The 461,373-nt window shown below is 68.4% G+C and carries 372 protein-coding genes, 1 tRNA gene, 5 pseudogenes and 2 riboswitches (2 of these 380 only partly in view); of the genes and pseudogenes, 201 read left to right on the forward strand and 177 right to left on the reverse strand.

Annotation, left to right across the window (positions count from 1 at the left end):
- Both ACOGXI_RS14700 and ACOGXI_RS14705 read left to right on the forward strand, forming a co-directional pair.
- Nucleotides 1-296: the 3' portion of a thiamine pyrophosphate-binding protein gene (locus tag ACOGXI_RS14700; protein WP_419939567.1), read on the forward strand. The gene continues 214 nt to the left of window position 1, outside the view; 296 of the gene's 510 nt are visible here — the last part of the coding sequence; the start codon falls outside the window, past its left edge; it ends in the stop codon at nt 294-296.
- Between the two features lie 14 nt (nt 297-310).
- On the forward strand, nt 311-931 hold the full coding sequence (locus ACOGXI_RS14705) for a thiamine pyrophosphate-dependent enzyme (RefSeq protein ID WP_419939568.1): 621 nt from the start codon (nt 311-313) through the stop codon (nt 929-931).
- Here the strand turns inward: ACOGXI_RS14705 and ACOGXI_RS14710 are convergent.
- The 6 genes from ACOGXI_RS14710 to ACOGXI_RS14735 form a co-directional block, all read right to left on the reverse strand.
- Entirely contained in the window at nt 928-2,376 is a 1,449-nt protein-coding gene (locus ACOGXI_RS14710; protein WP_419939569.1) for an amidohydrolase family protein, read from the reverse strand. The genes ACOGXI_RS14705 and ACOGXI_RS14710 overlap by 4 nt on opposite strands.
- Nucleotides 2,377-2,379: 3 nt before the next feature.
- Nucleotides 2,380-3,045, reverse strand: a complete 666-nt coding sequence (locus tag ACOGXI_RS14715; protein WP_419939570.1) for a peroxiredoxin — start codon at nt 3,043-3,045, stop codon at nt 2,380-2,382.
- A 61-nt stretch (nt 3,046-3,106) separates the two neighbouring features.
- A complete protein-coding gene (locus tag ACOGXI_RS14720; RefSeq protein WP_419939571.1) occupies nt 3,107-3,886 on the reverse strand; it encodes a tetratricopeptide repeat protein in 780 nt (259 codons plus the stop codon).
- Between the two features lie 34 nt (nt 3,887-3,920).
- Nucleotides 3,921-6,119, reverse strand: a complete 2,199-nt coding sequence (locus ACOGXI_RS14725) for a TonB-dependent receptor (protein ID WP_419939572.1) — start codon at nt 6,117-6,119, stop codon at nt 3,921-3,923.
- Nucleotides 6,120-6,129: 10 nt separating this feature from the next.
- A complete protein-coding gene (locus ACOGXI_RS14730; RefSeq protein WP_419939573.1) occupies nt 6,130-6,459 on the reverse strand; it encodes a winged helix-turn-helix domain-containing protein in 330 nt (109 codons plus the stop codon).
- The gene (locus ACOGXI_RS14735) at nt 6,456-7,073 is read right to left on the reverse strand and encodes a hypothetical protein (RefSeq protein WP_419939574.1); all 618 of its coding nucleotides are present in this window, start codon (nt 7,071-7,073) and stop codon (nt 6,456-6,458) included. Before ACOGXI_RS14735 ends, ACOGXI_RS14730 begins: the two co-directional genes overlap by 4 nt.
- Nucleotides 7,074-7,256: 183 nt before the next feature.
- Here ACOGXI_RS14735 and ACOGXI_RS14740 point away from each other — a divergent pair, with 183 nt between their 5' ends.
- Nucleotides 7,257-8,126 carry a DUF4198 domain-containing protein gene (locus ACOGXI_RS14740; RefSeq protein ID WP_419939575.1) on the forward strand — a complete coding sequence of 290 codons (870 nt, stop codon included), beginning with the start codon at nt 7,257-7,259 and terminating at the stop codon, nt 8,124-8,126.
- Between the two features lie 43 nt (nt 8,127-8,169).
- On the opposite strand, the gene ACOGXI_RS14745 is transcribed toward ACOGXI_RS14740, so the two are convergent.
- The 7 genes from ACOGXI_RS14745 to ACOGXI_RS14775 form a co-directional block, all read right to left on the reverse strand.
- Nucleotides 8,170-9,150: a D-2-hydroxyacid dehydrogenase gene (locus ACOGXI_RS14745; RefSeq protein WP_419939576.1), complete on the reverse strand. Its 981-nt coding sequence runs from the start codon at nt 9,148-9,150 to the stop codon at nt 8,170-8,172.
- A 170-nt stretch (nt 9,151-9,320) separates the two neighbouring features.
- The gene (locus tag ACOGXI_RS14750; protein ID WP_419939577.1) at nt 9,321-9,656 is read right to left on the reverse strand and encodes a hypothetical protein; all 336 of its coding nucleotides are present in this window, start codon (nt 9,654-9,656) and stop codon (nt 9,321-9,323) included.
- Complete coding sequence (locus ACOGXI_RS14755; RefSeq protein ID WP_419939578.1) at nt 9,653-10,408, reverse strand: hypothetical protein; 756 nt, start codon at nt 10,406-10,408, stop codon at nt 9,653-9,655. The genes ACOGXI_RS14750 and ACOGXI_RS14755 overlap by 4 nt, the downstream gene beginning before the upstream one ends.
- Before the next feature lie 147 nt (nt 10,409-10,555).
- Nucleotides 10,556-11,851: a hypothetical protein gene (locus ACOGXI_RS14760; protein ID WP_419939579.1), complete on the reverse strand. Its 1,296-nt coding sequence runs from the start codon at nt 11,849-11,851 to the stop codon at nt 10,556-10,558.
- Nucleotides 11,852-11,870: 19 nt separating this feature from the next.
- Nucleotides 11,871-12,617 carry a hypothetical protein gene (locus ACOGXI_RS14765; protein WP_419939580.1) on the reverse strand — a complete coding sequence of 249 codons (747 nt, stop codon included), beginning with the start codon at nt 12,615-12,617 and terminating at the stop codon, nt 11,871-11,873.
- A 206-nt stretch (nt 12,618-12,823) separates the two neighbouring features.
- Nucleotides 12,824-13,495 (reverse strand): hypothetical protein, encoded by a 672-nt coding sequence (locus ACOGXI_RS14770; RefSeq protein ID WP_419939581.1) that lies wholly within the window; start codon nt 13,493-13,495, stop codon nt 12,824-12,826.
- Between the two features lie 57 nt (nt 13,496-13,552).
- Nucleotides 13,553-15,631 carry a PQQ-binding-like beta-propeller repeat protein gene (locus ACOGXI_RS14775; RefSeq protein WP_419939582.1) on the reverse strand — a complete coding sequence of 693 codons (2,079 nt, stop codon included), beginning with the start codon at nt 15,629-15,631 and terminating at the stop codon, nt 13,553-13,555.
- 231 nt (nt 15,632-15,862) lie between these two features.
- On the opposite strand from ACOGXI_RS14775, the gene ACOGXI_RS14780 reads away from it, so the two are divergent.
- The 5 genes from ACOGXI_RS14780 to ACOGXI_RS14800 all read left to right on the forward strand — a co-directional run bounded on the left by ACOGXI_RS14780 (nt 15,863) and on the right by ACOGXI_RS14800 (nt 22,263).
- Nucleotides 15,863-17,254 (forward strand): c-type cytochrome, encoded by a 1,392-nt coding sequence (locus ACOGXI_RS14780; protein ID WP_419939583.1) that lies wholly within the window; start codon nt 15,863-15,865, stop codon nt 17,252-17,254.
- Nucleotides 17,255-17,273: 19 nt separating this feature from the next.
- On the forward strand, nt 17,274-18,149 hold the full coding sequence (locus ACOGXI_RS14785; protein WP_419939584.1) for a hypothetical protein: 876 nt from the start codon (nt 17,274-17,276) through the stop codon (nt 18,147-18,149).
- Between the two features lie 19 nt (nt 18,150-18,168).
- A complete protein-coding gene (locus ACOGXI_RS14790) occupies nt 18,169-20,361 on the forward strand; it encodes a prolyl oligopeptidase family serine peptidase (protein ID WP_419939585.1) in 2,193 nt (730 codons plus the stop codon).
- Nucleotides 20,358-20,603, forward strand: coding sequence for a hypothetical protein (locus tag ACOGXI_RS14795; RefSeq protein ID WP_419939586.1), 246 nt, complete (start codon nt 20,358-20,360; stop codon nt 20,601-20,603). Before ACOGXI_RS14790 ends, ACOGXI_RS14795 begins: the two co-directional genes overlap by 4 nt.
- A gap of 385 nt (nt 20,604-20,988) precedes the next feature.
- Nucleotides 20,989-22,263, forward strand: coding sequence for a hypothetical protein (locus tag ACOGXI_RS14800; RefSeq protein WP_419939587.1), 1,275 nt, complete (start codon nt 20,989-20,991; stop codon nt 22,261-22,263).
- A gap of 531 nt (nt 22,264-22,794) precedes the next feature.
- Here the strand turns inward: ACOGXI_RS14800 and ACOGXI_RS14805 are convergent.
- The 3 genes from ACOGXI_RS14805 to pglZ all read right to left on the reverse strand — a co-directional run bounded on the left by ACOGXI_RS14805 (nt 22,795) and on the right by pglZ (nt 28,736).
- Nucleotides 22,795-24,168, reverse strand: coding sequence for a KAP family P-loop NTPase fold protein (locus ACOGXI_RS14805; RefSeq protein ID WP_419939588.1), 1,374 nt, complete (start codon nt 24,166-24,168; stop codon nt 22,795-22,797).
- A gap of 93 nt (nt 24,169-24,261) precedes the next feature.
- Nucleotides 24,262-26,307 carry a BREX system Lon protease-like protein BrxL gene (brxL, locus tag ACOGXI_RS14810; RefSeq protein ID WP_419940217.1) on the reverse strand — a complete coding sequence of 682 codons (2,046 nt, stop codon included), beginning with the start codon at nt 26,305-26,307 and terminating at the stop codon, nt 24,262-24,264.
- A gap of 53 nt (nt 26,308-26,360) precedes the next feature.
- Nucleotides 26,361-28,736, reverse strand: coding sequence for a BREX-1 system phosphatase PglZ type B (pglZ, locus tag ACOGXI_RS14815; protein WP_419939589.1), 2,376 nt, complete (start codon nt 28,734-28,736; stop codon nt 26,361-26,363).
- A gap of 145 nt (nt 28,737-28,881) precedes the next feature.
- On the opposite strand from pglZ, the gene ACOGXI_RS14820 reads away from it, so the two are divergent.
- Complete coding sequence (locus tag ACOGXI_RS14820; protein WP_419939590.1) at nt 28,882-29,070, forward strand: hypothetical protein; 189 nt, start codon at nt 28,882-28,884, stop codon at nt 29,068-29,070.
- On the opposite strand, the gene ACOGXI_RS14825 is transcribed toward ACOGXI_RS14820, so the two are convergent.
- The 8 genes from ACOGXI_RS14825 to ACOGXI_RS14860 all read right to left on the reverse strand — a co-directional run bounded on the left by ACOGXI_RS14825 (nt 29,067) and on the right by ACOGXI_RS14860 (nt 46,140).
- A complete protein-coding gene (locus ACOGXI_RS14825; protein ID WP_419939591.1) occupies nt 29,067-30,818 on the reverse strand; it encodes an ATP-binding protein in 1,752 nt (583 codons plus the stop codon). The two genes, ACOGXI_RS14820 and ACOGXI_RS14825, sit on opposite strands and share 4 nt — an antisense overlap.
- Nucleotides 30,811-34,458: an Eco57I restriction-modification methylase domain-containing protein gene (locus ACOGXI_RS14830; protein ID WP_419939592.1), complete on the reverse strand. Its 3,648-nt coding sequence runs from the start codon at nt 34,456-34,458 to the stop codon at nt 30,811-30,813. The genes ACOGXI_RS14825 and ACOGXI_RS14830 overlap by 8 nt, the downstream gene beginning before the upstream one ends.
- 109 nt (nt 34,459-34,567) lie before the next feature.
- A complete protein-coding gene (locus ACOGXI_RS14835; RefSeq protein ID WP_419939593.1) occupies nt 34,568-38,233 on the reverse strand; it encodes an RNA-directed DNA polymerase in 3,666 nt (1,221 codons plus the stop codon).
- 448 nt (nt 38,234-38,681) lie between these two features.
- Nucleotides 38,682-42,146 (reverse strand): BREX system P-loop protein BrxC, encoded by a 3,465-nt coding sequence (brxC, locus tag ACOGXI_RS14840; protein WP_419939594.1) that lies wholly within the window; start codon nt 42,144-42,146, stop codon nt 38,682-38,684.
- 63 nt (nt 42,147-42,209) lie between these two features.
- Nucleotides 42,210-42,764 carry a BREX protein BrxB domain-containing protein gene (locus ACOGXI_RS14845; protein ID WP_419939595.1) on the reverse strand — a complete coding sequence of 185 codons (555 nt, stop codon included), beginning with the start codon at nt 42,762-42,764 and terminating at the stop codon, nt 42,210-42,212.
- Nucleotides 42,765-42,789: 25 nt separating this feature from the next.
- Entirely contained in the window at nt 42,790-43,578 is a 789-nt protein-coding gene (locus tag ACOGXI_RS14850; RefSeq protein WP_419939596.1) for a hypothetical protein, read from the reverse strand.
- Nucleotides 43,579-43,764: 186 nt separating this feature from the next.
- Nucleotides 43,765-44,961, reverse strand: a complete 1,197-nt coding sequence (locus tag ACOGXI_RS14855) for a TCR/Tet family MFS transporter (protein ID WP_419940218.1) — start codon at nt 44,959-44,961, stop codon at nt 43,765-43,767.
- A 171-nt stretch (nt 44,962-45,132) separates the two neighbouring features.
- Nucleotides 45,133-46,140: an ARPP-1 family domain-containing protein gene (locus ACOGXI_RS14860; protein WP_419939597.1), complete on the reverse strand. Its 1,008-nt coding sequence runs from the start codon at nt 46,138-46,140 to the stop codon at nt 45,133-45,135.
- Nucleotides 46,141-46,268: 128 nt separating this feature from the next.
- Between ACOGXI_RS14860 and ACOGXI_RS14865 the strand changes: the two genes are divergently transcribed.
- On the forward strand, nt 46,269-46,952 hold the full coding sequence (locus ACOGXI_RS14865; RefSeq protein ID WP_419939598.1) for a MerR family transcriptional regulator: 684 nt from the start codon (nt 46,269-46,271) through the stop codon (nt 46,950-46,952).
- A 22-nt stretch (nt 46,953-46,974) separates the two neighbouring features.
- On the opposite strand, the gene ACOGXI_RS14870 is transcribed toward ACOGXI_RS14865, so the two are convergent.
- Complete coding sequence (locus tag ACOGXI_RS14870; RefSeq protein WP_419939599.1) at nt 46,975-48,249, reverse strand: FAD-dependent oxidoreductase; 1,275 nt, start codon at nt 48,247-48,249, stop codon at nt 46,975-46,977.
- An 82-nt stretch (nt 48,250-48,331) separates the two neighbouring features.
- On the opposite strand from ACOGXI_RS14870, the gene ACOGXI_RS14875 reads away from it, so the two are divergent.
- The gene (locus ACOGXI_RS14875) at nt 48,332-48,988 is read left to right on the forward strand and encodes a DNA-3-methyladenine glycosylase family protein (protein WP_419939600.1); all 657 of its coding nucleotides are present in this window, start codon (nt 48,332-48,334) and stop codon (nt 48,986-48,988) included.
- Here the strand turns inward: ACOGXI_RS14875 and ACOGXI_RS14880 are convergent.
- The 8 genes from ACOGXI_RS14880 to ACOGXI_RS14915 are packed head-to-tail and all read right to left on the reverse strand — an operon-like array spanning nt 48,985 to nt 57,524.
- Nucleotides 48,985-49,842, reverse strand: coding sequence for a tetratricopeptide repeat protein (locus tag ACOGXI_RS14880; protein WP_419939601.1), 858 nt, complete (start codon nt 49,840-49,842; stop codon nt 48,985-48,987). The genes ACOGXI_RS14875 and ACOGXI_RS14880 overlap by 4 nt on opposite strands.
- Entirely contained in the window at nt 49,839-51,701 is a 1,863-nt protein-coding gene (locus ACOGXI_RS14885) for a BatD family protein (RefSeq protein WP_419939602.1), read from the reverse strand. The genes ACOGXI_RS14880 and ACOGXI_RS14885 overlap by 4 nt, the downstream gene beginning before the upstream one ends.
- 20 nt (nt 51,702-51,721) lie before the next feature.
- Nucleotides 51,722-52,537 carry a tetratricopeptide repeat protein gene (locus ACOGXI_RS14890; protein WP_419939603.1) on the reverse strand — a complete coding sequence of 272 codons (816 nt, stop codon included), beginning with the start codon at nt 52,535-52,537 and terminating at the stop codon, nt 51,722-51,724.
- Nucleotides 52,534-53,565 (reverse strand): vWA domain-containing protein, encoded by a 1,032-nt coding sequence (locus tag ACOGXI_RS14895; RefSeq protein ID WP_419939604.1) that lies wholly within the window; start codon nt 53,563-53,565, stop codon nt 52,534-52,536. The genes ACOGXI_RS14890 and ACOGXI_RS14895 overlap by 4 nt, the downstream gene beginning before the upstream one ends.
- 18 nt (nt 53,566-53,583) lie before the next feature.
- The gene (locus ACOGXI_RS14900) at nt 53,584-54,579 is read right to left on the reverse strand and encodes a vWA domain-containing protein (RefSeq protein ID WP_419939605.1); all 996 of its coding nucleotides are present in this window, start codon (nt 54,577-54,579) and stop codon (nt 53,584-53,586) included.
- Nucleotides 54,576-55,634: a hypothetical protein gene (locus ACOGXI_RS14905; protein WP_419939606.1), complete on the reverse strand. Its 1,059-nt coding sequence runs from the start codon at nt 55,632-55,634 to the stop codon at nt 54,576-54,578. The genes ACOGXI_RS14900 and ACOGXI_RS14905 overlap by 4 nt, the downstream gene beginning before the upstream one ends.
- Nucleotides 55,631-56,506, reverse strand: a complete 876-nt coding sequence (locus ACOGXI_RS14910) for a DUF58 domain-containing protein (protein ID WP_419939607.1) — start codon at nt 56,504-56,506, stop codon at nt 55,631-55,633. The genes ACOGXI_RS14905 and ACOGXI_RS14910 overlap by 4 nt, the downstream gene beginning before the upstream one ends.
- Before the next feature lie 28 nt (nt 56,507-56,534).
- Nucleotides 56,535-57,524, reverse strand: coding sequence for an AAA family ATPase (locus ACOGXI_RS14915; RefSeq protein WP_419939608.1), 990 nt, complete (start codon nt 57,522-57,524; stop codon nt 56,535-56,537).
- A gap of 232 nt (nt 57,525-57,756) precedes the next feature.
- Here ACOGXI_RS14915 and ACOGXI_RS14920 point away from each other — a divergent pair, with 232 nt between their 5' ends.
- On the forward strand, nt 57,757-59,007 hold the full coding sequence (locus tag ACOGXI_RS14920; protein ID WP_419939609.1) for an alpha-hydroxy acid oxidase: 1,251 nt from the start codon (nt 57,757-57,759) through the stop codon (nt 59,005-59,007).
- Between the two features lie 93 nt (nt 59,008-59,100).
- Here the strand turns inward: ACOGXI_RS14920 and ACOGXI_RS14925 are convergent, their stop codons facing one another.
- The 7 genes from ACOGXI_RS14925 to ACOGXI_RS14955 all read right to left on the reverse strand — a co-directional run bounded on the left by ACOGXI_RS14925 (nt 59,101) and on the right by ACOGXI_RS14955 (nt 68,514).
- Nucleotides 59,101-59,568, reverse strand: coding sequence for a hypothetical protein (locus ACOGXI_RS14925; RefSeq protein WP_419939610.1), 468 nt, complete (start codon nt 59,566-59,568; stop codon nt 59,101-59,103).
- 131 nt (nt 59,569-59,699) lie between these two features.
- Nucleotides 59,700-61,571 carry an LVIVD repeat-containing protein gene (locus tag ACOGXI_RS14930; RefSeq protein ID WP_419939611.1) on the reverse strand — a complete coding sequence of 624 codons (1,872 nt, stop codon included), beginning with the start codon at nt 61,569-61,571 and terminating at the stop codon, nt 59,700-59,702.
- 32 nt (nt 61,572-61,603) lie between these two features.
- Nucleotides 61,604-62,251, reverse strand: coding sequence for a DUF305 domain-containing protein (locus ACOGXI_RS14935; protein ID WP_419939612.1), 648 nt, complete (start codon nt 62,249-62,251; stop codon nt 61,604-61,606).
- A gap of 27 nt (nt 62,252-62,278) precedes the next feature.
- Nucleotides 62,279-63,928 carry an amidohydrolase family protein gene (locus tag ACOGXI_RS14940; protein ID WP_419939613.1) on the reverse strand — a complete coding sequence of 550 codons (1,650 nt, stop codon included), beginning with the start codon at nt 63,926-63,928 and terminating at the stop codon, nt 62,279-62,281.
- Between the two features lie 28 nt (nt 63,929-63,956).
- A complete protein-coding gene (locus ACOGXI_RS14945; protein ID WP_419939614.1) occupies nt 63,957-66,182 on the reverse strand; it encodes a sensor histidine kinase in 2,226 nt (741 codons plus the stop codon).
- On the reverse strand, nt 66,179-67,357 hold the full coding sequence (locus ACOGXI_RS14950; protein ID WP_419939615.1) for an ABC transporter substrate-binding protein: 1,179 nt from the start codon (nt 67,355-67,357) through the stop codon (nt 66,179-66,181). Before ACOGXI_RS14950 ends, ACOGXI_RS14945 begins: the two co-directional genes overlap by 4 nt.
- Nucleotides 67,357-68,514: a PP2C family protein-serine/threonine phosphatase gene (locus ACOGXI_RS14955; RefSeq protein WP_419939616.1), complete on the reverse strand. Its 1,158-nt coding sequence runs from the start codon at nt 68,512-68,514 to the stop codon at nt 67,357-67,359. The genes ACOGXI_RS14950 and ACOGXI_RS14955 overlap by 1 nt, the downstream gene beginning before the upstream one ends.
- A 245-nt stretch (nt 68,515-68,759) precedes the next feature.
- On the opposite strand from ACOGXI_RS14955, the gene ACOGXI_RS14960 reads away from it, so the two are divergent.
- A complete protein-coding gene (locus ACOGXI_RS14960; protein ID WP_419939617.1) occupies nt 68,760-69,203 on the forward strand; it encodes an ATP-binding protein in 444 nt (147 codons plus the stop codon).
- Entirely contained in the window at nt 69,193-69,528 is a 336-nt protein-coding gene (locus tag ACOGXI_RS14965) for an STAS domain-containing protein (RefSeq protein WP_310757813.1), read from the forward strand. Before ACOGXI_RS14960 ends, ACOGXI_RS14965 begins: the two co-directional genes overlap by 11 nt.
- A 77-nt stretch (nt 69,529-69,605) precedes the next feature.
- Here ACOGXI_RS14965 and ACOGXI_RS14970 read toward each other — a convergent pair whose 3' ends face one another.
- A complete protein-coding gene (locus ACOGXI_RS14970) occupies nt 69,606-70,664 on the reverse strand; it encodes a hypothetical protein (RefSeq protein WP_419939618.1) in 1,059 nt (352 codons plus the stop codon).
- A 184-nt stretch (nt 70,665-70,848) separates the two neighbouring features.
- On the opposite strand from ACOGXI_RS14970, the gene ACOGXI_RS14975 reads away from it, so the two are divergent.
- From ACOGXI_RS14975 to ACOGXI_RS15000, 6 genes are read left to right on the forward strand one after another with little or no spacing between them, the layout of a single operon-like run.
- Nucleotides 70,849-72,258, forward strand: a complete 1,410-nt coding sequence (locus tag ACOGXI_RS14975; RefSeq protein ID WP_419939619.1) for an ammonium transporter — start codon at nt 70,849-70,851, stop codon at nt 72,256-72,258.
- 24 nt (nt 72,259-72,282) lie between these two features.
- Nucleotides 72,283-73,782 (forward strand): circularly permuted type 2 ATP-grasp protein, encoded by a 1,500-nt coding sequence (locus ACOGXI_RS14980; RefSeq protein WP_419939620.1) that lies wholly within the window; start codon nt 72,283-72,285, stop codon nt 73,780-73,782.
- A gap of 24 nt (nt 73,783-73,806) precedes the next feature.
- Complete coding sequence (locus tag ACOGXI_RS14985; protein ID WP_419939621.1) at nt 73,807-74,823, forward strand: alpha-E domain-containing protein; 1,017 nt, start codon at nt 73,807-73,809, stop codon at nt 74,821-74,823.
- Nucleotides 74,820-75,692: a transglutaminase family protein gene (locus ACOGXI_RS14990; RefSeq protein ID WP_419939622.1), complete on the forward strand. Its 873-nt coding sequence runs from the start codon at nt 74,820-74,822 to the stop codon at nt 75,690-75,692. Before ACOGXI_RS14985 ends, ACOGXI_RS14990 begins: the two co-directional genes overlap by 4 nt.
- Entirely contained in the window at nt 75,683-76,405 is a 723-nt protein-coding gene (locus ACOGXI_RS14995) for a TorF family putative porin (protein ID WP_419939623.1), read from the forward strand. Before ACOGXI_RS14990 ends, ACOGXI_RS14995 begins: the two co-directional genes overlap by 10 nt.
- Before the next feature lie 31 nt (nt 76,406-76,436).
- The gene (locus tag ACOGXI_RS15000) at nt 76,437-78,848 is read left to right on the forward strand and encodes an efflux transporter outer membrane subunit (protein ID WP_419939624.1); all 2,412 of its coding nucleotides are present in this window, start codon (nt 76,437-76,439) and stop codon (nt 78,846-78,848) included.
- Between the two features lie 41 nt (nt 78,849-78,889).
- On the opposite strand, the gene ACOGXI_RS15005 is transcribed toward ACOGXI_RS15000, so the two are convergent.
- Nucleotides 78,890-79,933 carry a DUF3500 domain-containing protein gene (locus ACOGXI_RS15005; RefSeq protein ID WP_419939625.1) on the reverse strand — a complete coding sequence of 348 codons (1,044 nt, stop codon included), beginning with the start codon at nt 79,931-79,933 and terminating at the stop codon, nt 78,890-78,892.
- Nucleotides 79,934-80,063: 130 nt separating this feature from the next.
- Here ACOGXI_RS15005 and ACOGXI_RS15010 point away from each other — a divergent pair, with 130 nt between their 5' ends.
- Genes ACOGXI_RS15010 through ACOGXI_RS15030 form a run of 5 tightly spaced genes read left to right on the forward strand, consistent with a single transcriptional unit; the run spans nt 80,064 to nt 85,465 of the window.
- A complete protein-coding gene (locus tag ACOGXI_RS15010) occupies nt 80,064-81,206 on the forward strand; it encodes an ABC transporter ATP-binding protein (protein ID WP_419939626.1) in 1,143 nt (380 codons plus the stop codon).
- The gene (locus ACOGXI_RS15015) at nt 81,203-82,333 is read left to right on the forward strand and encodes an ABC transporter substrate-binding protein (RefSeq protein ID WP_419939627.1); all 1,131 of its coding nucleotides are present in this window, start codon (nt 81,203-81,205) and stop codon (nt 82,331-82,333) included. Before ACOGXI_RS15010 ends, ACOGXI_RS15015 begins: the two co-directional genes overlap by 4 nt.
- Before the next feature lie 7 nt (nt 82,334-82,340).
- Nucleotides 82,341-83,426 carry an ABC transporter substrate-binding protein gene (locus tag ACOGXI_RS15020; RefSeq protein WP_419939628.1) on the forward strand — a complete coding sequence of 362 codons (1,086 nt, stop codon included), beginning with the start codon at nt 82,341-82,343 and terminating at the stop codon, nt 83,424-83,426.
- A 3-nt stretch (nt 83,427-83,429) separates the two neighbouring features.
- Nucleotides 83,430-84,659, forward strand: coding sequence for an ABC transporter permease (locus tag ACOGXI_RS15025; RefSeq protein WP_419939629.1), 1,230 nt, complete (start codon nt 83,430-83,432; stop codon nt 84,657-84,659).
- Nucleotides 84,656-85,465 (forward strand): ABC transporter permease, encoded by an 810-nt coding sequence (locus ACOGXI_RS15030; protein WP_419939630.1) that lies wholly within the window; start codon nt 84,656-84,658, stop codon nt 85,463-85,465. The genes ACOGXI_RS15025 and ACOGXI_RS15030 overlap by 4 nt, the downstream gene beginning before the upstream one ends.
- A gap of 43 nt (nt 85,466-85,508) precedes the next feature.
- On the opposite strand, the gene ACOGXI_RS15035 is transcribed toward ACOGXI_RS15030, so the two are convergent.
- Nucleotides 85,509-86,726 (reverse strand): serine hydrolase domain-containing protein, encoded by a 1,218-nt coding sequence (locus ACOGXI_RS15035; protein ID WP_419939631.1) that lies wholly within the window; start codon nt 86,724-86,726, stop codon nt 85,509-85,511.
- Between the two features lie 157 nt (nt 86,727-86,883).
- Between ACOGXI_RS15035 and ACOGXI_RS15040 the strand changes: the two genes are divergently transcribed.
- Complete coding sequence (locus ACOGXI_RS15040; protein ID WP_419939632.1) at nt 86,884-87,816, forward strand: aminotransferase class IV; 933 nt, start codon at nt 86,884-86,886, stop codon at nt 87,814-87,816.
- On the opposite strand, the gene ACOGXI_RS15045 is transcribed toward ACOGXI_RS15040, so the two are convergent.
- Nucleotides 87,813-88,973: a PQQ-dependent sugar dehydrogenase gene (locus ACOGXI_RS15045; RefSeq protein ID WP_419939633.1), complete on the reverse strand. Its 1,161-nt coding sequence runs from the start codon at nt 88,971-88,973 to the stop codon at nt 87,813-87,815. The two genes, ACOGXI_RS15040 and ACOGXI_RS15045, sit on opposite strands and share 4 nt — an antisense overlap.
- 302 nt (nt 88,974-89,275) lie before the next feature.
- Here ACOGXI_RS15045 and ACOGXI_RS15050 point away from each other — a divergent pair, with 302 nt between their 5' ends.
- Nucleotides 89,276-90,631 (forward strand): FAD-dependent oxidoreductase, encoded by a 1,356-nt coding sequence (locus ACOGXI_RS15050; RefSeq protein ID WP_419939634.1) that lies wholly within the window; start codon nt 89,276-89,278, stop codon nt 90,629-90,631.
- A 22-nt stretch (nt 90,632-90,653) separates the two neighbouring features.
- On the opposite strand, the gene ACOGXI_RS15055 is transcribed toward ACOGXI_RS15050, so the two are convergent.
- From ACOGXI_RS15055 to ACOGXI_RS15075, 5 genes are all read right to left on the reverse strand, one after another.
- Nucleotides 90,654-91,739, reverse strand: coding sequence for a hypothetical protein (locus ACOGXI_RS15055; protein ID WP_419939635.1), 1,086 nt, complete (start codon nt 91,737-91,739; stop codon nt 90,654-90,656).
- A gap of 32 nt (nt 91,740-91,771) precedes the next feature.
- Nucleotides 91,772-93,550, reverse strand: coding sequence for an SLC13 family permease (locus ACOGXI_RS15060; RefSeq protein WP_419939636.1), 1,779 nt, complete (start codon nt 93,548-93,550; stop codon nt 91,772-91,774).
- 54 nt (nt 93,551-93,604) lie between these two features.
- Nucleotides 93,605-94,693: a hypothetical protein gene (locus tag ACOGXI_RS15065; RefSeq protein ID WP_419939637.1), complete on the reverse strand. Its 1,089-nt coding sequence runs from the start codon at nt 94,691-94,693 to the stop codon at nt 93,605-93,607.
- Nucleotides 94,690-95,727 carry a hypothetical protein gene (locus tag ACOGXI_RS15070; protein ID WP_419939638.1) on the reverse strand — a complete coding sequence of 346 codons (1,038 nt, stop codon included), beginning with the start codon at nt 95,725-95,727 and terminating at the stop codon, nt 94,690-94,692. The genes ACOGXI_RS15065 and ACOGXI_RS15070 overlap by 4 nt, the downstream gene beginning before the upstream one ends.
- A 125-nt stretch (nt 95,728-95,852) precedes the next feature.
- Entirely contained in the window at nt 95,853-98,138 is a 2,286-nt protein-coding gene (locus ACOGXI_RS15075) for a S9 family peptidase (RefSeq protein ID WP_419939639.1), read from the reverse strand.
- Nucleotides 98,139-98,179: 41 nt separating this feature from the next.
- On the opposite strand from ACOGXI_RS15075, the gene ACOGXI_RS15080 reads away from it, so the two are divergent.
- The 7 genes from ACOGXI_RS15080 (at nt 98,180) to ACOGXI_RS15110 (ending at nt 104,676) form a co-directional block, all read left to right on the forward strand.
- The gene (locus ACOGXI_RS15080) at nt 98,180-98,461 is read left to right on the forward strand and encodes a type II toxin-antitoxin system death-on-curing family toxin (protein ID WP_419940219.1); all 282 of its coding nucleotides are present in this window, start codon (nt 98,180-98,182) and stop codon (nt 98,459-98,461) included.
- Nucleotides 98,462-98,554: 93 nt separating this feature from the next.
- Entirely contained in the window at nt 98,555-99,745 is a 1,191-nt protein-coding gene (locus tag ACOGXI_RS15085; protein ID WP_419939640.1) for a hypothetical protein, read from the forward strand.
- 89 nt (nt 99,746-99,834) lie between these two features.
- Nucleotides 99,835-100,422, forward strand: a complete 588-nt coding sequence (locus ACOGXI_RS15090; protein ID WP_419939641.1) for an RNA polymerase sigma factor — start codon at nt 99,835-99,837, stop codon at nt 100,420-100,422.
- Nucleotides 100,415-100,780, forward strand: a complete 366-nt coding sequence (locus ACOGXI_RS15095) for a hypothetical protein (RefSeq protein WP_419939642.1) — start codon at nt 100,415-100,417, stop codon at nt 100,778-100,780. The genes ACOGXI_RS15090 and ACOGXI_RS15095 overlap by 8 nt, the downstream gene beginning before the upstream one ends.
- Complete coding sequence (locus ACOGXI_RS15100) at nt 100,780-101,358, forward strand: hypothetical protein (protein ID WP_419939643.1); 579 nt, start codon at nt 100,780-100,782, stop codon at nt 101,356-101,358. The genes ACOGXI_RS15095 and ACOGXI_RS15100 overlap by 1 nt, the downstream gene beginning before the upstream one ends.
- Before the next feature lie 107 nt (nt 101,359-101,465).
- Entirely contained in the window at nt 101,466-103,484 is a 2,019-nt protein-coding gene (locus ACOGXI_RS15105; RefSeq protein WP_419939644.1) for a redoxin domain-containing protein, read from the forward strand.
- A 28-nt stretch (nt 103,485-103,512) separates the two neighbouring features.
- On the forward strand, nt 103,513-104,676 hold the full coding sequence (locus tag ACOGXI_RS15110; RefSeq protein WP_419939645.1) for a hypothetical protein: 1,164 nt from the start codon (nt 103,513-103,515) through the stop codon (nt 104,674-104,676).
- Between the two features lie 55 nt (nt 104,677-104,731).
- Here ACOGXI_RS15110 and ACOGXI_RS15115 read toward each other — a convergent pair whose 3' ends face one another.
- On the reverse strand, nt 104,732-105,124 hold the full coding sequence (locus ACOGXI_RS15115; RefSeq protein ID WP_419939646.1) for a type II toxin-antitoxin system VapC family toxin: 393 nt from the start codon (nt 105,122-105,124) through the stop codon (nt 104,732-104,734).
- Nucleotides 105,124-105,405, reverse strand: coding sequence for a hypothetical protein (locus ACOGXI_RS15120; RefSeq protein WP_419939647.1), 282 nt, complete (start codon nt 105,403-105,405; stop codon nt 105,124-105,126). The genes ACOGXI_RS15115 and ACOGXI_RS15120 overlap by 1 nt, the downstream gene beginning before the upstream one ends.
- A 271-nt stretch (nt 105,406-105,676) precedes the next feature.
- Here ACOGXI_RS15120 and ACOGXI_RS15125 point away from each other — a divergent pair, with 271 nt between their 5' ends.
- Nucleotides 105,677-107,977 (forward strand): DPP IV N-terminal domain-containing protein, encoded by a 2,301-nt coding sequence (locus tag ACOGXI_RS15125; protein WP_419939648.1) that lies wholly within the window; start codon nt 105,677-105,679, stop codon nt 107,975-107,977.
- A gap of 2 nt (nt 107,978-107,979) precedes the next feature.
- Complete coding sequence (locus ACOGXI_RS15130) at nt 107,980-109,593, forward strand: sigma factor-like helix-turn-helix DNA-binding protein (protein ID WP_419939649.1); 1,614 nt, start codon at nt 107,980-107,982, stop codon at nt 109,591-109,593.
- Nucleotides 109,594-109,715: 122 nt separating this feature from the next.
- Here the strand turns inward: ACOGXI_RS15130 and ACOGXI_RS15135 are convergent, their stop codons facing one another.
- The 3 genes from ACOGXI_RS15135 to ACOGXI_RS15145 all read right to left on the reverse strand — a co-directional run bounded on the left by ACOGXI_RS15135 (nt 109,716) and on the right by ACOGXI_RS15145 (nt 113,465).
- A complete protein-coding gene (locus ACOGXI_RS15135; RefSeq protein WP_419939650.1) occupies nt 109,716-110,207 on the reverse strand; it encodes a hypothetical protein in 492 nt (163 codons plus the stop codon).
- Complete coding sequence (locus tag ACOGXI_RS15140; RefSeq protein WP_419939651.1) at nt 110,200-112,305, reverse strand: GNAT family N-acetyltransferase; 2,106 nt, start codon at nt 112,303-112,305, stop codon at nt 110,200-110,202. The genes ACOGXI_RS15135 and ACOGXI_RS15140 overlap by 8 nt, the downstream gene beginning before the upstream one ends.
- Before the next feature lie 956 nt (nt 112,306-113,261).
- Nucleotides 113,262-113,465 (reverse strand): hypothetical protein, encoded by a 204-nt coding sequence (locus tag ACOGXI_RS15145; protein ID WP_419939652.1) that lies wholly within the window; start codon nt 113,463-113,465, stop codon nt 113,262-113,264.
- Nucleotides 113,466-113,604: 139 nt separating this feature from the next.
- Here ACOGXI_RS15145 and ACOGXI_RS15150 point away from each other — a divergent pair, with 139 nt between their 5' ends.
- Complete coding sequence (locus ACOGXI_RS15150) at nt 113,605-114,258, forward strand: hypothetical protein (protein WP_419940255.1); 654 nt, start codon at nt 113,605-113,607, stop codon at nt 114,256-114,258.
- On the opposite strand, the gene ACOGXI_RS15155 is transcribed toward ACOGXI_RS15150, so the two are convergent.
- The gene (locus tag ACOGXI_RS15155) at nt 114,156-114,479 is read right to left on the reverse strand and encodes a HigA family addiction module antitoxin (RefSeq protein WP_419939653.1); all 324 of its coding nucleotides are present in this window, start codon (nt 114,477-114,479) and stop codon (nt 114,156-114,158) included. The genes ACOGXI_RS15150 and ACOGXI_RS15155 overlap by 103 nt on opposite strands.
- A gap of 100 nt (nt 114,480-114,579) precedes the next feature.
- On the opposite strand from ACOGXI_RS15155, the gene ACOGXI_RS15160 reads away from it, so the two are divergent.
- The 3 genes from ACOGXI_RS15160 (at nt 114,580) to ACOGXI_RS15170 (ending at nt 117,755) form a co-directional block, all read left to right on the forward strand.
- Nucleotides 114,580-115,017 (forward strand): hypothetical protein, encoded by a 438-nt coding sequence (locus ACOGXI_RS15160; RefSeq protein ID WP_419939654.1) that lies wholly within the window; start codon nt 114,580-114,582, stop codon nt 115,015-115,017.
- A 65-nt stretch (nt 115,018-115,082) separates the two neighbouring features.
- Entirely contained in the window at nt 115,083-115,445 is a 363-nt protein-coding gene (locus tag ACOGXI_RS15165) for a hypothetical protein (protein ID WP_419939655.1), read from the forward strand.
- Nucleotides 115,446-115,505: 60 nt separating this feature from the next.
- On the forward strand, nt 115,506-117,755 hold the full coding sequence (locus tag ACOGXI_RS15170; protein ID WP_419939656.1) for a hypothetical protein: 2,250 nt from the start codon (nt 115,506-115,508) through the stop codon (nt 117,753-117,755).
- Between the two features lie 190 nt (nt 117,756-117,945).
- Here the strand turns inward: ACOGXI_RS15170 and ACOGXI_RS15175 are convergent, their stop codons facing one another.
- Nucleotides 117,946-118,596 carry a response regulator gene (locus tag ACOGXI_RS15175; RefSeq protein ID WP_419939657.1) on the reverse strand — a complete coding sequence of 217 codons (651 nt, stop codon included), beginning with the start codon at nt 118,594-118,596 and terminating at the stop codon, nt 117,946-117,948.
- A 13-nt stretch (nt 118,597-118,609) separates the two neighbouring features.
- Entirely contained in the window at nt 118,610-119,638 is a 1,029-nt protein-coding gene (locus ACOGXI_RS15180) for a PAS domain-containing sensor histidine kinase (RefSeq protein ID WP_419939658.1), read from the reverse strand.
- Nucleotides 119,639-120,015: 377 nt separating this feature from the next.
- Between ACOGXI_RS15180 and ACOGXI_RS15185 the strand changes: the two genes are divergently transcribed.
- From ACOGXI_RS15185 to ACOGXI_RS15205, 5 genes are all read left to right on the forward strand, one after another.
- A complete protein-coding gene (locus tag ACOGXI_RS15185) occupies nt 120,016-121,242 on the forward strand; it encodes a transglycosylase SLT domain-containing protein (RefSeq protein WP_419939659.1) in 1,227 nt (408 codons plus the stop codon).
- 104 nt (nt 121,243-121,346) lie between these two features.
- Nucleotides 121,347-122,384: a PAS domain-containing sensor histidine kinase gene (locus tag ACOGXI_RS15190; RefSeq protein WP_419939660.1), complete on the forward strand. Its 1,038-nt coding sequence runs from the start codon at nt 121,347-121,349 to the stop codon at nt 122,382-122,384.
- Between the two features lie 10 nt (nt 122,385-122,394).
- A complete protein-coding gene (locus ACOGXI_RS15195; protein ID WP_419939661.1) occupies nt 122,395-123,054 on the forward strand; it encodes a response regulator in 660 nt (219 codons plus the stop codon).
- Nucleotides 123,055-123,415: 361 nt separating this feature from the next.
- Nucleotides 123,416-123,826 carry a carboxypeptidase-like regulatory domain-containing protein gene (locus ACOGXI_RS15200; protein WP_419939662.1) on the forward strand — a complete coding sequence of 137 codons (411 nt, stop codon included), beginning with the start codon at nt 123,416-123,418 and terminating at the stop codon, nt 123,824-123,826.
- Between the two features lie 150 nt (nt 123,827-123,976).
- On the forward strand, nt 123,977-124,588 hold the full coding sequence (locus ACOGXI_RS15205; RefSeq protein WP_419939663.1) for a hypothetical protein: 612 nt from the start codon (nt 123,977-123,979) through the stop codon (nt 124,586-124,588).
- Between the two features lie 488 nt (nt 124,589-125,076).
- On the opposite strand, the gene ACOGXI_RS15210 is transcribed toward ACOGXI_RS15205, so the two are convergent.
- Both ACOGXI_RS15210 and ACOGXI_RS15215 read right to left on the reverse strand, forming a co-directional pair.
- Nucleotides 125,077-125,409, reverse strand: a complete 333-nt coding sequence (locus ACOGXI_RS15210) for a Txe/YoeB family addiction module toxin (RefSeq protein WP_419939664.1) — start codon at nt 125,407-125,409, stop codon at nt 125,077-125,079.
- Nucleotides 125,345-125,629, reverse strand: coding sequence for a type II toxin-antitoxin system Phd/YefM family antitoxin (locus tag ACOGXI_RS15215; protein WP_419939665.1), 285 nt, complete (start codon nt 125,627-125,629; stop codon nt 125,345-125,347). Before ACOGXI_RS15215 ends, ACOGXI_RS15210 begins: the two co-directional genes overlap by 65 nt.
- Before the next feature lie 181 nt (nt 125,630-125,810).
- Here ACOGXI_RS15215 and ACOGXI_RS15220 point away from each other — a divergent pair, with 181 nt between their 5' ends.
- From ACOGXI_RS15220 to ACOGXI_RS15250, 7 genes are all read left to right on the forward strand, one after another.
- Nucleotides 125,811-127,796: a PQQ-binding-like beta-propeller repeat protein gene (locus tag ACOGXI_RS15220; RefSeq protein ID WP_419939666.1), complete on the forward strand. Its 1,986-nt coding sequence runs from the start codon at nt 125,811-125,813 to the stop codon at nt 127,794-127,796.
- Complete coding sequence (locus ACOGXI_RS15225) at nt 127,793-129,112, forward strand: acyltransferase family protein (RefSeq protein ID WP_419939667.1); 1,320 nt, start codon at nt 127,793-127,795, stop codon at nt 129,110-129,112. Before ACOGXI_RS15220 ends, ACOGXI_RS15225 begins: the two co-directional genes overlap by 4 nt.
- Nucleotides 129,113-129,162: 50 nt before the next feature.
- On the forward strand, nt 129,163-130,197 hold the full coding sequence (locus ACOGXI_RS15230) for an SDR family oxidoreductase (protein ID WP_419939668.1): 1,035 nt from the start codon (nt 129,163-129,165) through the stop codon (nt 130,195-130,197).
- 45 nt (nt 130,198-130,242) lie between these two features.
- Complete coding sequence (locus ACOGXI_RS15235) at nt 130,243-132,699, forward strand: choice-of-anchor B family protein (RefSeq protein ID WP_419939669.1); 2,457 nt, start codon at nt 130,243-130,245, stop codon at nt 132,697-132,699.
- A 149-nt stretch (nt 132,700-132,848) separates the two neighbouring features.
- Entirely contained in the window at nt 132,849-135,233 is a 2,385-nt protein-coding gene (locus ACOGXI_RS15240) for a fatty acid desaturase (protein ID WP_419939670.1), read from the forward strand.
- A gap of 82 nt (nt 135,234-135,315) precedes the next feature.
- Nucleotides 135,316-136,140 carry a polyprenyl synthetase family protein gene (locus tag ACOGXI_RS15245; RefSeq protein WP_419939671.1) on the forward strand — a complete coding sequence of 275 codons (825 nt, stop codon included), beginning with the start codon at nt 135,316-135,318 and terminating at the stop codon, nt 136,138-136,140.
- A gap of 38 nt (nt 136,141-136,178) precedes the next feature.
- Nucleotides 136,179-139,376, forward strand: a complete 3,198-nt coding sequence (locus ACOGXI_RS15250) for an efflux RND transporter permease subunit (RefSeq protein ID WP_419939672.1) — start codon at nt 136,179-136,181, stop codon at nt 139,374-139,376.
- 44 nt (nt 139,377-139,420) lie between these two features.
- Here the strand turns inward: ACOGXI_RS15250 and ACOGXI_RS15255 are convergent, their stop codons facing one another.
- From ACOGXI_RS15255 to ACOGXI_RS15265, 3 genes are read right to left on the reverse strand one after another with little or no spacing between them, the layout of a single operon-like run.
- On the reverse strand, nt 139,421-142,354 hold the full coding sequence (locus tag ACOGXI_RS15255; protein WP_419939673.1) for an ATP-binding cassette domain-containing protein: 2,934 nt from the start codon (nt 142,352-142,354) through the stop codon (nt 139,421-139,423).
- Nucleotides 142,351-144,579, reverse strand: coding sequence for a cysteine peptidase family C39 domain-containing protein (locus ACOGXI_RS15260; protein WP_419939674.1), 2,229 nt, complete (start codon nt 144,577-144,579; stop codon nt 142,351-142,353). Before ACOGXI_RS15260 ends, ACOGXI_RS15255 begins: the two co-directional genes overlap by 4 nt.
- A gap of 1 nt (nt 144,580) precedes the next feature.
- The gene (locus tag ACOGXI_RS15265) at nt 144,581-144,787 is read right to left on the reverse strand and encodes a hypothetical protein (protein WP_419939675.1); all 207 of its coding nucleotides are present in this window, start codon (nt 144,785-144,787) and stop codon (nt 144,581-144,583) included.
- 180 nt (nt 144,788-144,967) lie between these two features.
- On the opposite strand from ACOGXI_RS15265, the gene ACOGXI_RS15270 reads away from it, so the two are divergent.
- Nucleotides 144,968-145,255 carry an NHLP leader peptide family RiPP precursor gene (locus tag ACOGXI_RS15270; RefSeq protein WP_419939676.1) on the forward strand — a complete coding sequence of 96 codons (288 nt, stop codon included), beginning with the start codon at nt 144,968-144,970 and terminating at the stop codon, nt 145,253-145,255.
- A gap of 10 nt (nt 145,256-145,265) precedes the next feature.
- Here the strand turns inward: ACOGXI_RS15270 and ACOGXI_RS15275 are convergent, their stop codons facing one another.
- From ACOGXI_RS15275 to ACOGXI_RS15290, 4 genes are all read right to left on the reverse strand, one after another.
- Nucleotides 145,266-146,477 (reverse strand): hypothetical protein, encoded by a 1,212-nt coding sequence (locus ACOGXI_RS15275; protein WP_419939677.1) that lies wholly within the window; start codon nt 146,475-146,477, stop codon nt 145,266-145,268.
- A 24-nt stretch (nt 146,478-146,501) separates the two neighbouring features.
- Nucleotides 146,502-148,841 (reverse strand): TOMM precursor leader peptide-binding protein, encoded by a 2,340-nt coding sequence (locus ACOGXI_RS15280; RefSeq protein ID WP_419939678.1) that lies wholly within the window; start codon nt 148,839-148,841, stop codon nt 146,502-146,504.
- A 24-nt stretch (nt 148,842-148,865) separates the two neighbouring features.
- The gene (locus ACOGXI_RS15285; RefSeq protein ID WP_419939679.1) at nt 148,866-150,203 is read right to left on the reverse strand and encodes an FAD-binding protein; all 1,338 of its coding nucleotides are present in this window, start codon (nt 150,201-150,203) and stop codon (nt 148,866-148,868) included.
- Between the two features lie 168 nt (nt 150,204-150,371).
- Entirely contained in the window at nt 150,372-151,553 is a 1,182-nt protein-coding gene (locus ACOGXI_RS15290) for a pyridoxal phosphate-dependent aminotransferase (RefSeq protein ID WP_419939680.1), read from the reverse strand.
- A 141-nt stretch (nt 151,554-151,694) separates the two neighbouring features.
- Here ACOGXI_RS15290 and apaG point away from each other — a divergent pair, with 141 nt between their 5' ends.
- Nucleotides 151,695-152,126: a Co2+/Mg2+ efflux protein ApaG gene (gene apaG / locus ACOGXI_RS15295; RefSeq protein WP_419939681.1), complete on the forward strand. Its 432-nt coding sequence runs from the start codon at nt 151,695-151,697 to the stop codon at nt 152,124-152,126.
- Nucleotides 152,127-152,143: 17 nt separating this feature from the next.
- Entirely contained in the window at nt 152,144-152,773 is a 630-nt protein-coding gene (locus ACOGXI_RS15300) for a TenA family protein (protein ID WP_419939682.1), read from the forward strand.
- Here the strand turns inward: ACOGXI_RS15300 and ACOGXI_RS15305 are convergent.
- Nucleotides 152,770-154,149, reverse strand: a complete 1,380-nt coding sequence (locus ACOGXI_RS15305; protein ID WP_419939683.1) for a sigma-70 family RNA polymerase sigma factor — start codon at nt 154,147-154,149, stop codon at nt 152,770-152,772. The two genes, ACOGXI_RS15300 and ACOGXI_RS15305, sit on opposite strands and share 4 nt — an antisense overlap.
- 215 nt (nt 154,150-154,364) lie before the next feature.
- On the opposite strand from ACOGXI_RS15305, the gene ACOGXI_RS15310 reads away from it, so the two are divergent.
- The 3 genes from ACOGXI_RS15310 (at nt 154,365) to ACOGXI_RS15320 (ending at nt 156,240) form a co-directional block, all read left to right on the forward strand.
- Nucleotides 154,365-154,847 (forward strand): hypothetical protein, encoded by a 483-nt coding sequence (locus tag ACOGXI_RS15310; RefSeq protein ID WP_419939684.1) that lies wholly within the window; start codon nt 154,365-154,367, stop codon nt 154,845-154,847.
- Between the two features lie 29 nt (nt 154,848-154,876).
- A complete protein-coding gene (locus ACOGXI_RS15315; protein ID WP_419939685.1) occupies nt 154,877-155,953 on the forward strand; it encodes a hypothetical protein in 1,077 nt (358 codons plus the stop codon).
- Between the two features lie 152 nt (nt 155,954-156,105).
- Complete coding sequence (locus ACOGXI_RS15320) at nt 156,106-156,240, forward strand: LPXTG cell wall anchor domain-containing protein (RefSeq protein ID WP_419939686.1); 135 nt, start codon at nt 156,106-156,108, stop codon at nt 156,238-156,240.
- Between the two features lie 140 nt (nt 156,241-156,380).
- On the opposite strand, the gene ACOGXI_RS15325 is transcribed toward ACOGXI_RS15320, so the two are convergent.
- Nucleotides 156,381-158,726 (reverse strand): DUF5916 domain-containing protein, encoded by a 2,346-nt coding sequence (locus ACOGXI_RS15325; protein WP_419939687.1) that lies wholly within the window; start codon nt 158,724-158,726, stop codon nt 156,381-156,383.
- Nucleotides 158,727-158,877: 151 nt separating this feature from the next.
- Nucleotides 158,878-159,312, reverse strand: a complete 435-nt coding sequence (locus ACOGXI_RS15330; RefSeq protein ID WP_419939688.1) for a cupredoxin domain-containing protein — start codon at nt 159,310-159,312, stop codon at nt 158,878-158,880.
- A gap of 171 nt (nt 159,313-159,483) precedes the next feature.
- On the opposite strand from ACOGXI_RS15330, the gene ACOGXI_RS15335 reads away from it, so the two are divergent.
- On the forward strand, nt 159,484-159,672 hold the full coding sequence (locus ACOGXI_RS15335) for a DUF378 domain-containing protein (protein WP_419939689.1): 189 nt from the start codon (nt 159,484-159,486) through the stop codon (nt 159,670-159,672).
- 12 nt (nt 159,673-159,684) lie between these two features.
- Here the strand turns inward: ACOGXI_RS15335 and ACOGXI_RS15340 are convergent, their stop codons facing one another.
- Nucleotides 159,685-160,827 (reverse strand): serine hydrolase, encoded by a 1,143-nt coding sequence (locus ACOGXI_RS15340; protein WP_419939690.1) that lies wholly within the window; start codon nt 160,825-160,827, stop codon nt 159,685-159,687.
- A gap of 241 nt (nt 160,828-161,068) precedes the next feature.
- Between ACOGXI_RS15340 and ACOGXI_RS15345 the strand changes: the two genes are divergently transcribed.
- The 9 genes and pseudogenes from ACOGXI_RS15345 to ACOGXI_RS15385 all read left to right on the forward strand — a co-directional run bounded on the left by ACOGXI_RS15345 (nt 161,069) and on the right by ACOGXI_RS15385 (nt 170,343).
- Nucleotides 161,069-161,518: a hypothetical protein gene (locus ACOGXI_RS15345; protein WP_419939691.1), complete on the forward strand. Its 450-nt coding sequence runs from the start codon at nt 161,069-161,071 to the stop codon at nt 161,516-161,518.
- A 32-nt stretch (nt 161,519-161,550) separates the two neighbouring features.
- Nucleotides 161,551-162,873 (forward strand): IS1182 family transposase, encoded by a 1,323-nt coding sequence (locus ACOGXI_RS15350; RefSeq protein WP_419937292.1) that lies wholly within the window; start codon nt 161,551-161,553, stop codon nt 162,871-162,873.
- A 222-nt stretch (nt 162,874-163,095) separates the two neighbouring features.
- A pseudogene (locus ACOGXI_RS15355) lies at nt 163,096-164,121 on the forward strand (aspartate kinase); the annotation flags it as partial.
- Between the two features lie 63 nt (nt 164,122-164,184).
- Nucleotides 164,185-165,255, forward strand: a complete 1,071-nt coding sequence (locus tag ACOGXI_RS15360; RefSeq protein WP_419940220.1) for a homoserine dehydrogenase — start codon at nt 164,185-164,187, stop codon at nt 165,253-165,255.
- Nucleotides 165,255-166,328 (forward strand): aspartate-semialdehyde dehydrogenase, encoded by a 1,074-nt coding sequence (asd, locus tag ACOGXI_RS15365; RefSeq protein WP_419939692.1) that lies wholly within the window; start codon nt 165,255-165,257, stop codon nt 166,326-166,328. The genes ACOGXI_RS15360 and asd overlap by 1 nt, the downstream gene beginning before the upstream one ends.
- Nucleotides 166,329-166,336: 8 nt before the next feature.
- A complete protein-coding gene (locus tag ACOGXI_RS15370; RefSeq protein WP_419939693.1) occupies nt 166,337-167,344 on the forward strand; it encodes a homoserine kinase in 1,008 nt (335 codons plus the stop codon).
- 2 nt (nt 167,345-167,346) lie between these two features.
- Nucleotides 167,347-168,672, forward strand: a complete 1,326-nt coding sequence (thrC, locus tag ACOGXI_RS15375) for a threonine synthase (RefSeq protein ID WP_419939694.1) — start codon at nt 167,347-167,349, stop codon at nt 168,670-168,672.
- Between the two features lie 112 nt (nt 168,673-168,784).
- Nucleotides 168,785-169,285, forward strand: coding sequence for a DUF4399 domain-containing protein (locus tag ACOGXI_RS15380; protein ID WP_419939695.1), 501 nt, complete (start codon nt 168,785-168,787; stop codon nt 169,283-169,285).
- Complete coding sequence (locus ACOGXI_RS15385) at nt 169,285-170,343, forward strand: acetamidase/formamidase family protein (protein WP_419939696.1); 1,059 nt, start codon at nt 169,285-169,287, stop codon at nt 170,341-170,343. The genes ACOGXI_RS15380 and ACOGXI_RS15385 overlap by 1 nt, the downstream gene beginning before the upstream one ends.
- Nucleotides 170,344-170,385: 42 nt before the next feature.
- On the opposite strand, the gene ACOGXI_RS15390 is transcribed toward ACOGXI_RS15385, so the two are convergent.
- Together ACOGXI_RS15390 and ACOGXI_RS15395 are read right to left on the reverse strand one after the other, a co-directional pair.
- The gene (locus ACOGXI_RS15390) at nt 170,386-171,696 is read right to left on the reverse strand and encodes a Zn-dependent hydrolase (protein ID WP_419939697.1); all 1,311 of its coding nucleotides are present in this window, start codon (nt 171,694-171,696) and stop codon (nt 170,386-170,388) included.
- An 8-nt stretch (nt 171,697-171,704) separates the two neighbouring features.
- Nucleotides 171,705-172,601: a DUF4159 domain-containing protein gene (locus tag ACOGXI_RS15395; RefSeq protein ID WP_419939698.1), complete on the reverse strand. Its 897-nt coding sequence runs from the start codon at nt 172,599-172,601 to the stop codon at nt 171,705-171,707.
- A 141-nt stretch (nt 172,602-172,742) separates the two neighbouring features.
- Here ACOGXI_RS15395 and ACOGXI_RS15400 point away from each other — a divergent pair, with 141 nt between their 5' ends.
- Genes ACOGXI_RS15400 through ACOGXI_RS15430 form a run of 7 tightly spaced genes read left to right on the forward strand, consistent with a single transcriptional unit; the run spans nt 172,743 to nt 180,773 of the window.
- Nucleotides 172,743-173,561 carry an ABC transporter ATP-binding protein gene (locus tag ACOGXI_RS15400; protein ID WP_419939699.1) on the forward strand — a complete coding sequence of 273 codons (819 nt, stop codon included), beginning with the start codon at nt 172,743-172,745 and terminating at the stop codon, nt 173,559-173,561.
- A 40-nt stretch (nt 173,562-173,601) separates the two neighbouring features.
- Nucleotides 173,602-175,515 (forward strand): AMP-binding protein, encoded by a 1,914-nt coding sequence (locus tag ACOGXI_RS15405; RefSeq protein ID WP_419939700.1) that lies wholly within the window; start codon nt 173,602-173,604, stop codon nt 175,513-175,515.
- 2 nt (nt 175,516-175,517) lie between these two features.
- Nucleotides 175,518-176,390 (forward strand): branched-chain amino acid ABC transporter permease, encoded by an 873-nt coding sequence (locus ACOGXI_RS15410; protein ID WP_419940221.1) that lies wholly within the window; start codon nt 175,518-175,520, stop codon nt 176,388-176,390.
- A gap of 42 nt (nt 176,391-176,432) precedes the next feature.
- On the forward strand, nt 176,433-177,494 hold the full coding sequence (locus ACOGXI_RS15415) for a branched-chain amino acid ABC transporter permease (protein ID WP_419939701.1): 1,062 nt from the start codon (nt 176,433-176,435) through the stop codon (nt 177,492-177,494).
- A gap of 47 nt (nt 177,495-177,541) precedes the next feature.
- Nucleotides 177,542-178,741 (forward strand): ABC transporter substrate-binding protein, encoded by a 1,200-nt coding sequence (locus tag ACOGXI_RS15420; RefSeq protein ID WP_419939702.1) that lies wholly within the window; start codon nt 177,542-177,544, stop codon nt 178,739-178,741.
- A gap of 5 nt (nt 178,742-178,746) precedes the next feature.
- The gene (locus tag ACOGXI_RS15425; RefSeq protein ID WP_419940222.1) at nt 178,747-179,538 is read left to right on the forward strand and encodes an ABC transporter ATP-binding protein; all 792 of its coding nucleotides are present in this window, start codon (nt 178,747-178,749) and stop codon (nt 179,536-179,538) included.
- Nucleotides 179,535-180,773 (forward strand): phenylacetate--CoA ligase family protein, encoded by a 1,239-nt coding sequence (locus ACOGXI_RS15430; RefSeq protein WP_419939703.1) that lies wholly within the window; start codon nt 179,535-179,537, stop codon nt 180,771-180,773. Before ACOGXI_RS15425 ends, ACOGXI_RS15430 begins: the two co-directional genes overlap by 4 nt.
- 25 nt (nt 180,774-180,798) lie before the next feature.
- Here ACOGXI_RS15430 and ACOGXI_RS15435 read toward each other — a convergent pair whose 3' ends face one another.
- Together ACOGXI_RS15435 and ACOGXI_RS15440 are read right to left on the reverse strand one after the other, a co-directional pair.
- Nucleotides 180,799-182,955, reverse strand: a complete 2,157-nt coding sequence (locus ACOGXI_RS15435; protein ID WP_419939704.1) for an AAA family ATPase — start codon at nt 182,953-182,955, stop codon at nt 180,799-180,801.
- A gap of 662 nt (nt 182,956-183,617) precedes the next feature.
- Nucleotides 183,618-184,958, reverse strand: coding sequence for an amidohydrolase family protein (locus ACOGXI_RS15440; protein WP_419939705.1), 1,341 nt, complete (start codon nt 184,956-184,958; stop codon nt 183,618-183,620).
- A 194-nt stretch (nt 184,959-185,152) separates the two neighbouring features.
- Between ACOGXI_RS15440 and ACOGXI_RS15445 the strand changes: the two genes are divergently transcribed.
- Nucleotides 185,153-186,400: an ATP-binding protein gene (locus ACOGXI_RS15445; protein ID WP_419939706.1), complete on the forward strand. Its 1,248-nt coding sequence runs from the start codon at nt 185,153-185,155 to the stop codon at nt 186,398-186,400.
- A 42-nt stretch (nt 186,401-186,442) separates the two neighbouring features.
- On the opposite strand, the gene ACOGXI_RS15450 is transcribed toward ACOGXI_RS15445, so the two are convergent.
- Nucleotides 186,443-187,237 (reverse strand): TauD/TfdA dioxygenase family protein, encoded by a 795-nt coding sequence (locus tag ACOGXI_RS15450; protein ID WP_419939707.1) that lies wholly within the window; start codon nt 187,235-187,237, stop codon nt 186,443-186,445.
- 164 nt (nt 187,238-187,401) lie between these two features.
- Between ACOGXI_RS15450 and ACOGXI_RS15455 the strand changes: the two genes are divergently transcribed.
- Both ACOGXI_RS15455 and ACOGXI_RS15460 read left to right on the forward strand, forming a co-directional pair.
- Nucleotides 187,402-187,890, forward strand: a complete 489-nt coding sequence (locus ACOGXI_RS15455) for a cupredoxin domain-containing protein (RefSeq protein WP_419939708.1) — start codon at nt 187,402-187,404, stop codon at nt 187,888-187,890.
- 38 nt (nt 187,891-187,928) lie between these two features.
- Entirely contained in the window at nt 187,929-189,350 is a 1,422-nt protein-coding gene (locus ACOGXI_RS15460; RefSeq protein WP_419939709.1) for a cytochrome-c peroxidase, read from the forward strand.
- Between the two features lie 17 nt (nt 189,351-189,367).
- Here the strand turns inward: ACOGXI_RS15460 and ACOGXI_RS15465 are convergent, their stop codons facing one another.
- Entirely contained in the window at nt 189,368-190,594 is a 1,227-nt protein-coding gene (locus tag ACOGXI_RS15465) for a peroxiredoxin family protein (RefSeq protein ID WP_419939710.1), read from the reverse strand.
- Nucleotides 190,595-190,711: 117 nt separating this feature from the next.
- On the opposite strand from ACOGXI_RS15465, the gene ACOGXI_RS15470 reads away from it, so the two are divergent.
- Nucleotides 190,712-192,130 carry a Gfo/Idh/MocA family protein gene (locus ACOGXI_RS15470; protein ID WP_419939711.1) on the forward strand — a complete coding sequence of 473 codons (1,419 nt, stop codon included), beginning with the start codon at nt 190,712-190,714 and terminating at the stop codon, nt 192,128-192,130.
- Nucleotides 192,100-192,966 (forward strand): hypothetical protein, encoded by an 867-nt coding sequence (locus tag ACOGXI_RS15475; protein WP_419939712.1) that lies wholly within the window; start codon nt 192,100-192,102, stop codon nt 192,964-192,966. Before ACOGXI_RS15470 ends, ACOGXI_RS15475 begins: the two co-directional genes overlap by 31 nt.
- A 31-nt stretch (nt 192,967-192,997) precedes the next feature.
- Here ACOGXI_RS15475 and ACOGXI_RS15480 read toward each other — a convergent pair whose 3' ends face one another.
- From ACOGXI_RS15480 to ACOGXI_RS15495, 4 genes are all read right to left on the reverse strand, one after another.
- A complete protein-coding gene (locus ACOGXI_RS15480; RefSeq protein ID WP_419939713.1) occupies nt 192,998-194,761 on the reverse strand; it encodes a sodium:solute symporter family protein in 1,764 nt (587 codons plus the stop codon).
- Between the two features lie 63 nt (nt 194,762-194,824).
- Nucleotides 194,825-196,174 carry a Gfo/Idh/MocA family protein gene (locus ACOGXI_RS15485; protein ID WP_419939714.1) on the reverse strand — a complete coding sequence of 450 codons (1,350 nt, stop codon included), beginning with the start codon at nt 196,172-196,174 and terminating at the stop codon, nt 194,825-194,827.
- 66 nt (nt 196,175-196,240) lie between these two features.
- Nucleotides 196,241-196,984, reverse strand: coding sequence for a gluconate 2-dehydrogenase subunit 3 family protein (locus ACOGXI_RS15490; protein ID WP_419939715.1), 744 nt, complete (start codon nt 196,982-196,984; stop codon nt 196,241-196,243).
- Nucleotides 196,984-198,702, reverse strand: coding sequence for a GMC oxidoreductase (locus tag ACOGXI_RS15495; protein WP_419939716.1), 1,719 nt, complete (start codon nt 198,700-198,702; stop codon nt 196,984-196,986). The genes ACOGXI_RS15490 and ACOGXI_RS15495 overlap by 1 nt, the downstream gene beginning before the upstream one ends.
- A 221-nt stretch (nt 198,703-198,923) precedes the next feature.
- Between ACOGXI_RS15495 and ACOGXI_RS15500 the strand changes: the two genes are divergently transcribed.
- Genes ACOGXI_RS15500 through ACOGXI_RS15510 form a run of 3 tightly spaced genes read left to right on the forward strand, consistent with a single transcriptional unit; the run spans nt 198,924 to nt 203,148 of the window.
- Nucleotides 198,924-200,273: a transporter gene (locus ACOGXI_RS15500; RefSeq protein WP_419939717.1), complete on the forward strand. Its 1,350-nt coding sequence runs from the start codon at nt 198,924-198,926 to the stop codon at nt 200,271-200,273.
- 47 nt (nt 200,274-200,320) lie between these two features.
- On the forward strand, nt 200,321-201,556 hold the full coding sequence (locus ACOGXI_RS15505; RefSeq protein WP_419939718.1) for a P1 family peptidase: 1,236 nt from the start codon (nt 200,321-200,323) through the stop codon (nt 201,554-201,556).
- A 59-nt stretch (nt 201,557-201,615) separates the two neighbouring features.
- Nucleotides 201,616-203,148, forward strand: a complete 1,533-nt coding sequence (locus ACOGXI_RS15510; RefSeq protein WP_419939719.1) for a VTT domain-containing protein — start codon at nt 201,616-201,618, stop codon at nt 203,146-203,148.
- 75 nt (nt 203,149-203,223) lie between these two features.
- On the opposite strand, the gene ACOGXI_RS15515 is transcribed toward ACOGXI_RS15510, so the two are convergent.
- The gene (locus tag ACOGXI_RS15515) at nt 203,224-205,206 is read right to left on the reverse strand and encodes a TonB-dependent receptor plug domain-containing protein (RefSeq protein WP_419939720.1); all 1,983 of its coding nucleotides are present in this window, start codon (nt 205,204-205,206) and stop codon (nt 203,224-203,226) included.
- Nucleotides 205,207-205,316: 110 nt separating this feature from the next.
- Nucleotides 205,317-205,456, reverse strand: a riboswitch (cobalamin riboswitch).
- A 155-nt stretch (nt 205,457-205,611) separates the two neighbouring features.
- Here ACOGXI_RS15515 and ACOGXI_RS15520 point away from each other — a divergent pair.
- Entirely contained in the window at nt 205,612-205,839 is a 228-nt protein-coding gene (locus ACOGXI_RS15520; protein WP_419939721.1) for a hypothetical protein, read from the forward strand.
- A 50-nt stretch (nt 205,840-205,889) separates the two neighbouring features.
- Here ACOGXI_RS15520 and ilvA read toward each other — a convergent pair whose 3' ends face one another.
- Entirely contained in the window at nt 205,890-207,107 is a 1,218-nt protein-coding gene (gene ilvA / locus ACOGXI_RS15525; protein WP_419939722.1) for a threonine ammonia-lyase, read from the reverse strand.
- 39 nt (nt 207,108-207,146) lie between these two features.
- Nucleotides 207,147-208,199 carry a GIY-YIG nuclease family protein gene (locus ACOGXI_RS15530; RefSeq protein ID WP_419939723.1) on the reverse strand — a complete coding sequence of 351 codons (1,053 nt, stop codon included), beginning with the start codon at nt 208,197-208,199 and terminating at the stop codon, nt 207,147-207,149.
- A gap of 209 nt (nt 208,200-208,408) precedes the next feature.
- Here ACOGXI_RS15530 and gmd point away from each other — a divergent pair, with 209 nt between their 5' ends.
- On the forward strand, nt 208,409-209,383 hold the full coding sequence (gene gmd, locus ACOGXI_RS15535; protein WP_419940223.1) for a GDP-mannose 4,6-dehydratase: 975 nt from the start codon (nt 208,409-208,411) through the stop codon (nt 209,381-209,383).
- Nucleotides 209,384-209,407: 24 nt separating this feature from the next.
- Here gmd and ACOGXI_RS15540 read toward each other — a convergent pair whose 3' ends face one another.
- Together ACOGXI_RS15540 and ACOGXI_RS15545 are read right to left on the reverse strand one after the other, a co-directional pair.
- Complete coding sequence (locus tag ACOGXI_RS15540) at nt 209,408-210,484, reverse strand: LptF/LptG family permease (protein ID WP_419939724.1); 1,077 nt, start codon at nt 210,482-210,484, stop codon at nt 209,408-209,410.
- Between the two features lie 4 nt (nt 210,485-210,488).
- Complete coding sequence (locus ACOGXI_RS15545; protein ID WP_419939725.1) at nt 210,489-211,985, reverse strand: LptF/LptG family permease; 1,497 nt, start codon at nt 211,983-211,985, stop codon at nt 210,489-210,491.
- A gap of 169 nt (nt 211,986-212,154) precedes the next feature.
- Between ACOGXI_RS15545 and ACOGXI_RS15550 the strand changes: the two genes are divergently transcribed.
- The 14 genes and pseudogenes from ACOGXI_RS15550 (at nt 212,155) to ACOGXI_RS15615 (ending at nt 227,523) form a co-directional block, all read left to right on the forward strand.
- Nucleotides 212,155-213,153 carry a glycosyltransferase family 9 protein gene (locus ACOGXI_RS15550; RefSeq protein WP_419939726.1) on the forward strand — a complete coding sequence of 333 codons (999 nt, stop codon included), beginning with the start codon at nt 212,155-212,157 and terminating at the stop codon, nt 213,151-213,153.
- A 10-nt stretch (nt 213,154-213,163) separates the two neighbouring features.
- On the forward strand, nt 213,164-214,738 hold the full coding sequence (locus ACOGXI_RS15555; protein ID WP_419939727.1) for a response regulator: 1,575 nt from the start codon (nt 213,164-213,166) through the stop codon (nt 214,736-214,738).
- A gap of 4 nt (nt 214,739-214,742) precedes the next feature.
- Complete coding sequence (locus ACOGXI_RS15560; protein WP_419939728.1) at nt 214,743-216,578, forward strand: ABC transporter ATP-binding protein; 1,836 nt, start codon at nt 214,743-214,745, stop codon at nt 216,576-216,578.
- Complete coding sequence (locus ACOGXI_RS15565) at nt 216,575-217,522, forward strand: lysophospholipid acyltransferase family protein (protein WP_419939729.1); 948 nt, start codon at nt 216,575-216,577, stop codon at nt 217,520-217,522. The genes ACOGXI_RS15560 and ACOGXI_RS15565 overlap by 4 nt, the downstream gene beginning before the upstream one ends.
- Nucleotides 217,519-218,268 carry a glycosyltransferase family 2 protein gene (locus tag ACOGXI_RS15570; RefSeq protein WP_419939730.1) on the forward strand — a complete coding sequence of 250 codons (750 nt, stop codon included), beginning with the start codon at nt 217,519-217,521 and terminating at the stop codon, nt 218,266-218,268. Before ACOGXI_RS15565 ends, ACOGXI_RS15570 begins: the two co-directional genes overlap by 4 nt.
- 1 nt (nt 218,269) lies before the next feature.
- Complete coding sequence (locus ACOGXI_RS15575) at nt 218,270-219,127, forward strand: DUF3108 domain-containing protein (RefSeq protein WP_419939731.1); 858 nt, start codon at nt 218,270-218,272, stop codon at nt 219,125-219,127.
- A 118-nt stretch (nt 219,128-219,245) separates the two neighbouring features.
- Nucleotides 219,246-219,509: a hypothetical protein gene (locus tag ACOGXI_RS15580; RefSeq protein WP_419939732.1), complete on the forward strand. Its 264-nt coding sequence runs from the start codon at nt 219,246-219,248 to the stop codon at nt 219,507-219,509.
- 97 nt (nt 219,510-219,606) lie between these two features.
- The gene (locus tag ACOGXI_RS15585; RefSeq protein ID WP_419939733.1) at nt 219,607-220,965 is read left to right on the forward strand and encodes a hemolysin family protein; all 1,359 of its coding nucleotides are present in this window, start codon (nt 219,607-219,609) and stop codon (nt 220,963-220,965) included.
- A gap of 139 nt (nt 220,966-221,104) precedes the next feature.
- Complete coding sequence (locus ACOGXI_RS15590) at nt 221,105-222,202, forward strand: tetratricopeptide repeat protein (protein ID WP_419939734.1); 1,098 nt, start codon at nt 221,105-221,107, stop codon at nt 222,200-222,202.
- Nucleotides 222,203-222,215: 13 nt separating this feature from the next.
- Nucleotides 222,216-223,277 carry an isocitrate/isopropylmalate dehydrogenase family protein gene (locus ACOGXI_RS15595; RefSeq protein ID WP_419939735.1) on the forward strand — a complete coding sequence of 354 codons (1,062 nt, stop codon included), beginning with the start codon at nt 222,216-222,218 and terminating at the stop codon, nt 223,275-223,277.
- A gap of 135 nt (nt 223,278-223,412) precedes the next feature.
- A complete protein-coding gene (locus ACOGXI_RS15600; RefSeq protein ID WP_419939736.1) occupies nt 223,413-224,609 on the forward strand; it encodes an acetyl-CoA C-acetyltransferase in 1,197 nt (398 codons plus the stop codon).
- 221 nt (nt 224,610-224,830) lie between these two features.
- A pseudogene (locus ACOGXI_RS15605) lies at nt 224,831-225,550 on the forward strand (slipin family protein); the annotation flags it as partial.
- A 184-nt stretch (nt 225,551-225,734) separates the two neighbouring features.
- Complete coding sequence (locus ACOGXI_RS15610; RefSeq protein WP_419939737.1) at nt 225,735-226,604, forward strand: hypothetical protein; 870 nt, start codon at nt 225,735-225,737, stop codon at nt 226,602-226,604.
- A 31-nt stretch (nt 226,605-226,635) separates the two neighbouring features.
- Nucleotides 226,636-227,523, forward strand: coding sequence for a 3-hydroxyacyl-CoA dehydrogenase family protein (locus ACOGXI_RS15615; protein ID WP_419939738.1), 888 nt, complete (start codon nt 226,636-226,638; stop codon nt 227,521-227,523).
- A 6-nt stretch (nt 227,524-227,529) separates the two neighbouring features.
- Here the strand turns inward: ACOGXI_RS15615 and ACOGXI_RS15620 are convergent, their stop codons facing one another.
- Together ACOGXI_RS15620 and ACOGXI_RS15625 are read right to left on the reverse strand one after the other, a co-directional pair.
- The gene (locus ACOGXI_RS15620) at nt 227,530-228,087 is read right to left on the reverse strand and encodes a hypothetical protein (RefSeq protein WP_419939739.1); all 558 of its coding nucleotides are present in this window, start codon (nt 228,085-228,087) and stop codon (nt 227,530-227,532) included.
- 104 nt (nt 228,088-228,191) lie between these two features.
- Nucleotides 228,192-229,040 (reverse strand): phosphatase PAP2 family protein, encoded by an 849-nt coding sequence (locus ACOGXI_RS15625; protein ID WP_419939740.1) that lies wholly within the window; start codon nt 229,038-229,040, stop codon nt 228,192-228,194.
- A 123-nt stretch (nt 229,041-229,163) separates the two neighbouring features.
- On the opposite strand from ACOGXI_RS15625, the gene recF reads away from it, so the two are divergent.
- The 9 genes from recF to thyX all read left to right on the forward strand — a co-directional run bounded on the left by recF (nt 229,164) and on the right by thyX (nt 238,980).
- Nucleotides 229,164-230,336: a DNA replication/repair protein RecF gene (recF, locus tag ACOGXI_RS15630; RefSeq protein ID WP_419939741.1), complete on the forward strand. Its 1,173-nt coding sequence runs from the start codon at nt 229,164-229,166 to the stop codon at nt 230,334-230,336.
- Nucleotides 230,333-230,743 carry a DUF721 domain-containing protein gene (locus tag ACOGXI_RS15635; protein WP_419939742.1) on the forward strand — a complete coding sequence of 137 codons (411 nt, stop codon included), beginning with the start codon at nt 230,333-230,335 and terminating at the stop codon, nt 230,741-230,743. Before recF ends, ACOGXI_RS15635 begins: the two co-directional genes overlap by 4 nt.
- Entirely contained in the window at nt 230,743-232,713 is a 1,971-nt protein-coding gene (gene gyrB / locus ACOGXI_RS15640) for a DNA topoisomerase (ATP-hydrolyzing) subunit B (RefSeq protein WP_419939743.1), read from the forward strand. Before ACOGXI_RS15635 ends, gyrB begins: the two co-directional genes overlap by 1 nt.
- A gap of 133 nt (nt 232,714-232,846) precedes the next feature.
- On the forward strand, nt 232,847-233,173 hold the full coding sequence (locus tag ACOGXI_RS15645) for a hypothetical protein (RefSeq protein WP_419939744.1): 327 nt from the start codon (nt 232,847-232,849) through the stop codon (nt 233,171-233,173).
- A 53-nt stretch (nt 233,174-233,226) separates the two neighbouring features.
- Nucleotides 233,227-234,336 carry a hypothetical protein gene (locus tag ACOGXI_RS15650; protein ID WP_419939745.1) on the forward strand — a complete coding sequence of 370 codons (1,110 nt, stop codon included), beginning with the start codon at nt 233,227-233,229 and terminating at the stop codon, nt 234,334-234,336.
- An 85-nt stretch (nt 234,337-234,421) separates the two neighbouring features.
- Nucleotides 234,422-235,465: a hypothetical protein gene (locus ACOGXI_RS15655; RefSeq protein ID WP_419939746.1), complete on the forward strand. Its 1,044-nt coding sequence runs from the start codon at nt 234,422-234,424 to the stop codon at nt 235,463-235,465.
- 110 nt (nt 235,466-235,575) lie between these two features.
- Nucleotides 235,576-235,806, forward strand: a complete 231-nt coding sequence (locus ACOGXI_RS15660) for an FGGY family carbohydrate kinase (protein ID WP_419940224.1) — start codon at nt 235,576-235,578, stop codon at nt 235,804-235,806.
- 659 nt (nt 235,807-236,465) lie between these two features.
- Nucleotides 236,466-237,953, forward strand: a complete 1,488-nt coding sequence (gene glpK, locus ACOGXI_RS15665; protein WP_419939747.1) for a glycerol kinase GlpK — start codon at nt 236,466-236,468, stop codon at nt 237,951-237,953.
- Nucleotides 237,954-237,996: 43 nt separating this feature from the next.
- Entirely contained in the window at nt 237,997-238,980 is a 984-nt protein-coding gene (gene thyX, locus ACOGXI_RS15670) for an FAD-dependent thymidylate synthase (protein WP_419939748.1), read from the forward strand.
- Between the two features lie 3 nt (nt 238,981-238,983).
- On the opposite strand, the gene ACOGXI_RS15675 is transcribed toward thyX, so the two are convergent.
- The 5 genes from ACOGXI_RS15675 to ACOGXI_RS15695 form a co-directional block, all read right to left on the reverse strand.
- Nucleotides 238,984-240,693: an Nramp family divalent metal transporter gene (locus tag ACOGXI_RS15675; RefSeq protein ID WP_419939749.1), complete on the reverse strand. Its 1,710-nt coding sequence runs from the start codon at nt 240,691-240,693 to the stop codon at nt 238,984-238,986.
- A gap of 20 nt (nt 240,694-240,713) precedes the next feature.
- Complete coding sequence (locus ACOGXI_RS15680) at nt 240,714-241,526, reverse strand: hypothetical protein (protein ID WP_419939750.1); 813 nt, start codon at nt 241,524-241,526, stop codon at nt 240,714-240,716.
- Between the two features lie 38 nt (nt 241,527-241,564).
- Entirely contained in the window at nt 241,565-244,102 is a 2,538-nt protein-coding gene (gene gyrA / locus ACOGXI_RS15685; protein ID WP_419939751.1) for a DNA gyrase subunit A, read from the reverse strand.
- Nucleotides 244,103-244,159: 57 nt separating this feature from the next.
- Nucleotides 244,160-244,555, reverse strand: a complete 396-nt coding sequence (locus tag ACOGXI_RS15690) for a hypothetical protein (protein ID WP_419939752.1) — start codon at nt 244,553-244,555, stop codon at nt 244,160-244,162.
- Nucleotides 244,556-244,625: 70 nt separating this feature from the next.
- On the reverse strand, nt 244,626-244,871 hold the full coding sequence (locus ACOGXI_RS15695; RefSeq protein WP_419939753.1) for an FmdB family zinc ribbon protein: 246 nt from the start codon (nt 244,869-244,871) through the stop codon (nt 244,626-244,628).
- 168 nt (nt 244,872-245,039) lie between these two features.
- Between ACOGXI_RS15695 and ACOGXI_RS15700 the strand changes: the two genes are divergently transcribed.
- Complete coding sequence (locus ACOGXI_RS15700; protein WP_419939754.1) at nt 245,040-247,862, forward strand: glycosyl hydrolase; 2,823 nt, start codon at nt 245,040-245,042, stop codon at nt 247,860-247,862.
- Nucleotides 247,863-247,889: 27 nt separating this feature from the next.
- Here ACOGXI_RS15700 and rho read toward each other — a convergent pair whose 3' ends face one another.
- Complete coding sequence (gene rho / locus ACOGXI_RS15705; protein WP_419939755.1) at nt 247,890-249,140, reverse strand: transcription termination factor Rho; 1,251 nt, start codon at nt 249,138-249,140, stop codon at nt 247,890-247,892.
- Nucleotides 249,141-249,300: 160 nt separating this feature from the next.
- On the opposite strand from rho, the gene ACOGXI_RS15710 reads away from it, so the two are divergent.
- A complete protein-coding gene (locus ACOGXI_RS15710; protein WP_419939756.1) occupies nt 249,301-249,678 on the forward strand; it encodes a hypothetical protein in 378 nt (125 codons plus the stop codon).
- Nucleotides 249,679-249,714: 36 nt separating this feature from the next.
- Here the strand turns inward: ACOGXI_RS15710 and ACOGXI_RS15715 are convergent, their stop codons facing one another.
- Nucleotides 249,715-250,707 carry an MlaD family protein gene (locus tag ACOGXI_RS15715; RefSeq protein WP_419939757.1) on the reverse strand — a complete coding sequence of 331 codons (993 nt, stop codon included), beginning with the start codon at nt 250,705-250,707 and terminating at the stop codon, nt 249,715-249,717.
- A gap of 167 nt (nt 250,708-250,874) precedes the next feature.
- Between ACOGXI_RS15715 and ACOGXI_RS15720 the strand changes: the two genes are divergently transcribed.
- The 3 genes from ACOGXI_RS15720 to ACOGXI_RS15730 are packed head-to-tail and all read left to right on the forward strand — an operon-like array spanning nt 250,875 to nt 252,945.
- Nucleotides 250,875-251,249 carry a single-stranded DNA-binding protein gene (locus ACOGXI_RS15720; protein ID WP_419939758.1) on the forward strand — a complete coding sequence of 125 codons (375 nt, stop codon included), beginning with the start codon at nt 250,875-250,877 and terminating at the stop codon, nt 251,247-251,249.
- A 4-nt stretch (nt 251,250-251,253) separates the two neighbouring features.
- Nucleotides 251,254-251,913, forward strand: coding sequence for a CDP-alcohol phosphatidyltransferase family protein (locus ACOGXI_RS15725; protein ID WP_419939759.1), 660 nt, complete (start codon nt 251,254-251,256; stop codon nt 251,911-251,913).
- 30 nt (nt 251,914-251,943) lie between these two features.
- Entirely contained in the window at nt 251,944-252,945 is a 1,002-nt protein-coding gene (locus ACOGXI_RS15730; protein ID WP_419939760.1) for an NAD(P)/FAD-dependent oxidoreductase, read from the forward strand.
- Here the strand turns inward: ACOGXI_RS15730 and ACOGXI_RS15735 are convergent.
- The 10 genes from ACOGXI_RS15735 to ACOGXI_RS15780 form a co-directional block, all read right to left on the reverse strand.
- The gene (locus tag ACOGXI_RS15735) at nt 252,938-255,844 is read right to left on the reverse strand and encodes an AAA family ATPase (RefSeq protein WP_419939761.1); all 2,907 of its coding nucleotides are present in this window, start codon (nt 255,842-255,844) and stop codon (nt 252,938-252,940) included. The two genes, ACOGXI_RS15730 and ACOGXI_RS15735, sit on opposite strands and share 8 nt — an antisense overlap.
- Nucleotides 255,844-256,959: a metallophosphoesterase family protein gene (locus ACOGXI_RS15740; RefSeq protein WP_419939762.1), complete on the reverse strand. Its 1,116-nt coding sequence runs from the start codon at nt 256,957-256,959 to the stop codon at nt 255,844-255,846. Before ACOGXI_RS15740 ends, ACOGXI_RS15735 begins: the two co-directional genes overlap by 1 nt.
- 2 nt (nt 256,960-256,961) lie before the next feature.
- Nucleotides 256,962-258,119, reverse strand: coding sequence for a patatin-like phospholipase family protein (locus ACOGXI_RS15745; protein WP_419940225.1), 1,158 nt, complete (start codon nt 258,117-258,119; stop codon nt 256,962-256,964).
- A 16-nt stretch (nt 258,120-258,135) separates the two neighbouring features.
- Nucleotides 258,136-258,645: a hypothetical protein gene (locus tag ACOGXI_RS15750; protein WP_419939763.1), complete on the reverse strand. Its 510-nt coding sequence runs from the start codon at nt 258,643-258,645 to the stop codon at nt 258,136-258,138.
- 42 nt (nt 258,646-258,687) lie between these two features.
- The gene (locus tag ACOGXI_RS15755; RefSeq protein WP_419939764.1) at nt 258,688-259,899 is read right to left on the reverse strand and encodes an ABC transporter permease; all 1,212 of its coding nucleotides are present in this window, start codon (nt 259,897-259,899) and stop codon (nt 258,688-258,690) included.
- Between the two features lie 7 nt (nt 259,900-259,906).
- Nucleotides 259,907-261,406 carry an efflux RND transporter periplasmic adaptor subunit gene (locus ACOGXI_RS15760; RefSeq protein WP_419939765.1) on the reverse strand — a complete coding sequence of 500 codons (1,500 nt, stop codon included), beginning with the start codon at nt 261,404-261,406 and terminating at the stop codon, nt 259,907-259,909.
- Nucleotides 261,407-261,534: 128 nt separating this feature from the next.
- On the reverse strand, nt 261,535-262,893 hold the full coding sequence (locus ACOGXI_RS15765; RefSeq protein WP_419939766.1) for a TolC family protein: 1,359 nt from the start codon (nt 262,891-262,893) through the stop codon (nt 261,535-261,537).
- Between the two features lie 41 nt (nt 262,894-262,934).
- Nucleotides 262,935-263,393 carry a hypothetical protein gene (locus ACOGXI_RS15770; protein ID WP_419939767.1) on the reverse strand — a complete coding sequence of 153 codons (459 nt, stop codon included), beginning with the start codon at nt 263,391-263,393 and terminating at the stop codon, nt 262,935-262,937.
- A 31-nt stretch (nt 263,394-263,424) separates the two neighbouring features.
- Nucleotides 263,425-263,829 (reverse strand): hypothetical protein, encoded by a 405-nt coding sequence (locus tag ACOGXI_RS15775; protein ID WP_419939768.1) that lies wholly within the window; start codon nt 263,827-263,829, stop codon nt 263,425-263,427.
- A complete protein-coding gene (locus ACOGXI_RS15780; protein WP_419939769.1) occupies nt 263,822-264,469 on the reverse strand; it encodes an RNA polymerase sigma factor in 648 nt (215 codons plus the stop codon). The genes ACOGXI_RS15775 and ACOGXI_RS15780 overlap by 8 nt, the downstream gene beginning before the upstream one ends.
- Nucleotides 264,470-264,681: 212 nt before the next feature.
- Here ACOGXI_RS15780 and ACOGXI_RS15785 point away from each other — a divergent pair, with 212 nt between their 5' ends.
- Genes ACOGXI_RS15785 through ACOGXI_RS15800 form a run of 4 tightly spaced genes read left to right on the forward strand, consistent with a single transcriptional unit; the run spans nt 264,682 to nt 267,941 of the window.
- Entirely contained in the window at nt 264,682-265,131 is a 450-nt protein-coding gene (locus tag ACOGXI_RS15785; RefSeq protein WP_419939770.1) for a hypothetical protein, read from the forward strand.
- Between the two features lie 39 nt (nt 265,132-265,170).
- A complete protein-coding gene (locus ACOGXI_RS15790) occupies nt 265,171-265,902 on the forward strand; it encodes an electron transfer flavoprotein subunit beta/FixA family protein (protein WP_419939771.1) in 732 nt (243 codons plus the stop codon).
- Complete coding sequence (locus tag ACOGXI_RS15795) at nt 265,902-266,885, forward strand: electron transfer flavoprotein subunit alpha/FixB family protein (protein WP_419939772.1); 984 nt, start codon at nt 265,902-265,904, stop codon at nt 266,883-266,885. The genes ACOGXI_RS15790 and ACOGXI_RS15795 overlap by 1 nt, the downstream gene beginning before the upstream one ends.
- A gap of 15 nt (nt 266,886-266,900) precedes the next feature.
- The gene (locus tag ACOGXI_RS15800) at nt 266,901-267,941 is read left to right on the forward strand and encodes an XdhC family protein (protein WP_419939773.1); all 1,041 of its coding nucleotides are present in this window, start codon (nt 266,901-266,903) and stop codon (nt 267,939-267,941) included.
- Nucleotides 267,942-267,969: 28 nt separating this feature from the next.
- Here ACOGXI_RS15800 and ACOGXI_RS15805 read toward each other — a convergent pair whose 3' ends face one another.
- Nucleotides 267,970-269,121 (reverse strand): alanine racemase, encoded by a 1,152-nt coding sequence (locus tag ACOGXI_RS15805; RefSeq protein WP_419939774.1) that lies wholly within the window; start codon nt 269,119-269,121, stop codon nt 267,970-267,972.
- A 197-nt stretch (nt 269,122-269,318) separates the two neighbouring features.
- Between ACOGXI_RS15805 and ACOGXI_RS15810 the strand changes: the two genes are divergently transcribed.
- The 4 genes from ACOGXI_RS15810 to ACOGXI_RS15825 all read left to right on the forward strand — a co-directional run bounded on the left by ACOGXI_RS15810 (nt 269,319) and on the right by ACOGXI_RS15825 (nt 272,391).
- Nucleotides 269,319-269,834 carry an RNA polymerase sigma factor gene (locus ACOGXI_RS15810; RefSeq protein WP_419939775.1) on the forward strand — a complete coding sequence of 172 codons (516 nt, stop codon included), beginning with the start codon at nt 269,319-269,321 and terminating at the stop codon, nt 269,832-269,834.
- Nucleotides 269,831-270,472: an isoamylase early set domain-containing protein gene (locus tag ACOGXI_RS15815; RefSeq protein ID WP_419939776.1), complete on the forward strand. Its 642-nt coding sequence runs from the start codon at nt 269,831-269,833 to the stop codon at nt 270,470-270,472. Before ACOGXI_RS15810 ends, ACOGXI_RS15815 begins: the two co-directional genes overlap by 4 nt.
- A gap of 13 nt (nt 270,473-270,485) precedes the next feature.
- Entirely contained in the window at nt 270,486-271,259 is a 774-nt protein-coding gene (locus ACOGXI_RS15820) for a hypothetical protein (RefSeq protein ID WP_419939777.1), read from the forward strand.
- A 64-nt stretch (nt 271,260-271,323) separates the two neighbouring features.
- The gene (locus tag ACOGXI_RS15825; RefSeq protein WP_419939778.1) at nt 271,324-272,391 is read left to right on the forward strand and encodes a 3-oxoacyl-ACP synthase III family protein; all 1,068 of its coding nucleotides are present in this window, start codon (nt 271,324-271,326) and stop codon (nt 272,389-272,391) included.
- A 36-nt stretch (nt 272,392-272,427) separates the two neighbouring features.
- Here ACOGXI_RS15825 and glp read toward each other — a convergent pair whose 3' ends face one another.
- Entirely contained in the window at nt 272,428-273,678 is a 1,251-nt protein-coding gene (gene glp, locus ACOGXI_RS15830; RefSeq protein ID WP_419939779.1) for a gephyrin-like molybdotransferase Glp, read from the reverse strand.
- Between the two features lie 43 nt (nt 273,679-273,721).
- Nucleotides 273,722-274,444 carry a hypothetical protein gene (locus ACOGXI_RS15835; protein ID WP_419939780.1) on the reverse strand — a complete coding sequence of 241 codons (723 nt, stop codon included), beginning with the start codon at nt 274,442-274,444 and terminating at the stop codon, nt 273,722-273,724.
- A 155-nt stretch (nt 274,445-274,599) separates the two neighbouring features.
- Here ACOGXI_RS15835 and ACOGXI_RS15840 point away from each other — a divergent pair, with 155 nt between their 5' ends.
- Complete coding sequence (locus tag ACOGXI_RS15840) at nt 274,600-275,361, forward strand: hypothetical protein (protein ID WP_419939781.1); 762 nt, start codon at nt 274,600-274,602, stop codon at nt 275,359-275,361.
- Between the two features lie 73 nt (nt 275,362-275,434).
- Here the strand turns inward: ACOGXI_RS15840 and ACOGXI_RS15845 are convergent, their stop codons facing one another.
- The 5 genes from ACOGXI_RS15845 to ACOGXI_RS15865 all read right to left on the reverse strand — a co-directional run bounded on the left by ACOGXI_RS15845 (nt 275,435) and on the right by ACOGXI_RS15865 (nt 280,217).
- Entirely contained in the window at nt 275,435-277,042 is a 1,608-nt protein-coding gene (locus tag ACOGXI_RS15845) for a hypothetical protein (protein WP_419939782.1), read from the reverse strand.
- 131 nt (nt 277,043-277,173) lie between these two features.
- Nucleotides 277,174-277,596 carry a DUF3224 domain-containing protein gene (locus tag ACOGXI_RS15850; protein ID WP_419939783.1) on the reverse strand — a complete coding sequence of 141 codons (423 nt, stop codon included), beginning with the start codon at nt 277,594-277,596 and terminating at the stop codon, nt 277,174-277,176.
- A 40-nt stretch (nt 277,597-277,636) separates the two neighbouring features.
- Nucleotides 277,637-279,001, reverse strand: coding sequence for an aminotransferase class I/II-fold pyridoxal phosphate-dependent enzyme (locus ACOGXI_RS15855; protein WP_419939784.1), 1,365 nt, complete (start codon nt 278,999-279,001; stop codon nt 277,637-277,639).
- Between the two features lie 134 nt (nt 279,002-279,135).
- A complete protein-coding gene (locus ACOGXI_RS15860) occupies nt 279,136-279,717 on the reverse strand; it encodes a tetratricopeptide repeat protein (protein ID WP_419939785.1) in 582 nt (193 codons plus the stop codon).
- Nucleotides 279,718-279,725: 8 nt separating this feature from the next.
- A complete protein-coding gene (locus tag ACOGXI_RS15865; RefSeq protein ID WP_419939786.1) occupies nt 279,726-280,217 on the reverse strand; it encodes a nuclear transport factor 2 family protein in 492 nt (163 codons plus the stop codon).
- A 170-nt stretch (nt 280,218-280,387) separates the two neighbouring features.
- On the opposite strand from ACOGXI_RS15865, the gene ACOGXI_RS15870 reads away from it, so the two are divergent.
- From ACOGXI_RS15870 to ACOGXI_RS15890, 5 genes are all read left to right on the forward strand, one after another.
- A complete protein-coding gene (locus tag ACOGXI_RS15870; protein WP_419939787.1) occupies nt 280,388-280,663 on the forward strand; it encodes an STAS-like domain-containing protein in 276 nt (91 codons plus the stop codon).
- A gap of 131 nt (nt 280,664-280,794) precedes the next feature.
- Nucleotides 280,795-283,398, forward strand: coding sequence for an alpha/beta hydrolase family protein (locus ACOGXI_RS15875; protein WP_419939788.1), 2,604 nt, complete (start codon nt 280,795-280,797; stop codon nt 283,396-283,398).
- 15 nt (nt 283,399-283,413) lie between these two features.
- Nucleotides 283,414-284,202, forward strand: a complete 789-nt coding sequence (locus ACOGXI_RS15880) for an ADP-ribosylglycohydrolase family protein (RefSeq protein ID WP_419939789.1) — start codon at nt 283,414-283,416, stop codon at nt 284,200-284,202.
- Nucleotides 284,193-284,825 (forward strand): hypothetical protein, encoded by a 633-nt coding sequence (locus ACOGXI_RS15885; RefSeq protein WP_419939790.1) that lies wholly within the window; start codon nt 284,193-284,195, stop codon nt 284,823-284,825. Before ACOGXI_RS15880 ends, ACOGXI_RS15885 begins: the two co-directional genes overlap by 10 nt.
- Nucleotides 284,803-288,564: an FG-GAP-like repeat-containing protein gene (locus ACOGXI_RS15890; RefSeq protein ID WP_419939791.1), complete on the forward strand. Its 3,762-nt coding sequence runs from the start codon at nt 284,803-284,805 to the stop codon at nt 288,562-288,564. The genes ACOGXI_RS15885 and ACOGXI_RS15890 overlap by 23 nt, the downstream gene beginning before the upstream one ends.
- A gap of 472 nt (nt 288,565-289,036) precedes the next feature.
- Here ACOGXI_RS15890 and ACOGXI_RS15895 read toward each other — a convergent pair whose 3' ends face one another.
- From ACOGXI_RS15895 to ACOGXI_RS15910, 4 genes are all read right to left on the reverse strand, one after another.
- A complete protein-coding gene (locus ACOGXI_RS15895; protein ID WP_419939792.1) occupies nt 289,037-289,318 on the reverse strand; it encodes a hypothetical protein in 282 nt (93 codons plus the stop codon).
- Between the two features lie 169 nt (nt 289,319-289,487).
- On the reverse strand, nt 289,488-290,048 hold the full coding sequence (locus ACOGXI_RS15900; RefSeq protein WP_419939793.1) for a helix-turn-helix transcriptional regulator: 561 nt from the start codon (nt 290,046-290,048) through the stop codon (nt 289,488-289,490).
- Between the two features lie 147 nt (nt 290,049-290,195).
- Complete coding sequence (locus ACOGXI_RS15905; RefSeq protein ID WP_419939794.1) at nt 290,196-290,411, reverse strand: hypothetical protein; 216 nt, start codon at nt 290,409-290,411, stop codon at nt 290,196-290,198.
- Nucleotides 290,404-290,868, reverse strand: a complete 465-nt coding sequence (locus ACOGXI_RS15910; protein ID WP_419939795.1) for a DoxX family protein — start codon at nt 290,866-290,868, stop codon at nt 290,404-290,406. The genes ACOGXI_RS15905 and ACOGXI_RS15910 overlap by 8 nt, the downstream gene beginning before the upstream one ends.
- A gap of 129 nt (nt 290,869-290,997) precedes the next feature.
- Between ACOGXI_RS15910 and ACOGXI_RS15915 the strand changes: the two genes are divergently transcribed.
- The 17 genes and pseudogenes from ACOGXI_RS15915 (at nt 290,998) to ACOGXI_RS15995 (ending at nt 311,118) form a co-directional block, all read left to right on the forward strand.
- Nucleotides 290,998-292,296: a DNA polymerase Y family protein gene (locus ACOGXI_RS15915; RefSeq protein WP_419939796.1), complete on the forward strand. Its 1,299-nt coding sequence runs from the start codon at nt 290,998-291,000 to the stop codon at nt 292,294-292,296.
- A gap of 6 nt (nt 292,297-292,302) precedes the next feature.
- Complete coding sequence (locus ACOGXI_RS15920; RefSeq protein WP_419939797.1) at nt 292,303-292,605, forward strand: hypothetical protein; 303 nt, start codon at nt 292,303-292,305, stop codon at nt 292,603-292,605.
- A 5-nt stretch (nt 292,606-292,610) separates the two neighbouring features.
- Nucleotides 292,611-296,246 (forward strand): DNA polymerase III subunit alpha, encoded by a 3,636-nt coding sequence (locus ACOGXI_RS15925; RefSeq protein WP_419939798.1) that lies wholly within the window; start codon nt 292,611-292,613, stop codon nt 296,244-296,246.
- A gap of 74 nt (nt 296,247-296,320) precedes the next feature.
- The gene (locus ACOGXI_RS15930) at nt 296,321-296,995 is read left to right on the forward strand and encodes a formylglycine-generating enzyme family protein (protein ID WP_419939799.1); all 675 of its coding nucleotides are present in this window, start codon (nt 296,321-296,323) and stop codon (nt 296,993-296,995) included.
- A 358-nt stretch (nt 296,996-297,353) separates the two neighbouring features.
- A complete protein-coding gene (locus ACOGXI_RS15935; protein ID WP_419939800.1) occupies nt 297,354-297,932 on the forward strand; it encodes a hypothetical protein in 579 nt (192 codons plus the stop codon).
- 250 nt (nt 297,933-298,182) lie between these two features.
- Nucleotides 298,183-299,793 carry a caspase family protein gene (locus ACOGXI_RS15940; RefSeq protein ID WP_419939801.1) on the forward strand — a complete coding sequence of 537 codons (1,611 nt, stop codon included), beginning with the start codon at nt 298,183-298,185 and terminating at the stop codon, nt 299,791-299,793.
- A gap of 44 nt (nt 299,794-299,837) precedes the next feature.
- Nucleotides 299,838-301,976 carry a caspase family protein gene (locus ACOGXI_RS15945; RefSeq protein WP_419939802.1) on the forward strand — a complete coding sequence of 713 codons (2,139 nt, stop codon included), beginning with the start codon at nt 299,838-299,840 and terminating at the stop codon, nt 301,974-301,976.
- A gap of 38 nt (nt 301,977-302,014) precedes the next feature.
- Complete coding sequence (locus ACOGXI_RS15950) at nt 302,015-303,310, forward strand: caspase family protein (protein ID WP_419939803.1); 1,296 nt, start codon at nt 302,015-302,017, stop codon at nt 303,308-303,310.
- A 292-nt stretch (nt 303,311-303,602) separates the two neighbouring features.
- Nucleotides 303,603-305,099 carry a hypothetical protein gene (locus ACOGXI_RS15955; protein ID WP_419939804.1) on the forward strand — a complete coding sequence of 499 codons (1,497 nt, stop codon included), beginning with the start codon at nt 303,603-303,605 and terminating at the stop codon, nt 305,097-305,099.
- Between the two features lie 116 nt (nt 305,100-305,215).
- Complete coding sequence (locus tag ACOGXI_RS15960) at nt 305,216-306,238, forward strand: IS110 family transposase (protein WP_419939805.1); 1,023 nt, start codon at nt 305,216-305,218, stop codon at nt 306,236-306,238.
- 387 nt (nt 306,239-306,625) lie between these two features.
- Nucleotides 306,626-306,913, forward strand: coding sequence for a transposase (locus tag ACOGXI_RS15965; protein ID WP_419939806.1), 288 nt, complete (start codon nt 306,626-306,628; stop codon nt 306,911-306,913).
- Between the two features lie 134 nt (nt 306,914-307,047).
- Nucleotides 307,048-307,191, forward strand: a pseudogene (locus ACOGXI_RS15970) (IS3 family transposase); the annotation flags it as partial.
- A gap of 88 nt (nt 307,192-307,279) precedes the next feature.
- A complete protein-coding gene (locus ACOGXI_RS15975) occupies nt 307,280-307,798 on the forward strand; it encodes a DDE-type integrase/transposase/recombinase (protein ID WP_419940226.1) in 519 nt (172 codons plus the stop codon).
- A gap of 49 nt (nt 307,799-307,847) precedes the next feature.
- Nucleotides 307,848-308,051, forward strand: a pseudogene (locus tag ACOGXI_RS15980) (leucine zipper domain-containing protein); the annotation flags it as partial.
- A gap of 1 nt (nt 308,052) precedes the next feature.
- Nucleotides 308,053-309,291 (forward strand): formylglycine-generating enzyme family protein, encoded by a 1,239-nt coding sequence (locus ACOGXI_RS15985; protein WP_419939807.1) that lies wholly within the window; start codon nt 308,053-308,055, stop codon nt 309,289-309,291.
- Nucleotides 309,292-309,401: 110 nt separating this feature from the next.
- Nucleotides 309,402-309,821, forward strand: a complete 420-nt coding sequence (gene avd / locus ACOGXI_RS15990) for a diversity-generating retroelement protein Avd (protein ID WP_419939808.1) — start codon at nt 309,402-309,404, stop codon at nt 309,819-309,821.
- Nucleotides 309,793-311,118: an RNA-directed DNA polymerase gene (locus tag ACOGXI_RS15995; protein WP_419939809.1), complete on the forward strand. Its 1,326-nt coding sequence runs from the start codon at nt 309,793-309,795 to the stop codon at nt 311,116-311,118. The genes avd and ACOGXI_RS15995 overlap by 29 nt, the downstream gene beginning before the upstream one ends.
- On the opposite strand, the gene ACOGXI_RS16000 is transcribed toward ACOGXI_RS15995, so the two are convergent.
- From ACOGXI_RS16000 to ACOGXI_RS16010, 3 genes are all read right to left on the reverse strand, one after another.
- Nucleotides 311,035-311,295: a DUF4160 domain-containing protein gene (locus ACOGXI_RS16000; protein ID WP_419940227.1), complete on the reverse strand. Its 261-nt coding sequence runs from the start codon at nt 311,293-311,295 to the stop codon at nt 311,035-311,037. The two genes, ACOGXI_RS15995 and ACOGXI_RS16000, sit on opposite strands and share 84 nt — an antisense overlap.
- On the reverse strand, nt 311,288-311,572 hold the full coding sequence (locus ACOGXI_RS16005; protein ID WP_419939810.1) for a DUF2442 domain-containing protein: 285 nt from the start codon (nt 311,570-311,572) through the stop codon (nt 311,288-311,290). The genes ACOGXI_RS16000 and ACOGXI_RS16005 overlap by 8 nt, the downstream gene beginning before the upstream one ends.
- A gap of 109 nt (nt 311,573-311,681) precedes the next feature.
- Entirely contained in the window at nt 311,682-312,410 is a 729-nt protein-coding gene (locus ACOGXI_RS16010) for a DUF4377 domain-containing protein (protein WP_419939811.1), read from the reverse strand.
- A 254-nt stretch (nt 312,411-312,664) separates the two neighbouring features.
- On the opposite strand from ACOGXI_RS16010, the gene ACOGXI_RS16015 reads away from it, so the two are divergent.
- Nucleotides 312,665-313,048: a cupin gene (locus ACOGXI_RS16015; protein ID WP_419939812.1), complete on the forward strand. Its 384-nt coding sequence runs from the start codon at nt 312,665-312,667 to the stop codon at nt 313,046-313,048.
- Nucleotides 313,049-313,093: 45 nt separating this feature from the next.
- Here ACOGXI_RS16015 and ACOGXI_RS16020 read toward each other — a convergent pair whose 3' ends face one another.
- Nucleotides 313,094-313,312 carry a SelT/SelW/SelH family (seleno)protein gene (locus ACOGXI_RS16020; RefSeq protein WP_419939813.1) on the reverse strand — a complete coding sequence of 73 codons (219 nt, stop codon included), beginning with the start codon at nt 313,310-313,312 and terminating at the stop codon, nt 313,094-313,096.
- A 152-nt stretch (nt 313,313-313,464) separates the two neighbouring features.
- Between ACOGXI_RS16020 and ACOGXI_RS16025 the strand changes: the two genes are divergently transcribed.
- A complete protein-coding gene (locus tag ACOGXI_RS16025; RefSeq protein WP_419939814.1) occupies nt 313,465-318,306 on the forward strand; it encodes an NAD-glutamate dehydrogenase in 4,842 nt (1,613 codons plus the stop codon).
- Nucleotides 318,307-318,337: 31 nt separating this feature from the next.
- Here ACOGXI_RS16025 and glnA read toward each other — a convergent pair whose 3' ends face one another.
- The 3 genes from glnA to ACOGXI_RS16040 all read right to left on the reverse strand — a co-directional run bounded on the left by glnA (nt 318,338) and on the right by ACOGXI_RS16040 (nt 321,623).
- Nucleotides 318,338-319,738 carry a type I glutamate--ammonia ligase gene (gene glnA, locus ACOGXI_RS16030; RefSeq protein ID WP_419939815.1) on the reverse strand — a complete coding sequence of 467 codons (1,401 nt, stop codon included), beginning with the start codon at nt 319,736-319,738 and terminating at the stop codon, nt 318,338-318,340.
- Nucleotides 319,739-319,893: 155 nt separating this feature from the next.
- On the reverse strand, nt 319,894-320,670 hold the full coding sequence (locus ACOGXI_RS16035; protein WP_419940228.1) for a 4'-phosphopantetheinyl transferase family protein: 777 nt from the start codon (nt 320,668-320,670) through the stop codon (nt 319,894-319,896).
- The gene (locus ACOGXI_RS16040; protein WP_419939816.1) at nt 320,604-321,623 is read right to left on the reverse strand and encodes an SDR family oxidoreductase; all 1,020 of its coding nucleotides are present in this window, start codon (nt 321,621-321,623) and stop codon (nt 320,604-320,606) included. Before ACOGXI_RS16040 ends, ACOGXI_RS16035 begins: the two co-directional genes overlap by 67 nt.
- Nucleotides 321,624-321,798: 175 nt before the next feature.
- Between ACOGXI_RS16040 and ACOGXI_RS16045 the strand changes: the two genes are divergently transcribed.
- The 3 genes from ACOGXI_RS16045 to ACOGXI_RS16055 all read left to right on the forward strand — a co-directional run bounded on the left by ACOGXI_RS16045 (nt 321,799) and on the right by ACOGXI_RS16055 (nt 325,487).
- Nucleotides 321,799-322,176, forward strand: coding sequence for a DUF2281 domain-containing protein (locus tag ACOGXI_RS16045; RefSeq protein ID WP_419939817.1), 378 nt, complete (start codon nt 321,799-321,801; stop codon nt 322,174-322,176).
- 98 nt (nt 322,177-322,274) lie between these two features.
- A complete protein-coding gene (gene guaB / locus ACOGXI_RS16050) occupies nt 322,275-323,729 on the forward strand; it encodes an IMP dehydrogenase (RefSeq protein WP_419939818.1) in 1,455 nt (484 codons plus the stop codon).
- A gap of 99 nt (nt 323,730-323,828) precedes the next feature.
- A complete protein-coding gene (locus ACOGXI_RS16055) occupies nt 323,829-325,487 on the forward strand; it encodes a LysM peptidoglycan-binding domain-containing protein (protein WP_419939819.1) in 1,659 nt (552 codons plus the stop codon).
- Here the strand turns inward: ACOGXI_RS16055 and ACOGXI_RS16060 are convergent.
- The 11 genes from ACOGXI_RS16060 to ACOGXI_RS16110 are packed head-to-tail and all read right to left on the reverse strand — an operon-like array spanning nt 325,377 to nt 340,125.
- Nucleotides 325,377-326,858: a nucleotide sugar dehydrogenase gene (locus tag ACOGXI_RS16060; RefSeq protein ID WP_419939820.1), complete on the reverse strand. Its 1,482-nt coding sequence runs from the start codon at nt 326,856-326,858 to the stop codon at nt 325,377-325,379. The genes ACOGXI_RS16055 and ACOGXI_RS16060 overlap by 111 nt on opposite strands.
- A gap of 37 nt (nt 326,859-326,895) precedes the next feature.
- On the reverse strand, nt 326,896-327,378 hold the full coding sequence (gene moaC, locus ACOGXI_RS16065; RefSeq protein WP_419939821.1) for a cyclic pyranopterin monophosphate synthase MoaC: 483 nt from the start codon (nt 327,376-327,378) through the stop codon (nt 326,896-326,898).
- A 14-nt stretch (nt 327,379-327,392) separates the two neighbouring features.
- Complete coding sequence (locus ACOGXI_RS16070; RefSeq protein ID WP_419939822.1) at nt 327,393-328,679, reverse strand: ATP-binding protein; 1,287 nt, start codon at nt 328,677-328,679, stop codon at nt 327,393-327,395.
- On the reverse strand, nt 328,658-329,899 hold the full coding sequence (locus ACOGXI_RS16075) for a murein hydrolase activator EnvC family protein (RefSeq protein ID WP_419939823.1): 1,242 nt from the start codon (nt 329,897-329,899) through the stop codon (nt 328,658-328,660). The genes ACOGXI_RS16070 and ACOGXI_RS16075 overlap by 22 nt, the downstream gene beginning before the upstream one ends.
- A complete protein-coding gene (locus ACOGXI_RS16080) occupies nt 329,886-330,761 on the reverse strand; it encodes a cell division protein FtsX (protein WP_419939824.1) in 876 nt (291 codons plus the stop codon). Before ACOGXI_RS16080 ends, ACOGXI_RS16075 begins: the two co-directional genes overlap by 14 nt.
- Nucleotides 330,758-331,426, reverse strand: a complete 669-nt coding sequence (gene ftsE / locus ACOGXI_RS16085) for a cell division ATP-binding protein FtsE (RefSeq protein WP_419939825.1) — start codon at nt 331,424-331,426, stop codon at nt 330,758-330,760. Before ftsE ends, ACOGXI_RS16080 begins: the two co-directional genes overlap by 4 nt.
- Entirely contained in the window at nt 331,423-332,370 is a 948-nt protein-coding gene (gene pdxA / locus ACOGXI_RS16090; RefSeq protein ID WP_419939826.1) for a 4-hydroxythreonine-4-phosphate dehydrogenase PdxA, read from the reverse strand. The genes ftsE and pdxA overlap by 4 nt, the downstream gene beginning before the upstream one ends.
- A gap of 14 nt (nt 332,371-332,384) precedes the next feature.
- The gene (locus tag ACOGXI_RS16095; RefSeq protein ID WP_419939827.1) at nt 332,385-333,785 is read right to left on the reverse strand and encodes a peptidylprolyl isomerase; all 1,401 of its coding nucleotides are present in this window, start codon (nt 333,783-333,785) and stop codon (nt 332,385-332,387) included.
- 1 nt (nt 333,786) lies between these two features.
- The gene (gene mfd / locus ACOGXI_RS16100) at nt 333,787-337,122 is read right to left on the reverse strand and encodes a transcription-repair coupling factor (protein WP_419939828.1); all 3,336 of its coding nucleotides are present in this window, start codon (nt 337,120-337,122) and stop codon (nt 333,787-333,789) included.
- 23 nt (nt 337,123-337,145) lie between these two features.
- Nucleotides 337,146-339,152, reverse strand: coding sequence for a BatA domain-containing protein (locus ACOGXI_RS16105; protein WP_419939829.1), 2,007 nt, complete (start codon nt 339,150-339,152; stop codon nt 337,146-337,148).
- 31 nt (nt 339,153-339,183) lie between these two features.
- The gene (locus ACOGXI_RS16110; RefSeq protein ID WP_419939830.1) at nt 339,184-340,125 is read right to left on the reverse strand and encodes a DUF58 domain-containing protein; all 942 of its coding nucleotides are present in this window, start codon (nt 340,123-340,125) and stop codon (nt 339,184-339,186) included.
- A gap of 85 nt (nt 340,126-340,210) precedes the next feature.
- Here ACOGXI_RS16110 and ACOGXI_RS16115 point away from each other — a divergent pair, with 85 nt between their 5' ends.
- The 10 genes from ACOGXI_RS16115 (at nt 340,211) to ACOGXI_RS16160 (ending at nt 350,034) form a co-directional block, all read left to right on the forward strand.
- Nucleotides 340,211-341,665, forward strand: coding sequence for a M28 family peptidase (locus ACOGXI_RS16115; RefSeq protein ID WP_419939831.1), 1,455 nt, complete (start codon nt 340,211-340,213; stop codon nt 341,663-341,665).
- A gap of 87 nt (nt 341,666-341,752) precedes the next feature.
- Complete coding sequence (locus ACOGXI_RS16120; RefSeq protein ID WP_419939832.1) at nt 341,753-342,295, forward strand: YtxH domain-containing protein; 543 nt, start codon at nt 341,753-341,755, stop codon at nt 342,293-342,295.
- A gap of 3 nt (nt 342,296-342,298) precedes the next feature.
- The gene (gene smpB / locus ACOGXI_RS16125) at nt 342,299-342,772 is read left to right on the forward strand and encodes an SsrA-binding protein SmpB (protein ID WP_419939833.1); all 474 of its coding nucleotides are present in this window, start codon (nt 342,299-342,301) and stop codon (nt 342,770-342,772) included.
- Complete coding sequence (locus ACOGXI_RS16130) at nt 342,762-344,054, forward strand: N-acetylmuramoyl-L-alanine amidase family protein (RefSeq protein ID WP_419939834.1); 1,293 nt, start codon at nt 342,762-342,764, stop codon at nt 344,052-344,054. The genes smpB and ACOGXI_RS16130 overlap by 11 nt, the downstream gene beginning before the upstream one ends.
- A complete protein-coding gene (locus ACOGXI_RS16135) occupies nt 344,048-344,860 on the forward strand; it encodes a dihydroorotate dehydrogenase (protein WP_419939835.1) in 813 nt (270 codons plus the stop codon). The genes ACOGXI_RS16130 and ACOGXI_RS16135 overlap by 7 nt, the downstream gene beginning before the upstream one ends.
- Nucleotides 344,806-345,822, forward strand: a complete 1,017-nt coding sequence (locus tag ACOGXI_RS16140) for a dihydroorotate dehydrogenase (RefSeq protein ID WP_419939836.1) — start codon at nt 344,806-344,808, stop codon at nt 345,820-345,822. The genes ACOGXI_RS16135 and ACOGXI_RS16140 overlap by 55 nt, the downstream gene beginning before the upstream one ends.
- Nucleotides 345,822-347,318 (forward strand): RapZ C-terminal domain-containing protein, encoded by a 1,497-nt coding sequence (locus tag ACOGXI_RS16145; protein WP_419939837.1) that lies wholly within the window; start codon nt 345,822-345,824, stop codon nt 347,316-347,318. The genes ACOGXI_RS16140 and ACOGXI_RS16145 overlap by 1 nt, the downstream gene beginning before the upstream one ends.
- A 31-nt stretch (nt 347,319-347,349) precedes the next feature.
- Complete coding sequence (locus tag ACOGXI_RS16150) at nt 347,350-348,150, forward strand: nucleotidyltransferase family protein (RefSeq protein ID WP_419940229.1); 801 nt, start codon at nt 347,350-347,352, stop codon at nt 348,148-348,150.
- A complete protein-coding gene (locus ACOGXI_RS16155) occupies nt 348,147-349,160 on the forward strand; it encodes an NAD(P)H-quinone oxidoreductase (RefSeq protein ID WP_419939838.1) in 1,014 nt (337 codons plus the stop codon). Before ACOGXI_RS16150 ends, ACOGXI_RS16155 begins: the two co-directional genes overlap by 4 nt.
- 88 nt (nt 349,161-349,248) lie before the next feature.
- Nucleotides 349,249-350,034, forward strand: coding sequence for an abortive infection family protein (locus ACOGXI_RS16160; RefSeq protein WP_419939839.1), 786 nt, complete (start codon nt 349,249-349,251; stop codon nt 350,032-350,034).
- A 220-nt stretch (nt 350,035-350,254) separates the two neighbouring features.
- Here the strand turns inward: ACOGXI_RS16160 and ACOGXI_RS16165 are convergent, their stop codons facing one another.
- The 10 genes from ACOGXI_RS16165 to ACOGXI_RS16210 form a co-directional block, all read right to left on the reverse strand.
- Nucleotides 350,255-350,890 carry a hypothetical protein gene (locus ACOGXI_RS16165; RefSeq protein ID WP_419939840.1) on the reverse strand — a complete coding sequence of 212 codons (636 nt, stop codon included), beginning with the start codon at nt 350,888-350,890 and terminating at the stop codon, nt 350,255-350,257.
- A 71-nt stretch (nt 350,891-350,961) separates the two neighbouring features.
- A complete protein-coding gene (locus ACOGXI_RS16170) occupies nt 350,962-354,270 on the reverse strand; it encodes a hypothetical protein (protein ID WP_419939841.1) in 3,309 nt (1,102 codons plus the stop codon).
- A 6-nt stretch (nt 354,271-354,276) separates the two neighbouring features.
- Nucleotides 354,277-354,744 (reverse strand): hypothetical protein, encoded by a 468-nt coding sequence (locus tag ACOGXI_RS16175; RefSeq protein ID WP_419939842.1) that lies wholly within the window; start codon nt 354,742-354,744, stop codon nt 354,277-354,279.
- A 2-nt stretch (nt 354,745-354,746) separates the two neighbouring features.
- Nucleotides 354,747-355,787 (reverse strand): AAA family ATPase, encoded by a 1,041-nt coding sequence (locus ACOGXI_RS16180; RefSeq protein ID WP_419939843.1) that lies wholly within the window; start codon nt 355,785-355,787, stop codon nt 354,747-354,749.
- A 507-nt stretch (nt 355,788-356,294) separates the two neighbouring features.
- Nucleotides 356,295-359,498 carry a DUF1156 domain-containing protein gene (locus ACOGXI_RS16185; RefSeq protein WP_419939844.1) on the reverse strand — a complete coding sequence of 1,068 codons (3,204 nt, stop codon included), beginning with the start codon at nt 359,496-359,498 and terminating at the stop codon, nt 356,295-356,297.
- The gene (locus tag ACOGXI_RS16190) at nt 359,495-360,298 is read right to left on the reverse strand and encodes a hypothetical protein (protein WP_419939845.1); all 804 of its coding nucleotides are present in this window, start codon (nt 360,296-360,298) and stop codon (nt 359,495-359,497) included. The genes ACOGXI_RS16185 and ACOGXI_RS16190 overlap by 4 nt, the downstream gene beginning before the upstream one ends.
- Before the next feature lie 303 nt (nt 360,299-360,601).
- Nucleotides 360,602-360,964 carry a hypothetical protein gene (locus ACOGXI_RS16195; RefSeq protein WP_419939846.1) on the reverse strand — a complete coding sequence of 121 codons (363 nt, stop codon included), beginning with the start codon at nt 360,962-360,964 and terminating at the stop codon, nt 360,602-360,604.
- Between the two features lie 82 nt (nt 360,965-361,046).
- The gene (locus ACOGXI_RS16200) at nt 361,047-363,026 is read right to left on the reverse strand and encodes an ATP-binding protein (RefSeq protein ID WP_419939847.1); all 1,980 of its coding nucleotides are present in this window, start codon (nt 363,024-363,026) and stop codon (nt 361,047-361,049) included.
- On the reverse strand, nt 363,023-364,126 hold the full coding sequence (locus ACOGXI_RS16205) for a DNA cytosine methyltransferase (protein WP_419940230.1): 1,104 nt from the start codon (nt 364,124-364,126) through the stop codon (nt 363,023-363,025). The genes ACOGXI_RS16200 and ACOGXI_RS16205 overlap by 4 nt, the downstream gene beginning before the upstream one ends.
- A gap of 180 nt (nt 364,127-364,306) precedes the next feature.
- Nucleotides 364,307-367,978: a helicase-related protein gene (locus tag ACOGXI_RS16210; protein ID WP_419939848.1), complete on the reverse strand. Its 3,672-nt coding sequence runs from the start codon at nt 367,976-367,978 to the stop codon at nt 364,307-364,309.
- A 95-nt stretch (nt 367,979-368,073) separates the two neighbouring features.
- Here ACOGXI_RS16210 and ACOGXI_RS16215 point away from each other — a divergent pair, with 95 nt between their 5' ends.
- Complete coding sequence (locus ACOGXI_RS16215) at nt 368,074-368,205, forward strand: hypothetical protein (RefSeq protein ID WP_419939849.1); 132 nt, start codon at nt 368,074-368,076, stop codon at nt 368,203-368,205.
- A 17-nt stretch (nt 368,206-368,222) separates the two neighbouring features.
- On the opposite strand, the gene ACOGXI_RS16220 is transcribed toward ACOGXI_RS16215, so the two are convergent.
- A complete protein-coding gene (locus ACOGXI_RS16220) occupies nt 368,223-368,528 on the reverse strand; it encodes a ubiquitin-like small modifier protein 1 (RefSeq protein ID WP_419939850.1) in 306 nt (101 codons plus the stop codon).
- Nucleotides 368,528-369,682, reverse strand: coding sequence for a WD40/YVTN/BNR-like repeat-containing protein (locus ACOGXI_RS16225; protein WP_419939851.1), 1,155 nt, complete (start codon nt 369,680-369,682; stop codon nt 368,528-368,530). The genes ACOGXI_RS16220 and ACOGXI_RS16225 overlap by 1 nt, the downstream gene beginning before the upstream one ends.
- Nucleotides 369,683-369,935: 253 nt before the next feature.
- Here ACOGXI_RS16225 and ACOGXI_RS16230 point away from each other — a divergent pair, with 253 nt between their 5' ends.
- The 9 genes from ACOGXI_RS16230 to ACOGXI_RS16270 all read left to right on the forward strand — a co-directional run bounded on the left by ACOGXI_RS16230 (nt 369,936) and on the right by ACOGXI_RS16270 (nt 380,232).
- Complete coding sequence (locus ACOGXI_RS16230) at nt 369,936-370,688, forward strand: DUF72 domain-containing protein (RefSeq protein ID WP_419939852.1); 753 nt, start codon at nt 369,936-369,938, stop codon at nt 370,686-370,688.
- The gene (locus tag ACOGXI_RS16235; RefSeq protein ID WP_419939853.1) at nt 370,685-371,473 is read left to right on the forward strand and encodes a rhomboid family intramembrane serine protease; all 789 of its coding nucleotides are present in this window, start codon (nt 370,685-370,687) and stop codon (nt 371,471-371,473) included. The genes ACOGXI_RS16230 and ACOGXI_RS16235 overlap by 4 nt, the downstream gene beginning before the upstream one ends.
- A 141-nt stretch (nt 371,474-371,614) precedes the next feature.
- Nucleotides 371,615-372,748, forward strand: coding sequence for a 3-isopropylmalate dehydrogenase (gene leuB, locus ACOGXI_RS16240; RefSeq protein ID WP_419939854.1), 1,134 nt, complete (start codon nt 371,615-371,617; stop codon nt 372,746-372,748).
- Nucleotides 372,742-374,415, forward strand: coding sequence for a dihydroxy-acid dehydratase (ilvD, locus tag ACOGXI_RS16245; RefSeq protein WP_419939855.1), 1,674 nt, complete (start codon nt 372,742-372,744; stop codon nt 374,413-374,415). Before leuB ends, ilvD begins: the two co-directional genes overlap by 7 nt.
- Nucleotides 374,405-376,189 carry a biosynthetic-type acetolactate synthase large subunit gene (gene ilvB / locus ACOGXI_RS16250; protein ID WP_419939856.1) on the forward strand — a complete coding sequence of 595 codons (1,785 nt, stop codon included), beginning with the start codon at nt 374,405-374,407 and terminating at the stop codon, nt 376,187-376,189. The genes ilvD and ilvB overlap by 11 nt, the downstream gene beginning before the upstream one ends.
- Nucleotides 376,190-376,199: 10 nt before the next feature.
- On the forward strand, nt 376,200-376,472 hold the full coding sequence (locus ACOGXI_RS16255) for a hypothetical protein (protein ID WP_419939857.1): 273 nt from the start codon (nt 376,200-376,202) through the stop codon (nt 376,470-376,472).
- A 35-nt stretch (nt 376,473-376,507) separates the two neighbouring features.
- Entirely contained in the window at nt 376,508-377,545 is a 1,038-nt protein-coding gene (ilvC, locus tag ACOGXI_RS16260) for a ketol-acid reductoisomerase (protein ID WP_419939858.1), read from the forward strand.
- 100 nt (nt 377,546-377,645) lie between these two features.
- Nucleotides 377,646-377,754, forward strand: a riboswitch (TPP riboswitch).
- Between the two features lie 71 nt (nt 377,755-377,825).
- Complete coding sequence (gene thiC / locus ACOGXI_RS16265) at nt 377,826-379,472, forward strand: phosphomethylpyrimidine synthase ThiC (RefSeq protein ID WP_419939859.1); 1,647 nt, start codon at nt 377,826-377,828, stop codon at nt 379,470-379,472.
- Nucleotides 379,473-379,620: 148 nt separating this feature from the next.
- The gene (locus ACOGXI_RS16270) at nt 379,621-380,232 is read left to right on the forward strand and encodes a hypothetical protein (RefSeq protein WP_419939860.1); all 612 of its coding nucleotides are present in this window, start codon (nt 379,621-379,623) and stop codon (nt 380,230-380,232) included.
- Nucleotides 380,233-380,278: 46 nt separating this feature from the next.
- On the opposite strand, the gene ACOGXI_RS16275 is transcribed toward ACOGXI_RS16270, so the two are convergent.
- Nucleotides 380,279-382,273 carry an acyl-CoA dehydrogenase family protein gene (locus tag ACOGXI_RS16275; RefSeq protein WP_419939861.1) on the reverse strand — a complete coding sequence of 665 codons (1,995 nt, stop codon included), beginning with the start codon at nt 382,271-382,273 and terminating at the stop codon, nt 380,279-380,281.
- Between the two features lie 189 nt (nt 382,274-382,462).
- On the opposite strand from ACOGXI_RS16275, the gene ACOGXI_RS16280 reads away from it, so the two are divergent.
- Entirely contained in the window at nt 382,463-383,755 is a 1,293-nt protein-coding gene (locus ACOGXI_RS16280; protein WP_419939862.1) for an MFS transporter, read from the forward strand.
- 25 nt (nt 383,756-383,780) lie between these two features.
- Here ACOGXI_RS16280 and ACOGXI_RS16285 read toward each other — a convergent pair whose 3' ends face one another.
- From ACOGXI_RS16285 to ACOGXI_RS16370, 18 genes are all read right to left on the reverse strand, one after another.
- The gene (locus ACOGXI_RS16285) at nt 383,781-386,858 is read right to left on the reverse strand and encodes a DUF5107 domain-containing protein (protein ID WP_419939863.1); all 3,078 of its coding nucleotides are present in this window, start codon (nt 386,856-386,858) and stop codon (nt 383,781-383,783) included.
- An 81-nt stretch (nt 386,859-386,939) separates the two neighbouring features.
- Complete coding sequence (locus tag ACOGXI_RS16290; RefSeq protein WP_419939864.1) at nt 386,940-387,221, reverse strand: helix-turn-helix domain-containing protein; 282 nt, start codon at nt 387,219-387,221, stop codon at nt 386,940-386,942.
- The gene (locus ACOGXI_RS16295; RefSeq protein WP_419939865.1) at nt 387,218-387,460 is read right to left on the reverse strand and encodes a hypothetical protein; all 243 of its coding nucleotides are present in this window, start codon (nt 387,458-387,460) and stop codon (nt 387,218-387,220) included. The genes ACOGXI_RS16290 and ACOGXI_RS16295 overlap by 4 nt, the downstream gene beginning before the upstream one ends.
- Before the next feature lie 67 nt (nt 387,461-387,527).
- A complete protein-coding gene (gene galK / locus ACOGXI_RS16300; RefSeq protein WP_419939866.1) occupies nt 387,528-389,753 on the reverse strand; it encodes a galactokinase in 2,226 nt (741 codons plus the stop codon).
- Nucleotides 389,750-391,765: an amylo-alpha-1,6-glucosidase gene (locus ACOGXI_RS16305; RefSeq protein WP_419940231.1), complete on the reverse strand. Its 2,016-nt coding sequence runs from the start codon at nt 391,763-391,765 to the stop codon at nt 389,750-389,752. Before ACOGXI_RS16305 ends, galK begins: the two co-directional genes overlap by 4 nt.
- A 54-nt stretch (nt 391,766-391,819) precedes the next feature.
- Nucleotides 391,820-391,972 carry a hypothetical protein gene (locus ACOGXI_RS16310; protein ID WP_419939867.1) on the reverse strand — a complete coding sequence of 51 codons (153 nt, stop codon included), beginning with the start codon at nt 391,970-391,972 and terminating at the stop codon, nt 391,820-391,822.
- A gap of 304 nt (nt 391,973-392,276) precedes the next feature.
- Nucleotides 392,277-394,076, reverse strand: a complete 1,800-nt coding sequence (locus ACOGXI_RS16315; protein ID WP_419940232.1) for an Ig-like domain-containing protein — start codon at nt 394,074-394,076, stop codon at nt 392,277-392,279.
- Between the two features lie 83 nt (nt 394,077-394,159).
- Nucleotides 394,160-395,374 (reverse strand): formylglycine-generating enzyme family protein, encoded by a 1,215-nt coding sequence (locus ACOGXI_RS16320; RefSeq protein ID WP_419939868.1) that lies wholly within the window; start codon nt 395,372-395,374, stop codon nt 394,160-394,162.
- A 102-nt stretch (nt 395,375-395,476) separates the two neighbouring features.
- On the reverse strand, nt 395,477-397,954 hold the full coding sequence (locus tag ACOGXI_RS16325; RefSeq protein WP_419939869.1) for a phospholipase effector Tle1 domain-containing protein: 2,478 nt from the start codon (nt 397,952-397,954) through the stop codon (nt 395,477-395,479).
- A 351-nt stretch (nt 397,955-398,305) separates the two neighbouring features.
- A complete protein-coding gene (locus tag ACOGXI_RS16330) occupies nt 398,306-399,238 on the reverse strand; it encodes a formylglycine-generating enzyme family protein (protein WP_419939870.1) in 933 nt (310 codons plus the stop codon).
- A 548-nt stretch (nt 399,239-399,786) separates the two neighbouring features.
- Complete coding sequence (locus ACOGXI_RS16335) at nt 399,787-400,695, reverse strand: hypothetical protein (RefSeq protein ID WP_419939871.1); 909 nt, start codon at nt 400,693-400,695, stop codon at nt 399,787-399,789.
- A gap of 549 nt (nt 400,696-401,244) precedes the next feature.
- Nucleotides 401,245-402,567 (reverse strand): IS1182 family transposase, encoded by a 1,323-nt coding sequence (locus tag ACOGXI_RS16340; RefSeq protein WP_419937292.1) that lies wholly within the window; start codon nt 402,565-402,567, stop codon nt 401,245-401,247.
- 303 nt (nt 402,568-402,870) lie between these two features.
- The gene (locus ACOGXI_RS16345) at nt 402,871-404,016 is read right to left on the reverse strand and encodes a toxin-antitoxin system YwqK family antitoxin (protein ID WP_419939872.1); all 1,146 of its coding nucleotides are present in this window, start codon (nt 404,014-404,016) and stop codon (nt 402,871-402,873) included.
- Nucleotides 404,017-404,314: 298 nt separating this feature from the next.
- Complete coding sequence (locus ACOGXI_RS16350; protein WP_419939873.1) at nt 404,315-405,136, reverse strand: carbohydrate ABC transporter permease; 822 nt, start codon at nt 405,134-405,136, stop codon at nt 404,315-404,317.
- The gene (locus ACOGXI_RS16355; protein ID WP_419939874.1) at nt 405,129-406,925 is read right to left on the reverse strand and encodes a carbohydrate ABC transporter permease; all 1,797 of its coding nucleotides are present in this window, start codon (nt 406,923-406,925) and stop codon (nt 405,129-405,131) included. The genes ACOGXI_RS16350 and ACOGXI_RS16355 overlap by 8 nt, the downstream gene beginning before the upstream one ends.
- Nucleotides 406,922-408,241, reverse strand: a complete 1,320-nt coding sequence (locus ACOGXI_RS16360) for an ABC transporter substrate-binding protein (RefSeq protein WP_419939875.1) — start codon at nt 408,239-408,241, stop codon at nt 406,922-406,924. Before ACOGXI_RS16360 ends, ACOGXI_RS16355 begins: the two co-directional genes overlap by 4 nt.
- Complete coding sequence (locus ACOGXI_RS16365) at nt 408,238-409,365, reverse strand: ABC transporter ATP-binding protein (RefSeq protein ID WP_419939876.1); 1,128 nt, start codon at nt 409,363-409,365, stop codon at nt 408,238-408,240. The genes ACOGXI_RS16360 and ACOGXI_RS16365 overlap by 4 nt, the downstream gene beginning before the upstream one ends.
- The gene (locus ACOGXI_RS16370; RefSeq protein WP_419939877.1) at nt 409,362-411,620 is read right to left on the reverse strand and encodes an MGH1-like glycoside hydrolase domain-containing protein; all 2,259 of its coding nucleotides are present in this window, start codon (nt 411,618-411,620) and stop codon (nt 409,362-409,364) included. The genes ACOGXI_RS16365 and ACOGXI_RS16370 overlap by 4 nt, the downstream gene beginning before the upstream one ends.
- Nucleotides 411,621-411,836: 216 nt before the next feature.
- Here ACOGXI_RS16370 and ACOGXI_RS16375 point away from each other — a divergent pair, with 216 nt between their 5' ends.
- Nucleotides 411,837-412,559 (forward strand): hypothetical protein, encoded by a 723-nt coding sequence (locus ACOGXI_RS16375; protein ID WP_419939878.1) that lies wholly within the window; start codon nt 411,837-411,839, stop codon nt 412,557-412,559.
- Between the two features lie 9 nt (nt 412,560-412,568).
- Here the strand turns inward: ACOGXI_RS16375 and ACOGXI_RS16380 are convergent, their stop codons facing one another.
- The 7 genes from ACOGXI_RS16380 to ACOGXI_RS16410 all read right to left on the reverse strand — a co-directional run bounded on the left by ACOGXI_RS16380 (nt 412,569) and on the right by ACOGXI_RS16410 (nt 423,250).
- Nucleotides 412,569-415,283: a hypothetical protein gene (locus tag ACOGXI_RS16380; protein WP_419939879.1), complete on the reverse strand. Its 2,715-nt coding sequence runs from the start codon at nt 415,281-415,283 to the stop codon at nt 412,569-412,571.
- The gene (locus tag ACOGXI_RS16385; RefSeq protein WP_419939880.1) at nt 415,280-416,248 is read right to left on the reverse strand and encodes a hypothetical protein; all 969 of its coding nucleotides are present in this window, start codon (nt 416,246-416,248) and stop codon (nt 415,280-415,282) included. Before ACOGXI_RS16385 ends, ACOGXI_RS16380 begins: the two co-directional genes overlap by 4 nt.
- A 19-nt stretch (nt 416,249-416,267) precedes the next feature.
- Nucleotides 416,268-419,441, reverse strand: a complete 3,174-nt coding sequence (locus tag ACOGXI_RS16390; RefSeq protein WP_419939881.1) for a WD40/YVTN/BNR-like repeat-containing protein — start codon at nt 419,439-419,441, stop codon at nt 416,268-416,270.
- Between the two features lie 175 nt (nt 419,442-419,616).
- Complete coding sequence (locus ACOGXI_RS16395; RefSeq protein ID WP_419939882.1) at nt 419,617-419,895, reverse strand: BrnA antitoxin family protein; 279 nt, start codon at nt 419,893-419,895, stop codon at nt 419,617-419,619.
- 502 nt (nt 419,896-420,397) lie between these two features.
- The gene (locus tag ACOGXI_RS16400; RefSeq protein ID WP_419940233.1) at nt 420,398-421,786 is read right to left on the reverse strand and encodes an NAD(P)(+) transhydrogenase (Re/Si-specific) subunit beta; all 1,389 of its coding nucleotides are present in this window, start codon (nt 421,784-421,786) and stop codon (nt 420,398-420,400) included.
- An 8-nt stretch (nt 421,787-421,794) separates the two neighbouring features.
- The gene (locus ACOGXI_RS16405; protein ID WP_419939883.1) at nt 421,795-422,088 is read right to left on the reverse strand and encodes an NAD(P) transhydrogenase subunit alpha; all 294 of its coding nucleotides are present in this window, start codon (nt 422,086-422,088) and stop codon (nt 421,795-421,797) included.
- Nucleotides 422,089-422,110: 22 nt separating this feature from the next.
- Nucleotides 422,111-423,250 (reverse strand): Re/Si-specific NAD(P)(+) transhydrogenase subunit alpha, encoded by a 1,140-nt coding sequence (locus ACOGXI_RS16410; protein ID WP_419939884.1) that lies wholly within the window; start codon nt 423,248-423,250, stop codon nt 422,111-422,113.
- Nucleotides 423,251-423,453: 203 nt separating this feature from the next.
- On the opposite strand from ACOGXI_RS16410, the gene ACOGXI_RS16415 reads away from it, so the two are divergent.
- The 4 genes from ACOGXI_RS16415 (at nt 423,454) to ACOGXI_RS16430 (ending at nt 430,919) form a co-directional block, all read left to right on the forward strand.
- A complete protein-coding gene (locus tag ACOGXI_RS16415; protein ID WP_419939885.1) occupies nt 423,454-424,035 on the forward strand; it encodes a hypothetical protein in 582 nt (193 codons plus the stop codon).
- A 25-nt stretch (nt 424,036-424,060) separates the two neighbouring features.
- The gene (locus ACOGXI_RS16420; RefSeq protein WP_419939886.1) at nt 424,061-424,756 is read left to right on the forward strand and encodes a hypothetical protein; all 696 of its coding nucleotides are present in this window, start codon (nt 424,061-424,063) and stop codon (nt 424,754-424,756) included.
- 263 nt (nt 424,757-425,019) lie between these two features.
- Nucleotides 425,020-428,589: an FG-GAP-like repeat-containing protein gene (locus ACOGXI_RS16425; RefSeq protein WP_419939887.1), complete on the forward strand. Its 3,570-nt coding sequence runs from the start codon at nt 425,020-425,022 to the stop codon at nt 428,587-428,589.
- Nucleotides 428,586-430,919 (forward strand): CRTAC1 family protein, encoded by a 2,334-nt coding sequence (locus ACOGXI_RS16430; protein WP_419939888.1) that lies wholly within the window; start codon nt 428,586-428,588, stop codon nt 430,917-430,919. Before ACOGXI_RS16425 ends, ACOGXI_RS16430 begins: the two co-directional genes overlap by 4 nt.
- Here the strand turns inward: ACOGXI_RS16430 and ACOGXI_RS16435 are convergent.
- The 4 genes and pseudogenes from ACOGXI_RS16435 to ACOGXI_RS16450 form a co-directional block, all read right to left on the reverse strand.
- Nucleotides 430,916-432,106, reverse strand: a complete 1,191-nt coding sequence (locus tag ACOGXI_RS16435; protein WP_419939889.1) for a helix-turn-helix transcriptional regulator — start codon at nt 432,104-432,106, stop codon at nt 430,916-430,918. The genes ACOGXI_RS16430 and ACOGXI_RS16435 overlap by 4 nt on opposite strands.
- A gap of 194 nt (nt 432,107-432,300) precedes the next feature.
- A complete protein-coding gene (locus tag ACOGXI_RS16440; RefSeq protein ID WP_419939890.1) occupies nt 432,301-432,444 on the reverse strand; it encodes a hypothetical protein in 144 nt (47 codons plus the stop codon).
- A 21-nt stretch (nt 432,445-432,465) separates the two neighbouring features.
- On the reverse strand, nt 432,466-433,146 hold the full coding sequence (locus ACOGXI_RS16445; RefSeq protein WP_419939891.1) for a DsbA family protein: 681 nt from the start codon (nt 433,144-433,146) through the stop codon (nt 432,466-432,468).
- Between the two features lie 466 nt (nt 433,147-433,612).
- A pseudogene (locus ACOGXI_RS16450) lies at nt 433,613-433,861 on the reverse strand (pyridoxal-dependent decarboxylase); the annotation flags it as partial.
- Here ACOGXI_RS16450 and ACOGXI_RS16455 point away from each other — a divergent pair.
- The 5 genes from ACOGXI_RS16455 (at nt 433,808) to ACOGXI_RS16475 (ending at nt 438,321) form a co-directional block, all read left to right on the forward strand.
- The gene (locus ACOGXI_RS16455; RefSeq protein WP_419939892.1) at nt 433,808-433,999 is read left to right on the forward strand and encodes a hypothetical protein; all 192 of its coding nucleotides are present in this window, start codon (nt 433,808-433,810) and stop codon (nt 433,997-433,999) included. The pseudogene ACOGXI_RS16450 and the gene ACOGXI_RS16455 overlap by 54 nt on opposite strands.
- A complete protein-coding gene (locus ACOGXI_RS16460; RefSeq protein ID WP_419939893.1) occupies nt 433,986-436,022 on the forward strand; it encodes a DEAD/DEAH box helicase in 2,037 nt (678 codons plus the stop codon). The genes ACOGXI_RS16455 and ACOGXI_RS16460 overlap by 14 nt, the downstream gene beginning before the upstream one ends.
- A gap of 918 nt (nt 436,023-436,940) precedes the next feature.
- Nucleotides 436,941-437,375 (forward strand): D-aminoacyl-tRNA deacylase, encoded by a 435-nt coding sequence (gene dtd / locus ACOGXI_RS16465; protein ID WP_419939894.1) that lies wholly within the window; start codon nt 436,941-436,943, stop codon nt 437,373-437,375.
- Nucleotides 437,376-437,377: 2 nt separating this feature from the next.
- Entirely contained in the window at nt 437,378-437,902 is a 525-nt protein-coding gene (locus tag ACOGXI_RS16470; RefSeq protein ID WP_419939895.1) for a TIGR00725 family protein, read from the forward strand.
- The gene (locus ACOGXI_RS16475; RefSeq protein WP_419939896.1) at nt 437,899-438,321 is read left to right on the forward strand and encodes a hypothetical protein; all 423 of its coding nucleotides are present in this window, start codon (nt 437,899-437,901) and stop codon (nt 438,319-438,321) included. Before ACOGXI_RS16470 ends, ACOGXI_RS16475 begins: the two co-directional genes overlap by 4 nt.
- A gap of 550 nt (nt 438,322-438,871) precedes the next feature.
- On the opposite strand, the gene ACOGXI_RS16480 is transcribed toward ACOGXI_RS16475, so the two are convergent.
- Nucleotides 438,872-439,375: a hypothetical protein gene (locus ACOGXI_RS16480; RefSeq protein WP_419939897.1), complete on the reverse strand. Its 504-nt coding sequence runs from the start codon at nt 439,373-439,375 to the stop codon at nt 438,872-438,874.
- A gap of 141 nt (nt 439,376-439,516) precedes the next feature.
- Here ACOGXI_RS16480 and ACOGXI_RS16485 point away from each other — a divergent pair, with 141 nt between their 5' ends.
- From ACOGXI_RS16485 to ACOGXI_RS16585, 21 genes are all read left to right on the forward strand, one after another.
- Nucleotides 439,517-439,747: a hypothetical protein gene (locus ACOGXI_RS16485; RefSeq protein WP_419939898.1), complete on the forward strand. Its 231-nt coding sequence runs from the start codon at nt 439,517-439,519 to the stop codon at nt 439,745-439,747.
- Nucleotides 439,748-439,750: 3 nt separating this feature from the next.
- Nucleotides 439,751-439,915: a hypothetical protein gene (locus ACOGXI_RS16490; RefSeq protein ID WP_419939899.1), complete on the forward strand. Its 165-nt coding sequence runs from the start codon at nt 439,751-439,753 to the stop codon at nt 439,913-439,915.
- 90 nt (nt 439,916-440,005) lie between these two features.
- Nucleotides 440,006-440,350 (forward strand): hypothetical protein, encoded by a 345-nt coding sequence (locus ACOGXI_RS16495; protein WP_419939900.1) that lies wholly within the window; start codon nt 440,006-440,008, stop codon nt 440,348-440,350.
- A 232-nt stretch (nt 440,351-440,582) separates the two neighbouring features.
- Complete coding sequence (gene recA / locus ACOGXI_RS16500; protein WP_419939901.1) at nt 440,583-441,701, forward strand: recombinase RecA; 1,119 nt, start codon at nt 440,583-440,585, stop codon at nt 441,699-441,701.
- A gap of 81 nt (nt 441,702-441,782) precedes the next feature.
- Nucleotides 441,783-442,433 (forward strand): regulatory protein RecX, encoded by a 651-nt coding sequence (locus tag ACOGXI_RS16505; protein ID WP_419939902.1) that lies wholly within the window; start codon nt 441,783-441,785, stop codon nt 442,431-442,433.
- A complete protein-coding gene (gene alaS, locus ACOGXI_RS16510; RefSeq protein ID WP_419939903.1) occupies nt 442,430-445,165 on the forward strand; it encodes an alanine--tRNA ligase in 2,736 nt (911 codons plus the stop codon). Before ACOGXI_RS16505 ends, alaS begins: the two co-directional genes overlap by 4 nt.
- A gap of 1 nt (nt 445,166) precedes the next feature.
- A complete protein-coding gene (locus tag ACOGXI_RS16515; RefSeq protein WP_419939904.1) occupies nt 445,167-445,526 on the forward strand; it encodes a hypothetical protein in 360 nt (119 codons plus the stop codon).
- A gap of 29 nt (nt 445,527-445,555) precedes the next feature.
- Entirely contained in the window at nt 445,556-446,344 is a 789-nt protein-coding gene (locus ACOGXI_RS16520) for an SDR family NAD(P)-dependent oxidoreductase (RefSeq protein ID WP_419939905.1), read from the forward strand.
- 7 nt (nt 446,345-446,351) lie between these two features.
- The gene (locus ACOGXI_RS16525) at nt 446,352-447,782 is read left to right on the forward strand and encodes a CCA tRNA nucleotidyltransferase (RefSeq protein ID WP_419939906.1); all 1,431 of its coding nucleotides are present in this window, start codon (nt 446,352-446,354) and stop codon (nt 447,780-447,782) included.
- Between the two features lie 9 nt (nt 447,783-447,791).
- Nucleotides 447,792-449,222 (forward strand): replication-associated recombination protein A, encoded by a 1,431-nt coding sequence (locus ACOGXI_RS16530; protein ID WP_419939907.1) that lies wholly within the window; start codon nt 447,792-447,794, stop codon nt 449,220-449,222.
- Nucleotides 449,219-450,505, forward strand: a complete 1,287-nt coding sequence (gene hflX / locus ACOGXI_RS16535) for a GTPase HflX (protein WP_419939908.1) — start codon at nt 449,219-449,221, stop codon at nt 450,503-450,505. The genes ACOGXI_RS16530 and hflX overlap by 4 nt, the downstream gene beginning before the upstream one ends.
- Nucleotides 450,506-450,540: 35 nt before the next feature.
- On the forward strand, nt 450,541-451,296 hold the full coding sequence (locus ACOGXI_RS16540) for a pyridoxine 5'-phosphate synthase (RefSeq protein WP_419939909.1): 756 nt from the start codon (nt 450,541-450,543) through the stop codon (nt 451,294-451,296).
- Nucleotides 451,293-452,312, forward strand: coding sequence for a lysylphosphatidylglycerol synthase transmembrane domain-containing protein (locus tag ACOGXI_RS16545; protein WP_419939910.1), 1,020 nt, complete (start codon nt 451,293-451,295; stop codon nt 452,310-452,312). The genes ACOGXI_RS16540 and ACOGXI_RS16545 overlap by 4 nt, the downstream gene beginning before the upstream one ends.
- On the forward strand, nt 452,309-453,271 hold the full coding sequence (locus ACOGXI_RS16550; protein WP_419939911.1) for a 4-(cytidine 5'-diphospho)-2-C-methyl-D-erythritol kinase: 963 nt from the start codon (nt 452,309-452,311) through the stop codon (nt 453,269-453,271). Before ACOGXI_RS16545 ends, ACOGXI_RS16550 begins: the two co-directional genes overlap by 4 nt.
- Before the next feature lie 219 nt (nt 453,272-453,490).
- Nucleotides 453,491-453,561: transfer RNA gene (locus ACOGXI_RS16555), tRNA-Gln, on the forward strand.
- Nucleotides 453,562-453,565: 4 nt separating this feature from the next.
- Nucleotides 453,566-455,752, forward strand: a complete 2,187-nt coding sequence (locus tag ACOGXI_RS16560) for a thioredoxin domain-containing protein (protein ID WP_419939912.1) — start codon at nt 453,566-453,568, stop codon at nt 455,750-455,752.
- A 31-nt stretch (nt 455,753-455,783) separates the two neighbouring features.
- On the forward strand, nt 455,784-456,845 hold the full coding sequence (locus ACOGXI_RS16565; RefSeq protein WP_419939913.1) for a mechanosensitive ion channel family protein: 1,062 nt from the start codon (nt 455,784-455,786) through the stop codon (nt 456,843-456,845).
- 232 nt (nt 456,846-457,077) lie between these two features.
- Nucleotides 457,078-458,043, forward strand: a complete 966-nt coding sequence (locus tag ACOGXI_RS16570) for a ribose-phosphate diphosphokinase (RefSeq protein WP_419939914.1) — start codon at nt 457,078-457,080, stop codon at nt 458,041-458,043.
- A 73-nt stretch (nt 458,044-458,116) separates the two neighbouring features.
- Nucleotides 458,117-458,767, forward strand: a complete 651-nt coding sequence (locus ACOGXI_RS16575) for a 50S ribosomal protein L25/general stress protein Ctc (protein WP_419939915.1) — start codon at nt 458,117-458,119, stop codon at nt 458,765-458,767.
- Between the two features lie 30 nt (nt 458,768-458,797).
- Nucleotides 458,798-459,391: an aminoacyl-tRNA hydrolase gene (gene pth / locus ACOGXI_RS16580; protein ID WP_419939916.1), complete on the forward strand. Its 594-nt coding sequence runs from the start codon at nt 458,798-458,800 to the stop codon at nt 459,389-459,391.
- Nucleotides 459,392-459,431: 40 nt separating this feature from the next.
- Nucleotides 459,432-461,373: the 5' portion of a sodium-translocating pyrophosphatase gene (locus tag ACOGXI_RS16585; protein ID WP_419939917.1), read on the forward strand. The gene runs 185 nt beyond the window's last position; 1,942 of the gene's 2,127 nt are visible here — the first part of the coding sequence; its start codon is at nt 459,432-459,434; its stop codon lies beyond the right edge, outside the window.

The following is a 461,373-nucleotide window of genomic DNA, read 5'->3' on the forward strand; positions in this document are numbered from 1 at the left end:
TCATGCAGAACCACGGCTTCTTCGGGGCGATGAACGGAATCATCTCCCTTGCCCAACTCTACTCCGTGCCGCTCTGCATGCTCATCGCGGTCCGGGGCCACTGGGGCGAGCCGTATCCGTGGCACACTCGTGGCGGGATCGTGACGGAGGGTTTGCTTCGGGCGCTCAACATCCCCTACCACCACGCGAGAGATCCGGCGCTCGTCGCGAAGGAAATCGCCGAGGCGTACACGCTTTCGCAGAGTTCGCTCTCGCCGGTCGCGCTGCTCCTCACGCGCGATCTCATGGAAGTCTGAAGGGACGGAGGCCGATGGAACGGGTGCAGTGCCTCGAACTGATCTATCCCGAGATCGAGGATAAACTGGTCGTCACGATCATGGGGGCCTGTGCTCAGGAACTGTACGACCTCGGCCACCGCGAGAACTTCTTCTACCTGCAGCACGCGATGGGACTCGCCTCGTCGATCGGTCTGGGTCTCGCGAACCATCTGCCGCACGAGAAGGTGATCGTGCTGGACGGGGACGGGTCGGCGCTGATGAACCTCGGCACCTTCACCACGCTCGCGCGCTACCGGCCCCGGAACCTCCTCCACATCATCTTCGACAACGGGAGCCTGCTCTCGACGGGAGGGTTCGAGTCGCACACCACGTCGGGCGTCACGGATCTGGCCGCGATCGCGCGCGGCGCGGGGATCGAGCACGCGGTGGCCGTGGATTCGCCGATGGCGTTCGGGGAAGCGTTCGTCGAAGCGATGGAGCGGGACGACCTCGGCGTGATCGTGGCCCGGGTCGACGCCGTGGGTCCCGACAACTACGGGATGGACTTCGCCCTGCCCGAGAACGCCTTCCGCTTCAAGCGCTGCGTGCAGGAGCGCCGCGCCGCGACGGGCTGGACGCCGCCGCAGCAGCCGGGACACGCCAGCAGCGCCTAGCGCGCTTCTGCGGCCACTCGCGCCACCACCTCCCGCACCCGGTCGCGGAAGGTGTACGCCCGTTTCATGACCTCCGCTTCGTCCACCGTGAGTACCTCTCCGTCCCGGACGACGACGCGGCCGTTCACGAGGACCGTGGAGACATCGCTCCCCCGCGCCGCGTACACGAGGTGGGAATAGACGTTGTAGAGGGGCGTGAGTCCGGCGCGCCGCGTGTCGAGGAGCACGATGTCGGCGCGCTTGCCGGGCTCGAGCGAGCCGACGCGGTCGTGGAGGTTGAGTACGCGGGCGCCGCCCATGGTGGCCATGCGGAAGACCGTTTCGGCAGGCAGCGCGGTCGGATCGGCGTTCGTGAACTTGTGGAGTTTGGCGGCCGTGTCCATCTCGTCGAAGAGATCGAGATCGTTGTTGCTCGCCGCGCCGTCGGTGCCGAGTCCCACCGGGATTCCGGCGGCGAGCAGTTTCACGACCGGGGCTGCCAGCGGAATCCCCAGCTTGAGGTTGCTCTGCGGGTTGTGCGAGACCCCCGCGCCCCCGGCCGCGATCCGTTCGATGTCCTCGTCCGAGAGGTAGATGGAGTGTGCGAGCACAGTCCCCGGCCGCAGCGCGCCGATGGACTCGAGCGCTTCCACCACGCCCATCCCGGTGAGTTCCGTCGCCGTTGCGAGTTCGCTGGCGTCTTCGGCCGTGTGGATCTGAAACGGAGCGTCGTACTCGACAGCCAGTTCCAGCGCGGCGCGCACGTCTTCGAAGGGCGTCGTGTAGAGCGAATGTGCGGCCGCTCCGGGGACCAGCGTGGGGTGGTCTCGATACCTCTCCATGAACTCGGCGGCGTCCGCCAGCGTTTCAGCCGGCGAGGCGAAGTCGGGGGCCGGGAAGCCGATGACGTGCGGGCCCATGACGGCGCGGATGCCTGCATCGATGACCGCCCGCGCCGCATCGTCCCGGAAGTAGTACATGTCCGCGAACGTCGTCGTCCCGCTCTTCAGCATCTCGGTGGACGAGAGGAGCGTACCCCAATAGACGAACTCGGGATCGACCAACTCGGCCTCGGCGGGGAAGATGTGCTCGTTCAGCCACGTCATCAGGGGCAGGTCGTCGGCGAGTCCCCGGAGGAGCGACATGGCGGCGTGGCCGTGCGTGTTGACGAGACCGGGGATCACGAGGTGCCCCGTCGCGTCGAGAACCGGCACGCCGGCCGGCCGGGGGGTGGCCGCCTCCAGGACCGCGGAGATCCGGTCCCCCTCCACAATGACCGCGCCGCCCTCGAGGACGGTGCCCGCTTCGTCCATGACGATGACCGTACCGCCGTCGATCAGGAGCCGGCCGGCCTCCGGGGCTGCGTCGCCCGCGCCGGAACCCGCCGAGCACGCGGACAGGAGCAGGCCTGTGAGTAGGAGCCCCCCGCGGGCCCGTGCGGCGGTTTGTGTTACGGCGTGTGACAAAGGCTAGCCGTCCTGGGGCTGCGGGACGATCCGAATGTAGGGCAGGGGCTGCTCCCAGCCGTCCGGGAACCGCTTCCGCGCTTCGTCGTCGGAGACCGCCGGCGCGATGATGACATCGTCGCCCTGCTCCCAGTTCGCCGGTGTCGCGAGCTGCTTCTCGGCCGTGAGCTGGCACGAGTCCAAGAGCCGGAGGATCTCGGCGAAGTTGCGGCCCGTGCTCATCGGATAGGTGAGCGTGGCCTTGATCTTCTTGTCCGGGCCGATGACGAACACCGAGCGCGCCGTGGCGTTGTCCATCGGCGTGCGGCCCTCGGACGTGTCCCCCGCGTCGGCCGGCAGCATGTCGTACGTCTTCACGACCTCCAGCGTGGGGTCGCCGATCAGCGGGTAGCCGACGGCGTGTCCCTGCGAGGTCTCGATGTCCTTCGACCAGGCTTCGTGGTCGCTCACGCCATCGACGCTGATCCCGATGATCTTGCAGTTGCGTGCCGCGAAGGCCTCTTGAAGGGCGGCCACCGCTCCCAACTCCGTCGTACAGACGGGCGTGAAGTCCTTCGGATGCGAGAAGAGCAGGGCCCACCCGTCCCCGATCCAGTCGTGGAAGCGGATCGTCCCCTGGGTCGTCTCCGCCGTGAAGTCCGGCGCCGTGTCATTGATGCGCAGCGTCATTCGTTCCCCCGGAGTTGAGTCGGTCACCGCCGCAGTCGGGGGCAATGATCGGCACTTTCGGCTACGGGGACAACGCCGGGAGCAGCGTGTCCCGCACCCAGGCGTAGGCCGGCTCGATCTCCAGGGCCCGTTCGTACGCCGTGCGAGCCTCTTCCGGCATCCGCAACGCCACATAGGTCTGCCCCAGCCAAGCGTAGACCTCGGCGCGACCCCACGCGGGAAGCGGAGGCTCCGGCGCGTCCTCTTCGAACAGCGCGGCCGCCGTCAGAAAGCTCTCGAGCGCGATGTCCGCCCCACCCCCGAACGTGGACGGCGTGTGCAGGGCCTGGATCCCCTCCAGCATTCTGACTCGAGGGTTGCGGGGGTCCATCGACACGGCCTGGCGCACCTCCGCGGTCGCGCGCATCGAGAGATTCATGGCCGTTTCGTCGCTGACGATCTGTGGGCCGAGCACCGCGCTCATGAGCGCATGCGATTCGGGGATCGGTTCGATATCGATCGAGTGAAGGAGGACGGACTCGGCCTCGGCAAATGTGGCCAGCGCCCCATCCGGATCCGTATCGAGACGGCGCGTGGCCAGGCGGTAGAGCGCGTAGCCGAGATAGTGTTGGACGAGTCCGTTTTCGGGAAAAGCGGTTACCGCTCGCCGGGCCAGTGTGATCATCTCGGTCAGGCCCTCATCATCGCCGGCGATGACCGCCTCCGCGATGCCGGTTCGAAGGCGCGCCGCCACTTCGCCGGGGTCCGGAGTCTGGGAAGCGGAGCCGACAGTCGGCACGAGCAGCAGGGCCACGCACGCCAATACGCCGGGTGGGTTCATTGCGTTCTTCCGCCAAGTCATGTGGCTCTCTCTCCTTCCCGCTCTGAACGGACCTTCAGAAGGGCAGCGTGGTCGTCGCGCCGAAGTAGATCGTTCGATTGAACGGACTTCGCAGCGGCGTGCGGCTGGTGTAATCGTGGTTGTGCCGATACTCGGAGACGTTCCGGCGGTCGAAGACGTTCATCACGGAGACATAGAAGACCGTCAGATTGTCACGCCAGAAGCTCTGGAGGAGGCTCGCGGAAAGGTCGAACCGCGCGTAAATGGGAAGCCGCTCCGACATGGGCGCCCCGTACACCGGCTCCCACAGGCCGCGGTCCGGTTCGAAAACCGCCCTCTCGATGGGTGTGAAGGGAATCCCCGTCGCGGCTCGCCAGGCGGCGCCGACCTCGATCCATTCGGTGAGCCCCCGCGTGAGGACGATGTTCAACGTATGCGTCGCGTCGAAGGGGGACGGGGCTGGTTCGCCGCTGTCCGGGTCCGTGCGCTCGGAGTCGATGAAGCTGTACGCGGCCCGTCCCGTGAGCCCGAGAAACAGTACATCTCCCTTGAGAAAGACATCGAATCCCGCCGCCTCACCGGTTCCGCCTCTGCGAGCGATGTGGTCGCGGGTCTGCGACGCCAACGACCCGTAGCGTTTTCGATATGCCTCTACACGAACGAGAAGCTCGCCATCATCGTACGCGACGCCCCCGATCAGATGACGCGCCGACATGGCCGGCAGGCTCGGATCGCCCAGTGTGGGCTCGAAGAAAAGAGGATCCGGAACCTGATGAAACACACCCCATGCCCCGGTCAGCGTGAGATTGGCGGCCGGCCGCCAGGACACCGACATCCGCGGGTCGGCCGTCACGCGATCCGTAAACGAAGAACGATCCGCACGCGCGCCCAGCACGAACCGAAGAGCGTTCCACGGCTGCAACTCGATCTCCCCGAAGCCGCCCCATCGCGATCCTGTCTGGCGGCTGCCGAAGATGGTCGTGGGCGCGCCGGGCGCGTTGTCGTGCGAACCCGCCGGCGCCGAGCCGGCAATGTCCGCGCTTCGGCCCTCGAATTCGGCCCCGCCGGCCAGCGAGATTCCGCGACCCACGTGGACGTCGATCTTCGCGCGTGACTGCGTGAGTCTATCCTCACGTTCGAGGCGGAATGCTCCGAAATCCTCATCCTTCCCCGACCCGCTGGTTGCCACGCTCCACGCCACGCCGAGCGCCCCGAACGCGTCGAAGCCGGAGACGGCAAGAAGATCCGCTCGCGCGTCCGACCGGTACGTGCCCGAGTGTCCCGGGTCGTCGATCAGGACGCCGACGCGATCGGTCTGATACAGCCCGAATACCTTAATGTTGCCGCTATCGCGGTAGGACCATTCCGCGACTCCACTCAGGTCGGTTGACTCGGGGACCTGATCGAACTCCGACCTGCGCCCATTGAGACGCATGAGAAAGTCGGTGTCCGAGCGTGACGCCGTCACCCACCCACCCAACGACTCCGACGCGTCGAGGGTCAGCCGTCCCGATACTCCGGCTATGGAAGCGCCCAGGTTCAGTTCGCTGCGAGTCGGCTTCCCTGCGCTGCGGAGATCGACCACGGCAGAGAGAGCGTCACCGTATTCCACGCCGAAGCCACCCGCCGAAAAATGCGTGCCCCGCAGTTGAAAGGGGTCGAAGCGTCCGAATGAGATGGTCCGGTCGGTATCGAGCCGGAACGGTGAGATGACCGTCGCTCCGTCGAGCATCACTCTGGTCTCGGATACGTCGCCCCCACGCACGAAAAGCCCGGCCCCGTCTCCGATGTTCTGCAGTCCCGGGAACGTCTGGATCGCCCGGAAGGGATCTGCCGCCGCCCCCGGCGTTCGTACGACATCGAGATCGCTGAGAATGACGTCGGGGAGACTGCCCAGCCGATAGGTCCCGGCTTCGACCCGGATCGGCTCCAGCGCAACCGGCGCCAGCTCCATGACGATCGGGACGGGAACCGCGAGCGGGAGTTGTATCGTCCGTCTAACCTCCAGATACCCGAGACGCTGCACCACCAGCGTCACCGGACCCTCGGCGACGGACTCAAAGCTGAAAATACCTGCGGAATCCGTGAGCGTCCCTTCCAGCGTCTCGAGCAGGAACACATTCGCGCCGCCAATCGCTCTCCCCGCGGGCTCGCGTACACTTCCCGGCACACGGGACGCCTCCTGCCCGGCGAGGCCGGCCGGTACGAGGGCAAGGACCCAGATCCGGACCGCGGGGATGGCCGCCCCTCTCATCTTCACGGCCTCAGCCCGCCTGGCGATGGTCCGCGTCCATCGGCAGCGAATGCAGTATCCGTTCCAGACGGCGGACGTAGTCCCGGAAGGCCCCGCGCCCCAACTCGGTTGTGCGGTATCTCGTGATGGGTCTCCGGCCGACGAAGCTCTTGCTTACGCGCACGTACCCCGCGTCCTCGAGCCTGCGGAGGTGCGCTCCAAGGTTGCCATCGGTCGTCTTGACCTGGTCCCGGAGGTGCGTGAACTCGGCGTCCTCGACACTGGCGAGGATGGCGAGGATCGAAAGCCGGATCCTCGAGTGAATCAACGGATCGAGATCGCGATAGTCATATGGCGTCATGCGATAAGCTCCATTCGGGCGGACTTGCCGGCGCGACGGGTCAACAGGAAACCCGGTCCCGCCATGAACAGGATCAGCCCGGCGGACATCGCCAGATTGTTGGTGGGGTGCGGCCAGATCAGCATGGCGCCGCCCAGGGCCCACCAGGAGATGGCCAACACCCGGAACAGTGTGCGATCGCACAACGAGGACGACGCAAAGAAGGCCGTCCCGATCACGATGGCCATCACGGCCGGGGTGACCGGGCCGGGCAGCGTTCCCGTTTGGGCTCCGCAGAGTCCGAGCAGCATCAACCCAAAGCCGCATCCGATCCAGATTGCGGCGAGAATCCTGTTGGCTGACGAGTCGACCGCAGCGTGCTTTCGGCTCCAACGGCGCAGAGGTATGGAGATCCCCCAGCCGAGTCCGAGCGCTGTGCTCCAGACCACACGGGGCGAAACGGGAAGCATGCCGCTATCCACCGAGTAGTCGAACGCTTCGGCGACCGCGAGCACACTGCCCCACAACACAAAGTGCCAGCCGTTGTTGGACACGGTCTCCCGCGCGTCCTCCATCAGCCGGCGGATGACGGCCAGGTCGTCTCCCGCCTGCCGTCTTGCGTTCGCTTCGCCCATGGAATCCCCGTCGCAGAGTGCTCTGTATTTTAGAGTTTGTGGACCCAAACTCATCTGCGTCAACTTCGTCGAAACAGTGAGGTACTGGGTCGGACCCCGCCGCTATGGCCGAACCCGGGCTGACCCTGTCATGTTGATCGACACTCTGAAGACCTGAAGGGTTGCCGACCGGGAGTATTGAAGATGACCGCAGGACGCCGCGTTCTGTTGACGACCGCGCTGCTCACCGTCGCCATCGTCGCGACGGCGCAGGCGCACACGATGTTCCTGAAGCTCGAGAGCTTCTTCCTGGAGCCGAACTCCACGAACGTCGTCGCGCTCCTGAACGGAGACTTCGACAACAGCGAGAACCACATCACGCGCGACCGCATGCTGGACGTCAGCATCGTGGGGCCGGATGGGGTCATGCACCCGCCGACCGAGGCGTGGCGCGACACGGCGATGTTCCACTGGCACGCGGATAGCGTCGACACGGCGCTCCTCACCTTCGAGACGGGTTCTGCCGGCACCTACCAGATCGGCGTTTCGACGGCGGCCCGCGTGTTCACGCTCACGGCCCAGGAGTTCAACGAATACCTGGTCCACGACGGCGTGGTGGACGCGATCGCCGAGCGCGAAGCGGCGGGCAAGACGAACGACGAGGCCATCGAGCGTTACAGCAAACACGTGAAGGCGATCGTCCAGGTTGGGGACGCCCGGAGCGGGGAATGGGCGGAGGAACTCGGCTACCCGGTGGAGTTCATCCCGCTGCGGAATCCGTACGACCTGGGCGTCGGCGACGAGCTTCAGGTGCGCTTCCTGCGAGCGGGTGAGCCGGTGGCGAACCAGGTTGTGTATGCGAACCACGAGTTCAACCACGCGCACGACGACACCGGCGGTCACGTCAATGCGGTCACGACCCGCACGGATGGGGACGGGGTCGCGACGATCCCGCTCAGCGCCGGAGGCCGGTGGTACATCCGGGCGATCCACATGGTGGAGACGACGTCCGAACCGGATGTGGACTACGAGTCGAACTGGGCCACGCTCACGTTCCAAGTGCGGGGCGGCTAGACCGAAGCTGCACCGGGACTTGGCGGCGGGGCGCTGCTAGCAGCTAATAGCCGCGCTCCCGGTTCACGACCGCGAGAAGCGGCTCCCCGGCCGCGAAACGGCGCAGGTTCTCGCGGAAGAGGACCCACATCCGCTCCATGTGCCCATCGGAATCGCCACCCAGGTGCGGCGTGATGATGACGTTCGGCATTCCCCACAGCGGATGGTCGGAGGGAAGCGGCTCCGGCTCCGTGACGTCGAGCCCGGCGCCGCCGATGCGCCCCTCCCGCAGGGCGTTCGTCAGCGCTTCCGTATCCGTGGTCCGCCCGCGTCCCAGCGTGATGTAGAGGGCGGTCGGCCTCGTGAGCCGGAAGAAGGCCTCGCCGATGAGGCCGTCGGTCTCCGGCGTGAGGGGCAGGGCGTTCACGATGACATCGGCCTCCGGGACGAGATCCAGGAGTTCGGACGCCAGTCCGACGTGCTCAACGAAGTCGGGTCCCTCGCGGCTGCTGTTCCGCGTGGCGATGACCCGCATCCCGATGCCGTGCGCGATGCGGGCGGTTTCCGTCCCGATCCCGCCGAGGCCGATGACGAGCATCGTGCGGCCCCGGAGTTCGAGCAGTTCGCTCCCTTCGCCGCGATAGGGAGACGGCCCGGTCAGCGGCCGGATGTCCCAGCGCCTCTCCCGCTGCAGGTCGAGCGCCGTGTGGAACCGTCGCGCCAGCACGAGCGCCATGCCGAGGGCGTGTTCCGCGCCGCCGGGGGCGAAGATCCGCTGGGCGTTCGTGATGACGAGGTCCTCGGCATCGGCGAGTCCGGGGATCGCCAGGTAGCGTTCGACCCCCGCGGAGGCAAGTTGCACCCAGCGGAGCCGGTCGCCGGCGGCGAGGATGTCCGCGTTCAGCACGCCGAGGACCGCGTCGGCGTCGTGCACTTCGGCCGCCGCGGCCTGCCCGTCTCCGACGACGACGAGGTCCACGCCCGGGGCGACCTCCGCGAGTTCGGCCGTGCGGCCGGGCCACAGATCGGCGACGACGACTTTCACGGGCGCCTTCCAGTCAGGAGAGGATCGATCGGGCGAAGGGCCCGGGCGCAGGCCGAGCACCCCGGCCGGGGCGGTCTCCGCTTCGGCCGCGCTCTCCGGCGGACGATCGGCGGCGCAGCCCGCGATCGCCAGCGCGGCGAGCAGCGAACCGAGGCGGCCCGGCGAGCGCGCTACGGATTCCCCCCCATCCGCTCCTGATAGCGTGCGCCGCTCAGGACGTTGAACATGGCGTAGTTGCCCTCGTGGCACGCGTACTCGTAGAGCAGATGGTTGAAGCGCGTGAACGGAACCTGTCCGCCCCAGGGGCTCGTGTACACGGCGGGATCGTCGATCGTGAACTCGTAGAGGATCGTCTCCTCGTCCACGCGCGTGAAACGCTCGATGACCTTCCGGTCCTTCGAAGGCGGCACCCCCCGAAATGCGTGTTCGGGGTTCAAGCTCGTGGTCTCGACCACGAAGGTGCGGTTCTCCCAGTACCCCCACGAGTTCCCGAACCACGGGGTCACGTGATCCGGTGCGGGCCGGCTCTCGAGCGCTCCTGCGGGTCCCGGATCGGGATGATCCGCGCGTCGTGCACCATCTCGGCCATGATCACGACGAAGTCCTCGTTCTGCGCGATGGTGTAGCTGTTGTTATACCAGTAGTTGGGGAGCATCGGCGGCCCGGCGCTCGATCCGAACGATACGATGCACCGTTCCGCCAGCGGCCGAAGCTCGGGGTGGTCGTACTGTCCGAACCTGCCGCGGAACTCGGTCGCCTCCGCCAGCCGACGCCGTGCCTCCGGCGTGAGATCCGGAATCCGTCCATCCGGCGGGTCGGTGACGAGGGAACTGCGCGGCTCGCCGTTCACGATCGCCACGCGTTCGCCCGGTTCCCGGTAGAACTCGTCGTAGCAGGTCGTCGCCCCATCGATGCAAACCCGGTGCTCGCCCCCCGGCGGCAGCGGCCGGTCGGGGTCGACGGGGGCCGTGCGCTCGGCGACGGTCTGCGCCTGTCCACTTTCGATGGCGGCGACTTCTTCCGGGCTCAGCACGGGTCCCTGGCCTTCGGGACGTTCGAAGGGGGTCAGCGTCTGGTTGGTCCAGTTCCCCTGCAGATCGGGGTGGCCGTGCGTCGTGAGCGGGGGCTCCCAGTCGCCGGACGTGGTCTGCGTCCGCGCCGCGTCGGGCTGAATGAGTACCGCGGCGGCGGCAGCGAGCCCGAGGACGCCGATCGCGACGTAGGTGAAGGGGCGCGCGGCGGGGTGATCCACGTTCATCGTTCCTCCTCGGTGCCGGCATCGTCATCGGCCGCATGGCCAATCTGCGGTTCCGGACCTCGGGGCGCGAGACGTGAAACGCGAAAGGGCCCGAGCGATCGGGCCCTTTCGGAGGAGCTTCAGGACAGGCGGAACGGCGCGTGAGGCTCAGACACCTCCGCCGCCGCGCCGCCGCGCGGTCCGTCCCGTCGACCGACCGCCCGAGCCCGAGGAAGAGGTGCCGACCGACGATGTCCCCCGCGAGGACCCGGTCGACCGTGTTCCGATGGAGCTTCCGCTGCTGTAGCCCCGTCCGCTGATCGCCCGGCCGCCGTTGTTCCTGGGCTCCGTGCGGATGATGGTCGGGCCGTAGCCATAGCCGTACCCCCGCGAGGACCCGGTCGACCGTATTCCGATGGAGCTTCCGCTGCTGTAGCCCCGTCCGCTGATCGCCCGGCCGCCGTTGTTCCTGGGCTCCGTGCGGATGATGGTCGGGCCGTAGCCATAGCCGTACCCGTATGGATACCCGTATCCGAAGCCGAGAGGCGAGTAGCCGTATCCGTATCGGTAGCCGAGGGACCCGTAGTAGGGATAACCCCAGCGGGAATAGCCGCCGTAGAACGGGTCGTAGTATCCGCCGTAGCCGAGCATGGACCGTTCGCCGCCGTCGCCGCCCGTGGACACCGCGAAGCGCTCCGGATAGCTCCGCGCGATCATCATGTCGATGACCCCTTCCGACACGCCGGCATCGGCGAGCTGCACAAGCCGGTCGGCGTCGACCGAGAGAGGCGTCTCGTGTTCGACGATCCAGGCCTCCACGGCCTCGGCATCCACATGAGTCTGCGCTTCGATGATGTCGTCGACCGAATACCGTCCGGACGCGGCGAGTCGCAACGAACGCACGGCCAGGCTCCGGTCCGCCGCGATTTCACCGAGGCCGACGGCCTCGGCCTCGCTCTGCGTGGCCAGCCGGTATCGCGTCACCCACGTCAGCTTCTCTTCGCCGACCGTGACCACCTGCGCATCGATCCAGGCGTCGGACGAGATCATCGCGAACATCCCGCTCGATGATCGGTCGACGCCGCCCTCGCAGACCTGGTCCACATCCATGAACACCCGGCCCGGGCGCGAGGCGAAGACCGCGCGGCGCGATCCGCTGCACCCCTCCAGCGCCGCTTCGTGGGGCAGTCCATCCGCCCGCACGACTTCCCGGGCCGCGATCTCGCCGTCTTCCACGGCGATCATTTCGACACCGGCCTCTTCCGCGCTCGGCCGGAAGCAGAGCAGAGATTCCGGCGCGTCCGCGCTCGTCGAGGTACGAACGGGCTGCCAGCAACCCATCCAGGCGAGCCAGCGTTGGTCCATCTCCTGCGCCGCCACGGTCGACAGCGGTCCGGCCGCGAGCATCATGCCGGCCGCAACGAAGAGGGCGGAGCCGATTCCAGCAGTTCGCTGTTTCATCATGTGACGATACCTCGAGGTTTTACAGCCGTACGGAGAAGCCGAACGCGGCGCGGAGCCCGTTCAGGTCGATCTTGTCGAATCCGACGAAGCTCTCCCCCATATTCGCGCTGGCCCAAGAATAACGCGCTTCGGCGGTCAGAATCCACCGCAGCCCGATCGAGTAGTCGAATCCGGCCGTCGCGTAGGCGAGCGCGGATCCGTTGCTGGACGTGAAGTAGTCGTAGAAGATGTCCAGCGTTTCGTAGTCGACGAATTCGCCCTCCTGCTCGAATTCATACCATACGAAGCCGGCGCCGCCTCCGACGAAGGGAGCGAACCTGCTCGGAATCCAGGCGAGATTGCTGATCCGTCGTCCCCGCTCCGTGAGGTAGGCCTTCACGCCGACGGTGAACGGGACGCGGCGGAAGTCCGTCGTCTGCAGGATCGGCAGGTCGTCACTGCCGATGAACTCGCGGGATTCGGAGTCGATCTCGCTGTTCGCGTACCCGATACCCAGCGCCAGATCGACGCGGTCGGTGAGTCGGATGCCAAGGTCGGCGCCGATCGCCACCGCGTTGAAATCCTCTTTCTCGACCGTCAGTTCGTCGCGCGTGAAATCGAAGATTTCGCTGTCCGCGCGGGGTATCGCGTACCCGATTCGAGCGCCGAAGGTGATGGAAGGACGCCCGAAGAGAAAATCCTGCGCCGCGACGGCTTCGGCTGCCCAGGCTCCCCCGATGACGGCGAGGACGGCCGCCATCGAGGACTGTCTGAATCGATACGACACGTTACCTCCTTCACGGCGCCTGAGCGGAACATCATTCGCTTGCGCCAACCGGGTTTTCGGTCTGCCACTCCTAACACGAAGCAATCCCCGGACGGGTCACATCTTCACCGGACACCCGTCCGCCACCGCTCCGCAGGCGCCGCCGCGCCCCCCGGCCCTGCCCTCGCCGAACTCCTCGTGTCAGCGCCTCGTCTCAGCTGCTCGTGTCAGCTGCTCGTTACGACCACCGGCGTCTGCTGCTGGACCTCGCCCCCATCCGAGTCCTGCGCCGTGACGGTGATCGTCGTGCTCCCCACCGTCACGCCGACGACCGTGAGAGTACTGCCCGAAACCGCCCCCACCGCCACGAGCGTGTTCGCGGTCGTGACGCCGAACGTGAGGTCGTCGCCCTCCGGATCGCTGAAGTACTGCGACAGGTCGATCTGACGTACCTGCCCCGTCGTCAGGCGCAGCGCCGGGAGCGATTGCGCGGCGACCGGCGGCTGGTTGGGCACCGTGATCAGGAAGTTCTGCACGGCTTCGCCGCCGGATTCATCGCGAGCGAAGAGCAGGCCGCCCGCCCGTCCGGTCCCGACCCCGACCACGGTCATCATGCTGCCCGAGACCGAGACTCCGGCCACGAGCGCGTTCGATGTCCCGGCGCCGTACAGGAGCGGGTCGCCGTCCGGGTCCTGGAAGAAGCCCGACACGTCCACCATCACATGGTCGCCGGCCGCCACGGTCACCGGCGGCACCACGCCTACCGCGACCGGCGCTTCGTTCGCGGGCGTGGGCTCCATCGTGTCCTCGCTCTCGATGCATGCCCCGGCGACGAATATGGACAACGCCACCGCGACGCAGACGCCCGCGCGTCCGAAATTGAGATGTTCACGCAGCATGTTTTTTTCTTCCTTACGCTCTTGAGAAGGGTTCAGCCCGTCCGGCCCGAGTGGCCGTCAGGGCAGTGCCAGCGCCGCAAGTCCGTCCGTGAGTTGAATGATCACGTACTGCTTGCCTTCGTGGACCCAGCTCGACATCCCGTAGCGCGTGTTGCCGGGCAGCTCCACCTGACCCACGCGCTCGCCGGTCCGCTTGTCGACCGCGAACAGGTGCGGCGTCCCATCGCTCGTCTGTCCAGACGCAAGAAGGAGCGTTGGAGTTGCAACCATGGCGGAGTGGCCGCGCCGGCCCTGGTTCGGATTCACGTCCGCTCCCTGCAGCATCGGATGGTCGCGGATCACCGCCTGCTGCCGCTCCGGGGCGTCGCCATGCGGGATCATCCACAGGTGTTCGCCCGTGTTCACGTCGATTGCCGTGATCCGTCCCACCGGCCCCTTCCAGATCCTCAGTCCCTCGACCGTCGCCTGGTCCGCCGTGTTCTCCGTCACGACGCCGGTCGCGCGGGAGAATTCGGAGTGAGTGACGCCCGTTTGATCCGGTCCGTCGAGTTCGGATTCGATGCCCGGCGCCACCATGACCGGCGAGCACCCGCTGGTGGACGTGACGAAGACGATCCCGCTCACCGGGTCGGCGGCGGGCGGCCCGGTGATGTTCGCGCCCCCGCCCCCGCCGGGGCAGATGAGCGCGGGCCCCTCGCCATCCGGGTTCCCGACGTGCGTGGGCGGGTTGAAGAGCGGTGCGAAGAGGTCGTTCTCCCGCGCGTACTCGAGCGCCATCTCGCGCAGTTCGGGCGTGTAATCGATGAGGTCCTGCTCCGTGCGGCCCTGCAGGTCGTAGGGCAGGGGCCACGTCGGGTGCGGTTGCGTCTCGGCGAGCTTCTCGCCCGGCACCTTCGACTGCGGGACCGGCCGTTCCTCGATGGGCCAGATCGGCTCGCCCGTCTCGCGGTCGAGGGCGTACAGCCACGACTGCTTCGTCGCCTGGAAGACGCCCTTGATCGGCCGTCCGTCGACGACCACATCCATGAGGATCGGGGCGGTCGGCGTGTCGTAGTTCCAGATGTCGTGGTGCACGAACTGGAAATGCCAGCGGCGCTCTCCCGTCTCCACGTCGAGCGCGACGATGCTCGTGCCGAAGAGGTTGTCGCCGGGGTGGAAACCGCCGTAGTAGTCGATCGTGGCGCCGTTGGTGACGAGGTAGACGAGTCCGAGTTCCGGGTCCGCGGAGAGCGGCGCCCAGGGGGAGACGTCGCCGGTCCACTGCCAGGCGTCGTTCTCCCAGGTCTCGTGCCCGAACTCGCCCGGCCGCGGGATGATGTGGAACTTCCACTTGAAGTCCCCCGTGCGGGCGTCGTAGGCCAGAATATCGCCCGGGACCATCTCCTTCCGCGTCTGGTTGTATCCCTGCTCCGCGGAGTTGCCGACGACGACCACGTCGTTGACGACGATCGGCGGAGAGGAGGCGGTGATGTAGCCGATCTCGAGCGGCATCCCCTGATCCGGGTCGTACTCCTGGTTCAGGTTCTCCCACGGTCCCCAGCCCTCGATGAGGTCCGCGACCAGGTCCACCGTCCCCGTGGAGGGGAACCCCGGCAGCGGCACGGCCTCGCCCCAGTTCTCGAGCGGCTGGCCGGTGTCGGCGTCGAGCGCGTAGAGGAAGAAGCCGGGACTGATGATGTAGACGACGCCGCGGCCGTCGATCTCGGCGTAAGCGACCCCCTTGCCGTACGCTTTTCGCATCGAGTACTCGTGCCGCCAGGTCATGGGTTCGGCGAAGCTCCACAGGAGTCTCCCCGTGGAGGGGTCGAGGGCGATGACATGCCGGTTCTCGCCCGTCACCGTGATCATCTTGCCGTCGACGTAGGACGGCGTGGCCCGCGCCGTGCTCGGCCCGAAGCTCGAAGCGTCCCAGCGCCACGCGACCTCGAGGCTCTCGAAATTGGCGGCATCGATCTGCGTCGCCGGCGTGTAGCGGGTGTGCCAGGCGTCACCGCCCATGTACGTCCACGCCGCTCCCTCCACGCCCGGGCCCTGCGCCGCAACGGGGGCGCCGGCGGTGGCTTCCGCGATGGCTCCGAAGAGAAGGGGGAGAAGAAGGGCGCTGCCCGGCCGCGAACTCCAGTGGTTCTTCATCATCCGTCCGCTCTCGCTGTTCACTCTTCCGCAGTACGCGCGGCTCACCGTTCCCGGCGCTGACGCAGGGTTTTGCCACGGCTGCCAAGGATAACACTCCATCGTGGACGCGCGTTTCCCGGGACGCAACGTCTCCTTGCACGCGGGCGATGTTTCTTCGCACTGTATCAGAGAGTTAAAGGGGAGCCGCCGGAAGCGGCAGCGGGAGCAGTGCCATCTGCAGGAGGATGCCTCATGCGTGGATCGCATCGTCACTCGAACCATGCCTGGTCGCGCGCAACGGCCCTGGCCGTCGCTATCATGCCCGTTGCCCTGGGTCTCGCGTTCGGGGATCTCGCGGGACAGGGGCCGGCGGCGAGCGGGGTGAACGGCGCCGGGGCGAAGGCCGACGTCACATTCTCGAAGGACGTGGCCCCCATTCTCCAGGCGAACTGCCAGATCTGCCACCGGCCGGGATCGGTGGGTCCGATGCCGCTCCTCGAATACGGCGACACGCGGCGGTGGGCTTCGCGCATGAAGGACCTGGTCTCGAAGCGGCTCATGCCGCCCTTCCACCTCGACACGGGCCTCGGAATCCAGGACATCAAGGATGACTGGCGTCTGAGCGAGGCGGACATCGAGACGATCGTGGCGTGGGCCGATGCCGGCGCTCCCGAAGGGGATCCGGCCGACATGCCGCCCCCGGTCGAGTGGCCGAACGAGCAGAAGTGGCAGCTCGAGGACATCCTCGGCCCGCCGGATCACGTGATCCGGTCGAAGCCGTTTGACGTGCCGGCCGAGGGCGGCGACACCTGGTGGCGGCCGCGGGTGCCGACGGGGCTCGAGGAGGATCGCTGGGTAATGGCGTTCGAGACGCGGCCCTCGTTCCCGGCCGGGCGGCAGGTCGTGCATCATGCGATCCCGCGCCTGCTCAGGCTCAACGAGGAAGGGGAGTACCAGCGCATCCAGAGTCTGTCCGAGTACGCCATGGGCAAGGTCGGGGAGATCGTGCCCAACGATGCGGGGCGGATGCTGAAGGCGAACGACATGATCGAGTGGGACGCGCACTACTATCCCATGGGATACGACGTGCCCGGCGATCAGGTCGAACTCGGGATCTGGTTCCACCAGGAGGGCTACGAGCCGGAGTTCCAGCAGGATCTGAGCCTCTATCCCCTCAGGGGCGACATCGCGCTGGCGCCGGGAGGGACCGCCATGACGCAGGGGTTCCACCGCTGGGACCACCCGGTGAGGCTCGACAGCTTCCAGCCGCACGGGCACGTCCACCTGCACGCGATGTCGATCCAGGCGCTCTACCCCGACGGCAGGCTCGAGCTCATCAGCATGGTCACGGACTTCGACGCCCGCTGGCATCACAGCTACATCTACGAGGATGACGTCGCGCCGCTGCTCCCGCCCGGCACGGTCCTCGTCATGACGGGGTGGTACGACAATACCGCGGAGAACGAGCTGACCCCGGATCCGGAGATCTGGTACGCCCGCGGGGCGCGCACCGGGGATGAGATGTCGCACGCGTGGCTCGCCGTGACGCACCTCAGCGAGGAAGGCTACCAGCGGCTGGTCGAGGAGCGTGAGGCGAAGCTCGCGACCGACGAAGACAACGACGACAGCAACGACGACAACTGACCTGCAACTGAGACGGAACATGCGGATCGCACATGTCGCGGCCGTCCTGGTCGCCGCACAGGTGGCGCCGGTCGCCTTGGTCGGGTGGCCGGCGCCCGTTCATGCGCAGCAGGTGCAGCGGCTGCCGCTCGCGCCCATCCCGCTCAAGGGAGAGCCGGTGGCTCCGTTTTTTGAGGGTTGGTACCGGAACGACGATGGCACCTTCACCTTCTCGTTCGGCTTCTTCAACCTGAACCGGGAGCAGGTGCTCGACGTCCCGCTCGGCGCGGAGAACCACATCGAGCCGCACGAGTTCGACGGGATGCAGCCGACGCATTTCCCGGTGCGCCCGCGACGGGACCGCGGCGTGTTCTCCGTCACCGTGCCCGCGACGTTCGAAGACGTAGAGCAGCGGGTCGTGTGGACGATCACGACGAACGGCGTGACCTACTCCGTGCCGGCGCGCACCTTCTCGCCGGCGCTGCAACTCGACTACGGGCCGAGGGCCATGGGGTCGGTGCCGCCGCTCGTCCGCTTCGACCCCGAGGGGGAGGCGGGCCAGCACGTCCAGGGTGTGTGGGGCGAGCCGCGCAGCGCGAAGGTGGGCGAGCCTCTCACCCTCCAGTTGTGGACTGAGGAGGTCTCGGTGCGCGACCCCGAGGATCTGGTGAACCAGGTCGTCGACGTGGAGGTGAGCTGGTTCAAGCACCAGGGGCCCGCCGCGCCTGTGGCGTTCGAGCCGTGGCAGATCACGGTCGCGGGCGGGACCGGCGAGGCGACGACGGCGGCGACCTTCAGCGGGCCGGGCGAGTACATCCTGCGCGCGCGCATCGACAACTGGGACGCGAACGACAGCGCCGGCGGAGACCAGTGCTGCTGGAGCAACGCCTACGTCCGGGTGACCGTCACCCCCTGACCGACTGACAGGAGGCGCCATGGCGGACTCGACCCCCCGCGCCCGCGCCGTGCCCGCCGGCCGTCTTCTCCGGCGGCTCCCTCGGCACCCGCTGCGCCTGCTGCCGACGCTGGCCGTCTGCCTGGCGGCGTGCGACCCTCCGTATCCGCCCGCGCCCGAGACGGCCCGGATTCCCGTCGTCGACACCCTGCACGGGGTCGAGTTCACCGACGACTACCGGTGGCTCGAGGACCAGGAGAGCGCCGAGACCCGCGCCTGGATCGACGAGCAGAACGCCTACGCGGAGCAGGTCGTCGGCGACACGCCGCTGCGGGCGGATCTGGAGGGGCGGCTCCGCGAACTGATGGACGCGCCCGGGGCGATCTTCCCACGCCGGGCGGGGGACTACGAGTACTTCTCCTTCCGGAAACCGGGACGGGAGGTCGGAGCGATCTACCGGCGCCCGGCGCCGGACGAACCTCGGGAGGCCCCGACCGACCCCGATGGCGAGTTCGAGGTCGTCATCGACCCGCTCGACCTCCGCGATGACGCCACGACCAGCGTGAGCATCGTCGACTTCTCGCCCGACGGCGATCTCATGATCTACGCCATCCGGGACGGGGGACGGGACGAGCGGGAGTACCGCGTCCGCGACCTGGAGAGCGGCGAGGATCTGCCCGACCGCCTGCCGACCTACCTGTACGGCAACGTCTCGTTCAACCCGGGAGGGGACGGCTTCCACTACAGCCGCCGGTCGCGGGAAACGGGGGCGCGGATCCGCCACCACCGGCTGGGGACCGACCTCGAACAGGACGAGGAACTGTTCGGAGAGGGGCACGGGCCGGAGCGGTTCGTGGGCTTCTCGCAGGGGGGCGACGGCCGGTGGCTCGTCTACACCGTGCAGCACGGGTGGGCGCGGACGGACGTGTACCTGCACGACCTGCGTTCCGGGACGGCGCCCGCGCCGCTCATCGTCGGCGCGCCCGCCCGCTTCAGCACCCGCTTCGTCGAGGACGAACTCTACCTGCTGACGAACCTGGATGCGCCGAGAAACCGGATCCTCGCGGTGGATCTCGAGAACCCCGAGCCGGACCCGGCCGCGTGGCGGGAGGTGCTGCCCGAGGGGGAGGATCTCCTCACCGGCTACCGGTTCATCGGCGACGACCTGTACGCCGACTACCTGCGCGACGTGAGCAGCCGGATCGTACGCTACGGGCCGGACGGCGTCGTGAAGAACGAGATTCCGATCCCGGCGCACCATGTGGCGACGCTGCGCTCGCACGGCGATGACGGGAACGAGGCCCTCCTCACGCTGACGTCGCTCCTCACCCCCTCCACCATCCTCAAACTCGACCTCGAGACGATGGAGACGGAGGAGTGGCGGCCGTCATCCGTCCCCTTCGACGGGTCGGAGTACGAACTGAAGCAGATCTGGTACACTTCGGAGGATGGTACGCGCGCCCCGATGTACATCGCGCACCGGACGGGACTCGTGCTGGACGGGCAGAGTCCCGCCCTCCTGTACGGGTACGGCGGCTTCAACGTGAACCTGCTGCCCCGGTTCGACGCCCGCGCCGCGGCGTGGCTGGAGCACGGCGGCGTGTACGCGATGGCGACGCTGAGGGGCGGCGGGGAGTTCGGCGAGGAATGGCACCGGGCGGGCATGCTGGAGAACAAGCCGAACGTGTTCGCCGACTTCATCGCCGCGGCGGAGTGGCTGGTCGACAACGGCTACACGAACCCGAACCGGCTCGCGATCCGCGGCGGGAGCAACGGCGGGCTGCTCGTCGGCGCCTCCCTCACGCAGCGGCCGGACCTCTTCCGCGCCGTCTACTGCGGCCTGCCCGACCTCGACATGGTCCGCTTCCACCAGTTCACCGACGCGAACAACATGCCCGCGCTCCTGGAGTACGGGAACGCGGCCGTGGCCGAGGAGTTCGAGGTCCTCCGCACCTTCTCCCCGTACCAGAACGTGCGCGACGGCGTCGACTACCCGGCGGTGATGCTCACGCAGGGAGACCTGGACACGCGCGTGCCCCCGCTGCAGGCCCGCAAGATGGCGGCGCGCCTGCAGGCCGCTTCGAGTTCGGGACTGCCGGTGATCCTCGACTACGACCCGCGCACGGGCCACGCGGGCGGCCGCTCCTTCAGCCGCAACGTACGCAACGCGGCGATGGAACTCGCCTTCCTCCTCCAGCAACTCGGCGTATCCGAATCCGAGACAGGGTCATGACGCAAATCACGTTACACGGAATGTCCACACACCTTCGGCGAACACTCGAGGAAGCGGCGGTTCGCAACGACCGCAGCCTGAACCGAGAGATTCTGACGCGGCTGGAGGCTTCCGTGTGCCCCCAGCCAGTCGATGTCGAGGCGCTCCTGCGCCAGATCGAACGCCGGCACGCCACGCTCGGCCCGGTCGACCTGAGCTTCGAGAACGTGCGCCGGCTCCGAGACGAAGGACGACGAGCCTGAGTCGCCAGGAGCCGGCCACCGGGACAAGTCGTTCGGAGAAATCGACCCGAAAATGTATCAACCAATGCTCATCCGCTCCGGGCCAGTGCGGGGTGCCGGGAGGCATCCGCGCGCTCCGGCCACGGAATCGGGTTTTGATCCCCGGATGAGACATGGTTCGATCTTGAGGGCCAGCGTCGAGGCGGGGACACATGATGATTAGTATCGAAGGGAGCGTCATGTCTGAATTCGGCAGGAGACTCGTTCCAGGCACGTGGGCGATCGGAGGCATCGGGCCCGCCGGCCCGCAGTCCGCGTCGCGCCTGCCGTGCGTGAGTTCGGTTGGCCGTGATACCGCGTATAAGGATGCCAAGCCGGTCGACCAGTTCTTCGAGGTGATTCCGGCATGACCGCCGAGATCGCGGTGCTCAACAAATCGGCCATCGCCCTCGCGGCCGACAGCGTCATGACGGTATCAGGAACGCCGAAGCGCTATCCGGGCAACAAGCTCTTCGCGCTCAGCAAGAGCCATCCGGTAGGAGTGATGTTCTACAACAACGCGGAGTTCATGGGGATTCCATGGGAAGCGCTCTTCAAGATGTTTCGGCAACGGATACCACCGGGGGGCAAACCAGCCGTGGTGGATTACGCCGAGGATTTTCTAGGGCACCTATGCGGCCCCGAAGTCTGTACCGATGAACAGAAGGTTGCGAACCTCCATCGAATCGCCGACGAGCTGTTCGTGCGCGTACGGGTCGCCGTTGACGACGAGGCAGAGGCGGAATCGACCGAAAACGGTGACGCGACGACCCTTCGAACGGTCGTTGTACGTCGACTGGCCGACCTGGCGGCGGCGGATCGCGCTTCGTCCCTGCAGGCGGTCGACTGCGCGGATCTGGTTCAGCGAGACGGGGAATCCGTTAGGCGAATCATCGACGAACGTTTTGGAGACCTCGACATCGATGATCCGAGCCGAGATTTGCTCTGCGATCTGCTCGCCGCGACCTTGCAAAGCGAAGCTCTGTCCCGCGGTCACTCGGGCGTCATCTTCGCCGGGTTCGGCGAACAGGAGTTGTTCCCAAGCCTTCTTGAAATAGCCACCGATGGTATGATCGGGGACGCGCTGAAGGTGGTGGTTCGACAAGAATACGACGTTGCTCGCGATGGAACTCGGGCGGCCATAGCCCCGTTTGCTCAAAGCGAGATGGTACAGCGATTCATGGAAGGGGTCGACCCGGAGCTTGTCTCCTACGTACAGCTTGCCGCATACATGAGGTTCCGTGGTCTTGCGCAGGCGCTGAGTGGTGGCGATGCTGATGACGAGTCAGACGAGCACGTCTTGGCCTTAAACGAATTGGCCGAGACACTGACCGACAGTTTTCTTGAGGACGTGAAGCGATTTTGTGGTGAGCGTTTCTCGCAACCGATCTTGACTATTGTCAGGCATCTCCCCAAAGAGGAGCTGGCGACCATGGCGGAGGCATTGGTGAGTCTTACGTCTCTCAAGCGGCGCGTCTCGCGAGACGACGAGTCTGTTGGCGGGCCGATAGACGTGGCGGTGATCTCGAAGGGAGATGGATTTATCTGGAGCAAGCGAAAACACTACTTCGACCCCAAGCTCAACCCTGACTATTTCGCGAGAGCGATGCCGAAAACCAACTGCGCAGGGACGGAGGCCTAGATGAGTTCGGAACAGAACAGGATTCTGAGAAAAAACGATGTGAATCGTGAATCGCGAGAACGAGAGTGGCTGACGTCACCCCAGACGGAAGAGATTAGACGGCGGGCGATCAAAGACTCGGAACGTTCTTTCGAGAAGGTTCGCGAACAGGTGGAGCGTCTGGCCCGGCGTGCAAGGCCGGGGCAGTCTTGACCGCAGCGGTCGATGCCTTACCTGCGCTTGCCTGATCCCGGATGGCCGCCTTGAACCTCACGCCCGCGGCCCCAGTCTATCCCGTTCGGGTAATTCTTGCCCCGCGCCTCCGCAGCCTTATCGTTGCATTTCTGACATAGCCGGACATCCCCTCGCATGTCCGTAGCGAGCATGTGCGTGCAGTCCTCGCATGTGTCGCGACGCTCACCTCGCCGCATCAAGAGCCTCCCTCCTTTCGATTTAGACGCCCAGAATCCAGCTCGGTCAGACGCCCGACCCTGCCCGGGACGCATAAGCTTCACTCAAGTCTCGGTCAAGCACGGGTCCCGGCATCTACTCTCAGTCGGACGTCTCTGCGAACATCTCGAGCCGCGCGACAGCGGTTTCGAAGCCGAGTTGCCATTCTTCCCAGCCCTGCAGCTCCGTTACGACGCTCACAACATTGCGCGCATGCTCCCACCTGACTCGCCCCTCGACGTCATCCGGTTCAGGTTCTTCGGTCCGCTCCCGATATTCTTGAAGAATCTTACCTTCTCTCCCATTGGCAGCGACGATAAGGATGCCCTCCAGGACATACCGAAGAGGCACTTGGAGAAAAAGATCTCCATCCAGCTTGGCCGACAACTCTGAAATGACTTCCTCGGCGGTCAGTTGACCTGACACAAAACGCGCATACAAGTGAAGATCGAGTGTGCGCAGAATCAGTGCCGCCGCGGCGGAAAAAAGAAACGACAGCCGGGCAGTGGGCAGCGACGCATAAATCAATCCCAATCGATGGATAGACTGGGCAATTCGACGGATGCCAAGCTGTGGAAGACTCAAGAATCCCTTCAACATTTCGCGGGCGTCGTTCACATGCGGTCGGTCTTCGCGAACCTTGGCTTCCTGCATGCGACGATTGACGCCAGTAATCTCCAACATGTGGTCGATGAACTGGCTGCGGTCGGGATCTGGCAATTGAAAATCAATGTCAAAAAACCGTCGCAGATAACCATGCGCGTCGAATCCGTCACCGTAGAGTGCCTTGACGGAGTGTTCCAACTCGGAACGATTGACTGCCAAAGCAAAGACAACATGCCGAACTGCGAATAGGTGCTTTGCCACTTCGAGCAGCTCCACCGCATAAGACGGTCGACAGCGATCAAGTTCGTCGACCATCACGAGCAACGGCTTCTCGTCCTGCGCCGCGGAGATCGCAGCGGCAACCGCCTCAAGATCGGTTCGAAACTGGCTCAGCGTCCGAACTGTTTCTCGATATTGAGCTATTCTCTCGCTCGGCTGCAGTAGGGAATTCACGTCCACCAGACCGTGCGTGAAGTGGCTAATGACGGGCGATGCCACGGTGCGGAGAAGGCCTGGCACGGCATCAGAGAGTCGCCGGATCTGATCAGCTATCGAGGGGGTGTCGAGAGACTGCAGGCTATCGAGCAAATCGGTTGAGAGCGCCAGAAGGGGATCACCGGTAAAGTCCGTTTCCCAAGCGTTGAAGTCGATGACGGAGAAGCCGTTGTTGAGCAGATGCTGCTTCCACATGCGAAGAAACGTGGTCTTGCCGGTTCCCCACGCACTGTCAATGGCTAGCACGCACGGTCCCTCGAGGGATGTTACGACAGATGTTAGGGCATCAATCGACTGCTGGCGGTCGAGCAGATCGTGCTGGAAGGGATTGCGGTCCGGTACTTCTATGTCGGGTGGTTGGATCTGGAATGCCATCGGTTGTTCTCCCGGTGTCGTCTCGTTCGAGAAATGGCGGAGGATCTGTTATGGTGGTTTTCGTGGCCGTGGCATTTGAAGGAATGCGTCAAGTCACTCGAGGAGCTTGAAGACACCATCGGCGGCGTCGCCGTAAAACTCGATGTTGAGTTTAGTCCAGATGTCGTCGGGGAGGTTCATCAGTTCACGTCGGGCCGTCACCGGAAGGAGCAGGACGGAGGCCCCCTTGTCTACGGCGAGTTCAGCGATGGCGACGGGATCCGCGAGTTGGTCGAGGGAGCCGCCGAGGTTCAGGGGGCCGGCGATGATGGCGGCTCCGCGGGTGCCGCGGTCGAGGAGGGCTCCGACGAACGCGGCCAGGACCGGTACGCCGAGGCGGGTTCCGGACGCGTCCGCGTCGAAGGGGCGGAGTTGGACGGTGTACTCGTGGGCGCGTGCGTCTCGGTCGCCGATGAGGTTTGCAGCGCTGGCGTAGAGATTCTGTTCGGCTACCCGCACGCTCTCGCGGAACGCGGGTGGGACGGGATGGTTCAGGATTCGAATTCCGCCGCCGGGGCCCTCGGTCACTTCGATTCGGTACAAGCCAGGGCCGGTCTCGGGGAGGCCGGGACCGATTGCCCATACTTGCCCCGGGGGGAGGGGATCGGGGTCGATCGCCTCGTCGCTGTGGAGTTCCGGCGTGGCGACGAACTGCTCGGTGCCGTCCACGCCGAGCGTGAATGAGAAGTGCGTGTTACGGAACTCGGCTTTGAGGCAGCGCTTCTGCTGCTCCTTCACGCGGCGGCGTGATTCCAGCGCGAGTCGCACGATCCACTCAAGATCCTCGTCGTCGACCTCCATGTCGGGGTCGGGGAAGATCAGCTTGAGGAGTCCCGAAACCGTCTTGTGAACCGCCTCGATGTCGCGGCCCGAGAGGGCGCCGCCCCAGAACACGCGGTTCTGAAGCGCCGAGAGACGCGGCTGCGCGCGCAGGCTGGTCCAGCAGGCGCTCAGGAAGTCGTTGACAAGGCCGAAGTGGTCCGTAAGGTGTTCACGGGGGTCGAGTTTCGGGAAATCCCAACCTGGGGCGAAGGCGTGGATGCGGTCGTGGAAGGCCGTGTCGTCGCGCATCTGCTTGGGGAGCGGGCTCAGGAGATGCCCGACGCGCTGCTGCTGCTCGACCGACACGTTGAAGTTTCCGACCATCACCATCGAGCCCTCGGCGCGGATGCTCTCCTTGCCGCGGCTGAACTCGCCCGACGCCATGTAGCCCTTCATGATGTTGACGCCGTCCTTCTGGTCGAAGGAGACGCCGGCGATCTCGTCGAAGCACACGACATCGTAGTGGCACACAAGGCCGCGCTGTCCGCTGGCCATGTTGACGAACATCTTCGCGACCGTCGCTCGTCCGCCCGAGATCAGATGGGAGAAGGGTGAAACCTGCTGGTAGATGTGGCTCTTGCCGGTTCCGCGCGGTCCGAGTTCCACGAGGTTGTAGTTGCGCTCGACGAAGGGAATGAGCCGCAGGAGCACCACCCGCTTGGCGCGCTCGTCCATCGTATCAGGTTCGAGGCCAGTCGAGCGGAGGAGAAAATCGATCCATTCAGCGGTCGTGAAGTGGCGGCGGCCGCGGGCGAGCACGTCGAGCACGTTCGGATTCGACATCTGGATGGGGCGGAGCGCCTGGATGCCGAAGGGACGTCCGTTCCGTTCCTGAGCGATGACGGGATCGTATTCGAGTGTGACCTCCGCGTAGAAGCCGTCGGCCAGCATGCGCTGGTTTTCGGTGACGAGTGGCGTGCCGATCCGTGCGTCCTTGAGCGTGAGGCTCGGCAGTTCGGCGACGTAGCAGTCGTTCTTTGCATCGAGGCGGGCGCGGATGATGTCGATGAGACGGACGGGGCCTTCCTCCCGGGCCCTGGACTTGAAGATCTCCTGCTCTGCGGCGCGGATCGTGCGGCCGTCGAGTTGCCTCTCGACGATGGCGAGACCTTCCTCGATCTCCGCCTCGTCCACGCTTGCGCAGTAGCGGCCGAGGAGGAACTCCACGACGTAGGTCGGGACGGGGTACTGGCGGGCGTAGCGCCGCACGAGGTCCTTGCGCACGAGGTAGCCGGGGAACGCCTCGTTGGCCGCGATGTCGAGCGCGTCGAGTTCAATCGCGCCATCGCCCGTGGGGGCGTCCGGCTCCTGTGTATGCGTTCCCGAGTCGCTCACGTATCCTCTCCCACGCGGGTCGGTTGCTGCGAGAGTATACGACCGTCGGCGTCAGTGATGACGAGGACGAGCGTTTTCTCCTCGTGTTTGTCGTCGTCGAGGACCAAACTCACCGAACCGTCCTCCGGCACGTTCTTGGCCGTTTGGGCCACAGACTCGCCCGAGGGGATCCTGAGCCGAAGGTCGGCGGTCACCGGGTCGCCTCCGCGAACTTCGATCTCGGCGTAGCAGCGCAGCCGCCGCCAGGTGATCGAACGGATTGTGGCGGCGATGCCGCTCCCCGCTGTGCGTTCGACGCGCATGTCGGGGATGAGGCATTCCTGGACGCTGAGGCCGCCGTGGGCGTATTCGTCACGCTTGCTGAAGCAGGCGATGCCTCGGGGGGTGGCGAACCACTGGCCTTCATTCCAGTGCCAGGGATGCCGGGGGACGTCGGGCGTGGAATCGCCGGAGATGACGGCGCAGCGCGCCCACTTGGATTTGGTTAGGTGTTTGGGAAGCTGCACCATCGGAAGACCGCCCGGCAGCCAGAGCCAGCCGTGGTCGGTGACGATCCGCACCGAGCGCCAGCCCGCGGCAAGCAGTTGCGCGATGCGCTCGGCGAGCGCGTCCAACTCCTGATCAACCAGCCGCGCGAAGGTCGCGGCATCGTGATCGTGACCGAACTTGTCGATCTTGCCGGTCTCCAGCCAACCGCGGGCGCCGGCCTCCAGCGGCAGATCCAAGGTGCCGTCGCCGACGATCTGGTAGCCGCGTTCCTTCATCGCCATGCGGAGGTCGTCGGCGAGCGCGGGCCGGGGCGGGCTCTTGCCGTCGCCCGTGCCAATCGCGGGCCGGAACTCGGTGCCCAGCGTGTCGCCTTTGACGAGATCGGCCACCGGCGTGACTGCGGGTTTGCCCGTGGCCGTCACGGTGGGGATCGCCGCCCAACGGTGACCGGGGGAGACCTCACAGCCGCGCCGTTCGAGGCGGCCGGCCAGATCCCGGCCCAGTTCGTAGCGCAATCCGTCCACGAAGACGAGACACTCGTCTTCCCGCGCCTTGACGAGCGGCTGCTCGCCGCGGCGGGGGAGAGATGTCCGTTCAACCGCCTCCTGGAACGCCGTTGCGGTGTCCCGCAACCATGGTTCGAGCAGGTGCCGGACGGTGGACGTGACCAGCGCTGCGTCTGGGCCCCATGCCCGTGCGAGTGCGGCCCGGGCGTGAGCGTCGGCCCGCCAGCCCGTGTCCGCGTAGGTTGCGGCGATATCGTCCGGCGCGGCCCCGCCGATGGCGCTTCGCGTCGTGTCGGCGAGACCGGCCAGCGGTTCCAGCGTCGCGGCCAGCGGCGAATGTCCGAGCCGCGCCCACACCCAGTCCCGGCGGTGGCCGTGCGCAGCCTCCAGCGCGAGCACCGCGTCGCGAGCCTCCTCCACGGGGCACTGCGGCAGGGATGAGAGCGTTTTGCGAACCTCGGCTTCGTCCTCGTCGTTGAGGTCGGGCCAGCGCTCCCGGTCGAAGGCGAGTTCGCCCGCCGGGCGGCTGCGGCGCAGGAGTTCCTCGACACCCGGATACGCCTCCGGAGCTTCCGCGTAACGGCCCCAAACGCTTGCCCACGCCCCGCGCCCGTCGCCGAGCCGGGCACCCGCTGCCACATCGGCTTCGATCCCGGGGTCGAAATCGAGCTTGTCGGCGCACCGTTGGCGGAAGGCCCTCCACTCGGCGTCGCCCAGGTGGGCGCGTGTCGCGTCCGGATCCGCCATCCAGCGCAGCAGGTCGCGCCGGTAGTCCTCCGAGAGCATTTGGTTGAAGTCATCGGCATCGAGGCGGCGTCCCCGAAGCTGGGCCACAGGCCGCACAGCCACCTCCGCCAGCGCGCCGCGTAGCGCGTCGAGAGTCGCCCGGTCCCCTGCGATGTCGAGTCCGACTCCTTTGGCGGAACCCAGGAAGGCGGCCGCGGTCCAGTCCTTGCCGTTCGGGTGGTTCCACAGGACGCCGCGGTACAGCAGCTCCACCAACGGCCTTACCGCCTCCGGGCAGGGCTCGCCCGCCCGCAGATCGCCGCGCTCGAACCCCGGCAGGTAGAGAATCGGCGCGCGCGCGCCCGGTCTCGGATCGTTTAGGTCTGGTGTCCCGTTCGCAGCGGGCATCCCGGACGGTGTGATCGTCCCGTCCACCACGCAGCGGAGCCAGATCGCTGGCCCCGTGCGGGCATCCGGATCGTAGCCGCCCAGTGTCAGCAACTCCGGCATCCGGTTTCGGAGGACGTAGAGTAGTCGCTCCCATTCTCGGGTCCCATCGGGCCACAGGATCGCGCACGGACGGGCCTGACCGTCCGACGCCGCGTCCCGGGCACGTAGGCTGCCGACAAGCAGGTCGAGCGGGGTGTCCATCAGGCCAACGCCGCGCGTCCCCTGAGCCAGCTGGGATGGCCGCCGCGGGACGTGATGACCGGGAAGGAGCGGCCAAGCCGACAATGTATCGTCCGATGCTCGAAAACGGTGTTGGCGATACATTTATCGAGTGCCGGAACCTCAAATGTATCACGAAACGGTTTTGGTGCCCGATCCGCGCCGCGATGTCGTCGCATCCCTTGCCGCCGCCGAGTTGACCACAGGCGTGGTGCGCGCATTTCCTTCTCCGAAGGGTATGAATTGCGTGGAAAACGCGGAAATAAATGCGTGGTCGCGCATTTCCACCCATCTGTCCACCGAAATGCGCGGTTAATTGCGCGGTCGAACATCTCCGTCCTTGGCATCGTCTTGGCCAGAGCCGATGTATCGCGTGCCCCGGCCCCGTCCTTTGACGCGAACCCGGCCGGTGCCCGCCAGCTTATCGATCAGGCGACGCACTTGGTGGCGGTCCAGGCCCGTGATCCGGCGGATGTCCGCGTTCGTGAGCCCCGGCGCGCGCCGCCGCGCGCGATCCTCGATCATGTCCAGCACCTTGATCTCCGCTTCCCTCAAGTCGATCCGCTCCCCATCCCCAAGCAGGGCGGGCGGGGCAATGCGATCAAGGAGTTCCGGCTCGAGCCCCCAAAGAACGCCCTGCTTGTCCTGAATCCGCAAGAGATAGCCGCGTTCCGACTCCAGCGACGAGAGGATGGCCTCCGCCCGAGTGGGTGGCCGCTGGCACAGGTCGGCGGCGGTCGCGGCGTCAATGTGCGGCCGGTCCAGCAGGTGGTTGAGAATGAGCAGCTCGTCCACGGCGAGGGTGCGGCCCTGCCTGGCCTCTTCCGCCACGAAGGCGCGGAACGGGGTGGAGAGCGCCGACGCGCGCAACGTGATTCGCACACCATCTCCCATGTCGTGGATCTCGGGTGGCGGCTTCCCCTCGATGAGAAGCGACGAGAAGATGCGCTCCATGCCGAGGTTCGTGCGGTTGACGAGCCGCAGGCGGCTCAACGCTTCCACGAGGCAATGGTTCCGGGTCACGGGTGCGTGGTGGAGGATGTTCTCGGGCGTCAGGTTGCCTACGAGTCCACCGGGGTTGGTGATTTCGATACGGTCGGAGTACTGCTTCACGAGCCGGGGGCTGGCCACCCGCAGGTCGGCATGGCACAAGGCGTTGAGAAGGGCCTCCCGGAGCGCCGTCTCGGGATAGGTCCGGTACTCGAAGTGGTACGGTCCGCTGCGCACCGTCTCGATGGGGTTGTTCGCCATGATCCGGTCGAGGATGCGGGCCAACGCGACCGTGAGCGCGTCATTCCCGTCCGCGCGATCTCCGTACTCCGTGTCCGATGTCATGCGGACATGCGTCCAGTCGTGGTACGGGATGTGCGCGCGGATTTCGGCCGTTGAGCCGGCCAACAGCACCGCCGCCCGCGTGGGTCGGCCGTCCCGGACGACGCCGATCGCCGTAAGCAAATCGTCGTCGCCGAGCCCAAGCAGTTCTGAAGGGGCGAGTTCCGCCGCCGCCGATGCCCGGAGCGACTCCATCGCGGCGGCCGAGATGATCCGAGCGACCGGGACATCGACGATTTCGGCGGTGAAGTCATCTTCTCCCGCCGCTTCCACCAGACGGCGCCGGAGCGTCCCCGTGAGCGGCTTGCAGTCCGTTCCGACTCGAATCGTGCCGCGTCCGCGGGTGTCGGTGTGGGGAGGCATGCCGGGATGGATGTGCATGAGCACGAGGCGGCCGGTCCCCTCGGGGACGTACAGCTCCTCGAAGACCGGCGTGATCTTGGGCTCCGAGGAGTCGTAGACGGCGAGCTTGAGCCGGTTCACGTCCAGCTCGGGCGGCACGCCCCGGATAGCATCGTCGCGGCCCACCACGCGGTCGGCCACGCCGAAGACGATCGTGCCGCCGCCGCCGTTCGCCATGCAGACGGCCATCTCCACGGCCAGCCGCGCCACCGTCCGCGGGTCTGCCCGCGTGACGTCCTTGAAGTCGAGGTCCTGCGCCTCGAGATCTCCGGCCGGGCACTCGTCCAGCCGCGCCAGCAGCGTCTCCACTTCGCCTCTCGTTCTAGGCACGGGTTTTCTCCCCGCGCCGCGCGGCCTCGCGAGCGGCGCGCTTGGCGGCGAGCGTGTAGTGAAGGTTGTTCCAACGGTTGCCGTCGAACGCCTCGCCGTGTTCGGCCGCGTAGTCCGTCCGCTCTTCCGCTGTGCCGGCCCCGGGACACGACCAGAACCACGGGAAGTCCTCCGGGTCGCGGAGTTCCTGCGGCTCCTTCCCGCGGTCCTTGCCCCACGTGATGTTGGGTCTCGTCCGCAGAATGCCAGCGCCCGCGCGGCCTCCCGAGATTGCCGCCCTCATGAAGGGGCGGATGTTCAGGCGGACGCCATCGTTGATGTCCGGGTTCCAGCCGACGGGCTGCTCGCCAACGGACTTCCAGCGCACGAAGATGTCGTAGGGCGGCTCGCCCTCCAAGATCTTCTCGAGTTGCTCCCGCAGCTCCAGCGCCGCCACGAGGCGCGCATCCGCCCCCGCGACTCCCTCGCGCCGGGCCTCCCGCTGCCGCGTGATCCAGTCGCTGAGATAGGAATAGGTCACCGTCTCCAGCGTGCGGCGGCCCTCTCCGTCAGGCCCCGCAAGCCGGTGGTAGTTGACGAGTGCTTGGAAGCCGTCGTTCCGGCCGTCCCAGATGTGCCAGATGAAGGGGCGGTGGTGGAATAGCTGGCAGTGCTCCGGAAAAAAGTGGTCACGCAGCCAGTCCTCCAGCGACATCGGCGGCCTGTCGCTCGTGGCGGCCAGCAGCGCTCGTTCGGTGTCCGGCGACCACTCGTCGTCGTAGGCGGCGGCCAGCAGTCTGCGAACACGGTCCGCCGCGGTCGCCTCGCCACGGGTCGGAGAGAGACAGACGATGCCGTCGGCGTCTGCGAAGTCTGCGAACTCCGCACAGTACTCGACGAGTTCACGCTGCTCCTCCGCCAGCCGCATCTCATGGTCGAGTTCCGCCGGCCACCGGTATCCGAGCAGCCGTGCGACAGCGACTTGGAGGACGGTGTTGTCAATCCGAAGCGGCCCACGGACGGTCCACTTCTTCTCCTCGTCCCAAACGACGCTTCCGCACGGATCGCCGTGGAAAATCCATTGCGTCGGGTCATCCGAGTACGGCTCCGGCAAGCCGTTGGGGTAGCGCTCGGCGGCGACTGCGGTCCAATGGTCGGGGTCGAAAGGAACCTTGACGAGGGCCGCGTTGGTGACCTTGAGGCTTTGGTCGAACTCGCGCACGGCGGTCGCGTACTCGAGCGAGGAGCAGAAGGCCCATACGGCGGGGAGATGGGTAGGATCATGTGGGACGATAACCGCTACGTTCTGATGAAACCGCCGGGACGAAAACCGGTATGCGCGCAACATTCCCATCCGGTGCATGGAGACACCGTGTCTGCCGACTGCCCTTGAACCTTTGGTAGGGTACGCGCCGGGACTCAGGTGTAGCGAGCCCTCACCCCGTTCCCACCTGATTACTCCGGTGAGGCCGCCATACTCTGTCGGCACGGGTGGAGTATGCTGCACGAATTCCCATGTGCGCTGGTCCAATGTCGGGAGTGCCCAAAACGGTAAGCAATACCGGTTATCATCCCCGGTCTGAATGCCCACGAAGCTGTCAGCCAGATCACTGAGTAGCATTCCGTCGCCCACCGGCCGCATCAAGACAACGGCATCTGGATTCTTCAGCTGATCGGCTTGGACTGATCCAACTATTTCACTCCAATCCGCCAGCAATCTTGCCTTCTCCGGGGGTTTGATGGCGCGCTGGCCGTGGGGGGTGGAGACGTCGATGCCGGCCATTTCCCAATCGGGTTGGGGGCGGTCGGCGGAGAGGATGTTCAGCGCCACGTTGACGACATGGCCCGTAATCGTCTCAAAAGCACCCGGCCCCAAGCGGGCGACGAGGTTCCACATGTGATCCTTCAGAAGTCGTTCTCGCAGACTTCGATACGTCGTGAGGAACAGCCAGTTCTGCGGTGTGACGGTGGCTTGCGTGCCGTGGTCGCCGAGCCAGCGGAAGAAGCGCGACACGAAGACCGTGGCGACGTCGCCCTTGGCGTCGGCGTGGTGGGATTGGCAGAAGTGTCGCAGCCGTTCCGACTGTTTTCCTCGCGCAAGGTAAGGGACGTTCGTGATGACCAACGTGTACGTATCCCCCAACAATTCGGCCGCGTGAGCCATCCCACGCGCGGCGATGGCCCGCTCGGTGAGGTCGGGATCGGGCACGTCGCGAGCGAGGATCTCGGAGAGCAGCGGGCGGAGGCGTCCGTAGTCGGTTCGGAAGACATCGCGCTGCCCTGACGAGGCCCGGGGATCGATTAGCGAACCGAGGATGGGTGCCTGTTCGAAGAGGGCGTGTAGCTCCCCCAAGCTCTCGCGGACGGGTGCGGAGAGGAGGTTATCGTCCGTGCCCAGCAGGTCTCGATCCGCCGGAATCCCCCCGGCTGCGGCGAGCGAGTCGGCGAGATCGAGCCATTCTTCGCGGGTCGAGTTGGGCGCGAGACCGGAACAGGCGATCTGAGGCGGCGGAAGCTCGACGGGCTCACCGACCATCTTCCAAGCGGCGAGGGCGACATTGAATACCGCGATCTGCGTACAACGTGGGTCGAGTTCGAGGCCGAACAGGTTGTCCCGAAGTACCGCGCACACGGCATCGGCGACAGCGAGCGACTCCTCCTCCATGCGCAGCCGCACGAGGAGGTGGAGGGCCTCGACGAGAAAGTGCCCGCTCCCGCAGCAGGGATCGAGCACGCGGAGTTCGGCCGCGGCTCGGGGCCAACGCTCGAAGGAACCCGCGGCCGGCCGCCACGGTCCCGTCGGCTTGTCCTCCGCGTCGCCCTCCAGCGCCTCACGCACAAACCGGAGGTAGGAGAAGTCGTACCCGCCCCCTGCGCGCAGCCGCACCGCCTCGCGAAGCTCTTCCTCGGTCTCCGCCTCCCGATCCAAGCCAGAGAGCCGCGCGAGCACGCGCCCGGCCCTCCACGCCCCGGTCGTGTTGTGGAGGAGGAAAAGCACCATGTAGCGTTCGGTAAAGAGCTGCGTCACGGCGGGCAGTTCGTCCGCCCCGATCTTGACGCCGCTCTCGTTGACCGCGTCCTTCCGTTCCGCCTGCCAGTACTGGTAGGTCCAGCCGAGCGAGTCGTCCGCCGTGAAGACGGCGGCGGGCAGGTCCGCAAGCAGCTTGCGAAGAGCTTGATTGGTCTCCGGCGGAAGCTGCAATGCGAGCACGGGGTCATCGGGCGTGAAGATCGCCGGCAGCATGTCGGACGCCCACCGGCCGGCCGCCTCCCAAGGGTTTTCTCCCCGCTCGCGCGCGAGTTCCTCGCACTCCGCCAGCGAAACGGGCACGCCGGACTCCGGCTCGATGAGGAGTTCGTTCTCGGCGAGAAACCGCGCAAAGAGCATCCGGTGCCAATGCTCGTAGGCGGTTTCGTGAACGAGCCGGTCCATCTCCTGCTCGCCGGTCCGGGCGTTACGGCGGTCGCCAAGCTGACGCCCGTGCGCCCGCAGCCGCCGCCGCAGCTGGTGCTCGCCGTCCGTCATCCCCTCATGCGATCGCCCCTCCCCGACCGCGAGCGCCGCCAGCGCCATCCGCGCCCCATCCTCACCAGCTCGCCGGGCGCCCTGGATCGCCGCCGCAAGCTTCTTTCGAAGCTCCGCCGGGAGGTGTGTGCTCATTGCCCGAGACCCCATGGTTGAGCCCGTGCGCAAGCTGTCCCGAGCCGGGTATTGACGACCATCCGCCCTTCGCGTACGCAAACACGACGTTTGGAGACGAACCGACTCATCATCCCGCCCCCGTCGAACGCCAACCTGCCGGAGGCGTCTTGTCTTCGCCATCCTCGCCACGACGGAGGAACTCTCTCGGAATATCCAAAAACGCCATGGTCGCCTGCCGTTCTCCGTGCAAGTGGAAGATCTGACGCGTGTGCTCCCGGTCCGCCTTTCCTCGCTTCGGCCAATAGGCGCAACTTCCCCCGTGTTGACCATTGTTGGCGATGATGACCAGTTGATAGAGGCTATAATGCAGCGATGTCGCCAACCGATCATACGTACCCACATCCGGGTTCAAGGCGGGCACGGCCACCACGTCGGTGAGGTCGCGAAGACGCGCGCCCAGCGTCACATCTGTGGCGTCGTAACAGATGACGCCGGTTGTCCGCAGTCGCTCCTCATGCTGCTGCCCGGGGACCTGATCTTCCGTCGATGGCTTTAGGAGAGTCTGGTCAACCAACCACTGACATGGACGGAACCCCATAACGTCTAACGTTTCTTCTCCCTGCGACAAGTGTTCCTTCCCCTGGGTTCGCACTGCCAACTGGAGTCCCCCGCGTCTTGTGAGTTCCGGGATGACCCAGATCGCAGAGTTTACCCTCGAGTAGCCGTCGGCAATCTTATGGTATGTCAGGCCCGCCAACACAATAGCTCGGTGTCTCCTCGCAAACGGGAACAGGTGCCGTCGCACATCCTCTGGATGCACCGAGAGTTCGGGAAGTATGAGCCAGTCCACCCCAGGACGCTCATTGTGAGATGCTCGGAGATCTATCATCGCTTCCACGGCCATCAGGGCTGACGCCAAGTGGTTGCGGTGCATTCGGCGGACCTCCCTGTCGTCAAGCTCAAGGTCATCGTCGCCGGATCGGTATTGCGATGCGGTCGGCACGACAGTCTGAAGCACGCAAGTCCTGATTGACTCCCGCGACGGCACGCTTCCCCGGGTACGCCACGGCAGCATGAACGGAACGGATACGTCTTTGTTCAAGTTCTCCAACACTTCAATTCGCGATTCGATTTGCTTTTTGATCTCCTCCGGACCTCCCGCACCGAAGTTGGGATCGGTCGGCGGTGGGCATCCCGGCCAACGCAAGAGGTGGAACAACAGATCATCGAACCACTCCGATACAGGCGTCCAGGTGTCGCCGAATCCGGCCTGCGAATTGAAGAAGCCGTGCTGGCGCAACAACGGATGGCTCCGCACGCTGCGGTATCCCCACCGTGGCGCACTGCCCCGAAGTCGCCACGGCCGTACGGTCTGTGTGAAGTCAGAGCGCTTGCTCAGAATGAAGCGCAGCAGGTAACCCAACTGGACCTGAGGGCGGCGAGAGGGGGGACACCATCGTGGTACTCGGTAGATGGATCCGGTCAGATCCGCATCGGTATCCAAGACTTCGAGCGCAACGATTTCCGGCGCACCGCACTTGGCGGTGTCGGAGAGTGCCAAGCGTACCTGATTCGGAGTGATGACTGTGGGAAGCGAGTCCCTCCGCTGTTCGAGGAACGTGCGTGAGAAGCGCAAGAGCGCCAGCTCGTTACGAAGAGGTTCGGGAATCTGCGCGGTACGAACGTACTCGGACAGTCTCGGACGGGTGCTTGGCCGAGAATCGTGCGCCGCACCCGCCGTGAGGCAAAGGTCGTAGCGCAAAGAGTCCTCGAGGGTGACCGCAGGGCAGGCGGGGTCGGCGAGCAGTTCTTCGAGGAAGCTGAGATCGTGTACACCTATCGCATTCAACCGCGCTGCCGCGTTCTCCGGAGACATGGTCCCGATGGCCGAGATTACGAGCGATCTCGCCGACTGGGTGGCCGCGAAGGCACGCCGAAGTATCACTGCCGCTCCTGCGAAGGCTTCCTCGGACAGGTCGTTCGCGTCGCCCGTGAGAAGCTGCTGCAGGTGTCGATAGTGCTGAGGAAGGTCATTGGTGACCGCTTGGCGCGCGTGGCTCGGCGAAAGGGACGCGAGAAAAAGGCACGCTTGCTGTCTAAGATACCAGGGCAATGCAGACCCTTTGCGGAGGACATCTAGTGCCCCCTCCGCAAGTCTCTCCCGGTAGGTCTCTAGGTCGACATCGCCGTGGAGGCATTCCGAATCACCGACGATACCGGTCTCCGTGGCTCCTGCGGCAAAGATCTCTGCGAGACAGTACCAGGCGACTGGTGCCGGATCATTCGCCGAAGCGGCAGGAGGTAGCTCGGGAACGCTGTCGAGGTAGGGACTGATGATGCTGAGAACGGCATCCAATAGTGCGTGGTGAGGCCACAGATCCAGGGCGATCCGAAGCAGTCGGACGTTCGACGGATCGGTCTTCCAGTGTTCGACGAGCGATAGGGCGAATGCATGCGCCGACTCGTCAAGGTCCTCGATCGAGAGAGGCGTCGGGGACGGGGTGTCCACCTCACGGGTGCGCGCGCCGAGGAGCGGACGCAGTGATCGATACGTTGTGCGGAACCGTTGGGCGCAAAACCGGGCCGCCGTGTCGCTCCGCACGTCGACCTGCGGCGTCAAGGGCCAAGAATCTCCGTCACCAACCGGAACGTGCGGCGCCTGGCGTTTCGCCAGAGAGTGTACGGTCTCAAGTATCCATTCGCCGCGTATCGCATCGAATCCGCCAGAGACTTGAGCCTGTATGCGGTCCATCGTCGGCTTGAGTCGAACCCGGTGGGCTGGGTCGGCATTGAACGGAATGGCGACCGTTTTCTCTTCCGCCACCAACAAGCCCGCCGTGGTCGCGTCCAACGTGCCTTGGAGCCACGTTGCGACCCGCTTCTTTACACAGTCCGCCGTCATGGGAGCGGGGCTGCTGACGACGACGCGCAGGTCATCCACATACCGACAGGCGTCGTCCACCCGTAGACCATCGGCGATCGGTTGTCCGAACTCGTCGGCGAGCAGGCAATCGAAGTCGAGGAGGACGATGTTCGCAAAAAAACCTGCTGCCGCAAGACCTTGAGGAAGGGCTATCGTCGAGAAGTCCGGGAGCCCATTAGCGCGTCCGTACGTGGTCACGGCGGCGTGATCGTCCGAGTGCCACAACCAATGGAACAGTTGCTTGGTGAAGGAGAAGAACGGTTCTTCCTCCGGTGAACGACACAGTTGTTCGAGCTTTTTGTGGAGTACGTGCGGACGGACGCGATCATAGAACGCGCTAAGGTCGGAATGAACGATGAAGACGTGGCGACGAGAGTCGTCGGACGCCTCGGTGACGAGACGGTTGGCCACTGTCTCGGGGCGACCGAGAAAGCTCCGGTAATCGGTGAAGAAACGGCGGTAGAGCCCTGAGGATCCCCACCGGTGATGAAGCTGAGTTCCCTGGGGGTCGCAGAAAAGGCGGTGGCCGTAGGAGAGGGTCTCGAATTGGTTAGCCCCCGGCTCGCCCGGCTTGGGGTTGCCCTGTAAGGACTCTACTCGATCCGCGAGACAGAGCAACGCGGCCGTCGCGGCGACCTGTTCGCGAAGGGCTACATGCGCGAGGGGGCGTAGGCGTACGTGGTCATCTCCAGCGTCGTTAGATGAAGGCTTCCATGCCCCCGTCTCGCACACACGCCACGGTGTCTTCTGCGACTTTGGTGCGGGGACGATGCGCAAGGGGCTATTGGCCCATTTCTCGGTCATCGTGAGCGTTGATTTGATCTCGGCCAGAAACGACGGAAGCCGAACCGTCTCCCAGTCAATCGCCAACGGATCCGAGAACCACGCATGGTGGCGGATGTGAGACGCTGTCTTCTTCCACGCTTGGATGAGCACCTCGTCGCGACGGAGGCAAGCCAGTGTGGGCGCAAGCCGGTCTCGGACGGGACGCCGGGGCCTTAGGCGCAGGGGGGTCATGGATTGGCGCCGAGTTCGCCCGTTCGCCAGAGATCACCGGCGCGGTAGGCGTCAAGCCAAACCGAGAGCGTCTTGGGGTCAAGCCGGTGGAGTTCGGTCCCGGCACTCGAGCGTTCGCACCCGACGATAGCCTCGGGCTGGTTCAAGGCCGACTTCAAGGATCCGACGCCAAGCCGAATTCCTGGTTCTCCGCCGGATTCGGAGGAGACGCTCAGCCGCCGAACTCCGGCATGCCGTGCCCCATTGAAAGCAGGGCGTGTGTCCTCGCCTCGCGCGATCTGCTCCAGCACGTGCAGTCGGCTCATTCGAGGATCACGGGGCCGTCCTGGACGGCGGCGGTCAGTTTCCGCTCGTGTTCTTCGAGCCACTTCCTCACGGCAGCTTCGTCCTGGAGCGTGCCGCGGCGAAGGGCGACGACGGTTACAGGTTCCTCGGGAGACACGCGGCGGGCGGCCTCGGCGAGGGCCTTGGCGGCGCGGGTGGGGACCGCGTCGACATCGGATCGCCAAGCGGATAGGCGGCGCGCGTCAAGCGCCCGTCTCAATGCTTCGTTCGTGTCGCGGGGCAGGGGGTCTGGAACGGCCAGCCCGGCGTTGCGCTGGATTTCATCGCGAGCGTCGCCCTCGAGCTGGGTCCAGGTCGTGTCGCCGTCTAGTCGCTCCGTCTCGGCGACGACGGCTTGGGTCAGGTCCTCGCGGCGCTCCGTGAGTGCGGCGCGGAGGCCAGCGCTGAGCTTCGCCACGCACGGCGAAACGTGATCTGCTTCGTCGAGGAGCGAGCGCTGCGAGCGGATCGCGTCGAGTTGCTCCCCCACCTGCTCGGCGATGTCCAGCTCGCCGATGGCGTGGCCATGCAGGGCGGTGGCCAGTTCCCAGAGCGGCAGCCGCTCACGCGCGCGCTCCGCGAGACCGCTCCAACTCGATAGGGTCTTCTCGATCTCGTCCTTCTGGTTGAAGATCGTGAGCAGTTGCTCGTTGCCGGTGAGGCGGCCCAGGTCGCCCAGCCACGCCGGCCGAGGCGCGGCGGGGAGCGGAGCGTCGCCCCCCGCCTCGGAGGCGAGCTTGCCGAGCACCGCCAGGAAGTCGGCGGCGCGCGCCGCCTCCTCGCCGCTCTTGGCCGAGACGCGGGCAAGCCGGTACAGCCCGCGAATCTTCGTGCGCTGCGTGACCGTGAGCCGCACCTTCTCGGGCCGGAAGTCCGTGGTGTTGATCGTCTTCTGATCGAGCTGCCCGGTTGTGAGCGGGCGCCCGTTGTGCGTGGCCTTGAGGTGGTCGCCGCCGTGGAGAGCGACGAGCGCGGCGTCGATGGCGTCCTGCGGCCAGCCGTACGGCGCCGCCGTCAACTTCTTACGCACCGCGCCGCCCCGACTGCCGGTACCGACCGCATCAAGGACTTCGCGCGCCACTACGTGCCGCGAAACCGTTTCATTCCAGCCGACGATCCCGAACGGCTGATCTCCCCCCTGGCGCGCCCGGTTCAACGCGACGCCCCAGGAGCGGTGGTCCGCGTCCGGGAATCGCGGATAGAGACGGGCCAGCGACGCGTCGACACCCGCCTCCAGACGGCTTCGGAGATCTTCCCCGTGAAGTTCGCCTCCGCCTCCCTGAAGGACACGCGCGGCGCGGATGATCTCGCGCACGATCCTGTCGCGGGCGTCTTCCGCGGCGTTTAGCCGGCTCCTCATACTCTCCCGCGCCTCTCGGCCCTCGCTGGAGTCGGGTACGCCGCGCTCATCCAGTACTTGGCGCGCAGCCTCAGCCTCCACGATGTGCGTCTGGAGTTGGTCGGCGTTCTGCTTCGGCAGATGCACGTGTAGGATCGGATCCTCCATCCCCCGCCGTCGCGCCTCGCTCTCCGCCTCCCTCCAGGAGCACGACCACTCGTCCCGCAGCCAGATGCGGATCGCGTCGCCGCCCCCGTTCTCCGGCTCTGAGCCGGTGTGTAGCGCGAGTTTGCGGGCCAGCTTCGCCTCTCCGTGGCGCACGCGAATCCCCGACACGACCTCCTGCACGGCTCCGCTCAACATCTGGTCGCGGAGGCGGGCGATATCCACTTCCTGCCGCGTGAGCGAAGTGCGCCGTCGGCGGAGGGCCAGCTCCCAGTCGGCTCCCGCCCGGGTTTGAAGCCGGTATTCGCGGGCCACCTTAAGGAGCACGCCCTCGGAGGCCAATGCCTCCATTGTCTCCGACACTCGATTGCGAAACGGGCCGGAATCCATCGACACATCATCCACCAAGAGGTCCGCGAGCGTGGACGGGTCCGCGCGCACACCGAGGTCGGCCGCTCCCTCCCGAGGCAGCTTCCCGATCAGGAAGGCGATCCCGCACAGGTCGCGGCGCAGCGCGCCGTCCGGGGTGCCGCTTTCGGCGAGCTTTGCGATCCGTGTGTGAATCTCGTTCGGCAGGACCCCGGAGTTTACGAGGTCCGGCGCCAGCGCTCGGTAGAGATCGCTGGCGGGGATGACCGCACCGAGATCCCGGTCCGCGATGTCGCGCAGCGAGTCGTACAGAATGCGGAGCTGCGACCGGAGCTGACTCTGGGTGCCGGGTTGGTCTGCTGCCTGGAAGCACGCTTCCCAGAACCGGCGGCGCGTTCGCAAGAGGGGATAATCCTCCGCGCCAAAGCGGTCGTCCTCGGGGTGGATGGCCAGCTTGGAGCCCTGGAGATGCCTCGACACTTCGCCGGCGTTCGACTCCAGCATCTCGCGGATGGCCGGAAGTGCGCTCGCCTTCTTATGCAGGAGGACGTGGCGCGTGACGACCTCCACTTCGGCGTCCGAAAGTTGCACGGCGATCCGAAAGCGGTCGCTTAGCCACTGGAGTGCCGTGATGCCGGCCGACAGCGCGGATTGGCCTGCGGCGACGAGGAGGACGCGGCTCGAAAACTGCGTCTGCAGGGCTTCGGCGAGTTCGGTGATGGTGGCCGATCTGTCCTGCGCTTCATGGACGTACTGCTGCACCTCGTCCAGCACGAGGATTGTGAGCGGAAGCTCCCCATCCGGGGTCAGAGCCTGCTTCGCCGTCGCCACGAATTGCTCGGTCGTGATGTCGGTTCTCGGTGGCGGGAACTGGCTCGCGAGCAGTTGCCGCGCCGCCTTCACGTCGGCCGCGAAATCCGGTTTGGCGGCCAGGATCTCCTTCGCGAGGATCGGGCTCACGTACAGGTTGTTGAGTTCGCGCGACCATGTCCGGTCCGCCGCCTCCACGGCGCCGCGCACGCGGTCGAGCAACCCTTCTTCGCGCAGCCAGAAGCAGAAACGCGCCTGCGGATACTGCGACGGCCAGCCGCATGCCCGCAGCAGCACGGAGAGGACCGCGAGCCGGACATGGTCCACGTTGCCGCCGAGGAGCGACCCCGCCGCGGCGACCACCGGCACACCGGTGCGCGTCGCATTCACGTCGAGTTCGCGCAGCGCGGCCTCGACCCCGGACGGAAGCCGGGGCACAAGCCCCCGGGCCGTCGCCCCGTCATCGAAGGTCGTATTCGCCCACAGGTGGGCCAGCATCTTGAGCAAGTGCGACTTGCCGCTCCCGAAGAACCCGCTCACCCACGCCGAATCCTGTCGCGAGCGGTCGAGGTTGGCGTTGTATCGCTCGAGAATCCGCTGCAGGGCGTCGGCGAACTGACCCTCGCACACGAAGGTCTCCAGCTCCGCCCGCAGCTCCGCCACGACCTTGGCGTCCTCTCCCGACGTCAGCCGCGCTTGTCCGCTGTTCGCCAGCGGCGTCCGCAGCGGATCCCGATCCAGCAGTTCGTGAATCTTCACGCGGTCAGGTCCAGGTGGGGGGCTGTCGGATCATCGTTGTCCCTCGCTCGCTTCGTGATTGGGTCAGGGAACCCAAGCTTCGTGCAACGTGATCGGCTGGGCGAGATAGTTCCAGCCGTCGCGCGCGTCGAGGAGCCGGTAGTTGTTTTCGTTCTTCGTGCCGGGAAAGAAGACGAGCAGCCGCCCTCGGATGGAAGTCTCCACAGCCCGGACCAACTCGGACACGCGCAGGAAACCGTACAGCGATGCGATGCCAAGAAGCGCGACGACCGTTTCTTCGTCGGCTGCTTCGAGGGTGACTCGGAGTCGGCCTTCCACTGCCTCCCAAAACTCTCCCTCCGGGTTAAGGTCGAGGAGTTCCGGATCCTCGAAGTACGATTCACGGTATTCGTGCGCCGCCATCCATTCCGCGAACCACCCCGTCGCGTCCACGAGAGCCCATTCGTGACCGGTCCTTCGTGTCGCCTCCTCGAACTCGCCGACGCGGGCGCGGAGGAGACGCTCCTTCTCCTTGGGATAAACAGCCAGCATCACTCGCTGTGCGCCGGCCATCGTCCGCTGCCACTCCACGCCGACGTGGCGCTCGTAGACCTTGGCGAGTTTTTCGATCTGGCTCATGGTCGGACGCTCGTCTCGGCAACGATCACCGCTGAACTGCCGGGTCGAGGCGGCGGGTGTCGATCTCGACCACGTTGCCTGCCGCGCGGGCATGAATCAAACCGTACCGCCGCGCCTCGAGCGCAAAGGGAAGCATCGCCGGGCCCGTCCGGTCGAGGACCGCGGCCCAATCGGCGTCGAGCAGCGAAAGCCCGGCCAGGCCCTGAAGTTGTCCCAGCCACAACGCCATCGCGGCGGCTCCCGGCGTGGGCGCCACGCGCTTGCGCTGCTTCCGCCGGTGTCCTTCGAGATGGCCCGACTGGGTCCACGAACTCGCGGCCCGGCTGGCCACGGACTCCACCACGGAGTCGTTGAGGCGCTGGCCCACCGCGCGCCGGATCACGGCCGAAAACGGAGCGCGGAGCAGTTCCTCGCCCTCGCCGAGCGACAACACATGCACCGCCGTCGAACGGAGAAGGGGATCGCGCGCGAGCGCGCACAACAGCGCCACGAGGGGGCGTCCCGCGGGATCGGCCTCCCAAAGCCGTCTCAGGACCCGAAACAACGGCAGGCCGGGATCAAGCCCGTACAGATTGGTCAGGTATTTCCGGGACACGTTGCGGGTCACCCACGTGGGCTTCCCGAGCACGTTCTCCTCCACGATCGCCTCGGCGTACTCCTCCCGCGCTGCGTCCGAGGGGACGGCTGCGAGCAATTCCGTCAGGTCCCCAAGCATAATGGTGCGTGCGCTGTGCGTCCCCCGGGCCCCGAAGCGGAAGCCGGCCCTCTCCAGCGTTTCGGTGGGAGTCAGTTGGGAGAACACGAGTCTCGTCATGGCCGGGCAACGTGACGGCGCATCCTTACACCGTCAAACCCTCCGCCGACACTCTCGTCATTCTGGAAGGCCCACCGCACAGGCAGTGAAAACGCGCGATATGAATCGGAGAAATGAATCATGATCGATAGGTGCGGCAGCGATGATTCATTTAGATGATTCATTTTATCGCTCATTCCTGACCCGTTACGCGGCCGGAACGCGGCGGAAGAGGCGGAACACGAGCACGAACGCGGTGGCGTACATCACCGCGCCGAGCAGGAAGGGCGCGCCCGGCAACTCCACGGGTGCGGCGGGCGACGTGAAGTAGCTGAACAGGCCGGCGGTGAAGATCAGCGGGCTCAGGATGCTGGTCAGGCTCATGAGCGACTGGAGGCCTCCCTGGACCTTCCCCTGGTCTCCGGGCTCCACGGCTCCCGCCACGAGGCTCTGGAGCGCGGGCCCCGCGACGCCCCCGATCGAGCCGAAGATGATGAACGCGATGAGCATCCACCCCTGCGTCGCGAGGCCGTAGCCCAGGTACGTGATGACGCCCAGCACCAGCCCGCCCAGGACCGCCCGGCGCTCTCCGATACGCTTGATGACGGGCTGAACGAGTCCTCCCTGGACGATCGCCGCCATGAGTCCGACGAGCGCCAGCGACAGGCCGTTCGCGAGTTCGTCCCATCCGAACTTGTGCCCGGTGTAGAGGACCCACACGGTCTCGAGGCCGCGCTGCGCCAGGATGATGAACACGAAGGACACCGCGAGGCCGGCCACCAGCGGGTACGAGCGCAGCACGATGAGGCTTCCGACCGGGTTGGCCTTCTTCCAGCGGAAGGCGTCGCGCTTCTCGGGCGGCAGCGATTCGGGGAGGACGAAGATGCCGTACAGCGCGTTCACGAGGGCGAGTCCCGCCGCCGCGAAGAAGGGGAGCCGCAGGTCGATGCCGCCCAGCAGCCCCCCGATGGCGGGGCCGAAGATGAATCCGAGGCCGAACGCGACGCCGATGAGCCCGAAGTTCCGGGCCCGGTTCTCGGGTTCGGACACGTCGGCGATGTAGGCGTTCGCCGTGGTGATGCTCGCTCCCATCACCCCCGCGATGAGGCGGCCCGCGAAGAGCCAGCCGATGGAGGGCGCGAGCCCCATGATGATGTAGTCGATCCCGAGGCCGAACAGAGAAATCAGGATGACGGGCCGCCGTCCGATCCGGTCCGAGAGGCCCCCCAGGATCGGAGCGAAGAAGAACTGCATGACGGCGTAGGCCGCGGCGAGGATCCCGAACCAGCGTCCCGCGAGGGCCGTGCTTCCCCCCGTGAACTCCTTGATCAACTCGGGGAGGATGGGGATGATGATCCCGATCCCCAAGACGTCGATGAAGACGGTGATGAGGATGAAGATCATCGCCGCCTCTCGGCCCCGCCCCGCTGCTTTCACCCGTCCTCCACGCGATCGTTAGCCGGAACGCCGCCAACGCGCTGGCGGGTCGCGTAAGGTGGCGGGGACAGCGAGCCAATTCCAGCCGCACTCGAAGCGCCTGCGGCGACCGCAGCAACGCCCGTGCCAACCCCCGGGCTAACTCGCGTGCCGCTGGCGAAGGGCGTCGCGCCTCTGGTGATAGTTCGCATACACCCGTTCACCGTCACGGTCGGCGCGGCGGGCTCCGGGGTTGGAGAACCCGGTCAGGTGCACGGCAACTTCGTCCACGACGAGCGCACCTCCGATGGCGCGTTCGGCGACGATCCCCACGTCGCGCCCCAGGCCGACGGCGGGGTGGTCATCGAAGGATCCCGCGCTCAGCCGGTCGAGGAAATCCCGCGCCGCGGAGGCCGGCGCGGTCCCGTCCCCCTCGGTGCGCCGTTCCAGCGCGTCGACACCGTAGCTTCGCACAAGCTTGGGGAGAAACGCGGCGAGCGTGGCGTGACGGTCGAAGAGGTCCAGACCGTAGTTTCCGCCCGCCACCGAGAAGATGGCGCCGAGTTGATCCGGCGCGGCTTCCACCTCCCGCACGTAGTCGTCCAGCGCCTTCGCGTGCCGCTCGAAGATCTCGCTCATGGCGCCGGTCTCCGAGGGGGCGTCCATCGCCGTGGCCTTGTCGTCGATCGCACTCCACACCCGGCTCTGGTCGGAGCGCCGCGTCCCCTCGCTGCGCATCGACTGCTGCACGCTCGCGTATCTCTCCGCGCGGCCGCTCGCGAAGTGCATCCGGTCCGTCACCTGGAATCCGGGGCTGTCGTAGGACCAGCGTCCCTGCTCCACGCAGGAGACGGGGATGACCGTCGTCTTCGCGGCGGGGAGCAGCAGCGTGAGGTTGGCGACCCGGTTCTGCTTGGCGCCGACGAGTTCCTCGCCGTCCACGATGAGCACGGGACGGTCCGCCCGGTTTTCCACCTCGAGGTCGGGGACGCTGCCCCCCATCGACACCTCGCGCACGGTGACCAGATCCTCGCGAAGTCCCTCTCCCAGCAGCAGGTAATCGAGATCCGAGGTCTCCCGGGAAAGCAGCGGGAACACCGTGAGGCCGCCGCAGAAGGCCGGTTCGGCGATCTCGAGGCCGGCGATGGCGGACGTGATCTGGTTCATCTCTCCACTCCTTGATATTGTCAGTGTTGATACTCTGTTGACAGTAGGGCGGAGATTCGGATAAGTCAACGGTCGTCGTCGTCAGACGACAGTAAATGTCAGTTCACATCCGAAGCGGCGGAGACGGGATGCGCAGTTACACGGCCCGGGAGCTGGAAGAGGAAACGGGGTTCAGGCGACGCACGATCGCCTACTACGTGCAGGTCGGACTGCTTCCGCGTGTTGGGCGAAGGGGACCGAAGACCCGTTATCCGAAGCTCGTGCGGGACCGCCTCCTCTTCATTCGACGGGTGCGCGAGGCGGAAGGGGCGGGGAAGGTGCCCGCGACCGCTCTCCGCCAGATCGGCGCCGTGTTCGAGGGATCGTCGCCGGAACTCATCACGGGTGTCGCGGACGGACGGATCGCGGTGACCGCCGACCTCCTCTCCGCGCGCTCCACCGGAGCCGATGCCCCGCTACGGACCGGGGACGTGACCGAACGGCGGGAGTCGCCGGCCGCTTTTGCCGCCCCGCGAGCCCGGCGGGCCGCGCTCAGCGACAGGCTGCTGGTGCGCGAGGAGGAACCGCCCTGGCCTCAGGAGGCGATGGCGGCTCCCGCCGACGATCCGGAGTTGGCTGCGTTGCTGGCCGCCCTGCAGGAGGTAGCGGGCCGCGGCGACGTTCCCGCGGGCGAGGTGGAAACGTGGTCCCGGATCGAGATTGCGCCCGGCGTCGCGCTCTCGATCCGGGGAGTCGCCGACGAAGACGCAGCCCTGCTCGAAACGGTCGGGCGCCGGCTTCGTGAACTGCTGGCGGACCGGTTCGGCGACTGACGCCGGGTCTTGCCACGGGCGGCTAGGACTCGATGTCGTAGAAGCTCTCGACGGGGGGCGGATTTGCAGGGACGGGGTCGCCTGCGAGCGCGTCGCGAATCGCGGGTGCCCGCGGGATGGCGGCGACCGTGCCGAATCCGGAGGTGTCGTCTGCCATGGCCGCGAAGAGTCGGCCGGCGCGCTCGAGCCGGGTCGTGATCTCCTCCTCGATCGGTTCGAGACTCCAGTCGCCGCGCTTCATCACGTGTCCAAGCGCGATCCCGTCCGAACGCGGGAGGACCCCGATGCGGCCGCCCCCCGGGGCGCTGCCTTCGAGGCTGTAGTCGATCTCTGGCTGAGGGGCGAGGAAGGTGAGCTGGCCCTTGACCGGGGTCATCGTCTCGTCCCCGAACAGGGCCCGGGCGCCGAGTCCGGTGCAGTTGGCGATGAGCGGCTCGTCGAGCGACATGAGGTCGGGGAGTGTCTCGAAGTCGCGGATCCGCACGCGCCCGCCGAACAGGAGGAACTCCTCCATCAACTCATCGAGATAGATCGACGGCTCGATGCGGAGGGTCGGCCTGCGAAGCGCGTAGGCGCCGGGGAAGGGGTGTTCTCCCGGCTGCAGCACGGTGGCGGCCACGTCGAGGCCCGGGTCGAGGCCGCTCTCGGTCTCGTCGAGTCCGGCATCTTCCACCCGCCGGCCCGAAAGGCGGTTCGTCCAGGTGTACGTCGTCAGCCAGGACACGCCGCGCCCGGCTCCGGCGAACAGCTGCAACTGCTCGTAGGAAGCGCGGACCGCCCGGTCGAACTGGGCGTCGAAGGCCGGGGTCCGTTCCGGCGCCGACACGAGGTTGGAGAGCGGCGAGAACCCGGCGTAGGCCATGTTCGAGGTCGTGTCGGGAGGGAGGGTGCGCGCATGGATCGTCACGTCGAACCCGCGGCGCTGGAGCTGCCGCGCGGTGGCGAGGCCGACGGCGCCGGCTCCGATGACGGCGGCCTGCCGCGAAGGATGAGGTTCGGCCAGTTCGGCGGCGAGCAGACCCGTCCCCCAGGAGAGGGAGATTCCCGCGCCGCCGTGGCCGTAGTTATGGATGATGGTCTTGTCGTCGAGCCGCTCCGTGGCCACGCGAAAACCGGCGGGCCGGAACGGTCTGAGACCGACGGTGGTTCGGATCACGCGGTCGGGCGAGACTCGGACGAGGGGCAGCGTCGGGGCGATCGGCCCCGGCGGAACACGGCGCCAGGCGGGGGAACACGCGCCGAGACTCGAGCCCAGCGCCGCGGTCCCCATGGTCTTGATCAGCGTTCGTCGGTTCACGCAATAAGACTGATGCCAACCACCGGCGTCGGCCAGAGAGCACGTCGAGGCGTTCCCGCGGGAACGTCCCGGGAGGGAAGGAATGCAGGGAAAAGTGATTGAGACGTCGGAAGACATCGCCGAGGGCCTCGATGCGTTGGTGCGCCGCGACGGACGGCTTGCGGAGGTGGTCGAACGGGCGGGGGCGGTGCCGCTGCGGCGAAGGCCCCCCGGCTTCGAGGGCCTCGCCCGGGTCATCGTTTCGCAGATGGTGTCGAAGGCGGCCGCCGCCGCGATCTGGGAGCGGCTCCTCGAAGAGGCGGACTGCTGCGCGCCCGGACGGGTCGCCGGACTCTCCGATGCGCAATGCCGCCGGATCGGGCTTTCCCGCTCCAAGGAGATGACGCTGAAACGCGCGGCGGAAGCCGTCCTTGGCGGGAGCCTCGATCCGGAAGCGCTGTGCCTCATGCCTGCCGAGGCAGCCATCGCCGCCATGACGGCGCTCAAGGGGGTCGGAGTGTGGACGGCCGAGGTCTACCTTCTGTTCTGCGCCGGCCATCGCGACATTTTTCCGGCAGGCGATCTTGCGCTGCGAAGCGCGGCGGGACATGCGCTCGGCCTCGAAGAACGGCCCGACGAAAAAACGCTCCGCGAGATCGCCGGCCGCTGGCGACCCTGGCGGAGCGTGGCGGCGCGCCTTCTCTGGGCGTACTACTCGGCGGAAATGCGGCGGCGAAACGTGACGCCGATGGGTTCCTAGATCGTTTCGAGATCTTCGGCTCGTACCCAGCCGACCTTGCCGTCTTCCAGCACGATCTCGAGCCAGTCGCTCGATCTCCGGTCGATCCGGACCACGGCGCCCTCGTGAATCGTGAACAACTGCAGCGAGGGATCGTCGGAGGGCGCGCTCTGCACGGCGGCCTCCGCCTGCAGGATCACCCCGCGCTCCGCGCGGCCGACCCCGAATTCACGGATCAGCAGGTTCGTGCCGGCGACGAAGGCGAGCGCGGCGGCTGCCACGGCGGCGTGGCGGGTCCAGTGCGGCGGTCCGTTGGAGAGGAGCCGGTAGAGGAGGATGGAAGCCAGCCCCAGGTAGCCCAGCGCGAGGATCGCGATGAGCCACCCGCGCGGCACGAGTTGCAGCGCCCACCCGACGACGCGGGGCACCCAGAATCCCGGCAGGGGCGTGATCTCGTCGGCGGTCAGGGAGCGCGCGAGTTCCAGGTTGTCGCGCACGTTCTCGTCCCGCGGAAGCGCGACCCTGGCGCGCTCGTAGAAGAGGATCGCCCGGCCCAGTTCCCCGAGCCTGTAGTAGGCGTTGCCGATGTTGTAGTGGAGTTCGCCGCTCTCGAACCCGTCCTCGTACAGTCCGAGGTAGGCATCGAGGGCGGCCTCATGGTCTCCGGCCTGATAGAGGCGGTTCCCGGCCTGGAAGCGGTCGGCGGGCGCAGGGGCGGGCGCAATTTCCTGCACGGTGGCGAGTTCGGTCGCCGGAGCCGGAGCGAGGGTTGGCGCCAGAGCGAGCGCCACGGCCGGGAACCCGACGAGCGCCACGGCCGGGAGCCCGACGAACGCCAACCCGTGGCGACGCCCGGCAAGGCGGCGGGCGATCATCGGAGTTCTCCCGCGAGGGCGGAAAGCGCGGACTCGGCGCGGGCCAGAAAGGCCTTCCGTTCTTCGATCTCGGCGCCGACCGGGGCGAAGCGCTGCCGGTCGCAGGCTTCGAGCGCGGCAAGGTACTCGTCGACGGTGGGCTCGCGGGCGCCGCGGCGGAGCAGAGCGGCGCGGAGGTCGTCGCGGATCATCCCGGCGGCGGAGGTGTCGAGCTTGTCGGCGACGAACCCTTCCAGCGCCTGGGCGGCCTCGGCGTAGAAGGCCCGCGCATCGCTGCCCCCCGCGAGCCCGGCGGCCCGGGCGAGGCGCTTCTTCGCCACGCGGGCCGCCCGGCGGTCGCGAGCGTAGGCCCGGTCGCCCGCGAGCCGGTCGCGGCGCCGGCGCAGCCCGGCCGCGCCCGCGACCATGCCGACGGGCGCAAGCGCGACGATCCAGAACCATGCCTGGTCGAACAGCGTCTCACCCCGGCGACGGAAGCGCGGCGTATCGGTCCGGATGAAGCGGATGTCCGAGCGCAGCGCCTCGACGGAGCCGCGCGCGCGTGCTCCCGGCAACGCGTCCTCGACCGCCCGGCCCGTGACCCGCAGGTCGACCGGCGCCGCCGACGCCGTCTCGTAGCGGTCCGCCTCGGCGTTGTAGTACCCCATGTCCACGCTCGGTATCGTCAGCGTTCCGGGCGCCCGGGGTATGAGGACGTACTCCCACGTCCGCGTTCCCGCGACACCGGCGTCGGTGGTTCGCAGGCGATCGGACACCTCCGGCGGAAAGGCCTCCACGGTCGGCGGAAAGGCGAGTTCCGGCGGCGCGAGCGCCTTCAGGTTGCCGGAACCCGACACGTCCACGCGCAACGTGACCGCCTCGTTGGCGGCCAGGCTGTCCCGGTCGACGGAACTCTCGATCGCCAGATCCCCCACGAGGCCCGTGAAGCCCGCCGGCCGGCCTTCCGCGGGGAGGGGGAGCACTTCGATCTCGACCGGAGGCGAAGCGGCGCCCGTCGTCACGACATCGCCGAACAGGGAACTCCGGTTGAAGAATCCTCCGAACACATCGTCGAACGGATCGCGTGATCGTCGCTGCACGCGGACCTGCGCCTCGATCGCGAGCGGTTCGAGCGTCTTCGAACCCGGCCCCGTCGGATACAGCGCCACCTTCCTGATCACCGCCGTCGCGTAGGCGACCCCGTCGCGCACGATCTGCTCCACCTGCGGCTGTTGCGGGAGTTCGAACTCCTCGACCCAGAAGCCTGCCGTGGCGGGGAGTCGTGTGACCCCATACGAACTCACGTTGACGCGGGTGAAGAGCCGGTATTCGACGATGACGGGCTCGTTCTCGCGCACGCGGCGCTTGTTCGGCTCGGCGACGACGAAGAGGTCGTCCGGGCCGATGTTCCCCGGGTCCGAAGGCTGCCCTGCCGGGGCTCCCTCAGCTCCCGGCGCCGGTTGGGGGACCGACGCCACGCGCAGGCTCAGCGGCTCCGTCGTCAGCGCCTCTCCGCCCGCCTCGACCGTCACCGGTCCGATCTCGAACGTCCCCTCCGTCGTCGCCTGGAAACGGTACTGTACGGTGAGCGAGACGGTCGTCCGGCCGTTCACGATCCGGACCGAGGTCTGCGTCCCGCTGCTCAGGAAGGCGGCGAAGGCGGCCATGTCGGGAAGGACGGGGTCCTGGTCGAAGCGTTGGACGCCTTCGAGGACGACGTTGAGCGTGAAGGTCTGCCCCACGCCGACTTCCCCGCGGTCGAGGTGCGCCGAGGCCGTGACATCCTGCCCCGAGAGCGCAACGGGAACGAGAAGGCAGGCCAGGACCCACGCCCGGACCCAGGCGAGGACGGGGGTCGCCGCCGAGCGTTCCGGGCGCAAGGGAGATCGAAGGCGCCGCATCACCAGTCCCTGCGCGGCCTCGTGCCGCGCGTCGGCGTGCGCGGCTGGCGGTTCACCTCATCCTGATCCTCCTGGATCGCGCCAAGCAGCCGTTCGGCCTCCTCCCTCGTCATCTCTCCGGGCGGGGGTGTTCCCTCCTGCGGCGGTGATTCCGATTCATCCGGATCCCGCTCGGGGTCCGGTTCAGGGTTCGGCTGGTTCTGCCGATCCTGGTTCGCGTCCTGCTCGGGCTGATCCTGATTCTGTTGATCCTGCTGCGGATCCTGATTCTGTTCGCCGCCCTGCGGTTGCTGCTCGCTCTCGCCTTCGTTCTCCTCGTCGTTCTCGCCGTCGCCCTGCTGCTGATCCTGCTGCTCCTGCTCCTGCATCTGTTCGAGCACCCGCTCGAGGTTGTGTTTGGCGTCGGGGTCCGCCGGGTCGGCCCGCAGCGCCTGCTTGAAGGCCTCCAGACTCTCGGGGAGCGCGCCCTGCCGATAGAGCGTGTTCCCGAGGTTGTACCATGCGGCGGCCGCCAACTCCGGGTCTCCGCTCTCCACCGCGGCGCGGAAGGATTCCAGCGCGGACTCGTAGTCCTCGCCCCGGTAGAGCGCGTTCCCGTCGTTGAACCGGATGATCGGGGAGTCCGGGTCCGCGAGGAGCGCCTCCAGGTACTTCTCGTGCGCCTCGGCGAAACGTCCCTCCTCATAGAGGCGATTCCCCTCGCGCGTCTCGGCGCGTCCCGCCTGCGCGCGCACTTCGGCGGGCGCCGCGGCCGCGAGGGTCGCGATGGCGAGGGGCAGCCACAGCCGCCCGATGCGTCCGCCCGTCGCGCTCACGTGAACCTCCCTCTCCAGGCTCTCACGGTCTTCTTCCGGTCCGTCCACAGTCCCTCCAGGAACAATAGGAGAATCGCCGCGCCGAGGAATATCTGGAACTGCTCCTCGTACTGCGTGACCTCGCGCGCGTCGATCTCCCGTCCGCCCAGCGCCGAGACCTCCTCGATGAGCGCCGTCAACTCGCTCGCCTCGGGGGTGCTGCGGTAGAGCTGTCCGCCCGTGCGCGATGCGATCCGCCTCAATGTCGTTTCGTCGAGCCGGGTCGTGATGACGGCCCCCGCCTCGTCGCGCTTGAACCCGGCCGGCCGGCCCGCCGCGTCGTACTCGGGGATCGGGACGCCGTCCGTCGAACCCACGCCGACCGTGTGGATCGTAACCCCGGCCTCGAGCGCACGGTCCACCGCCGGCTCGATGCCCCCCTCATGGTCTTCGCCGTCGGTGACGACGACGATGATGCGTTCCTCCACCGGCGCGTCGGAGAAGGCATCCAGCGCGAGTTCGAGCGCGGCCCCGAGATCCGTTCCCTGCACGGGCACGAGTTCCGTGTCCATCGCGTTGAGGAAGAGGCGCGCGGCTCCGTAGTCCGAGGTCAGCGGGCTCTGGACGAAGGCCTGACCGGCGAAGGCGATGAGGCCGATGCGGTCCCCGTCCAGCCGCTCGATGAGGCGCTGGATTTCGAGCTTCGAGCGCTGCAGGCGGTTGGGGGCGATGTCCTCCGCCAGCATCGAAGTGGAGAGGTCGAGGGCGACGACGATGTCCATCCCCTCTCGGCGGACGGTCTCCACGCGCGAGCCGAACTGCGGGCGGGCCAGGGCGACGGCGGAGAGCGCGAGCACGGCGAGGAGTCCGATGGCCTTCCAGGCGCGGGCCCGCGGGTTCACGCTCCGGCTCAACCGGCGGACGAGCGCGAGGTCGCCGAAGCGGGCCAGCGCCCGGCGCCGCAGGGTCGCTCCCCGCCACATCAGGCCGGCGGCCAGCGGGATGAGCGCCAGTCCGAAGAGTGCCGTGACGAACCCGAAGCGGAACACGATGGCGCCTCCCCCCCGCTACGGCAGTCTTCGCAGGACCGTCTGCGCGAGCCCGATCTCGAGCAGCAGCAGTCCGAGTCCCGCCGCGAGCGGGAAGTGGAAGAGTTCGCCGTACCGCGTGAAGCTCTGCACGTCGATCTCGGTCGTCTCGAGCGCGTCGATCTCCTCGTAGATGCGTTCGAGGCTCTCGCGGTCGGTGGCCCGGAAGTACCGTCCTCCGGTGACCTCGGCGACCTCCGCGAGGGTGGGTTCGTCGACGTCCACGGGAATCGAGACGAGGCGCCGCCCGAAGACCGGATCGTCGACGGGAACCGGGGCCGTTCCCCGCGACCCCGCCCCGATCGTATAGACCTTGACCCCCAGCGCCCGGGCCATTTGGGCGGCGGTCGCCGGATCGATCTCGCCGCGGTTGTTCCGGCCATCGGTGAGGAGCACGATGATCCTCGATTCGGCCTGGCTGGACTCGAGGCGCTTGAGCGCGGTCGCGAGTCCGAGTCCGATGGCGGTCCCGTCCTCGACCATTCCCACCTCCAGTTCGGCCATGACCGCGGAGACGGCCGGGTGATCGATCGTGAGCGGGGCCTGGGTGAACGCCTGTCCGGCGAACACGACGAGTCCGATGCGGTCGTTGCGGCGGCGTTCGACGAAGTCCGCCGCGACCTCCCTGGCCGCCTCCAGCCGGTTGGGCACCAGGTCCTGCGCGAGCATGGAACTGGAGATGTCGAGGGCCATGACGATGTCGACGCCCTCGGTCGACACATCCTCGCTGATCGAGGCGGACTGGGGGCGGGCGAAGGCGACGATGAACAAGCTGAGGGCGAGCAGGCGTAGCGCCAGCGGCACATGGCGCAGGCGGCCGGTGCGCTCGGCCCCCGAGCGCCGGAGGAGCGCCAGGTCCGGGTAGCGCAGGGCGCCGGCCTTGCGCCCTTCCCTCGCCAGGCGCCGGTACGCGAGCGCCGGGACGAGGAGAAGCAGGAGCAGGAGAAACGCGGGATCCGCGAAGCGGTGGATCATGGAACGGCCGCCTCGGTCCGGTCGTCCGCGGTCGCTTCGGCTCCGTCGGCTGCGGTCTCTCCGGGCGCGGTCGCTTCGGCTGCGGTCGCTTCGGACTCCGCGGCGGGGGGCGGGGGCACGAACTTCGTCCGCTCCACCAACGTGCGCGCGTCGGCGAGGATGCCCCGGCACGCCGCCTCATCCGGCCGCCGCTTCGCGAACTTCACCAGGTCGCAGGCTTCCAGGAAGCGCTCGAAGCCCGTTCGAAGACCGGGGTCCACACCGGCATGCCCCAGGCTCGAGATCACGTCCGGCGTGATCATCTCCAGGGCCCAGATCCGGTACCGTCCCTCGAGGTAGGCGCGGATGATCCTGGACACCTCGATGTGGTAGGGCTTGATCTCGCCGCGCTCCAGGAGAGGGGACGCCTCGAGCCGGTCCAGCGCCTCGAGCGCGATCTCGTGTGGCGGTCGAGCCGGGACCGGTGGCCGGGAGTCGGTCCGGTGGGGGCTGCGACGCCGCCGGCGCCCCCACCAGTACCCGACGCCGGCGAGGGCCACGGCGAGCAGGAGCCACGGCCACAGGAGCAGCCAGTTGCGCGCGATCGCGCGCGGGCCCTTCACGTCGCGGATGTCTCCGCTCTCGTCGAGCCCGACCGTGGTCACGCCGATCACCACCGGATCGGTGGAGACGGTGGCCGTGACGCTCGCGCCGTCCGTGAGTTCGAGGTCGAACGAAGGGAGTTCGAGTTCGCCCAACTCGAAGGCGGTCACGTGCAGCACCGCCGGCGTGCGCACGCCTTCACCGTAGGCCTCGGGCGGACTTGCCTCGAGCGCCAGCGCCTCGAAGGGACCCAGCGAGAGGGAATCGGGCCAGCGCACGGCGAGATCCGCCGGGTGCTCGACGGAGAGCCGCAGCGCGAGCGGATCGCCCACATGGATCTCCGTCGTGTCGGGTTCGATCGCGACCCGCGGCGACTGCCCCCGAAGGTCGCCGCCCACTCCGAGAGCCCCGCACGCCAGCAGGAGGCTCACGATCGCGGCCCGCCGGTTCCCGCCCCACGATCCGCGACTCATATGCGCCGTCCCCGCTCTTCGAAGAAGCGCATCAGCGGCCGCAGGTAGGGGCGCCCCGGACTGAGATCCACGACGTCGACCTTGCTGCGCCGGAACGTCCGGTCCTGTCCCGCCCGCGCCTCCTCCCCGCGGCTCGCGAACGCCGCCCGGAACTCCCGGTTCGACGTGTCGACGACGAGCCTCTCTCCCGTCTCCGCGTCCTCGAGTTCGACGAGTCCGATGGGCGGCAGTTCCGACTCCCGCCGGTCCCTCACCCGGAGGGCGACGACGTCGTGCCGCCGGCCCGCGACCCCGAGCGCTTTCTCGAAGGGCTTCGAGACGAAGTCGGAGACGACGAAGACCACGGCCCGCCGCCGGATGATGCGCGAGAGGTACTCGAGCGCCGCGCCGAGGTCCGTCGCCCGGCCCCGGGGCTGGTGGTACAGCATCTCGCGCAGCACGCGCAGGACGTGCCGCCGGCCCTTCCGTGGCGGGACGAACTTCTCGACGCGGTCGCTGAAGATGATGAGCCCGACCTTGTCGTTGTTCTTGATCGCGCTGAAGGCGAGCAGGGAGCACACCTCGACGGCGAGATCTCCCTTCATGCGCTCCCGGGTGCCGAAGTCTCCGGACGCGCTCACGTCCACGACGAGCATCACCGTGAGTTCGCGCTCTTCCTCGAAGATCTTGACATGGGGCGTTCCGGTGCGGGCGGTGACGTTCCAGTCGATCGAGCGGATGTCATCGCCGTAGTCGTACTCGCGCACCTCGGCGAAGTTGATGCCCCGTCCCTTGAACACGGAGTGGTATTCGCCCGAGAACACCTGGTCCACGAGCCCCCGCGTCGTGATCTCGATGCGGCGGACCTTCCGGAGGATCTCCCGCGGAATCATCCCTCCATCCCTCCGGTTCCCCGAACGCCTACGGGACCTCGACGCTGTCGAGGATCCGGTTCACGACGTCCTCGCTCGTGACTTCCTCGGCTTCGGCCTCGTAGGTGACGAGCACGCGGTGTCGCAGGACATCGAGGGCGATGGACCGCACATCCTCCGGCGTCACGTAGCCCCGGTGCCGCAGGAAGGCGTGGGCCCGCGCCGTGCGCGCCAGGCAGATGCTGGCTCTCGGCGACGCGCCGTAGGCGATGAGGTCGGCGAGGTCTTCGAGTCCGTGTTCGGCCGGCTCGCGCGAGGCGAAAACCAGTTCCACGATGTACCGTTCGACTTGCCGGTCCATGTAGATGAGGTCGACGGCGCCGCGCGCCCGGAGGATCTCGTCCGGCGTGACGACCGTCTCCGGCTCGGGCGCGGACCCGACGCCCATGCGCCGCATGATCTCCAGCTCTTCCTCCTTGTCGGGATATCCGATGGAGAGCTTGAGCATGAAGCGGTCCACCTGCGCTTCGGGGAGCGGGTACGTCCCCTCCTGCTCGATCGGGTTCTGGGTCGCGAGGACGAGAAAGGGGTCGTCGAGGGGGAAGGTCTCGTCCCCGATGGTGACCGTGCGTTCCTGCATCGCCTCGAGGAGCGCGGACTGCACCTTGGCGGGCGACCGGTTGATCTCGTCGGCGAGGATGATGTTGGAGAAGATCGGACCCTTCCGGGTCTGAAACTCGCTCCGCTTGGGATCGAAGATCAGCGTTCCGATGAGGTCGGCCGGGAGGAGGTCCGGCGTGAACTGGATCCTCTGGAAACCGGTGTCGATCGCCTGCGCGAGGGTCCGCACCGTGAGGGTCTTCGCCAGTCCCGGCACCCCTTCCATGAGCACGTGACCGTCGGCGAGCAGGCCGATGAGGAGCCGCTCGACCATGGTTCGCTGCCCCACGATGACGCGCCCCACCTCATCGACCAACCGCTCCACGAAGGCGCTCTGCTCGCGGATCTTCTCCTGTATCGCTTCGATGTCGTGACTCACCGCGGTGCGTTCCTCTCCTCTCGAATCGTCTCTCCGAATGATCTCGCGCGAAGGCATCGATCAGCCACCCGTGCCCTATGCCGACGGGAATCGGCGCTTGAAAGACATTTTATCGGATTTCGGCGTTGCCCGAAGGGTTTCACGCGCGGGCCCGCGTTGACGCGGAGCGTGGCGGCGGGCACCGTGGATTCGGATCCCTTGGCGATCACGGAGTCCCAACCAGGAGCGCCGAATGCACGACACGCCGGAGCCGGGACCGGAATCGAACACCGTCCACCGTCGCGACCTCCTCCGCTGGCTCGCCGCGAGCCCTCTGCTGGGGGCGCTCGCGGGCTGCGACCTGGGCGTGGTCGGTCGGGCGCTTGCCCAGGAGGCGCCGGCGCGGTCGCTGGACGACCTCGTCGCGTCGGCGCAGGAGGCCCTCGATGTGTTCGACCTCGAGAAGGTGGCCGCGCAAACCGTGCCCACGGCGCACTGGGGATACATCAAGACGGGCGTCGACGGAGAGGGGACGCAGGCCAACAACCGTGCCTCGCTGGAGCGGATCTACCTCCGCGCGCGCCGCCTGGTGGACGTCTCCAACCTCGACATGCGCGTCTCGATCTTCGGGCGGGAGTGGCCGACGCCGCTCATGATCGCGCCGGCGGGAAGCCAGGGCGCCTTCCACCGCGACGGCGAGCTGGCCACCGCGCGGGCGGCCGCGGCCCGTAACCACCTGCAGACGCTCTCATCGGTCAGTTCGACGGGAGTCGAGGCCGTGAACGAGGCGCGGGGCGAGCCGGTCTGGTACCAGCTCTACGCGCCCCGCCACTGGAACGCGACCGTCGGCCTGATCAACCGGGTGCGCGAGGCCGGCTGTCCCGTGATCGTGCTCACCGTCGATCTCCTCGGCGGGAGCAACCGGCTCACCCTGCGGCGCTGGGAACGCATCGACGACCGCAACTGCGACACCTGCCACCGGAGCGGCGGACGGGCGGATCCCGTGAAGCCGATGTACGAGGGGCTGCCCCAGGGCCCGCCCGACAGCGGCGGCCCCACAATGACGTGGGACTACGTGCACCGCCTGCGCGACATCACGGATCAGCGGATCGTGGTGAAGGGTCTCGTGACGCGTGAAGACGCGGAACTCGCCCTGGAACACGGGGTGGACGGGATCTGGGTCTCCAACCACGGCGGCCGCGCGGAGGGCAGCGGACGGGCGACGATCGATGCGCTGCCCGAGGTCGTGGAGGTGGCCGGCGGCGAGGTTCCGATCATCGTCGATGGGGGCTTCCGCCGGGGGACCGACATCTTCAAGGGTCTCGCCCGCGGCGCCACCGCGGTCGCGATCGGGCGTCCCTACCTGTGGGGACTCGGGGCCTTCGGCCAGGCGGGCGTCGAGCGGGTGCTGGAAGTCCTCATCGAGGAACTGCGCATCACGATGGGCGCCGTCGGGACGCCCTCACTCGCCGACATCGGCCCCCACTCCATCGGCGTCGACTGACGACGGGACGTTCCCGCGGGAACGCGACACGGAGTTCGTAACGCCGTTACGGGGACGGTCACGCCGGCACGGCGACGTCCGTAGCCGAAGGGGTCAGACGAGTCCGAAGAAGTTCAGGATGAATCCGATCGTGAGGGGGATGATGGGCAGCAGCGTGACGCCGACCGCGATGGTCACGCCCGCCCGGAAGAGAAGGGGACCGGCCGGAAGGAGCCGTCCGCCGAACAGCTTCTGGAGGGCGATCTCGGCCACCGGACCCAACGTATAGCACACATTCGCCCACACGGCCCACCAGATCGCCATGCGGACCATGTCGACCGGTTGAAGGGTCGCGACCACCGCCGTGAGCGCCGCCCCGAACGTCATCGTCACGAGTCCGGTGGCGCCGACGATGAGGTTGTATGGGAGGCGGCGCTTCTCCCACCAGCCGATCATCGCCCCGACTCGGCGCTCGGCCGGCTCGGGGTAGAGGAAATCGGCGAGGAAGGTGCCTCCGGGAACGATGCCCCGGGCCAGTTCGCCGGCGGGGGCGGGGTCTGTAAGGGTATCGTGGTTCGTCACGGGGCTCACCAGGCGGGACCTGCTCGGTTCGACGTGGTCACACCGTCATACGGTTTCGCGCGCTCCGGGTTCCGTGAAGCCTTCGCTCCGGGGGCCACGGCGACCCCCGGAGCTTGCAGCAACAGGCGCGGTCAGCGCAGCGAGGCCGTCAGGCCGCGGATCGCGTCGGCCAGCAGCGCCAGGCGTCGGGCATCTCCCGGCCCCGCCGCGTTGGCGGCGCGACGCGCATCCTCGTCGAGTTCGGCCGCCACGGCGTTCAGTTCGTCGAGCGTGGCGTTTCGCTCGGCGCCCGACTGGCTCTCCGCCGCGTCGAGCAGCGCCGCCACGCGCTCTCCGCGCTCGGTGTTGATGCCGCTGTCGCGCTGCATCTGGATGAGATAGGAACGCGCCACCGCGAAGCTCGCGGGCCAGTCGTAGCGCTCCTGGTTCTGGACGTTGGAGTCGCCGACCATCACCGACATCGCCGCGTCGATCTCCGCCTGCGACAGGTGCTCGCTGGCCGCGAGCTGGAACACGTCCACGCCCCGCGCGATTTCCGCGCCGTAGATCGAACCGTTGTGCCAGTACGCCGACCAGTAGCCGCCGCTCAGCATCTCCACCGCGTCGAGAGGGCCGCGGTCGAAGTAGGCGATCTCGAACGGGTTCTCGGGGTCGGTGAAGTCGAAGATCGAGAGGCCGCCCTGGTACCAGCCCTGGACCATGATGTCGCGGCCGGGCACCGGGATCATGGAACCGTTGTGGGCGACGCAGTTCTCCTGCTCCGTCTGCGGCACGGGCAGCTTGTAGTAGCCCGCCAGCTCCATCTTGCGGTCGCGGATCGTGAAGATCGCGTTTGCGCCCCACGTCTCCGGATCGGAGCCGCGGCAGCGAGGCGCTCCACCGCCGCCCCACTCGTCCGTGAACACGATCGCGGTGCCGTCGTTGTTGAACGTCGCGGAATGCCAGTAGGCGAAGTTCGGGTCGACGACCTGGTCGATGCGAACCGGGTTTTCGGGGTCGGAGATGTCCAGCAGGATGCCGTTCCCCGAGCAGGCTCCGGCCGCGAGTCCCAGGTCGGAGCGGACCGTGATGTCGTGGCATTGGTTCGTGCGACGCGACGCCTGCGTGCCGTCGCCGTGGTCGCCTCCCGCCCACAGGCCCGCGATCTCCCCCGTCTCGGGGTCCGCGAAGATGCGCGGCATGTTCACGACTTCGGCGTTCTCCGGCGCGTCCACCGGCACCTCGATGATCTCGATCCGGAACAGCGCCGTGTTCTCGTCCTCCTCGACCGGGAGGCCGGAGCAGCCTTCGAGTTCGCTGCCCGAACGCACGCGCCCCGTGCCCGAAACGTAGATGTACACGCGGGAGTCGTCGCTCGGGTCGGTGACGAGCGTGTGGGTGTGGGAGCCGCGGCAGGTCTGCACGGTCTTCACCTGGCGCGGATTCCCGACATCGGAGATGTCAAAGATCCGGATCCCCTGCAGGCGCACGGTGCTCACGCTGTCCTGCACCCCTTCCGTGCCGCAGTCGAGCCGGGCCGACGTCTGCTGGACCGACATGAAGAGCAGATTCTCGTGTACGCTGACGTCACCCTGTCCGCCGGGGCACACGACCGCGACGACGAGTTCCGGCTGGGCGGGATCCGAGGCGTCGAACACCTGGAAGCCCCAGTAGCTGCCCTGGAAGACGAGGTCCCCCTGGAACGCCAGGTCCGAGTTCGTCGGGCCCCGCCCGCCGGCCTCGTCGGTCAGAAAGGGATCGGGCTTCGGGAGGCTGATCAGCCGCTCGAGGTTGCCGATCGCCATGCCGGCATCGTGGAGGCCGGGCGCGAGCCCGATGCGCGGATCGTCCGGATCCCATTCCCAGACGGCCTCCGGCGGGGGCGGCGGCGGGTCCTGGGCCGCCAGCGAGCCCGCGCCGCCCAGCCAGCCGTACGCCAGCACCGCCAGCGCCGGCAGCGCCGGCAACACGGCCGTCAGGCGGCCAATTCGCGGCCGGACTGTCGAAATCTCTCTGCGTGACATCTTCCTACCTCCCGTGAAACGCCAATAAGCGGTCATGGAATCGCGTTCAACAAATCCCGCATGCGCAGGATCTCCATGTCCTGGTCCGCGTCCACATCCGCCGCGAACCGAAAAATCTCAGTCTCCTGACCTCCGCCCGGACTCCCGAACAACTCGGCCACCATCATCAGGGCGCCCTGATGATGCTTGATCATGCCTTCGAGGAAGAGCCGGTCGAACCCGGAACCGCGCGCGTCGGCGAGCGCGGCCATCTCCTCGCGCGACAGCATCCCCGGCATGAGGTCGCCCTCGCCGAGTCCGTGGGCGTGTCCGGCCCCCACCATCGGAGCCGTCTCGCCCCGCCGCTCGAGCCAGCGCGTCATCCACGCGATCTCGTCTCGCTGGGAGATCTCGATCCGCAGTCCGAGGAGCCGCAGACCCTCGTGATCCGTCCGATCCGGAATGAGCGCGGCCATCTCCAGCGCCTGGGCGTGATGCGGGATCATCCCCTGCATGAAGCGCACGTCCGCCGGGGTGTGCGTGACGTGATCGAGGGAAGCCGCTTCCTCCACCGTCAGCACGCGCGTGGCCTCGCCGGGGGCGCCGGGCTGGACCGTCCGCACCTCTCCCTCGCTCGCGTCGCCGCCGCCGCACGCGGCAAGCGCCAGGAGCAGGAATCCGATCCCGTGTGTGCGCTTCATTTCCGGGGTCCTCCGTCCGTCGGCCTGCTAGCCTTCGTCCTCCGTTGCGAGTTCGGCCTTCGCCGCCCGCACCATCTCCCGCACGTCGGCCAGCAGCTGCTTCGCGTCGTAGACGATCCCGTCCTTGATCGTGTACTTGATGCCGCCGACGCGCTCGGTCTCGCCCGTCTCGTCATTGAGCTTCACCGCGCCGGTTCCGTACAGGACCTTCAGGTTCTGCAGCGGATTCTCCTCGACGACGACGAAATCGGCCTTGAGCCCGGGGCGGATCATCCCGAAGTCGGGCGGGAGCCCCTTGGGGTCGTTCAGTTCCTGCGCCCCGTGCAGGGTGGCCGAGCGGATGACCTCCACCGGGTGGAACCCGGCCTCGCGCAGCAGTTCGAACTCCCGGATGTAGTCGAAGCCGTACAGCTTGTAGATGAAGCCCGAGTCGGAGCCCGTCGTCACGCGGCCGCCGCGGTTCTTGTACTCGTTGAGGAACTGCATCCACACCCTGTAGAAGTTCCGCCACGCGACCTCGTCCTCCGTCCCCCAGTAGAACCAGTACGAGCCGTGCGCGGCGCGGCTCGGCTGATAGAACTCCCACTGGCTGGGGAGCGTGTACTCCTCGTGCCAGTCCGCGTTGCGGGCGGCCATCACGTCCCGGCTCGCCTCGTAGATCGTCATCGTCGGATCGAGCCCGAACCCGAGTTCGAGGAAGCGCTCCTGGAGCGCGTTCCAGCTCTCCGAGCCGGGCCCGTCGACCTGGTTCCAGAGCCGGGCCACGTTGCCGAAGCGGTGCTGCTCGTTCTGGTAGTTGTAGTCCAGCGGCCAGTCCTGGACGCTGTAGTCGGACAGCATCGACTCGAACAGGCCGTAGTAGTGGGTCATCATGTCGAGCCCGATCTCCGCCGCGTCGAGCGCCGTCATCCGGCCCACGCCCATCTGCCCGAGGTGGGCCACGGTGCCGAGCCCGTGCTGATGCGCCTCATCGATGAGCGCCTCCATGATCGGCGGGTCGTAGGAGCCCAGCTTGAGTCCGTCGACCTTCTGTCCGTCGACCTCCTGCGCCGCGGCCCAGCGCACCCACTCCCGCGCCTTCTCCGGCGAGTCCACGGATCCCTGGTCCCACGCCTCGCCCGGCCGCACGTACGTGTACATGCGCGGGGCGACGATCTCGTTGCGCGCCGCCTTCGCCTTCTCTTCGAGCGACCACATCATCGGACCGTGGCCCACGCCGCGGGAGGTCGTGATCCCGTGCCCCATCCACAGCTTGTAGACGTACTCGGGCTGCGGCGCCTTGGGGGCGCCGCCGGTATGCGCGTGCATGTCGACGAAGCCGGGCATGACGAAGTGCCCGGAAAGGTCGATCTCGTGCACGTTCGCGTCCGGGTTGTCGTCGACGGCCACATCGGGCCGGCGCTCCTCGTTGATGTCGAGCCCCGGGAAGCCGACGGTGCTGACGGAGGCGATGCGGTCGCCCTCGATGACGATGTCCACGGGGCCCTGAGGCGGTGCTCCCGTGCCATCGATGATCGTGACGCCGCGGAGAATCAGGCGGTCGTAGGGACCGTCGCCCTCGCCATCGCCGCGTGGAGTCGTTTCGGGTCGCCCGTCCTGCGCGCTCAGAACTCCCGCGCCGAGGAGAAAGACGCCGGCGACCGCAAGGGCACGACGGCCATAGGATTTCGTTCTCATCATCTCTCCATGATTGATGCGGCGACCCTCACGTCACGGCCGCCGCCACCTCGGAAATGTTGCTCTTGCGGAGCAGCTTGATCCTGAACTCCGTGAACTCGCCCGGCTCGCTCTCCACCTCGAGGTCGCCGCCGTGGCCGACGACGATGTCGCGGGAGATCGACAGTCCGAGCCCCGTCCCCTGCGTCCCCGACTTCGTCGTGAAGAAGGGCTCGAAGATCTTCCTGACGATCGAGTCCGGGATGCCGGTGCCGTTATCCCGAATCGACACGATGACGTGGTCTTCGTGGCCTTCCGTCCTGAGTGCGACGGTGGGGGAGTAGTCGGCGCCGTCCTGCTCCTTGCGGGCGGCCGTCGCGTGGCAGGCGTTGGTCACGACGTTCAGGAAGACCCGGCTCAGATCGCGGGCAATGCCGGTGACTTCGCCGGCCTCCTCGTCGAAATCCCGGTCCAGCGTCACGTTGAAGGAGGAATCGTTGCCGCGCAGGCCGTGGTAGGCGAGCTTCGCGTACTCATCGAGCAGCAGGTTCACGTCGATGGTCTCCGCGTCGCCGGCGTCGTCCCGGGAGTGCGCCAGCATTCCCTCGACGATGCGGTCGGCCCGGCCTCCGTGTTCCCGAACCTTGGTCACGTTCATGTCGAGGTCGCCGAGCACCTCCGCGATGAACTCCTGGTCCAGCTCCGCGGTTCCATCCGCGACTTCCTTCAGCTCCTCGTTCAGCTCTTCGATCAGTTCCTTCGAGAGGACCGCGAAGTTGTTCACGAAGTTGAGCGGATTGCGGATCTCGTGGGCGATCCCCGCCGTGAGGGCGCCGAGCGACGCCAGCTTTTCCTGGGTGATGACCTGCTGCTGCGTGCGCTGGAGATCGTCGAGCGTCTGCTCGAGCGCCTCGTTCTTCGACTGGACCTCCTGCGCCAGCTTCTCGACCAGGTTCAGCCGCTGCACCTCGAGGGCGTGCTTCCGAAAGACTTCCAGCGCGTGCGCCATGTCGGTGACCTCGTCGTTGCCCTCGACCTCCACCTTCACTTCGAGGTCGCCCTCGGACATGCGCCGCGTCGTCTCGAACAGGCTGCTCAGGCGCACGATGAGGGAGCGGCCGAACGTCTTCCAGGCGATGCGGGCCGCGCCGATGGTGAACAGGATGACGGCGAGGAGGAACCAGAACCCCAGCCGGACGAGGAACGCGGAGCGATTCGCCGCCTCCCGGGCGGTGTCCTCGACCCGTTCCATGAGCATCCGGACCCCGAGGTCGAGTTCCGCGGTCGTCTGACGGTTGCGCTCGAGCAATTCCTCGGCCCGGCCGATCTCGTCGAGTTCCCGCCGCCGGGTCTGAAAGATGCCGGTCGGGCCTCCGTACAACTCGCTGGGAACGCTCACCGCGTCGGCCAGCGTCTCCCTCAGGAGCGGGCGGATCCTGGGCAGCGTCGCCCGCACATCGCGGAGGGCCGTCTCCACACGCTCCTGGTTGGCGAGCAGCAGCTCCGCATCGGTCTCGGTGAAGGCCTGCTGGATGAGCGTGATCGCCTGGTTCTGCGACGCCTTGAAGTTCAGGAGGCCGTCGAGCTGCTCGATTTCCTCGAGCGCCTGGCGCTGGGAACCCGGCGCCGGAACGTCGGTCAGCTGGCGGAGCCCGGTGCGGATGAAGAAATACTGATCGTCGATCGCCTCCTCGAGCACCAACTGGAGACGGAGCCCGGTCTCCCCGACGACGGCCGCCATTTCCGCGAGGCCGGCGTTGTAGGCCATCCGGTTGTTGACCGACTCGTAGATCTCGTTGATGTTCGCCACCAGGTCTTCGGCAAGACTCGCGACATCCGCATCCATTGCCGCCCCGCCGCCCACCTCCCCGACCCAGAATTGGAGGCTGTCCTGTTCCAGCAACACGGCGGCCCGGACGTCCTCCAGCACTGCCGGGTCGGTGGCAGACAGGAGCTGCGGGGATGCGCGCAGGAGCGCCTCGCTGTGCTGGGTTACCCGGTGGCCCGCGAGGAGGGACGGGATCTGCTCCTGCGTGACCTCGCTCTGTCCGCGCTCCACGATGCTCATCAGGAGGAGCGCGAGGAGGATGGCGCTGATCGTCAGCAGCACGCCGCCGCCCAGTCCCACGACGATCTGGCTGCCGATGCCGAACCGACCGCCGGTCGCCTGCCGCGCCCGCGCGCCGAGCCCGCCGGGGAGCCGGGCGATGGCCCACTCGAAGGCGCGGTGGAGCCGCTCGTCGCCCTGTTTCACCGGCGGGCCCGCGGTACTCACCGTGAGAGCCGGGTCACGGGAATGAACTCGCCTTCCCGAATCACGGTCAGAAACACGAGGTCCGAACCCTGGTTGTCTTCCTCCCCGTATTCGACCACGAAACCGCCGAGGTCGATGGGGCCGGATTCCGTCAGCGTGCGGAGGAAGGACTCCCGCGTGGGCCGAACATCCGGATCTCCGGCCGCCAGCGCCTCCACGACCAGCCGCCCGGCCAGATAGCCCTCCAGCGACACGAAACCCGGCCGGGCCGAAGGGTCGACCGCCCGCAGCGCGGCCTGATAACGCGCCACCACGGGCACGCTCGGGTCGCGGGGGAAGGGCACGACCTGCGTCACGACGACGCCGTCTCCGGCACGGCCCAGCTCGTCGAGGAGGGCGTAGCTGCCGACGAAGGAGATGTTCACGAACAGGGCGTCGAGGCCGATCTTTCTCGCCCACCGGATGAAATGCGCCACGGGGATGTACGCGCCGATGATGATGACCGCCTGCGGGTTGCCGGCCTGGATGTCGAGGAGTCCGCGCTTCACGGCCCGCGTGTTCCGCATGTAGGGGGCCTCGCTGACGAGTTCCATGCCGCGCGCGTCCATCGCGCTGCGGACGCCCGTCAGACCCGCCAGCCCGTAGTTGTCATCCTGGTAGAAAACCGCGATGCGCCGGAAACCGAGGTCCCGCACAAGGCGGTCCACCATCTCCTCCGTCTCCTGATCGTAGGAGGCGCGCAGGTTGACGACGTACCGCTGGTCCGGGCCCCGGAGGAGGCCGGCGCCCGTGAACGCCCCGATGTAGGGGACGCCCGCGTCGCTCGCGCCCGGCTCCGCGGCGTTGGAGGTCGGCGTGCCGACGGCGCCGATGAGGCCGAACACGCCGTGTGCCATGAGTTCCTGCGTGTTGGCGACGGCGGCCTCAGGCTCGTAGCCATCGTCGCGGGCGATGAGGCGGAGGGCGCGCCCGTGCACGCCGCCCTCTCGATTGGCTTCCTCGAACGCGGCCCGGATGCCGAGGTTCATGTTGCGGCCCAGTTCGCCCGCGGGCCCTTCGAGGGCCGCGGACTGGCCGAAGACGATGGAATCGGCGTAGACGCCCTCGGTCGGGGCCTCGCCCTCCTGCGACATGGCGGGGCCGGGTATGGCGCCGGCCGCCAGGACGACCGCGAGCGCGAGAGACCGACGCCGCATCAGGTCCCCAGGTAGCGAAGGGTCAGGCATGTGATGTCGTCGGACTGGTCCGCCTCCCCCGCATGTTCCTGCACCGCCCGGATCACGTGGCGGTTGATGTCTTCCGCGGACGACCCGCGGCATTCGCTCAGAACCTCGGCCAACTCCTTCTCCCCGAGTTCGACGCCGTCCTCGTTCATCGCCTCCGTCACGCCATCCGTGTAGAAGAACACGGCATCGCCCGGCTCGAGGGTGATCGAACCCCTGGGAAAGTCGACCCCGGACATGATTCCGAGGACGAGCCCCGGATCGGCGACGATCTGCTCGACCTCTACCTCTCCCGACGCCTTGATGAGGAACGGAAGATTGTGCCCCGCGTTCGCGAACGTGGCCTGACCGTTCGCCGGATTGAACTTGGTGTAGAAGAGGGTCACGAACATCGACTCCTCGTTCTCGTTGATGAGAAGCTGGTTCACCTCCTCCAGACAGACCGAGGGGTCGGCCTCGCCGATCGCCGTCCCCTTGAGCAGCGTGCGACTCACCATCATGAAGAAGGCCGCCGGCACGCCCTTGCCCGAGACATCGGCCATGACGATCGCCATGTGGTCTTCCTCGAGGCGGAAGAAATCGTAGAAATCCCCTCCTACCTCGCGGGCCGGTGTCATCCAGGCATGAAGCTCGTAGCGCGGGTCGCTGGGGTAGTTCGTCGGCAGAATCGACTCCTGCATCCGCGCCGCCACGCCAAGTTCCTGGCGCAGCGCCACCAGCGCGTCGCGGTCGCGAAGCGCGGCTCGCATCACCGCGAGGTGCTCCAGGGTCTTGGCGATCGTGGTTTCGAGATCTCCGAAGTCGATCGGCTTGGTGACAAAGTCGAAGGCGCCGCGGTTCATGGCGGTGCGGATGTTCTTCATGTCCCCGTATGCCGTGACCATGACGGCGCGGAGGTCGCGGTCGAGCTCGCCCAGCTGCGCCAGGAGCGTGAGGCCGTCCATCTCCGGCATGTTGATGTCGGAGAGCACCACGTCGACGTCGCCGTGGTGCCCGAGTTGATCGAGGGCCTCGACCCCGTTCTGGGCAAAGACCAGCTCGAATTCGCCCGAGCGGATCCGGCGCCGGAACTTCTGCCGGAGAAGCAGCTCCAGATCGGGCTCGTCGTCTACTACCAGGATCTTCGGCATCGAGGCCTCGGTTGAGGTGAATCGTCCGTCATGAGCTCCCGCACTTGTCTGAACCCGAGTCGAGTCGTCATCGTCCCTGTCGATTCGCGCGGCGGTCCCCGCTCCACGGTGCGGGAATCTCCACAACCGGGGACCGGGCGCGCAATATGTCAAACCTCGGGCGTGTGCGTAGTTTCGGTGCCGAGGGCGGCCTGGATCAGGCGGGCGGGCAGCCGGCCAGCAAAACCAAGAGGAGCGGAGCGGGATTGCGGATCGCCGTCAAGCCGGATCCGAGCGAGCCACGTCGCGTGGTGGACGAGGTCGAGCGCTTCTGCCTCGAGCGCGGGCTTTCGCAGGACATCATCTTCCGCTTTCAGCTCTCGCTGGACGAGCTCCTGACGAACATCATCTCCTACGGATTCGAGGGAATGACGGAGGATCCGGTCATCACGGTGGACATTCGCCTCGGGGACGCCGACATTGGGATCACGATTCGAGATAACGGCCAACCCTTCAACCCGCTCGAGGACGCCGAGATTCCCGACTTGAGCCTGGCGGCGGAAGATCGTCCCATCGGGGGGCTTGGCATCCACCTTACGAAGTCTTTTATTGACACGCTTGCATATGAGCGGGTCGAGGGTTTCAACTGCCTTACCCTGACGCAGCCGCTGGGGGCTGCCGGAAGCGAGGAATCGCCAGATGAACATTGAGACCAGCTATTCCGGAGATACCGCCGTAGGGGTGGTCAGCGGGCGCGTAGACTCGAGCAACGCCAAGGACTTCGACGGCGAACTCTCCGGCATCATCGATGGAGGGGCGACCAACCTGGTTCTGGACTGCGGGAGTCTGCGCTACATCAGCAGCGCCGGGCTACGGGCGTTGCTGATTGCCATCCGGAAGACCAACCAGGCCGGCGGAGGGCTCGCCCTGTGCCACGTACCGGAGAATATCCTTGAAGTGTTGGAGGTCAGCGGCTTCGTGCGGTTGACCAAGGTCTTCGATACGGTCGAAGAGGCTCAGGCGAGCTTCAAGTAGGCACCGCCGGGAAAAACAGGGGGGCGCACCGAATCGCCGGTGCGCCCCTCGAACCGTCGCGGCCCGTCCGCGCCCGATCAGAAGAACGCGAACGCCTGGACCTTCCAGGACCAGTCCGACCGTCCGCCCGAGCTGTAGAAGTCCACGTTCGTGGAGATTCCGTTTCGACCCGTGAAGTACACCATGACGCCGGGAGTGATCACCGTACCGGTGACCTTTTCCGGATCCTCCGCGCCGGAATCGACCCAGCTTACGCGAAGCATCGGCTCGATCCCCGAGAACCCGGACTCCGGTGCCACGGGCAGATACCAGAAGGCCATGAACTGGAAGGCGGAGAACTTCGCGTCGTCGTTCAGCTTCCAGTTGCGACCCTGCAGGACGTTGGCGATCAGGTGGGGACCGCCGAGCCATGTGCCGAGTTCCACCTCGGCCCCGACCGCCGGCACGCCCATCGTCTCCCCCTGGCTGTTCAGCGTCTCGTCCAGGGCGAAATAGGCCGACACCCGCGTGTCGCCTCCCGTCGGGAAGAGCGAGAGCTGGCCCGAGGCCGACTTTCCGGTGTTCACGTCCTTGTTCCCGATCCCCTCGCCGTTGGTGAGCGTGAAGCGGTAGCCGAAGCGCTGGCTCACGCGCCCCTGCGCCAGGATGCCCGGCTCGTAGTTGTCCAGACCCAGGGCGCCCGTGAGGCGGCCGAACGTGCATACGCTGGCGACGCCGGGGCAGTGATCCACGCCTGTGACCCTGGCGTCTCGCTCGATGATCGGGAGCCAGGCGTTGGGCACGAGCCAGAAGTACGACATCCCCTTCTTGAACTGCCCCAGCTGGATCTCCAGCGCCTCGCTCGGCGTGAGCTCCAGGTAGGCTTCAAGAACCGACGCGCCGTCGATGTTGAACTGGGCCCTGGCTCCGACGAGATCGTTGAGCCTCCCGTCGATCGTCACCCACGCGCGGCGGATGAAGAAGGACGAAGGCGTCTCGTCAACGCTCGAAGCCTCGTACTGGGCCTGGACTCGGGCGCCCACCGTGACGGTGGAGCCGCCACGCGCCCGGATTTCCTGGGCAAGGAGGGGGTGGACCGCGGAGAGCGCCAGCCCCAGCCCGAATGCGGCGACCACTCCAATGGAGCGTTTCCACATGATGATATGCCCTCTCGTCGAAGATTCCGGTACAGCCGGGTCACTCCCGAAGATAATCGGCCGCCGCCGTTCGGCTACCGGCCCGCCGAGAACCCGTTGCGCGATGCCTGGAAGGGATGCAACCTAAACCGAGAGTCGCGGAGGGGCATGATCGAGCTCTGAACCAAGTGACGAAGGAGCCGCTGTGAGCACCCATCAGGTACGCTGGCCCCGCCGGTTCGCGGCGGGAAGAAACCTCGCCACCACCGCGCTGCTCTCCGGCGCGGGCCTGCTTCTGGCGCCGACCGTCCTCGCCGCGCAGGACGGTGTCGGAGATCTCGGTTTCATCCTCAACACGTACTCCTTCCTCGTGTGGGGCGTGCTCGTGATGTGGATGTGCGCGGGCTTCACGATGCTCGAAGCCGGGTCCGTGCGGTCCAAGAGCGCGTCCATGATCTGCATGAAGAACATCGGACTGTACGCCATCGCGGGTCTCACGTACTACATCATCGGCTACAACCTCATGTACGTCGACGTCGGGAGCGTGATCGGGTCGATCAGCCTCCTCTACGGTCCGTCCGCCGACGAAGTCGCGCTTCTCGGGGGGAACGAAGGCGCGGCCGGCGCCGTGGCCGAGAACGGCCACGCCGTGATGTCGGACTGGTTCTTCCAGATGGTCTTCGTGGCCACGACCGCCTCGATCGTCTCCGGGGCGCTGGCCGAGCGGGTCAAGCTGTGGACCTTCTTCGTCTTCGTGGCCGTGCTCACCGCGATCATCTACCCCATCGTCGGCGCATGGACGTGGGGCGGCGGCTGGCTCAGCCAGAGGGGCTTCACGGACTTCGCCGGCTCGACGATCGTGCACTCGACCGGCGGCTGGGCGGCGCTCGCCGGCGCGCTCGTCGTGGGTCCGCGCTGGGGCAAATACCGCAAGGACGGCTCCGTCAAGCTGACCCCTCCGTCGAACATCCCGGCCGTTACGCTGGGGGTGTTCATCCTCTGGATGGGCTGGTTCGGCTTCAACGGCGGCTCCGAACTCGCCCTCTCCGGCGTCGTCAACGCGGTTTCGATGAGCAACATCCTCGTGAACACGAACCTCGCCGCCGCGGCCGGCGTCATCACGGCGCTCTGCCTGTCCCGGCCCATACTCGGCCGGGTCGACCTCTTCGCCACGCTCAACGGGGCGATCTCCGGCATGGTGGCGATCACGGCGGGCCCGAACATCACCAGCTCGCTGTGGGCGATCGTGATCGGCGCGATCGGCTCCGTCCTGTGCATGCTCGGACTGAAGATGCTGGAAGTGCGGCGGATCGACGATGTGGTCGGGGCCGTGCCCGCACACCTGTTCGCCGGAATCTGGGGCACGCTCGCCACGTGCATCGCGGCCGGCGGCGATTTCGTCGTGCAGTTGACCGGCGTGGCGGCTGTCGGCGCGTTCGCCTTCTCCGCTTCCTGGATCCTCTGGATGGTCCTGGACAAGGCGATGGGGGTTCGCGTGTCGCGGAGCGTCGAGAGCATCGGCCAGGACGCGGCGGAACTCGGGCTCGATGCCTATCCCGAATTCGTCCTCATGGTGGATCCCGACGACGACAACGACTTCCGCGACGCGGACTGAGCGTCCCTCGACGGGAGTCGCACAATGTCGGCGGTGAAGTTTGTCGATCACGGCTATGCCGATCCGGACCCTGCCATTTCGGCGGGGTCCGGGCCTTTCCGCCACTACGAACTGGATGCCGCGTTTCACGACGAGTTGTTTCACGAGGACGGTACCCCCAGGGCGCGGGCGCGCCGACTCGGGGCCGCCCTCTCCCGGATCCCCCCCGAAGATCTCGAGCGGCTCCAGGACGGCGTGTACCGCCGGTTCGTCCATGAGGGGATCACGTTCACGGTCCTCGGCGTCGAGGATGTCTCGGAGCAGATCATCCCCATCGACTGCGTGCCGCGCCTCATCACGGCCGAGGAGTGGGACCACATCGAGCGGGGGCTGAAGCAGCGCCTCACAGCCCTCAACCTGTTCCTGCACGATGTCTACCACGACGGGAAGTCGCTGCGGGATGGCATCGTCCCGGCCGACCTCGTGCTCGGCTGTCCCCAGTACCGCGTCGAGATGCGGGGGATGAAGGTGCCGCACGACGTTTACGTTGCCGTGTGCGGGACGGACATCGTGCGCGCGGGCGACACCTTCGCGGTACTGGAGGACAATCTCCGCGTTCCGTCGGGGGTCTCCTACATGCTCGCCTGCCGCACGGCGATGAAGTGGGCCTTCCCCTACCTGTATCGAGCGTACGGGGTCCGCGAGGTGGCAGATTATCCGGAGCACCTTTATTCGACGATCGCGTCGCTCTCGCTGACCGGGGAGACGCCCCGCATGGCGGTGCTGACGCCGGGCCGATACAACTCCGCCTACTACGAGCACGCGTTTCTGGCCGGCGAGATGGGCGTCGACCTGGTGGAGGGGCGGGATCTCGTCGTGCACGACGCGACGCTGTACGCCCGCACGGCCGCGGGTCTGCGGCGAATCGACGTGCTCTACCGGCGGATCGATGACGATTTTCTGGACCCGGTCGCCTTCCGGGAAGACTCCGCGCTAGGGGCCGCCGGCCTTTTTCACGCCTACCGCGCCGGCAACCTGGTGCTCGCCAACGCGCCGGGCACGGGCGTGGCGGACGACAAGGGGCTGTACGCGTACGTCCCGCGCATCATCCGCTATTTCCTGGATGAAGAGCCGATCCTGGCGAACGTGGAAACCCACCTCTGCCGAGAGCCGGACGGCCTCGCCTACACGCTCGACAACCTCGAGGAACTCGTCGTCAAGGAGGTCGGAGGGTCGGGCGGCTACGGGATGCTCGTGGGCCCGCATGCGACGAAGGCCGAGCGGAAGGTGTTCGCGGAGCAACTGCGGATCGACCCGGCGAACTACATCTCGCAGCCGGTGCTTCCCCTTTCCCGGGCGGGCTGTTTCGTGGACGGCCGCCTGGAGCCCCGCCACGTGGACCTGCGCCCCTTCGTCCTCCAGGGGAGGGAACAACAGCATGTGGTGCCCGGGGGCCTGTGCCGGGTGGCCCTGCGCAAGGGAAGCCTCGTCGTGAACTCCAGCCAGGGCGGAGGCTGCAAGGACCTCTGGATCCTGCGTGAGTAGCGGCCGGGAGGGAGGCGAGGAGCGATGCTAGCCCGGATGGCGGCGAACTTCTACTGGCTGGGTCGCTATGCGGAACGGACCGAAAACACGGCCCGCCTGCTCGAGCACCAGTTGACCCGGCTCGTGGATGCGGACGCCGACGAACTCGCCCTCGGGTGGCGCGTCGTGTACCGGGCGTTGAGTCAGTCCCCTCCCCAGGCGCCGGCCGACGTGGACGAGGCCGAGGCCTTCCTCATCGCGGATGCCTACACGCTGACCGGCGGCCTCGTCGAGGACTCGACGAATCCGGCGTCGATGATCTCGTGCTGGGGCATGGCGCGGGAGAACGCCAGGGAGATACGGCCCCGGCTGCCCCTGCGCGTCTGGGTGTGCCTGAATCAGGGCTTCCTGTGGCTTCAGGAGACGGAGTTCGCCGACGCGTGGGGCGAAGGGCCCGCAGCGCTGGTGAGCCGGGCGATCGACCGGCTCCGCCTCCTCGCCGGAGTCGTGGACGCCAACATGGCGCGCGACGATGCGTGGCGGTTCCTCGAACTCGGCCGTTACGTGGAGCGGCTGCAGCAGCAGATCGTACTGCTCGATGTGTGGGATCGGATCGCGCGGCCGGAGGGTGACGGCCTCGTTCTTTCCTGGGCCGACTTGCTGCGCGTGTGCGGCGCCTTCGAACCCTACCGCCGGGACCGGTCGCTCACGTTGCGCCGCAGCTCCGTGCTCGGCTTTCTGGTGCGGAACCCCGAGGTTTCCCGTTCCCTGCACTACGCGACCGACCGCATCGAGTCCGCGCTGCGGGGCATCGACCCGGCAGGCGGACGCCCGCCGCTGGCCGCGCCGCACCGCATGGTGCTCCGCATGGCGGCGGCCCTCGAACTCGACCCGGGCGACGCGGATGCCCTGTCCGGTGATGCGGAAACCCCGCCGGATGATCCGGATGATGCAGCGTCCAGGGAGGTCTTCGGATCCCTGGCACGCGACAGCCGGACCCTGCACGACCTCGTCCAGGCCACGTACGTCGACTACGCGGTGACTGCGGGGCTCCCGTCATGATCGCGCGCTACACCATCGAACACGCGATCGAGTTCATCTACAGCGCGCCGGTTCAGGTGTCCGTCATGACGCTCTACCTGCACCCCGTGCAGGACCGAAGGCAGGTCGTGCGCGGGTTCACCATCGAGACCGACCCGTCCGGTTCCGTATTCGAATTCGAGGGACCCTTTCACAACCGGGGCCACTTCTTCGATCGTCCCGGAGAGCATCGCCGACTCTCGATCGTCGGACGTTCGACCGTGGAGGTGGGTCCGATACCGGAGACGCCCCTCGAGACCGGGGACGACGCATGGGCCCGGCTCGGCGCCGCGGCGAGCGCTCCCGAACTTGGACTGATGCTGCAGCCGAGCCGTTTCGTCCGCTCCTCGCCGCCCCTCGCCGATTTCGTCCGGAGCTGCGGCCTCGAGCGCGGGGACGATCCGCTGGCGACCGCCACGGCCCTGCGAAGCCGGCTCCACGAGCTTTTTGATTATATTCCAGGTACGACGGCCGTGGATTCGCCGATCGAGCGCATCCTCGAGAGCCGCGAGGGTGTGTGCCAGGATTACGCTCACGTCATGGCCTCGATCCTGCGGGGCTGGGGGATCCCGACCCGTTACGTGTCCGGTTATCTGGGTCCGGAGGCCGGGAACGTCGGCGGCGTGACGGCGGGCGAGAGCCACGCCTGGGTCGAGAGCTGGTTCCCCGGCATGGGGTGGGTCGGCTTCGATCCGACGAACGACACGCAGTGCGACGTGCGCCATGTGCGGGTCGCGGTGGGCCGCGATTATGCCGATGTTCCGCCCACGCGCGGCGTTTTTCGGGGTTCGGCGGAGTCCATGCTCCGCACCCGGGTCAACATTGAGAGAGGAGAAGAATCGTGTCCGTGATCCGCGTTGATTCGTTTCGGTTCCGGGGCTTCCGGCTCGCTGTTGCCGCCGCCGCCCTTTTCGCCTTCGCCACCCCCGTGCGTGGCCAGTCCGTCTCCATCGGGGCCGATGTCGTGAGCCGCTATGTCTGGCGCGGCGTCGACTTCGGCGAATCCATGGCCGTGCAACCGGCGATCACCTTCGGGGCCGGAGGGCTGGAGTTCGGCGCGTGGGGTTCCTACTCCATCTCCGCGTCGGGCGCCTACGCCAACGAGAACGATCTCTGGGCGACCTACACGGTGACGGCCGCATCGGGTCTTTCCGTCGCGGTCGGAATCACCGACTACTACTTCCCTTCGCCGGGCGCGGACGAGGGCTTCGGGGCCGGTGCGGCGCACACGGTGGAGATGTCGCTCGCCTTCTCGGGTCCGGAGACTTTCCCGATCTCCCTCTTCGGAGGCATGCTTACCGAGAACAGCGTGTTTTACGGGGAGGTGGGCGTGCCCTTCGCGATTACCGGGGCGGATGTCGGGCTGCAGCTGCACATGGGTTTCGTGGGCGGCGAGAGCGACTTCTACGGCACCGACGGAGCGGCCCTGGTCAACCTGGGGGTCACGGCGAGCAAGGATCTTGCGATCACCGAGACCTTCGCGGTGCCGGTCAGCGTCGCGTACATCCTGAATCCCGACCAGGATCGCGCGCACCTCGTGTTCGGCTTCAGCGTCGCGCCCTGAGCCCGCGATGACGCGCACAGGAGGACCGCGTGTGACGAAACTGATGCAGGCCGCGCCTCTCCTGCTCCTCTCCGCCTGTTCGCTGGCTCCGGGGCCGTCCCTCCCGGAGCCGGTGGCGCAGATGCCGGACGATTTCTCGGCCAGGTTGCAGCCGGGGACGTACGAACCGCTGGAGTGGTGGACGACGTTCCGCGATCCGGTGCTCGACGCCGTGGTCGACTCCGTACTCGCCTCCAACTTCGACCTCGCCGCGGGCGTTGCGCGCGTGCAGCAAGCGCGCGCGAGGGCGCGCATGGCGCGCGCCGAGCTCTTCCCGAGCGTGGGGGCGAGCGCCGCCGTCAACGACATCGACACGCCGACGGACGCCGGCATCGGCGCGCAGATCCAGGCCCTCGGGCTGGGCAGTCCGGGGGATACGATCGCGGGTTTCGCGCTTCCGGAAAGAATCGAGCTGACGACGTATTCGGTCAGCGCGGATTTCGCGTACGAGCTGGACTTCTGGGGACGCGCCCGAAACGACGCGCGGGCGGCGGGGTCGGAATACCTGGCCTCGGAGTCGGATTTTCATGCAGCGCGCATCGGCATCCTGGCCGAGACCATCACCACGTATTTCGACATCGTCAGCCTTCGGCGGCAGACCGAACTGGCCGGCGAGACCGTGGACGTGCTGCTGGAACGCGAGTCGCTGGCCTCGACGCGCTACGACCGCGGCCTCATCGACTCCTGGACGCTGTCCCAGGTTCGCCAGGACCTCAGGAACACGCAGGCGGGGCTGCCGCAACTGGAGACGCAGCTCACGAACGCGGAAGCCCGCCTGGCCGTTCTGATCGGCGGCTACCGGGAGGATGTGGAGGCGCTCCTGCCCGAAGCTCTCGCGCCGGAGCCGGCGGCGGATCCCGTCCCCGCCGGGGTGCCGGCGGACCTCCTGTTCCAGCGGCCCGACGTGAGGGCTGCCGGGCAGCGGCTCGACGCGGCCCGCTACAGTATCGGCGCGCGCCGGGCCCAGCTTCTTCCGTCGCTCTCGCTGTCCGGCTCCATCGGGCTGGCCAGCGCGGACGCCGGCGAACTCTTCAACGCGCAGCAGTGGTTCACGAATCTGATCACGAACCTGACCGCGCCCATCTTCCAGGCCGGCCGGCTCAGGAACAATCTCGCGCTTGCCGAGGGCCGCTTCGACGAGGCCGCGGCGGCGTACGGGCGGGCGGTCGTCACGGCGGTGAACGAGGTCGAAACCGCGCTCGCCGGTCTGGAGAACGAGACCCGGCGGCACGCCTTCCTCGCCTCCCAGCGCGACGAGGCGCTGGCGACCAGGGATCTGCAATCGCAGCGATACGAGTCGGGGGTCGTGGGCTACACCGACTACCTCGACGCGTTGCGCACACTCCTGAACGTGGAGGCGGCGCTGGCGGGCGCGACGCGGGATCTGGCTCTGGCGAGGCTGGCGGTCCATCGCTCGCTGGGCGGCGCCTGGGCCGCGCCCGAGGCCGTCCCCGAGCCGCGCATGGTTCCGGCGTCCGGGGACAGCGAAAACTTCCTCGACCCGAACTACCTCGGGACCTACTCGATCATCGGGCGCGATCCCGCGACCGGCGAACTGGGGATGGGCGTGCAGTCGAAGGCGTTCGGGGCGGGAAACCGCGCCATGCACGCGAAGGGCGGACTCGTGATCATCGCTCACCAGGCCTCCGCAAACCCGATGTACGGGGCGGTCGGCATCCAACTCCTCCAGGCCGGCTACTCACCCGAGGAGGCCCTCGAGATGATGGTGGGGAGCGATGAGGGTCGGGATCGCCGCCAGGTTGCGATCCTGGACCAGCAGGGCCGGACGGCCGCCTGGACCGGCACCGGCGCGAGCGACTGGAAGGGCCACAGGTGCGGCGTGGACTACTGCGCGCAGGGGAACATTCTCACGGGGCCCGAGGTCGTCGACGCGATGGCGGCCTCGTTCGAAGCGTCCGCCGGCCCGCTGGCGGAACGGCTCATGGAGGCGCTCGACGCCGCGCAGGAAGCCGGCGGCGACGCGCGCGGCATGCAGTCCGGCGCCATCCTCGTCGTGGCCCCGCGGGTCAACGGCGGCTACAGCGACCGCGTCGTCGACATCCGTGTGGACGACCACGACGAACCGCTCGCCGAGTTGCGGCGCGTCCTCAACATGTACCGTTCGGGCCAGATGCTGCGCGAAGCCGCCCGCCTGCGGCGTGACGGCGACCTGCGCGGGGCCGCGGCGGTTGCGCGACGGGCCTCCGCCAAGTCACCCGAGAACGACAACGTATGGGTGTCGATGGCCGCGATCCTCGTCGAAGCCGGCCGCGAGGACCTCGCTTTCGACGCTCTGGAGAGGGCGGTCGAACTGAATCCCGGGCGCCGACGCACGCTCCCGAACGATGACAACTTCGAGAGCATACGCGAGGACCCCCGCTTCCTGAGTATCGTCGGCCGCTAGCGGCGGCACCCGGCGCAGCGGCGGGGCTGCGCCGCGATCCGCTAGTGGTGGTCGGACTCCTCGTAGTGGCGCGCCAGCGCGTCGCCTCCGAAGTCGTGCTCCAGGTCCCGCCACACCGAGTGGACATGATTCGCGTCGTTCTGCGTATTGTCGTACTCGATCAGGAAGACCGGGGCGTGAACCCGGTAGTAGTGTCCCTCGCCGGGTTCGAGCGATCCCGCCCAGGCGAAGTGGATGTCGCTTGCCGGAATCTCGTTCTCGACCCGCGTCATCCAGTCGAAGTCCGTCGTCGTGTTCCCCGCGTACTCGTGCACGATCTCGAACAGGATCGCGCGCTGCTCCGCGGTCATCGCGTCGGCGGGAAGGCCCTCGAACGCGTCGAGCCGGGCCTCGCGGTCGTTGCCCGTGAGGATGTCGCTGGGGGCCTCGGCCGCGATGGTCGCGCGCGAGCGCTGGTCCGGCGTGAAGCTCCGCATCAGCGCCCGGGCCAGATCTTCCTCCCGCCCCAGCGGCCGCCAGCCCGCCTTTGGACCCGATGGCACGCGGGCCGGGTTCGCGCCCATGAACGCGGGGCCCGTCACGGTGAGCAAGCCCGATGGCGACGAGAAGTTGAGGGAAAGGTGATGTCCTTCGAACCGCCACGCCCACGGACCCTCCGCCGACGGATCGCCGAAGATCGCGACAAAGTAGTTCTCCGGGTCCCGGCGCTCGGGCCGTCCTTCGAGGAGCCCGAGGATTCGCTCCAGTTCGATGATCGCGCTCGCCTTCAGAAAGCCCTGGCTGCTCATCGCGGCCTGAAGGAGATCGTGCGCGGCGCCGCGCTGCTCGGTCGTCATGTCGGCGAGCGGCAGTCCGTTCCGCGCTCGCGGGACGAAGTGCCAGTTGAAGCGCTCCTCGTCCTCGAGGGAGAAGAGCGCCCTCTCGCGTCCCGCCTCGTCGAGCAGGGAGACGAAGGCCTGCGCGGCGGAGGCCGAGTCCATCTTCGCGTCCGGCTCTCCCCCGACCGCCAGCGCGAACGCGGCCACGGGGACGAGCAGGCAGGTTGCCCACGTGACCCGTCCCGCCGTCCGATGCCTGATCTTCATCGCTCCTCCTGCGCTCAACACAGCCACGGCCACGAACACTCGCGGATTGGCGCCGTCGGCTTCAAGTTGGTCAATCCCAACCGGGGCTGATTGCCATCCCATATTCCGCAAAACAAGGCAGAATCGCCAGATGATCGCGGGTTCCAACGGCGTGGAGAGCGACCGTCACAGCCAGGCCGTGCACGTGGAGTTCGAGGGCGTGAGCAAGAGTTACGATGGCCGCACGCTGGTAGTGGACGATCTCGACCTCGGCATCGGCAAGGGGGAGTTCGTGACCCTCCTCGGTCCTTCGGGTTCGGGGAAGACGACCATCCTCATGATGCTCGCGGGCTTCCAGACGGCGACGTCGGGTGCGATCCGCATCGGCGGGCGTTCCGTGCAGGACCTTCCGCCCCGCAAGCGCGGGATCGGGATGGTGTTCCAGAACTATGCGCTCTTTCCGCACATGACCGTGGGCGCGAACCTCGCGTTTCCGCTGGAAGTGCGGGGCATCGCCGAGGAACAGCGCCGCGAGCGCGTCACGCGTGCGCTCGACCTCGTGCGCCTCGGCGGCCTCGAGGACCGGCGGCCCGGCCAGCTTTCCGGCGGCCAGCAGCAGCGCGTGGCCATCGCGAGGGCCCTCGTGTTCGAACCCGAACTCGTGCTGATGGACGAGCCGCTCGGCGCTCTGGACCGCAGTCTGCGCGAGGAAATGCAGTACGAGATCCGCTCCATCCACCAGAGGCTGGGCGTGACCGTCGTCTACGTCACCCACGATCAGCAGGAGGCGATGGTGATGTCGGATCGGATCGCCGTCCTCAACGGCGGCCGGATCGAGCAGATCGCCGGTGCGGAGGGGCTCTACGAGGAGCCGGAACGCGCGTTCGTGGCCCGCTTCATCGGCGAGAACAACCGGCTCCACGGCAGAGTGGCGCTCGTGGAGGATGACCTGTGCGAAGTGGATGTGGGGGGCGAGCGGATCCGAGCGTTTCGGGTCGCCCCGTGCGGGGTCGGCGACATGGTCACGCTCTCGATTCGGCCCGAGCGGATCGCGATCAAGCCGCGGGACGGTCTGTATCACAACGAGGTCGAGGCCGCCGTCGAGGACATGACTTTTCTCGGCGACCACCTGCGCGTCCGGGTGGCCGCCTGCGGACACCGGGATGTCGTGGTCAAGATCCCGAACATCCTGGGGCACGGCGCCATGATGGTGGGCGACATCGTCCGCATCGGGTGGACCGTCAACGACTGCCGCGCGCTGGACTTCGAAGGGGAAGAGGAGCGAGACGCATGAAGATGAAGGAGAGGTCCGGAGTCCGCGTGGCGCGCGACATGTCGCTCGTCGTTCTCGCGGTCGCATCGGTGTTCATGATCGGGTGCGGGCCCCAGGCGCCGGAAGGTCCGGCGATCACGGCCGTTTCCTGGGGAGGCTCCTACGGCCGGGCGTATCGCGGGGGCATCCAGATCCCGTTCGCCGAGCAAACCGGGATTCGCGTGGACACGGAAGACTACAACGGCGGTCTGGCCCAGATACGGGCGCAGGTCGATGTCGGCGCCGTCCACTGGGATGTTGTCGACCTCGAAATGGCCGACGCGATGCGGGGCTGTGACGAGGGCCTGCTGGAACCGATCGACATCGACAGGCTGCCGCCGGCCCCCGACGGGACGCCCGCAAGGGAGGACTTCTATCCGGAGATGCAGGGTCCATGCGGGGCCGGGATGCTGTTCTATTCCACCGTCTACGCGTATAACGCCGACCTCTTCCCCGATGAGAAGCCTGCGACGATGGCGGATTTCTTCGACCTGGAGAAGTTCCCCGGACGCCGCGGCATGCGTCGCGTGCCGCAGGTCAACCTCGAGTTCGCCCTCATCGCCGATGGCGTGCCCCTCGACGAGGTCTATGCCGTTCTGCGCACCCCGGAAGGGCTGGATCGGGCCTTCGAAAAGCTGGACACGATCTCGGACCAGGTCATCTGGTGGGAGGCGGGCGCCCAGCCGCCCCAGATGCTCGCGGACGGCGAAGTGGTGATGAGTACCGCCTACAACGGCCGCATCTTCAATGCGCAGGTACTCGAGGAGCAGCCGTTCATGATCGTGTGGGACGGTCAACTGCTCGACTTCGGCCAGTTGAGCATCGTGGCGGGGACGCCGCGGCTGGAAGATGCGCTCCGTTTCGTCCGCTTCGCGACGACGGGAGAATCGCAGGCGGCGGTCGCACGCCGGATCTCCTACGGTCCGGCCCGCCGATCGGGAGAACCGCTCGTCACCACGCACCTGGCGACCGGCGTCGAAATGGCGCCCCATATGCCCACGAGCCCCGAGAACGCCGCGCGGGCCCTCCGAAACGACTGGGAATTCTGGGTGGACAATCAGGACGCGCTGAACGAGCGCTTCAGCGCCTGGCTGACCCGTGCGAACTGACGGGGCGATGACGGCCACGGCACGCGCGTCGGCGTACACGGCCGTGCTCGCCGCGTGTCTCGCCGGGCAGGCCGCGGCCCAGTCGATCACGGCCGTCTCCTACGGCGGCTCGTATCAGAAGGCGAGCACCGAGGCGTGGTTCGAGCCGTTCGCGGCCGCCACCGGCATCCGCGTGGACGTCGAGGACTTCAACGGCGCTCTGGCGCAGATCCGGGCCCAGGTCGAGGTGGGCGCCGTCCACTGGGATGTCGTGGACCTCAACGCTTCGGAAGTCACGCTCGCCTGCGACGAGGGGCTGCTGGAGTACATCGATCCGGAGATACTCCCCCCCGGGCCGGATGGGACGCCCGCGGAGGAGGACTTCATCGCCGGCACCCTCTCCGACTGCGGCGTGGGGGGCGTCGTCTGGTCCACGATCTACGCATATGACGCCAACCGTTTCCCCGGCGCCCGGCCGGAGACGATCGCGGACTTCTTCGATCTCGAGAAGTTTCCCGGGCGCCGCGGGATGCGTCGGGTGCCCATGGTCAACCTCGAGTTCGCGCTGATGGCCGACGGGGTGCCGGCCGAGGACGTGTACGCCGTCCTGGACACTCCCGAGGGGCTGGACCGGGCCTTCGACAAGCTGGATACGGTCAAGGACCAGGTCGTCTGGTGGGAGGCGGGCGCCCAACCGCCCCAGATGCTGGCCGACGGCGAGGTCGTGATGAGCACGGCCTACAACGGCCGCATCTTCAACGCGCAAGTACTCGAGGGACAGCCGTTCGTGATCGTCTGGGACGGCCAACTCCTCGACATCAACCAGCTGGCCATCGTGGCGGGCACTCGGAGGCTCGACGAAGCGATGAGGCTCGTGAGCTTCGCGAGCACCGCCGAGGCGCTCGCCGCTCTCGGCCGGCGGATCTCGTACGGTCCCGCGCGGGAGTCGGCCGCGCCGCTGATTACGACCCATTTGGAGACAGGCATGGAGATGGGCCCGCACCTGCCCACGCATCCCGCCAACATGGCGCGCGCGCTGCGGCGGGACTGGTCCTGGTGGGTAGACCATCAGGACGAGATGAACGAGCGTTTCAGCGCCTGGCTGGCGCGTTGACGGATGACTGAACGCCGTCGACGCAGGGTCGCGGGGGTCGGCCCGGGCTACCGTGAGCGGCTTCGGGCGCTGGGGCTCGTGCTGCCTCTCCTCATCTTCCTGGGCGTCACCTTCCTCGCACCGCTGGGAACGATGCTGTTGAGGAGCGTCTACGATCCGGTCGTCGCGGACGCCCTGCCCGCGACGCTCACGGCCCTGCGCGCGTGGGACGGCGAAGGGCTGCCGCCGGAGGCAGCGTACGAGGCGGCCGCCCGGGAAATCGGGACGGCGCGGGAGGCGAGAACGCTGGGACAGGTCGCCAGCCGGGCGAACCGGATTGAGAGCGGGCTGCGGGGCGTGCTCACGCGGACCGCCCGGGATCTTCGTGAGGTGACCGAGGGTCCGTGGCGCGAAGCCATGACCGCCATCGATTCCGCCTGGGTCGATCCGGGTACCTGGCACGCGATCCGCGCGGCTGGCGAGCGCTTCACCGCCCGCCACTACCTGAACGCGGTGGACATGCAGCGGGTGGCGGACGGCTCCGTCGCGAGGCAGCCAGAGGAGCGGCGCATCTATCTGCCCCTCCTCTGGCGCACGCTGCTCGTGAGCCTGGCGATCACCGTGTTCTGCCTGATCCTGGGCTATCCGATCGCTCATCTCATCGCACACGCGAAGCCGGGCCGGGCCGGCCTCCTCCTCGCCCTCGTGCTCGTCCCCTTCTGGACCTCGCTCCTGGTGCGGACCACCTCGTGGATCGTCCTGCTCCAGACGCAGGGCGTCGTCAACGACCTGCTGGTGGCGATCGGGCTCGTCGGCGACGACGGCCGACTCTCGATGGTGTACAACATGACGGGCACGCTCGTGGCCATGACCCACGTTCTGCTGCCCTTCATGGTGCTGCCGCTGTATTCCGTCATGCGGTCGATTCCGCCCCTGCACATGCGGGCCGCCGCCTCGATGGGCGCCACGCCCGCCCAGGCGTTCCGACGCGTCTACTGGCCGCAGACGCTGCCCGGCGTGGGCGCGGGATCGCTCCTCGTCTTCATCCTTGCGATCGGCTACTACATCACGCCGGCTCTGGTCGGCGGGAGCAGCGGCCAGCTGATCTCGAACATGGTCGCCTACCACATGCAGACGTCGCTGAACTGGGGGCTCGCGGCGGCGCTGGGCGCGCTTCTGCTGGTGGGCGTGCTCGTTCTCTACCTGCTCTATGACCGGCTGATCGGCGTCGAGCGCATGAGCCTGGGCTCATGACCGGGGCCCGCATCGGCCGCTTCGGCTACCTGGCCTTCTGCACCTGCGTCTTCATCTTTCTCGTGGCGCCGATCATCGTCATCGTGCCGCTCAGCTTCAACGCGGAACCCTACTTCACCTTCACCGAGGGCATGCTCCGCCTCGATCCGGAGGCGTGGTCGCTGCGGTGGTACCGCGAGATCGTCGAGAACGAGGCGTGGACGCGCGGTCTCGTAAACAGCCTGGTGATCGGCGTCTCCGCCACCGTGCTCGCGACGGGGCTCGGGACGCTGGCGGCGCTCGGGCTGTCGAGCCCGGCCATGCCGGCGCGCCGCTTCATCACCGGCCTCCTGATCTCGCCCATGGTGACGCCGGTCATCATTTCGGCGGCGGGGATGTTCTTCTTCTACACCAACCTCGGACTGGCCCAGACCCACCTGGGACTGATCCTGGCCCACGCGACGCTGGGCCTGCCCTTCGTCGTGATCACGGTGGTCGCCACGCTGTCGGCCTTCGACCGCAACCTGACGCGGGCCGCGGCCAGCCTCGGCGCCGGGCCCGTGCGCATCTTCCGCACCGTGCAATTGCCGCTGATCGCCCCCGGCGTGATCTCCGGGGCCCTGTTCGCCTTCGCCACCTCGTTCGACGAGGTGGTCGTCGTCCTCTTCATGGGCGGGCTGGAGCAGCGGACGATCCCGCGCCAAATGTGGGCCGGGATCCGCGAGCAGATCAGCCCCGCAATCCTCGCGGTGGCCACCTTCCTGGTCGTGTTCGCACTCGCGCTCCTGCTGACCGTCGAATGGCTCCGCCGCCGCGCGTCAGCCTGAATCAGCGATGCGCGGCGTTATTCCCCGCCGCGCGGAGGCGCCGTCAGTTGCCCTCGAGGGAGAGGTTCACGAGTTCGCGGAAACGTTCGAGGCGGGTCCCGCGGTTGTCGCCGCGCGGCGTCTGCGTGAACACGAGACCGATGATCTCGCGGTCGGGGTCGAGCCACGCGTTCGTGCCGTCCGATCCGCCGTGGCCGTAGGTGCCGTCGGCGAGCCGCCAGCCGTATCCGTAGTAGCTCGCCTCGTCCCCCTCTCCGGCGATGTGGATCTTCGGCGAGGTCATGACGTCGACGGACTCCGGCGTCAGGATCTCGGCTCCGTCGTAGGCGCCGCCGTTGAGGAACATCTGCGAGAAGACCGCATAGTCCCACGCCGACGAGATCATGCCGCCCGAAGCCCGCGCGAACGGGAAGGCCACCGGCCCTCCGGGGGTGCCGCCGGGGGCCCAGTCCCCGTCGGGTCCGCGCTGGTAGTAGACCGCGCCCATGCGATCCACCTTCCCGTCCACCTCGTGCCCGGCGCGATGGTTGTAGCTGTCCGCCATCCCGAGCGGTCCGTAGACGGTCTCCATGAGCCGGTCCTCCAGCAGTTGGCCGGAGGCGATCTCGACCAGCGCGCCGAGCGTGTTGTAGCCCGGATTGTTGTAGGAGTACGTCTCGCCCGGCGTGACCTCCGCCCCGATCGGGCCGAAGCGGGCCGATTCGCTCCGCAGCGTCGGATTCTCGCCGAGCGGCTGCAGGAAGAGCGTGGGGATCCGGAGCCCGCTGCTGTGGGAGAGGAGGTGTCCGACCGTGATGAACCCCGCACGGTAGTTATCCCACTCGGGGATGTACTCCCGGACCAGGTCGTCGTAGGAGAGTTTGCCCTCTTCGACGAGTTGGGCGATCGCGGTGGCCACGACGGGCTTCGTATTGGAGGCCATGCGGAACATCGAGTTCCGCTCCATCGGCAGCCCCCGCTCCTTGTCGCGCATGCCGACCGCCTCGTGGAGGACGATCTTGCCCTTGCGGGCGACCAGCAGGACGGCGCCCACGATATCTCCCCGCTCGACGGCCTCGTGGTAGAGTCCGAGGGCGCCCTCGAGGACGGCGCGGGACATGCCGACCTCCTCCGGTTCGCCGTAGGAGAGCGTGCGCGCTTCCTGCGCCGCGAGAGCCGGAGCGAACCCCGTCGCGCCCGCGAGGATCGTCGAGGGCAGGATGATCGCCAGGAAGAGCCACCGAGCGGCAGGGACGCCGCGAACGCGCCGCGATACCTTCATCAGTCCTCCGGAAGCCGAAGAAAACGGGCCGATACGGGCCGATGCGGAACAGCGGAACCCGCCCGCCGAACGCTAACGTTAAACGCTAACGCGGCGCACGAACATGAACCAGATCGGCCGACCTTGCCCCCCGGGGCTCGACACGGACATCTAGCTAGTGGGCCGGCCCGCGGCGCGGCCGGCCGGCTGGCGATTCCCGAACACGGAAGGGTTGCAGACCATCATCGTCTATCTGAACGGAGACTACCTCCCCGTCGGCGAGGCGCGGGTCTCGGTGAACGACCGGGGCTTCCTGTTCGCGGACGCGGTCTACGAGGCGATCCCGGCGTACAAGGGCCGCTGTTTTCTGCGTGAACGCCACCTGGCCCGGCTCGCCGGGGGGCTCCGCACGCTCCGGATCGAGGCGGACGTGGCTCCCCTCGCCGACGTGGGCGACGAACTCATGGCGCGGAACGACCTCCTCGAGACCGAGTTTGCCGTCTTCTACATGCAGGTGACGCGCGGCGCCGCCCCCCGCACGCACGCGTTCCCGAGAGAGGCGGTCCCGCCCACGGTCTTTGCCTTCGCGAAGGCACTCGTCCGCACGACGCCGGAGCGGTGGGAGCGCGGCTTCGGCGCCATCACGCTGCCCGACCAGCGCTGGGCGCGCGCCGACATCAAGACGACCGGCCTCCTCCCCAACGTCCTCGCCCAGCAGGCCGCGGTGGAGGCGGAGGTCGAGGACGCGATCTTCATCCGCGACGGGATGGTGCAGGAGGGGACGCACAACAACGTGTTCGCGGTTCTCCGCGGAGAGCTGACGACGGCCCCGGCCACGAACCACATCCTGCACGGCGTCACCCGCGCCTTCACGCTCGAGTTGTGCGCGGGGCTGGGAATCCCCGCTCGGGAACGCGCCTTCACGGCGGACGAACTCCGGGACGCCGACGAGATCTTCTTCACGGGTACGACGACGGAGATCCGGCCGACCGTGGAGCTGGACGGCCGACCCGTGGGGAGCGGTCGCCCGGGCGAGGTTACCCGGGCGCTGTCGGAAGCCTACCGGCGTGCGGTCGCCCCATTCGCCCCGGAAGGATCGGCCGGCGCCTAGCGCGTGGCGACCGGCTCCATGCGCAGGATCGCCGTCGGTTCGCCCCGGCGGCCATCGACGGCCAGGTAGATGAGCCCGTCCGGACCCTGCCGGACATCGCGGATGCGCCCGAGCCCCTGCACGAGCGTCTCCTCGCGCACGACCTCCTGCCCGTCGAGCGTCAGGCGCGCCAGTTGCTCGCCGGCCATCCCGCCCACGAACAGGTTCCCCTTCCAGTGCGGGAAGCGGTCGCCGGTGTAGAAGAGGAGGCCGGAGACCGCGATCGATGGCACCCAGAAGTGGGCCGGAGGCTCCATCCCTTCCTTGTGCGTCCCCTCGTGGATCGCGGTGCCCGAGCCGTAGTTCACGCCGTAGCCCACGATGGGCCAGCCGTAGTTGAGTCCCGGCTGGACCAGGTTGAGTTCGTCACCGCCCTGCGGACCGTGCTCCGTGGCCCACAGGTCGCCCGTCTCCGGGTTCAGGACCATCCCCTGCTGGTTGCGGTGCCCGAAGCTCCAGATCTCGGGCCGGACGTTCGGATCGTCCACGAAGGGGTTGTCCTCCGGGATCCCGCCATCCTCGTACACGCGGCTGACCGTGCCGTGATGGTTCGAGGGATTCTGCGCGGGATGCGTGTAGAGATCGCCGCGGGTCGAGGCTTGCCGGTCTCCGACGGTGATGAAGATGTGTCCCTGGCCGTCGAAGACGAGACGGGATCCGTAGTGGCCCCGTCCCTCGGAGACGGCCAGGAAGATCTCCTCGATGCCCGTCAGGGCGCCGTTCTCGTAGCGCCCCCGGATGACCGCGGTCGTGCCGCGCTCGGTCTCGTCGGGCTTCGAGTAGCTGAGGTAGAGGAGCCGGTTGTCCTCGAAGTTCGGGTGAGGGACGACATCGAGGAGTCCACCCTGTCCGGCCGAGATCACGTCCGGCACGCCCTCCACGGGATCGGGAAGGAGCAGCCCGTCGCGCACGACGCGAAGCGTGCCCGCCTTCTCGGTGACCAGCATCTCGCCGGTCGGCAGGAACGCGATCGACCACGGGCGGACCAGCCCTTCGACCACGGGGACGAGCCTGTAGTCGTGGTAGGCCGACTGCATCACCTCCTGGCCCAGCGCCGGAGTCGCGGTCGACAGAAGAAGCCCGGCGGCGAAGATCGCCAGTGGGGTTCGCTTGATCATCTCATCTCCACGGGTAATCACGTCAGTTCATCTCGTCGTTCATGCGTTGGCGAGGCCCGAAAAAACTGCGGCGGGCCGCCCCCGAACAGCAAGGCTCGCCAGACCGCCCGGTTGGCACGCGTCGGCAGCCTCTCCCGGCCCACGCACCTGTGAACACCCGTGCGCGGAGCAGCGTTTCCCCGACGAGGGCGACTTGCGAACCGGGACTGCGGGGGCGAAAGGTGGGCGGCGCGCGACGGACTGCGGGCGGACTGCGGGGATACCGGCGCGCCGCCGCGACCCCCGCCGGGAAAGGCAGATGAATGCGGAAAATCGCCATCATCGGCGGAGGCGTCTCGGGCCTCGGGGCCGCATGGGCGCTCCATCACGACGCGGACCGGTTCGATTTTCGGCTGTTCGAGGCCGGGGAGCGGCTGGGCGGGAACGCCGTCACGGTCGACATGCCTCAGGAGGACGGCGGCACGATCCCCTTCGACATTTCGGTCACGGCGTGCATTCCCTCCGTATATCAGCACTTCGTGGTGTTGCTGGAACAGTTCGGCATCGAGCTGATCGACACGAGATTCAGCTACAGCGTCAAGTATCGCGGGGGGACCTACGCCCACGACTTCGATTCGGACATCAGGGAACAGCTGCAGCTCGAGATCCGGAAGTTCCAGCGCATCCTGCGGCTCCTGCACCGGTTCGGCCGGCTGACGCATTCGCGGTCGAAGTTCGTGAACGCCCTCAATCCGTTCAACTACATCAGCATGGGGACGGTCCTGAACGTGGCAGGCTTCTCGGGAGACTTCAGGTACAAGATCCTGAAGCCGATGTTCGTCAACTTCCTGATGGCGACCAACGTCTTCGACATGCCCGCCTCGCTGTTCTCCAGATATCTCGAGTTCTTCGACATCGAAGCCGCGACGACCATGCAGACGTGGGACCAGGGCACGCGGCGGATCTACGAGAACCTCTCAGCCGGTTTCCGGGAGAAGATCCACCTTGACCGGCCCGTCCGTAAGGTGTACCGGCGGCCATCCCACGTCGTGGTCGAGGACGAAGACGGCGGGCGGGAGAGGTTCGACGCGGTGATCTTCGCCTGCAACGCGAACCAGACGCTGATGGTGCTGGATGAGCCGACGTTGCTGGAGCGCTACATCCTCTCATCGATTCGTTACGAGAGCGAACTCCACAACCATACGGTCGTGCATTCGGACGCCTCGGTGCTGCCGGATGACGAGGTGAAGGCGCTGGATACCCGGAGCAACCACATCGAACAGTACGGCGCCCGGCCGGACAACTACGAGATCACCTACATCATGCACAACCAGCAGCCGTGGGCGAAGCGGTCGGACAAGCCCTGCCTGGTGACGTACAACCCGATCAGCGAGATCGATGACGAAAAGGTCATCAGGAAGTGGTGGTTCCAGCACGTCGTGCACGACGTGCGCCACGTCGCATGGATCGTCCCCCTGTTCCGCTTCATACAGGGCCGGAGAGGGAGTTGGCACTGCGGCGCCCACACGCTGATCAACAGCCAGGAAACGGCCTTCGTCACCGGACTCGCGGCCGCGAGACAGATCGGCGCGGATTACCCCTTCGAGGATCCCGAGGCGAGGAAGATGTTCAACTACTACGGGCGCGTCATGTACGGCTGGCGTTTCAGGAAGGCCTGAGGCTCCGCCGCCGTCGTCAGGGTCAGCCGCCGTCGTTCTCCGCGTGGCGCCGGGCGATCCGCTCCAGCTTCGGGCCGATGGAGGTCATCACCGCCGCGAACAGGACCACGACCCAACCCGCCGAGAGGATCAGGTGGATGCCGACGAGCGCGCGGGCGCCGACCGAGACCGGGGCGACGGTCGCGAAGTCCTGGCCGAGGGCGGCGAAGAACGAGAAGAACAGCCAGTCGATGATCCCGGTGCCGGCGGCGGAGAACGCCCCGGGGCTGAAATGCTCCAACATGCCGTAGAAACCGGCGAACAGGAGGATGATCGTCACATAGCCGAGGGCGAATCCGCCGATCGGGACCCACATGACGCGCAGGTAGTCGGAGAGGCCGCTGTACACCCGAAACCGCGGCCGGAACCAGATGATCGCCGCGCGCCCGAATACGAAGAAAGCCGCCGTGACGGCCAGTTCAAGAAGCAGCAGGCCGGTCGCGATCCCCAGGCCGGCGCCGATGCCCAACGCGGGGTCGTCCTCCATCAAGCCCAGGACAATCGCGCCACCCGCATACCCGACGGCGGGCACCGTGGCGAGCACCAGCAGCGCGGGAGGGCGGGTGTCGCGCCATCCCGCGGCGCGGTGGCTGAGGAGGCCGGCGGCAAGCGCGACGAAGGGCACGAAGAGGAAGATGTCCACGAAGAGCGACGGCGCCGCCAACGCATAGATGGCGGGCAGGAGTCCCAGGGCGAGGAGGATGGATACGAACAACGTCTCCTTGAAGGCGTCCCGATACCCCGAGAAGGAGGTCCCGCCGACCCCGTCCAGCAGATCTTCGCCGTGGATCAGGCCGACGCCGAGGGCGAGCACCGGCGACATGGCGATCGCTCCGCTTGTGACGGCCACCCTGGAGACGAGCACGGCGCCGATCCCCACCAACGAGCCGACGAGGATGCCGGACCACGGCCTCGGTCCCCGGTTCCCGCTGAGACCGACCGCCGCACCGATGGCGAGACCGCAGCCCGCGCCGACCGCGACGCCGGCGTGGCTCCCCGCCGTCGCGTAGCCGAAGGGCACGACGACGACGGCGACGGCGGCCGCAATCCGGATTGCCAGCCAGATCAAGCGATGCACTGTCACCTCCCTCGGACGGTCGGCTAGCTGGGCCAGAAAACGGGAATGAGGAGGCTGGCCGTGATGAGGAGGATGAGGTTGAGCAGGCCGCCCACCTTCGCGAAGTCCGAGAAGCGATACCCACCCGGCCCGTAGATCATGACGTTGGTCTGATAGCCGAAGGGCGTGACGAAGGAGGCCGATGCCCCGAACATGACGGCGATGAGGAGCGCGTACGGGTTCACGCCCGCCTGCGTAGCCGCGAAGATCGCGACCGGGGTGAGCATCACGGCCGTCGCCGCGTTGGACACGATGGCGGTCATGAGGACGGTCACCAGGTAGAAGGCCGCGACGAGTCCGGTCACTCCCAGCGGTGCCGTCAACGTCACTACCCAGCGCGCGAGCAACTCCGCCGCCCCCGTGGTCTCGAGCGCCACCCCGAGCGGAATCAGGCCGGCCAGCACGAAGAGGACCAGCCACTCCATCTCCGCGTAGATCTCCTCGACGCGTACACAGCGCGAGAACACCATCAGGCCGACGCCCGTGAGCGCGGCCGTCATGATGTCGAGGAGGCCGAGACTGGCGCTGAGCACGACGCCGACCATGATCGCGGCGGCCACGCCGGCCCGCGGTCTGCTCCCCATCTGCGTCTTCACTTCGCCCACGGGGACGAATCCGGGATTTTCGACGAGGCGTCCGAGCGCGCTCGCCGTCCCGTGCACGAGGAGCAGGTCGCCGACCCGGAACGAGACCTCCGCCAGCCTTTCCGTTACGGTGACACCGTGATGCTGGATCGCGAGCACGGCCGCATCGTAGCGGTGCGCGAAATTCAGATCGCGAAGCGTCCGGCCGACGAGACTCGAGCCGGGCGCCACGAGAACTTCGACCAGCCGCCCGCCGCCCCCCGGGAGGTCGAGTCCGTGCTCCTTCCGTTCCCTCGGGGTTTCGAGTCGCTGCTGGCGCGCGATCTCGAGTAGACGCTCGGCGGATCCCTGCACGTAGAGCACGTCGCCCGGCCGTATGTGGCGGTCTCCGTGCGGCGCGGTGATCTCCCGTTCACCCCGTTCGATGTCCAGCACGGTGACGCCATACCGTTCGCCCCACTTGAGTTCGGCCAGCGAGCGGCCGTTCGCCGGCGAATCCTCAGGGACGTGCAGTTCCGTGACGAAGCGGCGGATGTCGTACTTGCTGGTCAGGTCCGGCGGCCGGACGCGCCGCGGCAGGAGCACCCGGCCGACGGTGAAGAGATACAGCAGACCCACGGCGAGGCAGATCAGGCCGAGCGGGGTGATCGAGAACATGTGGAGGTCGTCGAACCCGCGCCTCATCGCTTCGCCGTGCACGACCAGGTTGGTGGAGGTGCCCATCAGGGTGACGGTCCCCCCGAGAATCGAGACGAAGGAGAGGGGCATGAGATAGCGCGAGGCCGGCTCCTCGGCCTGCTCGGCGAGCGCCACGAAGACGGGCAGGAACACCAGCACGACGGCGGTGGTCATGAGAAAGGGTGAGAGGAGCGCGCAGATGAGGCAGAGCACGAACATGCGAGAGTACTTGCCGCCGAGGGGCGCGGTGCGCGCCCAGGCCCCGATGGCCGAGACGAGACCGGTCTTGCGGAGTCCCAGGCCCAGCACGAGCATCGCGCCGACCGTCACGGTCGCGCGGCTGGACAGACCCGATACGGCTTCGGCCGGCGTGAGTATGCCGCTCAGGAGGAGAACCACCGGAACGGACATGGCGATCTGGTCCAGCCGCAGCCGGTCGAGGGCGAACAGGACGAGGGCCGCCAGGGTCAGGCCGAGCACGAATACGACGTCGAACGTCATGCGGAAAATGTGCGTCCCCCGCACGTCCCGGCACCAGTCCGGTCGGTCGGCCCGTCAGTCGGTGTCTTCCCCGGCGTGCCGCCGGGCGATCCGGGCGAGTTTCGGCTCAATGGAGGTCATCACCGCCGCGAACAACACGAGCGCCCAGCCCACCGAAAGAACCAGGTGTACTCCGACCAGCATTCGGGCGGCGGCCGAGACCGGGACGATGGCCGCGTAGTCCTGGGCGAGGGCGGTGAAGAACGAGAAGGACACCCAGCTGGCGAGCCCCGTGCCCGCGTCGGCGAACGCGCCGGGGCTGAATCGCTCCAGCGTTCCGTAGAACCCGGCGAAGAGGAAGATGATCGTCAGGTAACCGATCGCGAACCCGCCGATCGGGACCCACATGACCCGCAGGTAGGCGACGAGTTGGCCGTAGACTTCAAGCCGCGGGCGCAACCACCTGGCGGCGGCGCGCCCCACGAGGAAACCGACCACCGGAAGCAGCACGAGCGAGACGATCAGGGTGAACACGATCCACAGGACATTCCAGACACCCGACAACCCAACGTCTTCCCGTATTACGCCGAATCCAAACGCGAAGCCCATCAAGACGGGCAGGGCAAGCGCGCCGAGGACCAGCAGCCGGGGAGGCCGGGTGTCGCCCCATCCCTCGCGGCGCCGGCTGAGGAGGCCGATGAGCAGCGCGGTCCAGGGCATGGCCAGGATCGGGACCGCCGCCACCAGCGGCGCCTGGGAGACATCGCCCGCAATCAGCGCGGGGACGAACCCCAGGCTCAGCAGGACGGCCAGGATGAACGCCTCCCGGACCACATCCCGATACCCCGAGAGAGACGAGCGGTCGAGCCCGTCGATCAGGCCGACCGCCAGAGGGAGAAGCGGAGGGATGATGACGCCCCAGCCGACACTCAGCGCCCCCGCCAGGAAGGCTGTGACGACGCCGACCATCGAACCGATCAGGATGCCGGTCCACGGGCCGCCGCTCGACCCCCCGCGAAGGCCGACGCCCACGCCGACGGCAACCGCGCACCCCGCTCCCAGCAAGACATCGGTGTGGTCCCCGGTGATCGCGTAGCCGCAGGTCGCGACGACGACGGCGACGGTCGCCGCAATCCGGATACCCAGCCAGGCCAGTCGGCTCAAGATTCTTCCTCCGCGTGGCGCCTGGCGATCCTCTCAAGTTTCGGCCCGATGGATGACATCACGGCCGCGAACAACACCACGACCCACCCCGCCGAGAGAATAAGGTGGGCGCCGACCAGCAAGCGGGCGCTGTCCGAGATCGGGACGACGGTCGCGTAGTCCTGGGCGAGGCCGGTGAAGAACGCGAAGAAGAGCCACTCCTTGACCCCGACGCCGGCATCGGCAAACGCGCCGGGGCCGAACCGCTCCAGCATTCCGTAGAACCCGGCGAACAGCACGATGATGATAAGGTAGCCGACAGCGAAGCCGCCGATCGGAACCCACATGACCCGAAGGTATTCGGCAAGCCGGTCGTACACCCGCAGTCGCGGCTGCAACCACGCGATTCCGACGCGCCCAAGCAGAAACGCGGCGGCCGGCACTGACGCGAACACGAGCCCCACCGTCCCGACGTATTGGAGGACCGGGACGATGCGTGGGGTCAACCGAGCGGTTCCAATCTGCTCGTCCACACTCAGAAAAAGCAGCAAGGCAAACAGGAGCACCGCACTCAGAACGAGAAGTCGGGGAGGACGCGCGTCGTGCCATCCCTCGCGGCGGTGGCTGAGGAGGCCGGACATCAGCGCGATCCATGGCATGCACGCGAGCGGAGCCACCGTGAACGCCCAGAATCCCGACGTGACCAGGACGGGGAAGAGCCCCAGAGCGAGCAGGGCAGATAAGATGAACGTCTCCCGGCTCATGTCCCTGTAGCGGGAGAAGGAGGTCTCGCGGAGCCCGTCATGCATGCCGACCGCCAGGGCCAGGATGGGTGGAACAAGAACCCCGAACCCGTCCCAGGGCGCCGCGCCGGCAATCAACGCGGTAGAGATCCCGACAATCGAACCGATGAGGATCCCCATCCACGGACCGGCCTGCGCGCCTCCCCGGAGGCCGATGCCCACGCCGATGGCAAGCCCGCAGCCCGCCCCCATCCAGACCTCTTGGTGCACCCCGGTGATTGCATAACCGAAGGGCGCCACCACGATGGCCACGGCGGCTGCGATCCGGACCGCCCGCCAGATCGAGCGGCTCAGTGGTCGCCAACGGACCCTTTGCGCGATTATCCGATTGCGTGCCGGAACTTCGGGGTCACCGGCTGCGATCGGGTCCAAGACGGTCAGCCTCGCTCGGAGACGACCGTGGGGGCCTCCTCGCCCTCGAGCGTCTCGAGGACCTGGCGCCACTGGAAGTTCTCGCCGATGCCGCGCACGTAGTAGTCCATCCACGCCATCTCGCTCACCGCCTTCACGAGCCGGTTGCGCGGGTCCGGGATGCCGTGGCTGCGGCCCGGGTACATGAACAGTTCCGTCGGCACGCCGAGCTTCTTGAGCGCCATGTGGAGTTCGACCGATTGCGGGCTGGGCACGCGCGGGTCGCCTTCCACGACGTGGATCATGGTCGGCGTGGTCGCGTTCGTGATGTACTTGAGCGGGGACTGGTCGAAGTACGTGTCGAAGTCCTCGTACAGGAAGCCGTCGCCCACGTAGAACTGGCGGTTCCGCTGCACGTCGCTCTGCGCGTACATACTGATCCAGTTCATCGTCCCGGCGCCCGAGCTGATCGCCTTGAAGCGGTCGGTCTGCGTGAGGATCCAGTTGGACCAGTGGCCGCCCGCGCTCCAGCCGAGCGCGCCCATGCGGTCGCCGTCCACGATCCCCTCGGCGATCAGGTGGTCCACGCCCGTCATGATGTCCTCGTAGCCCATCGTGAAGTAGTCGCCCACGATGTCCGTGCGGTGCGCGTTCCCGTAGTTGCGCGAGCCCCGGTAGTTGGGCTTGAGCACGGCGTAGCCTGCGCCCGCGTACACCTGCGCGCTGTAGCCGCCGTTGAAGCGGAGGATGTCGGCCGACGCCGGACCCCCGTGGATCGCGACGATGAGCGGATAGCGCGTCCCCTCCTCGTACCCGACGGGGTAGACGAGCACGCCCCCGACCGTCTTCCCGTCCGACGACTGCCAGTTGACCTCGGCCTCCTCGCCGAAGGCCACCTCGCCCAACTGCGGGTTCACGTCGACGAGTTGCGTCCACTTCGAGCGGTCCGGGACATCGTCGACGCTCGCGACCGTGAACACGGTGGGCGGGGTCTGCGGGTCGCTGTAGTTGATGAGGATCGTGCCGGTGTCATCGTCCTCCGACACGGAGAGCGCCGCCCGCTCCTCGGTAAGCTGCCGCACCGCGCCCGTCTCCACGTCGAGGGCGTGAAGCTGCGTCGTCACCTTCACGCCGGCGTTGAAGTAGATCGTGTTCGAATCCTCCGACCAGAACCCGACGCTCGAACTCTGGTCGAACTCCGCCCCCAGCTTGCGGAACGCGCCCCCTCGGTCGGCGACCTCGCGGATGTAGACGCGGTTCTCCGTCATCGAGTAGCGCTCCATCTCGTCCGGCGCCGAGAAGGCGATCCACCGCCCGTCCGGAGAGAAGCCGAGCCCGCCCTCGCCGACCTCGTAGTTGTCCGTCAGGCGCTCGACCTCGCCGGTCGCGACCTCCATGAGATACAGGTCCGCGTACAACCGCTGCGCCGTGATGTTGCGCTCGTAGCGCTCCGTCGAGCCGCCCGTGATCCCGATCCAGCGGCCGTCGTCGGAGATCGTGAAGCTGTTGATGCTGTAAGACGAATCGTCGGTCTCGCGCTCCTCGACGGCGGACTCGATGTTGACGCTCCACAGGCTCGAGAGCGGGGTGACCGCGTTCCGCACGTCGACGGTGAAGCCCTCCTCGCGCCGTTTCACCTCGTCCTCGTCGAACGAGTCGGGGCGCGTGAAGTAGACGCCGGTTCCGTCGGGGGAGAAGTCCCACTGGTCGACGCCCGCCTCGCCGTCCGTGATCTGCTCGGGCTCGGCGTCCGCCAGGTCGTCGGCCGGCAGCCGGTAGAGCTGCTCTCGGCCGGTCTCGCCGGAGCGGTAGACGAGCCAGCGTCCGCCCGGACTGAACGCGAAGCGCGACACGCCCTCCTCCGCGTCCGTGATCTTCCGGGCCTCGCCGCCGTCGTGGCGCATCATGTAGAGCTGGGTGTCGTCCCCGTCCCGGTTGGAGGCGAAGAGGAAGAAGGATCCGTCCGGGGCCCACGTTGGGCTGCGCTCGTCCTTGTCCTCCGTGTAGGTGAGCCGGCGGTCCGACGCGACGCCCTCGCTCAGCGACACCAGGTGGATGTCGGACTGGGACTCCGCCGCCTCCCAGTCCGGAGTCGTCACCGTGTAGAGCATCCACGCGCCGTCCGGGCTCGGCGTCCACGAGCCGGCGCGCTTCATCTCCTGCACATCCATGAACGTGAACGGCCGCTCCTGCGCGGCGAGCGGCGCCTGCGGCGGCAGCGCGAGCACGGCGGCGGGAAGAACGAGGGCGACGGGAAGGGAGCGCATCTGAACCTCGGCACCAGGGGTGAACACGACACTCGTCCGTCTCATCATACGAACTTCATCTTGCCGGAACGATCCTCGAGGCCGCCCTGGCCCGGGCGCGGCAGAGATGGACCTGCGAACCGGACTCGGATCTGCCGCGTCTGGCCGCCTGCCATACCTTCGGCATCTGCTCCGGTCACCCGTTCCGCGACGGCAACAAGCGCATCTCGTTCCTCACCGCGGTCATCTTTCTCGGCCTCAACGGACTCGACCTCGTCGCGCCGGACGAAGAGGTGGTGGAGAGGATGTGGGCTCTGGCCGCCGGCAAGCTGGATGAGGAAGCGATCGCCGAGTGGTTCCGCTCGCGGATCGAAGCCCGGCACGGGTGAAGCTCTGCATGAGACGCAACGCTTTCGCATCGGAGTTGTGTCCCCGTGAGTGAGATCGACGTTCCCTGTCCACGTCTCTCCGCGGGAGCGGAAATGCACCGATCCAGGCTCCGCGTGCCGGGCGCCGCCGTACTGCTCCTCACCGTCTCGATGCTGGCGCCACCGCCGACACTCGCCGGTCAGGAGGTGGTCGAGAGCGCGGCGCCCCGCGATCCGGACCTGAGGCTCGCGGACGAGCCGCTGCTGCGGGTCGGGATCGTCGACGGCCCGCTCGAATACATCTTCGGCAACGTGACGGGAGCGGTCCGCCTTGAGGACGGGGGCATCGTCGTCGCGGACGAGCAGAGCGGCAACCTGCGCAGATTCGACGCGAACGGGCGTCACCTGTGGACCAGCGGGAGGTCGGGCGAGGGGCCGGGGGAGTACAAGGGGCTCCGGCTCCTCAGGAACTGCCCCGGGGCGCCGGTCACCGTCTTCGACTGGAGCCTGGACCGCATCACCGAACTGGATCTCGATGGCAACGTGCTCGCGACGCGTTCGTTACTTGCTGCCGGCGTCCGCCCCTACAACGACCCCCTCTGTGCGCCCGATGGTCGCCTGGTGTACACGCCGTGGCCCGACGACATGGGTGAGAGCTACGAGGAAGGTCTGGCCGAGGGGGACCTCTACCGGTGGCGAACGGCCCTCGAAGCCTTCGAGGGTGACAGCGTCGTCACCCTCCGCTCGGGGATCCCGGGCGCCGAACGGTTCTTCATCCAGGCCGGATCCAGCGGTCCGCGCTGGTGGGGGCGCGACATGGTGTTCGCGGCCGCCGGGGCCGGCGTGTGGTACGGGACGGCCGATGATTACGAACTCGAGCAACTGAATTGGACGGGTCGGGTCACCCGGGTCGCCCGCTGGGCCGGCCCCGACCTCAACGTGACGAACGACCGCGTCGACAGCTATCGGGAAGGCTGGCTGGCGCGGTACGACGACGCCGAAGCCCGGCGGAACTTCGAGCGGGAGGTCTGGCCGGACATCCGGGAGCAGCTTCCGGAGCGATTCCCCGCGTACGAAGCTCTGATCGCACTGCCCGACGGCGCCTTCTGGGTCAAGACCCACGCCTGGCGGGCGGCCGGCGAGGAACTGCACCTGCTCGACGCGAACGGCGTATGGCTTCGCCGACTCATGATCCCGGGCGGAGTCGTCCTCGACGCGGGCCGGGACTGGGTGCTCCTGCGCCAGCGCGATCAACTGGGCGTCCCGACGGTTGCTCTTTACGAACTGGCCGAAGCCGGCGGATGACGATCCTTCCACCTCCAAGGTAAACGCTCCACCCGGCAGCGCCGTCTCACCTATCAAAACCACCCGCGGGGGAAGGGGCCGGGAGCGCCATGCTCTCCGACCGAGAGATCCTGGAACTGGTCGAAGGGGCCAGACAGGGAGAGCGAGGGGCGCTCGACAGGCTGGCGGGCGCGCTTCGTCCCCTGGTATGCCGGTGGGCATTGGTCATGACCGGCGATCCCGATGACGCGGAGGACGTCGCGCAACTCGTCCTGATGAAGACGCTGAACTCGATCGCGAGCTTCGATGGCCGCGCCAGGGTGACGAGCTGGGTCTACCGCATCACGCGGAACGCGAGCCTGGATCACCAGCGGGCGAGGCGGCGGGAGCAGCGGCTGGCCGAGAAGGCGGAGTGGCTGGCCGAGGCGCGCGTGCCCGAGTTGGAGGATCCGCTGGATGACATCGAGATGAAGCGGACGCTGCGACTGATTCGGACTCTCGTGACGGAGCTGCCCATGGCGCAGCGGGAGGTCTTCGATCTGGTGGACCTGCAGGGACTGAGACCCGCGGAGGCGGCGCGGCTGCTGGAGATGAACCCGAACACGCTGCGCGTACATCTGCTTCGCGCGCGGCGCAGGATGCGGAAGGAGATGCTGGCGCAACCCGCGAAAACGGAAACCGGGGGGGACGATGGCTGAACGGGACGCGGAGCGAATCGCGCGAGACGAACGGAACATGCACGCCGTTCTGTCGGCGCTGGCAAACGAGCTGGGCGACGGCCTGCCCGCCGTGCCGCATGAGCCTGCCACGCCCGTGGAGCGTCGGCGCCCGTGGCGGAGGTGGACCGCGGGGCCGCTCGCGGCGGCGGCCGTCGTGGCGGCCCTGCTCCTGTTGCCCGACGGCGCCATCGAAGAGGTGAACGACCCCGTCGCGTCCCCCCCGCGGAGCATGGTGAGCGAAATGGATGTGGAGGCCGACGGGCCGTTCGTGGTCTTCCCCACGAACGATCCCGACATTGCCGTCGTATGGCTGCTGAGCCCGGAGGAGAGTGACTGATGATCGGCAAGACGCAAGGAAGGGTGAACGTGCGGGAGAACCGGAAGGTGAGCGCGAGTCTCCGCCGGGCCTTGATCACGACGTTGGCCCTCGGCGCGCTCCCGGGCATGGCAAGCGCGCAGGAGCGCGAGGATGCGGCGGAAACCATCCAGAACGTCCAACTCCTCTTTCACCTGGTCGAGGCGGATGGCTTCAGCGACCACGACCCGGAGATCGCGGACGTCGTGAGCGAACTGAGGAGGCTCTTCAACTTCAAGGGATACCGGCTCCTGTCGACTTCGGTGCTGAACGTCGGCCTGTCATATCTCAATAGCAGCACCGTTGGCGGTAGCGGATCCCAGAGAATCGTCCCGGACGATTCCCTGACTCCGTTGGCGATCAGCACGGAGGTCCGTGCGCGCCATACCGCAAGGACCGTCCGCGCCACGGTGACCCTCACCGATCTGGTGCCCCTACCGCTTCTCGAAGCCTCTGTCACGATCCGCGATGGTCAGAGGGTGGTGTTGGGATCGGCGCGCCGCTCTGCGGACGCGCCCGTGCTCATCCTTATCGTGACTCCAAAGATCGATCCGACGTGATCAGTGCTTCCCGACCCGTCCCGGCATCTTCGGGGCATGGCGACTCAACGTCCACAGGAGAACGTCCGCAGGAGAACGTCCACAGGAGCGAATCCATGAGACAATCCATGAGACGGCATCTGACCCTCACGGGGGTGTGTCTATCCGTCCTCGCGGGTTGCGGCGACGCCCGCCCGCACGCCGAACTGATGGCCGACGCGGCCGCCGATGCGGAAGCCATCGAGTTCGAGCGCGCCATGGCCCGCTACGATTCGGCGCGCGCCGCATCGCCCGACGACGCCGAGGCGCACCGGCAGTACGCCACGCTCGCCAGCTATTTCAGTCTGCATGCGGCAGCCGTGCGGGCCTGGCAGCGGGTGCTCGAACTGGAACCCGGCGATCCCGCTGCCTGGGAAGGCTACGTCCACGATCTTCGCTGGGCCGGCATCTTCGAGACCGATCGGAGGTATGGGGAGAGAATCCTCCAGGTCCTCCCGGAGGCACTCCGCCACGCGCCGGACCGGCCCGTCATTTATGACGAAGCACAGGATGCGGCCGAGGACTTGGGCCAACTCGACGCGTATCGCACGGTCCTCGCCGAGGTGCGGGCCACGCGGCCGGACGACCAGATCCTGCTCCACGCGGTAGGTGCGCTCCGCGTCGCGCTCGCCGAACGAGAGGAAGGCGACCGAGGCCAGGTCGTGAGGGATTCGATCGGGGCCGCGCTCGACGCGCTCGCGGCCGAGGCCGAAGACGATGCGGACGTGGCGGCCCCGGTTCTGTACCGGCTCGCCGCGGGATACGACTTTCGCGTGCTGCGGCGCGAAGACGATGCGGACCGCTGGCTGGAACGACTCGAGGCGGCGCCCGACCGGGGAGTGTTGGCGGATGACATGCGGTATTGGGACCTGACTCTCGATTTCTCGATGGCCCGGGGCGGGTATGCCGATAGCACGGTCGACCTGGCGCGCCTCGCCGCCGAGGGGTTGAAGTCGAGGGATCTCGGGGGACGCGGTGCTTGGGTAGACCGCAACCATACGGTGGTGACGGAGCGCGCGCTCGCTTCAATCGACGGTGATGCGCCGAGCAGCAGGACGGTATGGGGGGCGGCGACCGTCGCGGCGGAACCACCGCATGCGCCGCTCGCACCGGAGGTGGCCGGCGAGCTGTTCGATGCCTCGATGGCCGTGGTCCAGTGGCGGGAGGGCGTGTTCTCGGCGCTCCGCGGCCTGCTCTACTTCGGGATCGAGCCGCAGGCGGTGCTCGATGAAGCGGTCGCGATCGAGGAAGACTTGCGCGCACACAGCCCGGGATACCTGTACCCCGGCCTCCGGGGCGACGAGCGCGAGCGGTCGCGGCAGATCCTGATCGACAGGGCCCGCATCCTCCGGGCCCGCGCCCTCACGCAACTCGGCGAGACCGAAGCGGCGGGCGAACTGTTCGAGCAGGTGGCGACCGAGTCCAGACGTGAGACCACGCTTGGGGAGTACGGGCGTCATCTCCTGCGCACGGACCGGCCGGTGGAGGCTCTGGACGCCTTCGTGGAGGCGATCGCCTTCGGCGGTTCCCGGTTCGAGCCCCTCGCGGAAGAAGCCGCCGCAGCCGCTGATCTTTCTCCCGAAACCGTCGAGGAGCGGCTCGCCGTACGGCGCCCCGTCGTCGAGGAGGAGATGGATCGGCGCGAACTGGGCGATCGCCTCGAGCGCGAGGCTCCGGCGTTCGCGCTCGCGGACCAGACCGGGATCGAGTGGCGGCTGAGCGACCTCGAAGGGAAGATCGTCGTGCTCAAGTTCTGGGCGACGTGGTGCGGTCCGTGCCTCCAGGAGTTCCCGCACTTCGTCGAACTCTTGGAGACGTACGAAGACGACGAGGATGTCGTGTTCCTCACCGTCGCCACGGCCGGGTCCCCCCGCGAAGAGGTCGCGCGGCAGATCGAGGAGGGCGGCTTCACGTTCCCCGTCATGTTCGACGAGCAGGGGCTCGCCCTGGACTACGAGATCCTCGGCTATCCCACGACGTTCTACCTGGATCGGGCGGGCACCATCCAGTTCAAGCGCGAAGGCTTTGAAGAATCCGGCTACGAAGAGGGCGTCGCCCGCCGCATCGACGCCCTGCGCACGACGGCCGACGCGTCGGCTTCGTCTTGACTGCGGCGACTGCGGCGATCCACGGCCGATGATCTCGACGCTCGCGCTGGCGGCTGCGCTGACCGGGGCCCAGGCGGTGGTCGAGAGCGCCACGCCCCGCGACGCCGATCTGACGCTGGCCGAGGAGCCGCGGGTCCGCATCGGCGCGCTCGATGGTCCGCTCGAGTACATCTTCGGGGAGGTGACGGGCGCCGTTCGTCTGGATGACGGGAGCATCGTCGTCGTGGACGAGCAGAGCGATAACGTGCGCCGATACGACGCGAACGGACGGCATCTGTGGACGAGCGGGCGGGAAGGGGACGGGCCCGGAGAGTACCGGGGCCTGCGCCTCCTGCGGCACTGCCCCGGAGCGACGATCACCGTCTTCGACTGGGTCCAGGACCGCATCACCCAACTGGATCTCGACGGCAACGTCGTCGACACGCGCACGCTCAACTCCATCGGCGCGAATCCATACGGGACACCCGCCTGCTCAACCGATGGCCGCCTCGTATTCACGCCGTGGCCGGAGGATCGACCAAGCGCCCTTGAGCGGGCCGTGGGCGAACAGTGGCGCTGGCGCGTGTCTCTGAGGGTTGCCGTGACCGACGGCGTGACCGTCCTGCAGTCCGGGATTCCGGGCGCGGAGCGGACGCGCATTTCCCGAGGCAGCGTCATGCCGAGCTACTGGGGACGAAGCATGGTCTTCGCGGCCGTGGACACGGGTGTGTGGTTCGGGACATCGAACGACTACGAACTGCAGCATCTGGACTGGACGGGCCGGGTCACGCGCACCGCCCGCTGGGCCGGCCCCGACCTCGCCGTCACCGACGAGCAGGTCGAGCGGTACCGGGACTACCTCTCGGGTCTGGATCGGTATTCCGACCGGGAGGGCCGCCGCCGCTTCGAGCGCGAGGTCTGGCCGGAGAGGCGGGCGTACCTGCCCGAGCGCTTCCCCGCCTACGAATCCCTCCTCTCTTTGCCTGACGGCAGCATATGGATCAGGACGTACCGCTGGCGGGCGCCCGGAGAGGAACTGCACCTCCTGGACCGGGACGGCGCCTGGCTGCGGCGCCTCGCGATGCCCGGTGGCTCCGCCCTCCTCGACGCCGGCCGGGACTGGGTGCTCGTCCGGCAACGCGACGCGTTCGATGTCCCCACCGTGGCCCTCTACGAACTCGTCGAAACCGACAGGGAGGAAATCCCCGGATAAGCCTGCCTCAGATCGCGGTTAAGCGGTTAAACGGGACTGCGGTAGACTTCGGTGGTCAGCGGATGCAGACGATTTCGACGCCGTCCAGCTCCAACTCGGTCCACACCCTGTCGGCGGTGAGCGCTGCGAGGCCGAGTCGCCGGGCGGTGGCCAAGCACGCTCTGTCGCCCAGGCTCAGGCCGATGTGCCGGGTCAACCGGCGATATGATCCGCTCAGAAGTGCGGCAGAGGAATCGAAGGGTAACACATCGATGTTCGATTCAGCGAAGAACCCCTCAACTTCATCGGGCGTCCAGCCTTCACCGCCGAGACGCGCAGCCACCTCGGCGGCGTTCACGGCCGAGATCGCCGCGCCCCGACGCACGGTCTCCCGAACCTGCGGAGCCCCGTCCTCCTCGAACACGAGGGCCAGGAGCGCCGACGCATCCAGCAACACCGACGCCGGCATCACTCCTCGGCAGCCTCTCGACGCCGCTCCGCAATAAACGCATCCACGACACTGCCGGGGGTCCGCTTCCGCCGTCTGGCCAGGTCCTGGTAGCGGCGAATCACACCGTCCGTCGTACTCAGCCGAAGCGTGTCGCCCTCAAGTCCAATGACCAAGTGCTGCGGCCCCTGGATTCCCAGAGCCTTCCGGAATCTACCGGGCACGACCAGCCGCCCTGCGGCGTCGATCGCCACCCGCTCGCATTCGACCATGTTGCCCGCCGCGTGATCCGGTATAGTCATGGCACGATTCCTGAAATGGTAATTCTGTTGTATGTGGTATCTAGTTTCATGCATACCATAATCCTCATCCCGTGGTGTCCACAAGCAGGCGGTTGCCACCGCCCGCGAACGCCCGTGGCCGGGCCCTCGGACAACAAGCATCTTGGCGGTCCGGTTCATCCAGGTATCAATCGGAAGAAGGTCGATCGCTATGGCTCTCGTCCCGAATGCACGTTGCACGTCCGCAACCACACCTCTCGCGCTCCATCGCCTCGCCGTGGTGGTATGTGGCTTGGGGGCGGCGCTCTCTGTTCGCGGATCGCCGGCGGCTGGTCAGGACGCGCCCGCCGCGCTGACGGAGGCGGACTACGAACGGGCGGAGGGGCGGCTCGGGAGCCACACGAACCCGCTCGTGCTCGGGGCTTCCGTGCTTCCCGCCTGGCTGGACGACGGACGGTTCTGGTATCGGAACCGGTTCGAGGGTGGCACCGAGTACGTGATCGTCGATCCGGCCGCGGGGACGCGGGAGCGCGCCTTCGACCACGCGCGCATGGCCGCCGCGCTCACCGCGGCGAGCGGCGAGGAGTACACCGCCTTCGCGCTCCCATTCGGAGACCTCGCCCTGGAGGCCGGGTCGGTGCGCTTCGAGGTCGACGTCGAAGGGGAGACGCACGCCTGCGGGCTCGACCCCGACCGCTGCGAGGCGGTCCCGCCGCCCGAGGCCACGCCGGCCGGCCGCTTCGACATCGTGTCGCCCGATGGGACGAAGGCGGCCTTCATCCGCGATCACAACCTGTGGCTCCGTGACTTGGCCACGGGGGAGACGAGGCAGCTTACCGAAGACGGGGTCGAGGACTTCGGTTATGCGACGAACAACGCGGGCTGGGTGAAGAGCGACCGCCCCGTGCTCAAGTGGTCTCCCGACTCGCGCCGCATCGCCACCTTCCAGCACGACGGGCGCGGGGTGGGGATGATGTACATGGTGACGACGGAGGTCGGGCACCCCGAACTCGAGGCGTGGCGCTACCCGCTCCCGGAGGACTCCGTCATCTTCCGGATCCACCGCGTGGTGATCGACACGGAGGCGCCGGAGGGGAGCCGTCTGGTCCGCCTGGACATGCCCCCCGACCCGCACCGCTCCACGGTGTGCGACCACGTGGCCTGCCGCGGGAGCTTCTCCGATGTCGAATGGAGCGCCGATGGTTCCCGGCTCGTCTTCGTCTCGAGTTCAAGAGACCACAAGCGGGCCCTCGTCCGCATCGCCGACGCGGCCACGGGCGAGGTGCGCGACCTGTTCGAGGAGGTCGTGGAGACGTTCTTCGAGTCCCACGCGAACTGGCGCTATCTCTCCGAATCCGACGAGATCCTCTGGTACTCGCAGCGCGACGACTGGGGGCACCTCTACCTCTACGACGCGAACACCGGAGCACTGAAGCGGCAGGTGACGTCGGGCGCGTGGAACGTGGAACGCGTCCTCCGCGTCGACGAGGGGACGGGGGACATCCTTTTCATGGGGAACGGGCATGAGCCGGGCGATCCCTATTTTGCGTATCTCTACCGCGCGCTGCTGGACGAGGGCGATGTCGCGCTGCTCACGCCGGACAGCGCGAACCACGCGGTGTGGCTGGCGCCCGACGGGGAGACGTTCGTCGACCAGTACTCCACGCCGACGATGCCGCCCGTGACGGTCGTCCGGGACATGGACGGCGAGCTTCTGCAAACCGCCGAACGGGCGGACATCTCGCGCCTCGAGCGCAGCGGATGGCAGCCGCCCATCCCCTTCACGGTGAAGGCGCGCGACGGCGAGACCGATCTGTACGGACTGATGTTCCGTCCCTCGAACTTCGATCCGGCCGCGAAGTATCCCGTGATCAACTACCTGTATCCGGGGCCGCAGAGCGGGAGCGTGGGGAGCCGGAGCTTCCGCGCCGCGCACCGCGACCTGCAGTCGCTGGCCGAACTCGGGTTCGTCGTCATCGAACTCGACGCGATGGGCACGCCGAGGCGGTCGAAGACGTTCCAGGACGCCTACTACGGGAACATGGGCGACAACGGGCTCCCGGATCAGATCGCCGGCATCCGCCAACTCGCCGAGCGCCACCCGTGGATCGACAGCGGCCGGGTGGGGATCTACGGCCACTCCGGCGGCGGGTTCGCCTCCACGTCCGGGATCCTGCGCTACCCGGACTTCTACAAGGTCGCCGTCTCCCAGGCGGGGAACCACGACAACCGCAACTACGAGGACGACTGGGGCGAAAAGTACCAGGGGCTGCTCGAGGCGTACGCCGACGGCGCGACGAACTACGACAACCAGGCGAACCAGCTCGTGGCCGATAACCTCGAGGGGAAACTCCTCATCGCGCACGGCACGATGGACACGAACGTCCCGCACTCGAACACGATGCTGGTCGTGGACGCGCTCATCGCCGCGAACAAGGACTTCGATCTGCTGCTGTTCCCGAACCGCGGCCACGGCTTCGGCAACGAGCCCTACATGATGCGCCGCCGCTGGGATTACTTCGTCCGCCACCTCATGGGCGCCGAGCCGCCCGCCGAGTACGAGTTCGGCCGCCTCCAGCCCCTGGTGCCGTAACGGTGCTCGAAGTTGTAAACGTGCCTGCCGGTATCCGGCACACGCCGATTATTGCGACGGATCTCTCCGCTCGTACAAGAAACCTCCTGTTTCGCAACGGTTTGCGCACCATCGGAGAATTGGATGGCCTGTCCACCGCAGATCTCTTGTGGCTTGACCAGATAGGCCCCCGAGCCGCGACTGAGATCGTTGACTATTTCCGGCACCTTGCGACAATCGGGGCAACCCGGGAGACGTTCCAGGGCGACACGCCGACCATCGCCGGCCTCCCCCCGCACCTGGCCCCCGTTCCGATTTCGAGTCTCGCTCTCAACAGGGTTACGGTGGCGGTGCTCGATCAATGGGGTTGCCATACTCTCGGAGATTTACGCGACTGGGATCTCGCTCGTGTTCTCAGCCCGGCTCAACTTGCCAAGCTAGGTGGGTTGGTGGATGTCCTGCGTACGATTCCGATGGACAAGCTCGCCGAAATGAGCTGGGCCGAACCGGGCGGAGTAGGCGTTCCGGCCCTGGGCGCTGAGCTTCTGCGATCGATTGCGTCAGCGAAGACCCTGGACGAAGAGGTTGCGGCTCTCTGCGCGAACCTGGGCGACCGCAATCGAGAGCTGGTGCTTGCACGCCTTCGCTATCGTTCGGAGAGGCGGCCTACGTTGGACGAACTCGCCGAGGCAGCCGGGGTCTCGCGCGAAAGGGTCCGACAGATCGTAACCGGCCATCTCCGGAGGTTGGCCACATCGGGCCTGCGGCTGCCGATCGCTTCCCGGGTGGTTCGAGAGATCGATCTCGCAGGGGGGATCGCCTCCACCGCAGTCCTGGTCGAACGGTTGTCCGCTGAAGGCATCCTGCCGGACCGCTTGTCTGTCAGTCCTCTGGCGGAGCTCTCGGATGCCGGCCTGGTCCCGCAGACCGGTTGGGATCCGGAGATCCGTGTATGGGTTGGGGTCGAGGGTCACTCCGCCTGGATCGAGACGGGACGGCTCGGCGACGTCGTCGGGAGGCTGAAGGGTAAGGTGCGCGATGACCTTCGACGTGTCGGTGCGGTGAACGAACCTGCCCTCGAAAAACTCTCGCCCTTCGACGCGGGACATGCCGCGACCCTCGTTACACTACGCGGCAAGAGCTACAGTCGCGTTCTCGGGTATCTGGTCCCCAAGCCCTCCTCGGATTCATCGATGGTCCGACGAGTTCGAAAGATGCTGGCGGTTACGACTCCCCTGCCGATGGTCGAACTCCACTCGGGTCTTCTCCGCAGCCCCGGATTGGATCCGGTGCCGCCGCGGGACGTCGTGGAGTCGGTCCTGAAACAGCATCCGGGGTTTGAGGTCGCCGGGGGACTGGCCCGACTCAGCGGCAAGCCACCGCGGTCCGAGGTTCTGTCGAAGTCCGAACGCGCCCTGGTAGAGGTGATCGAGGAGCACCAGGGGATCATTCTCCTCCGGGAAATGGTCGATGGGATGAAGATGCGCGGCCTTTCCCAAGCGATGACCGCGACGCTGACCCGAAGCCCCATCCTCAGCAGAGTCTCGACTGCCGTCTACGCCCTGCGCGGACGCCGCGTGCCCGATCATCTGCTCTCGGCGCGCCGGAAAGAGTGGCTCGACTCACGGTCCACCTAATGTGCGGGACCATAGCTTCCGGGGATTGGTATCGCTGGCTGAGGAATGCCGAAGTCCGGGAAGGCGCGGCCGGGGGCGGAAGGCGTTCGTGCCGCTGCCGGAGGCATCGTCGTGACGATGTGTCAACCGGGCCCGGACGTCGCTTCGACCGGTCCTTGGCGGCTTGCGTCGGCGCGCTGCATTGCCGCGCTCAACGCCTCGCGCAGCGTTACGTCCAGGCTGTTCAGGTAGCGGAAGCTCTGCGGGGGGCGAAAGTTCGGCGCGTATCTGCGGGATTCCTCCAGCGAGACCTCGGCGAGGAGTCGGACGGGTCGCTCGATTTGGATTCCGAAAGCGCGGCTGGCCTCGCCGAAGTATCGGCGATACTCGGCTCGGGTCACACCGGCCGAAGCCTCCACTTGGGGCCACAGCGTTTCTGGAGAACCTTGCAAGACTCCGGTGACGCGGCAGAACCCGATGAATCGCGCCTCAGGCGCCGTTGTGTAGATCAGCAAGAAGTCGCCGGTTCCGATTCGGCGCGGAAGCACTCGGCGAAGCTCCACGGTCTTCTCGCCATCCAAGAGCTTCTCGGCGAACTTCGGCTGCACGGAAAAAACCAACGTCCGTTCATCCATCGCTTGGAACCCCTTCCCGATAGATTGCCTTGAAGAGTTCAGCCGACACACGAGACGGCGATTGAAGGAACGGCACTGGCACCCCCAGTTGAGCTGCGAGGACGCGGACCCGTGACAGATCAACCGGCTTCTTGAACGACTCAGTGTGGCCAAACCGGAAGGCTTCGATCGGTCCGAGTGGATCGCCCTTCGCCACGTTGCGAACGTCAGGCCACTTGAAGACACCATATCGCCTAAACCGCGAAAAGATCTCCTTGGCTGGGCCGCGCACGACCTCCTCCACCAGCGATGTTGCTGCGTAACACCTAGTGCTGGGGCGTTCACGCGAGTCCTTAACGTACCACAAGATTCGGGCCGGTTCCTCCACTCCCCTGGGGATCGAGGATCGATAGTACACGTTGTCCAATCGCAGCATCAACCGCGGATCGGATCCGAAAAGACTCTCCTCTACCAGCCGCGCGTGGAACAGCTGCGCTGCCCACTCGGGTTGTATGGGTATGCTGTACGACGGAAGAGCGGTGTCCAAGAGCTTCGCAGGCCACATCAGGCGTTCGCACGCGAACGCGAATTGAATCGGCATCTCCGATGGCTCGCGATCGAGAGCGCTCAGGGCCTCGTCCATCCAAGCGGGATCCGTGAAACCAGGATCGACCCTCCGCAGATGATCGGCAAGATCGCGCGTGCTTAGGACGCCGATGCCGTTTACCTTGGCCATGCCTTCGTCGGCAGGCTGGAAGCCCAGGACACCCAGGACGCCTTCCGCGGCCGGTGAAATGTGCTCATCCATCAAGCGGATGACGCCATGCCCCCCATGACGAGCCTGTTGGACGGCGAACCAGACAAGGTGGCGCGCTAGCACGTCGGAGAGAGGTCCACGCGTCGTTCGCAGCAGTTGAATCCTCGCCTCCTCGTCGCCGAAACGGACTAGGAGAAGGCCCCGCAGGCTACCGTCCTGCCCCCTTACGATCTGACCGTCGGACTGCGTCGGCTGAGCGAGGGCATTACGCAGAACCGTGACAATCTCGGATCTTCGTTCACTATGGGCGAACGCCTGAAACGTCTGCACGAGATCGTCGATGTCGGCATCGGCATACCGTCGCATGGTGAGGGTCGAGCCGGAAAGGCGAGTGGGGGCATAGCTCTGTCCCGTGAGTTCGACGTGGGTTCGTGCAATGAAATCGGCGGGACGAGTGACGACGAGCCCAATGCTCTTCTCGATGTGAGAAGCGAGGTCAAGAAGGTTGGTATCCCTGGTGACGAAGAAGTGAGCGCCACCGAGCATGGACAAGACGAGGTGCTGGCGATCCGATTTGTCCTGCTCTGACTCGCCGGGACCGATGGCGTTGGTGAGCTGCCGGTGGAGTTGTCGGGTAAGGTCGTGATCAGTGGCGGTAAGGGAGCGAAAGCCTCGGGCGTACTCCCGGAGTGCTCGATGTGCCGCCGCGTCGGAGTTTCGGGCAAGCTCCGTGAAGATCTCGTCGGTTACGACGTATTCGATGGAATCCTCGAGCCAATCAGCGAGGAGTGATTTCGATTCCTCTTGCTCCGGTTCGGATGGGTCCCCGTGCAGGTCGATCAGGACGTTGGCGTCGAGAGCGACGATGATCCGCTCCGAGGGCGCTGTGGAGAAGAGATCCGGTAGGTCGAAATCGCGCCACCACACGCCGAGCCTGGTGGGTTCTCGGGTCGCTCGTCCGTCTACTTCATTGCGATGCGTGAATCCGAGCCTCGGCCAGATGTCATTCGCAGGAAAGTCGATGCGGCACTTGGCGAGGATTCCAGCAAAGCCCAAGGACTGTTCGGAGACGTAATCGACGAGGGCTTTGGCGATCCCTCGCCCCCGTCGGTCGCTGGCGACACACAGGTGCACCAGCGTTATCGTGAGGTTCCGGGTACGAAAAGCGACGTAACCGACGAGGCGCTCATCCTCAACGCAGGCGAGCACTTGGCTGCGGGAGGCGTAGTCCTCGAAGGCACCCTCCGGGAAGAAGCCGAGCGTCTTCACGTTCGCGCGACCCAGCGCCATCACGTCGCGAAGCAGTTCACTCCCCGGTTCGGTGGGGATGATCTTTCGTGTCGTCGAGTCTTTGTCAGGCATGCGGCGTCGGTGTGGTCCTCTCGAAGGGGGTGGCCGGAGAAACGGGGGGCCTCGATGATGATGTCCCGACCTACACGCCCGGTCGGTGGCAACTCGCATGACCGGGCATGACATGGCTACGAGTGAAAGCGGCGAACGTCAAGCACCGAGGTTCTCCTGCGGGCCGGAGGCGCTGCGGCCACGGGAGCGACGGCACCCGCGAATGCCGAACGCGACACCGGCTTTGGTGGAGCAGCGGGTGGTGGCGTTTTCGCTGGCGCACCCGGGGTTCGGTCCGAAACGGGTGTCGGCGGAGCTGAGGCGTGCGAAGTGGAGAAGCGGCCGGCGCCGAAGGTGGGCCGCCTGGAGGTGGACGGGCCGGGAGAGCCGGTGCAGTTGGACTGTTTCCGGGTCGGCAAGCTCAGGGGTACACAGGGACGTGGTGTGGCAGTACACGGCGATCAACGGGAGCGCCCATACGTGGGCCGAGTTGCACGTGACGCCGCACAACCCGGCCTCGCGCTACGCCTCCGGGTTGGCGCGGTGGGTGGCCGCAGATCTGAAGCGGTTCGGCTGGGAGCTGGGGGCGGTGATGATCGACAACGGCAACGAGTTCCCGGCGCGGGCGTTCCGGGAGACGGTGGCGAGCCTCGGCGCGGAACACCGTTTCATCCGCAGCGGACGGCCCCAGACCAACGGCTGCGTGGAGCGGGTCCACGGCACGATCCTCGAGGAGTGCTGGAAGCCTGCCTTCGCCCAGTACCTCGTGCCGGGCTTCTCGGTCTCCGCCGCGATCTGGAGAGATATCTTCGCTACTACAACGAGGACCGCGCCCGCCCCGGACGCTGGACTCGGGGCCGTACGCCGATGGAGGTCATCGGCGCCAACAAGATGTGGTCAGGCCGGTGAACCTGTCGCACCGACTCCGGATCAGGACAGGCTAGGCCCGCTCAGGCGTTACGAAACAGGAAGGGCGTTTAGGAAAGCTCTACCCGGTCTAGCCGCTCATAGAACAGAGTGCCACGGCTTCCGTTGTCTTCCCATTTCACGCGGGCATGGCGCCCCTCCCCATCTTTCACTTCTACGGTGGTGCCGTCTTCTGAACCGTTGTCGCGGAGGTGGCGAGACGCAGCAACGAGAAAGTCTTTCCATTCGTCTACTTCGATGATCAGTGAATCCATCGTTTATCTCTACTATTCATTGTAACCGGAACGCACGGCCGATTGCCGAACGCTGACATTTATTGAAACTATGAAACTACTAACGAAAGGTCAAGTAACTTATGCAAAGGCCCGAGCTGCCGCGAGGTGGGGTCAAAAGGTGTGTAAATTCGAGGAAGTGCGCGGACTGATCGAAAAGATGATCCGGTCCGGCTCGGCAGATGCCCAGAAAGCCGGAGCGCAATTGGCAGGGCTGGCAGTCCTGTATGGCCATGACGCAGACGATTTAGTCGCGGGATCGATGGAAGGCAGTGTCGACCATCGGCAAGGAATCGCGGAGGTCGCGTCCCAGAACGTCGCGGCATCAACGTATCGCGCTTGGTGCGAGCGATATCTGACGGTCCTGTTCGATGACGAAGACGAAGCTGTGAGGCAGCGAGCAGCGACCTGTTTCCGACAGTTCGAGGACCGTGGACTCGAGGGGTATGAGGAGCTGATCGGGGCGTTCGTCGAGAGCCGAGCGTTCCCGCAGAGTGCCCACGAGGTCCTTTACGCCCTGAAACGAGCACGCAGTCGATTGCCCGGCGTGACTTGTTTGGTGTGCGAACGGTTTCTCGACCACTTCGGAGAGAGTGCAGGAGACATCAGCACGCGGGCGTCGGGGCGAGCGATGGATGTGGCGGAACTGGTGTTCCGCACCTACCAGCAGCATCAGGGGGACGAGTGGGGAGACAAGGCTCTCGATCTGATTGATCGCTTGTGCCTCGCGCAGGCGTTTGGAGTACGCGAGGGGTTCGATGAGTTCGACCGATAGCGATGCCGGTCGTAGGCCGATTGAAGGCGATACCAGGTCTCAGCCCCGCCTCCAAACGCCTTGTCCAGGCGGATCGCCATTTCCGGAGAGATGCCCGACCGGCCGTTGACGAGTTCGGAGAGCTGCTTTCGGCTGACCCCCAGCCTCCGCGCCGCCTCCGTCCCGGTGAGCCCCAGGGGCTCCAGGCAATCGTGGCGCACGGACAGGCCCGGATGCGGCACGTCCGGGGGGTGACGCTGGCACGCCTCCGAGCGTCATCTCGATGGTGGCCGGGCCCCTTTACTGACCGAGCCAGCCGGACTTCGGACTTGGAGACGCTCGATGAGACGCCGTGCCGTGCTGTTCATTGCCCTGACCGCGACGGTGGCCTGTGGTGCGGGACGACCCCAGATCATGACGCGTCCGGCAAGTGTGCCGGCTGGTGGACTCGACTGCGTGCTCGTGACGTTGCAGCGCCTCGGCTACATGATCACGGCCGGCGACCGCTCCCTCGGGTTCGTGCGGGCGGAACGTCCCGCCCGACCGTCGCTCTTGTCATCAAGATCGGGGACCACTGATGTCCTGCTCGTGAACTACGTGACCTCAGGCACGGAAGACGACCCGTCGGACGATGCGATCTCGGTGAGAGCCTCGCGGAAAGGAAAGTCTGCCACCGAAAAGGGTCCAACGTCGCAAGCCATCTCGGAAGCCGAGCGGTTGCTGGACCAGTGTGGGGAGAGCCGAACGCCGGGCGAGACCGGCAACCGGGCGGACGCCTGAAGAGTGGTTGCGGAATCGACGTCCGCCCTCGCAAGAAAAGGCGTGCGTGACTCCGGAGGTGATCAATGAGACGCTTCGCGGCGGTGTTCATGGCCATGATCGGAGCGGCGGCCTGTGGGCCGCTGATCATGACCCGTCCGGCGGACGTGGACGCGGGTGGATTCGACTGCGTGAGTTCGACGCTGCAACGCCTCGGATACATGATCACGGACGGTGACCGCTCCCTCGGATTCGTGAGAGCGGAACGCACGCGGGGGCTGCTGCGGGAAACCGATGTGCTTGTCGTCAACTACATCGTGGCGGGTACGGTGGACGACGAATCGCAAGATACGATCCAGGTGAGAGTCTCCGACCCGGCTGGACAAGGTCCGAGCAACGAAGGTGTGTCCCACGCCGAGCACCTTCTGGACCGGTGCGGGAAGCTCTGAACCACGGCTCCCCGAATGCGTGAAAGGGAGCGGCCGACCCCATCATTGAGGGTCGCTGCGTTGGCGGCCATCCTGCTGGCCGCCAACCTGCAGGGCAGGGCGTCCGCGCAGACGCCCGACTCCCTTACCTCGATCACGCTTCCTCCAGATCCCGCCCAAAACGCCTACCTGGACGACACCGCACGCGAACTCGTGCTCGGGCTGAAAGCCGCCCGGGACACCGCGCGACTGACCATCGACGCCTACACGGCGCTGATCCGCGAGCGGGCGGGCTTCGAGATGCCCTCCTACCAGCGCAATCGGCCCTGGATGCACGGCGAACGCACAGCGCGCGTACGGTGGTCGCGCGACGAGCCCGCCGTCGTCCACGTGCTTGCGGCACGGTTCCGGCATGCGCTGGTCGATCCCGAAGACTCCGATTTCTTCACCGGGCTGCAGATGGAACGATTCGCGGCCGACCCGCTGGGCGACCCGTTCGCGTTCGGCTTCACGGCCTTCGGGCCGTGGCCGGAGGCCGAAACCACCACTCGCAGCCCGTTGGGGCCGGCTGCCGAGCGCTACTACCAGTTCCGTTCCGGCGATACGACGACCGTCCGGTTGAGCGACGGGAGCACCGTGCGAGCGGTCGCCGTCACGGTGATCCCACGCTACCGCAGCATCCGCCTCGTCTCCGCGATCTTGTGGATCGACGCGGAGTCTTTGGGCCTCGCGCGCGTCGCCTACCGGCTGGCCAAACCCGTCGGCCGCGAGATGACCTGGCGCCTTCGGAGCGGCGGACGCTGGCGTCCGAATCTGTATATGTACATCGGCCCCCGTGACTCCTCCCACGACGCACCCGCACCCGATTCGATTCCCGATCCGCCCGGGTTTTTCGACCGGCTGGTCAACGGGGCGTTCAACGGCGCGTTGCCCCGCCCGCGGCTGGATGTCTCGACGGTAGTCGTGGAGTACGAACGCTGGGAGGCACGCCACTGGCTGCTCCGCAGCGTGACTTGGCGGGGGGACATGGGGGCGATGGAGGGTGCCACGGCCTCCGGTCTCGCGCCGCTCGCCGTTCCCGTGATGATCGACTGGACGCTCGACATCGAGGACATCCGTGAACGCGGCGCGGAGGCCACTCCCGGGACGCCGGCCACGGCCGCAGCGGCGCTTCGGCTCTGGCGCCAGGAAGGGGACAGCATCAGCGGGGCGCTGTCGGAGGCGGAACCCGGCGAGATGGTGACGATCACACCCGCGGACCGGGAGGCGCTGGTCGCGAGCGACCTGCTGCCCCCGACCGTGTGGGAGGAGGATCGCGGAGTCGACGACGCCACCGTCGAGCGGATCGCGGCGGAACTCGCGGCCATCGGTTCCGGCGAAGGAGGCGACCGGGCCGAAGCGCCGAGCCCCTGGCTGTTCGACGCCCCAGGCAAGACGCTGAGGCTCCTGCGCTACAACCCCGTGGAACGCGTGTCGGTGGGGACCCGCCTGCAACGCCAGTTCGGGTGGGGACGGGCGGCGTTGACGGCGAGGATCGGCACTGGCGGCGTGGAGCCGCCGGACATCGACCTCACCCTGCAGCGGAACCACCCCGGCCACACGATGCTCGTCTCCTTCTACCGGTCGTTGCGGCACGGCGAGCCGGGGATAGGCGGTGGAAGGCCCGGCATCTACGCGACGGGGGACCCCGAGGACTTCCATTGGTCGCAGGGCGCGGCGGTTCGATTCCTGCCTGCGCTTGGTCACCGCAACTGGTTCTCGCTTCGCCTGTTCGCCGAGCAGGACGCCGCCATCTCGAGCGACCTCAAGCGGAACCGGGGCGGGGCCGCCGTCACATGGGCGCCCTGGTGGGGCACGCTGGAGCCGGGATCGTTCGGCGCGGGTGGGCGAGCGAGCGTCCGTGCATCGGCGGGCCACAATCCCCACGTACGGGCCGTCGTCGAGGGGACGATGGTGATCCCCCTGTCTTCCCGGCTATTCCTCGGAATGCAGGCCGGAACGGCCCGGGTGTGGGGCGATCCGGCCCCGCACGACCTCTGGCACATCGGTGGTGGGAGCGGTCGGTGGCTCCGGGGCCACGCGCAATCGGTCCGGGGATCGCGAATCCACATGGCCAGAGTCGACCTGCAGCGGCGGATCCGCTTCCTCCGCCTCTCCGTGTTCGGCGACTGGGCGTCCGCCAGAGGGAACGATTTCTATGCGGTGGGTGCGGGACTCGTCTTCATGGACGGCTTCCTGCGGTTGGATGTGGCCCGCGGGCTGGGGTCTAACGGAAGGGGTGGCGCCGACCCCGTCCTGAAGCTGCATTTCCGCGGCGACGCCTGGTTCTAATGGCCCAACTGAAGTTGACTGCGTCGGTGGCGGGAGTCCGGCCGCTCGCAGCGTTATGCCTCGCGGATGGGTGAACGTCGGGCCGGTTGACGGCGGGACCGCTCAAGCGGTGACCTTCGGCCAGCACGGCCGGCCTTGTGATGCGAGAGCTGCGGGGGCCGGGAAAGCCAGCGGGGTCGGCGGGGCTCCGCTACTCCTCGGCTTCGGGCCGCAGGAGCCCGTTTTCGAGCGCGAAGCGCACGATGTCGCGCCGGTTCCCGAGGCCCAGCTTCAACTTGGCGCGGGAGATGTAGCCCTCGACGGTCTTGCGGCTGAGGCACATCTCCCGGCCCGCCTCCGCGGCGGAGAACCCTCGTGCGGTCAACTCGATCACGGTCCGCTCGCGATCCGAGAGCGGCTCCGGCTCTTCGCCCGCGCCGCGCCGCTGTTTCTTCTGACGCGCGATGAGCTCGGCCGCTCTGCGCGGCAGATACGAGTGGCCGCGCACGACCGCTTCGATGGCTCCCATGAGATCGGTATCGGCGGCCGACTTGTTCAGAAAACCATCCGCGCCGGCGTTGAGGGCGGGCAGCAGGAACTCGTCCTCGTCGTGGACGGTGAGAACCAGGACCTTCGTTTCGATGCCGAGGGCGGCGATGCGCCGGGTCGCCTGAACTCCGTCCATGCCGGGCATCGCCAGATCCATGACGACGATGTCCGGTTCCAGGATCCGGGCCTTCCTCACCGCCTCCTCGCCCGACGACGCCTCCCCCACGACCTCCGCCCTTCCGGATGCTTCAAGCAATGCCCGGAGACCGGCGCGCACGACTGCGTGATCGTCGACGAGGAGCGCCCTCACCATCGTCGCCGGTCCCTCATCCGTTCCGTCCGTCCGTACTCTGGACGGGAACGGAGGCGCGGACCGTCGTTCCCCCGTCCGGCGAGGTTTGCACGACGACGGAGCCTCCGACGAGCGCGGCCCTCTCGCGCATCCCGGCGAGGCCCACGCAGCCATCGCCCGGCACCCCCTCCGTGTCGAACCCGCACCCCTCGTCCCGGATGGTGGCCGTGACCGTCCCGTTCGCCGACTCGAGGGTCACGGTCGCCTCGCTCACCCCCGCATGCCTCACCGCGTTGCCCACCGCCTCCTGTACGATCCGGTAGAGCGCGAGCGTGGCGACCTCGTCCAATTCGCCGCCCACCCGGCCCAGGCTGGCGTGGACCGTGAACCCGTACACGTCCTCGATGTCGCGGAAGACGGAGCCGAGGGCGGAGGAAAGCCCCCCGTGGTCCAGTTCCGGTGGCAGGAGTCCCCGGATCATGCGCTTGACGCCAAGGATCGTGCCGCGGATGTCTTCGGCGACCTGCGCCCGCGCACGCTCCCTTGCCCCGTCGTCCCTCTCGTCGGCCAGCAGCTTCACCCGGATCTTCAGCGCAACGAGGTTCTGGAGGAACTCGTCGTGCAGTTCGCGCGAAAGGTGCTTCCGCTCCTGCTCGGCCGCCGCAACGAGCATGCCCGAAAGGCGCCGCACCCGCTTCCAGGAGGAAATGTCGCGGACCGCGCAGATCACGTGTTCCCGGCCCCGTCCCAGCTTCGAGGGGCTCAGGCTGATCTCGACCGGGATCGTCGTGCCGTCCTTGCGCAGGGCTTCGAGTTCAAGTCCCTCGCCCATCGGGCGGGGCTGCGGCGACTCTCCGTAGCGTCGGCGGTGCCGGCGGTGCCGGCCGTGGCTGGCGTCGGGAATCAATCGCTCGACTTCGCTGCCCTCAAGTTCCTCCCGACTCCATCCGAACATCGCGATGGCCTGCCGGTTGAGGTCCTGGATCACCCCGTCCGCATCCACCACGAGCATCGCGTCCGGCGAGGCGTCGAACACGGCGGTGTAGTCGCTTTGGGTGAGCACGCCAAACTCCGTTCCGTCTCCCGCGCGGCCCTTGCAGCAGGGCGGCGGGATCAAGGCTCGCGCCGATGCGCACCGCGGCACGGCTCAGCTCGGATACAATCGCGGTTCCAACGGTCCCTCTATCCTACGACTTGAAATCCGATCCTTGGGCGAGAGATCGGGCTGTTTCGGCGAGCGTTTGGCGATGATTTCGCGCGGACTCTCCGCGAGCCGGTGAGGACCGCGGGGGGAATTTCCCCGCAGCCCGAACCGGGTTTTTCCCGTCACAAGCCGAGGGTTTTTCCCGGTACGGGCGCCGGCCAGCGTCTCCTACCTTTCTTCTGCCCTTTCTTCTGCGGGATTCGACGGGCCTTCGGAACTGCCGAAAATGGAGGAGTATGAACAGGTGGCTGACGCGTTTCGTCCTCGCCATCCCCGCCGTGGCTCTGGCCGTCATGTCCGTCAAGGTGAACAGCCGGGACGCGGATGCCGTCCTGGCCCGTACCTCCCACCGGATCGAGGACAGCGTGGCGCGGAACGAGTGGAACTGCGGTGGCCGGGACGGTCGTCCGTGCAACGCCTACGTCGAGATCGGGTCACCGGCGGCTCGTGACGGGTTGATCGAGGAGGAGGTTGCCCGGTGGCTGGATCGTTGGGGGACCAAGGGGCGGGGTCCGGTGCAGCGCGGCCTGAAGCGAATGGGCAGGTACGAGGACTATATCGACGCCGAATTGGCGGCGCGGGACCTGCCGCCCTCGCTCCGCTACCTTCCCCTCATCGAGGCCGACTATTACCACTTGGCCGTTTCGCCGGCGGGGGCGGGCGGGCTCTGGCAATTGATGCCCGAGACCGCCCGGTGGCTCGGGCTCGAGGTCAACTCGTTCGTGGACCAGCGCTTTGACGTGCATGCGGCCACCGAGGCCGCGCTGGACTATCTGGTTGTTCTCCATGACCGGTTCCAGTGCTGGTTTCTCGCTTTGGCGGCCTACAACGGAGGGCCGACACGGATCGAGAGGGCGATCCGGCGGCACGGCGGAACCCGGCCCCGCAACGACGCCCTGTTCGGGCATATCCGCGACCGGTTGCCGGAGGAGACCCGGGACTTCGTTCCCCGGTTCCTCGCAAGCGTTCGCCTGGCTGGCGACCTCTCGACCGCCAGGCGTGCCGCATCCGAAAAGGATCCGCCGGAGCGCTTCGATGTTGTCCGTGTCGAGGGAGCCGCGTCGGCGGATGTCCTCGCCGAGGCCGCGGGCATCGCCGAAGACGAGTTCAGGACTCTGAACCCCCACCTCCGCATCGGTCTGGTCCCGGCGGGCAGATCGACACGTTTGCACGTCCCCGCCGGCGCGGGTGAAGTGTTCCTCGCCCGCTTCGCCGAAATCCCGGTCGGGGAGCGTTCCACCATGCGGGAACACATCGTCGCCCCGGGCGAAGCGTTGGCGCGCATTGCACGACGGTACGGTGTTGCCTTGGACGCTTTGCGCACAGTCAATCCGGACGTGGAGCCTCGGCGCATGCAGATCGGAACCGTTCTCGTGATTCCCCGTAGCGAAGGAGCGTTGACCGCCGGCTCCCGAATTGCAACCAACCCTTCACCAACCCGGTCGACGAAAGGACGGGATTGACAATCCCGTGCCGGGCGCATCTCCTGAGTGAGAGCGAGCCGGTACGGGAGGAGCCTTGCGGTCGCGGCAAGCCGGCTCGCCTGCACGAAGGGACGGAGCCGGGAGTGCTCGACCAAGGGGACTACACCGCCGTGTTCGACGCTTCGCCGGACGCGATGCTGGTCGTGGATGCGGAAGGCGTGATCCGCGACCTCAACCGTCAGGCGGTGACGATGTTCGGGTGGAGCCGGGAGGAGCTGGAGGGCCGCAAAGTCGAGCGGCTGATTCCCGACGCGAGCCGGGTCCGGCACCGGCGGCACCGCGCGCGCTACGGCGAGGCCCCGCAGCCCCGTCCGATGGGCGAGGGACTCGAACTCGAGGCCCTGCGCAGGGATGGCACGACGATCCCGGTCGAGATCAGCCTGAGCCCGTCGAGACTGGGACGGGGCCGGGATCACGTGATCTGTGCGGTGCGCGACATCTCGGCCTGGAGGCGGATGCGGCGCCTGTCGGGGATGATGATCGCGGCGGCCGAGAACGAGCGGAAGCATCTGTCGCGCGAATTGCACGACGAGTTCCTCCAGTCGCTCGTGGCGCTGAAGATCCGGGTGAAGCTCCTGGCCGACGAGAAGGACCACGGGGAGAGAGAACGGGCGCGGGCGAGGGTCGCCGAGGACATCGCGGGCACGATCCTCGGAGTGAAGCGGATGATCCGGGGACTCCTGCCGCCGGAGCTGGACCGCCAGGGGATTTCCGCCGCCCTCGGCTCCATATTCCGCGACGTCGAGGACGTTTACGGGTTTACGGTCCACGCCAGGCTGGAGCGGGTGGACGGCCGGTTGGACCCGGTCGCCGCGGTCGCGCTGTACCGTATCGTGCAGGAGGCGGTGACCAACGCGGCACAGCACGCCGAAGTCAGCGAGGCCGTCGTGACGCTCGGGGCGGCGAACGGGGCGGTCAGGGCGACCGTCCGCGACGAGGGACGCGGCTTCGATTTGCCCGATTCGGAGGCGCTGGGCGGCGATGCCTTCTTCGGCATCGCCGGGATGCACGAGAGGGCGGCCCTCGTCGGCGGCACGCTCGCCGTGCAGACCTCTCCGGGCAGGGGAACCACTGTCCGCGCCTCCGTGCCCGCCAGGGGTTGGGAGCCGAAAAAGGAATGAGACACCGCCAATGATGGTGAAGGCGCTCCTCGTCGATGACCACGCGGTCGTGCGCGCCGGTCTCAGGGCGTTGCTGGAAGCATCCGGGCGGGTGGACATCGTGGGAGAGGCATCGTCGGGAGAGGAGGCGGTGACGAAGGCCCGGAAGCTCGAGCCCGACATCGTCATCATGGACCTGGCGATGCCCGGCATGGACGGAATCCAGGCGACGCGGCGCATCGCCGCCCTCGGCATCGAAACGAAGGTCCTGGTTCTCACCGTCCACGACGAGGACGAGTTCCTGCTGCCCGCCCTCGACGCGGGCGCGTCGGGTTTCCTGAACAAGTCGGCCGCCGACACCGATCTCATGGGAGCCCTGGAGGCGGTCGCGCGCGGCCACTCCTATCTGCCCAGGCGCGCGGCCGCACTCATCGCGCGCCGGGAAGCGCGGCGACGCCGTGCGGGCCGCCAGGCGGAGCCGGAGCCGCTCTCGGATCGCGAGCGGACCGTGATCGAGTTGACCGCGCGGGGGTTCTCCGCCGCGGAGGCGGGCCGGGAGATGTGCCTCAGCCGCAAGACCGTCGAGGGCTACATCTCCCGCGCCAAGTCGAAGCTGGGCCTCGCGAACCGGCGCGACATCGTGCACTTCGCTCTCGAAAGCGGGCTCCTGCGGACCGAGGCGGAGGAGTAGCGGAACCCCGCAACCCGACGCGTAGTCCGCCACGGTCCCCCGCAAAGGGATGACGGGGATTTCCCGCCAGGAAGGTTGCGGGTTTCTCCCGTCAGGATTGAGGGAATTCTCCTCTCACCGCCCATGGACGAGGTTCCGCATCTTGGGCCGTCAGCGGCAGGGGTGCACCCTCCGTTGTCACCCAGGGCGGAGAATCCGGACCATGCAACACGACATCGCGACGACGCCATCATCGGTCACCGGGCCTTATACCGAGCAGGGCGACGCGACGGGCCCGTCGCGGATCGCTCCGCCCGGCAGGGGACGGCCGCCCAGCAGGCAAAGGCCGTCCAGCAGGCAACGGCCGGGGAACAAGTACGAAATGTACCAGCTCGCGGTCGCTTTGTTGCTGTTGTCCGCCGCGGCGCTGATGTCCGCCATGTCCGCGCGCAACGAGAATCCGTGGCCAGCGATGTTCGACGACGCCATCGTGGGGCAGGTGCTGATCGACGGACGGGGAGCGGACGGGGTGACCGTCTCCCTGGACGCCGGCGCGCCGACTGAAACGCGCACGGGAGGCCTGTTCCGGTTCGACGGCGTGGAAGCCGGCACCCATACCGTCACCATCAGCAACTATCCGGCGCATGCGAGCTTCGGACGCACCGCAGCGACCGCGATCATTGCGAACGATGGCGACGGGCCGGCGACCGTGAACTTCTTCGGCTCGTACCTCCGCTCCTCCCCCAACAACGGGGCCGTATCGCAAGAGCGCCGTCTCGCCGGCGCGCGGTAGCGCCGGAAGGCACTCGAATCGGTGGTTGGGGATCACCTGTCCCGTCGACTACGACCTCGAGGACGACGCGACGGCCGCGTGACGATGGTCCCGCATACGTCGTCAACAGGGAGTCGCGCGAAAAGAGAGACATCGATGAAGGAGACACCGATGAACAAGAGAATCTGGTCGCGAACGTTGGCGTCCGCGCTCCTGGTGGCCGGTTGCGGCGATTCGACCGCACCCGCATCGGTCCCCGGGCCGGAGGAAAGCGGCGACAGGTTGACCGTGGCGGAGTCGCACACGCTCATGGGGCTGCTCGCGGGTCTCGGAGTGGAGGAGTCCGATTCGCCGGGAGCTCCCGAGCTGCCGTTTACGATCGCCTGTCCCGGGGGCGGCACGGCGCTTGGGGCCGGGATGATCTCGACGATCGAGGAGTCCGAGGGGACGGCCAAGCTGGAGATCGACGTAGAGATCGAGCTGCGCGACTGCGTACTCAGGGGTGAGGGAGTCGCCTTCGCGCTGACGGCCAACCCCGGCTTCGAGCAGACCGGGACTGTGGCGTGGACGGTCGATGGCCTCGACTTCACCTTGGATACCGACCTGCGAATGAGCGGCGAGTTCTCCTTCGATGTTGGGGACCGGAGCGGTTCCTGCAGCGCGGACTTCACGTACACGGAGCGCATCTCGACCGAGCAGAACGTTCGGTCATGGGCCCGGATGGGCCGGCTCTGCGGGCACGATCTGGAGGAGCAGGTGGCCGGCATGTGGTCGGCCCGCTGAGGGTTACTGCTGCCGGGCTCATCCTCACTGCGGGTCCACTCGCCGCCCAGACGGATCTCGGGTTTCGTGCGGGTGTCGGGCTCGCGCGGATGGACTTCAGCCGCATCGCCTTCGCACTGTGTCCCCCGGAGACAGATTGCCACGGGGTTCCGGACGACTGGATCCTCTCGCCGCTGATATCGGCTGATGTGCGGCACGCCACGGCGGTCGAGGAGCTGAGCTTTCGGCTCAGCTTGACCTACGCAGTGAAGGGCGGCGCCGGGTCCGGCGGGCGGTATGCAAACGGGATGCCCTCGTCGGGCACACAGCGGCTACACTTCTTGCAGTTCTCTCCACTGCTCAACGTCAACGTGCGTCCGGACACGCAAGACGCCCGCGGGACACCGCACACGCACGAGGTCATGCGGAAACCCGGCTCTCGCCCGGCGACGTGCTTGCCGAGGTCAACCGGAGGGCGGAGCGAGTTCCGGGACAATCTGTCCGCCGGCTCAGTAATGATCTCGGGCGGAAAGGAAGTAGACTCGGGTGGCCGCCACCTGGTAGATCAAGCGATGCTCGCCGTCGATCCGACGGGACCACGAGCCGGCAAACTCTCCGCGGAGTGGCTCCGGTTTTCCGAGGCCATCGAACGGATCCCGGAGCGTTGACCGAACGAGCTTGAACACCCGCCGAGCTCGCTTGGGTTTCGTCCGGGTCCAATACTCCAGATCCCGCAGACATTGAGGCGTGAGGACCGCTTCCCGATTGCTTTTTCCGTCAGGCGCCTTCAAGGCCAAGCCGTTGGGCGAGTTCGTCGAGGTCCACGGGCTCTCCCTGCCCACTCTCGACCCACGCGATCGCTTCCCGGAGTCTCTGGGCGTTCTTCGGTGAGCGGAGCACGTACACCGTCTCCATCCACGAGCTGAGGTCTTCGGCCGCGATCAAGGCGACCGGTTCCCTCCCGCGACGCCGAATCAGGACGGGCTCATGTGTGTCGGTCACCTGGTCCATCAGAGCGGCGAGGTTCTTGCGGGCCCCGGTGTAGGTCGTCTCGCGGATCATCCCCGACCCCCTCATTCTGTTGCGGAATACTGGTACAGCTTTTCTGTACGGTAATGTTCTGGCTTGGATCAATCCAGTCACCCCTCCCGCGCAGCCGGTTCGCGAACGATCTTGGAGGATCAAGATGCCTGCGCGGCACAACGAGGGTTCAACACGCAAACGCGCGGAGGGGTCCATGCGGGTGAGGCGACGACGAAGTGATCCGGAGAAAGCCCGCCGATTCCGCGACGTGGGCGCGGTCTTCGCAGGAATCGCGGCGGCGTTCGCGCCCGTGGCGTGCACGGGCGATGGTGCGGATTCCGACCGGCTGCCGCCGCCGAGCGATGAGTGGACGTACTACGGCGGGCAGAACTCCTTCAACCGGTATTCTCCCGTCACGCAGATCGACCGGGAGAACGTCGAGGCAGTGCAGGTCGTGTGGCGGCGGCCGGCCGTCGACGCGACGCTCACGGACGAGTTCCCGGACCTGAACGTCAACAGCTACCTGCGCGGGACGCCCGTCCTCATCGACGGGACGCTGTACGCCCCCAACGGCGTCGGTCTCGTCGAGGCCTTCGATCCCGGGACGGGCGAGACGCGCTGGATTCAGCGGCCGGAGTCGGAGGACGATGCGCGCGGGCGGAGTTTCCGGGGCGTGGCCTCCTGGCGCGGCTCCGGCGACTCCGCCGGGCGCATCATCTCGGTGCGCGGCCCCTCCATGTACGCGCTCGATGCGGCGACCGGTGAACCTGTCGCATCCTTCGGAGACGGGGGGCGGGTGGACCTGCAGCTTCCGGCCGGGGGGCGGTACGGCTGGAGTTCCGGGCCGATCATCGTCGGGGACGTCATCGTCCTGGCGGGGACGGTGGACGGGGCGGGAGATGGGGGGACGGAGTGGCGAGGGAGCGTCCGGGAGGACATCCGCGGCTTCGACGCCCGCACGGGGCGTCTCCTGTGGACCTTCCACGTGATTCCGGAGGAGGGGGAGTTCGGGGCGGACACGTGGGGCGCCGGCTCGCTTGCGGAATCCGGCGACCTCGGCTCGTGGTGCTGTCTGAGTGCGGACGACGAACTCGGCTACGTCTACGTGCCGCTCTCGGCGCCCACCTCCGCCTACTACGGGGGACACCGGCCCGGCGACAACCTGTTCTCGAACAGTCTCGTGGCGCTCGACGCGGCGACCGGCGAGCGGGTGTGGCACTTCCAGATGGTGCACCACGACATCTGGGAATACGACACCGTGGGCCCGCCCGTGCTGGGCCGGATCCACGTGGACGGCCGCGCCATCGACGCGGTGATGCAGGCGAGCAAGACGGCCTTCCTCTACACCTTCGACCGGCAGACCGGAGAGCCGGTGTGGCCGATCGAAGAGGTGGAGGTGCCGCAATCCACCGTGCCCGGCGAGGCGACTTCCCCGACGCAGCCGATCCCGAGCCGGCCGCCGGCCTTCGACCGGCAGGGGGTCACGCCGGAAGACCTCATCGACTTCACGCCGGAGATCCGCGAACGGGCGCTCGCGCTCGCCGACTCGCTCATCATGGGCCCGCTGTTCACGCCGCCGAACCAGAATGGGACGGTGGAGGGGAAGATCGGGACGTACGTCATCCCGGGCGCGTGGGGGGCGGGGAACTGGAACACCGGCGCCTTCGACCCCGAGACGGGCGTCTACTATGCGGTGTCGCACACGCTCCCGAATGTCTGGAACCTGTCGGAAATCTCCGAACCGGACGAGATGGAATATGGGACGCAGGGAGGATGGCCGCGGGCGGAGATCGAGGGTCTGCCGCTCGTGAAGCCGCCGTGGGGACGGATCACCGCGATCGACATGAACCGGGGCGAACACCTCTGGATGGCGGCGAACGGGGACGGTCCAAACGACCATCCGCTCCTCGAGGGACTGGACCTTCCCCCGCTGGGGAACGCGAACCGGCCGGCGCCGCTCGTCACGGGGTCGCTGCTCTTCATCGGCGAGGGGAGCGATGCCGTGATCGGGACGCCGAACACGCACTGGGGGACGACCTTCCGGGCCTACGACAAGACGACGGGCGATGTGGTGTGGGAGACGGAACTCCCATCGGGGACGACGGGCGGGCCGATGACGTACCTGCACGAGGGGAAGCAGTACATCGTCGTCGCGGTCGGGGGCAGCGAGCAGCCGGCCGAGTACGTCGCGCTGGGTCTGCCGTGAGAGGCCTGTGGTCGCGGGCGGCGGCGGTGGCCGCGCGGACGCCGGAGTCGCGCAACCGGTACGTGGATTTCCTGCGCGCCCTCTCGATCGGGGCCGTGGTGCTCGGCCACTGGATACAGGCGGCGCCGTACACGGGTGGCGGGGAAGTCGCGCTCTCGAGCACGCTCGAATACCAGCCGTGGGGGCGGTGGCTCACGTGGGTTCTGCAGGTGATGCCGATTTTCTTCATGGTGGGCGGCTACTCGAACGGCGTGTCGTGGCAGTCCGCGCGCGACAGGGGAAGCAGCTACGCGGAGTGGCTGGAGGTGCGGCTCCGGCGCCTGCTCGGTCCGGTCCTGGCCTTGCTCGCGGCGTGGGTGCTGCTCGGCGCCGGCATGGGGCTGGGCGGCGTCGACGCGGAACTCGTGGGCGGTCTGTCGCAGATGGCGCTGATTCCGGTCTGGTTCCTCGCCGTCTACGTCCTGATCGTGCTCCTGGTGCCGCTGACGCACGCGGCTTGGCGACGGTACGGGCTGTGGTCGTTCTGGGTACTCGTCGCTGCGGCGATCGCCGATGACATCCTCTTCTTCGCCGCCGGTCTCACGGTTGTGGGCTGGGCCAACTACGCGTTCATCTGGGTTGCCGTCCACCAGTTGGGGTACGCGTGGCGCGACGGGCAGGCGGCGGGTCCGGGCCGGGGCGCGGCGTGGGCCGCGCTGGGCGGCGCGGCGCTGGTCGGCATGGTGACGCTTGGACCGTACCCGGTCAGCATGGTGAGCGTCCCGGGCGACGCGGTCAGCAACTCGCTGCCGCCGAAGCTGCCCCTGCTGGCGCTGGCGCTCGTGCACATGGGACTCCTCCTCTCGGTCGAGGGCCCGATGCGGCGCTGGCTCGACCGGGCCGGGCCGTGGACGGCGACCGTGCTGGTCAACGGGATGATCATGACCATCTTTCTGTGGCACCTGACGGCCGCCACGCTGGTCGTGGGGGTCGCGCTGCTGCTCGGCGGCGTGGGTCTCGGCGCCGACCCCGCCGCCACCGGAAGCTGGTGGGCCGTTCGGCCGCTGTGGCTCGCCCTGTATGCGCTGGCGCTCGTTCCCTGCGCGCTCGCCTTCCGGCGGTTCGAACGTAGCCGCGGCGGCGGGCGGTCTCGTCCCGGCTGGATGCTCGCGGTCGGTGCGACCGTGGCCTGCGCCGGGCTGGCGCTGCTCGCCCTCGGCGGTATCGCGGCGGAGGGGGCCGGGCCGCTCGGCCTCCGGCTGTGGGTGCTCGCGCTCCCCTTCGTCGGCGCGGCGCTGGCCGGCGTAGACCCGTTGCCCCCGGCGCGCGGCGGTTGAGCGCGCAGGCTGAGCGCGAAAGGCTGATCGCGAAGGAGAGCACCGAGAAAATGTCGACCACACGCAACGTCACGGTGACCGGTGCCTGGGGGTACTCGGGCGGTCGCATCGTTGAGAAGCTGCGCGAGCGGGGGCATCGGGTGACGTCGCTCACGACGCACGGGCCGCTCGACGGGAAGCTGGCGGACGGCCGGATCGACATGTGGGACGGAGACGTCGCGTGGGCGCGGCCGGCCCCGGAAGGCCGGAACGACTGGGACGCCGGTCACTTGAAGACGCAGCTCGCGGAGTGGGCGACGGACACGCTCGTCTCGACCTACTGGTCGCGCCACGCCACGCGTCCCGTGGGGCACCGGGGTGCATGGACGGGTCACACGGAGGTCTTGGACAACGCGCTGCGCCTGATTGCGGCGGCCGAGGCTGCGGGCGTGCGCCGCATCGTGTGGACGAGCATCACCAACGCCGACCGGGCGACCGAGCTGTCCTACTTCTCGGGCAAGCACCGCATTGAGCAGCGGCTGGCGCAAAGCCCGGACGACGTGGGCTGGGCCGTGCTGCGGCCCGCGTGCTTCTTCGGCTACGGCGGACCCGGTCCCGAGCCGGACCGCCCCGGGATCCTGTTGGAGAACATCGCGTGGGGCTGCCGGATCGCGCCGATTTTTCCGGTGCCCGAGGGCGACTGTCCGCTGCGCCCGATGCACGTGGACGATTACGCGCGCCTCGTGGTGGACGAGGTCGAAAACCCGGAGGCGCGCGCCCGAAGCCTGCGCGACGCCTGTGGCCCGGAGCGCTACCGGCTGGCCGAACTCGTGTCGACGGTGGCCGGAAGGCTCGGCGTGCGCTCCCGCCCGGTTGCGCTGCCCGCCGCCGTCTGCCTCGCGGCGTACGGACTGTTCTCACGCCTGTGCGGCGAGACGATTCTGACGGCGGACGAGCTTGAGGGGCTGCGGCAGAACCTCCTGGACAGCGCGGAGGAGCCTCCCTTCGGGGCCGAGGGGGAGGACGAAGGCACGCGGCTCTCGCAATGGGTGGCGGAGAACACCGAACGGCTGGGACGGCGCATGGCGCGCGAACCCACCCGATAGGGGACGCTTGAACGGAGGGTGAGCATGCGGTGCGGATGGCTGGCGTTGACGATCACTGGTCTCGCGGCGGCACCCGGCGTGGTCGCGCCTGGCGCGGCGGCGGCGCAGACGCTCGGGGGCGCGCTCGCCGCGCGCGGCGTTGCCGCCTCGGGGTTCGCGGCATCGGTCGTGCTCGTGGGCGGGGATGTACTCGTGTCGCGCAACGGCGCCGAGCTTCGCCTCCCGACGTACCCGGAGGCGGGGCGCGTGTACGTCTTCCGGCGCGGCGACGGCGATGACCCGGGCGGCGGTGCCCCGTGGGCCGTGGCGGAGGTGCTGCAACCTGCCGCCGGCGCGGTCGGCGACCAGTTCGGCACCGATGTCGCCTGGGCGGGGGAGCGGCTGTTGGTCGGTGCCCCCGGGGCGGCGGACATGCGCGGGCGCGCCTACCTGTTCGAGCGGCGGACGGGCGCGTGGGCCGAGCGGGCCGAACTCGACCCGGGGGGCGAGGTGCGCGCGGGCGCCGGGAGCGCGGTGGGCCTCACGGCCGATGCCGCCTTCGTCGGCGCGCCCGGTCGGCTGGGAGACCTGGCGCCGTTCGGCCAACCGGCGCCGCCGCAGCCCGGCGTCGTCCACGCATACGCGATCGGCGCGACGGGCGAGCCCGGCGCGGTGAGCCGTCTCGCAAGCCCGTCGCCGGAGGGCGCGGACCGCTTCGGGGCCGCCCTGGCCGCCGCCGGCGACGTGCTCTTCGTGGGTGCGCCCGGGGCCGATGGCGGCCGCGGCGCCGTACACCGGTTCGAGCGCCAAGGCGGCGCGTGGGAGCACACCGGCTCGTTCACGCTGGAAGACGGGGTGCCCGGCGATGGGCTCGGCACCTCGGTCGCGCTGAGCGGCGGCACGCTGTTCGCGGGCGCGCCCGGCCGCTCGGGCACGGGCGCCCTGGCCGCCTTCGAGGCGACCGGCACCCCCGGCGCGCCGCGCTGGGCGACCCCGCCGGACAGCCCTGCCGCCGCCGGTTTCGGCACGGCGCTGGCCGTCGCGGACGGGATGCTGTGGGTCGGCGCCCCCGGCACCGCCGCCGGGGCCGGCGCGGCCTACGTCTTCGACCCGACATCGCTCGCCCACGCGCAGACCGTGAACGCGACGCCGTTCGGACCGGGCGCCGCCTTCGGATCCAGCGTCGGGGCGGGGGCGGAGCTGGCCGTCGTCGGCGCCGGGCAGGCGGACCTCAGACTCGGGGCCGCCGCCGTGTTCGAGCGCGTGCCGCCGGCTGGCGCCTGGGCGCCAGCCGGCACGCTGCGCGATCCCGAACGGTCGAGCATGGCCGCCGTCTCGGGCGAGACCGTGAGCTGCGACGATGGGACCGCCCTCGACTACGCGTGCGCGGACGTGGATCTCGTCGCCTTCCTCCCCCTCGCCGAACTCGGCGCGGGCCCGGCGTCGATCGCGAACGACATCTGGGGCTGGACCGATCCCCAAACCGGCCGCGAATACGTCCTTCTCGGCAAGTCGAACGGCACGTCCTTCGTCGACATCACGGACCCCAACGCCCCGGTCTACGTCGGCGAACTCCCGCTCACCGAGGGTGGCGTCGAGAACCTGTGGCGCGACATAAAGACCTACGCCGACCACGCCTTCATCGTGGCGGACAACGCCGGCGCGCACGGCGTCCAGATCTTCGACCTCACGCAACTCAGGGATGTCCGCGATCCGCCGGCGATGTTCGAGGAGACGGCCGTGTACGACGGCGTGTTCAGCTCGCACAACATCGTGATCAACGAGGAGACCGGCTTCGCGCACGCCGTCGGCAGCAGCGGCGGCGGCGAGGCGTGCGGCGGCGGCCTCCACATGATCGACATCCGCGATCCCGCGAATCCCCGCTTCGCCGGCTGCTTCGCGGACCCCGAGATCGGCGGCTTCCTCGGCGGCGGCTACACGCACGACGCCCAGTGCGTGATCTACGACGGACCCGACGAGGACTACGTCGGCCGGGAGATCTGCTTCCACGCCTCCATTGACGCGCTCGGGATCTCCGACATCACCGACAAGGAGAATCCCGTCGCGCTTGCGAGCGCCGGCTACCCCGGCGCCGTCGCCGCCCACCAGGGATGGCTCACGGAGGACCACCGCTACTTCTTCCTCGGCGACGAACTCGACGAGGAGGGGGGTACCGTCGCGAATACGCGGACCCTCGTGTGGGATGTGGTGGAACTCGACGACCCGGTGCTGGCTACGGAGTATTTTGCCGAGACGCGCTCGATCGACCACAACCAGTATGTGCGCGGCGACTTCCTCTACCAGTCGAACCTGTTGGGCGGACTCCGCATCCTCGACGTCAGCGACCCGGAGCACCCGGTCGAGGTGGCCTTCTTCGACACCGTCCCGACGGACGATGACCAGACAGCCTTCGGTGGCACGTGGAGCAACTATCCGTACTTCGAGAGCGGCGTGATCGCGGTGTCGAGCTGGAACGAGGGCCTGTTCCTGCTGAGGAAGCGTCAACCCGTCCTGGTCCCGTGACCACGCCGTTCGGGCCGTCCGGCGCGGCTGGCGCTGCTCGCCCTCGCCGGTAGATTTAATCGAGTTGCCGGGCAGCGATCACCCATGGATGAAGGATCTCAAGGATGGAAGCACGTAGTTCCGGCGCCTCGGTACCCTTGAGCGGGCGGGTGGTCGAACCATCCATCGCGAACGCGCTCCCGCACTTCGTTCCGCTCGCGATCTTCCCGCTCGTGGTCTGCGCCGCCATGTACGGCGGCTGGTGGATCGTGGGTCCGTTCGTCTTCTTCATGCTCGCAGGCCAATTCGACAGGGCCTTCGGGCTGGAGGAGCGGAACATGGATCCGGCCACCACCCGCGAGAGCCAGCTGTTCCTGTACAAGCTCTCGCTGTGGCTGTGGGCGGCGTTCTGGCCGGTGACGTTCGTATTCTCGCTCTGGCAGATGCTGGCCGCCGGCCACCTCTCGCTCTGGGAAGTCGGGTTGATGGCCGCCGTGCTCACGACCGTGGCGCAGACGGTCTTCATCGTGGGCCACGAACTGGTCCATCGGCGTGCGCTCTGGGAGCGTCGGCTCGGCGAGTTCCTGCTGGCTTCCGTCTCCTACCCGCATTATGCGACCGAGCACGTTTACATCCATCACCCCCGCGTATGTACGCCGCTCGACCCCGGGTCCGCACCGAAGGGCGTGAGCTTCTGGCAGTACCTGCCCGCGGAGGTGGCGAATAATCTGCTGGGCGCCTGGCGGTTCGAACGCCGCCGGCTGACGCGCCGCCACCTGCCGCTCTGGCACTACACGAACGCGTTCTGGCGCTACGCCGTGGAAATCGCCGCGTGGTACGGGCTGATCTTCTGGCTGGGCGGTCCGTGGGCCGCGCTGCTTTACCTCGTTCTGTGCGGCAGCGTGGTCTTCTCGATGAAGATCAGCAACTACGTGCAGCACTACGGGCTTCGGCGCATCCGCATGCCCACCGGCAGGTTCGAGCCGGTCAAGCCGAGGCACGCCTGGAGCGCTGCCTACAAGTTCACCAACTGGCTTTACTACAACATGCAGCGCCACGCCGACCATCACACGTCAAACCGGCGCTATCCGCTGCTGCAGCATCATGGTGAGGCCGCCTCGCCGCAGCTGCCGGGCAGTTACATGCAGATGAACGGCCTGGCCCTCTTCCCCAAGCCGTGGTTCGAGACGATCGATCCCCTGCTCGATCGTCAGCGCGCCCAGTTCTATTCCGAGATCGACGACTGGAGCGCGTACGACAGCCGCGCGTTCGCGGAGCGCCCCGACGCGTTCGACGTCATCGCCGAGATCCACGCCGCCGCCCCGCGCCTGGCGGGGTGGATAAACCGCTGGCCGCGACTGCTCGACACGCTGCGGGAGCGGGAATTCACGGACCTGGAACTGCCGGAGGGATTCCTGTCGGATCCGGAATCCGAGTCGATCGCCCGCTCCGGGCTGGCGCGCCTCTACTGGACGCACGAACTCAGCATCTCCGAGATGAAGGACCAGCTTGCCGACATCCCCGTGCAGGACGCCGGAGAGGCGGTCGAGGCGGCGCTGGAGTGGTCGAATGCCAAAGTCTTCCAGGTCGCCGTGCACACGATGCGTCGCAGCCTGTCGGTGAGCGAGGCCGGCATGGCGCTGTCGCGCATCGCCGAAGCTTCCATCGCCACCGTGCTGTCGGCCGTTGAGGAAGACTTCGCCGACCGGGGTGTTCCACACACCAGCGGTGGGGTGGCGGTGGCGGTTCTCGGGCCTCTGGTCGGCGGACAGGCGATGCCGGGGACGGAACTCGATGTCCGGTTTGTTTACGATGGCGGCCCCGCCAGGTACTACGAAGCATTGTGCCGCCGCTTCCGCAAGGCGCTCCGTGCGCTGTCGCGCAACAACCTGCTGCTGGCGCCGGTCCCGCGCGGTGGCATCGGCGAGCTCAGTGCTCTCGAGGCGTTCCGGGAACGGCTCCGGAACTCCGGTTCGAGCGACGAGCTCGTGGCGCTCGCACGGGCGCGTTGCGTGTTCGTGTCGGGCGATGGCGAAATTGCGGATCGGTTCACGACGGCGTTACGAGACGCTCTGGGAGGGAGCACAGCTCGCGAGGCGCTGACGGCCGAGTTGCGCGAAGCCGCCGCGAGCGAAGTCGAGCTGGACCTGCTCTCGGTCGCCGACATGCCCGGTGGACTCCGGGATCTCGAGCGCGCCGCTCTGGCCCTGCAATGGGCGCCCGGCAGCGACGCGTCGGACACGCTGAACGGCGACCCGGCCTCGGTCTTCCGGGCTGCGGGCACCCGCGGGGTGATCGCCGAAGATGCCGCGGAGCGGCTGGCGGAGGCGGCGACACTGTGGCGGAACCTGCACGGTTCGCTGCGGCTCATCGCCGACGACGGATTCACCGTCGACGCGGCGACCTCCACCGCAAAGACCGCGATCGCCGATGCGTGCGGAGTGGACGACTTCGGTGCGCTTGCCGCGACGATTCGCGATACCGCGTCCCGCGCCGCCGCCGACATCGACGCGCTTGCACAGGAACCGCGCCGCGCACATGGTCCGGCCCGTTAGGCCGGCCCGGCGGTCTCATACCCCGGGCGGCGTGTTCGAAAGCGCGTACGCACGAGAGGGGTACCCGGGTAACCGCGTCGCGTTGGATGAGTTCCTGGCGGCGAGCCGGGAGCGCGTCGATTCGAACCTCGACGCAGTGCTGCCGGCCGCGACGCGGCACCCCGCAGAGTTGCACCGGGCCATGCGGTATGCCGTCTTTCCGGGCGGAAAGCGCGTGCGTCCGGCGCTGACGCTCGGCGCTGCCGTAGCCGCGGGAGCGAATCCCGAGCGGGCCATGCCCGTTGCGAGCGCGGTGGAACTGGTCCACGCTTCTTCGCTCGTTCTCGATGACCTACCGGCCCAGGATGACAACGCCGTCCGCCGGGGGCGGCCGGCGGTCCACGTCGCCTTTGACCACGCCACGGCCGTTCTGGCCGGCAGTGCCCTCCTGGCCGAAGCGTTCGCGCAATGCACGCGGCTGTCCGACCCCTCGGCAAGCGCTGCGGTAGGGGCGCGCCTGACTCGCACGATCGGGTCCCGGGGCATGGTCGGCGGACAGGTCGATGACCTCGCTTTCACCTCCGGCGAAACAAGCCTGCACGACATCGAGTTCATCCATCTGCGAAAAACCGCCGAGCTATACCGTTTTTCGGCTTGGAGCGGTGGCGTTGCCGGGGGCCTCGCGGGCGAGCAGCTTGACCGCCTGGACGCGTTTGGATGCGCCTACGGACTCGCCTTCCAAGTGGTCGACGACATGCTCGATGAAGACTTGGCAAAATGCTCGATCCTGCATGTGCTCTCGCGGAAACAGGCGCGTGGGCGCGTCCACCAGTTGCTTGACGAGGCGGCACGCGAAATCGAAGCGTTCGGTCCGCGCGGCTGGGTATTGGCGGGTCTGGCGGGGCGTCTTGAAGGGTTGCTGCCATAGCCGTTCGGGCGGCCCGTCCGGCGCCATAGGTAGCTGGCATGCGCCGTAGCGCCCGGCGGGGCCCGATCGCCTACATGGCGAAGAACGGCACCGCGGTCAACGTCGTCATGCTCGTCCTGCTGGTCGGCGGTCTGCACGCGGCGTTTGGTCTCGTGCAGGAGGTGATCCCCGACGTCTCCCTGGACCGCGTCCAGGTCCTCGTTCCCTACCCGGGCGCCTCTCCGGAGGAGGTCGAGGAGTTGATCGTCCGCAGGATCGAGGAACAGATTCGCGGCGTGGAGGGCCTTGAACGCGTGACCGCGATCGCCTCCGAGGGGCTCGCGTCGGTCATCGCCGAGTTCAAGGCCGGGACGGACATCGACCGCGTGCTCAACGAGATGAAGGCGGAGGTGGACCGCATCCCGACGTTCCCGGCGGATGCGGAACGGCCGGAAGTACGCGAGATCACCAGCCGACAGCGCTTCATGCGCCTCCTCGTCCATGGCGACGTGCCGGAGCGCACGCTCAAGGAGCTTGCGTACGGGATCGAAGAGGGAATCTCGGCGCTGGCCCAAGTGTCCCTCGCCAGTACGAGCGGGACTCGCCCGTACGAGATATCGGTCGAGATTCCCCAGCGGCGGCTTCGCTCGCTGGGCCTTACCCTGGAGGACGTCGCGCGCGCGGTGCGGCAGGGTTCGCTGGAACTTTCCGCCGGCAAGGTGTCCGCCGGCGGAGACGAGATACTCGTCCGTACGCTGGGACGGAAGTACGTACAGGCGGATTTCGAGGACATCATCGTCCTCACCCGTCTGGACGGAACGGCGGTCCGCGTGGGCGATATCGCCACGGTCCGCGACGGTTTCGCGGACACCGAGCTGCGCGTGCGCTACAACGGCCGCCCGGCCGCTCGCGTGGACGTGTACCGGACCTCCGACGAACAGCTGCTGGGCATCAGCGCGGCGGTGCAGGACTACCTGGCGACCGATGTCCTGCCCGGCCTGCCCGCGGGCGTGGACGTCGCGATCTGGAGCGACGACTCGGACCTGGTGGGCGGGCGGCTGGGCCTCATGGTGAAGAACGGACTGCTCGGCCTGGTCCTCGTCTTCATCGCCCTCGCCCTGTTCCTGGAGATCCGGCTCGCGCTGTGGGTGGCCGTGGGTCTGGCCGTCTCGTTCACGGGGGCGTTCCTCGTGATGGACTTCCTGGGCCTGTCCATCAACATGTTCTCGCTGATGGGCCTCATCCTCGCGCTGGGGATCGTCGTCGACGATGCGATCGTGGTGGGGGAGAGCGTCTATTCCGAGCGGGAGAAGGGCGCCGGCGGGCTGGCGGCGGCGATACGCGGCACGAAGTCCGTCAGCGGTCCCGTCATATTCTCCGTCCTGACGACGATCGTCGCCTTCTCGACTCTCATGACGGTGCCGGGCCCTCAGGGCAAACTGGCGCGGGCCATCCCCATCGTCGTCATCTCCGTCCTGGTCGTTTCGCTCCTGGAATCGCTGCTGATCCTGCCGAACCACCTGTCCCACCTGCCCGCGCCCGGCCGCTCCCGCCATCGAGCCGCGGAACTTTTGCGCCGGATCCGGGAACGCGTGGACATCTTCGTCAAGCGCTTTGTCGAGGGGCCGCTCGACCGCGGGTTGCGACTGGCCACGGGACAGCCTTTCGTCGTGCTCGCCTCCGCGGCGGGGCTGCTCGTCCTCTCGTCCGCTCTCGTGCTCTCGGGCATCGTCCCGAGCCGGTTCATCATCCCGCTGGAGGGCGACATCGTCTCCGCCAGTCTGAGGTTGCCCACCGGTACGCCGGGCGAACAGACGGGCGACGTGGCCGACCGCGTGGCGGCAGCCGGACACCGCGCCGTGGCGCGCGTTGCGGCGGAGCGGGGCACGGCGGCCGGCGATCTGCCACTCGAGGTTGCCGTAGCGGTCACGGTGGGTCAGCCGGCCGAACTCTTCGACCCCCTGGCCGGCGACGCGTTTCAGTCCGCTCGCGGCCACCTCGCGACCGTCCAGTTCAAGCTCATCGATTGGGAGCGCCACGGCATCTCCGGATCCACGCTTGAGCGGGCGTGGCGGGAGGAGGTCGGCGAGGTCCCCGAGGCGACGGCGCTCTCGATTACATCCAGCATCGTCGGCGGAGACCTCCCCGTCCACTACGACCTCTCCTATCCCGACCCGGTCCGTTTGCGCGCGATCGCCGACGACGTCGCCGCGGAACTCGCCGGCATCGATGGCGTCTTCGACGTACGGACCAACCTGGACGAGGGGTTCGGCGAACTGCAGCTCGAACTTGACCCGGCCGCCCGCACGCTCCACCTGACCGTGGACGAATTCGCTCGCCAGGTGAGATCGGCCTTCTTCGGTTTGGAGGCGCTCCGGGTGCCACGTGGTCGTGAAGACGTGCGGGTCTACGTGCGGCTTCCGGAAGAGGAGCGGAACTCCGCGGTCGATATCGAGAGATACATGGTGCGGACGCCGGGCGGCGGCGAGGTGGAGCTGGGCCAGATCTCCTCAGCGCGTTTCGCACGGTCCACATCGGCCATCCATCGGCTCGACGGGCGGCGGTTCGTGACGGTCACCGCGGACGTGGATGCGGTGAACGCGACGGGCCGTCAGGTGGACGATCGCCTGGAGCGCGGGTTCTTCGCGTCCCTCGAAGCCCGCGATCCAGGCTTCCACTACGTTTTCGGCGGCCAGCGCAGACAGCAGGATAACGTCAATGCCGCCCTGGCCAGATCGGGATTCCTCGCCCTGATCATCATGTACGCGCTGATGGCGATCCCGTTCGGATCCTGGCTTCAGCCGCTCATCGTACTCGCCGCCATACCCCTTGGGGCCATCGGCGCGCTGGCGGGACACATGCTGCTGGGCCTCGATCTCAGCATCTGGTCGCAGCAGGGGCTGATCGGAGTGGGCGGCGTCGTCATCAACGACTCGCTCGTGATGGTCAAGTTCATGAACGATTTCAGGGACTCCGGCATGGAGCCGCGAGAAGCCATCATCGCCGGGTCCAAGGTCCGCTTCCGGGCCATACTCCTGACGTCGGTAACCACGTTTCTCGGCGTGGCGCCGCTGGTGTTCGAGACGAGCACCCACGCCCGGCATCTTGTCCCGCTGGCGACATCGGTCGGATTCGGCGTCCTCGTCGCCACTTTCCTTCTGCTGCTGGTCGTGCCGGCGCTCGCCGCGGTACAGCACCATGCCGGAGAACGGTTACGTCGCGCGCTGGCGCGAAGATGGCGCCGTTCTCGGCGCTGACCAGACCGCGCCCCGCCCCCCGATCCACCTCCGTCGGCCGCCGGTCAGGCCATCTGCCGACGCACCAAGTCCCGGAACGCACCCGGGGCCTCGGCCAGTTCCGCGAAGGAACCTTCCTGCACGATCCTGCCCTTCTCAAGGACGTATATTCGGTCGGCCTGGCGCAGCGTGGAAACGCGGTGCGCAACCACGATCCGTGTCGACGTGAGGCCTGCCAGACTGGCCAGGACCCTTGCTTGCGTTTCGTTGTCCAGCCAGTTCGTGGCTTCGTCGAGCATCAGAATGCGGGGATTGCGGATCAGCGCATGAGCGATCCGGATCCGCTGGCTCTCGCCTCCCGACGTGACGGCGGCACCCGCGCCCACCTGCGTCAGCATGCCCATCGGCATCGCCGCGATCTCGCGATCGATTGCGGCAAGCCGCGCCGCCCGCCACGCCTCCTCCGCGGTCGCGTCCTGGTGGTCGCCGACGATGTTGTCCCACAGATCCTGCGGGTGAAGCCGCACCCCCTGCGGCACGACGCCGATCCGCCGGCGCACCTCCTTGAGATCGAGTTGTTGAAGGTCTCGGCCATCGTAGTAGACCGACCCGCCGGAAGGCTCTTCCAGCCCGAGCGCGAGCCGCAGCAGCGTGCTCTTCCCGGCCCCGGACGCGCCGGCGATGGCGACGAATTCACCCGTACGGGCCGTGATCGATACTTCGTCGAGGATCAGCGGCCCGTCCGTTTCGCGGCGGAAGGAGACGCGGTCGAACACGACCTCGCCACCCAGTGCCTCGGGGAATTCCCCTTCGGCTCTCGTCTCGGGGGGTTCGGCCAACAGGGGCCGCAGCTGATTCCATGCGGGCACGAGGGCGGCCAGCGCGCCGAAGGACTCACCCAGGCGGATGACCGCCCTCTGATAGAGCAGGAACAGAACGAAGACGGCGATGAATTCGCCGGCCCCGACGGAGTCCGGGCCGGATAATGTCACGACCAGGATCACCATCGCACCGGCCAGCAAGGGCAGAGAGGTGCCGAATGCCCGCAGGTGTGTCTCCAGCGCGCCGAGCTCCAGTTCCGCGCGCTTCTGCTCGCGATAGCCTCGCGCCCAGGCCGCAAATCCCGAGCCCTCGGCGCCGTCCACGCGCAGTTGGGGTATGCCATTGATGAGTTGGAACAGTCGGCTGGACAGACGCCGGACGGCCTTCAGCCTGCGGTCGTGCGGGGTGATCTGCCGCATTCCGAGCGCCACGGTCGCGAACAGCGACAGCAGGCCGAAGGCGGCCGTCAGCCCTCCGAGTCGGGCATCGCGCAGGGCGATGAGCAGGAACGCGGGAGAGAGGAAGAGGATGGACATCACGCCGTTGCCGATCACGCCCTGCGCGGCGTCGCGCGCATTCTGGAACGTCATGCCCCGCATGGCGAGGTCGCTGGCCGGATACCGTTGCAAGACGCTGGACGGCAACTGGAGCAGACGGTCCCAGAACGCGGCCTCCAGTCGGGAGGTGGCTCGGCCCTCGATGCGCATCAGGGTCATACCCTGGAGGAAGTAAAGGAGGGCGCGGACGAGACCGAACGCCACCAGGGCTGCGCTGATTCCGTACAGGATCCCGGCATCCCCGGCCGGGATCACCTCGTCCGCGACGAAGCCGATGGCCACGGCCGGCAGCAACATCATGGACCCCCCCAGCAGCCCGGTCGCCACGAAGCGGGCCAGGTCGGCGCCCAGCCCCATCCGGGCAACCCTCCACAGGTCGCGCCACCCGGCGGCCCCGGACTCCAGCGAGGGATAGAAGACCCAGGCGTTCGGGCGCAGGGACGCGGCGCTGGCAGCCGTGACCCGACGCTTATGCCCGCCGAGGGGATCGATTTCCCTGTAGTTCCCGAACCCCCCGGGCAACAGTGCCACGGGCCTCCCGTCCTCGGCCCGGAACGCCAGCATGGCGCCGCTGTCGCCGACCCACCAACGATCTTCCGGGGCGAGCCGCACCTTTCGGCCCCGCACCCCGGACGCGTTGAGAACCCGGCCGAGCCTCGCGTCGGGAGTGGACCCTTCCGCGTCGGGCGAATCGGGTAGACGCCGGAAGACGATGCCCGCATGCCGGCCGATCACTCTCAGGACATCGTGCAGCCCCGAGTCCTCCGCCTCTTCGGCCTCCTCATCCCGGTGACCGTACACGTCGAAGAGGCGGCGGCGGGCGCGCTCCTCGTCGCCGTGGCGACTGATGACCCGCGCCCGCGCCAGATTCGCCTGATCGACGACGGCCAGTTGGCGGTTAAGCCGTTCGAGCGAGAACGCGACCCGGTTGAAGGCGTCCAGAGCGGGCAGCAACAGCCGGCGCTCGGCGAGTTCCTCGGAGGATGCCGTGGAGACCCGCGCGTCCTGCGTCAGCGTGAGCCAGGTGGCGGGCGTAAGCGGCAGCGCGCGCCCGGCGTCATCGGGCTCCGTCTCGCTTTCGACCGGGTCGACAAGACCCATGAACAGGCCAGCCGCGGGCGGCAGCCCGGTGACCCAGACGACGCCCCGGCGCGAGGCGAGGGTGCCGCTTCTCGTCTCTGGCGCTTCGCCCGATTCGACGAGTGCATCCATCTGCGGCAGATGCGTGTTGTCGCGGACCAGCATCGCGGAGATGTCCAAGAGCCACGCGTCCACCTGTTCGGTGAGTTCCGCACGGCGACTCGCGACGAGACGGGAGGCGGGAAGGCGCCGCAGCCCGGTGCCGGGCAGCCCCTTGGCGATGAGCCCCAGCGAAGTCACGCCGTCTTGAGGCGCGACGCCGGGCAGGAGGCGACCGGCGCCGGCGCGCAGCACGTGCTGCGGTGCGGACTGGTCGACTCCCCCCTGACGTTCGACCAGGAACACGTCGACCGCGCCCGATTCGATGAACCAGGCGACATCGGGATCGCCGAGGTCGACGGGCAGATTGCCTGCGCAGGGCACCGCCGTGCCCGATTCGGCCGCGATCCGAGCGAGCGTTCGGTCCTCCGGCCCGGTCATCCAGCCAACTCCGTCCGCACGAGGCGATGGTACACGCCGTCCGTGTCCGCCATCAGCTCGTCGTGGATACCACGCTGCACCGCCACGCCCTCGTCGATCACGATGATCTGATCACAGTCGCGAACGGTGCTCAGCCGGTGGGCGACGATCAGGCAACTGACGCCCCGGCGGCGCAGCGCATCGTCGACGTGCGCCTCCGTCGCGGCGTCCAGCGCGCTCGTCGCCTCGTCGAGAATCAGCACCGTCGGGTTCCCGGCCAACGCGCGGGCGATCTCCAGGCGCTGCCGCTGTCCACCGCTGAAATTGACTCCGTCTTCGTCCACGGGAGTGGCATAGCCGCGGGGCCGGCTGAGAATGTCGTCGTGGATGGCGGCGTCGTGGGCAGCGGCGACCACGTCGTCGTCGAGCACCGCGGAGTTCCACAGCGTGAGGTTGTCGCGCACGGTGGCGGAGAAGAGGACAATGCGCTGGTCCACCATCGAGAGGGAGCGCGACAGCACTTCGTCGGGAATCTCGTCTCGAGGCCGGCCATCGAACAGGATCTCCCCCGACCACGGGTGCAGGATTCCCGCGACGAGGCGTGACAGCGTCGACTTCCCGGACCCGCTCGGACCCACCACCGCGACGCGTTGCCCCGGCTTGAAGATGAGACTGAAGTCCTTGATCAGCGGGGGCCGGTTCCGGTTGTAGCCGAATGTCACGCCGCGCAACTCCACATGCCCCGCCAACCGGAGACGCCCGTTGAGAGTGGCGATCGACTGCGGTGCCTCCGCCCGGCGCGCCAGTCCCGGGTCCACCGGCGTGTCCGTGATGTCGTCCAGGCGCTGCATGTCGGTCAGAAGCGTCTGGCGCTCGTGCGCGAACTCGACGAAGCGCCCTATCGGTTCCAGGAACATCGTCGCCACGAGGTAGAACGCGAGCAGCGCGCCCAGCGTCAACTCGCCGGACATGACCTTCGTCGCCCCGAGGCCCAGCACCGCGGCACTCCCCAGTATCATGAACAGGTCGGGCGCGGCGGCCATGAGGTTGCTCAGTTCGGAGAATCGCTGGCGCACCTGCAGCTCGCGCGCCTGATGGCCGCTCCAGCGGGCGAACATGCGATCTTCGGCCGCCGTCATGCGAAGCGTGTCGGCCTGATTCAACATGATCGTACCGATACCCATCAGCAGACCCTGCTCGCGGCGCAGGGCGGAGGCCTCGTCGGATCGGGCGCGCGCGATCGGGCGCAGGAGCAGTGCGTTCAAAAGCGCCAGCGCCAACACGGCAAGCGCCAGCGGCACGTTGTACGCCAGCATGACGGCCAGGAACACGACGCTCATGGCGACGTCGACCAGCAGGCCGAGGAAGTGTTCCGACAGGCCTCGTGCGACCTTGTCGATGGACAGGATGCGCGCGGTGAGGTCTCCGACGAGCCGGTGGCTGAAGTAGTCGATCGGGAGACGCAACAGCCGCGAGACGCAGCGGTTTCCGGCAACGATGGAAATGCGAATCGCCAGACGCCACAGAAACCTCTGCTTCAGCCAGGCGACGCCATACACCAGGAGCGCGACTCCCGCCAGCGCCGCGGCCACGAGGAGTCCCCACGCCTCGCCGTCGCCGACCACGCGATCGACGAACAGGCTGGCCGCCAACGGCGCCGCCAGGGCCAGCACAGCCAGCAGCAGCCCGCAGAGGATGGCCCACGCCAACCCGTTCCAGGCCCCGCTCAGCCAGAGCGGGAGGCGGCGCAGCAGGCCGGAGGGCGCACCGCCGACCTGGAACGCAGGACCCGGACGGAATTTCAGCGTCACCCCCGTGAACCCCGCGTCGAACTCCTGCGGGGAGAGCTTGCGGTGGCCCGAGGCCGGATCGTTCAAGTAGAACCACTTGCGGTCGAACCCTTCCAGGACCACGAAGTGGTTGAATTCCCAGAAGAGAATCATGGGCAGCGGCATCCGCCTCAGCCGGTCCACCTGCACGCTCCAACCCGAGCCCTCGAGGCCGTAGTGCTCGGCGGCCCGCTTCAGCCCGGCGGCGGTGGATCCGTCCCGCCCGACTTCACATGTTCCGCGCAGTTCCGTCATCGGCACCCAGCGCCCGAAATGGGCCAGGACACTGCCGAGACACGCCGCGCCGCACTCCGTCGCGTGGGTCTGCAGGTAGAGGGGAGTGCGGACCCGTCGTCTTCGCTCGCCGCGGGGGGGCCGGCTGTCGCGCGATGCCCCCCGCGAGCCGCGCGGCGCCATGTCAGGCCGGGTCCAGGCCGAGGAGCAGGGCGAGCGAAGGTCGTCCGAGAGTGCCGAAGAGCGCCCAGGCGCCGATGGCGGCGAGAATCAGCCCGACGGCGACCAGGACGAGGCGTTCGTGGGGGGCGGTGACGCGGAGCAGGCGATCAAGCTGTTGGCGGCTCGCGCTCGCGGCGATCGCTCGTTCGCGAAACGGGTTGTTGAACATGAATCGGCCTTCCTGTCGCGTTACGGCGAACGCGTAATCCGGTCCGCCGGATTGCCTTTACGGACCGGCTGATTTAGCCCCACATAAATTGGGGGTAAGAGGGGTGCAATATCCATGCACATGGTATATTATAAGGCTTGAGTAGTCATCAAGCTCCAATTCAGCGAAGGAGGACGCAACATGAACACGATGGTGCAATCGGCGATCCAGACGTCGAACGAGATGCAGCGTCAGCTGATCGCGAGAGCAGGCGAGGATGCCGACTTCCGCGCGCAGCTCGTGGCGGATCCGAAGGCCACTGTCAAGCAGGAATTCGGCATTGATGTGCCCGACTACATCAACATTCAGGTGCACGAGAGCGACTGGAACGTCCTGCATCTCGGGCTTCCCCCGGGTCCCGATCTGGAACAGGAGCTGGACGAGGAGAGGCTGGAGGCGATCGCGGCGGGCCTTTGCTGCTGCGGCTAGTTTTCGGTCGCTAGTCGTTCGCGGGTGCCGCCGGCGGGTTCCACTGGCGGCGCCCGCTCCCTTCTCGCTCTCCCCGCCGCCGTCGTCCATCACGTAACTCTCCCCTGCGTCCGCTACCCGGCGGTAGCGGAGGGGACACAAGGCAGAACACGTAGGCCTTGACCTCGTCAAAGCGGTCGCCGACCAACGCCATCTTGAAGTGGTGGATGCCCCTGACGAGGAGCAGCATGCCACGGCGTGCGAACACTGTTTCCATCCCCGCCCACGACTCCGCGAGCGCGGACAGTTTCTCCGGCACGACGAGTCCCGGTGCGCGCAAGCCGTCGATGATTCCCATCCAGGGGGCGATGTCCTTCACCCACTGCGCGTCCTGGGCGTAGAAGCTCACGCCCAGATCGGGCCCGACGCCGCCCGGATGCACATCCAGGTGCGCGGCCAGGTGGGAGAAGGCCCCGCGTGCCTCCAGGTCCGACACGAACGGGGTGAAGGTCGAGGTTCGCCCGGGCCAGCCGGCGCGCTCCAGAAACGACGTCAACTCGCCCGTACTCCCGATGCCCGTAATCGCCAACCGCAAGCCCCTCGTCCGGGCGGGAAAGGCGCCTACGCCGCCGATCTGCGCGCCCGGCGGCCTAGCCAGAAACAGGCGTTCGGCGTGTCGGCGTTCCGCGGTGTCCGGCCCCCAGCCCGTCGCCGTGGCGACCGCGTCTGCGAGGACACCCATATCTTCAGGTTCCTGAACCGAGCCGGCGCCCGGCAGCGCATCGGCGGTGGGGTAGAGGAAGATGCCCGGATCCGGGAACGAGCCGTGGTGCGCGGGATCGACGTCATATTCGAGCAGCAGCTTCGTGCCGGCGATTCGCCGTAATGCGGCCCCCTCTCGTCCCATCTCACCCAGGAGCCGAACGACCGCCGTCGTGGAAGCATCCTCGGGTCGCGATCGTGACCACGCCTCGAAGTGCGCCGCGGACCGGCTTCCCTCGAACAGCGCGAGGCCCAGATCGGCCCTCGGTTCCCGTTCGTGCAGCCGCAACTCGAATCCGAAACCGGAGGTCGCCAGGCTGATCGGCAGCCCGTTCGTGCGCTCCACCAGCTTGTCCCACCCGGGGCCGTCGATCAGCGCGGAGGGAATCCGGCTCTTGAACTGCTCCAGCAGTTCGCCGACGGAATCCGCCTGGGCCAGCATATGCTCTTCGATGGCCGCGCGAGCTTCGTCGATGTCCATTGTTCCAGTGCCTTTCCGTGTCGTTCAGGCGATGACCGGGATCGGATTCAGTTGATCCTCCGAGAGGGGGGTTGCCCGCCAACCCATCGAGACCGGCACATCGAACAGCCGCCCGGACGCGAAGCGTGCCCAGAAGTGGCGCATGCCCGGTACGATGACGCGCGCGACCGGCATGCCAATGTCGGGCCGGGTCTGGTCCAGCACGAGAAACTCCATGCCCCGGGCTTCGACGAGCGCCCGGCAGTGCTCCACGTCGTCCCGCGTGTCAGTGGTGTCGGGAACGGGGTAGTCCGGTTTGCCGCGCGGCGACGTGCCGGGCGCCGGCGCCAGCCAGGGGTGATCCGCAAGCTTGCCGTTCTGCCACCACCACCGGCTCATGGGGTCGTCGACGGCGTGGCCGGCCCCGCTTCGCGCCGGTCCCTGTACCCATTGCAGGCACTGGTTCAGTTCACACACTGCGCGCAGGGCCGCGATCTGAGGATCCGTGTGCGCTCCGGCCCCGTAGAGGATGTCCTCGGCCTCCTGGTCGGTCCGGCGGGAGATGGCCACGAAGACCGGAATGTCGAAATCGCTCGTGGCGTCCAGCACCCACATCTCGCGCTGGCGGCGGCGATAGTATTCCCGGGCTGACGCCAGGTATTCTTCCTCGAAGCTCGCCAGGTCCACCTCCGGAAGTCCCAGCCGGTTGTACCACCAGATGGCGAAGGCGTCGCGTTCCACGAGTTCAAGGAAGCCCTGCAGAATGGCTTCCTCGAGCGTGTTGCCCGCGGCGCACCCGTTCGAATCCGCTTTGAAGACGGGACCGTCGCCTTCGTGCTCCGCCATGCCGTACAGGATCGATGTGGGCACATACCGGTGCCGCCCCTGCGTGAGCGACCACACGGGCGACCAGTCGATCTCCGCCTCCGGGTCGAGCCGCGGCGGCACGAAGTTGTACGGATGGCCGCGGGCGTTGATCCGGTCCGCGTCATCCAGTTGCCGGTCGCTGAACAGCTGTACGTCGTTCGGGCGGATCGCCTCCTGGTCTCCCGCCTTCTCGAGGTCCACAAGACGGCGTCGGGAGCGGATCTCGTCGCCGTGAAACGCGCCACTGTAGCGCTCGACCGCCTCGCAGAGCGCACTGGCCTCCGATTGTCCCTGCGTGCTGCCTTTCCCGGCGCTCTTACTCCGCAGGCTGCGTCGCAGCGAACTGAGCTTGCGGGTCCTCAGCGCCGAGTTGTTGCCGGCCCAGTACACGTGCAGCCAGGAGTCGGTCTCATCCGTGGTCCGCCGGAGCCACGTCACGACGCCGGTGATCGGACTGACGAGATGACGATACCTGGCCAGCGTCTCCTCGGGAGGGACCGAGCGCTGGCCGCCGCTGTTGAGAACGCTCTTGGGGCTCGGCCGCAGCCGCACCGCTGCGGCCGGCCGGTCGGTGCGGTGCAGAGCCTCATCGCCGCACGCGGAGCATTGCGGGCGGCGCATCGCGGGATGCTGGCCGCTCTCGTGGCCGATGAGATCCAGCGAAATGGCCCGCTCGTGGATGGGTGCCATATGCTTCAATACCAGCCATTTGGCGATTTCTGCCGCCGCCAGGCCGTATACGGCCTCCATCACGGCCGGCTCGGCCGCGCAGGGCGGCACGGCCGACGAGTTCCCACGAAGGTTGCGCAGGAAGTTGTGGACCTCCTGGTGGCCGCGCAGACGGTAGGCCAGACATGCCCAGCACGGGCCGCCCTCCGCCGGCCGGAAGACCGGCCCGAACAGCGGCTGCAAGCCGTTCGGCCTGACGAGCATCCAGGGTGTGCCGGACTCGATGTTGCGGCGATTGACGGCGTCGTGTCGTTCGTTGAGGTAGTCGTCGCAGACGATGACGACCAGGGAAGGGAGGACGCCATTCGTCTGGACGTTCTGAATGCCCACCGCGTCAAGTCGGCGGGCCAGCACGTCTGCGTCGTCGACGACCGCGATCGTAGCGGCGTCCAGGCGCTGCTCCGCCCAGCGCGGAGAGGCGCCGAGCGAGGACCAGTATGCGGCCCGCCCGGGAGGCATGGTGTGATCGCCCGACACCAGGTACCCGCGGGACGCCAGCGATACGAGCGCTGTCTCCACGTCGGGCGCCGAATGTGCGGAGGCGAGGTCGGCGACGATATCCCGGTGGGTGTGGCGGCCGTCAAGGAGCGGCACGAGGTCGCAGTGGACCTGCCCGCGCAGCAGCGTGTTGAAGGTCTCGGAAACGAGCAGCATTTCCCGGTTGCCGATCAAATGGAAGTCGAGGTGCGGGGCGAGGATCGGCAACTCGATGAGGCCGCGGTCGGCGGGCGTAGTTCGCTTCAGCAGCCCGCTCCCGGAATCCCGGTGTGATGGCTTCTTCTCGAACATGCGGTCTCCGGCGGGCACGTCGGATCAGGCCGTCGGGCGCGAAGCCGAGGGGTCGGCGCCGAACGGCATGGCCGCCCGGTGGAATACCCGTTCCGGATCGAATTCCCGCTTCCAGCGGATGCCCTGCTGGAGCATCTCGCCATAGTGTTCCGCCCACTGAGACGGGTCGTAGCCGACGCCGCCCGACAGGTAACTCTTGCCGCCGAGTCCCACGAGCCTTCTGTCGACTTCCTCCAGTTCCTTCACAAACTCCGCCGCCCGCTCATACTGGAACTCACCCATCACGGCGAGGATCGAGTATGAGATCGCCCGCTCCCCGGGCGGACGCATTAAGAGCGGCGCCTCGATCGCATCCCTTCCCACCGGATAGAGCCCGATCCAGCCCCAGGGCCTGCGCGGCGTCGCGTCCGGGTCCAGCAGCGGCTCGGCGAGCAGCGTCCGTATGGTCTCCCAGGGCAGCAACCAGTCCCTCCACGGGTGATAATGCAGCCAGCTGAAGGCCCACGAGGGATACATCCCGGCGCGCCCGACGCTGGCGGTGTCCCTCGTGTAGACGTGTTCGTCGTGCCCCAGCCCGTCGAGGAAGCCTCCATCGTCGGACGCCTCGTCGTACTCGATGCCGGCGTTGAGGACGATCAGGTTCTCGTGGTGCCGGAGTTCCGCCCGCAGGTGGTCGAAGCGGTCCGCCTCCACGAGGCGCTCGAGGTCTTTCCCGAATCGATCGAAATCGCGGTAGTGAAGCTCGTACTGCCGGAACCGTTCGCCTGCCGGGCGGAGCCGGATCCATGCCTCGGTGATGATGCCGAACTGTCCCTGGCCACTCCTCACGGCATCGAAGAGTCCCGTGTTCCGAGTAGGCGAGCACCGTACCCGCTCGCCGGCGCCGGTCACCACCTCGAGTTGTTCGACCTGTCCCACCTGCGTGCCGTAGCGATGGGAGGTCGTGCCGACCCCTCCGGCGGAGAGCGTGCCGCCTACGGTCACCTCGCCCGTGTCCACGAGCACCGGAGGCAGTCGGCGCGTGCCGGTCAGCGTATCCACGACCTTGCCCCACTGCGCTCCGCCCTGCGCGCGCACGAGCTCCGGGCTGACGGGCCTGACCCGATCCAGGCACGTCGTGTCGAGGACCACGCCCCGATCCGTCAGACTCTGTCCGCCCTGGGAGTGTCCTCCTCCTCGAATCGCCAACCGAATCCCGTCTCGCGAGGCGCAGCGCACGAGCCTCGCCACTTCCTCCACGCTGCGCGGCGTCGCCACGGCTTCCGGCACCCGCCGGGTCATTCTTCCGAAGTCGTAGGCGCGCGCCTCGCGGTCTTCCAGTTTGCGAGTTGCGCCCGGGAGAAGGTGGTCTTCCTTGGTCATCGTCGCCCTTCACGTTTCAACATCGCTGATTCGCGAAAGTCTTCGATCGGGATGATCTCGTCAAAGTGGATCGCACAGCAGACGGGGGGCCGATCATGCGGTCGTGCCCCCCGTTTCGCTGCGGTGTCCGGCTGGTTGACGCCAGCCGGCGACGTCAGCTGTCGAGCGTCAGCTGCCGCTGTTGCTGTCGGCCGCCGTCATGCCGTCGGGGAAGATCTGGTTCCACGCCGTCATGAAGCGCTTCATCTCGTCTTCCGTCCCGATGGAGACGCGCAGCCAGTCGAGCATGGGCGGGAAATCGCGGCCCACGGCCACATCGTGCTTTCGGAACTCGGCCCTGACCTCGGCCGTGGGACGTCCCGTGCGGACCATGAAGAAGTTCGTCTCCGACGGGAGCACGTCGAACCCCTGCGCCCTGAGGGCGTCGGCCGTCTGGTCGCGGAGCGTGTTCGAGGTCTCCTTGATCCAGGTCTCGTACTCCTTGTCCTCGAGCGCGGCGACGCCGCCCCACTTCACGAGCGCGTTCACGCTGCCCGTCGCGTAGTCCCGCATCTCGTCGATCATGTCCGGCGTCGCGACCCCGTAGCCGAGGCGCATGCCCGCCAGCCCGTAGATCTTCGAGAAGGTGCGCGTCACGAGCACCTTGCGGCCTTCCTTGATGTACGGGATGGCCGTCTCGTAGCGCGGGTCCTCGATGAAGTGGTGGTACGCCTCGTCGATGAGGACGGGGATGTCTTCCGGAATCCCGTCCAGCAGGCGTCGGATGTCGTCCCCGGGCACGATGACGCCGGTGGGGTTGTTGGGATTGCAAATGTAGACCATCCCCACGTCCCGGTAGTTCCGGTTCGTGACCTCGATGAGATCGTCGATGTCCTGCGTGTAGTCGGGCAGGAGCGGGCGCTCGATCACGTCCGCATCGATCCCGGAGGCGGTCCGGTAGACGGTCAGGTACGTGGGCGAAACGCCGACGACCTTCTCCTCGTGCCGGAGGAAGGCGAGTCCCGCCACGCGCAGCGTCTCGCCGGAGCCCGCGTTGATCATCACGTGATCCGTGGGGACCCCGTGGGACGCCGCGATCTTCTCGAGGATGTCGCCGTCGGGATAGCCGTAGCGGTTCGAGTACTTCCAGGCCCCCTTCATCGCCTCCAGCATCTTCTCGGAGGGCCCGTAGGGGTTCTCGTTGGAGGAGAGCTTGGCGAGATCGTCGTAGGGATCGAGGGGCTCGACGCCCTTCGGTGGAGGCTTGAGCCCGGCGCCGATGACCGCGGTCGGGTTCAGGCCCATGACGCCCAGAGCCGCGGCGGCGCCGCCCATGAAGTGTCGGCGTGAGAACGTGTGCTGGGAATCCATCGCTTCCTCCATGCTCCCTCAAGTCCCTGTCGCCCGGCCGTCGTCCGCGAACCGGGAGTGCGGCCCAAACAAAACGATGCACTGATACTGTGCGGCGCGAGACGTGGCCCGCGCAACGGTGACGGCGTATCCTCGGGTCGAATGATCTCCAACCAGACCCCGTCCGATCCCGGCGCCCCGCCCATCGTCCCCGATGCGATGGCGATTCACGTGCGGCCGGAGTACGCCGCCGAGCACTCGGATCCCGCGGCGTGGCAGTACGTCTTCGTGTACCACATCACGATCGAGAACGTCGGGGACGAGACGGCGCAGCTCTTCTGGCGCCACTGGTTCATCCACGATCCGATGGCGGGAGACCACGAGGTCGAGGGGGAGGGCGTCGTCGGACAGTCGCCCGTGTTGAGACCGGGGGACTCGCACTTCTACAACAGTTTCTGCGTGCTGCGGGGTCCGACGGGCCACATGGAGGGGTTCTACCATTTCCGGCGCCGGGACGGTTCCGTCTTCCGCGCCCCGGTCCCGCGTTTCCACTTCGCCGCCCCGCCCGAAGCCGTGGGGACGCTCTTCAACTAGCGAGGGCTCCGAGACACATGGCGGAACCGCTCCACCAGGCGCTCTGGGCCCGGAACGCCGGCCTCGCCGACGCCTGTCTGCGCTCCGCGTTCGTTCGCGGCCTCGCCGATGGATCGCTCCCCCGTGACGCCTTCCGCCGCTACGTGGCCCAGGACGCGTTCTTTCTCAGGGCCTTCTTCAGCGCCTACGCCCTCGCCGCCGCGCGCGCCGCGGACCGCATCGAGGTCGCCCGCCGGCTGCACGCCCTGATGCAGGGGGTCCTCGATGAACTCGAGCTTCATCGCGCCTACGCGGAGCGACTCGACATCGATATCGAGTTTGTCACGCCCAACGCCGCCGCGACGGGGTACACGGACTTCCTCGCCCGCACGGCCTGGCACGCGGAAGCCGGCGAGATTCTCGCCGCCATGACGCCCTGCATGCGCCTCTATGCCTGGCTCGGGCAACAACTGTCCGCGGCCGACGTCGAGGGGAACCCGTACCGGGAGTGGATCGAGACGTACGCCTCCACGGAGTTCGAAGCCCTCGCCCGGGAACTCGAGGAACTGCTCGATGAGCTGGGCGCAGACATCCCGGGCGAAGCCGCGGCCGCATACGGCGAGGCGATGCGGCACGAGCTCGCCTTCTTCCAGGCTTTCGGGCGTTAGGGTGCGCCCCCGGCGATGGCGTCGGCGACGTAGTCCGGGCCGCCGCGCCGTTCGATCTCGCCGGGCGTGCCTCCCAGTTCCCGCCTCACCACGCGCCAGTACGGCGAGGCGCCGGGGAATCCGAGCGCCCGCGCCACCGCGCCCCGGCCGTGGCGGCTCCACCGGGCCAGCCGCTCGACGTGGTATATCCTGGCGAGCGACAGCAGTCGGTGCGGGGCGGGCAGCCCCGAATCCTCGCACCACCGCCGCAGCGTCCGCGGCGGGAGCCCGGCGCGGACGGCCAGACCGGCGACCGAACAGGGTTCCACCGTGTCGCGGACAACCACGCCCAACGCCCGGTGCATCCGGCGCGGCGTCTCCTCACGCAGGCGAGAGAGCAGGAACTCCGTCTCGTGGCGGTCGCTGGCCCGAAGTACGGCGCCGCGGACGTGAGGCGGGTCGTCGTCCACATCCCGTCGCAGGACCGCGACGCACTCCACATCCCTCGCCAGCGAGCCCCGGAACCAGGGACCGTCCACACGCCCGTGAGCGATGATCGGGCAGTTCGGGAAGTCCTCGTGCAGAGTTTTCAGGTCGGCGGACCAGTCGTCTCCGTCGCGGGACTGCGCGTCCAGAAACGTGGGGCACCCCGGAAGGCGGTCGATCAGGTTCCGTAGCTCGGACCAGTCCGAGGCGAACCACACGCCGTCCAGGAGTCCGCCCAGCCGGTCGTCCTCGACTCCCCGCCGCACATGGTCGCGCGCATCCGGGTTCGGCTCGAGCGCGAGAACCGGGACCTCGCCGGACGAGGGTGCGAGTCCCTCCGCCGCCGCCGAGGCCGGCCATCGCGAGGACGGACTCCAAGCCGCCAGACAGGGGTCGTTCCTCATCAGGTGCACCCCGCAGCGGACCAGGCGCCGCACCGCACCCGCGGGCAGACCCAACTCCTCGCCCGCCTCCCGGTAGTCCAGACCGTCGAAACAGCACAGCGCGACCGCTGCCCGCTCGTCGTTCGACAACCGTCCCGCCGCCGTCGTCAGCGCCTCGTTCGCCTCGGCGCGCTCCACGAGATCGTCCGCCGAAGGCATCTCGGCCCGAATCTCGCGACACTCGTCAAGGCCCACCCAACCGCCGGCCGGATCCGCGCGTCTCAGCGACCGGCACCGGTTCTCGGCCACGACGCGCGCCCACGCTCCCACCGACCCGCCCTCCCTTCGGTACTTCGGCAACTTGTCGGCGATGCGGAGCAGGCACTCCTGGGCCAGGTCCTCCCTTTCGTCGCGATCCCGCGCGTAACCGGCCGCGACTCCGCGTACGACCGGCCATAGAGCCTTGAGCAGCTCGTCCGTCGCCTCGACAGGCGCCCCTCCGTCCCGGTCGGTCCCGGCGGGCCTCATCTTCCCGTTCCACCTCCGTTCGCGGTTCGCTCCGTTCGTATCACCGCCCGCTCCGGAAGGTTCCCGCCGAACGGCCGCCGACAGCGAGTGGCCGATTCTGCCCATCATGCGTTCGCCCCCGCGGCGTTTACGTAATGAAGGAACAAGGTCAAGGAGTGAGAGCCTCGATCCGCGGGGGCGGCAGGCTCACACCCAACAGCGGGAGGAGCTAACCAATGCGTAACTTGATGAGATTTGGCCTCGTGGTTTTTTGCGGGTTCGCTGGAGGTCTCGCGGCCCCGGACCCCGTGGTCGCGCAGGACTGCGCCATGTGCAAGAAATGCAGCGACTGTGATCGCTCCGAGTACGGCGCCAGTTCGTGCGATTTCAAGGGCGAGGGCGAAGACGGGAAGGGGTGTTGCCAGATGACCGGCGAAGTCTGCAATCCCACTCTGTCGCTCAACGTCGCCGGCACCGATCTTCGGCTCGCGCGCGTTGACCACGAGCAGACCCTTGTGGCGCGTCTTGAGGACAACGTCTTCGGAACGTGGACCTGCGGGGACGGGTCGTTGCGGGTGGCCTATCGCGAAGTGAACGGTGGTGCGTTGATTGAGATCGATGGAGCGGAACTGACGGTTCTCAAGGAGAGGTATCCGCTCAAGACGTATGTCGGGCTCCTGGGCGAGAGCCGCGCGACATACGCAGCGTCGCCATCGTGATGGGCTGGCTTCCAAGCGGGATCGCCTCGGTGGCGATCCCGCTCGCCGTCTTCACGCTCGGGGTTCCCGCGGCCGCCGCCCAGAACGGCCCGGCATCCGGGCGATTGACACTGACGGTGACCGAGGTGTGGGCTGCGGACGGGTATTCGCGTATCGAACGGGTCTCCGACGTCCGCGGAGTCGCGGAAACCCCGCTCGGGACCGTGTGGGTCGCGAGTGCGGCGGAGATCCTCGCCGTTGATCCATCGGACCCGTCCGGCGCACGCGATGTCATGATCGCGGAAGGGAAGGGGGACGGACCGGGGGAGCTTCATAGTGCCCATAGCATGGCCATCACGCCCGACGGCCATGTGGCCGTCCACGACCTCGGCCGCGACGCGATCGAAATATACTCCGCCGCCGGGGAACCGCTCCAACGCGTCCAATTGCCCTTCAGCGTCTACTGGCCAAAGGGGTTCGCGGTCCTGGCGTCGGGCGACTTCGCGCTGAGCGGCGGGGTGCCGTGGATCCAGGCCGGGGTTCACCACTTCAGCGCCGCGGGCAAGCACCTCGGCAGTTGGGCCGACGCCGCGCAGGTCGAGGATTGGCTTGCCCGGGTGGTCGGCACCGGCGGCGCGCTGCACGCGTTGCCGGACGGCTCGCTCCTCTACTCGAACGGTGCGCCGCACGCCGTGGTTCGTTACGAAATCCCGCCGGTCGGTGCCGATGGCGACGAGCCTTCGGGCCGGATCGTCTCGCAGATGCCGGACTTGCTCGAGGCGCCGGGGGACGCCGTGCTTGTAAAGGGCGTCAACGAGGAGGGGGTATCGTACACGTCTTTCGCCGCCGGGTATCCCCAATCCCACGCCGTGTTCGGGCTGGGCGATGGCCGGGTTCTCAACGTGATCCGCCGCCGAGGTGAAGACGGCGATCGCGAAACGTTGTGGCAGCTGTTCGAACGAAGCCCCGAAAGCTCCGGTGCGGCCACTCACGCCCTCGTCGCCGAACGGGTCGTTGACGTGTCGTACCGTCTGTGGTTCCTGTGCGACAACGGTGATGTCCTCGCGTCCCGGTCGGACGCGATGGGGGTGGACACCATCGTCCGCCTGCGGCTGACCGTGAGCTGAAACGCCACGCCGCGGTGTGGGCCGCGAGTGGCCGATTCTGCACATCACGCATTCGGCCCCGTGGCGTTTACGTAATGAACGGACAGGTCCGGAGTGGACGGGGTCCGTCAGTGCGAGCTTTGTACAAAACCCTTCAACCATAGGGAGTTGTGATGAATCGAATTGCTCCAGCGTTCAAGACGGCGTTCTCGGTGGCGGCGCTGTCGCTGCTGCTGTCCGGGGCGGCTCTCCTCGTGTCGCAGCGCCGGCGAAAGCGCCCGGACGTGCGCGATCTGCCTCTACACTGAAGCTGAAGTGCGGGTTCACGGATCCGCGCAGGAAACGGGAGGGCTCGATGAGTAACGATTTTGGCCGGATGGATGGTGCGGGTCCGCAACTCGGTCGTTCGGGGAAGCGACGAGCGGCGCCCGTTCGCCACGCCCTTAAGTCAGAATCGGTAGGTGTAGTTGAGCTTGATCGAGGCGCCGCGCGAGAGGGTCCTGAAGTCCATCAGTCCCATCTGTTCCGAATCGTCCGGCGCGTCGAGCAGCCCGGACTCCAGGTTTCGCCAGTTGTGGGTGTAGACGAGGAAGAGGTCGTTCCCCGGCTTCAGGATCCAGCGGAAGCGCATGAACAGCCCCAGCACGCGACTCACATCGTCGTACTGGAACTGGTTGGTCACGCCGATCCAGGGGGTCGGGTCCCATGAACCTTCGAGGCGATAGAGGTTCGTGACGAAGTCACCCTGCGGCAGGTTCACCGCGTTGCGCTCGTAGCCCGTCTCCAGGTTGATGCCGGGGTTCGGCCGGAAGTTCGCGTTCAGGTCGACCCGCACCCGGTCGCCGTTCCAGAAGCCTCCGATGTTGGCCCCGCCGCGGACCGAGACGGGACGGCGACTCGTCGTCCGGCCGCGGATCTGGTAGTCCCAGGTCGTGTAGTCGCCCGGCATGATGTCGATGCCGTCGCGGATCTCGAACTGCCGGTCGAGGAATTCGTACGTCCGCACCGCCTCGAAGCTCAGGTTGTCTCCGCTCTCGAAGTCGATGTCGAGCACGTTCAGCTGCAGCTCCTGCTCCTCGAGGATCATGGACCCCATCTCCCACAGATTCCTCAACTGGACCGACACCTCCACCTGCCGGATCCAGTCGATGGCCGGACGGGGAGACCAGCCGATCCGCGGCTCCACGCGGCGGAAGTCGTTCCGGGACACGAACCCGACCGCCGGACTGTAGTCGTCGCCGAATTCCCGGTAGGAGACGTGCCCCGACCACAGGTCGTTGGGGAAGTTGATCCGGCCGCCCCAGGCGGAGAGGTCCTGGAAGCTTCGGGACACGGCCGGGTCCGGATTCGAGTTCCAGACCATGAACGCCTCGGCCTCGAAATTCTTGTTCCCGAACAGGCTGTTGGTCCGATAGTCGAGGTCCGCGCCGAGCGTGTGCCGGTCCGCGGGGGCGAACCCCGTGGAGTCGAGGGCCGTGCCGCGGCGTGTGTAGATGGCGCCGATGCTGGACTGTTCGAGAATCGGAACCCGGGCGCGCGCCACCGTGAACGTCTCGCGTTCGAAGAGGACGTGGTCTTCCGGCGGCGGATCCGCTGGATCCAGTGGCACCCCGGTCTGGACGAACGAGTGCGCGCCGGTCCCCATCTGGTAGAAGCCGAGGTCGACGCCGTTGAGCTGGCCCGTGAGGCGGACGCCGTAGTCGATGGGGACCTGCTGGCCGCCCTCGATCCCGATCCGGCGCGAGAAGAAGGGCTGGGGGCCGCTGCGGGGGGCGAACGTGAACACGCTCGATCCCTCGAGGAAGAAGTCGCGGCGCTCCGGGAAGCGGAGCGGGAAGCGCGTGAGGTTGACGCGGCGCTGGTCGCTCTCCACCTCGGCGAAGTCCGTGTTGACGCTGAAGGAGGCCCGGAGGCTCGGAGTCACGCTGTAGTTGAGGTCGAGGCTTACGTCGCGCGGGAACGTCGTCGGGTCGGCGTCGCCGGGGGTGTTGCGCCAGCTGCCGATCCCCGAAGCCACCGCCTCCAGGCCGATGCCCTGCGAGAGATCTTCGAGTCCCGTCAGTTCGCCCGCGAACACGAGGCGGTTCAGTCCCTCGTTGCGCCCGTATCCGCGCCACAGCACCTCCTCGTTGTGGCGCCGGATCGAACGCAGGAAGTTGATGCCCCAGCTCCCGCCGTCCGGGACGAAGTTCAGGGTGCGGAAGGGAATCCGGATCTCCGCGGACCATCCGTCGGGGCGGCGTGCGGTGCGCACCTCCCAGATCCCGTCCCAGGACCGGTTGACGCCGCCGAATCCGCCTCCCCCTCCTCCCCCGCCTCCGCCGCCGGTGCCCGTGATGAGTCCGTCGCTGAGGGCGCCGGCCGCGTTCGTCTCGAAATGGTAGCCGGTGCGCCCGTCCCGGAACGTATCGAGCACCCAGGCGAACCGGTCGTCCGTGAACAGGAACGCGTCGCGCGCGCGCTGCCGGGCGAGGATGTGATCGGGCTCGTCGAACAGAATCGCCGCGATGTACAGGTTGTCGCGATCGTAGGCGATGCGGACTTCGGTGGGGTGCGTCGGGGCGCCGCCCTCGATGGGTTCGCGCTGCCGGAAGTCGCTGATCGCCTCGATGCGGCCCCACACCGACTCCTCGATACGTCCGTCGAGATCGATGCGCTCGTCGTCGGTCAGCCGCGTGGCCTGAATGGTGGAGCTGCTGTCCTCCTGAGCCGCAGCGTCGCGAAGTCCGCAGAGAAAAAGTCCTGCAAGGGCGAGAATCGGCCCCAAGAGCCGAACGTGGCGTGCGCGTGTCATCGGTGTCCGCTGTATCCGCGTCGGTCCCGGGTGGTGGCCGTCCAATCTCGACCGAGGTTGAAGCGAGGTCCAGAAAGACGACACGCGCGTCGCGGGCAGGGTTGAATCGGAGGCGGGTCGAATCGGGAAGGGCGGCTAGCGGATCGGTGCGTCAGGTGACGACGATGCGGGCTCCGACCATGATGCTCGGGTGCGTCGCGCAGTAGTACATGTACGTGCCCGCCACGCTCGGCGTGACGGTGAAGGTGTCGTTGTGGCCGATCGTCCCGCTGTCGAAGGCCTGTGCGCCGGACGGGACGTCGGTCGACGTCACGGTGTGAGGGTTCGCGCCCATGTGCCGCCAGCCCACCGTCTCGCCGCTCCGGATCGTCACCTCCGCGTCTCCGTTGCGGCGCCCCGCCGGGTCGACGAAGGCGTTGTCCTCGATGTTCACGGTCACGTTCGCGCCCGGCACCGGACCGGGGGGTGGGGCCGGCGGAGGCGGTGGCGGCGGCGGTTCCGGGCCGGATCCGGGTCCGGCGCCGTCCCCGCAGGCGGCCACGGCGAGCACGGCGGGAAGAGCGGCAACGAACGTGCGACGTCTCAAGAAAGCATCCTTTCGCCTTGCGATCGGCTCTGCGAATCAGCCCTGCGAACCGACCTTGCGAAACCCGATCGGTCTTCGTGCGTACTATGACTTCGTACCATGCCGGGTCGCCGGACCGGGTTCCGCGCCCCGCCGCCGGACCGCGCATCCAGGTTCAGTCGGGAGAGATACATGAACGGCAAGAGTTGTAAAAGAGTAGCGAACGCGCTGCTGCTGGCCGGCGCCCTCAACTGGGGACTGATCGGCCTCTTCGGATTCAACTTCGTGGCCGCGGCATTCGGCCCCCTCGCCCGGTTGGTGTACATCGCCGTGGGCTGGGCCGCGCTGTACCGGATCTTCGCGAACGGCAACCGCGACTAGCGGACGGGCGACCTACTCACACGGGGCGCCGAAGCGTCGCGCGAGCGCGACCGCGGCGCCCCGCCCCCGGTATTCCTCCCCAAAATAGTCGTACAGCAGGCGCGTCGTCTCCGCGATGGTGCGCTCCCGCCTCCAGGTCGGGCGCCGCAGCGTGTTCACGAAAACGGACAGGATCAGGTGGCCCGCGCCGTTCGGCAGCGCGACGATCCCGACATCGTTGATCGCCCCTCCCATCGTGCCCGTCTTGTGCGCGACGAAGGTCGAACTCGGCAGCCGCCCGCGCATGCGCCCGGACCCGGACCGCGACCGATTCAGAACGTCGAGGATCCAGGCGCGCGATTCCGGACTCAGGCCGGTCCCGGTCTGGATCGTGAGGAGAAGATCCGTCATCCCGTCCGGCGTGGCCGTGTCCCGCGGGTCCGTCCCGTACCGCTCGCGGGCGGCCTGGCGGTGCGCGTCGGGCAGGGCATCGCGCAGCCGGAAATACTGGTAGCGATACAGTTCGCTCTCCGGGATGGTGTCCGGGAGTCCCACCAGGTCCGCGAACGTGCGGGCTTCGGAGCGGTCGACCCGCACGCCCTCGATGCCGAGTCGCCGCACCTGACGCGTGGCCGCCTCGGGACCGCCCGACAGGTTCAGGATCACATCCGTCGCCGTGTTGTCCGACTGGCCCAGCATGAGCGAGAAGAGGCTGTCCACCGTGAGGCGCACCGATCGCGCTCCGGACCAGGCCGCGAGTGGACTGTGCCCCGGCCGGAACTCCTCCGTCGTGACCACGACGGTTTCCGCCGGATCGATCTCCCCCAGGTCGACGCGGCGCAGGAATTCGAGCGCCATGGGGACCTTGGAGACGCTCGCCATCGGGAAGGGACGGTCTCCGTTGAACGAGACGCGGGCGCCCGATTCGACGTGCAGAGCCGAGATCCCGACGGCGTTCCCGACCCGCCTTGCGATGCGGCCGAGGGCCTCGCCGATGGAGTCCGGCACCGTACACGCGGCCCCCGGGGCGAGCGTCTCGGGGATCGGGACGTGCTCCAGGTCCTGACCGTCCGCCCCGCCGGGTGCCAGGAGCAGGAGAAGGGCGAGCACAAGAGTCCCGCCCGCGCTCCCGGACGCTCCCCGGCCGCACGCCGCCCCCGACAAGCTATTGAACACTCGCGCTCGACATGCTCTTGGTCTCCTGGGTTTGCGAGATCCCGTGGGCGCCGTCCGTGTTCCTCTGAGAATGATCGACACCCACGAAGCGTTGCATCGACGTGCCGCGCCAACCGCGTAGCGGCGGGGTGCCCCGGCCCGTAGTCTGTTGCCCCGTCGTCCCCCGCCTTCGATGAAGAGACTCGTTGGTCGCCCATCTCGACAGCCAATAGCCACTCGGCAGGTACATTCGGGCAAGTACATGAAGATCCTCAAGTTCGGCGGTTCGTCCCTCGCCGACGCCGGCCGCATTCGAGCTGCGGCGCGCGTCGTCATCCGGCAGATCGATGGTAGCCCGCGGAATGGTGCCGTCGTCGTGTCCGCTATCGGCGGGTTGACCGACCGTCTGTTCGCCCTCGCAGCCGCCGCGCTCGACCCCGCCCGGCGCGCGGAAGCGGCCTCGGCGGTGCGAACGGTGCGCGCGGAGCACCTCCGGCTGGGGGAGGAGGTGGCGGATTCGCGGCATCGGGATGCTCTCCTCGCCCGCCTCGGCCTGCTCTGCGACGAGCTCGCGGCGACCGTGTGCGAAGGCGCGGAGGCCGCCGGGGCTAGGAGCTTGCGCCGTAGAAGCCGATGGTGCGGCGCGGTTCGGCTGGCTATGGTGATGCCGTGCTGTGACGGGTTCACGTTCGGCGCGGGGAGTTGGCGATGAGTGCGAGGTCTCTACCGTACGATCCGGAGAGGATGAGGACGAGGTTCCGTCCGTACGATCCGGACCAGCAGTTGCTGCTGCCTCAGGATCTTCGTGAGTGGGTGCCGGCGGGGCACTTGGCGCATCATGTGAGCGATCTGGTGGACGCGGCGGACCTGTCGGCTTTCTACGCGCGTTACGAGGGGGACGGGCGGCGGCGGAGTCCGTACGATCCGCGGATGATGGTGAAGGTGCTGGTGTACGGGTACGCGACGGGGGTGTTTTCGTCTCGGAAGCTGGCGCGGAAGCTGGAGGAGGACGTGCCGCTCAGGATGCTGGCGGCGGGGAACTTTCCGGCGCACCGGACGCTGTGCGAGTTCCGGAAGAGGAACCTGAAGGCGTTCGGTGCGTTGTTCGCGGAGGTGGTGCTTCTGGCGCGGGAACTGGGTCTGGCGGGGTTGGGCCGGGTGGCGGTGGACGGGACGAAGGTTCGGGCGAACGCGAGCAAGCGGAAGGCGATGAGCTACGGGCGGATGGGTCCGGAGGAGGCGCGCCTGGAGGCGGAGATCGCGGAGTTGCTGGCGCGTGCGGAGGCGGCCGACGCGGAGGAGGACGAGCGGCACGGGGAGGACGTTCGGGGCGACGAGCTGCCGAAGGAGTTGAAGCGGCGGGAGGACCGGCTGGCGGCGATCCGGGCGGCGCAGGCTCGTCTGGAGGCGGAGGCCCGCGAGCGCGACGACGCGCGGGGCCGGGAGCCGGAGTGGGATCGCAACCCGAAGGGGGGGAGTCCGTACAAGCTGGACTACGGGGAGCCGGAGGCGGACTCGCAGACGAACTTCACGGATCCGGAGAGCCGGATCATGCGGACGAGCACGGAGGGCTACCAGCAGTGCTACAACGCGCAGGCGGTGGTCGACGGCGAGAGCCAGCTGGTGTTGGGGGCGGAGGTGACCGACAACGCGAGCGACCAGGGGCAGTTGGTGGAACGGGTTGACGAGGTGTCCGGGCGGTTGGGGGAGACGCCGGGCGAGGTGCTGGCCGACGCGGGCTACTCGAACGAGGAGGACCTGGCGGCTCTGGATGCGCGGGGGATCGACGGCTACGTGGCGCTGGGCCGGGAGGGCGGGGCGGCCGCGGAGCCCGACCCGGAGACGTGCCCGGCGAGGGCGCGCATGGCGAAGAGGCTGAAGACTCCGGAGGGCCGGGCGGTGTACGCGAAGCGCAAGTGGATCGCGGAGGCTCCCATCGGGTGGATCAAGGAGGCGATGGGGTTCCGGCGGTTCAGCATGAGGGGCCTGGAGAACGTGCGCGGCGAGTGGGATCTCGTGTGTCTGGCGCTCAACGTGCGGCGCCTCCACATCCTTCGGGCCGCGTGAGGGGCCGGAAACCCGTGTCGGGCGTTCCCCGGGGCACAAGAAGGGGTCCGCGACCCCGCCCGAACGCCGCCCGCCGGGCCGTCTCCCCGCCAACAACGCGTTCCCGCCCGGAAAACGACCGATACTTCGGCTCGCGGGACCCCGCGGGCGGCATCCGATCGCTTCCGCCGCGCTCCTGCGGCGCAGGCTCCTAGGGGCGGCTGCCGGGCCACAGCGACGAATCGCGTCGTTTGCCACGGCGAACTTCTGTCGGCGGAACTCGTGGCCGCGGCGCTCCGAGCGGAGAACATGCCGGCGGAAGCCTGCGATTCGCGGGCCTTCATCCTGACCGACCTCTCGTTTCACGCGGCGAACGTCGATCTTGCGCGGACATCGGCCGCGGTCGCCAGCTACTTCGGGTCGCTGGGGCCCGACGCGCCGCTACAGGTCATCACGGGTTTCCTGGGCAGCGGTCCGGACGGCGCAACGACAACCCTGGGACGCGGCGGGTCCGACCTCAGCGCGTCCCTCGTCGGCGCGGCCATCGGTGCCGACCGTATCGAGATATGGACCGATGTGCCGGGCGTGATGACCGCCGATCCCCGGCGGGTGGAGGACGCGCGCCCGATCGGAAGACTGACCTATGAAGAACTGATGGAGTTGTCCCATTTCGGCGCGAAGGTGGTCTATCCGCCGACCGTTGCTCCTGCCCGACGGCATGGGATCCCGATAGTGGTTCGCAATTCGCTGGAACCCGATCGGCCCGGGACGCTGATCGAAAACGCCGGGAGTAGCGACCGTGTTCGCGATACCGCCGTCACCGGCATCACATCGATCGGCGACGTTCACCTGCTGCTGCTCGCGGGCGATGGTCTGATCGGTGCGGCCGGTGTCGCGGGAAGGCTGTTTGACGCCTTGGCCTCCTGCGGCGCGAGCGCGATTCTGATCTCGCAGGGATCGAGCGAACACTCCATCTGCCTCGCCGTCGAACCAGGCCTGTCCGAAGCCGTCCGGCGCGCCATCGATGCCGAGTTCCAGCCGGAAATCGAGGATGAATCCGTGCGCCCGACGACCATCGAACGAGACCAGGCGATCATCGCCGTGGTCGGCGACGGGATGAGACACCGGCCCGGCATTTCCGGCCGCGTGTTCGGCGCCCTGGGGCAGGCAGCCGTGAACGTCAGGGCGATCGCACAGGGTTCCTCCGAGCGCAACATCTCGGCTGTGGTGGCGCGAGCGGATCTCGACCTGGCCGTGAGCTGCATCCACCGCGAGTTCTTCCGGGGTCCGGCTTCCGAGAGGCTGGCCATCTTCGTGCTCGGCGTGGGCGGCGTGGGCAGCGCATTCCTGCGTCAGTTGAGCGCGGCGCGTAACGCGCCGGGGGGACGAGGCATCGATTTCGAGTTGCGGGCAGTCTCGAACTCCCGACACATGCATCTCGCCGGCGGGGCCGGAAGGGAACTCGATCCCGGGGCCGCTCACAGCCCCGAAGGCTGGCGCGAGCTTCTGGAGGAGGAGGGAGGGGTAGCCGATCCGGGCCGGCTTCTGGATCATCTGGGAGAGGCGGCGGCCGGCGGCGGTCGAGCCGTGCTCGTGGATCTTACGGCGAGCCCCGGCATGGGCCGGGTCTATCGCCACGCGGTGGCACTCGGCGCGGCGGTGGTGAGCGCGAACAAGCTCCCCTTCGCCGGCCCCATCGAGGACTTTCACGCACTGCGCGCGGCCCGACAGCGGGCGGTGTTCCACGAGGCCACGGTCGGCGCGGGTCTTCCAGTGCTGCATACGGCGGATCTGCTGCTGCGCGCCGGAGACCGGATCGACGTAGTCTCGGGTGTGTTTTCCGGCACGCTCGCGTACCTCACCGCGGAGTTGGCCGCCGGGACGGCGTGGAGCGAAGCCATCGGCCGGGCGCATCGCCTCGGGTACACGGAACCGGATCCCCGCGACGATCTCGGCGGCATGGATGTGGCTCGCAAACTGCTCATTCTGGCTCGACTCTGCGGCTTCGACCTCGACCTGGAGGACCTGGACGTGCGACCGATGCTCGACCGGCCGGATCTGGCCGGACTTCCGCTCGAGGAATTCTGGCGGCGGCTCCCCGAGACCGATGGAGAGATGGCGGACCGTTTCGCGCAGGCCAGGGGGGACGGCCGCGAACTCGCCTATCTTGCCGAACTGGACGTCCGCGGCCCGGCGCCCGCGGCGAGGGTCGGATTGCGGGCCGTGCCGCGCGACCATCCCGCCGCCGGCCTGACGGCCACGGAGAACATGTTCATCTTCCGCAGTCGGCGGTATGAGATCCGTCCCCTCATCGTGCGGGGACCGGGGGCGGGCGCCGAGGTGACGGCCGCGGGCGTATTCGGCGACGTCCTCCGCGCCCATGCCGAGCGGAGGGTGGCGTGATGAGCGACCCGAAGACGCATCCGTGCCCCCGCATTCCGGTGGCGGTGCTGGGCGCGACCGGCACCGTGGGCCAGCGGTTCGTCCGCCTTCTCGCCGACCACCCGTGGTTCCGGCTGGAGGCCCTCGCCGCTTCCGAACGGTCGGCCGGCAAGTGCTACCGGGACGCGGTGACCTGGGTCCAGACGCAGCCGCTGGACGAGAGGGTCGCCCAAATGACCGTCCGAACCTGCGAACAGATCCTGGATGGCCGTCACGAGCTCGTCTTCTCGGCGCTCGGAGGCGATGTCGCGTCCGAGGTGGAGCGCGAGTTCGCGCGGCGCCGTCTCGTCGTCACGAACGCCAGTGCCCACCGCATGGACGCGGACGTGCCGTTGCTCGTACCCGAAGTCAACCCCGATCACCTGGATCTGCTGGCCGCCCCCGCCGCGGGCGCGCGGCTGCCTGCGGGGATCGTCGCCAACCCCAACTGTTCGACGATCGGACTGGTGCTCGCGCTCAAACCTCTGGCCGATACCATTGGCATTGATCGGGTGTCCGTCGTCACCATGCAGGCGGTGTCGGGCGCCGGGCTGCCCGGTGTCTCCAGCTACCAGATCCTGGACAACGTGATTCCGTGGATCCCGGGAGAGGAGGAGAAGCTGGAAATCGAGACCGGGAAGATTCTGGGCCGCGTGGAGGGTGGGAGGATCGAGCCGGCCGCCCTGGCGGTCTCGGCGCAGTGCAACCGCGTGCCGGTCGTCGACGGCCACACGCTCTGCATCTCGGTCGGGCTCCGCGCGCCCGCGCAGCTCGACGAAGTTCGGGAAGCCTGGCGTGCGTTTCGGGCCGAGCCCCAGGCGCTTGGCCTGCCGTCCGCTCCCCCGCGGCCGACGGTCTATCTGGGCGACGACGAACCACCTCAGGCGCGCCTGCACCGCGAATTCGGGAAGGGCATGGCGGTCACCATCGGTCGACTCCGGGAGTGCCCGGTCCTCGATGCCCGTTTCGTCGCGCTCTCCCACAACACGCTCCGGGGCGCGGCCGGCGGCGCCGTGCTCGCCGCCGAACTCGTCGTCGCCCGCTACGGGCGCTGAGTCGCCGAATGCGGCGCTTCGTCCGGGCCTTCGCTCCCGCCTCGGTGGCGAATCTCGCCTGCGGCTTCGACATCCTGGGTCTGGCGCTCCAACCCCTCGATGGCGGGCCCGCCGGCCTCGGCGATGTCGTTACGGCCTCCCGGCATGATCAGCGGGAGGACTCTCTGCGACGGGACCCGGTCACCATCACGGCGATCGCCGGTGACGCGGGCGAGCTTCCCCTTGCGTCCGACCGCAACACGGCCGGCGTGGCCGCAACGGCCCTCCTGCTGGGCGAGGCCCCCGACACGGCCGTGACCCTCGAGATCGAGAAGCGCATGCCCCTGGAGAGCGGGCTCGGCTCGAGCGCGGCAAGTGCGGTGGCGGCAGTCCTGGCCGTCGATGCGCTGCTGGGGCTCGACCTGCCGCCGCAGACGCTGCTCCGCTACGCGGTGGCCGGCGAAACCGCGTCCGATGGCGGTACGCACGCGGACAATCTCGCCCCCTCGTTGCTCGGGGGCCTCGTTCTCGTGCGCTCGCTGGAGCCCGACCCGGATGTGATTGAACTCCCCGTGCCGCCCGGCCTCACATGCGCGGTGGCACGCCCCCACCTCGGGGTGAACACGCGCCATGCCCGCGCCGCGCTGGGCGACCAGGTGCCGCTCCGGCACGCGGTCACCCAGTGGGGCAACTGCGCGGCGCTTGTCGCCGCGCTCTACCGCGGCGATCTGGAACTGCTCTCGCGGGCGCTCGCCGATGTGGTGGCCGAGCCGGCACGGTCGCCGGCCGTACCGGGCTTCGCCGCCGCGAAGGCGGCCGCGACCGCAGCCGGAGCCCTGGGGTGCAGCCTTTCGGGGAGTGGGCCCGCGATGTTCGCCCTCTGCGACGGCGCTGCGCGGGCCCGGGAGGTCGCGGAAGCGATGGCGGCCACGCTCCGGGATGCCTCCGGCCGCGAGTGCGATCGTTGGGTCGCGCCCCTGCCGGCCCCGGGAGCGCGAGTGATCGAAGACGCCCGGAGCTCGCGGGACCGGGACTGAGCGTGCGCTTCGTCAGCACCGAAGGGCGCACCCCGTCCGTGACGTTGAGCGAGGCGCTGCTCGAGGGTCCGGCCCCGGACGGCGGTCTCTACGTGCCGGAGAGGCTCGATGCGCTGGCGGACGCGGCGGTCTCGGCCCTGCGCGGCCACCCGTTCACCGCCATCGCGCTGTCCCTCGGCCGCCGGCTCTTCGGCGCCGAGGTGTCCGTCGAGGAACTTGCCCCGCTCCTCGAAGCCGCGCTCGATTTCCCGGTGCCCCTGGTCGAGATCGAGCCCGGCGTGTACTGCCTGGAACTCTTCCACGGGCCCACGCTGGCCTTCAAGGACATCGCGGCCCGCGTGATGGCCCGCCTCCTGTCCCGCTTCGTCTCCGCCGGCCGGCCCACCACCACCGTGCTCGTGGCCACCAGCGGGGACACCGGCAGCGCCGTCGCGCACGCGTTCTCCGGCCTGCCCGGCTTCCGGGTCTGCGTACTCTACCCGCGCGGCCTCGTCACCGAGGCCCAGCGCCGGCTGTTCACGACACTGGGCGGCAACGTGACCGCAGTCGCGGTGGACGGGACCTTCGACGACTGCCAGCGCCTCGCGCGCCGGGCCTTCGCCGATCCCGATCTGCGCCGCCGCCGGCCGCTGGCCTCGGCGAATTCGATCAACATCGGGCGGCTGCTGCCCCAGGTCTTCTATTACTTTCACGCGTGGGCGCAGCTTCCCGACGCGGTCGCGGGAGCCCGCCGCGCCGACCTGGTCGTGTCGACTCCGAGCGGAAACTTCGGCAACCTGACCGCCGGCCTGCTGGCGAAACGGCTCGGCCTCCCGGTCAGCCGGTTCGTAGCGGCCACGAACGTCAACGACGTCGTGCCCCGCTACCTGCGGACCGGCCGGCTGCGGCCGCGGACATCGACGGCTACGATCTCGAACGCGATGGACGTCGGCGACCCGAGCAACTTCGCGCGCATCCTGCACCTCTACTCCGGCGGCGATGACCCCCTCGCGGCGCTACGGCGAGATGTCGCCGGGCATGCCTTCGACGACGCGGCCACGCGCGCCGCCATGCGCGATGTGTACGAGAGACGCGGTTACCTGCTCGACGCGCATACGGCGGTGGGGTACCTGGGCCTGAAGGCGGAACTCGAAGCCCGCGGCGGCACCGGGATCGTTCTCGCGACCGCGCATCCGGCGAAGTTCGTCGATGTAGTGCGCGACGCGGTCGGCATCGACCCGTCGGCGCCTCCGGCGCTCACACGCTCGGCGGCCCTGCCCGAGCGGATCGTCACGATCCCCGACGAATACGGGGCCCTGCGCGACCTCCTGGACGGGATGCGGCAGTAGGCGGATCCCGAGTGTCGGGAAGGGGGCACATCTCGCGTCGGCGGGTCAGTTTGCCTAATCTGCGGTTACTGAAGCCGTGTCTCATCGCCGCATCGTTCGTCCAGGAGGTTTCATGCGTTTCCCCCGCCCGAGCTGGATCCCCGTTGCCCTCATCGCCCCGCTCGCGCTCGCCGTAGCCTGCGGTGGCGGAGAACAAGCCGACGCCGACGCGGATATGGCCGAAGCGATGCCCGAAGAGATGGCCGAGGAGATGCCGGCCGAGCCGGCGGTCACCGTGCGGATCGCGCAGCCGGAAGAGGGCGCGACCGTGGGCCCGGACGTGCAGGTCGTACTGGAGACGGAGGGGATCGAGATCGTCTCGATCACGCCCCCCGTGGTCGGTACCGGCCACCATCACCTCTACGTGGACGTGGACCTGACGCCGCTCTCCGACCTGATCCCGCAGAACGACCCCCAGATCATCCACATGGGGGATGGGAGCACCGAGTACATGCTGGAAGGGCTCGCGCCCGGAGAGCACCGGCTCATCGCGGTCGTGGCCAATCCGGCGCACATTCCGCTCGATCCGCCGGTGGTGGACACGCTTCACTTCACGGTCGCGAACGAAGAGTGATGGCGGCCGGCAGAGTCTGCGTCGGGAGGTCGCTCCTCGCGCTCCTCTCGCTCCTCTTTGCGATGGGCTGCGCGCCCGATGGCGGGACCGACTCCGCGGCGGCGGTTCCGGGCGGCGAAGAAGGCGAAGAAGGACGACCGCCCGCACCGCAGGCCCAGCACACGCTGACGGCGGACCAGACGCACAACCGCTGGAGCCGGACGATTCCGCCGATCCTGACCGTCGAGCCGGGCGCCGTCATCGAGGCGTATCTGGAGGAGGCGTCGGACCGGCAACTGACACCGATGTCGACGGCCGAGGATCTCGCCACGCTGAGCTTCGATCCCATCCACCCGCTGACCGGGCCGGTGTACGTCGAAGGCGCCGAGCCGGGTGACCTCCTCGCGGTCACGCTGCACGAGATCGAACTCGGCGACTGGGGCTGGGTCGCGAACGTCCCCGGATTCGGGTTCCTGTCGGACCGGTTTCCCGATCCGTATCTGAGGATCTTCGAGTTCGAGCCGGGGGATACGAGCGTCGGTTTCGCGCCCGGGATCCGGATACCGCTGCGTCCGTTTCCCGGCGTGATGGGGGTGGCGCCGGACACCGACTCGATGCTCGTCACCATCCCGCCCCGCCAGAACGGCGGCAACATGGACGACCGCGACCTGGTCGAGGGCACGACGGTGTACTTCCCGGTTCTGGTGGAGGGCGCGCTCTTCTCGCTCGGCGACCCGCACATCGCGCAGGGGGACGGCGAAGTGGGCGGCACGGCGATCGAGGGGCCGTTGCGCGTCGTCTACGAACTGGAGGTCATCAAGGGGGCCGGGCCGATCCCGTCGCCCCACTACGAGACGGATGAGTTCTACGCCGTGACCGGCTTCGCGCCCACGATCGACGAGGCGGCCCGGAACGCCGTCGAGGCGATGATCGACTACCTGGTGAGTTCGCGGGACCTGTCCCGCCAGGAGGCCTACCAACTCGCTTCGATGGCCGGGGACCTCAAGATCTCCGAGGTCGTGGATGTGCCGAACATGCTCGTCGCCATGCGCATCTCGAAGGATGTGATCGGCAACTGACGGGCGGCCCCGGCCAGGGAAGGTCTGCGGGCGCGCCCGGGGTCAGAGGTCGCGCGCGTCGACCGCGAGCAGCGTCCGGAGCAGCACGTTCGTGCCCGCCGTGATCTGATCCGGCTCCGTGAACTCGAGTGGCGAGTGGCTGATGCCGTCGCGGCTCGGCACGAAGATCATCCCCACCGGTCCCAGCAGCGCGACGCTCTGCGCGTCATGGCCCGCCCCGCTCGGCATGCGGAGCGCCGTGAGCCCGAGGTCGAGGGCCTCCGCTTCGATGATGTCGCGGAGACGCGGGTCGGTCGGAGCCGCGCGGCTCTCGTAGAACTGTTCGATGGCGACCGTCGTGCCGTCCGCCGCGGCGATCTCTTCGGCGCGCGCCCGGATCGCCCGGAAGACGGCGTCGATCCCGGTCATGGCGAGGTCGCGGATCTCGAGGCTGAAAGTGACCCGGCCGGGGATGACGTTGGGCGCCCCGGGCTCGGCGGCGAGCTGGCCGACCGTCGCCACGTGCCGCCCGGGCAGTTCCCGCGCGGTCACGTGCACCGCATCGATGATGCGCGCCGCCGTCACCATGGCGTCCCGCCGCATGTCCATGGGGGTCGTGCCGGCGTGGTTCGCGAACCCGTCGACGGTCACCGTCCAGCGGCGGATGCCGACGATGCCCTGCACGACGCCGATGTCGAGGTCGCCCCGGTCGAGGACGAACCCCTGTTCGATGTGCAGTTCGAGGTAGGCCGCCAGGCTGCCGGCCTCTCGCCGGGCCGCGGCGAGGTCGGTCAGATCTCCGCCCAGGCGCTGCGTGCCCTCGCCGATCGTGAACCCGCTCGCCGTGACGATGTCGACTTCCCAGGGCAGGGTCTCGCCCGCGATCGCGCGACTCCCGGTTTTGCCGCCCTCCTCGTTAGCCCAGATCGCGAGTTCCAGCGGATGCCGGGTCTCGCGGCCCGCGTCCACCAGCGTCTCGATCGCCTCGAGCGCGCCCATGGAGCCGACCTGGCCGTCGTAGCTTCCGCCCGCCGGGACGGAGTCGATGTGGGAACCGAGGAGGATGGGGGCGAGCGACGGGTCGGCGCCGCGCCGGCGTCCGATCAGGTTGGCGGCCCGGTCCACGTGCACTTCGAGGCCGAGCTCGGCCATGATGTCCGAGAGCCAGGCGCGGGCCGCCCGGTCCTCGTCGCTGTAGGCGAGCCGCGTCGTGCCTTCGGTGGCGCTGCTGAAGCGCGCGAGTTCGCCGAGGCGGCCGTTGAGCCGGTCTCCGTCCACGAGCAGCCGTTGGCGCCCCAGCGCGCGGACCGGCCAGGAGGTGGCCGCCGCCCCCGCGACGCCGAGGGCGAGCGCCCCGAACCGCCGCCGGGACATCGGTCCCATCAGTGGCTGAGGCCGTAGATGATGTAGTTGATGGCGAGTTCGTACGCGTAGGTCGAGCGGTCGATCGGGTAGTACGGGTTCTCGGACCACTCCCACGCGTCGCCCAGATCCGTGTTGTGGTTGATGACGACCATCAGTTCGCCCCGGTCGTCGAAGATCCCGCGGACCGTGGGCGGGCAGGGTCCCCAGCACTCCTCGTAGCGTCCGCGCATGGCGTTGTTGACGCTCGGGACCGTCTTGACCTCGTCGATGTCGTAGAACTGGTGGAAGATCGGATGGTCCAGCGGAATCGGCTCGATCTGACGGCCGGGCAGGATGTGCGACATGTGGTACTCGAAGTTATACCACGCCTCTTCTCCCCAGAAGTCGTCCACCACGAGGAATCCGCCCGCCTCCAGGTAGCCGCGCAGTCCCTCGATTTCGGCTTCGGAGAGGTTCATGTAGCCGACCTCCAGCATGTAGAGGAAGGGGAAGCGGCGCAGTTCGGGGTCGGTGAGCGACACCGGGTTCTCCCACTCGTGCAGGTCCAGCATCGTGAGCAGACGATGGAGGATGAAGAGGAACTGGCGGTCGGCCTTCGGGAAGTCCGTGGCCCAGCTACCGCCCCGTCCTCCCCACCGGCCTCGGGAGCCGGAGTAGATGGCGCGCGTGAAGTAGAAGTCGTGGCCCCATTCCGCCTGCGCCTGGGCCAGCCCCGGTTCGTGCTCGAGGAGCCAGTCGCGCGCGGCCGCCCGCTCGCCGAGATCCGACGAACCGGCCGCGGCGGCCAGCGGATCGGGCGGCGGGTCGGATCGCGCCGCCATGCCCGTCACGGCGGCGGCAACCAGCACCGTGGCCAGCACCGTGGCCAGCGTCGCAACGACGATCGGAGCGGAGGGCAGTCGAGGACCGGTCATACGCTGATAAGGATCGTCGGGGGCCCGCTCGTCAACACCCGAAGACCGATCTTTCACGCCCATCGGGTGCGGCGGTACACTACTCCCCCCGTTTCCCCCGGGGTTCTCCCCGGACGGTCCCGAACCGCGGCAGGCGCCGACATGAACGAGCCCGACGGCCGAGCCAGCGTGCACCTGGACGGCGTCACCCTCCGCTTCGGGGGCGTGACGGCGCTCGAGGACGTGTGCCTCGGCATCCGCGGCGGCGAACTCCTCGCGCTCATCGGCCCGAACGGGGCGGGCAAGACGAGCGTGCTCAACTGTATTTCAGGGCTCTACCGTCCCACGGAGGGAGCGATCACCCTGCGGGACGCGACGGGCCGGTCGCATGCGCTCCACCGCCTGCAGCCGCACCGGATCGCCCGGCTGGGCGTCGCCCGCACCTTCCAGGGCATCGAACTCTTCAAGCACATGACCGCGCTCGACAACATCATGCTCGGACGCCATGTCCACATGCGGGGCGGGGTCCTCTCCGGCGGACTCTTCTGGGGTCCCCAGCGCCGCCGCGAGATCCATCACCGCGTGCGGGTCGAGGAAGTGATCGATTTCCTCAATCTCGAGCCGATCCGCCACGCCATCGTCGGCAGCCTCCCCTACGGACAGCAGAAGCTCGTCGAACTCGGCCGCGCCCTGGCGCTGGACCCCGAAATCCTGCTCCTCGACGAACCGATGGCCGGGATGAACTCCGAGGAGAAGGAGTCCATGGCCCGCTTCATCCTCGACGTGCACGAGGAGTGGGGGGCCACGCCCGTCGTGATCGATCACGACATGGACGTGATCATGGACATCTCCGAGCGCGTGATCGTGCTCGAGTTCGGGCAGGTCATCGCCGAGGGTTCGCCGGCCGAGGTCCGCGCGGATCCCCGCGTGATCGAGGCGTACCTGGGCCACCGCGAATCCGCGGCCGGAGCCGTCTCGTGAGCGTGTCGCGAGCGCGTCATGAGCGCGGCATGGCACGTCCATGAGCAACGGATCCGCCGGCGGAAACCTGCCCGCCCTTCTGCGGCGGCAGGCGTCGCGTCGGGGAGAGCGCGTGGCCATGCGCGAGAAGGAGTTCGGCATCTGGCAGAGCGTCACCTGGTCCGAATACGAGCGTCGCGTGCGCCGCTTCGCGATGGGACTCCGCGAACTCGGCCTCGAGGGCGGCGACCGGATCGCGATCGTGGGGGACAACCGGCCCGAATGGGTCATCGCGGAACTGGCGGCGCAGTCGCTGGGCGCGCTTCCCCTCGGCCTGTACCAGGACGCGGTCGCCACGGAACTCGAGTATCTGCTCTCGGCCTCCGGGGCGCGGATCGTCGTCGCCGAGGACCAGGAGCAGGTCGACAAGCTGCTCGAGATCCGGGAGGCGTTGCCGCGCCTGGAGCACATCGTCTACTACGATCCGCGCGGACCGGACCGCTACGAGGCGCGCGGGCTGCTCGCGTTTCCCGATGTGGAGCGCCGGGGGGCCGAGCGCGACGATGCGCTGCCGCACGAGTACGCCGCCGCCCTGGAGGCGGTCCGGGCGGACGACCCCGCGCTCCTGTGCACGACCTCGGGGACGACGAGCAAGCCCAAGCTCGCCGTGCTCTCGCACTCGAATCTGCTCAGCATGGCCGGACAGTTGCAGGACGTGGACCCGATGGCGGCCGCAGACGAATTCGTCTCGTTTCTCCCGCTCGCCTGGATCGGAGAGCAGATGATGACCGTCTCCCGCCACCTCCTGGTGGGTTTCCCCGTGAACTTCCCCGAAGAGCCGGGCACCGTGCGGCAGGACCTGCGCGAGATCGGGCCGCGCGTGATGTTCTCGCCGCCCCGTATCTGGGAGAACCTCGTCTCCGAGGTGCAGGTGATGGTGGAGGACACGACGCCGCTGAAGCGCCGGGTCCAGGGGTGGGCGATGAGGGTCGGAGGGGAAGTGGCCGATGACGAGTTCGAGGGGCGGTCGCCCACGGCCTGGCGGCGCATCCGGCGCGGGATCGCTGAGGTCGTCGCCATGCGTCCGATCAAGAACCAGCTCGGCCTGCGGCGCCTGCGCGATGCCTATACGGGAGGGGCGGCACTCGGACCGGACGTGTTCCGCTTCTTCCACGCGCTCGGCGTGAACCTGAAGCAGATCTACGGGCAGACCGAGGTCGCCGGGATCTCGGTGCTGCACCGGGACGGCGACATCCGGTATCAGACGGTCGGGGAGCCCTTGCCCGGCATGGAGGTCAAGGTGGTGGCGGATGGGGAGATCCTCACCCGCGGACCGGCCGTCTTTCAGGGATACTTCGAGAACCCGGAGGCGACGCGCGAGACGCTCGTGGACGGATGGCTGCACTCGGGCGATGCCGGGTACTTCGACGAAGAGGGCCACCTCGTCGTCGTCGACCGCCTGAAGGACGTGATGCTGCTCGCGGACGGGACGACGTTCTCGCCCCAGTTCATCGAGAACCTCCTCAAGTTCAGCCCCTATGTGAGCGAAGCGGTGGTCTTCGGCGGGGAGCACCCGTACGTGGCGGGGATCATCGCGATCGACTTCGAGAACGCGGGCCAGTGGGCGGAGCGACAGCAGCTGGCGTACACGACGTACACGGACCTGTCGCAGAAGCCCGAGGTCTACGACCTGGTGCGCGCGCACGTCGAGTCGGTGAACGGGGACGTGCCCGAGGCGGCCCGCATCCGGCGCTTCCTCCTGCTGCACAAGGAACTGCACGCGGACGACGCCGAACTCACCCGCACCCGGAAGGTCCGCCGCCGGTTCATCGCCGAGCGCTTCGACGCGCTCATCGCGGCGCTGTACGGGGACGACGACGCCGTGGCGGTGGACATGGAGATCACCTACCAGGACGGCCGCACGGCCAATGTGACGCACGATCTCCGGATCGAGCGACTGAACGGAACGGGGTGACCGTGGACCAGTTCCTGCAACTCACGGTGACGGGCCTGGGCACGGGGATGATCTACGCGCTCGCGGCGGTGGGCTTCGTCGTCATCTACAAGGCGAGCGACGTCATCAACTTCGCGCAGGGGGATCTCCTCCTGTTCGGGACCTATCTCATCTTCTTCTCCCTCGTCCAGATCGGGCTCCCGTGGACCGTGGGCGTCCTCCTCACGATGCTCGTGGCGGCGGGGATCGGCCTCGCCGTCGAGCGCGTGGTGCTCCGCCCGCTCATCGGCGAGCCCATCATCTCGATGATCATGGTCACGATCGGCCTCTCGAGCGTCCTGCGGGCGATCGTGCACGGGATATGGGGGCCGCAGCCGCGCACCTTCCCCTCGTTCCTGCCCGAGGGAGGGGTGATGCTGGGCTCGGCCGTGGTGGGCGCGGATCGGCTCGTGGCGATCCCGCTCGCGCTCGCCCTGCTGGCGGGGCTGGCGCTCTTCTTCCGGCACACGCGCAGCGGGATCGCCATGCGGGCCATCGCCGACGACCAGCAGGCCGCCCTCAGCATGGGGATCAGCATCCCGCGGGTGTTCGCGACCGCGTGGGCGCTGGCGGCGGTGACGGCCGCCATCGGGGGCATCATGCTGGGCAACATCGTGGGCGTGACCCCGAACGTCGCGCAGATCGGCCTGCGCGTGTTTCCGGTCGTGATCCTGGGCGGCCTCGATTCGATCCGCGGAGCGGTCGTCGGGGGCGCGATCATCGGCCTCCTGGAGATCTATGCCGGCGGCTACGTCGGCCACGGGCTCAACCTGATCGTCCCCTACATCGCCCTCATCATCGTCCTCATGGTCCGTCCGTACGGACTGTTCGGCAAAGAGATCATCGAGCGCGTGTAGGCGCGCGAAACCCGCGGCACGGCGGAAACGGAGGAAACGCTCTTGGAGTGCGGGGTCTTTCACACGAACTATCGAACGGACATGGGGCTCCGGCGCGTGCCGGCGGAGCGCGTCCGGCTCGGGCTCTTCATGTGCGCGCTCCTCATCTTCCCCTTCCTCGCGACGCCGTACTGGCTCAATCTCGCGAACCAGATCGCCATCGCGACCATCGGCGCGCTGGGGCTGAACATCCTCGTCGGCTACACGGGGCAGATCTCGCTGGGGCAGGGCGCCTTCATGGCGGTGGGCGCGTACACGTCCGCGCTGCTCACGCTGAGGCTGGGCCTGCCGTGGGGCGCGAGCATCGTCGCCGCCTGCTTCGCGACGGCGGCGGTGGGCGTCTTCTTCGGTCTCCCCTCGTTGCGGCTCAAGGGGCTCTACCTCGCGATCTCGACGCTGGCCGCCCAGGAGATCGTCGAGTGGATCGTCACGCACTGGCCGGCGCTCACGGGCGGGGTCGAAGCGGTCGTCGTCCCGGCCCCGCGGTTGTTCGGGCAGCGGCTGAACACGGACTTCGGCTTCTACTGGCTCGGGATCGTCCTGGCCGGCGCCACGGCGCTCTTCACCGCGAACCTCTTCCGCTCGCGCATCGGCCGCTCCTTCGTCGCCGTCCGCGACCAGGACATCGCCGCGAGCGTCATCGGCGTGAACGTGTTCGGGACCAAGCTCCTGGCCTTCGCGACCTCGTCGTTCTTCGTCGGGCTCGCCGGAGCCCTCACGGCGTACTACCGCAACATCATCTCTTGGGAGCGCTTCACGTTCGAGACCAGCATCCTGTACCTGGCCATGATCATCGTCGGAGGCCTGGGGACGATCCGAGGCTCGCTGTTCGGGGCGGCGCTCATCACGCTCCTCCCCGCGCTCATCACGACGGCGGGGCGGGGACTGCAGCAATCGGCGCCCGCGGTCGCGGCCCTGCTGCCGAGCGTGCAGCAGGCCGTGTTCGGGCTCGTCATCATCCTCTTCCTCGTGTTCGAGCCGGAGGGTCTGTCCAAACTGTGGCGCAATGTGAAAGACTACTTCTACGTGTGGCCCTTCGCGTACCGTCGCGGAGAGGGCCGTTGATCGCCCGGAAGTCGTTGGATTTCACGAACATGAAGAGGTCTCAGGATATGCGTTCCAGCCGATCCGCCTTCACCCCCATCGCGTGCGGTCTGGCCCTTTCCTGGGTGCTCGCCGCGTGCGGGGGTTCGGGAGAGAGGGCGGAGAACGAGATCCTGGTCGCGGCCATCTTCGATCTCACGGGGCCGACCGCCGACGTGGGGCTCGACTACGCCGACGCGGTGCGGGGACACGTGGAGTGGCTCAACGCGCAGGGCGGGGTCGGGGGGCGGCCGATCCGGCTCATCTACCAGGACTACGGCTATCAGGTCGACCGGGCCGAGCAGCTCTACACGCAGTTCGTGCAGGAGGGCGCCCTGATCTTCATGGGATGGGGGACCGGCGACACGGAGGCCCTCCGGCTGAGGATCACCGAGGACCGGATTCCGTTCGCGTCCGCCTCGCTCTCGCACGTGCTCGGAGACGGGCACGAGTCGCCCTACAACTTCCTCGTGGCCACGAGCTACAGCGACCAGTTCAGGATCGTGCTGCGCTGGATCGCGGAGGACCACCGGGCGAACGGCGGTGCGGGGAACGCCCAGGTCGCGTTCATGCACAGCGCGAGTCCGTTCGGCCTGTCGCCATGGGTGCAGGGGGGCGAGGACTACGCGCGGGAGATCGGCGTCGACGTCAACGCGTACGAAATGCCGCGTGGCGCGACCGACTACACGGCGGAGTTCTCGCGCATCGGCCAGTCGGGAGCGACGTATGTCGTGTTCCAGAACACCTCCGCGCCCGCCGCCGTCGCCCTGCGGAACGCGCGGGGACTCGGCCTCGACGCGACCTTCGTGTGCCTCAACTGGTGCGCCAACGCGCTCCTCTGGCGGCTGGCGGAGGAAGCCGCTGAAGGGGTCGTCGGGGCGATCCCGTGGGCCCCGCTTACCGACGACGTGCCGGGTGTGCGCGACATCCGCGGCTATCTCGAGTCCCGGGGCGAAGACTACAGCGAGAAGACGAACGCCTACACACAGGGGTGGTGGACGATGGGCGTGTTCGTCGAGGGGATTCGGCGGGTGCTCGAGGCGGGGCAGGAGCTGACCGGCGAGAACATCAAGCACGCCCTGGAGACGGTCGAAAGCTTCGATTCAGGGGGCGCCGGACCGCCGCTCACCTTTACGCCGAGCGACCACCGGGGTTCGAAGGGGCTCAGGCTGTTCCGCGCCGAGAACGGAGTCTGGGCCCCGATGACGGAGGTCCTCGCCGCGCCGTGAGCGCCCTGCTCGAACTCAACAGTGTCGAGGTTCTCTACGACGACGTGATCCTCGTCCTGCGCGGACTCTCCCTGGAGGTGCCGGAAGGGCACATCGTCGCCCTCCTCGGCTCGAACGGGGCGGGCAAGACGACGACGCTCAAGGCGATCTCGGGCCTGCTCAAGGTCGAGGACGGGGAGGTCACGGACGGGTCGATCCGCTTCGAAGGACGCGAGATCCACGGACTCGCCCCCGACCGCATCGTGCGCGAGGGGATCTTCCAGGTCGTCGAGGGACGGCATGTGTTCGAGCATCTCACCGTCCACGAGAACCTCCTCGCCGGGGCGCACACGCGCCGCGACCGCCCGGCGGTGCCGGCGGATCTGGAGCGGGTCTACGGGTACTTTCCGCGCCTGGCGGAGAGGAAGCGGCAGTCGGCGGGCTATCTGTCGGGCGGCGAGCAGCAGATGCTCGCGCTCGGGCGCGCCCTCATGGCCCGCCCGCGGCTCATGCTGCTCGACGAGCCGTCGCTGGGGCTCGCGCCGATTCTCGTGCAGGAAATCTTCGGGATCATCCGGCGGATCAACGAGGAGGAGGGCGCGACGATTCTCCTCGTCGAGCAGAACGCGCGCATCGCGCTTTCCGTTGCGGACTACGGATATGTCATGGAAGCGGGGCGCGTGGTCCTGGAGGGCTCCGCGGAGGAACTGGGGGAGAACGAGGACGTGCGCGAATTCTACCTGGGGCTGAGCGAGATCGGGCGCCGCTCGTATCGCGACGTGAAGCACTACCGCCGGCGGAAGAGGTGGCTTTCGTGAGCGCCGCGAAGCGCCGTCGCGCTCCGGCCGCGGAAGCGCCGCCCGACTGGCACGCGGCGCAGGATGCGATCGCGGACGAAGCCGTCCGCCTGGCGCTTGAACGTAGCCGGGAGGCGGGGGTCCGCCTCCGCGCGGCCGGGATCGCCCACCCCGAGCCGCGAGGCGTGGCGGGTCTGCGGAAGGTGGCGGTGCTCGCGAAGGACGATCTGCCGGAACTCCAGGCGGAGGATCCTCCCTTCGGCGGCATGCTGGGAGTGGATGTCGGCGTGCTCCGGCGCATCCACCGGTCTCCCGGCCCGATCAACGATCCGGAAGGTCAGCGCTCGGACTACTGGCGCATGGCCCCGGCGTTCCGCGCGGCCGGGTTCGAGCGCGGCGATGTGGTGCTGAACACGTTCTCGTATCATCTGACGCCGGGCGGTCACATGATGGATGCCGGGCTGCGCGCCGTGGGGTGCGTGGTCCTGCCGGGCGGCGTGGGGAACACCGCGGCCCAGGCTGCCTTGGCGTCGCAACTCGGCGCCGCCGGCTACGTAGGGACGCCTCAGTTTCTCCTCGCTCTGCTGGAGCGGGGGAGCGAAGAGGGGATCCCCGCGACCTTCCGCCGGGCGCTCGTCAGCGGAGCGCCCCTGCCTCTCGAACTCCGCCGGCTGCTGGAGGAGAGCCACGGCGTCTCCGTCTATCAGGCCTACGGGACGGCGGACGCGGGCGCGATCGGGTACGAGTGCGACGCGAAGGATGGGTGGCATATTGCGCCCGGCATCGTCGTCGAGGTGCTCGACCCCGGCACGTTCGAACCGTGCGATCCGGGCGGCCCCGGTGAGGTCGTCGTCACGAGCGCCAACCCGGTCTACCCGCTCGTCCGTCTCGGAACGGGCGATCTGTCGACGTTCCTGCCGGATGCGTGCGACTGCGGACGGACCTCCCTCCGGCTGGCGGGCTTCCTGGGCCGGACCGGCGAGGGCGTGAAGGTGCGCGGCATGTTCGTGCACCCGCGCCAGCTTGCGGAAGCCCTCGCCGGCGCGTCCGGCGTGGAGAGATACCAGGCGACGGTTACCGAGGAAGACCACCGCGACCTCCTCACGGTCTCCGTGGAGCCCGCCGCGGGACGCCCCCCCGACATCGACGAACTGGCCGCCCGCCTCAGGGAATCGACCCGGCTCCGCGTGGCCGTTCGCACGGTCACCCCCGGCACGATCCCCGAGGACGCCTGCCCGATCATAGATCGACGCTAGATAATCAGATGCACAGCATTCCGCACTAATTTCGTCGGGCCCGTATCTCGCCCACCCAACCAGCCAACGCTTCGATATCCTCCGCCACTTCATCTGGCCCCGGGACGGGCGCATTGTCTGCCGGTGGCGAATCGTGACCTGACATCCACGTCGAGCATTTTGTCATTCCCGCGTCTATAGCATCGAGGTCCGATGAAGTTATGTCGGCAAGGCATCGAGTTCGCCGTGTTTCGATGGATTTCCGGTACCGCTCCACGGTCTCGTTCAACAGCACTTCTTCGATTCCCCGCTCCCAGGATTCTCGAAGTCTTCCGTAAATGTACTCCGTTTTCTGCCGGTACTGCTCCAGCTCACCGCTATGATAGACCTTCTCAGCGTTCTGGCGGAGGTGTCTCAGGTGACGTATTCGCCTGCTCACACGCTCCGCAACCCAAGGGAGTCCCTCTATGAGTCGTCCGGCGTTGACGCCGTCGTTGAACAAGTGCTGATGCTGAAGATCCACGTTGAGTTTCGTCGCCGTATCGGTTAACTCAACAAGGAACACTACGTCATGAGTAAACACCACGACTTGTCGTGTTTGCGCCTCCTTCACCAGCCGACGTGCAACGTGGCGGCGCCAAGTATGATCGAGCGACGACACTGGGTCGTCAAAGAGGATGGCGGAAGTATGATCAGCCGTCACGAGTTCCGCAAAAAAGGCCGCAATCGACAGGCAACGTGACTGACCGTCGCTGACAACACTGCCAACGTCGACACCCGGGGCACGGCGCAATCGCAGTTCATGATACAGAGATCCTCGCGATCCGCCAGCGGGTACGAGGTGTACTTCGACGTCCCGAAAGGCGAGGGCGAGAAGCTCCTCTTCAAATGCGGTGACGAGCTGATCCGTCACGGCCTGTTCCGTGACCTGGACGCTCTTGCGCGTAATGGCTGCTGTATGGGTGTCGCTGATGCAGTTCTTGTATGCAGCGATCTCGGTCTTGCGTCTGATCTCTTCCAGGATGTCATCGAGATGCAACGCAAGCTGCTGCCGGGCCTCCAGCTCGTCCAGTTCCCGCTGGAGAGCTGTGATGCGTTTCCGCGGGTTAGCTTCACGAAGTGCTGCGCTGTGGCTTTCGAGTGTCTCGATGTGCCCACGAAGAGCATCATCCAGATCGGGCAACTTAGGAAGATCTGGGGCAGTGAATTCATCTTCGGCAAGGGCACGAAGCGTCAACTCTTTTCGATCGTTTGCGGCTACTACAGTCTCGCGAATGGCCTCCGCGAGGTCGGAATCGTCGATCGCCAGTTCGCTAAGTGCCAACGCTGCGGATCCGGGAAGGGATAGATCCGCGTTGATATTGCTGAGATGCTCCTCATACTCGGCGTTGGCTCGGTCGTATTCGGCCTGAGCGTCGGAAGTTAGGAACTCGCGGAAGCCGCGCAATCGCGAAGACGCATCAGGCGTGAGCTTCTCTTGACAAAGAACGCACCGCGAACCGCGGGCTGTGAATGGGAAGTCTTCCTGTGGATAGGCGTCGCCCCGCGAATAGCGTTTCGCGGCATCCCACATTTGGCGCCAAGCACCTGACCCTGTGCTCGGCAACGGCTGGTCGCTAAACGCCGACGCATGCAATTCAGCAACCGCCTGGGCGGCGCTCCTCGCCTTATGGTGAGCGAGTCCGAGATCTTCAATGGCGGAGTCCGATGACGCTTGAGCGATGGCACCTAGAGCCTCAAGAAGAACCTTGGCTCGTTGGGTGCGGAGTTCAGTCTCTTGGGCCTTCTTGTCCCGTTCGTCAGAACGGAAATCTTGGAGAATACGAGTAAGTTCAGCCGCCCGGTCACGGTCGTCATCGCTAAGACTGGCGAGTTCCTTGACGTGTTCTGGATCGGTGAGAGATGTGAGGCTGACAAGCAACCTCTGGACAACTGTGTCGGGTGGTACAGGGAGCGGACGAAGGGTTTGTGACTTGAGGAGCTCCCGCTCCTTCTCGAGGTTCGTGCGTACGCGACCGCAGGCGTCAGCAAGTTTGTCAAAAAGATCTAATCCCAGTGGTCGAAATGCGACATCAGTCTTCTCTGTAACGTACACGCTCGCGCAGTGCCGGTCGAATACATTCATGCGTGATAGAAGGAGATCGCCAGCCTCCTCATCACCCCAACGGTAGTGAACGTCCTCCCCATCGACCGTATACGTCATGCTGGCGGAAGGAGGCCCCGGAGTGTCTCCGGAAACGACGTTCCCTAGAACTTTTTCGGCCCCGCGAGCACGACAGGCCTGCTTTAGGATACGTGTGTACCCGGATTTTCCTGCCCCATTGGCACCGTACACGACCGTGAGCTGCCGTCCAAATGCGAGCGTCTGGTTGGGGCGCGAGAGCGTTTACGCCCGCATGGTGCGTGAGCGTTGACAGCGATACGGACTTCTCTTCCGCCGGGCCAACGGGAAGATGTTTGTCGATGAGAGGGTCGGATTCGACCCCCTCGGCGAGTCCATGCTCGGACTTGCAGATCTCCGTTAGCTCCACCACATCCTGGTCAGCGAGGCTGCCATGTTTTATTAGTCGCCGTAGGGCATCTCGCTGCCAAGAGGGGCGACTCACTGACCAAATGAGAATCTCTTCAAGAACTGTCTTTTTTGGCACGATCGGCCCCGCGTGTTGAAGGGTAGGGATCAGACACCGCTGCGATCAGGGAGTGCGGGAAACATAAGCGACCCGAGGGCGTTAGTGAAGCCAATTTGCGCGCCGCAAGCGTACCGAGCAGGTACCGTGACGACCGAGGGCCGGGTACTAGGTGCATGTGGGATCGCGCTAGCGTATGGCATGTGCGGGACGGGCCCGGCCCGCAGGTGATGCAGGGTCAAGAAGACGGCCGGGAGGACCGTGCCGAGACGGAAGACACTTCGTTTCCGGCGATCCAGACCGACTCGATCGCGCGCAGGTTCTCGACCCCCTCCAGCGGATCCGCGGAGAGGAGGATGAGGTCGGCCCAGTTTCCCGGTTCGATCGTGCCGACTCCCTCGAGACCCGCGCAGCGCGCCGCGTCGCCGGTGGAGGCGACGAGGATCTCCATCGGCGACATGCCGGACTCCGCCATGAGCCCGAGTTCCATGTGCTCGAAGTAGCCCTGGAAGCGGGCGGGCGGGCCGGTGTCCGTGCCCATGGCGATCGTGACGCCGGCGTCGGACAGCGCGCCGAGGTTCTCCTGGGCCTGCGCGAGCGCCTCCTTGTAGCGCTGGGCCGACGCGCTCTCGCGGTAGCGCACCATGCTCTCCGGGGCGCGCAGGACTTCCAGCACCGCGGGCTCGGCGGAGGCGAGGAAGAAGGGGTCCGAGAAGAACTCCGGCTCGCTCTCGTACACGAAGGTCGAGACCTCGCGCGTCAGCGTCGGCGAGTAGCAGACGTCGGCTTCGACGAGCCGTGCGGCGAGCGTCTCGTCCACCTCCCGGTCGCGCACGCTGTGCACGATGAAGTCCACGTCGGCGTCGAGCAGTCCGTGCGCGTCCTCGAGGTAGAACAGGTGCGCCGCTACAGGGAGTCCGAGTTCGTGCGCCCGTTCGATCACCGCCCCGTACACATCCGGCGTCATCTTGCGTGTGCTACCGAGGTTGTCGTCGACGCGGATCTTGATGAAGTCGACGCCCATGGCCGCGTTGCCGTTCACCATCTCCAGCGCGGCGCCCGGCGTGTCCCCCGTCACCACGGGGCCCGCCACGTAGAGCCGGGCCCGGTCGAGGGACGGCGTATCCTGTTCGTCGCGCACTTCGACACCGGCGGGTTCATCGCCGCCGAGGCTGACGACGGTCGTCACCCCGTAGCTCGCGTACAGACCGAGGTGGCGCAGGACGTTGTCCCGCGAGTAGTGCCCGCCCTCGAGGCCGAGGGTCGCGCCGACGTGGCCGTGCGCGTTGATGAGACCGGGAACGAGGGTTTTCCCGGCCGCGTCCAGGACCTCGGCGTCCGCCGGGACCTCGATCTCCGCCGCCGGTCCCACGGACTCGATCCGTCCGTCGCGGACGACGACCGTCGCGTCGGGCACGGGTTCGGCCCCTGAGCCGTCGATGACGGTCGCGCCGACGATCGCGAGCGCCGGCGCCTCGGTCGCCGCCGCAGATGAGGACTCGGGGTCGGCGCCGCCACAGGCCCCGAGGATCGCCGCCGCAGCGAGCACGATGAGTGGAATCGGGGTGCGTTTCAGCATGGTCCGGACTCCTGCGATGGTTGGTGCGCCGCGCCGGGGAACGCGCAAACAACCATCGTATGGGAAACGTACGAATCCGGGAAGATGATCGTTGTCAAATCGACAGGCGGCCGACGTTCCAACCAGCAATTGGACGCTGCTCTAATCGACAATTGGACGGTAGCGTAACCGACAATTGGCCGCTAGTTTCCTTCATGTCCCGAAACCAGACGCTTTACGCTCGTTCGCTGGCCGCCGTCTTGCGCGAGGCCCTGTCCGACACGCCCGTCGTGTGTCTGGCCGGGCCTCGTCAGTGCGGCAAAACCACGCTTGCCCGCGTCCTGAAGCCGGAGCGAGCCTTCGTGAGCCTGGACCATTCTCCGTTTCTCGACGCGGCATCCGCGGATCCCGCGGGCTTCATCGGCAGTCTCCCCCGCGATGTGACCATCGATGAAGTACAGCGGGCGCCCGGGCTCCTCCCGGCGATCAAACTCTCCGTGGATACGGATCGGCGCCCCGGACGCTTCCTTCTCACGGGTTCCGCCGACTTGCTGCTCGTCCCCTCCGTCACCGAGTCACTGGCGGGTCGCATGGAGGTCGCGCGCCTCATGCCGCTCTCGGAATCCGAAAAGGAGCGTCGCCCCGGTCGCTTTCTCCGTGACTTCCTTGCGGGACGGTTACAGCCCTCGCTTCGTCCGGAGACCGTACCTCGCGCACCGGAACTCGCCGCCCGGCTCGTAGCTGGCGGATACCCCGAGCCTCTGACGCGAACGCCGGCCCGCGCACGCCAGTGGCATCGCCAGTACGTGCGGGGCATCGTGGATCGGGATGTTCTCGATGTCTCGAACGTCCGGGCTGCCGACCGGGTCGGTCGCCTCCTGGAACTTCTTGCGGTCCGGAACGGCGAATTGTTCAACGCCAGCCGCGTGGCGCGCGATCTCGGCCTGCAACGAGAAACGGTTTTGGAATACGTCTCCGTCCTCGAGCGACTCTTCCTCGTCCGGCGCCTGCTCCCCTGGCACCGCAACCCCGGGAAACGACTGGTGAAGTCGCCCAAGATCCATCTGATCGACAGCGGTCTCGCCGCTACGCTCGCGCAGCTCTCCGCCGGGGACTGGCTCACGAAACGGCAGCGCATGGGACACCTTCTCGAGTCCTTCGCGGTGCAGCAGTTCGTGGCACAGGCAGGCTGGTCGGATCCCGATCTCCGCTTCTGGCATTACCGGGACAAGGACGGTTGCGAGGTGGATCTGGTGATCACGCTCGCGTCACGGACATGGGGCGTCGAAGTGAAAGCGACGAGTACACCGGGGCGGTCGGCGGGGGCGGGGCTAAGGCGCCTCGCAGCACTCTGCGGGGACGACTTCGAGGCCGGGATCGTTCTCTACAACGGCAGCGATATCCTGCCGCTCGCCGCAGACCGGATGATGGCCGTTCCGTTCAGTGAACTCTGGACGCGGTAGCTCGATCGCGCCCCACCTCCGCTGCGCCCTCCCGGAACGGTCCTACACCGGGCGTTCGCCGCGGATCGTGACGCGGTAGCCGGAGCGGACGGCGGGGAAGTAGTCCCAGATCGCGTGGTGCTGCGTGCAGCGGTTGTCCCAGAAGGCGATGGAGTTCTCGCTCCAGCGGAACCGGCAGTGGAAGTCGGGGCGCTGGACATGGCGGAAGAGAAAACCGAGCACGGCCTCGCTCTCGTCCTGCGGGAGGCCCTCGATGCGGACCGTGAACATCTGGTTCACGAAGAGCGCCCGCCGCCCCGTCACCGGGTGGGTCCGGACCACCGGATGCCCGGACGACGGGTACGACCGGCCGCCGTCGTCGCGTCCGATGAGGCGGTTCACCTCCCGGTAGTACGGACCCCCATCGTGAATCGCGGTGAGCCCGTCCAGCAGCACCTTCATGCGGTCCGACAGCGCCTCGTAGGCGGCGTACATGTTCGCGAAGAGCGTATCGCCGCCGGCGGCGGGCACCGTGTGCATGCGGAGGATCGAGCCCATCGGCGGCGTGGGGTCGCACGACACGTCCGAGTGCCAGCGCTCGCCCGTCGCCCGCACGGAATTCTCGTCGGCGTGGATCCTCATGACTTCCGGGTGTCCCTCGAGTCCCGGGTCGTTCGGATGGACGACGAGTTCCCCGAACCGGGCCCCCAGCGCCTTCTGGCTCTCGATGGAGATGTCCTGGTCCCGGAAGAAGAGGACGCAGTGCGCCATCAACGCATCGCGGATGGTCTCGAAACTGTCATCATCAAGGGCGGCGAGATCCACGCCGTCGACCTCGGCGCCGATGACGGGGGTCACCGGGCGGATATCGGGTAAGGTTCGCATGCCGGCGAATCTTGAACGGATCAGGCCCCGCAGCAACGCCGGGCCAACCGCAAGGCGCGAGAGCTTGCCTAAGGCACGCGGTCCGTTTCATTTTTTCAAGTCGGATCAAGGGAGCGGTACCCCTGGGAGGGTCTTGAATGAAGGGTCGTTGGACAGCCCTGCTGTTTGCGATGGGCGTAGCGCTCAACTGCGGGGGTGGTGGTTCGGGCGAGGGCCCGGTCGGTACGCCCATCGAGCCGCCGCCGCCTCCACCGCCGCCGCCGGCCGGGACGCCTCCGCCGCCTCCGCCCCCCCCCCCGCCGCCGACACGGGTGGAGCCGCCGTTCGGATCGGACGCGAACTTCGACATCCAGGACGACACCTTCGTCGATCCCGAGGGGAATCACGATCAGGAAGCCCAGGTGACGGTGAAGCGGTTCGCGACCATCACCTGGACGCAGAACGGCACCAACATCCACCGGGTGGAGTTCAGCAAGGTCCCGGAAGGCGCAAACGCGGTGGACAGCGATGATCTGCGGCCGGGGACGATCTGGGAGTTCCGCCCGAGGGTCGATGGCGAGTACGTGTTCTTCTGCCGCTACCACGAGTACATGATGGACGTGCGAATCACCGTGGCAACTCCCTGACGGGAGCTTTCCGGGACCCCGGTGTATATATCTCTCTCATGTTGAATCGCACTCGGAACGCGCTCGCCTTCGTGGCCGCCGGAGTCCTCCTTGGCCTCGCCGCCTGTGGGGACGGGTCCGTCACGCCGCCGGTCCCGCCGCCTCCGCCTGAACCCGCGCCTCCGCCCGTACCTCCGCCTCCGCCTCCTCCGGAGGTCGTGCGGGCGATGCTCATCGACACCGTCCGCCTGCTCGCGGACCACCGGAATCTCGACCCGCTCGAGCCGCCGCCCTCCGTGCGACCGGAACTCGTCGAACTCGGGCGCCTCCTGGCCTTCGACCGGATTCTGGGCGGGAACCGGGACCTCTCCTGCATGACCTGCCACCTCCCCAGCTTCGCGATGGGCGATGGCCGGTCGCTCTCGATCGGCGTCGGGGGACGCGGGCTGGGTCCGAACCGGACGCACCCCGAGGGCGAGTTCATCCCGCGCAACTCGCCCGCCCTCTTCAACCTTCATCTCTCGACCCAGTTCTTCTGGGACGGGTTCGTGGAGGAACTGGAGGACGGATCGATCTCGACGGAGGCCGGGGACCAATTGACGCCCGAGATGCAGGCGGTGTTCGAGTTCGGCGCGCTCTCGGCGCAGCCCATGGTCCCCGTGCTGCGGCGTAAGGAGATGCGCGGCTTCGGCGAGGACAACGAACTCGCGGCGCTGGACGATGACGACTTCACCGGCGTGTGGGCGGCGCTCATGGCGCGGCTGGGAGAGATCGAGGAATACCGCGGGATGTTCGAGGCCGCGTACCCCGGCACGGCCTTCGACGACATGTCCTTCGCGCACGCGGCGAACGCGATCGCGGGCTTCTACGTGTCCGAACTCACCTTCATCGACACCCCGTGGGACCGCTTCCTGAAGGGGGACAACGATCAGCTCAGCGATTCGGCGCTGCGCGGCGCGAAGAGCTTCATGACGATTCGCTGCATGCAGTGTCACGAGACGGACCAGTTCGACGACCGCAACAACGAGCACCACAACGCCGCCATCCCGCAGATCGGTCCGGGGTTGGGCGACGGGCCGGGCGGGAACGACGACTTCGGGCGCGAGCGCGTGACAGGAGATCGGGCGCACCGGCGGCTCTTCAAGACGCCCCCGATGCGGAACGTCGAACTCACGGGGCCGTACGGCCACGCCGGCCAGTTCGCCACGCTGAAGGCGATCGTGGTCCACTACGACAGCATCGACAACCGGCTGCGGGACTACGACGTGTCGCAGGTGGATCCCGAACTGCGGGGCACGCTCCTCAACAACTTCGACGAGATCCTCGCGACGCGGGACACGATCCTCATCCCGATCACCTTCGACGATGCGGAGGCGGACGACCTCGTCGCCTTCCTCGAGTCGCTGACGGACGACGCGGCGCGCGACCTGTCGCACCTGGCGCCGGCGACGGTGCCGAGCGGACTGCCGATCGACAAGTAGGGTCCGCGGTCGGGCGGTCAGGGATCCGCGTCGATGAGTGCCTGGAGCGTCTGCTCCAGTTCGCGCGCCTGGGCCTCGGGATCCGCGAGCGCCGGGTTGCGGACGAGCGCGAGATCTCCGGCGGCATCCACCACGAAGAGCGCCGGCACCGAGGCGAGCTTGTAGTCGAAGGCGATGCGCTCCGCACGCAGGAGGAGAGGCGCGTCGAGTCCCCATTCGCGCGCGATCCGGCCGGGATCCACCTCGGGGCTTTCCCACGCGTTGAGGTGGAAGAACCGGACGCCGTCTCCCGTCCACCGCTCCGGGAGGGCGGCGTAGGCGGCCGCGAGGTCCCGGCAGGGGGCGCACCAACTCGCCACGAAACTCAGCACGACGATGTCCCCGCGCAGGTCCGAAAGGCGGAGGGGCGAGCCCGCCTCCGTTTCGAGGGACCAGTCGGGCGCCGGAACGCCGGGTTCGAGCCGCCGCGCGTCCTCGTCGACCACCTCTTCGCCTCCCGAATCGAGGAGGTCCACGCGGATCGCGAGTTGATCGGGCGTGAGCCTCGGGTCGACGAGGATGCTCCGGATCTCGAAGGCGAGGGCCCCGCTCCCGTCATCCGCCTCCCAGCGGAAGGCGCGGGGCAGGTCGTCCTCGACCCCGATGTGCCACCACACCTGTGCGGATCCGAACTCGGTCGTCGTTCCGCGCAGCACATCGCACAGGTCGCCGCCGATCGTCTCCCGGCTCACGACTTCGAGGTCGCTGGCCAGTTCCGCCTGAAACGGTTGCGGATCCGTGAACGCGGCGAGGACCGCGAAGGGGGCGTTGGCCACGAGGTGGCCGGACCCCCCCGAGATCGTCCCGTGACGAAACCGGGCCGACGCCTCATCGCGGGCCGCGACGTAGTCGCCTCCTCCGGACAGGATGAGCGCGGGGGCCTCGGCGCGCGCGTCGCCGGGAGGCGGTTCGCCCGGCCCCGCAGGCGGAGCCCAGGACGGCGACGGCCGCAGTTCCGCCCAGTAGATGGGCGGCTCGCCCTCGGCCCACAGCAGCCGCGCCCTCCCGGTGTACGATCCCGCGGCGCTCCCGGTTCCTTCGTACGCATACTCGTACGCGAGACTGGAAAGCCGCTCGATGGCGGCGGCGGCATCGAGCAGCCGGTCCCGGCCCGTCGGCGCCGACTCGCACGAAAGGCACAGCGCGGCCGCGACGCCGGCCGCCGTCGCCGCGCGTGACGCTCGATTCGTCCTGTGCGACCTCATGTTTGCGATCCGCTCCTCACCGCTCCGAAGTTGGATTCCATATGCCACGTCTCGCATCCTGAGGCAAACACGGATCGAACCGGACTCGACTCTCCGACACGGCGGTGGATGATGGAGATGGAACCGACGAAGCGCGAATCGAACGGAACCGGGAAAGTGTACCCCGCGGGCGTCGACCGGCGGACGCTGCTCAAGCTGGGTGCGCTGGGGGCGGGGGCGGCCGTCCTCGGCGGCTGCCGCGGAACCGAGGCCGGTCGGGGGTCGGCGCAGTCCGGGAGCGGGGATCCGTCCCCCGAGGGGCCCGAGGCGCTCTTCTCGGCCCCGCCGATGGAGACGGTACGGATCGGTTTCGTGGGGATCGGCGGCATGGGTTCGGTCCACGTCCGCAACCTCCTCGACATGGAGGGCGTGGAACTCACGGCCCTCTGCGACATCCGGTCCGAGCACGCCGAGCGCGCCCGCGACTGGGTGCTCGAAGCCGGAGGCCCGGAGCCGACGCTCTACACGCGCGGAGAGACGGACTTCATCCGCATGTGCGAGGCGGAGGATATCGATCTCGTCTACACCGCTACGCCGTGGCGCTGGCACGTGCCCGTCTGCGTTGCCGCGATGGAGCACGGGAAGCACGCGGCGACGGAGGTTCCGGCGGCCTACACGGTGGAGGACTGCTGGCGCCTCGTGGAGACGGCCGAGGCGACGCAGCGGCATTGCGTGATGATGGAGAACGTGAACTACGGCCGCTGGGAGATGCTCGTCTTCCACATGGTGCGGCGCGGGCTGTTCGGCGAGATCCTGCACGGCGAAGGCGGCTACCTGCACGACCTGCGCGCCATCAAGTTCGCCGCCACCGGCGAGGGACTGTGGCGACGGGAACACTCGAAGTCGAGGAACGGCAACCTCTATCCCACGCACGGGCTGGGGCCGATCGCCAACTGCATGGACATCAACCGGGGGGACCGCTTCGACTACGCGGTCTCGATGAGCGGCCCATCGCGCGGCCTGCAGGCGTTCGCCCGCGAGCACTTCCCCGAGGGGGCGCCCGAACGTGACGAGACCTTCTCCCTCGGCGATGTGAACGTCACCCTGATCAAGACCGTCACGGGACGGACGATCTACGTTTCGCACGACACGAACCTGCCGCGACCCTACTCGCGGATCCATCTCGTCCAGGGCACGCGCGGGCTCTTCCAGGGCTATCCGGAGCGCGTCTACGTCGAGGGCCGCAGCGAGGGCCATCGATGGGATGAGGCGGAGGACTACCTCGAGGAGTTCGAGCACCCGCTGTGGCGCGAGATGGCGGGGGCCGGGGCGGAGCGCGGTCACGGGAGCATGGACTACCTGGAGGATTATCGGCTCATCAAGTGCCTGCGCGAGGGGCTGCCCACGGACATGAACGTGTACGATGCGGCGGCGCTTTCGGCGGTGTGCGCCGTGAGCGAAGAATCCGTGGCGGAACGGAGTCGGCCGGTGGACTTCCCCGATTTCACGCGCGGCCGGTGGGAAACATGGCCGCGGCTCGGCGTCGTCGAAGCCTGACGAAGGCGCGGACGCGCCGTCCGCCCTTCACGCTGCGGGTGCTGCGCGGCCTGGTCGTCCTCACCGTGGCCGGGCTCGCCGGCGCGGCCGTCTGGAACGGGCTGCGCTCCGCCGGTTTCCGTTTCCGGTGGGACACCGAACCAGCGCCCCCGCTCCCGGCGGCGGCGCCCGCGATCCGCGAGGCCCCCCCGCTTTCCCCGCTGCCCGCCGCCCCGGACGCCCCGGGAGATGGCGAAGAGGCCGACGCTCCGCCCTCCGGCCGCGGTCCCCTCGCGAGCGGACGGTACGAGCGGATCGAGTTCGAAGCCTACGCCGATGGCCGACCCGTCGTCTCCAACGCCGCCGTGGCGGAGGAATGGCGGGAGCAGGGCCTCGTGGTCTCCTTCGACTCCTACACGGCGGACGCCACGCAGCCGCACGTGCTGGACGTGCGCGGCTATCTCCCCCCGAACGCGTCGATGCACGCGCTCGGTCCCGCGCTGACCGGAGAGCTGGGGCTGGAGGTCGGAGTGACGCACCTCGACTTCCCCGGGCGTCCGCGCACGGTCGCCTTCACCCTCTTCGGCCCGGATCTGATCGAGCGCTTCGAGGTGATCGTCTGGAGCCGCGGGGAGCGCCTCCCGACGTCGGCCCGGGTCCATGCTCCGGACCTGCGGTACGCCTCGGAAGGGGAGTCCGGGTCGGGGAGGGCGACCTACAGCCCGCGAGGGCGCTCGCTCTTCCGCGCCGAACGCGTCCGCATCGAGGTGCCCCTGGGGATCGATCGCATCTCGCTCGACGGCTGGGGTCCGCCGGGCCACCTCCTCCTCCTGGACCACCTCGAAATCGACCCCTGACGCGACACGTCGCGGGGTCAGCCGGATTCGGTCAGTCGAAGCCAACCCGGGGGACCGCTCGAAACAGCCCGATGGCGGCGGCGACGGCGACGAGTCCGAATCCGGCCGCGGCGGCGGGCCTGCCGTACAGGGCCATCCCCGTGCCGAAGAGCACGGCGTACACGGTGACGCAGCCCAGGCCCCACGCGGCGAGACCGGCGGCCAGGGCGCCGGGCGCGTCCGGCTGGGTGTTCACGGCCCGACGCCAACCACGGGCGAAGGGACGGATGCGATCGTAGAAGCCCTGCAACGTAGCGGTATCCGTGGGTCGGGTGAGGAACGTCACGAGAAGCCACACGACCGTCGTCACGGCCACGCCGAGCAGAAGCCGGACGGCGGGGTCGAGCGTCGGCAGCCCCACGCGCTCGTGGAAGAGCGGGAACCAGAGCGCCACCGTCGCCGAAGCGGCCATGCCCGAGATCTCGGACCACGCGTTCACCCGCCACCAGAACCAGCGCAGGAGGAAGATCAGCCCGCTGCCCGCGTGCAGCAGCAGGATGAGTTCGAACGCCTGTTTCGCGCTGTCGAGGAAGAGGGCAAGCGCGGCGGAAAGGACGATCAGCAGCACGGTGGAGATCCGCGCCACCCGCACGTAGTGGGCCTCGTCACGGTCCCGGGCCACGAAACGGCGATAGAAGTCGTCGACGACATAGGACGACCCCCAGTTCAGGTGCGTCGAGATGGTCGACATGTAGGCGGCGGCGAGCGACGCGACGACGAGCCCCAGGAGTCCGTGCGGCAGGAAGACGAGCATCGCCGGATAGGCGAGGTCGTGCCCCAGAATGCTCGGATCGAGGTTGGGGAAAGCCGCTCCGATGGAATCGAGCGTGGGATAGACGGCGATCGAGGCCAGAGCGACGAGCACCCAGGGCCACGGCCTCAGCGAGTAGTGCGCGATATTGAACCACAGCGTCGCGCGCATGGAGTCGCGCTCGCTCCGCGCCGCGAGCATCCGCTGCGCGGCGTACCCGCCCCCGCCCGGCTCCGCGCCGGGATACCAGCTCGCCCACCACTGAACGGCGATCGGGATCACGAACACCATCGCCGCCGCCCGCCAGTCGGTGAAGTCGGGGAGCAGCGAGAGGTTCCGCGAGATCTCCGGGTGGGTGACGAGTCCCGCCAGCCCCCCCACTTCCGGCTGCGCGAGCGCGTACCAGGCGGCCGCGACGGCCCCGATCATGGCGATCGCGAACAGGAGGAGGTCGGTGACGACGACCCCCCACAGCCCGGAAGTCGCCGAGTAGAGCGCCGCCACCGTGCCGGCGACGAGCACCGTCGTGTACTTGTCCGCCCCGAGCAGGACCCCGGAGATCTTGATGGCGGCGAGCGTGACGGTGGCCATGATGACGACGTTGAAGAAGACGCCCAGATAGAGGGCCCGGAAGCCTCGCAGGAAGGATGCCGCGCGCCCCGCATAGCGGAGTTCGTAGAAGCCGATGTCGGTGAATACGCCGGAACGCCGCCACAGCTTCGCGTAGAAGAATGTCGTGCACATCGCCGTGATCAGGAACGCCCACCAGCCCCAGTTCCCGCTCACCCCGCCGTTGCGGACGAGGTCCGTGACGAGGTTCGGGGTGTCGGTGGAGAAGGTCGTGGCGACCATCGATGTCCCCAGCAGCCACCAGGGGAGCTTCCGGCCCGCGAGGAAGAACTCGTTCGTGCCGGAGCCGGCGCGCCGGGCGAACCAGAGCCCGACTCCCAGGGCCACGGTCCCGTACGCGGCCAGGACGATCCAGTCGAGGCCGTTCAGCTGCACGGGATCACCGGCGGATCACGGAACGCGGCGCGTCGGCGGTCGTCGAGATCGAGCGGCGGGCCGCTACCACCCCCAGCCCGAGCGGTAGTCGGCCTTCACGTAGCGTTCGGGGATCGAGACGCCGTTGAGGAACTCGCCCGTCGCCGGATCGAGGCGGACTTCGCGGCCGCTTCGCACCGAGAGGTTGCCGAGGAGCACCATCTCCGTCAGCGGTCCCGCGTGTTCGACGAAGTTGGAGCCGGCGGGCGGTCCGTCCTTGCAGGCGCCGGCGAACTCCGCGTACACACCGTCCGTGCGCGGGTACTTCTCGGGCGGCGGGTCGGCCCGGATCTCGGCATCCCGTTCGGCGTCGAGCAACCGGGGGTTCTCTCCGTAGATCCCGGCGAACATCTTGCCGTCGGTCCCGATCCAGAGTTGTCCGCTCGACTCGAACGGCCAGCGCGCGTCGTCCGGCACTTCGTCCGGTCGCGGCGGCGAGAGGTTGCCGTCGCGCCACACCACCTTCACGGCCGGCCGGTCCCCGCGGGCGGGGAAGTCGTACTCGATGCGCGACGCCGCGGGCGCCGTCTCCGGGAAGAGCGTCGTCGACTCCGCCGAAATCCGTTCCGGCGTGCCGAGGTCGAAGGTCCAGAAGGCCGCGTCCATGGCGTGGCACGCGATGTCGCCCAGCGCGCCGGTCCCGAAATCCCACCAGCCGCGCCAGTTGAAGGGCGCGTAGGCCGGGTGATACGGGCGGTCGGCCGCGGGCCCGAGCCACAGGTCCCAATCCAGCCACGGCGGCGCGTGGTGCGCCTCCGTCGGCCGCAGGATCGCCTGGGGCCAGATGGGGCGGTTCGTCCAGTACTCGACGCGCCGGATCTCGCCAATGGCGCCGGACTCGTACCACTCGCGGATCTCCCGCGTCCCGTCCTGGGCGTGGCCCTGGTTCCCCATCTGCGTCGCGACGCCCGCCCTCTCGGCCGCGGCGACGAGTTGGCGCACCTCCCAGATCGTCGTCGCGAGCGGCTTCTGGATCCGGGTCGGCTTCCCCAGCGAAAGGGACATCATGCCGGCGGCCGTGTGCGTGTGGTCCGGGGTGGAGATCACGACCGCGTCGATGTTGTCGGCCTCCTCCGAGAGCATCGTGCGGAAGTCGCGGTAGCGCTTCGCCCGCGGGAAGGCGCTCCACGATCCGGCCGCCTGGCGCTCGTCCACGTCGCAGAGGGCGTAGATGTTCTCGCCGACCCCCGCCATGCCGCGCACATCGCCTCCTCCCATGCCGCCCACTCCGATGTGCGCCACGTTCAGCGTGTCGCTGGGAGCCCGATGCCGGGGGCCGCCGAGCACGTGCGCGGGTACGATGCTCAGACCGAGGCCGGCCGCGCCCGAGGCCCGAACGAAGTCACGCCGGGAGAAGTTGTTCTTCAGCATCATGCTGCGCCTCACTCCAGGACAGATCTGTGCAGGAAAGCTCGTTGCATGGTCTCGCGCCGACGGCTTCTAGGCCAGACCCAGGCGCTCCAGAACCTCCGGGGGCGGGCCGTCGAAGCTGGGCATGGGGCGGTTTCCGACGAAGCCGAGGTCCGCCATCCCCTCCGCGGTGGTCCAGAACGCGGTCGAGGTGAGATCCCGCACCCGGTCAAAGAAACGGGCCGCGACCTGGTATTCCGGCGCAGCGTTCTCGACCCAGCAGATGTCGTCGCAAATTGCGTGCTTCTGCTCGAGCGTCAGTTCGGTGAACCGCCCGCCGAACCGCTCCGACGATTCGATGTCCAGCCACACGAGCCCGCCGCGAATGCGGGTCAGATCCTCACGGTTCCCGTCGTAGGGCGCGCTCACCCACTCGTCGATGAAGGCGTGCGCGCCGAGCGCCGCCGCGCCGGGGGAATGCTCGTCTTCCGGAATGATCACATCGCACAGCGCCGCGAGGGTGGCAAGTTCATCCTCGGTCAGGACCAGGTCCCACCGCACGACGGGCGAGACCATGTCCGGGTCCGTCGGAGTGCCGGCGGCCCGGGGATTGCCGCCGCTCGTCGCGCCGGAGAAGCCGGTCGCGTCCCCGGCGCCGGGGACGCCGGATTCGGTCGCGTCGGCGCACGCCCCGGCCGAGATGGCCGCCGCGCCCGCCGCACCGGCCGCGAGCACCTGGAGCGCCCGGCGGCGGGTCAGTCCCTCGGGCGCGTTCTCTTCGCGCTCCCGCTCCCGCTCGGCTTGCTGCGTGCGTTCCCGTTCGCGGTCGGCCATCAGAGGGCCCCCTGCCGAAGCTGGTCCACGAGGTACTCGGATGACCGCCAGGCGATCGCCATGATGGAGAGCGTCGGGTTCTTGTCCGCGTTGGAGACGAAGGGACCGCCGTCCATCACGAACAGGTTCGGGATCTCCCAGGACTGGCAGTACTGATTGAGCACGGAGTCGTCCGGCCGCTCGCCCATTCGGACGCCGCCGACCTCGTGGATGATCTGGCCCGGCGCCAGGATCGCCCGGGCGCCGTCCGTCTGAACCGTCGAAAGCACGCGTCCGCCCATCTCCTCGATGATGCCGGCGAACGTCTGCTGCATGTGCAGGGCCTGGTTGAGTTCGTGGTCGGACCACTTCCAGTGGAACCTGAGCACGGGGATGCCCCACTGGTCGACGACCTCGGGATCGATCTCGCAGTAGCAGTCGTCGTTCGGGATCATCTCGCCGCGGCCGTCGAAGTACATGAACGAACCGTAGTAGCGGCGGCATTCCTCCTTGAAGCGCTGTCCGTACGCGCCTTCGGTGAGCGGCTCGATGCCGCTGAAGGCGCCGTAACCGGGCATCCGCTGCCCGCCGCCGAACTCGATGTGATAGCCACGGGCGAAATCGAGGTGTCCCGCCGCTTGCTCCCCGTACAGCCACCAGGGCATGTACATGTGCATCGCCGAAGCCCCCTCCTCGGCGTGCCGGGGCAGGTACTCGAGCGCGGGAATCTGACCGGAGACACCCGCGCCCACGGTGTCCATCACGTACTTGCCGACCAGACCGCTCCCGTTGGCGAGGCCATCGGGGAAGAGCGAACTGCGGGAGTTGAGGAGGATGCGCGCGGATTCGCAGGCGCTCGCCGCGAGGACGACCACCGGCGCCGAGGCATGGCGGTCGGCGCGCAGCTTCTTGTCGATGTAGTGAACGCCGGTGGCCCGCCCCCGCGCGTCGATCGTCACCTCGCGCACCATGGCGTCGGTGATCGTCGTGAGGTTGCCGGTCGCCTGCGCCGGAGGCAGGCAGACGGTGGTGGACTGGAAGTTGGCCTTGATGGAGCAGCCGCGGCCACACGGAGTGGCCCAGTAGCAGGCCGCGCGCGACCGCATGGAGTCGTACGTCACGCGGCGGGCCGTCTCGTTGTTCGGCCACAGCATCCTCGACAGGCGGTCGGCGTCCTGCGGCTCGGTCAGGATCGCCAGGTGGGCCGGAATGACCGGGACCCCGAGGCCGTCGCACGTCTTGCGCGTGAGTCGTTCGTAGGCGCGCGGCGCGGGCGCCGGCTGGAGAATCCCGTCGGAGGAATCGGGCGTGTTCTCAAGCCCCTCGTTGGACCCGTAGACGCCGGCGAAAGCTTCGGTACGGTCGTACCAGGGGGCGAGATCCTCGTAGGTCAGCGGCCAGTCGAACCCGAGCCCGTCCCGGCTGCGGGGCTTGAAGTCGTACGGGCCCATGCGGAGGGAGATTCGGCCCCAGTGGTTCGTCCGGCCCCCGAGCATGCGCGAGCGCCACCACATGAAGTTGACGCCCTCGGCGCTCGTATACGGTTCTCCGGGGACCCGCCAGCCGCCGTCGACCGTCGCGTCGTAGAAGCCGAACGGCTTGTCGGCGGTCCCGGCGGCCCGCAGCGGGGCGTCGGCCGGAAGCTGGAACATCGGCGTCTCGGACACGGGGTCGTAGTCCCGCCCCGCCTCGAGGAGGAGCACGCGGACGCCGTGGCAGGCGAGTACGTAGGCGGCCATGCCGCCTCCCGCGCCGGAGCCGACGATGATGACGTCGTGTGTATCCTGGCCGCGGCGGCGTAACGCGGGTGCCGAGCCGGCTGTTGTTCGACGCGGGTGTGATGAAGGCATGAGCCGAGGATGAGCGCGGAGGGCGCCGGAGGTCAACGGGTCGCCTTGCCGCGCCCGACCATCGCGCGAACCTTCAGCGCCACCGGAAGTGAAACTCGAGGGGAGGCGAGATGCACAGACGAGCCGTCGCGGGGCTCATGGCCACGCTGGCGCTGATGGCGGTGAGCGGCAGGCCGGCCGCGGCACAGTCGCTCACCGACCTCGTGTCGGAACTGTTCGTGTTCGGGCAGTGCGGCGTGCCTCTGTGCCTCGATCCGGACTTCGAGGAGACCGGGAGCTTCATGACGGAGCACGGCCGGCACTACCTGCGCGAACGGGTCCCCAGGAACGACGCGCTCATCCTCTCCTTCCGGGAAGGGATCGGCGGCGTGGTCGGCAGCCTTCCCCCGACCGCCATGGCCGGCGGCCGCATCTGGTCGGACGGAGACCGGAGCGCGTCGTTCGGGCCAATTTTCGCGGAACGAGCCGAAACCCTCGGGTTGGGGCGCTTCTTCCTCGGCCTCCAGGCGACCGCGTTCCAGGTCACGAACTTCAGCGGCGTGCCCGCGGACAACCTCGTGCTGAACTTCTTTCACGAGGACTCGGACGTGGCCCTGGGTCCGGACCCCGGGCTCGGACTGCCCTTCTTCGAACGCGATGTGCTCCAGGTGAGGACGAACCTCGGCCTCGACTACACGGTTGCAACGGCGGTCCTGAGTGCCGGGCTCGCGTCCTTCCTCGACGTGGGGTTCTCCGTGCCGGTGGTGCGGGCCAGCCTGAGGGGGACGGCGAATGCCCAGATCCTGCCGCTCGGCAATTCGCTGGCGCACCGGTTCGACGGAACGCCTGCCGCGCCGGTCCTCCACGCGAGTAAATCGGTGAGCGGGTCGGCGACGGGGATCGGTGACGTCTCCGCCCGGATGAAGATCAATCTGACCGGTGGCACGACGGTCGGCCGCGCGCCGCCGCCCGTCGGGATGGCGCTTCTTGCGGATGTCACCTTCCCGACGGGACAGGAGGAAGACCTGCTGGGACTCGGCGAAGGCCGGGGGCGCGCGCTGGCGATCCTCTCCTTCAATCAGGGACGATTCTCACCCCATCTGAACGCGGGGTATCTCCTGCGCGAGGGGAATCTGCGCGACAGCAACTTCGACCGGGACGCGGTCCTCGCGACGGTGGGATTCGACGCTCACGCTTCGGACGCCGTCACGGTGGGCGCGGATCTCGTGACGCGCTGGGAACTGGCCGACGGGGAGCATCCGATGCCGGGGCCGGTCACCTTCATCGGCCGCCCGGTCCTGACGGTGGAGTCGTCGTCGATCCCGGACGCGCCCCGCCATTTCATCGATCTCGCCGTAGGCCTCAAGTACATGCTCGGGAAAGACATGATCCTCGTCACGAACGCGCTGCTCCCGATCCAGGCCGCCGGTTTGAGGCCGGACGTTTTGTGGACGCTTGGGCTCCAGGGCACGTTCAGGTAGCGTTGGAACAGCGTTCCCGACACACAGTCCCTCACGTGGAGGTGTCGATGTCCTTCTTGCCACGAACGGGATCGGCCGGCCGGCGCGCACGCGCGCTGACGCTGGCCACCGTCGCCGGGGTCCTGGCCGCCGGTCAACTCGGCGCCCAGGCCCCGCCCAGGGCGCGGGACCTCGGGGTTCCCTTCCCGGGACAGCCCGGACCTCTGAACGCCGTCACCGATGTGGCCGGCGTCCGCGTCGGGCACACGACGATCATCGAGGGGGAGGGGGCGCTCGTCGTCGGGGAGGGGCCCGTGCGCACGGGAGTCACCGCCGTGATCCCCCGCACGGAGAGCTACGAACCGGTCTTCGCCGGCTGGTACTCGCTCAACGGCAACGGCGAGATGACGGGCACGACCTGGGTCGAGGAGTCGGGTTTCCTCGAGGGCCCGGTGATGATCACCAACACGCACAGCGTGGGAGACGTGCACCAGGCGACCATCGAGTGGTCGCGCGACGCGCGCGCGAACCACCCCATCGCGCCCGGGATCTGGTGGAGCCTGCCGCTGGTGGCGGAGACCTGGGACGGACGGCTCAACGACATCAACGGGTTCCACGTCGGCAGGGAGCACGTGTTCGCGGCGATCGAGAGCGCCGTCGCCGGCCCCGTCGCCGAGGGATCGGTCGGCGGCGGGACGGGCATGGTCTGCAATTCGTTCAAGGGCGGGATCGGAACCTCGTCGCGGCTCGTGGGGGACTACACCGTAGGCGTGCTCGTGCAGTGCAACTATGGGCGCCGACCGGAACTGCTGATCGCGGGCGTGCCGGTGGGGCAGGAACTCCTCGACTGGACTCCGTCCCCCGGCTCCGGCGGCTCGGCGGCAGCGGGCGGCGCCGGCGGAGCGTACGATTTCGATGGCCTCGGTTCGATCATCGTCGTCGTCGCGACGGACGCTCCGCTGCTGCCGCACCAGCTCAAGCGCCTTGCGCGCCGGGCGCCGATCGGAATCGGGCGCATGGGGGGCTACGGGGCGAACAGTTCCGGCGACATCTTCATCGCCTTCTCGACGGCGAACCGCGGGGCGTGGAGCCGGGGAGAGAACACGACCGTGGAGATGATGTCGAACGACGCGATTTCGCCGCTGTTGCTCGCGACGGCCCAGGCCACCGAGGAGGCGATCACGAACGCGATGGTCGCGGGCCGCACCATGGTGGGACGCGACGGGAACATGGTCCCGGGGCTCCCGCACGACGAGGTGCGGCGCATCCTCGCGGCGCACAATCGACTGGAGAGACCGCAGTGATTCCCGCAATGAGGCCCGACCGACCACACGGACCACACGGACGACGGCGTTCGGCCGCCATGTGGGCCACGCTGCTCATGGGCGTGCTCATACCGGGATCGGTGGGTTGCGCCGCACCCGCAGCCGAACAGGCGACGGGAGCCATCGCCGAGGCCGTGGAACGCTCGCTGGGGAGAGGCACGGGGAGTTTCGACCACTCCGACTGGGCCGGACTGCTGCGCGAGGGCACCGCCGACGGGCTCGTCGACTACGCTTACATGGAGCGGCATCGCGCGGAGCTGGACGCCTACGCGGGCCGTCTGGCCGAAGCCGATCTCGGCGGGCTTGATCGCGATGAACTGATGGCCCTCCTCATCAACGCGTACAACGCGTTCACCGTGATCGCCATGCTCGATCATCCCGGCGTCGCCTCGATCCGGGAGATCGACGGCGTGTGGACGGAACTCGAGTGGACCGTGGGCGGGCACGCGCTGACGCTCGACAACATCGAACACAACGTCCTGCGCCCCTTCTTCCGCGACCCGCGGATCCATTTCGCGGTCAACTGCGCCTCGCTCTCCTGCGCGCCGCTCCCGCGCTGGGCATATGCGGGACCCGAACTCGAGGCCCAGCTCGAGGAACGATCCCGGGCTTTCCTCACGGATCCCGACAACGTGTCGCTGGAGGGCGACAAGCTCCGGCTCTCGCGCTACTTCGACTGGTACGGCTCCGACTTCACCGAGGCCGGCTGGGAACCGCGCGCGGAGTCGATCCCGGCCTTCATCGCGCCGTACGCCGACGAGCACGTGCGGGCCGCCATCGAGGCGGATCCCGGGATCGACTTCGAGTTCGCCGACTACGACTGGTCGCTGAACACGGTCGAGGTTCTCTCCGCTTCCGCGGGGGAACCGGATGCGCCGACGCTCGTGACAGCCGGGCTGTCGCCGCTCCAGGATGCGGAGGAGGATCTCGGATTCCTCGCGCGGATGGTCACTTGGCTGCGGGACACCGCCGGGGGGCTGGGCTGGCTGGGACCCTTCTTCTTCGGCGTCGTCTACGCCCTCGCCGTCGTGTTCTTCCTGCCGGGTTCGGCGCTCACGATCGCGGGAGGCGTCACCTTCGGGCTCGGGCTCGGGACGCTCACGGTGTTCGTGGCCGCGAACGTCGGCGCCGCGCTCGCGTTCATCATCGCCCGCTACGTGCTCCGCGACCGCGTGGAGAGACTGCTCGCGAAGCGTCCGGCGCTGCAGGCGATCGACCGCGCGGTCGAGACGCAGGGCTGGCGCATCGTCTTCCTCACCCGGCTCTCACCGGTGTTTCCGTTCAACGCGCAGAACTACTTCTACGGCCTGACCGGCGTGACCCTCTACCAGTACGTCGCGGCGTCGCTCGTGGGCATGTTCCCGGGGACGCTCCTGTACGTGTACATCGGAGCGGCCGGAGCGGAAGTGGCGGAGGCTTCCGGGGGCGCGGCCGGCTGGGGGCAGACGGCACTGCTCGTGGCGGGACTCGCCGCGACGGCCGCCGTGGTCGTGCTCGTCACCCGCGTGGCCCGGCGCGAACTGCAGAAGGCTCTGGCCGAGGTGGAGGACGCTCCCGACGCGTCGGCGTGATGCCGTGAGGGCCCGGGCCCCGCGGTTTCGTGCGCCGCGGGGCCACGGGACACCGCGCCCGTCAGGGGTGCCCGGTCAGGAACCGCCGAGGACGACTCGACCGCCCACGTACAGCCCGCGACCCGGCGCCGCAAAGCCCCAGACCTCCTCGTAGGCCGAGTCGAGCAGGTTCTCGGCGCGCACCGTGAGCGTGAAGCCCGGCCGGCGGCCGCCGCCGAGGTCGAAGCTGGCCGAGAGGTCCAGCACCGTGTAGGCGGGGAGCGATACCGGCTCGGCGGGGAAGGAGGCGAAGTCCCGGTCCTCACGTTCACCGACGCGCCGCAGGCTCACGTCCAGGTCCACGCGCGACGAGACGGGATAGAAGGCCGAGGCCGTCATGGTGTGCTTCGGCCGCCGCAGCAGCGCGGAGCCTTCCACGAACGTCGCTCCCGGCCCCTCATCGAAACCGGAGTCCCGTACCTCGGTATCGAGGTACGTGTAGCTGCCGGTGAGCCGCAGACGGCCGGCCTCGACGTTCGCCTCGGTCTCGAGTCCACGGCTGCGGGCCTTCGCGACGTTGAAGAAGTTCGGATCGCCCTCCGCGGGCGGAGAGCCCGTGTATTGAATCAGATCCCGGTAGCTCTGGCTGAAGCCCGTGAGCGAGAGCTTGAACGTGCCGCCGAACTCCTGATCGATTCCCCCCTCGAAACTCGTGGAGCGTTCCGGCGTGAGGTCGGGGTTCCCGGTGACGAAGCCCGTGGCGAAGGTCTCGAAGAACGTCGGTTCCTTGATGCCGGTGCCGGCCGAGACCCGGAGGCGCGTCCCCGAGGCCTCGGCGCGCCACGCCGCCCCCGTCCGCCAGGTGGCCGCGGCGCCGAACCGCTCGTCGTCCTCGGCTCTCAGCCCCGCGTTCAGCGCCAGCGCGTCGCGAACCCACGACACCTGACCGTGAAGGGCCCGGTTCCACCAGTCGTTCCCGGAGCTGCCGGAACTCTCTCCGAACTGGGAGGAGGATTGATTGAAGCCGCGGACGGACTGCCGCTCCTCCTCGTATCCCGTCGTGACCGCGAGCCCGGCGGAGGGACGCCACAGGGCCCGGCCGCCGGCCGTGACGCGGCGGGTGTCGGTGAGGCTCTTGAAGCCGAAGAAGCCCAGGCTGTCGGCGGGGCTGTCCGGCGCGTCGTCCGTTCCGCGATCCGATTCCCAGACGTTGAGGAAGAGCCGTGTCTCGAGAGCGTCCGCCCAGCGCCGGCCCGCATCGATGTTGACGGTGAGCGCGTCGCCGAAGGAATACGCGTTGCGGTCGACCACGTTTCCCGACCCGTCCGTCGGATAGTGGAAGCGCGAATCGTTGTAGCGGATGGCGAAGGTCGCGTCGGTGTCCGCGTCCAGATTCGCCTGCACGCGCCCCGTGGCCGTGGTCTGCCGGTGCTCGTTGTTGAAGGCGAGGACCCCGTCGGTCGCGCTCCCGCCGAGGGAGAAGGCGTAGGAAAGCCCGCCTGTTCCCCCGGAGAGGTCGCCCTGCCAGCGCGTCGTCCCGAAGCTCCCGGTCTGGAACGAGACGCTGCCCCGAGGCGGCCCCGCCCCGCGGCGCGTGAAGATCTGGATCACGCCGCTCACGGCGTCGGACCCGTACAGCGCCGAAGCCGGCCCGCGCACGATCTCGATGCGCTCCACGTTGTCGGTGGTCAGCGAGGCGAAGTCGTAGGATCCGCCGGGTTCGTTCACGCGTACGCCGTCGACGAGCACGTGGACGTAGTCCGATTCGCCGCCCCGCAGGAACACGGACGTGATGGCGCCGAACGATCCGTTGCGGGCGACCGCCAGCCCGGCGATCTGCCGGAGCGCGTCGGACACGAACTCGATCCCGGCCCGCTCCAGCGCCTCGCCTTCGATGACCGTCGTGTTGGCGGCCACGGTCCACTCGGGCTCCGCCAGGCGGTAGGCGGTGACGACGAGTCCTTCGAGGCTGATGGGTTCCTGAGCGCGAAGCGGGGGCGCGGCGAAGACGGCGCAGGCCGCCGCGGCTACAGCGAGTCCGTGAAGGGGGCGCCCGCGCGCCGGATTCACATGTCTCATCTCGGTTCTCCCTTCTCGCGGAATAGGAGAGGGAGGTTCCCGAGGTGTGCCGGACCCGGAATACGACCCCTCACCTCCCCGCGGAGGTGTGTCGTGGGCGCCGGATGGGCACGTCTCCTGGCTCGAGGCCGCCGGGGCTCGCCTTCCCGGGACCCGCGTGGATCCCAGTGGCACGTCCGAGTCGGCGTTCCGGGAAAAACCCGGTCCTCTCACAGTGGCGGGGCCGCGCCGGATTCACACCGGCTTCCGTGAGCCCCCCCGGCCGATTCTGTCGTGCCCCGAGGATGCGCCGGCCGCCGCTGCCGGTCAACTCCCGGCCTCCCTTTGACGCGCCGTTGATCCGCGCGCGTACATCGAGGGGGCGTTAGCTTCGCAAACGACATCGGCGGATGAGGAGACGGCGAGATGACGGCTGAGATGTGGACGATCATCGGGGCGGCGATCGGGCTGGCTGCCGCGATCCTGCCGGGGCAGTACGCGATCCGGCGGGACTTGACGGCGCTCACGGGCGAAGTAGGCAATTTCCGCGAACGCATGAGGCGCGAGATCGGGGATCTGCGCGAGCGGATGGCCAGACTCGAGGGGTTGTTCGAGGGCTTTGCGCGGCGGCGGAAGAATCCGAAGACGGCCTGACCCCGCTTGGCGTCGCCGCGGCCTGATCGGCGCGCGGAGGAAGGCGTGGGTCAGGACAACTCTTCCACGCGGTGGCCGAGATCGCGGAGCTTGGTGACGATCGCCGCGATGTGGTCGGGACCCCGCGTCTCGATCGTGAGTTCGATCCCCACCCTGCCCACCGAGATGTCCCCGAAGGCGCGCGTGTGTTCGACATGCAGCACGTTCGCGCCCTCGATCGCGACGAGGGCCGTCACCTCGTTGAGGTAGCCGGGGCGGTCGCGAACGACGACCGTGAGACGCGCGAGTCGGCCATCGGCCCACAGCGCCCGGTCGATGACCCGCGACACGAGGTTCATGTCGATGTTGCCGCCCGAGAGGACGCAGACGGTGACATCGGACGAGCGGAGATCGATCTTTCCCTCGAGGACGGCGGCCACGGACACCGCTCCACCGCCTTCGACGACGAACTTCTCGGACTCGAGGAGGAAGAAGAGCGCGCGGGTGATCTGTTCCTCGTCGATGAGGGCGATGTCGTCCACCAGCGTTGCCAGGTGAGGGAAGGTGAGGTCGCCGATTCGCTTCACGGCGATGCCGTCCGCGAGCGTATCGGAGTTCTCGAGATGTACGGGCTTTCCGGCGGCGAGCGACTCCCGGGCCCCCGGTGAGGCCGCGGCCTCCACGCCGATCACGCGCACGTCGGGGCGCTGCGCCTTCACGGCGGTCGCGATCCCCGAGATCATCCCGCCTCCCCCGATGGGGACGATGACCGTCGTGAGGTCGGGCACCTGCTCGAGGATCTCCAGGCCGATCGTCCCCTGGCCCGCCATCACATCCAGGTCGTCGAAGGCGTGGACGGACGTGAGCCCCTCCTCCCGGGCCAGGCGATCGACCAGCGCCATCCCGTCGGAGAGCGTCTCGCCCGTCTGGATCACGTGGGCGCCGTAGCCGCGGGTCCGGGCGACCTTGATGAGCGGCGCGTGGACGGGCATCACGATCGTGCATGCGATCCCCAGCCGGGCCGCGTGCCAGGCGAGCGCCTGGGCATGATTCCCGGCGCTCGCCGCCACGACACCGCCCTCGCGGGCGGCCGGGCCGAGGCGCAGAAGCTTGTTGAGCGATCCCCGGTCCTTGAACGATCCGGTGCGCTGCCGGAACTCGGTCTTGAGATGGAAGCGGCCATCGGCGCGCGCCTCCAGGGCGAAGGACTGCGGGCACGTCGTCCGCGCCACACCGGAACGGATCCGTTCGCGGGCCGCGACGATGTCCTGGTTTCTGAGCATGAGCATGAAGACCCGGCTGACGGTGACGAGGTTTCGCGGCAGGCGTCAGGACGCGAGTCGCCGAAGTTGGTCGATGGCGCCGCCGGCGTCGAGATGGGTCAGGTCGATCGCGTGTCCGTCCTCGCCCCCTTCCTCGATCCAGCGGCCGACCATCGCGCTGGGCACGGATTCGCGCGGCGAAAGCACCGCGGGCGTCCGCAACTCCGCCAGGCGCACGGCATAGCAGGCGTCTTCCACGGCCTCCTCCCAGGCGCCTTCGATCCACTCCACGCGATGCCGCCGGAGCACCTGTCCGCGCGCGACGGGCTGGAGCGTGCGGTGCGTATCGGCCAGGCCCGGAAGTACGATGAGCCACGAGTGCGGTTCGGCTCCCGGCTCCAGCGAGAACCGGAGTTCCTCCAGTTCCTCGATCCAGTCGAGACGCAGTTGCGCCTCCGCGGCCCGCTCGAACTCCAGCCGTTCGGAGGCGGCGTCGCGCGCCGCCGTGAACCGGTCCAGAAGTTCCCACGCGTAGTCGCGGTCGACGAGCAGACGCCCGGCCGCTTCCGCCTGCCGCCGATAGCCGTTGAGTCCCACGCGTCGCGCGCAGGGTGCGGTGCAAAGGCCCATGTCGAACTGCATGCAGGGGCTCCGGGCGGCGTCCGGGCGCACCGCTTCGGCGCAACTCCGCAGCCGGAAGATCTTCTCCACGAGGCGACGGACGCGCTCGGGCAAACGACGACTCCAGAACGGACCGACGTAACGGGCCTGGGCCCGGCGCGGCCGGCGCACGACGCGCAGCCGCGGGAAGGGTTCGTTCCGGCGGAGTTCCAGATACCAGCCGGCGCCGCGCCGCTTGAGCGCCTTGTTGTACGGCGGACGCTGGCCGAGGATGCGCTCCGCCTCCATGAGCCGCGCCTCGAGGTCGCTCCCGGTCGGGTGTGCCTCGACGCCCCGGGCGATCCGCAGCATCTCGGCCAGACGCTCGTTCGATGGCCCGCCCGAGTAGAAATAGCTCCGGACGCGCCGCCGCAGGTTCACGCTCTTCCCCACATAGAGGGGATGCCCGTGCGCATCCACGAAGACGTAGACACCCGGCGTCGCGGGAAGATCGGGCACCCATGTCGGAACCGGCGTCGCGCGCGCGATCGCGAGACCTCCTCTGTCTTCAGCTCTGTCTTCAGCCGTCCGTTTCCCGCAGCCCTGCCGGCCGCGGGACGGGGAATGTCGAATTCGGGTTGTCTTCGGTCAAGCAGCGGGGCGACGGCGGCCTCGCGTGGGTCGGCGCGGTTTGGCCCTGGCGTGCCGGCCGCGCATATTCGGCCGCCATGATCGCGCTCATCACCGGCATCACGGGACAGGATGGCTCCTACCTGGCCGAGTTCCTGCTCGACAGGGGGTACGAGGTGCACGGCGTCGTGCGCCGTTCCTCGGTGGAGAAGTACGACCGCATCGCGCATCTCCGCGACCGGGTCGCGCTCCACCAGGCGGACCTGCTCGATCAGTTGTCGCTCATCCGCGTTCTCGAACGCGTGGAACCCCGGGAGGTGTACAACCTCGCCGCGCAGTCCTTCGTCCCCACCTCCTGGGACCAGCCGCTGCTGACGGGTGAATTCACGGCGCTGGGCGTCACGCGCATGCTCGAGGCGATCCGGGCGGTCGACCACGCGGTCCGCTTCTACCAGGCCTCCTCCTCGGAGATGTTCGGGAAGGTGCGGGAGACCCCGCAGACCGAGAACACGCCCTTCTATCCCCGCAGCCCGTACGGCGTCGCGAAGGTGTACGGCCACTTCATCACGGTGAACTACCGGGAGAGCTACGACCTGTTCGCGACGAGCGGGATCCTGTTCAACCACGAGAGTCCCAGGCGGGGCCGGGAGTTCGTCACGCGCAAGGTGAGTTGGGAGGCGGCCCGCATCCATCACGGGCTCGTCGACCGTTTGTCGATCGGGAACCTCAGAGCGGAGCGCGACTGGGGTTTTGCGGGCGACTACGTCGAAGCGATGTGGCTCATGCTGCAGGCGGAGACACCCGAGGACTACGTGATCGGGACCGGCGTGACCCATTCCGTGCAACGGCTGATCGAGATCGCCTTCGATGAGATCGGGCGGGACTGGCGCGAGCACGTGGAGCAGGACCCGGCGCTCCTGAGGCCGGCCGAGGTCGAGCGGCTCTGCGCCGACCCGTCGAAGGCGAAGCGGCGGCTGGGCTGGGAGCCGCGCATGTCGTTCGAGGAGATGATCCGCCTCATGGTGAGAGCGGACATCGAGCGGATCGGCGCCACGGCGGCGCCCGGCCGCTAGTGTCGGGTCGACGCACGTACGATGCTACGTACGCAGTCTGGCGAAGAGCACGAGCCCGGCGGCGAAGAAGATGATGTTGGGCAACCAGGCCGCGGCGGTCGGTGACAGCGCCCCTCCGGCCCCCATCGCTTCGGAGATGCGGATCAGGGTCAGGAAGAGGATCGTCGTGCCGAGCGCGATTCCGATCGAGGTCGGCGCGCCGCCCCGCTTGTTGCTGTGCGCGAGCGGCATCCCGAACACGGCGATCACGAGGCAGATGAAGGGGAAGGCGATGCGCAGCGCGCGGGAGGTTCTGAGCCCGTTCGTCGTGCCGCCCGACCGTTCGACCGACTCGATGAGGCGCCCGAGTTCCGCATAGCGCATCTCGTCCGGCTCCTTGGGCCTCGCCTGAAGTTCCTCGGGCGTCTCGTCCAGTTGGCGCACGAACAGTTCGGCGAACTCGTAGGCGGTCTCATCTTCCGGGCCGCGGAACTCCCGCATCCACCCCTGCTGGAGCACCCAGCGCGAGGACACCGAGTCGTACTGCGCCGTGTTGGCTGTGATGTGCACGGTGGGGAAGTCGGGTTCCGATCCCTTCCGCTCGATCTGTATGTCGTCCATCCGGCCCTCGCGCGTGTCCAGCAGTCGCGCCTTGTACACGAGGCCGTCGTCCCCCCGGTAGACGAAGGAGTTCCGGATCGTCTGGCTGCGGGCCTCCTCCTGCTCGAGGACTTCGGCCGATTTCCGGGTCGTCACGGCGACGAGTTCCGTCAGGCCGAGCGCGACGAGACTCAGCAGCGTCGCGCCGCAGAGAATGGGGAGGACGAGCCGATAGAAGGAAACGCCGCCCGCCTTGGCGGCCGCGACCTCGAAGTGCCGGGACATGGAGGCCACCGTGAACACGGACCCGAGCAGGGCGGCAATCGGAAACCCGAGCAGCGACTGGTACGGGAACTCGTACACGTAGTGGAGGATGATCTGGGACCAGGTGGACCCCTGGTCGAGGAATCGGTCGATGTTGTCGGCGACGTCGATGACCATGAACAGGAACGGCACGCCGAGCGCGCAGGCGGCGAAGATCCGCAGGAACTGGAACAGGACGTACCGGTCGAGCAGTCTCACGGGGTCAGCGCATCACCTTGGTCGAGCGCGCCAGGGCCACGAGGCCGAGGGCGCCAAACAGGATGTTCGGGGCCCACATGGCCACGAGCGGCGAGATCCAGAGGCGGTCGGAGAGTCGCTCGCCGCCGATGAGCGACACGTAGTACGCTCCGAAGAAGCCGAGGCTGACGCCGACGACGAGCGCGACGCCCCCGCGCGGGAACCGAACTGCGATCGGGGCCCCGAAAAGGACGAAGACGATGCAGGCGGCCGGGATCGTCCCCTTCTTGTGAATCTCGACCCAGTACTGGTTAATCCGGCGAAGGCCCGTGTTCTCGCGCTCCGCGTAGGACTGGAACTGGTTCGCCGCATCGAACGCGGAGTAGAAGCGGCGGGCTGCGCTCTCGGCGACCTGTGTCGTGGAGTCCGGCGCGGTGGCCTGGATCTCGCGTCGCGCGGGCGCTCCCGATGCCGCAGGGAGATCGTCTTCCCGGTCGGGGAGATCGACTTCCCGGGCGGGAATGTCCCGTGCCAGGTCGGGGATGTCCCCATTCCAGTCGGGGGTCTCGCCTCCCCCGGTACGGGTGCCGCCCGCCGGCCCGGCCCCGCCGCGAACCGGCGCGTCCGCCAGAGGCTGCTCGAAATCCAGCAGCATTTCGGTGATCGCCCGGGCGTACACCAGGCTCTCCGAGCGCGCCGCGTCCGCCATCTCCCTGCCGCGATCCGCCTCCGCGCGCATGTCGGCGATGTTCATTTCGCGGTCGCCGCGTATGGCGGCGGTATCCCGCTCGAGCCCGTTCGCCACATCCGGGATCTTGAGCAGCATCCGCTCGAAGGCGATGCGCCGAAAGGCGTGCGGGCGCTCGTGCAGGCGCACCTGGACGACGCCGTCCTCGAGGTCGAAGTAGAGGTCTTCTCCCTCCTCCGAGAAGCCCATCTTCCCGCGGGTCGCGTAGATGGAGCGGCTCTCCTGGCCGTTTCGCTCATCGTAGATCGCGACATCGTGGACCACGCTCTCTTCCCGGTCGATTGCGCCGGGGTGTACGTATACATAGGACGGCAGCACTTCGTTGATCGTATGTTCCCGGAGGTTGAAGGTCGGCGTCTTGCGGCCGATCCCCCTGAGCAGCACCTGCAGGTGATGATTCGACTGGGGCAGGACCGTGTTGTTGAACCAGGTCATTCCGCCGGCCAGGATGACGGCGCAGACGAGGAGCGGGGCCATCACGCGCGACAGCGGGATGCCGCTCGCCTTGGCGGCGGTGATCTCGAAGTCGCCCTCCATCCGGCTGAAGACGTACAGGACCGCGATGAGCACGGCCATCGGCAGGGTCTGCGCGATGATGAAGGGGATCGAATAGACGAAGACCTCGGCGATCACGGTCCACTCGAGGTCCTTGCCGATGAGCCGCTCGAAGCGCTTGCTCACCTGATCGAGGAGGAGCAGCACCGTGGTGCCGATGATGGCGAAGATGAACGGTCCGGCGTGACGGCGCAGGATATAGCGGGTAAGAGTTCGCATCGTCCCGAGATTACTGTGTTTTGGGGCCGTTGTCAGCCCGGGCGGGTGTTGCCGGGGCCGGTTCGGCCCCGCGGTTTCGTCACGATCCGCCAGCCTCTGTACCGGAATGCAGGCCGATAGATCCCCCCGAGGCGCGGGCGCTCCGCCGCGTCGGGTCGCCCTCGTGCTCATGAGCGCGGTGGGAAGCACCGTCCAGGGGTTGCCCGTTGTAGCGTCCCTCCGGCGGGCCTGGCCCGACGCACACATCACCTGGGTGCTGCAGCCGGGCCCGGCTGCGCTGATGGCCGGCCGGCCGGACATCGACCGGCTCCTGCTCTTCCACCGGCGGCTCGGCGCCCGTGCCTATTCCCGCTTTCGGCGCGAAGTGGCGCGAGAAACGTTCGATCTCGTCATCTGTCTGCAGCCGAATTTCAAGGGAGGGATGGTCACGCGTCTCCTCCGCGCTCCGGAGCGCCTCGGCCACGATCTCTCTCGCGCCCGCGACCTGAGCTGGCTGGCCACGAACCGCCGCATCCCGCCGGCTCCCGTGGCCCACATTCAGGACGAGCTGTTCGAGTTTCTCGATCATCTCGGCGTCCCGCGACGCCTGGAGTGGCGTTTTCATTTCACCGACGAGGAGCGGCGGATTTCGGCGCGGTGGAGGGAGGGATTCGCGCGCCCGGTGCTCGCGATCGTGCCGCGGAGTTCCAACCCTCGGAGGAATTGGACCCTCGAGGGGACCGCGCGGGTAATCGACGTGGCGGCCGGTGATCTGGGCCTTCAGCCGGTGCTCCTGGGGGGAGACTCCGAAGAGGAACTGCGCGATGCCCACCGACTCGAGGCGTTGTGCGGGATTCCGCCGTGCGTGGCGCTCGGAGGGACGCTGAGGGAGTTGGCGGGCCGGCTTTCCGCGAGCGATCTCGTGCTGGCGCCGGACACGGGTCCCCTGCACATGGCGGTGGCGCTGGGGACGCCGACCATCGGACTGTACGGGCATACGGACCCCGAACGCAGCGGTCCCTACCGCCGGTTCACGGATCTCACCGTGGACCGGTTTCGTGACCCGGCCGGTTCCGACGGCGAGCGAAGGCCGTCCCGGGCCACTCGACCCGGACGCATGAGGAGGATCCGCGCCGAGGCGGTCGTGCTTAAGCTGGAGCGGGCCATCCGTTCATATCTGAACATCTGAAAGGCCGTAGATGACCGAAGGGACGAAGACGGTGGCGGGCCGGATCCTCTGGGTGGACGACGAAGTCGACCTGCTGCGTCCGCATCTCATGCTGCTGCGGTCGTCGGGGTATCACGTCGATGCGGTGATGAACGGCCAGGACGCGATGGAACTCCTGACGGCGGTGTCCTACGATCTCGTGCTGCTGGACGAGCGGATGCCGGGGCTGCGCGGGATCGAGGTTCTCGACCGCATCCGGAGTTTTGCCCCGCGCCTCCCCGTGGTGATGGTCACGAAGAGCGAAGAAGAATCGACCATGCACGAGGCGATCGGACGGCGGGCGGACGACTACATCGTCAAACCGACGAGCCCCCGGCAGGTGCTGTCGGTCGTGACCCGGCTCCTCGCCGGCCCGGCGCTGCGCCACGAGCACATCACGCGCGATTTCTCACGGCGTTTCGGCGAGTTGCGGGAGCGGGTCTCCACGGCGGCTTCGTGGCGGGACTGGGCCGACCTGTACTCCGAGCTGGTCGACTGGGACCTGAAGCTGGAGGAGGCCGGCGAGTCGGGCCTGCGCGAGATCCTCGATGGGCTGCACACCGACCTGAGCCGAGGGTTCTGCGATCTCGTGGCGGATCAGTACGGTGAGTGGGTGCACGAAGGGGGCGAGCGGGGCCCGACTCTCTCGGTGGACGTGCTGCCCCGCTTCTTTCGACCGATCCTCGACGAGGATCCGGCGGCGCTTCTCGTCGTGATGGATTGCATGCGGCTGGACCAGTGGCGGGCGGTCCTCCCCATCGTCAGCGAGCACTTCGAGATCGAGGAGGCGCTCTACGCGGGCCTCCTGCCCACGGCGACCCCGTTCGCGCGCAACGCGATCTTCGGGGGCATCTTCGCGGACGAACTCGCCGAGCGTCGTCCGGAATGGTGGGAGAGGGGAAGCGAGACCGGTTACAACTCGTTCGAGGACGAACTCTTCGAGCGGCATATCCACGAACTGACCGCGTCGCGGATCCCCGTGCACTACGAGAAGATCTTCTCGGCCCAGGAGAGCGAGCCCATGCTGGCGCGGCTCGGCGGTTACCTGTCGTCCCCCTCGGCCACAGCGCTCGTGTTCGGATTCGTGGACATGCTCACGCACGGGCGGTCGCGGTCGCGCCTGATCTGGGAGATGGCGCAGGACAGCAGCGCGCTGCGCTCGCTGACGGTGACCTGGTTCGAGCGTTCGCCGGCGCTGAAGGCGCTGCGGCTGGCCGCGCAGCGGGGAGTCCGGGTCCTCCTCACGACGGACCACGGTTCGATTCACTGCCGGCGGCCCGCCACGATCTACGCGGGACGCGACGCGTCGACGAGCCTGCGCTACAAGATCGGCGACGACATGAAGGTGGAAAACCCGGCCGCGGTCATGTCGACTTCGGACGCGGACGAATGGCGACTGCCTCCGGGCGGGATGAACAAGACCTTCGCCCTCTGTCGCGAGGACTACTTCTTCGTCTATCCGACGAGGCTGCGGGAATACCAGAATCGGTACCGGGACAGCTTCCTGCACGGCGGGGTGAGCCCCGACGAAATGGTGCTTCCGGCCGCGCTGCTCACGCCGCGGTGACTCGATGAACCCGGGCCGGAGCGGCGGGGGCGCCTCCCCGTATCGGCGGCTGCTCCGGTTCCTGCGCCCCTATCGCTGGACCTTCGTCGCGAGCCTCGCGCTCGGCGTGCTCGCGGCCGGACTTGAGGCGTTCAGCCTCCTCCTGCTCATCCCGTTCCTCCGCTCGCTCTTCGGGATCGGACCTCCCCTGCCCGGCGAGGGACGCAACGCGGCGGAGCGTTTCCTCGATGGGATCGCCGGGGGGTGGCTCGGTCCGGAGGCGGGGCTGGACGGGTTGCGGGCCGTGTGCGTGCTGGTGCTGGCGGCGCTCCTCCTCAAGAACCTCTGCATCATCGGGGGGCGGGCGCTCTCGATCCGCACGCAGGAGTTCCTCGTCCGCGACGTGCGCAATGCCGTGCACGCCCACCTGCAGCGCCTGCCGCTCGCCTTCTTCGAGCGCGGAAAGGCGGGACAGTTGATCGCGCGAGTGATGGCGGATGCGGGCGAGGCGAAGCCCGTCGTGACCGACGCGCTCGCGCAGGCGGTGCGCCAGGGGGCGACTCTCGCGGCCTATGCGGTGGCCCTGTTCGCTCTGTCGTGGAGGCTGGCGCTGATCGCCGTCATCCTGGTGCCGCTCGTGTGGCTCGGCCTGCGGCCGCTGCTCGGTCGGCTGCGCGAGAAGTTCCGCCGCACCTGGGATGACCACGGCGAACTTGTGGCGGCGCTGGGGGAATCGCTGGGCGCGGTGCGGGTGGTGAAGTCGAGGGTCGCCGAGGACTTCGAGATGAAGCGCTTTCGGCGCCGTTCGGACGCGTTCAGCCGCAAGCGGATCGCGGCGGCCACGACCCGACACCTCGCCTCGCCCCTTTCCGAAGTGCTCGCGTCCGTCGTGGCGCTCGGACTCGTCTGGATCGGGGCGTCGTTCGTGGGGAGTGGCGGGTCGATCGCGCCCGAACAGTTCGTCGCCTTCGTGACCATCGCGCTGCGCGCCGTCTCGCCGGTGAAGGGGCTCGCGCAGTACCCGGCCATCGCCGCGCAGGGGCTCGCCGCGGCCGACCGTTTCTTCGAGATCCTGGACCAGGATCCGGAACCGGCCGGAGGGTCGCGGATCGCGGCGGGCCCCGAACGGGAGATCCGCTACGAGGGCGTCAGCTTCGCCTACGAGCCGGGGCGGGCCGCGCTGCGAGGCATCGACCTCGCCATCCCGCGCGGATCCGTCGTCGCCATCGTCGGGGCGTCGGGGAGCGGGAAGTCCACGCTGGTCGACCTGCTGCCCAGGTTCGCGGATCCGCAGGCGGGACGGGTCACGATCGATGGGACGGACATCCGGGAGTTCTCGATGGACTCCCTCCGCCGGCTCACCGGTCTCGTGGGGCAGGAGGCGGTGCTCTTCCACGACACGGTGGCGGCGAACATCGCCTATGGGGAGGCCGCGCCGGACCCGGCGGCGGTCGAAGCGGCGGCGCGGGCGGCCGGGGCGCACGGCTTCATCGCGGGACTGCCCGACGGCTACGACACCGTGCTCGGCGACCGCGGCGTGCGTCTGTCGACGGGCCAGCGTCAGCGCATCGGCATCGCGCGGGCCATCTTCCGCGATCCCCCCGTCCTCATCCTGGACGAAGCCACGTCGGCCGTGGATGCCGAAACGGAGACGGCGCTCAGGGCGGCGGCGGAGGGCTTTCGCGGCCGCACGGTGATCGTGGTCGCCCACCGGCTCTCGACCGTGCGCGAGGCGGACCGGATCTTCGTCCTCGAGCGCGGGCGACTTGTGGACGCCGGCCGCCATGACGCGCTCGTCGCTCGCGGCGGGCCGTACCGTCGGCTCTTCGGCCACCAGCTCGAACGCGTCCCGCAACCGTGAAGGAGCGCGCGCGGCAGGCCGGTCGGCGCGGGCGTGGCGGCGGCCCACCGCTTGCGGACGCGCTCGTGGGCGCGTTCGCGGACGGCGGCGTGGCCGGCCTGCACCTCGGACTGCGCGCCGCGCCGGAACCGGTGGCGCTCGCGGCCGGCCGGGCGCTCGGAGCGCTGTGTCGCGACCCTCTCCGCGTCCGCCGCCGCGTGGTCGACGCCCAACTCGCCGCAAGTTTCCCGGTCGCCACACCGTGCTGGGTGCGCGACACGGCTCGCGCCTGCTACCGCCACTTCGGCCAGGAGGCCGCGCTCCTCATGAGCGGTGCGCCCCGGATCGAGCGGATGCTGTCTCGCGTCGTCGACGAGGCCGGGCTGGGCCCGCGCCTGCACGCGGCGACTGCGGAGCGGGGCGGCGCCGTGGTCGTCTCCGGGCACCTCGGCAACTGGGAGATCGGAGGGGCGGCCGTGCGGGCGCTCGGAGTGCGCGTGACGGCGGTCGTGCAGCGTCAGCGAGGCGCCTTCGGCCATCGGCTGGGCGAGTTGCGCGCGCGGCTGGGGCTGGACGTGCTCGACCGCGACGCGGCGGCGCGGCCGGCGCTCGACGCGCTGCGCTCGGGCCGGGTTCTGGCCCTCGTGGCCGATCAGCACACCCGGCGCGCCAGCGCCCCGGTCGACTTTCTGGGTCGCCCCGCCTGGACATCGCTCGCCCCGGCGCGTTTGTGTCTCGCGGCCGATGTCCCTCTCTTCTTCGCGGCTCTGGTTCGAGACCCATCGGGGTACAGGATCGTCCATGAAGAGATCGACGGCGGCCGGTCCGGCGCCGCCGGGGATCCGGTCGAGCTCACAAAGGGGTGGGTTCGGGTGTTGGAGAGGGAGATCGAACGGCGGCCGGAGCAGTATTTCTGGTTCCACCGGCGCTGGAAGCGGGTGGCGCAACGCGGAGAGGGCGCGTGATTCACATCGGGATTCCGGTTCACAACGAACGCGATACCATCGGCCCGCTGCTGTGGCGGATCCGCGAACTGCTCTACGGCGAGCGGCGGCAGTTTCACGTGCTCGTGTGCGATGACGCCTCGGACGACGGGACGGGCGAGGCGCTCGACCGATATCCGCGGGTGCTTCCGCTGACCGTGCTCCGCAACGAGGCGCGGCAGGGCTACGCCGCGAGCCTCGACCGGCTCATCCGGGCGACGCTCCAACGCTCGGGCTATCCGCGCCGCGACGCGTTCGTCTCCATGCAGGGCGATTTCTCCGATCCGCCGGAGCGCCTGCCGGAGATGCTTCGCCGCTTCGAGGGCGGCGCCGACCTCGTTGCGGTCGCGCGCGGCGATTCGGAACCCTTCACCCGGCGTCTGACCCGGGCCGGGGGCCGGCTCTGTGCCCGTCATCTGCTGTCGGCTCCAGCCGTGACGGACCCTTACGCTTCTCTTCGGTTATATAGGTTGTTCGCTCTGGAACGCGCCGTCGCCGCCGGCGATGGGCAGCTGTTGCAGTACGAAGGTTGGGCCGCCAACGCCGCGCTGCTCCTGCAGGTGTGGCCGTTTGTACGAAGATTCGAGGAGATTCCGCATGATCCGCACCCCCTCCGCCGATACCGTGACGCCCGCTTCCGGGCCGGCGAGCAACTCCGGCAGCTGTTCGCCGCCGGCCGGGACCGCGCGCTGCGCGAGATCGGCCGGCAGATCGCCGCAGCGGCCTGACATGCGGAGACGAAACCTGCGCCGCGGCGCCTTGGCGCGCTTGGCGTGCCTGGCGCTCCTGGCGCTCCTGGCCGCTTCGATTCAGGGTACATCCGACCTCGCCGGGCAGGGTAGCGCGGGCGAGGTGGCCGATGACGTCTTCTCCGAGAGCTGGCCGTTCGAGATCGGGGAGACCTCCGAGTACGCCGTGCTGTTCGGGCCCGTGAACTTCGGGCGCATGCACCTCCGGGTCGAAGCGCAGGATACGATCCGCGGCACGCCGGCCTACCGACTCTCGATGGAGATGAAGGGGGGCGTCCCCTTCTACAGGATGGATGACCGCACGGTGAGTTGGCTTGCCCCCGATCCCTACCGGTCGCTTCGCTTCGAGGAGAACCTGCGGCAGGGGGGATACCGCAGGCAGCGTCGCTGGGAGCTGGATCACGAGGCTCTCGCCGCCACGAGACAGGACTGGAACGAGGAGGCGGAGGCCTATCTTCCGCACCGCCGGCAGCGGGATCTTCCAATGCCCCCGGGCGCGCTCGACGAGATCTCCTACCTCTACCTGATCCGGACTCTTCCGCTGGAGGTCGGCCGGACGTACGAGTTCGACCGCTACTTCGAGGAGGACGGCAATCCCGTCGTCGTCGAGGTTCTCCGCCGCGAGCGCGTGCGCGTGCCGGCGGGGACATTCGACACGATCGTCCTGCGTCCGACCATTCAGACCGATGGCCTGTTCGGAGAGGAGGGGCAGGCCGAGGTCTTCATCTCGGACGATGATCGTCGCCTCATCGTGCAGATCAGGAGCCGCATGAAGATCGGCGGAGTCGACATGTATCTTCGCGGCTTCGAGCAGAACGAGGCGGAGACCGGTCGCTGACATCCGGACCCGGGCGGGCGGAGAGATCGCCGTTGCGGTGCGGTACTCCCTTTTTGCCGTGGTGCGTCCTAGGTTAGTCTTGAAGCCTGTACAGAGACGACGACCACCAGGAGGTGCCTTGAGCAAAGGAAATCATGTGCCGAATTCAACCGACCGGGCGCGCGACGAGTTGTTCAGCCACATCCGCCGCTGTGGCGTACTCGATGCGGAAGAAGAGCAGCGGCAAGAGTGGTTCGACGATACGATCCAGTACCTCGGAGAGCGATATCCGGAGTTGACGCCGGGTGAGCTGTCCGTCCTGCGCACCATCGGCGAGCGGTACTGTGCCCCGGCGATCCCGCACGGAGGCGCGGCCCGGCAGTCAAAGCAGGAAGCCCACTAGCAGCCCGATCCAGGACCACCGGCGAGGTAACGTAGCTGAACGAACCCCCGCCCCCGGACAGACCGGGAGCCACACCATCCGTTAGTCGGACCGCCGAATGGACCTCGGACTCGTTCTGAGGCTCGGCGCGGTCCTCGCGCTCGTAGCGGCGAACGCCTTCTTCGTCGCGGCGGAGTTTGCGCTCGTCAGCGCGCGACGCACCCGCATAGACGAACTGGCCGATGGCGGCGACCGTCTGGCCCGGGTTGTCCGCAGGGCGCAGGGCAATCTCGACCGCGCCATCTCGGGTACCCAGCTTGGGATCACCCTCGCGTCGCTCGGCCTGGGCTGGATCGGCGAGCCGGCGGTCGCCCGGACGATCGAGCCTCTGTTCGGCGCGCTGGGCTTCGCCGCGGGGCCGGCGGCACTCCACACGACGGCCATCGTCGTCGCCTTCATCCTCATCACCTACCTCCACATCGTACTCGGCGAACTCGCTCCGAAGACCGTCGCGCTCCTGCGTCCGGAGACGGTGAGTCGTTACCTCGCCGGTCCTCTCCTTGCCTTCAACCGCGTGGCGACGCCGGCGATCTGGCTGCTCGACGGCTCGGCCCGGCTGTTCCTGCGGCTGATCCGCGCCCCCATTGGCGATACGCACGGCGTCGAACATGCCCACAGTCCGGACGAGATCGAGGTGCTCGTCCGACAGAGCCTGCGCGAAGGAGTGGTGGAGAAGGACGAGCAGGCGATGATCGAAGGCGTGTTCGATCTCACGCATACCGTGGTCCGGGAGGTAATGACGCCCCGGCCGGACATCGTCGCCGTAGGGGCCGGGGATCCGGCCAAGGTCATCCTGGAGGTCGCGGCGGAGTCCGGGTATTCGCGTCTCCCGGTCACGGAAGATTCGCTGGACGACATCGTCGGCATCATCGTCGTGAAGGATCTGCTCACGGAAATCCTCGCAGCGCGTCCAACGGGACTCGTGGCGCGGGACGTGATGCGCGAGGCGCTCTTCGTCCCCGAATCGAAGGCGGTCGACGACCTGTTGGCGGAAATGCGGGCTCGGAAGACGCATATGGCCGTCGTGGTCGACGAGTTCGGCGGCACGGACGGCATCGCCACGCTGGAGGATCTCCTCGAGGAGATCGTCGGCGAAATCTACGACGAGCACGACGAGGCGGAGGCGGGGCTGGAGGTCGGCCCCGATGGGTCGGTCGGACTCGATGGAGGTGTCTCGTTCGCGGATCTGCTCTCGGGCCTGGACCTCGATGACCTGGAGGAAGACGAGGAGTACGACACCGTGGCAGGCTACGTGATCGGCACGCTGGGCCGAATCCCGGAGCCGGGCGACCGGGTCCCGCTGGGAGATGCGCGGTTGGAGGTCGCGGAGCTGATCGAACGGCGAATCACACGGCTCACCCTGCACGGTGTGGACGATGAGACGGTAGTGAGGTTGTGCGAAGCGCTCGAATCGTGAACGCATCCGATCCCCCCGGCGGCTCCGAACTTGCTGGCGTGGGCATCGCGCCCGAAGTTGGGGAAGCGTCCTTCAACGAAAGGCTCCGCTCTGGCTTGCCGAACATGGTCGGAAAGGTTGTTGACTTGAGGTTCCGGACTTGAACCTCTCCGACCCCTGGAACTACGAGCAGTTCGATGCCGAAGCGCAACGGCTGTACGAAGCCGGCGACTTCGATCAGGCGCTTGGCCTCCTCAAGGAGGCCCTCACCCGTTATCCCGACTCGGCGGAACTCCTCGTCTCACTCGGCTATACGCGTCTGGCCCGAGAGGAGTATGCCTGGGCGCGCGCCGCCTTCGCCGGGGTCCTCAGGCTCGATCCGGAACACGAAGAAGCGCTGGCCGGCCTCGGAGACGTCCTGCTGAAGCTGGGGGACCGCGCGGCGGCCTTCCAGATCTTCGAAGGCCTCATCGCCATGGGGTACGATCAGGACGTGGAACTCATGCTCTGCGTGGGACGCAGCCTGCTGCGCGAGGGTCTCCTGCGCCGGGCGGAACGGTATTTTCGGCTCGCCCTCGCGGCCGACCGCGAGAGCCCCGATGCGGCGCTGGATCTTGCCTTCACCTTCTACCGGGACGGCGACACCGAAGGGGCGCTGTTCTGGAGCCGCGAGGCGGTGCGGCTGGATCCTCGCTTCGCGGAAGCCCGCGCCCTCTACGGCAACGTGCTCTACGAACGCGGCGATTTTCGCGGGGCGCTCACGCAGCTCGCGACGATTCCGGTGACGGATCTGGCGGACCCGATCGTCGCGTGGCGGGTCGTCGACCTCAAGCGGCGACTCCAAGACCTCCCCGCGGACGCCGAGGAGTTGCAGCCCTACCTGCTGGCGCTGGAGGAACTGGCGCCGGAACCGAGTCCGGAGGACCGCCTGCTGGCCGAGGTCGAAGCCCGGGCGAACGGATTGACGGCCGGACCGGGCACGGGCCAGCTCGACCTGTTCGGTCGTCCGCCCGACGCGCCGGCGGTGGAGGTACACCGCGTGCGGGCCCCAAACGGCGTGGTGTACGAAGGAGACTGGGATGGGATCGTGCGGGCCATGCGCAATGGATCCGAGGAGCCCGGCGTCTCGCTGGCGGACTTCATGCGCAACGAGGCGATGCGGCTCCAGGCGCTGACGGGCATCGCCGTGTCCTGGCAGACGGCGCGCGCCTTCCTGGAGGACTCGGCGCGGGTCGGCGCGCTCGAAATCGAACGCTAGTCGTCGAGCCGACGTGAAGGCCCCGCTGCGCATCGCCGTCATCGGCGGCGACGGGATCGGACCCGAAGTCACCCGCGAAGCGTGTCGCGTGCTTCAGGCGGTGGTCGCGAAGGGCCTCTCCGACCTTGAACTCACGCACTTCCCGCACGGCGCGGATCACTACCTCGCCACGGGCGAGACGCTGTCGGCGCGGACCTTCGAGTCTCTGAGGGATGACTTCGACGCGATCCTCTTCGGCGCCGTGGGCGACCCGCGCGTGCCCGACGGACGTCACGCGCGCGACCTCCTCCTCGGATTGCGGGTGCGGCTGGATCTGTTTCTCAATCGCCGCCCGCTTCGGCTGCGCGCGCCGGAACTGTCGCCGCTGAGATCGGCGGACTCGGCGCCCATGGACTTCGAGATCTTCCGGGAGAATACGGAGGGCCTGTATGTGGGCGTCGGGCGAGTCGAGCATGAGGGCACGCCGGACGAGGTCGCGGTGTCGGAGGCGTTCGCGAGCCGCTTCGGGGTCGAGCGGATCGTGCGGCGGGCGTTCGAGCACGCCGCTCCCCGGGGGCTGCGCGTCACGCTCGCGGACAAGGCGAACGCGGTGCCGCACATGTTCGGGCTCTGGCGCCGCGTGTTCGCGGAGGTTGCCTCCGGATATCCGGGCGTGGAGTCGGAGATGCGGTATGTGGACGCGCTCGCCATGGAGATGGTCCGGACGCCGGAGCGGTTCGGCGTGATCGTCACCTCCAACCTGCTCGGCGACATTCTCTCGGACCTGGGGGCCGAAATCGTGGGGGGACCGGGGCTCGCGCCCTCCGCCAACGTGAACCCGGGCGTGCATGGACTGTACGAGCCCGTGCATGGCAGCGCGCCCGACATCGTCGGGACGGGACGGGCGAATCCGATGGCCGCGGTGCTCAGCGCCGCGCTCCTCCTGCGGGATCACGGGGCGGATGACGCGGCCGGGGCGGTCGAGGCGGCCGTGGATGCGGCGCTTGTCTCCGGAGTGCGGACGCCGGACCTCGGAGGAAGCGCGACCACGTCGGAGGTCGGAAGCTGGCTCGCGGAACGGGTGGGCGCAGCCTGATACGTCACGCTACGTTTCACGTGCGGACCGGTCGCCTGCCCCCCGCGCGGCCAGCGGGCGGTGTCGGCGCAGCCGCTTCATACATGACATGGATCCGGTCGGATGACCGGCAAGCGATGGAAGGACTCCGCGAAAATGAGTGACAGCAACGGAAACGGGACGGTGTTTCTCTCCGCGGCCCGTACGGCCATGGGCGCGTTCGGCGGCAGCCTGAAGGACTACTCGGCGGTGGATCTGGGCGTCGTCGCCTCGGAAGCGGCCATCGAGCGCTCGGGCGCCGCGCCCGGCGACTTCGGGCACGTGGTGATGGGGAACGTGATGCAGACGTCGGCCGACGCGATCTATCTCGCGCGGCATGTGGGACTGCGGGCGGGGTTGCCGGTCGAAACCCCGGCCGTCACCGTGAACCGCCTGTGCGGCTCGGGCTTTCAGGCCGTGATCGATGGCTCGCAGGAGATCGAACTCGGAGAAAGCGACGTCTGCCTCGTGGGCGGAGCCGAGTCCATGAGCCAGGCGCCGCATATCGTGCGCGGCGCCCGCTGGGGTCTGCGGCTGGGCCCGGCGCCCAAGTTCGAGGATTCGCTGTGGGAGGCCCTCACGGATCCCTACTGCGGCTTCTCGATGGCCCAGACGGCGGAGAATCTCGCGGAGGAATACGGTATCTCGCGCTCGGAGGCCGACGAGGTCGCGGTGCGCAGCCAGCGCCTGGCGGCCGAGGCCTGGGAAGGCGGCCGCTACGAGGACGAGGTCGTCCCGATGATGGTGGGAAGGAAGGGAAGGGAAGCGTCCTTCGAGCGCGATGAGCACCTCCGTCCCGATTCGACGGTCGACGGGCTCGCCAAGCTCCGGCCGTACTTCAAGCAGGATGGCCTCGTCACCGCCGGCAACGCGAGCGGGATCGGGGATGGGGCGGCCGCGCTCGTGCTGGCGGGCAGGGACTATGCCGCCGCGCACGGCCTTGAGCCGGTCGGCCGCCTCGTGTCCTACGCCGTGGCGGGCGTGCCGCCCCACATCATGGGCATCGGACCCGCCCCCGCCTCGCGCGCCGCCCTCGAGAAAGCCGGCCTCACCCTCGACGACATCGATCTCGTCGAAGTGAACGAGGCCTTCGCTCCGCAGTACCTGGCGGTCGAGCGCGAACTCGGTCTCGACCGCGACAAGGTCAATGTGGACGGCGGGGCGATCGCGCTGAGCCACCCGCTCGGCATGACGGGGGCGCGGATCACGGGCCATCTTCTCCATGAACTACGGCGGCGGGGCGGCGGACTCGGGCTCGGAGCAGCCTGCATCGGTGGCGGACAGGGCGCGGCCGTGATCGTGGAGGTCGACTAGTGTGGTGTCGCGGAAGTCCGCGAGCCACCGAGAGCGTCGAGGCGCCGAGTACTGCAAGGCGCTCCGACGAGGAATAGCAGAGCTATTGCGAGGAGGAGCAACGCCGCAGGGGCGGATGCATCGGCGCTCGAATGGCCGTGGGATTTCTGCGACACCACACTAGCACGGGCTGCCGACGGGTCGCCGGGTCGGACCTCACGAGCAGTCGGAGGGAGCGAACCATGGATCCTCTGTTCTTCATCCTCGCCGGGGCGGGCGCGCTCGCGCTGGCTACGAGTCTCCGCATCCTGAAGGAATACGAACGGGCCGTCGTCTTCCGGCTCGGCCGCGTGCGTCCGAGCCGTGGGCCCGGGCTCATCTTCCTCGTCCCGTTCGGGGTCGAGCGCATGGAGCGGGTGAGCCTGCGGATCATCGCCATGGACATCCCGCCGCAGGATGTCATCACGCGGGACAACGTGTCCGTAAAGGTCAACGCGGTCCTCTATTTCCGGGTCGCGAACCCGAGACGGGCCATCCTCGAGATCGAGGACTTTCTCTTCGCCACGTCGCAGCTCGCCCAGACGACGCTGCGCTCGGTCATCGGGCAGGCGGAACTCGACGAAGTCCTCGCGGAACGGGAGAAGTTCAACCAGATCCTGCGCGACATCATCGACCAGGGCACGGACGCGTGGGGGATCGACGTCACGGGCGTCGAAGTGAAGGACGTGGATCTGCCCGGCGAGATGAAACGGGCGATCGCGCGGCAGGCCGAGGCGGAGCGCGAGCGCCGCGCCAAGGTGATCAACGCGCAGGGCGAGCTGCAGGCGGCGTCCGACCTGCGCGCCGCGGCGCGCCAGTTGAGCGAGTATCCGGCTTCGCTGCAACTGCGTTTCCTGCAGACGGCGACGGAGATCGCGGCGGAGAACAATTCGACGACGCTCTTTCCGCTTCCGGTGGATCTGGGGTCCATGGCCGGCCTGTTCAGGAACCTGTCGTCGGCCGCCGACGCCGAGGCGGCCGCCCCGGCTCCGGTCGACGAACGCGTGCTCGAAGGATCGGAAGGCGCACCGCAGCTGCCCCGCGCGGAAGCGGCGGACGGCGTGTCGGAGGCCGCGGACGAGCCGGAGGCGGTGACGAGGGAGCGCGATGCCGCCGGCTGACGGCGGTCACGGCGGTTCGGGCGAGCCCGGTCCTCCCGAACGCCGTTCGTCCCTCCCCGCCACCGTCACGCAGGAGCAACTCGAACGTGTGATCCGGCGGGCGTCGGATCTCCAGTTCCGCAGTTCCACCTCGATCGGCGGCGAACTGGGGGCCGGCGAAGTCGTCGAGATCGGAGCGGAAGTCGGGCTCGAGGAGCGGTACGTCCGGCAGGCGCTGGCCGAGGTGGAGGCCGCCTCCCTCATCCCCGACGCGCCTCCCGACGAAGGGCTTGCGCGCCGGATCGTCGGTCCCGCGATCGTGAGCACGAGCCGGGTGGTCCCCGGAAGTCCGACGGATGTGGAAGCGAATCTCGAGTCGTACCTTCGCGAAGAGGAGCTTCTCCGACAGGTACGCTCGCGGCCCGGCGGATCGCTCTGGGAGCCGGGAACCGGCCTTGTCAGCCAGATGCGCCGCGCGATGGATGTCGGCGGCCGACGGTACACGCTCGCGAAGGCGCGCAACCTCCAGGTCGGCGTGGAAGCCCTGGAGAGCGGGTGGTCGCTTGTCACGCTGACGGCGGACGTCGGTAACATGAGGGCGGAACGGCTCGGTGGCTGGTTCGCGGGAATGGGGTTGGGCGGAGCGGCGGGCGGCTTCGGCCTGTTCATGGCGACGGGGGGCGGTGTCCTGCCGCTCCTGGGAGGACTGGCCATCTTCTCCGGCTTCACGGCCATCGCGACGGTTTCCGCGCGGGCCGACATGCGGAAGGTCAGGCAACGGATGGAACTTGCGCTTCAGGGTCTGCTCGACCGACTCGAGCGCGGAGAGAATCTTCGCAGCGCGGAGGAACCGTGGCACCGTAAACTGCTGCGCTGAGGGACAACTGCAGACATAGAGGGAGTGGACATTGACTGAGATTCGGAAGGTCGGGGTGGTCGGAGCGGGACTGATGGGGGGCGGGATCGCGCAGGTCAGCGCGGCGGCCGGTTATGAGACGATCGTGCGGGACGTGGAGCAGGGGTTCCTCGACCGGGGGATGGCCGGAATCCGAAAGAACCTCGATCGCGCCGTGCATAAGAAGAAGCTCGGCTCGGCCGACCGGGACGCGACGGTGGCCCGTCTTCACCCGACGCTCGAGCTGGCGGACCTGGCGGAGTGCGACCTCATCATCGAGGCGATCACCGAGAACCTCGGGGCGAAACAGGCGCTGTTCGGCGAACTCGGCGGGCGGTGTGGCGGGGAGACGATCTTCGCCTCCAACACGTCGAGCCTGTCCATCACCGAACTCGCCGCGGAGACCGATCGCCCGGAGCGTTTCGTCGGTCTCCATTTCTTCAGCCCCGTTCCCGTCATGCCCCTGGTGGAGGTCGTCCGCTGCGGACAGACCGCCGATGACACGTTCGACGCCGCCTTCGCCTTCGCCGAATCGCTCGGCAAGAGCCCGATCGCCTGCGGCGACAACACCGGCTTCGTGGTGAACCGGCTGCTCGTGCCCTACATGCTCGACGCGATCCGCGCGTACGAGGCCGGGGTCGCGTCGATCCCCGACATCGACCAGGGACTGCGCCTGGGCTGCGGATATCCGATGGGCCCCTTCACGCTGGGCGATTTCGTGGGGCTCGACACGCTGTACCACATCACGGGAATCATGTACGACGAGTACAAGGAGGCGCGCTTCGCCTCTCCCCCCCTCCTGCGCCGCATGTATCTGGCCGGTTACCACGGCCGGAAGACGGGGAAGGGCTTCTACGACTACACCGGAGACGAACCGGTAGTGTCGAGTTTCGTGCTGTAGGCCGGATCAGGTCGGCCAGAGCCAGCCGAACGCGCCGCCGGTCAGCAGTCCGTAAACGAGGCTGTCGAGCACGTTGCGGCCGGTCGTCCCCCACGACTGGGAATACCAGATCGAACGTTGAAGGTGGGCGAGCCCGTACCCGCCGAAGGCGACCGTGGAGGACATGCGGAAGACCTCCATGTAGCCGGTTCCCGGGCCGAGCGTGAGGCCGGTCACGTAACCCGTGAAGGCGCTCACCGCGAGACAGTAGACGAACCACTGCGCGAGCTGGGGGCCCATGTTGAACGGGTCCCCGGCCGGCAACACGGTCATGAATCCGGTCGGCCCGCGCGCCGCCTTCTCGCGGAAGGCCTCGTCCTTGAGGGCGTCCTTGCCGGTGGGATGCGGGAAGGAGTAGTCCCCGGCGGGGATCCCCCGCAGCGCGTCCATCATTCCGTCCTCGTCGGGCGCCTTCCGGAAGTCCTTCCGGTGGTAGCCGAGGAGCATGTGGATGACGGAACTCCCGACGAACGCGAGTCCCGCGGCCAGGAGGATCGGTAGCCAGATGCTTGGCACGTGCACCATACTTTGCTCCTTAGCTGTACGCGCTTCCCGGGTCCGCGGCGCAGCGCGGCGCGGCAACCGACCGCGATCCAAGGTAGGGCGCGCGAGATGCCGGCGCCTCGGGGCTACTCCCGGAAGCGCATCTGTATGCCCAGCGCGTCCCCGGCAATCAGCGGCCGGATCCGGGCGCGGGCGGGCGAAGACCGCCTGGACGAGACCGAAGAGGGTTCGACTCGGAGCCAGCCAGCAGCCGCTTCGGTCGCGCGGCCGCCCACCCACCAGCCGATGAAGCCTCCGACCACCACATCGGACAGCCAGTGCCGGTCTCCGTAGATCCGGGCGAGTCCCGTACCCGCCGCCGCCGCGTAGAAGGGGATGGCCCACCCGCCGTCGGTGACCTCATCGACGGCGGCGGCGATCGCGAAGGCATAAGCCGTGTGGCCGGACCCCAGGGAGGCATTGCTCCGGAAGGGGTCGAAGTGCAGAACGCCCCGCTCATCTCTTGGGCGGCTTCGTCCCAACGTCCAGTTGAGGATGGTGTTCGACATCGAGCCGGCGAAGACGCCGAAGAAGGCCGATGTCGCCCGCCGGACTCCCTGTTCGCCGTCCAGCGCGACGCCGAGCAGGATTCCGCCCCCGGCGAGAAAGGGCGCCGTCCGCTTCCAGTCGCCGTACGCGTGGCCGGCGTCGGCCAGATCGCGCCCCAACGTTCCCTGCTGGTCCAGCGCAAGAGTGCGGATGTTGTCGTCGAGGAGGAAGGCGCCGCCGAGGACGCCCGCCCCGAGGGCGATATCCGGCCAGACCCGGCTCGCGCCCGGCGTCTGCGAATCCGGAGGCGCTTCGACCGACCGCGCCTGAGCGGCGACGTGGACCGGAAACACGAACCACGCGACTCCGAGGCAGGCGACCGCCCCTCGCAGGGTTCTGTTTCGCGCGATCGGGCGGCGTGCGCCGCTGCGGCCGAAGCGTGTCATGGACATCTCGAAGCTGCCTGTCCGGAGGCTCCCGGGCAACCGCTCGGCGGCGCTTTCCGGACCAGGTCGACAACGGGCAAATTTCCTTGCGATACAAGGGTTTTCGCCGTATTTTGAGGGCTTGTGACGAAGACACCGGAGGCACCGTCTATCCGCCAGCCTGAGGCGTCTTCCGCGCCTTTCCTCAGGCGCCTGATCCTTCGCGACTACCGCAACTTCGAACGACTCGAGTGCGAGTTCCCCGAGGCCGGCGTCGCGATCATCGGGCCCAACGGATCGGGCAAGACGAACCTCCTCGAGGCGATCTACTACCTCGAGGTTTTTCGGTCCTTTCGAGGCGTGCGGGATCGCGCGCTCGTGCGGTTCGGAGAGACGGTGTTTCGGGTGGAAGGCGAGGTTGAGGGGGGGATGTCCGTGGCGGCAGCCTACGACCGGTCGCAACGGATCAAGAAGGTCGAGGTCGACGCGCTCGAAGTGGAGCGGGTTTCGGCCGGGATCGGTTCGGTGGGGGTCGCGGCGTTTCGTCTCGACGACGCCGAGATCGTGCGTGGAGGGCCGTCGCTGCGGCGTCGCTTCCTCGATGTCGCGCTCTCGGTGGGCGTGCCGGGCTACCTCCCGGCGCTGCAGCGCTACCGGGGTCTTCTGTCGCAACGGAACGAGGCGCTTCGGCGCGGCTGGTCGAACGACGAGACGGAAGCGTGGACGGAGGGGCTGATCGAGGCGGGTGGAGTCCTCACGGAAAGGCGGGCGACGTGGGTGGTGGAGGGGGCGGAGCGATACGCCGACTTCTACGCGCGGATCTCGGGAGGAGACAGTGCGGCGCTTCGGTATTCGGCCTCGATCGCATCGAACGATGGGGCGGATGGTTCGGAGGCCGCCGGCTCGTGGCAGGACCGTTTTCGACGCGCGCTGGAGAGGACCGGGGAACGTGAGCGTCGCCAGGGCATGACCGTAGTGGGCCCGCACCGCGACGAGATCAGGTTCGAGGTCGGGGCGCCGGAAGGCCCTCGCGACCTCCGGAGCTACGGGTCGAGCGGACAGCAGCGCACGGCCGCGCTCGCCCTGCGCCTGCTCGAAGCGGACCGGCTCAGGGAACGGCTCGGCCGCGAGCCGCTGTACCTCCTCGACGACGTGTTCGCGGAACTCGACGAGGGGCGCTCGGACCGGCTGTTTCGCCTCTTCGAGTCCGAACGGGGAGGGCAGGTGATTATCACCGCGCCCAAGCCCGGTGACGTGGGGCTGATGGGCGGAAAGCTCGCGCGCTGGCGTCTGCGCAACGGACGGCTCATCGCATGAGCGGCACGGCCTTCCGGGCGGTGCCTCGCGGAGAGGCGCGCCGCAGGGACGCGAAAGCGGCCGAACGGCATCCCGAGCCCATCGGGGGCGTGCTGGCGGAGCTGCTCGATCGCATGGGGATCCGCGAGCGAGTGGAGCGCAGCGCCACGGCGGCGCGGTGGGAGCGGGTCGTGGGGCCGCACATCGGGCGCGTCACGAAAGTTGGCGGGATCAGGGGCGGGACGGTGTTCATCGAAGTGGCCGGTGCGGCCTGGATGACGGAACTGAACATGATGAGGCGAAAGTTGCTGAGCCGCCTGAACAGGGATCGCACCCGCGGCCGGATCGAACGGATCGTGTTCGTGCAGTCCGGGGAATCGTCGCCGGCCGCGGCGCGCCCCGGCCGAACGGAGAAGGGGAGGGGTTGATGGCGAAGTCGACGGCGGGCGGGAAGCCCGTGGCAGATGCGGATAACAGAGACGGCAACTCGGAATATACCGCGCGGCAGATTCACGTCCTCAAGGGGCTGGAGGCGGTGCGGAAGCGTCCGGGCATGTACATCGGGTCCACCTCCGGGCGAGGGTTGCATCATCTCGTCTACGAAGTCGTGGACAACTCGATCGACGAGGCGATGGCGGGACATTGCTCGGGGATCGAGGTCACGATCGGGACGGACCAGTCGATTCGGGTCGTGGACGACGGGCGCGGCATCCCCGTGGACCTTCACCCGACCGAGAAGGTGCCGGGGGTCGAACTCGCCCTCACGACGCTCCACGCGGGCGGAAAATTCGACAAGTCGAGCTACAAGGTGTCCGGCGGACTGCACGGCGTGGGCGTTTCCGTCGTGAACGCGCTCTCCGAGTGGCTGCGGGTCGAGGTCCGCCGCGACGGCCACAAGTGGACGCAGCGCTACGAGCGCGGGGTCAGCCGAAGCAAGCTCGCGAAGGGGCGGAAGACGAAGGAAACAGGGACGACGGTCACCTTCCGGCCGGACCCGGACATCTTCACCGGGCTGGGCCAAGATCTCGAATACAGCTTCGAGACGCTCGCCAACCGCCTCCGCGAACTCGCGTATCTGAACCGGGGCGTTCGGATCGCGATCATCGACGAGCGGAAGGAAGGACTGCGGCGCGACTTCCACTTCGAGGGCGGCATCGCCCAGTTCGTCGAGTACCTGCTGGGGAACAAGCAGCCGCTGCATTCCGACGTGATCTTCGTGTCGGGCGCCCAGGAAGACACGGAAATCGAACTCGCGATGCAGTACACGGACGCCTACAGCGAGAACACGTTCACCTTCGTCAACAACATCAATACGCACGAGGGAGGGACTCACCTCTCCGGGTTCAAGGGCGCCCTCACCCGCACGATCAACAGCTACGCGCAGCGGAACAATATCCTCAAGAAGGCCGACCCCGCGCTGAGCGGCGACGATGTGCGCGAGGGACTCGTGGCCGTGCTCTCCGTGAAGGTCATGGAGCCGCAGTTCGAGGGGCAGACCAAGACCAAGCTGGGGAACAGCGAGGTGCGCGGGATCGTCGAGAGCCTGGTCAACGAGAACCTCGGAACGTGGATGGAGGAGAACCCGAGCCCGTCCCGTAAGGTCATCGAGAAGGCGCTCCAGGCGTCGCGGGCGCGGGAAGCGGCGCGCAAGGCGCGGGATCTGACGCGCAAGAAGTCCGCGCTGGAGACCGGCATCCTGCCCGGCAAGCTGGCGGACTGCTCGATCACGGACCCGGAGATCGCGGAACTCTACCTGGTGGAGGGAGACAGCGCGGGCGGGAGCGCGAAGATGGGGCGCGACCGCAATTACCAGGCCATCCTCCCCCTGCGCGGGAAGATCCTCAACGTGGAGAAGGCGCGGATCGACCGGATCCTCTCCAACGAGGAGATCCGCGCCATGATCACGGCGATCGGGACCGGGATCGGAGAGGAGTTCGATCTGGCGCAGGCACGGTATCGGAAGGTCGTGATCATGACGGACGCCGACGTGGACGGCGCCCACATCCGGACACTGCTCCTGACCTTCTTCTTCCGTCAGATGAGGCAACTCATCAACGCCGGGTACATCTACATCGCGCAGCCGCCGCTGTATCGCGTATGGAAGGGGAAGACGGAGTACTACTGCTACGACGAGTCGGAGCGCGTCGCCGCGCAGGCGAGACTCGACAACGGCAAGGGGAGTCCCTCGCTCCAGCGGTACAAGGGGCTGGGCGAGATGAACGCCGATCAGCTGTGGCAGACCACGATGAACCCGGAGAAGCGCACGCTGCTCCAGGTGAGGATCGACGAGGCCGCGGAAGCCGACCGGCTGTTCGACACCCTCATGGGCGAGAACGTCGAGCCGCGCCGCGACTTCATCGAGCGAAACGCCCGCTACGTACGCAATCTCGACGTCTGAACCCTCCCGATCCACCGCTCGTCGCCGGGTTGCCGCCCGGCGTTGATAGCCTGTTGATGCCCGCCCCGATCCTTGTGTCAGAGAGGGCGGCAGGGCGTCGCCCTCCGGGATCATTCGGGGGAGGTGGACGATGATGAGGACGAGGAGAAACAGCCGTGCGGCGTGGCCGCTCGCCGTGGCGTGGGCCTTCGCGGGGGCCCTGGCGCTCTCGCTGGCGAACCCGTCGGTGGCCGCGGCGCAGAGCGAGTGCGCGCCGTACATCTCGGGAGGACCGGACAATCCGGCGAGCGGAACACTCAGGGGCTACCAGATCGTTTCGCTCAATCTCGGCGCGGCCTTCGGTCTTTCGGTCGGTATCACCGCGACCTTCAACGTTGGCGTGTACGACATGTACGACAGGGATGGCCGGTCAACGACGTACGTCCGGTGCGACGACTACACGGAGTGGAGCTTCCAGTGAGCCACGTCCGGGGAGCCATCGGTTCGAGGTCGCGTCCCGTGCAGCCTGAGGTCTTGGCTGCGAACCGTTCCCGGCCACCGAGTTCCGCTCGGTGGCCGGGGATCGTCTCGCGCGCCGTCGCGCTGAGTCTGGCGGGCGCCATCGGTCTCGCGGGGTGCGGAAGCGCTCCGGATGCCGACGACGACGGACGGGTCTATTTCTCGGAGAGCAGCAGCCAGGCCTACGAGATCGGATCATCCGACGCCCACGTCGATCAACTGGACGAACGCGTGAGCTTCGGCTCCGTCGCTGACGTACTCGCCACGCCGACCGGCTATTTCGTCGCCGACGGGCTCGATCCGCGCATCGTCCTCCTCGACCGGAATCTCGATCCGGTGCGGATCATGGGCAGAGAGGGGGAGGGACCCGGGGAATACAAGTTCCCGAGTCGTCTGGAGCGGGCGGAGGACAGGATTCTGGTCCTCGATGGCGGAAACGACCGAGTCGCGTACCTGACCCTGGAGGGCGATTTTGTGGACAGCCAACGGTTTCCCGGCCTTGCAAGCGATATCGCGCTACATCCGGAACTCGGGTTGCTCGTCGCGGGCAACGCGTTTCCGGACCACTATCTGGCGCAGGTTACGGCGCAGGGGGATACGGCTTTCGGGCGGATTCCGGAAGAGCTGCGCGTCGACGCCGGCGGATTGTTCCGCTGGCCCCTGGACCTGGTCACGGTCACGGCCGACGGCGTGATCCACGTCCTTGATGCAGACCAGCTCGCACTCGTGAGTTTTTCCCCCGGCGGGGAGCTCGCGAGCATCGTCTTCCTGCCAAGAGAGATACGGGCCCGCGAATTGCGGAGCGCGCAAGAGACCGAGGAGGCGTTCGGAGGGCCGGCCCGGGTCCTGGGCACTCAGAGCGTGACGACCCTCCGGCCTCTCCAAGACGGTAGACTCTTTGCCGAGATCACGGCCGTGCGCCCGGACAGTGCGATTACGAAGGGTCTCGTTCTGGACTTGGAGCGCCTTGAAGCGATCCCCCTGGGCATCCCCGCCGGCCAAGAGGAACAGTTGCGACTGCGGGGTGGCCTCTACCTGGACGGACTGGATCGCGTGGTGCTCACACCCCGGGGGAGCGCGGGGCTCGAAACCGCGCGGATCGAGCTCTTAGCCGGGGACAGATGACCGCGCTCGCCATCGTCGCGATCGGCCATGGGACGACTTCGACCTGCGCGACCGCGTGCGATCTCGAGGGGTGAGGTCTGCTTTGATGCGATCGGTCGCCTTGGGACTGGCGAGCGTACTCGGCCTCTCCGGGTGTAACGGAGATCCGGGTGGCGGCGACGATGGACGCGCCCATTTCGTCGAGACCGGCCAGATCTACGAGATCCGGTCGCTCGGCGCCCACCTGGACCAGTTCGACGAACGGGTGAGCTTCGGCTCGCTGGCGGACATCCTCGTCACCCCAAGCGGCTACTTCGTCGCGGACGGGCTCAACGGCCGCATCGTCCTGCTCGACCGGAGCTTGAATCCGGTGCGGATCTCGGGCAGAGACGGCGATGGCCCCGGGGAATACAGATTCCCGAGCCGCATGGACTACGCGGGTGAGCAGATCCTCGTCGTTGACGTCGGAGCCGGGCGAGCGTCGTACCTGAGCCCGGACGGAGATTTCGTTCGCAGCCAACTGATGCCGGGGAACGCGAGCGATGCGGCCGTCCATCCGGACTTGGGGCTGCTCGTAGCCGGGGACGCGTTCGTGGACCACTACCTGGCCCGCGTGACGGCGCGCGGAAACGTCGCGTTCGGGCGGATCCCGGACGAGTTGCGTCCCGATCCGGAAGGCCCATTCCAGTTGCGTACGGACTTGGTGACCGTGTCCGACGATGGCCTGATCCACGTCCTCGATCAGGACCAGCTCGCGCTTGTGAGCTTCGATGCCGAGGGGACCTTGGTGAGCGTGCTCTTCCTGCCGAAGGAAATGCGGGATCTCAGGTTGAGGACGAATCGTGAGACCATCGAGGCGTTCGGAGGGCCGGAGCGAGTCCTCGGCACACAGTTCGTCTCGAGCCTCCGGCCCCTTGAGGACGGCCGTCTGTTCGCCCGGATCACCTCCGAAAACACGATCGGGCTGTTCCTGGATGTGGAGCGTTACGAAGCTGCGCGCCTTGCCGTGCCGGCGGAGCGTGAAGACTGGCTATGGATGCTATCCAGTGCGGTCTACCTTGATGGCATGAATCGAGCGGTGCTTACCGAAGGCCTCAAGGCCGCCGGACTCTTGACCGCGAACATCGAACTCACGGATCCGGGGGGGTAACGGTCAATCCTCGACTCGCGCCATCGCGTTCGACCTCCGCGGGAGGACGATCGCCACGGCGCAGCGGGAGTTGACGCAGAGCTATCCCGCCCCGGGCTGGGTGGAGCACGATCCCGTGCAGATCGGGGGACGATGCGGCACGGGTCACGCGCGAGGCCATCGACACCGCCGAGACGTCCGGGTATCACGTGCCGGCGGTCGGCATCACCAACCACCGCGAGACCACCGCGATCCGGGAACGCGCGAGCGGCAGGCCGGTTCACCCGGCGATCGTGTGGCGGGACCGGCGGACAGCGAAGGCGTGTCCCGACCTTCCGCTCGCCGCCGGGCTGGCGCGTTGATCGCCCGTTGATGCCCCGCCCCGATCCTTGTGTCAACGGACTGGATCGCGTCGTACTCAACCCCCGGGCGCGTGGGCCTCGAAATCGCGCCGGTCCGGCTTGTAGCCGGGGGCGGATGACCGCCATGGCGCACCGTTGATGGCCCGTTGATGGCCCGCCGGATCCTTGTGTCGGAAGGGCGGCAGGGCGTCGCCTGCAAGGACCGATCGGGGAGGTGGATGATGATGAGGAGTACGAGGAGAAACCGCAGGGCGGAGTGGCCGCTCACCGTGGCACGGGTTTTTGTGGGGGCCCTGGCGCTCTCGCTCGCGCAGCCTTCTGAAGCCGCAGCACAGAGCGAGTGTGCGGCATACATTTCGGGAGGTCCGAACTCTCAGACATCCGGGACGCTGGTGGGCACTCACACCGTCACGATCGTCATCCCTTTCGGCTGGGGTGTTCGCCTGAGCCTCGCATTCGGCAGGTACGATATGCACGACGGCTCCAGCATCTACGTCCCGTGTCACTTACAGTGAGCCGCGTGGCCGGGATGGTCTCACGCACTGTCGCGTCGGACTCGCGGGCACCGGCGGTCTTGGGGGATGTGGAGGAGTTCGGGTGACATACTCGCGACCGCCGCAGGCGACCTCGCCGCAGATCGAGCTTGGAGCCTGGAGCTCATGACCGAACCGGCTGTGATTGCAATCGACCAGGGGACGACCTCCACCCGCGCCATCGCGTTCGATCTCGGCGCGGTGGGGGTCGCCGGCGCTCAGCGCGAGCTGCCCCAGAGCTATCCGATGCCGGGCTGCGTGGAGCATGATCCCGAACGCATCCGGGACGACGCCATCGACGTGGCGCGGGAGGTCATCGAGACCGCCGAGAGGCGCGGGTATCATGTGGCGGCGATCGGCATCACGAACCAGCGCGAGACGACCGTGGTCTGGGAACGCGCGAGCGGCAAGCCGGTTCACCCGGCGATCGTGTGGCAGGACCGGCGGACGGCGAAGGCGTGTGCCGAGCTTCGCGGGGCGGGGCACGAGGGGCTGATCGCGCGCCGCACCGGGTTGCGGCTCGACCCGTACTTCTCCGGAACGAAGCTGGCGTGGATCCTCGACGACGTGCCGGGAGCGCGTGAGGCGGCGGCGAAGGGCGAACTGGCCTTCGGTACGATCGACGCCTGGTTGCTCTGGTGTCTGACCGGCGGGCGCGTGCACGCGACGGATGCGTCGAACGCGTCGCGGACCCTCCTCTACGACATCGATGAAGGCCGCTGGCACCCGGAACTGCTCGAACTGCTGCGCGTGCCTGCCGCCGTCTTGCCCGAGGTTCGCGATTCGGCCGGCGATTTTGGGGAGACATCCGCCGAACTCTTCGGCCGCGCGATCCCGTTGCGGGGCGTGGCCGGCGACCAGCAGGCGGCGACGTTCGGGCAAGCGGCGTTCGAGCCGGGAGGGATGAAGTTCACCTACGGAACGGGCGCGTTTGCGCTGCTGAACACCGGCGCGGACCGGCTCGCCTCGCGGCACGGCCTGCTCACGACGGTGGCCTGGCAACTCCACGGGGAACGCACGTACGCGCTCGAGGGCAGCATCTTCGTCGCCGGCGCATCGGTGCAGTGGCTGCGCGATGGGTTGGGCATCATTGCCGACGCCGCCGAGACGGAGGCTCTTGCCCGTTCCGTGGATTCGACGGGTGGGGTCGTGCTCGTCCCCGCCTTCGTCGGGCTGGGCGGCATCCACTGGGATCCGGAAGCGCGCGCCGCCCTGCTGGGCATGACGCGCGACACGGGGCGGGCCGAGATCGCACGGGCGGCGCTGGAGGCGGCCGCCTACCAGTCACGCGAACTGATCGACGCGATGCAGGCCGACGGAGCGCCGCGACCGGCGACGCTGCGCGTGGACGGCGGATTCACGAACAACGACTGGGCCATGCAGTTTCTCGCCGACATCCTCGACCTCGAGATCGGGCGCCCGGTCGTGACGGAGACCACCGCGCTGGGGGCGGCGATGCTGGGCGGTCTCGGCGCCGGCGTGTTCACGGACCTGCGGGAGGTCGCGGCCCTGTGGCGACACGACCGCGCGTGGCGGCCGGTCATGGACGGGGAGAAGCGCGAAACGCTCTATTCCGGGTGGCGGCGCGCGGTCGCCCGGGTGCTCACGAACTGATATTCTGGCCGACGACACTCCCCTGTAGCGGCACGGGTAGCTCATGGAAACCACCGGGAGGCCGACCGTCCCCGCGGCCGAGGAGATCCTTGGCGGGTATTTCCCCGTCCTCGACCACGGATTCGTCGCGCTCGTCGACTACATGGGCTCGGACGCCGACGTGGAGGCGGCGGCTCGCGTCAGCTACGGAGCCGGCACGCGTCGCGTCAGCCAGACTCGCGGTCTCGTGCGGTATCTGCGGCGCCACGCGCACACGACGCCGAGCGAGATGGTCGAGTTCAAGTTCCACTGCTCCATGCCGATGTTCGTCGCGCGACAGTGGATCCGGCACCGCACGGCTTCGGTCAACGAACTCAGCGCCCGCTACAGTCTCCTGCCGCTGCTGTTCTACGAACCGGGCCACGAGCAGTTCGCCTACCAGAGCCGTTTGAACAACCAGGGCCGAGAGGCGGACCCCGCCCCAACTGCTCTGTACCGCCGCGCGATCGAACGCTGGGAGCAACTGCGGAACGAAGCGGCGCATGGTTACGAGTGGCTGCTCTCCGAGGATGTCGCCCGGGAACTCGCGCGGATCGACCTCCCCCTGTCCACCTATACGCAGTGGTACTGGAAGATCGATCTGCACAACCTCCTCCACTTCCTGCGGCTGCGGGTGGACGCTCACGCGCAGTGGGAAATCCAGGAGTACGGGCGCGTGATGGCCGGCATGCTCCAGCGGGTTGCGCCGCTCAGTTACGAGGCCTGGGTCGACTATGAAGTGTTGGGGGCGCGGCTGAGCGCGGGGGAACTCGAGGTGCTGCGAAGCCTGCTGCGGCCGGACCCCGAGTCGGAATCGATCCGCGGCGAAGGGGTCGCGACGAAGGAGGATCTCAAGGCGGCCGGGTTGGCGCCCCGCGAGATCCGCGAGTTGCTCGACAAGCTGTCTCCCGCCGAACGACCCGACTTCACGCTCGATCTCTCGCAGATGAAGAGCGCGGAGGAAATGTCCGGGAAGATGGCGAAAGCGGTGCCGGAGCCCACTGGCTAGCGCTCAGGCCCCTCGCGCCGCCCGTCGCGGAAGGGTGCGTGCCGCGAACCACGCCAGCGACCCCAGCCACAGCGCGTAGAACACGATGCGGATCGGGTGGAGCGCCAGCGACTCCTGGAACTGCGGTTCGACTCCCGCGACCAGCATCGTTGTTCGTGACAGTTGTTCGGCCGTGAACCATCCCCACAGCACCGCGGCCCACAGCAGACTCCACCGTTTCCAGGTCGGCGGCCCCAACTCGACCGGCAGCCGGCGCACGTTCATGTAGCCGATCACAAGTGTGAACAGGAACATGCTGGACATGGTGAACGGGCCCGCGATGAGGAGCAGGAAATCGGGCTGAAGCACATCCAGCGCCTCCCCGCCGATCCATGACGCGGCAATGATCCCCATCGCCGCGAGCACGAAGATCGTGAGGAACACCAGGAACGTCCGTTTCTGGGTGAAGAAGCGCGTCTTGTATCCGTAGCGTTCGTAAAAGATGCAGCCCGTGATTCGGGTGACGGTGTCGAGGATCGCAAGCTGGGTCGAGAAGATGACGAACGATCCGCCGAGCAGGAACGCGACGCGGAGCCATAACCCGCCGACGCGCTGAATCGCCTCGCCCTGCAGCGTCACCATCGTGGTCAGATCGCCCGCGATGCCCGGGTTGTCCGTGCCCAGCGTCGTCGCGACGAGCATGCACGTGATGACCACGCTCAAGAGCGTCAGGACAACGAAGGTGACGAGCAATTCCTGGTGGACGACCCGCATCCAGCCCCGGAAACGACCGAGTTGCGCAGGGTCGTTCGTGTCGAAGACGAACCCGGTCGTGCTGACATCCTCATTGCGCCCGCGAATGCCCGCGATCCGTCCCTGGAACCGCGCCATCCCGAAGCCCTTGTCGCGCAACCAGAGCGACTGTGCGAGGAGCAGCGTGCCCCCGGTGCCGGCATACGCGACCGCGAGGATCAGCGTCGGGAACTGATCCCCCGTGAACAGTTCGGCCGGGGCGCTCCCGAACGAGACGGCGCCAACCGCCAGTTCGAGGAGGTGGGAGGGCACGAAACCGACCGCGAGGAGCGTGATCGCGAGGAGAGGGAAGAAACCCGCCACCAGGGCGATCTCACAGCGCTCCAGGACGTTGTAGACGATGCGGGAGACCGCGAGGCCGAACCAGATGCAGGCGAGCATGAGCAGCGCCATCGGCTGCCACTGGATCTGCGGCCCTCCGGTGAGGACCACGATCTGACCCACGAATTCGGCGGACTGCGACGCCCACCCGGGCCAGAAAAAGCTGACAAGCGTCGCAACCAGGAAGAGCCAGGGCCAGAACCCAAGCCGGTCGAGCCGAGCCATGCCGGCGAACGTCGACTCGCCGGTGGCGATGGTCCAGCGTTCGATCTCGCCGATGACGACGAACTGGGTCACGACTCCGATCCAGAACAGCCACCAGATCGAGAACCCGTTGGCCGCCACGAGGTTGGGCCAGAGGAGGAACTCACCGCTTCCCAGACCCATGCCGAGCGCGATGACGGAGGGGCCGATGATGTGCCTGAGGCGGGGCACCCGGGACATGCGGCGGACGAACTTGAACGGCGGGCCGTGACCGCGGTCGGGAAAGGCTTCCGTCTCCGGCGCGTCCGGCAGGGTGCTCTCGTCGAGCGGCTTGTACACGCCGTTACGGTACTGCTGTCCCTCCTCGTTGCTCGAGGAGATCGAGTCCGGCGCCATCGAGCCGGATCCCTGCCCGGTCAAGGTGTCGGGGGGTCGAAGCGTCCCTCGGGCACCGTCTCACCCGCGGCCACATCCTCGAAGTAGATGAAACGGTCGCCCCCATCCAGAAGCCGCGTCATGGCGAACTGGATGTCGCCGACCGGTTGCCAGTCCGACCACCAGATGACCTCCCCCGGCGCGTCCGACCGCCCCAGGTGGTACTGCCAGGCCATCATGCGCCCCGACTCGTCCAGGAAACCCCAGTACTGGTCTTCGGTCGTACCCAGGCCCTGGTCGAAGCTGAGGTGGATCGCTTCGTACGCCTTGCCGTCGGAAAGCGTACGCGCCCCCTCATGGGCGAGGTGAACGCCCGGGTCGTCCCACTTGAAGGGCATGATCGCCCAGTACGTGTCGTTGATGAAGGCGCCGTAACCGCGCCGGAGCGCCGAGTCCCGCGCCGCGCCGGCCAGCTCCTCCCCCCCGACCCACGCGCGTCCCGCCGGAACCTTCTCGAGTTCGGGGTGCGGATCGATCTCGTGCACGTTGAAGAGCAGGAGATGGGGTGTTCCGTCCTCCGCATAGGCGATGCGGTATCGTCCGTCGTACCGGTCCCACGAATGTTCGCGGTTCGCCACGATCCGGCCATCGCGTTCCACGATCCAGCGGAACGACAGGTATCGCGTTCGATCCCATGCCTCCCGCCCACCGAGACTCTCGGCCAGACGCGCAGCGTGCATGGCCGCGGTATCGTCAGGCGCCGTGGCGGCCACGGCGCCGCCGCCGTCTTCCGGCGTCCCTCCGCCGCACCCGACGAGCGCGGCCATCGCCAACATCGCACAGAGTCTTCGCATGGACTCCCCCGGACGAGCGTTACAGACGAAGGCGCAACCTAGCGGTCCTGCGTTTCGAACTCTAACTCGGCCTGCGGCTCCTCGCCGTCCGAGGGCGTTTCCCGGAGGGGAAGCTCGCCGGTTTGCCCGCGGCCGGGCGATGCGGTGCGCGCACGGCGTCCCGAGTGCATCGGGTGTACAGCCTCGACCGCAACGCCGGCCCGAAGCCGCACAGCCGGGCGCCCGGCCTCGCGAGGAGAGCGACGGATCACGCTGGCCGCCGACGTCGACTCCACGGATCCATCGGACAATTCCCAGGCCACCTCGTCCCCGTCGTGCGCTTCGGTGAAACCCACGAGACCGCCGGTCCGCTCCCGCTCGGGGAGGATGGTGAACCCCTTGCCCGCCCGGCCCTGAACCTTGAATTCCGTGAACGGGATGCGCTTGCCGTACCCGGCGGCGGTCGCCACGAGCAGGTCGGAATCCGCGCGCGGAGCCGCCGCGGCGACCACGACATCGCCGCGCGCGAGATCGATGGCTTTGACGCCGCGGGCCGTGCGGCCCATCGCGCGAGTGGCGGATTCGGGGAAGCGGATCGCCTGGCCGGATCGCGTCGCGAACAGGAGGTCGCTGCTCCCTTCCGTGATGAACGCGGCCACGACCTCGTCGCCGCGCGCGATTCCGGCGCCGATGATGCCCGCGCTCCGGGCGTTCGCGTATTCCGACAGCGCCGACCGCTTCACGTGACCCCGCCTTGTGGCGACCACGAGGAATCGGTCATCGGCGAAGGTCTCGGCCGCGAGCAGCGCGACGATCTCGTCTCCAAGCTCCAGGTCGATGAACTCGTCGACGTGGCGGCCCCGGGAGCTCCGCGTGCCCCTTGGCAGCGCAGAGACGGGTAGCGCATGCGCGTTGCCACGGGCCGTGATCGCGAGGAGCGTGTGCGCCCCCCGCGTCAGGAACGCATGGCGCGCGAAGTCGCCTTCGCGGTCGGACAGCACTTCCGCGCCCGCCATCCCCCCGCCCGTCGCGGCAGGCTGCGCCTTCACGTAGCCGCCGCGACTCACCAGCACCAACTGCGCCTCGCCCCCGCCACCCTTCGACAGCCGGAACTCCGTATCGTCGTCGAGGATCTCCGTCCGCCTTGGGTCGTCGTAGCGCCCCGCGAGTTCGCGGATCTCCGCCCGCAGGAATCCCCGCCGGGCCGCCTCGTCCTCCACCAGCGCAGTCAGGCGCGCGATCTCCGCTCGCAGCGTCCTCAGTTCCTCCGCCAGCTTTTCCCGCTCCAGACCCGTCAGCCGGACGAGCCGCATTGCGAGGATCGCGTCCACCTGCCGCTCCGTGAGATCGAACGCGGCGAGGAGTCCCTTCCGCGCCCCCGCCGGCGTCTTCGAGCCGCGGATGATGTCGATGACGCGGTCGATTTCGTCGAGCGCCGCCTGGAGCCCCTCGACGACGTGCGCGCGGTCCCCGGCCCGGGCGAGGTCGTGCGCCGCGCCGCGGCGGATCACGGCGAGGCGATGGTCGATCCACGTGCCGAGGACCGCTCTCAGATCCAGCTCCTCGGGCTTGCCATCCACGAGCGCGAGCATGATCACGCCGAACGTGTAACGGAGCTGTGTCTTCTTGAACAGCGTCGCGAGCACCTTCTTGGGCTGCGCGTCGCGCTTGAGTTCGATCACGAGCCGGATCCCGTCGCGGTCGGACTCGTCGCGCAGGTCGGTGATCGCATCGGCCCGCCCGGCACGCACGAGCTTCGTGATCTGCCCGATGACGCGCGTCTTGTTCACCTGATAGGGGAGTTCCGTGACGATCAGCGAACTCTTCCCGAATCTGCCTTCCTCCACGTGGACTCTGGCGCGCATGTCGAGTCGTCCGCGCCCGGTCCGGTAGGCGGACTCGATGCCGGCCCGGCCGTGGATGTATCCGCCCGTCGGGAAATCCGGCCCGGGAAGGCGGGCGAGCAGTTCGTCGGTGTCGCACCGCGGGTTCGCGACGAGGTGGTCGACCGCGGCGAGGAGTTCCCCGGCGTTGTGCGGCGGGATCTTCGTCGCCATGCCGACCGCGATCCCGTCGCTGCCGTTCAACAGGAGGTGCGGCAGTCGGCAGGGCAGCACCACCGGTTCGGTCAGGCGCCCGTCGAAGTTGGGCCGCACGTCGACGGTGTCGCGCTCTATGTCGGCGAGGAGATCCATCGCCACCGGCGTCATCCGCACTTCCGTGTAGCGGTAGGCGGCGGCGGAATCGCCATCGATCGAACCGAAATTTCCCTGGCCGTCGATGAGCGGATAGCGCAGCGAGAAGTCCTGGACCATGCGGACGATGGTGTCGTACACCGCGCCATCGCCGTGCGGGTGATACCGGCCCAGCACGTCGCCCACGACCGTGGCGCTCTTCTTGTGCGGCCGCGAGGGGCGCATCCCCTCTTCCAGCATCGCGTACAGGATTCGGCGATGCACCGGCTTCAGGCCATCGCGGGCGTCGGGGAGCGCGCGCTGCACGATGACGCTCATCGAGTAGTCGATGAACGACTCGCGCATTTCCTCCTCGAGCGCGCGGCGTTCGATGCGTTCGTGCTGCAGGGTGCCTTGCGTCACTGCCGTGCCTCCTCTTCCACCGCTTCTTCCCCCACTTCCGCCTCGGCCATCCTCGTCCTACTCACACAGCAGGTCGGCGGTTGCGCGCTGCGCCTCCGACGGGGCGGCGGGCATGGCGATCACGAAGCCCTTGCGGTTCGCCGCAGCGGGCAGATGGATCAGCATGGCGCCCGGTGCGAACGGGTCCGGCGCGCCCGCCGCGAGTCCCGCCTCCGAAATCGTGAAGAGTCCTCCGGGCTCCAGGCTGGAAGCCAGCCACGCCCCATAGGAAAGCCACGCCGCCAGCGCCTCGCCTCCCCCCGTCACGCCTTCCACATCCGACCGATACCGTGCGACGGCACGCTCGTAGGCTCCGCCGTCGCGCGCCTTCAACCGCAGGAGAAGCTGTCGGTAGAGCGGCTGTACGTCGTCGATCCCGTGCTCGGCCAGCGCCTGCGTGTAGCTTTCCGTCATCACATCATCTCCGTCCCCGCCTCGCCCGGCTCCTCACTCGGGACGTCCGCCCGCAGGAATCCGTCGTGGATCAGTCGTTATGGCTCAGTTCGTACTCCCGCTGCGCTCGCGTGCGTTCGCTCCCGAGCTTCGCGTCGCGTTTCTTCGCCGCGGCGAGCGACCGCTCCCTGCGGGCTTCGGAGTGGACGCGCGGAAGGGAGATGAGTCTTTCCAGCTCGGCACTCCGGCACGACGCGCACGCGGGCGTCATCGCCCCCCGCACGAAGAGTTCGAACTCGTGCGAACACTCGCGGCACCTGTACTCGTATATCGGCATGGATCCTCCGGTCGCGCGGTACTCCGCAGCATGCTTTTGGACGGTCGCGCGGGCAAGTCGCCGCCCGCCTCGCCGGGATCCCCCGCGCGGCTTCAGCTTTGACAGACTCCGACCGCCTGTCGGATAATGCCGGGTCACCACCCCGGTCCGCACGGAAAGAAAGACCCCATGCCATACGCATCGCGCACCTGCGCCCCCTCGATGATCGTGCTCGCGCTACTTGCGGCCGTCCTCACGCTGCCGGCGCCCGTCCTTGCCCAGGGCGAAGCGCGGGATGAAGAGACGGAGGTCGTCATCAACGCCCCCGGGCACCCGTTGCTCCAGGGGTTCCGGTGGCGGTCCATCGGCCCGACGGGGCAGGGCGGGCGCGTCGACGATCTTGCGGTCCACCCCGCGGACCCGCGGACCTTCTACGTGGGCTTCGCGACCGGCGGTCTGTGGAAGACGACGAACAACGGGACAACGTTCGAATCGATCTTCGACAGCTACGAGACGCACTCCATCGGCGCCCTCGCCCTTGCGCCCTCCGATCCCGATGTCCTCTACGTGGGTACGGGCGAGGCGAACAACCGACAGAGTTCGTCGTTCGGTTACGGTGTCTACAAGAGCACCGACGGCGGCGCCACGTTCGTGCATGCGGGACTCCGGAAGACGCAGAGCATCGCACGCGTCCTCGTTCACCCGACGAATCCGGATGTCGTGTGGGTGGCCGCGGTCGGCCATCTCTTCGGCCCCAACGCCGAGCGCGGCGTGTTCAAGTCGAGCGACGGAGGAGAGAGCTGGCGCCATGTGCTCGCGGTGGATGAGGACACCGGCGCGACGGATCTCGTCATGGATCCGTCGAATCCCGACGTCCTGTTCGCCTCCACGTACCAGCGCCGCCGCACCGTGTGCTGCTTCGTCGGCGGAGGGCCGGGGAGCGGCATCTGGCGGTCCGGGGACGGAGGTGAGAGCTGGTCGCCCGTCGAGGGCGCCGGGCTGCCGGCAGGCACGCTGGGCCGGATCGCCCTCGCCATGACGCCCGCCGATCCCGACATCGTCTACGCCCAGATCGAAGTGGCCGCGGACCGGGAGCCGCCGCTCTCCGAGGAGGAGCAGGACGAATGGCGCAGGCTCGCGAGAGTCGATTCGCTCCCGCCCGACCCGCAGTGGTCCGGGGTGTGGCGATCGACGGACAAGGGCCGCACGTGGGAGTTCCGGAGCAACGAGAACGGACGCCCCATGTACTTCAGCCAGATCCGCGTCTCCCCCGAGGATCCGGATCTCGTCTATACCGTGGATCAACGCGTGTCGAAGTCGCGCGACGGCGGCCGCACCTGGGAGGTGCTGAGCGGGTACGGCCACGTCGATCAGCACGCGCTCTGGATCGATCCGGCCGACCACGACCACCTGGTCATCGGCAACGACGGGTCGGTCGACGTGAGCTGGGACCAGGGCGAGACCTGGGAATCGCTGCGCCCGTGGGCCGTCGGGCAGCCCTATCACGCTTCCGTGGACATGCGGCGCCCCTACTACGTGTGCACGGGCCTTCAGGACAACGGCAGCTGGTGCGGGCCGAGTTCCGTGCGCTCCGGGCCGATCCTCTCGCAGGACTGGTATCGGGTCGGCGGCGGGGACGGGTTCTACACGCAGGTGGACCCGACGGACCCGGCGGTCGTGTTCGTCGAATCCCAGAACGGGCGTCTCCGGCGGGTGGATCTGCGCGAGGGCGTCTCGCGCCCCATCACCCCCCGGGTTCCGGATGAAGAGGATCCGACGGACACGAACATCGCCCCGGCTCCGCCGTTTGACGCCGCGATCCGGTGGAACTGGAACACGCCGTTCCTCCTCTCCCCCCACAACCCGCGCATCCTGCATGCGGGCGGCAACCGGTTCTTCACGTCGCGCGACCGCGGAGAGACCTGGACGATGAGCCCGGACCTCACGAAAGACGTCGATCGGGACGCCGAGGTGCTGATGGGGGTGGTCAACGGCATCCCGCGCTGCTCCCGGTTCGAGCGCGGGACGGAGTGCACCCTGTCGCGAAACGACGGCGTCTCGATGTGGGGCAGCATGACGTCCATCGCCGAGTCGCCCCTCGTCCCGGGCGTTCTCTGGGCAGGAACCGACGACGGCAACATCCAGGTGAGCCGCGACGGCGGGGCGACCTGGACCGAGGTCAGCCGCAACCTCCCCGGGGGCACGACGCGCCACTACGTGTCCCGCGTGGAAGCCTCGCACGTGGACGCCGCGACCGCCTACGTCTCGATCGACGGGCACAAGAACGACGACCTGCGCCCCTACGTGTACGTGACGCGCAACTACGGCGCGACGTGGGAGGACATCACGTCGAACCTGCCCTCGTTCGGAAACGTGAACACGGTCCGTCAGGATCCACGGAATCCCCGTCTGCTCTATGTCGGCACCGAGTTCGGCTTCTACGTCTCGTTCGATGAGGGGGGCAGTTGGCACGATTTCATGCCGGGCCTGCCCGTGGTGCGGATCGACGACGTGCTCGTCCACCCCCGCGAGAACGACCTCGTCCTCGCGACCCACGGCCGCAGCGTTTACGTGCTCGACGATGTCACGGCCCTCCAGGCGCTGGCCGACAGCGTCCTGGCCAGCGACGCTCACCTCTTCGAGCCGCGTCCCGCCGTCCTCTGGAAGAACGATCTCCAGCGTCGCCGCTCCCTCACGGGCGACAGGAACTGGACGGGCGAGAGTGCCCCCCCGGGTACGATGATCCAATACTACCTGGGCTCTCCGGCCGACGTCTCGATCGAGGTCTCGGAACTCGCCAGCGGGAGAGTCGTGCGCGAACTCGAGGGGACCGGCCGACCGGGCCTGAACCGCGTGGCCTGGGATCTGCGCATGAACCCGGCTCTCCAGGGTCAGGGCGGGGACGGGCTACCCGTCTCTCCTGGCACGTACCGCTTGACGCTGACGGTGGGGGAGGCCACGCACTCAGTGCTGCTCGAGGTGCTGGAAGACCGCTGGCTGCAGGCGCCGTGAGATGGCGCGCGTGAGCCGCGAGGTCGGCTATCCGCCCGCCATCGAGTCGAGGAACTCCTGGTTCGTGTCCGTGCGCTGGATCCGCTCGATCATGAACTGAATCGCCTCGGCGGGCGGCATGTCTGAGAGGAAGTTCCGCAGCAGGTACATCCGGTTGAGTTCGACCTCGTTCAGAAGGAGTTCCTCCTTGCGCGTGCTCGAGCGGTTGAGGTCGATCGCCGGGTAGATGCGCTTGTCGGAGATCTGGCGGTCCAGCAGCACTTCGCTGTTCCCCGTGCCCTTGAACTCCTCGAAGATGACCTCGTCCATCCGGCTGCCCGTTTCAATCAGGGCCGTCGCGATGATCGTGAGGCTTCCGCCCTCCTCGATGTTTCGCGCCGCGCCGAAGAAGCGCTTGGGCCTGTGAAGCGCGTTCGCGTCCACGCCGCCGGAGAGGATCTTGCCCGAGTGCGGGACCGTCGTGTTGTAGGCCCGCGCGAGGCGCGTGATCGAATCGAGCAGGATCACGACATCGTGCCGGTATTCGACCAGCCGCTTGGCCTTCTCGATCACCATCTCGGCCACCTGCGTGTGGCGGTCGGCCGGTTCATCGAAGGTGGATGAGATGATCTCGGCCGGAACGTTCTCCTCCATGTCCGTGACCTCTTCGGGCCGCTCGTCGATGAGGAGCACGATCACCTTCGCGTCCGGCTGATTCTCGACGATCGCGTTCGCGATCTTCTGCAGAAGGATCGTCTTGCCGGCCTTGGGCGGAGAGACGATGAGGCTCCGCTGCCCCTTCCCGATCGGCGCGATGAGGTCGAGAATCCGCATCGACACATCGCCGTCCTCCTGCTCGAGGACGAGCCGTTCCTCCGGATAGCGGGGCCGGAGGTTGTCGAACGCGATCCGGTGCTTCGCCTTGTCCGGGTCCACGCCGTTCAGCGTCTCCACCTTCAGCAGGGCGAGGTAGCGCTCTCCCTCCTTCGGCGGCCGCACGCGGCCCTGGATGGTGTCTCCCGTCCGCATGTCGAAGCGCTTGATCTGCGACGGGGAGACGTAGATGTCGTCCGGGCCGTACAGGTAGTTCCAATCCTGGCTCCGCAGAAAGCCGTAGCCCTCCGGCAGAATCTCGAGGACGCCCTCGCCCCGGAGGACGATGTCGGAATCGAGCAGATTCTGCTCGATCCGAAAAATCAGGTCCTGTTTTCGGAGACCCGAGAAGTTGTGGATGTCGAGTTCTTCGGCCATGTCGTGAAGCTCGCCGATCGACTTCGACTTGAGTTCGGCGATGTCCATCGCCTTCCTCCGAAAGAGAGTGAACCGGGCTGCAGCCACGCCGCGCGCGGCATGGTCGTGTCGTGAGGTGTCCTGCTTGCGGCCGGGGGATGTGGTCCGAGGTGGACCCACCGACCATAATGGTGCCGCCGGGCACGGTCAAGGTGACCGCGCCGCAACCATGACCGCGACCCTCGAGCGCCGGATGGCCAGACACAATCGTGAAGGAAGGGGACTCGACCAGCTCGGCAATCTCTGGCGGATAAGCTATCAGCCCGACTGGTTCCGCCTGTTGAAGCTGTCGCTGCCGGTGCCCGGCGGGCGCCGCTCCTCCCGCACCCTGTGTCGCAATCCGGCACGTACGGCGGACGCGGAACCCGGCCGATCCGTGCGGACGCGGATCACGGCCGCGGACGGGTCCGTCGATGTGGCGGTTTCCATCGAAGACCGCGACCAGGTCGTCGACCACGTCATCATCGGGATTCGGCGAAAGCGCGGCAGAAAGACGGAATTGCTCAAGTTCGCCGTCCACGGCGGGCTTCCGAAGCGGAGGATCTAGCAGGGTGTTCCCACCGGCCGCCAGCCCGGCGCCGCACTAGAAGACGCGGATGCGGAGCCAGCGCGACGGGTTGTAGCCGAGATCTTCCGCCAACTCGGCGGCCGCCGTGCGCAGGGCGGCGAGCTGGCGACGGATTTCTCCATCCACCAGAGCCCGGCCCGCGGTTCCTTCGCCGCGGTCCAGCCGCTCGGCGATCGCCGACAGCCGTGACATCACGGTGTCCAGCGCCTCGAGCGTCGTTTCCACGTTGCGGCCGGCGCGCGCGAGTCGGGGCGCCTCCTCCCAGGCCGCGAACCGTTCCTGCACGCGTCGCGCGGCCGCGTTCACGAGCGTGTCCGTCGCGAGCCGAACGAGCGAGGAGCGCCGAACGTCTCGCTGAAGCAGTTCCTCCAGCGACTCGAGACTGCCTCTCAGTTCGGCCAGCGTGCCCGGATCCTCGCGAAAGCGGGCGAGCGAGCCCTGGTCCGACCCGAGCACGTCCCGTGCCTCTGAAGCGTCGACTTCGAGCGTGCGCACCGCCTGCAAGAGCGTATCCGCCAGTGCCATGACCGTCTCCGGTTCGAGCGGCGGACCGGAAGCGCGCAGCGTGTCCGAGTAGTTCCAGGCGGGCGCGGAACCCGTACCCGGGTTCACGGAGAGGACGACGGGCGCCACGAGATCCGAGGGTCGCACGTCGGCGGTGGCATCCGCCCGCAGGATGGGCCCGGCGACCCGGTCGATGACGGCGTCGATCACGACGTGGCTCTCAAACGACCCATCGCCATCGTTGCCCCCGCTCGCTTCGGGAGGCTGGAAGGAAATCGACAGCACGCGCCCGACCGACCTCCCGGCCACCCAGACCGCGGAACCCGGCCCCAGTCCCTCCGCCGAATGGGCCAGCGCCGTGATTCGCGGGCCCTCGAGCGTCGCGCGGACGATGATCTCGATGACGGAGATCGTGGCCGAAAGGACGATGGCGAAAGCGATCAGGACCAGGCCCCGCCGGGCCCGGGTGCGCGAGGCGTCGGAAGAGAGGTCCGTCCGGGTCATCCCTGAGCAGACTCCCTTGCGGTCGCGCCGTCAAGGCGGGACCGGCCAGCTCCGGCGGTGGGGGAGATGCTGTTTGGCGCCTCCTCTTCACACCGGAGATTCGCGTGTCTCGATGTGTCAGCCGCGCCCATTCACCCATGAAAAACCACGAAAAAAGGAGAGAAATCATGTCGAGAACCGTGAACCGGGTCATCCTCGTCGGAAACGCCGGCAGCGACCCCGACGTGCGCGAGACCGCTTCCGGCACCGCCGTCGCGCACCTGTCGCTCGCCACCAACCGCGTGTTTCGGAAGAACGGGGAGACCCAGCGCCGCACCGACTGGCACCGGCTCACATTCTGGCGCCGCCAGGCGGAGACCGTCGGCGAGTACGTGCACAAGGGTTCACGCCTCTACGTCGAGGGGCACCTCGAGTACGGATCCTTCGAACGTGACGGAATCGCGATCCCCACCGTGGACGTGGTCGTGGAGGACATGGTGCTGCTGGATCCGCGGCCGGACACCGACGACATCGCCGCCGGCAGCGCCGAGCTCCCGCAGTAGACTCTTGGGTCGCGCCGCATTCGGCGGACCGCCGGCGACGCTCGCCGGGGCACTGGAGACCCGCCCCAGGAACGTGCATCTTCCCGTGCGTGGGGCGGGTCCGTCGACCAGATCGAAGCGGAGGCATCCGATACAGACACACGACCCGGGGTTTCTCACCCTGTCGAATCTGCTGTCCCTGAGCCGCATACCGCTTGGCCTGGCCTTCGTCGTGGTCTCGGACCCCGGAATGATGGCCGCGCTCGTGGCGACGGCCGGGGCAACGGATGTCTTCGATGGGTTCATTGCCCGGGTAAGCGGGACGCGCTCCCAGGTCGGACTCCTGCTCGACCCGCTCTGCGACAAGCTCTTCGTCCTGCTTGCGCTCTCCGGCTTCCTTGCGGCGGGCGGCCTCGACGGGGTGTCGTTCCTGATTCTGATCCTCCGGGATCTCTATACCGCCGGGTGCTATCTCCTGGCCCGGCTTGTCTCCATCATCATTCCTTTCAAGCCCCGGTGGCCGGGAAAAATCGCCACCGGCCTGCAGTTTCTTACGCTCCTCGCCCTCATTTTCAACCCTCGGTATGTTCCCGCACTCGTGTTGCTCGTCGGCGTGACGTCGGCTTGGGCGATCATCGATTACGGGACACACTGCCTCCGGCGGAAGTGGAAGAGCGCGACCTGATCAGCTCCGGATGGCCTGAACGGCTTGGGCGTGGAAAAAAACACAGTCGACATCACCATCATCGGGGGCGGTCCAACCGGTCTCTACGGACTCTTCTATGCCGGCATGCGCGGAGTGTCCGCCCGTGTCATCGATGCGCTCCCTGAGCTCGGCGGCCAGCTCACCGCTCTCTATCCGGAGAAGGATGTCTTCGATGTGGCCGGCTTCCCCCGGGTCCTCGCCAAGGACCTGGCGCGGGAACTCGTAACGCAGGGCCTGCAGTTCGACGCGGAGGTCTGCCTCGAGGAGCGCGTCCTGAAACTGAATCCCGAAGATGGCCGCTTCGATCTGCGGACCGACGGGGGGCCGCGGCCCACCCGGACCGTCGTCATCGCCGGAGGGAAGGGCGCCTTCAAGAGCCGGACGCTGGCCGTACCGGGCTGGGATGAGTTCCTGAACCGTGGACTTACGACGCAAGTGAAGGCCCCCGCATCGTTCCGCGACAAGCGGGTCCTCCTGGTCGGCGGGGGCGACTCCGCCTTCGACTGGAGTTGGGCGCTGCGGGACATCGCCGGTGAACTCACGCATATTCACCGCTCGAACCGCTATCGGGCCCACGAGAGCACGGTGGCTCAGGTCGAGGGTGCGCATGACCGGGGCGAACTGCGGCTCCGCACCTTCTACACCGTGACGGAGATCCACGGCAGCGACCGGGTCGAGGCCGCGACGATCCGGCACACGAAGACGAAGGAGACGACGCGCCTCGAGGTGGACGAGATCGTGGCCTTGATCGGGTTCGTTCCGAACATCGGGCCGATCGCCGAGTGGGGGCTCGAACTCGAGAAGAACTGCATCGTGGTGGATTCGCGCATGCGGACGAACATTCCCGGCGTCTATGCGGCGGGGGACATCGCCACCTACGACGGGAAACTGGAGTTGATCTCGACCGGTTTCGGGGAAGCCGCGATCGCCGTGAACAACGCGGTTCACCACATCGATCCGACCGCGAAGGTGAACCCCGGCCACTCGACGAGCTACAAGGTCTTCAAGTAGTCGCGGTTCGTCCGCCACCTTCGGCATCGCGCCGCCGCCCGGCGAGTTCGATGAGGCGGGCGTCGGATCCCGTGAGGTTCTCCCTTGCCCAGTCCCGCACGTCATCTTCGTGCGTGAACAGGATGACCTGGGTCGAGCGGGAGAGCGCGGCCAGCGTCTGCAGTACCGCCTGTTTCCGTACCGCATCCGAAGCGCCGACGACATCGTCGAGGATGAGGGGACAGGTCTCGCCTTCCCGGGTGAGGTGCCGCGAGAGCGCGAACCTGAGCAGCAGGTAGACCTGCTCCGCCGTGCCGTGGGAGAGCAGTTCGGCGGACCGCCAGCGCCCCCCCGGCGTCCGGACCTGGACGAGCAGATTCTCCGGGTCGATTCGGCATCCGGTGTAGCGGCCCTCCGTCACTCCGGGCAGCCATTCGAGTACCGTCTGCGTCAGGATGGGCGCGATGTCGCGCATGACGCGCTCCTGCGCCTCTTCGAGGAAGCCGATCGTGCAGTCCAGCGTGTCCTTGAGACGCGCGATCCTCGCCCGTTCCCGTTCGGCCGCCGCCAGCGCGTCTTCCGCGTCCGCCACGCTGGGGAGGTGGTGCTCACGTTCGGTGAGTTGGCCGCCTGCGCGCAGCACCTCCTCGCGGGCGGCCTCCGCTTCCCGCCTCAGATTCTCCAGCGTCTCCGCGGTGAGTTGCCCCGCGCAGGCTTCGACGAAGGCGTCCGTGCCGACCCGGTTGACGAGCCGGTCGGCCCGGAGACGCAGTTGCTCCACAGCATCCGCGAACTCATCCAGGGTCCGCTCGCCCAGCAACTGTTGCAGGCGATCCCATGACTCGTTGCGCTCGCCGGCTTCCTCGAGCAGCCGCTCCCGGCCCGCGCGCCATTGCTCCAGCGCCGCCGCCAGATCCTCGGAGTCGTCGGCCGTCACGCCAACCTGCGCGCCGGCTTCACGCAGCTTGTTCGCGGCTTCGGCGGCTCGTTCCGATCGGTGTGCGTGCCGCGTCTCCGCCGCGAGGCGCCGGGCTCTCTCGTCGCTCCACTTTCGGCGTCGCTCCGCGGTCCGCCGCTCGAGTTCGCCCAACTCGCCCCGCGCGATGCCCCGGGCCCTTGCGTCCGCGAGCGCGTCTTCGGCCGCGTCCGCGAAGAGGGCATCGGCCGCGGCGCGCAGCCGATCCGTCTCGGCGACAAGTGCGTCGAACGAAGAGCCGGCAAGCAGCCCCTGAAGCTCATCCCACTGCGAGCCCAGCCGCACGGCCTCTTCTCTTCCGGCCCGCCGGGACTCCACCTGGCGGCGCAGCACGTCCGCAAGCGCCTCCGGTTCAGCCGCTGATTCGGCCGTTGCCGGGTTGTCCGGATCGACAAGTTCGCGCATGCGCCCGATCGCATCGCGCCGACGCCGCAGGCCGTCTTCATGCCGCTCCCGTTCGGCGCGCGCCGACGCGAGTGCGTGTCGCAGACTGTCGTGGCGCACGTCCAGGGCGAGTGCAATCTCCGAGCGGTCGGCGCGTGTTCTCGCGAATCCGTGAGCAAGGAGGCCTCCCGCCCCGACGGCGAACAGGATCAGTCCCGCCGAGCGCAAATCGGGCGCCAGCAGTGCGAGGACGAGGCCGCCGCCGCCCGCAACCGCCGAAACAGCCAGCCACACCGCGTTTCGCGCGGGCAGAGCTTCCGTGGGCCGCGCCCGCCGCCTCTTCTCGAGTTCGGCGAGTTCTCCCTCGAGTGCCTCCACACTCCGGCCGGCCGGCGCCTCAACCTCGGGAAGCGATTCCCAGACGCGGAGCGCGTCGCGAACCTCCGCCAGGCGCGCGTCCTCTTCCGGCGAAACCCGGGGGCCGCCGGCCGGGAAGAGCGCCTGCAGCTCACGTGCACTGGCGAGGCGAGCCTCGGCTTCCACGGCAGCAGCCTCTGCGACGACCGCCCGCGCGGCCGCAAGCTCCGTATCGGCTGCCTCGATCCTCTCCTCGATCTCGCGCGCCGAGGGCCCCGTCAGTGCCACTGGAGCGGGGAGATTTCGCCATGTCGTGAGCGCTTCGGTGACCGCTCGCGTGAGCCCGCCGCCCTCGGGGACCGGGTGAGGCGCCCCCTCCGGGAACTCCTCGTGCAGGGCCCGCGCCTCCTGCAGCCGCTCCGCGAGCGCTTCCGCCTCCACGCTCGCGAGCGCGGCCTCCACCGCCTCCACGCGGCGCCGGGCTTCCCGCGCGGCCCGTTCCAGCGTTTCGACCTCGGCGCGACGCTCTTGAAAGTCCCGGTGCGCCTCGCGTGCCGCCTCCAGAGCCTCGCGCGCCTCCGCCACCCGTCGCGCGGTCGTCATGAGCGGCTTCGTCGGAGCCCGGGTCGATCCGACACGTTCCCGGAGAACCTCCTCGAGCCGTTGGAGCGCGGCCGCCGCCGTCTGGTCCACGCCCGCCGTCGCCGCCGCGCGCTGCATGTCCTCCTGCAGCGACTCGGGATGATCACGAACCCTGAGGATGTCAGCCTGGCGCACGCAGGCCGTGGCGAGAAACGAGCGCCGGTTCAGTCCCAGCCAGCGCGAGCCGTCCGGCGCTCCGTCGAACAGGATCTCGTGCGAATAGTCCCGTCCCGCCACGCTCGTGTCCTCCGCCGAACTCTCGATCCTTCCCGCGAGGTCGTGCCGCAACTCCACGCACCGTCCGTCCTCGAGCGCGACGACCGCCCCGATCTCCCACTCGTCACCGTCCCACGGCTTGTGGCGCGCCGCGAACGCCTTCTCCTCCTTCCGCATCGCCCCCTTGCCGCGCCGCATGCCGCAGAGCCCGGCGTACAGCGCCGCGTGCCAGGACGATTTCCCTGCCTCGTTGCGGCCGAAGACGACGTTCATTCCCGGCGCCAGTTCCAGCGTCTCATCCCGGAAGGGGCCGAAACGATGGGCCGTCACGGACTCGAAGCGCATCACAGCACCTCGAGATCGTCGCGGCCGTCGAGCGCCCGGAGCCCCATCCTCAGGACGCGGCGCTTCTCATCCTCCGACAGCTCCGCGCCCAACACATCCTCGACGAACTGTCCCCGCACTGTGGGCTCCTGCCGGATTTCCTCGAGGTCGTACGCAAGGTGTAATTCCGATTTTCGGATCTGCACGGCGTCGAACGTCTCGATCAGCTGTTCGCGGATCGTGTCCTCCTGGAGGTCGAGCGACGGCTCCAGGTCGCCGCACACCGTCAGGCGCGCGAGTCCCGCGAGGCTCTCCGCCTTCGCGCGCAGCGCGTCCCGAATCTGCTGGCGACTCGTGAGACCCGTGACATCGAGCCGCAGGTCGTGCACCGGCGTGACGGCCACCACCCGCCGCTCGCGCGTGACCTCACCCTCCGCGTCGATCGTCGCCACCACGGGCCCGCGCTCCCCTTCCTCTCCGAACTGGAGAGGGTCGGGGTTGCCCGGATAGGTGTGATGCGCGCCGTCCGCCGGCCGGTGATAGTGGCCGAGGAACGCGTGGTGCAGCCCGCTGTCCGGGATTTCGGCCGTCTCGAAGGGGGCGTGCGGCGCCTTCCCTTCGCCCTGCGCCGCGAGCCACGACCGTTCCGCCCCGTGAAACAGCGCCACGTGGGCCCCCGCCCCGGAGACCCTGAAGCCGTCGCCGAGGAAGTTGTCCGTGTTGGCGGGAGCGCAGTGCGCGGCTCCCCACAGCGTGATGCCGGGCGCGAGGGAGACCGCCCGCAGCGCCGCATCCCGAAAGATGTGGACGTTCTCGCTCCATCCGCCTGTCGCGTAGACGCTCGTCGGCCCGTACCAGTCGTGATTGCCGGGCGCGATGTAGACGGGCACCGGGTCGAGGGAGGCGAAGGTCTGCCGCAGAAAGTTCGCCGTGTCCAGCGTGACGCGATCGTGCTCGTACAGATCGCCTCCGCAGAAGAGCCCGTCTGCGCCGGTCGAGCGGACGAGTTCCACGATCGCGAGCAGGGTGTCGCGAAGCGCCTCGCGCCGCCGCCGCGCCACGTCGCCCGTCGCCTCGCACCACGCGAACGGGGAGTCGAGATGGAGGTCGGCAAAGTGGACGATGGTCCGTTGCACAGTCAGGTGAGGAACGCCTCGATTCGGCTCCAGTTCGCTTCCGCGTCGGAGGCTCCCAGTTTCACGAGCGCCTGGATGTACTCGCTCTCGAACAGGAGGTAACTCAGGAAGTCGGCCGTCTTGATGTCCGGCGTTCCCAGGCCTCGCACGAGAAACCTGAGCGCCGGAGGAAGTTCGATCTCGAAGTCGCGCGCCAGTTTTCCGATATCCCGGGAGGGTCGGAGGATGAGCAGGTCGACGTGGCGCAGACCCTGGCTCTCGGACACCTCGGGGGGAAGTCGGTCGACGAGGAGGTTGATCCTGCGCAGCGCCGCCGCGTCCCAGTCCAGCGTGTCGAGAAAGACCGAGTTCAGCAGCAGGCCCAGCACTCTCGCCGGCGGCGGATAGCCCGTCGTGTCCGGGGCCCGCGCCTCCAGTTCGGAGCGCCGGTAGCGGGCCGAGATCGTGAAGATGCGGTCCGCCCCCATGTGAATCGCCGGCGCCAGCGGTGCGGCGGTGCGGAAGCTCCCGTCTCCGTAGTACTGCTGCCCGAGCTTGACGGCCGGGAACACGAGCGGGATCGACGCGGAAGCGAGGATGTGGTCCACCGAAATGTCCGTGCGCACGAGTCGGTAGTGGGCGCTCGCGGGCCGGGGCGCCGAGTGCGGTTCTCCCTGCACGAAGAGGACCGTCCGTCCCGTCTGGTACGACATCGCGGTGAGACCCACCGCTTCGAGGTTTCCCGCCCTGATCCGGGCGTCGATCTCTCCGCGGTCGACGTCGCGCTCGATGAATTCCCGCAGCGGCGACGTGTCGACGAGGCTCTGGAAACGGGGACTCAGCCCGGTCCCGCCGCCCAGAAGGGATCCCCCCAGCCGCAGGCCCACCTTGAGCAGGGAAGCGGGGTTCGTGCGCAGCACTTCCTCGGTCGTGAGCGAGAGCCAGCGGCGCTTCAGAGCCTGCGTCGCGGCGCGCAGATTCCCGTCGTAGGCGGCGAGAAAACCCACGTTGATCGCGCCGGCGGAGACGCCGGTGAGGAGGGGGACGCGCAGCCCGGGCAGCCGTCTGCCGACATAGCTCAGCACGCCGGTCTGGTAGGCGGCCCTCGCGCCGCCACCCGAAAGGGCGAAGGCCAGCTTCCCCCGCGCGGCGCCGAAAGCGCCACTCCCAGGGGCTGCCATCACGCCGGTCCCCGCGTCAGGACCGTCCGCCGGAGCGGCCCAGGAGTTGCCGGTGCCACGAACGGGCGGCCGGCCGCTCGAATTCACCTGCCCGCAGCGCCGCCAGCGTGTCGATCGTCGGATCGAAGACGGGGGTCGTGTCGTCGATCGCTCCCGTCTTCGCCCGCGCCCGGAACTCTGTCCGCGCGCAACTCTCGATCGCGCCCGACGCGTTCCGGTAGAAGACCCGCGTGCTGTCGAGAAGCGAGCAATCCAGGCGCGCCTCGAGCGTGCCGAGCCGTCGGGACATCGCGTCGATCGAGCACCCCGAAGCGGGCGCCGACGCCTCGTCCACGGCGACGACCGCGAACCGGTCTTCGACCCATTCCACGCCGGCCCTGAGCGCGGCCCCGTGCGCGGTCCAGACATCGACGAACGCGCGCAGGTCGCCCAGCAGCGCCTCGCGCTCCGCCGGGGCCAGCGGACGGTCCGCCCCGAAGATCCAGACGCGGGCGGAATCGGGAAGCGATGTCAGCGGAACACTCATGCCGGGACCATACGTCGGCCCGCGACCTCCCGCCAACCCGGGCTATTCGTACCGGAGCGCCACGATCGGATCGAGCCGGGCCGCGCGCCGCGCGGGCCAGAGGCCGAAGAACACGCCCACCGCGGCGGCGAACACCACGGCGAGGCCGATCGCCTCCGGCGCGATGGCCATCGTCCAGCCCGCCGACCGCGAGAGCATCTCCGCCGCGCCGTACGCGAACGCGACCCCGAGGACGCCGCCCGTCATGCAGAGCGTCGTGGCTTCGAGGAGAAACTGGAGCAGCACCGCGTTTCGCGTGGCGCCGAGCGCCTTGCGCACGCCGATCTCCTTCGTTCGCTCCGTGACCGACACGAGCATGATGTTCATGATCCCGATGCCGCCGACGAGAAGGCTCACCGCGGCGATCCCGGCGAGCAGCATCGTGAACGTCTGCGTCGTCTCCTGCTGCATCTCGAGGAACTGGACGCTGTCCGAGATCCAGAAGTCGTTCTCCCGTCCCAGCGGGAGACGGTGCTCGCGGCGCAGGATGTCCTCGATCTGCACCATCGCGACCGGGATCGCCGCCTCGCTCTCGACGACGACCTTGAACTGGTTGACCCGGTCGGTCCCGAGCAATCGGAACTGCGCCGTCTCCAGCGGAACGAGGATCTGCTCATCCTGGTTGAACCAGCCCGATCCGCCCTTTTCCTCCAGCACTCCCACGACCTCGAAGGAGATGTTCCGGATCGAGATCGATCGGCCGACAAGTTCGGCGGCGTCGGTGTTCAGCACCGCCGGCACCGCGCCTCCGAGCACGGCGACCCGTCGCCGGCCGCGATTCTCGGATTCATCGAAGAAGCGTCCGAGTTGAACCGTGTGGTTTTCGACCTCCGCGTAGTTCGGCGTCGTACCGAGAATCCGCACGCTCGCGTTGTTGCGCCCGACCTGGACCTGCAACTGCCCCTGCATCTCCGGAGCCACCTCCAGCAGCGCGGGGGCCCCCTGCGTCACCGCCTCGACGTCTTCGGTCGTCAACCGGGCGTTCGATCCGCCTCGGACGCCTCGGAACATCCCCTGCCCCGGGCGAACCGTGAGCACGTTGGTTCCGAGCGACTCGATCTGGTTCTCGACCTGCTGCTGGGCGCCCTCTCCCAGAGCCACCATCGTGATGACGGCACCGACCCCGATCACGATCCCGAGCATGGTCAGGAACGAGCGCAGCTTGTTGGCGCGGATCGCATCCATCGCGACCCGGAGAATCTCGAAAAAGATCATCGCGACATCATCGCCTTCCTCCGACGCCCGGCAGCCCCGTCCGGCTGCGGATTCGGTCCAGGAACTCCTGCTGCGCGATGAGCGAGGTGGGAACGGCGACGATCTCCTCGCCTTCCTCGAGCCCGCGGACGATATGCGTGTGGTCGAAGTCGCTGAGGCCGATCATGACCGGCTTCAGATCGAGCAGTCCGTTCGCATCGTACCGGAACACGAACGCCGGCTGGGGTTCATCGGGCCGCCGCGCGGGTCCGCCCCGGCCGCCTCCCGGTCCACCGGCTCCCTGGTTTCGGAACTGCTGCATCATCTGCCGGCGCTCGTCGTCGGAGAGGTTCTGGATGACGCGCATGCGCTCCTCCTGCGACATCGACTGGAATTCCGACATCGGAACTCCGCCGATCATCTGCTCTTCCTCCCCCTCCCCCGCGTCCGCCTCTCCCTCGCCCTCCCCGGGCTGCCCCTGGCTCTGGAAGTCGCGCAGCAGCGCGTTGACATCGGCGTCGATCTCGAGCGCCCGGACGATCTGGACGGCCTCCTGCTGGGACTTGATCCCGCTGTTCGCCACCGCCAGCACGTCCTCCTGCCGCCCGATCACGACTTCGACGTCCGCGTTCATCCCCGGTCGCAGCAGGTCTTCCTCGTTGGAGATGCGCGTGAGCACGGCGAACATGGTCACGTTCTGCTCGACGACCGCCTGTGGTTCGATCTTGAGGACGGACCCCCGGAAGGTCCGGCTGGGATAGGCTTCCACGGTGATGTCGGCCGGCAGTCCCGGCTCGAGCCGGCCGATGTCCGTCTCGTCGACGAGCATGCGCACCTGGACCTCGGTGAGATCCGCCATCCGCATCAGCACGGTGCCGCCCGTGAGGTCGCGCGTCCCCGTGACGACCTGCCCCTGCTCCACCGTCCGTTCCACGACGGTTCCGGTGATCGGGGCGCGGAGCGTCACGTCGTCCAGCTTGTCCTCGGCGAGTTCGAGGTTGGTCGTAGCGCGGACCAGCGACGCCCTCGCGTTCGCCGAGGAGAGGATCGCGCTCTCCAGTTCCTCCGAGGTCACGATGTCGGATTCGTGGAGCGCCTGGATCCGTTCGAGCTGGCGTTCCGCGACATCGGCCTGGGCCTCGGCCACGTCCAGATCGGCCTGCGCCTGGGCGTGTGCGTTGTTGACGTCGCGCGGGTCGATCCGCACGAGGAGCGTGCCCTGCTCGACGTTATCCCCGAGTTCGACGGGCAGATCGAGGACTTCGCCGCCCGCCTGCGACTTCACCTCGATCACGCGGATGGGCTCGACCGTCCCCGTCGCCTCGACGCTGGAGACGATGGTCTGGCGCCCGGCGGTCAGCGTCTGGAGCGTTTGCTCGGGCTCGTTGGCCTCGCCGGTCGCACAGCCCGCAGCGGCAAGTCCAAGCGCCGTGAAGAGGGTGGCACTGCCGGGGGCACGGCCTGTGGCACGACCCCAAAGGCCATCGCGGAGGGGGAAGCGACGCGCACAGCGTTCGAATATGGACATCGGAATCTCGTCTCTTGTCGGGTCCGTGACCGGGCTATCGGGGCGGCGAAACCGCTCCATCAGGGCACGGTGAGAGGACACCCCGCGCGGGTCCGACGTTGAAGAGATACGCCATGCGGCGCGCACCGTCAGGGTTGCTGGTCGAGCCTCCGGCCGAGGAGGGCCTCGATCGTCGCAACTGCAGCCTCGTACTCGAAGCGCCGCGAGACGAGATCGATCTCCGACTGCGTGAACGTGATCTGCGCGTCCTGGAGTTCGAGGATGGTGGCGAGCCCGAGCTGGTACCGCTCCTGGACGACCCGCAGACTTTCCTCGCTGAGTTCGACGTTCTGCTCCGCCAGCTCCACGCCCGCTAGCGCGGACTGCGCCGTCGCGTAGCGCGCGTCGAGCAGCGAGCTGAGGTTCAGCCGCGCGGCCCGTTCGGCCTGCCGAGCCTGGTCGGCCGTGGCCTGGGCGCGGAACACCTGCGTCTCGCGCTGGAAGCCGTTGAAGAGGGGATAGCTGCCGGTGAGCCCGATCGACCACGAGCGGTTGGAGGGTGGGAACTCCTGGTTCGCCCACCCGTAGCCGCCATTGAGCGAGATGGTCGGCAGGTAGCTGGAGCGCGCACCCGACACCGCCGCCTCCGCCGCCTCGACGGCCACGGAGGCCGCCTGAAGCCCGGGAGCCGATACATCGGCGATGGCAAACAGCTCGTCACGCGTAAAGGGGATCTCGGTCACGGCGAGTTCCGCCTCGGCGGTCGGCCCCACGAGGGTCTCGGAGCCGATGACCTCGGTGAGTTCGAAGGTCCGGGTGCGCGCGTTGTTCCGGGCGTTCAGCAGCGAGAGTTGCGCGTTGTTGAGGTCGACCTGCGAGCGGAGGGAGTCCGAGCGCGTCGCCCGTCCCAGCTCCAATTGCTGCCTGACGAACTCGAGCTGGTCCGCCTGCCGCTGCACGCGGCGCTCCTCCACGGCGACGAGGTCGCGAGTGGCGACGGCCGCCGCGTAGGCCTGTTTTACTTGCTGCATGACCTGGAACTCGGCCTCGCGATAGCGCGCGTTCTGCTCGACCACGCCGAGCCGGGCGCTCTTCAGGTTCGAGAATCGGCCCCAGCCGTCGAAGAGCGTGTAACCGGCGTTGATCCGCGTGGAGTAGCTCGTCGCGGCGAAGCCCTGGTTGAGGGCATCAAGACGGCCCGTGGAGGAGTTCGAGTAGCTGAACGAAGCGCTCACTCCGGGGAGGAGCGCCCCATAGGCGCTCAGCCGGTTGTGCTCGGCCATCTCGATCGCCGAGAAGGCCTGGAGCAGCCCGGGGTTGCGGCGCAGCGCGATCTCGACCGCTTCGTCGACCGTGATCTGGCGAGCGTTGTCGCTCGCCTGCACCTGCGCCTCGGCCATCCCCGGCGACACCGCTGCAAGCAGCACCGCCGGCAGCAGGACCCACCCCCACCGACAAAGACCGGCGCTCGGCCGGCCTCCGCACCCTGATCTATGTCTAATGGTCATCGTTTCCTCGCCCCCGGAGGGGGCCGGTTGACGTCTCTCTGTTATCCGTCGTTCCGCTGCGGGTCGTCGCGCCCCTGGGACTCCCGCTCACCGCCGCGCTCTCGCCCGTCGCCGTAGCGCTGTCGCAGCAACTCCCGATAGTCCTCACCCTGCTCCTCCGTCAGCACCGACTCGATCCGGGTCCGGACCGAATCCATCAACGTCCGGTAGCCCCCCCGCAACGCCCGCACTCCGTCCCGGTAGTGATCGAGGAAGTTCTCGATCTGCGACCGCTGGTCGGCCGTCAAGCCCAGTTCATCGGCGAACTGCTCGATCGTGGTCTGCCGCCCCCGCGGTCCGCCGTCGCGCTCCCGCGTCTCCGCTGGCGCAGTCTCCGCCACCGGTTCGCCCGCGACTGCGTCCGCGAACAGATCGAGGCGGTCCGCCGCCACGCCGACCGCGGCGCCCGCCGCGAAGACGAGCGCCAGGAGCAGGATCGCCCGCAATCTCGAAGTGTCCATACGCACCCGGTTCGTGTCGCGTTTCAGCGAGTTACGGATTGATGAGCGCGGCCGTCAGCACCGCGTCGCGACTCGGCTCGACCAGGTCGATGAGCAGCGCGGGCGGGGCTTCGGCGTCTGCCGCCAGCGACCGCACCAGCCCGACCGGCGCCGGATCCGCGTCCGCGGCGAACTCGGGCGCGTCCGGCACGGAGATGCGGTACAACAGAGCGCCGGCCGCGACGAGCAGCCCGGCGGCCAGCGGCGCCAGCGCCGCGGACCAGCTTGCCGTCACGTCGAGCCAGGAGAGGGGCCGCCGCTCGAGCAGCGCTTCCGCCGCGGCCATGACGCTCCGGCGCACGCGCCGCCGCGTGAGTTCATCGGGCCGCAGGGGCTCGAGGTATTCGGCCCACGCAGGCCCGCGCCCGCCGTTCCGATTTCCATCTCTCCTATTCATCCTCATCTGCTCCTCCGGCGCCGGACGCGCCCGCTTCGCCGAGAATCCGGCGCAGCGCGTGCCTGCCGTGATGAAGGTTCGCCCTCGAAGTTCCGACCGCGATCCCGAGGATCTTCGCAATCTCCGCGTGGTCGTACCCTTCGAGGTCGTACATCATGACCGCCGTTCTCTGTCGCTCCGGAAGCTGCCCGAGCGCGTCGAGCACTCGTTCCCGAGCGTGCCTCCGCTCGAATTCTCGATGCGGATCATCCCGCGACGCCGCCGTGTCCGTGAGCTCCGAGTGCGTCCGCAGCAACTCACGCCGCCGGAGGTTCAGGCACGTACTCCGCAGCACGCGATAGAACCACGGACCGAAACGGCTTCCCGGCCGCAACTGCCCGATCCGCTCGAGCGCGCGAATGAACGCGGCCTGCACGGCGTCTTCCGCGTCCTGCTCGTGGCGCAGAATCGACAGCGCCACCGCGTAGGCCGGATCCGTGTATCTCGTCACGAACAGCGAAAACGCCCGCGAGTCGCCGGCCTGCACGGCCTCGACGAGGCCAGGCTCGTCCGCGCCGGGATCCGGCGGCTCCGCAGGTCCGGAACCGGGGCCGGCCGAGTCGCCCGGCGATCCGTTCCGCGTTCGCGTTTCCTCCGCCAAAGACGTCCCCATCGCTTGAGTAACACGCCCTCGATGCCGGCCGTTGCACCGGCTCCCGTCGACGTTTGCCCCGGCGCTTGTTCCTTTACCGTGGCCGTCGCATCTTCGGCTCCGTGAACGACGAAACGCAAGCCCGGCCCCCCGCCGCCGAAACGCCCGACCGAGCCCACGCTCTGGCCGGCCGAACGCTCATCCAGGAACGCATGCGCGGCATGCAAAAAGTCGTGGGGCGGAGGCTCTCGCCCCGTGACATCGTCATCAGGAAGGCGTCTCCGGAAGTGCGGCGCCATCTCTTCGAGGAAGCGTGCGAGCTGTACTGGAACGAGATGAGCTGGGAGGAGATCACCGAAGAGGAACTCATCGGAGACGAGGAACTCACGGAGATGATCTTCCCCGGGCTGCTCGCGCTCATCGACGCGTTCCTTCCCCGGGCTCCGAACGGGGAGCCGGACCGGGACCGGGAGCACCGCGAGGTCGTCCACGATTTTCTGGATTGGCTGGCCGCCCGGCTCGTGACGCTGCGCGAGGCGCGACCCGCCGCCGAGGATGCGCGGGCGCGGAACCTCCGCCAGAAGAACGTGACCGACGCCCTCATCGACCTCGTCGCGTTTCGCGCGTGCGCACTGACTTCCGACGAGATCGAGACCTACCAGAACGCCTGATTCCCTTCGAAGACAAGACGGATGAATACGATAGTCTGCATGAAACGCGTGCCGGACTCGGCCACGCGGGTGAGAGTGACGCCCGACGGCGCGGGACTGGACCCGGCCGGCGTCAAGTACGTCGTGAACCCGTACGACGAGTTCGCGCTCGAGGATGCGATCCGCCGCAAGGAAGAGGCGGGGGAAGGGAAGGTGACGGTCGTCGCGCTCGGCCCCCCCGAGACCGCCGAATCGATCCGCCAGGCGCTCGCGATGGGGGCGGATGAGGGCGTGCTGCTCGTGTGCGCGGGTTCGCACGACGCGCTCTCCGTGGCGCGGGCGCTCGCCGATGAGATTCGGGACCGCGAGGTCGATCTCGTGCTGTTCGGGAAGCAGGCGATCGATGACGACAACATGCAGGTCCCCCAGATGGTGGCCGAGTTTCTGGGCCTCCCGTGCGCGACCGTCGTCGTCGGCCTCGAGATCGCGGGAAGGGAGGCGACGGCGCGCCGTGAGGTCGAAGGCGGTCACGAAGTCGTCGAATTCTCGCTGCCCGCCGTCGTGTCGACGCAGAAGGGGCTCAACGAGCCGCGGTATCCGAGCCTCAAGGGGATCATGGCGGCGAAGAGGAAGCCCCTCGAGGAACGGGAAGTGACGCTCGACGCGCCGACCATCGAATTCCTCCGCCTCGACGAACCGCCGGCGCCGGCCGCGGGCCGGATCGTCGGAGAGGGGGTGGACGCCGTGCCGGAACTGGTGCGGGCGCTGCGCGACGAAGCGGGGGTGCTCTGATGCCCGGGGCGCTGGCGTACGCCGAGATCCGGGAAGGCGCGGTGAGCCGGGCCTCGCGGGAGGCGGTCGGGCTCGCGCGGCGGATCGCCGCCGATGTCGGAGGGGAGACCCACGTCGTCGCACTCGGTCCTCCCGGCACGGAGGAGGCGGTCGCGCAACTCGCCGGCTTCGGCGCCGACCGCACCTGGGTCGGCGAGTCGGAGGCTCTCGCGCTGTGTCAGCCGGACATCGCCGCGGCGGCCATCGCCCGGCTCGTCGAGGCGGGGGACTACAACGCCGTGATATTCGCGGCTACCGCTCAGGGGAGGGACATCGCCCCTCGCGTCGGTGCGCGGCTCGGACGGAGCGTGGCCTCGGAAGTCATCGAGTGCCGGCGGGAGGACGGCGCCATCGTCGTCCGTCGGCCCATGTACGCCGGGAAGGCGATCGCGACCCTGCGCTTCACGCCGGGCCCGGCCGTGATGACGATCCGGGCCAACGTCTTCGCGCCCGTCGAGGAGAGCGCGGCGGGGGAGATATCGAGCCTGGATCTCCCGAGCCTCGACGGCCGGGCGCGGACGGCCGCGCTCGAGCAGGGAGACCGCGACCGCCTCGACGTGAGCGAGGCGACGACCATCGTCTCGGGCGGCCGCGGGATGCAGGGACCGGAGCACTGGCCGCTGCTCGAGGCGCTGGTGGAAGCGCTGGGCGACGAGGCGGCGCTCGGCGCGAGCCGGGCGGTGGTGGACGCGGGCTGGCGGCCGCACGGCGAGCAGGTGGGCCAGACCGGCAAGACCGTGTCGCCCAACCTGTACTTCGCGGTCGGGATCAGCGGAGCGATCCAGCACCTGGCCGGGATGCGGACGGCCAAGGTCATCGTGGCGATCAACCGCGATGCGGACGCGCCGATCTTCGGGGTGGCGGACTACGGTCTCGTGGGGGACGTGTTCGAGGTGCTGCCCGCGCTCACCCAGGCGGTTCGCGAAGCCCGCCAGGGCGATTGAGTCGGATCGGCCGGCATGAGTCTCCGGGCCGTACGCGAGGACATCGCGCGTTGGGCGGAGCAGGGCGATCCGATCGCCATGGCGACGCTCATCGCCGTGCGCCGTTCGGCTCCGCTGCCGCCGGGCGCGCGGTTCGCGATCTCGGCCGCCGGGGAGCTGAGCGGCTCGATCTCGAGCGGGTGCGTGGAAGGCGACCTGCACGAACGGCTCTCCGCGCTGCTGGGCGGCGGCGCGCCGGCCTCCGTCACGTACGGGATCACGGACGAGATGGCCGCGGGCGTGGGCCTCTCCTGCGGCGGGGAGATCGACATCCTGCTCGACCACTACGATCCCGGCGACCCCGTCTGGCACCGCCTCTGGCAGCTCCAGGAGGCCGGCGCCCCCGGCGTCCTCCTCACCGGCGCGGCGCTGCCCACGCGCTCGCGGCAACTGCTCCTCGAACCGGACCGATCGCTGGGAACGCTCGGGTCCCCCGAACTGGACCGGGCGGCCCGTTCCCGCGTCGACGATTGGCTCGGCCGGACCGACGCCCGCGCCGTCGAACTCGTGCAGGACGATCCGGACAGCCTCGTCTTCGTCGAGTCCTTCGTCCCGCCGCCGCGGCTCGTCATTGTGGGGGCGACCCCGATCGGGCATGCGCTGTGCGCCATGGCGCACCGAACCGGCTTCGAGGTCGTGGTCGTGGATCCGCGCGAGGCCTTCCTGCGGCCGGAGCGGTTTCCGGACGCCGCGTCGCTCGATCCGCGCTGGCCGGACGAGGCGATGGCCGCGCTGGATCTCGACCCCCGAACCAGCGTCGTCATCCTCACGCACGACGAGAAGCTGGATGAGCCCGCGCTGGAGACGGCGCTCGCTTCCCGCTGCGGCTACATCGGTCTCCTCGGCGGACGCCGGACGCAGGAGCAACGTCGAGCGGCGCTTCTCGCGCGAGGACTGGACGAGGCGGCATGCGACCGCATCCACGGTCCGGTCGGGCTGCGTATCGGCGCCCGCTCGCCTGAGCAGATCGCTGTCTCCATCCTCGCGCAGCTCGTCGCCCTCGAACGGGCGCCCTGACGCCCGCGCGGGTCGCGCCGCGCCGATCTCAGTCGCGCGTGCGCCGGATCTTCCAGCGGTCCACCACGCGTCGCCCCCTAACGACCTCGAAGTGGTCGAAGTGAGCGACCGTGAGGCAGGCGTGATTCGGAAGGACCCGAACCTTCTCACCGACGGCGAACCGCCCGGACAGGCGCCCGTGTTCCTGGCTCACCGAGGTCACGCGATGGTCGCTCAGTGCTCCTCCCGGTGCGCCTCCCAGTGCGCCTCCCGGTGCTCCTCGGGACGCGTCGCGGAAGAGGCGGCCGTAGTGAGGGGGGTCGTCCGGCCCCACATCCTTGGACAGGGCGAGCGCGCCACAGTCCGCGATCGCGCCGTTGGATCCGTCGCGCGCGGAGACGACCGTCGCGAGCACCGTGACGGCGCAGTCGCTCACCGCGCACGATCCCAGCCGCGTCTGCGTGTAATCGTAGAGCGCGTAGTTTCCCGGCCGCGCCTCGTCGATCCCCTCCAGCGTCGCGACGCGGCTCATGCCCGGGGTCGAGCCGAGCGAGAGCACCCCCGGCTCGAGCCCCGCCGCGCGGAGCGCCCGCCCCGTTTCGACCATTGCGCGTCGCTCCTCCTCCGCCAGCGCGGCGATGGCGGAGGGCGAATCCGCGCCGTAGGTGTGGCCGGCGTGTGTCAGGCAGCCGCCCAGCGCGAGCCGGCCCGCGCGTGAGATCCGCCTTGCGATCTCGACGACCCGGCCGCCGTCGTACGGGACGCCGGAGCGCCCATAGCCACAGTCGATTTCCAGCCATACCGAAAAGGGGGTGCCCGCAGCCTCGAGCGCCTCGACGGCCGTGAGGGAGTCCACCGTCACGCCGAGTTCGATGCGCCGGGAGAGTGCCGCCGCCTCGTCGATCCGAGACAGGTTCAGCGGAAAAGCCCACAGGATGTCGTCGAAACCCGCCTCCGCGAAGACCCGGGCCTCCGCGAGCGTGGAAACGGCGATGCCCGTCGCCCCGCGCGATCGCTGGAGTTCGGCGATCTCCACGCATTTGTGCGTCTTCACGTGCGGGCGAAGCCGAACGCCGAGGGCGTCCGTGCGTTCCTGCATGGCCCGGAGGTTGTTCTCCAGGACATCGAGGTCGAGGATGAGCGCCGGAGTGGGGAGACCGAACAGGTCCGGCGCGTGGGTGGCAGCGTTCCCGGCGTTCACGCACCCAAGGTAGTTGGGAGATCACGGTTCCGCTAAGTTGGAACCGCCGATCCTGCTCAGGAATGAAGAGGATCGCGGGCCGATGGCGGATCGAGTGACCGCAAAGCCGTAGGGGTCGTCTTATTCACGAAGAGAAGATCTTTCGGATCGGGCCGGAAGGTCGGGTTCCGGATGATGAACCGAGCGACGCGGAGGTCGTGACCGCCGTACTTGAAGGCGATCGCGAGGCGTACGGGGTTCTCGTGCGCCGGTACAAGGACGTGCTGTACCGCTACGCGGAGCGCATGACCGGGCGCGCGGACGACGCGGCGGATATCGTGCAGCGCACGTTCATCCGCGGCTTTCGGAGCCTCGACCGCTGCCGGGATCGGGAACGGGTGGGAGGCTGGTTGTTTCGGATTGCCGTCAACCTGTGCAAGGATCAGTTGAAGGGGCGGGCGCGGCGAGAGGTGTCGCTGGAGGCGGTCGGCCCCCTCACGGCGACGCGAGGCCTTCCCGAGGCACGCGCCGAACGGGCGGAAATACGGGAGCAGATTTACCGCGCCTTGCAGTCGCTGAGCGACGAGCAGCGTGAAGCCTTCGTCCTCAAGCACGTCGAGGGCTGGTCGTACGAAGAGATGTCGGAGAGACTTGGAGCTTCGGTGTCCGCGTTGAAGATGCGGGTCCATCGGGCTCGGGATCAGTTACAGGTGCTGTTAGAGAACTACCGATGAACGACGATCTGAAGCTGTACCTGGATGGAGAAATCGACCGTTCGGAACTCTCGCGGGAGCTTCGCGGGGACGCCGAACGGTGGGACGCCCTCCTTTCGGACGTGCGGGATTCGGGGGTGCAGGGAGCTCCGGTCGGACTCGAGTCGAGGGTCATGGCCTCGGTTCGCCAGGAGGGGCGTCGGCCGTTGTCGAGCCTCGTCGACTGGTGGGTGCATCCCCGCTCCGTGCGCGTCCGGCCATGGCTGGGACTCGCGGCCGCCGCGGTGCTTGCGGCGTTCTTCCTCCTGCCGCGGGAGAATGTGTTCACCGAGCCGGCGGGGGCGGCGACCGCGCTCGTGGGCGAGGAAGTTCACTACGTGCAGTTCCGCTTCGAGGCGCCCGGCGCGGCGTCGGTCCACGTCGCGGGCGACTTCAACGACTGGCAGCCGGAGGTCGCGCTGGCCGATCCGTATGGGACCGGCGTGTGGACCGGACGGGTGCAACTCCCGCCCGGCGTGCACAAGTACATGTTCCTCGTGGACGGCGAGACCTGGATCACGGATCCGCACGCGGAACGGTATGTGGAGGACGGTTACGGCAACCAGAATGCCGTGATCGCCATCACGGGCGGCGCGGGCGCCCGCTCTCTGGCCCCCTAGCCACAAGCAGCCGGTGGGAAAAGCCCTGCTGCGCCGTGCTTCCGCGGTCGTGTTTCTCGGCGCCGTGCTGCTCGCGGCCGGGCCGCTCGCCGCTCAGGACGCACGCGCCCGTTTCAGCCGCCACCTGGGAGCCGTGTACGCGGCTCGCACCCTCTCGGTCATAGAAGCCGGCGTCCGGGACGGTCTGCCCCGAGGTCTCCTGATCGACAAGGCCATGGAGGGCGTGGCGAAGGGGATGTCCCCGGAAGTTGTCCTCGCCGCCGTCGACACGTTCGCTGCGGAGTTGCGGGATGCGGCGTCGGTCGTGGGTCCGCGGGCGGAGCCGATCGCGCTCGAGAAAGCCGCCGATGCCCTTCGCCGCGGCGTGGGGCGCGAGCTACTGATGCGGCTGGGGCGTGACCGTGCCGATTTTCCTCTCCTCATCGTCTCCTTGGAAGAGTTGCTGGACGCCGGCGTGGAACTGGATCTGGCCGAGGATCTCGTGCGCTACGCCGTGACCGAGGAGTTCGACAGCGACGCGGTGCTCCGACTGCCGGCCAGCGTGAAACTGCTCATCCGGGAGTGCGGCGACGGTCAGCCTGACTCCTGCTGGTCACAGGCGAGCATCAGGGAGTGCGCCCGCGTGATGCCGACCCGGCCGTGTCCGACCCGAACGCTCGCGGAGGCGGCCCGCTCGGCGGCGCCGCGGTTCCGGCTTGCCCGTTCCCCGCCCGCCGCCGTGCGATCGGGCGCAGGCTGGCAACCTTCCCGGTCTCTGCCGTATACTCTCGGACTTTCCGGCGGCTGAGCCCGCCGACGCCTTGCCCACAGATCTTGCCCACGGATCTTGCCCACGGATGATGGAGAGGGCCTTGCCAGCCAGAGTGACCGCGGCGGTCACGGGTACCGGTAGCTACCTGCCGCCCGACAGCATCGACAACTTCCAGCTTCTCGCCATGGGTACGCTGCGCGATTCGTTCGACGTCGGGCAGGCGCGATCCGCGCTCAGGGGCGTCGAGGGCGTCAACGGGCTGTCGGCCGCCGAGGTCTTCGATCAGTGGGCGTATCAGCTGACCGGCATCAGGTCGCGTCGGCGGATTCCGCCGGCAAGCGATCTGACCACGGAGGACATGTGTGCCCGGGCGGGGCTCGCCGCGCTGGAGGCGGCCGGACGCGAGCCGGACGAGATCGACCAGCTCTACGTCGCGACCGTGTCGCCGTCCGACGAGGTTCCGAACAGCGCCTGTACCGTGGCGACGAAGATCGGGAATCCGCGATTGGGAGGGTTCGCGATCAACGCGGCCTGCGCCGGTTTCGTCTACGGCGTGGGGGCAGGCTGGTCGGCCATCGTCAGCGGTATGGCGGAGCGGGTTCTGGTGATTTCGGGCGACGCCCTCACGCGGCTCGTGGACTACACGGACGTGCGAACGGCCGTGCTCTTCGGCGACGGGGCCGGAGCGGCCGTCCTCGAGCGGAGCGAAGCGGATCACGGCGTGCTCGGTCCGATGGCGTCGGCGGGCTGGTTCGCGCGCGACCCGCTGTACCTCAGCGGACAGAGCTGGCGCGACGACGGAGACCGGATCCCGATTCTCCACATGGAGGGAGGGCCGCGGATCGTCCGCAACGCGATCGTCAAGATGGCCGAAGTGGGTGAGCAAGCGCTCGATAAGGCGGGTCTCGGCTGGTCCGACGTGGACTTCGTGATTCCTCACCAGGCGAACGCGCGGATCACGCGAGGTCTCGAGCAGAGGCTGGAACTGCCGAAGGGGCGCGTCATCCACAACATCGTCGATTACGGCAACATGTCGGCCTCGACGGTTGCGGTGACGCTCGACGAAGTCGTCCGCGGTAAGCACGGACCCGTGCCGAACCCGGCCACGATCGTCCTCACCTCGATCGGAGGCGGCTACACGATGGCGGCGGCGGTCGTCCGCATCTGATGGGCGGTCGGGCCCGGCCCGCACACCTGCCGCGCGTCAGGCGGGACTCGCCCACTCCCGGAGCGGAATCACTTCGACCGGCTCCCCGGCGCTTATGGCGTCGGTCCCGACGGGGACCGCGAGCAGCCCGTCGGCCAGCATGGAGCCCAGGTTGCCCGAGCCCTGCGGGCCGCTCAGGCGAGCCGTGAGGACGCCGGATTCGGCGGATCCGATGAGCACGCGCAGGAACGAGAGCACGTCCCGGGGCCCGCGCAGGTCGTGTGCGGCGACGCACTGTAGCGACCGCCGGCAGGGACGCGCGAACCCCGCCATCCTGCGGATCGCCGGTCTTACCAGCGTCTCGTACGTGACGAGCGCCGAGGCGGGATTGCCCGGGACGCCCCAGAACGGCCGGCCGCCGAGCAGGCCGAAGACGGCGGCGCTGCCGGGGCGCATCCGCACGCGCCAGAAGGAGCGTTCGAACCCGAGTTCGTCGAGGACCCGCTTCACGTAGTCGTGATCGCCGACGCTCACGCCCGCCGCGGAGACGATCGCGTCGCAGGATTCGGCCCGCGCGAGACAACGGTGCAGGTCGGCGGGGTCGTCCCGGGCGATGCCGAGCGGCACCGGCTCCGCCCCGGAATCCGCGAGCTGGGCGGCCAGCGCGTGCCCGTTCGAGTTCATGATCCTCCGACCGGCCCGCACCTCGTCGAATTCATCGAAATCCGCGAGTTCGTCCCCGTTCGCGAGCACGCCGACGCGAGGTCGCCGGCCCACGTCCACCCGCTCGAGGCCGGCCGAGGCGAGCAGCGCCACCGCCGCCGCCCCGAGCTCCTCGCCGCGCTCCACCATCGTGTCGCCCGTCCTCACATCCTCCCCGAGGAAACGGATGTGGCGCTCCCCGTCCGCGTCATCGAATATGCGAACGCGCCCGTCCGGGCCTCCGTCCGTGTGCTCCACGCGGACGACGCCCGTGGCGTCCTCCGGCACCGGCGCCCCCGTCATCACGCGCGCCACCGAGCCGGGCTCCAGCGGTCCGCGCGGAAAAGCGCCGGCCGGGATGTCGTCGGAGATCGGGAGGACCACAGGCCGTTCCGGGCTGGCGCCGCGGACCTCGTCGATGCGCACGGCGAATCCGTCCATGGCGCTGTTGTTCCACGGCGGGTGCGGGGCGACGGCTTGCACGTCGCGCGCGAGCGAGCGGCCGAGGGCGGCGGAGAGCGGAACCCGCTCCGTCTCCAGCGGCGACACGGCGTCCAGCACGAGAGCCAGGGCCTCGTCGAAGGAGACCCAGTCCGCGTCGTTCATGCCCGGTTCATGCCCGGCCGCCGCGGAGGTTCGTCACGGGAGGCTAGAAGTAGTACCAGATGGAGATGCTGAACTCCGGGTTGTGGCCCCACACGGAACTCTGCGGCGCCGGCGCTCCGGAGGCGTCGAACAGCTCCAGGGTGGTTCCGAAGAGGAATCCGTCCGGAGACGTCACGCGGACCAGGTAATCGCGGACCTCGAAGCCGATCCCGATCGTCTCCGCCGGAAAGATCTCGAACCCCAGCCCGACGAAGATGTGCGGAGCGGTGGAGATGTCGTACCGGAAGGGTTCGAGAGCCTGGTCGGCGAGGAACTCGGAGGCGCCCTCGTCGATCCCGAACACGAAGCCGCCGCCGATGAGCCCGTAGGGGTGGATCCCGTTCCACGTCCGCGCTCCGGTGAGGCCGACCTGCGCGCCGATATCGGCCCGCAGCCAGCCCGCGGCGACGGTGTCGACGACCATCGGTCCTTCCGCGTCGAGGACATCCAGCGTCCAGCGGTCCGCCGCCCCGTAGGTGGCTCCAAGCTCGAGAGAAAGGGGACTCGACGCCCGGACGCGCATTCTGGCGCCCCCCACGGCGGTGGGTCCCTGCGCGAACTCGAGCCGCCCCCGGTTCCCCGCGTGGTGGCCCCCGAAAAGGCCGATGCGGAAGCCCTTCTCGCGCCAGCGAAAGGGTGAATCGATGCGTTCGGCCTGCGCCTCGAGCGTCGCCGGGACTGCGGCGAGCAGGGCGAGTCCGACGACGAAGATCAGTTTGTTTGACACTGGGTTGACGCGGGTTCCATATCTTGGATGATCTTGGATGAAACGGATCTCGAACGGGAACGGCCCCGTCTCACGAGTCTCGCGACGGGGCAGCGGCGCGAGGAATGTAGGTGGAGGACCGGGTCCTTACCAGAAAAACGTCTTGGCGCCGTCGCTTGCGACGCCGGCTTCTCCTGCCGGTCGTCCTGGCGTGTGCGCATGCGCCGCCCCCCGCGGCCGCGCAGGTGCGCGAAGTCGTCATCGACGGCGAGGTCTTCCGGAGGACGGCGGACGGCCGCCGTCTGGCCGAACTCGTGCTGCGCACGCCGGTCGTCCTCAAGCGTACCGAGGGGGTCTGGGCGGAAGTGGAGATCGAGGGCTGGGTCCCGTCCGGATCGATCGCGCCGGCCACGCGCGAGGGCCACAACGGCGTCATCGCCAGCTTGGGAGGCGAACGTCTCAGATCCGAACCCGCGGGATCCGTGACCGGATTCCTCCTCGAGGGCTTCCTCGTCGACCGGGTGGAGGAGCGGGAAGGCTGGAGCCGGATTCGCCGCTCGGGCTGGGTTCGGGAGGCCGCGCTCGGGGCGAGCGATGCGGTCGGTGGCGAGGAAGAGGTTCTGCCCGGGGTCTCGGCCGCGGACCTGCGCGCGAACCCGGACGAGTACGCCGGCGCGCGCCTCCGCTGGACCGTTCGGTTTCTGTCGCTGGAACGGGCGGAACCGGAGCGGATCGACTTCTACGAAGGCGAGCCCTTCCTGCTCGCGCGCGCCCCCGATCCGGGAGATGGGCTCATCTACGTCGCCGTGCCGCCGGAACTGCTGGCGGCGGCGGAAAAGCTCCGGCCCCTCCAGACCCTCGACATGCTCGTGAAGGTCCGGACGGGCCGGTCGGCGCTACTGAGGGTCCCGATACTGGATCTGCTCGCGCTCTACTGAGCAGATCCCGCGCCTCATCCGCGCCGGAACCGCGGCGGAAACTCTCCGCGCGGGGCCGGTGGACGGGGAGTCGCTACCGGTTCCCCTGGTTCCCCTCGCTCTCGGCCTCGTTCAGGAAGGCCTCGGCCTCCATCAGGCCGGCGTGTGCAAGCCCGCTCCACAGCTTGGCGACCTTCGCGTACGCTTCGGCGGCGAGCACCGCGTCGCCGTTGGCGGCGTGCGCACGGGCCAGGCCGAGCAGCGAACGCGGCCGGTTCGGCATCCGCAGCAACGAGGTCTCGAACTTCTCGACCGCCTTGTCCGGCATCCCGAGTTCGAGCAGCAGTTCGCCGTAGAGTTCGTGCAGAGGCTTGACCGGGCTCGCCGAACCGCGCGGCGGCGCCATGCTCATGACCTCCGCCTCGGCCTCGTCCATGAGTCCGATCGCCACGTCCGGATGGCCCATGGCGGCGTGCCGGAGCGCCCCGACCTGCTTGTGCATGACGTGCGTGTAGCCCTCGCCGTCGGACAACTCCTTCAGCGCGGCCTCCGCCTCGGTGACGGTCGCCTGGTCGCCCATGCGGTGGGCGCTGAGTCCCGTGGCGAGGAGTTCGTGCGCCGGGGAGTCCTCCGTGATCGGCTGGGTCTCCCACTGCTCGGTCTCGACGATGTAGCGCGCCTTGAGGAGCGAGACGGCTCCCTGCGCCCGTGCGATGCCTGCTGCCCCGCGTGCGCCGGTCGCCGTGCCGAAGCCCTCGTTGTCGACCATGTCCGCGAGCCGATCCATCCACAGTTGCGCCTTGTCGTAGTCGCCGCGCTGGAGGTCGCCGTACTGGCCCCAGTCGAGCGCGTGCACCGCGTCGCCCACCGGGTCGCCGGGCTGCCACAGTTCCTGCGCCACGTCGTAGGCCGACTGGTTGTTGCCGGACACGCGTTCCCACATCCCGTGCTGGATGAAGATGTGCGTCGGCATGTGCCGCGCGTGGGACACCGCCGGCGCAATGTCCGCGAAGGCGTAGGCCGCGTCCAGCGACAGCGGGGCCATGATCGGGTTGTCGAACGAGTGGATCGTGTAGTGCGCCGCGCCCGGGTGCATCGGATTGTCGTTGAACAGCCGGAGCGCGATCGCCCCCGCCATCACGTTCCAGCGCTGGCTCAGGTCGCGCGTCGCCGCCGTCGCGCTGAGGAGGGACAGCGCGTAGAAGGCCGAGATCTCCGGGTCCTCCGGATAGGCCTCGTACAGGTCGCGCATCGCCTCCATGTATCCCACGCGCCGGTCGACGTGGTCCGCCTCGCTCCACAGGATCTCGACCGCCTTGATAAAGCCCTTCTCCCGATCCGTCGGCGCCTTCGCGAGCCGCTCGGCCGGTGTCGCGCCCAGCCTTTGCAGCGCCTTGCGCGGGTCGGTCGGGTCCATCTGCGAAACGAGCGGGTGATTGTAGGCGAGCGACTCGCCCCAGTACGCCATCGCGAAGTCGGGATCCAGCTCCTGCGCCGCGTGGAACTGCTCCCTGGCCTGCTTCCAGCCGAAGCTGTGCAGGATCGCCACGCCCCGGAGGAAGTGCTGCTGGGCCTCGCCCGTGGCGGAGGTCGGGAAGGTGATCGATCCGACCTCATCGAACTGTGCCTCGACCTGCGCCGGAACCATCGACAGCATCGCGCCGAGGAGGAACGCCGGAAGCATCATGGACCATCTTTTCATCGTACTATCCCTCTCAGGAAGAAACGCCGGCCTGCCCCGTCCGGCATCGCATGAATTATCGCATTGAATTACGGTGCCAAAACCGCAAGCGCGCGGCAAGGCGTCGCCGGGTCGCGCCGTCCCCCGCCGCCTCACGCGTCCGGAAGTTCGTAGTCGATCGTCAGCGTATGCGCGCCGTCACCGTCGACGGCGATCTCGACCGAGCCCGTGAGCCCCTTCAGGTCGCCGGTCGCCGACCCCGGAACGATCTGCCCGCCGGTCTGTTCGCGGCCGCTCGCGCTCAGCCCCCAGTGCTGCATGACGAACGTCCCTTCCCGCCCGGCGAGCGCTCCCCGCACGACCTCGCGCGCGATGTAGCCCGCTCCCGCGGCGATGTCCGCCACATCCGCCTGGCACATGAGGAGCCGGGCCTCGCTCTCCGCCACGAGGTCCCCGCCGAAACGCTTAAGGACGGTGGCGTGGGAGAGCGTCGGCCCCCCGGGGCCGCCTGCGTCGGGTTCGGCTTCCCCCTGGTCCCATCCGGTGACCTCGAAGGAGGCGATCGCGCGCGCCATGCCGGGCTTCTCTGCTACCGCGTTCCCGCCGGGTCCTCTCCTAGAGCGCCGCGACGGCGGTGGACAGGTTGTCGAGGGCGCGCTTCACGAGCGTGCGCGACGTCGCGATGTTCATCCGCATGTGCCGCTCGCCGCCGGTCCCGTAGCTGGGCCCGCTGTTGAGATAGATGCGTGCGTTCTCGGCGAGCCAGCGCTGCAGGACGCTCTCCGGCGACACCGGCTCCGCGGCCGTCCGGTTCTCGTAGTCCGCCTTCCCCTGCGCGTCGATCCTGTCCATCAGGTCGCCCATGTCCAGCCACGCGAGGAAGGTGCCCTGCGCCTTCGTGTACTTCACGAGCGGGATGTTCTCCCGGATATAGGCCTCGGTGTAGTCGTGGTTGCCGTCGAGGTAGACGAGAAGCTGGTCGAGCCATTCATCGCCCTCGTTGTTGGCGGCGCGGGCGGCGTACATGCCCAGCGTGCTGAGGTCCGCCCGCGTGTTCTGGCGCAGGCGTGTCATGAAGGAGGGGTTGGTCGAGAAGTACCAGGCGACCTTGTTGGCCGCGAGGCTGAACGTCTTGCTGTTGGATTTGAAGGTGACGCTGTTGTCGACGACCTTCGGATCGAGGCTGGCGAACGGCGTGTACTTCTGTCCCTTCGTCACGAAATCGCAGTGGATCTCGTCGGAGAGCACCGGCACGCCGTGCTCGAGACAGATCTCGCCCATGCGCGTCATGTCTTCCGGCGACCAGCAGTTTCCGGTCGGGTTCTGCGGGTTGCAGAGGATGAAGGCGTGAACCCGTTGCACGCGGCGCTCGAAGTCATCCCAGTCGATCTCGTAGACGCCGTCGACGACCTTCATCTCGCTGTCCTCGGCGACGTTCCGCGCGAAGCGCAGATCCGAGTAGAAGCCGTTGTAGGTCGGCGTCGTCATGAGGACCCGGCTGCCCGGAGGCGCGAAGGTGTGCAGCCCCGCGATGATTCCCGGGTGGACGCCCGACGTCCAGACGATGGTCGAGGGGTCGATGTCGAGGTCGTAGCGGCGCTGGTTCCAGGCCACGACCGCGTCCGTGAACGAACTGTCGCGGTGCTGGTAGCCCCAGTTCTCGTGCCTGCTGCGCTCGGCGATCGCCTGCGTGATGCACGGTGCGGCGCGGAAGTCCATGTCGGCGATTCCCATGCCGACCTCGATCTCCGGGCCGAACTGCTCGATGGCGCGGTCCCACTTGACGCAGTCGGTTCCGCGGCGGTCGTAGACTTCGTCGAAGTCGAACTCCGCGGGGGCGCCACCAAGCCCGGCCGGGGCGACACCGGTCGCCGCCACCTCGCTCGCGAGCGCCGAGCGTGCGCCGACGGCGCCCAGAACGGCGGTGGCTCCTGTGCTCTTGAGAAAGGCCCGACGGTTCAGCCCGTGATTCCGCAGCATTTGCACGCCCTCCTTCGACATTTCCCGCGTACGGTTCGTGACCGCTGTTCCGAATCAGGGTGGTCGAAACCTCCCGCTCTGGCAAGACTGGCGGCGTGCCGGGCGACATGTGGGCTGACGTGCCGGACGACCCGTCAGCCGAGCCGCCCGAGACGGGCCGAACTCTCCGCCACGCCGGCTTCGACGCGCGCCTTCCGGTACAGGTCCCGGGCCTCCCGCCACAGCGCCCGGGCTTCGTCGCGCTCGCCGAGGGTCTCGCGCAGGATGGCCATCGGCCGCACCGCGTTGGCAAAATCGAGCGCCCGGGGCGCCGGGTGCGCGCGGTAGAGTGCCAACGCCTCGGCGTAGCAGCGCTCGGCCTCCCGCAGATCGCCCGTCTCCCGGAGCACGTCGCCGAGGTGGCGTACGGTGTGAGCGAGCGCGAGCGGATCATCTCCCCGGCGGCAGAGCGGAACGGCTTCGTGGTACAGCCGGAGCGCGACATCGAGCCGTCCCAGGTCGCGTTCGACGTTCGCGCGGCCATGCAGCGCGCGGGCGAGCGCAACCGGATCGTCATGCTCCCGCGCGAGCGCGGCCGCCGCCTTCATGTGCCGCAGCGCCTCGCCTGCCCGCTCCGCGCGCCGTGCGGCCATTCCCCGCCGGACGCGCGACTCGACGGCGTCCCGGGGCGCGGCGCAGGTTTCCGGGGGAACCCCGGCGGGAACCCTGTCCGGCATGGGGGCCTCTACCCTCCGCGGGGCACCGGAGCCGAGGAGTGGCCGGTCAGGATCCGCCACCCCCCCGTCTCGTGGACCCACAGCATGGTCACCGCGCCTCCATAGCCGAACTCGGATCCGTCCTCCGTGCGAAGCGTGCTCTCGAACCGGGACCGGATCTGGGCGAGGCCGGGGGCCAACGGCTCGATGTCCGTATCCGAGTACTCCGTCGCGATCTGCGTCCCCGGACCGAGATCCGCGAGGGCGGCGCGCACGTCGGCGGCCGACTCGTAGGCCAATTCCCCGTTCTCGTAGAAGCGGAACGCAGGGGATTCCGAATAGAAATCGCCGGCGGCCTCCCAGGCCGACGCGATCCCCATGGCCCGGAACTCCTCGAGCGTCGCCGACAGGCTGTCGCGCATCGCCGCGGCATGCGGTTCCGTCAACGGCGCCGGCTCCGACCCGCACCCCAGCCCCGCCAACACGGCGAGGCCCAGGCAGAACTTCGTCACGTTCGTCATATTCCCTCGTTCGCAGGACGGGTCGTCACCTTGACCTGTACGCGTAAACGGCGATAGTTCGCAGTCCGTTGCAGGTTGGCTCGGGGGCACCGAGCCAACGTCTCCACATTGCTGCCATGAGTCCAGAAAATCTACAGGATGTTCTCGACTTCGTCGTCAGGCAGGAGGCGGTGTCGGTCGGATCGAGGTCCTCTGGCAAGCAGCTCCGGTTGAAGCTGGAAAACCTCGTTTCCACCCACCCGGACTGCCGGATCAATGTGGATTTCGAGGGCATATCCGTCGTCTCGAGCGGCTTTGCGGACGAGTTCCTGGGAAGACTCTTCGTACGGATGGGAGCCTTGCGGTTCATGAGCACGATCCGCCCGCGAACCGTTTCCCCCGAGGTTCGGGCGCTGCTCGATCGAGCGATTGTCCAAAGGGTGCAGTGGGAGGCTCGGAACGACTGACCCCTCCGGGGCCTCTCCCGCGAACATCGATCCGCGGACCACATTGGGACCCGGAACGGCCGCTTGCGGAGGGTCGTCGGAGCGGTCCAGCTTGAACGCTCAAGCCTGCCCCCTCGTCCAGGAGCCAGACCATGAGGGTCTTCCACCATCTTCGTTCCGCCCTGCCCGTGCTGTTGCTGGCGGTCGTCGTCCCCGCGGCGTCGCCGCTCGCCGCCCAGAATGCTCCCGGAGAAGCGCAGGGACTCGACATCCCGCAGGGGTACATCCTGCCTGATGCGACGGTGCGGGACCTCTTCGCGACCGATCCGAACTACGCGACGCTGGACCACCTGAGTCCGGACGGCGATCACTTCGTCGTGCCGCTCTCCACGGAGCTTTCGACGCTGGCCGAGGTAGGGGAAGAGACGCTGCGTCTGGGGATGCTGGAACTGCGGGCGCGCGCGGACCGCCCGTGGCACCTCGACATCTACGGCCTGCACGGCTTCCGCTTCTACTCGGTGAGCGAGCGCGCCTACATCGATGTGGACTTGCCGGACGGGATGTACGTGAGCGACCTCATGTGGTCGCCGGATGGATCGCGCCTCGCCTTCCTGGCGCACCTCGAGGAGCGCACGGAGGTGTGGATCGCGGACACGGGCGACGGGAGCGTGACGCCGGCCGGCGACGCTCGCGTCATCGCGACGATCGGGACGTCGTCGCGCGGTCAGGGATCGGCGCCCTCGCGCATGCTGCAGTGGACGCCCTCGGGCTCGATTCTCACGCTGGCGGCCCCGGCGGACCGCGGATCCCCGCCGCCGGCTCCGGCGCTGCCGTCGGGACCGACGATCCGTCACACGCGGGCGGAGGCGACGCCTACGCGCACGATGCCTTTCCTGCTCGAGGACGAGCACGGCACGGACCTGTTCGAGTACTACACGCGCAGTCAGATCGTGGAGTTGACGCCCGGCCGGTCCCCGCGGGCGGTCGGCGAGCCGGGCATGTACGAGTCGCTGTCGCTGAGTCCCGACGGACGTCATGTGATGGCGACGCGCCTCGCGCGGCCGTTCTCCTACATTGCGAGCTACACGGGCTTCCCGCGCGTCACCGAGGTCATCGAGGTGGAGACCGGTGACGTGCTCGCCACGCTGGAGGAGCGCGAACTGCGGGAGAGCGGGCGTGGCGGCGGGCCGGGCGGAGGAGCGGGCAGCGACCCGCGCGCCTGGTCATGGCGTCCGGACGGGAGCGGGATCTCATATTTGCAGCGCGCCGAGGCCGAAGGCGACGGGGCCGGGGACGACGGCGGGGACGGGGCCGGAGACGGCGGAGAGGGGCAGGACGAACGGCCCGACCGCATCATGCTGCTGCGCGCCCCGTTCGGCGACGGCGATGCGGAGGTCGTCGCGACGAGCGATGATCGGATCTCGGGCGTCACCTACTCCGCGGACGGCCGCCACGCCTTCGCCGACGTGCGGCGCGATGGCGATGCCGCGCTCGTGCACTACGGGCTGGGCGGGAGCGACCCGGAGGGGCACACTCTCGTCCCCTTCCACGATCCCGGCGACGCGCTCGAACTGCCGGGCGACCTCCTCACGGCCCGCACGGGGAACGGGATCGAGTACGCGTGGTTGTCCGGCGGCGGGGCGAGCGCCTACCTGCGCGGCGACGGGTGGAAAGAGGATTTCCGGCCGCAGCCCTTCGTCGACCGGGTGTCGATTCCCGAGGGGGCCACGGAGCGCCTGTTCGAGGGGTCGCGCGACAGCTTCGACCAGCCGCTGGTCCCGCTCGACGCCGACCTGGAACGCATGGTCGTCAGCCGGGAGGGGAAGAACACGTTCCCGGACAGCTACCTGTGGAGCCGGGACGGCGGGATGGAGAACCTGACGCGGAACGTGGATCCGTTCCCGCAGCTCACCGCCGCGCGCCGTATCGACTTCGAGTTCACCCGGCGCGACGGGCTCGAAATACAGGGGCGGGTGTCGCTGCCGGTCGGCTACGTCGAAGGCACGCGGGTGCCCGCCATCTTCTGGACCTATCCCCGCGAATACCGGAGCGAGGACGACTTCGACAACGCGACGATCCGCGCGCGGAACCACAACGCGCACACGAGCCTGACCTGGCTGCGCTGGTCCGACATCTGGCTCACGCAGGGATACGCGCTCGTCTATCCCGACATCCCGATCGTGGGCGAGAACTACAACGACTACTACATCTCGAACATGGTCGACGGGATGTACGCGGCGATGCGCGCGGTCGACGCGCTCGGCGTCATCGACATGGACCGGATCGGGCACGGGGGGCACAGCTACGGTGCCTTCGCGACGGCGAACTTCCTCGCCCACACCCCCTTCTTCAGGGCGGGGATCGCGGGGGACGGGGCCTACAACCGCTCGCTCACGCCGATGGGATTTCAGGCCGAGCCGCGCGATATCTGGGAGGCGCCCCACATCTACATGGAGATGTCCCCGTTCTTCAAGGCGGACCAGATCAACACGCCGCTCCTCCTGTACCACGGAGCGGACGACAACAACTCCGGCACCTATCCCATCCAGTCGAGGCGGATGATCCAGGCGCTCACCGGGCTCGGGAAGACGGCGGCGCTGTTCGAATACCCGTTCGAGTCGCACACGCCGCGCGCGATCGAGAACAACCTCGACATGTGGGCGCGCTGGATCGACTGGTTCGACCGCTACGTGAAGGGCGCCGGGGCGGGGGACGCGCGCACGACGACCGACTCGCCGGGCGAGAGCGGGAAATAGGGGAGCGGCGCCGCCGTGTGGGGAGCGATCATCGGAGACATCGTGGGCTCCGTGTACGAGGGACGAGGGAAGAAGATCAAGACCAAGGACTTCGACTTCTTCAAGCCGTACTGCCGATACACGGACGACTCCGTGTGTACGGCCGCGGTCGCGGAGATTCTGCTGGATGACCTGCCCGCCGCATCGACGATGCAGCGATGGTGCAGGCGCCATCCGCGGCGTGGCTACGGACGTTGGTTCGGACGCTGGATCCACGATGCGGACCCCCGGCCCTACTGGAGCTTCGGGAACGGGGCGGCCATGCGCGTGGCGCCCGCAGCGGTTGTGAACCGCGACCGCTCGACCGAAGAGGCGCTCGCGGACGCGGATCGGGTTACGGCCATCACGCACAATCACCCCGAGGGTTACCGGGGGGCGCAGGCGACGACGCGCGCCATCTGGCTCGCCCTCCAGGGCGGGGGTCCGACCGAGATCCGTGCCGGGATCACGAAGGAGTTTGGATACGATCTCTCGCGGTCCGTGGACGAGATCCGTCCCGGTTACCGGTTCGACGTGACATGCCAGGGAACGGTGCCGGAAGCGATTACCTGCGCGCTCGAATCGGAGAGCTTCAAAGACGCGGTGCGCAACGCGGTGTCCCTGGGCGGCGACTCCGACACGCTCGCGGCCATCGCGGGGCCGATCGCCGAGGCGATGCACGGCATTCCGGAGGACATGATTGCGGAGGCGAAGACGCGGTATCTTTCCGAGGCGCCGGATATCGTCCGCGTCATGGAGAGAATGCGGGAGGCGGCATGCGGGTGAAGCCGCTTCCGGCTGCGGCGCTGGGTCTTCTTGTCGGCGTCGTCGTGGGCGGCGCCGCCGGAACCGCACTGGGTGGCTTCGGCGGGTTCGGCCGCGGGAGTGCGGGAGGAGGCGGCGCGACTGCGGACATCCTCGCGGGGATGGCCGAGCGGCAGGACGAGCGTCTCGGACAACTCGCGCAGGCCGCGGATGAATCCTCGCAACTGCAGCGCGAACTCGCGCTCGCCCTCTTCTATCGCCTGCAGGAGTTCCGGCGCTTCGGGCTCGAGGGCCAAATCGTGACCTGGATCGTACCCGGTGCGTCGGCGGGCTCCGCCGACCCGCTCGGCGGCTCGCTGGCCGGCGCCTTGCGCCTGCCCCAGTTGGCCGCGGACGCGGCGACGCGCACGGAGTGGCGCGCCGTCTCCGAACGTCTCGCCTCGATCGGGGCCGAGGTGGACCCCACCGTGTTCTCCGCTTTCGAGGACGTGCTGGAGTTCGTCGACGCGCGCCCGTGGCCCGAAAGTTCGGGGCTCGCGGCGGCGGCCGCCTCCGGCTGGACGGACCCCGCCACGGTGGAGATGTGGCTGTCCCTGAACCGGGCCCTCGTCGGCCGCGCGGATGCCATCCTCTCCGGATTCTGACCGCCTCTTCCCGGCTCCGGTCGTCGCCTGCCTGCTTCTGGCCGTCGCCGCAGCCTGCGGTCCGGCGGACTTCTCCGCGCCCGCGCAGCCCGACGTATGGACGGAGGTGGCGGGCGCCCGCTGGCGGCCCCTCGCGGTGGAGGGCGGCAACGCCGGGTTCTCGGCGGTACCGCCCTCCTGGTCCGAGGTCGACTTCGGCAACGTGCTCTCGGACGCGAGCTTCCTCGAGAACCAGATGCGCGGCAACGGCTCGGGGGTGGCGGCCGGCGACGTGAACGGGGACGGCCGGCCCGACATCTACCTGGCCCGCCTCGAGGGCCCGAACGCCCTCTACATCAACCTCGGGGACTGGCGGTTCCGGGAGACGGCCGCGGAGAGCGGGGTCGCGGCGGGGGACCGCTTCTCGACCGGCGCCGTCTTCGCGGACGTGGACGGAGACGGCGACCTCGACCTCCTGCTCACCTCCATCGAGGGCCCGAAGTCTCTCTTCCTCAACGACGGAGCGGGGCGGTTCGCGGAGGCACGGGCGGCCGGACTCCGGGACTCGCGCGGGGGGATGTCGAGCGCGCTGGCCGACATCGACGGAGACGGGGATCTCGACCTCTACCTGACGCGGTACAAGAGCCGCTCCGTGCTCGATCTCTTCCCCGGGGACGAGGTCGCCTTCCCCAACACGGTGCGGCGCACGGATGAGGGGTTCGAGGTCGTGGGGCGCTTCGCCGACCACTACGAGCTGGCGTGGCGGGCGGACGGTGTCGTGCGGCTCGAAAGGGGGGAGGCCGACGAACTCTATCTGAACGAGTTCAACGAAGGCGGCGGCGAAGACGGCGGCGGCTTCCGGCACGTCCCGTTCTCCTCCGATGCCTTCCTCGACGCCGACGGCACGCCGCTGGCGGCCGCCCCGACCGAATGGGGGCTGGCGGCTCGCTTCGGGGATCTGGATGCCGACGGGGACCCGGACCTCTACGTCGCGAACGACCTGCATAGCCCCGACCGGCTGTGGATCAACCGGGGGGACGGCACCTTCCGCCTTCCGGCGCCCCACGCGCTGCCCACGACGAGCGCCTCCTCCATGGCGGTGGACTTCTCGGACGTCGACCGGGACGGGGACGCGGATGTCTTCGTGCTCGACATGCTCGCCCGCGACTCGCGCGCGAGGAAGACGCAGGATCCGGTGTCGCGCGTGGAGCACACGCCGCCGGGCGAGGCCGCCGGAGCGCAGCAGGTGAACCGCAACACGCTGCTCGCGAACCGCGGGGACGGCACCTGGGCGGAGATCGGGCGCCACGCGGGCGTCGAGGCGTCCGGGTGGTCGTGGTCCGCGCTCTTCCTCGACGCGGACCTGGACGGGTTCGAGGACCTGCTCATCCCGAACGGCCACATCCGGGACCTCATGGACGCGGACACCCAGATCTCGATCCGGGAGGCGGGTCTCTCGGGCGAGCGCGAGTCCACGCTCCTGTACCGTCCGCTGCCGCTGCACAACGTGGCGTTCCGAAACCTGGGCGGGACCGGGTTCGAGGAGGTGGGTCGGGCGTGGGGCGTGGCGCCGGAGCCGGACGTGTCGCACGGGGCGGCGCTGGCGGATTTCGACGGGGACGGGGACCTGGACGCGGTCGTGAACCGGCTCGACCGCCCGGCCCGGCTGCTGCGTAACGACGCCGCGGCCCCCCGGCTCGCCGTCCGCCTGCGGGGGGAGGCGCCGAACACGGCCGGGATCGGGGCGATGGTGTGGCTGGAGGTCCCGGGACTCCCGCGCCAGACGAAGGAGGTCGCGGCGGGCGGCGGCTATCTCTCGGGTTCGGAGGCGCTCGTCTCGTTCGCGATGGGGGACGCCGCCGAGGCCACGCTCGGCGTGGACTGGCGCGGCGGAAGCCGGTCGGCGGTGCGCGTGGACGGCGCCGACCGGCTGTACGAGGTGTTCGAGGCGGAGGCGTCCGGACCGGAGGAGGCGGCCGACGGCGCCGCAGCCTCTCCGGACGCGGCGACGCAGCCGCCGTGGTTCGAACTCGACGAGAGCTTCGGGCCGATCCACGATGAGCCGCCGTTTGCCGAGGCGGCGCGGCAGCCGCTCCTCCCGCTGCGCCTGTCGCGGATGGGGCCGAGCGTGGCGTGGCACGATCTGGACGGCGACGGGGACCCGGACCTGCTCATGGGGTCGGGGGCGAACGCGGCGCCGGTGCTGTTCCGGAACGACGGGGGGACGCTGGTTCGAGTGACGCTGGCGGGGCCGCGGGCGCCCGTCGACCAGGTCGGGCTGGTACCGCTGCCGGGCGAGAGCGGCGCGACGGTGCTGCTGGGGTTGTCCAGCTACGAGGCTCCGCCAGCCGAAGTGACCGCCGTGCCCGGCGTCGTGTCGATCGAATGGTCCGCCGGGGCCATGCGTGGCGTGACGCTGACTCCGGACACCCGCGGCGTCGTGCCGGGAGGTTCGGCGTCCACGGGCGTTCTGGCGGTCGCCGACTACGACCTCGACGGGCGGCTGGATCTCTTCGTGGGCTCGCGGGTCGTGCCGGGCGGCTACCCGCTCGCAGGCCCCTCCCGGCTCTTCCGGGGCCGTCCGGGCGGCGGCTTCGAGGAGGACCGGCGGGATGCGGCGGTCTTCGAGCGCCTGGGCATGGTGACCGGGGTCGTGTTCACGGACTACGACGCGGACGGAGACCCGGACCTCGCCCTCTCCATCGAATGGGGCCCGGTCCGGCTGCTGCGGAACGACCGCGGCCGGTTCACGGACGTGACGCAGGAGGTCGGCCTGTCCGCGCACGTCGGCCGCTGGAACGGGGTGTCCGCGGGCGACTTCGACGGCGACGGACGTCCGGACCTCGTGGCGGTCTCATGGGGAGACAACACCGAGTACCGCCCGGCAGACAGGGCGCCGCTCGAACTCCACTTCGGCGACGTGGACCGCAACGGCACCCTCGACCTCGTGGAGGCGCAGCGGGACGAACGCCTCGGCGCGGTGGCGCCGCTGGCCGCGCTGGGCAGGCTGGCCGAACACATCCCTCTCGTCGACGAGCGCATGCCGACGCGCGCGGCCTACGCCGAGGCGGACGTGGCGGAGGCGCTGGGCGCGTGGCCGGAGGGTCGGCTGCAGGCGGCGGAGTTGCGGCACATGGTGTTTCTGAACCGGGGCGACCGCTTCGAGGCGGCCCCGCTTCCGCGGGAGGCGCAGCAGGCCCCTTCGCTGGGGCTCCTGGTGGCGGACGCGAACGGGGACGGCCGAGAGGATCTGTTCCTGTCCCAGAACTTCTTCGCCACCGACGAGGACACGCCGCGCTACGACGCGGGCCGCGGACTGTGGCTGGAGGGGGATGGACGCGGCGGGTTTCGTCCGGTGCCGGGGCAGGAGTCGGGCGTCGCCGCCTACGGCGACCAGCGCGGCGCCGCGGCGGCGGACATCGACGGCGACGGCCGCCTCGACTTCGTGCTCGGGATCAACGGCGGTCCGGCGCGCCTGTTTCGCGGGAGCGGAAGCTCGCCGGGCCTGCGGGTGCGCCTCGCGGGACCGGCCGGGAACCCCTACGGCATCGGGGCCGTCCTGCGCGTGGTGTACGCCGACGGTCTCGGCCCCGCGCGCGAAGTGAGGGCGGGGTCCGGGACGGGCTCCCACGACGATCCGGTGCAGATCCTGGGCCTCGCGGCCGATCCCGTGGCCGTCGAGGTCCGCTGGCCCGGCGGTGTGGTTGAGCGCGTCGAGGTCCCCGCCGGGGCGCGCGAGGTGACGGTCGGCCCACCCTGAGGCGGCGGTCGCTCAGCGGCCCAGGCCGATCCTCCGCAGCGGCGTCCCTTCGAATGTCCAGTATTCAGTCGGACAGAGGGAATAACGTTGCGCGTGCATCTCAGTTCGGAACCCGGCGGAATACCCAGTTCGCCGAACCGCGCCGCCGCGGGAAAGGCGTGTCAGGCGCTGGTGACGGGGGTCTCAGACGCCGAGGACGGGACCCGCCAGCTGCGTCGAGCTTCAGCGCCTCGCGGGAAAAATCCATGACTTGGATCCCATCCGTGGTGCCGATGGTCGCATCGTCGCAGCCCGCTTCGTAGGGGGCATCGAAGACATCCGGGTCGTTGATATCCACTCCCTCGACGATCAACGTGAATCTGTGGGTCGTCATTTCTCTAGCTTCCTGTCCTCCTCCGTGATGACGACCATGGGCGGAATGTCTGTGTCTCGGCGGGATCTGGCCAAGGGACGGTGGTCGATGGCCGGCGGGTCAACCCCCGAGGACAGGGCCGGTGAGGGCGCGCACGCCGGATCGATCCTTCGGCTGGGCGATGCGTTCGACCCGAACGCCTTCAACGGTCTCGATATCTCTGACCGCCGAGAAGATTGCCTCGTCGAGGGTCGCGGCCTCGCGGGTAAAGTCCATGTACTGGGTCCCGTCCTTGCTTCTGAGCAGGGCGTCGTCGCACCCGGCTTCATACAGGGCGTCGAACACGTCATCCTCGTGGATGTCGCGCCCTTCGATGATGAGCGTGAAGTCATGGTTTGCCATTCGAAGGTGTCCCCTCACCGTGGGTGATCGCATTTTCTGATTGCTTGCCGGAGATGCTTGGCGAAGTTGCCCGGGTTACGCGGCGTCGACGCGATGGGAATCCGACACCTCGACGTCCCGGCTGACGGGCAGCGCAACTCGCCCCAGCGATGTCCCGATGCCGTCGGTATCACGGTCCAACCGGCTTTTCGAGGGCGGACCCGGCGAGGGCCCGCAGGTCGGGACGGTCCCGCGGATCGAGTTGGCGGAAGTGGTGGCGGAGTTCGAGCGCCGCGTTGATCGCCGCCCGCAGGTGATCCTGGGAAGACCACGGTTCGCCTCCGAGGACTCCTCTCAGCCAGCCCTCCACGTCGGACCAGCGCCAGAACCGGTACCGGTCGTGAGGACTGTTGAGGGGCGCCGGGAATCCGCCCGGCCCGCGCTTCCCGAGCACCCACAGCCGGACGCACTCGCGCGAGCGCCCGATCCGGGCCGCGATCTCGGACATCGACACGAGATCGAGGTCCGCGATCCGGACCACCCGGAGGCCGTCGACCGATTCGGCATCCGCGATGGCGGAGGAGATTGCTTCGCAGAAGCTCGCAGCTTCGCGGTCGAAATCCATGACCGGGATACCGTTCGTGATGCCTATGGTCGCGTCATCGCACCCGGCTTCGTAAAGGGCGTTGAACACCTGCGGATCGTCCATTTCCACGCCCTCGACGATCAGCGTGAAGCTGTGGGTCGTCATTTCTCGACTTCTCGTCTCTCTCCGTGATGACATCGGCGCACAGCCTGTCGGAGTCTTCTGGCATGATCGCCGGGGTTCCGCGGCGTGGACCAGATCGGCATCCGGCAGCGGGGCGACACGGTCGCCGGGCAGTACATCACGCCCCAGCTATGCCCGGAGGATTTCGGTATGACCGTCCACCCGGCTCTTCGTGCGATGGCCAGCGCTTTCTCGATGTCCTTCTTCGGATGCCTCCGGAGCCTGATCATGCCTCACGGTGTTGCGTCGTGTCAACACCGTATCAGCAGGCATTCGCGAGCGAATGGCATAGTCGTCGAGCGACTGCCCGGCGTCGCGCATCGTCGACTGCTTCGCGTCAGCCATTCTCGTCTCTGCCAAAGCGGCGCGCGAGCCAGCTGTCCAGGCTCAGATGGTCGTTCTCGAACAGGATGAGGACGATGACGAGCAGCAGCGTGCGCGGAATCACGTGCGCGCTGAAGACATAGAGCGGCTCGGCGAGCAGGTGGCCGAAAGTGACGAGGATGAGGACCCCGCCCAGCCCCAGCGCGGCGATCCGGCGCCGCCAGCCCACCAGCATCAGGGCGCCCGCCACGAGTTCGATGAAGGGGATCGCGACCCCGGCGGCCCACAGCGACCAGGCGGGGAGGAACGTGTCGGCGTAGGCCTCCACGAACAGACCCCGCGCGTGCTGGACGGCCCCGAGTTCGAACACCTTCCGGAACCCGGCCATGAAGAAGATGAGGCCGAGGATGGTCCGCGCCACGAATGCGGCCCAACTCTTCGGCGTGAGCGCCTCTCTCTTGTCGGGTTTCCGGTTCATGAGTCGAAAAGTACCCGGCGCTGGTCCGGCCGGCGACGCATCCCGGGCTCTTGCATCCCGTTTCGAATCGCCTAGATTGGCCGGTCCAATTTTCGGTTTTTCTTCGGTTTTTCGGATGGAAAGGGTCGCATGGACGCAGGTCGCGGGAGCCGGATGGCGCTCTGCCTCTGGTGGCCGGGGTTCGAGCTGGAACTGGAGCGGGTCCGGACGCCGTCACTCGCGGACCATCCGCTCGCGCTGCCGACGGTGGGGGACTGCCGCCGCATCGAGATGGGGTGCGCGCTCGCAGCCTCCTTCGGGGTCGAGCCGGGGATGATCGTCTCGCAGGCGATCGCGCTCTGCCCCTCGCTCGTCCTCTGCGAACCGGACCCGGATTTCCACGACGCGGCGCGCGACCGGATCGCGGAAGTCCTCCGCGGCTGGAGCCCGGTCGTCGAGCGGTCGGCGGACCGGGGGCGGTTCTTCGTCGGGGTCGACGGGCTCGAACGGCTGTACGGTCCGCCGGAGCGCCAGATCGCGGGGCTCCGGGCGGGGCTCGAGGCGCTGTCGCCGTGGCTCGCGTCGAGCGCCCGGGTCGGCTACGCGCCGGGGAAGTTCGCGGCGTGGGTCGCGGCGCGGTCCGTGGCGCCCGCCCGGTCGGCGGGGTTGGCGGAGCCCGGGCGGGCGGGCGCGGACGTCTGCGTGGCGGCGGCCGATCTGGCCGCGTTTCTCGGGCCGCAGCCGGTCGAGGTGCTGCCGGTGTCGCCGCGCATGGTCGGGCGGCTGAAGCGGCTCGGGGTCGGGCGGCTCTGGCAGCTGGTGCGCATGCCCGAGCCGGCGCTCGTGTCGCAGTTCGGGGCCGATGGGCGCCGGGCGCTCGCTTGGGCGCGGGGGACGCGCATCGACCGTGTGCGGCCGGAGGCGCCGGCCCGGCCGATCCGCGTCGCGCTCGATTTTCCGAGCCCGATCGGGCAGCTCGAACTGCTGCACGCCGCGCTCGACCGGCTCATCGGTCGCGCGCTCGAGCATCCGCGGCGGCGAGGCAAGAGCGTCCGCGGTCTCAGGGTGTCGGCGAGCCTCGAGGATGGCGGCTCCTGGTCCATTCGCGCGATTGCCCGGGAACCCACGAGCGAGCCCGAACGGCTCGGGGCGTTCCTCCGCTCTCGGATCGCGCTCGACCGGCCCCGGCGCGCGGTCGAGACGCTGCGGCTCGAGCTTTTCCGCTTCGGCCCGGCGAGCGCGCAGACCGGACTCTTCGACCCGAAGGCAGGCGCGCCCCGCGCCTTCGGGTCGCTGGAGACGAAGGATGGCGAGCTGCTGCCCGCGTTCCGGCGCGCAGCGCGCGTGCTGCGGCTGCGGCTGGGCGCCGCCGCGCTGTACCGGGTGCTCGAACTCGAGCCGAACTCCCGACTCCCCGAGCGCCGGCACGCGCTCATGGAAATCGCGTAGCCGTCCGTGGCGAAACCCGGTGTGGCGCCGAGAGCGCCGAGACCGAAGCCGCCTGCGGGGAAGCTGCGTCCGCTCAACCGGCCGCGGCCGCTGCGGGTCCGGCTCGGTGGCGCCGGGGTGCCCGTGAGCCTTGAGATCCGGGGGCGCTGGCGGCGGATCGGCGACGTGCTCGACCAGTGGCGGATCGATGACGAGTGGTGGAGGGAACCGATCTCGCGCGCCTACTTCTCGATCGTGCTCGAGAACGGCGCCCACCTCACCGCGTACCACGATCTGATGCTGGATCGCTGGTTCCTGCAGCCGGAATAGCCGCCGTGAACGCCAAGCCGCTCCCGGACGCTCCTTCGCGCATGGCCTCGCTGCCGTTCGCAGCCCCCCGGGGGGCCATCGACTACGTCGAACTGCATGCGCACTCCGCCTACTCCTTTCTCGATGGGGCGTCGCGGCCCGAGGAACTCGCGGCGCGCGCGCTCGAACTGGGCTATCCCGCGCTGGCCCTCACCGACCACGACGGGCTCTACGGCTCGATGGAGTTCGCGCGCTTCGCCCGCGCCCGCGGGCTGCAGCCGATCACCGGCGCCGAACTCACCCTCGCCGGCGACTGTCACGTCACGGTGCTGGCGCAGAATGCGACGGGGTACGCGAACCTGTGCCGGCTCATCACGCGGGCGCACATGAAGAGTCCGCGCGGGGAGCCCCGGCTCGACCTCGATGCGCTCCTCGAACGGCCGGAGGGACTCATCCTCCTCAGCGGGTGCCGCCGGAGTCCCCTCCTGGCGGCGCTCGAACGGGGGACAGACGAAGCCGAGCGGCTGGCGGGGCGCCTGCGCGACGCGTTCGGCCCCGGCAACCTCTTCGTCGAACTGCAGAACAACGCGGTGCACGGCGACCTCGCGCGCGGCCGGGCGCTGGGGACGCTGGCCGACCGGCTCCGCATCCCGGTCGTGGCCACGGGCAACGTCCACTACCACGTTGCCGACCGGCACCGTCTGCAGGATGTCCTGGTTGCGATCCGGAACCGGACGACGGTCGATGATTCGCACGCGCTCCGCCGCGCCAACGCCTGCTTCCACCTCGCCTCGCCCCGGGAGATGGCGTGGCGCTTCGCGTCGCGGCCCGACGCGCTCCGCAACACGCGGGCGATCGCCGAGCGCTGCCGGGCGTTCGATCTCACGACCGACCTCGGCTACAGGTTCCCCGACTTCAGGGGAAGCGGCTCCGCCCCCGCGATGCGCATGCTCCGCGAGGTCTGCCGCAGGACGTTCGAGGTCCGCTATCCTCCCGGCAGCAGATACCGTCGCGAAGCCGAGGAACGGTTCGCCACCGAACTCGCGCTCGTCGACCGGCACGACCTGGCGGGGTTCTTCCTCGTCTACCACGACATCCTCGAACTGGCCCGGGAGGTCGCGCACCGCGTGCGGGGCGACTCGATGCCGCGCCAACTGCTCCCTCCCGGCCGCGGTCGCGGGTCCTCGGTCTCCTCCATCATCTGTTATCTGATCGGGCTCTCCCACGTCGACCCGGTGCGGACGAACCTCTTTCTCGGCCGGTTCCTGAACGACGCCATGGGAAGCGTCCCGGACATAGACATCGACTTTGCGCGCGATATTCGGGAGGAACTGATCCTCGCGGTCTACGAGCGCTACGGGTACGACCACGTCGGGCTCGTGTGCACCTTCCCCACCTACCGCACGCGCTCGATCGTGCGCGAACTGGGCAAGGCGCTCAGCCTCCCGGCCGGCGACGTGGAGAAACTGGCCAAACTCGCCGAACCGGGAGAGGACGGGTTCATGGCCGAACTCGAGCGCATCCCCGGTCTCGAGGCGCGCGCGAACGCGAAGATCTGGCAGGTTTTCGCCGAACTGGCCGAGGAGATCAGGGGGCTCCCGCGGCACATCTCCCAGCATGTGGGCGGGATGATCATCTCGAGCCGGCCGCTGGTGGAGATCGTCCCGCTCGAGCCCGCCGCGTGGAAGGGGCGCGTCCTCTGCCAGTGGGACAAGGACTCCTGCGACGACGCGAGGTTCATCAAGATCGACTTTCTCTCGCTCGGGATGCTGTCGCTCGTCGAGGAGGCGGTGGAGACGATACACGCGCGCCACGGAGAAGCCCCCGACCTGTCTCGCATCGACTATGAGGACGAGAGGATCTACGACCGCATCTGTTCGGGAGACACGGTGGGCCTCTTTCAGGTCGAGAGCCGCGCGCAGATCCAGATGCTGCGGCGGGTGCGGCCCCGGAATCTGGCCGACCTCGCGGTCCAGGTCGCGATCGTGCGGCCGGGTCCGATCGTGGGCGGGGCGGTGAACCCCTACGTCCGGCGGCGCGAGAAGCTGCGCAGGGACCCGGACTACGTCGTCTCCTACGACCATCCCCTGCTCGAGGAGGCGCTCGGCGAGACCCTGGGGGTGATCATCTTCCAGGACCAGGTGCTCCAGGTGTGCAGGGCGCTCGCGGGCTTCAGCGACGGGCAGGCAGAGGGACTGCGGCGCGCCATGAGCCGCAAGCGTTCGCGCGAGGCGCTGCTGGAGTACTGGGAGGCGTTCCGCGACGGCGCGGCGGGGAAGGGGGTCGGCGGTCCCACGGCGAAGAAAGTGTTCGAGCAGGTCGTCGCGTTCTCGGAGTTCGGGTTCCCGAAGTCGCACGCGGTGGCGTTCGGACTCCTCGCCTTTCAGTCCGCCTGGCTGCGCGACCGCTATCCGGCCGAGTACTACGTGGGGCTCTTCAACAACCAGCCGATGGGGTTCTATTCGCTCGACGCGATCGGGCGCGATGCGCGCCGGCACGGGGTCGGCGTGCGGCTGCCGGACCTGAACGCCAGCCAGGTCGCTTGCACCGCCGAGGGAGACGCTGTCCGGATCGGGCTCGGCATGGTCCGCGACTGGGGGTCCGAGGCGGCCGAACTCGTGGTGGCCGAGCGCGAGCGCGGCGGACCGTTCGCGTCGCTCCCGGACTTCCTTCGCCGCACCCCGGCCGCGCTCAAGCGGGCCGCGGTCGAGAACCTGGTCTGGGTCGGCGGGCTCGATGCGCTGGGGATCGAACGCCGCGACCTGCTGTGGCAGACCGGGCTCTGGCTGGGTCCGGAGGCCGAGACGGAGGCGGAGCGCCGGCGCCGCGAACTCGCGACGAGCGCCGTGGGGCTGGGCGGGGAAGCGCCGCCGGTGCGGGGCCGGCGCAGCACCGACCGCTCGGACCAGGGCCAGATCGAACTCGCGCTCGACGACCCGTACGCGGACCTCCGCTTCGGGGGCACGCACGACATGGAGAAGATGATCGCGGAGTACCGCATCCTCTCACTCGCCGCCTCGCTGCATCACCCGTTCGCGCTCGTGGGCGACCACCTGCCCGAACGCACGGTCTCTTCGGCGCGTTTTGCAGACATCCCCAACGGGAGCGAGGTGCGGGTGGCCGGGATCGTGGTCGCCCGCCAGCGCCCGCACACGGCGAAGGGCTACATCTTCATCCTCATGGAGGACGAATTCGGGCCCATCAACACGATCGTGAGGCCCGAGGTATACCGGGAATGCCGCGCCGCGATTCGCCTCGAACCCTTCCTCTACATCGATGGCGCGCTTCAGAAGGACGGCGCGACGTACAATGTGCTCGCCGAGGGGGTGTATCCCCTGCGCCTGAGCCCCGAACTCCGCCTGGGCCGCGAGACGGTCCCCCCGGTGGAGGGAGAAGCGGACACGGCCGCCGCTCCGCTCGATCTCGATGTCGCGGCGGAGAGCCCCGTCGAGATGGCTGCCGAGACGCCATCCGAGGTGTCGCCCGACACGCGAGCAGAGCCGGGCCGCCCGGGCTCCGCCCCGAACCGGATCGCCGCCGCCAACCGGGTCGCCGCCGTGGCCAATGGACTCGCCGGACCCGATCCGTTCGCATATCTGGAGGCGCTACGGCGCGATCCGCCCCCGACCATGAGCTGGGGCCGCGGCGGAGGCTGCCGGTGACGCCGGTTTCCTATGGACGGACATGTCGTACCCCCCTAAATTGGTGGTTTCGATCACCTCAAGGAGGCTCGCCCATGAATCTGCCACAACGGACCTTTGTCCCCGGCGTCGCCGGGAGCGCCGCGGCGGGACTCATGCTGCTGGCCGGTGCCTTCTCGGCCGCTGGACAGTCCAGGGGGGTGCCCGGCGCGACCGATCCGGCCCCCGGCACGGTGTTTAGCGACTGCGACATCTGCCCGCGGGTGGTCGTCGTCCCGGCGGGGACGTTCACGATGGGCTCGGCGGCGTCGGAGCAGGGCCGGGGCGACGACGAGGGGCCGCAGCACTCGGTGACGATTTCGGCCCCGTTCGCGGTGGGGGTGTACGAGATGACGTTCGCGGAGTGGGACGCGTGCGCGCGCGCGCGCGGCTGCGGCGGCTACGCGAACAGAGATGATGACGACGTCTCATGCTCCGACGGATATGAGTACACGGCGCCGGTGGGGTCGTTCGCGCCGAACGCCTTCGGGCTGTACGACGTGCTGGGGAACGTGTACGAGTGGACGCAGGACTGCTGGAACGGGAGCTATGCCGGCGCCCCGGCGGACGGGAGCGCCTGGCAGTCGGGAGACTGTGGCCGTCGCGTGCTCCGCGGCGGCTCCTGGGGTTTCAGCTGGAACAACCTCCGCTCTGCCAACCGGAGCAGGGATATTTCCGACGACCGGGGCAACAGCGTCGTCGGGCTTCGTGTTGCGCGGAGGCTCAATTGATTCCTGCACCCTTATCTCCCTTTAGGTTAGCTCCCCTGATTGTGAACCTGCGGATCCAAGCTTGCACTCGGAGTCTCGAACTGTCCCCGACTCGGCCCGGGCGGGAGGGCCGGACGACGCCCCCCCTACGGGGATCGTCCCGCCAACCAGGGGCTTGGGCATGCGCTCCGGAATCTCCCCGACTCCACCTCCTACGAAAATCACCGATGAACTCGACGCGCCGCAGGTCCGCGGTCGCCGGGCTCGTGTTGGCGGCAAGACCCCATTTCTTGAAGACGGGCGCGTCCGCGATTGTGCCGAACTTCAAGCACCCAATCTCTGTAGTCCGTGCGGCTTCTTTACCTAAGGAGGAATCGAAATGACAGCTCGCAAACTCCCTTTGGCCCTGTCCCCGGTCGCAGTTGTGTTCGCCTTCACGGTGTCCGCGTGTGCTGCCCCGGAGAGCGAGGGCGCTGAAGCAAACTCCACCGTACCCGACACCGAGTCGGAGGTCAGTACCGCCGTTGAGGTCGACGCCAAGGAGGGCTCGTTGGACGACGAGAACAAGGGCGTCGGTGACGCAGCTGCAGATGCCGCAGCTGCCGAGGCGAAGGGGACCGACCTGATCTACATGGGCCAGCGGGTAACCGGCCGTCTCGCCTATCCCGACAGGATATTCCACGACGGATCCTACTTCGATGAATGGGTGTTGGAGGTGCCAAGCTCGGGTACGGTCCAAGTCGACATGGCTTCCGATGACGTTGATTCGTATCTCCAACTCTGGCGGGGCAGTCGCTACGGGAGTGGCTGGACGAGGACCGCCGTAGACGATGACGGAGGTCCGGGAATCAACGCCCGAATAATCGAGTATTTGCGGCCGGGGGTCTATACGATCGTGGCGAACACCTACCGCGGGGGCGATGCCGGGAGGTATTGGCTGTCCGTTGGCTGGCGCTGAGGTGCGAGACGGGAACGACGTGTCCCGGTCCGCATCGACGCGGCCCAGGTACAGTGGCTCCCGGGGACCGACGCTCACCACCTCGTCGCGTGCGTTGGCAGTCACCCTGCTCACAGGGGCAAGCTGCGCTGTCGCGTTGCAAGCTCAAGTGACACCGGGGGTCGGCGAGGGTTCCAAATCCTCACTCGTCGCATCGAGCGCCAAGAGTGTAGACTCGACTGTCCGCTGGAGCCAGGCGGCCAGCGCCCGCGTGCTGGCCGCGGCCGCTGAGCCCGAGATCGTTTCAGTCGGAACGTATTCGGGGTCGCTTACCGAAACGGATCCACGGCTCGCCGATGGGCAGTTCTACGACGAATGGTGGTACGAAGGATTGGCAGGAGAACGGCTAGGCATCTCGGCTACCTCCGAGGCGTTCGACACTTACCTGATGGCGTACCGAGCGGATCTGGCTTCTGATCTGGCATTCCTCGGGGATGATGACGATGGAGGCTCAGGAACGAGCTCCGCGCTTACCGTGCAGCTTCACGCGGATGGTCCGTATGCGATTGTCGTGAGTTCCTACGCGTCGGGGGAGCTGGGGCCATATCAACTCATGATAGAACCCCGGCGCCCCGCAATCGTCGCCGGGTCGGCCAGGGACTTCGAGTTGGTGTCGACCCACGACACCTTGGGCGACGGTACGCACTATCGCACGTGGGACTACTATGGCGAAGCTGGCGAACAACTCACCGTGTCGATGGATTCGAAGGATTTTGACGCCTATTTGATACTGGGACGCGGCCGGGTCGGCTCGAACTTCGAATGGCTCGAAGAAGACGATGATGGCGGCTTGGACACCAACGCACGGCTTTCTTTGTCCCTGCCGGAAGACGGTCTCTACACCATCGTTGCGAACTCCGACACGCCCGCAGTGGGGACCTTTACTCTGCAAGTTGAACACGAGCTGCCCGCCGCGCCGTCGCCGTTCGCAGGGACCGGAGATCCGTCCGACCGCTACGCGTTACTGGTTGGCATCAACGACTATCCCGGTAGGGCGGCGGACCTCAGAGGTCCACTTGGGGATGTCGCCATCATGCACGACATCCTCGTCCGAAACTACGGGTTCCTAACGGAGAACATCCTCGTTCTCAGGGATAACCAGGCTACTCGAGACAATATTATCCGGGCATTCGCTTCGCACCTTGGACAGGCCGGGCCAGATGGCGTGGCGGCCTTCTTCTTCTCGGGTCACGGACGGGAGGGCGGCGAGAACATCGGCGTCCTGGATCTGGAGGTGAACGGAGTTGATGAATCGCTCGTCGTATGGGGTCCCGGAGAATACACGAGTCTCATTCTCGACGACGAAGTGGGTTTCCTGCTCGACGGCCTTGAAGCCGAGAGGATTCTTGTGGTCATCGACGCGTGCTATTCGGGAACGTCCACCATGAGCGGCGGACCCATCCAGGCCAAGGAGGCTAGTGACTCGGATCTGTCGAACCTCAGGCTGCCAAGGAGTCTGGCGGGGAAGTTCAACGAAAGCAGCCTGCGGGCCGGGGCCGACGGGGCCGACGACCTGTTGCCCGGACTCATTGCAGTTCGACGCCCGGAACGACACGTACTTATGGCGGCAGCGAGGGAGGACGAGAAGGCGTGGACCGCTGGCCGCCTCCCCGGCCGGGACCAGGAAGTGAGCGTGTTCACGCACTACCTCGCTGTCGCAATCGACCAACTCGGACCCGCTGCCACGTTCGATCAGATCAGGACAACAGTCTCGGATTCCGTTGAGTACTTCCTGTACCTTAAGGACAGGCCACGGCAGACGCCGCAACTCACGGCCAGCGCTCCCGATCAGTCCATTGCGGCTTTCCTCAGGAGACGGTAACCGATCGCGAGTTCATGGCCCCCAAAACGCGGGAGAGCAAGCACATGTCGATCAGGCGCATCGCAAGAGTTTCAGTGTCTTTCGTGGTGACTATCGTGTGCACCGGTGCCTTGATGTCCGATTCGCTGGAGCTGCGGCACAACGAGATAACCGAGATGTCGGCACCGGCCGGATCACCACGTACCACCGTCGCCAGAAAGCTGGCCCTGATCGTCGCGGTCGGTCAGCAGGGGACCGCCCCGCCGGGTACTCGAGGGTACGGTACCCTGGACGGTGCCGCGAATGCCGCCGACTTGATCCACAGCACACTGAAATTCCACAACTTTGACAGCATCGCCGTCGTGCGCGACTCGGCGGCGACCAAGACGGGCATTCTCGAGGGCATTCGGCACCATCTGATCGAACAAGCGCAGCCGGGTGATGTTGCCGTGTTTTTCTACAGCGGGCACGGTGACCAGCTTCCCGACGACGGGCACGATGAAGAGGACGGCAAGGATGAAGTGCTTGTGCCATATGGTGCACCCGATCCCGGATGGTCCGACACAACTTATGCCGCCGAATACTACGTGCGGGACGATATCCTCGGGAGTCTGCTCGGAGAGTTGGCGGCGAAAGTAGGAGAAGGAGGACAGGTCGTGGCGCTGTTGGACGCCTGCCATTCCGGTACGGGTACACGCGGGGCATTCGGATCAACGGGAGTCCCGAGCCAAATTCGGAAGATGCAAGGCAGTGGCTTCGAAGAGCTCTCGGCGCGCGGCAATGCGGCGCCCTTGATCACAATCTCGGCCGGGAGGCAGTTCGAGCGGGTGATCGAGACGACACACGTTGATGGAACCCTCGTCAGTCCACTCGCCCGCGCCTTGGCAGTGGCCCTCCCGAAGATTGGTCAGGGACACTCGTTCCGTGACCTTTATGACCTGATATCCGAGGAAGCCCGAGCACGAAACTATCAACATGTACCACAGATCGACGGCGCGGTCGACGTGGCAGTCTTTGCCAACACGATCGAGCCCTATCGGCCGTGGGCACGGGTAGACTCGATCCTGGACGCTGTAACGCTGCGGGTCGGTGGAGGACTCCTCCACGGCTTGACCGGTGGCTCCGATGTGGAACTTCACGAGCCCGGCACCTCCGGTTCGATGGGCCTTGGCGGGGGCACCCTTTGGGCAACCGGACGCATAGTAGCGGCAACGTCGCTGCGGGCCACAGTCGAGCTGGACAGTGCGCCGCCCGACAGCCTAGCTCTCCGTCGCGCGCGCGTCTTCGTGACGAGGCAAGACCTTGGCGATATGGCCACGAACGTGGCGATTCATGATGAAGTGGATCCTCTGCTCGTCGAGCGTCTGCGACCCAGGTTGGAAGCGATGAAGAACATCTCGCTTGTCGCTGAAGAGGCCGATGCCATTGTTCGGCAGCGGGGGGACACGTTGCGATTGGAAGAGGCCACGGAAGGCACCGTCATCGGGCGGTCGGTGGTAGTTTCTGGTGACGGGACCCTCTCCGAGTTTTCGGATGTGCTCGTGGGCTATTCCCGATATGTGTACGTGCGGAAGCTTCAATTCTACGATGCCGACGTTGACGTCGAACTCCGGATGGTGCCCGGAGTCCGGGATGAAGGCTCTGCAGTACGTTGTTCGGCTTCCCCTGCCGACAATGGCGACTACAATATCGATTTCGTGATGGCGAATGCTGATCGGAGTGATTGGGAAGTAACCTATCGACCCGGTGGTGCTCAGCGATTCCTTACGACCGTCAAGAACAAGAACGCACGACGTCGTGTCTTTATCTCAATAATGGATCTCTTGCCTAACGGTCTGGTTGAACTGAAGACTCTGCGAGGTGGAAAGACATCGGTCAGATTGGAGCCCGGACAAGAGAAACCCTTGGGCTGTTTTGCCCTCAAACAGAACGAACACGATCCGTCTTCCGGCCTGGAGATCGTGAAGCTGTTTGCAACGGATGAAGAGGTCGATTACAGGCCGTACGTAAGCACGACAGGGACAGGGGAACTGGTGCGCAGGGGCGACGGCGCGCCGGGACTGGATTGGATCTTCGCGGAAATGTTCGAGGATGGCACCGAGACGCGGATCCGGAAGGGTGGCCCCGGAAGCGGCGGGGCAAGCAAGGTGAGTGTCTCGTCCGTACGGATTCGGATACTGAGGCCTGACGGCCGGAAACCGTGATGCCTAAAGGGAAGGCGCACAGGAAGGGAGGGAACTCAATGAGCGCGAGGACGGCGATGCGGACGTCGTGGCTGTCATTCGCTCTAATGCCGTGGGGCCTCTTGGCCGTCACGGCTTCTGTCTGCGTCGCACAGCGGACAGCGAAGGGCGAATTTGATTCACCTGAAGATGGCGCAATTGGTCGTAGGGTGTATTTCGCCGGCATTGGCATTGATCACTACGAGAATGACCAATGGCCGCCACTCAAAGGTGCCAGCACTGATCTTACCAGACTCCGAGATGTGTTGGGAGAACGGTATGGGGTATCCATAGATGTTAGCAATGACGATTATCCGCAGGGCTTCTTTCTTCGGGATACCTCAGCTACCAGCCGAAGGGTGGCCCATCTTGCGTCAGAGTTCGCCAAGCAGGCCGAGAAAGACAGTGCAAACATCATCTTCTACTTTTCGGGCCATGGGGCGGAGCTAACAGGTGACGAAGTGTATTTGATACCCCATGATGGACAGTGGTTGCCCTCGTCGGATTGGAAAGACGAGTTGACGGCGCTAGAGTTGAAAGGATCGGGGTGGATTTCGCTATCGGAGATCCTGGAGGACTTTCGGACACGCGACATCGATCAGGTACTTGTTATCGTCGATGCCTGCAAAGCAGGCAGCTATAACCCGGAGGAGTTCGGAACAGGCGTGGAACGCCGGGCGCGGACGCGGGAACTGATTACGGCGGCAGCCTATCGTCAGGATGCGTACGAGTACGAGGACGATTCCAAGATCGAGGATGAGGTGCAGGGCGTGTTCACCAGCCACCTCCATCAGGAGTTGAACGCAGCATGGCACGGCGCTGCGGACGGGCGTGTGTCCTTTAGGGACATCATGGGCGCGGTCCGCGACACGATGGAGGAGAGTGGGCGCTTGGAGTGGCAGCAGCCGACCCACGGCCGGTTCCACGAAGATAAGAGTCGGGGTCTGTTTACCTTGACGATTCTGAATGAGGAGATGCGCAGCGCTGGTATGCAGCTCAGCGCTCTGGAGGAGGTGTTCAGGGGAGTCGCTGACGACAATGGCCCCGACGCGTGTAACGATGCCGATCGAGCGACTGTGCCGGAGGTGAGCGACCTAGGGGGACCAGAGCAGTTCAGAGACTATGAGCTAATGGAATGGTATGTGAAATGGTCGTGTGAGGAGGAACGACCTGAACTGGCGCCCGACGAGAAAGACATCAAGAACCTGCGCGAGCTGGATGTAGGTCGGCTAGAGCTCTTTCAGATCTGCCGCGAATACAGGTTGGATTATCAGGCTTGCCCCAAGGGCAACCAACGGAGGAGAACTGATGGCTGATGTCGACGACAGTGTGTGCCTGCTGCGGATCCGGTGCAGGTCAGGGTGGCACCGGGATACGAGAGGACGTGCGTTCAGGCGGTTGGCAGGCCATGCCTTGTGTGCGGCGGCGTGTGCTGTTCTCGCAGGGAATGCGACGCCTAAGCCAGCGAGTGGCTCGATGTACGGGCATGCGCAAGAGGGGAACCCGTCGATCCTTGAGCTTCTGGAACCGTTGGGAACAATAGGGGCTGACTCGACGGTGACAGGTACGTTGACGGAAGGGAATCATCTGGTACGGAGCGGGAGAAGGGTGGCTGCGTGGAGCCTGTTCGTCGTGGACGAAGAGGCTGAGTTTACGATTGATTTGACCTCGGATGTGTTCGACCCGTACCTCTATGTCGTAGGGCCGGGAATCGCGACAATGTTGAGAAACCGAGGAGCGGACGATTACGCGGTGACGAATGATGATGGAGGGGAAGGCCTGAATTCTGCATTGTGCTTCGAGCCCCCGCGGCCGGCGGAGTACTTGGTGGAATATCCGGCGGAGTATCGCGTCGTAGTGAGCGCGTTGAACGCGGAGGTCGGAGAGTATCGACTGAGGGTCAGAAGCGGATGTAGGACGCGTGTTGATCCCGAGGGGAACGAAGATGTGACGTTCGATCTGTGGGCCGTCCCGGTGACGGACACGATTAGGCGAGGAGTGATCGAGCAGGGCGAGTTCCGGTCGATTGGGACGTGGGACGAAGCCGGCGGCCCAGTGGAGAGCTGGGTCCTTCCGGTTATGGGCGGAGAGAGGTTGGCCATCGAGATGAGGTCGGCGGAGTTCCATCCGCACCTGACGGTCGTGTCGCGTAGCGGCTTCTACGCCCGGGAGGCAGGCGATGTTCTTGGGCGGGAGGGAAGAAATATGCGGGTCACGCGCGAGGTTTCGAACAACGATGGGGACGGGTTGGCATGGGACTCGCGAGTGTGTCTCGTGACGGAAGCGTCGGAAGAATACCGGGTGGTGGCATCCAGCTATCGGCGGGGTGTCGGGAGGTACGGATTGCTCGTGGCAGAGGACCCGGATGGCACGCTATGCGGACAGGCCAACATGTCAACGGACCGGTACTTTGAGCTATTGGAAGAACTGCCCACGGAGACGCGCTCAATCAGGCTTGGTGAGTCGGTAGAGGGGGTCCTCGGTCTTGGAGATGCGAAGGATCCGGTTTCGGGTGATCCGATTCAGGCTTGGGCGGTAGACAGAATAGTGGAAGACGAATGGGTCACGGTTGAAGTCAATTCGGATGCGTTCACGCCGACGATAGACATCGCATCAGATGATGTGGAAGAACTCACGGGACAGTCCAGCCTGTGTCGGGCTCGCGCTCAGTTCCGGATGAGGGGGAGTGGAAGCGTCAAGGCACTTGTGTCGGCACAATCGGAAGGTGAGGTGGGGGCGTTTACCCTGGTGGCTACGCAGGGGGCGGGCGCAGAAGTACTATTGGACCCATGTGAAACAACAGACGGGTTGGAAATTGGGTACGAAGTAGAAGGGCGATTGACGGCTGTCAGGGACAAAGCAGCTTGGACGATAGCTGCGGCTGCAGGGGATACGCTGATCTTCCAAGCGGGGTCTGAGGAGTTCGATACGCGGCTTGAAGTGACCGGTCCGGGTGGGTTGTTGATCGGGGATGACGATGGAGGTGGGGGGACAAACTCGCGCATAGAGATGGTGATTCCGCGCGATGGTGAGTACCGCGTAGCGGTTCGAGCGTATGGCGTAACCACGGGACTCTTTCACCTGAGCGTGATTCGAAGACGCTGATGTACAAGTTTGGTGCACAAGTACGATGGAGTGGACGCCCCCTCCCGACGGCATCGCGATGTGCCAGGATGGTGCTGAAGCGATTCAGTCGACCATCTGAGAGAGGAGGCATCCGCATGGAAGAGGTTGCCATCATCGGGATCGATCTGGCGAAGCGCGGCTTTCAGGTACACGGGGCGAGGGCGGACGGGTCGGTTGCGTACCGCGGGAAGCTGAGCCGCGGGAAGCGGCCGGGCTTTCTCGGCTCACAGCCGCCGTGTACGGTGGCGATGGAGGCGTGCGCCAGCGCCCACTACCGGGGCCGTGAGATGGGGGCGCTCGGCCACGAAGTGAGATTGGTTCCACCGATCTACGTGAAGCCCTTCGTCAAGAGGAACAAGAACGACGCGGCCGACGCAGAGGCGATCACGGAGGCCGCGCAGCGTCCGACCATGCACTTCGTGGCGGTCAAGACCGAAGCGCGGCAAGCGCAGGGGATGCTCTTTCACACGCGTGACCTGCTGGTGCGCCAGCGGACGCAGACGATCAACGCGCTGCGGGGCCACCTCGCCGAGTACGGCGTTGTCGCTCCCCGGGGCAGGGCCCGGATCAGGCAGTTGGCCGCGGTGCTCGAAGACGAGGACTTTGGCCTGCCGGAGGCGGTCGCCGAACTGGGGTGGCTGCTGCTTGGGCGGATCGGTGAACTCGATGAGAAGATCGGTGGGCTCGACCGCGAACTCCAGACGAGCGCGCGGCAGAACGAAGAGACAGCGCGGCTGATGACGATCCCCGGAGTGGGACCGGTCACCGCGATGGCGTTGCAGGCCTTCGCACCGCCGATGGAGAGCTTCCGGCGCGGCCGCGACTTCTCGGCTTGGCTCGGCCTCGTGCCGCGGCAGCACACCACCGGCGGCAAGCCGAGGCTGGGCGGGATATCGAAGATGGGCCGGAGAGACCTGAGACGGCTCCTGGTCACGGGAGCCATGGCGGTCGTTCAGCAGGCGAGCCGACGCAGCGAGATCACGGATCCGTGGCTGGCCGGGATGTTGGCGCGCAAGCCAAGGAAGGTGGTCGCGGTGGCGCTCGCCAACAGGACGGCGCGGAGGGTCTGGGCGCTGGCCACAAAAAAGGAGGCTTACCGAGTTCGAGCTGCCGCCTGAGCGGGCGGCGAAAGAAGAAGCGAAGCAAAGGCGCTGCCGGGAGGTGTGGGCAACAGGACGCGAGAAACGGGTAAGGGCACACAGTCAGCAAGACGGGGTCGGAAAAACCAGTGATTACCGGAGGGCCTGAGAGCCCGCAAGTACGATTTGGATCCGATCTCACGAACACCATACGGGCCCGCGGCCAAATAAAGGGCTGCATCAAGAGGCCGGACATACGACAGTACCTGGCCACACTGCCACCAACTCGGTTCTGAATCCCGCTTGCCCACCATGGGGGCGTCCACATACGGTAGTCACCTGACACCGGGGCGTTCGCGTGAGGTGGTCCCAGTTTTTCGGACAGGTCGTTAAGGTGGATTCCAGGATGGAACGGGAGGCACCGAGATGGCCAGGAAGAGACGGCGGTTCACGCCGGAGTTCAAGGCTCGGGTAGCGCTGGAGGCGGTGCGCGAACGCGACAGCGTGCAGGCGACCGGGAGGCGGCACGAGCTTCACCCGAACCAGGTGAGCACATGGAAGCGGCAGCTGCTCGAGGGGCTGCCGGAGGTGTTCGCCGGGGGCGCGGGCCGGAAGCTCGCCAAGGAGCACGAGGCGAAGGTCCGGGAGCTGCACGCGAAGATCGGAGAGCTCACGGTTGAGCGGGATTTTTTTCGGCGCGGGCTCAAGCGCTGAGCCGGTCGGAGCGGGTGCGGATGATCGAGCGGAACGGGCCGCTGAGTCTTTCGAGACAGTGTGCGCTGCTGGACGTGAGCCGGTCGTCGCAGTACTACCGGCCGAAGGGGGAGAGCGCGGAGAACCTAGCGCTCATGCGGCGTGTGGACGAGCTGCACATGGCGTATCCGTTCTACGGGAGCCGGCAGTTGACGCGGCATCTGCGCCGCGAGGGGGTCACCGCGGGCCGGCACCGGATCCGGCGGCTCATGCGCCTGATGGGGGTGGAGGCGACGTACCGGCGGCCGCGCACGAGCGTGGCGGGTCCGGAGCACCGGGTCTTCCCCTATCTGCTGCGCGGCATGGCGATCTCGCGGGCGGACCACTGTGTGGTGCGCGGACATCACCTATGTTCCGGTGACGCAAGGCTTTTTCTACCTCGTGGCCGGGATGGACTGGGCGACCCGGCACGTGCTCGCGTGGCGGCTGTCGAACACGATGGACGCGTCGTTCCGCGTCGAGGCTCTGGACGACGCGCTGGGCTGGAGGGCGCCGGAGATCTTGAACCCGGATTCCCTTCTCAGTGGCCGGGGGCCATATTGGAACCCGTCCTTCCCTGCCGGGGGAGGGCCTCCGGGTGGAGGATCCACTCCAGGAGAACGAACAGGAACAGCTCCCGAGGGCTCTCACAACCGGTCGGAGTCCACCTTAACTTTGCCCTCGGACTGTCCAACGAACTGGGACCGCCTCAGACCGATGTCGCCACCCTTACGCCCCTCTACCTCGAGAGACGGGCCGACCGTGGTTTGCCGCGCCCCTCCCGCGCCCCACGCTACGGACCTTGGCTGGCATTGGGACCATCTAGTTGTAGATGCCACGATGCTTGTTCACCGGATCGACGAGTAAAATGAGAGTTCCTATCAGAGAGCTCACACCCTACTCGTCGGAGGATCCGGTGAACGTGCACAAGAATGCGAAGTTGACGCCCGCGGGGCGAGCGGTGCTGGTGAAGCGGGTGCTGGCCGGGGAGCCGGTCGAAGTGGTGGCGGCCGAGATGGGGGTGAGCCGCCGGACGGGGTTCAAGTGGCTCAAGCGGTTCCGGGAGGAGGGAGAGGAAGGGCTTCTGGACCGGAGTTCGAGGCCGCGCCGGGACGTGCAACGTGTCCGAGGAGCGGGAGCCGGCGGCTGCCTACGAGCAGAAGAAGCCGAACCACGGAAAGCCGATCGACATCTGGCAGTTGGACTTCTCCGTGTACAACGGGTCCGGGAAGCGGCTGGATCATCTGATCGCGATCTACCGGATCGAGGCGGAGGACCCGCCCTGCACCAACTGGAGCATGTCGGCGTCGGTGGACTATCCGCTGCAGGTCCAGTGGGGCGGCGCGGCCGGCCACATCCAGCCGAGCGGCAACGTGGCCCCGGGCGAGACCGTGGCGGCCACGAGCTACGTCTATGTGTTCCACGAACACGAGCCCCGGTTCGAGACCTGGAGCGTGGACTACACGTTCGCGCCCGAGGCCTCCACTCCCGCGGCGGCCCCGGCGCCCGAGGCCCCCGCGGCGCGGGCGGCGGCGAATCCCGGCTCGCGCGCCGGCCCACCCGGAGCTCCCGCGGCCCCGGCGGGAGGACGGTCCGGCGCCGCGGCTCCGACCCCGGGCGCCGAGTTCAGCGATTGCGACGCGTGTCCTCGGATGGTGGTTGTGCCGGCGGGGACGTTCACGATGGGCTCGCCGGCGTCGGAGGAGGGCCGGTTCGGTGACGAGGGTCCGCAGCACTCGGTGACGATCCCGGCCCCGTTCGCGGTGGGGGTGTACGAGGTGACGTTCGCGGAGTGGGACGCCTGCGTGCACGCGGGGGGGTGCGGCGGCAACGCGCCGGACGACAGCGGCTTGGGACGGGGGAGCCGCCCGGTGATCAACGTGAACTGGGACGATGCGCAGATGTACGTGTCGTGGCTCTCGCAGCAGACGGGCGCGCGCTACCGGCTGTTGAGCGAGGCCGAATGGGAATACGTGGCCCGGGCGGGGTCGCGGACGGCGCGCTACTGGGGCGAGAGCGAGTCGGGCCAGTGCCGGTACGCCAACGGCGGTGCGCCAGCTCCCTGCCCCGACGGATATGAGTACACGGCGCCGGTGGGGTCGTACGCGCCGAACGCGTTCGGGCTGTATGACGTGCTGGGGAACGTGTGGGAGTGGACGCAGGACTGCTGGAACCGGAGCTATGCCGGCGCGCCGACGGATGGGAGCGCCTGGCAGTCCGGCCAGTGTGGCCGTCGCGTGCTCCGCGGTGGTTCCTGGGGCAGCGTCCCGGGGTTCCTCCGCTCCGCGAACCGGTACGGGGACTCCACCGACGGCCGGGGCAGCGCCATCGGTTTCCGTGTTGCCTGGACGCTCAATTGATTCCTGCATCCTTACATCTTTACTCCTGGGTGAACGTGCGGGGCATACGGGCTCTCACCCGGGGGCTCGAAGCGATGCCCGGGCCGGGGCTGGCGGATTGATGCCGGCTCGTGGCTGAGACGGCCGCCGAGCGCGCCAAGCGATCCCCGGCGCAGAAGGCCGAGAACCGGGCGCCGGAGACCGGGGCCGCGCTCGAAGGCCACTACCGCTTCATCCTGTGGCTGGTCCCGACGCTGGAGAAGTTCCCCCACTCCCAGTGCTTCCTGCTCGGAGACCGCATTCAGCGCGCCGCCCTCGACGTCCTGGAATCACTGATCGAGGCCACCTATACCCGGCAGCGGCGAAACCACCTCTCGCGGGCCAACCTCGGGATCGAGAAATTGCGTTTTCTGTTGCGCCTCGCCCACGACCTGCGTCACCTGGATGCTCGTCGCTACGAGCACGCCGCCCGCTCGCTGGACGAGACCGGGCGCCGGATCGGCGCCTGGATGAAAGCCCACCGTGCCCGCCAAAGCCCGCGACCTGTTTGAGGCGGTCGCCTCCTTCCCCGCGCTCCGGGGGGCGGCGCTGCGGGCGGCGAAGGGGAAGCGGTCGAAACCCGGCGTCGCCGCCTTCCTCGCGAACCTCGAAACGGAAGTCCTCCGCCTCGAACGCGAACTCGGGGCGGGCAAGTACCACCCCGGGCGCTACACGGTCATCGAGGTGTTCGACCCCAAGCACCGGCTCGTCTCGGCGGCGCCGTTCCGCGACCGGGTCGTGCACCACGCCTTCTGCGCGGTGACCGAACCCATCTTCGAGCGCGGCTTCATCCACGACAGCTACGCGAACCGCGTCGAGAAGGGCACGCACCGCGCAGTCGCCCGCTACGAGAAGTTCCGCGACCGTTTCCGGTACGTCCTCCGCTGCGACATTTACCGCTACTTCCCGGCCATCGACCACGCGATCCTCAAGCGCGACCTCAGGCGGCGTCTTACCTGTCCCCGCACCCTGGATCTGGCGGACACCATCATCGACGGCGCGAACCCGCAGGAGCCGGTGAACCTCTACTATCCGGGCGACGACCTGTTCACGCCGTTCGAACGCCGCCGCGGGCTCCCGATCGGGAACCTCACGAGCCAGTTCTTCGCCAACGTCTACCTCGACGGCTTCGACCACTTCTGCAAGGAAGTGCTGCGGGCGAAGGGCTACCTGCGCTACGTGGACGACTTCGCCCTGTTCCACGACGACCCCGGCGTGCTCGCCGATTGGCAGCGGCGCATCGACCGCTATCTCGAGGGCCGACGCCTTCGTCCGCATCCGGACAAGACGTACATCAGCGAGGCGAGCGCCCCCGCGAAGTTCCTCGGCTACGTCCTCCTCCCCGGGGGGCGCCGGCGACTGCCCGAGGACAACGTGCGCCGCTTCCGCAACCGCCTGCGCGGCCTCCGCGACCGCTGGCGTCAGGGCACGGTGACGCGCGGCGAGGTCGAACAACGCATCAACTCATGGATTGCACACGCGAGCCATGCCGATACGTGGCGCCTGCGCCACTCGATCTTCCGGGCGGGGTGGTTCGATCCCGCACGGGAGCCTGGCCGCCCCCCTGCCGTCGCGTGCTCCGCGGCGGTTCCTGGAACAACAACCCGAGGAACCTCCGCTCCGCGAACCGGAACAGGAACACCACCGACAACCGGAACAACAACAACGGTTTCCGTGTTGCCCGCACGCTCTCCCGCCGGAACCGGCGGCCGTCACGCGGCCAGTTCACTCGAGCGGAGCGATCTTGCCGGGAGCCTCGTGATGTCTGGCCCGTTCCCATGCGGCCAGCAACTCCGCTTGATGGAGTGAAGCCCACTCGACCACGAAACCCAACGCGCGCGGTGGAAGGCGTCCCCTCAGAATGGCCAGATCCTCGATGCCGACAACAGCCTCCTGGCCGCTGTATTCGGCATGGAAATGGGCTGGACCGTGTTCGCGGAAGTACATGCGGATAACGATGCCGTAGAACCGGCAGACTTCAGGCATGCGGAACCGGCTGGCCAAGTCCGGGAAACACCTGCTGCGGAGACTTGTCCGTCAACTCCAGATAAAGCGAGTCGGGGCAGAGTTCGATTTCCGCGGACCAGGCGACCGCACCGTGCGGCGCCAAGTGGGCCTTGTCGAAGAGATCCTGGTCATCCCAAGCCCGAAAGACGCCCTTGCCCGCGAGGTCGGAAAGATCGATCTCTCCCGCGCAACCATCCGCAAACCGGATCCAGATCCGGTACCCTTCGCGCGCCTTCACCTCAGCGACGCTGATCATCGATCTCTCGTCCTCCATTCTGATGCTCCGTCCGTACTATGCCCCGAACATACTAGAAACCGGGCGCATCCGGCGGAATTACCGGCGTCGTTGTAGGCACGGTGCGGAATCAGGAGCCCGGAGTGGCCTCGAGCGTCTCCAGCCAGCGATAGCCGTGGGCCGGCACATCGGGTGACCCGGTCATGCCTTCGGGGAACATGTCGAACCTCTCGACGCGCAGGCGGTAGTTGATCTCGTGCCGGGGCTGGAAGCCCACGACCTCGCCTCGGTAGGGGGCGCCGTTGACGACCTTGCAGTACCCGGGATAGCCGTCGCCGCACTCGACTCTGTGGCGATCGATGGTGATCTCCTCTTCCGTGCCCGCCGCCTCTGTTCTTGAGACGACTTCACTCAGAACGTACCGGCCATCGGCATACCTGTTGGCCTCGAGGCTGTAGTAGTAGCCCGCCTCGTATTCGAAGCGGGTGATCAGCTCGTCGTACGGCGCGCCGTCCACCACCGGGCAGAAGTCGTCACTTCCGTGGCATACAACCCGCGCAGGACCCACCGACAGGGTTGCGGGCGTGGATGGCGCCAGGGTCTTCGCAAGCTGCTCGAGCAGACGGTACGCGTACTGGCCGGCATCCTGCGGCGGTTCCCTCCCGTCCCAGGGATCGTACTTGCCGATGCGCAGGCGGTAGTCGTAGCCGGGCTCGTATTCGAATCCTTCGATTCCGTCGTAGAACAACCGGCCGTTGACGACCATGCATGACCGCAGGCCCACGCCGTAGCACTTGGCCAGCGTGGGGCCGACGGTCACCTCCAGCGTCTCGAGGTAGGCGGGCTCGCGCGGTTCCACGGAACCGTCGCAACCCGCAAAGACCGGGGTCAGCAGGAACAATGGAGCGAAGCTTCTGGTGCGCACTGGAGTCCCCCTTCGGTACGGCCGCCACCGCCACTACTACCCGCGTTGCAGCTGAACAGGCCCCGGGCGGCTCGATGCAGGAATCTACCCATCAGCCGCTCCAGGGTTCTCCCTCCCGGACGCTTCGCCTGATTCACGTCTGATACCGGCTCGGCGTCACGGCGGCCGCCGGTGTATCATGTCCCATCATGGAACGACACACGGCGAAACCCGAGGGACGGGACGCGGCGCGTCGCGGCGAACCTCGCGTGGTCGACAAGCCCTGGGGGCGGGAGGTGTGGTACGCCCACACCGACCGCTACGCGGGGAAGATCCTCGAGGTGAAGGCGGGGCACATCCTCTCGCTGCAGAAACACCTCGTGAAGCACGAGACGATGCTGCTCCAGGCCGGGCGCGTGCGCTTCACGCTCAACGACGAAGTCTTCGAGTGGCTCCCGGGCGAGATCGTCTCCATTCCTCCGGGGAACGTGCACCGCATGGAGGCGCTCGAGGACAGCGTCATCCTCGAGGTGAGCACGCCGGAACTGGACGACCTGGTGCGCCTCGAGGACCGCTACGGACGGGTCCGTTGAACGGTCGCGCCGGCCCTGGACGTTCCCGCGGGAACTCAGCCGTCGCTAACCCAGCGCGTCGAGGATCTCCTCATGGGATGGGTGCCGGCCCGTGGCGGCCTTCGAGTAGATGAGCTTTCCATCCGCCACGACCTCGAACCGGCCGCCGCCGGACGGGATCATCTCGATTTCCGGATTGTCGAACCGTTCCCTGAGAGTTGCCGCCAGACTGGCGGCTTTCGGCTCGTAGTTTCAAGCGGTGCAGTATTCGATCGATATGTGCATGCTGTCCGTCCCTGTCTCGGTTCTTCCGATGCTCCGCGCCGGCCCGCGCCGGCCGCGATCTGGTCCTCGATTCGGTGCTCGATTCGGTGCTCGATTCGGCACGCGGCACGTTCGCCGTTGACCCTGTGCGGCACAATGGGGTATCTACGGGCATGAAACACAAGCCTGCGCAGCCGTCGGACCTCGGGCCGCTGATCCGCGAGGTCGAATCGCGACTCCCGGACGCGCCCGGCGAGGCGGTCCGCAATCTCTCCCGCCGGCTCTTCAGCCGCGGCTACACCCACATCGCGGATGGGCGTCCGATCCGCGCTCTGGCAGATGACGTCGCCGCGCTCTACCGCCTCGTCGCCGGCGCCGCCGACGGCGAAATCGCGATCCGGCTCGCTTGGGACGAGGACGATCCGTCTCGCGGCGTGCTTCAGACGGTGATGGAGGATCGGCCCTTCATCGTCGACACGCTGCGCGAGTATCTCCACTCCGCCGGAATCGATATTCCGCACCTTCTCCACCCGGTCGTCGTGGTCGACCGGGACGCCTCCGGCCGCGTGCTCGACATCCGCGACCACTCCGCCGACGGCTCGCGCGTGTCGGTCGTCCACATCGTGCTCGACGACGCACACCACGCGGAGGTCCGCGAGACGCTGGAAGCCGAGGTGCGACAGCGCCTCGAACTCGTCAGGGCCGTCACCGCGGACTTCTCCCCCATGATCGAGCAGGTGGGGACGCTTGTCAGCGGACTCGAGGCCAAGCGGATCGAGACGCCGTGGCGCAGCGCCGAATTCGAGGAGATCCAGGACCTCCTCCGGTGGCTCGTGGACCCCGGGTTCGTTTTCCTCGGCTATCGCTCGTACCACATCGAGACGGACGATGCCGGTCGGGACTGGATCCGCGTCGACGAGGGAACCGGGCTGGGGATCCTCAGGGACGACGGCAAATCGAAATACCACGAACCCCGCCCCCTGGACGAACTCCCCGCCTACCTTCGCGCCCGGGTGCTGGGCGGCCCCCTTCTCATCATCTCGAAGACCAACGCCCAGAGTCCGATTCGGCGCAACGTCCGCATGGACTACGTGGGCATCAAGCGTCTGCGACCGGACGGGACGGTGTACGGCGAGCACCGGTTCCTCGGCCTGTTCACCGCGAAGGCGTTCTCGCAGGACGCCTCCTCCATCCCGATCCTGCGCCGCAAGCTGCGCGAGATTCTCCAGCTCGAAGCCGCGCCCCCGGGATCGCACGACTACAACGTCATCCTGGGGACGTTCAACTCGATGCCGAAGGAGGAACTGTTCCTCGCCTCGGTGGAGGAGATCCGCTCCGTCGTCGACGCCGTGATGGCGACCGGAGGCGGGGACGATGTGCGGGTCACGGCGCGTCCCGACCAGCTCGGCCGCGGCGTCCAGCTCATGGTCATCCTCCCCAGGACCCATTTCTCCGGGCAGGTGCGGAGGCGGCTGCAGGCGGCGCTGATCGAAGCTTACCGGGGGACGCTCCTCAACTATCACCTCGCGCTCGGCCAGGGCGACCAGGCGCGCCTCCACTTCTATTTGGCCCACGACCCGGACGAGGTGGGGTCCGTCGACCTCGACGCCGTTCAGGCCGAGGTCCGCTCGATCGTCCGCACCTGGGAGGAGCGGCTCGAGGATGCGCTCGATGCCGTCCACGGTCCCACGCGGGGCCACGAACTCGCAACGCATGTCGTGCGTTTCTCGACCGGCTACCAGGCGGCGATGGACATCGACACCGCGGTCGAGGATGTGGCGGGTCTCGCGCGGCTGGCCGAGACGGGCGAGAGCCAGGTGCTGCTCAAGCGGTCCCCCGGAGAAGCGGACGAGCGACACTATCAGTTGCGGCTGTACGCCCGGAAGGGTCACTACGTCCTCAGCGACGTGATCCCCACGCTCGAGAACCTGGGGCTCCGGGTGCTCGACTCGCTCCGCTTCACGATCCAGCTCAAGGACGAGACGCCCGACGCCACGGAAGAGACGTTCGCGGCGCGCGTCCAGTCCTTCGAAGCCGAGGCGATGCGTGCCGGCGACATCGACATCGCGGCGGCGCAGGACCGGATCGGCGACATGCTGCGGGCCATCCGGGCGGGGCTCGCGGAAGATGACCGGCTGAACGAACTCATCGTGACCGCCGGTCTCACGTGGCGGGAGGTATCCGTCCTCCGAGCCTACGCGGGCTACACGTTCCGCATCGGCGCCGTAGCCGCGCCCACGGGCGGCCAGTTTCCGCTCACCGCGTACCCCGACATCGCACGCTGCATCTTCCGGGCCTTCGAGGCGCGCTTCGATCCGGAGGCGCGGGAAGGGGCGGCCGAAACGATGCGGCGCTTGAAGCGCGAGTTCACGCGCGCGCTGGCTTCGGTGCGCGGGATCGAGGACGACCGGACGCTGCGGCGGATGATGGAACTCGTCCACGCGACGGTGCGCACGAACCACTACCGGGGCGAGTTGCGCCGGTCGCCTCTTCTCGCCCTCAAGATCTCGAGCCGCTCCGTCGACTTCATTCCGAAGCCGAAGCCGAAGCACGAGGTCTACCTGCGGGGCCCTCGCACCGAGGCCGCCCACCTCCGCATGGACGACGTGGCGCGCGGCGGGCTCCGGTGGAGCGACCGCTACGGGGATTTCCGGGTGGAAGTGCTCGGGCTCGTGAAGACGCAGAGGGTGAAAAACGCCGTCATCGTGCCCGGCGGCGCGAAGGGCGCCTTCATCGTGAAGGGCCTGCCGGATGGTCGCGAGGCGCGGCTTGCGGCGGGGCTGGACAGCTACCGGGACTTCATTCGCGGGCTGCTGGAAGTCTCCGACGACGTCGTCGACGGCGAGGTGACGCAACCCCGGGGGATGGTGATCCACGACGGACCCGATCCGTACCTCGTCGTCGCGGCGGACAAGGGGACGGCGAAGAACTCGGATACGGCCAATGAACTCGCGGCGGAAGCGGGCTTCTGGCTCGATGACGCCTTCGCTTCCGGCGGATCGCAGGGGTACGACCACAAGAAAGAGGGGATCACGGCCCGCGGCGCGTGGGAATGCGTGAAGCGCCACTTCCGGGAAGCGGACATCGACTACGAGAACAAGCCCTTCACGGCGGTCGGCATCGGGGACATGAGCGGCGACGTGTTCGGCAACGGGATGCTGCTCAGCAAGCAGATCCAACTCGTCGCCGCCTTCGATCACCGCGACATCTTCCTCGATCCGAACCCGGACCCGAAGGCGTCGTGGGAGGAACGGAAACGGCTGTTCGACCTCCCGGCCTCGTCGTGGGCCGACTACGACACCGAGCTTCTGAGCGAGGGGGGTGGCGTCTACGATCGGACGGAGAAGCAGATCCCCCTCTCGCCGCAGATCCGCGAGCGCCTCGCCGTCGATCGCGAGGAGATGAACGGAAACGAGTTGATCCGCGCGATCCTGTCGGCGCCGGTCGACCTTCTCTGGAACGGCGGCATCGGCACGTACGTGAAGGCGAGTTCGGAACGCCAGGCCGATGTCGGCGACCCCAGCGGCGATCCCACACGGGTCGATGCGACGGCCATTCGGGCGCGGGTCGTCGGGGAGGGCGGCAATCTCGGCTTCACGCAGCGCGCCCGGGTGGAGTACGCGCTTCGCGGGGGGAGCATCAACACCGACGCCGTGGACAACTCCGCCGGGGTCGACATGTCCGACCACGAGGTCAACCTCAAGATCCTCCTGGGCGCGCCACTGTCGAACGGGAGGATCGACTACGAGGCGCGAAACGATCTGCTCCGCGAGTGTACGGACGAGGTCTCGTGGAAGGTCCTCCGCAACACGTACAGCCAGAGCCTCGCGATCAGCCTCGACTACATCCGGGCGCGGCGCGCGCCCGCGGCATTCCGCGAGGTGATCCAGCGCTTCGAACGGGAGGGGATCCTGGATCCCGCCCTCGAATACCTGCCGACCGGCGAGGAACTCCTCGAACGGGAGAACCTCGGGGCGCACCTCACGAGGCCGGAACTCGCCACGGTGATGGCCTACTCGAAGCTCCACCTCAAGCATGCGCTCACGGAGTCCAGCGTGTCCCGCGATCCGGCCATGATGGAACTCGTGGAGGACTACTTCCCCTTCGGGGCGCTGAAGGAAGTCGAGACCTCGGACCTCGAGGAGCACCGGCTGCGTCCGAACATCTCGAGCATGCTGCTCACGAACCGCTACGTGGACCGCATGGGCGCCACGAGCCACATCCGGCTCATGGAGGAGACCGGCCGCGCCGCCGCGACCGTCGCCCGCACCTGGTACGTCGCGTCACGGATCGCGGATGCCGAGGATCTGTACGAGCGGCTGCGCGTCGCCGACGCCCGGATGCGGAGCGGGGCGCAGAACGAGTGCTACCTGGCCATGGCCGACGCCCTGACGCGCGCGACGCGATGGCTTCTGCAGCGGACCGGCCCCGCGGAACCGGTCAGCGAGGCGATCGAGTGGCTGCACGACCCCGTGCGGGCGGTCCGCGAGGCCCTGCCGGAACTGCTCAGCGCGGAGCGGCGGGAACGTTTCGAGTCCACCTGCTCGCTGCACGAGATGGACGGCCTCGATCCGGAAGGCTCGGCGCAACTCGCGACCTTCCGCTATGTGGACGAACTGCTGCCGATCGCCAGCCTCATCCGCGAAACGGGGGCCGGTACGCGCGAGGTCGGCGCCGTGTATTTCGGTCTCGCCGAGGAGATCGACTTTCCGTGGCTGCGGAGCCGCGTCTACTCGCTGGCCACCGACGATCCGTGGGACCAGAGGGCGGCGCGCATCCTCGTCACGCGACTCGAGCTGGCGCGTTCGCGCATGGCGGCGCAGATCATCGCCGGCGCCGAGGGGTCGACGACGGAAGACGCAGTGCGATCCTTCCGGCGCCGGAACGCGGTGGGGTTGAGCCGGATTCGGAACGTGATCACCGAGGTCCGGAACACCGGGGCGGAACTCCCCGGGCTCGTCGTGGCGGTCGATGCCGTCAACGATCCGGGGATCCTGGAACCCCCGGACCGCTGATCGGCTCAGGCTGCGGGAAGCCGGAAGCGGGCTAGTAGTTGACGTACTGTTCGAGTTCCCACTGGGAGACCGACGCCACGTAGTCGCTCCATTCCGCCTTCTTGCGGCTGATGAACTGCCCGGAGATGTGGTCTCCGAGCGCGTCCCTCATGACGTCGTTCGCCTCGAACTCCTCCACCGCCTCGCCCAGGTTCGCGGGCAGCACCTCGAGCCCGATCCGCTCGCGCTCCTCGTCGGAAAGCTGCCACACGTTCGTGTCGAGCGGCGGACCGGGATCGATCCGGTTCTCGATGCCGTCGAGGCCGGCGGCGAGCTGGACGGCCAGCGCCAGGTAGCCGTTGCACGACGGATCCGGCATCCGGAACTCCGCCCTCGTCCCCAGGCCCCGCTGCTCCGGGATTCGGATCATCGGCGAGCGGTTCCGCTGCGACCACGCGATGGAAATCGGTGCCTCGTACCCGGGCACGAGCCGCTTGTAGCTGTTCACGATCGGGTTGGTGACCGCGGCGATCGCCCGCGCGTGCTTCTTGAGGCCGCCGATGTAGTGGAGCATGACGTCGGCCAGCTCGTAGTCCGCGTTCGCGTCGTGGAAGATGTTCTTCCCGCCCTTGAACAGCGACTGGTGCGTGTGCATGCCCGACCCGTTCGCGCCGAAGATGGGCTTCGGCATGAACGTCGCGTGGAGTCCGTGCGCGAGCGCGATGTTGCGGACGACGAACTTGAAGGTCATGAGGTCGTCGGCCGTGCGCAGCGCCTCGCCGTACTTGTAGTCGATCTCGTGCTGGCCTTCGGCGACCTCGTGGTGCGCGGCCTCGATATCGAGCCCCATCGACTCCATGCCGGTGACCATCTCGCGCCGCGCCCGCTCGGCGAGGTCCGACGGCGTGAGGTCGAAATACCCGCCGTCGTCGCCCGTGACGAAGTTGCAGCTCCCGTCCTCATTCGTCTTGAAGAGGAAGAACTCGGCCTCGACGGCGGCGTACATCGTGAGGCCCATCGATTCGGCCCTGGCGACGACGCGCTTGAGCGCCGCGCGCGGGCAACCCCCGAACGGCTTGTTGTAGGGGCGCCGCACGTCGCAGTACATCTGCGCCACACGGGCGGCCGGATTCCCCCACGGGAAGATCCGGAACGTGTCCAGGTCCGGCCGGAGGAGCATGTCGCTCTCCTCGATGCGGACGTAGCCCGCGATCGACGAGCCGTCGAACATGACCTTGGCGTCGAAAGCTTCCTCGAACTTGCTCGCCGGGACCTCGACATTCTTGGCGAAGCCGTTGATGTCGATGAAGATCAGACGAAGGAATCGGACGTTCAGCTCCTCGCAGAGCTTCAGGATCGCGTCTCGATCGCCCGAGGCCACGGCGCCCCCGTAATCGTCGTATCGAACCTGCGAGGAGTGTTCACTGGGTGCCGCGAAAACGGCGTCGGACATGGTGCGACCTCCGGGTCACTGGAGCCTGTTGCAAAGGGGGGTTCGTACGTTCGGTTCCGCTTGGGCGGTCGGGCACGACCCGCAATGTCGCGGGGCAGTATCGGCAGGAAGTCCGCACTCGTCAACCTCCGTGCCCAGCCCGTGCGGCCGCCTCCTCACGGCCAGCTCCACCGCCGCACCGAGGCGGGTCGGCGCGCGCACGCCACGGCGCCGGCGAAACCCTCTCCCGGGAAGACGTCCGTCAGCCACCACGACCGTCCATCCAGTTCCCCCCGGATCGTGTCGACGCGGTCGAGCGGACGCGAAAGTCCCAGTCCGGCGGCCTTGAGGATCGATTCCTTCCGGGCCCAGATCCGGAAGAACTCCGGCCGGGCCGCCTCCGTCTCCCAGTCGGACCGGAGGCGCCGCTCTTCGGGGGAGAGGTGGTCGCGGGCGAGGCCCCCCGGATAGCTGAGCGGCCGGATGCGTTCGATGTCGACGCCGATCTCGCCGAGTTGGCCCACGGCGCACAGCGCGAGTCCGCCCGAGTGGCTGAGATTGAAGAAGAACGGGGGAGCGTCCCCGTCCCCGTCCCCCCCTCGTGCCGACACCAGCCGGGGCTTTCCATGCTCTCCGTACGCCAGCGCCAACTCCCCGGGCGGGACGCGCAGGTACTCGGAGAGGAGACATCGCAGCGCGATGCGGGCGCGGCGGAACCGGGCGCGCGCCTTCGCGCTGACGAGCCGCTCGGCGCGGGCCCGCTCGTCCGGACTCAGGAGTTCGCCGCCGCCGCTCTCGCGGCGGGCCGAGAGGTCGATCCTCCAGACGTGAAGGTCGGGCCCCGGCAGCCCCGGAGGACGGGCGCCCGCAGGCCAGTCCCCGCTGCTCAGAGGGCGGCGTACCAGTCGAGCGTGGACCGAAGGCCCTCGAGGAGCGTCCAGCGGGGTTCGTATCCGAGCCGTTCCCGAGCCTTCGAGATGTCCGCGTAGGAATGCCGTACGTCACCGGCCCGGAAGCGCTCGTACACGGGTTCCGCGCTTCCCACGTCCGGCCGCTTCTCCGCGAGCCCCGACCGGATGAGGCCGAACAGTTCGTTCAGCGTCGTCGCATCGCCCGCGGCGACGTTGTAGACGCCGCGGGCCGTCTCCGCCCCCGCCGCGGCGGCGAGCAGGTTCGCCTGTACCACGTTGTCGATGTAGCAGTAATCCCGGGTCGTCTTGCCGTCACCGTAGATCTGGCACGGCTCTCCCGCGAGCAGCCGCAGGGTCCAGCGCGGTATGACGGCGGCGTACGGTCCGTTGGGAGCCTGCCTCCTGCCGAAGACGTTGAAGTAACGGAGTCCGACGATCTCGAGGTTGTAGCTGCGGCGGTACATCTCGGCGTACAATTCGTTTACGCGCTTCGTGGCCGCGTAGGGCGATGCCGGGTTGCCGATGTGGGCTTCCGCCTTCGGGAGGTGGGGCGAATCCCCGTACACCGAACTCGAGGATGCGTAGACGAGGCGGGAGACGCCGACGTCGCGGGCCGCGTCGAGCACGTTGATGAACCCCGCGACGTTGCGGGCATACGTCTCCTGCGGCTCCTTCACGGACCGGGGCACCGAACCCAGCGCGGCCTGGTGCAGCACGATGTCGACCTCGCGGCACGCCTCGGCGACGGCATCGGCATCGACGATGTCCCGCTTTACGAAACGGCACCGATCCGCGGGGGCGCCCGAGGCCGCCACGGCTTCGTCGATGTTGCCGCGGTGTCCGGTCGAGAGGTCGTCGAGCGCCACGACCTCCTGTCCCAGCGCCAGGAGCCGCTCGATGAGGTGGGATCCGATGAAGCCGGCGCCCCCCGTGACGAGCCATCGGCGAGGGGCCGCCGCGAGTGCTTCGCAGGCGAGAGCATAGGCGGTTTTCACACACTACATGTTATGCTTGCGGCGGCGGACGGCGGAACCCCTCGCGCCCCGCGTACTTGAAACCTGCCCCCGGTCGGGCGGAGTATGAGGGGGACCGGCGGAGGGGCGCCGGCGATGGGGATCGGCGGAAAGAACGCCGGACGGGTTCGGGCGACCGCGGAGTCGGAAAGGCGCCATGGCCGAAGAAGGAATGAACGAGATTCTGAGGAAGAAGATCTGGAGGAAGCTCCAGGCTCTCCCCGAGGACAAGCAGTACGAGGTCGTCGATTTCATCGACTATCTCGCTTCGAGGTACGCCTCCCGGCCGGCCGCCGGGGCGGATCCGTTCCAGCACTTCGCCGAATCCGTCCACCGGGGGTTGCGCAGGACGCGGGCCTCGACGACGGCGGTCAAGGGAACGATGAAGGTGCTCGGCGCGGCCGACCGCGTGATCGACTCGTTCCGCGAAGCCGGGCGCGGATTCCTCGCCGAACTCGAAGCGGGCAACCCGGAACCGGAGCCCACCGAGGATCGTCCTCCGCCCGAGACGCGCGAGATCGTGGTCGACCCGTAGCATCGACGACGACGCACGCGATCGTCGCGGCGGTCGAACGGCGGTCCGCTCGTTGACGTCGCGCGGGCCGTCGCCTACGATGGCGCATGGAAGCTCCCATGCCCCGCTCCAGCCGCGAAGCGCTCACCTTCGACGACGTTCTGCTCGCTCCCGGGCACGCGCTCGTCCATCCGGCGGATGTCGACGTCTCCACCCGCCTGACCTCGCGCATCCGACTCCAGATTCCGCTGCTCTCCGCCGCCATGGACACGGTGACGGAGTACCGCATGGCCATCGCGCTCGCGCGCGAGGGCGGGATCGGCATCATCCACAGGAACATGTCGGTCGAAGCCCAGGCCCAGCAGGTCGACCGGGTGAAACGGTCCGAGAGCGGGATGATTCTGGACCCCATCACGCTCGGGCCCGACGCCACGCTGGGCGAGGCCCGGCGGCGAATGAGGGAGTTTTCGATCAGCGGGGTCCCGATCGTGGACGAGGGCGGGGCGCTCGTCGGGATTCTGACCAACCGGGACCTGGTGTTCGAGACCGACCTCTCGCGACCGGTGCGGGACGTGATGACGAGCGAGAAGCTCGTTACGGCGCCGACCGGGACTTCGCTCGAGGAGGCCGAGGAGATTCTCCGCCGTCACAAGATCGAGAAACTCCCCGTGGTGGGAGAGGACGGGCGGCTCGCCGGGCTCATCACGGTCAAGGACATCTTCAAGCGCCGGCAGTTTCCCAACGCGACGAAGGATGGCCACGGACGGCTGCGGGTAGGGGCCGCCGTGGGGGCGAGCCGGACCGACCTCGAGCGGGCGCGGGAACTCGCCGCGGCCGGAGTGGACGTCATCGTCGTCGACAGCGCGCACGGACACTCCGAGGGCGTCCTCCAGGCCGTCGCCCGGGTCCGGGAGGCGCTCCCCGACATCGACCTCATTGCCGGCAACGTCGCGACCCGCGAAGGGGCGGCGGCGCTCGTCGAGCGGGGCGTGGACGCGGTCAAGGTCGGTGTGGGGCCGGGATCCATCTGCACGACGCGCGTCGTCACGGGCGTCGGCGTGCCTCAGGTCACCGCGATCGAGGACAGCGTGGCGGGGGCGGAGGGCCGGGTGCCCGTGATCGGTGACGGCGGCATCAAGTATTCCGGCGATCTCGTGAAGGCGATCGCGGCGGGAGCGGAGACGTGCATGCTCGGCTCCATGTTCGCGGGCACCGACGAGAGCCCCGGCGAAGCCTTCCTCCTCGAGGGCCGGCGCTTCAAGGTGATCCGCGGCATGGGTTCGCTTGCGGCCATGCAGGCCGGCTCGGCGGACCGGTACTTCCAGGAGGGGTCGGCCGCCCGGAAACTGGTCCCCGAGGGGATCGAAGGCCGGGTGCCCTACAAGGGGCCGGTGTCGGACACCGTGTTCCAGATGGTCGGCGGTCTTCGGAGTGGCATGGGGTACTGCGGCGTCGCCGCCGTCGACGAACTCCGCCGTGCTGCCCGCTTCCTCCGCATCACTCCCGGCGGACTTCGCGAGTCCCATCCGCACGATGTCGTGATCACGCGCGAGGCCCCCAACTACCACGTCTAGCCGAGGATTAGCCACCTGATGACCCATCGATCGTCGAGAAGATCGTCGAGAAGATCATCGAGAACGCCCTTCGGGGCGTGTCTTCATTGGGCCGGTCCGGTGCTCGCGGCGCTCGTTCTGCACGGCTGCGCGTTCACGCAGCGTCCACCCGATGCCGGCCCGGCGCCGGAGACCGTGAACGTCGAACCGGGACCGCTCGAGACCGGCGCGGCGGATCCATCCGAAGCGACCCCGGAGATGGGGGACGCTGCGGCGCCGGGCGACGAGCTGATGCCGGAGGACCCGGTCGTGCCGGATCCGGCGGACGAAACGGTCGCGGGGCCGACCGCGGCGGAGATCGATCGAGCGATCCGCGAGATGCTCGGCGGCGACCCGATGGGCCTCGTCCACGAAAGCGAGGATGCGCGCGTTTTCAGGCTCGAGATGAACGAGCGCGTCGCGTCGTGGGTCCACTACTTCCAGACCGCCATCGGCGAACGCTTCGCGACCTACCTCGGCCGCAAGACCCGCTACGAGCCCATGATTCGCCGGAAGCTGCGCGAGGCGGGGCTGCCGCAGGACCTCATCTACCTCTCGCTCATCGAGAGCGGGATGAACCCCAACGCCTACAGCCGTGCGAGCGCCGTGGGCCTGTGGCAGTTCATCGCGGGCACGGGGCGCCAGTACGGCCTCGAAATATCCTACTGGATGGATGAACGGAGAGACCCGGAGAAGGCGACGGACGCCGCGGTCCGTCACCTCAAGGATCTCTACGACGAGTTCGGTTCCTGGTACCTCGCGGCGGCGGGCTACAACGGAGGGCCGAACCGGGTCCGCCGCGGCCTTCGCACCGTGCCGGGCGCGACCTTCTGGGATCTCGCCGACCGCCGTCTGCTGCGCCGCGAGACGCGCGACTACGTGCCGAAGATCATCGCGGCGGCCATGATCGGACACGATCCCGCGCGCTACGGGTTCCCGGATCCGGAGGGAGAGACGATCCCGGAGCATGTGAAAGTCCGTGTGCCCGACGCGACGAGCTTCGATGTCCTGGCCGAGGTCGCCGGGACCGACGAGGAGACGATCAACCTCCTCAACCCCGAGTTTCCGCGCGACGTGACCCCGCCGCACCGGGATGTCGAGGTTCGGGTCCCGGTCGAGGGGGCCGCCCGGTTCGCGGCGCGGTATGCCGCCGTGCCGGCGGATGAGCGGGTGACGTGGACGTTCCACACGGTCCAGAGCGGTCACACGCTGGGGTGGATCGGACAGCAGTACGGGGTGTCGGTGGCGGCGCTGCGCGCGGCGAACGGCAACCTGAACCCGCGTCGCCTGCAGATCGGTCAGCAACTCGTGGTGCCCCGGTCGGCGCGAGCCTCCGGCGCCACGATCGCCAGGAATTCGAACGCGAGCCCGCTCACCGCGCGGACGAATGCCGAGGGGACGACGGTCGTCACGGTGCAGCGCGGGCAGACGCTGGCCGTGATCGCGCAGCGATACGGCGTGTCGGTGGCTGCGTTGCGGGCCGCGAACGGCAATGTAAACCCGCGTCGCCTTCAGATCGGCCAGGAGTTGCTGATTCCGGGCGCCGGCCGGCGGGCGGGAACGGGGTCGGCCGGGTCCGCGAGCAACGGCGCTGGACCCGTGACGATCGTGGTCCGGCCGGGCGACTCGCTATGGCTGATCGCCCGCCGACACTCGGTATCGACGCGCGACCTCATCGAATGGAATCGCCTCTCCTCGACCCGGATCCATCCCGGCGACCGGCTCGAGATCCGGCGCTGAGCCGCCGCGGGGCGGGCCGGAAAGCGGATAGAGGGTCGCACCGCCCGGCTCCCGATGCTCTCCACGCTCCCCGGGCTGATGCTCCCCGGGCTGTCTCGTCAGGCCGTTACGCGTATCGACGATGATCCGTGCCTTCTCGAGCACGAGACCGTAGTCCACCTGCGGGTGATCCGTGATGACGACCGTCGCGTGGCTCGATGCGAGCAGTTCCGCCGTCAGGGGCTGCGATTCGAGGTCTCCGCCCTCCGGCGCGAGCCTCGGCACGAACGGATCGTGGTATGAGACCTCGGCGCCCTGCCGGCGCAGGAGTTCGATGACGTCGAGCGCCGGACTCTCGCGGACATCGCCGACTCCCGGCTTGTAGGCGACGCCCAGCAGCAGGACGCGGCTGCCGTTGAGCGGCAGTCGATGCCGGTTGAGCGCCTGCGCGACGCGATCCACGACGTAGCGCGGCATCTCCGCGTTGACCTCGGCGGCGAGTTCGATGAAGCGGGTCCGGTACTGCAGCGTCCGCATCTTCCAGGCGAGGTATTGCGGGTCGATCGGGAGGCAATGGCCGCCCAGGCCGGGGCCGGGCGTGAAACGCATGAAGCCGTAGGGCTTCGTCGCCGCGGCCTCGACGGCCTCGCCGATGTCGATCCCCAGACGATCCGCGATCACCGCCATCTCGTTCACGAGGCCGATGTTCACGGCGCGGAAGGTGTTCTCGAGCAGCTTCGTGAGTTCCGCGACCTCGGGCGACGAAACGCTCACGACCTCGTCGATGACCCGTTCATAGAGGCCGGCGGCGAGTTCGCGGCACGAGGCGGTCAGTCCGCCCACGACCTTCGCCGTGTTCGTGAACGTGTAGACGGGGTTGCCGGGGTCGACGCGCTCCGGGCTGAAGGCGAGGAAGAACTCCTTTCCCGCCGTGAGCCCGCCCTGTTCGAGTTCCGGCTGCAGAAGCTCCCGCGTCGTGCCCGGATAGGTGGTCGACTCGAGGACGATGAGTTGGCCGGGCCGGAGGCCGTCTCGGATGTGTCCGAGGGCGTCGAGAATATGGGATACGTCGGGGTCCCCGGTCTTCCCGAGCGGCGTGGGGACGCAGATGATGACGGCGTCCATCTCGCCGAGCCGGCCGAAGTCCGCGGTCGCGTCGAGGAGGCCGCTCTCGACGACGGCGGCGACGGCCCGCGCCGGCACATCGCCGATGTGGGATTCGCCGCGCTTCACCCGATGCACGACCCGCTCGTCGATGTCGAACCCCAGCGTCCGGAAGCCGGCGCCGGAGAACGCCGTGACGACGGGCAGACCGACATAGCCGAGCCCGAGTACGCCCACCCGGGCCGTGCCCGACTCGATCTTCTTCCGGAGCGTTTGTCCGTGGTTCACGGCGTCCCCCGAATCCCCTGTATCCCCCGTAGCCGCATCACTTCGCGTCCGCCGTCCAGGCGCCCGATCGTCCCCCGCGCTTCTCCAGGAGTCGAATCGGTCCCAGCGCCATGCCCCGGTCGATCGCCTTGCACATGTCGTACAGGGCGAGCAGGCCGGCCGCGACGCCGGCCATCGCCTCCATCTCGACACCCGTGCGCCACTCCGCCGAGGCCCGCACGCTGAGCCGGTAGGCGGGCGGCGACGCCTCGGCCTCGAGGTCGACATCGACCGCGTCGAGGGGGATCGGATGGCAGAGCGGGATGAGCGCGGACGCCGCCTTGGCCCCCTGAATCGCCGCAAGGCGCGCCACGGCGAGCGCCTCTCCCTTCTCGACCTCGCCCGCCCGGATGGCATCGAGCGTCGCGCGGCGCATTCGGATCCGGCCCTCGGCCACGGCCACGCGTCGCGTGAGAGGTTTCTCTCCCACGTCGACCATTCGCACCCGCCCGTCCGGGTCCAGATGTGTGAGTCCGTCCACGAAGCTGCCTCCCGTCACAGACTTCTCAGTACCCCCGCAAACTGCGGTGTTCCCGCCGTCCGGCCAGTGGAGCGACCGGCGAAGGCCGCGCTCATCTCCTCCAGCAGAAGGGCCGTCGTCGCCTGCGGATTCAGGTTGCGGCCCACCCCTTCCATGGCTGCATCGACGGCCCCGAGGGCTTCGAGCACCGCGCCTTCCGCCGGCCCGCCGCCCGCCCCGGGGGCGCCCGGGCTTCCCGCTCCGCCGGACCCCTTGGACCCCTTCTTGCGATCCTTTATGCGATCCTTCATGCGATCCGGGTCGAGCGCCGCATCGGCCGCTCCCGCGGCGACGCAGAGCATGTCCCGAAGGCGGATGCGCAGCGCCTCGAGTGCCGGTTCCAACTCTCCCCGCGCGCCACGGGCGGAGAAGCGGGACGCGGCGCGATAGCGCGCCCGGGGCGTGCCGTCGAGGGCGGCGGCGAGCAGACCGTCCGCGGCCGCCCCGGATTCGCCGGCCCCGGACTCGCCGCCCTCGGAGTGGGCGAGCGCGCGCGCCCGGTAGACGGCGCCGCCGGCCCGCCGTGCCACCCCCCGCGCCCGGTCGGCGTCGCGAACGCCGAGGTGTTCCGCCACGTAGGCCGCCACGCGTTCGGTCGGCAGCGGGGCGATGCGGAGCGGCACCGTGCGGGACCGGATCGTCGGCAGAAGGGCGTCCGGACGGCCGCTCGTGAGCACGATATACGCGAACGGCGGCGGTTCCTCCAGAAGCTTGAGAAAGGCGTTCGCCGCCTCGGGGCTGGCGCTCTGCGGCACCATCCGTTCCGCGTCCTCGATCACGAACACCGACTTGCGCGCCATCGACGGACGCCGGGACGCCTGGTCCCGGATGTTCTCCACGGCGGCCACATAGAGTCCCGTGACCGCGTCCGGGTCCAGGCGCGCATGGAGATCCTCCCGCAGGAGGGCGAGACGCTCGTGCCGCTGCGCCTCGATGGCCTCCCGCAGCTTGGCCCGCGAGGCGGCCCGCTTCGGGCGCGGCATCGGAAAATGGACGTGGATGTCCGGGTGCTCCAGCCGCGCCGCCATGCGGCAGTTGCGGCACGCTTCGCAGGGCGCCTCCGCGGTTTCCGCGGTCTCCACGGCCTCGCACTGGAGCGCGCGCGCGATCCACAGGGCCAGCGAGCGCTTGCCGACGCCCTCCGGGCCGTGGACGAGGAGCGACTGCGGCAGTCGCCGGCCCGCGACGGCGCCGGCCAGGCGCCGCAGGAGGTCTTCCTGTCCCCAGGGACGCTCGCCCTTCACCGGCGATCCCTCAGCCACCGGACCGGATCCACCGCGCGGGGCCCCACCGCCCCCGGCTCGTAGATCTGGAACTCGATGTGCGGCCGGGTCGTGTCACCGCCTACGTGCCCGATCGCCTGTCCCTCGCCGACCGGCTGCCCCTCGCGGACCGTGACGTCCAGGAGCTTCTGATAGGACGAGTAGAAACCTCCTCCGTGGTCGAGGATCACCGTCTGTCCCGAGGCGCGGGCCGCCACGGAGGCGACGGTGCCGCGATCCACCGCGTTCACGGGCGTGCCGCGCGGCGCCGCGATCCCGATCCCTTCGCGCGGGATCGTCGTGCGTCCCTCCCGCTCGGGCCCGAAGCGCCAGAGGATCTCCCCCTCGACCGGCCAGGCGAGACTCCCGAGATCGCCCGTCGTCAAGGATGAGACCGACGCCGTGCCGGCCGCGCGTTCCGCCGAGCGGCGTCGTTCTTCGAGCCCCCCGATGAGCGCGCGCAGTTCGGCCTCTTCCCTCGCCAGCCGCGCCAGCGTCGACTGCGCCTCGGCGCGGCGGTCGGCGAATCGCCGCAGCCGCTCCTGTCGCTGCCGCTCCAACCCCGCCAACTCGTCGTATTCCCGGAGGTTCTCCGCCCGCACGCGGGCGATTCGGTCGCTTTCCCGACCCAATCCGCCGCGCAGGTCCGCGAGCGTGTCCTCGAGCTTCTTCACGTCCTCCAGGAGCATGCGGTCGAAGACGGCGATGTCGCGCAGATACCGGTAGCGATTGAGCAGGTCCGAGAACGACCGCGCGGAGAGGAGCACCTCGACGGCGCGGAGGGGGCCGCGCTTGTAGATGTCGCGGAGCCGTCCCCGGAGCACGACCTGGCGGGCCGTGAGGTCGTCGCGCGTGAGCAGCATCTGTCGCGTCATCGTCGTCAACCGCTCCGATAGCGCGCGCAGTTGAACGTCGAACTCGGCCAGGAGGCTCGACGAGGTGGCGATCTGTCGTTCGATGTTCAGGAGTTCGGCCGAATCGCCGCTGACCCGGCCGGCGATCCCCTCGAGTTCCCGCCGCAGCCGCTGTCGTTCTTCGCGGATGAGATCGAGCCGCGCCTGGCTCTCGTCGAGGCGCCGCCGCACATCCGGCGACTCCTGCGCGGTCGCGGGTGCGGTCCACGCCGGGCTCGCCGCGGCGGCGACGGTCACGGCCGCCACGAGCCGCGCCGTCCAGGCGCGACCTCGCGCGCCCCCGGTCGCGCGGTCAGGACGGGCCATACGCCCGTCCCACCTCACGGTGCACGGAGAATGCGGCGGCGAGCAGGCCGAGCGCGGCGGCGGTCGCGACGCCGGTCGCGGTCCAGAGGTGCGGGAGCCACGCGAGAGATTCGAGGGCCGCGAAACGCGCCGGGAAGACGACGTACACGAGTCGCGTGACGCCGAGCGCGAGCAGTCCGCCCGCGAGCCCGGTGACCGCGCCCTCGAGGAGGAAAGGCCGCTGGATGTAGCCTTCGCGCGCGCCCACGATCTGCATGATCTCGATCTCTTCGCCGCGCGCGAGGATGGCCATGCGCACCGTCGTGACGATGAGCAGCATCGCGACCAGCGCGAACCCGCCGCCCAGGGCGAGGGCGATTCCCGTCGCCGCGCTCCGCAGGGCGAAGAGCCGCTCCACCCACTCATCCCCGAACCGCGCCTCCTCGATGAACGGATACGCCGCGAGCAGGCTCGCGGTCTCCGACACCGCTTCCGGAGTTCGGAAGCCCTCCCGGAGCCTGAGGTGAAACGAGGCGGGAAGCGGGTTCACCAGCAGTTCCCCGTAGACGTTCGAGAACTCGACGAGATCGCGCCGCGCCCGCTCCAGCGCCTCGTCCTTCGAGACGTAGCGCACCGACTCAACCGCCGGCAGCGCCTCCAACTCCCGCCGGGCGGCCCGCACCTGTTCCGAGGCGGCGTCATCGAGCAGGTAGCCGACGACCTCCACGCGGCGTTCGACGTCGCTGATCGCGCCGCCGATATTGTGCGCAACGAGCCCGAAGAGACCGAGGATCACGAGGCTGAGCCCGATCGCTCCGATGGAGAGGGCGCACAGCAGGGGGGTGCGCCGGAAGCCGGCGAGCGCTTCGCGCAGGGCTCTCACGCGGCGGAATCGCGGACGAGTCGCCCGTCCTCCAGTTCGAGTCTGCGGATCTCCGCATGTCGGCGCACGAAATCCGCGTCGTGCGTCGCCATGAGCACGGCCGTGCCGAGGCGGTTCAGCATCCGGAACAACTCGAACACCCCGCCCGCGGCGTCGGGGTCGAGGTTGCCCGTCGGCTCGTCCGCGAGCAGGATCCGCGGTTCCGTGGCGAGGGCGCGCGCCACCGCCACGCGCTGCCGCTCCCCGCCCGACAGTTCCGAGGGTCTCGAGCGGGCGCGCGCGGCGAGGCCGACCTGGCTCAGCAGCCGCTGGACGCGCCCGGCGATCTCGCGTCGCGGCGTCCCGATGACCTCGAGCGCGAAGGCCACGTTTTCCGCGGCGGTCAGCCGTTCCAGCAGCTTGAAGTCCTGAAACACGAACCCCACGCGTCGCCGCAGCGCGGGGATGTCCCGGCGGCGGACCCGCTTCGAGTGATAGCGCGAGACCTGAACCTCGCCTTCGGTCGGCCGGGTTTGGAAGTGGATCAGCTCGAGCACGGTCGACTTGCCCGCCCCCGACGGCCCGGTGAGGAAGGCGAACTCCCCCTTACCGAGACGGAACGAAACTTCCCGCAGCGCGTCTCCGGAGCGCGGGTATGCCTTCGAGACGTTCCTGAGCGAGATCATCTCGCGACCGCCCGCGCCGCGCAGAACCGGGCACAGAGGTCGATCGCGGCGCGCATGGCCCCCGGGTCCGCGATCCCGCGCCCCGCGATATCCATGGCCGTGCCGTGATCCGGCGAAGTACGCGGGAAGGGAAGCCCGGCCGTCACGTTCACGCCTTCGTTCATCGCGATCGTCTTCAGCACCGCGAGACCCACGTCGTGGTAGGGCGTCACGATGAGGTCCGCCTCCCCCGACAGCGCCTTCAGGAAGATGGTGTCCCCGGGGAAGATTCCGAGGATGTCCACCTCGGGGTCGGAAGCGAGCCGGGCGAGCGCCGGCGCGAACACCTCGATCTCTTCGTCGCCGAACAGCCCGCCCTCGCCCGCGTGCGGATTGAGCCCCGCAAAGGCGAGGCGGGGCCGTTCGATCCCCCACCAGACGCGCAGGGCTTCGATCGCGATCCGGGATCTGCGCGCGAAGAGATCCGCGTCGAGCACGGAAGGTACGTCGCGCAGAGGCAAATGCGCGGTGAGGAGCGCCAGGCGCAGGGATCCGCCGAGCGGCGTGCGCTCCGCGGCCATCATCATCGTGACCTCGTGCACTCCGGCCAGTTCCTGGAGGAACTCCGTATGCCCGGGGTGCGGGTACCCCGCGGCCCGCAGGGCGGCCTTGCTGATGGGCGCCGTGACGATGCCGTCGATCTCCCCCGTCCGCGCCATCGCGACGGCCCGTTCGATGGCGCGCCCCGACAACATGCCCGCGAGCCTCTCGCCGCCCGCGGGGTCCCAGTCGCCCACCGTCTCCCGCGGCACCCCTGCCAGGCGGTCCTCCACCTCGCCGAGCGACCGCGGCCCCACGAGGACCGCCTCGATCCCGTCCAGCCCCGAGAACGAGGAGAGCGCCGCCGCGGTCACCTCCGGGCCGATCCCGCGCGGATCCCCCAGCGTGATCCCGAGGCGCGGCATGTGAGTCATCCTCCTCAGAATCTCACATCGATGTACGTGTTGGCGCGCACCTCTTCGAGGATGATGTCGATCTGCTTGCGCGTACGGAGGCTCTGCCGGATCTGATCCCGCACGTCGCCGATCTCGATCGGGCCCTCGGGACGAAACGTCAGGATGTGGACGAGTCCGAACTCGGTGGGACCGCCGCGCTGCATCGGCAGCGGCCCGTACACCATCCCGGCCGTCGGGGCGGTGAGTCCGGATTCGGCGCCCCCGCCCGTGAACTGGCTGACCAGACTCCCGAGCGGGACATCGTCGAAGCGGATCGCCTCATCGGCCACCTGTCCACGGAACACGGCCAGGAGTCGTTCGGGGTCGGCCCCCGCCCGCAGGCTGTCCGCGATCTGAATCGCGAGCGTCCGGGCTTCCTCGATGTCTTCGTCCTTGATCTCGGGGCGCAGGAGGATGTGGCGCAGAAAACGCTCCGCCCCCCGCTGGCGCTCGACCTTGATGAAGTGGAGTCCGAACTGCGTCTGCACCGGACCCAAGGTCTGGCCGGGGCGCGCCCCCCAGGCGGCGTCGCCGAACGGTTTCACGAGCAGTTCGCGGCTCATCCAGCCCAACTCGCCGCCCTGCTCCCTGGTCCCTTCATCGTCGGAATGGCGGCGGGCGAGGACCGAGAACTCCTCTTCGTTCGCGAAGTCGTTCTGGACGCGAATCGTGCGGGCCAGGGCGCTGTCCCGCGCCGATCCGCTCGGAGACGGCGTGACCACAAGCCGGTTGAACGAGACGAGCGCCGGGCGAGGCGGCTGGTTCTGCGCGAACTCGTCGAAGGCGGCTTCCACCTCCTCCTCGCTGACGATGACGGGCGGCAGGTCGGTGCGTTGCTCGAGTTCGAACCGGTAGGCCTGGCGCATTCCCTCCGCCTGGGCCTGCGAACGGAGCATCTGGCGGAACTGGAGCATGTTCATGCCCGTCTCCTCCACCGCCAGCATCATCTCATCATCCGAGGAGAACCGGGATCGCCTCTCCGCAAAGATGTCGTCCGCCATCTGGGTCACGCGATCCTCGGGCACCGTAATTCCCGCGTTCTTCGCCTGCTGGAGATAAATGAGGTCGTCGATCATCGCCTCGAGCACGTCGTCGGCGAATGCCTTCCATCGATCCGAACCCTCGGGCGGGATCCGGGCGCCGGCACCCTGCAGCTGGTAGAGCGTGATCTGCAGGTCGGAGAACAGAATCGCCGTGTCGCCGACCACGGCCACGACCCGGTCGAGCGTTTCCACGCCGGCGGGGAACTCCGTCGCGACGACGGTGTCGGGCGCGACGGGTTCGTTCTCCTGAAGCGCGGAGAGCGGCGCGCTGAGGGCGAGCGGCGCCGCGAGCAGGCAGGCGCCGGCCCGGAGGGCCTTCATTCCAGGATTGCTATCGATCACGCTAGACTCCTCCCGCGGTCACCGGAACTCTCACTTCCTTCGCCTCCGTGCGCCCCGGCGCCGCCAGGATTCCCAGGGCTTCCACCAGCATCGGCAGGAGGGGCTCGGTTCCCGCCCGTCGCAGGACCAACGATAACGGTTCCAGCCGCCGTACTTCAACGTGCAGCTGGCGGTCCGCGAGCGCGTTCGTAAGCAGCCTGAGCTGAGGCGAGGCCGTGGCTTCGAACGAGATGCGGGCGTCGTCGTCGGAGGCCCGGATCCAGTCCGCGCCGATCATCGCCCCGAGAATCCGGAGTTCCGCCGCCGCGAGCAGACGCGCCGCGGGGGGCGGAAGGCGACCGAAGCGATCCTCGAGTTCCGCACGAAACGCCTTCACCTCCTCCCATTTCGTGAGACGCGAGAGACGGCGATAGAGATGCATCTTGACCGGAGACCCGGCGACGTAGGCATCGGGGAGGAACGATTCTCCGTCCACGGAGACCCGGGCGCGCGGCGCGGGGTCCGACGACTCCCCCCTCAATCGCCGGAGGGTGCTCTCGACGAGCCGCTGCCAGGTCTCGATCCCGACCGCGGTGGCGAAGCCGCTCTGCTCCCCGCCCAAGAGGTTCCCCGCCCCCCGCAGCTCGAGGTCCTTGAGCGCGACCTGGTATCCCGATCCCAGTTCGGTGTGGTGCTCGAGCACGCGCAGCCGCTCCGCCGCATCCGGGGCGACATCGGAGGGGACGACGAGATAGCAGTAGGCCCGGCGGTGAGAGCGGCCGACCCGCCCCCGCAGCTGGTAGAGCTGGGCAAGGCCGAAGTTGTGGGCCCGGTGGACGATCATCGTGTTTGCGGACGGGACGTCGAGTCCGTTCTCGATGATGGACGTGCAGATGAGCAGATCGAGCTCGCCGTCGACGAAGCGGTGCATGACGTCCTCGAGTTCGCGCTCCGGCATCTGGCCGTGTGCGATCGCGGCCCGCGCGTCGGGCATCAGCCTTTCCACCCGGCTCGCGACGGCGCGGATCGTCTCCACGCGGTCGTGGACGAAGAACACCTGCCCGCCGCGGTCGAACTCGCGCCGCAGAGCCTCCTCCAGGATCCCGTCATCCCAGGACAGCACGTGCGTGATAATCGGCATGCGGTTTCGCGGCGGCGTGCGGATCGTGGAGAGGTCGCGCAGTCCGCCGAGCGCCAGGTGAAGGGTGCGGGGGATGGGGGTCGCCGTGAGGGTGAGGACATCCACCGTCTCGCGGTACTCCTTCAGCCGCTCCTTCTGGCGAACGCCGAAACGCTGTTCCTCGTCCACGATGAGGAGGCCCAGGTCGCGGAATTCGACGTCGCGCGAGAGGAGCCGGTGCGTGCCGATGACGATGTCGATGGTCCCGGCTGCGAGCCCCGCGACGACCTCGCGCTGCTCGCGGGGGGTGCGGAAGCGCGACAACCCATCCACGTTCACGGGGAAGCCCGCGAGGCGCTCGCGGAAGGTGGTGAGGTGCTGGTCCGCGAGAATCGTGGTCGGGGCGAGCACGGCGACCTGCGCGCCATCCTGTACCGCCTTGAACGCTGCGCGGATCGCGACCTCCGTCTTCCCGAAGCCGACGTCCCCGCACACCAGGCGATCCATCGGGACCGGCGCCTCGAGATCCCGGCGGACGGCCGCCCAGGCGCTGAGCTGATCCGGCGTCTCATCGTAGAGGAAGGCGGATTCCATCTCGCGCTGCCAGGCGGTCTCGGCCGGGAAAGCGCGGCCGGGCGACATCTTGCGCCGCGCGTAGAGTTGGAGGAGTTCGACCGCGGTAGCCTCGATCGCCGCGACGGTCCGGTTCCGGAGTTGCTTCCACTTCCGCCGGCCGAGCTTGTGGACCGTGGGCGGCCGCGCGTCGGGGCCGGCGGCGCTCCACCGTTCGATGAGGTCCAGCCGATAGTGCGGAAGTCTGAGGATCTCACCGTCGGCGTAACGGATCTCCATCGTCTCGATCGTCTCGCCGCGCACCTCGACCCGCTGCAGGCCCATGTAGCGGCCGATCCCGTGCTCCATGTGAACCACGTAGTCGCCGGGTTCGATGGCCGCGATGGATTCGATGGTGGCGGCGCCGCGCAGCCGCACGCGGTGGCGGCGATACCGGCGCCGGAAGACCTCGTGATCCGTGAGGATGAGCAGGGTGCCGGGGACCCCGACCCTGAACCCGCCGCTGAGCGATCCGATGGCGAGGGCGACCTCACGGGCGAGCGCCGCGCCTCCGCGCTCGGTGAGGATCTCCTCCAGCCGCTCGACCTGGCCGTCGTTGTCGCAGAAGACGAGGAGGCGTTCGCCGCGGGCCCGCGCCGTTCCGATCTCCGCTACGAGCCGTTTCATGTCGCGGTCTATGGAGGGTGGAGGCTCGACCGGCAGCCGAATCGCGGCCGGCGAACCCTGATCCGAACTCTGCTCCGAGTTCTGCTCCGAGCTTTGCTCCGGGGCCGCGATCTCGAGGAGGCGGAACGCCGCGAGCCGCCGTTCCGCCTCGGCGGGCGGGAGGACGAGAGACTCGACCGGCTCCGCGGCGGCCCCGACCCGGTGCCTCGCGTCCCGGACCTCATCCCACAGGCGTTCGCGGGCCCGGACGCCCCCGTCCGGGTCGAGGATCAGAGCGAGCGCCGTCGGAGGCAGCGTCTCGAGGAGGGCGCGCCGCTCGACATCGCCCGCCGTTTCGGAGCCCCGAAGCGCGATCGGCAGGACATCCACGCTCGGCAGGGTTTCGGTCGAACGCTGCGTGAGCGCGTCGAAGCGGCGCACCGACTCCACTTCGTCGCCCCAGAGTTCGATCCGCAGCGGCGCCGGATGTCCGAACGGGAACAGATCCACGATCCCGCCGCGGATCGCGTAGTCCCCGACTTCACGCACCGTGTGGGTGCGGTCGAATCCCATCTGCTCCAGGCGTCCGTCGAGTTCGGCCAGGGGGTGCGTGGTCCCGCGCCGGATTGTGAGAGCGAGGCTCGTGCCCGGGCCGACCGGGATCGGCGCGCGTTCGGCGAGCGCGCGGGCCGTCGTCGCGAGGATGCGGCATTGGCCGTCGAGCAGCGCCCCGATGGCGTCCACGCGCTGGGCCTCGATCTCGATGTGAGGGTCCGCATCCTCGTACGGGAGGGCCTCTCGCTGCGGGTAGCAGCGGGCGCCGCCGGCGCCGAGCGTGCGGAGATCCTCGTGGAGCGCCTCGGCCCGCTCGGGCGTCTCGGCGACGAGGACGACGGGCGCGCCGACCGCCAGGTCGTCGAGCGCGAGCGCAAGGGCGGCGGATCCCGCCCCCGGGAGCGGGTGGACGGACGCACGGGCGCCACGCCGCGAGAGCGCCTCCGGGATTCCGGCGGCTCGCACGGTCTGGAGGAACGATGTTCGAATCAGTTCGACGCGCCCGATGTGACCTCGCTCCCTTCACCGTCCGCGCGCGGGCGGCGCGACCGGCCCGGCGTCGCCAGGTACAACTCGATTCCGATCAGCGCGAGCGCGAGCGCGATCAGCCAGGGGGCCATGTCCCGGCCCCGCCGCGCGCGGAAGATACCATCCTGCCAGGCGCCCGCGTCGGGGCCCGCCGTGAATACCGGCCGGCCGGCGAACAGTTCCTCCAGTTCGCGCCGCGCCATCGGCGTGGGATCGATCTCCTCCGCCGGCACGTTCGCCGCGAAGTGCGTTTCCGCGGCCGCCCCGTCGCTGCCCGTGCCCCGGACCGCATACACCCCCGCCCTGAGCGGCGTGAACCGCGCTCCGCCCTCCACGCCCCGGATCGTCCCGTCGGGGGATTCGACCTCGCTCGCCCACTCCGGGAGGGTCAGCGGCCGCCCCGCCCCGAAATCGGCGAAGGGCCAGGTGGCGAGGTGGGACCAGTGCACGAGGAGCGCTTCGAGGAAGGGGACCATGGCCGGATGCGCGGGGAGGTCGCTGGCGCCGGCGGTGAGCGGCGAGGCGAGGATCAGCGCCAGCCGATCGTCCGACTCCGTGCGGATGAGCCACGGTTCTCCGTCTTCCGTGCGGAGCAGGGCCGTGTCCGCGGCCGACCCGCCGACGGTCGCGCGCAGGAGGTAGCGCTGCCGGACCCGAACCCCCGAGAGCGAGAACGCGGCCTCCGGCTCCGCGAGTCCAAGGTCGCCCGATGCCGCGTCGACGCGTGCCTGCCAGCCGATCCCCGCGGAAGCGAGCCCCTGATTGAAAGCCGCGAGATCGACCGGGTCCGTGGGCGGAACGAAGATGACGGTCCCCGCTCCCTCCCACGGCGCGCCGACGCTCACATCCCCGTCCACGACCGCTACGGCCCCGTTTGCTCCCGCTCCCAGCCGCCCTCCGTCGCGGAGCGTTTCGATTCCGACCCCGACGAAGCTGGTCGGGTTGCCGTGGAAGCGGACCGTGGGCGGAGGCACGACCCGGATCGCGAAGTAGCGCAGGTCGTCGGCCCGCGCGCCGCCGGGGTCCACCTCCAGCCGCCCCTCGTGCAGCCCCGGTGCGAGTTCGGGGAGGCCGAGGATGGCGCTGGCTCCCCACGGAGCCCGGGCCGCGCCGGCGAGTCGCCCGTCGAGTTCCAGGCGGATGTCGGCCTCCGCCGCGGCCGGGTTTGACAGGTCCGGCGGGTCCGGCGGATCCGGCGAGGCGCCCGGCCCGGTGCGTGCGCTCCGTACGATGACGCCGTGCCCCGTCCCCGACGGCGCGGTGGTGCCCCCGGTGAGTTCGACATCGACGAGCGCCCCGTTCGGCTCGGCCGGCGGCGGCGGCGCGTAGGCCACGAGAGGGGCGGCGTCGCCTGCCGCCGTCGGGGCGGTCCGCAGAGCCGACGCCTGGAGGTCCGACAGCAACTGGACTTCGCGCCGTCGCTCGCCGTCGGCGGGGAGCGCCGCGGCCGCCCGGGCCACGACGGCGGCGAGATCGGCCGCACCGTCCGTCGGCCGGAGCTGCCCGAGAGCCGGCGCGGCGCGCCCCGCGGAGACGCCGGCCGCGAGCGGTTCTCCCACAGTGGGGAAGAGCCACACGCGGTCTTCGGGACGGGCCGCGGCGAGCGCCGACCGGGCCAGCTCCACGAGCGACTCGAACAGGAGGCGGTCTTCGTCCAGCCGCCCGACGCTCGCCGAGTTGTCCACGATGAGCGCGAGGTCCGTCGGCTCGTGGTCGTGGGCGCCGCCCCGTCCGATGAGCGGACCCGCCGCGGCGAGCGCGAGTGCGATCAGGAGACCGATCCGCACGGCGAGCAGCAGCAGGTCCGAGGCCGCGAGCGACCTCGAGCGCGCGTCTTCCGCGCGGCTCAGGTAGCGGAGCGCCGGAAAGGACACGCGCCGGTCCGTCTGCCGCCGCCGCAGGTGGAGGATGAGCGGCACGACGGCGCTCAGCCCGAGCGCGACCGCCCACAGGTAGAGGAAGCTCAAGCCACTTCGGCTCCCGTCATCTCGGCTCCCGTCATCCGCCGGCACGGCGGCGCATGAACTGCCGCAGCGCGAGTCCGAGGGGGGTGTCCGTCGTGAGGAGCGCATAGTCGGCTCCCCAGCGCAGCGCCTCCTTGCGCCAGCCGTCGATCGCCGCCTCGACCGCCTCCCGGTACTGCCTTCGGAGCGCCGCGGAGTTGGCGCCCAGTTCCTCGCCCGTCTCGGGGTCGAAGAAGATCGCCTCCCCCTCCGCGGGAAGTTCCCGCTCGCCGGGGTCCATGATGTGGAACAGGATCACTTCATGGCCGCGATGCCGGAGATAGCGCAGGGACATCCGCGTGGTTTCCGGGTCCACCAGCAGGTCCGAGATGAGCACGACGAGACCCCGCCGCTGCAGCCGTCCGGCGATCTCCTTGAGCGCCGAACCCGCATCGGTCCGGCCATCGGCGGAGAGGCGCGTGAGTTCGCCCAGCAGCCGGCGCCAGTGGCGGCGCGTGGTGCGCGGCGCGATGTGCGCCCGCAGCGCCTCGTCGAAGGCGATGAGTCCCGTCGCGTCCCCCTGCTGTACGAGGAGCAGCGAAAGCGAGGCCGCGAGCAGCCGCGCGTAGGCGAGCTTGGTCGGAAAGCGCTCCTCGTCCGACACCCACCCCATCGACCGGCTCACGTCGACGAGAAGGTAGGCCCGCAGGTTCGTCTCCTCCTCGTATTGCTTGATGAAGAGGCGGTCCGTCCGCGCGTAGGCCTTCCAGTCCAGGTAGCGGAGGTCGTCGCCGTGGTTGTAGGGGCGATCCTCGGCGAACTCGGCGGAAAAGCCGCGCTTCGGCGAGTCGTGGAGCCCGATGAGAAACCCTTCGACGATATGGCGCGCCACGAGTTCGAGGTGCGAAAGGCCCACGATCTCGCGCGGACTCGCGAGATCGAGGCGCTGTCGGGAAGCTTCGAGAGCGGGGGTGAGAGTTGCGGTGCCTTCGGTCATCGGAAAAGACTAGCAGCCCGTGGCGGAGCCCCGCTACACGTCGCGGACTCGCCTTCGATCGAACGTCTCTCCGGGAAGGAAGCGAATGAAAAGGAAGCTATGGGTTCCGCTGCTGGCACTCGCGGCCTCCCCCGCGGGCATCTCCGCGCAGGCCGGGACCGGGGCCGGAGCGGCGACCATCACCGCGGACGACCTGCGTTTTCGCATCGGCGCCCTGGCGCATGATTCGATGCGCGGCCGGGCGACGCCGAGCCCGGAACTGAACAAGGCGGCGCGACACATCGCCCGCCGTTTCGAGGAGTTCGGCCTCCAGCCGGCGGACGGGGACAGCTATCTGCAGGAGTATCCGCTGACCGCTTCCCGAGCCGGCTCCCCCGGGCGGCAGTTGCTCGAGATCGACGGTCCGGGCGGCGGGACGATCGACATATCCGACTACCTCTCCGTTCCCGGCGGCCGCGGCCAGGCCGCAGGTCCGCTCGCGGTCGTGACGCCCGGCGGCGCGGACCCCCCCTCGGGCGCTGTCGCGATCATGCGGGTGCCGTCCGATGACATGCGGCGGGGCCTCGAATCCGTCCGCGGCATCCTCGATGGCGGCGCCGTCGCCGTTCTGCTCGCGATCGATGCGGCGGACGACTACTTCGACGGCATCCGGCGCTTCTACGCGCGGGAGCGGCTTTCCGTCGGCATGCCGGAGGAACTCGGCGCCCCGGTGGCGCTCGTCCGGACGCACGCGCTCCCCGAGGCGCTGCGTGCGGCCCTCGCTTCCGGCGCGGGCACGAACGTTTGGGAGGCGACGGTGCGCACGCACTCCGAATTCCGCGAGGAGAGGGCCTACAACACGATCGGCTGGATCGAGGGTTCGGATCCCGACCTGCGCGGCGAGTTCGTCGTCTTCACCGCCCACATGGATCACGTGGGCGTGGGGCGGCCCGTCGATGGCGACTCCATCTACAACGGCGCCGATGACGACGCCTCGGGAACCGCGGCGATCATCGAACTCGCCCAGGCGTTCGCGTCGCTGGAAACGCCGCCTCGCCGTTCCCTCGTGTTCATGACCGTGAGCGGGGAGGAGCGCGGCCTTCTCGGCTCCGCCTGGTATGCGGAGAACCCGCTGTTTCCCCTCGGGGCGACGGTCGCCAACCTGAACATCGACATGATCGGACGGAACTGGCGCGACACCGTCGTGGCGATCGGCGCCGACGAATCGACGCTCGGCACGACGCTTCGGCAGACGCTGCGGGATCACCCGGAACTCGGGCTCGAGACGATCGACGACCCGTGGCCGGAGGAGAATTTCTACTTCCGCTCGGACCACTACAACTTTGCGAGGAAGGGCGTACCCATTCTCTTCTTCTTCACGGGCACGCACGAGGACTATCACGGTCCCAACGACGAACCGGACCGGATTCTGTACGACAAGACGGCGCGCATCGCGCGTCTCATCTTTCATCTCGGGCATCGCATCGCCGACGCCGAAGAACGGCCCGAGTGGGATCCGGCCGCATACCGGCGGGTTGTAGAGGGCGGCGGTGGGTCGTAGACGGTCGCGGCCGACAGGTTGCGCCGAGCTATCGGGCTTCGCCGAGCCAGCGGATTTCGCCAGGGCGCCAGCAGGAGAGTGAGTGACATGTCGGAGTCGGAGCAGGATCAACAACCGTACGTGATCGTGGAACGCCGGGCGTCCGGGGTCGTCGCATTCGTCTGCGGCGCCCTGGTGGGCGCGGGCGTCGCGCTGCTTCTGGCGCCGAAGTCCGGACGCGAGACGCAGGCCGATCTGCGGGAGGGAGCCCGCCGGTTCAAGGAGGGGACGGGGGAGCGACTCACGGACCTCCGGGATACGCTCGGGGACCGCTACGACCGCACGCGCGATCAGGTGGGAACGCGCGTGGGGGCCTTCCGCCGAAACGTCGCCGACCGCCAGAAGAAGGCGGGGGAGGCGCTAAAGGCGGGGAAGGACGCGGCCCGGCAGGCTCGCTCCGACCTCGAAGCGCGCGTCTCCGAGTCCAAGGAGGCCTACCGCGCGGCGCTGGCGGAGGGCGCGGCGCCGGAGGAACGCCCGGAGGACGGGTCCGGGGATGAGGCGGCAGACGGAACCGGAGACGAGGCGGGGGAGGCGCCGAGGGCCGATGAGAGCGCCGGCGACGCCGACGGCGAGGCGTCCCGGGAGTGAGCCGTGGGCGATCTCGATGGGGTCCGGGTCATCGCCCGCAACAGGAAGGCGCGCCACGACTACGAAGTGCTCGAACAGTTCGAGGCGGGGATCGTGCTGCGGGGCGCGGAGGTGAAATCGCTCCGGGACGGCAAGGCGAGCTTCACCGACTCGTACGGGCGCATCGACGCCGGAGAGGCGTGGCTCCATAATCTCCACATTCCTCCGTACGACAAGGCGACGATCGACGCCCCCGACCCGGTGCGTCCGCGAAAACTCCTGCTCAGGCGGCGGGAGATCGATCGCCTGCGCTCGAAGACGCGGGAGGGCGGGCTGACGCTCGTGCCGCTGGATCTCCATTTTCGGCGGGGCTTTGCCAAGGTCACGCTGGGGTTGGCGCGGGGGAAGAAGCACCGGGATCGGCGGGAGGACCTGAAGAGGAAGACGATGCGGCGGGAGGTAGAGCGGGCGACGAGAGAGGCCGCGCGTGGTGGTTGACCGGGGAGCCCGCGGCGAACGCGGACGGGTCGGCGCGGGCGGGCGGCTGGTGGTTGCCGCCGCCGCCGTCGCCATCGTCGTCGCGCAGGCCGTGCTTTCGGGGATCCTGACGAGACTCGAGGCGCAGGCGCCCCCCGAGACGGTACAGGCGGAGGTGTCGGGCCGCACCGTGAGTCTCGCCGTCGCGCGGCACCGGGCCTACCCCGCGGTGGAGGCGGCGGATCTGGCGCTCGCACTGGAGAGCGTCCTCGATGACGTCACGCGCAACGGCGTTTTTCTTCGGGCCCGCCTCCACGGCGAAGAGGTCGCGTTCGAGGCGGAATCGCCCTTCTTCCGACACGGGGAACGCACCGTGCAGCTTGCGAATCCGCCTTACGAGGAAGGCGGCGCCTTCTGGCTTCCGGCCGAGTTCGTCACGCGGTGGGTGTCGGAGGGATCGCCACAGGTCGCTGCCGTGTCCCCGGGGTCCGAGCCGTCGGAGCCGTCCGCGTCATCCCCGGCGTCCCCGGCGTCCCCCTCCGCCGCCCCGCCAGCCGACGATCCGTTGCCGGCCCGCGTCGACCCGGCCGCGCCGTGGCGCGTGATCATCGATCCGGGGCACGGAGGCCGCGACCCGGGCACGCTGGGCGGCGCCAGCCAGGAGAAGGACATCGTGCTCGCGATCGCGAGACGACTGTACGAGGAGCTTGAAGGGCGGGAGATGGTCGAGCCCTACCTGACCCGGGACACGGATGTCTACGTGGACCTCGACCAGCGCTCCCAGTTCGCGGTGGACCGGGCCGGGGATCTCTTCGTCTCGATCCACGCCAACGCCGCGGCGGACGAACGAGCGCGCGGATTCGAGACCATCTTCCTCGGGCAGGCCCGCTCGGAGGAGGCGCGCGAGATTGCGCTGCGGGAGAACCGGGGCCCCGACGTGGACGACGCGGCAGGTTCGCCGTCCGACGTCCGGTTCATCCTCGCGGGACTGGACCGGACCGAGAATCTTGCCGAGTCGCGGCTCTTCGCCGGGTTTGTGCAGAACTCGATCCGGAGCGCCCGTCGCGGCGGGTCGCCCGACCGCGGCGTCATCCAGGGCCCGTGGTGGGTGCTGCTCGGAGCGCTCGTGCGCATGCCATCCGTGATCGTCGAAGTCGGTTTTCTTTCCAACGCCGAAGAGGAGCGCTACCTGAACGGTGCGGAGGGGCAGGAAGCCATCGCGCGGGCGGTCGCGGACGCGATCGTGGCGTACCGCGAGGACCTGCTGCGCCGGTACGCTCCCGCGCCGGAGTCGGGGTGCTGAGCGCCGGCGGCGTTGTCGCCGCGGAGCGCGCGGTGCCGGTGAGCCGGCGGGCGACGCTGCTCTCCACGCGTCTCGTGGCCCGCGATACCTGGTGGCAGGAGTTCGACTGCCCGGACATCGCGGCCGCCGCGCTGCCCGGGCAGTTCGTCATGCTCGGCGTCGGGCTCGACGCGCCGGGGGCCTGGCTCCTCCCGCGTCCGTTTAGCGTCGGCTGGACGGGCCCCGGCGGCGAGGTCGGCATCCTGCTGCGCGCCTACGGGCAGGGCACCCGGGCGCTGGCGAAATTGGAGGTCGGCCAGACCGCCCTCCTTCTCGGCCCGCTCGGCCGACCCTTCGACACGGAGGGCGCGGAGATCGAGTGCATCGCGGGCGGCGTCGGGCTTGCCCCGTTCATCTTCCTCGCGGCGCGCGAGGCCGCCGCGGGACGGCGGGTGCGGCTCATCTACGGAGAGCGGGACGCCGGAGCCGTCTTCGACCCCGGGCTCATCGCCCGCCTCACGGAGCACGACCCGGAGTTGTTCACGGAAGACGGGAGCGACGGCCGGAAGGGGCTCGTGACCGCCGGCCTCGACCCGGCGTCGAACGCGCTTCTCCTCGGCTGCGGTCCGACGCCGCTCCTCCGGGCGCTCGAGGCCTTCGCGCGGGAACACGGCCGCAGGCTCCAGGTCTCGGTGGAGGAACACATGGGCTGCGGGATCGGCACCTGCCAGGGGTGCGTGGTGCGCGGGGCGGACGGTCGCTGGGTGAAGTCGTGCATCGAGGGCTCCGTCTTCCCCGCGGAGGAACTCGACTGGGGGGCGATCTGACCTCGGCCGCGGCGTCCCCGGGCCTCGTCCAGCGCGTGTTCGGGGCGGAGTTTCCGAGTCCCGTGCTCCTGGCCTCGGGCACCTGCGGCTACGGACAGGAATACGCGGATCTCATTCCCCTCGATGAGATCGGTGGGCTGGTCACGAAGGCGGTGAGCCTCGAGCCGCGCCCCGGGAACCCGCCGCACCGCGTCGCGGAGACGCCCGGCGGGATGATCAACGCGATCGGGCTCGAGAACCCCGGCCTGCGCGGCTTCATCGCGGAGAAACTCCCCTGGCTGCGCGAGCACCTCCGCCGCGCGCAGGTGTTCGTGAACGTCGTCGGGCACTCGGCGGAGGATTTTGCCGCCGTCGTGAGCGGGCTCGACGGAGAGGACGGCTTCCTCGGGTACGAGATCAACGTCTCCTGCCCCAACGTGAAGGGCGGCACGATGTTCGGCACCGACGAACGGGCGCTGGCCGACCTCGTGGCGCGGCTCCGCGGCTGCACGGAGCGGCCGCTCGTGATCAAGCTCACGCCCAACGTCCCCGACGTGGGCGACTTCGCCCGCATCTGCGAGGAGGCGGGGGCCGACGGCCTGAGCGCGATCAACACCTTCCCCGGGATGGTCGTCGACGTCGCGCGCCGCGAACCGCTGATCGGCAACCGGTCCGGCGGCGTGAGCGGCCCCGCCATCCTCCCCATGGGCGTCTACGCGACGTGGCGGGCGCGGCAGACGTGCGAGCTTCCGATCATGGGGATCGGGGGAATCCGCAACGCGGAGGACGCGCTGCAGTACGTCCTCGCCGGCGCCTGCCTCGTCCAGATCGGGACGGCTTCGTTCGTCGACCCGGGCGCGGCGGTGGCGGTCCATGAGGGGATCTCGGAGCACCTGAAGGCGAACGGCGTCGCGCGCCTCGAGGATCTCGTGGGCGCGCTCCGGGCCCGGCCCGGCGCGGGCCCCGCGATTCCGGCCGGCTGATGGTTCCCGGCAAGGCGATTCCCGGCAAGGCGCTGGTCGACCTCGCGTCGGCGCTCTTCGTCGAGTGGCACGGCGAACCGCCGCGGGACATCCGTCCCGTCGCCGCGGACGGCTCCACCCGCAGCTACTGGCGTCTCACGGCGCGGGACGGGGCGTCCGCCGTGGGCGCCCACGGGCCCGACCCCATGGAGAACCGGGCCTTTCTCTCCTACTCCCGCACGTTGCGCGAACTCGGACTGCCCGTGCCCGAGGTGTACGGAGCCGACGAGAAGTCCGGCGTGTGGCTCCTCGAGGATCTCGGCGACACGACCCTCTTCGACGCGATCAAGGAGGCGCGCGAACCGGGATCGGACGCCTTTCCCGACGCCGTTCTCCCCCTCTACCGGCGGGTGCTCGACATCCTCCCCCGCTTCCAGGTCGAGGGCGGGGACCGGATCGACTTCCGGCGCGCCTATCCCCGGGCGGCGTTCGACCGGCAGTCCATCCTCTGGGACCTCAACTACTTCAAGTACCACTTCCTCAAGCTCGCGCACATCCCGTTCAACGAGGCGCGTCTCGAACGGGACTTCTCGCGGCTGGCGGGCCATCTGCTCGCCGCCGAGCCGTCGTGGTTCCTGTACCGCGACCTCCAGTCGCGAAACGTGATGGTGCGGCCGGGGCCGAAGGGTCCGGAACCCTGGTTCATCGACTACCAGGGCGGACGGCGCGGGGCGCTGCAATACGACGTGGCGTCGCTGCTCTACGACTCGAAGGCGAATCTCGCCCGCCGGCACCGCGAGGCGCTGCTCGACCACTACGTCGGCGTCATCGAGTCGCGCGGGGTCGCGGGGCGCGAGGAGTTCCTCGAACTCTGGCCCGGCTATGTTCTCGTGCGGCTGCTGCAGGCGCTCGGGGCCTACGGCTACCGGGGGTTCTTCGAGCGAAAGCCGCGCTTCCTGCAGAGCGTGCCCTACGCGGCGGAGAACCTGCGGGGGCTGCTCGAGGCCGGTCTCCCCGCGCAGGTGCCCGAACTCGAGGGGGCGCTGCGCGCGATCGCCGATCGCTGGAGTCGCAAGGCGGAGCCGTCGGCGGCCGAGGGAGGGCTGGAGGTGACGGTCTCGAGCTTCCGGTATCCCGGCGGATATCCGGCGGACACGTCGGGTCACGGCGGAGGATACGTGTTCGACTGCCGCGGGCTCCCGAATCCGGGCCGCGAGGAGGCGTACCGCAACCTCACGGGTCTCGATGAGGAGACGATCGCCTTCATCGCGGCCCGGCCGGAGGCGCAGGAGTTCTGGGAACGGGTGCGGGGGATCGTGGACGCGCACATCGCGAACTACCTGAAGCGCGGGTTCCACAGCCTGGGCGTGCATTTCGGGTGTACGGGGGGACAGCACCGCTCGGTGTACATGGCGGAGCGGCTGCGCCAGCACCTGAGCGTGCGCTTCCCCGACGTGCGCGTGGAGGTCACGCACCGGGAGTCGGCGGACTGGCCCCGCCGTCCCGCGCGCGTCTGAGCCGGAGGGCGGGGGCGGACGCGTGGAGGCGATGATCTTCGCGGCGGGCCGGGGGCGCCGCCTGCGGCCGCTCACCGACGCGACGCCCAAGGCGCTCGTCGACTTCGGCGGCGCCCCTCTCCTGGAGCGCGTCGCCGGCAACCTCGTCGCGGCGGGCGCCCACCGCCTGATCGTGAACGCACACTATCTGGCCGGGCAGGTGGCGGCGTGGGCCGAGGCGTCGTCGCTGGGCGTCCCCGTGTTCGTGTCGCGGGAGGACGAGGAGTCGCCGGCTCCCCTGGACACGAGCGGCGGGCTCTTCCACGCACGGTCGCTGTTCGAGGCGCGGGAACCCTTCCTGCTCCACAACTGCGACGTCGTGACGGAGGTCGATCTCGCCGCGCTGTATCGCGCGCACCTGGAAGGCGAGGCGCGGGATGGGCGGCTGGCCACGCTCGCGATCGCGGAGCGGGAAACGTCGCGCCCTCTCCTGGCGGACGGCCGGGGCGTGTACGGGCGCGCGAACCGGTCGGAGGGGTGGGAAGTCATCGCGCGCGAGCCGTCGAGCGCGGGCGAAGCCCGGGAGGTCGGATTCTGCGGCATTCACGTGTTCTCACCGCGCGTATTCGAACGCCACGCGGAAGGAGGCGTCTTCTCGATCATGGATTCGTACATGGACTGGATTGGGGACGGGGAGCACGTCGGAGTGTTCGACGCGACGGGCGCGGCGTGGTACGACATCGGAACGCCCGAACGGCTGGACGCCGCGCGGCGCGCCTTCGGCGTGGCCACTGGCGCGGGGACAGCCCCTTCGGCAGCGGCCACACCGACGGCGGGGAGCGCGGACGCATGAGGGCGATCCGCATCCGGGAACCCGGCGGCCCGGAGGTCCTGGAACTCGTCGAGCGGGACGACCCGGTCGCCGCGGCCGGCGAGGTGCGGGTGCGCGTGCGGTGCGCGGGGATCAACCGGGCCGATCTCCTGCAGCGGATGGGCCGCTATCCGGCGCCTGCCGACGCCCCGCCCGACATTCCGGGGCTCGAGTTCGCCGGTGAGATCGAGACGGTCGGGACCGGCGTCGCCGGCTGGTCGGCGGGCGACCGCGTGATGGGCATTCTCGGCGGCGGCGGATACGGCGAGCGGGTGACGGTGCCGGCCGGGCAGCTCCTGCCCGTCCCGCCGACGCTGAGCTGGACCGAGGCGGGAGCGATCCCGGAGGTCTTCCTCACCGCGGCGGATGCCCTCGTCGAGCGCGGCCGCCTGCGCTCCGGCGAGTGCGTGCTCGTGCACACGGCCGGCGGCGGCGTCGGAACGGCCGCCCTGCAGCTTGCCCGGGCCGCGGGAGCGGGGTCGATCATCGCCACGGCGTCGGCGGACAAGCTTCGCCGCCTGCGTGAAGCCGGACTGCCGCACGACCTCGCCGTCGACCGTCGGGCCGGCTCCTTCGCCGACGCCATCGCGCAGCACACCGCCCGGGCCGGCGCCGACGTCATCCTCGACACCGTCGGCGCCCCGTACTGGGAGGCGAACATGGCCAGCCTCGCCACCCTGGGCCGCCTCGTCATCGTCGGCGTCATGGGCGGCATGAAGGTCGAGGCCGATCTCCGCCAGCTCATGGGGAAGCGCGCGACCGTGGTCGGCACCGTCCTCCGCGCCCGCTCGAAGGCGGAGAAGGCGACCCTCACGGAGATGTTCGCGACCCGCTTTCTCCCCGGCTTCACGGCCCCGGAGGGGGACCCCTCCCACCTGCGCCCCGTCATCGACCGCGTCTTCCCCCTGGCCGAGGCCGCCGAGGCCCACCGCCACGTCGAGTCCAACCGCTCCTTCGGCAAGGTCCTCCTCGACCTCGCGACGGATTTCTGAGTACGGTTAGGCAAGACTACCGTTGGCAGGGTGGTTCACCGCACAACTTCACGTCTTCGTCACTTGATGAGCAGGGAGGAACCGGAAAATGCAAGATGAAATTCTTGACATAATCATGCGCCTGAAGGACATTCTGACGAACCGCGCCACGGGTAGCACATTCGCGGGCGGAAGGCCGGCGCATGATTGTCTTGATGTCGAATACAGAGAGGTCCGGCGCCTGCTCATAAAGCGTAGTCAGATCAGGGGGAGATTGCCGGGCTTCGTGCGGCGTCACAGTGACCTGCAGGGATTCTGGGATTGGATTCAAGGTGAGGCGTCAACGTACGCCGAGCGTCGGGAACTAATCGGAAATGAGTTCCGGCCTTTGATCGAATCCCTCGAGTCTTCAGACCATGGCCCCGGTGACCCGGTGGTCGCCGCCACGCTCGATGGTCTGAGTTCGGAGAGTATACGAGAAGCATGGCGGAAGGCGCTGGCCCGTCGATCCACGGACCCAGAAGGTGCGATCACGGCTGCAAGGAGCCTGCTCGAAGACACCTGCAAACATATTCTCGATGAACTTGATGTGAACCCCGGCCGTAATCGCGATCTTCCCAAACTGTGGTCGATGGTGGCGAGCCGTTTGAATCTCGCCCCCGGCCAGCACGACGAGGAGATCTTTCGGGCAATCCTCGGGAATTGTCAGTCCGTCGTGGGCAATCTGGCGGCGATTCGCAACAAGCTTGGCGATGCGCACGGCCACGGTCCCAAACCGGTGAAGCCGCAACCGAGACACGCTGAATTGGCAGTCAATTTAGCTGGGGCGATGGCGGCGTTCCTGGTCGCGACGTGGGAACACCGAACCGGAAATCAGAGGCTGCAGCGCACGTAAAGACTGACGTGGTCCGCTTCGATCAGCCCTCCCGTACGCTTCCCGCTGGCGCATCGCATACGTCCTGGCAGTCGGGGACAGCCAATGCCAAGATGTTGCGTTCACCGATTGAGACCGCTGGGGTAACTCCACTCCACGGCTACGGCGTCGGACAGGACTCGTTGGCGCGGCGTGTGGCGCCGGCCGTACAGTCGCGATCCTTACCGTCGTGCCTCTGTACCTACGAGCCCGAGCCGTCCTTCTCGTCTGCGTCTGGTCTTGACCGGTTTGGTTCACGCTTATGCTCAGGAATATACGTCTCGACGAACTCCGTAACCGCGTCTTTCGGAATACCAAAAGGCGCGAGGCTGCGATGCACATCGCTAACGATTTGATTCGCTCGCGTCGTTGCCGAGCCGATCAGCTTGGCCACGTCGCCGCTTTGGTTGGCGATTTCGGTCGCGGAGTACGCTCGCGCGAGACTGAGGAGCAAGGGGAGCGGCGGGTTCAGAGGAAGTTCGATCTGCGGATCCTCTGACTCATTCCATTTGCACGGCACGGACAGCTTTCCGATGCGGAGACGTCCATCCTGGACCTCAAGCCGAATCGGGTCGGAGTCCGAGGGTAGCCGCCCCAACGGCAGGAGTGATCGCGAGGACACTGTGACGCTTCCGGTCCACCGACCGGAGGCGTTGATGGCGGTGCTGGCCCCGACACATGCGATGACCAGCTGTTTGTTCTCAAGGGTCAACACCAACTCTTCATGAGACGTCGGCTTCATCACACGCCTCAACGTTCTGAGTGCCTGCGTCAACTCGTCGCGTTGAACTTCAAGATGAGCCATGTCCACCGATCCTTGAGAATGCCAGAATTTCACGAAGACGGATGGCTCCGTTGGAAACGGATGTCAGGTGTTGCCCCCACGGCCTCATTGCCTGAGCGTCCCGCTCAGACGGACTTGAGGTTGTCGGAGATCTCGGCCAATTCGGCGTTGACGGCGGCGCGTTCCTCGTCCGACATATCGCCGGTGAGCGTAACGGAGACCTCGAAGCCGAGTTCGGCGGAGCCGGCGGCGGCGAGGAGGGTCGGGGCCCTGTCGGCCAGTTCCTGTAGCTGTCCCACATCGAGCTTGGCGGCGGCGGGCGGCGGGGGGGGTGTTAGAGGGCTGTCCTGGCGGACCCGTATCTTGAGTTGTGTGGCTTGATCGTACTCGCAGTCGGGGCTAGCGCTCCCGTCGGCGAGCACGAGCCAATGTGCGTTGATTGCGGCGCGGATCCCCTCCCGCACGAGTCCCCACGGAAGGGTAGTAGATCGTTCCTGCGAGAGCGCTTGGGCGAGGGTCAGGCCGGTCGCGGCGTCGTCGCGCCACGCGGCGGCCTGGATGGCTTCGGATCGAAGGTCTTGCGGCGTCAGCGGGTCCGGCGGCGGGCGCAGCGTCGCCTTGTCGTTTAGCGCCCCTGCGGGTACTGGCTCCTTCCAGGAGGTAGCGGGGGGATTCGTAAGCCAGACGGTGCCCAGCTCCACCGCCTGCCCCGCAGTTTCCAGCACCGTGTCGGCGGGGCACGCCGGGATCGTGACCATATCGTCGTAGTGGTCGCGGGGGATCTTCGCGACGTGTCCGCCCGCGAAGTAGTTCAGGAGCGTGGACACCGGAAGGGCCGGGCCCGTTTCGTCGCCGCTGTCGTCGTCCGTCCACAGGCTGGGTAGCTCGCCCGGAGCGAGGAGCGTCTCCGGTAGCCGGGTGAGTTCCGCCTTCTCCGGCAGGACGATTTCCAGCGCCTCATCGCCGGCCGCCTCCGCCTCCAGAGGTTCGCGCCACCACGTGCGGAAGCTGCCATCGGGTCGCCTCAGCCGAGCGACGAACAGGCCCTCGCGAACGCCGGCCAACACGGTGTCGGTGACGAGCTTCGGTCTCAGTACCTTCGGGAGTCGCGGATGACGCGCGAAGGCCCCGGCCAACTGGCTTGCGAAACGCGCGTCGTCTCCCTCCTGCCAGAGGTCGTACGGCCCGCCGGGAAGGAGCGCCTCGGCGTTCACCGGCGTGTCGGTGAGTCGCGTCTTGTCGTGTCCCTTGATCTCCTCGAACAGGGGTTGTCCGCTGGCGGGGAGCTTGAAGGCGTGCACGCTGTTCTCCGCGTCCACCGTCACGACGATCCCGTAGGCCTGTCGGATCACGCTCGGCAACTCCGCCTGCGTGTTGGCCTTCTGGCGCCGAAGGCGCTGCGACCGCACCGGATCCACCGTTTGGGTCGCGAGCTGCAATTCCACGTCCTCCCAACCGAGCAGCGCCCGCACTCGAGTGCGCGCCGCATCCAGGCCCTCGCGCGACGGTACGGCGATGACCACCGCGTTGCGGTTCACGCGGGGCCGGTTCGGGCCCGTGGTCTCGTCCAGAAACCGCTTCGCGATTCTGCTCGGTTTGCCCGACTCCGATGCCGCGTCGGGGCCGAGGATCACGTACCGGAAGCTGCCGTCGTCGGCGACGTCGCCGGGCGACTTCGGCAACACGTGCACGCCGGCCCCGGCGGCGGCCGCGCCACTCGTGAGAGGCTTCGTCTTGCGGATGAAATCCTCCAGCCGTGTCTCTACCATGTCTGCGGTGACACGGTCATTGCATGCCTGATCGTGCATCTGTTTCAGATTGGGCGCGTTGCCCAGACGCCACGACTTGGGGAGGCCCCGCTCCGCGCCGTAACCGGCCGCGTCGTCCCCGATGTCGGCGTCGTCGAGGAACCAGGAGGTCTCGCGCCAGCGGAGCAGCCCCTTCTCCAGTTCGATTCTGTCCGGCCCTGAGCCGCCCACGAGTCGGAGCAGCTCAGGCGTTTGCGCCTTCTGGCCCACCGGCTGCGAGCAGAGAAAGACGGCTACGACGGCCTGCTCCGCCTCGCGCGCCGGCTGGAGCGCCGCGCACTCACGCTGCACATCCCGCGCCTTGTCCAGTTCGGCCTCGAGCAGGGGAACCCATTCCGTCTTCTTGCCCTGCACGTCGTCCGTCGAGGCGACGCCCGCGAGTTCCCGCACGGCCTCGGAGACGTTGGCGGAATCGGGCTCGGCGAGGAGCACGGCGGGACCGACGAGCGGACTCCGGTCCCATGACTCCGCGTCCCGGAGCGCGGTGGCGAGCGTGCGCAGGATGCCCCGCGTGCGCTGGAAGCTCGCGATCTGCGTCCAGCGGCTGTACAGCGCATCCGTCATGTCCGGGTGGAACGGGAAGCTGTGCAGGAACCGCTCCTCGGCCTCCTTCTTTCCGCGCTGCGTCGTTTCGTCGAGCTTGGCGATGCCCTTCACGATCCCGATCACATGCGGCTTGTATCTCTGCGGATCGCGGATGCTCCCGGACTCGAAGAAGCGGCGGCGCAGAACTTCCGCCACATCCTCTCTCTGCACCGGCTGCACGCCCTCCTCGCGCTGCCGGCGAAAGATGTCCGCAATGTCGCGCAGTATCCTTCGGCCGAGGGCATCGGTGGTTCGCGACGGATCCGTGGCGAGGATGGACGCGACGATCGCCGCCCGGTCGATCTTCGCCACGGCCTGCGTGAGGTACTGGAAGAAGTTCCGCAGGTGCGTCACCCACTCCTCGGCCACTCCCGCCTTGGCGTGGGCGTACATCATGACTTCGTCCAAGAGGACGAGTGTGGCCGTCCCGTCCCGCTGCTGCCGCTCGATCAGCTTGACCAGGAGGGGCTCGGCGGGCGGCGTGTCGCGTTCCTCGTCTTCGTTGTTCGCGTGCAGCAGGCGGAGACCGTCCGCCCCGGCAAGTTGGAAGGCGAGCACGCTCCAAGGATGCTTGAGCGTGCGCCGCTCACCGTCGGGGGCGCGCACCCCCTCGATGCCCTTCTCCACGTCGATCTTGTCGAAGCAGAGCGCGGCCGTGGCGGCTCGCGGGAGGTGGGCGTCCGCATGCTCGCGGAACTCCCGCACCGCGGCGATGTCCGGCAGCCCGCCGGGGTCGTGGAACAGGTGATGGAGGGTGATGAGCGTGTGCGTCTTGCCGCCGCCGTACGTCATCTCGAGTTGACGCACGGCCTTGCTGTTCTGGCCCGCCAGTCGCCCCGCGACGTCCCTCACCAGTTCTCGAAGCGCGTGCGTGGGGTAGGTGAGCGCGAAGAACTTCTCAGGATCCTCGTAGATGGGCCGTTTCCCCGCCTCCGTGACCACCTCGTGCAGGTCGGCGGCGAACTCGGCGAGCGAAAGCTCTCCCGAGCGGAGTTCCGGCTTGAGACGAACGATCTGATGCCATGGGACGAGCTTTGACATGACTGTCTATCCGTTGGGACACAGGTCGGTTCGGTTGAGCAGATCCCGCCTCCGCCTCGTCGCGTTCTCGCTCTCCCGCAGAGGATAAACCCTGCCGCGAGGTTTCGAGACGAGCTGGGGATTCGTGAAGTCGGCGTGGAGACTGCGGTCGTGCGAGTAGAGGAGCCGTGCGCGACTCACCCGTGCAAGCGCTATGATATGCGGGTCGTCCGATTTGCAAAGCTCGCTGGCCGATACGGTTGCTGTCTCACGTTGGATCGCCCCATCGGGGAAGCTTATCACACGGCCACTAAGGAGCCCCTCTTTGGCCCAGACTTCGAAGTTGCCGTTGCCGGAAAGCTCCTCCCGCAGTTTGCCGCCGACAACGAGGCGGCCCCGAGGTGTTTCGAGCCAGTCAAAGAACTGTTCCGCCGGTGGCCTGCGATCCGCTGTAAACACTTCTCCAACCGCGTTGGCGTCGATGATCGCGCACATCCTTAGAGGCCCAGCGAACGGCGAGTCTCGAGTCTGAAGAACTCGCGGTAGCCGTCCGGTATCGCGCCGTCTGTCGCCACGAGGTTACCGTTCGCATCCCATCCCAGCGAGTAAATGATCACCGACAGGTTCCGGCGTTCAAAATACAGAATCGACACATCCTTGGGCCTCAGTTTGCCTCTTCCGTCGCGCACGTCCATGCGAATGCGGTCCATGAGATGGTCGCTGTGCGTCTCTACGAGGAGTTGCCGCCCCTTGGCAGCGACATCGCAGAACAAGCTGCCGAGCGCAGCTTGGGCGCTGGGGTGAAGGTGAACTTCCGGCTGTTGAAGCAGGAACATCTGCGATCCGCGCGGGCGAAGAAGTTCGGTGACGACGGGGAGCACCTGGCTTACGCCGTACCCGACATCAATGATGTTCCGGCGGGGTCCTTTCGCGCGTTTGCCGAACTTTCTGATCTGGATTTGAAATGGCCCGCCCGCCTTACCGCCCAGCGTCTTGACTGCGATCTCGTCAAACAGGCCGGACGCCTGTCCGAAACTCTCGAGTGAAGATCTGACGGACTCCCAGGTGCTCTGGTCGCCGCGGGCGATACCCGAGAGGAACATCGGGATATGCCCTCCCGCGGCATCTTGGAGTGCGTGTGTGGGATCGTAGGTTCTGCGCGGTCGCGAGCGAACGGGAGCACTGGCAAACACGCCGGACAGGCGTGGAGTGATGGGGAGACCTAATCTCCGAATCTCCTGCATATCATCCTTCGTTGGCTGTTTCGTCGTGCCGTTCTGCGGCTCGAAGCGTTCGGGCTCGTCGTCCAAATCGTGCCCTGCCAAGAGACTCCGCGTCAGGAAAGCCATAGGGAGTAGCTGGCGCTGCCGGACATCCCACTGCGCTGACGGGCCGCTCCAAAGATCGCCGATTCCGCGACGGCGAGTCGCCCACTGCCCGTTGCGGGTTGAGAAACGCACGGACACATCCGTCCCGTTGTCCGGAATGGACGCCTCCACCCAACTGTCTGCAGATGCGAGGCGACGGACCTTCGGCACGGGTGCGGTACCCTCCCGGCCAAAAACTACATCGAACCGGGATGCGGTACCCGGCCCGGCGTTGCGTCGCCGCCTCGTCCGCCGCGGTTCCACCGAGAACCCCGCCCTGAACTGCGTCGCTCGGCTGCCTCGTGCGCCGCGGTGGTGAGCGATCTCGTCGAAACTGCCAAGGTCGTAGGGAGACTGAGTAAAATCCGGAAACTGTTGGTGAAGTGCGATATCCCAGAGAACCCGCGCTAGCGCGAGAAACGATGTTTTCCCCGTGCTGTTCTCCCCTACAAGCAGAGTGATCGGCGCCAAGCGCACCCTCTGTTCGTCGCCAAAGCATCGAAAATCGGACACGCTGAGTTCGTTAACGTGCATCGTATGTGCGAAGCTCCCTAGGGTTCTTTGAACGGAATTCTACACCGTATGCAAGGCGGGAGGAAGTGCGCACTACTCCGCGTCGCGGGGGTACGAATGGGCGCGATGATGCGCTACCGGGCACGGATCGATACGACCCGCCGCTCACAGAAGGGATCCCTGGACCGGTAGTGCCGGGGTCGCCGCCGGGTTGTGGTCGCGCAGGTGGTTCTGGACCGATTCAAGCAGCGCGCGCTCCTCGGAGCCGCGCTCGGCCAGCTCGATGACGGCCTGCACCACGCTGGCGAACAGTTCGTGCTTCCACAACCCGCGATCGCTGAGGTAGCTGTTGACGCGGGCCTGTTCTCCGGTCTTCCAGAGTTGCATGACCTTGTGTACACAATCGATGAGTGCCGGGGTCGCGCCATCTGCCGTCGGCTGACCCAGACGGTGGCCGCGGCGTTGGTTCCACCCCTTGAGGCGGACCTCGCTGCCCGACGTCCGCTGCGCCTCCGCGCCTTCCTCGTCAGACGCGGTGGCCGAGGCTCTCCCACCGCGGGCGAGCAGGTCGTGCCTGCTCGCCAGATCGGCGTCGGACAGGTTGCACGAGAGTGCGTACAGGATGCACGCGCCGGCGGGCGCCGCCTCCAGGCCGAAATCGTTCCGGTGCAGCAGATAGTAGGTCGTGACGTCGTCCAACTCCGTGGCCGCACCATTCCGCTGAGAAAGCAGTTGGCCTACAACGAAGCCGACCACCATGCGTCGAACGTGTCGCAGGAAGTCCGCCACGGTCAGAACGTCACCCGGCCGGTCGGCTCGCTTGACGACGGGATGTCGGCTGAACGCCTCCAACGCCGGCCCCGTGGCCGACCATACGAAGTCGGGTCCGCGAATCCCCGCATCCCAAAAGTCGCGTAGCCGTTGCGTGATCTTCTCTCGCATCTCGGAGAGAACGTTACGCTCCCATCCGGGATTCACCGGCGCCGTGCGCTTCCGGCATACGAGCCAGATCGACGACGCGAGCGCAGCGGAGGACATGGCGCGCTGCCGAGTCTGCATTTCGGTCTGAATTGGCCACGAGCCCGTCACCACGAACCCCGCCCGTATCAACGCCGACACAAGCGTCTCCCAGGCATCCGGACTCTTGTTCGCGAACACGATAACCAACCGGCCATCGTCGCCGAGGGCCCCGTGGAAGCGACGGAATGCCCGCGCCATCCCCTCTTCATAGTTGCTCTTCGAAGCTTCCCGGTTTCCCTTGAACCGGCTCGCATCGTCGATAAGCTCGCCGTCGGACGCGCCCGACTCCCACTTCGGACCCAAGGGGTCCGCGAAGGCAGCGTCCGTCGCGGATGAGAGGCCATGGAGAACCCGACGAAGCCAGACCTGAAAGAAGTCCATCAGGTCCGAATACGGGATAGCGTCGTAGTACGGCGGGTCGGTGCAGATCACGTCGAGCCCGGTAGGCTGGGCGGCGATCGCGCTCCGGGTCTCAACTTCCACGCACGGTGCATGCGACCCGGCGGGCAGCGCATGGTCAGCGTAGCGCGCGACCCATTCGAGCATGCCCCTGAACCCGCCGGTCGTGGCGGACAGCGGGTTCACCTCGCAATAGTCCCACACCATCGGGAGGGCGAACCGTGCGAACGTTTGGCGGAGCTTCTCGCCACTATTGTGCCACGAGCAGACCGCGCTGCTGTAGTCGCTCAACTTGCTGAACGCACATGCCAGATAGACCGTCAGAGCCTCCCGCCACTCGTCCGAGTAGCCATCCATGGCCGTCGCAACGGAGCGGATCTCGCGAGAGAACGTCCCTAGCGTCAGAAGCTGGCGGCAAGTGAACAGCTTGTCCCACGAATCGAAACCATAGCGCGCCACACGCATGCCGAGGGCGTCCTCGTCTGCGGTGGGGTCGTTCGGCATGCCGTATGGCACGTCCGAATACAGCGCCTCAAGCTCGCCCCTACTAACGCTCGTGGCTTCGATGTCTCGCTCTGTCGGGGACCGATACTCCTTGCCGGTCTGTCCATCCACCACCACCGCCGTCATCCGCGCACCAAGTCGTCCCGACCGGCCTTGGGCGCGCAACTCGGCCATCCCGGTCACGGCCGCGCAGTTCGGGCACTCGACTCCGCTCGCGCTCATGGTGCCCGCGCCGAGCACTTGGTCGTGCTGCCGCTGCTGAGCGGCCGATCCCGATCCCTTCGGCACGTCCGTCGCCACGGCGAACTCGACCCCGCGTCCATCAGCTCGCTTCGTCATCGTCAAGAGAACCCGCTTCACCGGGGACGACTTCTTGCACAGCCAGCGCGTCTTAAGGAGCGGGATCTCGGCTCGGCAGCCGCCGCACTCGGTCGTGCGCGCCCAAAGATAGGCAACGACCGGCTTGGCCACCCAGCGCGGGTTGGCTTCGTCCTTCAGGTAGGCCTCGTCAAAACCGGCGTTCAGCGTATCGACCGATAGGTGTCCGTCCGCGTCCGGTTCGAGCAGACGGGGCTCTCGCCGCTTGTATGGCTTGGGTTCCGCCCGCGACGCATGGGCTTGGCCCCTGCGGCGCACGGGCTCGAACTCGGCATAGGTGGGGTACCGTGTGGCCAACTGCCGCCTGACGCCCTCGAGCACGCGCAGGCCCCACGCCCGGACGTGCCAAGCGAAGTTCGCCTTGGCGTTGGCGTCGTCTCGAAGCACGGAGGAGGAAAGCTGCACGTCACCGCCATCGCGGTGTCCCAGCTCGGCGAGTGCGTTCCTGATCTGGACCTTCGTTCGCGCGCCGCGCGACTTAACGAGCGCGGTGGCGAAGTTCCGGTCGCGTAGCGCGAATGCAGGCAGCGGCCTCTCCTCCCGTCCCACAAGTTTCGGGTAGTGAAGCGTACAGCGAAGGATGAACCACGCGACGGGATTCAGGTCAGAGGCGAACGTCTCGCAGCCAAGCCGCATCGCCTCCAGCGGAATCGCGCCGCCACCCGCGAAGGGATCGAGCACCCGCGGCGCCCGCCCGCCGAACGCCTCCCGTATCTCCTCCCGCAAGCGGTCCAACTCGGGGTCGGTTTCCTGCCCCCAGTGAAGCACGCCGCCCGCCGTCTCCTTGAGCTTGGGATCCTCCGCGCCGCCCTTGAACTTCTTGGGCACCAACCGTCCCGCGATACGCCGCCCCAGTTCGCGCCGACCCTCGTCGTCACCGGGATCGGGCAACAGCGTGGCCAGCAGCATCGCCCGGCTCGCCGCCAGCGGCCTCCGCGCCGGCCAGATGTGCAGAGTCGAGATGTGCCCATGCCGCACGTTCTTCTCATGCACCGAATCCAACGAAATCTGCCGCAGCGGCAGCGTTGCTTCAGCCAGCCGCCGATCTTCGGCGCGTGGACTCCTCATTCTCTGCCCTCCCCACCGGTACCGCCCGAAAGCGTCGCGGTCCGCTGCTTATCGAGCAGATACGTACAGAAGGTCGCACATGCCGAGATCATGAATGCGGCTTCCGCCTGACCAACCCGGCCAACTCTTTCCGAGCCCCCGTGCCGTACGCCCGGTTCGTTCGAGGCCCATCCATAGAGCTTCTCAAAAGCGGAACCGAAAGCCGGATGGATGTCCAAGCTTGCTTCGTTCTGTAGCTTCGCGAGAGTCTTGCCGAGGCGCGTTTCGCTAGGTTCAATACTCTTCGCCACGGACTCGACTGCCGAGATGCTCTGATGCACGCTCTCGCGCCATTGACCGCCTCGAAACAGCTCTCCCGCGCGGAGCAGATGCGTACGCGCGGCAGAATGACCGGCATCGCGTAAGCCGTGCTGGGCCAGTATGATCGCCTCTTGCTCTTCGGTCGTTGCCGCGGGGAGAATCGTCGGTGGGCCGCTCGTGTCAACGAAGTATGCCACGTCGCTTTCCCGAAAAGCCTTCTTGATGTCCGCGACGAACTTCGGCGGACACCGAGCGTGCCTCATGGCGTCCTGAACCAAGTCGAGGATCCGGCCATTTGGCGTGTCGCCGAGGAAAAACGGTCGAAAGGCGTCCCGCACGGCGCGGAAAGCAGTGCCCCGACGTCCCAATACTGGGTCTTCGTAACTCAGGTCGTCGCTCGGAACGCCGAGATACGTCCGTGCTAACGAGAGTACGACATGCTCCCAATCGCCAACCACAAGGACGAGTGCATAAGATCCTGTCGCGGGATCGCTGATCATGGCGCGTGTAGTCGCCGTGTCAAACGCTTCCCAAAAGAGGGTCCGCACTGCGCTCGACAACTCTCCCAGAGCAGGGCGACCGCGTAGCTGCTCCAAGTGTGGATCGGGAAGCCGATCACGGTCAATCATCGGCATTGGTGGAAAGTCACGCACCGTACTTGTTGTGGGGCCGACCAGACTCGGTGCCGTATGACTCCGACTCCTTGCGCAGCGGAGATCCCAGCAGCGTCCACATCACGTTTTCCGGCGTGCCTGGTATCAACTCCGGCCATTCGCCCTCCACCGGCCTGCCGCGCTTGCGTTCTAGCTCTCTCTGTCATCGTTCTTTCTCGGCGGTAAAGAAAACATGTCCATACCCTTCTCTACCAGATGATCCGCTTCCCGCTTGGCTAGCGCATCAGCCAACACAAGCTTAGCGGCTTGCACTTCATGTTCCAGTGCATCCAACACTCTTGCCAAGTGTCGCACTTGCGATTGACAAACTTTGACGTAGTTGTACCGCCCGCCATCTCGAATACCCCAAAGCGTCACCGCACTATCGACGAATTCCTGTATGTTGAAGTCATGCAAGAGTCGCTGCGCCTCCGATACCCCTACAATCACTTTGTCGGCATGTCGTTGAAATGCGATGTAATCATGGTCGTACGACGCCTTCATTTCAGTCACGTTATGACTCCTCGTTTCTTCAGCTTCGCCAGCGATTCCTCGATCGTACCCACGTTCGTATGCAGTCCTTTTCCGAATCTGATCACGGCTTCCCGTCGAGGCCGAAGTCGTGCGCCAGGGCTGTCAACAGATCGTCCAGGTCGGAGGCTTGCGTTCGTGCTTCCAGATAATCCTCGTAGCTTGCCTCGGCCTGTCGCACCAGTTCATCGTATGTGACGTACCTAGCCCCGATTGCCTCGAGTATCCGACGGTTGGTTTCGGGATCTTCGTGGGGCGTCGGTGCCGCGCCGAGAACGGCGACGCACTCCACGTCTTGCGGCTGCCCATGGTACTTGTCTCGCAAGCATTTCGTCAAAGCACCACGGTATTTTCGTAACTGCTTTACGAGATCGGTGGCGCTGACTCGCGTGCCGTATCGTTTCAGTTCCACGATCACATGCTTCCCCGGCACCGTCTGGAACCTGATGTCGATCCGTCCTCGTCGCTCCTCGTCCGTGAGACCAGCGTCGATCTTCTCGAACTCCGCCCGGACCGTCTCCTCCATGCGGGGAACTGTCGCAGCCCGCTCCCAAGACGGGTGAAGGAGCCACAGATGGCTGAAGAGGTGCTCCTGCAACGCTCTCTCCAGGGCGTCCGGCAAGAGGTTCCGCAAGGCTTGGATTACCTTCAGGCGTCCCTCGACGATGTCCCGGTAGCGTGTGGCTTCGATCTCATCCACACCGGTCATGAGACGGGAGAGGAGGTCAAAATCGCGACGCGTCTCAACGTGGTCGAGCGCGCTGAGCATGTCTTTGAGGGCTAACTTCTCAAATGCCAGAATCGACGCACGATACAACTGGTATTTGGGCTCGTCTTCGCCGAGCCGCAGCGCCTCGATCTTGACGAACAGTCGCTTCGCCGTCCGCTGTGTGTCGGGCCCCATCCTCTCGTACCATGCCTTCACCGAAGGGTACTCTAGGGCCCTCTGCACTCCAGCCTGTTTCCGTTTCCGGTCCCACTCGTCCCGAATCGAATGAAGGGCCGCGTTCACGACCGTCTTCACCGCCACGTATCTCGCGTCGTCCTGTTGGACTCGTTGCCTGCCGCTCGTGATGATGTCGTCGTTGTCGTCATCCAGAAAATCTGCAATGACTTCGCCGATGACATATTCGGTGTAGACGCGCGCTTGACGGTATTCGGGAAGCATGTCTTCGTGAATCAGCCGGCCGCGGGCCGAGAGGACGACCGCGTTGTTTACGTCGTCCAGCTGGCTGGGCTTGCGGACCGTGCCGATGAAGCCGCGGATCGTGTGTTCAACCGGCGGACCCCCGTTGGGCGGCAAGATGGGCACCACGTTAGGTAGGGCTCCGGCGCTGTCACCCGATGGTGCCCGGGAGAAGTCCCAATCATCTGCGGCGTCGCCGAAATGCCAGATGAACTCCATGTCGTTGAAGTAGTCACGGTCATCGAGAGTGATCGGGTCACCGTCGATGAGCACGCTGAAACCATGCCTATCGCCGATAATGCTGAACCGGCGCGCCAGGCGGCGGCGCAGGTGGTCTGAGGCCCACGAGGGCCGTTTACGGAGGTCCGTAAGGCGGATCAGCGTGCCTCGGTCGCTCTCGTCGACAAGGCAATCGATGGGCTCGGGGAAGTAATTTCCAGCGGTGCCGGCGGCCTCCTCGATTTCCTTTGTGTTCATCCGAAACGCGTGTATCGATTCCCCGTCGGAAGTGTGAACGTCAACGGTGTCGGCGATGGAAAACGCCGCGAGTTTGCCGATGCCCTTGCGCCCCATCACGGTGCGCCCCCCTGGCGTCTCCGCGTGCTTCCTGCGGCGCTGATAACCGACCGTGAGGAACTTGGCGTTGATGTCGGCAAGGTTCATGCCGTGTCCATCGTCATGGATCGAGATTGACGGAGTCTGGTGATCGAAGTCGATACGGACACGGCTGGCGTCCGCATCCCACGCGTTGGCCACGAGTTCCGACAGAACGGCGGGTATATTGCTGTAGAGTCCGATGCCGAGGTGTTTGAGGACGTCGAGACTGATCGTCATGAAGTAAAGGTGACCGTCGGTCATGCGGCATGCTCGCGGATGTGAGTGCGAATAGTGTTTCCGATGGCGGCGGCGAGGGCGACCGGAACCGCGTTACCAATGTGGCGTCCAACGCGAGCGAACCACACGGGGTCTTCGGGAGCCGTGAACTCATAGCCCTGCGGGAAGCTCTGCAGTAACGCAGCCTCGCGCAGTGAAATCGCCCGGTCCTGGGCCGGGTGTCCGAAACGCCCGCGTCCGAATGAGAAGCAACCCGTCGTGAGCGTGGGAGAGGGCTTATCCCACTCCATGCGGCCGTAGACGTTCTTGTAGCTCGCGCCCGTTTCGCGGCGGTGGCAGGGAGAGAGAAGTTCCTGATCTCCCCACTCGGACCACGGTCGCCCGGGTTTGGCCGCCCGGATTCGACGGAGGTTCAGCGGCGTTAGGCGGGACACCCGGTGCAGCGAGTCCGCAGTGTCCACCTCACCGGCGGCGAGTGCGGGCATGTGTTCGATCGTCTCACGAACCGTGGCGTGCATGACGACGGTCGGCGCCGGGACGGGTATGGGGCCGAGCCTCGACGCGAGAACCACGAGTCGGCGGCGATCTTGAGGAACGCCGTAGTCGGCGGAGTTAACGACCTCCGCCGATGTCTTGTAACCGGCACCCTCGAGGCGCTCCAAGAAGCGGCGGAAAACCTTCCCCTTCTTGAAGGACTTGAGGCGGGGAACGTTCTCCATCGAAACGATGTCCGGTTGGACTGCGGCGATCCGGTCCATGAACAGGTCGACGAGCGACCACTTGTCTCGGGGTCGCCCGGGGCCGGCGCTATAGGGGGAGAAGGGCGTGCAAGGGGCGCACCCCACCAACACGCGACCAGCGTCGTCGGGAAACAGCGCCGCAATCTCCTCGCCGGAGACTTCTTCCAGCGGGCGACCAACGAACGTGGCGCCGTTGTTCGCCTCGAACGCGTAGCGACAGGTTTCGTCCGCGTCGACCCCCGCAGTCACCTCAAAACCGGCGCGCTGAAGTCCGTGGCTCAGCCCTCCAATTCCGCAAAACAGATCGACGACGGCCCACCTCGCATCCGCCCGTCGAGCGGTTGCGCCGGACACCGTATCCTGCTGCTTCTTGATGTCGTCCATCACGACACCTCCCAAAGCTGGCTGGCCAGCGTTAGTCGCTGTGCTGCACGGTCTCGGTCGCCTTCGATAAGGTAGCGAAAATCCACCGGGGCGACGTGACGGATGGTCATCCCGCTGCTTGACGGTCCCGACGCGTCGGGCGGCAGCGGGGGCACGGTCGCGGGCCCACGATGATGATTCTCATGCGGGGGGCTCCGCCGCTCCCAGCACTTCGCCGACGGAAATGCTCCAGCGGCTCTTGTTGGCTGCGAGCAGGCGGTTGAAGGGGTCTCGGATGCAGACAAGCTGCGGGTTGGGGGTTGCGCAGTCGTACACGACGTAGAGCCAATACTCGTCCCGGAGCTGGCAGGCGGCCGTCCACTCGTTGTCCTCCACGCGAATCTCGGCTCGGCCGGCGCGGCCCTTGACCTCGATGTGCCGCTTGCCGCCGTCGGGTCGGGTCGCGAGCAGGTCGAAGCCGGGGTAGTCGCCCAGGCCCGCCGCCCGCGCGCCGCGCGGCCGAGAGACATCCACCACCGTCGACTTGCGGACGCGCTCCCATTCGGAGGCGATGCGCATGGCGGTCTCCTCCGCGTGCGCGTCAAATGTCTCGACCTCGTCGCCGTCGCGGGGTGGGAGGGCGATCGCCAGCGCGCGGAAGCGAGGCTCCGCAGGCACGATGCGCCCCGCTGCGGCCTCAAGTTCCTCGGTGGCGGCCGAGCGCTCCAGGCGGAGGTCGGCCTGTTCCCGCTTCACCGCGTCCAGTTCCTCCGCATCCGCGTCCGGGTCGCGCGACAGTGCCGAACGGCGACCGGCCACGTGGGCCGCGCGCAGGTTGAGGTTCAGCGTGATCCGCGCCCGCCGCTCGGGAATCGTGTCCCGAACCAGCGCCCGCCGAGCCTCGGCCACGCGCTGCGCCTCCTCATGCAGGTGCGCGTTCGTCTTCGCGCGCAGGGTGATGGCCTTGGTCGCGAGGGGGACGGTCCCGGGAGGCACATGCCGAGCCTCTCGAAGGAATGAGACGTATTCGAGCGGCAACGGCGCGATCCGGCCGTCCTCCCCCTGGCGGAGGCAGGCGAGTCGCTTCTCCAGCGTGCGGCGCGCGGGGGCGCCGGGGGCGGTCTCGTCCTCCGCCTCCTCCAGCACGGCCAGCTCGCCCAGGTGGACGAGGTAGGGTTCCTCGGCCCGCGGATCGATGAAGATCGCGCCTCGCTGGGCGTCTCTCTCGCAGGTCGCCAGGACGCGGGCGCACAGGGCGTCGAACACGGGTTCGCCGGGGTGGAGCCAGATGCAGAGCTCATCGCCCTCCGGACGCCGCACGCGCAGCCGGTCTCCGGCCTCGGGCGGATAGGCCTCCAGGGCCGGAAGCAGCGGATCCATCGCGCTCCCGCGGGCCGGAACGAGCGCGAACACATCGTTGAGGTCGCCGCGAATCTCGAGTCCCAGCAACGGCGCCGCCAGTTCCACGAACCGCAACACCCACGCGGGGAGCAGGTGCAGATAGCGCTCGCGCTCGACCTCGCCGCGCAGCGTCTCCAGACGGCCGGCCACATCGTCGCCGGGACCGTAGTGGCGCGCGTCGTCTTCTTCAACGCCGCGTACCGCGTCGCTGCCGAGTCTGGACATCTGATCGCGCGCCCGCCGCTCGCCCTCGTCCGTCAGCGTGTCCCGCATGTATTCGAGTAGCGACCGGTTCTCGAACAGCCGCCCGATCACGTCGAACACCTTGTCCGATTGCAATTCCCCGCGGATCGCCTCCAGCCTTTCCAGCAGCACCGTGAGGACGCGACCCTCCCGCGTGTCGGTGGACACGAGGTTGAAGATGCGGACGTCGTGTTCCTGTCCGTAGCGGTGGATGCGACCCATGCGCTGTTCGAGCCGGGCCGGGTTCCACGGGATGTCGTAGTTCACCATCAGCCGGCAGAACTGGAGGTTGATCCCCTCCCCGGCGGCGTCGGTCGCGACGAGGAAGCGGGCGCCGGAGGGATCGCGGAAGCGCTCCACGGCCTCCTCGCGTTCGGGCCAGGCCATGCCGCCGTGGATCGTGGCCACCCGGCCCGCGTGCCCCAGCGCCTCCAGCCGCCGGACGAGATAGTCTGCGGTGTCGCGGTGCTCGCTGAACACGAGCCACTTCTCCTCCGCGTGCTCGGAGTTCTCCAGCAACTCGCGGAGCCGCTCGAACTTCGACTCCCGTCCCGAGTCGATGAGATGGTGCGCGCGGTCCCTGAGATCGCGCAGCGTCTCGATTTCCTCCCGCAACTCCTCGACCGTGACCGCGACGACCGCCCCGAGCACCGCGTCCTCGTAGTCCTCGTTGCGCTCTCGCCGCCGGTCATCGTGCTGGTCGTCGGCCGAGTCGAATTCCTCGAAGAAATCCGCCCTGAACGTCCGGTCGAGGCGCGTCTGGCGGCGGCCGAGAGCGGCCGCGTCGATGCGCCCGGCTTCGAGATCGGCGACCAACGCCTCGACCTTGCGGATACGGCGCTCCAGAGATGTGAACAGCGCCCACGTCGAACTGGCCAGCCGTCGCTGGAACACGCCCATGGCGAGCTTGACGGCCTGCCGGTTTTCCATGGCCCGGCCGTACGAGCGGCGCAGATACTCCGTGGTGCGGTCGTACAGCGCCCGCTCGCCGTCGGGTCCCTCCGTGAGGTCGTAACCGAACGTGTCGCAGCGGCGGTCGCGGAAGATGGGCTGACCGTCGAAATCGAGCATCTCCTCCTTGGTGCGGCGAATGAAGTGTCGCGAGCGATCCTCGGGTGGGAAGCGGCGCCACGCCTCTTCCGTTCCGAACACCCGGTGGTCCAGCAGCCGCCACAGGTGATGGTACGGAGAATCCTTGCCCATGTGGGGCGTGGCCGTCAGGAGCAGGAGATGATGCGCCGACCACTTGAGGCACGACCAGTCGGGCTCCGTCGAGCGGCCTTCGTGTCCGTTCCCCTGCCGGGCGCGCGGCGTCCCGGACGAACACCCCGCCAGCGCCTCGGCGAGCTTGTAGCGCTGGGTCTTGCGGGTTCTCGCTCCTTCGCTGGTGGCGCTCAGCTTGTGCGCTTCGTCGAAGACCACGAGGTCGTAGGGTGCAGTGCCCGCATCGGCCAGCCTGGAGAAAGCGGTGCTCCCGCGAAGCGTGTCTAGCGAAACGATGACCCGGTCGCTCCCGGAGCCGGCGAACGGATTGCCCGACCGCGCGTCAGGGCCCGACACGATGCGGAAGTCGAGCCGGAAAAGGGTGCGGAGTTCGCGCTCCCAGTTGCCCACGAGGCCGGCCGGGGGGACGATCAACACGCGCCGGATCCGTCCGCGCATGAGCATCTCGCGCACGTAGAGCCCGGTCATGATCGTCTTGCCCGCGCCCGCGTCGTCCGCGAGCAGGAAGCGGAGCGGCTCCTGTATGAGCATGTGCTCGTAGACTGCGATCCGCTGGTGGGGCAGAGGATCGATACGCGAGATCTCGCTCGCAAACGCTGGATTGAACTGGTAGCCGTGCGTCAGCCGGAGACCTTCCACAAAGAGAGAGAGCCGGTCCGGGTCACCGGTGAAATCGAGGAACGGGAGGTCGCGAGCACCTTGAGTTCCGCCTTGAAGCGTGTCCGCTCCGCCAAGGTGTCGCGGGCGATGCAGAGCCGTGTCCAGAGCGTATTCCTCCTCCAGTTCGCCAAGCCGCCGCAACGCCAGTTTCCGGGGGATCGACTGGCCCGTCTCCCACCGATGGATGGTGATGACCGAAACGCCGAGCCGCTTGGCGAAGCTCTCCTGTGTGAGCTTCAACCCGTGCCGAAGGCGACGAACGCGGGCCGCGATGCCTCCGTCGGCCTGGGCGGAAATCGCCGGGCTTACCGGGTTCGAAGGCGGCGAGTCGAGACGTGATGGCATCGCGTAAGGTCGCCCATCCCCGACCCTGAGTCAAGCAGTTCCAGACGGCTCGCCGGACAATCTATCATTTGATATGTTACGAGCGCCGCCGGGTGTTGACGATGCCGCCAAACGGCTGGCGGCGATACCGCGACGCGGTATGGCGGGCGGGCGAGATCAGCGTCCCGCCGGACTTCGACCGGATGGGGTCGGGAGAAATCGCGTCGCTGTTCGACGCTGCACCGTAACCTCGGCGCGGCCCGCCTCAGCCGCCGCTCAGGGCGGGGAGGACGACGACTTCGGCGCCGTCCGCCACGGGCGTATCCAGGCCGCTCAGGAAACGGATGTTCTCGCCGTCCACGAAGATGTTCACGTGCGGCCGCAGGCGGCCCCGTTCCGTGATCAGGCGGTCGCGCACGCCGGGGTGGGCGGCCCCGAGTCCGGCCAGGATGTCCCGGACCGCGGCGGGCGCGCCGGGGATGTCGACCACCGCCCGTCCGCCGGTCAACTCCGTCAGCGCGGCCGGCAGCGTCACGCGCGCCACGCCGCCGGCCGGCGTCCCGGAGGGCATCACGCCTCCCGAGGGGCGCACGCCTTCACGCACACCACCGGCGGGAGACCCTCGCACACCAGCCGCCAGGTCGTCCCCGCGTCGCGAGAGGCGTACACCTTGCCGCTGCGGGTGCCGAAGAACACCTGCGCGGGGGCGAGCGTGGCCAGCGCGTCGCGCAGCACGGTTTCGTACGCGTTCCGCTGCGGCAGTCCCTCGGTGAGCGCCTCCCAGCTCGCGCCGCCGTCCCGGGTTCGGTAGACGCGCAGCTTCGCCTCCGGCGTACACCGGAAGCCGTCCGATTCGAGCGGGACGATGTAGACCGTGTCGGCATCGCCCGGGTGCATCGCCATCGCGAAGCCGAAGTCGGACGGTACTCCGTTGGCGATGTCCGTCCACGAATCGCCCCAGTCGTCGCTGCGGTACAATCCCCAGTGGTTCTGCAGAAAGAGCCGGGCCGGGTTCGACGGATGGTGCACGATCTTGTGCACGCACTGGCCGAACTCCGGGTGCTTGTCGGGGAGAAACTCCGCCCGCACGCCTTCGTTGCGCGCGGTCCACGTCGCGCCGCCGTCGTCGCTGCGGTACGCCCCCGCCGCCGAGATGGCGATCGTCGCGCGCCCCTCCGGCTCGCCGTCGGTGATGATCGTGTGCAGGCACAGCCCGCCGGCGCCCGGCTGCCACCGCTCCCGGTGCGGATGGTTCAGCAGCCCCTCCACCGCCTCCCACCGCTCGCCCGCATCGCGGGAGATGAACAGGCAGGCCGGCTCCACGCCCAGCCGGATCACATCCGGTTCGCGGACCGAGCCCGGCTGGATCTGCCAGATGCGCTTGAGAGCGAGCCCGGAGTCCTCGGGAAACCTGACCGAACGCTCGGCCTTCCCGGACCAGCTCGCCCCGAAGTCGTCGGAGAAGCGCAGCGTCGTGCCCCAGAAGGGATTGTGCGGCGCCGCCCACAGGCGCGACCTGCCGGCCCGGTCGTCGTACGCCATCGCGTAGACTTCCTCACCCGGAAAATGGGGGCCGTCCAGCTCCCAGCCCCCGCCGCCGTCGCCGCTCCCGTCGCCGCCTCCGTCGTTCAGTCCGCCGCCCGCCCGCGCCCGCGCCAGGAAGGCGCCCTTTGTCGTGCCCAGCAGGAGCGTGCCGCCCCCGTTCGTCTCGACGCCACTCGCCACGATCCGTTCCCTCGTCCTTACCGAGTTGTTCGCCAGTCGTTTTTCGCCCGTTGTTACGCCCGTTGCTTTCCCGTTGTTTCTCGGTCGTTTCCCGGTCGTTTCCCGGCCGAAGTGGCCCGAGGCCAATGTACAACGTGGGCGCCGGCGGAGTGGCGTCGGCCCGCCGGCAGAGTGCCCGGGCCCGCCGGCGGGGCGCCCGGGCCCCCGGGCGGGGTGCGTTGGCCCTTTGACGGCGGGACGGTATCATCCTCCGATGCAGGTCTGGATCGGCACGAGCGGCTACAGCTATCCCGCGTGGAAGGGCAGCTTCTATCCGGAGGATCTCCCCAACAAGGAGATGTTGTCCTTCTATGGCCGCCGGCTCGGGGCCGTGGAGATCAACAACACCTTCTACCGCATGCCGCGCGAGAGCGTGCTCGAAAAATGGGCCGAGGCCGTGCCCGACGGATTCCGCTTCGCGCTCAAGGCGTCGCGCCGCATCACGCACTTCAAGCGGTTGCAGAACGCGGAGGAGGAGACGGAGTATCTCGTGCAGACGGCCGCGGTGATGGCGGACCGCGCGGGCGTCATCCTGTACCAGCTTCCGCCCAACTTCAAACGGGACGATGATCGGCTCGCGCGCTTCGTGGACCAGCTTCCGAACCCGGGAACGTCCGCCTTCGAGTTCCGGCATGCCTCGTGGTTCGACGAGGGCGTGTTCGACATCCTCCGGTCGCGGAACTCCGCCCTCTGCCTCGCCGAGACGGATGACGGCGACGACGCCCCTCTCGTCGAGACGGCGGACTGGACCTACGTCCGGCTGCGCCGCAGCGCCTACGCAACGGAGGAGCTGGAAGGCTGGGTCGCGCGGCTGCGCGCCTCGGGCTGGGACCGGGTCTACGCCTTCTTCAAGCATGAAGATGCCGGCGTCGGGCCCGCGCTCGCCGGGCAGTTCACGGAGATGATGGCGGAGATGATGGCGGACGCGACGGAGACGACGGATGTGACGGAGGACACGGACGCATGACCCGCGTCGTCGGCCAGCTCCTCCTGATCAACGTCCTCGCATATGTGTTCACGCGCCAAAGTCCCGTCCTGATGTCGGAGCTGTGGCTCGTCCCCGCCCAGGTCCTGACGAAGCCCTGGACGCTCCTCACGTACCAGTTCCTGCACGGCGGCATGTCCCACATCTTCTTCAACATGCTCGCGCTCTTCTTCTTCGGGCCGAAGCTCGAGTCGATGCTCGGATCGAGGAATTTCCTGAAGCTGTACCTGCTGGCCGGGCTCGTCGGGGCGCTCGTCCACATCCTGTGGACCCTCCTCTCGATGTCGCAGGGAGGCCTCTACATCCCGATGGTCGGCGCTTCGGCGGCGGTGTACGGCGTGCTCTTCGGCTACGCACGCTACTGGCCCCGCGACCGGGTGATGATCTGGTTCGTCATCCCGGTGCAGGTCCGCTTCCTCGTCATCGGGTTCACGGTGCTTTCCCTGTGGCTGGGCCTGGGCGGCGTCGGCGGCGGCGTGGCGCACTTCGCGCATCTGGGCGGGTTCCTCGGCGGCTGGCTCTTTCTGAGGTTGCGGGCCACGCGCTCCGCGGCGGCGCAGTTCCGCAAGAAGGCCGAGAGTCCCGGCGTCCGCATGAGAGAGCGGGAGTTGAACGTGAAATGGGCGCGCATCGAGCCGGGTGCCCTTCACCCCGTGAACCGGGCCGAGTACGAGCGCATCGCCGACAAGCTCAAGGCCGCGGGGTGGTCCGCCCTCACCGACCGCGAACGCACGTTCGTGGAGAGATTCGGCGGAGGCTTCGGCTAGCACGAGCTGCTGCGGCGCCCTGCGTCGGAATTTTGCGAAACGGGTCAGGTCGCCTATCTTCCGCCGCTTCCGCGCCGGCCAACCCTTCCCGGGATTCCGCCATGCATCACGTCCCGCCCCTCGATCCGACGGTCTAACCTCATGGACGGGCGCATCCTGTTCCTGCCCGGTGACGGCATCGGACCCGAGGTCCTGCTTGAGGCGCGGCGGGTGCTGGAGGCCATCGGCGAGATCCGCGGCCACAGGTTCGAAGTCATCGAAGCCCCCATCGGCGGGCGGGCGCTCGAGCGGTTCGGCGATCCGCTGCCGGACGAGACGCGAGCATTGGCGGTCGAGGTCGACGCCGTGCTCGTCGGGGCCGTCGGCCTCGCCGTGCGCCCGGCGGACGGAACGCAGGTCGATGCCTCCAGAGGGCTGCTGGATCTTCGGCAGTTGCTGGGGAACCACGCGAATATCCGGCCCGTTTCCGTACCCGCGGCGCTCGTGGACCGGTCTCCCCTCCGCCCGGACCGTGTCCGCGGCGTGGACCTCGTCGTCGTCCGCGAACTGCTCGGCGGCATCTATTTCGGTCCCGGCGGGATCGAGGACGGCGTCGCCTTCGACATCGAGATGTACACGGAGGCGGAGATTCGGCGGATCTCCGTGGCGGCGTTCGAAATCGCGCGGGCGCGGCGGAAGAAGGTGACCTCGGTCGACAAGGCCAATGTCCTCGAGTCATCGATCCTCTGGCGCCGAGTCGCCGAAGAGGTGTCCCGCGACTATCCGGATGTCGAGTTCTCCAGCATGCTCGTGGACAATTGCGCGATGCAGTTGATCCACAACCCGCGCCAGTTCGACGTGCTGCTGACCAACAACATGTTCGGCGACATTCTGAGCGATGAAGCGGCGGTGCTCGTCGGGAGCCTGGGCATGCTGCCGTCGGCGAGCGTGGGCGGCGACATCGGTCTCTATGAGCCGGTCCACGGCGCGGCGCCGGACATCGCGGGGCAGGGGATCGCGAACCCGCTCGGTGCGATCCTCTCCGTCGCGATGATGCTCGAACTCACGTTCGCGCTCCAGGAGGAGGCGAACGCCGTGCGGTACGCCGTGAACCGCGTGCTCGAAGACGGACACGGCACGGCGGATCTCCAGGTCGACGGCGGACCGGCGCCGGTGTCGACGGCGCGGATGGGCGAGTTGGTCGTCGACGCCCTGGGCCGCGTGGGCCTGGCGCGCGCGCGAGGCTCGGCGGGCTCGGTGGCCGCGACAAACGGAGCAGGGGGGAACCAATGCTGAACCGGATCAGCCGCGAGCTGACGCAGCACCGGGATCGGCCGGCCGCGCGCGCGATGCTGTTTGCGGCGGGCCTGACGGAGGAAGACCTGGACCGCCCGCAGATCGGGATCGTCAGCTCCGGCTACGAGGGCAATCCGTGCAACATGCACCTCAACGGCCTCGCGGCGGCGGCGAAGGAAGGGGTCCGGTCATCCGACATGATCGGCTTCGTCTCGAACACGATCGGGGTCAGCGACGGGATCTCGATGGGCACGTTCGGGATGCGCTATTCGCTCCCGTCGCGCGACCTGATCGCGGATTCGATCGAGACGATCGCGTCGGCGCAGCACTACGACGGCGTCATCACGGTCATGGGCTGCGACAAGAACATGCCCGGCGCGATGATGGCCATGAGTCGCCTCGACCGGCCCGCGCTGATGATCTACGGCGGTACAATCGCGCCCGGGTGGCGGAACGGGAAGCGGCTGGATGTGGTCTCCTCCTTTGAGGCCCTCGGGCAGCGGCTGGCCGGGACCATCAGTTCCGCAGAATACCGGGAGATCGTGCGCCTGAGCTGTCCGGGCGCGGGGGCGTGCGGCGGCATGTTCACGGCGAACACGATGGCCTCGACCATCGAAGTCATGGGGATGAGCCTCCCCGGCAGCTCCTCGAACCCCGCGACGAGCGACGATAAGCGGGCGGAATGCGGGAGGGCGGGAGAGGCGATCCGGAACCTGCTCGAGCGGAACCTGTGTCCCCGCGACATCCTCACGCGCGAGGCGTTCGAGAACGCGATCACGCTCGCCGTCGTCATCGGCGGGTCCACGAACGTCGTGCTTCACCTGCTCGCCATCGCGCGCACGATCGGCGTCGACCTCACGATCGACGACTTCCAGCGCATCAGCGATCGCACGCCGCTGCTGGCGGACTTCAGGCCCAGCGGCCCGTACGTGATGGAGGACCTGCACCGCATCGGCGGCATGCCCGCCCTCATCAAGGCCCTCCTTGCGGAAGGTCTCCTGCACGGCGACTGCATGACCGTCACGGGGCAGACGCTGGCCGAGAACGCGGCGGATGCGCCCCCGCTGGGCGACGATCCGAGAGTCGTGCACGGCCTGGACGATCCCATCAAGGCGTCCGGGCACCTCCGCATCCTCTACGGCAACGTGGCCGAGGATGGCTCCGTGGCGAAGATCACCGGCAAGGAGGGCGAGGTCTTCGAGGGGCCGGCCCGCGTGTTCGACAGCGAAGCCGAGGCGAACGAGGCGATCGAAGAGGGTCGGATCCGGAAGGGGGACGTGATCGTCATCCGCTACGAGGGTCCGCGCGGCGGGCCCGGCATGCCGGAGATGCTCACGCCGACCTCCATGATCATGGGACGCGGGCTGGGCGGAGACGTCGCCCTCATCACGGACGGCCGCTTCTCCGGCGGCACCCACGGCTTCGTCGTCGGACACATCACGCCGGAAGCGCAGGAAGGCGGCGTCATCGCCCTCCTCGCCGACGGCGACCGCATACGGATCGACGCGATCGAGAACACGATCGACGCCGACATTTCGGCGGCTGAACTGAGGAGCCGGCGAAGCAAGTGGTCCGCCCCGCCTCCGAGAGTGACGTCGGGGGCTCTCCATAGATACGCCCGCACCGTGTCTCCCGCCTCGCAAGGCTGTACGACCGATGGATCGTAAGACGATGGAACCGGAACGCACCGCCGTTCGCACGACCCGTGAGGATCCGTTGCCCGGCTGGGAACGAGACCTCGCCAACCCCGCGCGCACGTTGTCGGGAGCGGAAGCCGTGGTCCGCTCTCTGGTGGAGGGTGGCGTACGCACAGTGTTCGGATACCCCGGCGGCGCGATCATGCCCGTCTACGATGCCCTCTTCGACCACGGTCACGAGATACGTCACGTCCTTGTACGCCATGAGCAGGGGTCGATACACGCCGCCGAGGGATATGCGCGCGCGTGCGGCGAGACGGGGGTGTGCATCGCCACGTCCGGCCCCGGCGCGACGAACCTCCTCACGGGCATCGCCGATGCGAAGATGGACAGTACGCCGGTGGTGTGCATCACGGGACAGGTTCCGTCGAGCGCGCTCGGTTCCGACGCGTTTCAGGAAACGGACGTGATGTCCGTGAGCGCCCCGCTGACGAAGTGGAACCATCAGATCGCGGATCCGGCGGAGATACCGGCAGTGATCTCGAAGGCCCTCTACCTGGCCAGGAGCGGTCGCCCGGGCCCCGTCCTCGTCGACATTACGAAAGATGCCCAGGTCCGCACCCTTGCCTATCGGCCGTACGTGGAGGAGCACAAGGTCAGGGGTTACGAACCTCTCCCGTCGTTGGATGAAGAGCGCGTGGAAGCCGCGTGCCGGCTCATCGACCAGGCCGAGCGGCCGCTCGTGCTCGCGGGTCAGGGCGTCCTGTTGTCGGGAGCGCAGAAGGAACTCGGGGAGTTCGTGGAGAAGGCCGGACTTCCCTTCGCCTGCACTCTGCTGGGGCTGGGCGCCGTGACGAGCGAACATCCTCTCTACGTGGGGCTGCTCGGCATGCACGGGAACTATGGCCCCAACATCAAGACCAACGAGTGCGATCTGCTCATTGCGGTCGGCATGCGGTTCGACGACCGCGTAACGGGCGATCTCGCCAAGTACGCACGGCAGGCCAAGGTCATTCACCTGGACATCGACGCGTCGGAAATCGGCAAGAACGTGCCCGCCGACGTGGAGATCCTGGCCGACGCGCGAGAAGCTCTGGGCGCCATGACGGCGCGGGTGCGGAGCACGTCTCGCCCGGCATGGCTGGCCGAGTTCGCCGCCTGCGCAGCGATCGAACGCGAGCGCGTGATCGAGAACGACCTGCACCCCGCCTCGCCCGAACTCCGGATGAGCGAGGTGATGGGCCGGCTCGGCGCGCGAACGGGGGGTCGGGCCCTCGTCATCGCGGACGTGGGGCAGCACCAGATGGCCGCCGCGCGCTACTACGGGTGTCGCGATGGCGGCGCCTTCATCACTTCGGGGGGGCTCGGCACGATGGGCTTCGCCCTGCCGGCGGCGATGGGTGTCGGGCTGGCCCGCCGGAATCGCCCCGCGGTCGCCGTGATCGGGGACGGGGGTATTCAGATGACGTCGCAGGAACTCGCGACGATCGTCGAGGAACGGATACCCGTGAAGATCATGGTAATGAACAATGGGTACCTGGGGATGGTTCGACAGTGGCAGGAACTGTTCTTCCGTCGTCGCTATTCCCAGACCGAGTTGTCAAATCCGGACTTCGTGGCGCTCGCCGCGGCGTACGGCATGGAGGGCGGACGGGTGTCGGAGAGGGCCGAACTCGACGCCTCGATCGACGAGATGTTGTCGTCGCCGGGACCGTTCCTTCTGGAGGTTGTCGTCGAGCAGGAGGAGAATGTCTTCCCCATGGTACCGGCGGGAGCGGGCTGTTCGGAGATTCGTCTCGAATAGGAGGGGGAACGTGAACGCTCAGTATACGGTCACAGCCCTGACGGAAAGCGAAAACAGCTCGCTCCTGCGTCTCATCGCGACCGTGGGCCGGCATCGCATCGCGATTGAGAGCTACACCTGCACCACCAGCCGCTCCGGAGCGACGTACAAACATGTGCTGACGGTGCGGGCGCGGCCGGAGAGCATGCGCCGCGCCGTCAAGCAGATCGGTGGCTACGTGGGCGTGCTTGGAGTCTGCTATCGCAGCCTGGAAGAGACCATAAACTCTGAAAAGGCCGGCTGAACACACCCGGTCGCCTGCAAGGAGGGTTGGGGCCTGTGGCAAGGATACGTGTCGGTGACGCGGAAGAAGATGTCGTTACGCGGGAAGAGTGGCCGCTGGAGAAGGCGCGGGAGGCGCTGAAGGAGGAGACGATCGCGGTGCTGGGCTACGGGGTCCAGGGCCCCGGGCAGGCGCTCAACCTGAGGGACAACGGATTCCGTGTGATCGTCGGACAGCGCAAGGGTTCCGGCTCCTGGGACCGGGCCGTCGCGGATGGATGGGTGGAGGGCGAGACGCTGTTCGAGATCGGGGAAGCGGCCCGACGGGGCACCGTCCTCCAGTATCTCCTCTCCGACGCGGGTCAGATCGCGTGCTGGGAAGAGGTCAAGGCGCGGCTCACCCCCGGGAAATGTCTCTATTTCTCGCACGGTTTCGGCGTGACCTACCGGGAACTGACCGGAATCATCCCCCCCGCGGATGTCGACGTCGTGCTCGTGGCACCCAAGGGCTCCGGCCTCTCGCTGCGGCGGTTGTTCGTTCAGGGAAAGGGCGTGAACTCGAGCTACGGCGTCTTTCGGGACGCGACGGGCCGGGCGCGGGAGCGGGCCATCTCGCTGGGGATCGGCGTCGGCTCCGCCTTCCTCTTCGAGACCGATTTCCAGCGTGAGGTGTGGTCCGATCTCACCGGCGAGCGCGGGATCCTCATGGGCGCGATCGCCGGTCTCTTCGAGGCGCAGTTCGCGGTGCTGCGGAAGAACGGCCATTCCCCCTCGGAGGCCTTCAACGAGACGGTGGAGGAACTCACCCAGAGCCTCATGCCGCTCGTGGCCGAGAACGGCATGGACTGGATGTACCGGAACTGCTCGACCACGGCGCAGCGCGGTGCGCTCGACTGGCGCCACAGATTCCGCGAGGCCGTCACGCCGCTGTTCGACGAGCTCTATGAGAGCGTGAAGACGGGCGAGGAAGCCCGGATCGTCATCGAGACGTGCGGCAGAGACGACTATCGGGAGCGGCTCGGGGAGGAACTCGACGAGATGGCGAACTCGGAACTCTGGCGAGCCGGCAAGACGCTCCGCGAGCTGAGGCCCTGACCCTCGTCACGGCGGGCGTGTCGGGCGTGGCGCCGCGTTCCTGCGGGAACGTCCCCCCCGCCGGGCCTCTGCGGGGCGGCCGGCCGTCCCCTATCTTCCGGGCGGTCGCCGGGGGCATCCCGACTTGGCGGAATCAAGCGGGATTGAGAGCGTACCCCATGAACCTGATCCGGCTCATACCGGCGTAGGGAGCGCGGCCCGCGCGAGGCAGCATCCCGCCCGGGGTCGACCGTCTTCCGTCCGGCGACGACGCGGGTGTGCCGGAGAAACGACGCCGGTCATGATCGAGCCCGACCCCGCCCTCGCCGCTCCCGTTCCGTACGAGGGAGTCTTCCCCAACTCCACGAGGGTCTTCGCGGACGGCCCCCGCGGTCTTCGCGTCCCCATGCGGGAGATCGCCCTCTCCGGCGGCGAGCCGCCGCTGCGCGTCTACGACACCAGCGGTCCGAGCGGATGCGACGTGCGCGAAGGCCTGCCGCCGCTGCGCGAAGCGTGGGTGCGCGGGAGGCGGCGGGAGAACGGTCCCGTCACGCAGATGCACTATGCCCGCCGCGGCCAAATCACGCCGGAGATGGAGTTCATCGCCGTGCGGGAGGGCATGGATCCGTCCTTCGTGCGCGACGAGGTGGCGCGGGGCCGCGCGATCATCCCCGCCAACATCAACCACCCCGAACTGGAGCCCATGATCGTCGGCCGGGCCTTCAAGGTGAAGATCAACGCCAACATCGGGAACTCGGCCGTCACCTCTTCGATCGAAGAGGAGGTGGAGAAGCTGCGCTGGGCGGCCCTGTGGGGCGCCGACACGGTCATGGACCTGTCCACGGGGAAGAACATCCACGCCACCCGCGAGTGGATCCTCCGCAACTCTCCCGTCCCCATCGGCACCGTGCCCATCTACCAGGCGCTGGAGAAGGTGGGCGGCGTCCCGGAGGCGCTGACCTGGGAGGTCTACCGCGACACGCTCATCGAACAGTGCGAGCAGGGGGTGGACTACTTCACCGTGCACGCGGGGCTGCTGCTCCGCTACGTGCCGCTCACGGCGGAGCGCGTGACGGGAATCGTGAGCCGGGGCGGATCGATCATCGCCAAGTGGTGCATGGCGCACCACCGCGAGAACTTCCTCTACACGCACTTCCGCGAGCTGTGCGAGATCGTGCGCGAATACGACGTGTCGCTGTCGCTGGGAGACGGGCTGCGGCCGGGGTCGATCGCCGATGCCAACGACGAGGCGCAGTTCGCCGAATTGCGCACGCAGGGCGAACTGACGCGGATCGCGTGGGAGTACGACGTGCAGGTCATGAACGAGGGCCCGGGGCACATCCCGCTGCACCTGATCCGGGAGAACATGGACCGGCAGCTCGAGTGGTGCGACGAGGCGCCCTTCTACACGCTGGGGCCGCTGACGACGGACATCGCGCCGGGCTACGACCACATCACGAGCGCGATCGGCGCGGCCACGATCGGCTGGCACGGCACGGCGATGCTGTGCTACGTGACGCCCAAGGAGCACCTTGGGCTCCCCGACCGCGACGACGTGAAGGCCGGCGTCATCGCATACCGGATTGCGGCCCACGCGGCGGACCTGGCGCGCGGGCGCCCCGGCGCGCGGGCGTGGGACGACGCGATCTCGAAGGCGCGCTTCGAGTTCCGCTGGGAGGACCAGTTCAACCTCTCCCTCGACCCGGTGACGGCCCGCTCCTTCCACGACGAGACGCTCCCCGCGGAGGGCGCGAAAGTCGCCCACTTCTGCTCCATGTGCGGCCCGAAGTTCTGCGCGATGAAGATCAGCGAGGATGTGCGCCGCTACGCCCGCGAGCGCGGTCTGGATGCCGCCGAAGCGATCGAACGGGGAATGAGCGAGAAAGCCGATGAGTTTCGTCGCGCGACCGCTGCCCCTCGCACGCTGGGCGCTGTTTCGGACTCCTGAGCCGCTCGGGCGGAGGCTTGCCGCCGCGCCGGAATGGAACACGAGGTGGCCTGCGCATATGTTCCCGGCAGGGTCAAGTGCCGGGCCGGCGGGCGGCCACCGCGGTTCCGCGCAAGCCGGATCCGGCCAGGGAGGAAGGGAGGCAGGGATGTGCGACCGAAGGCATGTGATCGCAGTGGTCCTCGCCGGCGCGCTCGCGGCCGGCTGCGGCGAGGGAACGACGGAACCCCCGGCCACGGCGGAGCCGCTCTCCGCGGACGAGTCCGTGGCCCTGTTCAGGGCGTTCGAGGTGTTCCAGAACGACGCCCTGGAGGTTGAGCCCTCTCCGCTCGAGGCGAACGTGGACGTCACGGCGGACTGTCCCCTCGGCGGACAGGTCAGGGTCACGGGGACCGCGGACGTTCAAACGGCGGGCGATACGCTGGGGATCGTGGTGGACGTGAACGTCGTTCCGAACGAGTGCCGCCTGTCGCAGGCCGGGCTTGAGTTCACGATCGACGGTGCCCCGGGCGTCCATGACCGCCTCTCCGTCTACATCATCCCCAGCGCCGAGTTGTTCGACATCAGGGTCGAGGGTATGGCGGTCGGCACCTTGGATTGGAGGCTCGCGGACCGGTCCGGAAGATGCGCCATCGAGATGGCGCTGAGGGCGCCGGACCTCTCGGCGCCGGAGCCGACGATCACCGCGACATGGTCCGGGACGCTGTGCGGCCATGCGGTAGAGATCCCGGCGGACAGCGGGTTCCTGCCAACCGGCTAGCCGCGGCCGAACCGGGTCTCTCGGGCCGCCGGCGTCCCCGCCGGCCTTAGAGAACCGCGGTGTTGGCGACCGCCGATTCGGCTACGGGCCGGGCGCGGGCGGTCTCGTCGTCGTCCGCCCGGTCGCCAGCCGGAGAGAGGTCCGGCGCGGTGCCCTTCCAGGCTTCGAGCGCGGCCTTCTGGAGGCCGACGATGTCGCGCTCCATCCACTCGAAGCTGCCGGCCATGATGTCCTGGGCGATGCGGTAGTCCGCCACGTCGTGGTTCGAGCGGATGCGGCGGAAGAGTTCGCCCACGCGGCGGCGTGACTCGGCCGCGAACGAATCGGCGAGGCGCGCGGCCTCCCGCGCCTCATCGCGGGCTCCCTCACCCTCCCGGCGCCGCAGCATGTCGGCCCGCGTGACCGCGGCCGCGATCGCGAACAGTTCCGCGCCGATGTCGATGCAGCGGAAGAGCAGACCCTGGCGCCGCTCGAGCTTCGGGCCGTGGCGAAGCATGAGGTGGAAGATGGTCCGCGCCAGCTTGCGGCTGTTGCGCTCGACGAAACGCAGGTGCTTCGCCAGGCGCCCGTGGCTCGCGAAGCGCGGCGGCAGACTCCAGCCGATCCACGTCGTCGGATACCAGGTGGCGTAGAACCACGCCGCCCGCGGCAGGGCCTTGAGCTTCGCGCCGAGGCCGAGTCGGGGGTCGACGAGGTCGCCCGCGATCTGGAGGTGCCGGTCCACGGCTTCGCGGGCCATGAACAGGCGCAGGATCTCGCTCGACCCCTCGAAGATCCGGTTGATGCGGAAGTCGCGCAGCCAGCGTTCGACCGCGACGGGTTCTTCGCCCCGCGCCGCCAGCGAGTCCGCCGTCTCGTAGCCTCGTCCGCCCCGCACCTGCAGCGCGTCATCGACCAGTTGCCAGCCCGTCTCCGTGTTCCAGAGCTTCGCCATCGCGGCTTCGAGCCGGATGTCGTAGCCGCCCCGGTCCGCCATCGACTGCGTGAGGTCGGCGATCGCGGACATGGCGTAGGTCCGCGTCGCGATCGAGGTCAGGTAGTGCGCGATCGTCTCGTGCTTTCCGACCGGCACGCCCCACTGGATCCGCTCCGCGCACCAGCGCCGGCACGCCTCGAGCGCGGCCTGCGCGCCGCCCACCGAGGACGCGGGGATCGTGAGCCGCCCCGTGTTCAGCGTGATGAGCGCGAGCTTGAGGCCGCTCCCTTCCTTCCAGAGGAGGTTTTCCGCCGGAACGCGGACGTTCGTGAAGCGGATGATCCCGTTCTCGAGCGCCTTGAGTCCCATGAAATGGCAGCGCCGCACGATCTCGACGCCCGGCCAGTCGCGCTCGACGATGAAGGCGGAGATGCGGCCCGTGTCGGGGTGGCGCGCCATCACGACGTAGAGTTCGGCCAGGGTGCCGTTCGTGCACCACAGCTTCTCGCCGTTGAGGATGAAGGCGGACCCGTCTTCCGTGCGCTCGGCGGAGGTCGTGAGCCGGGCGGGGTCCGAACCCACATCGTTCTCGGTGAGCGCGAAGGCGCTGACGGCTCCCTTGGCGAGGCGGGGGAAGTACGCCTCCTTCTGCGCCTCGGTGCCGAACATCTTGAGCGGCTGCCCCACGCCGATCGACTGATGAGCGGAGAGGAGGGCGACGACGTTGCCGTCCACGGAACCCACGACCCGCATCGCGTTGGCGTACTCCGTCTGGTTGAACCCGAGGCCGCCGTACTTCTCCGGCACCTTGATGCCGAACGCGCCGCGCTCGGCGAGCGCCCGCACGACCTCGGGCGGGATCCTGCCGTCCCGGTCGATGCCGTCCGAATCCACCTCGTCCCGCAGGAAGATCCGCAGCTCCTCCGTCCACGCGCGGGCGCGCTCGGAGATGAAGTCATCCGGGTCGGGATAGGGGTGGATCGCGTCGAGCCGGAGCTTCCCGAGAAAGAGGTTCCGGACGAAGGTTCGCCCCGTCCAGTCGGTCTCGCGCGCGGCTTCGGCGACCTTCCGGGCCTCCGCCTCGCTGACGTGGGATTTCGCGCTCGCGTCTGTATGTGTGGACATGTGAATCTTCCGCTTCTTCAGCCTGATATGGGGACGCCACCCCCGGAGAGGCGGCACTCCCCGAAACTTACCCCGCGCCCTGCGCTCGCGACAAACGGACGGGTCGCGCCGGACCGACTTCCCGCCGTACCCTTGAGGCCCTGATACGGAGACACGGATCCCACCCGTTCCCCTGAGAGGCCGCCCCTCGTGAACGCGAATCCCCGGACCCCGCCCGTCGAGCGGCGGGAGATCGTCTCATGGGCGATGTACGACTTCGCCCACTCGGCGTTCGGGACGATCATCGTGACGTTCATCTTCTCCGCCTACTTCGCGCGCTCGATCGCGCCCGACCCGGTCCTGGGCGGGGTCTGGTGGACGCGCGCGGTCACCGTCTCCGCGGTCACGACCGCGCTCATCATGCCGGTCGTCGGCGCGATGGGAGACTACGGCGGCCTCAAGAAGCGGTTTCTGTTCATCGCCACGGCGACCTGCGTCGCCCTGACTGCGGGCCTCTTCCGCATGGGGCCGGGCGATGCGTGGATCGCCGCGCTCGTGTTCATCGGGGCCAGCGTCGCCTACGAGTCGATGCAGTCGCTCGCCAACGCCTTCCTCCCCGAGATCTCCACGAGAGAGAACATGGGACGGATCTCCGGGCTGGGCTGGGGTCTCGGGTACTTCGGCGGCCTCCTCTGCCTGGCTCTGGCGCTGGGAATGGTCAGCGCCTGGTTGCCGGCGGATGGAGGGCTGAACGTGCGGTCCACGAACCTCCTCGCCGCCGGTTGGCTTCTCGTGTTCTCGATACCGACCTTTCTCTTCCTTCGCGAGCGGCAGCCCCGCCGCCGCGCGTCGCTCGGTACCTACGTGCGCGTGGGCTTCGGCCGCATCGCGGACACGGCCCGGAACCTGAGCCGCTACCGCCAGGCCGTCCGCCTGCTCGTCGCGCGCCTCGTCTACAACGACGGGCTTGCGACCGCCTTCGCCATGGCGGCGATCTTCGCCGGGGCCGAGTTCGGCATGGAGACGGCCGACCTCCTCATCCTCGGCATCGTCGTGAACGCGACGGCCGGGGCGAGCGCGATCGGCTTCGGGTTCGCCCAGGACCGGATCGGCGGCAAGCGAACGATCGCGGTCACGCTCGTGCTGCTGATGGTGGCGATCGCCATGGCGTGGTCCGCGCGCGATCTCGCGACGTTCTGGGCCGCGGCCATACTCCTGGGACTGATGGTCGGACCGAACCAGGCGGGGAGCCGCGCCCTGCTCGGTTCGTTCGTGCCCGAGAGCAAGCAGGGCGAACTGTTCGGCTTCTACGCCTTTTCCGGCCGGCTCTCCTCCGCGGTGGGGCCGCTCTCCTACGGCCTCATCCTGGGCGCCACGGGCAGCCACCGATGGGCCATCGCCTCCATCCTCGTGTTTCTCGCCGCGGGGTTGCTGCTCCTGCTGCGGGTGGACGAGGAGGAGGGCGTGAAGCTGGCGGCGGCGGAGGGGGCGCCCGCCGCGTAATCCAGACGTTGACGCACGGGACAGGCTAGCGTGTCCGCGCCGCGGCGGCGGCGAGCGCTCGTCGCAGGAGGGCTTGCTCGATGACCGCCGTGGGGGACGACGCGTCGGCGAGTGCGTCGGCGCGGGCGCGCAGCGAGGCGACGGTTACGGTCTCGAACGCTCCGCGCGCAGGTCCGCCGTCAGGGCTTTCCGCGGCCACGTCGAACAGGAACCGCACCAGCAGCTCGTCGGGCTCGAAGGGACGCCCCTGACCGAGCGATTCCGGCCACAGCAGCGCCGCCTGCAGGTGGCGGCGGGCAGCCGCGCGGTCCCCGGCGTCGAGTTCGTCCAGCGCGGCCCCGACGTGCGCGAACTCGTAGAGGCGGTGGGCCTCGCCGGAGTTCTCCGAGGGAAGGACGTGGGTGTTCCCGAGCATCTCGATCGCCTCGCCGTGGTCGCCGGCCTGGAGGAGTCCCCGCACGTGGAGGAGGTCGAGGTTGAAGTCGTCCGGGAAGAGTTCCCGTCCGCGGCCGGACGCCTCGCGTGCCTCCGCCCAGCGTCCGGCTTCCTGGAAGTGCCGGACGAGGGACACACGGAGGAGACGGCTGTCCGGATCCACCTCGACCGCGCGCCGAAAATCGGGCCCCGGGTCGCCGCCCATCGTCGCCGTCAGGTGGGCGCGCGCCGCGTAGGCGGGACCGTAGTCGGGCTCGTCGGCCAGAGTCGCCAGCGCCTCGGCCGCCTCGGCGTCGCGGTCGAGCGCCCACAGGTTGAGGCCGAGGAGGTAGCGCCAAACCCAGTGCGGGTCTTCGACGGCGGCCCAGCGCAGGACCGGCAGGGTCTCGGGGCGGTAGGGGAAGGCGAAGTCGGGATCGGCCCCTGCGCTCAGCATGTCCGCGTCGCCACGCAGGAAGGCGCGCCACGCAACGGCCTCGGGGCCGTCGCCCACCTCGTCCGCGTGTTCGAGCAGGCGCGCGGCATCGCCGGGCAGCCCCCGGCTCGCGTAGCCCACGGCGAGTTCCAGCAGCGTCTGCTCCGGATACTCGCTCCGCATCGACGCGGTGAGGCGAGCAGCCTCGGCCCCGCCTGCGGCCTCCGCGTCGTCGGATCCTTCGCCCCGCGCCGCGAGATATCGCTCGGCCAGCACGAAATGGTTCAGCGGGTCGAGCTCGAGCAGCTCTACCAGCACCTGAGCGGCGCCGGCTTCGTCCCCTTCCAGGCGCGCCGCGATGGCCAGCACCTCGCGGGCCGGCACGCTCACGCGGTCGTAGTCGAGCGCCAACTCGGCGTGGCGGCGCGCCTCTGCCATGTCCCCGGCTTCGAGCGCCAACTCCGCCAGCCGAACGCGCGCCGCGGCCCGGAAGGCCACGGACCGGGAAGCCCAGCCGAACGAGTCGAGCGCATCCGCACGGCGCCCCAGGGCGAGATACAGGTTGCCGGCGAGAAAGTTGGCCTCGGGATCGTACGTGTCGAGCTGAAGCACGCGTCGCGCGTGGGCGAGGCCTTCTTCATAGCGGGCCGACCTCAGCGCCAGCCCGCCCAGGCCCAGCAGCGCCTCCCGGTTCCAGGGCTCCGCCGCGAGGGCCCCTTCGTAGAGCGTCCGCGCTTCCGCGTAGCGGCGGCCCCGCGCGAGTTCCCGCGCCTCGAACACCAGGCGATCCATCTCCGGGAGGGCGTCCCACGCCTCGGCGTTGGTCCCAAAGGGCCGGGACACCGAGGGCTCGCCCCCGAATCCGCACACGCCATCCAGTCCGGGTTCGTCCGCGTTGGAGCAGGCTTCCAGTCCGAGTCCGGGCAGCGCGACCCGCCATGCGCGCTCGGGCGGGACGTCGAACTCGACGGCCACCGGGTCGAGCGCTTTCAGCGCCACCGCCCGCGCGCCGACCTGTTCGCCGCCGGACCATACCCTGACCGTGTCGGCCTCGGCCCCGAACGCCTGGACCACCACCCTCAGGCGGTCGTCCTCCCGTTCGACGTGCATGGCCCCGCGGGGGGACGCGTCCGTGAGACCGCCCGTCCCTTCCAGCGGGAACCACCACTCGGTCCAGCGGCTGGCCGAAAGCGGATCGAACCCGCCCTGCGCGATGGGGTTGCGGTGTGCCCCGGGCGAGTACTGCACGTGCAGCCGCCCCGCCTGGAACTCGACGTACTGCCCGTCGGTGTCGGTGAGCAGATCCTCCCAGATGCCGCCGGCCCGGGAGAGCGCCCACAGCCACATCTTGCGCCCGGGCATCTCTTCGTGGGGAGCCCAGTGCCCCCAGCCGTAGCCCTCGTCGTGATAGTAGCCGCCGAAGAAGTCGTTCAGCGCACCCACGACGTGGTAGGACTTGTGTCCCCCGAACGCGTTGTTGCGGTACAGGGGAAGGAAACGTCCCTCCTCATCCAGCGGCCAGGAACGCTCCGCGCCGGAGTGCTCCAGGTAGGCGTCGCCGGGCACGAACAGTTCCAGGTCGTCCTGCGCGAAGGCCGCGGCCGTCATCCAGTTGTAGTAGGGCTGCTCCAGCGGGGTCGGGTTGTACCACAGGACGCGCGTCTCGAAGGCGGCCCGGTCGGGGGGAAGGCGGATCTCGACCCGCCACGGCGTGCGCGACGGGAGGTCGGTGGCGCCGACGATTGTGCTCACGCTCCCGTCCGCGTTCTCCCGCACGAGGTAGTCGACGGGGGTGGCGGTGGCCGGCGTGTGTCCGATGACGCCGAAGTTGAACTCGAGGCCGCCCGAGGTCCACGGCCCGCGCAGCGCGATGTCCCGGAATTTCATCACCTCGTTCCGATAGATGAACTCGTGGCCGGTCTCCTTCACCACGGCCCCCCACACCTTGCCGCCCACCTCGGGAAGGACGAAGACCTCGATGAGGTCGTTCTCCATCGTCACGACCTTCCACTCCCGGGGCTCCGAGGTCGCGGCGTATCCCTCGAAGGTGTGGTAGGGGTACAGCCGGCGGTCGGTCGCGAGCACGGGGACGGGATTCGGATCCGAGAACGGGTACGTGTCGAGGACGCGCACTTCCTCCGAGATCCGCGCGCGAGGTTCGGGGGCGACGCACGAGGCGGCGGCCAAGGCGGCGCACAGGACAGCCGCCTTCAGGGCGACGGCTGGCGCGCGGAACGAAGTCAGCCGCGACACGTCACACCCTGACAGGTGTCGAGGGGCGGCCCGCCCGCCGGATTGCGGTGTGACTGTCGAAGAGCGTCGGGATACTGTGCTTCATGGCGACAGCAGTGCGCGCCGGACTGCGTTAGGCTCCTGCTCGATGATGCGCAGAAGCGTCGCGGCCGGACCGCTGACGCGGCGCGTTCCATGCTCCCATTTTCGGTAGCCGGACAGGCTCATGCCCATTAGGGCCGCCATCTGAGCTTGTGTCAGCTTCGCCCGTTCCCGGACCTGGCGCGGGGCTGCCGCCTCGTGAACGATGGCGGGGTCTTCGCCCTTCGCATGGGCCAAGGCTTCGTTCAGGGACTGGATCAGGTCTTCGCCGAACGTACTCATCGCGTCTCCCTCCCCTGACTCTTTATTGTCCGGACGAGTGCGGCGGCTGCTCGCCGCTCCCGCGGGCTCAAGTCGGTCTTATCGGACTTCGCGTAGGCGAGAAGCGCATAAAGCGGCACTCCTTCGCCTCCGTAGAAGTAGATCACCCGGAGGTATTCTATCAGTTCGCGCCTCTCCTTATCGCTAAACAGCTTGTCGGCCTGCCGGGAGAAGGTTGGAGTCTCGGCAACGGTCTGCATGCGGCGTACAGTATCCCAATGGGGTAGTCACCGCAACGTCTCAAGACCCGGCTGCGGGCGCCTTACGTCAGCACGTTACCGTGGCTCCGTCGGACGCTGCGGCCACGAATAGCGCGCGACCAGCCCCTCCCCGGGACGCGTAGAAGTGTTCGCGCAGCGCGGCCATCACGCGCTCGGCCTGGCTCGCCGGGCAGAGCGCGATCGCGCAGCCGCCGAATCCCGCGCCCGTGAGCCGCGCCCCGGCCGCGCCCGCGTCGAGGGCCACGTCCACGATCTCGTCCAGCGCTGGTGTGCTCACGCCGAAGTCATCGCGGAGGCTGGCGTGCGACGCGTTCATCAGCCTACCGAAGGCGGGCATGTCCGCCTCGAGCAGCGCGGCCTCGGCCTCCATCACCCGGCGCCCCTCTGTCGCCACGTGACGGAAGCGCCGCCACAGCGTGGGCGACAACGACCGGCGCGCCGCGGCCAGGATGGACTCGAACTCGGCGTCGTCGGCCTCGACCACATCCAGCCAGGAGGCCCGGCCCAACCGCTCGAGTGCCTCCGCGCACTGGGTCCGTCGCTCGTTGTACGACTCACGCGCCGCTCCGGACTTCTCCGCGCGCACCAGCGAGGAGGCGACGACCCACCGCCATCCCGCCGGCACCGCCACCGGCGTCACGCGCAGCGGCTCGAAGTCGATCCTGAGTGCGTGCCGTTCCGCGCCGCAGAGAGAGGCCGCTTGGTCCATCCCGCCGCCCTGCACGCCGACGAACCGCTCCGCGCTGGCCAGCAGGGCGGCCAGTTCCAGCACCTCCACCCGCTTCTCGTTCGCGTGCAAGAGAGCCAGCGCCGACGCCACCACCAGAGCGGATGAGGAGGACAGCCCCTCCGCCACCGGCACGGTCCCGGTGACCGTCCCGCCGATGCCCCGCCTGAGTTCCAGACCGTGGTCCAGCAACCCCTTGGCGGCGGCCCGCACGTAGTTCGACCAGTGGCCCTGGGGCGCGGGTTCGATCGGCCGGTCCAGGGGGAAGGCGAAGGGGCCGTGGTCGGCATCGCCATCGAGTTCGACCGCCGGCTGGCGCAACACCTCGAAGTCCACGCGGATGTGCTGGTCGAGCGCCATCGGCAGTACGGGGAGGCCGTTGTAGTCGAGGTGCTCGCCGATGAGGTTGATGCGCCCGGGCGCGATCGCGACCCCACGGGAAGGTGCCCGCGGCGCCCGCGGTGGACGGTCGGACGGGTTCTGCGCGCGGGGAGCAGTCTCCGTGCGAGCGGGCTTCGCTTGGAGATCTTCGGGATAGGCCCCGGCCGCGGTCAGCCGCCGGAGCGAGGCTGCGACATCCTCTCGGTCCCCGGGGAAGGTGACGCCCATCCAACCCTCGCCGGTGGGCAGCAGGCCCAGGCTCGTCTGTTCGGAGGTGACGAGGTCGCTCACGGTTTCGGAGAGGTAGAACTCGTCGTCGGCTCCGGGGGAGGAGGCAAGGAAGGCGCGGAACCGCTCCGCCAGCGGCGGCAGGACCTCGGGGAAGAACCCCCACAGGCCCATGCACACCCGGCTGTCCGCGTCGGCGCGGATCGGTCTCCCGGCGGCGGTGCGCCCCACGACGGCCTGCCCGGCGGCCGGGATCTCGGGGGCCGCGGTCGGTTCCATCACGGACGGACGGCCTCCGGGACCTATCCGCGGCACAGCGCGCTCGAGGCGCAGGTCGAGGCCCTCGGTCATGCGGCGCAGCGTACCGTCAGGCGCCGCTTCGCAGAGGCCCCGAGACACGCCGCCGAAGTCGGAAAGCGTGTCGGCCAAGGGGTAGGTGACGGCGAAGGCGCGGACCCCTGGCGGAGGGGCCGCGAGGGCGCGCACCAGGCTCTCGTACGCGGACCGCCCGTAGAAGTCGTCCGCGTTGCAGACGGCGAACGCGCCCCGGCGGGGCAGGGCTGCGCCCGCGGCCAGCACGGCGAATCCCGTGCCCCAGGGCCGGACGCGCCCGAGCGGGGGCAGCGGCACGAGGTCGGCGTGCGCGAGGCGCTGGCAGGCGAACGAAAGCGCGACCCCCGCCGTTTGCAGCGGAGCTAGGCGCGCCTCGAACTCGTCTCGCTGGCTCTCCCGCACCACGAGCACGAAGCGCCCGAAGCCCGCCCGCTGGGCGTCGTACACCGCGTATTCGAGCAGCGACGCGCCGCGCGGCCCCACGGGCTCGAGCTGCTTGGGGCGGCCGAACCGGGTGGATCGCCCGGCGGCGAGGATCACCAGCGTCGGCCCCTCCGGAACGCCGCCCCGTCTCGCCCCGCCGCCCGGCCCGGTCCCGCTCACAACTCGACCGTCCGCGGCTGCCCCGCCACGCAGAGCCCCTCGACGCGGGCCCAGGCGGCATTGCCCGCGGATTCGCCGGAAGCGTCCCCTCCCGCCTCACGAGCGACGAACGCGGGAAGCCGGGAGCCGATGCGCACGCCGCGCCATGGACAGGCGTCAACGAACTCTTCGATGGCTCCCAGCGCAAAGAGCGGCCCCCAGCTCTGGAAGCGGTGGCCCCGCCCCCGGCCGCTGCGCGCGTCGAAGTTCTCGCGGCAGAACCCCGTGCGCCGGCGGTCGGCCAGAAACATGAGCGCCCCCTTCCACGCCAGTTCGCTCGCGAGTTCGTCGAACCCGTAGCGCCGCAGTCCCTGCAGCACGAGGTAGTTCATGGGCGGCCAGATCGAGCCACGCCAGTATTGCTGGTCGTCGAACGCGGGATCGCCGCGCGAGATCGTGGGCAGCATCCACTCTCCCCGGAAGCGCGCGGGGTCGTGCAGCACGCCGACCATGCGCCGCGCCCGCCCCTCCGACGGCACGCCGGCGATCAGGGGAAGGAAGTTCGACGCCGCAACGCGTGGAGAGTGACGATCCCCCGGCAACTCGTCCAGGTAGAGCCCGGCGTCCTCGGACCACAGCACCCGGTTCATTGTCTCGATGAGCCGGCGGCGCTCGGCCTCCAATCGCTCCGCGTCCGCCGAGTGGCCCAGGATGCGGGCGATCCGTGACAGGCACTCGAGGTCCAGGGCGCGGTAGCTGCAGAGATCGACGGCGGACATGGCGAGGACTTCCCGCTGCGGGTCCCACTCCACGTCGTCCCACAGAGGCAGGTCGTCCTGGCCCGATTCCCACGCCGCGCGCTGGTGGCCGCTCGCGCCGGCTTCCCACTCCGGAACCCGCTCCTCCCCCGGAACCCGCGCCGTGTCCGAGCCCCACGCGAACAGACCGGGAGTGAGGCCCTCTCGGCGCGGGCGTCCGCCCTTGTCGGCCACCCACCACTCGCTCCACGCGCGGAGCCCGGGCCAGGCGGCGGCCAGCGCGTCCGCGTCGGGGCATACGAGGTGCAGCTTCAAAGCGGCGAAGGAGCCCACCGGGGGCTGCGAGCGGTCGGGCGTACCGCCACGCCGGCTCCTCCAGTTGGGCACGTTCCCGTTCGGGTAGCGCGACTCAAGCCCGGCGAGGAGCGCGCTCCAGGCCAGATATCCGGACGCGGTGGCGAGCGCGAGCGCGTTGAAGAAGGAGTCCCACCCGAAGATCGTCCAATCGTCGGGGGTCGGTGCTCCCTCCCTCCCGCCATTACCCGGTACGCCCCCCTGCGGTGCGCCGTCCCCCGGTTTCGGGAAGATCCAGCGGCGGCCGGCCGGCGCGTACAGGCGTCCCGTTTCCGGCTGGAGGAGGACCGTCCACATCAGGTGGTCCGTGACGGCCTCGACCAGTCCTTCCGCCGCCCCCGACGAACGCGGCCGGCGGCGCTCCCAGTCGGCGCGCGCGTCGTCGATCCAGCAGTCCAGCTCGGGCAGAAGGCGCTGGGCACGGTCCAGGGCGGCTGCGGATCCGGACGGCGCCCCTTCCGGTTCCCAGGCGACGACGGCGGCAGCTCGTCTCGCTACCGGAGGCGCAAATGCGGCGGCCATCTCCACGCCTCCGAGCGCCGCGCGCCAGCCGTCGGATGCCTCCTCCCACCGTGCCTTCCAGCCCCACGGATCATCCCCCACCCACTCCACCCGCCCCGGCGCCTGCGCGACCGCCCGCAGTGCCACGGCGGCCTCCCGGCGAGACCACTCCAGGATGAGCGAGCCCTCCCGGGGGCGGGAACGGGGCGACGGTTCGGCCGCGAGGTCGAACTCCATGCGCGCGTAGCACCCGTCCGGCGCGTGTGGACCCACGCGGGAGACCATCCAGTACCAGTCCTCCAACTCCCGGCGCCGCCCGTCGGGCGTCGTGAAGACGAGGCGGAGCCCGATTCCGTCGTCGGGTCCGGCCGCGAACACGAGCCCGGCCCAGCGGCGCGCTTCGAGCGCCCCGACCCGCATCAAGGCAATCCCCTCATCCGATGCCTGTTCGTCCGTCCACGAGCGGTTGCAGTCTCATACGGATATGGCTTCGTGCTTGACGAGGTGAAGCCTGATCACTTTGGGAAGGGCGTCGGCATCGAAGTAGCAGACGGCCTCCCTGGCCATTGCCTTGAGGTCGGCCCAGTCGTCCTCCGTGACTTCGAAGATGATCTCGGTTGATGGCATCGGGTGTCCTCCATCGATTCGCGGTTCCCGGAAGTTACCGTTACACGGTCAACAGACGGACATCGTAGGAAAAGGGACGAGACCCGATAAAGCGGACTCCGGCGGCGGCCGGATGCGCCCGATTCACGAGTCCGTTGCTCTGTTCGGGAACGAGCACGGACGGCACCCTCAGCAGCAGTGCTTGTACACGCGCTCAAGCGCAAGACTGCACACGCAAAATGGGCAAACGCCCGCACCCGGACAATCTCGCTCCCGGGGACTCTCCGGCGGACGGATCTAACGGAGCCTCAGCCGATTAGTGGCCTTAGCGCTCGGGGATTCCGCGGCTGAACAGCGGTCCGATGTCCGGTGCCGAGGACAGCGTTCCTGCGTCGGCCTCTGCCATGTTGCCTGCAATGTCCGGTGGCAGATCCCGAAGGATACCACGTATCTGGCCGGACGCGTCGCGCAGGATGGCCATGGGACGGTCCGTCTGACGGTCGAGCACAGCCCGTCCGGCGGGACCGGCGAGCGTGATGCTCGCGAGGGCATCAACCATTCCGGAACGGACGGGAAGCGCGAAGGCGAAGTCGCCGCCCCCCGTCTCGTGTGCGACCTCGGACATCCTGAAGCTGAGCGAGAACAACTCCTCGCCCTCGTGACCGTGCCCCCTGATCTCGTAGTCGCCGGGCGACCGTGGGAGTGCGGGCGCGGCCTCGAGCAGAAAGGAGGGCTCGAGGAACGGATCACCCCTACCATCCACGCCGCCCCACAGAAGAAGCGCCCGAGTCGGTGCTGCGCCGGCATCCGCGCCGGTGGACACCCTGTAGCGAAACGCTTTATTGAACGAATAGTCGCTGATCCAGCCGGGCGAACAATAGGACATCACGTCGGCCGTGCTCGGTGGGATCAACGACCCGCCATCACGGAAGTCGTATCCCCAGGCTCCGATCGAACCATCCGGGTACGGGTAGGATGGGTCCGGGTCCGCGCTGCCGCACGGAGCATGGCGAAGGAAGAGGTTGTGTCCAAGTTCATGAGCCATGGTCGGACCGCGCGGAATCGAGACGCTGGCCCGGCCGCCCACTTGGGCGATGCCCCCGCCGGCAAAGCCGCCCAGCCTCCCGGACATCGTGCCCATATAGAAGCCGCTACCACCTTCCATGACTCTGATCGCCGACGTCTCTCCGAGCAGCGCCGTCGCATTGTTGCTTGTGCTCAGCACGGGATCGTGCGCCGTCACATCGAGACTCCGGACCGGCAGCAGCGTTCGGGTCTCCCGGAACAGTGCGTGGTTGTCGGGGTCCCCCGCCATCTCCCGGACGATGTCGAGAATCGCCGAGTCGGGCTCGGCACTCCAGAGAAACGGAATCAGCGTGAGGTCGAGGCGAGGCATGTCGTGCACCTCGACCGACGCGCGACCCATCCGCGGGATGCGCCTCGTGGACAAGAGGCCCCGCTCCAGCGTCCCGTCCGGGTCGATCTCGATCACCAACTCGAGCCCCGGGCGGACGATCTCGCCGGGGATCGTCGCGTTGGCGGACCGCAGAAGGTCGCCTTCCTCGACCTTCGCCGGGATCGCCCCGCTCTGCGCCGGGATGACCACCTCATGCGCTTGTGCCCCGCCGAGGTGGAATCTCGCACGCACTGGAGGCAGGCCCGCACCCGTGCTGCGGCCGGCGGTGACGAAGACGCGGAGCAGGGCATCCCGGCCCGCGACCAGAGGCACAGCGGCCCTCCGGGACTGGACGGCCTGCGTGAGGTAAGCCATCACGCGCACGGTCGCCTCGGCGGACCCCGTGGCCGAACCTGCCTGCGCGGTCACCCTCGCGGTGCCGTCCCCCACCGCGGTCAGGAGACCCGCACCGTCCACCCGCACGACGAGGGTATCGCTCGACGACCAGTCGAGATCGGCGCCCGCCAGCGTCCGGCCATTCTGATCGATAACGCTCGCCGTCAGCCGGGCCGTGGCACCCTGAACGGTCAACTCCACGGTCTCCGGCGTGAGGGTGACCGTTGAAGGTCTCGGAGCAGCGGGAGACGAAGGCGAGGCTGGATCCGACGTACCCTCGCCGCATGAGACGAGTGCGAAGATCGAAACGGCGCCGATCTTCCCGAGCCGCATCACGTCAGACCCCCGGCCGTGGGCCGGGACTCCATGCCACGGCCGGGATCTCCAGGAGCGCTGCGACGTGACAGCCCCGGAATTCAATTCAGGGTCCGGGCAACACGGAAACCGATGACGCCGGAGGTCCGCGTGCTGAATCCGCTCTCCCGGTCCGCGGACCGCAGGTCGTCCGGGCGACTGGATGAGAAACCACCGCGATGAACGCGCCAGTCGCAGTCTCCAGTCTCCGGGGCGGCCGTCCCATCCGTCGGAGCGTCCGAATAGCGGTCCGGCGTGACATTGCGGGCGCAGTCCTGCGTCCATTCCGCAACGTTCCCCAGTACGTCGTACAGTCCGAAGGCGTTCGGTGCGAACGACCCCACCGGTGCCATGTATCTGTATCCGTCCGAACACTGGGGGGCGACCCTCCCCTCCCGCAGATCGGGACCCATCGCTTCATACGCCGTGAGATCAAATCCGTTGGCGTAGCGGCATTGGTCCGATGCGCTCTCGCCCCAGTAGCGCGCCGTCTGCGTACCCGCCCTGGCCGCGTACTCCCATTCCGCCTCGGTCAACAGCCGGTAGCGCGCGCCCGTCCGCTCGGAGAGCCACGACACGTACGCCTGCGCATCGTTCCAGTCTACCTCAACGACCGGGTGCCGCCCCTCCGCCTCCCGGTATTCCCTCGTTTCGTCGCGCCAGAAATTGCCATCACATCCGCCGGCACGCTCGCACGCGTCCCACTCGGCGAACGTCACCTCGTACACTCCCACCGCGAACGGAGCCGGGATCGTCACCGAGTGCTGTGGACGTTCCCAATACTCACTCTCCTCCGACTCTGGCGAGCCCATCGTGAACGTGCCCGCCGGTACCACCACCATGCGTGGGCAGACGTCGCAGTCGCTGAAATTGGACCCCGGCGGGAATCTGGCCTGCAGCGCCTCCGCCTCGTTGAAGAGCTCAAGAGCCGCAACGTAGTGTTCTCCCTCCTGGGCTGTCAGTTCCAGATATCGGACCGCCGATGTCACCGCCATCTCCGCGTTCCCCGCCGCCAGCGCCGCCTCTGCATGCCGGAACCAGAAGGAATCGGGGATCTCGACGCCGTGCTCGGCCTGCAGTTCCAGAATCCGGTCGAGGGCCGCCAGAGCGGCGCGTGCATCCCCGTCCCGGGTGTACCCGTCCGCCTGCAAGAGGTAGCGATCCACCTGGATAGCGGGCGGCAAATCCTGTCCCATGGCCGCCACCGGAGCCGCCAGGGCCGCCAGTCCCACCACGAGCGCGGCGGTCGCGGACCGGCTTCGAGTAGAGTTCATCATCAGATCTCCGTAGCATGCGAAGTAAGGGAGGTTCCGACGACGACCGAGGCCAAGATGCCACGGCGTCGGGAACGGTGAGGTGACCCAGAGTCTGCCTGTCATTCAGCCTTCCCGTGAAATCGTCGGCTCACCCCGCCACATCGCGGCGGCGCGATCCTGGATTCTCCTGCGGGCCCACGCGGAGGCCACGTATGCGAGCACGACGATCATGAGGCAGAGGAGGCCCTGCCAAGATCCGAGCACCTTCCCGGTCGATTCAAGAAGTCTGACCAGAAGGTCGACCGCCCCTCCTCCCTTGGGCGGTGAGAACACCCAACGGAATGCCCCCTTGCCGGCACGGAGGAGCGTGTAGAGTCCCTGCTGATCGACAGCGAGAAGCGCGTATGACCCCGCCCCGGCGAGTACTGCCCACCGGAGGACCCGCTTCCACGCCAGTCCCATGTAGAGGGCCAAAGCGACGATCCAAACCGTGACGTTGGTCACCTCGAACCACTCATTGAGGTCGGCGAGCAGACCGTTTCTCGATGTCAGCCAGCTCCAAAGGATCCCCACGGCGAGAAGCAGGAGACAGGCCCGCCAGAGCACGTTCGTGCCCGTGCGAAACTGCTCCCAGGACAACAGGGCCTTGGCTAGGAAGTACGCTGAGGCCGAAGCGACGAAGCCCACACCCCCCGCCACGAAGAGGGCGCTGCCCAGTTCGCTCCCCGCCACGCCTGACGCCGCAGCCAGGAGCTCTTGCATGGCCTCGTGCCCGCCGGGCTCCCAGAACAACTCGCGCAAGAAGAAGTAAGAGCCGGTGAGGAAGAGAATCAGGAGCGAACCCTCCGCACCGAGACGCCGCGGCACCCACGGCTCCATGTCGAGCAGGTACCGCCGGTCCAGAACCCACGAGATTGCGGCAGCGAAAAGGGGCCACAGGATCGCCCACCAATTCGCACCCATGAGGCTCAACATCTCGTTCCAGTCGCCGCTTCCACGTGGGCCGAAGAAGACCCGCAGAAACACGAGAGCCACCAACAGGAAGGAGGCCGTGAACAACACCTGGGGCAGGACGAACCGAACCCGCCGGTCAGCCGTGGAACGCTGCGGCCTACGGTCTCTTGCCCGGTTGCGGATCCACCATGTCCAGAACACGAGGACCGGTGCCAAGAGTGCCCACGTCAAGAACTGTTCCCACGAATCGGACACGGACCATCCGCGGGTCTGATGGCGTGCGACGACCAGGCCGAGGGTCAGCGCGATGTTCAGAACGATCAAGTGGGACAGCCAGCGGAGGACCTGCCACCCGTGCGTGCTCGACCGGCCTCGTCGAGATCCACCTGCACGGATGAAGCGGGACAGCCAGAGGGGGACCTGCCACCGTCTCACGAGATCCGCCGGGAGGGACCGGGCCTTGTTCCAGAAGTTCCGGTTCGCCGTCGCCAGACGGCCAGCCACGGGGGTCAGGTCGACCTCGGCCGCCTGCCCCTTCCCGGTCCGACTAACCGTCCGTCCCGCGGGAACAGTTGCGGGTGCATATCCATCCGTTGCGGATCGAATGCGCTCGACAGCGCTCTCGTGGATTCGAACCTGTGCCCTGTCCTCGCACATGGCCCGGATATTCCTCGGCCTGTACCTGTACAGGGCCGCTATTCCCGACCGTGAATCGTACAGCTCATCATGAACGTTCCGCGCCGTTTCGATGCCACGCCGGGTCGACTTCGAGAAGCGCACTCCGAGCGACTCGGCTTTCTCCATCATCCAGAATAGGCTCACGAGGGACATGCCCTGCTTGGGGCGCCCACCACCCACATTGGCATGAGCCCCGGCAAACCAAACCTGAGTCACGACCTGCTTCGCACCCCGCGGTTTCGGGGGACCGTTGATCCGCTCATTCCACAGGATGGGCTCGAACGTCGTCCGCTCCTCATCGATGGCCAGCGCCTGGTAGCCGTAATCCACATTGGACGGCAAGAAGGTGTCCGGAAACTTGAAGCGGAACATCAAGTTCAGGATCTCTGCCTGATCCCTGAATGGGAGGCCCACTGCATCGACCGTGTCCCATACGCCAACCATCTGGATCGTCGCGGGTTCGTGGGTCTGCGGAAGCCCGGCCCGAATCCATTTGTCCACGTTCCTGGTCCATACCTCCCGATACGACGAACGATATGTCTTGTAGGCCCGGCGCACCCTCTCACGCAACGCGCGTCCCGTAAGTGGCACGCCATCTCCGCTCCCGCCACCTTTCACATCCACTATGCCGCATCTGCAGATCATGTCCGCCAGAGTTCGAACCGTAAAGGCTCCCCGGGAGAATCCAAACAAGTATATCCGGTCACCCGGTTCATAGACTCGTGCAAGGCTTGTGTAGAGCTGACGCACGTTGCGGGCGAGGCCAAGGCCGAACGCGCCGCCAAGGATTCTCAGAAGTCGAAGCTTCTGAGTGCCGACCCCATCGTCATAGAAGGCAATCTGCTCCTCACCGCTACCGGGCCGACCAGTGTGATCAAGCGCCTCGTACAGCTTGAAGACGTTCGTACCCCGCCGCTTGTAGGCGGAGTTCCAAGTGCCATCCGAACAGATCACTATGTTCTTCGCCACCGGTCACCGCCCTACGATCGGTTCCGGTACCAGGAGACAATCCAACTGCCGCCGGTTAGGCACTGACGCCACGGAGCATCTGCGGTTGCTATTCGTTTCACCGCCGGCTCCCGCAGCAGCAGCACTGCGGTTCCCCGCATCGCTCCGGCCCAACTTCGCCTTCGACTCATCCTGTCGTCCTTCCTGGTTTGGTCTGCGGACCGCTGCGGCGTTGCGGGTCGCTTTCGTTGGCCCCTGCGTCCCAACGCCGACCACTCAGCCCCGGGACCGAGCCGCTCACCGAGCCGGCTTTGCATATGTCGATTGGTGCCGGCAGCTGAAACCGACCATCGCGGACCGACGACCGTGCGGTCATCCCGATGGCGAGACGCTGCGGGCGACGCGGAATCCGGTGTTGTTGAGTCGCTCCCCAGGGGACTCACGGACACGATTCGCCGATCGCAGTTGTTCCGGCTGGCTGCCCCAACCGCCACCGCGTTGGACTCGCGTCGAGCAATCGCCGGACTCCCATGCGCCGCCGTCGACCGGCCCGCCCGAATAGCGTTCGTTCCAGCAATCCTGCGTCCACTCCCACACGTTGCCGAGAACATCATAAAGGCCGAACGCATTCGGGTCGTACGATCCCACGAGCGATGTCTCCAGGTGTCCGTCCGAGCAGGACACGGCCCTCCAATCCGGGTTGGCGGCGAGTGCCACGGAATCGGCTCCATTCGCGTACCGGCACTGTTCGGCCGAACTCCCGCCCCAGTAGCGCGCGGTCTCGTTCTGCGCTCGCGCGGCGTACTCCCACTCTGCCTCGCTCAGCAACCGGTACTCCTGGCCGGTCTCGTTCGACAGCCAGCGGACGTACGCTTGGGCCTCGTCCCAATTGACGTTGATCACCGGACGCCGCCCGCGACCCCAACCCTCGTTGTCCGGGATGACGCCGCCGCAGCTCCCTGCCCGTGCACAAGCCTCCCACTCGTCGAAGGTGATCTCGTAGACGCCCACGGCGAACGGCGACTGGAACGTCACATAGCGCTGCGGACCTTCAACCGCGACGAGCCGCTCCTCTTCGTCCACCTGAAGTTGGCGGTCGTCGATCCACGTCCACCGGACGGCTGTTCCCCGCTCATCGTACACGGCCCGCAGGCGACCCTCTTCGGATTCGGGCGATCCCATGACAAACGTCCCTGCCGGCACGACGACCATCTCCGGACACGAGGGACAGTCGCGAAACACGTCGCCCGGATCCAGGCTCAGCGCATCCAGCCCGGCCTGAGCGTTGACAGACCCCGCAAGCACGATGAGGGCCGCCGATTGGCTCGCTACAGCCCGCAGCAAAGACGCAAACCACGACGAGCGCCGATCTCTTACCCGCCGAGCGAATGAGTGCTCGGCGGAGCTGTCGCGCACTCTGGTCAATGTTGGACTCCTTCAATTTGGCCGCGTTGGCCGGACCGAAAGGGTCTCTCACGCGAGCGCCGGTACCGACGGCGGTTGAAGAGAACGTGTATCGAAGCAACGAAGCCCGAGCGGCCCGTCGAACCGGCCCCCCGCATGCTGATCACCGGTGTTCGCTGTCCTTAGCTCCAGTGTGTGTTTCGACCGCTCTCTTCAGGCGCTTCAAGTCGCGCTTGAGCGATTGGATCCCGAGACGCAGCCATCCAAGTGCAAGAACGATCACGATACCACTGACGGGAAGTACCCATTCATCCATCGGTTCCTCCTTTCCTATTGCTCGAAGCAGCGCGTCCGTGGCTCAGTCAACCGCCTGCAGCCCGCCGAACAGCAGCGGCCCACGCGCGCTCCGATTTCCTGCCGCGTATCGGGCGGGGGGTACGAACTGGCCGCTACTTGGCTTCGAGACGATCTTTCGCTCCAATCCGCCGACTCTCTTGCTCCTCAATGACCGCCTTCACCTGTTGAAGATCCTCTCTCAGAGCTCCAACCTTCCCCTCCAGCCGACCCTCAGCCTCGGCCAGATCCTTCTTTACCGCCGTGACCTCGCCCTTCAATCGACCCTCGGCGTCGGCGAGATCCTTCTTCACGCTCCCAACCTCCGAGGCAAGGCGCTTCTCCAGCCGACCTTCGGCCTCGGCCAGATCCTCCTTTACCGCCGTGACCTCGCCCTTCAATCGACCCTCGGCGTCCGCGAGATCCCTCTTCACGCTCCCAACCTCCGAAGCAAGGCGCTTCTCCAGCCGACCTTCGGCCTCGGCCAGATCCTCCTTTACCGCCGTGACCTCGCCCTTCAATCGACCCTCGGCGTCCGCGAGATCCCTCTTCACGCTCCCAACCTCCGAAGCAAGGCGCTTCTCCAGCCGACCTTCGGCCTCGGCCAGATCCTCCTTTACCGCCGTGACCTCGCCCTTCAATCGACCCTCGGCGTCCGCAAGATCCCTCTTCACGCTCCCAACCTCCGAAGTAAGGCGCTTCTCCAGCCGACCTTCGGCTTCGGCCAGATCCTCCTTTACCGCCTTGACCTCGCCCTTCAATCGACCCTCGGCATCCGCGAGATCCCTCTTCACGCTCCCAACCTCCGAAGTAAGGCGCTTCTCCAGCCGACCTTCGGCTTCGGCCAGATCCTCCTTTACCGCCTTGACCTCGCCCTTCAATCGACCCTCGGCGTCCGCCAAATCCTTCTTCAGGTCGTCCCTTATCTCCTTCATTTCCGAACGGAGTCCCTTTAGGATGGCAAAAACGTGTCCTACCAACGCGAGGCCGATGAAGACGAGTTGGAAGATTTCCGATGTAGTCACGGCTTGCCCCCCACAGGGAAAGTTGACGTCTTGGATGACGCCTTGGACATTGCTCGCCCAGGTTCAACTTGGCGGAGAGGATCGTCAAACAGGGTGCGCCGGTCGAGCAGCTCACCGAATGCCCCGGCAAGAGGTGATGGTTCGTCCAACGAGCCTCGGACGCGCAGCCAAGTGGCCCTGAGGGCCTGCTCGGCCTCGGCCCGGGCGAACAGGTCGACGCCGACGCGGTAGACGAGGTCGGTGTCGCGCCGAATCACCCGCCGCACGGGGCCGGAACCCGCGAGGGACTCGAGCTCGCTCGCCACGCACACGATGGAGCCGAGGTCCACCTGGGCGGCGGCGGGACGGAAGCCAGCTAGGAGCCTGCGCCGCAGGAGCGCGGCGGAAGCGATCGGATGCCGCCCGCGGGGTCCCGCGAGCCGAAGTATCGGTCGTTTTCCGGGCGGGAACGCGTTGTTGGCGGGGAGACGGCCCGGCGGGCGGCGTTCGGGCGGGGTCGCGGACCCCTTCTTGTGCCCCGGGGAACGCCCGACACGGGTTTCCGGCCCCTCACGCGGCCCGAAGGATGTGGAGGCGCCGCACGTTGAGCGCCAGACACACGAGATCCCACTCGCCGCGCACGTTCTCCAGGCCCCTCATGCTGAACCGCCGGAACCCCATCGCCTCCTTGATCCACCCGATGGGAGCCTCCGCGATCCACTTGCGCTTCGCGTACACCGCCCGGCCCTCCGGAGTCTTCAGCCTCTTCGCCATGCGCGCCCTCGCCGGGCACGTCTCCGGGTCGGGCTCCGCGGCCGCCCCGCCCTCCCGGCCCAGCGCCACGTAGCCGTCGATCCCCCGCGCATCCAGAGCCGCCAGGTCCTCCTCGTTCGAGTAGCCCGCGTCGGCCAGCACCTCGCCCGGCGTCTCCCCCAACCGCCCGGACACCTCGTCAACCCGTTCCACCAACTGCCCCTGGTCGCTCGCGTTGTCGGTCACCTCCGCCCCCAACACCAGCTGGCTCTCGCCGTCGACCACCGCCTGCGCGTTGTAGCACTGCTGGTAGCCCTCCGTGCTCGTCCGCATGATCCGGCTCTCCGGATCCGTGAAGTTCGTCTGCGAGTCCGCCTCCGGCTCCCCGTAGTCCAGCTTGTACGGACTCCCCCCCTTCGGGTTGCGATCCCACTCCGGCTCCCGGCCCCGCGCGTCGTCGCGCTCGCGGGCCTCCGCCTCCAGACGAGCCTGCGCCGCCCGGATCGCCGCCAGCCGGTCCTCCCGCCGCTTCAACTCCTTCGGCAGCTCGTCGCCCCGAACGTCCTCCCCGTGCCGCTCGTCCTCCTCCGCGTCGGCCGCCTCCGCACGCGCCAGCAACTCCGCGATCTCCGCCTCCAGGCGCGCCTCCTCCGGACCCATCCGCCCGTAGCTCATCGCCTTCCGCTTGCTCGCGTTCGCCCGAACCTTCGTCCCGTCCACCGCCACCCGGCCCAACCCCGCCAGACCCAGTTCCCGCGCCAGAAGCACCACCTCCGCGAACAACGCACCGAACGCCTTCAGGTTCCTCTTCCGGAACTCGCACAGCGTCCGGTGCGCCGGAAAGTTCCCCGCCGCCAGCATCCTGAGCGGCACGTCCTCCTCCAGCTTCCGCGCCAGCTTCCGAGACGAAAACACCCCCGTCGCGTACCCGTACACCAGCACCTTCACCATCATCCGCGGATCGTACGGACTCCGCCGCCGCCCGTCCCCCTCGTAACGCGCGTAGAAAGCCGACAGGTCCGCCGCGTCCACCAGATCGCTCACATGATGCGCCAAGTGCCCCGCCGGCACCCACTCACGAAGATCCTGAGGCAGCAGCAACTGCTGGTCCGGATCGTACGGACGGAACCTCGTCCTCATCCTCTCCGGATCGTACGGTAGAGACCTCGCACTCATCGCCAACTCCCCGCGCCGAACGTGAACCCGTCACAGCACGGCATCACCATAGCCAGCCGAACCGCGCCGCACCATCGGCTTCTACGGCGCAAGCTCCTAGGAAGACCACCCCCGCCAGCGTGCGGGCGGCCGCTGCTGACGCCCGTCTCGAGCCCGGACTCATCGACAGGGATTCCACTCGGGGATCGCATTCGGCGGTCGTAACGGCTCCACCGCCCCGGTCGTTCCCACAGGTCTTGCCGCTTCGCACACGGGGCCCGGCCGCGCTCATGGTCTCGGCCTTGGTTTGTTCAGGAGTGCGGAGCATCGGGCCCTGATGGTCGGTGCGTCCGGATCGCGGAGACCGATCGTGTGACCGGCGGTCTCCTCACCGTTGACGTACGAGATAAGCCAAGCGATGACCTCGCCCGGGTCACGCGCGCACTCGATTGCGCTCCCGCCCAGCTCGCCGTTCACGTACGGAGTCTCTTTGACGTTTCCGTTCGAGAACCACCAGGTCCAAGTGCCCTGCCGCTGACCGCTGGCGTAGGGCCCTGCGCCGATGTCGCCGTCCCCGTACCGAATGACCCAGTTGCCGTGCGGCGTGCCGTCAACGTAGGTGCCTTGCGCAGTCTGCTGTCCGTCGCCGTAGCGCCAGTGTTCCGCCCCCGGTCCCTGCGCATAGCCGCCGACACACTCGCCACTCCAAGTGACCGTTGCGCCCGCCGCGAGACCCTCGTTCCAGAGATGGCACCCGGGCTGGTTGGCCACTTCCATCCAGCACTCGGAGCCCAGGGGCTGCCCCGCGCACGTCTCAAGGCGGACCGCGGGAGGCGTGGCGGTGCTCTGCGCCCCGCCAATCGGACCCGGCTCGCCCGGCTCTCGCTCGGCACTCTCGGTACCGGGGACCGCGCCCGCGCTGACGACCCAGCTCTCCGCGACCAGCACCTCGTAGCCGGCGCCATCGTAGTGGGTCGCGAAGCGCGTGTTGACTGTGGTCGCGTTCTCCTCGGCCGCCTCCGCGCTCCTCCCGTAGCCCACGGCGAAGGCCTGGAACCTCGGGTCGTCCGGGTCCAGCGTCAGATCGCCCCGGACCGCCCCCGTGTACCGGACGATCGCCACATGGTTGTCCCCGGGGTCGGACCACACACACGACACCTCCGCGTGCTCGCCCAACTCGGCAAGCAGGGTCCGTTCCGTCCCTTCCCGGTCCTCGGCCCGGACGCCAACCCGGTAGACCAGCGCTACGTCCTCGGTGATCAGGCGCCGCACCGGGCTCGAACTGTCCAGCGTCTCCAACGCACTCCCCACGCACGCCACGGCGGCGTCTCCGGCTTGGTGGGCGGCGGCCGGGGAGGAGCCCGGGAGCAGGACGGTCGCGGCCAGCAGCCCTCGCGCCCCGGTACGGGCGAGGTTCAGTTCCAAGTGGCTCATTTCAAACAGCCTTCCCGCATCCGACAGTCGCTAATCCCCAGCGGTTCGATCCCGGCCCGCTCCACGCGAACTCCGCCGGGCCGGACCCTACGCGATCGACTCAAGAGGCCACGTTCCTAACTCAGGGCTACGGTGCCCCCCTAAATTGGGGGGGATTCTTGGATGAGGAAAGGGCCCCCTCGGCGCGGGCGGTCACTGGGCAGCTGCCGTTCCGCCTATCGGTCATACCGGTGATAGATCCGCGCTCTGCAACGAGACCGGACGGGTGACGTGGCTGAGCCCGCCGAGAGAGCGAGGGCTACCGGATCCCTTCCAGCTGGATTCCGCGCACGAAATACCGTTGGGTGAAGAGAAAGAGGAGGGCGATCGGCAGCACCGCGGCGACGCCGGCCGCCATCTGGTAGGGCCAGTTGATCTCGTAGGTCGAATGGAAGGCGGCGATCCCCACCTCGACGACCCGCATTTCCATGGATCGGGTGACGAGGAGCGGCCACAGCAGGTTCTTCCACGCATCGACGAACGCGAACAGAGCGAGCGTGGCCACGGCGGGCTTCGCGAGCGGCAGCGCGACGCTCCAGAAGATCCGCACCCGTCCGGCCCCGTCCACGCGCGCGGCGTCCTCCAGCTCCTGCGGCACCGTCCGAAAATACTGACGCATGAGGAAGATACCCCACACCGAGACGAGTTCCGTGGAGATGAGCCCCTGGTAGGTGTCGATCCAGCCGAGGGTCTCGATCATGAGGAAGCGGGGGATGAGGACGACGACCGCCGGCACCATCATCGTCGACAGGAAGAGCATGAAGAGCCCATTCCGCCCCGGAAATTCGAGGCGGGCGAAGGCGTATCCGGCCGTGGCCGAGGTCGCGACCTGGCCTGCGGCCACGGCAGTCGCGAACACGAGCGAGTTCAGGAAGTAGCGCCCGAAGGGCTGGACCGTCAGCGCCTCGGGATAGTTCGACCAGCGCGGCGTCTGCGGCACGAGGCCCTCGCCGGCGAACACCTCCAGCTGTCCCATGAGGCTCGTGAGCGCCATCCACGCGAAGGGCGCCGCCATGAGGAGGCATGCCGCGGCGAGGAGGAGCCCGCGCGCCGTCCGGGACGCGATCGCGCGCCTAGCCATGGGCACGGCGTGTGTCGAGGAGGCGGAAGTGCAGCCACGTGGCGGCGAACACGACCGCGAACAGCAGCCAGCTCATGGCGGCGGCGTTGCCGAACTGCAGGAACTCCCACGCCTCCCGGTAGATGTGATAGACGGCGACATCGGTGGCGCCCAGCGGGCCGCCCTCGGTCATCACGTAGACGAGTCCGAACACCTGGAAGGATCCGATCACGGACGTGACGAGGACGAAGAACAGGGTGTGGCGCAGGCCGGGCAGGGTGACGTGGCGGAAGCGCTGCCACGGCCCCGCGCCGTCGACCCGGGCCGCGTCGTACCAGTCGCGCGGGATGGCGGCGAGGCCCGCCTGAAAGACGACCATCTGGTAGCCCACGACCATCCAGATGCCGATGAGCATCAGGCTGATGAGCGCGGTGTCGGGCGAGGTGAGCCACGGGACGGACTCGAGCCCGGCGCGCTCCAGACCCCGGTTCAGGACTCCGTACCGGTCGCTCAACAGCCACTTCCATACGACCGCGATCGCCGCCACGCTCGTGATGCCGGGCAGGAAGAGGGCGAGCCGGGCCCAGCGCATGGCGCGGCGCGACCCCCGGGTAAGGAGCGCGAGGGCGAGCGCGAGGGCCATCGCGGCGGGCACGTGCAGGGTGAACAGCGCGGTGTTCCCGATCGCCGACCACCATTCGCCGTCCGTGAGGAGCGCCGCGTAGTTGTCGAGTCCAAGGAAGAGGGGCGCGGGGTCGATGAGGCGCCATTCGTGCAGCGAGATCCACAGCGAGAAGAGGAGCGGCCCGAGGGTGAACGCGAGGATGAGGGCCGCTGCCGGGGCGAGGAGGCCCCAGGCCGCCAGCGTTCGGCGCAGGGCGCGGGGGCGGGCCGCGAGTTGCACGAGGTGGAGCGCGAGGGCGACCAGCAGGGCGGCGAGCCCGCCGGCTGCGGTCAGCGGAAGGGCGGGCGAGGCCGTGTGTTCGTATCCGAGAAAGGCGAGGTGGATGTCGGCGATGCGGGCCGCGTGCCAGGCGGCGCCGTTCGCCTCCACCGTGTGCGGTGTGCCGGTCGGCGTCTCCGGGGGCGGCGCGAGAGGCGGGGCCGCGCCCCGTTCGGGCGAGGCGGCGATGGCCGACGCGACTTCGGCCGGCATGGTCCACTGCCCGTCCGCGGACTCCAGCGCACGGTCCCTGGCCCACGGAAGGTGGGCGACCCGGGCGGCACGGGGCGGATCCGCGCCGGTCGCCATGGCGAGTTCGACGGCTCCCGCGGCCCGGGCCACCGTGACGGCACTCAGCGCGCGGAGTTCGCGGTCCGCCCACCGCTCGGCGGCGACCGCCGTCAGGGCGATGCAGCCGACCGCGAGGAGCGCGACGCCCGCCGGGTAGCGCCGGCGCGTCGGCCCCCGGCGCCGGCCCGCGGCCCAGCCCCAGACGAGCGCGACACCCGCGAGCGCGATGATCGCGGCGATGGCAGGGAAGGCCGCCCAGGGGCCGCCCGTCCGGCGCGGCGCGACCGCGATCCAGGCGGCGGGGTCGAGTGCGCCGGCCTCGTAGGTGTGTGCCCCCGCCCCTTCGCCTCCCTCGTCGGCGTCGAGGATCGTCGCACGGTCACCGAGCAGTCCGGCAACGGCCCGGGCGCCGCCTCCCTCCTCCCACAGCGCCGCCGCCATGCGCGCCTCGGCTGCCGCCGACGCTACCCGTACGCTCTGGACCCGTCCGGCGGCGATGGCCAGCACCAGCGCCACGCCGGCGGCCAGGACGACGACGGCGAGGGCGGCGAAGGCCGGCTGCCGAGTGCCGTTCATCGCCCGAACTCCGCGTCGATGCGGCGGGCCACGTCCGAGGCGCTCGAGGCGAGGGACTCTCCGCGCACCAGGCGGCGGTCCATGATCTCCACCGCCAGCGCCTCGATGCGGGAGAAGTCGCGCACCCGGGCGCCCCACGTCATCCGCGCGCCTGCCACCAGCGCGATGAACGCATCCTCGACTCCCGTGCCGTCCGCCGCGGCGATCTCCGCCGCCACGTCCATGCGCGAGGGGATGGCGAGTCCTGACCGCGCCCGGATGCGCTGCGCTTCGGGCGAGGCGAGGAAGCCGGCCAGGTCGATGGCCCGCCGCAGGTTCGGCGCGTTGGGCGGCACGGCCCACCCCGACGCGTACAGCACGCTGGTCGCCGCGGTCCGCGAGGGATGGTGCGGAATCGGGACGATTGCCAGGTCCAGGGCGCCCGCCTCCACCAGGTCGCGGAACACGGGGAGCGTCCAGTGGCCGGAGAGCAGGAACGCCTGTCTGCCCGATGCGAAGCGCGCCTCCCGCGCGGGGTCTCCCTGCTGGACGAACTGCGCGCCCGGGGTGAGGCCGTCCTCCGCCAGGGCCGTGAGGAAACGGTACGCCTCCAGGGCTTCCGGCCCGTCCAGGTACCCCGCCGCGCGGCTGCCGCCGGGCGCCAGGATGTCCCCGCCCGCCGACCATACGAACGGCACCCATTGGTACAGGTTGCGCGGGAAGTCGAACCCGAACACGTCCCTCCGGCCGTCCCCGTCGGTGTCCGCGGTGACCGCCTCCGCCGCGCGCCGGAAGTCCGTCCAGGTCCAGCCGGGCGCGGGCAGAAGGTCCTCGACGCCCGCGGCGGCGAGCACGCTCCGGTTCGCGTACAGGACCATGGGCGTGAAGTCCTTCGGCAGCGCGAACATGGATCCGCCCCGGCGGAACGCGTCCGCCACCTGCCCGAACACGCTGTCCGGCCGAAATCCGAGCGCCTCCCGATATGGAGCGAGATCCAGCGCCAGCCCGCGCTCCACAAACGTGGGGATGTCGGGCGAGTCCATGAGGTACACGTCTGGCGGACGCCCCGCCGCGATCGAAGTCAGCAGCCGCTCCTCGTAGCCGTTGGGCGCCGATTCGAGCACGATCCGCACGCCGGGGTGCAGGGCTTCGTAGCGGTCCGCGACCTGGCGTTCGATCTCCAGTTCGTGTCCTCCGGCCCAGAGGGCTACGCGCAGCACGGCGTCGGACCGGTCGGGGGCGCAGGCGACCGCCGAGAGAACGGCCGTGGCCAGGATTGCGGCGCGGCTGGTGACCGCTCGCGGCGACCGGCTTGCCCGCGGCCGGGGACTCGTCATTGCGCTGACGGCCGGCTCATCGGCCGCGGCGCGGCGTCGTCGCGGCGGCCATCCGGACCGAACAGGTGGCTGCGCTCCCACGCGACCGAGACGCTCACCCGATCGCCGGGAGCGATCCGGAGGGCGGGGGACGCCCGCGCCACCCACGCCGCCTCGCCGGGGCCGTCCAGGTGCACGCGCTGCTCGCTCCCCAGCGCCTCGACGCGGAGCACGGTGGCCCGGAAGTCGGCGGCCTCGCGATCCCCGCCGGGCCCGTCGCCATCTCTCTTCGCAGCCACGGCGAGGTCTTCGGGGCGCACCGCCAGCGTGCCGCGGCCGACGCCCGCCGGCGCGCGGACCGCGAACGGACCACCGACGAGGCGACCCCCTTCGCCGCGGTCCAGGGCGATGCGGTTGATGGGCGGCGATCCCACGAAGCCCGCCACGAACAGGTTGCCCGGTCGGCGGTAGACCTCATCCGGCGTGCCCACCTGCTGGAGCCGGCCGCGATCCATCACCGCGACCCGCTGGCCCAGCGAGAGCGCTTCCACCTGGTCGTGCGTCACGAAGATCATCGTCGTGCCGAGGCGCCGGTGCAGGGCGGCGATCTCGTCGCGGGTCCGCAACCGCAGTTCCGCGTCGAGGTTCGAGAGCGGTTCGTCGAACAGGAACACGCCCGGATCGCGGACCATGGCGCGTCCCAGAGCCACCCGCTGGCGCTGTCCCCCGGACAGCTCGCCGGGCTTTCGAGACAGGAGGTCGGCGAGCCCCAGAACGGCGGCCGCCTCCGAGACGCGCCGCTCGATCTCGTCGCGCGGGGCGCCGCGTACGCGAAGGCCGAAGCCGAGATTCCCGGCCACGGTCATGTGCGGGTAGAGGGCGTAGCTCTGGAACACCATGGCCACGTCCCGCGCCCCCGGCTCGATGTCGTCGGCGCGCCGTCCTCCGATCCACACTTCCCCCGCGGTAGGTTCGATGAGGCCGGCGATGAGGCGCAACAGCGTGCTCTTGCCGCACCCCGACGGGCCCACCAGCACCATCAGCTCCCCGGCCCGCACCGCGAGGTCCAGCGGTCGCACGGCCACGACCTCACCGTACCGCTTCTCCACGCCACGCAGTTCAACGCCCTGCGGCACGCGACTCACGGAGCCCACGGAACCCGCAACGCCTCGCCGCGCGGCTGGTCGAACCGCTCTCCGTCCACGGTGGCGCTCACCCGCCGGGGTTCCACGTCCACGCACACGGTGCGCCCCCTCGCGACGACGGGTCCCAGCGACACGCGGGCGGGACCGTTCGGCAGCGGTCGCACCTCGATGCCCGACGCGTCCAGGTGGAGTCCGGCGAATCCGCGCGCCAGCAGATCGAGGATCCACGAGTGCTGGTAGTCGTCGATGCCCCGGAAGTGGCACGCGCGGCCCGTGTGCGGGTTGTAGTGCTCGAAGCAGTTGGGGCGCGAGGGATCGCCGTCGGTGAACATCATGCGCGCGAAGCGCCCCAGCATGTCGGCCGCCAGCGCGCCGGCCCGCGCGCTCCCGCTGCTCCCGCTGCGCCAGCAGCGCAGCAGCCCCTCGATCACATGGCTCGTGGTCATCGGCCAGACGCGTCCGTTCCACGGACAGTTGCGGCGCTTCCCTCGCCAGATGCCCTCCGCCGAGAATCGCGGATCATCCACGCTCGACGAAGGCAGCGGGAAGCGCGTGCCGAACGTCCCGGGATCCTCGAGGTGGTCGAGCAGGGCGTCGAGGCGGGCGCCGCCCACCCGTCCGGTGAGCAGCGGGTAGAATCCCACCGCCGCCTTCACGCCGGTGCGCTCGCCGGTGCGCCCGTTCACGTCCGTAAACAGCCGAGCCTCGGCCGACCACATGCGTTCGTCGATCGCCTTCCAGCAGCGGTCCGCGAGCCCGCGCCACTCGGTCTCGTCGCCCGCCCGCGCCAGGCGGCGCGCCACGGAGGCGAGGGCGCGGAACAACTGGTGCGCGTAGACCGTCACGTCGATCCCCTTGAGGCGGAGGCTCGGCCGCCACCCCGCTACGTCGGCCTCCTCGTCCACGGCCATGTAGCGCGACATGTACTCCTGTCCCGTCTCGAAATGGTTCGTGACCGTGAACATCCCCGACGCCTCGGCGTCGCGCTCCGCCGTCAGCCAGCGGGCGTAGCGCGACAGCCCCTCGTAACAGCGGGCCAGCGCTGCGGCATCGGGGTGCATGTCATCGACCGCGAGCAGCGCGTCGCCCCAGTTGGCGTGGTAAAAGTCGGTTCCCTCGAGGCGTTCGGGATAGAGGCGCCCGTGGAACGAGCCATCGGGCTTCTGGTTGTCGACGAAATTCAGGAGCGAGCCCCACGCCTCGCGCCCGCCCTTCCGCCAACGCATCTCCATCATGTGGCACTGCGCGCTGTAGGCGATCGGCACGTGGAAGTACTCCGGACCCTCGGCGATGGCGGGGTGTCGCACCGAGCCCCACGGACCCTCGATGCGGTTCAGGCCGAGACCGTAGATGCGGTAGTCGAAAGTGCGGTCGAGATATGGATCGCCGCACCGGAAGTGCGGGAAATCGCCGAAGAAGGACTCCCAGGTGGAGGCTGCCGGGGGCCCGCCGCCGGGGTGCGCTCCGGACATCGAGGCCGGGCCCCGGGCCTCGCCGCCCCGGGGATGGAGGGTCAGCCGGAAGGTTGGCGCCTCACTGTCGTCCGTCCCTCCGCGCGGAAGCGCGACGGCGATCCAGATCCACCCGGAGCGGCGTCCGCCCGCGTCCGCCGCGTTCCCCGGGACACCGCCCCCGTCCGCGAAGGGGGAGTGTCGCCATTCGGCCGCCCCGCGACCTTCGGACGGCACGATGCGCCGCCACGCGGGCGAAATGGAGCCCGCGAGTTCCACGCGCAGGACCAGTTCCTGCCCCCGCCGGTCCGAGACGACCCGCGTCCAGCCCACCCCGGCCATCGTGGGTTCCACTCCGCCCGTCGCGTCCGCCGGCTGCGCGGTGAAGCCGACGACGTATCCCTCGAGTTCGGCGGGCACGTACCACGAGGATTCCAGGATTCCGCCCGGCAGCACCTGGCGGTGCTCCTCCAGGATGACGCCTCGCGCATCCCGCCATGTGGCGACCAGCCGTCCCGGCCGCCACCGGCGTGGCGTCAGCTCGCTCCCGTCGGGGCCGCGGGTCGCTCTTCGGAGGGGGATTTCGGCTCCGTCCGGGCGGACGAGAGCCACCGAGAACCCCGGGCCGATCTCGTGCTGCAGCAGGTGAACCGGATCCCAGAACCCCGGCCGGTGGAGCCACCGCGGAAACGGCGGCGCCCACACCACGCCGTCGAGCCCGCCCAGGAACCACTTGTCATCGCGAGCCAGCGCCGCGATGCGAGCCTTCGGCGAAACGGCGGAACGGGACGGGCGGAGGTTCATGGGAACACCATCGAACCGCCCGGGTCGCCGGTCAACGGCCCGACGCGTCCAGCGCCGACCCGCGACGCCTTCGCGCAGTGGTACCCTGACACTTCCTCCCGGCGGGGCGCGTAGGCGCGCACAGGCCCCCGCGGCGTCGAGGCGGTGGCCCGGCAGCGCGGGGATACGCGGCCGCGCGGCCTGCCCAACCCTGCGTTCAGCGTCTGGAGGAAAGAGATGTTCCGGAATCGTCGCTCTCTCGGCTGCCCCTCGGGGCGAATCGCCCTCGCGGGCGCCCTATTCGCCGGATTCGTATCGGCCGGCTGCATCTTCGTCGGCGACAGCGAGTCGCGGGACGAAGCGGAGGAAGTGCGGGAAGATCTGCGCGATGCCGCCGACGACTTTTCGGCAAGCATCACCGAAGCCGTGGAAGGGATCGGCGAGCACCTGTCCGATCTCGCCGAGGAAATGGGCGGCGAGGCGCTGGTCGATAACCCGGTCAACTTCCGCGAGTTCTACGATCTGCTGCCCGAGCGGGTGGGGAACCTGAGGCGGACCTCGCGCGAAGGGGCGACCGGCGGCGCTCTGGGGTTCCACATGTCCCAGGCCGAAGCCGAGTACGAGGGGAGTAACGGAGTCGAGGTCGAAGTCACCATCGCCGACATCGGCGCGCTACCGGTGATCGGTTCGGAGAGGTTCATGGAGTGGATCGATCTCTCGATCGAGGAAGAGAGCGACCGGGGCTGGGCGCGCACGATCGAATACGAAGGCTATCCGGCCATGGAGGAGTTCCGGCGCACGCGCGGCGACCGCGGCAGCGCGGAGTTCGTCTGGTTCGTCGAAGGTCGTTTCGTCGTCGCACTGGACGGACGGAACCTGACGATCGACGAACTCCACGAGCTTCGCGACGCGATCGACACCGACGCGCTGGCCGACCTGCGCGACCGGGAAGGGGATTAGCGCGGCGGGTTAGCGCTCCCAGTCCGCGGGGTCGGGGATCCCGCGGCTGACCAGCACCTCCAGGCTGCGGTCGAGGGCCAGCGCGTCCGCCACCGCCCCGGCCAGCCCCGCGGGAGTCGGATCCCGCAGGATCGCGCGCACCTGTCGGGTCGCGGGATCCCGCACGATGGCCGTAGGAACGACAGCGGGACCGGCTGCGGGATCGGCTGCGGGAAGGCCGCCCTCTCCGTTGAGCGTGTCGAGCGTGAACGACCCGCCGGGCCCGGAGAGCGTGAGACTCGCCAGCGCGCCCGCCCACCCGGGTTGGACGGGCACGGCGAAGGCGAAACCCGAGCCGCCGTTCCCGTCGGCGATGCGCCACATGTCGAAGCGCAGCGCGAACAGTTCCTCCCCCGACGCGTTCCGGCCGCGAATACGATAGCTGCCCCGACCGTCTTCAGCCTGCGCCGGCAGAGAGGGCGGCGCGTCGAGGACGAACGCGGGCTCCAGGTAGGGAACGCCTTCTTCGCTGACGCCGCCCCACAGCAGCAGCGTGCGCGCATCGCCGCCGACCGCCCCGTCCGGGGCGGATTCGAGCGGCTCGGTGCGGAGGCGGAAGCGCATCGCGTTGTAGAAGTGATAGTCCCCGATCCAGTGCGGATCGCAGTATCCCATGATGTCGGGCCGGTCCGGCGGGACGAGTTGCCCGCCGTCGCGAAAATCGTATCCCCATGCGCCGATGAACCCACTCCGTTCGGGATACCAGGGATCGAAGCCCGTCGCGCTGCACGGGGCGTGGCTGAGGCTCATGTTGTGCCCGAATTCGTGCCCGACGATGTCGGCTCGATCGTGGCTGGAGAAGCTGGCAAACCCGCCGACGAAGGCCAGGCCCCCGCCGTCGCTGTTCGTCATCGTGCCCATGTAGTGCCCCGTTCCCCCCTCCATGGCGCGTATCGCCGCCGTCTGGCTCAGGAGCGCGCCCTGGCTGTTCGTGGACACCATCACGGGCTCATGCGCCCTGACCGTCATGGCTCCGACCGGGAGCAGCGTATGCGTGTCCCAGAAGAGTTCGTGGTCCGGGGTCAGACTGTTCACGTGGCTCACGATCGAGGCGTCCGGGTCCGACGTGAGCAGGAACGGAATCACCGTGACGTCGAACGTGGGCATCGTCCGGACATCGAAGGCGCGCCGGCCGCTGTCGGGGATCCGCCGCGTGAGTCCCAGAGCCGGGTCCAGCGTGCCGCCGGGATCCGTCTCGACGACGATTTCGAGCCCGGGCTGCACGACCTGCCCGGGAATCACGACGTTCGCGGATGCGGCGAGGTTGCCTTCGTCGATCGCCGTCGGCACGAGGTTCGACTGTGCGGGAATGTCGACGACGTGGGTTTCGGCGCCTTCCACGTAGAACCGGGCCCGGACCTCCGGGAAACTGACGGACGCGCCTTCGGGGGCGGTCAGAAACACGCGCAGGAGCGCGGAATCGCCGGCGACGAGCGGCACGGGAAACTGCGACGACTGTACGGCCTGCGTGAGTACGATCGACGCATCCTGCCCGCACGTGGCGACCCGGTACCTGTACAGCCGCTCCAGCCAGTCCTGGAAGGCGGGTTCAGCGGGCGCGCAGAGCGTCGAGCCTCCCAGGTGGACCTGGGCCAGCCCCCGGATCGACGTCAACGCGGCGGGCAGCGGGCCGGACAGCCCGGCGTTGCCGGACAGGTTCAGTACGCGCAGCGCGGCCAGACGTCCGAACGCCTCCGGCACCGGCCCCTCGAGGTCGTTTTGCATGAGCAGCAGGACCTGCAGCTGTCCGAGGTCCCCGAGTTCGGACGGGATGGGTCCCGCGAGATCGTTGCCGCTCAAGTCCAGCAGACGTGCCGTGCGAAGGTTGCCCAGCGCGGCCGGGATCGGCCCCGTGAATCCGTTGTCGCTGAGATCCAGTTGGTCCAGGAAACCGAAGCCGCCGATCAGCGGCGGAATCTCGCCGTCGAAGCCGTTGTCGCGAAGATCCAGTCGCAGGAGGACCTGCAGGCGGCCCAGTTCGGGCGGGATCGACCCCGCGAGTTCGTTTCGGGACAGGACGAGCGACTGGAGGCGGTCGAGTTCGCCGAGTTCCGGGGGCAGATGTCCCTCGAGTCCGTTGAAGTCGAGGCGTAGCTCCGTCACCCGACCCCCCGCGTCCACCCCCACGCCGTACCACGTGTCCAGCGGGCGACCGGTGAGCCAGTTGTCGTCGTTCGTCCAGCCCTCGCCGCCCGTCGCTTCGTACAGCGCGCGGAGCACGGCATGGTCCGCCGTCAGGAGTTCGGGGACGAGGACGCTGAAGTCCAGCCGGGCCTGAAGCGCGCGGGGATCGCGGGCCCGGATCGTGACCCGCGCTTCGCCCGGCGCGACCCCGGCGACGGTCACGACGGCGCCGGACAGCGAGGCCGACGCGACGCCGGCGTCGGAGGTCTCTACCGAGAACGTCAGGGCGTCCCCGTCCGGATCCGTGAAGTAGGCCGCCGCGTCCACCGTCAGCGTGTCGCCTGCCGCCAGTTCCTGCGCCGGGATCGTGCTCGTCGGCGTCGGCCGGCGGTTGGGCGATGTCGCGGGCGGGGCCGTCGTTTCGTCGCCGCACGCCGCGGCCGACAGGATGACCAGCGCTATCAGGCCGCCAAGCCCGGCAAATCCGCGGAGGCCGCCGAGGCCGCCAGGGTCGGCCGGCGCGTTTCTCCCCTGCATGTGCCGGTTCAGCTGCCGGCTCATCGGGCGACGCGCGACAACTGGCGTTCGAGATCCTCGATCGCGGAGCGCTCGCGGTCGGAACTCTCGATGATGTGGTCCGCGAAATACTCGATGTTGTCCACCGGAGCCTCGCCGGCGAGCGACTTGATCCCGACAGTGGCGACGCCCCCGAGCGCTTCCGCGATCGTGCGCGCCTCGGCCACGAACTGCTGCGCGATGGTCTGGATCATCCCCTCCGCCTGCGCGATCACGACATCCGCCCGCCCCGACAACTCCTCGAGGCGCCGCGACTCCTCGAGGTCCCGGTTGCAGCGGTCCATGACCGCAAGTCTGGCATCGCAGTCGTTGTAGAACTTGCGGAGAGCCGCCGCGCGAAGGTCGAGCTTCTCGAGGGCTTCCGCGAGCTTCGCTTCAAGCCGGTCCGCGATGGGGCTCTGAGTGCGCGCGAGGTCGCTCCCCGGCTCGCCGCGAAGCCGTTCCCGCCAGTACGCGGCGGAGCGCTGGGCCTCATCCGCCGCCTCGGCGAGTTCCGACCGCGCCCGCCCCCACTCCGAGCCCCTCCCCAGCGTCCGTTCGCGGTGTACCTGAATCCGTTCCCGGAACTCGGTCACCGCAAACTCGTGTACGCGCAGGACCGCCCAGGGTTCCGCGTTCCCGTAGGCGGCGATGCCACGTTGCACCGATTTCCGGATCTCCGATCGCCTCCGCCTGGTGGGAGCTTGCTTGCCCTTGGCGACCAGCAGCCAGATCACCCCCACCGCCGCGAAGGTCCCCAAGACCGGACCGGCCCCTCCCGCGACGCCGGCAACGCAGGTTCCGACGAGCACGAGCGGCGCCACACACCCCCACATCGCCTTGAGATCCACATCCCCCGCCGATGTCCGGGACTTGGCGATCTCCGCGTCGAGCCGGCGTTCCGCCTCCCGCGCCTCCCGCTCGAAGCAGCGGCGGGCGAGGGCGTCCATCGAGACGTCGGACGCGCTCAAGAGGCGTCGCCTTCGCGGATCAGCTCGTGGCGCGCGGCGGGGTGCGCACGATGACGCCGGGGACGCCGGCCTCGCGCAGCCGGTTGTTGAAGGCGGCGACGTCCGTGTCGATGATCTGCTGGAGCGCCCCCAGCCACTCGCCGAGTTCGGCCTCGAGTTCGTCGGCCCGGACGGCCGCCACCGCGTTGGGGCGGTCGTAGGTCGACGCGACGTAGCCGTACAGGTTCGCGATCTCGTTGTCGAGCATGGGCGGGAAGTTGAGCATGTCCTGCCCCGACTCGTTCTTCGTCTGGAAGAGCTCTTCCTCGACATCTGTGAGCTTCTCGCCCGCGGCGTCGGCCATCTCCGTGAAGTCGTCGCCGTAGCCGGCCTCCTCCACCGACTGCGCGATGTCGCTCATCTGGGACCGGATGGAACGCGCGTCGCGCACCGCGTCGTGCGACTGCTGCAGCAGGCCGCGCACGCGGACCATCAGGTCGTGCTGGGCCTGCAGGTCGGCCACCGTGACCTGGTCGGCCACCCGCGGGTCGATGTGGAGGGCCAGCGGCTGCGACTGCGTCGCGTCCCCCGCCGTCAGACGCACCTCATAGCGCCCCGGCACCGCGGGCACCCGGCCCGTGAAGCCCCAGATGCGGGCGCCCTGCACGAGGTCGGGTCCTTCGCCCTGAAGGTTCCACACCATGCGGTTGAGTCCGGCGCTCGCCGACAGGCGGCCCGGAGACCAGCTCGACGGACGGCCGATGGCCGCCTTCGCCTCATCGTCCCACGAACCGGGATTCGAGGAGTAGACCCGGACGACCTCGCCCGCGGCGTCCACGATCTCGAGGTTCACCGTCTCCTCCATCCCCTCTCCGAGCGCGAAGTGGATCGGCGCCCCGTTGGGGAAGACGCTCTGGGCGCGCACCGCATCCCCCGGCGCGTAGAGGTGTACGTCGGCCGCGAGCGTGGCCGCCGACATCGTGCGCAGGGGCGAAATGTCGTCGAGGATCCAGAACGACCGGCCCTGCGTCCCCATGACGAGATCGCCCTCGTGCACGAGCATGTCCGTGATCGGCGTGACGGGCAGGTTCTGCTGGAAGCGCTGCCAGTTGCCGCCGCCATCGAAACTGATGTAGAGCCCGTACTCCGTGCCGGCGTAGAGGAGACCTTCCCGCTCCGGGTCCTCGCGCACGACGCGCACGAAGTGGCCGGGCTCGATCCCGTCCGTGGAGAGACGGGTCCAGCTCTCCCCGTAGTCATCCGTGCGCCACATGTAGGGCGTGTCGTCCTGCATCCGGTAGCGGTACACGGCGACGTGCGCCCGCCCCGCGCCGTGCGCCGAGAGGTCGATCATGTTGACGGTCGAGAACTCGGGCAGGTCGCCGGGCGTCACGTCCGCCCAGCTCTCCCCGTCGTCGCGCGAGACGTGGATGAGGCCGTCGTCCGAGCCCGCCCACAGGATGCCCGCCTCGTGCGGCGACTCCTCGAAGGCGAAGATCGTCCCGTACACCTCCACCCCGGTGTTGTCCCACGTGATGCGTCCGCCCGCGTGCTCCATCTTCGTCGTGTCGTTGCGCGTGAGGTCGGGACTGATCGTCTCCCACGAATATCCCGCGTCCCGCGTCCGGTTCACGAACTGTGATGTGTGATAGACGACGTCGGGATTGTGCGGAGAGAGGCGGATCGGGGCGTTCCACTGGAAGCGGTGCCGCAGCGTCTTCGGGGCCTGTCCCAGTTGGAGCTGCGGATAGAGGAGCATCTGCCGTGCGTCGCCGGTCTCCCGGTCCACCCGGTTGATGCTGCCGCCGTAGCAGCCCGCGTACGTCACGTTCGGGTTGCGCGGGTCGATCGCGATGTGCCCGCTCTCGCAGCCACCGACCGCGGCCCAGTGCTGCGGCGCCTGAACCGCCGGCATCCCGCGGCTCGGCACCATGATCGTCGAGTTGTCCTGCTGCGAGCCGTACACGCGGTAGGGGAACTGGTCGTCGACGAACACGCGGTACATCTCGGCCGTGACCTGGTTGTAGTAGGTGGACCAGCTCTCCGCGCCGGTCGTCGTCACCTGCCCGCCGCCGTCGTTCGCCACGACCTGGAAGTCGGGGTTCTCGTAGTTGATCCACAGGTCGTGCACGTCCCCGTGCGGGACGCCGTAGCTCTGCCACGTCACGCCCCCGTCGATGGACTTGTTGTACCCGACATTGAGGGCGTACACCGTGTTCTCGTCCACCGGATCGGCGTAGATGTGCGTGTAGTACCACGCCCGCTGCTGCAGCCCGCGGTCCTCGTTCACCCGCTGCCAGGAGTCGCCCCCGTCATCGGAGCGATAGACGCCGCCCCGGTCGTTGGGCGCCTCGATGAGGACCCAGACGCGGTCGGGGTTGGCGCGGGAGACGGTGACGGCGGCCTTTCCGACGAGGCCCGTGGGGAGGCCGCCCTCGAGCCGGTTCCACGTGTCGCCGCCGTCCGTCGAGCGGAAGATGCCGGATTCCTCGGAACCGGAGATCGCGGTCCACGGCTTGCGCTCGCCCCGCCACGCCGCCGCGAAGATGATGCGGGGATTCCCCGGATTCAGCGCGAGGTCGACGACGCCCGTGCTGTCGGAGATCGCGAGGATGTGGTCCCACGTGTCGCCGCCGTCCGTCGTGCGGAAGACGCCGCGCTCCGGGTTGGGGCCGAAGGGGTCGCCCATCGCGGCCACGAAGGCGACGTCCGCATCGCGCGGATGGACCTCGATGCGGCCGATCTGTCCCGCGTTCGGGAGTCCGATGTGGGTCCAGGAATCGCCGCCGTCCGTGCTGCGGTAGATGCCGATTCCCTTGGAGATGTTGCCGCGGATGCAGGCGGAGCCGGTGCCCACGTAGATGACGTTCGCGTCGCTGTCCGCCACGTCGATCGCCCCGATGGAGCCCGTCTCGATGTAGCCGTCGGAGATGTTGAGCCAGTTGAGGCCGGCGTCGTCCGTGCGCCACACGCCGCCTCCGGTGGCGCCCATGAAATATGTGAGCGGCTGCTCGGTGATCCCCGCCACGGCCGTGCTTCGCCCCCCCCGCGGCGGCCCGATGGAGCGGAAACTGAGTCCCGCCACGTCGGCGGAATCGAACACCACCGCTTCCTGGGCGGCGAGCGCCGTGGGCGCGACGGCGAGATCCACCGCGACGAACGCGGTCAGGGCGAGGGTGAGCGTGGTCGGCGTGACGATGGCCAGCTTGCGCATGGGGTTCCAACTCCTGTTCCGGCGACACGTTGATTCCGGCGACCCGTTGCTTCGTTGCTTCGCTGTTTCGCTGCGGTCGTTGGCGGACCTCGCGGACGCCAGACCCGGTCGGACCGCGGCCCGCCAACGTAGATGGACAATGCCCACCGCGACAATCACGAAGGGCGGTGGACGGCTATCCCCCGGTGTCGTCGGAGTTCCGCGTGCGGTGCCGCACGTAGCTCTCGAGTACGCGGTTCATTCGCGTCTGGTAGCCCTTCCCCGGAGCCTTGAAATAGGCCAGCACGGAGCGCTTGACGCGCATGGTGATCTGGTCCGTCCGATCCGGCTCGACGAGCTCCGCCCGCTCCCAGAACTCCTCGTCCAGTTCAGGGATGTCGCTGAAGTCGATCCTCTCGTCCTTCACTGCCGCGATCTGCTCGGGAGAGAGGGGCCTATCGTAGCGTCCACTCATGGTAGACTCTCCTTCAGACGGACACGCCCACGGCGCTCGGTGTGGGCAACCACGATCACCGCTCCGGGCTCCACGCGCCCAATACTGATGTGCCGGTCCTCGCCGTAGTCCTTGCGACGGTCGAGCGATGTTGCGACGGCCCCCTCAAATGGTCTCGTCCCACTCGAATTCCATCCGATTGATGGTACATGTAATTTGTAGTTACAGCAACGGAGCCCGCGAGCTCCCGGTTCCTTGAGGCTGTGACGGCATGGTGCGATGATGGAGCACCATGAGAATCACACGCGCCTTGAAGAGTCTCGCGCGAGAGCGCGGAGAGACCCTGGGCGCAGTCGCTTCGGCCCTGATTCGGCGAGCGTTGCGACCGCGCCGTAAGGGGACTTCGAATGGGCCGGTGTCCCGGATCAGCGGGTTTCCGGTGGTCGATGTGCCCGGCGACGCCGCTCCGATCACGCCCGAGATGGTGGAGGAGGCGTTGAACGAGACCTGACGCGGCGCGCGATCAGAGCTGCTTCACCTCCTCCGTGATGCGGGCGAGAGCGTCGGAGGCGTCTCCGAAGAACATGCGGTTGTTCCGCAGGTAGAAGAGCGGGTTGTCGATCCCGGCGTACCCCACCGACAGCGAGCGCTTGATGACGATGCACGTCTTCGCCCGGTCCGTCTCGATGATCGGCATGCCCCCGATCGGGCTCGAGGGGTCGTCGCGCGCGAGCGGGTTCACCACGTCGTTCGCCCCCACGACCACGGCCACGTCGATGTTCTCCATGTCGGGGTTCACGTCCTCGGGCTCGCAGAGCTGCTCGTAGGGCACGTTCGCCTCGGCGAGGAGGACGTTCATGTGGCCCGGCATCCGCCCCGCCACCGGGTGCACGCAGTAGCGCACGGACACGCCGCGCTCCGTCAGCAGGTCGGCCAGTTCGCGCACGCGGTGCTGCGCCTGCGCCACCGCGAGACCGTAGCCGGGGACGAAGATGACCTGTGAGGCGTAACCGAGAACCATGGCGGAGTCCTCGGCATCGATCGGCGTCGCCACCCGGTCGCCGTCCGCGGCGCGCACCGCCGTCGCCGCCCCCGTGCCGAAGGCGCTGAACAGGACGTTCGCCAGCGAGCGGTTCATCGCCCGGCACATGATGCCGGTGAGGATGAGTCCCGAGGCGCCGACCAGCGCCCCGGAGATGATGAGCGCGTTGTTCTCCAGCACGAACCCGGCCGAAGCCGCCGCCAGCCCCGAGTAGGAGTTGAGCAGCGCCACCACGACCGGCATGTCCGCGCCCCCGATCGGGATCACGAACAGGACGCCGAGGATGAGGGCCGCCGCGATGAGACCCCAGTAGAAGAGGAGGTTCGACTCGAAGCCGATCAGGTAGACGGCCAGGACCAGGGCGAACGCAAGGAGAAACCCGGCGGAGAACTTCACGAGCGGATTCGAGATCGCGTTGCCGGTCACGAACCCCTGCAGCTTCCCGAACGCGATCAAGCTGCCGGAGAAGGTGACGGCGCCGATCAGCGTCCCGACCATGATCGACACGCCGGAGTCGATGGCGAGCGTCTCCGTGCCGCTCACGCGCAGGTATTCTCCGACCGCGACGAGACCGGACGCGGCCCCCCCGAACCCGTTGAAGACCGCCACCATCTCCGGCATGGCGGTCATCTTCACCGTCCGGGCCATGACGCCGCCGATCAGCCCCCCGATGGCGAGGCCGGCGACGATCCAGGTGTATTCCAGGCCGCTCTCGAGCAGCGTCGCGACGACCGCGAGCAGCATGCCGACCGCGGCGAGCCGGTTGCCGCCCGCCGCCGTAGCCGGATGGCTGAGCCGCTTGATGCCGAGGATGAAGAGCACGGCGGACGCCAGGTAGGCGAGCGGAATGATCGTCGAGAATCCTGACATTTCCATCGCTAGCTCGCGTCCTTGCTCTTGAACATCTGGAGCATGCGGTCGGTGACGAGAAAGCCGCCGACGACGTTGATCGTGGCGAGGATCAGCGCCGCCAGCCCGATCCACCGCATGAGATGCCCGTCGCCGGCGCGTCCGATCACGAGCAGCGCGCCCACGATCGAGATCCCGGAGATCGCGTTCGATCCCGACATCAGCGGAGTGTGCAGCGTGGGTGGCACCTTCGTGATGAGTTCGAAGCCCACGAACATCGCGAGCACGAAGACGTACAGTCCGATCAGCAGCGTTCCTTCCATCAGGCAGGCCTCGTGTGAGGAGTCATGCGCCGAACCGGACCTCTCCCGCGTGCGTCACGCAGCAGGGTCCGATCACATCATCGTCCAGGTCCACCACGACCCCGTCCTCCCCGAACATCGGCTTCACGAGCGCGGAGAGGTTGCGGCCGAGCAGCTGGCTGGCGTGGTAGGGGAGCGAGCCCGGCACGTTGAGCGGGGCGTGGATCGTCACGCCGCGTTCGACGACCGTCTCTCCGGGCGCCGACAGCGAGCAGTTGCCACCGGCCTCCCCCGCGAGATCGACGACCACCGAGCCCACCTTCATCCGGTCCACCATGTCGTCGGTGATCAGCACGGGCGCCCGGCGTCCCGGCACCAGCGCCGTCGTGATGACGACGTCCGCCCGCGCCACGTGCTGCGCGAGCAGTTCACGCTGCCGCGCCTGCTCCGCCTCCTCGAGTGCCTTCGCGTAACCGCCCTCGGTCTCCGCGTCGGCGGCCGCGCCCCCGGCGCCCCCCGTGCCCTCATCGAGGTCCACGAACTTCGCGCCGAGGCTCTCGACTTCCTCGCGCACGGCGGCGCGGATGTCGTAGCCCCAGGTGTCGGCGCCGAGCCGGCGGGCCGTCGCGATCGCCTGCAGCCCGGCGACCCCCGCCCCCAGCACGAGGACGCGCGCCGGGGAGAGCGTCCCCGCCGCCGTCATGAGGAGAGGAAAGATGCGTCCGAGCGAGTTCGCGCCGAGGAGGACGGCCTTGTACCCCGCCAGGTTGCTCTGCGACGAGAGGGCGTCCATCGACTGCGCGCGCGTGATTCTCGGGACCAGTTCCAACGCCAGCGCCGTCACCCCGCCCCCGGCGAGGCGCTCGATCAGCGCCGCGTTCTCGTGCGGGCGGAGGAGGCACGCGAGGACCACACCCTCCCGGAGTCCGTCCGCCTCGTCCCCGGAGGGCGGAGCGACCTTGAACACGACATCGGCCTCGCCCAGAAGCCGGCCGGCATCAGCGACGACCTCAACACCCACATCCTCGTAGGCCGCGTCGGGGAAGCCGGCTGCCCGTCCCGCTCCCGTCTCGATGGCGATCGAAACGTCATCGGAGAGCAGGCGCTTCGCCCCGTCCGGCGTGAGGGCGACCCGCGACTCCCCGTCGGCGGTCTCCCGCGGGACACAGATTCGAACGCTCAAGAGCCACTCCCATCGTTCACGGTGTGATCCAGCGCAGGGTTCGGACGCGCGACCGCGATCCGGGCGCGAATCTTGACCGCCCGACCGCCGCGCGCAACGCGGGAGCTCCGGGCCCGTCTCGGCGAGCGCGCCGAGCGCCCTCGATTGCGCCCAGGCGCTGGCGAGTGCCTATTCTTCCAAAGTCCCAGCCCCAGGAGGATCGCATGTTTCGCCGTTCGTTCACCGCCCAGTCCGCGTCGGCCGTCGCGCTGTCGCTTGTTGCCGCCGTGGCGCTCGCCGCCGCTCCGGACGTGGCCGCCCAGGACGCGATTGCGCTCGCCATCGCGCCCATCCCCACGGAAACGGAGCAGGCGACCGCGAAGGTCATCCAGAAGCAGGGGGACGAGTGGGTGACGCTGCGGGAGGGCGCCGGACCGTTCATCTGCATCGCGGATGACCCGGGCGCCGATGGCTTCCACTCCGCCTGCTACCACGAGTCGCTCGAGCCCTACATGGCGCGCGGTCGCGAACTCACGTCGCAGGGCGTCACCGGCCGCGAGAACGTCGAGATGCGGATGGCCGAGATCGAGGCGGGCACGCTGGAGATGCCGAGTTACGCTTTCCTGCACGCGATCTATGCGGGAGAGGGTTGGTCCGGAGACATGGACGCCGTCCTGAGGCATCAGGCCGTCATCTACACGCCCTTCGCCACGGCCGAAGATCTGGGCCTACCCACCAGCGCGACGAGGGGCGCGTGGCTGATGGGCGCCGGCACGGCGAACTCGCACGTCATGATCACGCCCTAGGCGATCCCGGAGCGACGGACGAACCGTGGCTGAAATCACACGACACCAGTTGGGCGCGTTGCTCCTGAGCGCGCTCCGCGACAGGGGACTGGGCGCCCGCGACCTGTTCGAGGGCCGCCAGGAGCCGCTCTCCTGGTTCTTCCGCGCCGTTGCGTACGACCAGTCGGAACTCGACATCCTCGAATCCGGCGCGCTGGATGCGCTCCATGCGCCGTCCGCCATGATCGAACTCGTCATCGACGAGATGTCGCTCGGACTCGCCAACATCGGGATCGAAGGCCTCGGCACCTACCTGGCCGCGTCCGCTGTCCCCGGCCACGAAGCGCCCGAACCGCTCGATGCGCTGGAACTCGATGGCGACGTGATGCTCGGGTACGTCCACATCGACGTCGCGCCTCCCGCCCTCTGGCTGGACGAGCGGGAGTCGAATCCCTCGCGCAACGATGCGCTCGCCACTCGGCTCTCCAGGGTGGCGCAGGAGGTGGGGGCGGTTTCGGACACGGTCGAGGTTCATATCGAGGGCGCCCTCGACCCCGATGGCGGGTGGACCGATCCGAAGGAAAACGTTCGTCCCGCCGGTGTGGCGGTCCACTTCACCTTCGACATCCCGCTCGCCAACACCGGGAAACGGGAACTCGCCGCGATCTTCGCGCGCGCCGCGGACGGTGCCCGCGACGCGGTGGAGGGGATGCGGTCCGTCTTCCGCGGAGACCACGAATAGCCCCCCGCGGCAAAACCCGCTTCCGCGTACTTCCCGCCGCAGCCCTCGCCGCCGGCGTCTTCACCGCCTGCGATGCTTCCGCTCCGCCCGCCTCGATCGACTGGGTCGACGGGGACGGACACCGCGCGCGCCTCCTGTCGTTCCGGGGGGAGCTCGAAGGCGGCTTCACCTCGCTGGCGCCGCGGAGCACGGGCATCGAAGCGGTCCCCACCGTCTCGCGCGAAGCGAGGCTCGCGAACCGAACGCTCATTCACGGCGTCGGCGTGGCGCTCGGGGACGTGGACGGCGACGGCTGGGTCGACCTCTACCTCTGCATGCTGGACCGGCCCAACGTCCTCTACCGCAACCTCGGCGGCTGGCGCTTCGAGGACGTGACGGAGCGTTCCGGAGCCGGCCTCGGGGACCGGCTGTCGCGGGGCGCCGTGCTCGCGGATGCGGACGGCGACGGCGACCTGGACCTCTTCGTGGCCGTGCATGGGGGGACGAACGCGCTCCTCCTGAACGACGGGAGCGGGATCTTCGAGGAAGTCGAAGCGGGCTTCGAGGGCGAATGGGGGAGCAGCACGCTCGCGCTCGCCGACATCGACGGAGACGAGGACCTCGACGCGTACTTCGCCAACTACAAGACGGTCCAGGGCGACGACCTCTTCAGCCCCGCGGAGCGACGGCCGCGCGAGATCGCCGAGCGCATCGGCGACGAGTTCGTGCTCACGCCCCCCTTCGACGAGCACTACCGGCTCGAGGCCGAGGGCCAAGGGGTGCTGCGCTTCGAGCTCGCGGACCCCGACGAACTGTACCTGAACGATGGATCGGGCGGCTTCGCGCCGGTCGACCTCACGGGCGGCGTCTTTCGGGACGCGAACGGCGACCCGATCTCCGGCGTCCCCCGCGACTGGGGGCTCGTCGCGCGCTTCTTCGACGCGGATGACGACGGGGACGCCGACCTCTTCGTCGCCAACGACCTGGGAAGCGAGGACGGGTTCTGGCTCAACGAGGGGGGCGCCTTCACCGCCGCGTCGGGGCGCGCCTTCCGCACCGAGAGCACCTCCTCGATGGGGGTCGACTTCTCCGACATCGATGGAGACGGAGACACGGACTTCGTGACGACGGAGATGCTCTCCGCCGATCCGGTGAGGAGACGGGAGCAGGTCGCCCTCGGCGCGGCCGCATGGACGCCTCCCGGCGGGCACGAGACGCGAGTGTCGGCCGACCGGAACACGCTTCAGCTCAACCGGGGCGACGGGACGTGGGCCGAGACGGCGCGGGCAGCGGGGCTCGCCGCCTCGGAATGGACGTGGGGCGCGATGTTCCTCGACGTCGACCTCGACGGGTACGAAGACCTGCTGATCACGAACGGACACGGATGGGACCAGCTCGACGGGGATACGCAGGAAGCGCTCAGGACCCGCCGCATCCAGGTGGACTGGCGCGAGGAACTCGGCGTGTTTCCGCCGCTCCCGCTGCGGAATCTCGCGTTCCGCAATCTCGGCGACGGTACTTTCGCAGACATGACCCGGGGCTGGGGATACGGGGCGGAGCCGGACGTGAGCCACGGGATCGCGGCGGCGGATTTGGACCGTGACGGCGACCGGGACGTCGTCATCACGCGGCTGGACGAACCGCCTCTCATCCTGCGCAACGATGCCGGGAGGGCGCGGGTCGCCGTGCGCGTGCTCGGTGAGGGCCGCAACACGCAGGCGATCGGCGCGCGCGTCGTGCTCGCCGGCGCGTCCGCGGCGGGTCCGGTCAGGCCGGACCAGACGCGGCAGGTGACCGCGGGCGGCATGTATCTCTCCGGCTCGGACCCGGGGCTCACCTTCGCGATGGGCGACGCCGAGGCCGCCGAGGCGACGATCGTCTGGCCCTCGGGGCGGAGCCGGACCGTCCGCGTGCTCGCGAACCACGCCTACGAAATGGCGCCGCCTCCGGCCGGCGGAACTGACGGAACTGGCGAACCTGGCGGAGCGGGGGAGGGCAGCACGGAAGCCGCGGCGGGGTCGGGCGCTGCCGGTCCGGCGAGCGGCGCGGCGCTTTTCGCGCAGGCGGCGGCGGTCGGATGGCACGGCGAATCGGCCTTCGACGAGCTGGCCCGGCAGCCGCTCGTGCCGTTCGAGCTGTCCCGGGGCGGCCCGGGCGTGGCGTGGGTCGATGCCGATGCGGACGGCGACCCGGACCTGCTCGTCGGGGCGGGGGCGGGAGGCCGCGCCCAGCTCACCGTCAACGAAGCCGGGCGGCTGGCGGACCCCGTGCCCATCGGCGCCCCCGTCGTCGGCGACCACACGTCCATCATCGCGCTTCCCACAGCGGGTCGCCCGGTCATCATCGCGGGCGTCAGCGCCTGGGAAGCCCGCTCGCCCTCCGATCTCGACGCGATTCCGCCCCTCGCCCGCCTCGACGCTCGCCTCGATGCCGGCCTCGACGCGGGCGGCGGGCCGGCGGTCCCGCCGAGCCCCCATGCGACGGGGCCCCTGGCGGCCGCCGATGTCGACGGAGACGGCGACCTCGACCTCTTCGCCGGCGCCCGCGCGACACCTGGCGCCTACCCCCTGCCCGCCGACTCGAGGCTGCTTCTCGCCGACGGGGGCGACGGCGCCGACCGGGTCGCCGACTGGGCCCTCGACACGGAAGCTGCCCAGACGCTGCGGCGGATCGGTCTCGTCTCCGGGGCCGTGTTCTCCGATGTCGACGGAGACGGCGATCCCGATCTCATCCTCGCCCTGGAGTGGGGCCCCGTGCGACTGCTTGAGAACGACGGCGGGCGCTTCAGCGACGCGACGGATGCCTGGGGTCTGGGCGCGCACACCGGCCGCTGGAACGGCATCGCGACGGGCGATTTCAACGGAGATGGCCGCCCGGACCTTGTGGTGACGGCATGGGGAACGAACACCGGGCGTTTCGCGAGCGCCGAGCGGCCGGTCGGCGTCGTCGCGTCCGACTTCGACGGGAACGGGCTCGTCGACCTCATCGAGTTCGAGACCGGCGCGGACGGCGTCCAGCGGCCCGTGCGCGACTATCTCACGCTCGGCGCCACGCTCCCCTTCCTGCGGCGGGCCGCACCGACGTTCGAGGCCTTCGCCCGAAGTTCCGTCGACGACCTCCTCGGAACGGGACGCACGGGACTCTACCGGACGAGTGCCGTGACGCTCCTCCACACGGTGTTTCTCAACGTCGGGGGGCGGTTCGAGGCGCGCCCGCTGCCGGCGGCCGCCCAACTCGCCCCCGCCTTCGGCGTCGTGGTGGCGGACTTCGACCGGGACGGCCGCGAGGACCTTTTTCTCGCGCAGAATTACTTCGCGACGCCGCGGGGCCTGGGACGCCATGACGCGGGGCGCGGAGCCGTGCTGCTCGGCGACGGAACGGGCGGGTTCAGCGTCCTCGACGCGGTGCGGAGCGGCGTCGAGGTGTACGGCGATGGTCGCGGGGCCGCCGTGGCCGACTTCGATGCCGACGGGCGCTGGGACCTGGCCATCGGGCAGAACGGCGCCGAGACCGTCATCTTCCGGGGGCGGGGCGGATCGCCCGGGCTGCGGGTCCGGCTGTCCGCGGGCGGCGCGACCCCGGGCGGGGCGACTCCGGGTGTCGCCGGCGCGCGGCTGCGTCCGAGATATGCCGATGGAGGCGAGGGTCCCGCTCGGGAAATCCAGTTCGGGAGCGGATACTGGTCCTTCAACGGGTCCGTGCAGGTGCTGGGGCGCGCGGCGGAGATCCGCGCCCTGACGGTGCGCTGGCCGGACGGCGCCGAGGAAACGTTCCCGGTGGACGCCGGAGCGGTGGAGTCCGCCGCGGGAGCCGGAGCGGTAGAGCTCACCCTGAGAAGAGGCGAAGGCTCATGAAAGCTGGAGACGCGGCGGTCGGGACGCGACGGTGGCGTACCGCGGCGCTCGCGCTGCTCGCCATTGCGCTGCCGGCTGGCTGCGGAGAGCCGGACGCCGGCTCCGCCGGCCGCCCCGGTTCCCCCGATTCCGCCGGTCCCTCGGCCGGGACGCGCGAGATGGCGGCCCGGCTGCTCGCCCTGGCCGATGCGGCGGATCCGCTGCTCGACGAGCAACTCAACACCGCGCGCCTCCGCTACCTCACGAACCTGCCGGCGTCGACCGACGGCGCGGAGATGCTCGTCCGCGCCGCCAACGCCGCGCGGGAACTCCTGAACGCGGGACACACCCAGCCCGCGCTCGAACAGTTCATCTTCGTCGACCAGACGCTGGAAGGGGTCCCGGCCGAGCCGTTCCCCGGCTTCCGCCGCTCCATCGAGGAGCTCATCGGGATCGCCTTCCTGCGCCTCGGCGCCGAGCTTGTCTGCCCCGCCTCCGGACCCGCGGCGGGAACCGTCGAGCCGGCCCTGGAGCGCTCCCCGTGCTGGCCCGCCGTGCCCTCGGCTGCTTCAGGCCCGGTCTCAGACCCGATCTCGGGCCCGGTCTCGGATTCGGCGCGCGCGGCGCTCAACGCGGCGATCGGGTGGCACGGGTCGCTCCTGCAATTGCGTCCCGACGACCTGCGGGCCCGCTGGGTGTTGAACCTCGCCGCGATGACCGCCGGCACGTGGCCCGACAGCGTCCCGCCCGAGTACAGGCTCGAGGGAACCGCCGTGGGCGGGGCCGGAGCGTTCCCCCGCTTCGAGGACGTGGCCACGCGGGTGGGCCTGGACGCGGTCTCTCTCTCCGGGGGCGCCATCGTCGATGACCTTAACGGCGACGGCCTGCCGGACGTGATGACGTCCTCCCGCGGCCTGCTGCACCCCCTCCGCTACTTCGAGAGCGATGGCGCGGGCGGCTTCGTCGACCGGACAGCCGAGGCGGGGCTCGAGGGCCTCCTGGGCGGGCTCAACCTCGTCCACGCCGACTACGACAACGACGGCGACGCGGACATCTTCGTCCTCCGCGGCGGCTGGCTCGTCCAGCCCCTCCCCAACTCGCTGCTGCGCAACGATGGCGGCGTCTTCTCCGACGTCACGCGCGAAGCCGGACTCTATTCCGAGCACCCGACCCAGACCGGCGCGTGGGCCGATTACGACGGCGACGGCTGGCTCGACCTCTTCATCGGCAACGAGTCGAGGGACAGCCTCGCGCACCGCAGCGAACTCTACCGAAACCGCGGGGACGGGACGTTCGAGGAGATCGCCGCGGACGTCGGCATCGAGGTGATGGACTTCGTGAAGGGCGTCACGTGGGGGGACTACGACAACGATGGCCGCCCCGACCTCTATCTGTCGATCCTCCACGCCTCCAACCGCCTGTACCGGAATCTCGGCCCTGGCGCCGACACCGACGGAGGCTGGGCCTTCGAGGAGGTGGCCGGGCGGGCCGGCGTCGGAGAGCCGCTGGCCAGTTTCCCGACTTGGTTCTGGGATTTCGACAACGACGGCTGGCTGGACATCTACGTCGCGGGCTACGCGGCGCAGACCGCCGACCTCGTGCGCGAGATGACCGGCGAGCCGCACTCCGCCGAGCTACCCCGCCTGTACCGGAACCTGGGGGACGGGACCTTCGCCGACGTCACGGCCGCGCAGGGTCTCGACCGGATCATGTACGCGATGGGATCGAACTACGGCGATCTCGACAGCGACGGCTGGCTCGACTTCCTCGTCGGCACGGGCGACCCCGACCTCCGGCAGTTGATGCCGAACCGGATGTTCCGCAACCTCGGCGACCGCTTCGAGGAGATCACCGGCGCGGGCGGGTTCGGGAGCCTGCACAAGGGACACGGCGTCTCCTTCGTGGACATCGACAACGACGGCGACACCGACGTCCACATCCAGCTCGGGGGGGCCAACGAGGGGGACCTCTCCCCGAACGCCCTGTACGAGAACCCGGGGTTCGACCACCGCTGGCTCGCGCTCACCCTGGTGGGCGACCGGGCCAACCGCCCCGGAATCGGCGCCCGCATCATCGTGACCGTCGAGGGGCCGGGTGGGGCGGACGGGACGAGACGGATCCACCGCCGAGCCGGCACGGGGGCGAGCTTCGGCTCGAACCCGCTCCGCCAGGAGATCGGGCTGGGCCCGGCGACCCGGATCGAGTCCGTCGAGATCCGCTGGCCGGGCTCGGGTACCGTCGACCGGCTCACCGGCCTCGCCCTCGACCGCGCCTACCGCATCCGCGAGGGGACGGGGATCGCCGAGCCGCTGGAGAGACCCCGGATCCGCCTCGGCGGCGTAAGCTCCTAGGGGGACTCCGCAGGGGCCGACACAGGGGCCGACGCAGGGGCCGACGCAGCGCCGAAGCTCTCCAGAGACAGCACCCGCCGGACCAGGTCCACCTGCCGCTTGACACCCTGTTTGCGGTAAATCTGCTTCAGGTGCCACCGAACGGTTTCTTCCGTCCGCCCCGTTGCCCGCGCGATGTCGCGCACCGTCTGGCCGGCAGCCAGTGCCACGGACAGTTTGCTCTCCACCTGCGTAATGTCCAGGGCCGCCGCCACGTGTGCCGGATCGATCTGAGCCTTGCCGGTGGGATCGACGACGAGGACGACGGCGCCGAGCCCGCGCGTTCTGAAGTGCGGATAGTCATCGCCCACGGGAGTGACGTGCAGAGCCAACCGTTTCGGTGAACTGACCGTCATCGAGCCGGCGAAGCCGAGCACCCCCCAAGGCGGCAGGGCGCGGGCCAGCAGGCGAGACAGTTCGGCGTCCTCCTCCGGCAGCCGGGCACGCAGGAGCCCATCCCGGTCCGCCAGGCCGTCGCCCTGCCGCAGCATCTCCAACGCCCGGTCGTTCGCCGTCGCGATCCGACCGGACCGCTCGAGATGGATGACCCCGACGCGCGGATTGGTCAGAAGGGCGGTCGCGGATGTGCCCGTCACCTCGGCTTCGATCAGCGCGTGGCGCATGATGGCGAACTGGCGGACGTGCGGGTGGAGTTCCCGGAGCAGCCGGATCTGATCGGAAGTCCAGCCTCCGCGCTCGGTGGAATCGCCGAGGCCCCATACGACACCCAGATCGTTCGGGGCGTCCAGCCGCATGTAGAGGCCGTTCTGCGCCCTCGCGTCGGCCAGCGCCTCGTTGTAGGTGCGCGAAGTCTTCTTCTCCGCGTCGGTGTACAGATCTCCCGTGAACACCAGGCGCCCGGGCTCCAGGCGCGCGATGCGGGGGGCGGCTTCGTCTCCGGCCCAGTAATCGTTGAAGTACCTGGACTCCCAGTCCTTGCGGCGGCGTCCGGCGAGGCAGATCCGCGTAAGGAGGACTGCCGGATGGGTCCCCTGCCTCTCATGGAGCGTCAGGGCGCTGCCGCTCGTGCGATTGATCTCGCCGATCGTGCGATCCGCCTCGGGCCACCGCGCTTCGTCGAGCGCGGCCTCATGCAACGACGCCACGATGCGTTCGAGCGGACCCGCCGAAGACTCGTTCTGCTTCATTCGGCAATCATACGGTCACGAAAAAGGGCAAAGCAAGTGTCCAATTGACGAAGTACGGTACCAGTTATGCGATATTAGATCTGCATAGCGTGATAATTTGGGCACTTATGGCAGGCGGGGGGCGCCGGAGAACGGCTCCCCCCGGTCCTGGGGGGACGTGAGGGGAGGAAAAGACCCGGGGCCGGGCCGGGTTTCTACGGCATCCTGTCGTTGGGGGCCGTTTCGGTTCCGGACGCGTCGCCGCTGCCGATCCGCGCCGGCTCGCCGCCCTCCTCGAGCGACTGCTGCGGCATCGTACCGAGCGCCGCCGGCCCGTCGTTCGCCGGCCGCACCGTCACCTCGACCGCCCCCTCCGCCGCCTACTGGGGCTGGCTGTCGCCGCCCTTCAGCACGAGCAGGGTGTCGATCGCCGAGGAGAACGTCCCGAAGTCGGCGGCTCCCCGAAGGGCCACGCTGTCACCCAGGATGAAGTAGGGCGTGCTCGAGATTCCGGCCTGCGTGACGCTGGTGTAGTCGCGGAGCACGAGCGGGGCCAGCGTGCTGTTCCGGACGCAGGAGCCGAACGACTCGGGGTCGACGTCGATCTCCTCCGCGTACCCGACGAACAGTTCATAGGGATCGGGCGCGCCGCTCCACTCGTCCTGGCGCTCGAACAGGATGTCGTGCATGGGCCAGAACTTGCCCGCGGCCCCCGCGCAGTACGCCGCCTCGGTGGACACGAAGGCCTGCGGGTGCCCGGGATTCGCGTAGGCGATCCACAGGTAGCTGACCTTGCCCTCGGCGATGTAGGCGCTGTCGATCTTCGTCAGCGTCTGTTCGTGGAACTGCCGGCAGTAGGGGCACTGGAAGTCGGAGATCTCCACCACCCGAACCGGAGCCCCTTCCTCGCCCTTGATGCGGTTGCGGTCGGCCCGCTCGCGCGCCACCTGGGCATCGGGCGGCACGATGGAGCGCTCCTGCGTGCTCCCGGCTTCGGCCTCCGCGGCGCAGCCCGCCGCGAGGACGACGAGGCCGGAGAGCAGGGCGGCAACGGGTACCACGGATACAAGGCGTACAAAGGGTACAAAGGGTACGAGGGGTCCGAAACGGAATCTGGCGTTCAACCCGGTTCTCCCGGTGAGAGGTCGGCGGCGGCCCGATGGAGCGCGTCGAGCGCCTCGTCGAGGTGGCGCTCCTCGGTGTGAACGCTCCCGACGGACAACCGTACAGTATAACGACCGTCCAGTTCCGTGTGCGAGAGAAACGAACGTCCCCCGCGTAGGCGGCATCCACGTGCAGCCAGACGCCGGTGCGTTCGGCGCATCGCCGCGAGGGCGGGGACGGGGTCGACGCTCGCCGTGGAGGTTGTGCCGATCGTCGCGCACACCATGGCCGGCCGAATCCCTCTCTCGAGGTCGGCGGCGATGGCGCCAGCGGAGGGCCTCCCGGGAGCCCATCGTCCCGCACGCCGTCGCCCGCCCGCTCCCGGGCCGCGAGCAGGGCCGTGAAGGTGGAGGTCGACGCCGTGTCGAAGATGAGCCCGGAGAAGGTGTCCGGGAGGCCGACGGCCTGCCGCAGCCAGTCGACGGCGGTTCGCTCGACTTCGGTCGCGGCGGGAGAGGTGCGCCACAACATTGCGTTCACGCCGACGGCGGCGACCAGGAGTTCCGCCGCGATGCTCGGCGCCCGCGTGGAACTCGAGAAATAGGCGAGGAAGCCCGGATGATTCCAGTGGGTGAGAACGGAGACGATGTGTTCGTCGAAGTCGGCCAGCACGCGCTCGAAGGGTTCCGGGGCGCGCGGGGTCTCCCCGCTCCAGTCCCGGGCGGCCTCGGCGGCGGCGGCGTCGCGGGCGGCCCCCCGGACGGCCCCGCCGTCCGGTCGATCGATAGGGTCCGGCATGCAAACTCCTGACTTCTCCGGGTCGTCCCCCGAGTCTTCCCTCGAGTCCCTGTGGCTCCTGCTGGCGGATCTCCGGGGTGCGGTCGAGGAGGAGATCGAGGCCGTCACGACCGACCTCTCCCGCCGCCGTCTGGACCGGCCGATCCCGGCGCTCTCCGGACGCCTGCGGGGCGAGGCGGGGACCGGCTATCGCTACACGTTCCAGATCGCGGGGGGAACATACGACATCCGCGCGGACGACCGCGTGCGCATCCACGCGGGCGGGCGGGACGCGCTCGGGACGGTGCACCGCTTCGACCGCACGCTCGGGCTCCTGCAGGCGGTGAGCCCGGAGTGGCTCGGCGAACGCCTCGACGGCGCCGACCTCGAGTTCGATCCCACGTGGCTCCTGCGCGAACTCTCCACGCGGCTGGCCGAGGTCGGCCAGGATCCGGAGGACTTCTTCCCGGACACGGTGCTCGGGACCTTCGGGCGGCTCCCGCCGCGCCTCGGCCGGGGGTCTCCGCAGCTCGACTCATCCGATGACCTGAACGCGCCGCAGCGCGACGCCCTGGAACGGGTGCTGGGAAGCAGTGCCCAACTGGTCTGGGGTCCGCCCGGCACCGGCAAGTCCCGCCTCGTGGCGCGCGCGGCGCTGGAACTTGCCCTCGAGGGCAGAGTGCTCGTCGCCGCGACGACCAACGGAGCCGTGGACGAGATCGCGCGCCGCCTCGCCGCCATCGCCGACCCGTCGATGCTCGACCGTGACCGGATCATCCGCGTGGGGTTCGACCTGGGCGCCGCGCCCGACACGCGCATCGACCTGGGCGCGGCGCTGGCCCGGCGAATCGAGGGCGGCGCCGGCGGCGTGGACCGCACGCTCGCCGAGCACGAGGCGCGGCTGGGGGCCCGCCCGCCGTCCGGTTCGCGCGTGACGCGCGAAGAAGCCCCCGCCCTCAACCCTTACGCCCGGGCCGGACGCCTGCTCTCGCTCGCCCGCGCGCGAAACGATACGGAGTCCGCGCGCAGCCTGGGCCGCGTCATGCTCGAGATCGCGCGCCAGGCGGAACTCGCGCTGGAAGAGGCGGACATCGTCCTCACCACCTTCGCCCGGCTCTCGATTCGGGAGGAATTCCGCGAACTCAGGTTCGAGTCCCTGCTCATCGACGAGGCGAGCACGGCGCCGCTCCCGTACGTGGCCCTCGCCGCCTCCAGGGTCGCGGGCCCCGCGATCGCCGTCGGCGACTTCCAGCAGCTCCCCCCGGTCGTGTCGAGCACCGCCCCCGCCGCGGCCCGCTGGCTTCGCACGGACCTGTTCCGGGAAGTCGGCGTCGTGCCCGAGACAGGCGCCGCCGCCGGGGCCGCGCTGCCGTCTCCGAACGACGGGCTGTGCGCCATGCTCGATCTCCAGTACCGGATGGCGCCCGAGATCCGCGAACTCGTCAGCGAGTTCTTCTACGGCGGAAGGCTCAGGGATGCGCCGGAAGTCGGGGAGCGCGCGACCCGGTGCGGGAGGGGGCAGGGGACGGAGCAAGCCGCCCTGACGGTCTTCGACACGAGCAGTCTCGATCCGCGGGTCGAACGCGTGGACGGCTCGCGGCGGAACCGGACCCACGCCGAAGCCGTGGCGGACCTCGTGGGCGCGGCGGCCCGCGACGGGATCAAGGACATCGCGGTCGTCTCCCCCTACCGCGCCCAGACCCGTCACCTCAACGACCTCGTCCGGCGCCGCCTCGGCCGCGCCGCGCCCGCCGGTCTCGAGGTGAGCACGATCCACCGCTTCCAGGGACGGGAGAAGCGCCTCGTCATCATCGACACTGTGGACGCGCCCCCCGGACGCAGCTGGTTCCTCGACGAGCGCCGGAACCGGGACTTCCCCCGCCTGCTCAACGTCGCCCTCTCACGGGCCCGCGACCGCCTCGTCATCGTCGCGACCGTCACCGGCCTGCGCCGGACCCTGCCGCGCCAGGCCCTCTTGAACCGTCTCCTCGCCCACGTCGAACGGTCCGGCTCCCGCATCGCCGCCGCCCCGACCGATCTCTGGCACGGCCGCTGACCGTATGGGCCGATGCACGGTCACCGACAGCCCATGATGGCACGGGGTTGGCCCGAGAATCTCGCGCAGCTTGCTCAGCGCGCCGGGGCGACCGGTCAAAATCCGATTTTCCTCCGCGAATCGCTGCGGGGAATGGTCATCCGATCAATGAAGTTTCGAAAAAAACACGACTGGCGGTCGTTGGAGGTTGACGTGCCAAAAAAATCTTTTTAGAATCAGAGCGTGCCAAGGGAGGCGGCACCGACCGACCGGAGGTCGAGGCCGATGACCGCACCGCGAGTTGTCCGACGCGAGATCGCGAGACCGGGATGCGAGTCCCGGGCCGGAGGGAGCGGAGTTCCGGCAACGGAACGAGGCGACCGAAGGAAGAGGGATCGAGCACAGCTGATCGGACAGACGGTACCAAGCTCGGCGGGGATTCTGGAAGACCGCGCAAGCTACCAGGATCGAGCGGAAATTAGCCGTAAACAAGCCTCCTCGTTCAGCCCCTGACACCTTCGGGTGGCCAGGGGCTGAGTGCATCTATCCCGTCCCGCTCGCCATCTCCGGAGTCCCCGATCGCGCACCGCCGCGGGCGGTTTCCGCACCCCCGAGCGGCGGTGGACGAACGCCCGGACAGCGCCCTGAATCCGGACCCCCTGCACCCGCTCCCCGGGATCGAACCGCCGGCCCGCCGACTGAAGCCGCTTGCGGCCAGGTGCGCCGCCCCGGACACCATCTCCCATTCCCATTTTTTTGAAAAAAGAGTGTCCAAAAACTGTGGATATCTTGTCCAAATATCGTGGATTTTGAAATCGACGGGCAGCGCGCCCGCGAGCGGAGTCGCCGAGGAGCGAATGCTGTCGCATCTTTCGGCCCTTCGCGGCTTTCCGCGTCATGTGGAAAACCGGTACGCCGAAAACCAACCGGGCGGTGCGATTGAGAGTCGTGATCCAGCGGGTGAGCGGGGCCCGCGTGCGGGTCGAAGGCGAGGTCGTGGGGACGATCGGCCTCGGACTCGTCGTCCTCGTGGGCTTCGCGCCGGACGACGCCGAGGCGCAGATGACCTGGATGGCCGACAAGCTCTGGGGCCTGCGGGTGTTCGCCGACGAGGAGGGCCGCATGAACCGCTCCGCGCGTGATGCCGGGGGGGCGCTGCTCATCGTCTCACAGTTCACGCTGTACGGTGATGCGGCGCGGGGCCGGCGTCCGTCCTTCACGGGCGCCGCGCGACCGGAGGCCGCGAGGACGCTCTACGACCGCTTCGTCGAGTTGTGCCGGGCGCGCGGGGAGGTGGCGGAAGGAGAATTCGGGGCGATGATGGAAGTGGAACTCACGAACGATGGCCCCGTCACCCTCCTGCTGGAGCGGTGAGTTTGGATCCGCTGCGTCCCCCGCGTCCCCTGCGGATCGGAGTCATCGGCTCGGGAGAGGCGGCGCCGGAGGAGGCGGCCCTGGCCCGCGCGGTGGGAGCGGCCCTCGCCCGGGCCGGAGCGATCGTGGTATGCGGCGGGATGGGCGGCGTCATGCGGGCGGCGGCCGACGGAGCCTCCTCGGAAGGGGGAATGGTGGTGGGAATCCTGCCCGGCGGCGATCCGCATGCCGCGGCGGACGGGGTCACGATCCCGATCCCGACCGGGCTGGGCGAGGCGCGCAATGTCATCGTCGCGCGCGCGTCGGAGGCGGTGGTCACGATCGCCGGCGAGTGGGGCACGCTCAGCGAAGCGGCGTTCTGCCGGAGGTTCGGGGTGCCCGTGATCGGCCTCGCGTGTGCGCTGCCCGACGGCGTGGTCGAGGAGACGGCGGACGGCCCGGCCGAGGCGGCCGCCAGAGCGCTCGAACTGGCGGCCGCGCGTCGGGAGCGGCAGGAGCGGCAGGGACGACAGGAGGTGGACGGGTGACCGGATTCGTGCTGTTCGGCGGCATTCTCCTCGTGCTCCTAATCACGATCATCTGGGCCGCGATCCGAGCCGGAGAGGACACCGGCGCGTCGCTGGGCGCCGCGGAACGGCGCGACGCGGCCATCGAAGCGCTGCGCGACCTCGAGCTGGAGTACCGCACGGGCAAGCTCGGCGAGGAAGAGTACGGAACTCTGCGCGCCCGCCTGGAGCGGACGGCCATCGACGCCCGCGACGCTGCGGCCCGGAGAGAGACGAGGGGCTCGGCGCCGGAGCCTGCGGAACCCCCGGAGCCCCCGGAGTCTGCGGACCCCCCGGAGCCGGCCGCATCCCCCCCGCCGTGCCCGGAATGCGCCGCGCGCCTGACCGGCGGCGAGGCCTTCTGCCCCATCTGCGGAATCGGCCTCCAGCCCGACGCTTGATGGACCTGATGGACCTGATGGGCCCGCCGCGGTCTCAAGCGGGACCGCCGATCACTCCCAGCTGGTGTCGTCATGGGCGTGTCGGTGCCCGTGTGTCGGCCTATGCCAATCGACCCCCGGATGGGTTGGGCGTACATCGCCCGGCTACCCCAAACATCTCGGGGGTCACTTGCATCTAGCCGTTACGCGGCCGCGCTCCGCATGGCTGCATTTTCGGGGATCTCCCCGCCGAGACCGTAGCCATCGAGACACGTGGGTGCGGAGTTCTCCGATGAACCGGAGGGCCTCGGCGGGTGGGGTCCGGTCGAAGGCTTAGTGAGCCTGGATCGTGAACCGACGTTCCGCCTCCGCGATCTCCTCCTTCGTACGTCGATGTATCCGCACACGAGGATCGTCGGCACGAAACTCGAATGACTCCGCTCCGGACGTATCGTATCGGGTCGTCCGCGCTACCGAGTCTCCTTCACCCTGTCCACGTTCATCCTTCTTCCTGCGCTTTTTTGCATTCATGCCACGATTCTCCTTCTGCCCGTCCCACGAGAAACCCAATTCACTCTTCCCCACCGGCCGCGATCTTGGCAACGCCTCGCGCAAATCGAATAGACTGCGCCCTCGTATGAGGCCATCCGCAGGTCCCCGCCATGACACCCTCCTGGGGTTCCAGATTGTATCCCAGCCGCAAACAGGTCGGAGGCACCGGCAGTTCCCGGATCCTGAGCGCGGCCACGTCATGTTCCGGATTCCGGGCGGCCCGAAGAGCAGGGGCAAACGAGAAGTCGGGCCGGGTACCATCCCCCGGCCGGTAGATCAGCACGCCGAGCTTGTACCCGGCCCACTTCGCCTCGTCCTCCGTCATCTTCTTCTCGATGGCGTCGAGGACATGCCGTGCTGTCAATACCACCCCGGAAGGGTTGTCTATGAAGAATCCGGCACCTTCGAAATTCAGACTGAATCCATCGTCCTCGCGCTTGGCCAGCGCTACTCCGACGGTAGCTTTTCTGACACGCTCGAGAACCCGCTGGTCACGTGTTTTCGAGGGCTTCTTCTTCCCCATCCCGTCTCCTCTCCTCCTGCCCGAACACGAATCGAGCCGGGGATCCCAGGCGGGAGACCGCGATGGCGCTACTTCCTCTCCTACGCCTCCACGTTCCCGGTCAATTCCAGGAGCAGGAGCCGTCACCCGACGGGCCGGCGGGTGACCGGATTCGCGCTGTTCGGCGGCATTCTGCTCGTGCTCCTGATCACGATCATCTGGGCCGCGATTCGGGCCGGGGAGGACACGGGCGCCGCGCTGGGCGCCGCCGAGCGCCGCGACGCCGCCATCGAGGCGCTGCGGGACCTCGAACTGGAGTACCGCGGGCAAGCTGCGCGAGGAGGGGTACGAGACCCTGCGCGCCCGCCTGGAGCGAACGGTTTGTTGTTGTGATCAGTGTCGATACGGTTACCGTTCCTCACCGTCGTTCTCCCGGTCGGCGCGGCCTACGTCGGGCTTTCCCGCAATCTGGCCCGACTCGGCGAACGGCTGGCGAAGGTCGAAGGGATCATCCAGGGCTGCCTCGCCCTGCGGCCGAACACGACCGGCGACCACTCCTGACGAGGTGGAAGAATAGGTTCTCCCGACGATCCCGGGACCCCCGAGCCCGGGGCGCGCGAGGCGAAGAATGACGGCGGGTCCGCGCTGCGGATGCTGCAGAACCCGAACGCGGTCACGGTCGGGATGTTCATCGCCCTGGTCACCGTGACTTGGCTGATGCTCGACGGCTTCAGGAAGGATCTGAAGGGGGACATCGCCGAGGCGGAGGTCCGCCTGACCGGGAGCCTTGCCGGAATGACGGGAAGCCTTGCCGGGACGGAGGTCCGCCTGACGAAGGAGATTGCCGCCGTCAAATCCCGCCTGAGCGCCGATATGAGGGAGACCGGAAATCGCCTCGACGGGCGGTTGTCCCGTATCGAGCCCCGCCTCGACCGCATCATCGAAATCCTGCTCGGCGGTCCCGGCGCGAGCCTCGTGAAGGAGGGTCTGCGGTAAGCGCCCTGCGGGTTTCCATCGCGGTCCTCCGCCACGAGCGGGAAGGTGCCGTTGAACCCCCGTTGAGACGTCGCCCCATCTTGATTTTGGACGGCCGGATGCCACGGTTCGAGAAAAAACCGAAGAAATTGCGAAAGGTCGTGCGGTGTGGTATCGTCAACCTCTGCGGCGGCGGGTGATCGACCTCCCGTCATCGGCCCTGCGGACCCTTCGAGAATCGGGAGAGCGTGAAATGGGTGTGGAGATGGATCGGGAACAGAAGAAGGCGTTGTCCGTGGCCCTCAACCAGATCGAGCGGGCCCACGGCAAGGGAGCCATCATGCGGCTCGGAACCGAAGGGGCGCGGGTGCGGATCCCCGCCATTTCGACGGGGGCGATCAACCTGGACCACAGCACCGGGATCGGCGGCATCCCGAGATCGCGCGTCACCGAGGTCTTCGGTCCCGAGTCCTCGGGCAAGACCACCCTCACCCTCCACGTCATCGCGAACGCGCAGAAGGATGGGGGCGTGGCGGCGTTCATCGACGCCGAGCACGCGCTCGACGTGGGGTACGCGCAGAAGCTGGGCGTCGATGTCGAAAACCTGCTCGTGTCGCAGCCCGATACGGGCGAGCAGGCGCTCGAGATCGCCGAGGTGCTCGTCCGTTCCGGCGCGCTCGACGTCATCGTGGTGGACTCGGTGGCCGCGCTCGTGCCGCGGGCCGAGATCGAAGGAGAGATGGGCGACTCGCACGTCGGCCTTCAGGCACGGTTGATGTCGCAGGCGCTCCGCAAGCTCACGGGCGCGATCGGGCGCTCCAACACCGCCGTCATCTTCACGAACCAGATTCGCGAGAAGATCGGCGTCATGTACGGGAACCCCGAGACCACGACGGGCGGCCGGGCGCTGAAGTTCTATTCCTCGCTCCGACTCGACATCCGCCGGATCGCCTCCATCAAGGAGGGGAACAACCTGGTCGGGAGCCGCACCCGCGTGAAGATCGTCAAGAACAAGTGCGCGCCGCCGTTCAAGCAGGCCGAATTCGACATCATGTTCAACCAGGGCGTGAGCCGGGAAGGCCTGCTCGTGGACATGGGCGAGAGCATCGGCATCGTGAATCGCGCGGGCGCCTGGTACTCGTACGGCGGCGATGTCCGGCTCGGGCAGGGGCGCGAGAACTCGAAGACGTTCCTGCGCGAGAATCCGGACATCGCGGAGGAGATCGAGGCCCGGATCCGCGACGAACTCGGGATGACGGTCCCGGATCCGGACACGGCCGAAGCCGCGGCGGGAGCGGACGGGGAAAAGGGTGCGAAAAAGGAAGCGTCGAAGAACTCCCGGCCGCCCTCGAAGCAGGCCCCCCGGCGCTGAGTTTCGGCCTCGGCCGCGACGCACGCGGGGACCCTTCCGTTAGGGACGGCGGCCACAGGCGGCCCTGACAGCTAGCGCCCTGTGAACGAGATCACCGGCCTCGTCCCGGTCAAGCGCCGCTCCGGCTGGACCGACGTCCAGTTGGACGGCGCTTCCCTCTGCCGGATTCCCGACGAAGACGTCCACCGGCTTCGGCTCGATGTCGGGCTCACGCTCGGATCCGCGGCACTCGACGCGGTCCGGGCCGCGGGCGGTCGCGCCGAAGCGATGTTCGTCGGGCTGCGCTACCTTTCCGTGCGCCCGAGGAGTCGCCGGGAAGTGGAGCGCCGGCTGTGGCGAGACCGGATCGACCAGGCCGCGATTGAACACGCACTGGAACGTCTCGCGGCGCTGGGGTATCTCGACGACGCGCAGTTCGCGGCCAGCTTCGCACGGGATCGTATCCGGCTCCGGCCCTGTGGCGCCCGTCGCATGCAGTCCGACCTTCTCGCCCGAGGCGTGTCGCGGGAGGATGCGGATCGCGGCATCCGCGAGGCGATGGCGGACGAGGGCGCGACGGAGGAGGCGCTGCTCGAGCGGGTCGCGACGGCCCGGGCGCGGAGGCTGGCGGGGGTGGATCCGTCGAAGGCGCGTCGACGGCTGTTCGACTACCTGGCCCGGCGCGGGTTCGCCGCGGGCGGCATTCGCGCCTGGATCGAGGTCAACTGGCAGGCTGAGGCGGATAAACGATGAAGGCGGACGAACTCCGGCGGAGTTTCATCTCGTACTTCGAGCGGCAGGTGCACGAGCATCGGCCCAGCGGCCCGCTCGTCCCCTCGGATGACCCGACGCTCATGTTCACGAATGCCGGGATGGTGCAGTTCAAGGGCATCTTCACGGGAGAGGCGGAGCGCCCGAGTCCTCCGCGCGCGGTCACGTCCCAGAAATGTCTCCGCGTCAGCGGCAAGCACAACGACCTCGAGGAAGTGGGGCGGACCGCGCGCCACCACACCTTCTTCGAGATGCTCGGGAACTTCTCCTTCGGCGACTACTTCAAGCGCGATGCGATCGCCTTCGCCTGGGAGTGGGTGACCGGGGACCTCGGCCTGGAACCGGACCGCCTGTGGGCCACGGTCCACCACGACGACGATGACGCGTTCGACCTCTGGATGGAGCTGACCTCGATCCCGGAATCGCGGATCCGGCGCCTGGGGGACAAGGACAACTTCTGGCAGATGGGCGATACGGGTCCGTGCGGCCCCTGCTCGGAGTTGCACTACGACCTGCGAACGGACCGCGACGACCGCATCACCGACGCGCAGTTCGAGGCGGCGGGCGAGGCGGACGCGATCATCGAGTTCTGGAATCTCGTCTTCATGCAGTTCGACCGCGCGCCGGACGGGACGGACACGCCGCTCCCCGCGCCCTCGATCGATACGGGGGCCGGACTCGAGCGGATCGCGGCGCTGCTGCAGGGCGTGGGGACGAACTACCACACGGACCTCTTCCTCCCGATCATCGAAGCGGCGGAGGACGGACTCGGGCTCCCGTATTCGCGGGCGCCCGAGGACTGGGAGGACGGCGTCGCCTTCCGCGTCCTGGCGGATCACGCCCGGGCCGTGGCGTTCCTGCTCGCCGACGGCGTCTTCCCCTCGAACGAGAAGCGGGGATACGTGCTGCGGCGGATCCTGCGCCGGGGGGTCCGGCACTACTGGCTCCTCGGTCGGCGCGACCCGCTCCTGCACGATCTCGTGGGCGTGGTGGCGGATCGCATGTCGGGCACGTTCCCCGAACTGGAGGCGCGCCGGGAGCACCTGCTCTCGACGACGCGGGCGGAGGAGGAACTCTTCCTCTCGACCATCGAGGGCGGCATGCGCGAGATCGACCGCGCCATGCCCGAGCGAGGTTCGGGCACTGCCGCGGGCACGGCCGCGGGCACCCCTGCGGGCACGGTCGAAGGCAGCGTCGCGTTCAAGCTCAAGGACACGTACGGCATCCCCGAAGACCTCACCGGCCTCATCGCCCGCGAACGCGGCTACGATGTCGACTGGGAGGGTTTCAACGAGGCGCTGGAGGCCCAGCGCACCCGCTCGCGCAGCCATCGCGCGGAACCACTCGACGCGGTTGCGACGTTGCCTGCGGGACTTCGCGGCGCGATCTCGGCGACCGCCTCCCTCGGGCCCCGACCGCAGGAGTTCGTGGGCTACCGGGACCTCGAGATCGAGACGGACTGCCGGCGCTGGGCACGGGAAGGGCGGCACGCGTTCCTCCTCGCGCGGAATCCCTTCTACCTGGAGAGCGGCGGGCAGGTCTCCGATACCGGGCGCGTCGTCGGCGACGGCTGGGCCGTCGACATCTCCGCGGTCTGGGGCGCCGACGGGCGGACCGTGGTCGCCGGGTCGCTGGCCGAGGGCTCGCTTCCCGACGCCGACGGCGTGGTCGAGGACTACGTGTGCGCGCAGGTGGATCCGTCGCGGCGCGAGACGGAGCGAAATCACACGGCGACGCACCTGTTGCACGCCGCGCTCCGCAACCGGCTGGGCGAGCACGTGCAGCAGGCCGGATCGCTCGTGGCCCCGGACCGGCTGCGCTTCGACTTCAGCCACAGGGGTCCGCTGACTCCGGACGAGCGGGCGGACATCGAAGCGGAGGTGACGGAGGCGATCCTCGGAAACCGGGACGTCGACGCGTCGGAACGGGACTATGACGAGGCCCTCGCGGCCGGGGCCATGGCCCTGTTCGGAGAGAAATACGGGGACATCGTGCGCGTGATCGAGGTGCCGGGACTCAGCCTGGAGCTGTGCGGCGGCACGCACGTCCGCACGACGGGCCAGATCGGCACGTTCCGGATCGTGTCCGAGACGGGCGTCGCGGCGGGGATCCGGCGCATCGAAGCGGTGACGGGGCAGGGGGCCTACCGGCGCGAACTGGAGCGGGACCGGCTCCTCGCCGAACTGGGCGCGCGGCTGCGCTGCCCGCCGGCGGACCTGGCGGCCCGCATGGACCGGCTCCTCGAGGAACGTGACGCGCTCGCCGAAGAAGTGCGGGGCCGGAGAGGCGATGCCGCGGAGCGACAGCTGGAGACGCTGCTCGCTCGCGCCGGAGTGACGGGAGCGGGCGCCGCGGCGGACGCGAACAGCGCCCGCTTCGTGTCGGGGCGCCTGGAGGTGCCGGCGGGGACGGACCTCGGCGCGCTCGGCGACCGCCTGCGCGGCGGGATGGGGTCGGGCGCCGCGGTCGTGCACGTCGTGTTCCCGGACGAGGACCGCCACGCGTTCATCTCCGTCGTTTCGGACGACCTCATCCGACTCGGCGTCAAGGCGGGAGACCTCGTCCGCGTTTCGAGCCGGGCAACGGGTTCCGGCGGCGGCGGGGGCGCGCGCTTCGCGCAGGGGGGGGTGGGCGATCCGGCGCGAACGGAAGACGGGCTCGGAGCGGCGAGGGCCTGGGCGTCCGAGCGGGTGCCCACACTGTCCGGTGGCTGACGTGCCGGCCGAACCCGGCCCTCTCACGCTCGAGGCCTGGCTCACGCGGCGGATCGAAGAGGCTCCGGCGGCACTGGCCGAAGCGGTGTGGCCGCTGGTCCGGGGACGCCTGACGGAGGGCGAGGAGGGACTCGTCCATGCGGCGCTTGACGCTCTGGCGATCGCGGCGCACGGAGCGCCGAACCGCGCGGAGGCGGTCACCCTGCTCGCCGCGGACGCGATTCTCACCTACGCGCTCGAAGCAGCCGCGGATCCTGCCCTGGGCGGGAGCGCGGCGCGGGCCAGCCGCCTCGCCGAGTGGGCGGGCCCGCGCGGCCTGATCGGCGACCGATTCAACGAGAAGGAGACGGCAGGGGGATGATCGAGAGATGACCGGGAGATGACCGGGAGATGACGGAGTCATCGAAGGCGCCGGGCTTGCCGGGCCTCGCCGGCAAGCGCGTGCTCGTCACGGGAGGTTCGCGCGGGATCGGACGCGCCACGGTACGGTGCCTCGCGGCGTCCGGCGCGTCCGTCGGCGTCGCCTACCATCGGGCGGAGGCCGAGGCGCGGCGGGCCGTTGAGGAAGCCCGCTCGCTGGCCCCGGACGGGCGCCACTGGTGCGCCGGCGCGGATCTGGCCGATCCTGCGGAGTGTCGGACCCTCTTCGAACGCGCCGACGCCGAGTTCGGCGGGCTGGACGGGTTCGTGGGCAACGCGGGGATCTGGAACGTGGACGCGCGCCCCATCGAGTCGCTCGAAGCGGACGAGTGGCGCCGCATGATCGAGACGAACCTCACGTCGATCTATGCGGGCACGCGTGAGGCGGCACTCCGCCTGCGGGCGAACGGGCGCATTGTCCTTGTCTCGTCGACGGCCTCCCAGCGCGGAGAGGCGGAGCACAGCCATTACGCCGCGTCGAAGGGGGCGATCAACGCGTTCTGCAAGTCGATCGCGACCGAACTCGGTCCGAGGTCGATCAACGTGAACGCCGTCGCCCCCGGCTGGGTCGACACGGACATGTCCGCGCCGGCGCTTCAGGGAGATGCCGGGCGCGCCGCGCTGACTCTCATTCCGCTCGGGCGCGTCGCCACCGCCGAGGACATCGCGGGGCCCATCTGTTTCCTCCTCTCCGACGCGGCCCGGCACATCACGGGCGAGATCCTCAACGTGAACGGCGGCAGCGTGCTGTGCGGCTGAGAATGCCGTGAGCGCGATCGATCCGGGCCGATTCTCCCCGCCGCCCGGGTTCTCCCGCACCGCGGAACGGCTCGAAGCCGCGGGTTTCGAGGCCTGGGCCGTGGGCGGTGCGATCCGCGACGCCTACGTCCGCCAGATCGGTGGGCCGGCCGACCTGCCCGACCCGATCGATCTGCCCGACCCGGCCGAGCCGGAGCCGGTCGAGCCAGAGCCGAACTGGGAGGACCTCACGACGGACGCGCGGCCGGATGACGTCATGCGGCTCTTTCCGCGCACCGTCCCGGTGGGCCTGTCGCACGGGACCGTGAAGGTGCTTGATGGGGACGACGGTTACGAGGTGACGACCTTCCGGCGCGATGTCGAGACGGATGGCCGCCACGCGCGGGTGGCCTTCGCCGACTCCATCGGGGAGGACCTGAGCCGCCGGGACTTCACGGCGAACGCGATCGCGTGGCGGCCCGCCTCCGGCGAGGTGCGCGACGAGTGGGGCGGCGCGGAGGACATCGAAGACGGGATCCTGCGCGCCGTGGGAGACCCCGATGCGCGCTTCCGCGAGGACTACCTGCGCATCCTGCGCGGATTCCGGTTCGCGGGACGATTCGAGTGGGCAGTGGAGGCGCGCACGGACGAAGCGATGCGGGAGGCCGCAGGCGGCCTGGCCGGGCTGTCGGCCGAGCGCGTGCGGGAAGAGTTGCTCAAGGTCATGGCGGATCCGAAGCCTTCGGCCGCGCTGCACCTGTACGCGGCCTGCGGGGCGCTGGGCCACTGGTATCCGGAGCTGCGGGGACTCGCGGCCGACGGCGACGCGTGGAGGTCCGCGCTCGGCGCCGTCGATGCGGCCCCGGCGCAGGCCGCCAATGTGCGCGTGGCGAGTCTGCTCGTGTCCGCCTCCGACACGCCCGAGGGGCGGGCCGAAGCCGCCGAGTCGCTGTTGTCCCGGCTCAAGTTCTCCAACGCGGATCGGCGCTACGTCACCCGGCTCGCGCGGCTGTACCTCCCCTTCGTGGGCGCCATGGACTCCGCGGCGGAGCACCGACGCTGGCTCGCATCGGTCGGCGACGCGTGGCAGGATCTGTTCGCGCTCCACTTCGCCGTCGCCCGCGCCGCGGGAGAGACGCGGGCGGAGCGCTACCTGGAGGCGACGCGGGAGCGCGTGCGGGAAGAGCGCGACGGAGACCCGCCTCTCGATCTCGCGAGTCTCGCCCTCAAGGGGGACGACCTCCTCGCGCTCGGCATGTCGCCGGGTCCGCTCGTTCGGATGCTGCTGGAGGAGTTGCTCGAACAGGTCATCGAAGACCCCGGCCGCAACGAGCACGAGTCGCTCCTCGAAGAGGCCCGACGGCTGATCGAGATCGGCTCGCTCGCGGAGGCGTCCCGGCCGCTCGACGCCCCCGCCGCCGGCAACGGGCTGCCCGGCGCCGATGACCGACGCCGATGACCGACGCCGATGACTGACGAGCCGAGCCTCTTCGCCGGCGTGGAACCGGGACTCGGGTCCGCGGATGCCCCGGATGCCGCCGAGCCGGGCCGGGCCGACGCCGCGCGATCTGCCAATTTGGCGGATTCGCCGCTCGCCGCCCGCATGCGGCCGCGGACGCTGGAGGAGTTCGTCGGACAGCCGAAGCTCGTCGGCGAGCGCCGGCCCCTGCGCCAACTCATCGAGAGCGGACGCGTCCCGAGCCTCATCTTCTGGGGCCCGCCGGGCACCGGTAAGACGACCCTCGCCGGTCTGCTCGCAAGCCGGATGGCAGCCGCGTTCATCCCCTTCTCCGCGGTGACCGACGGCATCCCCCGCGTCCGCCGCGTTCTGGAAGAGGCGAAGGCGCGCCGCGCCGCTACCGGCCGTGGCACCGTCCTCTTCGTCGATGAGATCCACCGCTTCAACCGGGCGCAGCAGGATGCCCTCCTCCCGCACGTCGAGCGCGGCGCCGTCACCCTCATCGGGGCCACGACGGAGAACCCCAGCTTCGAGGTCGTCGGCCCGCTGCTGTCCCGCACACGCGTCTTCGTCCTCGAGCCGCTGGCGCCGGAAGACGTCGCGGAGATCTGCGCCCGCGCGCTGCGGGACCGGGAGCGCGGACTCGGACACAGCGGCCTCTCCATCGATGAGGACGCCCTGGCCCGGCTCGGGATCGAGGCGGACGGGGACGCCCGCCGCGCCCTCAACGCGCTCGAGACGGCGGCGGATCTGGCCGGCGTGGACGGTCTCCCCGCGATCTCGGCGGGTCACGTGGCGGCCGCGCTGCAGAAACGGTTCGCCCGCTACGACAAGTCGGGCGAGGAGCACTTCAACCTCATCTCCGCCCTGCACAAGGCCGTGCGCGGGTCGGACGTGGACGCGGCGCTCTACTGGCTCGCGCGGATGCTGGACGGCGGCGAGGATCCCATGTACCTGGCCCGGCGCATCGTGCGCATGGCCGCCGAGGATGTCGGACTCGCGGATCCCGGCGCGCTGGCGGTCACGATCGCGGCGCGCGACGCGTACCACTTTCTCGGCAGCCCCGAAGGAGACCTGGCCCTGGCCCAGGCGGTCACCTACCTGGCCATCGCCCCGAAGTCGAACGCCGTCTACCGGGCGTTCGGCGCCGCTGCCCGGGCGGCGCGCGAAACGCCGGCCGACCCCGTCCCGTTCCATATTCGCAACGCGCCCACGCGGCTCATGAAGGAACTCGGGTACGGATCGGGGTATCGCTACGATCACGATGAGGAAGACGGCGTGGCCGCCCAGTCCTACCTTCCCGAGTCGCTGCGCGGAAGCCGCTGGTACGATCCCGTGGCGCGCGGCTGGGAAGTGAACGCGAGGCGCCGGCTCGAAGCGATCCGCGGCAGCCGGGCGCGGGCCGCCGCGGAAATGGAGGAGGATCGATCGACGGAGTGACTTCGGATCGGATGGCGGAGCGCGCGGTTCTCGTGGGCGCGCCGCCGCCCGACATGCCCCAGGAGACGGTGGACGAACACCTCGAGGAACTCGCCCGCCTCGCGGCGACGGCGGGAGCCGATGTCCGGGGCTCGGTCGTCCAGCGTCTGCGCAGGCCGAACGCCTCGACCTTCATCGGCAAGGGAAAGGTGGAACGCCTGGCGCACGCGCTCCGCGAGCACGACGCCACGCTCGCCATCTTCGACGAGGAACTCACGCCCGCCCAGGGGGCGAATCTCGAAGCGGCGCTGGGCGTGCGCGCGCTCGACCGGACCGAACTCATCCTCGACATCTTCGCGCTCCGGGCCCGGACCTCGGAAGCGAAGCTCCAGGTCGAACTCGCCCAGCTTCAGTACATGCGGACGCGGCTGAAGCGGATGTGGACCCACCTCTCGCGGGAAGGCGGGGGCATCGGCGCGCGCGGGCCCGGGGAGCAGCAGATCGAGACCGACCGCCGGCTCATCGACCGGCGCCTGGCCCGGCTGCGGCGCAAGCTCGACCACATCGCGCGGGCGCGGGTCACGCAGCGCCGAGCACGGAGCGAACAGTTCACCGTGGCGCTCACGGGCTACACGAATGCGGGCAAGTCCTCCATCCTGCGCGGCCTCTCGGGCTCGGATGTCTTCGTGGAGGACCGGCTGTTCGCGACGGTGGACTCCGCGACCCGGGTTTGCGATCTCGAAGGTCCGGGTCCGATCCTCCTCACCGACACCGTCGGGTTCATCCGGAAGCTGCCGCATCATCTCGTGGCGTCCTTCCGGGCGACGATGGAGGAACTCGCCGAGGCCGACCTCCTGCTGCACGTGATCGATGCCTCGTCGCCGAGCCGGGACGCGCAGCGAGAGGCCGTGGAGGGCGTGCTGGCGGAGGCTGGCGCGGCGGACCGCCCGGTGGTCGAGGTCTTCAACAAGATCGACCGGCTCACGCACGAGGAGGAGCGGGCGCTGCGCGAGCGGGCCGCGGCGGACGGACGGCCGCACGTCCTGACGTCGATCATGGAGCGGGGCGGGCTGCAGCCGTTGCGCGAGGCCCTTCAGGCCGCGATGCGGGCCCGCCTCGAGACGGTGCGGGTGAGCCTGCCCGCCGGTGACGGCGCACGGCTCGCCGAGGCGTACCGGGAGGGCGAGGTGCTGGAGCGCGCGTACGAAGCCGGGTGCGTGGTCATCGTGGCCCGCGTACCCGTCGCGGTGGCCGGCCGCTGGCGGGAGAGCGGCCTGGCCGTGGAGCAGGCCGACGCCGCCTGAGGGGCGGACCGTCGAGCCGAAAACGGGAGCAAACCATGGCGAACAGCAGCTTCTCGCACCTGATCGATTGCCGGCTCTGCGTGAACATCGATCACGTGGCGACCGTCCGGCAGGCGCGCGGCACGGACGAACCCGATCCGGTGCGGGCCGCCGTGCTCGCCGAACTCGGCGGTGCGAACGGGATCACGGTGCACCTGCGCGAGGATCGCCGTCACATCCAGGACCGCGATGTGGAACTTCTGCTGGGGACTGTCCGCACGTTCGTCAACCTCGAACTCGCGGCCGAGGAGGAGGTGCTCGCCCTCGCCGAACGCTGGCGGCCGGCGCAGGCCACGCTCGTCCCCGAGAAGAGGGAGGAACTGACGACGGAAGGCGGGCTGGACCTGTCCGCCGATCCGGCCCGCATCGCCGCCGCCGTGGCGCGGCTGCAGGACGCCGGGATCCGCACCTCGCTCTTCATCGATCCCGATCCCGCGGCCGTCGATGGCTCGGCCGAGGCGGGCGCCGCCGCGATCGAACTCCACACCGGCGAATACGCCAACGCCGCGGACCAGGCGGCCGCCGACCAGGAACTCGCGCGGCTGGAGGACGCGGCGGCCCGGGCCGAAGCCGCCGGCCTCGGCGTGCACGCCGGACACGGGCTCACCTATGAGAACGTCCAGCCGGTGGCGGCGATCGCCGAGTGCGAGGAACTCAACATCGGCCACTCGATCGTGAGCCGCTCGGTGCTCGTGGGGATGGAGCGGGCGGTGCTTGAGATGTCGGAACTCGTGCGCGAGGCGCGCGGGTGAGAGGCCGTCTCACAGTCCTCATCGGCGTCCTCGTCTCCGTCGCGCTCCTCGTCTGGGCGCTGCGGGACGTCTCGGCCGCCGAACTCCTGAGACACCTGGGCGAGGCGAACGTCTGGCTGCTCATCGCCGCGACGGTGGTGGCCACGCTCACCTTCAACATCCGCGCGATGCGGTGGCAGACCCTCCTCCGCGCCTCCAACGGGGATCTTCCGTTCAGTTCGCGGTATGCGGCGGTGTGCATCGGCTTCATGGCGAACAACGTGCTGCCCGGCAGGCTCGGAGAGTTCGCCCGCGCCTACTCGCTGTCGCGGATCACCCCGGTGCCGCTGACCGCGGCGCTGGCGTCGCTCATCGTGGAGCGCCTGCTCGACGCGATCGTCCTCATGGTCTTCCTCGTCCCCGCCTTCTTCATCGTCGGCGTCGACGAAGCCGCCTCCGGGACGCTGCGGGACCTGTTCACGCTGGGGGTCATCCTCGTCACCGCGAGCCTGATCGCGCTCGCCGTGCTCGTCCGCTTCCCCAACCGCTTCCTCCGCATGGCGGCCAAATGGTCTCACCGGCTCGCGCCCGACCGCGTCGCCGACCGGATGACGGAAGTGCTTTCCGCTTTTGTCGATGGTCTCGGGGCGCTGCGCCACGCGCACGTCTTCGCCCGCGCGATGCTGTGGTCGTTCGCCGTGTGGGGCTGGAACGCCGTCTCGTTCTTTCTCGGGTTCCTCGCCTTCGACATCGTGAGACCGGGGTTTCTCGGCGCGCTCGTCCTCCAGACGACGATCAGCTTCGCCGTCGCGATTCCGTCGACGCCGGGGTTCTTCGGACCGTTCGAGACGGCGGCCCGCGTCGCGCTCGAACTCCACCAGATCGAGCCGGCGCGGATCATCAGCTTCGCCGCGGGCTACCACATCCTCACCTTCCTGCCCATCACGGTGCTGGGGATCTTGTACATGCGACGCCTCGGGATCAGCCGCCGCGAACTGGGACGAAGCGAGGCTCCGCCGCCGGAGACCTCGGAGTGACGGCGGCCGGAGAGGTGACGGCCGACGTGGAGAAAGCGGCCGGCGTGGAGATCGGGACGGCGGAAGCGCACGCGAAGGTCAACCTGCGCCTGCGCGTCTTCGCCCGGGACGAAACGGGCTTTCACGGCGTCGAGACGGTGCTCGCCCGCACGAGTCTGTCCGACACCGTGACGCTCTTCAAGGCCGGGCCCGAGGGGGGCCGGTCCAAGGACACCGGGGGCCGCGGCGTCACCCTCTCCATCGATGGACCGCTGGCGGATGGCGTGCCCGAAGGCCCGGACAACCTGTGCCGGCAGGCGGCGGAGCGTTTCCTGGACCGCGCGTTCGGACGGCGGGGACGGCCCGCCTTACACATCCGGCTCACCAAGCGGATCCCGATGGGCAGCGGACTCGGCGGAGGGAGCGCGGACGCGGGCGCGACGCTCCGCCTGCTCGCCGACCATTGGCCCCGTCTGGACGAGAGCGAACTCCTGGCGCTCGCCGGCGAGATCGGCAGCGATGTGCCGTTCGCTCTCCTCGGCGTGCCGATGGCGCTGGGCTGGGAGCGCGGCCGCCGGCTCCTCCCGCTACGCCCGCCGCGGCCGCGTCCCGCGCTGCTGGTCTGCCCCCCGATTCATGTCGCCACCCCCGACGCGTACCGTTGGCTCGGCCGCACGGGCGAGGACGCCGGCGCCGCCTCGGTGCTGCCCGGCGCGACGCGGCTGGCGGAGTGGGACTCCCTCGAGCGCCTGGCCCGCAACGACCTCGAGGCCCCCGTCCTCGCCCGGCACCCGGAACTGTCGGAACTGCTCGCCCGACTTCGCGCGTGCGACCCGGCGATGGCCACGATGACGGGTTCGGGCTCGACGCTGTTCGCAACCTTCCGCGACGCCGAAGAGCGCGCCCGCGCCCGCCGAACGCTGGCCGCCCCGGAACGTGCGGGAAGTCTCCGAATCCTCGACGCCTCACTCCCCGCCTGAGCCAGCGCCCGAACCGTGGCGAATAGACTGATTCCATGAGCGCTTCTTGATTTGCCTGAAGGAGCCAGACGCCGAGCTCCTCGCCTCCATTCGCGAGGAGATCGTCCGGACCCGGTACTACCACCGTCGTCACAACGTCGATCTCCGGGAATGGCTTGAATCTCACGCCCAGGGCGCGGTTTGACGCCGCTGGCCGGATCGCGCCATGTTCGGCGCCGCTGGCCCCTCGTCTAATGGCAAGACACCGGCCTTTGGAGCCGATGATCCAGGTTCGACCCCTGGGGGGCCAATCCCATGCCTGATCCGACCCCCCGCCCCGATGCGCGCCCCGATGCGCGCCCCGACGCGCGCCCCAACAGACTCGCGCAGGAGAAGAGTCCCTATCTTCTCCAGCACGCCTTCAATCCCGTGGACTGGGTTCCGTGGGGGGAGGAGGCCTTCGCGCGCGCCCGGGCCGAGGACCGCCCGATCTTCCTCTCGATCGGGTACGCCACCTGCCACTGGTGCCACGTGATGGAGCGCGAGTCCTTCGAGGACGCGGACGTGGCCGCGCTCCTCAACCGGGATTTCGTGTCGATCAAGGTGGACCGCGAGGAACGGCCGGACATCGACGGCGTCTACATGACCGCGTGCCAGCTCATGACGGGGCAGGGGGGCTGGCCTCTCACGATCGTGATGACGCCGGACAAGCAGCCCTTCTTCGCGGGGACCTACTTCCCGCGCGAGGGCGTGGCGGGGCGGGCGGGGATGCTGGACCTGCTGCCGCGACTCGCGGCCCTGTGGCGCGAACGGCGAGAGGACGTCGAGGCGGCCGGGGCCTCCGCGCTGGCGGCCATCCGGGAGGTCGAGGTCCGCGGGGTGGGTTCCGGGGAGGGTGGGGGTGAGGGTGCGCTCGACGAGGAGGCGCTGCGCCGCGGCTTCACCGAACTGCTGGCCCGCTTCGACCCGCACCAGGGCGGGTTCTCCCGGGCTCCCAAGTTTCCGGCCCCGCACCAACTCCTCTTCCTCCTGCGCTGGAGCGACCGCACCGGCGACCGGCGCGGCGTGGAGATGGTGGAGAAGACGCTCGTCTCCATGAGGCGGGGAGGGGTGTTCGATCACCTCGGGTATGGCTTCCACCGCTACTCGACCGATGCCCGCTGGCTCGTCCCGCACTTCGAGAAGATGCTGTACGACCAGGCGCTGCTCGCCATGGCGTACACGGAGCTGTGGCAGATGACGGGCGACGACGCGCACCGGACCGTGGCTCGCGAGATCCACGCGTATGTGGCGCGCGACCTCACGGACCCGGAGGGCGGCTTCTATTCGGCGGAGGACGCGGACAGCGAGGGGCGCGAAGGGGCGTTCTACGTGTGGACCCGGGCCGAGTTCGACGAGGTGCTGTCGGCGGCGCTCGGGGAGGATGCGGCCGGGCTCGCGCGACGCGCCTTCCGGGTCGAGGCGCGCGGCAACTTCGCGGACGAGGCGTCGGGGCTCCGGACCGGCGAGAACATCCTGCACGCCGGAGAAACGCCCGCCGAAATCGCGGCGGCGCTGGGGGAAGACGCCGGCCAGGTCGAGAAACGACTGGGGGAGGCGCGGCGCGTCCTGTTCGAGAAGCGGGAGACGCGGGAGCGCCCGCTGCTCGACGACAAGATCCTGACCGACTGGAACGGGCTCATGATCGCGGCGCTGGCGCGGAGCGGCCTCGCCTTCGGCGACGAAGCGCTCGTCGCGGCGGCGCGGCGGGCCGCGGACTTCATCCTCGAGCGGCTCCGGGACGACGACGGGACGCTGCTCCACCGCTACCGGGACGGGGAAGCGGCCATCGTCGCGGGCGCGGCGGACCACGCCTGCCTCATCTGGGGGCTGATCGAACTGTACGGGGCGACGTTCGATCCGCGCTGGCTGCGGGCGGCGCGCGAACTGCTGGATCCGCTGCTGGAGCGCTTCTGGGACCCCGACCGGCTCGGCGTGTTCAACGTGGACGCGACGCAGAGCGACGTGCCCGTCCGGCAGAAGGAGCTGTACGACGGGGCCACGCCCTCGGCCAACGCGACGACGTGGTACGTGCTCCTCCGGCTGGGCCGGCTCACGGGCGACGTCGAACTCCTGGACCGGGCGGAAGCGCTGCGGCGGGCGCTCGCCGGCCCGGTCGCCGGCGGCCCGTCGGCGTACACGATGTCGCTTGTCGCGCTCGATCTAGCGCTGGGCCCGTCGCAGGAAGTCGTCGTGGCCGGCGACCCGGACGAGCCCGACACGCGGCGCATGCTGGCCGCGCTCGCCGACCGCTACGCGCCCCGCACGGCCGTCCTCTTCAAGCCGGCGGACCACCGGACGGACGCGCCCGGCGGGCCCGCGGCGGGTCCGCTCGCGCAGATCGCTCCCTTCACCGAGCCGTACGATCTCCTGGACGAGAAGGCGACGGCATACGTTTGCACCGGCTTCGCGTGCCGGCGTCCGACGACCGACGTTGCCGAGATGGTCAAGCAACTCACCTGATCGCCCCACGACAGACACTGGAGTTCGAGGCATGGGCCTGGACCAGATGATCTACGGAAACACGCTCTCGGCCTGGCTGATCGCCGCCGGCATCTATGCCTTCACGACGCTGGCGCTGTGGCTGCTCGAACGCTACGCGCTGCGGGCGTTCGCGCGCTTCGCGAGCCAGACGCGGACCTCGGTCGACGATCTCGTCGCGGCCGTGCTCGCCGAGACGAAGTTCGGCCTCATCCTCTTCGTGGGGCTCTTCGCCGCCTCGCTCGTGCTCGAACTCGATGCTGTGGTGGCGCTCGTGATTCGCCGCGCCGCGGTCATCGCCATCGTCGTCCAGGGCGGGATCTGGGCGAACGCCGCGATCGCCTTCTGGGTGCGGCGGTTCGTGGATGCCACGGCGGGCGAGGATGCGGAGGCCGTGACCATGGTCAGCGCGCTCTCCTTCGTGGGCCGGCTCGCCGTGTGGTCCATCGTCCTCCTCCTCATCCTCGACAACCTCGGGGTCGAAGTCGCGGCCCTGCTCGCGGGCCTCGGGATCGGAGGCATCGCCGTCGCCCTCGCGGCCCAGAACGTCCTCGGCGACCTGCTCGCGTCGCTCTCCATCATCCTCGACAAACCCTTCGTCATCGGCGACTTCCTCGTCATCGGCGACTTCCAGGGGTCGGTGGAGCACATCGGCCTCAAGACGACCCGGCTGCGCAGCCTCGGCGGCGAGCAACTCATCCTTGGAAACAGCGACGTGATCAACACCCGGATCCGGAACCTCGGGCGCATGGCGGACCGGCGCGGGGCGCTGAAGGTCGGCGTGACCTACGACACGCCGCGCGACCTCCTGGCGCAGATCCCCGGCTGGATCGAGGAGATCGTCGCGGCCCAGGAGGAGACCCGCTTCGACCGCTGCCATCTCTCGGGCTTCGCGGACTCCGCGATCGAGTTCGACACCATCTTCTACATGACCGTCCCCGAGTACGACCGTTTCATGGACGTGAAGCAGGCGGTGCTGCTCGCGATCCACGAGCGGTTCGACCGGCACGGCGTCGAATTCGCCTACCCGACGCAGGTCGTCTACACGATTCCCGCGGCTCCCGCGGCGGAGTAGCGGCTCCGGCGGCTCCGGCGGCAGAGTAGCGCCCCCCCGCCCGAGACCGCGCGCTCGTTGACAGGAACCCGCGCGAACCGATAGTCTGGGCGGCTGTCGCCGTGGGGTTCGGCCTTGCGGCACACGGGTTCGGGACCCACACAGTTTCTCTCCATTCCGGCACGACCTCCGCGGGCGGCATGCGCGCGGAGCGACGAGCGCCGGAACCAGACCAGCGAGCCAGTCGACACGCATGGACACCACGGACTTCTCGTTCCATACGAGTCCGATCATGCTGCTTTCGGGGACGGCGAATCCCGCCCTCGCGCAGGGGATCGCCGACGTGCTCGGAGAGCGGCTGTGCGACGTCACGATCAAGCGGTTCGCCGACGGCGAGATCTTCGTGCGCATCGACGAGAACGTGCGCGGACGCGACGTCTTCCTCATCCAGCCCACGAATCCCCCCGCGGAGAACGTGCTCGAACTCCTGATCCTGATCGACGCGGCGAAGCGCGCCTCGGCGGCCCGGGTCACGGCGGTCGTGCCCTACTACGGATACGGCCGCTCCGACCGGAAGGATCAGCCGCGCGTGTCGATCGCGGCGAAGCTGCTCGCGAACCTGATGACGGCCGCCGGCGCGGACCGCGTCCTCTCGATCGACTTCCATCAGCACCAGATCCAGGGGTTTTTCGACATTCCCGTGGACCACCTCTACGCGGCCCCGGTCTTCCGGCGCTACTACGAGATGAAGAAGCTGGACAACCTGGTCGTCGTCGCGACGGACGTGAGTGCCGCGAAGATGGCGCGGGGCTACGCGCGCCGCCTCGGGGGAGACCTCGCGATCATCGACAAGCGGCGTCCGGCGCCGAACGAAGCCGAGGTCTCGAACATCGTGGGCGATGTCGAGGGGAAGCACTGCATCGTGCCCGACGACATGATCGACACGGCCGGGACCATGGTGTCGGCCATCGAAGTGCTCAAGGAGCGCGGGGCGCTGGACGTCTACGTTCTCGCGACGCACCCGCTCTTCTCGGGCCCGGCGCTCGAGCGCCTCGCGTCGGCCGACGTGAAGGCGATCACGGTGACGGACACCGTGCCGCTCGCGCCGGGAGTGCAGGAATCGCTCCCCAATCTGACCGTGCTGTCCGTGGCGAGCCTGCTCGCGCAGGCCATCGAGAGCACGCACGCGAATACCTCCGTGAGCAAGCTGTTCAAGTAACGAGAAATCGAGAAATCGAGAAATCGAGAAAACCGAGCGAGACCGAGAGAAACCGAGAGAAGTCGAGAGAAAGATGACGAACGAATCCGCCAGACTGACGGCGCGGACACGGACCACCTCCGGAAAGGGCGCCGCGAGACAGCTTCGCCGAAGCGGCGGGTTGCCCGCAGTCGTGTACGGCCGCCGGGACGAGGCCGAGTCGCTGGCGCTGGACACGCATGAGCTTTCGCGCCTGCTGAGCCGGATCCACGCGGCCACGACCGTGATCGACCTCGAGGTCGACGGCGGCAAGCCGCGCCCGGTCCTGATCCGCGAGATCCAGCGCCACCCGTATCGGCCCCAACTCCTGCACGTGGACTTCTTCGAGATCCGCGCGGACGTGAAGATCCGGGTGCCGGTCCCGGTCCACCTCGTGGAGACGCCGGCCGGCGTGGAGATGGGCGGAATGCTGCAGTTCCTCCGCCACGAACTCGAAGTCGAGTGTCTGCCGAACGAGATTCCCTCCGGGTTCGACCTCGATGTCTCGGCCCTCGAAATCGGCGACTCGCTTCATGTCTCGGACGTGGATGCGGGCGACGTCACGATCATCGACGATGAGACGGTCACGATCTGCGCGGTCGTGCCGCCGGCCCTCGAGGAAGAAGAGGAACTGGACGAGGCACTGGACGAGGAAGTGGACGGCGAGGAGGCCGAAGCCGCGGGCGACGAGCCGGAGGAGGACTGAGCCGGAGGCCGGGTCGGATCCGTCGGCGGGATGCGGTTGCTGCTCGCGCTGGGCAACCCCGGCGCGAAGTACCGGGATACGCGGCACAACATCGGTTGGTGGCTCGCGGATCGCCTGGCGCTCCGATGGGGAGCCGAGCCGTTTCGCCCGCACGGGGCCACAGTCGGGGCCACCGCGTGGACGACGGGATCCGGGCGGCCGGGCGTGGAGATCCATAAGCCGCTGACGTACATGAACCGGAGCGGCGAGGCGCTGGCGGCGCTGCTCGCGGCCCGGCCTGCGGCGCCGCGGCTCGACCCGGCGGCCGACATCCTCGTCCTCGTCGACGATGTCGCGCTCCCGGCTGGCCGCTTTCGCGTGCGGAAGAGGGGATCGCCGGGCGGGCACAACGGCCTCGCCTCGATTTCGGCGAGTCTCGATTCCGACGATTACGGCCGCCTCAGGCTCGGCGTCGGGCGGCCGCCGGACGACCGCATCGACCTGGCGGCCTGGGTGTTGTCGCGGATGTCGCGAGCGGAGGAGGAGGAAGCGCTGGGCGCCTTCCCCCGAGCCGCGGAAGCGGTGGAGTACTGGCTGGACCATGGTGTGGAAGCGGCGATGAACCGCTTCAACCGTCCGGGGTGAACCCCCGCTGATCAGAGGATAATCAAGGGAGCAGGGAAACGTGGTCGGAAACATCGATTTTGCGATCTGGCTCGGCGTGATCGGGCTCTTTTTCTCCTTCGCGCTCTTCATGTACGTGAAGGCGCAGCCCGTTGGAAACGAGAAGATGGCCGAGCTGTCGGAGGCGATCCACTCGGGCGCGATGGCGTTCCTGAGGCGCGAATACACCGTGCTGCTGCCGTTCATCATCGTCGTCGCGGCCCTGCTGTTCTGGCTCGTGGGCCCGCACACGGCGATCGCCTACGGACTGGGCGCGGCGTGCTCGGTCCTGGCCGGCTTCTTCGGCATGCAAGCCGCGACATCGGCGAACGTTCGCACCTGCGAGGCGGCGCGCGCGGAAGGCCAGGCCAAGGCGCTCCGGGTCGCCTTCTCGGGCGGGGCCGTGATGGGCATCGCGGTGGCGGCGCTCGGCCTGCTCGGGATCGGCGCCGTGATCACGATCTACGATCCCCAGGCGACGGGCTTCCGCCCCTTCGGCGAGATCATCTCGGGATTCGCGATGGGCGCATCCTCGATCGCGCTCTTCGCGCGCGTGGGCGGCGGCATCTACACGAAGGCGGCCGATGTCGGCGCGGATCTCGTGGGCAAGGTCGAGGCCGGCATCCCGGAGGACGATCCCCGCAACCCGGCGACGATCGCCGACAACGTGGGCGACAACGTGGGCGACGTGGCGGGGATGGGGGCGGACATCTTCGAGTCGTACGTGGGCTCGGTCATCGCCACGATCGTCATCGGCGTGACGAGCGCGATGATCCTCGATGGGGCCCGGCTCCAGGCCGTGGCGCTGCCGATCCTCTACATCATGGCCGGCTTCCTCGCGAGCGCCGTCGGCGTCCTCGCCATCCGCGTCCTCGAGCGCATGAGTCCCGCGGCGGCCCTGCGCTGGGCGCCGATCATCGGGGCCGTGCTCTTCTGGATCGCGGCGTACGCGATCACGGTGAACCTCCAACTGTTCGACGCGGCGGCGCAGGGCAAGTGGGTCTTCCTCCACCCGAACGCCGGCCCCTTCTGGGCCATGCTGTTCGGTTCGCTGGTCGGCATCGCGATCGGCCTCGTGACGGAGTACTACACGGCGGAGAAGCCGATCCGGCGCATCGCCTCGGCCTCGGAGACCGGCTCTGCGACGAACATCATCACGGGACTCGCGGTCGGCATGGAGTCGACCCTGATCCCCATGCTCCTGATCTCCGCCGCCATCTTCCTCGCCTTCAACTTCGCCGGTCTGTACGGGATCGGGATCGCCGCCGTGGGGATGCTGGCCACCGTCGGCGTGACGATGTCCGTGGACGCGTACGGCCCGGTGGCGGACAACGCGGGCGGCATCTCGGAGATGGCGGAACTGGGCCCCGAGGTCCGCTCGGTGACCGACTCGCTCGACTCGCTCGGCAACACGACGGCGGCGATCGGGAAGGGCTTCGCGGTCGGCTCCGCCGCGCTCACGGCGCTGGCCCTGTTCTCCGCCTACGCGAACGCGGTGGGTCTGCGCGAGACCGGGATCAACCTCATCAATCCGCTCGTCGTGATGGGCCTCTTCATCGGCGGCGTGACGCCCTTCTTCATCGCCGCGCTCACGATGACGGCGGTGGGCCGCGCGGCGGCCGGCATGGTGGCGGAAGTCCGTCGCCAGTTCCGCGAGATCCCCGGCATCATGGAGGGGACGGCGAAGCCGGATTCGGCGCGCTGCGTGGACATCTCGACGAGGGCGGCGCTCCGCGAGATGATCGTGCCGGGCCTGGTGGCGATCATCGTCCCCATCATGGTCGGCCGCTTCCTCGGCGTCGAGGCGCTCGGCGGCGCGCTGGCCGGCGCGACCGTGACCGGCGTGCTGCTCGCGCTCTTCATGGCGAACTCCGGGGGCGCGTGGGACAACGCCAAGAAGTACATCGAGACGGGAGCCCACGGGGGCAAGGGCTCCGACCCGCACAAGGCGGCCGTGGTCGGCG

It is taken from the genome of Candidatus Palauibacter sp. (assembly GCF_965208055.1).
Lineage (GTDB): Bacteria > Gemmatimonadota > Gemmatimonadetes > Palauibacterales > Palauibacteraceae > Palauibacter.

Bases quoted from the DNA above. Each gene is read 5' to 3' on its own strand.
- ACOGXI_RS15145 (WP_419939652.1), bottom strand. From the start codon at position 113,465: ATGGATTCACTGATCATCGAAGTAGACGAATGGAAAGACTTTCTCGTT.
- glpK (WP_419939747.1), top strand. From the start codon at position 236,466: ATGACCGAACCGGCTGTGATTGCAATCGACCAGGGGACGACCTCCACC.
- ACOGXI_RS15460 (WP_419939709.1), top strand. From the start codon at position 187,929: ATGTTGAATCGCACTCGGAACGCGCTCGCCTTCGTGGCCGCCGGAGTC.
- ACOGXI_RS14705 (WP_419939568.1), top strand. From the start codon at position 311: ATGGAACGGGTGCAGTGCCTCGAACTGATCTATCCCGAGATCGAGGAT.
- ACOGXI_RS15610 (WP_419939737.1), top strand. From the start codon at position 225,735: ATGCCGCCGGCTGACGGCGGTCACGGCGGTTCGGGCGAGCCCGGTCCT.
- ACOGXI_RS14900 (WP_419939605.1), bottom strand. From the start codon at position 54,579: ATGATCCACCGCTTCGCGGATCCCGCGTTTCTCCTGCTCCTGCTTCTC.
- ACOGXI_RS16495 (WP_419939900.1), top strand. From the start codon at position 440,006: ATGCTGCAGAACCCGAACGCGGTCACGGTCGGGATGTTCATCGCCCTG.
- ACOGXI_RS15275 (WP_419939677.1), bottom strand. From the start codon at position 146,477: ATGGACATCGACGAAGCTCGCGCGGCCATCGAAGAGCATATGCTGGCC.
- ACOGXI_RS15770 (WP_419939767.1), bottom strand. From the start codon at position 263,393: ATGGACACTTCGAGATTGCGGGCGATCCTGCTCCTGGCGCTCGTCTTC.
- ACOGXI_RS15250 (WP_419939672.1), top strand. From the start codon at position 136,179: ATGCGCCGTAGCGCCCGGCGGGGCCCGATCGCCTACATGGCGAAGAAC.
- ACOGXI_RS16315 (WP_419940232.1), bottom strand. From the start codon at position 394,076: ATGCGGCTCGGGAAGATCGGCGCCGTTTCGATCTTCGCACTCGTCTCA.
- ACOGXI_RS15500 (WP_419939717.1), top strand. From the start codon at position 198,924: ATGCACAGACGAGCCGTCGCGGGGCTCATGGCCACGCTGGCGCTGATG.
- alaS (WP_419939903.1), top strand. From the start codon at position 442,430: ATGAAGGCGGACGAACTCCGGCGGAGTTTCATCTCGTACTTCGAGCGG.
- ACOGXI_RS16415 (WP_419939885.1), top strand. From the start codon at position 423,454: ATGTTTCGCCGTTCGTTCACCGCCCAGTCCGCGTCGGCCGTCGCGCTG.
- ACOGXI_RS15475 (WP_419939712.1), top strand. From the start codon at position 192,100: ATGGCCGCGGCTCGGCGTCGTCGAAGCCTGACGAAGGCGCGGACGCGC.
- ACOGXI_RS15455 (WP_419939708.1), top strand. From the start codon at position 187,402: ATGAAGGGTCGTTGGACAGCCCTGCTGTTTGCGATGGGCGTAGCGCTC.
- ACOGXI_RS14965 (WP_310757813.1), top strand. From the start codon at position 69,193: ATGAACATTGAGACCAGCTATTCCGGAGATACCGCCGTAGGGGTGGTC.
- ACOGXI_RS15720 (WP_419939758.1), top strand. From the start codon at position 250,875: ATGTCGAGAACCGTGAACCGGGTCATCCTCGTCGGAAACGCCGGCAGC.
- ACOGXI_RS14920 (WP_419939609.1), top strand. From the start codon at position 57,757: ATGCACGACACGCCGGAGCCGGGACCGGAATCGAACACCGTCCACCGT.
- ACOGXI_RS15300 (WP_419939682.1), top strand. From the start codon at position 152,144: ATGGCGGAACCGCTCCACCAGGCGCTCTGGGCCCGGAACGCCGGCCTC.
- ACOGXI_RS15075 (WP_419939639.1), bottom strand. From the start codon at position 98,138: ATGAGACGGACGAGTGTCGTGTTCACCCCTGGTGCCGAGGTTCAGATG.
- ACOGXI_RS16530 (WP_419939907.1), top strand. From the start codon at position 447,792: ATGACTGACGAGCCGAGCCTCTTCGCCGGCGTGGAACCGGGACTCGGG.
- ACOGXI_RS14760 (WP_419939579.1), bottom strand. From the start codon at position 11,851: ATGATGAAACAGCGAACTGCTGGAATCGGCTCCGCCCTCTTCGTTGCG.
- ACOGXI_RS16540 (WP_419939909.1), top strand. From the start codon at position 450,541: ATGGCGAACAGCAGCTTCTCGCACCTGATCGATTGCCGGCTCTGCGTG.
- ACOGXI_RS15915 (WP_419939796.1), top strand. From the start codon at position 290,998: ATGGACGCAGGTCGCGGGAGCCGGATGGCGCTCTGCCTCTGGTGGCCG.
- ACOGXI_RS15715 (WP_419939757.1), bottom strand. From the start codon at position 250,707: ATGACCCGGACGGACCTCTCTTCCGACGCCTCGCGCACCCGGGCCCGG.
- ACOGXI_RS14955 (WP_419939616.1), bottom strand. From the start codon at position 68,514: ATGCCGAAGATCCTGGTAGTAGACGACGAGCCCGATCTGGAGCTGCTT.
- ACOGXI_RS14845 (WP_419939595.1), bottom strand. From the start codon at position 42,764: ATGAGCCAGATCGAAAAACTCGCCAAGGTCTACGAGCGCCACGTCGGC.
- ACOGXI_RS15865 (WP_419939786.1), bottom strand. From the start codon at position 280,217: ATGACGAACGTGACGAAGTTCTGCCTGGGCCTCGCCGTGTTGGCGGGG.
- ACOGXI_RS14725 (WP_419939572.1), bottom strand. From the start codon at position 6,119: ATGAGAGGGGCGGCCATCCCCGCGGTCCGGATCTGGGTCCTTGCCCTC.
- ACOGXI_RS16005 (WP_419939810.1), bottom strand. From the start codon at position 311,572: ATGATCAGCGTCGCTGAGGTGAAGGCGCGCGAAGGGTACCGGATCTGG.
- guaB (WP_419939818.1), top strand. From the start codon at position 322,275: ATGCCCCGCTCCAGCCGCGAAGCGCTCACCTTCGACGACGTTCTGCTC.
- glnA (WP_419939815.1), bottom strand. From the start codon at position 319,738: ATGTCCGACGCCGTTTTCGCGGCACCCAGTGAACACTCCTCGCAGGTT.
- ACOGXI_RS16395 (WP_419939882.1), bottom strand. From the start codon at position 419,895: ATGAGTGGACGCTACGATAGGCCCCTCTCTCCCGAGCAGATCGCGGCA.
- ACOGXI_RS15015 (WP_419939627.1), top strand. From the start codon at position 81,203: ATGAAGATGAAGGAGAGGTCCGGAGTCCGCGTGGCGCGCGACATGTCG.
- ACOGXI_RS16045 (WP_419939817.1), top strand. From the start codon at position 321,799: ATGGCCGAAGAAGGAATGAACGAGATTCTGAGGAAGAAGATCTGGAGG.
- ACOGXI_RS15185 (WP_419939659.1), top strand. From the start codon at position 120,016: ATGAACAGGTGGCTGACGCGTTTCGTCCTCGCCATCCCCGCCGTGGCT.
- ACOGXI_RS15945 (WP_419939802.1), top strand. From the start codon at position 299,838: ATGTCGATCAGGCGCATCGCAAGAGTTTCAGTGTCTTTCGTGGTGACT.
- ACOGXI_RS15800 (WP_419939773.1), top strand. From the start codon at position 266,901: ATGAGTCTCCGGGCCGTACGCGAGGACATCGCGCGTTGGGCGGAGCAG.
- ACOGXI_RS15655 (WP_419939746.1), top strand. From the start codon at position 234,422: ATGCGATCGGTCGCCTTGGGACTGGCGAGCGTACTCGGCCTCTCCGGG.
- ACOGXI_RS16380 (WP_419939879.1), bottom strand. From the start codon at position 415,283: ATGAGCCGGCAGCTGAACCGGCACATGCAGGGGAGAAACGCGCCGGCC.
- ACOGXI_RS14860 (WP_419939597.1), bottom strand. From the start codon at position 46,140: ATGAACCAGATCACGTCCGCCATCGCCGGCCTCGAGATCGCCGAACCG.
- ACOGXI_RS16355 (WP_419939874.1), bottom strand. From the start codon at position 406,925: ATGAACGGCACTCGGCAGCCGGCCTTCGCCGCCCTCGCCGTCGTCGTC.
- ACOGXI_RS16025 (WP_419939814.1), top strand. From the start codon at position 313,465: ATGAAACACAAGCCTGCGCAGCCGTCGGACCTCGGGCCGCTGATCCGC.
- ACOGXI_RS15910 (WP_419939795.1), bottom strand. From the start codon at position 290,868: ATGAACCGGAAACCCGACAAGAGAGAGGCGCTCACGCCGAAGAGTTGG.
- ACOGXI_RS16075 (WP_419939823.1), bottom strand. From the start codon at position 329,899: ATGGCCCGTCCTGACCGCGCGACCGGGGGCGCGCGAGGTCGCGCCTGG.
- ACOGXI_RS15950 (WP_419939803.1), top strand. From the start codon at position 302,015: ATGAGCGCGAGGACGGCGATGCGGACGTCGTGGCTGTCATTCGCTCTA.
- ACOGXI_RS15750 (WP_419939763.1), bottom strand. From the start codon at position 258,645: ATGAGTGTTCCGCTGACATCGCTTCCCGATTCCGCCCGCGTCTGGATC.
- ACOGXI_RS15710 (WP_419939756.1), top strand. From the start codon at position 249,301: ATGACCGCGACCCTCGAGCGCCGGATGGCCAGACACAATCGTGAAGGA.
- ACOGXI_RS15935 (WP_419939800.1), top strand. From the start codon at position 297,354: ATGACAGCTCGCAAACTCCCTTTGGCCCTGTCCCCGGTCGCAGTTGTG.
- ACOGXI_RS16295 (WP_419939865.1), bottom strand. From the start codon at position 387,460: ATGCAGACCGTTGCCGAGACTCCAACCTTCTCCCGGCAGGCCGACAAG.
- ACOGXI_RS14970 (WP_419939618.1), bottom strand. From the start codon at position 70,664: ATGTGGAAACGCTCCATTGGAGTGGTCGCCGCATTCGGGCTGGGGCTG.
- ACOGXI_RS15290 (WP_419939680.1), bottom strand. From the start codon at position 151,553: ATGGATTCCCAGCACACGTTCTCACGCCGACACTTCATGGGCGGCGCC.
- ACOGXI_RS15120 (WP_419939647.1), bottom strand. From the start codon at position 105,405: ATGACTATACCGGATCACGCGGCGGGCAACATGGTCGAATGCGAGCGG.
- ACOGXI_RS15380 (WP_419939695.1), top strand. From the start codon at position 168,785: ATGCGTTTCCCCCGCCCGAGCTGGATCCCCGTTGCCCTCATCGCCCCG.
- pth (WP_419939916.1), top strand. From the start codon at position 458,798: ATGCGGTTGCTGCTCGCGCTGGGCAACCCCGGCGCGAAGTACCGGGAT.
- ACOGXI_RS14980 (WP_419939620.1), top strand. From the start codon at position 72,283: ATGTCGGCGGTGAAGTTTGTCGATCACGGCTATGCCGATCCGGACCCT.
- ACOGXI_RS15510 (WP_419939719.1), top strand. From the start codon at position 201,616: ATGTGGGCCACGCTGCTCATGGGCGTGCTCATACCGGGATCGGTGGGT.
- ACOGXI_RS15255 (WP_419939673.1), bottom strand. From the start codon at position 142,354: ATGACCGGGCCGGAGGACCGAACGCTCGCTCGGATCGCGGCCGAATCG.
- ACOGXI_RS15620 (WP_419939739.1), bottom strand. From the start codon at position 228,087: ATGGTGCACGTGCCAAGCATCTGGCTACCGATCCTCCTGGCCGCGGGA.
- ACOGXI_RS14720 (WP_419939571.1), bottom strand. From the start codon at position 3,886: ATGACTTGGCGGAAGAACGCAATGAACCCACCCGGCGTATTGGCGTGC.
- ACOGXI_RS15370 (WP_419939693.1), top strand. From the start codon at position 166,337: ATGCGGCGCTTCGTCCGGGCCTTCGCTCCCGCCTCGGTGGCGAATCTC.
- ACOGXI_RS15600 (WP_419939736.1), top strand. From the start codon at position 223,413: ATGAGTGACAGCAACGGAAACGGGACGGTGTTTCTCTCCGCGGCCCGT.
- ACOGXI_RS14820 (WP_419939590.1), top strand. From the start codon at position 28,882: ATGTATCACGAAACGGTTTTGGTGCCCGATCCGCGCCGCGATGTCGTC.
- ACOGXI_RS15680 (WP_419939750.1), bottom strand. From the start codon at position 241,526: ATGCGAAGACTCTGTGCGATGTTGGCGATGGCCGCGCTCGTCGGGTGC.
- ACOGXI_RS14775 (WP_419939582.1), bottom strand. From the start codon at position 15,631: ATGATGAAGAACCACTGGAGTTCGCGGCCGGGCAGCGCCCTTCTTCTC.
- ACOGXI_RS14715 (WP_419939570.1), bottom strand. From the start codon at position 3,045: ATGACGCTGCGCATCAATGACACGGCGCCGGACTTCACGGCGGAGACG.
- ACOGXI_RS14875 (WP_419939600.1), top strand. From the start codon at position 48,332: ATGCAGGGAAAAGTGATTGAGACGTCGGAAGACATCGCCGAGGGCCTC.
- ACOGXI_RS16435 (WP_419939889.1), bottom strand. From the start codon at position 432,106: ATGAAGCAGAACGAGTCTTCGGCGGGTCCGCTCGAACGCATCGTGGCG.
- ACOGXI_RS15200 (WP_419939662.1), top strand. From the start codon at position 123,416: ATGTACCAGCTCGCGGTCGCTTTGTTGCTGTTGTCCGCCGCGGCGCTG.
- ACOGXI_RS15495 (WP_419939716.1), bottom strand. From the start codon at position 198,702: ATGGCCGCCTACGTACTCGCCTGCCACGGCGTCCGCGTGCTCCTCCTC.
- ACOGXI_RS15205 (WP_419939663.1), top strand. From the start codon at position 123,977: ATGAACAAGAGAATCTGGTCGCGAACGTTGGCGTCCGCGCTCCTGGTG.
- glp (WP_419939779.1), bottom strand. From the start codon at position 273,678: ATGAACGACGCGGACTGGGTCTCCTTCGACGAGGCCCTGGCTCTCGTG.
- ACOGXI_RS15760 (WP_419939765.1), bottom strand. From the start codon at position 261,406: ATGTCCATATTCGAACGCTGTGCGCGTCGCTTCCCCCTCCGCGATGGC.
- ACOGXI_RS15025 (WP_419939629.1), top strand. From the start codon at position 83,430: ATGACTGAACGCCGTCGACGCAGGGTCGCGGGGGTCGGCCCGGGCTAC.
- ACOGXI_RS15745 (WP_419940225.1), bottom strand. From the start codon at position 258,119: ATGGCAGCCCCTGGGAGTGGCGCTTTCGGCGCCGCGCGGGGGAAGCTG.
- ACOGXI_RS16345 (WP_419939872.1), bottom strand. From the start codon at position 404,016: ATGAGCCACTTGGAACTGAACCTCGCCCGTACCGGGGCGCGAGGGCTG.
- ACOGXI_RS15105 (WP_419939644.1), top strand. From the start codon at position 101,466: ATGAGACGGCATCTGACCCTCACGGGGGTGTGTCTATCCGTCCTCGCG.
- ACOGXI_RS15265 (WP_419939675.1), bottom strand. From the start codon at position 144,787: ATGTTCAACAACCCGTTTCGCGAACGAGCGATCGCCGCGAGCGCGAGC.
- ACOGXI_RS15390 (WP_419939697.1), bottom strand. From the start codon at position 171,696: ATGTCCCGGCGGCGGTTCGGGGCGCTCGCCCTCGGCGTCGCGGGGGCG.
- ACOGXI_RS14730 (WP_419939573.1), bottom strand. From the start codon at position 6,459: ATGACGCCATATGACTATCGCGATCTCGATCCGTTGATTCACTCGAGG.
- ilvB (WP_419939856.1), top strand. From the start codon at position 374,405: ATGGATCGTAAGACGATGGAACCGGAACGCACCGCCGTTCGCACGACC.
- ACOGXI_RS15890 (WP_419939791.1), top strand. From the start codon at position 284,803: ATGCCATCCTCTCCGGATTCTGACCGCCTCTTCCCGGCTCCGGTCGTC.
- ACOGXI_RS15785 (WP_419939770.1), top strand. From the start codon at position 264,682: ATGCAAAAAGTCGTGGGGCGGAGGCTCTCGCCCCGTGACATCGTCATC.
- ACOGXI_RS16155 (WP_419939838.1), top strand. From the start codon at position 348,147: ATGAGGGCGATCCGCATCCGGGAACCCGGCGGCCCGGAGGTCCTGGAA.
- ACOGXI_RS15585 (WP_419939733.1), top strand. From the start codon at position 219,607: ATGGACCTCGGACTCGTTCTGAGGCTCGGCGCGGTCCTCGCGCTCGTA.
- ACOGXI_RS15165 (WP_419939655.1), top strand. From the start codon at position 115,083: ATGAGACGCTTCGCGGCGGTGTTCATGGCCATGATCGGAGCGGCGGCC.
- ACOGXI_RS15195 (WP_419939661.1), top strand. From the start codon at position 122,395: ATGATGGTGAAGGCGCTCCTCGTCGATGACCACGCGGTCGTGCGCGCC.
- thiC (WP_419939859.1), top strand. From the start codon at position 377,826: ATGATCGAGCCCGACCCCGCCCTCGCCGCTCCCGTTCCGTACGAGGGA.
- ACOGXI_RS16175 (WP_419939842.1), bottom strand. From the start codon at position 354,744: ATGTGCGCGATCATCGACGCCAACGCGGTTGGAGAAGTGTTTACAGCG.
- ACOGXI_RS15625 (WP_419939740.1), bottom strand. From the start codon at position 229,040: ATGACACGCTTCGGCCGCAGCGGCGCACGCCGCCCGATCGCGCGAAAC.
- ACOGXI_RS15700 (WP_419939754.1), top strand. From the start codon at position 245,040: ATGCCATACGCATCGCGCACCTGCGCCCCCTCGATGATCGTGCTCGCG.
- ACOGXI_RS15635 (WP_419939742.1), top strand. From the start codon at position 230,333: ATGAGCGGCACGGCCTTCCGGGCGGTGCCTCGCGGAGAGGCGCGCCGC.
- ACOGXI_RS16235 (WP_419939853.1), top strand. From the start codon at position 370,685: ATGACCCGCGTCGTCGGCCAGCTCCTCCTGATCAACGTCCTCGCATAT.
- ACOGXI_RS15160 (WP_419939654.1), top strand. From the start codon at position 114,580: ATGAGACGCCGTGCCGTGCTGTTCATTGCCCTGACCGCGACGGTGGCC.
- ACOGXI_RS15270 (WP_419939676.1), top strand. From the start codon at position 144,968: ATGAACACGATGGTGCAATCGGCGATCCAGACGTCGAACGAGATGCAG.
- ACOGXI_RS15795 (WP_419939772.1), top strand. From the start codon at position 265,902: ATGCCCGGGGCGCTGGCGTACGCCGAGATCCGGGAAGGCGCGGTGAGC.
- ACOGXI_RS15085 (WP_419939640.1), top strand. From the start codon at position 98,555: ATGCACCGATCCAGGCTCCGCGTGCCGGGCGCCGCCGTACTGCTCCTC.
- ACOGXI_RS15440 (WP_419939705.1), bottom strand. From the start codon at position 184,958: ATGCTGAAACGCACCCCGATTCCACTCATCGTGCTCGCTGCGGCGGCG.
- asd (WP_419939692.1), top strand. From the start codon at position 165,255: ATGAGCGACCCGAAGACGCATCCGTGCCCCCGCATTCCGGTGGCGGTG.
- ACOGXI_RS15035 (WP_419939631.1), bottom strand. From the start codon at position 86,726: ATGAAGGTATCGCGGCGCGTTCGCGGCGTCCCTGCCGCTCGGTGGCTC.
- ACOGXI_RS14830 (WP_419939592.1), bottom strand. From the start codon at position 34,458: ATGAGCACACACCTCCCGGCGGAGCTTCGAAAGAAGCTTGCGGCGGCG.
- leuB (WP_419939854.1), top strand. From the start codon at position 371,615: ATGGACGGGCGCATCCTGTTCCTGCCCGGTGACGGCATCGGACCCGAG.
- ACOGXI_RS15555 (WP_419939727.1), top strand. From the start codon at position 213,164: ATGACCGAAGGGACGAAGACGGTGGCGGGCCGGATCCTCTGGGTGGAC.
- ACOGXI_RS15020 (WP_419939628.1), top strand. From the start codon at position 82,341: ATGACGGCCACGGCACGCGCGTCGGCGTACACGGCCGTGCTCGCCGCG.
- ACOGXI_RS15905 (WP_419939794.1), bottom strand. From the start codon at position 290,411: ATGGCTGACGCGAAGCAGTCGACGATGCGCGACGCCGGGCAGTCGCTC.
- ACOGXI_RS16305 (WP_419940231.1), bottom strand. From the start codon at position 391,765: ATGCGGGTCGGGGCGCTCGAAGCGCGCCGCTGGGCCGGGCTCGTGTTC.
- ACOGXI_RS15815 (WP_419939776.1), top strand. From the start codon at position 269,831: ATGAACGACGATCTGAAGCTGTACCTGGATGGAGAAATCGACCGTTCG.
- ACOGXI_RS16565 (WP_419939913.1), top strand. From the start codon at position 455,784: ATGGGCCTGGACCAGATGATCTACGGAAACACGCTCTCGGCCTGGCTG.
- ACOGXI_RS14780 (WP_419939583.1), top strand. From the start codon at position 15,863: ATGCGTGGATCGCATCGTCACTCGAACCATGCCTGGTCGCGCGCAACG.
- ACOGXI_RS15260 (WP_419939674.1), bottom strand. From the start codon at position 144,579: ATGGCGCCGCGCGGCTCGCGGGGGGCATCGCGCGACAGCCGGCCCCCC.
- ACOGXI_RS15765 (WP_419939766.1), bottom strand. From the start codon at position 262,893: ATGACCATTAGACATAGATCAGGGTGCGGAGGCCGGCCGAGCGCCGGT.
- ACOGXI_RS16480 (WP_419939897.1), bottom strand. From the start codon at position 439,375: ATGGGGAAGAAGAAGCCCTCGAAAACACGTGACCAGCGGGTTCTCGAG.
- ACOGXI_RS15435 (WP_419939704.1), bottom strand. From the start codon at position 182,955: ATGACGTATACGGTCGATGGGGAGGACGTTCACTACCGTTGGGGTGAT.
- ACOGXI_RS16575 (WP_419939915.1), top strand. From the start codon at position 458,117: ATGACGAACGAATCCGCCAGACTGACGGCGCGGACACGGACCACCTCC.
- ACOGXI_RS15690 (WP_419939752.1), bottom strand. From the start codon at position 244,555: ATGACGGAAAGCTACACGCAGGCGCTGGCCGAGCACGGGATCGACGAC.
- gyrB (WP_419939743.1), top strand. From the start codon at position 230,743: ATGGCGAAGTCGACGGCGGGCGGGAAGCCCGTGGCAGATGCGGATAAC.
- ACOGXI_RS16455 (WP_419939892.1), top strand. From the start codon at position 433,808: ATGATTCCAGTGGGTGAGAACGGAGACGATGTGTTCGTCGAAGTCGGC.
- ACOGXI_RS15860 (WP_419939785.1), bottom strand. From the start codon at position 279,717: ATGCCGGACAGGGTTCCCGCCGGGGTTCCCCCGGAAACCTGCGCCGCG.
- ACOGXI_RS16115 (WP_419939831.1), top strand. From the start codon at position 340,211: ATGAAAAGGAAGCTATGGGTTCCGCTGCTGGCACTCGCGGCCTCCCCC.
- gmd (WP_419940223.1), top strand. From the start codon at position 208,409: ATGATCGCGCTCATCACCGGCATCACGGGACAGGATGGCTCCTACCTG.
- ACOGXI_RS15215 (WP_419939665.1), bottom strand. From the start codon at position 125,629: ATGATCCGCGAGACGACCTACACCGGGGCCCGCAAGAACCTCGCCGCT.
- ACOGXI_RS15895 (WP_419939792.1), bottom strand. From the start codon at position 289,318: ATGGCAAACCATGACTTCACGCTCATCATCGAAGGGCGCGACATCCAC.
- ACOGXI_RS16370 (WP_419939877.1), bottom strand. From the start codon at position 411,620: ATGAACCTCCGCCCGTCCCGTTCCGCCGTTTCGCCGAAGGCTCGCATC.
- ACOGXI_RS15325 (WP_419939687.1), bottom strand. From the start codon at position 158,726: ATGACACGCGCACGCCACGTTCGGCTCTTGGGGCCGATTCTCGCCCTT.
- ACOGXI_RS16360 (WP_419939875.1), bottom strand. From the start codon at position 408,241: ATGACGAGTCCCCGGCCGCGGGCAAGCCGGTCGCCGCGAGCGGTCACC.
- pdxA (WP_419939826.1), bottom strand. From the start codon at position 332,370: ATGCCGCGCCTCGGGATCACGCTGGGGGATCCGCGCGGGATCGGCCCG.
- ACOGXI_RS15875 (WP_419939788.1), top strand. From the start codon at position 280,795: ATGAGGGTCTTCCACCATCTTCGTTCCGCCCTGCCCGTGCTGTTGCTG.
- ACOGXI_RS14800 (WP_419939587.1), top strand. From the start codon at position 20,989: ATGACCGCCGAGATCGCGGTGCTCAACAAATCGGCCATCGCCCTCGCG.
- ACOGXI_RS15775 (WP_419939768.1), bottom strand. From the start codon at position 263,829: ATGAATAGGAGAGATGGAAATCGGAACGGCGGGCGCGGGCCTGCGTGG.
- ACOGXI_RS15140 (WP_419939651.1), bottom strand. From the start codon at position 112,305: ATGCCTGACAAAGACTCGACGACACGAAAGATCATCCCCACCGAACCG.
- ACOGXI_RS15280 (WP_419939678.1), bottom strand. From the start codon at position 148,841: ATGTTCGAGAAGAAGCCATCACACCGGGATTCCGGGAGCGGGCTGCTG.
- ACOGXI_RS15485 (WP_419939714.1), bottom strand. From the start codon at position 196,174: ATGATGCTGAAGAACAACTTCTCCCGGCGTGACTTCGTTCGGGCCTCG.
- ACOGXI_RS14790 (WP_419939585.1), top strand. From the start codon at position 18,169: ATGGCGGACTCGACCCCCCGCGCCCGCGCCGTGCCCGCCGGCCGTCTT.
- ACOGXI_RS16015 (WP_419939812.1), top strand. From the start codon at position 312,665: ATGGAACGACACACGGCGAAACCCGAGGGACGGGACGCGGCGCGTCGC.
- recA (WP_419939901.1), top strand. From the start codon at position 440,583: ATGGGTGTGGAGATGGATCGGGAACAGAAGAAGGCGTTGTCCGTGGCC.
- ACOGXI_RS16560 (WP_419939912.1), top strand. From the start codon at position 453,566: ATGCCTGATCCGACCCCCCGCCCCGATGCGCGCCCCGATGCGCGCCCC.
- ACOGXI_RS15350 (WP_419937292.1), top strand. From the start codon at position 161,551: ATGAGGACGAGGTTCCGTCCGTACGATCCGGACCAGCAGTTGCTGCTG.
- ACOGXI_RS14910 (WP_419939607.1), bottom strand. From the start codon at position 56,506: ATGATTCCGCGGGAGATCCTCCGGAAGGTCCGCCGCATCGAGATCACG.
- ACOGXI_RS15960 (WP_419939805.1), top strand. From the start codon at position 305,216: ATGGAAGAGGTTGCCATCATCGGGATCGATCTGGCGAAGCGCGGCTTT.
- ACOGXI_RS15855 (WP_419939784.1), bottom strand. From the start codon at position 279,001: ATGCTGCGGAATCACGGGCTGAACCGTCGGGCCTTTCTCAAGAGCACA.
- ACOGXI_RS15755 (WP_419939764.1), bottom strand. From the start codon at position 259,899: ATGATCTTTTTCGAGATTCTCCGGGTCGCGATGGATGCGATCCGCGCC.
- ACOGXI_RS16430 (WP_419939888.1), top strand. From the start codon at position 428,586: ATGAAAGCTGGAGACGCGGCGGTCGGGACGCGACGGTGGCGTACCGCG.
- ACOGXI_RS14740 (WP_419939575.1), top strand. From the start codon at position 7,257: ATGACCGCAGGACGCCGCGTTCTGTTGACGACCGCGCTGCTCACCGTC.
- ACOGXI_RS16350 (WP_419939873.1), bottom strand. From the start codon at position 405,136: ATGGCTAGGCGCGCGATCGCGTCCCGGACGGCGCGCGGGCTCCTCCTC.
- ACOGXI_RS15735 (WP_419939761.1), bottom strand. From the start codon at position 255,844: ATGCGCTTCGAGTCCGTGACGGCCCATCGTTTCGGCCCCTTCCGGGAT.
- ACOGXI_RS15385 (WP_419939696.1), top strand. From the start codon at position 169,285: ATGGCGGCCGGCAGAGTCTGCGTCGGGAGGTCGCTCCTCGCGCTCCTC.
- ACOGXI_RS16230 (WP_419939852.1), top strand. From the start codon at position 369,936: ATGCAGGTCTGGATCGGCACGAGCGGCTACAGCTATCCCGCGTGGAAG.
- ACOGXI_RS16275 (WP_419939861.1), bottom strand. From the start codon at position 382,273: ATGTCCACACATACAGACGCGAGCGCGAAATCCCACGTCAGCGAGGCG.
- ACOGXI_RS16375 (WP_419939878.1), top strand. From the start codon at position 411,837: ATGTTCCGGAATCGTCGCTCTCTCGGCTGCCCCTCGGGGCGAATCGCC.
- ACOGXI_RS14850 (WP_419939596.1), bottom strand. From the start codon at position 43,578: ATGACGAGACTCGTGTTCTCCCAACTGACTCCCACCGAAACGCTGGAG.
- ACOGXI_RS14785 (WP_419939584.1), top strand. From the start codon at position 17,274: ATGCGGATCGCACATGTCGCGGCCGTCCTGGTCGCCGCACAGGTGGCG.
- ACOGXI_RS15400 (WP_419939699.1), top strand. From the start codon at position 172,743: ATGAACGAGCCCGACGGCCGAGCCAGCGTGCACCTGGACGGCGTCACC.
- ACOGXI_RS15110 (WP_419939645.1), top strand. From the start codon at position 103,513: ATGATCTCGACGCTCGCGCTGGCGGCTGCGCTGACCGGGGCCCAGGCG.
- ACOGXI_RS14855 (WP_419940218.1), bottom strand. From the start codon at position 44,961: ATGATCTTCATCCTCATCACCGTCTTCATCGACGTCTTGGGGATCGGG.
- ACOGXI_RS16405 (WP_419939883.1), bottom strand. From the start codon at position 422,088: ATGGAAGGAACGCTGCTGATCGGACTGTACGTCTTCGTGCTCGCGATG.
- ACOGXI_RS15345 (WP_419939691.1), top strand. From the start codon at position 161,069: ATGAAGATCCTCAAGTTCGGCGGTTCGTCCCTCGCCGACGCCGGCCGC.
- ACOGXI_RS15115 (WP_419939646.1), bottom strand. From the start codon at position 105,124: ATGCCGGCGTCGGTGTTGCTGGATGCGTCGGCGCTCCTGGCCCTCGTG.
- ACOGXI_RS16160 (WP_419939839.1), top strand. From the start codon at position 349,249: ATGCAAGATGAAATTCTTGACATAATCATGCGCCTGAAGGACATTCTG.
- ACOGXI_RS14880 (WP_419939601.1), bottom strand. From the start codon at position 49,842: ATGATCGCCCGCCGCCTTGCCGGGCGTCGCCACGGGTTGGCGTTCGTC.
- ACOGXI_RS14950 (WP_419939615.1), bottom strand. From the start codon at position 67,357: ATGCGGCGTCGGTCTCTCGCGCTCGCGGTCGTCCTGGCGGCCGGCGCC.
- ACOGXI_RS15505 (WP_419939718.1), top strand. From the start codon at position 200,321: ATGTCCTTCTTGCCACGAACGGGATCGGCCGGCCGGCGCGCACGCGCG.
- ACOGXI_RS16570 (WP_419939914.1), top strand. From the start codon at position 457,078: ATGGACACCACGGACTTCTCGTTCCATACGAGTCCGATCATGCTGCTT.
- ACOGXI_RS15175 (WP_419939657.1), bottom strand. From the start codon at position 118,596: ATGGTGAGGGCGCTCCTCGTCGACGATCACGCAGTCGTGCGCGCCGGT.
- ACOGXI_RS15930 (WP_419939799.1), top strand. From the start codon at position 296,321: ATGAATCTGCCACAACGGACCTTTGTCCCCGGCGTCGCCGGGAGCGCC.
- pglZ (WP_419939589.1), bottom strand. From the start codon at position 28,736: ATGGACACCCCGCTCGACCTGCTTGTCGGCAGCCTACGTGCCCGGGAC.
- ACOGXI_RS15850 (WP_419939783.1), bottom strand. From the start codon at position 277,596: ATGGCGCGCGCGATCGCCTCCTTCGAGGTCACCGGATGGGACCAGGGG.
- thyX (WP_419939748.1), top strand. From the start codon at position 237,997: ATGGAAACCACCGGGAGGCCGACCGTCCCCGCGGCCGAGGAGATCCTT.
- ACOGXI_RS16220 (WP_419939850.1), bottom strand. From the start codon at position 368,528: ATGCCCTCCGGGACGCCGGCCGGCGGCGTGGCGCGCGTGACGCTGCCG.
- ACOGXI_RS15885 (WP_419939790.1), top strand. From the start codon at position 284,193: ATGCGGGTGAAGCCGCTTCCGGCTGCGGCGCTGGGTCTTCTTGTCGGC.
- ACOGXI_RS15045 (WP_419939633.1), bottom strand. From the start codon at position 88,973: ATGATCAAGCGAACCCCACTGGCGATCTTCGCCGCCGGGCTTCTTCTG.
- ACOGXI_RS16000 (WP_419940227.1), bottom strand. From the start codon at position 311,295: ATGCCTGAAGTCTGCCGGTTCTACGGCATCGTTATCCGCATGTACTTC.
- ACOGXI_RS15675 (WP_419939749.1), bottom strand. From the start codon at position 240,693: ATGGCGCCGGACTCGATCTCCTCGAGCAACGAGGAGGGACAGCAGTAC.
- rho (WP_419939755.1), bottom strand. From the start codon at position 249,140: ATGGACATCGCCGAACTCAAGTCGAAGTCGATCGGCGAGCTTCACGAC.
- ACOGXI_RS15320 (WP_419939686.1), top strand. From the start codon at position 156,106: ATGAATCGAATTGCTCCAGCGTTCAAGACGGCGTTCTCGGTGGCGGCG.
- ACOGXI_RS15285 (WP_419939679.1), bottom strand. From the start codon at position 150,203: ATGACCAAGGAAGACCACCTTCTCCCGGGCGCAACTCGCAAACTGGAA.
- ACOGXI_RS15305 (WP_419939683.1), bottom strand. From the start codon at position 154,149: ATGAGGCCCGCCGGGACCGACCGGGACGGAGGGGCGCCTGTCGAGGCG.
- ACOGXI_RS16190 (WP_419939845.1), bottom strand. From the start codon at position 360,298: ATGATCAGCGATCCCGCGACAGGATCTTATGCACTCGTCCTTGTGGTT.
- ACOGXI_RS16320 (WP_419939868.1), bottom strand. From the start codon at position 395,374: ATGATGAACTCTACTCGAAGCCGGTCCGCGACCGCCGCGCTCGTGGTG.
- ACOGXI_RS15100 (WP_419939643.1), top strand. From the start codon at position 100,780: ATGATCGGCAAGACGCAAGGAAGGGTGAACGTGCGGGAGAACCGGAAG.
- ACOGXI_RS15095 (WP_419939642.1), top strand. From the start codon at position 100,415: ATGGCTGAACGGGACGCGGAGCGAATCGCGCGAGACGAACGGAACATG.
- ACOGXI_RS16460 (WP_419939893.1), top strand. From the start codon at position 433,986: ATGCAAACTCCTGACTTCTCCGGGTCGTCCCCCGAGTCTTCCCTCGAG.
- ACOGXI_RS16120 (WP_419939832.1), top strand. From the start codon at position 341,753: ATGTCGGAGTCGGAGCAGGATCAACAACCGTACGTGATCGTGGAACGC.
- ACOGXI_RS15465 (WP_419939710.1), bottom strand. From the start codon at position 190,594: ATGAGGTCGCACAGGACGAATCGAGCGTCACGCGCGGCGACGGCGGCC.
- ACOGXI_RS16340 (WP_419937292.1), bottom strand. From the start codon at position 402,567: ATGAGGACGAGGTTCCGTCCGTACGATCCGGACCAGCAGTTGCTGCTG.
- ACOGXI_RS14805 (WP_419939588.1), bottom strand. From the start codon at position 24,168: ATGGCATTCCAGATCCAACCACCCGACATAGAAGTACCGGACCGCAAT.
- ACOGXI_RS15695 (WP_419939753.1), bottom strand. From the start codon at position 244,871: ATGCCGATATACGAGTACAGGTGCCGCGAGTGTTCGCACGAGTTCGAA.
- ACOGXI_RS16205 (WP_419940230.1), bottom strand. From the start codon at position 364,126: ATGGACGACATCAAGAAGCAGCAGGATACGGTGTCCGGCGCAACCGCT.
- ACOGXI_RS15030 (WP_419939630.1), top strand. From the start codon at position 84,656: ATGACCGGGGCCCGCATCGGCCGCTTCGGCTACCTGGCCTTCTGCACC.
- ACOGXI_RS16290 (WP_419939864.1), bottom strand. From the start codon at position 387,221: ATGAGTACGTTCGGCGAAGACCTGATCCAGTCCCTGAACGAAGCCTTG.
- ACOGXI_RS16210 (WP_419939848.1), bottom strand. From the start codon at position 367,978: ATGCCATCACGTCTCGACTCGCCGCCTTCGAACCCGGTAAGCCCGGCG.
- ACOGXI_RS16520 (WP_419939905.1), top strand. From the start codon at position 445,556: ATGACGGAGTCATCGAAGGCGCCGGGCTTGCCGGGCCTCGCCGGCAAG.
- apaG (WP_419939681.1), top strand. From the start codon at position 151,695: ATGATCTCCAACCAGACCCCGTCCGATCCCGGCGCCCCGCCCATCGTC.
- ACOGXI_RS16110 (WP_419939830.1), bottom strand. From the start codon at position 340,125: ATGACCGAAGGCACCGCAACTCTCACCCCCGCTCTCGAAGCTTCCCGA.
- ACOGXI_RS15470 (WP_419939711.1), top strand. From the start codon at position 190,712: ATGGAACCGACGAAGCGCGAATCGAACGGAACCGGGAAAGTGTACCCC.
- ACOGXI_RS15050 (WP_419939634.1), top strand. From the start codon at position 89,276: ATGCGGAAAATCGCCATCATCGGCGGAGGCGTCTCGGGCCTCGGGGCC.
- ACOGXI_RS14865 (WP_419939598.1), top strand. From the start codon at position 46,269: ATGCGCAGTTACACGGCCCGGGAGCTGGAAGAGGAAACGGGGTTCAGG.
- ACOGXI_RS16400 (WP_419940233.1), bottom strand. From the start codon at position 421,786: ATGTCAGGATTCTCGACGATCATTCCGCTCGCCTACCTGGCGTCCGCC.
- ACOGXI_RS15645 (WP_419939744.1), top strand. From the start codon at position 232,847: ATGAGGACGAGGAGAAACAGCCGTGCGGCGTGGCCGCTCGCCGTGGCG.
- ACOGXI_RS15520 (WP_419939721.1), top strand. From the start codon at position 205,612: ATGACGGCTGAGATGTGGACGATCATCGGGGCGGCGATCGGGCTGGCT.
- ACOGXI_RS14940 (WP_419939613.1), bottom strand. From the start codon at position 63,928: ATGAGAACGAAATCCTATGGCCGTCGTGCCCTTGCGGTCGCCGGCGTC.
- ACOGXI_RS15060 (WP_419939636.1), bottom strand. From the start codon at position 93,550: ATGACGTTCGACGTCGTATTCGTGCTCGGCCTGACCCTGGCGGCCCTC.
- ACOGXI_RS16270 (WP_419939860.1), top strand. From the start codon at position 379,621: ATGTGCGACCGAAGGCATGTGATCGCAGTGGTCCTCGCCGGCGCGCTC.
- ACOGXI_RS14990 (WP_419939622.1), top strand. From the start codon at position 74,820: ATGATCGCGCGCTACACCATCGAACACGCGATCGAGTTCATCTACAGC.
- ACOGXI_RS15310 (WP_419939684.1), top strand. From the start codon at position 154,365: ATGCGTAACTTGATGAGATTTGGCCTCGTGGTTTTTTGCGGGTTCGCT.
- ACOGXI_RS15575 (WP_419939731.1), top strand. From the start codon at position 218,270: ATGCGGAGACGAAACCTGCGCCGCGGCGCCTTGGCGCGCTTGGCGTGC.
- ACOGXI_RS15550 (WP_419939726.1), top strand. From the start codon at position 212,155: ATGAGCGCGGTGGGAAGCACCGTCCAGGGGTTGCCCGTTGTAGCGTCC.
- ACOGXI_RS15420 (WP_419939702.1), top strand. From the start codon at position 177,542: ATGCGTTCCAGCCGATCCGCCTTCACCCCCATCGCGTGCGGTCTGGCC.
- ACOGXI_RS14905 (WP_419939606.1), bottom strand. From the start codon at position 55,634: ATGAGTCGCGGATCGTGGGGCGGGAACCGGCGGGCCGCGATCGTGAGC.
- ACOGXI_RS15010 (WP_419939626.1), top strand. From the start codon at position 80,064: ATGATCGCGGGTTCCAACGGCGTGGAGAGCGACCGTCACAGCCAGGCC.
- ACOGXI_RS16200 (WP_419939847.1), bottom strand. From the start codon at position 363,026: ATGACCGACGGTCACCTTTACTTCATGACGATCAGTCTCGACGTCCTC.
- ACOGXI_RS15790 (WP_419939771.1), top strand. From the start codon at position 265,171: ATGAAACGCGTGCCGGACTCGGCCACGCGGGTGAGAGTGACGCCCGAC.
- ACOGXI_RS16145 (WP_419939837.1), top strand. From the start codon at position 345,822: ATGGTTCCCGGCAAGGCGATTCCCGGCAAGGCGCTGGTCGACCTCGCG.
- ACOGXI_RS15135 (WP_419939650.1), bottom strand. From the start codon at position 110,207: ATGGATGAACGGACGTTGGTTTTTTCCGTGCAGCCGAAGTTCGCCGAG.
- ACOGXI_RS14770 (WP_419939581.1), bottom strand. From the start codon at position 13,495: ATGCTGCGTGAACATCTCAATTTCGGACGCGCGGGCGTCTGCGTCGCG.
- ACOGXI_RS15395 (WP_419939698.1), bottom strand. From the start codon at position 172,601: ATGACCGGTCCTCGACTGCCCTCCGCTCCGATCGTCGTTGCGACGCTG.
- ilvD (WP_419939855.1), top strand. From the start codon at position 372,742: ATGCTGAACCGGATCAGCCGCGAGCTGACGCAGCACCGGGATCGGCCG.
- ACOGXI_RS14985 (WP_419939621.1), top strand. From the start codon at position 73,807: ATGCTAGCCCGGATGGCGGCGAACTTCTACTGGCTGGGTCGCTATGCG.
- ACOGXI_RS14795 (WP_419939586.1), top strand. From the start codon at position 20,358: ATGACGCAAATCACGTTACACGGAATGTCCACACACCTTCGGCGAACA.
- ftsE (WP_419939825.1), bottom strand. From the start codon at position 331,426: ATGATCTCGCTCAGGAACGTCTCGAAGGCATACCCGCGCTCCGGAGAC.
- ACOGXI_RS15230 (WP_419939668.1), top strand. From the start codon at position 129,163: ATGTCGACCACACGCAACGTCACGGTGACCGGTGCCTGGGGGTACTCG.
- ACOGXI_RS15445 (WP_419939706.1), top strand. From the start codon at position 185,153: ATGTCCCGAAACCAGACGCTTTACGCTCGTTCGCTGGCCGCCGTCTTG.
- ACOGXI_RS15405 (WP_419939700.1), top strand. From the start codon at position 173,602: ATGAGCAACGGATCCGCCGGCGGAAACCTGCCCGCCCTTCTGCGGCGG.
- ilvA (WP_419939722.1), bottom strand. From the start codon at position 207,107: ATGCTCATGCTCAGAAACCAGGACATCGTCGCGGCCCGCGAACGGATC.
- ACOGXI_RS15560 (WP_419939728.1), top strand. From the start codon at position 214,743: ATGAACCCGGGCCGGAGCGGCGGGGGCGCCTCCCCGTATCGGCGGCTG.
- ACOGXI_RS15900 (WP_419939793.1), bottom strand. From the start codon at position 290,048: ATGACGACCCACAGCTTCACGCTGATCGTCGAGGGCGTGGAAATGGAC.
- ACOGXI_RS15490 (WP_419939715.1), bottom strand. From the start codon at position 196,984: ATGGCCGACCGCGAACGGGAACGCACGCAGCAAGCCGAGCGGGAGCGG.
- ACOGXI_RS15965 (WP_419939806.1), top strand. From the start codon at position 306,626: ATGGCCAGGAAGAGACGGCGGTTCACGCCGGAGTTCAAGGCTCGGGTA.
- ACOGXI_RS15005 (WP_419939625.1), bottom strand. From the start codon at position 79,933: ATGAAGATCAGGCATCGGACGGCGGGACGGGTCACGTGGGCAACCTGC.
- ACOGXI_RS16390 (WP_419939881.1), bottom strand. From the start codon at position 419,441: ATGCGCAAGCTGGCCATCGTCACGCCGACCACGCTCACCCTCGCCCTG.
- ACOGXI_RS14755 (WP_419939578.1), bottom strand. From the start codon at position 10,408: ATGAACGTGGATCACCCCGCCGCGCGCCCCTTCACCTACGTCGCGATC.
- ACOGXI_RS16185 (WP_419939844.1), bottom strand. From the start codon at position 359,498: ATGAGGAGTCCACGCGCCGAAGATCGGCGGCTGGCTGAAGCAACGCTG.
- ACOGXI_RS14935 (WP_419939612.1), bottom strand. From the start codon at position 62,251: ATGAAGCGCACACACGGGATCGGATTCCTGCTCCTGGCGCTTGCCGCG.
- ACOGXI_RS15545 (WP_419939725.1), bottom strand. From the start codon at position 211,985: ATGCGAACTCTTACCCGCTATATCCTGCGCCGTCACGCCGGACCGTTC.
- ACOGXI_RS16150 (WP_419940229.1), top strand. From the start codon at position 347,350: ATGATCTTCGCGGCGGGCCGGGGGCGCCGCCTGCGGCCGCTCACCGAC.
- ACOGXI_RS16310 (WP_419939867.1), bottom strand. From the start codon at position 391,972: ATGCCATCAACCGAGATCATCTTCGAAGTCACGGAGGACGACTGGGCC.
- ACOGXI_RS15335 (WP_419939689.1), top strand. From the start codon at position 159,484: ATGAACGGCAAGAGTTGTAAAAGAGTAGCGAACGCGCTGCTGCTGGCC.
- ACOGXI_RS15515 (WP_419939720.1), bottom strand. From the start codon at position 205,206: ATGAGACATGTGAATCCGGCGCGCGGGCGCCCCCTTCACGGACTCGCT.
- ACOGXI_RS16170 (WP_419939841.1), bottom strand. From the start codon at position 354,270: ATGTCAAAGCTCGTCCCATGGCATCAGATCGTTCGTCTCAAGCCGGAA.
- ACOGXI_RS15845 (WP_419939782.1), bottom strand. From the start codon at position 277,042: ATGAAAAGATGGTCCATGATGCTTCCGGCGTTCCTCCTCGGCGCGATG.
- ACOGXI_RS14735 (WP_419939574.1), bottom strand. From the start codon at position 7,073: ATGGGCGAAGCGAACGCAAGACGGCAGGCGGGAGACGACCTGGCCGTC.
- ACOGXI_RS15090 (WP_419939641.1), top strand. From the start codon at position 99,835: ATGCTCTCCGACCGAGAGATCCTGGAACTGGTCGAAGGGGCCAGACAG.
- ACOGXI_RS14930 (WP_419939611.1), bottom strand. From the start codon at position 61,571: ATGTCACGCAGAGAGATTTCGACAGTCCGGCCGCGAATTGGCCGCCTG.